The organism is Bradyrhizobium cosmicum, assembly GCF_007290395.2.
GTDB lineage: Bacteria > Pseudomonadota > Alphaproteobacteria > Rhizobiales > Xanthobacteraceae > Bradyrhizobium > Bradyrhizobium cosmicum.
In genome coordinates this window covers 6,667,501-7,118,357 of the sequence record NZ_CP041656.2, presented here as the reverse complement: position 1 = coordinate 7,118,357, position 450,857 = coordinate 6,667,501, and the positions used below count along the sequence as shown (strand labels likewise).

Below are 450,857 nucleotides of genomic sequence, written 5' to 3'. Positions count from 1 at the left end.
TGCGCGACGGCGACCGGCTCTATCTCCAGCACCGCGGCGTCCCGCTCGCGGTCACCGATCTCACCCTCGCCGCGCCAAAGGCCGCCGCCAGCAACGGTGGCGACGGAAAAGTCCGCGCCGCCATGAACGGCCGCGTCGTCGCTGTTCTGGTCAAGCCGGGTGACCGCGTCACCGCGGGTCAGCCGGTACTGACGCTGGAGGCGATGAAGATGGAACATGTCCATAAGGCCGGCATCGAGGGCGTCATCGCCGCGATCGACGTCGCCGAGGGCGAGCAGGTGACGACGGGGCGGATCGTGGCGGAGATCGGGGCATAGTCTTTGTGTCCCGGACGCGCGAAGCGAGCCGGGGCCGTGGCTTCCGAATGAGTGGATGCTTCTGGGTCCCGCTTTTGCGGGAACACGAGAGTTACGCTCCCCGACCCGTCCCCTCATTCAACAGACACGCCACCTGATGTCCGGCGCCAGCGTCCACCAGCGCCGGACGCTCGGTCTTGCACCGCTCCATCGCAAACCGGCAGCGGGTGTGAAACGCGCAACCCGGCGGCGGATTGACCGGGCTCGGCACGTCGCCGTCGACCAGTGGCGCGAGCTTCTTCGCCAGCGGGTTGGCGATCGGCACCGAGGCGAGCAGGGCCTGCGTGTAGGGATGGCGAGGGTTGCGGAACAGCTCGTCCTTGTCTGATATCTCGACGATGCGGCCGAGATACATCACGGCCACGCGGTGGCTGATATGGGCGACCACGGCGAGGTCGTGCGCGATGAAGAGGTAGGAGAAGCCGTGCTGCCGTTGCAGGTCGATCAGCAGATTGATCACCTGCGCCTGGATCGAGACGTCGAGCGCTGACACCGGCTCGTCGCAGACGATCAGGCGCGGCCCGAGCGCGAGCGCCCGTGCGATGCAGATGCGCTGGCGCTGGCCGCCCGAGAATTGATGCGGGAAGTTGCGCATCTGGTCGGGCCGCAAGCCGACCTGCTCGAACAGTTCTGCGGTACGCGCTTCCAGCGCCTTGCCGCTTGCGAGCCCGTGCACGGCCAGCGGCTCGCCGACGATGTCGCCCGCGGTCATGCGCGGATCGAGCGAGGCGAACGGGTCCTGGAACACGATCTGCATCGAACGGCGATGCGGCCGCAGCGCGGTCTTGGACAGATGCGTGATGTCCTCGCCGTCGAGGCGAATCTGGCCCGAAGTCGGCTCGACCAGTCGCAGCACGCTGCGCGCCACCGTCGATTTGCCGCAGCCGGATTCGCCAACCAGCCCCAACGTTTCGCCAACGCCAACCGAGAAAGAGACGCCGTCGACCGCGTGCACGGTGCCGACTTGCCGGCGCAAGACGCCGGCACGCACCGGATAGTGCTTGGTCAGGTCGGTGACTTCGAGCAGGGTCTCGGTCATGCCACCTCCGCCACGTCAGCCGCGCGCCAGCAGGCGGCAAGATGGCCGCCGCCCCAATCTGCGAGCGGCGGATATTCGACCTCGCAGCGCTTGATCGCGAGCTTGCAGCGCGGCGCGAAGGCGCAGCCCGGCGGCAGTCGCGCCAGCGACGGCACGGTGCCGGGAATCTCGTTCAGCCGCGCCTGCGCGGGAACGCCGGAGGCGGGCACCGCCGGGATCGAGGCCATCAGCCCGCGCGTGTAGGGATGCTTTGGCGCGGCGAACAGTGCCTCGACGCTGGCTTCCTCCACCTTTCGGCCCGCATACATCACGATGACGCGCTGTGCGGTCTGCGCGACAACGCCGAGATCATGCGTGATCAGCACGAGCCCGGTGCCGAGCTCCTTCTGAAGATCGAGGATCAGCGCCAGGATCTGCGCCTGGATGGTGACGTCCAGCGCGGTGGTCGGCTCGTCCGCGATCAGCAGCGCGGGCCGGCACGTCAATGCCATCGCGATCATCGCGCGCTGGCGCATGCCGCCGGAGAGTTGATGCGGATATTCCCGCGCGCGCCGCGCCGGCTCGGGGATGCGCACCAGCCGCAGCATCTCGACTGCGATGTCACGAGCCTCTCTGGCCGGCATCGCGCGATGCAGCCGTACCGCCTCGGCGATCTGGTCGCCGATCCGCATCACCGGATTGAGCGAGGTCATCGGCTCCTGGAAGATCATTGAGATGCGGTTGCCCCTGACAGCGCGCATTTGCGCGTCATCGAGCGCCAGCAGATCGGTGCCTTCAAGCGTGATGGAGCCGCCGACGATGCGGCCGGGCGGATCGGGCACCAGCCGCATCAGCGACAGCGCGGTGACGCTCTTTCCGCAGCCGGACTCTCCGACGATCGCCAGCGTCTCGCCTCGCCTAACGGTGAAGGAGAGGTCGTCAACGGCCTTGAACAGCCCCGAATTGGTGAAGAACACCGTCTTCAGGTTCTTCACCTCGAGCACGAGATCGGACTCGTTCGCCATCAGCCGCGCTGCCGGGGATCGAGGATGTCGCGCAGGGCGTCGCCGAACAGGTTGGCGCCGAACACGGCGAGGCTGATGGCGATGCCCGGGAAGATCACCAGCCACGGTGCGGTGCGGACATATTCGGCGGCGGATTCCGACAGCATGCGGCCCCAGGATGGATAAGGCTCGGGAATGCCGAGGCCGAGAAAGGACAACGAGGCTTCGGTGAGAATCGTGGAGCCGAGCTGCGCGGTGGCGAGCACGATCAGCGGCGCCAGCGTGTTCGGCAGCACATGGCGCAGCGCGATCCGCACCTCGCTCATGCCGATCGACTTGGCGGCTTCGACAAAGGGCAGTTCGCGCAGCGCCAGCGTGTTGGCGCGGACGACGCGCGACACGGTCGGGATCAACGGAATGGCGATGGCGATGATGACGTTCGGCAGCGACGGGCCGAGGGCCGCCGTCATGATCAGGGCCAGCACCAGCAGCGGTAGTGCCTGGAGGACGTCGGAGACGCGCTGGAACACGAGGTCGACCCAGCCCGAGAGATAGCCGGATGTCAGCCCGACGATGACGCCGATCGAGCCGCCAAGCGCGGTCGAGCCGATGCCGACCGCGAGCGAGATGCGCGCACCGTGGATGATGCGGCTGAAGACGTCGCGGCCGAACGAATCCGTGCCCATCCAGTGTGCGAGGCTCGGGCGCATCAGCGCGCGGGTCGAATCGATCGTCAGCGGATCGTAGCGCGCGATGAAGTCCGCGAAGATCGCCGTGAGCACGAACAGCGTCATAATGAAGAGGCCGGCTGCGCCCAGCACATGCCGTTGCGCCAGAAACAGCACGCGCCGCCAACCGCCGGTCGCATACGCGCCGGCGCGTCTCAGTTCAATGTCATAGTCGATCGCGGCCAAGCGCCTCTCCTAATCCGTGTACCGGATGCGCGGATCGAACACCGCGTACAGCATGTCGACGATGAAATTTGCGCTCACCACCACCACCGCGATCAGCATCACGAGGTTCTGTACGATCGGATAATCGCGCCAGCGGATCGCCTCGACCAGAAAGCGCGCGACGCCGGGGATGTTGAACACGGTTTCCGTCACGATGAGACCGCCGATCAGGAACGCCGCCTCGATGCCGATCACGGTGATGACGGGCAGGATCGCGTTCTTCAGCGCATGCTTGTAGTTGACCGCGGCGTCGGAGGCGCCTTTGGCGCGCGCGGTGCGGATATAGTCCTGCCGCAGCACCTCCAGCATGGACGAGCGGGTGATGCGCATCGTCAGCGCGGCGCTGCGGAAGCCGACGGCGGCGGCCGGCACGGCGTAGGTCGCGAACGCCTCGAGCCATGTCGCGGGATTGGGATTGAAGATCGGCATCTGGTTGAACATCGCGACTGACGCGGTGAGGATCAGCAGGCCGAGCCAGAACGAGGGCAGGGACAATCCGCTGAGGCTGACCACGCGCAGCGCGTAATCAAGCCGCGTGCCCTGCTTGACCGCGCTGATGACGCCGAGCGGAATGCCGATCGAGGCCGAGAACAGCAGTGCGAGGCCGGCGAGCCGGGCCGTGATCGGAATCCGCGGCAGGATCTCCTGAAGCGCCGGCTTCTCCGAGACATAGGAGTAGCCAAAGTCGCCGCGCAGAAAACCGCTAATCCAGTGCCAATATTGCACGACAAGCGGCCGGTCGATGCCGAGCTCCTTCTCAAGATTGGCCTTGTCAGCGGGATCGACATAGCCGGCCGCGGCGAACAGGATATCGACGATGTTGCCGGGCACGATGCGCAACAGGAAGAAGATGACGACCGAGATCCCGAACAGGGTCACGAGCATCAGGAACAAGCGCCGCACCAGATAGGCAAACATTCCGCGCCCTCCCGCCCGGACGTCGGCGCGCTACTTGTCCATCCAGACGTCTTCGTACCGGTAGCCATTGTAGGAGCTGTTCGACATGACCGTCACGCCCTTGACATAGGGCTGCCAGCAGCTGCCGGTGCGTGCGTGGAAGATGATGGGACGCGCGACGTCCTCCTGCAGCTTCTTGTCGATGTCCCACACCATTTTCCTGCGCTTGGCGACATCGGTCTCCTGCGACTGCACGTCGAAGAGCTTTTCGATCTCCTTGTTGCAGTAATTGGTGTAGTTGCGCTCGGAGCCGCAGGAGTAGTTCTCGTAGAAGGACTGGTCGGGATCGTCGACGGCGTTGCCGGTCAGATTGAGCCCCAGCATGTAGTCCTTGCGCGCGATCTTTGGGAACCAATTCGCGGTCTCGACCACGTCGAGCTCGCCGTCGATATAGATGCTCTTGAGCTGGTCGATCAGGATTACCGCGGGGTCGCGATAGACTGGGATGTTGCGGGTCGAGACCTTGACGGCCAGATGCTTGTCCGGCCCGTAGCCGGCCTTCTGCATCAGCTTCCTGGCCTCGTCGCGATTGGCATTGATGTCGGGGCCATAGCCCGGAATGGTCTCGAGCATCTCCTTCGGCATGCCCCACAGCCCGTTCGGCGGCGGCAGCATGGTGCCACCGACATCGCCCTGGCCCTCGAACATGATCGAGATGAACGCCTTGCGGTCGAGCGATAGCGCCATGGCGCGTCGGATGTCGATATTGTCGAACGGCGGCGCCGACGAATTGACGATGATGTTGGTCGCGACGTTATTCGGCTCGACCACGCAGACCGCGTTCGGCGCCTGAGACTTGACGTCCTTCAGCAGCGGAATGCTCACTTCGGTCGGGAACGCCATGTCGAACTTGCCGGCGACGAAGGCCAGGATCGCGGTCGAGCGGTTCGGAATAATGGTGAACTCGATGCCGTCGAGATAGGGTCTGCCCTTGCGCCAGTAGTCGGGATTGCGGGTCAGCTTGATCGATTCGTTGGCCTTGAACTCGACGAACTTGAATGGGCCCGTGCCGATCGGATGCGTGCGCATGTCGCCGGGCGAGACGTGGCAGGGATAGACCGGCGTATAGCCCGACGCGAGCAGCGCCAGGAGCGACGGCTGCGGCCGCTTCAGATTGAAGGAAACCTCGAGATCGCCGTTGGTCGAGATGTCATTGACCTGTTCGTACCAGGACTTGCGCGGGTTCTGCCGGAACTTCTGCGGCGCCTTGCCCATCAGCATGTCGAAGGTGCATTTGACGTCCGCCGCGGTGAACGGCTTGCCGTCGTGCCATTTCACGCCCTGGCGCAGCTTGAAGGCCAGCGTCTTGTTGTCGTTGACCCAGGCCCAGCTCTCCGCGAGCTCCGGAATGATGTTGTCCATCCTGTTCTGCGCCTCGTCCTGCTTGTAGATGACAAGGTTGTTGAACACGGGCATGAAGGGAACATTGAGCGAGTAGGTCGCGCCTTCGTGGATCGAGGCGTTGCCGGGGCTGTCGCGGTGATACATCCGCAGGATTCCGCCCTGTTTGGGCTCGCCGGCGAGCGTGGTGGTCGAGGCCGTCAGCACAGATAGCGCCGCTATTGCGGCGAGCGCCCACACGCTCCGCATTCTCATCCTCCCTGGACAACGGCCTTTGCGACCTGTTTGTCAGACGATAGCGACGCGCGCGCAGCGAAGCAACCGGCAAGGCCAGCGGTGGCCTCGACAATTCGGATGACGGAAGGCCGCAGAGCGTTTCCCTCGCAATGTGAGAGTGCGGGTGCGAAGGAGTGATTCCGGTGCAGATGTAGCGCGCAGCAGAAGATACCTTCACACGATCCGCGACGTCTTGTTCCCCCAATAGCGGTCGCGCAGCAGTCGCTTGTACAGCTTCCCCGTCGGCAGCCTTGGCAGCTCCTTCTCGAAATCGACCGAGCGCGGCACCTTCTGTCGCGACAGCGATGCGCCGCAGAAGGCGATCAGCTCTTCGGCGAGCGTCGGCCCCGGCACCACGCCGGGCATCGGCTGCACCACCGCCTTCACCTCTTCGCCGAGATCGGGATTGGGCACGCCGAACACCGCGGCATCCGCGACCTTCGGATGGGTGATCAGCAAATTCTCGCATTCCTGCGGATAGATGTTCACGCCGCCCGAGATGATCATGAACGTCGCGCGGTCGGTGAGGTAGAGGAAGCGATCCTCGTCGACATAGCCGACGTCGCCGACCGTGCTCATGCTGCCATCGACCGAGCGCGCTTCCTTCGTTTTCTCCGGATCGTTGAAATATTCGAACGGCGATCCCGTCTTGAACCACACCTGGCCGGGCGTGCCGGTCGGGCACGGCTTCATGTCTTCGTCGAGAATGTGCAGGTCGCCCAGCAGCACCTTGCCGACGGTGCCGCGATGGCTCAGCCATTCCTCGCTGTTGCAGGCGGTGAAGCCGAGGCCTTCGGTGGCGCCGTAATATTCGTGGATGATCGGGCCCCACCATTTGATGATGTCGTCCTTGACCAGCGCCGGGCAGGGCGCCGCGGCATGGATCGCGATCTCCAGAGATGAGAGGTCGTAGCGCCTGCGCACGTCCTCCGGCAGCTTCAGCATGCGCGAGAACATCGTCGGCACCAGCTGGGTATGGGTGATGCCCCATTGCTGGACGAGTTGGAGATAGCGTTCGGGATCGAAAGTCTCCATGATGATCACGGTGCCGCCCATGCGGATCGTGAGATTCACCGCGGCCTGCGGCGCCGAGTGATAGAGCGGCGCCGGCGACAGGTAGATCATGCCCTCGCGGTAGTGCCAAAGCTTGGTCAGGAAATCGAACAGCGGCAGATTGTGCTTCGGCGGCTCCTCCGGCAGCGGCCGCAGGATGCCTTTCGGCCGTCCTGTCGTGCCCGACGAATACAGCATGGCAGTGCCGAGCCATTCGTCCGCAATCGGCGTCTTCGGCAGGTCGGCGGTGACGTCCGCAAGACCGACGATGCGGTCGCTCTCGCCGGGGCCGTCGGCGACGATGCAGAGCTTGACGTCGGGGCAGGCCTCGATCGCCTCGCGCGCGATGTCGAGCTTCGCCACCGACGTGATCAGGATCCTGGACTGGCTGTTGGCCAGGAGATAGGCCAGTTCCCCAGCAGTGAGGAACGAATTGATGCAGGTATAGTACAGCCCGGACCGCTCGCCCGCGCCGCAGGCTTCGAGATAGCGCGAATTGTTCTCCATGAAGATCGAGTAGTGGTCGAGCCGCCTCAATCCGTGCTTGCGGAACAGATGCGCCAGCTTGTTGCTGCGCGCTTCCAGCTCGCGATAGGTGACGGCCTCGCCGGTCGCCGCCATGATGAAGGCGGGCTGCAGCGGGCGTAAGCGGGCATGCGTGCCTGTGTACATCAGTCCTCCGTCGTTAGGCTTATGCGGCCAGAAGCAGGATTTCGCGCAATTCGTCCGGGCCGCCGATCTTGCGCGGGTTGCGCGGGATCCAGTTCGTGCGCATCGCTGCTTCCGCGATGGCGTCGAAATGCTCCGGCGAGACGCGCACGTCCGCGAGGCTGCGCGGCATGCCGAGCGAGCGGATGAAGGCGTCGAGCACGTCGGCGGCATTGTGGCCGGGAAAGCCCATCGCGGCCGCGACGATCATCTGGCGCTCGGCATTGTCGCGCGCATTCCAGCGCATCACCGCCGGCAGCATGATGCAGGAGGTATAGCCGTGCGGCACGTCGAAGGCCGCCCCCAGCACGTAGCCGATGCCATGGCTCGCGCCCATCGGCACGCCGGCGGCGAGCGCGCCCATCGACAGCCAGGTGCCGATCTGCGCGTCCATCCGCGCGTCGAGATCGGCAGGGTTGGCCTTCACCCGCGGCAGCGCGTCGGCGAGCATGGCGAGACCCTTCACCGATTGCGCGTCGGCATAAGGGTGCGTCTCGCGCGAGCATATCGCCTCGACGCAGTGATCGACGGCGCGGATGCCGGTGGACAGGAACAGCCATTCCGGCGTGTGCACGGTGACGGCGGGATCGAGGATGGTCGCGCGCGGCACCGCGAGTGGGTGCCGCAGCATCTGCTTGACGTGCGTGGCGCGGTCGGTCACGCCTGCGATGGAGCTGAACTCGCCGCCGGCGATCGTGGTCGGCACGCTGATCTGGCGCACCGTCGGCGCGATCATCTCGGGTGCGACGCCCTTGTGCACGCGGATGCGATCGATGCCGTCGACATCGTCGACGCCGTTGGCAAGACAAAGCTGCACCGCCTTGGCGCCGTCGGTGATCGAGCCACCGCCGACAGTGACGATCAGATCGGCGCCTGCCTCGCGGGCCGCATTGGTGGCCGCGATCACGGCCTCGCGCGGCGTATGCGCCGGCATGGCGTCGAACAGCCCGGCGCAGCGCGCGCCAAGCGCCTGTTTGATTTTCTCGATTTCGTTGGTCTGCCGGTTCAGCGTGCCGGAGACCATCAGGAAGGCGCGGCGTGTCCCCAGTCGGTCCATCTGTGCGACGATGGCTTCGGCCGCCGGATGGCCGAACACAACCTCCTCGATCGCGCCGTAAACGACACGTCCCTGGTGCACGCCCGTCCTCCCCGGACAATTCGTCTTTGCTTTGTTCGGGCAAGTCTAGCCGAGGCTGCCGCGCCCGTCATGTGCGAAGACGCTGTGCTTTCTACCCTCCCCTGGAGGGGGAGGGTCGATCGCGCGAAGCGCGAGCGGGGTGGGGTGATCTCTCCATACGGGTACTGTTGGACGTGGAGAGACCGTCGCCCCACCCCGTCTCACATTTCGCTGCGCTCAATGTGAGCTGACCCTCGGGCGAGCTACGCTCGTCCCGGCCCCCTCCTGGGGAGGGTGGCATTGTGCTGGCACTGGTCTTGAAGAGTTCATCGTCTCCACCCATGTTGTGGCGCCCGCGGGTACGCGCGTACCCTGCAATTTCTGCGGCTTTTATGCGAGGACCTGGGATGACTGGACCGGACGGAAGCGAGCCATTTGTCAAAACGCACGATTTCGTTGAGTCCCGGCCTTACGCAATCGCTGGCTTTCTCGCCGTGGCGTTCGCACTCACCGGATGCGGGCAGCCGGCCTCGCAGGCGAGCGCGCCGGCGCCCGCACCGGTGACGGTGGCCCAGCCGGTCAAGCGCACGGTCACGGATTGGGATGAGTTCACCGGCCGCTTCGAAGCGGTTGAGGAAGTGCAGGTGCGCCCCCGCGTCGGCGGCTTCGTCAACTCCGTCGAATTCCAGGACGGCGCGATCGTGCATCAGGGCGATCTGCTCTACGTCATCGATCCGCGTCCGTTCGAGGCGGTGGCGGAGCAGGCGGAGGGGCAGCTCTCCGACGCGCGCGCCAAGGTGGAGCTTGCCAAGCGCGAGCTCGATCGCGGCCTCAACCTGGTCCAGACCAGTGCGGTCTCCGAGCAGGTCGTCGATCAGCGCCGCCAGGCCTTGCAGGCCGCGCATGCTGCGGAGACCCAGGCCGAGGGCGTGCTGAAGGCCGCCAGGCTCAACATCGAATTCACACATGTGACCGCACCGCTCACCGGCCGGGTCAGTCGCCATCTCGTCAGCCCCGGCAATCTCGTGCAGGGCAGCGACACCGGCACCTCGACGCTGCTGACGTCGATCGTCGCGCTCGACCCGATCTACGTCTATTTCGACATGGATGAGACGACGTTCATCAAATACAGCAAGCTGTGGTTCGAAGGGAAGCGACCGAGCTCGCGCGATACGGCGAACCCTGTGCAGATCACGCTCGCCGGCGAAACCAAGCCGTCGCATGAGGGCACCATCAACTTCCTCGACAACCGCCTCGATGTCTCCACCGGCACGCTGCGCAGCCGCGCCGTGGTCAAGAACACGGATATGTCGATCCTGCCCGGCCAGTTCGGCCGTGTGCGTCTGATCGGCAGCGCACCCTATGAGGCGCTGCTGATCCCCGACGTCGCCGTTGCGACCGACCAGTCCCGCAAGATCGTGTTCGTGGTCAAGCCTGACGACACCGTGGAAGCGCGCCCCGTGACGCTTGGTCCGCTCGACGAGGGCCTGCGCGTGATCCGCGAAGGGCTGAAGCCGGACGACCGCGTCATCGTCAACGGCATCCAGCGCGCCCGTGTCGGCGCCAAGGTTGCTCCGCAGACAGCGCCGGCCGGTGGCAAGCCTGGTGACAAGTCATGAATCTGGGCCGTCTCTCCATCAATCAGCCCATCCTTGCGATGGTGCTGTCGATCGTGCTGCTGATCGTCGGCGCGCTCGCCTACACCACGCTGCCGGTCTCCGAATATCCCCAGGTGGTGCCGCCGACCGTCGTGGTCACCACGCAATATCCCGGCGCTTCAGCGCAAACGGTGTCCGACACAGTCGCAGCTCCCATCGAGCAGCAGATCAACGGCGTCGAGGACATGCTGTATCTCTACAGCCAGGCGACCTCGAACGGCCAGCTCACCATCACCGTCACCTTCAAGCTCGGCACCGACCTCGACAAGGCGCAGGTGCTGGTGCAGAACCGCGTCGCGATCGCGCAGCCGCAACTGCCCGACGAGGTGCAGCGCAACGGCGTCGTCACCCGCAAGAACTCGCCCGACATCCTGATGGTCGCGTTCATGCTGTCGCCCGACGACACCTTCGACCAGCTCTACATCTCCAATTACGCGCTGCTCCAGGTCCGCGACCAGCTGCTGCGCATCGACGGTGTCGGCGACATCCAGATCTTCGGCGCGCGCGATTATTCGATGCGGCTCTGGCTCGACCCTGACCGCATCGCCAATCTCGGCCTGACCTCGACCGAAGTGCTGGCCGCGATCCGTGCCCAGAACGTGCAGATCGCCGGCGGCCAGATTGCAGAGCCGCCGATTGCGGATCGCGCCTTCCAGCCGAACCTCACATTCACGGGGCGCCTGAAGGACCAGAAGCAGTTCGAGGACATCCTGATCAAGGCCGGCTCCGACGGGCGCACCGTGCGCCTGCGCGACGTCGCCCGCATCGAGCTCGGTGCGCTCGCATACTCGACCAACAGCTTCCTGCTGCGCAAATCGGCGGTCGCCATGCTGGTGACGCAGCGGCCGGGCTCGAATGCGCTCGCGACCGCGAAGAGCATCTCCGACACCATGGCGAAGCTGAAGGAGAGCTTTCCCAAAGGGCTCGACTACAATATTGGCTACAACCCGACCGAGTTCATCGCTCAGTCGGTCCACGAACTGATCAAGACCATCTACGAGGCCATGCTGCTCGTGGTCATCGTGGTGCTGGTGTTCCTGCAGGGATGGCGGCCCGCGATTATCCCGATCATCGCGATACCCGTCTCGCTGGTCGGCACGTTTGCCGTGATGGCGGCGCTCGGCTTCTCCATCAACAATCTCACTCTGTTCGGCCTCGTTCTCGCCGTCGGCATCGTGGTCGACGACGCCATCGTGGTGGTCGAGAATGTCGAACGGCATCTCGAACACGGCCTGAGCCGGCGTGATGCCGCGCTCAAGACCATGGAGGAGGTCGGCGGCGCGCTGGTCTCGATCGCGTTGGTACTGTGTGCGGTGTTCGTGCCCACTGCATTCATAGGGGGCATTTCTGGTCAGTTCTTCCAGCAATTCGCCGTCACGATTGCGGTGGCGACCGCGATCTCCTGCTTCTGCTCCCTGACGCTGTCGCCGGCGCTGGCCTCGCTGATTCTCGTCCCGCATGAGGAGAAGAAGCCGCCGGCCGCCTGGAATCTCGCCGCACGCGGCTGGAACGGCTTTACCGGCGCCTTCAACCGTGTGTTCGACCGGCTCGCGCATGGCTATGCCGGCGTCGCCAATTTCGTGATCCGGCATTCGGTGGTGATGATCCTGGCCTACGTCGTGCTGATCGGCAGTGCCGGCTGGCTGATCGCGACCACGCCGCAGGGCTTCATCCCGGCGCAGGATCGCGGCTACGTCATCATATCGGTGCAATTGCCGGGCGCAGCCTCGCTCGCACGCACCACCGAGGTCGTACGCGAGATCGAGCGAATATCGCTGGATACGCCGGGCATCATCCGCGTTGCCGCCTTCGCAGGCTTCTCGGGCGCCACGCGCACGCAGGCCGGCAACGCAGCGGCGCTGTTTCCGGTGTTCGACGAGCCCGAGGCGCGGATGAAGAAGGGATTGTCTGCGAACGCCATCACGGTCGAGCTGCGCAAGCGGCTGGCCGCGATCCAGGGCGCCTTCATCATCGTGATTCCGCCGCCCGCCGTGCCCGGCATCGGCACCGGCGGCGGCTTCACCATCCGCATCCAGGACCGCCAGGGGCGCGGGCCCGAGCTGCTCGCCGCAGCCACCGACGAACTCGTCGCCGCGGCGCGCAAATCGCCCTCGCTGCTCGCTCCGACGGTGTTCTCGCCGTTCTCGGCCAACACGCCGCAGCTCTTCGTCGACATCGACCGCACCAAGGCGCAGAAGCTCGGCGTGCCGATCGCCAACATCAACGACACGATCCAAACCTATTTCGGATCGACCTATGTCAACGACTTCAACCTGTTCGGCCGCACCTATCACGTCACGGCGCAGGCGGACTTCCCGTTCCGAAAGGAGCCAAGCGACCTCGCACGGCTGCGGACGCGCAACGCCTCCGGCGACATGGTGATGCTCGGCAGCGTGGTCGAGTTCAAGGACGTCTCGGGGCCGGATCGCGTTGCGCGCTACAATCTCTATGCGGCCTCAGAACTGCAGGGGGAGCCGGCGCCGGGCGTCAGCTCGACCACCGCGCTCGATGCCATCAAGAAGCTCGCGGACGACACCCTGCCGAGCGGCTTCACCTTTGAATGGACCGACCTGTCCTACCAGCAGATCACCGGCGGCAATGCCGGCCTCTACGTGTTCCCGATCTGCGTGCTGTTCGTCTATCTTGTGCTCGCCGCGCAATATGGCAGCTGGACGCTGCCGTTCGCGGTGATCCTGATCGTGCCGATGTGCCTGCTGGCCGCCACCATCGGCGTGCGCATCATGGGGCAGGACGTCAACATCCTCACCCAGATCGGATTCGTCGTTCTGGTGGGGCTTGCGGCGAAGAACGCGATCCTGATCGTCGAGTTCGCGCGCGACATCGAGAATGAAGGCAAGCCCCGGCTGGAGGCCGTGATCGACGCTTGCCGCCTGCGTCTGCGCCCGATCCTGATGACGTCGTTCGCCTTCATCCTCGGCGTCTTGCCGCTGGTGATTTCGTCTGGTTCCGGTTCGGAGATGCGTCAAGCCGTCGGCGTCGCCGTGTTCTTCGGCATGATCGGCGTCACCCTGTTCGGGCTTCTGTTCACGCCGATCTTCTATGTCGTGGTGCGGAACCTGGCGGAGGGGCGGAACGAGGGGAAGCCGAAGGCAGTGGGCTGATACATTGTCGTAGGAGCCGACCTCTGCTTCCCAACATGTCCGGTGTCATCCCCGCGAAAGCGGGGATCCATAATCACAGGGAGAAGTTTGGCGCGAGGCTGGCAACTCCAAGTCTTCGCCACACCTCTCCCTGTGGTTATGGTTCCCGGATCTTCGCTTCGCTCGTCCGGGACGACACCATCTCTGTGGCCCACGCCCATACTAACGATCAACATGAAATGGATGGGCAGCGCCGGGGTTCTTCACTACTATCTGCGCGATTTCAAAACAGAAAACTGCTGGGAGCTAACACACATGAAATCAGCCCTTTTGGCCGCTGTCGCAATTTCGGCCCTGATGCTGACGGCGCCGGCCACCGCGCAAGGCGTCAAGATCGGCATCCTCAACGACCAGTCCGGCGTCTATGCCGATTACGGCGGCAAATGGTCGGTGGAAGCCGCCAAGATGGCGATCGAGGATTTCGGCGGCGAGGTGTTGGGCCAGAAGGTCGAGCTGGTCACGGCCGACCACCAGAACAAGCCTGATCTTGCGACCTCCATTGCGCGGCGTTGGTACGACGTCGAGAACGTCGACATGATCACGGAGCTGACGACCTCCTCGGTTGCGCTCGCGATCCACGAACTCTCGAAGGAGAAAAAGAAGATCGACATCGTCGTCGGCGCCGCGACCTCGCGCCTCACCGGCGATGCCTGCCAGCCCTACGGCTTCCACTGGGCCTATGACACCCGCGCGCTCGGTGTCGGCACCGGCGGTGCGCTGACCAAGGCCGGCGGCGATACCTGGTTCTTCCTCACGGCCGACTATGCCTTCGGCTACGCGCTGGAGAAGGACACCAGCGAGATCGTCACCGCCAATGGCGGCAAGGTGGTCGGTTCGGTGCGCGTTCCGCTCAACTCCTCGGACTTCTCCTCCTTCCTGCTGCAGGCGCAGAGCTCCAAGGCGAAGATCGTGGGTCTCGCCAATGCCGGCCTCGACACCACCAACTCGATCAAGCAGGCCTCGGAGTTCGGCATCGTCGCCGGCGGCCAGAAGCTCGCGGGGCTCCTGATGACGCTCGCCGAGGTGAACGGCCTCGGCTTGCAGGCCGCGCAGGGCCTCGTGCTGACCGAAGGCTATTACTGGGACGTCAACGACCGCACCCGCAATCTCGGCGAACGCTTCCTCAAGCGCACCGGGCGGATGCCGAACATGATCCAGGCCGGCACCTACTCGGCGACGCTGAGCTATCTCAAGGCGGTCAAGGCTGCCGGCACCAAGGATCCCGATGCGGTCGCCAAGAAGCTGAAGGAGCTGCCGGTCGACGACGATTTCGCGCAAGGAGGCAAGGTGCTCGAGAACGGTCGCATGGTCCACGACATGTATCTGTTCGAAGTCAAGAAGCCGTCGGAGTCGAAGAAGCCCTGGGACTATTACAAGCAGCTCGCGGTGGTCCCCGGCGACAAGGCCTTCTTCACCGCCAAGGAAAGCGGCTGCCCGTTGACGAAGTAGGGCTCTCTCGTGCCCCGGACGCATCGCAGCGCGCAGCGGTGCGATGCAGAGCCGGGGCCCAACTCTCTGCATAGCGTGCAGACTGCTGGGTCCCGGTTCAGCGGCGCAGCGTGACACGCTGCACCGCGCCCGGGACACGGCTTCGTGTGTCGAGGCGTATCGACCCTCACACCATCCGCAGCAGCACCGCGCCCAGCGCTCCCGCCCACAGCGCAAGGGCGGCGATTCCCTGGATCGCGAAGCCGGGGCCGCGCTTGGCTGCCGCCTTCGAATAACCGATGAAATAGACGATGCGGCCGATGATCCAGACCGCGCCGATCCCGGCCGCAACGGCGTCGCCGATATAGATCGCGAACAGCCAGAGCGCCGGAAGAAAAACCGGCATCCATTCCAGCGTGTTCATTTGAATGCGGAAGGCGCGCTCGAAATCGGGATGGCCCGACGTCGCGGGGACCTTGACGCCGGTCTTTTCCCGCACGCGCGAGACGTTGATGCAGACGAAGAGATAAAATGCAATCGCCAGCAGCGTGACGAGAGCGGTGAGATGATACATTGCTAATCCCTTCAAACGAGTTGCGCCTCAATAGCCGGTTAGCTCGAGATAGCCAACGCCGTCATGCGTGCCGGCGAAGCTGATCGGCCCCTCCCAATAGGAGAAGCCGGTCCCCATCCAGGCTCTTGGGTTGAGCGGCTTGCAGGAAATCGAGAAGGCGCGCGAGGGAATCGCGATTTGCCATTCCACCGGCAGCTTGCGTCCCGCGACGTCCACGGTCGCCTTCGGCGTCATCTGGATATCGCCGCCGGCAATCATCTGCGTGTTGCCCGACGCGCTGATCCAGTTGCCGAACGGATAATCCTTGCCGTCTTTCTGGCGCAGCCGGTACAGCATCAGCTTGTCGCCGGATGACAGGTGCAGCGACAGCCAGTCCCAGCCGGTCTGGTCGGCGTCGAGCGGCTGGCTGCTCCATTCGCGATCCATCCAGGCTTGGCCTGACACGTCGACGGATTTGTCATCGATGGCGAGCGTGCCACGCGCGCGGTAGAACGGCTGGCTGTAATAGTAGGAGGCTTGCCCGCGCTCGGACTTGCGGCTGTAGCCGTGGTCGCCCTGCGAGACGACCGGACGATCGGCCTCCAGCGTGAGCGCGTAGCTGAAGTCGGTGCCGGCGGCTTTAAGTGTGAGTGGCGACAGGGTGCGATCGTCGGCGCGCCCGAGACCCTTCATCTCCCAATCGTCGATCCACGCTGCGAACGGCTTTGCCGTGACGCCGGCCTGCCCGACCCCGCCGCGCGAAAAGGCTTCGTTGAAGCGGTGGGTATTCGCGCGCGTCACCGCGGCATGCGCCATCCAGATCTGCTGATTGGCCCAGCCTTCGCCTTGCGGCCCCGGCTGCGCCGCCTGGCGGAACAGCGTCCATTGCAGGCCGCACGCCGCGCCGCTGCTGTCGACCAGGTTCGCCGTCAGATACCACCATTCGATGCGAAAGTCCGGATGCGGGCTGTGATCGGCGGGGAAGGTAAAAGTCCTTCCCGGCGTCACCTTCGCAAAGCCATCGGCGCTCTCGCCGAGCCCGGCATAGCCTTGTGCACTTGCGCGGCGCGCGAGGGCAAGCGCGGCGATGCCGGCGGCGAAGGCGCGCCGCGAAATCCCGTCAGCGCTCATTGGCAAACACCTTGACGAGGCTCGCCGGCTGCATCCGCGCCAGCCGGATCATCGGCAGCAGTGCGGCAATCAGCGATGCGAACAGTGCAACAGCGACCAGCTCGACCAGCTGCAGCGGGAATACATGGAACGGCAACCGCCAGCCGAACGCCTTCACGTTGACGATCGCGATCAGGCACCACGCCACCAACAGCCCGAGCGGCACGGCCAGCAGCGAGGTAAACAGCGCGACCGACAGCGTCTTGGTCAGCTCGATCGCGGCAAGGCGCGGCCGGGTGATGCCGATCGCCCACAGCGGCGCGAGCTGCGGCAGCCGCGAATTCGCCAGCGTCAGCAGGCTGGTCAGGAGTGCAATGCCGGCGACGCCGAGCGTGAACGCGTTCAGCGCGGATGTCACCGCAAAGGTGCGGTTGAAGATCCGGATCGATTCCGCCTTCACCGTCGCCTGGTCTACGACGCTGCGATCGTCGAGCCCGAATTGTTTCTGCATCGCCGCGATCAGGCCCGGGATATTGTCGCGCGCGACGATCAGCCCAATCCGCGTCTGCGGCGTCTGCGGGAAATGCCGGATCAGCGCCGCGACGTTCACCGTCAGCTGCCCCTTGGGGTTGCCGTAATCGGCATAGATGCCGGCGATGTCGAGCTCCCAGCTCCCGCCGGGCGTCGGCACGTCGATGACATCGCCGACGCGCACGTTCAGCCGCCGGCTCAGTTGTTCGCTGATGAAGGCGGCATTGCCGGGCACGAGCTGCGTCCAGGCGCGCGGCGCCGTCTCCAGCAGCGGCCAGCGTTCGCGATAGAGCGCGTGGTCGGGCAGGCCGAGCAGCTCGACCGGCTGGCCCTGAACCTGCGTCTCGGCGCGCCCGCCCGACAGGATCGCCTGAACCTCGCTGCGCTGCCTCAGCCAGTTCCGGATTGCCGTGCCTTGCGCGTTGTCGGAGGCGCTGATGTAGACGTCGGCCGCAAGCCGTCCGTTCAGCCAGCCGACAAACGTGCGGCTGAAGGTTTCCACCATGGTGGACACTCCGACATTGACGGCGAGTGCGAGCAGCAGCGCCATCAGCGCAAGCGACAATCCCGAGAGCTGTTGACGGCTGTCCGCCCAGAACCACAACGAAAGCGGCCCGCGGGCGGTGCGCTGGCCGGCGAGCAGGATGATCTCGAGGAAGGCCGGCAGGATCAGCGCCGCGCCGAGCATCAGCGCCGCCAGCACGCCGAAGCCTGCGATCAGCGATTGCCCGTAGTGAAGCAGCAGCAGCGCGACCGCGAACACCGCGCAGGCCGCAAGGCTCTGCAGGATCAGCCAGCGGCGCTGCCGCTGCTGCCAGGCGTAGGGCTGCGCGGTCGCCAGCACCGGCATCCTGATCGCCTTGATCAGGCTGGTCGCTGCCGCGACGATCGCACCGGCGACGCTGATGCCGATGCCGGCAAACCACCATTCGGGCTGCAGCGTGAGTTGCCCCGGGATTTGCGCGCCATAGAGCCCGCGCAGCGATGCCGCCACATCCGGCAGCAGCGCCGCGGCGATGAAATAGCCGCAGACCAGCCCGATCAGCCCGGCAATCAGCGCCAGCGCGACCAGCTCGACCACGAGCACCGTATTGACCAGTCGCGCCGAGGCGCCGCAGGCCCGCAACGTGCGCAGCATCGGCAGCCGCTGCTCGAACGCAAGGCCGACGGCTGAGTTGACGATGAACAGTCCGACGAAGAACGACAGCAGGCCGAAGGCGGTGAGGTTCAGGTGAAAGCTGTCGGTGAGCCGCTCCAGCTCCGTCTCTGCATTCGGTTCGACCCGCTGCAACGCGTCGCCGACGACGCTTTGCAGCGGCGCGGGCTTACCCTTCGGCTTGCCGATCAGCAGCCGCGACAGCTGGTCCGGCTTGTTCAGCAGAAGCTGCGCCACGCCGATGTCGACCACGAGCACGTCGGGCACCAGTTGCGGCAGCACGCGCAGCGGCGGCAGCTTTGCGCCGTTGCTGATCGGCAGCGCCGCGCCTTCCTGCGCCTGTAGATCGCTCAGCGTTTCCTTTGCCACCAGCGTCTGGCCAGGCGGGGCGACGAAGCTGCTCAAATCCGAGGCGCCGAGGCGCGGCGCATTGCCGACATCGGCCGGCAGCGTCACCGGCTCGATGCCGAGCAACCGCACCGAGCGGCCGTTGACCTGGACGCGTCCCTCCAGCACCGGCGAGACCGGCCAGCCCGCGCGGCGGAGCTTGACGAAAAGGTCCTGAGGAAAGGTCGCCGCGTCAGGCGCGACCAGCATCGCCGTGCGCACCCCGCCGAAGGTTGCGGCGGCACGGTCATAGGCGTTGCGGGCCTGCTGGTTGATCGCCTGCACGCCGCTCCACAATGCGGTCGCCGCGATCAGCCCGATCAGGAGTGTCGCGAACTGCATCTTGTGCCGCCGCCAATGGCTCAGAAGCACCGCGAGCACCCACAGCGCGCGCCTCATGCGATCCGTCCCGCATGCAGGGTGAGATGGCGATCGAGCGTGCCGGCCAGATGCAGGCTGTGCGTCACCATCAGGAAGCCGCAGCCGGTGCGCGCGACGAGGTCGCGCGTCAGCGCCAGCACGTCCTCGGCGGTGTCCTCGTCGAGATTGCCGGTCGGCTCGTCCGCCAGCAGCAGTGAAGGCTTTATCGCCAGCGCCCGGCCGATCGCGACCCGTTGCTGCTGGCCGCCTGATAATTGCTCTGGATAACGCTTGAGCAGATTTTCCAGCCCGAGCCGCTCGGTCAACTCGCTGGACCAGGCCGCATCATGCCGGCCGGCGATCCGCGCCTGAAAGGCGAGATTGTCCGCGACCGACAGGCTGGGGATGAGATTGAACTGCTGAAAAACCAGGCCGATCCGGTCGCGCCGCAACACCGCGCGTCCTGCATCGGAAAGCTCGGTGACCTCGATGTCCTCCAGCCGGATCGTGCCGCCATCGGCGGCGTCCAGCCCGGCGATCAGGTGCAGCAGTGTGCTCTTGCCGCTGCCGGATTCACCTGTCAGCGCGACGCGTTCGCCCGCCCTGAGGTCGAGATCGACCCCGCGCAGCACATGGACCGGTTCGCCGGCCGCGGAGAAGGTCTTCGAGAGATTTCGGATAATCAGCACGATCAATGGCGCCGGACGGAATTAACGGAAATGCTGCGTAGCACACCTGCCGTGGAAATGCCGGGGTTGCGTTGCCGTTCAAGCCGTTGTTAGCTTCGTCAACGGCCAAATCATAAAAGTGCCAAAAAAGACATACGGGGAGAATAATGAGCGCTCAGGGAACGCCGTCCGCGGCGGGTAAGACGGCAGGGGAATCCAAGGGTTTGGCGAAGCCAACGCCGAAGGGCGCCTGGACAGTCACGTTTCTCCTCTTTCTCTTCATGGTCGTGAACTTCGCCGACAAGATCGTCGTCGGTCTCGCCGGCGTGCCGATCATGACCGACATGAAGCTCGACGCCGAGCAATTCGGACTGCTCGGCTCCTCGTTCTTCTTCCTGTTCTCGATCTCGGCCATCGTGGTCGGCTTCATCGTCAACAAGGTCCCGACGCGCTGGGTGTTGCTGACGCTGGCGGTGATCTGGGCGCTGGCGCAGTTCCCGATGGTCGGCACCGTCTCCTTCACCACGCTGCTGATCTGCCGTATCGTGCTGGGCGCGGGTGAAGGCCCGGCCTTCTCGGTCGCCGCGCACGCGATTTACAAATGGTTCCCGGACGAGAAGCGCACGCTGCCGACCGCCATCCTGTCGCAGGGCTCGGCCTTCGGCGTCATCCTGGCTGTGCCGGCGCTGAACTGGGTCATCGTCAATCACTCCTGGCACTACGCCTTCGGCGCGCTCGGCGTAGTCGGCCTGATCTGGGTCTGTGCCTGGCTGACATTCGGCAAGGAAGGCCCGCTCGAGGATACACAGGCCTTCGCTGCCAATGAGCCGCAGATTCCCTATGTGCAGCTTCTGACCTCGCGCACCTTCCTCGGCTGCGTGATCGCGACCTTCGGCGCCTATTGGGCGCTGTCGCTCGGCCTCACCTGGTTCACCCCCTTCATCGTCAAGGGCCTCGGATTCTCGCAGAGCCAGGCCGGCTTCGTCTCGATCCTGCCCTGGGTGTTCGGCGCCACCATCGTCATCCTCACCGGCTGGATCTCGCAGGTGATGACGGCGCGCGGTTACACCACGCGTATCTCGCGCGGCGTGCTCGGCTCGGTGCCGCTGATCCTCGGCGGCCTGATCCTCGCCATGATGCCGCATGTGTCGGGTGCCGGCATGCAGATCGCGCTGCTCGTCGTCGGCTCCGGTCTGTGCGGCGCGATCTATGTGGTCTGCCCGCCGATGCTCGGAGAATTCACCCCTGCGTCGCAGCGCGGAGCGGTCATCGCGATCTACGGCGCACTCTACACGCTATCGGGCATCATCGCGCCGAGCGTGATGGGCACCGTGATCCAGCGCGCCGGCAACATGCTCGACGGCTACATGACCGGCTTCACCATCAACGCAGTGGTGATGGTCGGCTCCGGCGTGATCGGCCTGCTGCTCCTGTGGCCGAACACGGAAAAGGCCAGGCTGACACGCGGTGCGGCTCCGCAGGCCGCAGCGCTGAAAGGCGCGGTGTCGCCGACGTAAGGGGCGCGCTCGCTTACCCTCCCCTGGAGGGGGAGGGTCGATCGCGCGAAGCGCGAGCGGGGTGGGGTGATCTCTCCGCTCAGGCACTGTTGGATGGGGAGAGACCGTCACCCCACCCCGGCTCACATTCCGCTTGCGCTCCATGTGAGCCGACCCTCCCCCTCCAGGGGGAGGGTGAGCGGCGGCCTCGCTCAATTCATCCCCTGCGCGCCCCGAATCAGCTTCCCCGGCCGCTGTCCCGTGGCCTCGCCGTGGCGCCGCGTCACCACGCCCGACACGATCGTCGCCTCGTAGCCGTCGACATCCTGCAACAGCCGCCGCCCGCCGACCGGCAGATCGTAATGCACCTTCGGCGGATGCAGATGCAGCCGGTCGTAGTCGATGACGTTGACGTCGGCCTTGTAGCCGGGCGCGATCAGCCCGCGATCGGTGAGGCCGACGGAGAGCGCGGTCTTGCGCGACTGCGCCGCGACCACGAACGGGATCGAGAGCTTCTCGCCGCGCTTGCGGTCACGCGTCCAGTGCGTCAGCAGATAGGTCGGGAAGCTGGCATCGCAGATGATGCCGCAATGCGCACCGCCGTCGGACAGGCCCGGCACCGATTGCGGATCGATCAGCATCTCGCGCGTCGCATCGAGATTTCCGTCGGCGTAGTTGAGGAACGGTACGTAGAGCATGCCCTTGCCCTCGTCCGATAGCATCGCGTCGTAGGCGAGCTCCTCCGGTTGACGCCCCTGCTGGCGCGCCTGCGGGCCCAGCGCGTTCTCCGGCGGCTGCTCATAATCGGGGGGATCGCCGAGCAGGAACATCTTGTCGTAGTTGGGCCGGAAGAACAGCGGATCGTCGGTCGCGGTCGCCGTCTCGCTGAGGATCGCCTTGCGGACCTCGGATTGATGCAGACGCGCCAGCCGCTCCTTCAGCGGCAGATGCGCGATGGCCTTGTAGCTCGGATGGGTCTGGAACGGATTGCGCGACAGCTCCAATCCGAGCAGCAAGCCCACGGGCCGCGCCGCGATCTGCGCGGTGATGGAGAGGCCGCGCTTGGCCGCCGCGTTGATCTCGTCCAGCGTCTGCCGCCAGCGGTTGGGCGCCTTGTCGTTCTGCGTGATCGAGAACGAGATCGGGCACTTGGTGGCGTCGGCCACCCTCAGCATCATCGGCAGATCTTCGTGGATGGTCGAGAGATCGAGCACGAATTGCAGCACGCTGCGGCCCTGGCTGTGCATCGCGCCCGCGATTGCCGTGAGCTCGTCCTCGCCGGCCTTCAACGTCGGCGTGAAATCGCCGGTGGAGGTGCGGTGGTTGAGTGTGCGCGAGGTCGAGAAGCCGAGCGCGCCGGAGCGCACCGCCTCGCCCGCGAGCTTCGCCATCGCCGCGTTGTCTTCGGCGGTCGAGGGATCGCGGCGCGCGCCGCGCTCGCCCATCACATAGACCCGCAGCGCCGCGTGCGGCAGCTGCGCGCCGACGTCGATGTCGAAATCGCGCTTGGCGAGCCAGTCCATGTAGTCGGGGAAGCTTTCCCACGCCCATGGAATGCCGGCGCTCAGCACCGGCTCGGGAATGTCCTCGACGCCTTCCATGAGCTGGATCAGGCGGGTGTGGTCGGCGGGCTTGCACGGCGCAAAACCAACGCCGCAATTGCCCATGATCGCGGTGGTGACGCCGTTCTGCGACGACGGCGTGATGTCCTGGCTCCAGGTGACCTGGCCGTCGTAATGGGTGTGCACGTCGACGAAGCCCGGCGTCACCAGCTTGCCGCGCGCGTCGATCTCTTCTTTGCCATTGGCCGAAACCTTGCCGACCTCGCTGACCCTACCGCCGGTAATGGCGACATCAGCCTCGAACAGCTCGCCGCCGCTTCCATCCGCAACGGTGCCGCCGCGGATCACGAGATCAGGGGTGCTCATGGTGTTTCTTCCCGTTTTGTTTTGTTGTTTCTCTTCGTCGTCCCGGACAAGCGCAGCGAAGCGGAGCGTAGATCCGGGACCCATAGCCACAAGGAGGAGTTTGGCGAAGACTCGGAGTGATCAGCTTCGCGCAGAAATTTCTCCCTGGGGTTATGGGTTCCCGCCTTCGCGGGGACGACAGTCGAATTCTTGACTACGCCTTCGCCGGCTTCCGCTCCGTGAACGGCGACAGCACCACCGTCGCCAGCATGAAGATTACCGACGCCCCGAACACCCAGTGCGGCGCGCTCTGATCCATGATCCAGCCGAACAGCAGCGGGCTGACGATGCCGCCGAGATTGAAGCCGGTGGAGACGATGCCGAAGGCGCGGCCAGCGGCGCCGGGAGGCGCGGCGTTGCGCACCAGCATGTCGCGCGAGGGTGCGATCACGCCGGAGAGAAATCCCGCGGTCGCCATCGTCACGGTCAGCGCCCAGCCCGGCAGCGTCACCAGCGCGATCAGCAGCACGATTGCCGCGTTGGCGGCAAAGCAGGCGGCGGCGACATAGCCGTGGCGCTCGGTGTGGTCGGCAAGGAAGCCGCCCGCGAGCACGCCGATGGCGCTCGAGGCGAGGAAGGCGGTCAGCGCGACGTTGGCGGCGGAGTAGGACGCGCCATAACCGCTCATCAGCGCCACCACGCCGAAATTGTTGACGCCGGCAACCGACAGGCTGAGCAGCGTGAACAGCACCGTGAGTGTGATCAGCGCCGGCGTGATCACCGCCTGCTTCGGCGCGGTTTCGCTGCCGGGCTTTGTCTTGTGCGCGCCGGCATCGGGAATGTTCATGACGACGAGCAGCAGCGCGACCAGCACGCCGATCGCGCCCGCCGCGAACAGCGCACCCGTGCCGCCGGACACGGTGACGAGTGCGGCAACGATCGCTGGCGCAACCGCGCCGCCGAGATAGCCGGCGAAGGTGTGGATCGAGAACGCGCGGCCCATCCGCGCCTCGTCCATGTGCTCGGCGAGGATGGCGTAATCGGCAGGATGATAGACGCTGTTGGCAAGGCCAAGCAGCACGGCGCAGGCGATCAGCGAGGCGTAGCTCAGATGCAGCCCCAGCAGGATCAGCGCGAGCCCTCCCAGCGTCAGTCCGCCCAGCAGGATCCTGCGTGCGCCGAAATGGTCGACGAGATAGCCGGTCGGCGCCTGCGTCAGCCCGGACACGACCGCGGAGACTGTGAGCGCGAACCCGAGCTCGACATAGCCGACGCCGAGTTGACCCTTCAGGAACGGGAACAGCATCGGCAGGACCAGCAGATGGAAATGGCTGACCCAATGCGCGATCGAAATCCCGGTCAGCGTGCGCAGCGCGCTGTCCGCCTTGCCTTGCTGCGGTGCAGCGAGAACATCGACCATTGCAGTTCCGTTTCACTCCCGATGGGAGCGCAAACTATCGGGGACAGCAGTTATTTGTCCATGAACGCCGGCGCATGGCAGGTAGCGCGGCCCACCTGTCATCCCTGCGAACGCAGAGGCGACAGCGGAGGACCGTCACAACGGTTCGTCATCCTCGCCGTAGCGATCGCGTTTTGGCGTTGCCATATCGCCGTCTTCGTAGTCGTCGTCGTCGTGCAGATGCGACGGCTTCTTTGCCTTGTCGTCCGCCTTCTTGGGCGGCTCGCTCGGCTTGGCGGTCGTCTTCCCGATCTTGGCCATGCTGATCCCGGATGGTGATGCGTCATCCGATTCTACCCGCAAAATATGTGCGGTTCCTGACTTATCTCAAGTCTCGGCTGGCCCTCAGCCGTGCACGATCGGTCCGCCCGCCTTCTTCCAGGCGTCGATGCCGCCGGCGATGTGCGCCGTGTTGGACAATCCGGCTTGCTTCGCTGCGGCCACCGCCATCGCCGAGCGCTCGCCGAAGGCGCAGAAGAACACCACGCGGCGGCCGGTGGCGGCCGCGACCTCGCGCAGCATGCCGCCGGGCTTCAGACTTTCCTCGACGCTCGGATAGGGTGTGTGCAGCGCGCCCTCGAGCATGCCGTGCTTCATCCGCTCGTTGCTCTCGCGCAGATCGACCAGCAGGATATCGGGCCGGCCGAGGACGCGGATCGCCTCGACCGCGCTCAGCGCGCGGCCCTCTTTCTCCAGCTCCTCCTGATGCAGGCCGACATGCATGTTGGCGGGCACTGCCACGTCCATCATCTTCGGATTGGGCAGCTTCAAATTGGCCATCAGCTCGATATATTCATCGACCGAGCGCACCTGGAGGCGCGGATTGTAGCGACGCTCCTCGCCGATGGTGGAGACGGTGTCGCCCTTGTAGTCATGCGCCGGGAACACCATGGTCTCGTCCGGCAGCTTGAGCAGGCGGTTGAAGATCGAATCGTATTGCGCACGCGACGAGCCGTTCTGGAAATCGGTGCGGCCAGTGCCGCGGATCAGCAGCGTGTCGCCGGTGAAGACGCGGTCGCCCATCAGGTAGGAATAGGAATCGTCGGTGTGGCCCGGCGTGTACATCACGTCGAGCGACAGGCCCTCGATGGTCACCTTGTCGCCGTCGGCAACCCGCATCGCCACCACGTCGGCCTTGGTCTGGTCGCCCATCACGGTCATGCAATGGGTGCGGTCGCGCAGCTCGCCGAGGCCGGTGACGTGATCGGCGTGCAAGTGGGTATCGACCGCCTTCACCAGCTTGAGGTCGAGCTCGCGCAGCAGCTGGCAATAGCGGTCGACCTTCTCCAGCACAGGATCGAGGATCAGCGCCTCGCCGCCGTGGCGGCTGGCGAGGACGTAACTATAGGTGCCCGAAACGCTGTCGAAGAGCTGGCGGAAGATCATGGCAAGACCCGGCGTGGAACTGACTTTTGAAGATTCTACTACGCCGGCTATTATAGAGAGAAGCAATTCACTGTGTAGACGAGAAAATTTAGAAGATTTTTATTGCGCGTGGTGGGATTGGGTACTCACCCCACCTGACACCGCGCGTGGTGTTGCGTTGTGCCACAAAAGCCTCCGGCCGCCCTATCCCGCGATGCCCGGATTGCCGTCGACGCCCTTCAGCGTGACGCCTGAGCCGAGCCGCTCCTGAAACATCCGGCCCGAGCGCAGATATTTGGCCACCACGTCCCATACCGGCGCGCCCTGCCGGCCGTTGATCGAGGCCCAGCCCGCGACCTTGTAGCGATGGCTTGCGCTCAGCGCCTTGCCGCCATGGACCCTCACATCGGAGATGCGGCTGCCGATCGCGGCATTCGGCGTGCAGGTGTAGCCGAGCCCGCCGGCGCGCACCATGTCGCCGCCTTGCTGGTAATAGGGATCGGCATTGAAGAGATTGTCGCAGATGTCTTCCAGCACGTCCTTGATCTCTGCGCCGGTCATCTCCTGCACATAGGTCTCGGGATAGGTGATCGCGGTCTCCGCGAGCAAATCCTCCATCGTCAGCGGCTGGCCTGGCAGCGCGGTGACGCCCCAGCGGAAGCCCGGCGACAGCGCGATCTCGGCGTCGAGCTCGGTGCGCAACGCGGCGCAGATCAGCTCGTCGATGGGACCGGCGAAATTGTCGCGGCGATAGAGCAGGCGGTCAGGCGTTGCGATCCTGTCGGACCAGTCGGCCACGTGCGGTGCGCGGACCCGGCCGATCAACTCGGCCATGGCAGGATCGGGTTTCAGCAGCTCGGAATAGACCGGCAGCAGACGATATCTGACGTCGCTGACCTTGCCCTTGTCGAGTGCGAGATCGAGCACTCCCAAAAACTTCCCGTTGGAGCCGGCATTGGTCACGAGCGTCGTACCGCCCGCGTTCTTCACCGCGACCGGCTGCGGGATCGCGTCATGGGTATGGCCGCCGAGGATGACGTCGATGCCGGTGACGCGGCTTGCGAGCTTGAGGTCGACGTCCATGCCATTGTGCGACAGCAGGATGACGGCATCGACCTTGCCGTTGCCGCGCAAGGCATCGACGTGCTTCTGCAATTCCTCCTCGCGGATGCCAAAGGTCCAGTCCGGCGTGAACCGCTTGGGATGCGCGATCGGCACGTAGGGAAAAGCCTGGCCGACGATCGCGACGCGATGGCCGCCGAGCTCCCTGATCACGGACGGCTTGAACACGCGCCCGCTCGCCTTGTCGAAGGCGGGGGCATCGTTGAACGCCGCTTCCTCGGTCAGGAAGACGTTCTGTGCCAGAAACTCGCCCTTGAAGCGCTCAAGATTGTCGCGCAGCACCTGCTCGCCATAGGTGAATTCCCAGTGCCCGGTCATCGCCTCGATGCCGAGCAGATTGGCGACCTCGACCATGTCGCGCCCCTGCATGACGTTGGCAAGCGCGGTGCCCTGCCAGAGGTCGCCGCCGTCGACCAGCAGCGAACGCCCATCGCCGGCGTCGCCCCGCAGCCGATCGATCAGCGTCTTCAGATGGGCGAAGCCGCCGAGCTTGCCAAAGCGCGCCGCTGACTTCTCGAACTCAAGGCAGCTGAAGGCATAGGCATCGGCACTGTCGGCCCGGACCCCGAAGCGCTCCAGGAAGGCGCGGCCGACCAGATGCGGCGGCCGGCCCGCCATCTCACCGACGCCGATATTGACGCTGGGCTCGCGGACATAGACCGGGTTGAGCTGCGCATGGGTGTCGGTGGTGTGCAGAATGCGCGCATTGCCGAACCGTTCGAGGTCGTAAATGCTCGCGGTCTCGGCGCTAGGCGCCGGTCTCGGCAGGCTCAGCGATGCTGCGACAATGCCTGCATTCTTAAGGAAATCGCGGCGGCGGATCGCCATCCCAGATTCTCCGCGCCTCTTCTCGGCAGTTCGACGGTTCCACAAGATCTGAGCTTAGCGGATTTCCATCGCCTTCCACGCTTCTTTTTCAGACATGGCCTGGAAGATCGACGCCTTCGCCAGCGCCTCGGCCTCCTTCGCAGCGGTCGTCGCGCGGTCGAAATCGCCGCCGTCCGCGGCGCGCTTCGCCGCCGCCAGCGCCGATACGGTCACGGTCCACTGGTTGCGCATGCCCGCTGCCTCCCTGGAGGCGGCTTCGGCAGCGGTATAGGCCGCTTTGTAATCCGCCTCGTTTGCCGCGCTCGCGGCAGGCGCGAGGCTCAAGGCGAGCAACATGGCGAGGGGAAGTGACCGCTTCATGGCCGTGCTCCCGGCCCCGAGATCGGCAGGCCGTTGGCGACGTAGGAGAGGAAGTATTCGACGTCGCGATATTCGTCCGCCTGCGGCTCCAGCGGAACCGCGCGGGTCTGGCTGTTGCAGGTGACGAAGCGGCGGCTGGTCGTCCCCATGCCGCTCCATTCGGAGCGGTAGATCGGCATCGCGTTCAGAATGCCGAGGGCTGGCGCCAGGATCTCGGCGCGGATGCGTTCGCCCGGGCTCTGCACATGGCAGCTCGCGCAGGAGAAGTTCATCTGGCCGCGCCGCGTGTAGAAATAGCGCTTGCCGTTCTCGAACGCCGCGAGCGCGCGGGGATCGTCGGGAATCCTGATGTCCATCGGCTTGCCGCGCGAAGTGAACGCCATGTAGGCGGTCAGCGAGGCCATCTCGTCCTTGACGTAGGAATAGGGCTGCTCGCCATTGGCCTCGCGGCAGCGATTGAGCGCGAGCTCCAGTGTGACGACCTTGCCTTCCTTCTCGTCGAAATAGGGATAGTTCTGGCGAATGCCGATGCCGCCGTTCGGGAAGCAGTCGGCGTAGCTCTTGCCGTTCTTGAACGGCGTCGCGAACATTTCCTTGCCGGCGTCGAGCGCGAACTCGTAAGGCGGGAATTCTTCCTTCTCCTGCCACTGCCGCTTCATATCCGCGTTCATCGAATACGGACCGTTGACGAAATCCTCACGCTTCACATCGGGAAATTTCTGGAAGAAGAAGTTCTGGAACGCCTTGGCGTCGGCCGCGGGATCGATCTTGTCGGCCGCGATCACGCGCGGCGAGGCGATGATGAGCGCAACGAGCGCGGCGCTCACCGAGCCGAGCACGAGGGCGATGCGGGCCTTCATCACGCGATCTTCGCGGTGATCGTATCCGACCCGCCCTTGTTGTCAGTCCAGGAGATCTTGAGGTCGTCGCCCTTCCTGGCGCCCTTGAAGCTGAACTTGACGTAGGGGTCCTTGGAGACCGCGGTGCCCCAATCGGCGACGAAGACGTCCTTGCCGTTACATTCGAAGGTCAACTGCTGGATGAAATGCGCCGGGATCAGCTCGCCCTTGGCGTCCTTGACCAGGCCGGTATCCATGGGGTGCTGGATCAGGGTCTGCACCTCGGTGATGTCGCCGTTGGATGTTGCGCGGACGCGAATGCTTGATGCCATCGGATCGATCCTCCTAGCCGCCGCAGCCGCCGACTGTGACTTTCACTTCCTTGGTTGCGCTGTAGAGCTTGCCGTCGGCTTCCACGATCGCGGTCACGTTGGTGGTCTTGGCCATCTTCAGGCGGTTGGCGACGCCAGGGATCGTACCGTCCGGAATCCTGTAGGACGCTGCGAGCGCGTTCGGGTTTTCGGCCACGAAGAACGAGATCGAGGTGACCTTGTCGAGCGTCGTCGTCACCGAGATCGGCACGACGCCACCATTCTCGGCGATCTCGGGCGCATCCAGCTTGACCTTGTCCGAGGGCTCGGCGGTCCTGCCGTAGAGTGCCTTGATCGCGTCCGCTTCGTTTTTCAGCTTGAACGCCTGCTCCGGATACTTGTCGTTGGCCGCGGCACGCGCGGGCGCGAACGGCAGATTGCCGAGGCCAAGCAGCGCGACCGAAGCTGCGCCCTGAAGGATCAGGCGTCGCGTTGCGAGGGGGCGTGGGGTCATCTCGAGTCTCCTGGCGTGCCTGAAGTCACAGGGTCTGCAGGAAATCAACGATCGCGCTGATCTCCTGCTCAGTCAAAATCCGGTTACGGCCGAACGGCGGCATCATGGTCTGCGGATTACGTTTGGTCTCGTCAAAGATGATCGCGACCAGCTCGTTGCGATCAGGGTATTTTGATTTGATGTCCTTCAGCTCCGGACCGATCGTACCCGGCAGATCGCCGCCCTTGATGACGTGGCAGGTCAGGCAGTTGCCCTTGCCGCGGTCGAAGGCGAGCTTCTGGCCGTCAGTCACGGCGGATTGCGCCCGCGCGGAGCTTCCGGCAAGGCCGGCGGCCATGGCCAGCAGGACGTAAAGGACGGGCGTCCGGGGAAAGGCGGTCAAGGCGTCATTCCGAGCCGTTATGTCGATGATCTCGTTTGCGGAAATATAGTGCTCCAAAGCACAAAGGGCACCGCCTGACAATCAAGACTATGCAGGCGGCAAAATGGAGTTAATATCTTCCGCATTGCAACTAAAGAGATTATTTGTTCGGCGGATTCAGGCCCGGGGGCGCGGGCCGGCTGTTTTCAGGGCGTTTGGGCGCTCATGCCGTTTTTATCTCGTTCTCGTTTTCAAGGGGACCACAATTGGCTGAATATGTCGTCGAATTTGGCAGGGACGGCGGACGGGTCGAGTCGGACGGGCGGCTCGATGCGCCTGCATTTCATCGCAATCACGAATCGCTCTGGGCGGCGCTGGAAAAACATCTCGCAGGCCTGACTGGCAACGTGGTCGAGCTCGGCAGCGGAACCGGACAGCACGTGGTCCATTTCGCGCGGCATACCCCCGGCCTGATCTGGTGGCCGAGCGACCTCAACCAGCGCCACCTCAAGAGCATCGAAGCCTGGCGCGTTCATTCGGGCCTGCAGAACATCCGCAGTCCCTTGCGGATCGACCTCGCCGATCCCGACTGGTGTCCGGAGCTGAAAACCGGCCAGGTGCCGACCAGCTTCGCCGCATTGTTCTGCGCCAACGTCATCCACATCGCGCCGTGGAGCGTGGCCGAAGGCCTGTTCGCTGGCGCCGGCCGCTATTTGCGCGCCGACGGCAAGCTGTTGCTCTATGGTCCGTTCAAGCGCGATGGCAAGCACACCGCGCTCAGCAACGCCGTGTTCGACACCTCCTTGCGTGAGGGCAACCCCGACTGGGGCGTGCGCGATATCAGCGACGTCGAGACGCTCGCGCGCGGCGCGCGCCTGGGTCTGGTCGATACGATCGACATGCCCGCGAACAATCTGACGCTGGTGTTTTCGCGAGGATAATTCGGGAAGTCGTCATGCCCGGGCTTGTCCCGGGCATCCACGTTCTTCGAACCTCGTGGCAAAACGTGGATGGCCGGGATGAGCCCGGCCATGACGTTGTGGAAGCTTGGGTGCCTCAAGCGCTACACCTCCCCGTCCTTCCACCCGATCTTGTCCTTCAAGAACCGGAAACCGATCACCTCAAACCCCGCGCGCTCCTTGTTGTCCTTGCCGTAGCCGTGGCCGCCCGCCGCCGGCTCGTAGAACCAGGCCTCGTAGCCCATCGCCTGGAGCTTTGCCGCCATCTTGCGCGCGTGGCCGGGATGGACGCGGTCGTCGCGGCGCGTGGTGGCGATCAGGATCGGCGGATAGGGCTGGCCGGCTTTGACGTTGTGATAGGCCGAGTAGGTCTTCAGCCACTCCCATTCATCCGGCTTGTCGGGATCGCCATATTCCGCGATCCAGCTCGCGCCCGCGAGCAGTTTTGTGTAGCGGCGCATGTCGATCAGCGGGATGGTGCAGAACAGCGCGCCGAAACGCTCGGGGTATCGCACCAGCATGTTGGTGATGAGGATGCCGCCGTTCGACCCGCCTTGCGCCGCGATGCGCCTCGGCTTGGTCACGCCGCGGCGGACGAGATCGGCGGCCACGGCTGCGAAGTCGTCGTGCGACAATTTCTTGCCGGCGAGGCGGCCGGCATCGTGCCAGCGCGTCCCGAACTCGCCGCCGCCGCGCAAATTCGCCTGCACAATCGTGCCGCCGCGCTCCAGCCACAGCTTGCCGAGCGACGGATTGTAGTACGGCTTCACCGAATGGGCGAAGCCGCCATAGGCGCTCATGTAGACCGGCGCATCGCCGGTCTCCCGTGCGGGTCCGGTCTGCACATAGGGAATGCGCTCGCCGTCGATCGAGATCGCCTCGTGCTGCGTCACCACGAGACCATCCGCTGTGAACGTTTTGGGAGCCTGCTTCAGCAAGGTCGGGCTTGCGACGCCGCGCTCGATCAGCAGCAGCGACGGCGGCGTCAGCGGGTCTTGCACGTTGGCGAGCAGATCGCCGTTGCTTTCGGAGGGATGGCGATCGAGCGGCCAGATGTCGACGACGCCGATCTGCGGGAGCCCGGGCAGCGACTCGCGGCTCCATGCGTGAGAGGATGGCGTGCAGATCTCGAATTGCGGCTTGAGCTCGTCGAGGATAGACAGCACCAGCCTGCCGCCCGCCCAGAACAGGCCTTGCAAGGCGCGCCGCGGTTCAGGCTCGAACAGGACCACGAAATCGCGGCCGCCGGCGAGGAACGCCGAGAGCGACATGCCGAGCACGGTGTCGGTGGCATAGCTTCGGCCGTCGACCGCCCAGTCCGCGCGCAGCTTCATCGCGAACCGGTCGCCATGCGCCTGCATCCATACGCCGGTCGGCAGGTCGAGCTTCGTCGTCGCACCAAGCGCATCGCGCAGCCAGATGGCGTGGTTGAAGAAGTCGATCTGCTCGATGATCCAGACCCGCGGCGCCGAGCCGGTGTCGTCGGACATGCCGGAGAGCGCCATGTGATCTGCGGTGGTCTCGAGGATCACCTGCGCCTGATCGACCGGCTGGCCGCGCCGCCACAGCCGAACGGTTCGCGAATATCCGGAGCTCGTCGCCATGCCCTCGCCATGGGCGCTGGACAGCAGCAGCGTATCGGCATCGAGCCAGTCGGCGCCGCCCTTGGCTTCCGGCAGCACGAAACCATCCGCAACGAAGTTCTTGGTGTCGAGGTCGAACTCCCGCAACGTCACGGCGTCGCTGCCGCCGCGCGACAGGCCAAGGATGGCCCGCGAGTGTCCCGGCATCGTGGTGATGGAGCTCAGCAGCCAGTCCTCGTCTTCGCGCGCGGCGAGCTGGTCGATATCCAGCATGGTCTCCCACGCCGGATCGGTCTTGCGAAACTCCGCCAGATTGGTGCGCCGCCACAGGCCGCGCGGGTTGACGGCGTCCTTCCAGAGATTGTGCAGACCATCGCCGCGCCGGCTGACATAGGGAATGTTGTCCGGCCGGTCGTAGATCGCCGCGAGGATGTCGCGGTCGCGCGCGAAGGCCGCTCCGCCGAACGCCTGAAGCGTCAGCTCATTTTGCCGCTCTACGAAATCGAGCGCTTGCGTTCCTTCGATCTCCTCCAGCCACAACCAGGGATCGTCGTCGGGAGCGCTGAGCGTGGGCCTGTCGTCGACGGACATGAACGAAACTCCTGGAGAATGCGGCGGATAGGATTTGATCGAGCGCAAGCCGTCAAGCGCGCGGCCGGCTATCATCCCGCCGATTGCGTCAGGGGCATGGCCCGCGCCCGTTTGCGCCGGTTGCCCGCCCTCCTGCACCGCTCCATAGTGCCGGGAATCAACAAAACCCCCTTTAAAGACCTTCGGGCGGAAATGCCGATGTTGGACGTGACTTCAGCCAATGAGATCGATGCCGACGCGCGGGTGCGTGCCAATGTGGTGCGCCTCGCCGCGGCGCAGGCGCTGACCGGCGCCAACTCGGCGGTGATCTTCGCCACCGGTGCGATCGTCGGCGCCACGCTCGCGCCCGACATGTCGTTCGCGACGGTACCGATCTCGATGTATGTGGTGGGCCTTGCCGCCGGCACGCTGCCGACCGGCGCGATCTCGCGCCGTTTCGGCCGCCGCGCGGCTTTCGTCATCGGCACCGCTTTAGGGACGTTGACCGGCCTGCTCGGCTCGTTCGCGATCCTGCACGGCTCCTTCGCGCTGTTTTGTTTGGCGACCTTTCTCGGCGGCCTCTACGGCGCGGTGGCGCAGTCCTATCGCTTCGCCGCGGCCGACGGCGCCAGCGCGGCCTACCGGCCGAAAGCCGTGTCCTGGGTGATGGCGGGCGGCGTGTTCGCCGGCGTGCTCGGTCCGCAGCTGGTGCAATGGACCATGGATGTCTGGCAGCCTTATCTGTTCGCCTTCAGCTTCCTGGTGCAGGCCGCGGTCGCGCTGATCGCGATGGGCATCGTCGCCGGCGTCGACATGCCGAAGCCGGCACCGGCCGACCTGCATGGCGGACGTCCGCTGCTCACCATCGTGACCCAGCCGCGCTTCATCGCCGCGGCGCTGTGCGGCATCGTCTCCTATCCCATGATGAATCTGGTGATGACCTCGGCGCCGCTCGCCATGAAGCTGTGCGGCCTCAGCGTGTCCGATTCCAATTTCGGCATTCAGTGGCACATCGTCGCGATGTACGGCCCGAGCTTCTTCACCGGCGCGCTGATCGCGCGCTTCGGCGCACCCAGTATCGTTGCCGCCGGCCTGCTGCTCGAGGCCGGCGCCGCCACGATCGGCCTCTCCGGCATCACCGCGATGCATTTCTGGGCCACGCTGATCGTGCTCGGCGTCGGCTGGAATTTCTCCTTCATCGGTGCCTCCGCGCTGGTGCTGGAGACGCATCGCCCGCAGGAGCGCAACAAGGTGCAGGCCTTCAATGATTTCCTCGTGTTCGGCATGATGGCGATCGGCTCGTTCTCTTCGGGGCAATTGCTCGCCAGTTACGGCTGGTCGGCGGTGAACATGGTGGTGTTCCCGCCCGTGGTGCTCGGCCTCGTCGTGCTCTCGCTCGTCTCGTATGCGCGCCGTCGCCGGGCGCGGCTGGAAGCCGCGATGGGTGAGTTCCCGGACGCAATCTGATTGTCAGGAGGCTGTCAGCAGCGTCGATACTTCGATCGCTGTCGAAGTGATTTTCTGAGGAGAGTTAATAGATCTCGTCATGGCCGGGACAAGCCCGGGCATGACGGAGTAGGCGGCAATGCTCGACAATCCTCAGCATCCCACCATCGACGAATCCTCCCTCCGCTACGGAGGCTGGCGCATCGTCGCGGTCTGCTTCCTGCTCGCGACCTTCGGCTGGGGGCTCGGCTTCTACGGCCAGAGTGTCTATGTCGCCGAGCTGCAGCGCGCGCGGGGCTGGCCGACCTCGCTGATCTCCTCCGGCACCACGTTCTTCTATCTGTTCGGCGCGTTGCTCGTCGTCTTCGTCGGCGAGGCCGTCCGGACATATGGCCCGCGGCTCTGCCTGATCGCCGGCACGCTGGCGATGGCGGCCGCTGCGGTCGCGATCGGCGCGGTGCGCGAGCCCTGGCAGCTCTATCTCGCCAACGCCGTGCTCGCCTTCGGCTGGGCCGGCACAAGTCTCGCCATGATCACCAACACCATCAGCCTGTGGTTCGACCACAAGCGCGGCATGGCGATCAGCCTGGCGCTGAATGGCGCCAGTTTTGGCGGCATCGTGGGTGTGCCGCTGCTGGTGATGCTGATCGGCCATATCGGCTTCGCCGGCGCAATGTACGCCGCATCAGGCGCCATGCTGGTGCTGCTGCTGCCGGTGATCCTCTTTCTCGTCGGCCGCCCGCCCGATTTTCACGGCTGGCACGCGACGGCGCGGCCAAAACCGCAATCGTCGGCGCAGATCCGCGCATGGGCGCTGCGCGACGTCGGCTTTCTCACGGTGACCGTCGCGTTTGCCCTGGTGTTGTTCGCGCAGGTCGGCTTCATCGTGCACCTGATCTCGTTCCTGGATCCGGTGATCGGCCGCGAGCGCGCGGCAGTCGCGGTCGCCGTGCTGACCGCGATGGCGGTGGTCGGCCGTGTGCTGTTCTCGATGGTGATCGACCGCCTTAACCAGCGGCTGGCGTCGGCGCTGTCGTTCCTGAGCCAGGCGGGGGCGCTTCTCGTCGTCATCAACCTGCACAACGATTATGTGCTGATCGCGGCCTGCGCCGTGTTCGGCTTCTCGGTCGGTAACCTCATCACGCTGCCCTCGCTGATCGTGCAGCGGGAATTCGACTCCGCCTCCTTCGGCGTGCTGATCAGCCTGAACACGGCGATCAACCAGGTGACCTACGCCTTCGGCCCCGGCGTGGTCGGCTTCTTGCGCGATTGGTCCGGCGGCTATGCGCTGCCGTTCTATTTGTGTGTTGCGCTGGAGGTGGTAGCGGCGGGGCTGATCATGGTGCGCGGGAGGCAGCGAGCGAAGGTCGTCTAGAGTCACGACCGCGCTTCCGCACCCTCCGTCATTGCGAGCGCAGCGAAGCAGTCCAGGCTGCCCCTGCGGGAAGATTCCGGATTGCTTCGCTGCGCTCGTAATGACGAGGAGACAGCGGAGTTTACCCCTCCCGCTGCTTCAGCAATCCCTCGACATCCAGCCGCTTGGTAAACATCGCGAGCTTGCCATCCGTCCCGAACGGCCACTGCTCCCTGGGCTTGTCCCAATACAGCTCCACGCCATTCTCGTCGGGATCGCGCAAATACAACGCCTCGGACACGCCGTGGTCGCTCGCGCCGTCCAGTGCGATGCCGGCCGATAGCACCCGATGCAGCGCATCCGCCAACGCGGGCCGCGTCGGATATAGGATCGCGGTGTGGAACAGCCCCGTCGTGCCAGGCGGTGGCGGCGAGCCGCCCTTGCTCTCCCAAGTGTTGAGCCCGATGTGGTGATGATAGCCGCCGGCCGAGATGAAGGCCGCGCCCGAGTCCATCCGTTGCATCAGCTCGAAGCCGAGCACGCCGCAATAGAAGCCGAGCGCGCGATCGAGGTTGGCGACCTTGAGGTGGACGTGGCCGATCCTGGTGCCGGCGGCGACGGCTGGGTTCTGCGACATGGTGGTGCTCCCTGATGAACTCCACTTAAGTCGAGCTTCGGGATGGCGCTACGGCCTTATCCCGAAACCCATCGTTTCCGGATACGAAACTAGGACAGCTCCGGCACCTCGCCCTCCGGCAGTTCGAACGCGAACGTGTTCAGCGTCATCGACACCATCGTGTAATAGCCGCACAGCCCGATCACCTCGACCACGCCGCGTTCGCCGAGCAGCTTTACCGCTTCGTCGTAAAGCCCCTTCTCGACGCCGTGGCCCTCGTGCAGCGACTTCGCGAGATCGTAGATCATTTTGCCCTTCGGATCGTCGAACTCCGGCGTGCGTCGGTCGCGAATCGCGTCGATGATCTCTGGCTTAATGCCGCCGGCCAGCGCAAGGCGTTTATGCGCGTACCATTCGTAATGCGCGGTCCAGTGCCGGGCGGTCACCAGGATCGCGATCTCCGAGAGCTTCGCCGGGAAGATCGTGTCGTAGCGCAGTACCTCGCCGAGCCGCGTGGCGTGACGGGCCATGTCGGGGCTGTTGAGCCATGCCATCATCGGCGCCGGCGGCTTGCCGCGCTTGCCGGCAATCGATTCGTCATAGGTCTGCCGCTGGCTCTCGTTCATTTCGCCAGGCGAAAGAAGCTTCAGGCGCATTCTCGTTTCCTCTTTGTTTTCAAGCTCGCCGTCGCCGCGACTATAGCCGAATGCAGCCTGCGGAAGTGGTTGAATTCCACGGGGCGATGGCTCAGAGTCGCACCCAACAAGTTGTGATGATGGAAACGACCATGAGCGAGACTGAGAGCGCCGATCTCGAAAAATTCCGCAACGAGACGCGTGCCTGGCTGGAAGCCAATTGCCCGCCGGAGATGCGCAAGCCCGCAACATCCGACGCCGACGTGTTCTGGGGCGGACGCAACACCAAATTCGCCTCCGAACCGCAGCGCATCTGGTTCGAGCGTATGCGCGACAAGGGCTGGACCGTGCCGGACTGGCCGAAGGAATATGGCGGCGGCGGCCTTAGCGCTGCCGAGCACAAGGTGCTGCGCGCCGAAATGGGACGAATCGGCGCGCGTCCGCCGCTGTCGAGCTTCGGCATCTGGATGCTCGGGCCGGCGCTGCTGAAATACGGCAACGAGGCGCAGAAGAAGGAGCACCTGCCGAAAATCGCCGCGGGCCTGATCCGCTGGTGCCAGGGCTATTCCGAGCCGAACGCCGGCTCCGATCTCGCCTCGCTGCAGACCCGCGCCGAAAGCGACGGCGACGATTTCGTCATCACCGGCCAGAAGATCTGGACCTCCTACGCCAACTACGCCGACTGGATCTTCTGCCTCGTCCGCACCGATCCCGCCGCCAAGAAGCACGACGGCATCAGCTTCATCCTGTTCGACATGACCTCGAAGGGCGTGACGACCAAGCCGATCCTGCTGATCTCGGGCTATTCGCCGTTCTGCGAAACTTTCTTCGACGGCGTCCGCGTGCCGAAATCGCAAGTGGTCGGCACCGTCAATCGCGGCTGGGACGTTGCGAAATATCTGCTGCAGCACGAGCGTGCGATGATCTCCGGGATGGGCGAGCGCGGCGTCGGTCGCCCGCTCGGCCAGATCGCGGCCGACTCCGTCGGCTCCGATGGGCAAGGCAAGCTCGACGATGCGATGCTGCGCGGCAAGATCGCCAGCTTCGACGTCGATGAAGCCGCCCTTGCCGCCTGCGCCGAGCGCGCCGTCGATCTCGCCAAGGCTGGCCAGGCGCATCCGGCGTTCTCGTCGGCGATGAAGTACTACGGCACCGAGCTCAACAAGCGCCGCTACGAGATCCTGATGTCCGCCGGCGGTGTCGATGCGCTGGAATGGGAGAGTGAGCGTTCGAAGCAGGGCGCCCGTCCGCGCGCCTGGCTGCGCACCAAGGCCAACTCGATCGAGGGCGGCACCACGGAGGTGATGCTCGGCATCGTCGCCAAGCGCATCCTGGATCTGCCGGGGGCGTAAGGCTGTCAGTCATTCCGGGGCGCGACGAAGTCGCGAACCCGGAATCCATTCATCCACCAACTCTGCCGCCCGATGGATTCCGGGCCTGGCCCTTCGGGCCATCCCGGAATGACGACGACAAATAGACTTCGAATCGGAAACACGCACATGGCCCTCGTCCTCACCGAAGAACAATCGATGCTCCGCGACTCAGCGCGCGGGCTGATCAGCGACAAGGCGCCGGTGTCGCATCTGCGACACTTGCGCGACTCCAAGGATCCCACCGGATTTTCCAAGGAGCTGTGGCACGCCTTCGCCGAGATGGGCTTTGCCGGACTGCTCGTGCCGGAGGAGTTCGGCGGCAGCGGTCTCGGTTTCATGGAAGCCGGAATCGTCATGGAGGAAATCGGGCGCACCTTGATGCCGTCGCCCTTCCTCGCCACCAGCGTGGTCGCGGCATCGGCGCTGAACCGCGGCGGCAACGCCGGGCAGAAGTCGGAGTACTTGCCGAAGGTTTCCAGCGGCTCATTGCTCGCGACGCTTGCGATCGACGAGGGCGCAAAGCATCGGCCGCTCCAGACCAGCCTCCAGGCCGTGCGCGCCGGCAACGGCTTCAAGCTCTCGGGCGCCAAGGCGCTGGTCGTTGACGGCCACGTCGCCGATCTCGTCATCGTCGCCGCACGCACCGCGGGCTCCGTCGGCGAGCGCGACGGCCTGACGCTGTTCCTGGTCGATCCCAGGGCCAAGGGTGTTACGATCGAGCGCACCATCATGGTCGACGCGCACAATGCGGCGCGGATCGAGCTTGCCAATGTCGAGGTGACCGCCGACAGCGTGCTCGGCGAGGTCGACCAGGGCGCCGCACTGCTCGACGGCGTGCTCGACATCGGCCGCGGCGCGGTCGCCGCCGAAATGGTCGGCCTCAGCGAGGAGGTATTCAACCGTACCGTCGAGTACCTCAAGAACAGAAAGCAGTTCGGCAAGCTGATCGGCGAATTCCAGGCGCTGCAGCATCGCGCCGCCGAGCTCTATGTCGACATCGAGATCACCCGCGCCGCCACCATGAAGGCGCTGCAGGCGCTGGATGCCGACGTCGCCAAGGCCGCCTCAGCCGTCGCGGTCGCCAAGGCCCGCGCCGGCACCACCGCCACCCGCGCGGTGCAGGAAGGCGTGCAGATGCATGGCGGCATGGGCATGACCGATCAGTTCGATATCGGCTTCTTCATGAAGCGCGCGCGGGTGTGCGAGGAATTGTTTGGGGACGCGAACTACCACACCGAGCAGCTGGCGCGGGCGCGGGGGTATTGAGCTGAGGCAGTAACGCAAGCCGTCATGGCCGGGCTTGTCCCGGCCATCCACGTCCTTTAGCGCCTCAAAACGTGGATGCCCGGGACAAGCCCGGGCATGACGATTGAGAGTGTGGCGCGAGCCTGCATCAACATCGTCATTGCGAGCGCAGCGAAGCAATCCAGACTGTCACCGCGGAGGGATTTTGGATTGCTTCGTCGCTGCGCTCCTCGCAATGACGGAGGATGAAGCGGTTACCGCATCGGCGGCGCGTACTGCACGCCGCCCGCGTTCCACAGCTGGTTCATCCCGCGCGGGATCTTCAGCTTGGACTTCTCGCCGATGTTGCGCTCGTACATCTCGCCGTAGTTTCCGACATGGCGGATGATGCGGACGACCCAGTCCTTGGTGAGGCCGAGCTGCTCGCCGTAATTGCCCTCGGTGCCGACCAGCCGCATCACGTCCGGCTTCTTCGACTTCAGGGCCTCGTCGATGTTCTCCGAGGTGACGCCGAGCTCCTCGGCGTTGATCATCGCGTAAAGCGTCCACTTCACGATCATCATCCAGTCGTCGTCGCGCTGGCGCACGACCGGAGCCAGCGGCTCCTTGGAGATCATGTCCGGCAGGATCATGTGGTCGCCGGGCTTCGACAGGTTCAGCCGCAGCGCGTAGAGCTGGGAGACGTCGGCGGAGAGCGTGTCGCATTTGCCGGTGTCGTAGGCCTTGACCACGTCGTCCAGCTTGTCGAACTTCACCTCTTCGTACTTCATGTTGTTGGCACGGAAGTAGTCGGCGACGTTGAGCGCCGTCGTGGTCCCGGCCTGGACGCAGACCTTGCTGTCGGTCAGGTCCAGCGAGGTTTCCTTGTTGCGCGCGCGCGGCAGCATGAAGCCTGCGCCGTCGTAATAGGCGACGGCAGGGAAATAGAGGTCGTAGTCGAGCTCACGCGCCATGCTCCAGGTCGAGTTGCGCGAGAGGATGTCCACCTTCCGGCTCTGCAGTTCCTTGAAGCGTTCGCCGGCGTCGAGCGGAACGAACTTCGCCTTGCCCGGATCGTTGAAGATCGCGGAGGCCACCGCGCGGCAGAAATCGACGTCGAAGCCGGTCCAGTTGCCCTTGTCGTCGGGAATCGAGAAGCCCGGCAAGCCCTTGTTGACGCCGCACAGCACTTCGCCGCGGCGAACGGTGCGCTTCAGGGTGCGGGTATCGTAGAATTCATAGATGATCGCCAGAACGGCGACCAGCACGGCGACCGCGAGCCCGATCAGCAGGCCGCCTCGAAAAGTGCGCATCATTTTGCTCTCTCGAAAAATCAGGAAAAGGAATATTCGCTAAAGCGAGGAGATCAGAGTTCGGGCTTCTGCCGGATGACCACCTTGGTGCCGACAGGGACGCGATCGTAGAGATCGGCGACGTCGCGGTTGACCAGTCGGAAGCAGCCCGAGGACACCTTGGTGCCGATCGTGTCGGGCCGATTGGTGCCGTGGATGCGGTAGACCGTGGTGCCCAGATACATGGCGCGGGCGCCGAGCGGATTGCCGGGGCCGCCGGCCATGAAGCGCGGCAGATAGGGCTGGCGCTGGATCATCTCCGCCGGCGGCGTCCAGTCCGGCCATTCCTTCTTGTTGGTGATGTTCACCAGGCCCTGCCACTGGAAACCATCGCGGCCGACACCGATGCCGTAACGGATCGCGCGTCCGCCGGGCTGGACCAGATAGAGATGCCGCTCGGCGGTCGAGACGATGATCGTGCCGGGCGCTTCGGTGGTGCGGAAGTAGACGACCTGCTTCTGCCATTCCGGATCGAGCTCATAGGCGTCGTCGGCGACCAGGCCGGGCTCGTCGCCGCGGTCGGGCTGCTGGGCGTAAGCATGGGGTGCGGCCAGGATCAGGCCGATCGCAGCCACAAACATCCCGGTCAGGCGACGAAAATCCGTCATTTCAAGCTCTCCCCGCGGCCAAGGCCAAAATCATCTGGAACCATCAAATCTCAGGGCCATCTTCATGGCAAGTTCAAGGCACCCTTAGACGATATGTCACGAGAATGCTTTGGTTTTTTGACCGGCCCTTCGCAATGCCACAAACAGGGGATGGCGCGAAAAGCAGTGTCGGTGACATTCCTCCGGGGGGGGGGGCCTGTCGAATCTGCATCCGTCATGCCCGGGCTTGTCCCGGGCATCCACGTTCTTCGCGCGTCGTGGTTGAGACGTGGATGGCCGGGACGAGCCCGGCCATGACGGGCCGGGAGGCAGTCGGGGCTAAATCTTGTTGCTCTCGCGGGCGATCCCCAGCCGCCGCACGATCTCCGTCCCGACGGCACGAGCCTCGATCCTCGACCCGATCCGGGGGCTGCGAAAACGTCGCCCCGAGCGCAATCGGATCGTGACGATGCAGTGCTCGTCCTCGGACCGGCCGCGGCGGTCGACCGAGATCGTCTTCACCTGGTTCCCCTCGATATGGTCTGCGCGCGGCGCGCCATCGCCCCACAGGCGTTCGACGCGGATATCGCTCTCGCGGATGATCCAGAACGCGCCGGTGACGAGGTTGGCGTATCGATGCACAGCGAACGCGGCGAGGGCGCCGAGCGGCAGCAGCAGGAGATCGACATGGCTGGGCGGCCATCCGCGCCAGAGCTTGTAGGCGTAGGGCACGGCGCACAGCGCGACTGCGATCAGCGCGACGATCCTGATGTCCCGCGCGGAAAATGCCTCGAGCGGCTCGCCGAGATGCATCTCGGCATTGCTGGCATCGAGCGGATTGACCGGCTCCTCGACATTGGGGACGTCGAACTGCGCGGCGATCCGGGCTACGGTGTCACGAACATGGGTGACGTCGGAGATCGGCGGCGACGTCAGGCGCTCCCCCGAGACAAGCGTGAAGACGAGATGAAAGCGGGCCTTCACCCGCCTGCTGCCGGGAACCTGCAATCCGCTGATGTCGTCCTTCGTGACGATCCGCGTGCGGAGCTTCCCGAACGGACTTTGTTGCCCGATCAGGATTTCGTCTGGTGTGATGATCCACACCACCGCCGGCGCCAGCATGATGCCGACGACGAACCCCGCTCCCACCATCAGCGCGACCACGGAGACGACGATTTCCAGGGTGTCGTGCGTGAACAGGCCCGGCGTGAAGCACAGCGCGACGGCGGCCGCAAAGCCGGACATCACCAGCCGCTGCGCGATCGAGGCGCCTTCACGAAGGCGAATGTCGGTGCTGGTGGTCGTGTCGTCCATTGCGGGCGGCTGATTTCGAGGCCGCGAAACTCCACGGACGGGTCCGCGGAGTCAAGCAACAACGGCGGCATCACGACCTGGTCGCTCTCGTCGTTGCGCCCTCGTCGTCGCGCCGGAAACGATCCGGCTGGCGACAGGGCCGATCATTTCGGCGCAAGCCACAGTCTGAGAGCGAATGAAATCACGGTGACGGCGCCCACGCCCCCGAGCCAGAGCACGGCGAACCATATCAGCCGTCGCCCCAGCGGCCTCGCCTCTGCCTTGCGCGGCATCAGTGATAACCGCTCCCGGCCCGGACCTTGCCGCGGAACACCCAATAGGCCCAGCCGGTGTAGCCGAGAATCAGCGGCACCAGTCCGGCCACGCCGACCAGCATAAAGATCTGGCTGTTCTGCGGCGCGGCCGCCTGCCAGATCGTGATGCTCTGCGGCACGATGAATGGATACATGCTGATGCCCAGCCCGGCATAGGACAGCGCGAACAACGCCAGCACGAGAAAGAACGGCCGGGAGTCCTGCTTTTGCCCGAGGCTGCGCATCAGGAGTGCGGTGACGGCGGCGACCGCGATCGGCACAGGCGCGGCCAGGGCGACGTTCGGCCAGGCGAACCAACGCTGCGCGTATTGAATGCTGAGAAACGGCGTGGCGATGCTGACCAGTGCGATCGCCGCAAGCATCGCGAACAGCAGACCCCAGCTCAGCCGGTAGGCCTTGTCGCGCAGCGCGCCCTCGGTCTTCAGGATGAGCCAGGTGGCGCCCAGCAAGGAATAGCCGACCACCAGGGCAACTCCCGTCAGCAGGCTGAACGGCGTCAGCCAGTCCCACCAGCCGCCGGCATAATGCCGCCCCTCGACCTGAACGCCCTGCAGGATGGCGCCGAGGGCGACGCCTTGCGCCAGCGTGGCCAGCAACGAACCCAAGGCAAAGGCAATGTCCCAGCGGTTTCGTGCCGCAGTGGTGCGCCAGCGGAATTCGAAGGCGACACCGCGGAAGACCAGCCCGATCAGCATCGCGATGACAGGTGTATAGAGCGCCGGCATCAGCACCGCATAGGCGAGCGGAAAGGCCGCCATCAGGCCGCCGCCGCCCAGCACCAGCCAGGTCTCGTTGCCATCCCAGACCGGCGCCACGCTGTTCATCATGACGTCCCGGTCGGCCTTGGCGGGAAACAAGGGAAACAGCATGCCGAGGCCGAGATCGAAGCCGTCCATCACGACATAGACGAACACCGCGAAGGCGATGATGAAGGCCCAGACGGTGGCAAGGTCGATTGCGGCGATCATGACAGCGCCCCCTGTCCCGCCGCGCCCGAGGCCGGTGTGATGCCGGCGGCGCGCGACGGCATGTCGCCGCTCGGCCCCTGCTCGCCGTGATGGGGCGAAGCCGCCATCAGGCGCAGAATGTAGATGGCCCCCGCCGCGAACACGATGAAATAGACGATGACGAAGGCCAGCAGTGACGAACCCACCGCGGGCGCGGCCAGCGGGGAGGCGGCGTCCGCGGTCCGCAACAGGCCGTAGACCGTGAAAGGCTGCCGGCCGGTCTCTGTCGTGATCCAGCCCGCGAGCACGGCGATGAAACCCGCCGGCCCCATCGTCAGCGCGAAGATGTGCAGCGGCCGGGAATCGAACAGGGTGCCGCGCCAGCGCGTCCACAGGCTGAACAGCCCGAGCCCGAAGATCAGGAAGCCCAGCGCGATCATGATGCGGAACGACCAGAAGGTGATCGGGACCGGCGGCCAGTTTTCGCGCGGCACGGTGTCGAGGCCCGCGAGCGGCGCATCGAGCGAATGTTTCAGGATCAGAGAGGACAGTTTCGGAATCTGGATCGCGTAGTCGACCCGGCCGGTGGCCTGATCCGGCAGGCCGAACAGAATCAGCGGCGCACCATCCTTGTGGCTCTGGTAGTGCCCTTCCATCGCCATGACCTTGGCCGGTTGATGCTCCAGCGTGTTGAGCCCGTGCTGGTCGCCGGCCAGGATCTGGATCGGCGCGACCAGCGCCGCCATCCACATCGCCATCGAGAACATGACCCGGGGACCGGGCAGATGCGGGTCGCGCAGCAGGTGATAGGCGCCCACTGCGCCGACCACGAGCGACGTCGTCAGGTAGGCGGCGAGCACCATATGCACGAGCCGGTAGGGGAAGGATGGATTGAAGATCACCTTGAACCAGTCGGCGACCACGAACTGGCCATCGGCATTGACGGCGTAGCCCGTCGGGGTCTGCATCCACGAATTGGCGGAGAGAATCCAGAACGCCGAAATCAGCGTGCCGATCGCGACCATCAACGTCGCGAAAAAGTGCAGCCGCGGGCCGACGCGTTCGAGACCGAACAGCATGACGCCGAGAAAGCCGGCCTCGAGGAAGAATGCGGTCAGCACTTCGTAGGCCATCAGGGGGCCGATGACCGGCCCGGTCTTGTCGGCAAATGCCGACCAGTTGGTTCCGAACTGGTAGGACATCACGATGCCCGACACCACGCCCATGCCGAATGCGATCGCGAAGATCTTCAGCCAATAGTGGAACAGGTTGATGAAGACCTCGCGGCCCGTCCACAGCCAGAGCGCTTCCAGCACCGCAAGATAACTTGCAAGCCCGATCGAGAACGCCGGAAACACGATGTGGAACGACATCGTGAAGGCAAATTGCGCGCGTGCGAGCACGATCGGATCAAGGTTCGACAGCATCGGCGCTCCCGTCACAACGCGAGACGTTGTGGGCTGCGGGGGCGCCGATCTGGCTGCTTGGCTATGTCATCGCGCCCGGCCTGCGCATGATGACCGATGCCGGGCTCTTATCCTATAGGACTCTTTGTCTAACCGCACGACGTCAGCTGTTTGCATTCAGCAGCTTTGCCACTGTGCGGTCGATCTCGTCGTAGCGGCCTTCGCCCGCGTGCTGGAATACGATCTTGCCGTTCTGGTCGATGATGTATTGCGCCGGCCAATACTGGTTGCTGTAGGCGTTCCAGGTTTTGGACTCATTGTCCTGCGCGACGGGATAGGTGATGCCGTGGCGCTTGAGCGCCGCCTGCACGTTGGAGGCCGAGCGCTCGAAGGGAAATTCCGGCGTGTGCACGCCGATCACGACGAGGCCTTTGTCCTTGTATTTGGCATAGAGGTCGGTGACGTGCGGCAGCGTGTTGACGCAGTTGACGCAGCCATAGGTCCAGAAGTCGACCAGCACGACCTTGCCGCGCAGGTCGGCGATGCCAAGCGGCTTCGAGTTGAACCAGTTGGTGATGCCGGTGAAGTCGGGCGCGCTCCCCTGGCTGGCGGCCGCGACGGTGACCGGCTTTGCGGGCGCCGCCTCGTCACAGATGCCGGGGATGGCGGCGCCGGTCAGGGCGAAGCCGATCAGCGAGGCAGACACGGTGAGCAGTTTCAGGGTCATGGCAGCGTTCTCCGTTGTGATGGGAAGCGATCACAGGCCGATCTGGCCGGTGGGATAGAATCCGGTGAGCCACGCCACGATCAGCGTGTCGTACTGGAAATAGGCGGCGACCGCGAAGCCGATCACGACGACGCCAAACCCCTGCTGCAGCCGCGGCGAGATCCGCGCGAGGCTGCGCACGCGCGTGGTCGCGGCCTGTCCGCCATAGGCGATCGCCAGCATCGGGATGGCGGCGCCGATGGCGTAGGCGACCAGCAGCGTGCCGGCCCAGCGCGCGTTCTTCGTCGTTGCGACCAGCGTCAGGATCGAGCCGAGCACGGGGCCGGCGCAGGGCGTCCAGACCAGGCCGAGCGTGGTGCCGAGCACCAGCCCGCCGAGTGCGCCCTCGCGCTGCGTGGCGCTGGAATTGCCGAGATCGAGCCAGCCATTGAGCCGGATCGACAGCCACTCGAACGGCGCCGGCCACAGCATCAGCAGCCCGAAGCCGAGCAGCAGGATCGACGCCGCCTCGCGCAGCACGTTCGGATCGAAATCGAATGCCTGCGTGATGGCACCGAGCAGCAGCGCGGTCGCGGAGAACGAGACGACGAAGCCGAGCGCGATCATCGCCGGCCGCAAATGTCCCGCGCGCCCGATCGAAGCGCCGAGCAGGATCGGTAGCATCGGCAGCGTGCAGGGCGCGGCGATGGTGAGGATGCCGGCGAGGAGAGCGAAGAGAAGTTCGAGCATGGGGCCCTCGTGATGGGGGTCACGAGGGCAGTTCGCGATGGGAGGGCCCGTCGTTACGCGGCGTCACGCCTTCGTGACGGGAGCCCGCGGTAGCCATCGCAAACCCAAATACAAAACGACCCGGACGGGGGCATCGTCCGGGTCGCTGGAGGTCTTGGGAGGTTTAACGAAACCGTATGTGAGCTTTATAGGAGGGAAGTTTTTCCGCCTGATGTTGTGCTTTGTTTCAATTGTTTCGTCGGCGGTAACACTTCCGTGTCTCGGGACAGGGCCGCATAAGCGGTCATATCCCGTTGAAATCATTAAGCTTAGGCGGCGAAGCGATCGACGCCGGCGCCCTTAAGCAAATCGGCCAGTTGCTTGCGCGCATAGAACATCCGGGTCTTCACCGTGCTCTGGGGGATGCCGATGATCTGCCCGACCTCCTCCACCGACTTCTCATGGTAGTAGACCAGCGTGATGATCTCGCGATGCGCGGGCGACAGCTTCTGAACACAGGCGCGCAGGATGGCGCTGGTGTCGCTGCGGTCGAGTGAAGTCTCCGGCGTATCGGCTCCGTCCGGAATCTCGCGCACGTCTTCCTGGTCGATGTCCTCGAAGCGGCGCTGGCGCATCGCGGTCAGCGCCTTGAAACGGGCGATCGACAGCAGCCACGTCGAAACCTGCGAGCGGCCCTGGAACTGGCCGGCGGTGCGCCAGACGTCGAGAAACACCTGGCTCACGAGGTCTTCGGCGGTGGTGGCATCACGCACGATGCGCAGGATGAAGCGATAAACGCGCACGTTGTGACGGCAATAAAGGATGTGCATCGACGTCCGATTGCCGTCGGCAATGCTCTCGAGAAGCATATCGTCCGAAGTCGCCTGAGCGGCAATGATGCTCTGACTGGCCTGGGCGTTGATGGCGATGACGTTCGGCATAGATCTGGCTCCCCGTAGCGCCGCAACCGAGCGGCGTTTCCTTGAGCCAAAGTGTTAATGAGCCAACGTTTCGGGACGTCTGCACGAAAAGGGGAAAATGGTTTCATGCGCCGCAAAATTGTTTCGTCGGAGAGGGAGCGACGAAACATTCGGGGCAAAAAAGCGTGTAATTTCAATGTACGGTAAATACGGGGAAGAGCGTTTGGCGTCGCTCTGAGCCGCCGGGAACGTATTTCCGGCTTTTGCGTTCGGTCGCACCAGGCACTGTCCTGGCGTCCCGGGGCGCAAAGCGAACCCGGGACCCATAATCCCAGGGAGCAGTTTGACGAAGACTTGGAGTTACCAGCTCGGCGTCGTCACCACACTCTGTGGTTATGGATCCTGGGCTCGCGCTGTGCGCGCCCCGGGATGACAGCTGTATTTGCCGCTCGCCCGCCCGCCTACGCCTTCTCGCCCGCCGGCGAGAACAGATAGCCGCCGCCGCGGATGGTGCGGATCACGGCAGGCTTGGTCGGATCGGGCTCGATCTTGCGGCGGATGCGCATGATGCGCAGGTCCACGGCGCGGTCGAAAGCTTCGGCATCGCGCGCATTGGCCAGCTCCAGCAGCCGTTCGCGCGACAGCACGCGCTTCGGATTGGCCGCGAACACTTTCAGGAGCCCGAACTCGGATGCGGTCAGCGGATGCTCGTTGCCCTCGTCGTCGCGCAAGGCCTGGGCTTCGAGATCGAGCCATTTGGTGCCGAAGCGCACCAGCTGATCCTTGTCCGATTTGGCGGGTGCGGCCTCGGCCGCGGCGGCCTTTGCCGGCGTGCTCCGCCGCAGCACCGAGCGGATCCGCGCCATCAGCTCGCGCAGCTCGCAGGGCTTGGCGACGTAGTCGTCGGCGCCAAGCTCGAGGCCGACCACGCGGTCGATCGGGCTCGCCGTTGCCGTGAGCATGATGACAGGCACGTTGATGCGGCTCTTGAGGTCGCGGATGATCGAAAGGCCGTCTTCCTCGGGCATGTTGAGATCGAGCACGACGAGATCGGGCATGCCGCCGTCGATCGCGGCGCGCAGCGACTTGCCGCCGTCGCACAGCGTCACGGTGAAGCCGTGCATCTTGAGGTAATCGCCGACCATCTCCCGGGCCGGGGCCTCGTCGTCGACGATCATGATGTGCTGGCTTTGGGTCATGGTCTCTGGATCACGGCATTTCGGTCGCGGGCAGGGTGATGGTGAAGGTCGCGCCCTTGCCGGGGCCCTCGCTCTCGGCCGTCACCTCGCCGCCATGCATGTCGATAATACGCTTGACGATGGAAAGCCCAAGTCCCGTCGAGCTCTCGCCGGCGGTCGGCTTGGCCGACAGCCGCTGGAACCGGCCGAACAGGCGGCCGAGATCCTCCGGCGACAGGCCGGCGCCCTCGTCGGTGACGCGGACGATGGTCTCGCTGCCCTCATGGGTGACCGCGACGGTGATCTTGCCGCCGATCGGCGAGTATTTGATGGCGTTGCTGATGAGGTTGTCGATCGCCTCGCGGATGCGGTCGGTGTCGCACATGGTGACGATGTTCGGCGGCGCGGTGACGTTGATCGCCTGCTGCTTGTTGACCGCCAGCGGCTGGTTGGCCTCCGCGACCTCCTTGACCAGGGCCGCGACATCGACCGGCTCGCGGCGGATCGTGATGTCGAAGGCGTCGGCCATCGCGTCCGAGATCAAATGGTCGACCATCGTGGTCAGGCGCTTGGTGGCGTCCCGGATGTGGTCGACCTGGGCGACCACGCCGCTCGCCGAGGCGCCGGTCGAGATCAGCTCCTTCAGCATTTCGGTGCGGCCGAGAATGACGCCCAGCGGATTCTTCAGGTCATGCGCGACGGTGCCGAGGATCTCGTTCTTGAAGCCGTTGGCGCGCTGCAGCCGCAGCCATTGCGCCGAGAGCCGGCGGTTGGCCTGCATCAGGGCGCGGGTGCGCTGGGCGACGCGGTCTTCCAGCTGGGTGTTGGCGTCCTGGAGCTGCTGGTAGAGGATGACGTTGTCGAACGCGATCGAGAGCCGGCTGGAGAAGATCTCGACCAGCGAGCGGTCGGTCTCCGACAGCTCGCGCTCGGCCTGCAGTAGCACCACCACCTCGCGGCCGCTTCCGGTGCGCAGATAGATCACGCTGCGATGGTCCGCGAATTCGTTCTTGCGGCGCGAGAACGCGGCCTCGACCATGTCGCGCAGATCGGGATCAAGCGCGCGCGAGGACGTCGTGCCGATGAAGCGGCTGTAGCAGCCGCTGCCGGCGAGCACCGAGAGCTCGGGATCGATACCGCCATTGTCGCGCAAAACCAGTATGCCGGCGCAATCGACGTTGAGCAGCGAGGCGAGCTGGGTCAGCACGCCCTCGGCGAGCCGCTGCATCGACTTGAAGTCGTACAGAGTCGAGGCGGCGTCGATGATGATCTCGAGCCCGCGCCGTGTCTGCACCATGCGCTCGAGCTGCTGATAGGAGCGCAGCGCCGCGGTCAGCGAGGTGAACAGCTTGTCGGCGGTGAGCTCGGTCTTGGCCTTGTAGTCGTTGATGTCGTACTGCACGATCACGCGCCGCTCGGGCGCCTGGCCCGGCTGTCCGGTGCGCAGGATGATGCGCACGGTCTCGTTCTGAAGCTCGTTGCGGATGAATTCGACCAGCTCCAGCCCGGCGACGTCGGTCTCCATGATGACGTCGAGCAGCACGGCGGCAATATCGGGATGCGCGGCCATCAGCTTGCGACCATCGGCCGCGGAATGCGCCGAGAGGATCTCCAGGCCCTGGCCGTTGAGGGAATAGTCCGAGAGCGCAAAACGCGTGCCGTCATGCACGGCCGGATCGTCGTCGATGACGGCGATCTTCCATTTCCGGACGTTCTGGTCCTCCGGCGCGGTACCGGTGTCGTCGATCAGGTGGAGGACATCGTCCTGTTCGGCCATTGAGCAGTCCCGTCAGTCTCTGTGCTTTGCGCGCCGCCCTTGGCGACCCGGGGCATGATAATGCGAAAAGTAGTACCTTGTCCCAGCTTGGATTCCAGCATCATGCGCCCGCCGAGCTGCTGGGTGACGAGGTTATAGACGATATGGAGCCCGAGTCCCGTGCCACCTTCGTTGCGCCGCGTGGTAAAGAACGGGTCAAAGGCCTGGCGCTGCACGTCGGGGGTCATGCCGGCCCCGTCGTCGGTGAAGATGATCTCGATGTCGTCGCTGCCGCGCGGCCGCGCCGAGATCGTGATGGTGCCGGCGCGCCCGTCGGCGAAGGCGTGGTTGGCGGCGTTGAGGAACAGATTGGTCAGGATCTGGCCGTAGGAGCCGGGATAGCCGTCGAGCAGCAGTCCCTCGGGCACGTCGACCTGGAGCGTGATCGGCGAGCGCTTCAGCACCGGCTTCAGGCTGGCGATGATCTGGTCGGTGGCTTCGCTGAGTGAGAACTGGCGCCGCTCGGCGTGCGAGCGGTCGACCGCAACCTGCTTGAACGACTGGATCAGCTCGCCGGCGCGGGTGAGGTTGGCGACCAGCTGCTGCGAGGCATCGCGCGAGGACTGCACGAATTCTTCCAGCTGCGAGCGGCGCAAGGCCCCGTCGCCCTTGAGCTGGGCCTCGAAGATCTCGCTGCGCCGGGCAAGGCTGGAGGCCACGGTCAGGCTGATGCCGATCGGGTTGTTGACCTCGTGGGCGACGCCGGCGACGAGTCCGCCGAGCGCTGCGAGCCGTTCGGCGTCGATCAAATTCTGCTGCGCGGCATTGAGCTCGAGCAGCGCGCTCTCGGCCTTCTCTTTGGACGCGCGCAGCTCGTCCTCGGTCTGGCGCTTGGCGATCGCGTTCTCGCGGAACACCTCCACCGCGCGCGCCATGGCGCCGACCTCGTCGCGGGCCTTGGTGCCCTGCACCTCGCGGTCGAGGTCGCCCAGCGCGATCGCGCGCATCGCGGTCATGATCTGCTGCAGCGGCAGCCGGATCGACAGCGCGATCAGCACGCCGGCGGTGAGGATGATGCCGAGGAAGATCACCGCGATCGACAGCACCCGCCGCGAGATATCCGCCAGCGTGCGGTCGAAGGTCTCCTGCGCCTTCTGCTCGCGCCGGCGCATCTTGGTGGAGAGATCGTCGATGGCGCCGATCGCCTCGGCCTGGCTGGCATCGATGGTGTTGCGCAAGAGCTCGGTGCGGTTCGTCAGTTGCTCGGAGAGTTTGGCAAAGCCCTCACGCAAAGCCATGGTGCGGGCCCCGAGCTTTTGCAGCGCCATGCGCTGCAGATCGTTGTCGGCGAGGTCGATCATGACCGGGATCGTCTTCTCGATCGTCTCGGTGCTGCGGCGGGCGTCGTCGGCGGCGCCCGGCGACAGCGACAGATAATAGGAATTGGCCGCGACCAGCATCGCGGTGAAGGCCTCGCGCGACTTGCCGAGCGACGGCCAGATCAGCGCGTCGCGATGGCCGGTGGCGCCCTCGATGATGGAATAGAGGCCGGCCATGTCCCGGGCCGGGCCCTGCACCTGCTCCTCATAGGTCCTGGCGATGGTGGCCTGCACGGCGCGCAGCTCGCCGAAGCCGTTGAGGAAGCGGTCGGTGGTGCGCTCCAGCTCCTCCACCGAGCCTGCCAGCATGGGGTCCTTGGCGGCGCGGTTGGTCAGCGTGCCCAGCACGGCCTCGCGCAGCAGCAGGATTTCGGCGAACAGGTCCGGGCTCGGCTGGTTGATGTAGCGGTGGATCAGGTTCTGCAGCCGCCCGGTCTCGCTTTCGAGCAGCGCCAGGATCCGGTCTGATTCGCGCACCTGGCGCACGTCGTCCCAGGCCGAGCCCAGCACCTGCGAGCCATTCCAGATCAGCGCCACCAGCACCACGACAACGGCGGAGTTTAGCGCCGCGATCGACAGGATGCGCCAGCGGATCGGCACCGCGCGCAGCACGCCGACCAGACGCGCGCGCAGCCGGCCGATCGGGCCGGGCGGCCGGTCTGTGTGCTCGCTGTGTCCGGGTGCTGCCAAGCGGCCTCACTCCACCTTGCTGCCGGCAGAGCGGAGGTCACCCGCGACGGCACCCGTCTCGCCCATACCCATCGGGAATATGGCGATCAGCAGCGCGACGAAAACCACCCCGCTCCGCGAGAGTTCGGCACGGTTCAACACTGGCACACTCAACCCCTCAGTGGTGGAGTCCATGGCAGGACCAAAAGGTTCAACCCAATCTAGCAGAAGGTTAAGGGAAGGCTATCCTGCCGCGGCCCCGCGAGGCGTCGTCTGATCGTGCGACGCGACCGGGTTCATTCCTGATTGAATCCGCCGAGGCGGCGCTCTATGCAGGTGCCGGGCAAAGGTCGCCTTTTGTTCGCGAGACAGGATCATCGGTCGTGATGTCAGCATGGCGCCTCTTGCAGATCGTTGCAGTCTCCACGGCCCTCGCGCTCACCTCTCAGGTTCATGCCGCGACCGACATCGCGTGGTGGCATGCCATGTCCGGCGAGCTCGGCCGGCAACTGGAAAAGCTCGCCTCCGACTTCAACGCCTCGCAATCCGATTACCGCATCGTGCCCACCTACAAGGGCAATTACACCGAGACCGTGACGGCCGCGATCTTCGCCTTCCGCTCGCGCAGCCAGCCGGCGATCGTCCAGGTCAACGAGGTCGCCACCGCCACCATGACCGCGGCCAAGGGCGCGATCTATCCGGTGTTCACGTTGATGCGCGACATGAACGAGCCGTTCTCGCTGGCCGATTATCTCCCCGCGGTCTCCGGCTATTACACCGACGCGGCCGGCAATCTCCTGTCGTTCCCGTTCAATTCGTCGACGCCGATCCTGTACTACAACAAGGCCATGTTCCGTGACGCGGGCCTCGATCCGGAGACGCCGCCGAAGACCTGGCCGGAACTCGGGCTTGCCGCAAAACGCCTGCGCGATCGCGGCGCTGTGTGCGGCTTCACCACGTCCTGGCCGTCCTGGATCCACATCGAGAATTTCTCCGCCTTCCACAATTTGCCGCTGGCGACCCGCGCCAATGGTTTTGCCGGGCTCGACGCGGAGCTGACCATCAACAATCCTGTTGTCGTCAAGCATGTCGCCCAGCTCGCCGAATGGCAGAAGACGAAATTGTTCGACTACAGCGGCCGCGGGCAGTCGGCCGAGCCGCGTTTCCAGAAGGGCGAATGCGGCATCTTCATCGGCTCCTCGGCGACGCGCGCCGACATCAAGGCGAACTCGAAGTTCGAGGCCGGCTACGGCATGATGCCGTATTGGCCGGACGTGAAGGACGCGCCGCAGAACTCGATCATCGGCGGCGCCACGCTCTGGGTGCTGCGCGACCGGCCGCGCGAGGAGTACAAGGGCGTGGCGCGGTTCTTCGCCTATCTGTCGCAGCCCGGCGTGCAGGCCGCCTGGCACCAGAACACTGGCTATCTGCCTGTCACCCGCGCCGCCTTCGAGCTGACGCGCGCGCAGGGCTTCTACGGGCGCAATCCGGGCACGGCGATCTCGTTCGAGGAGATCACGCTGCATCCGCCGACGGAGAACTCGAAGGGCATCCGGCTCGGCTCCTTCGTGCTAATCCGCGGCGCGATCGAGGACGAGCTGGAGCTGGCCTTTGCCGGCCAGAAGAGCGCGCAAGGCGCGCTCGACGCCGCGGTCGAGCGCGGCAACAAGATCCTGCGCCAGTTCGAGCGCGCCAGTCCGGACCGGTAGTGACGGGATGGAAGCTCGGCATGAGGGCGCAAGCCCTTTCCACAACGTCATGGCCGGGCTTGTCCCGGCCATCCGCGCCTTGGCCGCCGCACAAAGAACGTGGATGCCCGGGACAAGCCCGGGCATGACGAACTCCAATGCAACTAGGTTGCGATGTCTATGGCACTACCTCAATTCACCGACGCCGAAAGCTTTCGCGCTTTCCGCTCCGCTCCGCCGCAATGGCTGCCCATCGCCACCGACATCGCGCGCAGTCACGGTCTCGATATCAGCGCGCCGCATGTGTTCGCGACAGGCACCAATCTCGTCGTCGGGCTCAGTGACAGGCTGATCCTGAAAATCTTCCCGCCGCATTTGCGCGCGCAATTCGTCTCCGAGCGCGGTTCGCTGACGCAGCTTGCCGGTCGCCTCCATCTGCCGATCCCGGAGATCGTCGCGGAAGGGATGCGTGACGGCTGGCCTTACCTCGTCATCACCCGCCTTGCCGGCACGCTCGGCTCCGAGGCCTGGCCGCGATTGCCCGAAGACCAGAAGGAGCGCCTGCTGCGCCAGATCGGCGAGACCATCGCCGCCGTGCAGCGCGCGCCGCTCGGCCCGCTCGCGCAAATCGAGCCGCGCTGGGGCGACTTCATGCGCGGGCAGATGCAGGGCTGCCGTAACAGGCATACGCGTCTCGGCCTTGCGCCGAAATTCCTCGTCGGTCTCGACGATCTCCTGCGCGACGCAGCCGAGCTGATTCCGATGGACGCACCGCCGGTGATCTTGATCGGCGAATACATCCCTGAGAATTTCCTGCTCGCCTGCGATGACGATCAATGGTCGCTCGCCGGCCTGTTCGACTTCGGCGATGTCCTGGCCGGATGGCGCGACTACGACCTGCTCGGCCCCAGCGCCTTCATGGCGGCGGGCCGGCCGGGGAGGGTGCGCAGCCTGCTCGAAGGTTTTGGCTATGCCAGGCCGGACTTCGCGCTCAAGCGCCGGCTGATGGCGCTGATGCTGTTGCACCGCGCCAGCGACCTCAACAGCCACATCTGCATTGAGGGCTGGCAGGATAAGGCGGGTGACCTCGTCGAGCTCCAGGAGCTGATATGGGCGGTTTGAGGACCGGCTTGCTCAATTCGGCGGCGCCGACAAATTCAGCCTAACTTTGCAGCAAAATTGCACCTTTGTATGCAATTAAGCGAGTTGCCCAGAGAATAACCAATATCGTGCAATCCGCTATTTACTCGTTAAATCAGTAGGTTGGATAGAGATTAATGTCTCGTTAAGCTCTGGCACGAACCTTGCGAATCCAGTTCCAACCAGAAACTTCTGAGTTGGAGCAATTGCCATGAAGCGCCGCGATTTCCTCAAGTCCGTTTCCGGATTGGCCGCTGGCGCGGCGCTTCCGGCCGTCCCGACCGTGATCTCGTCCGCCTACGCCGATGCGCGGTCGGAGACGCTGCTGATCGTCTCGGAGGGCGGCCCCAACAATCTCGACATCCACGGCGTCGGCACCAACGTGCCCGGCTATGAGGTGTCGTGGAATTGCTACGACCGCCTGATCAGCCACGAGATGAAGGCCGGCCCGGGCGGCGTGCCCTATTACGACCGCGACAAGTTCAAGCCCGAGCTCGCCGAAGAGTTCAAGATCGACGACATGTCGGTCACCTTCAAGCTGCGCAAGAACGCCAAATTCCACGACGGTACGCCTGTTACCGCTAAGGACGTGAAATGGTCGCTGGACCGCGCCGTCAGCGTCGGCGGCTTCCCGACCTTCCAGATGAGCGCGGGCTCGCTGACCAAGCCGGAGCAGTTCGTCGTGATCGACGACCTCACGGTGCGCGTCGATTTCCTGAAGAAGGACAGGCTGACGATCCCCGATCTCGCGGTGATCGTGCCCTGCATCGTCAACTCTGAGCTGGTGAAGAAGAACGCCAGCGAGAAGGATCCCTGGGGTCTCGAATTCACCAAGCAGCAGACCGCGGGCTCCGGCGCCTACAAGGTGACGAAGTGGACCGCCGGCACCGAAGTGATCATGGAGCGCAACGACGACTGGGTCTGCGGTCCGCTGCCGAAGATCAAGCGCGTGATCTGGCGCATGGTGCCGCAGGCCGGCAACCGCCGCGCGCTGCTGGAGCGCGGCGACGCCGACATCTCCTACGAGCTGCCGAACAAGGACTTCCAGGAGATGAAGGCGAACGGCAAGCTTAACGTCGTGTCGCTGCCGTTCTCCAACGGCATCCAGTATATCGGCATGAACGTCACCAAGCCGCCGTTCGACAATCCCAAGGTCCGTCAGGCCGTCGCCTACGCACTGCCCTATCAGAAGATCATGGACGCCGTGATGTTCGGGCTGGCGAACCCGATGTTCGGTGCCGCGAAGGACAAGCCGACCGAAGTCGCCTGGCCGCAGCCGCACAAATACAACACCGACATCGAGAAGGCGAAGGCGCTGATGGCGGAAGCAGGTCTCGCCAACGGCTTCGAGACCACGATCTCGTTCGACCTGAATTTCGCCGGCGTCAACGAGCCGCTCTGCGTGCTGGTGCAGGAGAGTCTTGCGCAGATCGGCATCAAGACCACCATCAACAAGGTGCCCGGCGCCAACTGGCGCACCGAGTTGAACAAGAAGGAGATGCCGCTCTTCACCAACGTGTTCTCCGGCTGGCTCGATTACCCCGAATACTTCTTCTACTGGTGCTATCACGGCAACAATTCCGTCTTCAACACCATGAGCTACAAGTCGGCGGAGATGGACAAGCTGATCGACGGCGCGCGCAATGCGGCTGCGACCGGCGACACCGCGACCTACGAAAAGGATGTGAAAGGCTTCGTCGATCTCGCCTTCACCGACATCCCGCGCATCCCGCTGTACCAGCCCTTCGTCAACGTCGCGATGCAGAAGAACATCAGCGGTTACCAATACTGGTTCCACCGCCGCCTGGATTACCGCGCGCTGGCGAAGGGGTGAGGCGTGATGGTCGGCGCGAGCGCTATGTCCGCGTCTCTCTGTACCTCCTGGTCGAGTGAGGTGAGCACCACTCTCTCATTCCCTCCCCCCTTGTGGGGGAGGGGCAGGGAGGGGGGTAGCCACGAACTCCGACCTCTCCCGGGGCCACCCCCCTCCCTAGCCCTCCCCCACAAGGGGGGAGGGAACGCAGCAGCGCGCGTGGCGCGAGTCAGCCCTCAATTGCCAAGCAGAAGGAGTGCCGCCCCATGCTGACCATGATCGGCAAGCGCCTGATGTTCGCGATCCCGTCGCTGATCGGCGTCGTCATCGTCACCTTCCTGCTGACGCGCGCATTGCCCGGTGATCCCGCCGCGTACTTCGCAGGTCCCGCCGCGACCAAGGAAGCCGTCGAGCAGATCCGGAAAAAACTCGGCCTCGACAGGCCGCTGATCGAGCAGTTCTTCCGCTACACCAACGATCTCGCGCACGGCGATTTCGGCAACTCGCTCACCACGGGACAGCCGGTCGCGGCCGAGATCCGCAATCGCCTGCCGGCTTCCGCCGAACTGACGCTGCTCGGCCTCATCGTCTCGATCGTGATCGCGATTCCGCTCGGCGTGCTGGCGGCGACGCGGCCGGGATCATGGGTCGACCATCTCTGTCGAATAACGACGACGGCCGGCGTCTCGTTGCCGGTGTTCTTCACCGGCCTCGTTCTGGTTTACGTCTTCTACTTCCGGCTCGGCTGGTCGCCCGCGCCGCTCGGCCGTCTCGATGTGTTCTACAGCGCGCCGCCGACAATCACCGGCTTCTATCTGATCGATACGCTGATCGCGCGCGATTTCGAGGCATTCCGCTCGGCGTTGAGCCAGCTCATCCTGCCCGCGACCACGCTCGCGATCTTCTCGCTGGCGCCGATCGCGCGCATGACGCGCGCCTCGATGCTGGCGGTGCTGTCGTCGGAGTTCGTCCGAACCGCGCGCGCCAGCGGCCTGTCGCCGGCGACCGTCATCGTCACTTACGCGTTCCGCAACGCCATGCTGCCCGTCATCACCACGCTCAGCATGGTGTTCTCGTTCCTGCTCGGCGCGAACGTGCTGGTCGAGAAAGTGTTCGCCTGGCCCGGCATCGGGTCCTACGCTGTGGAAGCGCTGATCTCGTCGGACTTCGCACCGGTGCAAGGCTTCGTGCTGACCATGGCGGTCATGTACGTGCTGCTCAATCTCGTGATCGACATTCTCTATGGCGTGATCGATCCACGCGTGCGGCTGGAAGGGTAGGGGTTAGTCATGAGCTCCGTTGCGCCTGCTGTTGAACCCGTCGGTCCCGCACGCACCTCGGGACTGGTCGCGATCCTCGAACAGACCCGCTACGTTCTCGGCGAGAACAAGGTCACGGGCTTCGCCTTTGCCCTCCTGGTCTTGATCCTCATTGCCGCGATCTTTGGCCCCTATGTGGTGCCCTATGATCCGCTGGCATCCGACACCGCCGCCGCGCTGAAGCCGCCGTCGATGGCACACTGGTTCGGCACCGATCAATTGGGGCGCGACATCTTCAGCCGCGTTGTCGTCGCGACCCGGCTCGATACGTTCATCGCGGTCGCCTCCGTCGTGCTGGTGTTCCTGATGGGCGGCCTCGCCGGCATCGCGGCCGGCTATTTCGGCGGCTGGACCGATCGCATCGTCGGCCGCATCGCCGACACCATCATGGCCTTCCCGCTGTTCGTGCTGGCGATGGGCATCGTCGCCGCGCTCGGCAACACCGTGCAGAACATCATCCTGGCCACCGCCATAGTGAACTTCCCGCTCTACGCCCGCGTCGCGCGCGCCGAGGCCAATGTCCGCCGCAATGCCGGCTTCGTGCAGGCCGCGCGGCTGTCGGGCAACGGCGAATTCCGCATCCTGCTGGTGCATATTCTCCCGAACATCATGCCGATCATGATCGTGCAGATGTCGCTGACCATGGGCTACGCCATCCTCAATGCCGCCGGCCTGTCCTTCATCGGCCTCGGCGTCCGTCCGCCGACGGCGGAGTGGGGCATCATGGTCGCCGAGGGCGCGGGCTTCATGGTCTCCGGCGAATGGTGGATCGCGCTATTCCCCGGCCTCGCGCTGATGATCGCCGTGTTCTGCTTCAACCTCCTCGGTGACGGCCTGCGCGACATCGTCGACCCCCAGCGGAGGACGTGATGGCTGGCAACGCCCCGCTAAATTTCCTCAATGATTTCAACATCCGCTCTACTGTGCATGGGGTTGTTCTCGACCTTGTGAGCGACGGGAGCCGTTGATGACCGCCCAGCCGCTGCTCGACGTCCAGGACCTCACCGTTGAATTCGCCACCCGGCGCGGCATCGTCAAAGCCGTGCAGCACGTCAACATCTCCGTCGCCAAGGGCGAGACGCTCGCCATCGTCGGCGAGTCCGGTTCCGGCAAGTCGGTGACGTCCTATGCGGTGATGCGCATCCTCGACCGCGCCGGCAAGATCGCCGAGGGCTCGGTGATGTTCTCCGGCATCGACGTCAAGGCCGCGACCGAAGATCAGATGCGCGACCTGCGCGGCCGCGAAGTCTCGATGATCTTCCAGAACCCGCGTGCCGCGCTCAACCCGATCCGGAAGGTCGGCGACCAGATCGAGGATGTGCTGCGCACCCATGTGCAGCAGGCCCCGGTCGCTGATCGAGGTGAGAGGGCGATCGAGGCACTGGAGCAGGTCAAGATCGCCCGCCCGCGCGAGCGCTATCACGCCTATCCGTTCGAGCTGTCCGGCGGCATGTGCCAGCGCGTCGTCATCGCACTCGCGCTCGCCTGCAATCCGCAACTGCTGATCGCGGACGAGCCGACCACCGGCCTCGACGTCACCACCCAGAAGGCGGTGATGGACCTGATCGTCGAACTCACAAAACGCAAGGCGATGTCGACCATCCTGATCACGCATGATCTTGGCCTGGCCGCCGCCTATTGCGACCGCGTCGTGGTGATGGAAAAGGGGCGGGTGGTCGAGACCGCCAAGGCCGCCGACATCTTCGCCAACCCGCAGCACCCCTACACCAAGAAGCTGATGCGCGCGACGCCGCGGCTCGGCGTGAGCCTGCGCGATCTGCTGCCGGAGGAGGAGGGCGCTGCGCTCGCCGCCGCGAGCCCCGCGTCCGTGGCCCCGGCAGCCGTATCGGGTGCGGAGAGCCAGAAGCCACTCCTGCTCATTGAAAAGCTCGTCAAGGAGTACCCCCGCCAGGGCGCGACCGCGACGCTCGGAAAACTGTTCGGCCGCAAGCCGCCAGTGGAACCGGATGTCTTCCGCGCCGTCGACGGCATCAGCTTCTCGATCGGCCATGGCGAGAGCGTCGGCCTCGTCGGCGAATCCGGCTGCGGCAAATCGACCACATCGATGATGGTGATGCGGCTGCTCGACCAGACCTCGGGCCTGATCCAGTTCGATGGCGAGGACATCGGCGCCATCCAGCCCGCCAACTTCGCCCGGCTGCCGCAGCGCAGCCGCATCCAGATGGTGTTCCAGGACCCGACCGACAGCCTCAACCCGCGCTTTACCGCCGCGCGCGCCATCGCCGATCCGATCATGCAACTCGGCGACGTCAGGGGGCGCGATGCGCTCCGTGACCGCTGCGAGGAGCTGGCCACCATGGTCGGCCTGCCGCACAATCTGCTGGATCGCTTCCCGCACCAACTGTCAGGCGGCCAGAAGGCCCGCGTCGGCATCGCCCGTGCCATCGCCCTGCATCCGAAGCTGGTCATCCTCGACGAGCCGACCGCGGCGCTGGACGTATCGGTCCAGGCCGTGGTGCTGAACCTGCTCCAGGATCTCAAGGCCCGGCTAGGTATGAGTTATCTGTTCGTCTCGCATGATTTGAATGTGGTGCGCCTGTTGTGCGATCGTGTCATTGTCATGCGGTCGGGTCGAATCGTCGAGGAAGGCTCTTCCGAGAGGGTTTTGAGCGACCCGCAGGACGACTACACCAAGGAGCTGCTGACGGCGATCCCGCATCCGCCGTTGCCGGCTCACTGACGAACGTTAGAGAGTTTGAGAGAGTGATGGCCGAGCCGCTGGACGATTATATCGACGCCGTTTCCAAAGCGCTGGCGCTGCCGGTCGAGGATGCCTGGAGGCCGGCGGTGCGCGCCAATCTCGAGGTCTCGCTGCGGCTCGCCCGCCTGGTCGATGAATTCGCGCTGCCGGACGAGACCGAGCCGGCGCCGATCTTCGCCGTCTGACGCCGCCATGACAGCCAAGCCAGATTTGAGCGCTGCCGACATCGCCAAGGCGGTGGCCGGCGGCAAACTGTCCGCGCTCGATGCGACCGAGGCCGCGCTCGCGCGCATCAAGCAGCACGACGGCGCCCTCAACGCCTTCACGGACGTCACCGCCGAACGTGCCCGTGCCAAAGCGCGCGCGATCGATGCCGACATCGCGGCCGGCAAGGACGTCGGTCCGCTCGCCGGCGTGCCTTTCGCGGTCAAGAACCTGTTCGACGTTGCGGGTCTTCCCACCCGCGCCGGCTCGAAGATCAATCGCGATCGCGCGCCGGCCAACCGCGACGCCACGCTGATCGAGCGCATGGAAGCCGCCGGTGCAGTTCTCGTCGGCGCGCTCAACATGGGTGAATACGCCTACGACTTCACTGGCGAGAACATCCATGACGGTCCCTCGCGCAATCCGCACGACACCACGCGGATGAGCGGCGGCTCGTCCGGCGGTTCTGGCAGCGCCGTCGGCGGCGCACTGGTGCCGATCGCGCTGGGCTCCGACACCAATGGGTCGATCCGCGTGCCGTCGTCGTTCTGCGGCATCTTCGGCCTGAAGCCGACCTATGGCCGGCTGTCGCGCGCGCGGTCCTTTCCGTTCGTCGCGAGTTTCGATCATCTCGGCCCGTTCGCGCGCTCCGTCACCGATCTCGCGCTCGCCTATGACGCGATGCAGGGACCGGATGCCGACGATGCCGCCTGCACCACGCGCGGTCTGGAGCCGACGACGCCGCTGCTCGCCAATCCGGTGTCGGACCTGCGCATCGCGATCGCCGGCGGCTACTTCCAGAAGAATGTTTTTCCGGAGGCGGTCGAAGCCGTCAGCCGCGTCGCCAAGGCGCTGAACGCCACGCGCGTGGTGGAGGTTCCCGAGGCCGCACGGGCCCGTGCGGCGGCTTATGTCATCTCCACCACCGAAGGCGCCTCGCTGCATCTCGACCGCCTCCGCAAGCGTCCGAGTGATTTCGATCCTGCCGTGCGCGACCGGTTGATCGCGGGTGCCATGGTGCCCGCGCCGCTAGTCGATCGCGCGCAAAAGTTCCGCCGCTGGTATCGCGCGCAGCTTGCCGAGCTGTTCAGATCGGTCGACGTGCTGATCGCGCCCGCGACGCCCTGTACCGCGCCGAAGCTCGGTCAGGTGAATTTCAATCTCGACAGCGTCGAGCTGCCAGTGCGCGCCAATATCGGCATTCACACCCAGCCGATCTCCTTCATCGGCCTGCCGGTGGTCGCGGTTCCCGTGCCGCTCGAGCCGCTGCCGATCGGCGTGCAGATCATCGCCGCGCCCTGGCGCGAGGACATCGCGCTGCGCGTCGCGTATGCATTGGAGAAGATGGGCGTCGTCGCCGCGCCCGCGCCAAGGGGACTTTGAGAGGAATCTGGAATGGAGATCGATCTCCCCGACGTGATCGCGGAAGTCAAAGCCGCGTTCGATCGTTATGAGCAGGCGCTGATCACCAACGACGTCGCCGTGCTAGGCGAGCTGTTCCGCGACGATCCTCGCACGCTACGCTACGGCATCGGCGAGAACCTCTACGGCTACGCGGCGATCTCCGGCTTCCGCGCCGGTCGTTCGCCGGTTGGCCTCAACCGCCGTACCGCCAAGACCGTGATCACCAGCTACGGCCGCGACACGGCGGTCGCTTCCACCCTGTTCTATCGCGACACGGCTCCCGGCAAGGTCGGCCGGCAGATGCAGACCTGGATTCGCTTCCCGGAGGGCTGGCGCGTCGTCGCCGCCCATGTCAGCATCATCGACGAGTCGAAAGAGACCTGACCTGATGACGCTTGACGATCTTCCGCAGGGAACACTGCCGGCCGAGCCGGTGGTGCCGCGCGTCGACCGGGCGCTGCCGTCGCTACAGAAGGTCACGCGTGCCGAGGAACTGCGTCTGCAGCTTGCTGACGAGATCGTGCGTGGAGCCCTGGCCCCCGGTTCCCCGCTGGACGAGACCGACATCGCGCGGCGCTTCAGCGTGTCGCGGACCCCGGTGCGCGAGGCGCTGCGCCAACTCGTGGCGAGCGGCCTGGTCGAGGCACGGCCGCATCGCGGCGCGGTGGTGGCGCAGCCTTCGATCGAGCGGCTGAAGAGCATGTTCGAGGCGATGGCGGAGCTCGAGGCGATGTGCGCCGGCCTTGCCGCCGAGCGCATGTCGGCCGTCGAGCGCCACGGTCTGGAGGCCGTGCACGAAGAGCTGCGGGTGCTAAGCTACGCCGGCAATCCCGATCGCTTCCACGAGGTCAACGAACGCTTCCACAACGCGATCTATGCGGGATCGCAGAACGGCTACATCGCCGAGATCACGCTGGCCACCCGCGTTCGCGTGCAGCCGTTCCGCCGCGCCCAGTTCCGCAACCTCGGCCGTCTCGCCAAGTCGCAAGCGGAGCACGATCGCGTCGTCGTCGCCATCATGCGCGGCGACAAGCAGGGCGCCGCCGCCGCCATGCGCGCGCATATCGAATTGGTGCGCGGGGAGTATGAGATTTACGCGGTGTCGGTGTAGCCGACGGCATATGCCACATATTCGGTGTCGTCCCCGCAAAGGCGGGGACCCATAACCACAGGGCGTGGTTATGGTGCGAAGCTCTTAACTCAGAGCCTTCGCCAAACGTCTCCCTGTGGTGATGGGTCCCGGATCTGCGCTGCGCTTGTCCGGGACGACAGTCTTTGTGAGGCTCGCACCGTTCACGCGAGCTACCCCGTCGCGGATTCCGCCATGAACTTGCGCCAGCCGCCATAGCTGGTGATATCACGCGCTTCGCCCAGTACCTCCGGCTCGACGAGAAATCCCTTCACGCTGCGACCATCAGCAAGCCGCACCGTCCCGATCGCCATCGGCGCCGGAATCGCATTGACGAACCTGCCCAAGGCGGACGACGACAGCGACCAGATCTCCAGCTCGATCGACGCGCCCTTGCCGGCCTCGACGCGCAGCAGGCCCGGCTTCGGCGGCGTGGTCTGGAGCGCATAGAGCTTGTAGTCCGGCGTGGTGCTGGTCGCCTCGATCAGCTTGCCGTTCAACGCCTTCAATTCACCGTTCAGCGCCATGCCGGAAAGATGCGCGCCGACGACCGCGATCGGAATCTCGTCGCCGCCATCTGCTGGAAGCGGCGCGAGCGGCGCTTGCGGCACGCCCTTCGCACCCACGGTCAATTTTGTATCCGCATGGAAGACCCGCCCGATGCTCGCGAGCAGTGCGTCACGTCCAGCGGGCGCCAGCAGCGTGATGCCGAATGGAATGCCGTCGGCGCGCATCGCCGCCGGCACCGCAAGACCGCAGAGGTCGAGCAGATTGACGAAATTGGTGTAGGTGCCGAGCCGGCTGTTGAGCTCGATCGGATTGGCCAGCACCTGCGCGGTCGTATACGCCGTCGGCGCCGTCGGCAGCACCAGCGCATCGATATTGGCAAACGTCCGCTCGGCGATCTTGCGCAGGCCCTGCAGGCGATAGAGCGCGGAGAAGGTGTCCGCCGCCGTGAGCCGCGCCCCGCCCGCGGTGATCTCGCGCGTGACGGGATGGATCGTATCGGGCGCGGACGCTAGCAGATTCTTGATCACGAGATAGCGCTCGGCGACCCAGGGACCCTCATAGAGCAGCCGCGCCGTCTCGTAGAACGGTTCGAGGTCGAACTCCACCAGCGTTGCGCCGAGTGACGTCCAGCGTTTCAATGCATCGGCGTAAGCGGCCTCCGCCTTCTTGTCGCCGAAGAAGATCAGCTGGCCGTCGCGCGGCACGCCGAGGCGCATGTTGGACGGAAACGGCGTGAGCGCGCCAAGCGGCCTGTCGCGCGAGAACGGATCGGCCTGGTCGGGCCCGGCCATCACCGACAGCGCGAGTGCGGCATCGTCCACCGTCAGCGCGAACACCGAGATGCAGTCGAGCGTGCGGCACGCCGGCACAAGACCCGCGGTCGAGATCATGCCGAGACTTGGCTTCAGCCCGACGATGTTATTGAGCATCGCCGGCACGCGGCCGCTGCCGGCGGTGTCGGTGCCGAGCGACAACGGCACCAGGCCGGCGCCGACGGCGGTGGCGGATCCCGAGCTCGAGCCGCCGGGAATGAGATCCTCGCGGATCGAATTTCTGGGAATGCCGTAGGGTGAGCGCACGCCGACGAGGCCGGTCGCGAACTGGTCGAGATTGGTCTTGCCGATGATGATTGCCCCGGCCGCGCGCAGGCGCTCCACCGCGGTCGAGTCATGGGTTGGCGTGTAGGAGAAGGCCGGGCAGGCGGCCGTGGTCGGAAATCCAAGCGCGTCGATATTGTCCTTCACCGCAACCGGGACGCCGTAGAGCGGCAGGCCGGCGGCATCCTTCGCGCTCAGCCGTTCGGCTTCCGCAACGGCGTCCTTCTCGTCGCGCAGGCTGATGAACAATGCGGGATCGTTGTGGTCGCGGATGCGCTGGTAGGTCCGCGCGATCGTCTGCGCCGGCGTGACTATGCCCGCGCGATGCGCGGCCACAATCGCGGCGATCGTTTCAGGCTGCTCAGCCCCCATGGTGACAAAACTCCGGCAACAGGTCCCACCCGGATTGAAGCAAGCGATGTGCCATTGTGTACAGAATCCGGGCAGGATGGCTCCTGCGGATACTACCGTTAGATCAGTGGCTTGGGTAATATTTCGATGAATGATTGAGCCGCCGTGCCAGCGCCCCGTTCCGGGCATTTGCACAAATCGTGGGCAGTGGCTTCAGGTGAAGCCCGCGAGGATCTGGAGCAGCCGCTCGCGGTTCTCCTTGCCGATCTTCGCCTCGACATGCCGCTCGTGCTCGGCAGCGAGGCGCTTGAACTTCGTCAGCGCCGTCTCGCCCGGCGCGGTGAGATGCAGCGCGTGGGAGCGCCGGTCCGTCTTCGATTTGACCCGCTTCACGAGCTTGCGCTGCTCGAGGCTGTCGAGCAGGTGCACCAGCCGGGCGCGCTCGATGCCGAGGCGCTTTGCCACCGCCATCTGCGAGAGCCCCGGATTGGCGCCGATCACGGTCAGCACCGAATATTGCGTCGGCCGGATATCGACGTCGCCAAGCGTCTTGATGAAGTCCTGGAAGATCCAGATCTGGAAGCGCCGCACGGCGTAGCCGGCGTGCCCGACCAGTGCGTCGAGGCCGATCTCGTCCGCGTCGTGTTGCCGCGCCGCGCCGTTGCCGGCGCGCTTGCGTGGGGAGGGGCGGCGCTCGGCTCGGGCAGTGCTGGCTGTCACATCATGTCTCCTGCCGTGCGACCTTAGCCTCTTCGCTGGTCGGCCGGAAGATTGTTGTTGACGACAACAATTACCATGCCCAACATTATGGCCAAAGCGGCCCGGAACGAGGCTGCGGCCCATCACCGGTACGGGCGAGGAGGAAACCATGACAACCGCCACACGCGGTGACGCTGCGAGCCTGTTCGCAACGCCCAGGACCGTTGCAGAGCATCGCACCGACGGCAGCATCGTGTTGCGCTCGCCTCAGCCCTTGCGCGACGGCGGGCGCTGTACTGGCGACTGGCTGGAGCAATGGGCGCGGCAGACGCCCGACACGATCTTCCTCGCCGAGCGTGACAGCGCCGATACCCCTTGGGCCACCATGACCTACGCGGGCGCCCTGCGGCGGGTCCGCGCGGCGGCGTCCTGGATCCTGGCGCAGGGTCTCAGCGCAGAGCGCCCCGTCGTCATTCTCTCCGACAACAGCATCGACCATGCGCTGCTCGCGCTCGCCGCCCAGCATGTCGGCGTGCCTTCGGCCGCGATCTCGCCTGCCTATTCGCTGATGTCGAGAGATTTCGACAAGCTCAAGAGCATGATCTCGCTCCTTCAGCCGGGTGCGATCTATGTCTCTGCGAACAAGCCGTTTGCCGCGGCGCTGGCCGCGATCAAGCCGCTGCACGAAGCGCAGATCATCAGCGGCAAATCCGGCGATGCCGATGCTCTGGCCTTCCGTGACATCGCGGCAACGCCTGAAACGGGTGATGTCGCAGGGGCTTTAGCCGCGGTGACGCCGGACACGATCGCAAAATTCCTGTTCACATCGGGCTCGACCGGCACGCCCAAGGCCGTGATCAACACCCAGCGCATGCTGACCTCGAGCCAGCAGGCCAAGGCGCAGACCTGGACTTTTCTCGAGCAGGGCGGCGGCGATCTCGTCATCCTCGACTGGCTGCCCTGGAGCCATACCTTCGGCGCCAACCACAATTTCAATCTGGTGCTGCGCAACGGCGGCTCGCTCTATATCGACGGCGGCAAGCCCGCGCCCGGCCTGTTCACCACGTCGCTCGCCAATCTCAGAAGCGTGATGCCGACGGTCTATTTCAACGTGCCGCGCGGCTTCGACATGCTGATCGCGGCGCTGCGCGGCGACGAGAGGCTGCGCCGCCGCTTCTTCAGCGAGGTGAAATTCGCCTTCTATGCGGGGGCGGCGCTGCCGCAGAATCTGTGGGATGCGCTCGAACAGCTCTCCATTGAAACCGTCGGCCACCCGCTGCCGATGGTCTCGGCCTGGGGCTCGACCGAGACCTCGCCGCTGGCGACCGATTGCCATTTCCTCGCAGACCGCTCCGGCAATATCGGCGTGCCGATTCCCGGCACCGAGTTGAAGCTTGTCGCGTCCGGCGACAAGCTGGAGGTGCGCGTGCGCGGCCCCAATGTCACGCCGGGCTATTGGAAGGCGCCCGAGCTGACGAAGCAGGCGTTCGACGAAGAGGGTTTTTATCTCATCGGCGATGCCGTGAAGCTGGCCGATGCAGCTCGGCCCGAGCGCGGCCTGTTCTTCGATGGCCGGGTCGCGGAAGACTTCAAGCTCAATTCCGGTACCTGGGTCAATGTCGGCACGCTGCGCGTTGCCGGCATTGCCGCGCTGGCACCGCTCGCGCAGGACATCGTCGTCGCGGGCCATGGCGGCGACGAGGTGCGCTTCCTGGTGTTCCCGAATGTTGTCGCGTGTCGTGCGCATGCCGGCTTGCCCGAGACGGCGAGCGTGAGCGACGTGCTTGGTCATGACAGGGTCAGGACCGCGATCGCGCAGGGGCTTGCCAAACTGAAGCAGCAGGGCGCGAACTCCTCCGGCCATGCGACGCGGGGGCTGTTGCTTGTCGAGCCGCCATCTGTCGACGGCGGCGAGATCACGGACAAGGGCTACATCAACCAACGCGCGGTGCTGACGCGGCGGGCCGATGCGGTGATGCGGCTGAACGACGATGCGTCGGCGGAGTGGGTTGGGCTGTAGCGACTGAACCAGTAGCTGCTCTCGTGCTCCGGACGCAACGCAGCACGCAGTGATGCGCTGCTGAGCCGGGGCCCATCTCTCGTCGTGCGCGTAGTCGCATGGGTTCCGGCTCTGCGCAGCAGCGTTTCACGCTGCAGCGCGTCCGGGACACGGCCAAACATGCCAGCCATCCTGCCGCAATATCCTGCATGATTCTTTTGTTGCCGAGGCAACTAATTTGTGCGAACCGTTCCAGACAAGGATGACGGCGGGGGAACCGCTGCGCCTGTCACGGAGGAAACGATGCTCGGCAGAAGGGGTGCCGCGGGCAAATGCCGGCGTATGCCTGGACTTGACGGGGGATCGCGCCCGGCGCGCGATCCGTCAGGCGTCGCTGCCGCCGGTCACCGCGCCGAGATTCTCGTGCAGCCGGCGCAGCAGATCGATCAGCACCTCGCGCTCGTCCTTGCTCAGGCACGACAACAACCGCCGTTCGCGCTCGAACGCGGCGACGATCACCTTGTCATGGGTGGCGCGGCCCCGTGTGGTGAGCGAGATCGAATGGGTGCGGCCGTCGTTCGGATCGGTGCGGATCGACACCAGCCCGCGCCTCTCCAGGCCCGCCAGCGTGCGGCTGACCGGGCCCTTGTCGAAACCGATCACGTGGCAGATGCGCGAGGCCGGGATGCCCGGCTCGATCGCGAGCAGCGACATGATCCGCCATTCCGTGACGTTGACGCCGAACTGCTTCTGATAGAAAGCGGTCGCGCTGTTCGAGAGCTTGTTGGCGATGAAGGTGATGAACGCCGGAACGTAGCGATCGAGATCGAGCGTCGGTCCCGCCTCCATGGGCGCAGGCTTCTGGCGGGCTCTGGTCGAGGACGGCGGCATATCGGGGTTTCGACTCGCGGGATGTCCGCAGACCTAAGGGCAAGCGAGGCCCTTTCACAAGATCAAAATGAGGGAGGAGTTTCATGAGCGCACCTGGCTTCGCGACATCAGGCGTCCCGCATGTCGATGTCGATCCCTTCGACATGAATTTTTTCGCCGATCCCTACCCCGCGCACGAGCTTCTGCGCGAGACCGGCCCGGTCGTCTATCTCGACAAGTGGAAGCTCTATGGCGTGGCGCGCTATGCCGAAGTCCATGCCGTCCTGAACGATCCCGCGACCTTCTGCTCCAGCCGCGGCGTCGGCCTGTCCGACTTCAAGAAGGAGACGCCGTGGCGGCCGCCGAGCCTGATCCTGGAGGCCGATCCGCCCGAGCACACTCGCACCCGCGCAGTGTTGTCGAAGGTGCTGTCGCCGACCGTGATGAAGGGGTTGCGTGACCGCTTTGCCGCCGTCGCAGAGCAGCGGGTCGACGCGCTGCTCGACAAGGGCAGCTTCGATGCGATCACGGATCTTGCCGAAGCCTATCCGCTTTCGATCTTCCCGGATGCGCTCGGTCTGAAGCCCGAGGGACGCGAGCATCTCATCCCTTATGCGAGCGTCGTGTTCAACGCCTTCGGCCCGCCGAACCAGCTGCGCCAGGACGCCATCGCGCGTTCGGCGCCGCATCAGGCTTACGTCACCGAACAATGCCAGCGTGACAACCTGACGCCCGGCGGCATCGGCGCCTGTATCCATGCCCATGTCGACGAGGGCGCGATCACGGCGACCGAGGCGCCGTTGCTGGTGCGCTCGCTCCTGTCGGCCGGCCTCGACACCACCGTCAACGGCATCGGCGCTGCGGTCTACTGCCTCGCGCGTTTCCCGGAGCAATGGCAACGGCTGCGCGGCGACCTCACGCTCGCACGCAACGCCTTCGAGGAAGCGGTGCGGTTCGAAAGCCCGGTGCAGACCTTTTTCCGCACCACCACGCGTGAGGTCGAACTCTCCGGCGCAACGATCGGCGAGGGCGAGAAGGTGCTGATGTTCCTTGCGGCGGCCAATCGCGATCCCCGCCGCTGGGACAAGCCCGACAGCTATGACGTCACCCGCCGCACCTCCGGCCATGTCGGCTACGGCTCCGGCATTCACATGTGCGTCGGCCAACTGGTGGCGCGGCTCGAAGGCGAGACCATGCTGTCGGCCCTGGCCCGCCGTGTCGCCAGCATTGAGATCACGGGCGAGCCGAAGCGCCGCTTCAACAACACGCTGCGCGGGCTCGACAGCTTGCCGGTGACGATCACGCCCGCCTGACGACCGGCGGCGAAAACAATCAACAGGGGAGGGAATAATGAAGAATCTGAAATGGACGCTCGCGCTGGCCGCGAGCCTGATCGGCGGCGTGGCGAGCGCCGAGATCTCCGACAACGTCGTGCGCGTCGGCGTGCTCAACGACATCTCCGGCATCTTCCAGGATACCAATGGCATGGGCTCGGTGGAAGCTGCGCGCATGGCGGCCGAGGATTTCAACGGCGGCGGTAAAGGCATCAAGGTCGAGATCGTCTATGCCGACCACCAGAACAAGGCCGATGTCGGCAACGCCATCGCGCGCAAATGGCTCGATGTCGAAGGCGTCGATGCCATCGTCGATGTGCCGAATTCGGCCGTCGGTCTCTCCATCAACACGCTGCTGCGCGACAGCCGCATGACCTTCCTTGCGTCGTCGACCGCAAGCTCGGATCTCACCGGCAAGGCGTGCTCCCCCAACACGATCCAATGGGTCAACGACACCTGGGCCACCGGCAACACCACGGCGGCCGCGATGATGTCGCGCGGCGGCAAGGACTGGTATTTCCTCACGGTCGACTACGCGCTGGGTAAGGGCATCGAGGCCGAAGCGCAGAAATACATCGAGGGTCACGGCGGCAAGGTGCTCGGCTCCTCGAAGCACCCGCTCGGCACCTCCGATTTCGCTTCCTTCCTGCTGCAGGCGCAGAACTCGAAGGCGCAGGTGATCGGCCTTGCCAATGCCGGCGGCGATACCATCAATGCGGTGAAGCAGGCGGCCGAGTTCGGGGTGCAGCAGAACGGGCAGAAGCTCGTCGCGTTCCTGCTCTTCATCAACGACGTGCACGGCATGGGCATCAAGGTCGCGCAGGGCCTCCAGCTCATGGAAGCCTTCTACTGGGACATGAACGACGACACCCGCGCGTTTGCAAAACGCTTCGCCGCGCGACCCGGCATGAACGGCAAGATGCCGAGCGGCAACCAGGCCGGCGTCTATGCCTCCACGCTGGCTTATCTCAACGCGGTCGCCGAGACCGGCAGCGACAACGCCAAGGATGCGGTGCGGCAGATGAAGAAGTTCAAAGGCAAGGACAAACTGTTCGGCGACACCGCGATCCGCCAGGACGGCCGCGTCGTGCATCCCATGTATCTGTTCGAGGTGAAGAAGCCGGAGGAGTCGAAATATCCGTACGACTACTACAAGCTGGTTTCGACCATTCCGGCGGAGCAGGCGTTCCGGCCGCTGGCAGAGGGTGGGTGCGAATTGGTGAAGTAGGCGGAGCTGCGCGCTTTTCACCTCTCCCCGCTTGCGGGGAGAGGTCGGATCGCTCTTGCGACCCGGGTGAGGGGGTACAGGTCCCTCGATAAGTCTCATCCGCGGAGAGAGGCCCCTCACCCCAACCCTCTCCCCGTAAGAACGGGGAGAGGGAGAAGAAAGCCTACACCACCTTGCTTGACCCCTGCGTGATCAGCCGCGCCGCCCGTTGATCGCGTGCGTAGATCCACAGCCAGCTCAGCGCGACGCTGAGGCGGTGGCGGAGGCCGATCAGGAAGTAGATGTGGGCGATGCCCCAGATCCACCACGCGATGGTGCCGCGCAGTTTGATGCGGCCGAAGTCGATGACCGCGAGCCGCTTGCCGATCTGCGCGAGGCTGCCGGAGTGCTTGTAGTGGAACGCTCTGGTCGGTGCGCCGCGCAGCCGCGCCTTGATGGTTTCGGCGACATGGCGCCCCTGCTGCTTCGCCGCCGGCGCGATGCCGGGCACCGGCTTGCCCTCCCAGGCGTTGATCAGGACGGTGTCGCCGATCGCGAAGATCTCGGGATGGCCGGGGATGGTCAGGTCGGCCTCGACCTGGACCCGTCCGGCGCGATCGCTTGGTGCGCCCAGCCATTCCGCGGCGGGTGAGGCGCGAACGCCGGCGGCCCAGATGCGAGTCTTTGCTTCGAGCAGCTTGCCGCCGAACACCACGCCCTCACGATTGATCTCGGTGACCGCCTGTCCCAGCACGACCTCGACGCCGATCCTTTCGAGCGACGCCTGCGCATACGCGGAGAGATCGTCGGGAAATCCAGCTAGCACGCGCGGCCCCGCCTCGATCAGCACCACGCGCGCCTTGGTCGTGTCGATGTTGCGGAAGTCGCCGGGCAGGGTGTGATGCGCCATCTCGGCGATGGTGCCGGCGAGCTCGACCCCGGTGGGACCGGCGCCGACGATGACGAAGGTCAGCCGCGCCGCGCGCCTGACCGGATCTGTCTCGCGCTCGGCGCGCTCGAATGCCAGCAGGATATGACGGCGCAGCGTGGTCGCGTCCTCCAGCGTCTTCAGGCCGGGCGCGAACTGCTCCCATTCGTCATGGCCGAAATAGGCATGGCGTGCGCCGGTGGCGAGCACCAGCGTGTCATAGGGCACCTCGCTGCCGTCATCGATCAGCACGCAGCGCCTGTCGGCATCGACGCCGCTGACGGTCGCAAACAGCGTCGTTACCTCGCGCCGGTCGCGCATCAGGTGCCGGATCGGCCAGGCGATCTCGCTGGTCGCGAGCGAGGCGGTCGCGACCTGGTAGAGCAGCGGCTGAAACAGATGATGGTTGCGGCGGTCGATCAGCGTGATCTCGACCGGCGCGCCCGCAAGCCGGTAAGTCGCCTCCAGTCCGCCGAAGCCGGCTCCGACGATGACGACGCGATGGGGGGTAGCGGCCATGATCTGCCTCGAATCTCGCTGCTGCTCTCCTTCATGTAAGTGCGCTTTCGGCGCCATAGTCCAATAGCCGTCATCAATCGCGGCATAGGCGGGGTGTATCGATCCGCCGCGAGAAAGCGCCGCAGCCTTGGACCAAGTGAGTAGAATTATATTTCTTGCCATCCGCGATTGGGGCGAAATATGGTGCAGAGACAGGCGCTGAGCCATTGGCGGCTCGACAGATTTTGCGTTCAATAGAGACGACCCGGGGCGGCGATCACCCTGCTGCCGGGATCAATAATAAGGAGGGGAGTGGTTATGAGGACGGCATTCTGGCTGGCGGGTGCGGCTGCGCTCACGCTGGCAAGCCCGGCATTCGCCGGCGACACCATCAAGATCGGCTTCGTTTCGACCTTCAGCGGTCCGACCGCCGTGATCGGCAACGACATGCGCAACTCCTTCGAGCTGGCGCTCGACCACATCGGCCGCAAGATGGACGGCAAGCCGGTCGAAGTGATCTACGAGGACGACGGGCAGAAGCCCGATGTCGGCAAGCAGAAGACCGAGAAGCTGGTGCAGTCCGACAAGGTCGATTTCATCGTCGGCTACATCTGGTCGAACGTGCTGCTGGCCTCGCTCAAGACCGCGGTCGACTCGCAGACCTTCCTGATCTCGGCCAATGCCGGCCCGTCGCAGCTCGCCGGCGAGCTGTGCAGCCCTTACGTGTTCTCGACCTCCTGGCAGAACGACCAGACGCCGGCCGCGATGGGCCTCTACATGAACCAGAAGGGCGTCAAGAGCGTGTTCCTGATCGGACCGAACTACGCGGCCGGCAAGGACATGCTCGCGGGCGTCAAGAGCACGTTCAAGGGCGAGGTCAAGGGTGAGGAATACACGGTCTGGCCGAGCCAGCTCGACTTCTCCGCCGAGCTTTCCAAGGCGCGCGCCTCGGGCGCGGAATCGATCTTCGTGTTCTATCCCGGCGCGGCCGGCGTGCAGTTCCTCAACCAATATGCGCAGGCCGGCCTGAAGAGCACGATGCCGCTCTACACGGCGTTCACCGTCGACGAGCTGTCGCTGCCGCTGCAGAAGGAAAATGCGCTCGGCGTTCCCGGTGCGCAGGAATGGGTCAACGACCTGCCCAACGAGCAGAACAAGCGCTTCGTCGCCGACTATCGCAAGAAGTATCCCGGCCTGCGTCCGACCTATTACGGCGCACAAGCCTATGACGCGGCCCAGCTGATCAACAGCGCCGTCGTCGCGGTGAAGGGCGACACCAGCAAGAAGGACGCGATGAAGGCCGAGATGGAGAAGGCCAACTTCAAGTCGCTGCGCGGCCCCTTCAAGTACGGCAAGAACCACATCCCGGTGCAGAGCTTCTATCTCCAGGACGTGGTCAAGGACGGCGAAGGCCAGCTCTCGCTGAAGACGGTCGCAACGATCGTGGAGAACGACCAGGATCGTTTCCACGACAAGTGCGCGATGAAGTGAGTTTGCTCTCTCCTCCCCTCTCTCCGTTCCTACGGGGAGAGGGTTGGGGTAAGGCGCTGCTTCCACACACCGTCATTGCGAGCGCAGCGAAGCAATCCAGTATCCCTCTGCGGAAAGATTCTGGATTGCTTCGTCGCTTCGCTCCTCGCAATGACGGCGTGGATGGAGCCTACACCCCCGGCATGCCCCCGGGCCGCGATGACGCTGCGCGATAGGTCGAACTTCGCGCCGCCATCACCTCGTCGAAAGCCTCGCCCATGATCTCGGTCGAAGGAGCAAGGCCGGTGAACAGCTCGAAGGCGTCGGCGGCCTGGTAAATCGCGAGCTCCCGTCCGGTCATGATCCGCGCGCCGCGCTCCTGCGCCGCGGCGAGCAGCGGCGTGATCAGCGGCGAATACACCGCGTCCGTCACCCACAATTTGTCGTGCAGCAGCGTGACTGCAACGGGGGTGTCCCGGTTCGGCAACATGCCGACCGGCGTGCCGTTGACGAGGCCGGTTGCGCCATGCAGTGCATCCTCGACACTTGCGGCTACCTTCGCGCCGTCCCGCGGGGCAAGCAGGGAGACCAGCGTCGCGGCGCGCGCAAGCTCGCTGTCGAAAATGCGGATGTCGGTCACGTCAAGGCTCGCCAGCGCGAAGGCGATCGCCTTGCCGACGCCGCCAGCACCGATCACGGCGACGGCGTTGCCGGACGGCGCCAGCAGCGGCGCCACCGCACGCGCAAAGCCGGTCGTATCGGTGTTATGGCCGGTCAGCCGTCCGTCCTTGACGACGACGGTGTTGACGGCGCCCATGGCGGCAGCGCCCGGCGCCAGCGCGTCGAGCAGCGGCACCACCGCCTCCTTATAGGGGAACGTGACATTGACGCCGGCGAAACCAAGGCGCCGCACGCCTTCGAGCATCATGGCGAGCCCGGCCGCGTCGGCACCGGCGACTTCGATGAGCTGGTAGTGACAGCGCAGGCCGAGGGCCTCGGCGGCGCGCTCGTGCATGGCGGGAGATGCGGAATGCGCGATCGGCGCGCCGATCAGGCCGGTGAGGAGCTTCTTGCTGGCGGCGTATCCGCGCTTGGACATGGCTTTCTATCGTCTCGCTGGGAGCCTTCGTCCCGGCCATTAGCGGGGAAATCCGCTCAATTCCAGCGGATTTTCAAGAGGGCTTTCAAGGCGCTTTCGTGCGACGATAGCCTTTCCCTTGCCTTGCACAATGACCCGTTTATCCAACAAACCTAACCTCATGTTTGTGGCGGTCATCTCACGAGCAGCGTGATGGGCATCGTCGAAGAGACGTTGCGCTGCGTCCGAGACACGGGAACGCGGCCAAGCTCATCAGCCTTCTGCCACGAGCGGAGAAGGAAAGAGCCAGCCTCGAGATCGGATTGTTTCGACTAAAATCAGCCCGTTTGAATGACGGGGCATCGGCGCGCGATCTGTTTCATCGGCGTCGCATTTGCCTCGAGTGCGCTCTAGCTCGCCGGTCCTTCCGGCGACACGCTGCCGGGCCGCTCCGTGTGCTCGCTTTGCAGCACCTCGCGCGCGAACTCGATGATCTTCTGCTTGTTCGCCGTTTCGTGGACGGCAAAAAACACGCGGTTCAGTTCAAGGCCGAGCACGCTGTTGAGGGCGATGTCCTCGTCTTCCATCGTGGTTTTCCCGCTTTAGACGCCACAGGTGTAACTTGGCGTCACTTCTTCCACAAGTAGATTAAATTCTCGGATCGAACGGGGCCGCAAAACTACGGGAGCAGCAAATTGAGGCAGCCCACAAATACGTGCTATACGGGAAGGCGTGGGTCAGGAAACGCACCGATGTCCGCCGTAGACTATGGCCGGGAGGCGCTCGACTTCATCGAGGGCCTCGGGACCTATCGCAAGGTCCCGGACGCCATGAATGCGCTCGAAACGGCGTTCGGCCGCTTCGGCTTCGAAACCATCATCGTGACGGGATTGCCGAATCCCGATCAACGGTTTGCGCAGATGGTGCTGGCCAAGCGCTGGCCGGCAGAATGGTTCAGTCTCTACACCCGGAACAACTACGATCGTGTCGATCCGGTGGTGCGGTTGTGCCGGCAATCGGTCAACCCGTTCGAATGGGCGGAAGCGCCGTATGACGCCGACCTGGAACCGGATGCGGCCGAGGTGATGAACCGCGCCGGCGATTTTCGCATGTCGCGCGGTTTCATAGTGCCGATCCACGGGCTGACCGGCTACGAGGCCGCGGTGTCGCTCGGCGGCGTTCATCTCGATCTCAATGCCCGCAGCAAGCCGGCGCTGCATTTGATGGCGATGTATGGCTTCGACCACATCCGCCGCCTGCTCCAGCCGGTGCCGTATCCCCCGGCCCGTCTCACCCCGCGCGAGCGCGAGGTGATCGCGTGGGCCTCGCAGGGCAAGTCGGCCTGGGAAATCGGCGAGATCCTGCACATCACGCAGCGCACCGCCGAAGAGCATCTCGCAACCGCTGCGCGCAAGTTGGGTGCCGTCAACCGTACGCATGCGGTCGCGCTGGCGATTCGCAACAAGATCATCACTCCCTGAGCGACATACTGGGAAATTTCCCAGTATCGAGCCTGCCTCTTTTCACAGAGGCTGACTCCCATTGAGGCTGAATGGGGGTTTTCATGATTCATGCAATTTCTGCGGTCAATCGCCACCTTTACCAAGACGTTCTCGAGCAGCATTTCCGGCTGCGCCACGACATCTTCGTCGAGGAGCGGCACTGGGACACGCTGCGCAAGCCGGATGGCCGCGAGATCGATTCCTACGACAACGAGGACACGGTCTACCTGCTCGCGCTGGAGGGGCGCCGCGTCATTGGCGGTCACCGGCTCTACCCGACGACCAAGCCCTCGATGATGAGCGAGGTCTTTCCGCATCTGGCCGCGGTGCGCGGCTGCCCGGCTGACCCGCTGGTGTGGGAGTGGTCGCGCTACTTCGTCGTCCGCGACCGCCGCGACGGCCCGCTCAACCTGCAGCTGATGGCGGCGGTGCAGGAGTTCTGCCTCAATCAAGGCATCGCGCAGGTCAGCGCGATCATGGAGACCTGGTGGTTGCCGCGCTTCCACGAGGCCGGCTTCATCGTGACCCCGCTTGGACTGCCGGCTCTGGTGGAGAACGCCTGGACCATGGCGGCAACCATCGACATTCGCCGCGAGACGGTCGACGCCCTGCATGATCGCATCGGCGTCGCGTCGATCGTGCGACAGGACGGCCCGCGTCTGGACGCCGTTGCCCGTGCCAACCTCTGCGGCCTCGCTGCCGCGCAACGAAAGAGCGCTTGAGATGACGAACATGATGCGGGACACCCAGACCATGGCGCAGACCAGGGACGAGAATCTCGGCTACATGTCCGACATGGCGCTCGAGCTCGCGCAAATGGCGGACGACTCCGGATTGGCGACGCTCGCCTATCTGTTCCGGATGGCGGCCCTTGAGGCCTCGACGGCAGACAGCATGCATCCCGAACGGGACGACCATTCCCGGGAGATCACGTCGCACTAGACGTCCTCTTCGTCACTCCGGCGAATTCACACCCTCCCCACGGCCTGCCGCGGGGAGGGTGATTGTTTGGGTGCGGCAGGTTGCCCCACGCCGCTCGGCAGCTTTCTTGCAGGGATTTGTTGAAGACTTGAGCAAGGCGTGTTCGACCACACGCGTCCGGATGCAACAAAGTGCATGTCTGGCGCGGAATCGCTCTTGCCTCGGAACGATACTGCCATTACCCATTTTTCCGCCTTGCAGAGGCAGGGGGAGCTCTTTCACTGATGGCGACCGTGTTCGAACATCGGCGCGACACCGCGTGCGCCTGAAAGAGTTCTGATGCTGCTTGTCGTCGAACAGTTCCTGAACGGATTGCAGTTTGGCCTGCTGCTGTTCCTGCTCGCCGCGGGCCTGACGCTGGTGTTCGGGATCATGGATCTCGTCAACCTCGCGCACGGCTCGCTCTACATGATGGGCGCCTATTTCGCGGCGACCTTCGCGGCCTCGACCGGAAGCTTCCTGCTCGGTGCGCTGCTGGCGCTCGGCGCCACGCTTCTGCTCGGCATCGTGCTGGAGATGAGCGCGCTGCGGCATCTCTATGGTCGCGACCATCTCGACCACGTGCTCGCGACCTTCGGCCTGATCCTGTTCTTCAATGAAGCGGTGCGCCTGATCTGGGGCCCGGCCGGCCTCGCGCTGCCGCTGCCCGCCTGGCTGACCGTGCCGGTGCCGATCCTGCCCGGCATTCACTATCCGGCCTATCGCCTCGCCATCATCGTGGTGGCGCTGCTGGTCGCGCTGCTGCTCTATCTCGGCGTGATGCGCACCCGCATCGGCATGCTGATCCGCGCCGGCGCCTCCAACCGCGAGATGATCGGCGCGCTCGGCATCAACATCAAGCTGCTCTACACGCTGGTGTTCGGCCTTGGAGCCGCGCTCGCCGGCCTTGCCGGCCTGATGCAGGCGCCGATCCTCACCGTACAGATCGGGATGGGCGAGAACATCCTGATCCTCGCCTTCGTCATCATCGTGATCGGCGGCATCGGCTCGATCCGCGGCGCGTTCCTTGCCGCGATCTTCGTCGGCATGATCGACACGCTCGGCCGTGCCTTCCTGCCCAATCTGCTGCGGCAGGTGCTGAGCGGCGCCGCTGCTTCCACCGCCGCGCCCGCGCTGTCCTCCATGTTGATCTACCTGTTGATGGCGATCGTGCTGGTGGTGCGGCCGGAGGGGCTGTTTCCGGCCAATCGTCGATGAAAACTATCACCGTGAGCAAGGCCGTCACGGCCCTGATGCTGGCCGGCCTCATGCTGCTGCCGCTGTATTCGCAAGCATCCGGCAACGTCTTCATCCTGACGCTGTTCACCCGCATCGTCATCCTGGCGCTGGCGGCCGCGAGCCTCAACCTCATCATGGGCTATGGCGGCATGATGAGCTTCGGCCATGCCGCCTATCTCGGCATCGGCGGCTATGCCGTCGGCATGCTCGCGCAGGAAGGCGTCGGCTCCGGCTTCATCCAGTTTCCAGTCGCGCTGGCTGCCTCCGCGCTCTATGCCCTGGTGATCGGCGCGCTGAGCTTGCGCACCCGCGGCGTCTATTTCATCATGATCACGCTCGCCTTCGCGCAGATGGCCTATTACGTCGCCTCCGGCCTGGCGCGCTACGGCGGCGACGACGGCCTCACCGTCTACAAGCGCAGCGACTTCTCCGGGCTGATCAATCTCGGCAATCGCACTCAGTTCTACTATCTCTGCCTCGCCTGCCTCCTCGGTGTCATCTTCCTGATCTGGCGCATCGCCAATTCGCGCTTCGGCCTGGTCGTGCAGGGACTGCGCTCCAATGAGCAGCGCATGCAGGCGATCGGCTTCCCGGCGAAGCGCTACCAGCTCGTCTGCTTCGTCATCTCCGGCATGATGTGTGGCCTCGCCGGCGCGCTGCTCGCCAACAATACCGATTTCATCAGCCCGGCCGTGATGTACTGGACCCGGTCCGGCGATCTCATGGTGATGGTGATCCTCGGCGGCATGGGCACGCTGTTCGGTCCCGTCATGGGCGCCGTGGTGTATCTGCTGCTGGAGGAGTTCCTGTCGCAGCTCACCGAATATTGGGCGCTGATCATGGGGCCGATGCTGCTGCTGATCGTGCTGTTCGGCCGCGGCGGCATCATGGGCCTGCTCGGGAGGTTCAATCGTGGCTGAGCCTCTGCTCCGGGTCGACAGACTGGTGCGCCGCTTCGGCGGCATCATCGCGACGGATCACGTGTCGCTCGACGTCGCGGCCGGCGAGCTGCATGCGATCATCGGCCCGAACGGTGCCGGCAAGACCACGCTGATCAGCCAGCTCACCGGGCATCTCGAACCGCATTCCGGCAGCGTCTCGCTCGGCGGCCGCGACATCACCTATCTGCCGGCCTATCGTCGCTGCGCGCTGGGCCTTGCCCGCTCGTTCCAGATCACCTCGCTGCTGCTGGATTTCACTGCCGCCGACAATGTCGCGCTGGCGGCCCAGGCGCATGCAGGCCACTCGTTCCGTTTCTTCGCCAATGCCCGCAAGGAAAAGGGCCTGCGCGATGCCGCCCATGCCGCGCTCGACCGCGTCGGGCTGCTGCATCGTGCCGATATCCTGGTGTCCAGGCTCAGCCATGGCGAGCGCCGCCAGATCGAGCTTGCGGTCGCGCTCGCGAGCAAGCCGAAATTGCTGCTGCTCGACGAGCCGATGGCGGGCCTCGGCGTCACCGAATCCCAGAGCATGGTCAAGCTGCTGCAGGAGCTGCGCAAGGAGGTCTCGATCGTCCTGGTCGAGCACGACATGCCCGCGGTGTTCGCGCTGGCCGACCGCATCACGGTGCTGGTCTATGGCCGCGTCATCGCCTCGGGCGATCCGGCCGCGATCCGCGCCAACGACGAGGTCAAGCGCGCCTATCTCGGCGACCAGCATGTGGTGACGCACCATGGCTGAAGACATGATGGCTGACGCGCTGCTCGACGTCGACGGCATCGAGACCTGCTACGGCCTCAGCCAGGTCCTGTTCGGCCTGTCGCTGTCGATCAAATCGGGCGAGATGGTCTCGCTGATGGGCCGCAACGGCATGGGCAAGACCACCACCATCCGCTCCATCATGGGCCTGACGCCGGCGCGCGCGGGCAGCATCCGTTTTGCCGGCACGGAGGTGCGGACGCAGCCGTCCTACCGTATCGCCAAGCTCGGCGTCGGCCTCGTCCCCGAGGGGCGCCAGATTTTCCCGAATCTCACCGTGCGCGAAAACCTGGTTGCGGCCGCCGCCGATCGCTTCGATAGCGCCAATCCCTGGACGCTCGCCGCCATCTACGTGATGTTCCCGCGGCTCGCCGAGCGCGCCTCCAACATGGGCAACCAGCTCTCCGGCGGCGAGCAGCAGATGCTCGCGATCGGCCGCGCGCTGATGACCAATCCGAAGCTGCTGATCCTGGACGAAGCGACCGAAGGCCTCGCCCCGCTGATCCGCGAGGAAATCTGGAGCTGCCTGTCGCTGCTCAAGAGCCGCGGACAGTCGATCCTGGTCGTCGACAAGAACGTCGACCACCTCGCCCGCATCTGCGACCGCCACTACATCATCGAGCGCGGCAAGACGGTGTGGAGCGGCACGTCCGACCAGCTGATGGCCGAGCCGGATCTGCAGCATAAGTATTTGGGGATTTGAGCCCTCGCTCTATCCCCGTCATTGCGAGCGTAGCGAAGCAACCCAGAGTCTTTCCGCGGAGGGATTCTGGATTGCTTCGTCGATTCGCTCCTCGCAATGACGGCGGATGGAGGGGGCCCTCAAAACACCTCGAAATACTCGCGGTGCTCCCAATCGGTCACCTCGGCCAGGAAGCGGTCGATCTCCGCATTCTTGATGTGGGTGTAGTAGTCGACGAACTCCGCCCCCAGCTTGTCGCGGAAGAACGGGTCGTCCTTCAGCGCGGAGACCGCATCGCGCAGGGACTTCGGCAGCAGTGGCGCCTTGGTCTCGTAGGGCGTGTCGGCCGACGGGCCCGGATCGAGCTTGCGGTCGACGCCGTCGAGGCCCGAGAGAATCTGTGAGGCCATGTAGAGGTAGGGATTGGCGGCGGGCTCGCCGATGCGGTTCTCCAGACGCGTGGCGGCATCATTGGCGCCGCCGAGCACGCGGATCATCACGCCGCGATTGTCGCGGCCCCAGATCGCGCGATCCGGCGCCAGCGAATAGGAGCGGTAGCGCTTGTAGCCGTTGATGGTCGGCGTGGTGAACAATGTGGATGCGCGGGCGTGGTCGAGCAGGCCGGCCAGGTAACCGCGGCCGAACGCGCTGAGCGGCCCGTCGCCGTCCTTGGTCATGAACTGGTTTTCGCCAGTCGCGCGGGAGACGATCGACTGATGCAGGTGCCAGCCGCTCGCGAACAAATTCGGCAGTTTCGGCCGGCACATGAAGGTGGCGTGATAGCCGTGGCGGCGCGCGATCTGCTTCACGGCGCTGCGGAACAGCACCATGTTGTCGGCGGGCTCCAGGCCCTTCTTCGGCGCGAAAGTGAACTCGCACTGGCTCGGCCCGAACTCGACCTCGACCGAGCGCAAGGGCAGCCCGAGTGCGACGATGTCGCGACGCAGGATCTCCAGCACCGGCTCCATCTGATCGAAGCGCTGCTCGGTGAGATATTGATAGCCGTGGCTGAGCAGACTCACCGAGGGCGGTGTGCCGGGCTGGCCGGCGTCCTCGGGCCGCATATGCGGATCGTCGAGCTTGAAGATGTGGAATTCGACCTCGAGCCCCGCGACGAAGTCGTGGCCGCGACGGCCGAGCTCGTCGAGTACCTTGCGATAGAGCCCGCGCGTCGCGAACGGCACGGGACGGCCGTCCTGGAAATGCAGGTCGCACAGCACCCAGCCCGTCGTGGGGGCCCACGGAAGCACGCGAAAGGTGGTGGGGTCGGCGACCATCAGCACGTCGGCGGCGCCCTCCATCTCCTTCATGCCGAAGCCGCCGCCGGCGGTAAACACCGGGAATACCGTGCGGTGCGAGGTGTCCTTGGCGAGCATGGTGGTCGTGATGGAGCAGCCACTCTCCAGCGAGGCAATCGCTTCGGCGGCGATGATGGTCTTGCCGCGCAGAATGCCGTGCTGGTCGGGGAAGGCGAGGCGGATGACCTCGAGATTCCTCTCCTCGACGATGCGCCGCATGCGCGCTGCGGCGTCCTTCTGCTCATCCGACCACAGCGCGTGACGCGCGACGAAAGTCACTATGGTTGCTCCTCAGTCACCGATGCTCGATGTGTGCACGACGCCTGCCACATTCTCCGTCATTGCGAGCGTAGCGAAGCAATCCAGAAATGCATCCGCGGTGAAAGACTGGATTGCTTCGCTTCGCTCGCAATGACGAGGATGGGCCGTCACTCTTACTCCGCCGCCGTCAGCCGATGTATATTATCCGCGATCTCCTTCGGCACGGGTGCCGTCCAAGGCGCGCCGCGGCGGCGCTTGACGTCGACTTCCATCCAGTAGGTCTCCCAGCCCCGGGTCGGCCCGATACCGTCCATGGTTGCCGGCCCCTGGATGCTGCGTGCATTGGCCTCGTCGAGAAACAGGATCGGCCTCTCGCCGCCGCCGACCTTCTCGATCTCCTGCCGCAGCAGGCGGCGATATTGCACGATCGCCTTGTCGCTCGAGCCAAGATGCTCCTTGGTGCGATCCTGGATCGCGCCCATCGATTCCACCGCCCACTGGTCGTGGACGTTGATGTCGTTGCCCATGCCGGTATAGGTCGCGGTCTGCTGCTCGTGCGGATCGAAGCCGTAATTGTTGCCGCTGTTCTTGCGCGATTTGTAGTCGGGCAGCTCGTAGAGCTCGAGCCGCTGCTCACGCATCTTCTTCTTGTCGACCGGCGCTGCATAGCTGGTGAAGATGGCGTACCAGTAGCAGTTCTCGTCGTCGACCGGCACGTGCCACTGCGTGATCGTCATCTCCGTGCTCATGGGGATGACGAAAGCGTGCGGGAACAGCTGGTTGGTGACGCGCACATGGGTGCGTTCTTCGTCGATCTCGCGCAGCGCGATCAGCCTGAGGCCATATTCGGTGTGCTCGACATTGATGATCGGGCGGTCGTATTCGCGCAGGATCTTGGTCATCGGCAGGTCGCTGCCGGCGGAGGCGCCGCGGAACTGTTTGCCATAGGCCGTGGACGTGTCCTCGTCCTCGAAGAAGCGATGCAGATAGGACGCGTGCGCGGGGTCGATGCCGACTTCCAGCGCCTGCAACCAGTTGCAGGCCATGTGGCCCTTGAACGCAAAGGTGTGTGTGCCGGGCGCGACGAAGCAGTCGATCTCCGGGAATGCCGGCGGTTCGCCCTCGCCAAGATACGCCCAGAGGATGCCGCTCTTCTCCACCACCGGGTATGAGCGCTGGCGGATGTTCTGGCAGAGCTTCGAATCTTTCGGCTCGGCCGGGGTCTCGACGCACTGGCCGGTCGCGTCGAACAGCCATCCGTGGAAGGCGCAGCGCAATCCGCCATGCTCGAGCCGTCCGAAGGCGAGGTCGGCGCCGCGATGGGCGCAGAGGCGGTCGATCAGGCCGTAGCGCCCGGTCTCGTCGCGGAACAGCACCAGGTTCTCGCCGAGCAATTTGACGGGGCGGATCGGCCGCTCGCCCTCCAGCTCGTCAACCAGCGCCGCCGGTTGCCAATAGCTGCGCATCAGCTTGCCGCAGGGATCCTTCGGCCCGGTGCGGGTGATCAGGTCGTTCTGCTCCTGGCTCATCATGGCGAGTGCATCCTCTGTGGAGTGGCGAATGTTCGCCTATTGAACGAATGGGCGAATTATGACATGCCTTGGATTAGCGGCAAGCATTATTTTGCAGGACTGTCCCGAGGACCATGCCCAAGCTGAAACGAAGCGAGACCGACGAGCGCGCGACGGATTTCGTCGAGAGCCTCGATCGTGGCCTGCGTCTGCTTCAATGCTTCGGAGCGACGACGGGTCCGATGACGCTGAGCGATCTCGCCCGCGCCGCCGATCTGCCGCGCGCCACCACGCGGCGCATGCTGTTCACGCTCCAGCGTGGCGGCTTCGTCTCCGGTGACGGAAAGCTGTTCTTGCTGACGCCGCATGTGCTGACGCTCGCGGCGTCCTATCTGCGCTCCAACCAGCTCGTCACGGTCCTGCAACCACTGCTCGATCGTGTCGCGATCGCGGCGAATGAAATCTCCTCGCTCGCGGTGCTGGACGGTGACGATGTCGTGTTCGTCGCGCGCAGCAGTCCGGCGCGGATGTTTTCCGGCGGTCTCGAAATCGGTTATCGGCTGCCCGCCTTCTGCACCTCGGTCGGCCGCGCCATGCTCGGCCAGCTCGACGATGCCGATCTCGCCGCGCGCCTGAAAGCGATGAAGCGCGAAGCGCTGACGCCGCAGACAGTGACCGAGCCCAAGGCGTTGCTCGCGCGCATCCTCGCCGATCGCGCGCAGGGCTATTCGCTGGTCGATCGCGAGGCCGAGCCGCATTTCCGCTCGATCTCGGTTCCGGTGCGTCGTTACGACAATGTGATCGTCGCCGCCATCAACATGGGCGCCCATGTCGACCGCGTGCCGGCGCAGGAATTGATCGACCGTTTCCTGCCGCTGCTGCGCGATGGCGCGGAATCCGTGCGCTCGCAATTGCTGTGAGCCTGCGACCCGCGCGCACAGGTCGCGGTGCGCCAGCGTGCTCGCTGTGTCACAAGGCAAAAATGCCGCATGAAACACCTCTCATCGCCACCATCGTCGTCGGACTTGGACTAGCCTTCGTATTCGGAACTATCGCACAGCGGTTCCGCATACCGCCGCTCGTCGGCTACCTCTTGGCTGGCGTCGCGGTCGGTCCGTTCACGCCGGGCTTCGTCGCCGATCAGGCGCTTGCCACCGAGCTCGCCGAGCTCGGCATCATCCTGCTGATGTTCGGTGTCGGCCTGCATTTCTCACTGCAGGACCTGCTTTCGGTGCGAAAGATCGCGGTGCCCGGCGCCGTCGTGCAGATCGCAGCTGCGACATTGATGGGGCTCTGCCTTGCATGGTTGATGGGCTGGGGCATCGCAGCGGGGCTGGTGTTCGGACTGGCGCTCTCGGTCGCGAGCACCGTCGTGCTTCTTCGCGCGCTGCAGGAGCGGCGCCTGATGGAGACCGATCGCGGCCGCATCGCGGTCGGCTGGCTGATCGTCGAGGACCTCGCGATGGTGCTCGTGCTGGTGCTGTTTCCCGCGATCGCGAGCCTTCAGGGCGGCGCCGGGGAAAAACCCGCGTTCGAGCCGCTCGCGGCGCAGGCCGGCTTCGGGCTTGCCGGAATCGTGATGCTGACCCTCGTCAAGATCGTCGTGTTCATCGGCTTGATGCTTGTCGTGGGACGCCGGGTGATCCCGTGGATCCTGCACTATATCGCCCATACCGGCTCCCGCGAATTGTTCCGTCTCGCCGTGCTCGCGATTGCGTTGTGCGTCGCGTTCGGGGCGACCAAGCTGTTCGACGTCTCGCTGGCGCTCGGCGCCTTCTTCGCCGGCATGATGCTGCGGGAATCGCCGCTCAGCGCGCGTGCCGCGCAGGAATCGCTGCCGCTGCGCGATGCCTTCGCCGTGCTGTTCTTCGTCTCCGTCGGCATGATGTTCGATCCGATGAGCGTGGTCCGCGAGCCCTGGCCGCTGCTCGCGACGCTCGCGATCATCATGCTGGGCAAATCGCTCGCGGCCTATTTGATAGTGGTGATATTCCGCCACCCTGTCGCCACGGCGCTGACGATCTCGGCGAGCCTGTCGCAGATCGGCGAGTTCTCCTTCATCCTGGCGGAGCTCGGCGTCGCCTCGCAGATCTTGCCCAAGGAGGGCCGCGACCTGATCATGGCGGGAGCGATCCTTTCCATCATGCTCAACCCGCTGATGTTCGCCGCCGCCACCTGGCTTGCGCCGCGTCTCGACCCGCGGCGCGAAGAACCTGCGGTCCCGGCCGCGGTCACCGAGGCGATTCGAACCACGGAGCTGACCGATCATACCATCGTAATCGGCTATGGCCGCGTCGGTGCGCTCGTCGGCGACGCGTTGAAGCAGCGGCAGCTGCCGTTCCTCGTTGCTGAGGTCGGAGAGAGCATATTGGCGAAGCTGAAGCAGGACGGCATCGAGACCATCATGGGCAATGCGGCGCAGCCGGAAATTCTCGAGGCCACCAACCCGGCGCGGGCGCGGCATCTGGTGATCGCGATCCCCGAAGCGTTCGAGGCGGGACAGATCGTGCAGCAGGCGCGCGCTGCCAATCCTGATATCCGCATCATCGCGCGGGCGCATGCGGATGCCGAGGTCGATCATTTGAAGGGACTGGGGGCCGATGTCGTCATCATGGGCGAGCGGGAGATCGCGCGCGGCATGATCGAGGAGCTGGAGCGGAGAAATCCGGATGTTGCCGAAGATCCCCGCATGCGCGCCGTCAGCGTGTCGTAAGACGCATCTCGCCGCTCACTGCCGGTTGCGCATCCAGTCGGCAAGGCCCGATATCGCGCGATCGAGGTCCTGCCGTGCGGCGGGGTCCGGGACCGTCTCCTCCAGCGCGCCGCGCATGCAGAGCAGCCACGCGTCGCGCTCGGAATCGCCGATCGCAAAGCCGAGGTGCCGTTGCCGCAGTCGCGGATGGCCTTTCTCGGGAGAATAGAGCTTTGGGCCCCCGGTCCATTCGGTGAGATAGCGCTTCAGCACGTCCCTGATCAGGCCGAGGTCGTCCGCATGCATGGCGCGGATCGCCTTGGCCTCGGGCAGCGTATCCATCCGGTCGTAGAAGCGATCGACCATCCGGTCGATCGTGGCACTGCCGCCGATCCGCTCGAACATGGAGATTGCGGCGTCGCTATCGGTCATCGTGGGTCCCAAGGCTTGCTGCTGCGTGTGGATATAGTGACATTGTGGCGCGCCCACAAATTCTGCCGTCGTCCCGGACAAGCGCAGCGCAGATCCGGGATCCATAACCACAGGGAGTTGTTTTGCGAAGACTCGTGGTTGCCCGCTCGGGCAACGAATACTGCCTGTGGATATGGATACCGGATCTGCGCTTTGCTTGTCCGGGACGACAGCGGAGGGCTGAGATGCAGCGAGGATTACAGCGCCACACTCCGCAGCCCGAAGCTGCGGGCTTCGTTCTGCAGCACCGGACGGACCGCATCGATCAGCCGTGCCGCCGCCGCGTCGACCGACAGCCCTGCCGTGTCCACCACCGCGGTCGCGCGCGCGTACAGCGGCTCGCGGCTCAGCAAAATGTTGCGCAACTCCGCCATGGCCGAGCGGTCGTCCGCCATCGGGCGGAGGTCGCCCTGGCGCCGCACGCGCGCCATATGCTCCTCGGGCTCGGCCTTCAGCCAGATCGTGTAGAACGACGACAGAATCTGGTCGAAGGTCAGAGGCTCGGAAACGATACCGCCGCCGGTCGCCAGCACCATCAGCTCGTTGCGCGCCAGCAGCTGCTGCAACGCCGCCTGCTCCATGCGGCGAAAGCCTTCCTGGCCGTAGAGCGCGATGATCTCGGCGACCGAAAGCCCGTTCTGCTGCTCGATCTCCTTGTTGAGCTCGACAAAGCTCCAGCCGATCTTCTTGGCCAGCATCCGGCCGAGCGTGGATTTTCCGGCGCCGCGCAGGCCGATCAGGGCGATGCCGCAGAACGGCGCGCGCCGCGGCGCGGATGCGCTGCCGCCGGCGAGCAGGTCTTTCGCCTGTGCGATCTGCGCCGGCGTCGCCTTGCGCAAGAGGTCGCGAAACATCTGCCAGTCCGGCGTCGGATCGGCCGAGGGAAGCAAATCTTCCAGATGCGCGCCCATCGCGTCGGAGACGCGGCGGAGCAGCACGATGGAGACGTTGCCCTTGCCGCTCTCGAGCTGCGCGATGTAGCGCTCCGAAATTCCGGAGACCTTGGCGAGCACTTTTCGCGACATGCCGCGCAGCGCGCGCATGGTTCGCACGCGCCGGCCGAGCTGTTCGAGAAATCGGAATTCGGCGTCGGGACTGTCGGTCATGAGCCTCTTTAACGAATGCCGTCTTTGAAAAAGCTCCTGCGGCGCATTTTAATGAAACATAATGCCTGCTAACATTGACAGCAAGCCGCTGCAGTGTCTTTCTATGAATTATAATTCTAAAAGCCGGGGGAGAAGTTCGTGAGCGAGGGATCCTATAACGCGGTGACCTGGCTGCTCGACCGTAACGTCGAGGAGGGCAGGGGAGGTAAGCTCGCGTTCGACGACACCGTCGCCCGGCTCACCTATGGCGAGCTCCAGCAACAGACGCGGCGTGTCGCCAACATGCTGCGCCGTCTCGGCGTCCGCCGCGAAGAACGCGTGGCGATGATCATGCTGGATACGGTTGATTTCCCGCTGCTGTTCCTCGGCGCGATCCGCGCCGGCATCGTGCCGGTGCCGCTCAACACGCTCCTGACCGCGGACCAATACGCCTACATCCTCGCCGACTGCCGCGCCCGCGTGCTGTTCGTCTCCGAAGCACTCTACCCCGTCATCAAGGATGTCGTCGGCCGCATGCCCGATCTTGAGCATGTCGTGGTCTCCGGCGCCAAGCAGAACGGGCACAGGCAGCTGGCCGAAGAGCTCGCTGGCGAAAGCGACCAGTTCACCACCGCGGCGACGCATCCGGACGAGCCGGCGTTCTGGCTGTATTCGTCGGGCTCGACCGGCATGCCCAAGGGCGTGCGCCACATCCATTCGAACCTGCAGGCGACCGCTGATACCTACGCCAGGCAGGTGCTCGGCATTCGCGAGAGCGACGTCTGTCTCTCCGCGGCAAAGCTGTTCTTCGCCTACGGCCTCGGCAATGCGCTGACCTTTCCGATGTCGGTCGGCGCCACCGTGATTCTCAACAGCGAGCGTCCGACGCCGGCGCGCATGTTCGACCTGATGAACCGATACAACCCGTCGATCTTCTACGGCGTGCCGACGTTGTTCGCGGCGATGCTCAACGACGAGACGATGAAGGCCGAGCGGGGCGGCAAGAGCTTGCGCATCTGCACCTCGGCCGGCGAGGCGCTGCCGGAATCGGTCGGCAACAGCTGGAAGGCGCGCTTCGGCGTGGACATCCTCGACGGCGTCGGCTCGACCGAGCTCCTGCACATCTTCCTGTCGAACGCGCCCGGCGACATCAGGTACGGGTCGTCAGGCAAGCCGGTGCCGGGCTATGCGGTGCGGCTCGTCAACGAGGCCGGCCAGGACGTCGCCGACGGCGAGGTCGGCGAGCTGCTGGTCGATGCGCCCTCCGCCGGTGAGGGTTACTGGAACCAGCGCCACAAGAGCCGCCGCACGTTTGAAGGCCCGTGGACCCGCACCGGCGACAAATACGTCCGCGACACTGATGGCCGCTACACCTTCTGCGGCCGCGCCGACGACATGTTCAAGGTCTCGGGCATCTGGGTCTCGCCGTTCGAAGTTGAGAGTGCGCTGATCACCCATCCCGCCGTGCTGGAAGCCGCCGTCGTGCCCGAAGCCGATCCGGAAGGATTGCTGAAGCCGAAGGCCTTCGTAGTCCTGCGCCCGGGCGCGACGACGGCGGGCCTGCAGGAGATGCTGAAGGAGCACGTGAAGCAGAAGATCGGCCCGTGGAAATATCCGCGCTGGATCGACGTGGTGGAGTCCTTGCCCAAGACGGCGACTGGAAAGATCCAGCGCTTCAAGCTGCGCGAGGGCGCGAATTAGTCATAGCCGTCATGGCCGGGCTTGTCCCGGCCATCCACGCGCATCCGCGATTGAGGAAAGGCGTGGATGCCCGGGTCAAGCCCGGGCATGACGACGGAGAGAGAAGAGCGAAGAAATGACCGACCTCACCCCCACAGGCTTCCTCAGCATCGGTAACGCCAGCCTCGAGTACAAATGGCTCGCGCCCGAATCCGCAGACGCACCCACGATCGTCATGCTGCACGAGGGCCTCGGCTCGGTCGGTCTGTGGGGCGACTTCCCCGAAAAGCTCCGAGAGGCGACCTCCGCCGGCATCTTAGTCTACTCGCGCGCGGGCTACGGCCAGTCGAGCCCTGTCGCCCTGCCGCGGCCGCTCGACTACATGCAGCGCGAGGCGCTGGACGTGCTGCCTGAGATCCTTGACGTGATTGGCTTCAAGCGCGGCCTGCTGCTCGGTCATTCCGACGGCGCTTCGATCGCAACGATCTATGCCGGGGCCCATCAGGATCACCGGCTGCAGGGCCTCGTGCTGATGGCGCCGCATTTCATCGTCGAGGACATTTCCGTGCAGTCCATCGCTGCGATCAAGACCAGCTTCGAGACCACGGATCTCAAGTCCAGGCTCGGGCGCTGGCACAAGGACGTCGACAACGCCTTCTACGGCTGGAACGGCGCCTGGCTCGATCCGAAATTCCGTGACTGGGACATCTCGGAATATCTGGCCTATATCCGCGTTCCCATTTTGATCCTGCAAGGTGGTGATGACCAATATGGGACATTGCGGCAGGTCGAAATTGCGCAGGAAGAGTGTTACTGTCCGGTAGATTTGAAAATTATTTCGGACGCGGGCCATTCTCCGCATCGTGAAGCGCCGGGGGCGACGCTTGACGCTATTGAGCAATTTGCAAAAGCGGCCCTGCGCGACGATCAGGGACTCCAGGGACGCGCCGCATGATCTTGCGGGGGCACATCCATGAATGTGCCGCCGCAGGCGAGCGGCCATTTGCCGTGGCCGCAATGGGCCTATGTGCCGGGCGATGCCGCCGGGCTCGACGCCGACTACGTCACGCTCGACCTCGCCAAGGCGCTGGTGCCGCCGGCGTTTCGCGGCTACGTGCCGGCGCGCCATCCGGCGCTGCGCTACGGGCTCGCGCTGAACGACCGCGGCTATTTCTGGGAATCGCAGGAGGTGCTGGAGGCGGTGTGGGCCGCGGCGCCGCAGGGCGGCCGCGAGCGCATCCTGCTGCGCGCCTGCATCCAGATCGCCAATGCGAACTTGCGGCTGCGGATGCAGAAGGCGCACTCGGCCGCACGCCTGTTCGGCGATGCTCTGGCAGAGCTGCGGGCGCTCACCTCGCGCAAGGCGGCGCCGGCCGGCGATGGCTTCGTCGAGAGTTTTCCGATTCCGGTATTGACGGCCCAGCTTCAAGCCAAGCTCGGCCGCCCCCAGCCCTCCAAGGCCGACTGGATCGCGATCAGCGCCATCGTGCGCTCCTGAGCATGAAGCAAAGTGCATCTATCGGCAGAAACTGACTAGACGCGTCCAAGAAGATGCACTATTGTGCATCTGAGATAAAGCAAGACAAGAATAGGGATGGCCCATGGCCGGGGAAGATCGGCGCCTCGCAGGCGGCGCGACATTCATCGATTTCCAGACTGAGCCGTCCCGCTACCGGCACTGGAAGCTCGCGGTCGATGGTGACGTCGCGACGCTGACCATGGATGTCGACGAGAACGGGGGCCTGTTCGAGGGCTATCTGCTCAAGCTGAATTCCTACGATCTCGGCGTCGACATCGAGCTCGCTGACGTGGTCCAGCGCCTGCGCTTCGAGCACCCCGAGGTGAAGGTCGTGGTGATGCGTTCGGCCAAGAACCGCGTGTTCTGCGCCGGCGCAAACATCCGCATGCTCGCGGGCTCGACCCACGCCCACAAGGTCAATTTCTGCAAGTTCACCAACGAGACCCGCAACGGCATGGAGGACTCCTCGGAGAATTCCGGGCAGCGCTTCATCACGGTGGTGAACGGTTCGGCCGCCGGCGGCGGCTATGAGCTGGCGCTTGCGACCGACCACATCATCCTCGCCGACGATGGCGCCTCTGCCGTCGCGCTGCCCGAAGTGCCGCTGCTCGCGGTGCTGCCGGGCACCGGCGGCCTTACCCGCGTCGTCGACAAGCGCAAGGTGCGCCGCGACCACGCCGACTTCTTCTGCACCATCGAGGAGGGCGTGAAAGGCAAGCGCGCCGTGCAGTGGCGTCTCGTCGACGAGATCGCACCGAATTCGAAGCTGGAAGCCAAAATCGCCGAGCGCGCCAGGGAGTTCGCCGCTGCCTCGAAGCGCAAGGGCGGCGGCAAGGGCATCGCGCTCACTCCGCTTGAGCGCGTGATCGACCAGACCAGCATTCGCTACGGCTTCGTCACCGTCGATATCGACCGCACGGCCCGCATCGCCACCATCTCGATCAAGGCGCCTGAAACCGCGCCGCCCGCCGACATCGACGGCATGATGGCGCAGGGGGCATCGTTCTGGCCGCTGCAAGTGGCGCGCGAGCTCGACGACGCCATCCTGCATCTGCGCATCAACGAGCTCGAGACCGCGATGCTGGTGTTCAAGAGCCATGGCGACCGCGCCCATGTGCTCGCGTCCGACGCCTTCCTCGAAGCCAACAAGGCGCACTGGCTGGTCAACGAGATCAGGCATTACTGGAAGCGTGTGCTGAAGCGCATCGACGTCACCTCCCGCACGCTGGTGACGCTGGTCGAGCCGGGGTCGTGCTTTGCCGGCACGCTCGCCGAGCTCGTGTTTGCAGCCGACCGCTCCTACATGCTGATCGGCACGCGCCAGGGCGACAATCGCCCGCCGCCGTCGATCGAACTCTCGGCAATGAATTTCGGCCCGTATCCGATGAGCCACGGCCTGACGCGGCTGCAGTCGCGCTTCCAGGCCGATCCCTCCGACGTGGAGCGGGCGGAAGCCACCCTCGGCACGACACTCGATGCCGAGCAGGCCGAAGAGCTCGGCCTCGTCACCTTCGCGCTCGACGACATCGACTGGGACGACGAGGTCCGCGTGTTCCTCGAGGAGCGCGCCAGCTTCTCGCCCGACAGTCTCACCGGCATGGAAGCGAGCCTGCGCTTCGTCGGCCCCGAGACGATGGAATCGAAAATCTTCTCGCGCCTGACCGCGTGGCAGAACTGGATCTTCCAGCGCCCGAACGCCGTCGGCGAGGAAGGCGCGCTGCGACGCTACGGCAGCGGCCAGAAGCCGAAATTCGATATGACGCGGGTGTAGCTATCGTGTCCCGGGCGCGCTGCGGCACGGAGTGACGCTGCGCAGAACCGGGACCCAGACGGACCGAACAATAGGTCCCGGCTCAGCAGTGCAGCACTTCGCGCCGCACTGCGTCCGGGACACGAGACCGACCAGGGAGCACGGCCATGAACATGAACATCATGAACGTCGACTACTCGACCAAGATTCCGAACAACGTCAATCTCGCCGAAGACCGCCAGGTGCTGAAGGCGCTCGAAGGCTGGCATCCCGGCTACATGGACTGGTGGAGCGACATGGGGCCGGAAGGCTTTCAGGAGTCGCTGGTGTATTTGCGCACCGCCTATTCGGTCGATCCGCGCGGCTGGGCCAAGTTCGACTACGTCCGCATGCCCGACTATCGCTGGGGCATCCTGCTTGCGCCCCAGGAAGAAAACCGCGTCGTGCCGTTCGGCGAGCACTATGGCGAGCCGGCCTGGCAGGAAGTCCCCGGCGAATATCGCGCACTTCTGCGCCGCCTGATCGTGATCCAGGGCGACACCGAGCCGGCCTCGGTCGAGCAGCAGCGCCATCTCGGCAAGACCGCGCCTTCGCTCTACGACATGCGCAATCTGTTCCAGGTCAATGTCGAGGAGGGCCGTCACCTCTGGGCGATGGTCTACCTGCTGCAAAAGTATTTTGGCCGAGACGGCCGTGAAGAGGCCGACGATTTGCTGCGCCGCCGCTCCGGCGATGCCGACGCGCCGCGCATGCTGGGCGCCTTCAACGAGGCGACGCCCGACTGGCTGTCCTTCTTCATGTTCACCTACTTTACCGACCGCGACGGCAAGATGCAGCTGCACAGCCTCGCGCAGTCGGGCTTCGATCCCCTGTCGCGCACATGCCGCTTCATGCTGACCGAGGAAGCGCACCACATGTTCGTCGGCGAGACCGGCATCACACGCGTCGTGCAGCGCACCTGCGATGCGATGCGCGAAGCCGGCATCACCGATCCCACCGAGATCGCAAAGGTCCGCGCGCTCGGGGTAATCGATCTTCCGACCATCCAGAAGAAGCTGAACCTGCACTATACGCTGTCGCTTGATCTGTTCGGCTCGGAAGTCTCGACCAACGCGGCCAACGCCTTCAACACCGGCATCAAGGGCCGCTATCACGAAACCCAGATCGACGACGACCACCAGCTCAAGAACGCGACCTACCCGGTGCTCAAGTTCATCAACGGCGAGATCAAGCTGGTTGACGAGCCGGCGCTCACCGCGCTCAACATGCGCCTGCGCGACGATTACAGCCAGGATTGCGTCAAGGGCATGCTGCGCTGGAACAAGGTGATCTCGACCGCGGGCTACGACTTCCAGCTCAAGCTGCCCAACGTTGCCTTCCACCGCCATATCGGCGAGTTCAAGGACGTGCACGCAACCCCTGATGGTCTTTTGATCGACGATGCCACCTGGGCCAGGCGCAAGGACGAGTGGCTGCCCTCGACCGCCGACGGCGACTTCATCACCTCGCTGATGCAGCCCGTCACCGAGACCGGCAAATACGCCTCCTGGATCTCGCCGCCGAAGGTGGGTATCGACAACAAGCCGGGCGATTTCGAGTATGTGAAGATCGAGACGTGAGGCTGAGGCGGACGCTCTTGCAAAAATGGAAGCTGTCATCACCCGCGAAAGCGGGTGATCCAGTATCCCAGAGACGGTCAGGGTTTAGCCGAGAAGCCGCGGCGTACTGGATGCCCCGGTCAAGCCGGGGCATGACACCGCGTACGAGGTGAGAGTTGAACCAGCTCCAGTCTAGTCGCTATCCCACCCGCTCCCCTTGATCCCCGGGTTGGCGTAGACGATTCCGCCGTCCACCGCGATGGTCGCGCCCACCACATAGTCTCCCGCGCGCGAGGCGAGATAGATCGCCGCGCCCGCCATGTCCTCGTCGGTGCCGATGCGGCCCACCGGCACGCGGGTCGAGACCTCGTCGGCATGATCGCGTGCCGCGCGGTTCATGTCGGACTTGAACGGGCCGGGCGCGATCGCGGTGACCACGATGTGGTCGGGGATGAGCTTGACCGCCATGCGCCGCGTCAAATGGATCAGGCCGGCCTTGCTCGCCGCGTAGGAATAGGTCTCGCCGGGATTGACGAAGATGCCGTCGATCGAGGCGATGTTGATCACCTTGGCCGGCCGCTCGGCGCTTGCGGATGCGCGCAGCGTCGGCGCCAGCGCCTTGGTCAGGAAGAACGGCGCCTTGACGTTGAGGTTCATCACCTTGTCCCAGCCGCTCTCCGGAAACTCATCGAACTCCGCGCCCCAGGCCGCGCCCGCATTGTTGACGAGGATGTCGAGCTTCTGCTCGTGCTTCCTGAACTCGCTCGCCAGCAGCTCGCAGCCGGCGAGTGTGGAGATGTCGATCGGCAGCGCGATGCATTCGCCGCCATATTGCGCGGTGAGCTCCCTGGCCGTCGCCTCGCACGGCCCCGCCTTGCGCGCGGTGATGTAGACCTTTGCGGCGCCGGCGCTGAGAAATCCCGCCGCGATCATCTTGCCGATGCCGCGCGAGCCGCCGGTCACCAGCGCAATGCGGCCCTTGAGCGAGAACAGATCGTTGAACATGGTGCCTCCCTTGGTTGGCGACGTTTTGAGCGGGGAGGCGTGGGGAGTCAAGGAAGGCGCTGCCTGCTCCGCCTCATCTGAGGAGCGCGTCAGCGCGTCTCGAAGGATGCCGGCGGCCCATCCTTCGAGACGCGCTCCGTTGGAGCGCTCTTCAGGATGAGGTCTGAGTGTACGGATGGATCAGGCCGCCGCGATCCTGCGAAAGCCGTTCCACATCGCGGTCGCTGCGCCCGAGGTCAGCACCGGCAGAATGCGCGCGTCCTGGTAGTTGCCGTTGAGCGAGACGCGCGGCAGCGCGGTCATGTGGTCGGCGTTCTCGGCGAACAGCATGCCGGGCCGCGTCGTCACCGCGGTCTTGAAGCCGGCGGCCGCAGCAAGCGCGAATTCACGCTCGCCCGCCGCCTCGCGGTCGCCATAGGGATAGGCGAAATGCAGCACGGGACGCTCCAGCGCCTCTTCAATTCGTGCACGGCTGATTGCCATCTCCTGCGCGGCGATCTCCTCGCTCTGCTTGGCGAGATTACAATGGCTGACGCTGTGGGCGCCGATCGTGACCAGCGGATCGGCAGCAAATGTCCTTACCTCGTCCCAGCTCAGGCAGAGGCTGCGGCACAACGCGGCCATGTCGACGTCGTATCTGGCGCAGAGCGACTCGATCTCGCGCTTGAGATCATGGTCGCCCGGCAGCGCGCGGAGCCAGTCGTGCAGGCGATCGAATGCCGCCTGCTTTGCGGCCGGCGTCGTCGCATCGAGCCGCAGCGCGGAATGGCCGATCTGCACATCGACCTGCTCGGCCTTGGCGATCACGGCCTCCAGCGCGGTCCACCACAGACGTCCGGTGCCCTCGGCGAAATCGCTCGCGACGTAGACGGTAAGAGGCGCGTCAAATTCGCGCAGCACCGGCAGCGCATGGTCGAGATTGTCGCGATAGCCGTCATCCAGGGCGAAGGCGGCGAAGCGGCGGGAGAACCGGCCCTGCACCAGCCGCTTATGCAGCTCGTCCATGCTGACGATGTCGATCTCGCGCGAGCGCAAATGGCTCAGGGTGGCGCGCAGGAATTCCGGGGTGACCTCGAGATGCCGGTTCGGCTGAAACGCAGCCTCGCGGGCCGGCCGCACGTGGTGCAGCATGAAAATGGCGCCCACGCCCGATAGCAATGGACGCAGCAAGTGGTGCGCCCCACTGAAATAGAGCGCCCCCAGCCCGGCGCGGATGACGTTATTGCGGAGTTGTTTCATTGCCGGCTGGTGGACCCCTGGGCATTCCGCCCTCAACTTAGGGTGGGACCCTTGAAGAAAAAGTTATTCCAATTGTCCATGCAGAGCCTTGGGAGGGCCGCCATTTCAGGTTTGACAGCCTGCCAAGGGTTTGTTTTGTCTCCGGTTCCAGATTTCAGGTCGTCGAATGCAAAAGCTTTTCAGGTGGGCCAGCAAATGGTGGCCAGGGCTGATCCCCCTGGCCGTCATGTGGGGATTTGCGGCCTGGAATAACACTTTGCCGGTCGAGGCGGACCTCTCCGCCCGAAGCTCGGCCGCCCTCAAGGACACCGTTTTGGACAAGACCCGGATCACGGTGGACGGCCGCGACGTCAGCCTGGCCGCGGACGCTTTTTCTGAGGAAGGGCGCCGCGACGCCGTGATGGCGGTCGAGACCGTGCCCGGTGTGCGCGTGGTCGACGACCGGACCCGCCTTGTTCCCGAAGCGAAACCCTTCGTCTGGAATGCCGAACGTGACGTGGTGCGGGTGACGCTGTCGGGCTCCGCGCCGCTGCCGTCGATGAAGGGGCGGCTGACCGAGGCGGCTCGCAAGGAGGTCGGCGGCGTCGAAGTCGCCGATCAGATGGGTCTGGCGCGCGGTGCGCCGCCGCGGTTCGAGGCGGCCGCGATGCTGCTGCTCGACCAGATCGGCAGGCTGAAGGACGGCAAGATCACGATTACCGACACCAAGGTCAATCTCTCCGGCATGGCGCGTGATCTCGGCGGTCGCGAGGCGATTGCGGCTGCGCTCAAGAACCTGCCCGAGGGCTTTTCGATCGCCGCCAACGAGATCAAGGCGCCGCCCTATATCTTCCAGGCCTACAAGGACCCGGTCGCCGCGACCGTGACGCTGACCGGCTACGTGCCCGACAACAATGTACACGCAGCCATCGCAACGAGTGCTTCGCGCAAGTTCTTCACCGAGAAAGTCGTCGACAATCTCAAGGCCAGCATCGGAGCCCCCGGCTCTTTCAACACCGCGGTGGTCGCAGCTCTTGGCGCACTGTCGCGGCTGTCGACCGGTACGCTCGTCGTCTCCGATCGCGAGGTGAAGCTGTCGGGCGATGCTCTCTACGAGAGCGCCGCGAACGACATCCGCGCAGGCCTCGGCAAGGATTTTCCCAAGAACTGGCAGTACAAGCCGGAGATCACGGTGAAACCCGCGGCGGGCCCGGTCGACGGCACCGTCTGCCAGCAATTGTTCTCGGAGCTCTTGAACAAGGGCAAGATCCGCTTCGCAACGAGGCGCGCCGACATCGATCCGGATTCCGCTGGTATTCTCGATCATCTCATCGAGACGGCATTGCGCTGTCCCACCACCAATATCGAGGTTGCCGGGCATACCGATGCCGATGGCGAGGACTCCGTCAATCAAGCTCTCTCGGAGAAGCGCGCCCAGGCGGTGATCGACTATCTGGTCAAGGCCGGTCTGCCCGCCAGCCGCTTCACCGCGGTCGGCCATGGCAGCACGCAACCCGTGGCGGGCAACGACACTGACGACGGCAAGGCGCAGAACCGCCGCATCGAATTTCTGGTGAGGTGACGATGCCCTATCTCGTCTCGTTCCATATGGGCTGGCTGATCGGCTCGTTGCTGCTCGGCTTCTGCATGGGCTGGATCTCGGTGGTCCAGCGCGGCAACGGCACTTCGAAGGTGACCGCATACTGGCTCGCGGCGCTCGCCGTCGCCCTGGTCGCAGCCTCCTTCGCGCATGTGGTCCCCGGCCGCTTCGGCTACTGGCTCGACCTCGGCCTGGTCATGTTCGCCTGCTACCTCGTCGGCTGCACCATCGGCGCCTGGCTGCGCGACCGGGTGGTCTCGCGGAGCCAGCCTGCGGCCGCCCTGTGATGTTGCTGTGCACCCTGGTCGCTTGGGGCGCGCGGACACCGTGATCAGACGCACCGGTCGCCCCCTCTTTCAACAGGCGGGCGCGGCCCATAGATTGACGTCGGCTTAAGCCATGACGGAACATTGTACGGCCGAAATCATCAAAACTTCATGGCACCTGCGCAGGATTGCCACGGAGATTCGCGTCAGTCTTGCCGCCGAAAGCGCCAAACCGTGCATCAGGAGTCCGCAATCCTGCCTAAAATATTGAAGGCACGAGTTTTTGTTCGAATTGGCGAATTCCACTGCGCCCGAAAACGCGCTAGTGGAGAGGCAGGGGGCTTGCGCGATGCCGGAGCCGGTGGCGAGGGTTCGTTGAGTGCCTGTGCGTCGTCCGCCTGTCCGCCGGCCACCCTGGCCGCTGAAGCGTTTTTCGAGGTCTAGATGCTGGAAGCCATACGCAGGGCGACGACGTTTCTGCGCCAGAAGCAAGTCCTGCATAAGCTTGGAGTTGTGATCAGCATCGCGGTCATCGGCATCGCTTGCTATGTGCTCTACCACATGCTGCGCGGCATCGACATGAACGAGGTGATCGAGGCGATCAAGAGCACCGAGCCGCGCCAGATCGCGATGGCGGCGCTGTTCGTGGCCGCGGGCTATTTTACCCTGACCTTCTATGATCTGTTCGCGGTGCGTGCGATCGGCCACAGCCATGTGCCTTACCGTATCAACGCGCTCGCCGCCTTCACCAGCTACTCGATCGGCCACAATGTCGGCGCCAGCGTCTTCACCGGCGGCGCGGTGCGCTACCGCATCTATTCGGCCTATGGCCTGAACGCGATCGACGTCGCAAAGATCTGCTTTCTCGCCGGCCTGACCTTCTGGCTCGGCAATGCCGCGGTGCTCGGCCTCGGCATCACCTACCATCCGGAAGCCGCCGCCTCGATCGACCAGCTGCCGCCCTGGTTGAACCGGACCCTGGCGCTGATGATCATCGCGGGGCTGGTCGCCTACGTGGTCTGGGTCTGGACCCATCCGCGCGTGGTCGGCCGCGGTCCCTGGACCGTGGTGCTGCCGGGTGGTCCGCTGACGCTGCTCCAGATCGCGATCGGCATCATCGATCTCGGCTTCTGCGCGCTCGCGATGTACGTGCTGGTCCCGGACGAGCCCAACCTCGGCTTCGTCGTGGTCGCCGTGATCTTCGTCTCGGCGACGCTGCTCGGCTTTGCCAGCCATTCGCCCGGGGGCTTGGGCGTATTCGACGCCGCCATGCTGGTCGGCCTCTGGCAGATGGACCGCGAGGAGCTGCTCGGCGGCATGCTCCTGTTCCGCGTCCTCTATTATCTGTCTCCCTTCGTCATCTCTGTAATCTTGCTGACGTTTCGCGAGGTTATCATCGGCGCGCGATCGAAGCGACTGCAACAGGCGGCGCTCAAGCTCGACCCCGGCCCGGCGCCTGAAGCTGCATATGTGCGAGAGCGTGGCGACGGCGGCGCCTGACCGGCACTGCCCCCAAGGAGAAGCCTGTCCCGATGGCGATCGACGCCCCATCTTCTCCCTCCGCACAGCCATGGTCCGACCGGCTACGGCACTCGACGATCATCCTGATCGCCGCGGCGCTGGCGCTGTCGGTGCTGGTCGCGCTCGGCGAATTGTCGGCGATGCGGGCGGTGGCGGTATTGCTGAGCATCGCGGCTGCGGCGCTGATCCCCTGGCGGTTGCACGATACCGCCGCTTCCCGCGACGACACGCGGCGCGTCAACCCGGTTGAGAGCGCGGCGGTGGCCGCGGTCGTCGCCGGCATGCCGGATCCGGCCGTGCTGCTCGACCGTGCCGGCCGCGTCATCCATCTCAACGCCGCGGCCGCCCAGCTGGCGCCCGCGCTGCGCAGGAACGAGCTCGCCCAGTTCGCGCTGCGCTCGCCGGAGATCATCACGGCGCTGCGCGAGTCGATCGCGACCACCGAACCGCGGCGCGCCACCTATCTCGACCACGTCCCGGTCGATCGCTGGATGGAGCTGATCATCACGCCGGTGCCGGTGCCCACCAGTTTTGGCGGCGCCGACAAATGCATGCTGATGACCTTTCACGACCAGACGCCGCTGCGCCGGGTCGAGGAGATGCGCGCCGACTTCGTCGCCAACGCCAGCCACGAGCTGCGCACGCCGCTCGCCGCGCTGTCGGGCTTCATCGACACGCTCCAGGGCCAGGCCAAGGACGATCCCAAAGCGCGCGAGCGCTTCCTCGGCATCATGCACAATCAGGCGACCCGGATGGCGCGCCTGATCGACGATCTGCTGTCGCTGTCGCGGGTCGAGCTGTCGGCTCATGTGCGGCCCGACACCCTGGTCGACTTGCTGCCGATCATCTTCCAGGTCGCCGACGGGCTCGAGCCGCTGGCCCGGGAGCGCCAGGTCGAGATCGAGACCAATCTGCCGGAAGCGCCCGTGATGATCGCGGGCGACCGCGAGGAGCTGCTCCGCCTGTTCGAGAATTTGATCGAGAACGCGCTCAAATACGGTGCCTCGGGCGGACGCGTCATCGTGTCGATGAATTCCGCCGCGGCCCCTGATGGAACTCCGGAAATCCGGATCCTGGTCCGCGATTTCGGCCCCGGCATCGCGCCCGAGCACCTGCCGCGGCTGACCGAGCGGTTCTACCGGGTGGACGTCGGCGACAGCCGCTCGCAGGGCGGTACCGGGCTCGGTTTATCGCTGGTGAAACATATCCTTAACCGTCATCGCGGCCGGCTTCTGATCGAAAGCGTGCCCAAGCAGGGGGCCACTTTCACCGCTTGTTTTCCCCAGGTCAGGACTCCGGCTTCAGCCTGAAATCCAAGTCATTTCAGCTGGTTGCGCTTGTCATCCGACTGTCACGAAACCTTCGTAAAAGCACAGCCGACCGCTCCTAAAGGGGCGGCACGGGGAGCGCGATCGGGCGCTGATGGCGCTTCGCTCCCCTGTATGGAGACCAGCATGAATTTCCTCAAAACTATCGTCGCTGCCGGCTTGGTCGCCGCATCGACGACGGTGGCCTTTGCTGCCGACATCACGGGCGCCGGCGCGACCTTCCCGTTCCCGATCTATTCGAAGTGGGCTGACGCCTACAAGAAAGAGACCGGCAACGGTCTGAACTACCAGTCGATCGGCTCCGGCGGCGGCATCAAGCAGATCCAGGCCAAGACCGTGACCTTCGGCGCGACCGATGCCCCGCTCAAGGCCGAGCAGCTCGAGAAGGATGGCCTCGTTCAGTGGCCGATGGTGATGGGTGCCATCGTTCCCGTCGTCAACCTCGAGGGTGTCAAGCCGGGCGAGCTGGTGTTCGACGGCGAGACGCTCGCCAACGTCTATCTCGGCAAGATCACCAAGTGGGACGACGCTGCCATCAAGAAGCTCAATCCGAACGTGAAGCTGCCGTCGGACGCGATCACGGTCGTCCGCCGTTCGGACGGGTCGGGCACCACCTTCAACTTCACCAACTATCTCTCCAAGGCGAGCGCCGACTGGAAGAGCAAGGTCGGTGAGGGCACCGCGGTCGAGTGGCCGGTCGGCGTCGGCGCCAAGGGCAACGAAGGCGTGTCGGGCAACATCGGCCAGACCAAAAACTCGATCGGTTACGTCGAGTACGCCTACGCCAAGCAGAACAAGCTGACCTACACCGGTCTCGTCAACAAGGCCGGCAAGACCGTGCAGCCGACGGTCGAAGCCTTCCAGGCGGCCGCGTCCAATGCCGACTGGGCCAAGGCTCCCGGCTACTACGTCATCCTGACCGACCAGCCCGGCGAGAAGTCCTGGCCGATCACGGCGGCGACCTTCATCCTGATGCACAAGGATGCCACCGACAAGGCGGCTTCCAAGGAAGCGCTCAAGTTCTTCGCCTGGGCGTTCAAGAGCGGCGACAAGATGGCCGAGGAGCTCGACTACATCCCGATGCCCGACAGCGTCGTGAAGCTGATCGAGAAGACCTGGTCCGCCGACATCAAGAGCTGAGCAGGGCTCTCGTGTCCCGGACGCGCTGCAGCTTGCAACGCTGCAGCGCAGAGCCGGGACCCACAAGCGCTAGGCCCCGGATCAGCGTCGCACCGCTTCGCGCTGCAACGCAACCGGGGCACGAGACCGGCGACATAAAAGCAAGTATTGTTAGTACAGGGGATCGGCGTGGCTGAGATGGCTGTCGAGAGCAATGTAGTGGATGCCGCCGGACCGTATGACCGCGCCAAGGCGTTGGGGGCGTTCAAGCTCGGTGACATCACCTTTTACTGGATCACGCGCCTGAGTGCGATTTCCGTGCTGCTGATCCTCGGCGGCATCATCCTGTCGCTGATCGTCGGCGCCTATCCGGCGATGAAGGAATTCGGCCTCTCCTTCCTGTGGACGCAGCGCTGGGCGCCGTCCGCCGATCCGCCCGTGCTGGGTGCGCTCGGGCCGATGTACGGCACGCTCGTCACCTCCTTCATCGCGATGCTGATCGCCATTCCGGTCGGGATCGGCATTGCGATCTTCCTGACCGAGCTCTGCCCGCAATGGCTGCGCCGCCCGATCGGCATGGCGATCGAGTTGCTCGCCGGCATTCCCTCGATCATCTACGGCATGTGGGGCTTCTTCGTGCTGGGCCCGTTCCTGGCCAACAGCTTCCAGCCCTTCATGATCAAGATCTTCGACGGCGTTCCCGTGCTGGGCACGATCTTCGCCGGACCGCCGTCCTATCTCAGCCTGTTCAACGCCGCGCTGATCCTTGCGATCATGGTGCTGCCCTTCATCACCTCGATCTCGGTCGACGTGTTCAAGACGGTGCCGCCGGTGCTGAAGGAGGCCGCCTACGGCGTCGGCTGCACCACCTGGGAAGTCGTCCGCAGCGTCGTCATCCCCTACACCCGCGTCGGCGTCATCGGCGGCGTCATGCTGGCGCTCGGACGCGCGCTCGGCGAGACCATGGCGGTGACCTTCATCATCGGCAACTCGTTCCGCATCTCGGGGTCGATCTTCGCGCCGGGCACCACGATCTCGGCGGCGATCGCATCCGAGTTCGCCGAGAGCGACGGCCTGCACCAGTCCGGCCTGATCCTGCTCGGACTTCTCCTGTTCGTGCTGACGTTCTTCGTGCTCGCGGCCGCCCGGCTGATGCTGATGCGCCTGGAAAAGAAGGCGGGGAACTGACATGAACCCGATTTACGCACGCCGCCGCCGCAAGGATATCGTCGTCCGCGGCCTCTGCATGGCCGCTGCCGCCTTCGGCGTCACCTGGCTCGCGCTGATCCTGATCACGCTGCTCTACAATGGCGTGGCCGGGCTCAACGTCCAGATCTTCACCGAGAACACGCCGCCCCCCGGATCCAACGAGGGCGGCCTGCTCAACGCCATCGTCGGCTCGCTGATGATGACCGTGATCGGCGTCGGCATCGGTGCGCCGCTCGGCATGTTCGCCGGCACATACCTTGCCGAATACGGTCGCAACGACAAGCTGACCTCGGTGATCCGCTTCATCAACGACATCCTGCTCTCGGCACCCTCGATCATCATCGGCCTGTTCATCTATGGCGCGGTGGTGGTGCCGATGCGCGGCTTCTCGGCGATCGCCGGTTGTCTCGCGCTGGCCGTCATCGTCATCCCGGTGGTGCTGCGCACGACCGAGGACATGCTGCTCTTGGTGCCGAACGCACTGCGTGAGGCGGCATCGGCGCTCGGCCTGCCGCGTTCGCTGGTGATCAAGCGGATCGCCTACCGCTCGGCCCGCGCCGGCCTCATCACCGGCGTGCTGCTCGCCACCGCCCGCGTCGCCGGCGAGACCGCGCCGCTGCTTTTCACCGCGCTGTCGAACCAGTTCTTCAGCCTGGACCTGACCAAGACGATGGCGAACCTGCCGGTCACCATCAACAACTTCGTGCAGAGCCCCTACGCCTACTGGAAGCAGCTGGCGTGGAGCGGGGCCCTGCTCATCACCCTGACCGTTCTTGCCCTGAATATTGGCGCGCGCATCCTTGGCGCCGAGAGGACCGCAAAATGAGTGAGCTTTCCGTATCGATGAGCGCGGCCGGTGGGTTGCCGCAGGCGCCGGTGCTGCCCGAGGCCCCGGCCAAGGTGACGGTGCGCAACCTGAACTTCTATTACGGCGAACACCACGCGCTGAAGAATATCAACCTCGCGCTCGGCACCAACCGCGTCACGGCGTTCATCGGCCCGTCGGGCTGCGGCAAGTCGACCTTGCTGCGCATCTTCAACCGGATGTACGACCTCTATCCGGGCCAGCGCGCCACCGGTCAGCTCATGCTCGACCAGACCAACATCCTCGACCCCCGGCTCGACCTCAACCTGCTGCGCGCCCGCGTCGGCATGGTGTTCCAGAAGCCGACGCCGTTCCCGATGACGATCTACGAGAACATCGCCTTCGGCATCCGTCTCTACGAGAAGATCTCGAAGTCCGAGATGGACGACCGCGTCGAGAAGGCGCTGCGCGGCGGCGCGCTGTGGAACGAGGTCAAGGACAAGCTCAACGCCTCCGGCCTGTCGCTCTCGGGCGGCCAGCAGCAGCGCCTCTGCATCGCCCGCACCGTCGCGGTGCGGCCGGAAGTGATCCTGTTCGACGAGCCGTGCTCGGCGCTCGATCCGATCTCGACCGCCAAGGTCGAGGAGCTGATCCAGGAGCTGTCCGAGAACTACACGATCGCGATCGTCACCCACAACATGCAGCAGGCTGCGCGCGTCTCCGACAAGACCGCCTTCATGTATCTCGGTGAGTTGATCGAGTTCGACGACACCAGCAAGATCTTCACGTCGCCGACCGATCGGCGCACCCAGGATTACATCACCGGCCGGTTCGGTTGAGGAGACGGGACATGGGTACTGAACATACCGCAAAGGCCTTCGACACCGACCTGCAGGAACTCACCCGGCTGGTCGCGGAAATGGGCGGCATCGCCGAGCGCATGATCGTCGATTCCGTCGACGCGCTGATCCGCCGCGACGTCGCGCTCGGTCAGCGCGTCGTCGCCATCGACGCCGAGCTCGACGCGCTGCAGAAGAAGATCGAGGAGCGCGCCGTGCTCACCATCGCGCGCCGCCAGCCGATGGCGGTCGACCTGCGCGAGATCGTCGGCGCCATGCGGGTTGCGACCGATCTCGAGCGGATCGGCGACCTCGCCAAGAACATGGGCAAGCGCGTCGCGGCGCTGGAGACGGATTTCCATCCGCTCAAGCTGTTCCGCGGCCTCGAGCACATGACCGACCTCGTGCAGCAGCAGGTCAAGTCGGTGCTGGACGCCTACGCCGCGCACGACCTGCCGGCGGCGATGGCGGTGTGGAAGGGCGACGAGGAAGTCGACGCCATCTGCACCTCGCTGTTCCGCGAGCTCCTGACCTACATGATGGAGGATCCGCGCAACATCTCGTTCTGCATCCATCTGATGTTCTGCGCCAAGAACATCGAGCGTATCGGCGATCACGCCACCAACGTCGCCGAGACCGTGTTCTACATGATCGAAGGTCAGGCGATCACCGACAAGCGGCCGAAGGGCGACATGACGACCTTTGCCACGACGGTTCCGAATACCTGACGACTTGAGGAGCGACGACCCGATGGGCGCACGCATTATGGTGGTTGAGGACGAGGAGGCTCTCACCGAGCTGCTTCGCTACAACCTCGAAGGCGACGGCTATGACGTCGAGACGGTGATGCGCGGCGACGACGCCGACACCCGTCTCAAGGAGCACATTCCCGACCTGATCGTGCTCGACTGGATGCTGCCGGGATTGTCCGGCATCGAATTGTGCCGGCGGCTTCGCACCCGGCCGGAGACCAAGCAGCTGCCGATCATCATGCTCACCGCGCGCGGCGAGGAGAGCGAGCGGGTGCGGGGCCTTGCGACCGGTGCCGACGACTACATCGTCAAGCCGTTCTCGGTGCCGGAGCTCCTGGCGCGCGTGAAGGGCCTGCTGCGTCGCGCCAGCCCGGAGCGGCTCGCCACCGTGCTGGCCTACGGCGACATCGAGCTCGATCGCGACAAGCGCCGCGTGGCGCGCTCGGGCCGGCCGATCGACCTCGGTCCGACCGAATATCGCCTGCTGGAGTTTTTCCTGGAGCATCCCGGCCGGGTGTTCTCGCGCGAGCAACTGCTCGACAGCGTCTGGGGCCGCGACATCTACATCGACGAGCGCACCGTCGACGTGCATATCGGCCGCCTGCGCAAGCTGCTCAATCTCGGCCGCGAGCAGGACCCGATCCGCACCGTCCGCGGCGCCGGCTACGCGCTCGACGATCGGTTTGCCAAGGCCGAGCAGACGTAAGGTTCGCTAAAGCAGACGTGATCGGGCGGGCTGCTACCGCATCCTCCGATGTCGTTCCTGCGAACGCAGGGACGCATAACCACCGGACGTGGTTGGGCGAAGACTTGGAGTGACGATCCCGCGGTGACTGTGCACCGGGATTATGGGTCCCTGCGTTCGCAGGGACGACATCCAATTTGTTGAGACCTCTTCGGGCGACGACTGGCCGCCCGCGACGAACTCAGCGCGGACCCGGCTTGGCCGGCGCGCGCCGGCGATCCGCTGCCGGCTGATACGCAACCCGCGAGTGCTGGGCGCAATAGGGCAGGCCGGAGAGCGCCTTGCCGCCGCAGAAGAAGAAGTCCGGGCTCGAGGGATCGCCGACCGGCCAGTGGCAGGTCGCCTCGTTGAGCTCCAGCAGCGACAGCCGCTGGCTCATCGGCACCACGTTGTCGTAGGTGACCGGTTCGGCCTCGACCTCGACCTCGAAGGCCTGTGCCAGCGCGGTGTTGCCGCGCGCGATGGGCCGGCTCACCCGCATCATGTGCTGGGCGGGACGCGCCTTGCGCGGGCGCGGCGCGGCGGATGAAGGGCTCTTGGCGCGGCCGGACAGGCCGAGCCTGTGCACCTTGCCGATCACGGCGTTGCGGGTGACATTACCGAGCTCTGCCGCGATCTGGCTGGCCGACAACCCGGCCTCCCAGAGCTTCTTCAGTTGCTCGACGCGATCATCCGACCAGGTCAAAACGGTCATTGCACCCTTTCCTTCGCCGCGCGCCACCATCCTGGGGCTGCACAGCGAATGCCTAAGCCTCGAAAAACCCGTGCCGTCAGAATCCCTTAAGGCTCGCCGGGCACCGAGAGCCGCCCGAACGTTTACGCCGGTACATGAGGACTTAGAGATCAGAACTGCCGCACGAGATGTCGTATCTGACAAGCCAAACGCTACAATATGGCGTGACTCACGCGCAAGAGTCCGCCGACTCGCTTCCACATGTTCCGTGGCGAAATCCCGCAAAATCGCCACCGCAAGACTACGGATTCAGCGTTTCGCGAGGCTTTCCGGGCGGCATTGACACCCGTTTCACGGGGCATAAGATAGTCCCGCGTGCCGCCCTTAAAAGGCGGCACGTTTCGTTTTCCGGGCCGGTGAATGGTGCGTTGCGTAATGCACGCTCACCGTCCGCAACATTCAAGTGACAGTCATGACTAACAGCGCAGCGCCGCATTTGCTCCCCGTTTTCGCCAGGTCCGACCTCGGTTTCGAGCGCGGCGAAGGCTGCTGGCTGATCGCGACCAATGGCGAGCGCTATCTCGATTTTACCTCCGGCGTGGCGGTGAATGCGCTTGGCCATACCCATCCCGCGCTGGTCAAGGCGTTGCAGGAGCAGGCGACCAAGCTCTGGCACATGTCGAACCTGTTCCAGAGCCCGGACGGCGAGAAGCTTGCCGCGCGCCTGTGCAATGAAAGCTTCGCGGACTTCGTGTTCTTCTGCAATTCCGGCGCCGAGGCGCTGGAGGGTGTGATCAAGCTGGTCCGCCATCATCACTTCTCCAAGGGGCATCCGGAGCGCTATCGCATCATCACCTTCGAGGGCGCCTTCCACGGCCGCACGCTGGCGACGCTGGCCGCGACAGGATCGGCGAAATATCTCGAAGGGTTCGGTCCGCCGATGGACGGTTTCGACCAGGTCCCGCACGGTGACATCGAGGCCGTGAAGAAGGCGATCGGTCCGCAGACCGCCGGCATCCTGATCGAGCCGATCCAGGGCGAGGGCGGTGTGCGTTCGGCGACGCCTGCCTTCCTCCGGGCATTGCGCCAACTCTGCGACGACAAGGGGCTGCTGCTGGCGTTCGACGAGGTGCAGACCGGCATGGGCCGCACCGGCGATCTGTTCGCGCATCGCCGCACCGGCGTCATACCTGACGTGATGTCGCTGGCGAAAGCGCTCGGCGGCGGCTTCCCGATCGGCGCGGTGTTGGCGAGCGCGGACGCCGCTTCCGGCATGGGGCCCGGCTCGCACGGCTCGACCTTCGGCGGCAACCCGCTGGCGATCGCGGCGGCGAATGCCGTGCTCGACGTCATGCTCAAGCCCGGCTTCTTCGATCATGTGCAGAAGATGTCGCTGCTGCTCAAGCAGAAGCTCGCCTCCGTGATCGACCGCCATCCCGGCGTGGTCAGCGAAGTGCGCGGCGAGGGCCTCCTGATCGGCATCAAGGCCGTGGTGCCATCCGGCGATCTCGTCGCGGCGTTGCGGAGCGAAAAACTGCTCACGGTCGGCGCCGGCGACAATGTCGTGCGCTTCCTGCCGCCTTTGATCGTCACCGAAGCCGAGATCGAGGACAGCGTCGGGCGGCTCGAGCGCGCATGCGCAGCGCTCTCGTCGAGCCAGACCAAGCGGGCGGCAAGCTGATGAGCAAATCGCCAAAGCACTTCCTCGATATCAACGAGTTGCCGCTGGCGGAGCTCAAGAGCATGCTCGCCGCATCCTCCGCCATGAAGGCGAAGCAGAAGGCGCATCAGCCGGTCAGGCCGCTCGAAGGCAAGACCCTGGCGATGATCTTCGAGCGTCCCTCGACCCGCACCCGGGTGTCGTTCGATGTCGCCATGCGCCAGCTCGGCGGCGAGCCCATCATGCTCACCGGCGCCGAGATGCAGCTCGGCCGCGGCGAGACCATCGCCGACACCGCGCGCGTGCTGTCGCGCTATGTCGATGCCATCATGATCCGCATCCTCAACCACGATGCGCTGCTCGAGCTTGCCGAATATGCGACGGTGCCCGTCATCAACGGCCTGACGCGCCGCTCGCATCCCTGCCAGGTGATGGCCGACCTCATGACCTTTGAGGAGCATCGCGGCCCGATCGAGGGCCGGACGGTGGCCTGGACCGGCGACGACAACAACGTGCTGGCCTCGTGGGCCCACGCCGCCGAGCGCTTCAAGTTCCAGCTCAACGTCGCAACCCCGCCGGAGCTTGCGCCGAAGAAAGTCATGCGCGATTTCATCAAGGCGACCGGCGCGCCGATCGTGCTCGGCACCGATCCCGAAGCCGCCGTGAAGGGCGCCGACTGCGTCGTCACCGACACCTGGGTGTCGATGGGCGACAAGGAGGGCGAGCATCGTCACAACGTGCTCAAGCCCTACCAGGTCAATGCGAAGCTGATGTCGCTGGCCAAGCCCGACGCGCTGTTCATGCACTGCCTGCCCGCCCATCGCGGCGAGGAAGTCACGGACGACGTGATCGACGGTCCGCAATCGGTCGTGTTCGACGAGGCCGAAAACCGCCTGCACGCGCAGAAGGGCATTCTGGCCTGGTGTTTTGATGCGGTGAAGTAGCTTCGCTGGGATGCTCAGTTGCCGCCTCGTAGACAACTGTCGTCCCTGCGAACGCAGGGACCCATACCGCGGAATGTCTCTTGTGCCAGGCTGGTAGAGGCTGACAGCCTTCGCCAAATTCAGGCCTGTGGTTATGGATCCCGGATCGGCGCTCCGCTTCGCTGCGCTTGTCCGGGACGACACCAAGTTTGAGGCGGCTTGGTACAGTTCATATTGCATCCGGAGCACGCCACCCCGCGCCCCCTTCCATTTCCGCCCTCCGACCCCAGATAATGCGCCATGGTTTCCCAATCCCCTGACATGAAAACCGGGCCAGAGGGCCCGGTTCGCGCACCATCGGCGGTTCCCATCGACGACGCCGTGCTGCCCTACGAGGTCGACGCGCTCGACGTGCGCGGGCGGCTGGTTCGGCTCGGCCCGGCGCTCGATGAGATCCTCACCAAGCACGATTATCCCGCCGCCGTCGGCAAGCTGCTCGGCGAGGCCATCGTGCTGACGACGCTGCTCGGCTCGGCGCTGAAATTCGAGGGCCGCTTCATCCTGCAGGCCCAGACCGACGGGCCGGTGTCGTTCCTGGTCGTCGACTACCAGGCGCCGGATCGCCTGCGCGCCTATGCGCGCTTCGATGCCGAGCGTCTCGGCGATATCAGGGATTCCGGCACGCTGCTCGGCCGCGGTCATCTCGCCATGACCATCGACCAGGGCCCCGACATGAGCCGCTACCAGGGTCTCGTCGCGCTCGACGGCGGCAGCCTTGAAGATGCCGCCCACGAATATTTCGTGCGCTCCGAGCAGATCCCGACGCGCGTGCGTCTGGCGGTCGGCGAGGAGTGGCGCTCGAACGACGGCGGCAAGCATCGCTGGCGCGCCGGCGGCATGCTGATGCAGTTCCTGCCCAAGGCGCCGGAGCGCGCGCGGCAGGCCGATCTGCATCCCGGCGATGCGCCCGAGGGCGTCGAGGTGCACGCGGTCGCTGAAGACGACGCCTGGGTCGAGGCACGCTCGCTGATCGAGACCGTCGAAGACGTCGAACTGATCGATCCGGATCTCTCCGGCGAGCGGCTGCTGTACCGTCTGTTCCATGAACGCGGCGTGCGCGTGTTCAATCCGCTGGTCCTCAAGGCGCAATGCTCCTGCTCGCGCGATGCGGTCGGTGCGATGCTGAAGAGCTTCTCGGCCGAAGACCGCGCCGACATGGTCAAGGACGACAAGGTCGTCGTGACCTGCGAATTCTGCTCTTCGGTGTACGAGTTCACGCCGGATGAGGCGGGTGTGGAGGACGCGTAAGCACTCGGTCGACGGGCCCTCGCGACCCGACGGGCAAAACACCTGCAGGCCTGTCAATCTCTCCTCCGAAAAATATTCCACTTTACCGAAATTCGGAAACGGCGTATGTGTTGCCCATCCCGGCTCATCCTTGAGGGGCGATCGTACGTCGTCACGAGTTGCGAGCCGGGCCAGCGGTGGACGCGGCAGCGTCGTGCGCGAGAGGCGCGGGCAGGGCGGGTAGTCCCTGTGAGCCCGTGGCCGCGCGCGGACGAGCGGCGCGAAGTCCGGTGAAGCCTCTTGGCGAAGCCGGATGAGCTGCGTACGGCAAAACCGTGTGGTCCTGGCCGTCGTTGCTACGGTCAAGCCTTTGCGGAGATGTGCGCGAGCCCAACCGGGCGGACGGCATCGTCAATTCGCGGGGCGAGGGAGGCCAGAAGGAAAGTTCGGCTCCCGGGAGAGCACGGCATAAGCCGTCCGACCATCGCGCAGGGAAGGCTGAGTGATCGGCAACACCTGTATGCTGCTGTGCGGTTCTTTTGCGCTACATCTTCGCGCAGCGGACCGCGGGTGCCCGCCGGCACCCGGTCTTCCCTGCGCCCTCTTGGATTTGAGGGTGGAGAGATCAAGCAAAGCTCGGGCGAAACGCGCCGCGAGAATGAGAAGGCGTGTCCGCGGTTCAAACGCAAACTGGAAGAGCGAAGCTGCCACATACTCCGTCATTGCGGAGACTGCACACGCTCCTCCATCACCGTCACCCAGAGGTGCTCGCCTCTTCGGCGAGCCTCGAAGGGCGACGGCCCCGATGCATCTCGGCCGTTCATCCTTCGAGGCTCGCCATGGGACGCATTGCGTCCCATACCTCGCACCTCAGGATGACGGGATCAGTGGAGTCGCGTTGCACGCAGTCGGATAGGTCGAGGCACAGAGCCACCACCCTCAGTTCAACACCCGCTTGTTGTCCGGGCTGTCCAGCGAGAATGTCGGCACGTCGATCTCGAAGCGTTCGCCGCTTTCGCTGACCATCTGGTAGCGGCCGGTCATGAAGCCGGAGGCGGTCGTGAGCGGGACGCCGGAGGTGTATTCGAAGCGCTCGCCGGGGGCCAGCGTCGGCTGCTCGCCCACCACTCCTTCGCCCTTCACCTCCTGCTGCCGGCCGGTGGCGTCGGTGATGATCCAGTGCCGCGTCTTGAGCTGCACGGTCTCCTCACCGGAATTGGTGATGACGATGGTGTACGACCAGAAAAAGCGGGAACGGTCGGCCGACGACTGTTCCGGAACAAAATTCGGCTCGACGGTCACTTCGATCTGGCGGGTCACGGCGCGGTACATGGCTGCCATCATACCGAAATCCGCTCGGGAACCAAACGCCGCAGGCGGCTTTGGCGACATCGTCCCGCCCGAATTTGCGCGGAAGTACCCCCCGGGGAAATACACCCCGATGTGATCCGGCCGCTTTGCGAGACGACGGCCGGACCGGTACACTCCATTTCAACGTCGCGATTTGCGTGAGGGTTTCGGGCCCCGATGACCATTGCCGACCAAGTGACGGGATCGACGATCGCAGGGACCGCCACGGCCGTGGAAGCCAGGCCTGCGGAGGTCAGGCCGCGCGCCGCCGCGCCGGCCATTTCATTGCCCGCCATCGGCGAGCGCGAGCTCAGGCTCGACCTGTTCCGCGGTCTCGCGCTGTGGCTGATCTTCATCGACCATTTGCCGGCAAGCCTGCTGACCTGGTTCACGATCCGCAATTACGGCTTCAGCGACGCCACCGAGATCTTCATCTTCATCTCCGGCTACACCGCGGCCTTCGTCTACGGCCGGGCGATGCTGGAGTCGGGTGTCGTCATCGCCACCGCGCGCATCCTGCGGCGCGTCTGGCAGATCTACGTCGCCCACGTCTTCCTGTTCACGATCTTCCTCGCCGAAATCTCCTACGTCGCGACCAGCTTCGAGAACCCGCTCTACACCGAAGAGATGGGCATCATGGATTTCCTCAAGCAACCCGATGTCACCATCGTGCAGGCGCTGCTGCTCCGCTTCCGTCCCGTCAACATGGACGTGCTGCCGCTCTACATCGTGCTGATGCTGGCACTGCCTTTGATCCTGTGGTCGATGAAGTGGAGGCCGGACGTCACGCTCGGCCTTTCGGTCGTGCTCTATGCGGTGACCTGGGAGTACGACCTCTATCTGTCGGCCTATCCGAACGGGTTCTGGGCGTTCAATCCCTTTGCCTGGCAATTGCTGTTCGTGTTCGGCGCCTGGTGCGCGCTGGGAGGCGCGCGGCGCATGTCGCGTATTCTGGCGTCACGGGTAACGATGTGGATTGCGATCGCCTATCTTGTGGCGGCGTTCTACGTGACGCTGACCTGGTATGTGCCGCAGGTGCCCCACCTGATGCCGAAGCGGCTCGAGCAATGGATGTATCCAATCGACAAGACCAACCTCGACGTGCTGCGTTTCACGCATTTCCTGGCGCTGGCCGCACTCACCGTGCGTTTCCTGCCGCGGGACTGGTCGGGTTTGAAATCGCCCTGGCTGCGGCCGCTGATCCTGTGCGGGTCGCATTCCCTCGAGATCTTCTGCCTCGGCGTCTTCCTCGCCTTTGCCGGCCATTTCATCCTGGCCGAAGTCTCCGGCGGGCCGTTCATGCATGCGCTAATTAGTCTCTCCGGAATCCTGATCATGTGGGGCGTGGCGTGGGTGATTTCGTGGTACAAACGCGTGGCTGACAAGAGTGGTGCGAAGACCAAAATCGCCGTCGGCAGCGCCGATATGGCGGGAGGGGGCTGATGAAGGCGAAGGTTCTCCTGAGCCTGGTCCTGCTGTGCGGTAACCTCGCCGCGCCTTTGGCGCGCGCGGGCGATGCTGCGCCTTCCACCCCGGACGGGCCTCCCGCCTGCGAATTGCCGTCCTATCTGCTCACCAGTGAGAGCCAGCTTCCCAAGGTCGCCGATGCCATCAAGGCCGGCAAGCCGCTCGAAATCCTCGTCATCGGCAGCCGCTCGACCACGATTCCGGCCTCCGAGGACGCCTCATATCCAGCGCGCATGCAGGCCATTTTGAAGGACAAGCTGCCGCCGTCGGAGGCAGTGAACGTCTCCGTAGAAATACAGAGCAAGAAAACGGCTGAGGAGGCGGCCGCCACCTTCGTTAAGCTGATGGAAGCAAAAAAGCCTACTTTGGTCATCTGGCAGACCGGGACCGTGGATGCTATCCGAGCCATCGATCCCGAGGATTTTCGCGGTGCTGTAACCGAAGGGGTTGCCGCGCTGCAGAATGCAGGGGCTGACGTCGTGTTGATGAACTTGCAGTACAGCCCGCGTACCGAGACCATGATCTCGGTACCGCCTTATCTCGATAATATGCGCGTGGTGGCGCAGGAGCATGATGTCCCGCTGTTCGATCGTTTCGCGATCATGCGGCAGTGGAATGATCAGGGTCAGTTCGATCTGTTCAGCCCGTCCCGCGGGCCCGAGCTGGCGAAGCAGGTCCACGATTGCCTTGGTCGGGCGTTGGCACAGTTTGTGATCGACGCAGCCCATCTGGGGCCGACCCAGCAGCAAAATTGAGGTCTAGCGTTAATGAGTTCTCTCCCCCCTTTTCGCCTGACGGCATGGCTGGCTGCACCCGCCGCGGCCCTGCTGTTGCTGACGCCGGTGACGCAGGCGCCTGCCCAGGCCCAAGCCCAAGCCGCGCAGGCACCGTCGGCGCCGACGCAGTCCGCTAATCCCGCCCCCGCTTCGCCTTCCCAGACCACAATTGCGGCCACCCACCCCTCCGCGGAGCAGCGCAGCATCACCGGGCGCGCGATCGACAAGGTGAAGCAGGTCGCCAAATCCGCCGGCGACATCTTCAACCGCGTGCCGTGTCTCGCGCCGAAGGGCGGCTCGAAGACGATGGGCTCGCTGCCGCATGTCGCGAACAAGCTCATCGCCGGCAAGCCGGTCGTGATCGTCGCGTTCGGCTCGTCGTCGACCGCCGGTTATGGCGCAAGCTCGCCCGATTTCAATTATCCGAATCGCCTTGCCGCACAGCTGCGCCGGCAGTATCCGACCGCCGACATCACGGTCGTCAATGCCGGCGTTGGCGGCGAGGATGCGCCCGAAATGATGAAGCGTCTCCAGACCGAGGTGATCGACGTGCATCCGGATCTGGTGATCTGGCAAGTCGGTACCAACGCCGTGCTACGCAACCTTGATCCCGGCGATACCGCCAAGCTCGTGGAGGACGGCATCGCCAGCATCCAGGCCGCAGGCGATGCCGACATCGTGCTGGTCGATCCGCAATATTCGCCGGCCGTCAACCAGCGCAAGGAGAGCGCCGGCAAGATGGTGAAGCTGCTTGGCAAGGTCGCCGAGCTCCGTCACGTCGGCATCTTTCCGCGCTTCGAGGTGATGCGCGACTGGCACGAGAACCAATCGATCCCGGTCGAGAGCTTCGTCATCGCCGACGGGCTGCACATGAACGATTGGGGCTACGCCTGCTTCGCCCAGCTCCTCGGCGACGACATCATCCGCTCGGTCGGCCAGATCAAGCTCGGGGTGAACGTGCCCGGAGACGTGCGCGCGTATCGGCCGATGTGAGACGGTGCGGTAGGGTGGGTTAGGCGAAGCCTTAATCCACCATGCATCAACGATTGCCGAACGAAGTTGGTGGATTACGCCTTCGGCTAATCCACCTACGAGACCTCGCCCGTTACGCCTTCTCCAGCGCCGCCGTGAGATCTTCGATCAGATCATCCGCATGCTCGAGCCCCGCGGAGAAGCGGATGAAGCCCTCGCTGATGCCGAGCGCGGCGCGGTCTTCCGGCTTCAGGCGCTGATGCGTCGTGGTCGCCGGATGCGTGACGAGACTCTTGGCGTCGCCGAGATTGTTCGAGATCCTCGCAAGCTTGAGCGCGTTGAGAACGCGGAACGCAGCGGCCTTGCCACCCTTCACCTCGAAGCCGACCAGCGTCGAGCCGCCGCGCATCTGCTTCTTCACGAGCGCTGCCTGCGGATGATCGGCGCGGCCGGGATAGACCAGCCGCGAAATCTTGGGATGGCTCGCCAGCACGTCCGCGACGCGCGCTGCCGACTCAGTCTGCGCGCGCACACGTACGGCCAACGTCTCCAGGCCCTTGAGCAGGACCCAGGCGTTGAACGGCGAGATCGACGGGCCGGTCTGGCGCATGAAATTGTGGAGGTGCTCGGCGACGAACGCTTCCGACGACAGGATGATGCCGCCCAGGCACCGGCCCTGGCCGTCGATGTGCTTGGTTGCGGAATAGACCACGACATCGGCGCCGAGCGCGAGCGGGCTCTGCCAGATCGGGGTCGCGAACACGTTGTCGACGACGAGCCGCGCTCCGCCACTATGCGCGATCTCGGCGATGCCGGGAATGTCGAGCACGTCGAGCGTCGGATTGGTCGGGCTCTCCAGGAAGAACGTCTTGGTGTTCGGCTTCAGCGCCCGCTGCCATTGGTCGAGGTCGGAGCCGTCGACCAGCGTGGTCTCGATGCCGTAGCGCGGCAACAGGTCCTGGATGACGTAGAGGCACGAGCCGAACAGCGCACGCGAGGCGACGACGTGATCGCCGGCCTTCAGCGGTGCGAGGATCGCGGTCGTCACCGCGGCCATGCCGGTCGCCGCCGAGCGGGCCGCTTCGGCGCCTTCGAGCTCGATCATGCGGCGCTCGAACATCGCGATGGTGGGGTTGGAGTAGCGCGAATAAATGAAGCCGGGGTCTTCGCCCTTGAACCGCGCCTCGCATTGCTCGGCGGTGTCGTAGACATAGCCCTGGGTCAGGAACAGCGCCTCCGACGTCTCGCCATATTGCGAGCGCAGGGTGCCGGAATGGACCAGGCGGGTTTCGGGGCGGTAGTGCGTGGCGGACGCCGGGGACTTCGACATAGGACCTCCTGCGTGACCATCGAAAATGGTCACAAAAAAACCGGCCTGGATATATCCACGGGCCGGGATCACAGAGGTCCCCGGCCTGTTTAGCGACTTATTTAACGTGGCTGCAAGCCGGCCGGCTCAAATCACCACGGGATAAGTCATGCTCATATTCCGCAATGCCCTTTTCGTCAAGGCGTCCATCGGATAGCCGTAAAAGACTGTATTTTCCGCATGTCCGGATACATTTGCCCCCTGACGAGGATCCCGGTTTGACGTTCACGGTCGCCGCCGACGCCAATGGTATCCTGCCCGACCGCATGATCGCGGCGATGGCGGAAGCGGGCCTCATCCTGCCCGCTTACGACTTCGTCGAAAGCCAGATCCAGCCGGCGAGCCTCGACCTTCGCCTCGGCGACATCGCCTATCGCGTGCGCGCCAGTTTCCTGCCCGGCCCCGGCGCCACCGTCGCCGAGCGCATCGACGAGTTGAAGCTGCACGAGTTCAGCCTCGCCGACGGTGCGGTGCTGGAGACCAACTGCGTCTACATCGTGCCGCTGCTCGAAAGCCTCGCTCTGCCTCCGGAGATCGTCGCGGCCGCGAATCCGAAAAGTTCGACCGGCCGGCTCGACGTCTTCACCCGCGTGATCGCCGACGGCACCCGCCGCTTCGACATGATCGGCGCCGGCTATCACGGTCCGCTCTATGCCGAGATCAGCCCGAAGACGTTTCCGGTGCTGGTGCGCGAGGGCTCGCGCCTGTCGCAGGTTCGTTTCCGCACCGGCGACGCCATCCTCAATGCCGACGCGCTCGAAAGCTTGCATGCCGCCGAGCGTCTCGTCGACATCGACGATGCGGATCTGTCCGGCGGTGTCGCCGTCTCCGTCGATCTCGCCGGCGAGAAGGGAAGCGGCTTTGTCGGCTACCGTGCCAAGCGCCACACCGGCGTTGTCGACGTCGATCGCCGCTCGGGCTATGCGGTCGGAGAGTTTTGGGAGCCGATCTCGGCCCGCCCCGACGGCAGCCTCATCCTTGATCCCGGCGAGTTCTACATCCTGGCCTCCAAGGAAGCGGTGCAGGTTCCGCCCGACTACGCTGCGGAGATGGTGCCGTTCGATCCGCTGGTCGGCGAATTCCGCGTGCACTATGCCGGATTTTTCGATCCCGGCTTCGGCTATGCCGGCGCCGGCGGGCAGGGATCGCGCGCGGTGCTCGAAGTGCGCTCGCGCGAAGTGCCTTTCATCCTCGAGCACGGCCAGATCGTCGGCCGCCTCGTCTACGAGAAGATGCTGGCACGCCCCGACGCCATGTACGGCCAGCGCATCGGCTCCAATTACCAGGCGCAGGGGTTGAAGCTGAGCAAGCACTTCCGGGTGTAGTGCTGGCCCTAATTTCCGCTGTCATTCCCCGCGAAGGCGGGGAATCCAGTACGCCGCGGCCTCTCGATTCAATCACAATCGTCTCTGCAATACTGGATCGCCCGCCTGCGCGTGCGATGACAGCGAATGTGTAGTTGGTTGCGTCACTCCATCCGCGATGACACACTCCCGCAAAACAACAAGCCGGGAGCGAACATGATCGCCGCAGCAGACACCGCGCAGGAAGCCCAATGGAAACGCTGGCGCGCGGTGGCCGATCTCTACCATGCTTACTTCACCGGGCTGATCCTCACCGTCGTCACGCGGCGCGGCACGGCCGACGCTGCGGAATTCGTCTTCCGGGTCTTCCGCCGCCAGCAGCAGGAGCGCTTCCTGCCGGGGCTCAAGAAGCTCGGCCTCAGTCATCTGCCGCCGGCGGTGGCGGCCGCGCAGTATCACTATCTCTCCAACTGGATCGGCGGCGTGCATGTCGAATACATGTATGAGAGCGATACCAAGGCCTGGATCCGCTATCCGCCGCCGCGCTGGATCTGGAAGGGCACCGCGATCTGCGGCGTGCCGGGCGAGGTCAGCCGCGCGATGCTGCGCGGCTGGCACGCCAACAACGGCGTCGCGCTTGGCGATCTCAGGCTGGGCTTCATCTGCACCAAGCAGAGCGTCGACGGCCAGGACGGGCTCGAAGGCTACTATCACCAGTACGACCACCCGCTCGAACTCGACCAGCGCCTGGTGTTCGCACGCCATCTCGAAGCGCCGCTGTTCGATGCGAAGACCGCGCCGGCCCTGCCTGTCGAAAGCTGGCCGAAGCCACGGCTCGAAAAGGCCTATCGGAACTACGCCATGGAATATGTCCGCACCGCCGCACCCGTGATGGTGCAATTGTTCGGACCGGAAGACGCAGGCTATCTCCTGCATCTCACCGGCAAGCTGATCGGCATGCAATATTTCGATGAGGTCGCCGCGGCGCTCGCGATGGAGCGCGGCGGCGCCAAGGAGTTTGCGTCATTCCTCAACGCGCTGTTCGTCGCGCAGGATGACGTTGCCGAGACCTCGCAATCCGAGGGCACCTTCGAAATCCGCCAGCAGAGCTGGAAGCTGATGGATGATGTCGCGGATCATCACCGCGCCGGCGCCAGAGTGCTGGAAGGACTGTTCGAAGGGCTGGCCGCGGGATGCGGCCGGCACATCGGCTTGCATTTGCGCCCGACGGCGAACGGTCGGCCGCCACTGGTCTGGACGATCGGGTAATTCCACCCGTTGAAATGCGCTGCCGCAGGGCACGCCTGCATCAGGCGCAGGAGGAATCGGCAATTGCCGTGCTAACAAGCCTCACTGCGCCTTTGGCGCGAAGAAAATGATTGGCACACCAAGTGATTGCCGCGCCGCGAATGGCGCCTGTGCCCGGGAGAGGAAATGTCCGACATCGCCGAAATCCCGGTCGATGAGCAAGAACGCCCGTTGCCGCCGCCTCCGCGTCCCGTGAAGAGCGCGCTGACGGACGGACCGATCCTGCGCACGCTGCTCGGGCTGGCCTGGCCCAACGTGGTGGCGCTGTCGGCCGGCACCTGCGTGGTGATCGCGGAAACCTCCTATATCGGGCGTCTTGGCGTGGAAGCGCTGGCTGCGATGGCGCTGGTGTTTCCGACAGTGATCCTGACCATGACGATGTCCGGCGGCGCCATGGGCGGCGCGGTGGCCTCCGCCATCGCGCGTGCGCTCGGCGCGGGAGATCGCGAGCGCGCCGGCACGCTGGCCGCGCATGCGCTGCTGATCGGTATCAGCTTCGGCCTCGTCTTCATGCTGGGTATGCTGATCTTCGGACCGAGAGTGCTCGAGATGCTCGGCGGCCGCGGCGATGTGCTGACCCATGCGATCGCCTACACGCAAGTGTTCTTCGGCGGTGCCGTGCTGCCCTGGCTGCTCAACACCATGGCCGGCGTGCTGCGCGGCACCGGCAACATGAAGCTGCCGTCGTTGCTGATCCTGAACTCCGCGGTCTGGCAGATCGTGCTCGGCGGCACGCTGGGTCTCGGGCTCGGGCCGATGCCGCAACTCGGCATGCGCGGCGTCGCCGCCGGCGCGTTGATCGCCTATTCCATGAACATCGGCGTGATGGGCTGGTACCTGTTCTCCGGCCGCGCCCGCGTCGTTCCAAAACTGCGCGGGCTTCGCATTCAATGGGTGATGTTTTTCGACATCCTCAAGGTCGGCGCCATCGCCTGCTTCTCGCCGCTGCAATCGGTGCTGACGATCTCGATCTTCACCCACATGCTGGCGAAGTTCGGCACCGCGATTCTCGCCGGCTACGGCATCGGCGCACGGCTGGAATTCCTGCTGACCTCGATCGCGTTCTCGTTCGGCATCGCTTCAGTGCCCATGATCGGCATGGCGGTCGGTGCCGGGCGCATCGCGCGCGCCCGGCGGATCGCCTGGATCGCGGGCGCGAGCGCATTCGTCGCCGTCGGCGCGCCGGCCTGCCTGGTGGCGGCCTTCCCCGATCTCTGGGTCAACATCTTCACCGACAGCGCGATGGTGCGCGCCGCCAGCCACCAATATCTGTCGACGGTCGCGCCGTTCTACGCCTTCATCGGGCTTGCCTCGACGATGTACTTCTCCTCGCAGGGCGCAGCCAAGGTGATCGGGCCGGTGCTGGCGCAGACCGCGCGGCTGATCTACATCGCGGCGCTGGGCTGGTGGCTATCGACGCACGACGCCACCGCGCAGAGCTTCTTCTGGCTGGCGGCGAGCTCGATGGTCGTGCTCGGCCTGCTCTCGTGCTCCAGCGTCGTGTTGACCCGCTGGGGGCCGCGCGAGAGCAGGGGCGCGATCAGGCCGGCCCTGTCGGCCGCGGCGGACTAGGCGCGCTCGCTGGATTCTTGTTTCCGAATATTTCCAACCGTTGCGTGGCAATATCGAGCAACCGGTTCTGCACCTTGCCGAAGGCTTCGCGCCAGCTCCTGGGAACAATTTCGCCGCGAGTTCACCAGAAGCACGGAAAGCCATCATGACCTCGATTTCGGCGCTCTCCTCCCACCAACACCCATCGCCGTTGAAACGACTCCAGGATGAACTGCAGGCGGAAGTCAGTTCTGGTGCGATCAATGCAGCCGATCAGTCGGCGCTGTCATCCGCACTCAGCGATATCGACACCGCGTTGCAGTCGAGCAGTGCGAGCGATCAGTCCAGCGGGAATGGATCATCGCCCGACGCATTCACGTTGAGGATCGATGATCTCATCAAGAGGGAAGTTTCGGCGGGCAAGCTGACCGACGAGCAGGCCACCGAGCTGCAGGGCATCTTCAAGGCCGCGTTCGCCCAAGGACCGGGCGGCCCCGGTGGAGCAGGCGGACCGCCTCCCGGCGGGCCTCCCCCCGCGGGCGCCACGGACGGTTCGTCGAGCGGCAATTCGGTGGTAGACCTGCTTCAGCAGCTCCTCGACTCGCTGAAGAGCCTGCTGACGGATTCGACCTCGTCCAGCACGACGGGATCAAGCGGTACGACGGATGCGAGCGGAACGTCCTCGACCACCGCCACGGACACCGCGTCGAACGGCAGCTCGGCGACGGACCTGCTTGAACAATTCCTTCGGTCGCTGAAGAACTCGCTCGCGGATTCGACCTACAGCGCGAAGCAATCGAGCGACGAGACCAAGGCAAGCGATCCGTCGATGTCCGGCGTCCTGATCAACGATCGGATCTGATACCGGCGGTCCCCCAACCACCGGCCCGGCGCAACCATCCTTCGTGCCCCGCGAAGGGTGGTTGCCTCGTGTTCGAACTCGCCATGCGCCGGGCGCGCCCTAACGATGCTTGTGGCGGCGATGGCCGCCGCCGCCGACATTGGCGAGCCGCATCAATTGCGGAATCATCGCCATCATGTCGCCGCCGCCGGCACCGCCCATCATGCCCATGATATCGCCGCCACCGATGCCGCCGAGCCCGGCCGGTATGTAACCGCCTCCGCTCATCGGCGTGTAGCCGCCGTAGTTTGGCGCACCAAAGCCGCCGCCAAAATTGCCGCCGCCGACGCCAATTGGGCCACCAAGGCCCCCGCCGCCCGTCATGCCACCGATGCCGCCGCCGCCATTCTCCATCATGCGGCTCATCATCGGGCCCATGGTCTGCATCAGCATGGCGAAGCGGCGCTTGCCCATCTTCGCCTTCATCATTTCCAGCATCGGCGCCATCTGGGTCATCATGTCCTCGCCGCCGGCGCCTCCGCCGCCGAGGAATTGCGCCCTTGCCGGCGCGCTCGAGATCGAAAACAGCAGCAGCACCGCGGCTGCCTGGCAGATCACCTTGTCCGCACCTCTCATGGCCTGCTCCTCGCGTGCGTGGCTCCGCCAGGAAAGCAGAGCCAACCGGACGCACGCGGCCATGGTTACGGCCGAGCAGGGAGAAGCTCTGTGAGAAAGGTCACGCAGGCGGAAACGCTCCGCGGATCGCGGCGACGGCTTCCCTGGTCTGTCCCTGGACGTAAGCCGCAAGCTCGTTGGGCAGCATGTCGATGATCCAGACCAGCCGGCACGCCTTGTCGCCCTCGGCGATCACCTGCACCGATGCGCTGTAGTGCTTCAGCCGCTCGTTGTCGATCGCATAGACCAGCCGTTGCCGTGCATCGTCGCAATCGACCAGCACCTCGCGCGCGACCGAGCCATTGGCGAAGGTGACGATGCGCGCATCGCCGTCGAGCGTGCATGTCGTGACGAAGCCCGGCGCCAGCCGCTGAGGCAGCGCGCCGAAGTCACGGACGGCGTCCCAGACTTGGTCGGCAGGGACGTCGAGGGAAACATCGTTATGAATGGAGGCCATGAAGGTGTCCTTGATCATGTCGGGTCGTCGCAACAAGCGCCTTCGTCGCTTCGCTCCCTCCCAATGACGGGGTTAACTGCAAGCGTTCACACGCAAACCGCTTCGACATTGTTGCCGTCAGGATCGATCAGGAACGCCGCATAGTAGGTCGGGCTGTAATCCTTGCGCGGGCCGGCGCCGCCATTGTCGCGGCCGCCACTCTTCAGGCCTTCGCTGTGAAACGCCTTGACCGCGTCATGATCCGCGGCGCGAAACGCGATATGCGCACCGTCGGCCTTGCGCCCCTTGTTCAGATGCAGCCACAGCGCCGGCTCGCCCTTCGGGCCAAAGCCGGCATAGCCGTCGCCGCTGGAGCACAGGACATGGCCGAGCGGCGCCAGCACCGCGGTGTAGAACCGCGTGGCGGCGTCGAGGTCGGCAACGCGCAATCCGATATGGTCGTACATGGTCGTCTCCATTGCAAAGCGCGCCGCGAGTGGCGCGCGTCGGAGACGAACTTAGTCAGTTGAGGGCGAGCGGCTCTTGGAGAATCTTGCGCTGCCCGCGGGACGCCTGCCGGAATTTCGTCGGCGACACCCCGGCGGCGCGATGGAAGGTGCGGACGAAGTTGGAGAGGTCGCCGAAGCCGACGTCATAGGCGATATCGGTGACCGCGATGTCGTCGTCTGTCAGCAGCCGCGCCGCGTGCCGCAGCCGCGAGCGGACCAGATATTGATGCGGCGTGACGCCGAGTACGCTGGAGAACAGTCGCAGGAAATGGAACGGACTGAGGCCCGCGTGCCGCGCGGCCTGTTCGAGATCGAGCTCGGCATGTGAGTTCTCGTCGATCCACAATGCCGCTTCGACCGCGCGGCGGCGATCGCGCGCCGTCGGCGTGGCCTGCCTGCGCGCCTTGTCCGAAACGATGTCGATAAAGCGGCCGGCCAGGATCTGGCCGATCTCGTCGAGCCCGAGGTCGCTATTGCCATCTGCTGCCGTCTGGGCGAGTTCGCCCAGCACCATCAGTTCGGACAGTGGCGGCGTTGCGCCGACCTGCCAGGCCTCCCGGCGGCCGCCGAGGGCATCGACGAGATCCTCGCTGAGGAAGAACGACAGGCAGACGTCGCCGCTGACATGCTCATGCGTGCAGGTGTATTCCTCGCCGGGCGCGCCGACCAGCATCGAGCCCGCCACCAGTTCGAAGAATCCGGCGCGGCACCGGCAGCCAAAGCTGCCCGAGCGGACATAGGCAATGGAATGGCCGGTGCGGCATTCCGCAAACGGTGTGTCGTCCGGGCCCGCGTCGCAGCGAAACTCGGAGACGGTCATCGCGCGTGTCGTCAGCAGCGTGGTTGCGTCCATGCCACCTATCTAGGTGGATGGCCGCGGCGGGGCAACGGGCAGCAGCACTTCGAACAGCGTCTTGCTGGTGATCGGATGGGCGCCTTCGAGCGCGAGCAGCCGACGCTTGGAGATCACCCCGCCATAGGGCGAGAGCCGGTCGGTGTAGTTGCCGGCCTCCAGCACCCGGTGGCAGGGCACGATCAGCATGTAGGGATTTTTGGCGATTGCCTGCGCGACCGAATACGCGGCGCCCGAGGCGCCCAGGGCCTTGGCGATCTCGTGATAGGTCCGCGTCTCCCCGCGCGGAATGGCGCAGGCCGCCTCGTAAACGCGGCGGTGGAAGCCCGGCACGCGGCCGGCATCCAGGCTGACCTCGGAAAAATCGGGATCGCTGCCTTGCAGCAAGCCTGCGATGCCCTCGATCGCAAGCTCGGCATTCACGGAAGGGGGCTGCTCGCGCGCCTCGGGATGAACCGCGAAGATCCGCCGGCGGGTGTCGATTTCCCGCGCCTCCGGCAATTGCACGGCGACGATTCCGGTGCTGCTCCAGATGATGCCGCAGCGCCCGATGGCCGTGTCGAATATCGCGTACCCGTGCCCCACCATGCACACGCCCCACTCAGTGCACGCCTCTGCCCAGACACTCGATCATAACACCGCCACAATCCGGCGCATCTGGAATCTTATTGAGACGTTAACAACCGTCCGGCCGGGTGCGCCAAACCGCTTGGCGCGCGGCGCTGTCTCGGCTAATCAGGACTGGCGTGAGCCGCGCATCCGCGGGCGTAGTTCAATGGTAGAACGGCAGCTTCCCAAGCTGCATACGAGGGTTCGATTCCCTTCGCCCGCTCCAAGGCTTCCCCGATTGTGACGTCCACCCGATCGATCTGGCAGGCGCGAGCGCGCCGACAACGTGTCGCGCCAAATTTCTAATATATTCGCCTCTCGTTCCCGGCGTTCGCCGCTGCCCGCGCTAAGCTCATCTCGTCTTGGCGGCCGCGGTCGAGCGCCGGGCAAAGCTTGGATGAATTTTATGGACCAGCAGAAACTTGACCGGGCGATCGGTCGCCGCTTGAAGACCCTGAGGACGCAGGCCGGCATGACGCTGAATGAACTCGCAGGCCGCTCGGGCGTCAGCCGGGCCATGATCGGGCGGGTGGAGCGGGCGCAGAGCAGCGCGACCGCCGCGCTGCTCAACAAGCTCTGCGCGGCGCTCGATGTCACCCTCAGCGACGTCGTCGCTCTCGCGGAGAAGCCGCCGGAGCGGCTGATGCGGCTCGCCGACCAGCCGCATTGGCGTGATCCCGACAGCGGTTATCTGCGGCGTCATGCTTCGCCGCCGGACGCGGCAAGCGGCATCGAGATCATCGTCGTCGATTTGCCGGCCGGCGCGCGCGTCTCCTACAGCCCCTGGGGGCGTAATGCCTTCACCCAGCAGTTGCTGATGCTGGAGGGCGCGGTCTGCGTGCATATCGACGCCAAGACGGTGCGCCTGCGCGAGGGCGATTGCCTGGACTTCGACGTCATGCGCGCCGTGACCTTCGAGAACGAGACCCGGCAGGACGCGCGCTACGTCATCATCACGCGGCGCGGCGCATCCTACGGAAAAATGTGAGAGAGGCGAGTTCCTGACGATGCAGATACGTATCGGCGATACCTTCGATCCGCGCGTCGTTGCGCTGCTCGATCATCACGTCACGGCGGCGCGGGCGCAGACGGCGCCGGGCAGCGCGCATGCGCTCGATCTCGCCGGCCTGCGCGCGCCCGACATCGCGTTCTGGACCGGATGGGACAGCGAGACGCTGGTCGCCACCGGCGCGCTGAAGACGCTTTCGCCCGATCATGGCGAGGTGAAGTCGATGCACACGCTGCAGACCACGCGGCGGCGCGGCTTCGGTGGCCAGATGCTCCGTCATATCATTGTTGCCGCCCACGCGCGCGGCATGTCGCGGCTCAGCCTCGAGACCGGTTCGTGGGATTATTTCAAGCCCGCGCATGCGCTCTATCGGACCCATGGCTTCGTCCCCTGCGGGCCATTCGAGGGCTATGTCGAGGATCCCAACAGCCTGTTCCTAACGCTCGATTTGAGTGATCGCTAAGTCCTCCGGCCGACTGCCGCAGTGCAACCGCGGGCCGAAAATTCTCGCGCCCCTCAAAATGAGTTGCGCACCTCAAAATACCTCTGATAGCCTTCAGTGATGGCTGATACTCTCACCGCGACCGTGTTGACGCTGAAGGACATCGCCCGCGAGGCGGGTGTCAGTCTCGCGACGGTGGACCGCGTCCTGCACAATCGCCCGGGCGTGCGGCCGAACACGGTCCGGCGCGTCAGGGAGGCGATCGAGCGCAATTCCTTCCAGCCGCATGTGGCCGCTGCGGAACTCGCCCGCAGCCGCGTCCGCCGCTTTGCCTTTGTGATGCCGTCCGGGCCGAATCCCTTCATGCAGCAGATCGAGGCCTATCTCGGCGAGATGTCGGCCTGGCTCTCGGCGCGTCGCCTGAGCGTCGAGACGGTCGCAACCGACGTGTTCGATCCTTCCGTGCTCGCGGCGTCGCTGGAGGCGCTCTCGGCCGATTACGACGGCATCGCCGTGGTGGCGCTGGATCATCCCGGCGTCCGCGCCGCGATCAACGATCTCGTCGATGCCGGCACCAAAATCGTCACGCTGGTCTCGGACGTGCCGTCCTCGCGTCGCCACCATTATGTCGGCATCGACAACATCGCCGCGGGCCGCACCGCCGGTGCGCTGGTCGGTCGCCTGGTCGGCGGGCGGTCCGGCAAGGTCGCGATCGTCGCGGGCTCGCTCGGCCTGCGCGATCACGCCGAGCGCATCTTCGGCTTCAACCAGGTGATGGCGTCGGAATTCCCCGGTCTCACCGTGCTGCCCGTGCTGGAAGGGCGTGACGAGGACGAGCGTTCGGAGCAGCTGCTGGCGCGGCTGTTCGGCAGGCATGCTGACATTGTCGGCCTTTATAACGTCGGCGCCGGCACGCAAGGCGTCGCGAATGCATTGGGTAAGGCCGGCCGCGACAAGGTCGTGTTCGTCGGGCACGACGTCACCGCGCTGACGCGCCGGCTCCTGTTGCAGGGCGTGATGGACGCCGCGATCTCGCAGAATCCGGGACATGAGGCGCGCGCCGCCGTGCGCGTGCTGCTCGCGCTCGCCCGCGGCGAGCCGATCCTGCGCGAACAGGAGAAGATCAGGATCGACATCGTGATGCGGGACAATCTGCCCTAGCGGCCCTAGCGGCAGCAGGACTTCGAACGGCACGTGGCGGAAAGGCGACGTCAAGCTCGCATACCGCGCAGGCAAAAGGGAGGACGGCGTGTATCTCGGACTGGACGTCGGCACGTCAGGTGTGAAGGCGGTGCTCATGAGCGAAGCCGGCGCGATCGTCGCGACGGCGGCGCGCGAGCTTGCGCTGTCGCATCCCGCGCCGCTGTGGTCCGAGCAGGATCCCGATTCCTGGTTGGAGGCGGCGACCGGCGCGGTCGATGATCTCGCACATCGCCATCCGCGCGAGGTCGCGCGGGTCCGCGGCATCGGGCTGTCGGGCCAGATGCATGGCGCGACGCTGCTGGACGAGGATGGACGGCCGCTGCGCCCCGCCATCCTCTGGAACGACGGCCGCTCGCAGGCCGAATGCGTCGCGCTGGAGCAGCGCTGTCCGTCGTTGCACGCGATTGCGGGCAATCTGGCGATGCCCGGCTTCACCGCGCCAAAGCTGCTCTGGGTCGCGCGGCATGAGCCGGCGATCTTCGCGCGTATCGCAAAGGTGCTGCTGCCGAAGGCCTATGTCCGCTATCGGCTGACCGGCGAGATGGTCGAGGACATGTCGGACGCTGCCGGCACGTTGTGGCTCGATGTCGGCCAGCGTCGCTGGTCGCCCCCGCTGCTGCAGGCGACCGGCCTCGATCTCCACCATATGCCGCGCCTCGTCGAGGGCAGCGCGGTCAGCGCCGTGCTCGCGGCGGAATTCGCGCAGCGCTGGGGCATGGCAAAGGGAGTCATGGTCGCCGGTGGCGCCGGGGATAACGCCGCGAGCGCGATCGGGCTTGGCGCGATCGCGCCCGGCGATGCCTTCCTGTCGCTCGGCACATCGGGCGTAGTCTTCCGCGTCACCGATCGCTTTGCATCGGCACCGGCCTCGGCCGTGCATGCGTTCTGCCACGCGCTGCCCGACCTGTGGCACCAGATGGGGGTGATGCTGTCGGCGGCGGCTTCGCTCGCCTGGCTGTCCGACGTGATGGAGACGCCGGCCGCCGCACTGCTGGCGCCGCTCGGCGAGCGCGTCGATGGACCGAGCACAATCAAGTTCTTGCCCTATCTCGACGGCGAACGCACGCCGCACAACGATGCCGCCGCCAGCGGCGCCTTGATCGGTTTGCGTGGCGCGACCGGCCGCGGCCAGGTCGTCCAGGCCGTGCTCGAAGGCGTCGCCTTTGCCGCGCGCGACAATCTGGCGGCACTGAGCACGGCGAGCGGGCCTTTTGCCCAGGTCGATCTGGTCGGCGGCGGCTCGCGCTCGCCGCTGTGGGCGCAGATCTGCGCCGATGTGCTCGGCATTCCCGTCCACCGCGTGGAGGAAGGCGAGGTGGGGGCAGCACTCGGTGCGGCGCGGCTCGGGCGGCTGGCAGCCACCGGCGAAAAGGCGGCCGATGTCTGCACTCGCCCGCGCCGGCTCGCGACCTTTGCACCCCGTGCATCCGTGACCGCAGCCTACGACGAGGCCTATCGCCGCTGGCGCGAGCTTTATCCCGCTTTGAAGGAGTCCGCTTAAGTGAACGCGTCAGCCAAGTTCTTCGATACAAGCACGCCTGTCGCTTTTGCCGGCAAGGATGCGGCAAACACGCATGCCTTCCGCTGGTACGACAAGGACCGGCTCGTACATGGCCGCAGGCTCGAGGATCATTTGCGTTTTGCGGTCTGCTATTGGCATTCGCTGTGCTGGCCGGGCGGCGATCCCTTCGGCGGCGAGACCTTTTTGCGGCCCTGGCACCACGGCACTGACGCGATGGCGATGGCGCGCGCCAAAGCTGATGTCGCCTTCGAGCTTTTCCGCCTGCTGGACGTACCCTTCTTCACCTTTCACGATGTCGATGTGGCACCCGAAGGTGCTTCGCTCCGCGAATCCGTCGCCAATCTCAACGTGATCGCCGATCTGTTCGAAGAAAAGATGGCCTCGGCAAAGGTCCGCCTGCTCTGGGGCACCGCCAATCTGTTCACGCATCGCCGCTACATGGCGGGCGCCGCGACCAACCCGGACCCCGAAATCTTCACCTATGCCGCCGGCCAGGTTCGCGCCGCGCTCGAGGTGACGCACCGGCTTGGCGGCCAGAATTATGTGCTGTGGGGTGGCCGCGAGGGTTACGAGACGCTGCTCAACACCGATCTCAAGCGCGAGCTCGACCAGCTTGGCCGTTTCGTCTCGCTCGTCGTCGAGCACAAGCACAGAATAGGCTTCAAGGGACCGATCCTGATCGAGCCCAAGCCGAAGGAGCCGACCAGGCATCAATATGATTTCGATGTCGCCACGTGCTACGGCTTCCTCGAACGCTACGACCTCCTCAAGGACGTCAAGCTCAACGTCGAGCAGAACCACGCCATCCTCGCCGGCCACTCCTTCCATCACGAGGTCGCGCTGGCCGAGGCGCTCGGCGTGTTCGGCTCGCTCGACATCAACCGCGGCGACGATCTGCTCGGCTGGGATACCGACCAGTTTGCGATGAACGTGGGCGAGCTGGCGCTGGTGTTCCACGAGATCCTGAACCGCGGCGGCTTCACCTCGGGCGGGCTGAATTTCGATGCCAAGATCCGCCGCCAGTCGATCGATCCCGACGATCTCATTCATGCCCATGTCGGTTCGATGGACGCTTGCGCGCGCGCCTTGCTCGCCGCCGCCGACATGCTCGATGCCGGCGTCCTCACCACGCCGCTCGCCACGCGCTATGAGGGGTGGGCCGGTCCCGAGGGCCGCGCCATTCTCGGCGGCCAGCGCTCACTCGCCGATCTTGCCGATCGTGCGCTCGGCCCCGGCTTCGACCCGCAGCCGCGCTCGGGGCGGCAGGAATATCTGGAATCCCTGGTCAACCGCTATGTCTGAGCGAGACCGCTGATGACAAGTACTGAAACAACACCGGTCCTCGAACTCCAAGGCATCGGCAAGGAGTTCGGCGCGATCCGCGCGCTGCATGGCGTCGACATGCAGGTGTTGCCGGGCGAGGTGGTCGGGCTGATGGGCGACAACGGCGCGGGCAAGTCGACGCTGGTCAAGATCATCGCCGGCAATTTCCGCCCAACGCACGGCGAGGTCCGCTTTGCCGGCAGTGCGGTCCATTTCACCCGGCCCGTCGATGCCCGCGCGGTCGGCATCGAGGTGGTCTACCAAGACCTCGCACTGGCCGACAATCTGACCGCAGCCGGCAACGTCTTCCTCGGCCGCGAACTGAAGCGCAAATTCGGGCCGCTCGCTCTTCTCGACCACAAAGCAATGGCGGCGCGTGCGCTGGAATTGTTCGGCGAGCTGCGCTCGGAAACACGGCCTGACGATCTGGTCAAGCAGATGTCGGGCGGCCAGCGTCAGGCCGTGGCCATCGCGCGCACCCGGCTCTCCAATGCAAGGCTGGTGATGATGGACGAGCCGACGGCCGCGATCTCGGTCCGCCAGGTCGAGCAGGTGCTTGGCCTGATCCACCGACTGAAGGAGCAGGGCGTCGCGGTGATGCTGATCTCGCATCGCATGCCCGACGTGTTCGCGGTGTGTGACCGCGTCATCGTCATGCGCCGCGGCGAGAAGCGGGCAGACAAGCCGATCCACGAGACCAGCCCTGAGGAAGTCACTGCCCTCATCACCGGCGCGAAGGAGACGGCGTGATGGCCATGCCCCTGGAATCTCCGATCACCTTCTCGAACGTCGGCCGGATCAGATGGTGGCAGCGCGGCATCTTCGCGTCCCAGACCGGATATGTCCTGCTCGCGCTGGCGGTGCTGCTGGTGGTCATGCATTTCGCCAGTCCGTATTTCTTCACCGAAGGCAACATCCAGAACGTAGCGAAGAATTTCTCATTCATCGCCATCGCCACGCTCGGCGTCACCTTCGTGATCATCACCGGCGGCATCGATCTCTCGGTGGGCTCGATGATGTGCTTCTCGGCCATGATCACCTCGATGGTCATGACCGAGCTGTCGACGCCTGGAGGTCTTGGCGCCTCGCTCTTCGTGCATATGGCGGCCGACGGCAAGACCGTGCTCGCCAATGTCCCGGGCCTGATCCTGCTGATCTCGCTTCTCGCGGGACTCGGCGTTGCACTGGTCGCCGGCCTCGTCAACGGCTTTTGCATCGCCGTGCTGGGCCTGTCACCCTTCGTCACCACGCTCGGCATGCTCTCGATCGTGCGCGGGCTTGGCTATGTCGTGTCCAACGGACGCGGCAGTTTTCCGAGCGGCCCGGATGCCGATTATTTCTACGCGCTAACCTCGGGCGACGTGCTCGGCGTGCCCGTGCCATTCATTTATCTCGTGATCCTCGCGCTGGCGATGGCGGTGGTGCTGCACCACACCGCGTTTGGCCGTCACGTGTTCGCGCTCGGCGGCAACGAGAAGGCGGCCGAACTCACGGGCATCCCGGTCGTCCGGGTGAAGATCGAGGTCTATGTGACCTGCGCGCTCGCAGCAGGCCTTCAGGGCATCATCATCTCCGGCTGGCTTGGGTCGGCGCCGGCCAACATGGCGACCTCATATGAGCTCAACGTGATCGCGGCGGCCGTGATCGGCGGGGCCAACCTTGCCGGCGGTATCGGTGGCCCGTTAGGGGCCATCGTCGGCTGCGTGCTGCTGGAGGTGATCCGCAACGGTCTCGTGCTGGCGCAGGTCTCCTCCTACTGGCAGCAGACGCTGGTGGGCGTGATCATCATCCTGGCCGTGCTGGTCGACCGCATCCGCTCGCGGATGGTCTGAAATGACGTCGTTCGGGAGGGCAACGAAAATGCCGCCTGTCCGCTTCCCGGACGATTTTGAGAGGATGGGCGCCAAACAAGGGTGGAGGAGACCATGAGGAAACTTCTTGTTGCCGGCATCGCCGTCGCGCTGATGGCAACGCCGGCGCTTGCCGCGAACTACCGTTTCGTCATCGTGCCCAAGGCGATGAACAATCCGTTCTTCGACTTCGCGCGCGATGGCTGCCAGAAGCGCGCCAAGGAGCTCGGCAATATCGAGTGCATCTACAAGGGGCCGGTCGAGCACGAGCCCGCGACACAGGCGCAGATCATCCAGGACTTCATCACCCAGAAGGTCGACGGCCTCGCCATCTCGGTCGCCGACGTCGCGGCCATGTCCAAGTCGATCGAGGCGGCGACCGCTGCCGGCATCCCCGTCATCACCTTCGATGCCGATGCACCCGGCTCCAAGCGCATCGCCTATATCGGCACCAACAACAAGGAATTCGGCGTTGCGCTCGGCAAGCAATTGCTAAAACTCCGGCCCGATGGCGGCAAGTACGCGATGGTCTCGGGCGGTCCAGGTGCCAAGAACCTGGCTGAGCGCGTCGACGGCGTCCGCGAGGCGCTGAAGGGATCGAAATGGACCGAGGTCGCGGGGTCTCCGACGTTCTGCAACGACGATCCCGCGCTGGCGGTCCAGCAGATGACCGACGTGCGGACTTCGACGCCCGACCTCGCCGCGATCGTTCCCATCGGCGGCTGGCCGATGTTCGCCCCCGAGGGTTTCAAGGCCTTTGCCTCGAGGTCGAAGAAGGACATCGATTCCGGCAAGTTCACGCTCGTCGTCGCGGATACGCTGAAGATGCAGCTCGAGCTGCTGCGCGACGGCTATGCCAATGCGCTGGTCGGCCAGCGTCCGTTCGAGATGGGCGAGAAAGCGATGGACACGCTGCTCGCCATCAAGAAAGGCGAGAAGGTGCCGGAGATCGTCTATACCGGTCTCGATCTCGTCACCAAGGACAACGTCGCGCAGATGTTGAAGTAGGAGCGCCGCCAGCCCCGCGCTCCTGCGTGCCTCTCCCGCTTGCGGTCTCCGCGGGCGGGAGAGATGATTTGGGCTGTTGGAAGGATTTGGAATGAAACGATCGCGGCTCGGCACCCTCGACGTCACCTCAATCGGCCTCGGTTCCGCTCCGCTAGGCGGATTGTTCAGACCCGTCAGCGATGCCGATGCGTACGCCACTCTCGAACGCGGCTGGTCGGCCGGCATCCGCTTCTACGACACCGCGCCGCTCTACGGCTTCGGCTTGGCCGAACGGCGGTTGGGGACTTTCCTGCGGCAGCAGCCGCGCGATTCCTATGTCATCTCGACCAAGGTCGGCCGCCTGCTGCGCGCGCCCGATGGCGCTGCCGCCGAGGACGACTTCTACAAGAGCGGACAGCGCGAGCGGCCGGTGTTCGATTTCAGTTATGACGGCGTGATGCGCTCGGTCGAGGAGAGCCTTGCCCGGCTCGGGCTCGACCGTGTCGACGTCCTGCTGGTGCACGATCCCGACGATCACTATGACGACGCAATTGCCGGCGCCTTCCGCGCGCTGCAGCGCTTGCGCGATGACGGCACGGTCAAGGCGATCGGCGCCGGCATGAACCAGTCGGAGATGCCAGTCCGGTTTGCCGAGGCCGTGCCGGTCGACTGCTTCCTGCTCGCCGGCCGCTACACGCTGCTCGACCAGGGCGCGCTGAATGCGCTGTTTCCGGTCTGCACGGCGAAGCACATCGGCATCCTGCTCGGCGGCATCTACAACAGCGGCATCCTGGCCAATCCGCGCACGAGCGCGAAGTTCAACTATCAGGACGCCGATGCGGCGCTGATCGCGCGGGCACTCGAACTGGATGAGCTCTGCCGCAAGCACGGCACCGAGCTGAAGGCCGCCGCGCTCCAATTTGGTATGGCCCATCCGGCGGTCACCGTCGCCGTGATGGGCGCGCGCAACGCTGCCGAAATCGCCGACAACATCGCGATGTCGCAGGCGACGATCCCGCAAGCCTTCTGGCAGGAATTGCGCGCGCGAAACCTGGTCGACGCACGCGCTCCGCTGCCGGGCGGGGCGTGAGCCATGATCATCGATGGCCACCAGCATTTCTGGGATCCGACGCGCGCCGACTATCCCTGGATGGATGCGCCCGAGCTGGCGCCGATCCGCCGCGCCTTCGGTCCCGCCGATCTCGCGCCGCTGCTGGAAGCGAACGGCATCGACGCCAGCGTCGTGGTGCAGTGCCGCTCCGCGCTGGAGGAGACAGAAGAATTCCTGCGCATCGCGCATGCGATGCCCTCCGTCGTCGGCGTGGTCGGCTGGGTCGATCTGACGGACCCCGGGCTCGGCGACACGCTCGACCGGCTGTGCGCTGCGCCGGGCGGGGACAAGCTCGTCGGCATCCGCCACCAGATTCACGACGAGCCCGATCCTGACTGGCTGCTCCGCGCCGACGTCCAGCGTGGCCTCACCGCCTTGTTCGCCCGCGATCTCGCCTATGATTTCCTCGTCCGCACCCGTGAGCTACCGGCGGCGATCGCAACCGCAAAGGCGTTTTCGAAGGCGCGCTTCGTGCTCGACCACGCCGCCAAACCGCCGATCGCGTCCGGCGGAAGCGCCGAATGGGCCGATCGCATCAAGGCGCTCGCCGCTTGCGGCAATGTCTGGTGCAAGATCTCGGGGCTCGCGACGGAAGCGAAATGGAACGACTGGGATGCAGAACGGCTGTTTCCGTTCGTCCAGCATGCCGCGACATGTTTCGGTGAGGATCGTTTGATCTTCGGCTCCGACTGGCCGGTGTGTTTGCTGGCGGGCAGCTATGGCGAAATCAAGGGCGCGCTAGAAGCGTGCCTGATGAAGCTCGGTCCGGGTGTGCACGAGAAGGCATTCGGGGTGAATACGAAGGCTGCGTATCGGTTGGCAACAGCCAGATAAGCGCCGGATTTTTGCTTACCCTCCCCTGGAGGGGGAGGGTCGATCGCGCGCAGCGCGAGCGGGGTGGGGTGATCTCTCCACACGGGCACTGTTCGTCGCGGAGAGACCGTCACCCCACCCAGTCTCACATTGCGCTACGCTTCATGTGAGCCGACCCTCCCCCTCCAGGGAGGGTAAGAGCGCGCTCACGCCCCAGCGGGTACTTGATCCAGAAATCCGGTGATGCTCCTGATGCGTCCGTCCTTCAGCACGGCGAAATCCGTGCCCTTGATCGGGCTGTCGACACCGTCGGGACCGAGACCCCAACTGAAGCGCACATGGTCGCCGTAGCCGTTGGGCTCGCCGATCAGCTTGAACCTGAAGTCGGGAAAACGCTGCTGGACGCCCGCGACCAGCGCGTCGATACCGTCCGGGCCGTCGCCCTTCATCAGGGGATCGACATAGCTCGCATCCGCGGTCCAGGCCTCGCTGAGCAACTCGCGGCGTCGGCCGGCTGCACGCTCGTTCCAGAGCTCGATGTAGCGGTGGGCGATGGTGATGGGGTCGGTCATGGCCTGCTCCTTCGATGGCGCCGTGATGTTCGGCTGGCCGTCACTATCGAAGGTTCACGCGCGCCGATCGATTACCTCGGAGGTTATCAGCGCGCGTGAATTTATCTTGGCGCGAAGATTACTTCGCCGCGGTGACCATGATCTCGACGGTGTACTGCGCCGCGGCCAGCTTGGCTTCGACGGTGGCACGGGCCGGGGTGTTGCCGGGCGAGACCCAGGCGTCCCACACCGCGTTCATCTCGCCGAAGGTCTTCATGTCGGTGATGTAGATCGTGGCGGAGAGCAGCTTCGACTTGTCGGTGCCGGCCTTGGCGAGATGGCTGTCGATGGTCGCCAGGATGTCCTGGGTCTGCTTCGTCACGCTTTCGCCGGCCGCCTTGTTGGCGACGACGCCGGCGAGATAGACGGTGTTGCCGTGCACGACGGCCTGGCTCATGCGCGGGCCGGTCTCGAAACGCTGAATGCTCATTTGGGATCTCCTGGTGGAATGGCGGCCCTGTCTAGCCCAGTGCCCCGCGCTCTGCCACCCCGGGTACGCATGCGTGCCCGGGCATGCATGCGTCGCTTACTGAAATCGGCTGGAGCGGCCACATTGCCGCACGCATCACCCTACAGCTTTCGCCGCCGCGCGGCCCGCATTGCGGCCCGAGAACAGGCAGCCGCCGAGGAAGGTGCCTTCCAGCGAGCGATAGCCGTGCACGCCGCCGCCGCCGAAGCCCGCGGCTTCGCCAACCGCATAGAGGCCGGGAATGACGCTGCCCTCGCTGCCGAAGACGCGCGAGTCGAGATCGGTCTCGAAGCCGCCCAGCGTCTTGCGGGTGAGGATGTTGAGCTTGACCGCGATCAGCGGTCCCCGCGCGGGATCGAGGATGCGGTGCGGCGCGGCGGTGCGGATCAGCTTGTCGCCGATATAGCGCCGCGCATTGTGGATGTTCATCACCTGCGCATCCTTGACGTAGGGGTTGGCGATCTCGCGGTCGCGCGCCTCGATCTGCATCCTGATGTGCTCGAGCTTGAGGAGGTCGCTGCCGGCGAGCTTGTTCATCTCCGCGACGAGATCCTCCAGCCTGTCGCGCACGATGAAGTCGACACCATGGCTCTTGAAGGCCTCCACCGGCGCCGGCGCGCCCTTGTTGGTGGCGCGGCGCAATGTCATGCGCCAGCTCTTGCCGGTCAGATCAGGGTTCTGCTCCGATCCCGACAGTGCAAATTCCTTCTTGATGATGCTCTGGGTGAGGATGAACCAGGAGTATTCGTAGCCGGTGGACATGATGTACTGGAGCTGGCCGAGCGTGTCGGAGCCCGGGAACAGCGGCGCCGGCAATCGCGTGCCCGTGGCGTCGAACCACATCGAGGATGGGCCTGGCAGGATGCGGATGCCGTGGCGCGGCCAGATCGGATTCCAGTTCTGGATGCCCTCGACATAATGCCACATGCGGTCGCGGTTGATCAGCCGTGCGCCTGATTTTTCGGTGATGCCGATCATGCGGCCGTCGACATGCTCGGGCACGCCGGAGATCATGAACTTGGGCGGCTCGCCGAGCCGCTTCGGCCAGTTTTGACGCACCAGCTCGTGATTGCCGCCGATGCCGCCGGACGCCACGATCACCGCCTGCGCCTTCAGCGCAAATTCGCCGACGGAATTGCGCGAAGAGCTTTTGCCGCGCTCGATCGTGTCGGGCGCGAGGACGGCGCCGCTGACGCCGTCCACCGTGCCATTGGTGATGGAGAGGGCATCGACCCGATGGCGGAACTTGAAGGTGAGGCGCCCGCTCTTCACGGCCTCGCGCGCACGGCGCTCGAACGGCTCGACGATGCCGGGCCCGGTTCCCCAGGTGACGTGGAAACGCGGTACCGAGTTGCCGTGGCCCATCGCGTCATAGCCGCCGCGCTCGGCCCAGCCGACCACGGGGAAGATGCGATGGCCCATCGCGCGCAGCCAGTCGCGCTTCTCGCCTGCCGCGAAAGCCACATAGGCCTCGGCCCATTGGCGCGGCCAGAAATCATCGTCGCGGTCGAAGCCGGCGGTGCCGAGCCAGTCCTGCATCGCAAGCTCGACCGAGTCCTTGATGCCGAGCCGGCGCTGCTCCGGCGAATTGACCAGGAATAAGCCGCCGAACGACCAGAAGGCCTGGCCGCCCAGCGACTGCTCGCCCTCCTGGTCGAGGACGACGACGCGCTTGCCCGCATCCGCGATTTCGGTCGCGGCCACCAGTCCAGACAGGCCTGCACCGACGACGATGACATCAGTCTCTTCAGCCATGCGTCTCCCCCTTCATGGTTCCCCTGTAGTTGCACGGGATTGAAGCCAGCGGTTGCAGCCGAGATCAAGCGCTTGTCGCGTAAGACATCGTTAACTTGTTCCACTTTGAGACCGAGACGGGCCTGAAGTGCAGCGCGGGCGCAACACTGGATTTGAATTTGTTTTGAACGAGACGGCGTGCCTAGACAAAACCCCGGTTACGACCGACGCTAGCTGCGCATCACCACCTGACACGCGGATTCGAATTCGACTGGGGCGGGGGACAATGAAGGTTCTGACGGGGTTGCTCGCGGCGGTTCTCCTGATCGTGGGCATGGGGACTTCTCACGCGGTGGTTCGGATCGCGGATGACCGCGGCGGCCGGATCGGAACCTACGTCGACAAGTACCAGGACCTGCGTCAGTCCGGTGACACCGTCATCATCGACGGACTCTGCGCCTCGGCCTGCACCATCGTCCTCGGCGCCATCCCGCACGACCGCATCTGTGTGACCTCGCACGCGACGCTGGGCTTCCACGCCGCCTGGGACTTCGGCACCAACGGCCGCGCCGTCACCAACACCGAGGCGACGCAGATGCTCTATGCGATGTATCCGTCGCAGGTGAAACGGTGGATCAACCAGCGCGGCGGCCTCACCCCGCATATGCTGTTCCTGAAGGGCAAGCAGCTCCAGGCCATGTACAAGCCCTGCTACCTGGACGCGCAGGCTTCCACCAGCAGGCCCGCCTCGCCACGACCTTCACCGAAGACGGAAGAGCTGGAGTCCGCTCGGGGCCAGCTGCTTCGCTGAGACTGTCAGCATGACGTGATCCTTGGTCCGCCCGTGGCGCTTGCCCGCGGGCGGGCTGAAGCCTATTTGAAGGGCAGGAACCGCGGCCTTCGCCCCGATAATTGTCATGGCTCAACCACTGCACCCCACCCATCCGGTACAGGACAATTCGCCCACTGCCGGCCGGCTTCCGCTCGTGCTGCTGTCAGCTGGCGCCGGAGTCGGCGGGCTGGTCGTGCTCGGCGCACTGGCGCTGTGGTTCCACTATGGCAGCCAGGTGTTCTTCGAAATGATCAGGACCGGCTTTGCCGCCTGCTTCTGACCCGCGACAGGAAGTTTTCCGCTCATGAGTTCAGCCGCCCGTCCGCTGGTGATCGCGACCGCCTTCGCCGCAAGCCTCATCGTCGGGCTGCTGCTCGTGTTCTGGGCCATGGGCGGGGTCAGCAAAGTGGCGCAGCCGGCCGCGATCGGGGGGCCGTTCCAGCTCACCGACCAGCACGGCAAAGCCGTCACCGACAAGAACCTGAAGGGCAAGCCGACCCTGATCTTCTTCGGCTACACCCATTGCCCCGACGTGTGCCCGACCTCGCTGTTCGAGATCTCGGAAGTGCTGCGCGCGATGGGCAAGGACGCCGACAAGGTCAATGCCGTCTTCATCTCGGTCGATCCCGAGCGCGATACACCCGCGACGATGAAGGACTATCTGTCGAGCTTCGACCCGCATCTCGAAGGCCTTAGCGGCGATCCCGAGGCGATCGCCAACGTCATTAAGTCCTACCGGGTCTACGCCAAGAAGGTCCCGACCAAGGACGGCGACTACACCATGGACCACACCGCGCTGATCTATCTAATGGATCGCGACGGCCGGTTCGTCTCGCCGTTCAACCTGAAGCGGACGCCGGAAGAGGCGGCGGCGGACCTGAAGCGGTATCTCTAGGCTCCACCCTTAGCCGCAATCGGCACTCGCGTTCCCGGGCGGATGGTCTATAACGCCCTCCGATCCCAACGAAATTCGTTCATTTCCCGCCGATGGCCCCGTCGCGACAGGCAAGATCGTCAAAAACCGTGCGCCGTGTCCTGCTTGGCATGGCGGCCGGCGTTTGCCTGCTTTCGGGCCTGACGGCCGCCGAGGCCCAGGCTCCGGCCAAGCAGCCTCCAGCGGCCCCCCAGGCCGCAACACAGGTCGCTCCCCAGGCTGCACCGCAGGCCGTGCCCGGATTCTGGGACCCGCGGCGGCGGCCGGAGCGGCCGGACCTGTCACGCCTGACCGTGATCCGCTTCCTGACCGAGACCGACTATCCGCCGTTCAACTACACCGGCGCGGACGGCAACCCCGCCGGCTTCAATGTCGACCTGGCCCGCGCGCTGTGCGATGAGATCAAGGTCACCTGCACGGTGCAGATGCGCCGCTTCGAGACGCTGGTCGATGCACTCTCCTCCAACCGCGGCGATGCCATCATCGCCTCGATGGCGGTGAGCCCGCAGCTGCGCGCCCGCGTCGACTTCACCGATCCCTATTACCGCGTGCCGGCGCGCTTCGCCTCGCGCAAGGACGCGGTGATGCCGGAGATCCGGCCCGAATATCTCGAAGGCAAGAAGGTCGGGGTGATCGCCGGCTCCGCGCATGAGGCCTATCTGAAGGCGATGTTCACCGACGCCGAGCTGCACGGCTATCCCAACGACGACGCGCTCCGGAGCGCCTTGCGCAAGGGCGAGGTCGATTTCATCTTCGGTGATGCCATCTCGCTGGCGTTCTGGATCAACGGCACCGATTCCGGCGATTGCTGCGCCTTCTCCGGCGGCCCGTTCGTCGAGAGCCGCTTCTTCGGCGAAGGCATCGGCATCGCCGTCCGCAAGGGCAACGACGTGCTGCGCCAGGCCCTGAACTGGGCCCTGTTCCGCGTCTGGGAAAAAGGCCGCTACACCGATCTGTGGCTGCGGTATTTTTCGGTGAGCCCGTTTTAGTTTCGCTGCTTCCTCACGGTCATTGCGAGGAGCGCAGCGACGAAGCAATCCAGACTGTTTCCGCGGAAAGATTCTGGATTGCTTCGCTTCGCTCGCAATGACGGCTGAGGCGGCTGCTTCGCCCCACAAAATTGCATTTGGCCCGGAAATCGCTATTTTCCGCGGCCCGGAGGCCCTGATGTCCGTTATCGATCTTGCCGCTAGCCCGAGCGACCTGCGTGCGCTCGCCGAACAATCCAACGCCTGGCCGTTCGAGCAGGCGAAGGCCATTGTCGCGCGGCTGAAGAAGAGCCCCAAGGACGAGGTGCTGTTCGAGACCGGCTACGGCCCGTCCGGCCTGCCGCATATCGGCACGTTCGGCGAGGTCGCGCGCACCTCGATGGTGCGCCACGCCTTCCGCGTGCTGACTGAAGACAAGATCAAGACGCGCCTGCTCGCCTTCTCCGACGACATGGACGGGTTTCGGAAAGTGCCCGACAACGTCCCCAACAAGGAGATGCTGGCCGCGCATCTCGGCAAGCCGCTGACGCGCGTGCCGGATCCGTTCTCCAACGAGTACCCGTCGTTCGGCGCGCACAACAACGCGCGTCTGCGCGCCTTCCTCGACCATTTCGGCTTCGACTACGAGTTCGCCAGCTCGACCGACTATTATACGTCCGGCCGCTTCGACGCGACGCTGCTGAAGATGCTAGCTGCCTACGACAAGGTGATGGCGATCATCCTGCCGACGCTCGGCCCGGATCGCCGCGCGACCTATTCGCCGTTCCTGCCCATCAGCAAGACCACGGGTGTCGTGCTGCAGGTGCCGATGATCCGCCGCGACGTCGCGGCGGGCACCGTGACGTATGTCGATCCTGACACCAACCAGGAAGTTGAAACTCCCGTCACCGGCGGAAATGTAAAATGCCAGTGGAAGGCCGACTGGGCGATGCGCTGGGTTGCGCTCGGCGTCGACTACGAGATGGCCGGCAAGGATCTGATCGACTCCGTGAAGCTGTCCGGTGCGATCGCCAGGGCGCTCGGCGGCACCCCGCCCGAAGGCTTCAACTACGAGCTCTTCCTCGACGAGAAGGGCCAGAAGATCTCGAAGTCGAAGGGCAATGGCCTCACCATCGACGAATGGCTGCGCTACGCCTCGCCGGAATCGCTGTCGCTGTTCATGTATCGCGAGCCGAAGGCGGCCAAGCGGCTGTATTTCGACGTCATCCCGCGCAACGTCGACGACTACCAGCAGTTCATCGACGGCTTCGCCAAGCAGGACGGCAAGCAGCAGCTCGGCAATCCGGTCTGGCACGTCCACAGCGGCCATCCGCCGAAGGGCGATATGCCCGTCACCTTCCAGCTCCTGCTCACGCTGGTGTCGTCGTCGAATGCGGAGAATGCCGAGACGCTATGGGGCTTCATCGGCCGCTACCGTCCCGGCGTAAGCCCGCAGACGCATCCAAAGCTCGATGCGATGGTCGGCTACGCCATCAACTATTACCGCGACTTCGTCGCGCCGACGAAGCAGTTCCGCGAACCGACCGAGGTCGAGCGCGCCGCGTTGCAGGATCTGCGCGACGCGCTGTCGCAGTTGCCGCAGGATGCAACGCCGGAAGACATCCAGAACGTGGTCTACGAGATCGGCCGCCGCGAGCCGTTCCTCGACCAGGTCAAGAAGGGCAAGGACGGCCGGCCGGGCGTGACGCTCGACTGGTTCAATATGCTCTACCAGGTGCTGCTCGGCCAGGAGAAGGGGCCGCGTTTCGGCTCCTTCGTGGCGGTGTACGGCATCCAGAACGCAGTGAACATGATCGACGGCGCGCTGGCGCGGAGCGCGTAGGATCTGCTGCCGCCGCTCAGATCGAGCGCAGCACGTAGCGCCGGTTGTCCTTCTGCACCGGGCGGGCGTTCATCGGATAGAGTTTTGCGAACGCCGCGACGTCGGCCGCCGACACCTGGACCGGGGTGGTCAGCAGCAGCCATTCGACGACTTCGGAGCAGGGCGGCGTGGTCAGCGAGCCGGGATAGCGGAAATAGCTGAGCTTCGTGGGCAGCATAGCGTGGGGATCGATGCTCGGATCGGCTTTCACCGCGGGCCCTTCGGCCGCCGGCATGGTCTTGACGATCTTGCCGAAGGCGGCGTTCGGCCTGCCCTCGGCCATCAGTACGCCGACCACCGCGAGACCGCCTGCATCGTTGCGATGGACGAAATGCGCCTCCATCGGAAAATTCTTGCCGCCGATCTGGTGCTCGCTCGGGCGGTGGAAGTGCACCTGGAGCAACTTGTACTTGACGTCGCCGAGCGTGAGCGTGCTGCCTTCGGCGAAGTTGAGTTGGATGGTATGCCCGTTGTTGACGATGGTGTCGGCGCTCTTGCCCCAGTTCACCTTCAGCGCGGGCAATTGCGATTTGACCGTCGCTTCGATGTCGATCGGCGATTGCTGCAGGCCGACCGCGCAGGCCTTGTTGGCTGCATCGAGATCGCCCCATTTGGCCGGGGCGCCGGCGCCCTCATAGCTCCAATGCGCGCCTTCGGCGGCGAAGCTCGGCTTGCACACCGGACAGAGCGCGAGACCCGCTAAAGCCTTCAATGCATGACGGCGATTCATCATATTCCCCCTGCGAAAAATTCGATCGGCAATGCGTGGGGAACCTAAGCGAGAGCAGCGCTGAGTCGCAAGTCGCCGGGGAGAGATGCGTCGCGGCCGGTGTCATGATCCGGTCGCGGTGCAATCACTGGCTTGCCCACAAGATGCGCGCGATCCAGCCGACGTCGTTCGCCGCGATTGTGCGCTCGGACTGCGCCGCTTCGAGCGGCTGCAATTCCAGCGACCGGGCCGTGCGTCGCTTCAACGTCGCGATCGTGACTTCGCCCGCTTTGGTCTTCACCACCACGCGATCCCCTTTGCGGATCGGCGCGCGGGGCGAGACCAGGATGATGTCGCCGCTGCGATACACCGGCGCGAGCGCGTCGCCGGAGATCTCCATCGCAAAGATGTGGCTGTCCTCGTCGGTGGGAAGCGCGGTCTCGGTCCAGCCCTTGCCGGAGGGATGGCCTTGCTCGTCGAAGGCGCCGCTCGCGCCGGCCAGCGCAAAATCGAGCAGCGGCAGCGAACGGCCGTCGCCTGGATCGTCGCCGACCAGTCTGGCAAAGGTATCGAGCGAGTCGCCGGTCGCCGCCAGCGCCTTGGCGATCGATTCGGTGGAGGGCCAGCGCTCGCGGCCGTCGGCGGTGACGCGCTTGGACCTGTTGAAGGTGGTGGGGTCGAGCCCGGCGCGCCTGGCAAGACCGGACGGCGACAGGCCGGCGCGCTCCGCCAGCCGATCCAGCGCGACCCAGATCTGGTCGTGAGAGAGTATCCTCTGCGCTTTGGCCTGCCTGACCATGAAAGGTCCAGCCCGTAGCAACTCAGGAAAACTGTCCTCAAATCAACCGGTTTTCCGTTTCCCGTGCAAGGGGCGGCTCTAACTCTTGAGTTCAGGGGGAGCCGCCTTTACGGTCGCGCCCGGGTTTCAAGACCCGCAAGAGACCGAAAAAACCCGGGAAATTCAAAGGGCTCCGCAAGCGGTGGTCAAGATCTACAAAATCTGTCCGGCCTCGGCCTGGCGCGAGGCGGAACGGCAGGGTGTTTACCTCGGCAGCGAGGACGATTCGCGCGACGGTTTCATCCACTTCTCGACCGCCGCTCAGGTTCCAGAGACCTTGCGCAAGCATTATTTCGGCCAGCGGGCGCTGTTCCTGGTCGAGGTCGACGGCGATGCGCTTGGCGGCGAATTGCGCTGGGAGCGCTCGCGCAACGAGGAGCTGTTTCCGCATCTCTATGGCGAGCTCGATCTCGGCGCGGTGCTCTCGGTGATAAACCTCAACATGCGCTCCGATGGCGGCCACGACATTCCGGAGCTTCTGCCGTGATCCGCGCCTTCGACGCTTTTTCGCTTCCGGTGCTGCGCTGGCTCGATCCGGAGGATGCGCATCGCCTCGCGATCCAGGGCCTGCGCTTCCTGCCGCCGGGCAAGCCGCGCGCCGGCGATCCCAAGCTCGCGGTGCGCGCCTTCGGGCTCAACTTCCCCAATCCAATCGGCATGGCCGCGGGTTTCGACAAGAGCGCGGAGGTGCCGGACGCGCTGCTGCGACTCGGCTTCGGTTTCGTCGAGATCGGTTCGGTGACGCCGAAGCCGCAGGCCGGCAATCCGCGGCCGCGGCTGTTTCGCCTCGAGCGCGACGAGGCCGTCATCAACCGCATGGGCTTCAACAATGACGGCGCCGAAGTGGTGCTGCGCCGGCTTGCCGCGCGCGCGCAGCACGGCGGCATCGTCGGCGTCAATGTCGGCGCCAACAAGGATTCAGCCGATCGTGTCGCCGACTACGTCAAGCTGATCGAGACCTTTGCGCCGGTGGCGAGCTACTTCACCGTCAACGTCTCCTCGCCGAACACGCCGGGCCTGCGCAATCTGCAGGAAGGCGCGCTGCTCGACGATCTCCTCGGGCGCGTGATCGACGCACGCGAGCGGGTGCGCCAGAAGGCCGGCGACACGCCGGTGCTGCTCAAGATCGCGCCGGATCTGAGCCTCGCCCAGCTCGACGACGTCGTGCAGGTGGCGCGCTCGCGCCGGGTCGACGGCATGATCGTCTCCAACACGACCATCGCGCGGCCGAGCACGCTGCGCGAGGACACGCGCGCCAAGGAGCAGGGCGGCCTGTCCGGCCGGCCGCTGTTCCGCCTGTCGACGCGCATGGTTGCCGAGACCTATGTGCGCGTCGAGGGCGCATTCCCCTTGATCGGCGTCGGCGGCGTCGATTCCGGTGGCGCCGCGCTGACGAAGATCCGTGCGGGCGCGAGCCTGATCCAGCTCTATTCGTCGCTGGTCTACAAGGGCCTTGGTCTCGTCGACGAGATCAAGCGCGACCTGACCTCGACGCTGCTGCGGACAGGGCGGGATTCGCTGTCGGAGATCGTCGGCGCGGATGCGGCGACGCTGACTGCGGAAGACTGGCCGGGGATGTGAGTCTTCCTTCGCCTCTCCCCGCTTGCGGGGAGAGGCCGGAATTTGCGAGAGCAAATTCCGGGTGAAGGGGACTCTCCACGAATCCCACTCTCACCGTCCTCGCGGAGACTCCCCCTCATCCCGACCTTCTCAGAGCGAGCTCTGCTCGTCTCGCCCTCGCAAGCGGGGCGAAGGAGAAGAGAACGTTGCCCGATACAGCGCCGGGTACCGCGCGCCCTGCAAGCCGCCGCGCGCGACGTAGGACGCGATCAACGCCCACCACAGCCCGGCATTGCCGAACGATTGCAACGCCCACCAGGTGACAAGGAAGATTGCAAGCGCGGCCAGCATCAGATTGCGCATCTCGCGCGCCCAGGTCGCGCCGATATAGATGCCATCGAAGCCGAAGGCGAAAACGCCGGGTAGGGGCGCGAACACGACGAACGGCAGGAACTCGCGCGCAGCTCGCCTGACGGCTTCGCTCGCCGTCATGAAATCGATCAGGGCCGGCCCGAACAGGGCGAACAGCACCGCGACCACCAGCGCGAAGCCGAGTCCCCATAGCAGCACCAGCCGGGTCGAATCCGCAAAGCCCCTGGCATCGCGCGCGCCATAGGTGCGGCCGCAGAGCTGCTGGGCCGCATTCGCAAGTCCGTCGAGGAAGAAGGCGCTGACCAGCAGGAAATTGTTGAGCACGGAGTTTGCGGCCAGCGTGACGTCGCCGGCGCGGGCTCCCTTGGCGGTGAAGAACAGGAAGACGGCGATCAGCGCCGCGGTGCGGATCAAGATGTCGGAGTTCACCGACAGCAGCCGCATCAGCTTGTCCCGGTCGAACAGTGTCGCGCGAGGAATGGCAAGCCCGCCATCCGCAAAGTGCCGGCACACGATCATACCGAGCATGAAACCGACCGTCTCCGACAGCAGCGCGGCGACTGCCGCGCCCGCGATGCCGGTGTCGTAGACCAGCACCAGCAGAATCGTCGCCACCATGTTGACGAGGTTGATGGCGACCTGGAGCAACAGCGCCGGATTGGCGCGGGCCTGGCCGATCAGCCAGCCGAGTATGACGTAGTTGGCGAGGGCGAGTGGCGCCGACCAGATCCGGATCATGAAATAGGACTTGGCGGCGCGCGTGACGCCTTCGCTGCCGCCCATCAGGTCGAACAGCGCGGCGGCGAGCGGCATTTGCAACGCGATCAACGCCGCGCCGATCAGGCCGGCGACGATAAAGCCGCGCATCAGGATCGCGGTCAGCTCGCGGGTCTCGCCGGCGCCCAGCGCCTGCGCGGTGAAGGCGAGCGTGCTCATGCGCAGGAAGCCGAACAGCCAGAACAGGCAGTCGAAGATCACCGACGCCATCGCGACGCCGCCGAGCAGCGCGGCATCGTCCAGCCTTCCGATCGCGGTGGTCGAGACCACGCCGATCAGCGGCGTGGTCAGGTTCGCGACCATCGCGGGACCGGCGATGGCGAAGACCTGGCGTGAGCCGACCCTGGGATGAGCGGGCGCGTGCATCAGTGCGTTGACCGACCCGTCGCCCGGTCGGCCTACCGGCCGCGCGGTGCGCCGAACACGCGCATCAGCAGCCAGACCGGGATCACGATGACGGCGCCGAGCAGGAAGTAGCGCCACAGCCAGTTCACCGTGTCGAAGCCGAGATCCCACAGGCGCTGGAACAGCAGGCGGATGCTGGTGAGGATGTTCCAGGGATCGAAGCCGATCGCGGCGAGCACGACGCCGACCAGGATCGAGAGCAGGACCAGGCGAAACGCGACCGCCAGCGGCGAGCCGCCGAGAAAGCGGTTCAGCCCATCGCTGCGGCCGGCCGGCAAATCTCTGACGTCTTGGACCATCTCAAAAAACTCCTCGCGGGGATCTGACCCCATTATAGGTCACGGCGGGGCACATGGGGAACCGGTATTCCCTCGTCAATGGTTGTCGGCGGATGCCGCAACCTTAATTGTTGGCAGGGATTCGTCCGTCTTCAGCATTTTTTCCAGCGTTTCCAGCCGGTCCGCCTCGCGCGGGGGCTTGTCCCAGCGCAGGCGGCTGATGCGGGGAAAGCGCATGGCGACGCCGGATTTGTGCCGCGGTGAGCGCTGAAGGCCCTCGAAGGCGACCTCCAGCACCAGCCCCTTGTCGCCTTCATGCACGACATGGCGGACGGGGCCGAACTTTTCGGTGGTGTTGCGGCGGACGAAGCGGTCGATCTGCAACAACTCCTCGTCGGTGAAGCCGAAATAGGCCTTGCCAACCGGCACCAGCTCCTCGCCGACCTCCGTCTCGGTCCAGACACCGAAGGTGTAATCGGAATAATAGGACGAGCGCTTGCCGTGGCCGCGCTGCGCATACATCAGGACGGCATCGATGATGTGCGGATCGCGCTTCCACTTCCACCATTGCCCCTTCGGCCGCCCGGGCAGGTACGGCGCATCACGCCGTTTCAGCATCACGCCCTCGACCGCGTCGGCATCCTCGCCCGCGCCTGCACTCGCAGGATCGGCCCGCGCGGCAGTCAATGCGTCCCAGCTCGTGAAGGGGACGGTGGGCGACAGATCAATGCGGGGATCCCCAAGCTTCGCGACGAACGTCTCCAGCCGTTCGCGCCGCCCCGCGAAAGACAGCTCGCGCAGATCGTTCTCGTCGTCGCCGAGCAGATCGTAGGCGCGCAGGTGAATCGGAAACTCCTTGATCAGCTTCGGCGAGACGAGCTTGCGGTTGAGCCGCTGCTGCAGCACGTTGAAGCTCTGCACGCGGCCTTCGCGCAGGATCAGCAGCTCGCCGTCGATCGCGCCTGGCAGCCGCAGCGAGGGCACGAGGTCCGGAAAGCTTCCCGTGATGTCCTCGCCGGTGCGCGAATAGAGCCGCGCCGTGATTTGGCCGCGCTCGTCGCGGCCAGCCACAGCCTGCACCCGGATGCCGTCCCATTTCCATTCGGCGATGTAGTCGGCGGGATCGAGGTTCTGGAAGTCTGCATCTTCGATTGCATGCGCCAGCATCACGGGGCGGAACGGCGCGGGATCGAGATTGACCGGCTTGTCGCCGCGGCCTTCGAGCCAGGCGAACAGGTCGAGATAGGGGGCGCTGAGGCCCGGCCAGATCAGCTCGACCTCGTGCGGATCCTTGCCGCCGAGCGCTGCGGCTGCAGTCTTCGCCAGCCGCGCGGAGATGCCGATGCGCAAGCTCCCGGTGACGAGTTTCAGCAATGCCCAGCGGCCGGTCTCGTCGAGCTCGTCGAGCCAGCGCTCCAGTTGTTTCGGCAGCTCGGTCTTGCCGAGCGTGCGCAGCGTGGTGACGACCTCGGTGAGGGTGGGGGGGGGTGGATTGTTGTGCGCAGCCAGCGCCGCCTTCGGCCACATCAACGCTACCGTCTCCGAGAGATCGCCGACGTAGTCGTAGCTCAGTCCAAACAGCACCGGATCAGTGCGCGATGCGATCAGGTCGCGGATCAGCGCCGGCTTGGCGTGCTTGAAGCTGAGCGCGCCTGTGAGCGCCGCCAGCGCGTAGCCGCGGTCGGGATCGCCGGTCTCGCGAAAATAGCTGGTGATCAACCGCAGCTTGTTGTTGCGGCCGGGCTCGTAGGCGAGGCGGTCGAGCAGTTCGGCGAAGCGGTTCATGCCTCGGCCTCGTCGGCAAGCGGCGTCTCGCTTTCCTCTTCGTCGCCATAGCCGACGAGATCGAGCGGCTGCGCCCGCAGGCCCTGCGACTGACACCAATGCACCAGCGCGTCTTCCTGCCCGTGCGTCACCCAGATTTCGCCGGCGCCGGTCGCGGCGATGGTGGCGGTGAGGCCGTCCCAGTCGGCATGATCAGAGATCACCAGCGGCAGCTCGATGCCGCGCTGCCGGGCGCGGGCGCGCACGCGCATCCAGCCCGACGCGAACGCGGTGACGGGATCGGGAAAGCGGCGCGTCCAGACGTCCGACGTCGCCGACGGCGGCGCCAGCGTGATGGTGCCGGCAAGCGCCGCCTTCTTCACGCCCATCACCGGCCGGAGCTCACCGAGATCGATCCCCCGGCTCTCGTAGTAATGCGTGATCTTCTCCATCGCGCCATGCAGGTAGATTGGCGCGTCATAGCCGGCCTGCCGCAGCAGCTTGATCACACGCTGCGCCTTGCCGAGCGAATAGGCGCCGACGAGATGCGCGCGCTCGGGAAACAGCGCGACGGAGGCGAGCAGCTTCTCGACCTCGTCGGAGGCATCGCCGTGCCGGAACACCGGCAGCCCAAAGGTGGCCTCGGTGATGAAGACGTCGCAGGGCACCAGCTCGAACGGCGTGCAGGTCGGGTCGGGTGCATCCTTGTAGTCGCCGGAGGCAACGATGCAGGTGTCCTTGCAGGTCACCGCGATCTGCGCCGAGCCCAGCACATGACCGGCTGGATGAAATTTCACCCTGACATCGCCGAGCCGGATCTCCTCGCTGTAACCGATCGCCTGCGTCGATCCGGCAAAGTTCTCGCCGTAGCGCAGACGCATCATGTCCAGCGTTTCCTGCGTCGCCAGCACCGCGCCATGGCCGGCGCGGGCATGGTCGGAATGGCCGTGGGTGATCACGGCCCGTTCGACCGGGCGGACAGGGTCGATATGGAAGCCGCCGGGCTTGCAGCACAGGCCGGCAGCAGCTGGCAACAGGATGTCTTGCGGACGCATGCCTGTTATATAGGTTGCGACCCCGCGTCTTCGAGTCATTCGCCCGCTTCGCTTCCTGGTTCCCAATGCCCCTGCGCCTGTTCCACTCCTCCGGCGATCTCATGGCCGACCGTCGTTTCGAGTTCGCGCGCGACCTCCAGCTCAAGGGCGATCTGCCCGCCGCCGCCGACCTCATAGAGCAGGCCATCGAGCTCGCGCCGAATTTTACCTCGGCCTGGTTCACGCTCGGCGAAATCCGCGCCCAGCTTGGCGAGCGCGACAAGGCGATCGCGGCATTTCGAAAATCGCGCGAGGCCGATCCCGACGACAAGCATGGCGCCCATTTGCATCTGATACGGCTCGGCGACGAGCAATTGTCCGAGATGCCCAAGGCCTATGTGCAGGCCCTGTTCGATCAATATGCGCCGCGCTTCGAGCATGTCCTGGTCAACGATCTCGGCTACCGCGCGCCGTCGCTGATCTTCAAGGCGGTGGTGGCCGCCCGCGTCGCTGCGAAGAAGCCCGCTTTGTTCAAGCGCGCCATCGATCTCGGCTGCGGCACGGGGCTCGCGGCCGCCGCCTTCGCCAAGCAGGTCGATCAATTCACCGGCATCGATCTGTCGCCCGGCATGATCAAGCAGGCACGTGCCACCGGTCTTTATGCCGAGCTCGAAGTCGCCGACATGATCGAAGGCCTGCGCAGCAAGGACGATGGATGCGTGAACCTCGTCGTCGCCGCGGATGCCTTCGTCTATCTCTCCGATCTCGCGCCGGTGCTGAGTGAAGCACAGCGAGTCCTCGCATCCGGTGGCGTGCTCGCCTTCACGCTGGAGACGCATGATGGCAACGGCATCGTTCTTGGCGAAGGCCTGCGCTATGCCCATTCGGCGGAATATGCACGCGATGCGATTGCGATGGCCGGCCTCAAGCTGTTGACATTGGAGCCGGCCTCGCCGCGCGTCGAGAACAACGAGCCGGTCAAGGGTCTCGTTGTCGTCGTCGAGAAAACTTGAGTCTAGGCGCTAAACCCTCTGCAATTTGAGCGTCATTGCGTCGCAAAGCGACGACTTCCCACTTGCGAGCGGAGCTGCGATGCCAGCACAATGCGCGCACTAGGGAGAAACAAAACAATGACGAAGAATCCATCGCGGCGCGATTTCAGCGCTGGCGCGCTCGCAACCATCGCAGCATCCACATTGCCCGCGCCTTACGTCTGGGCCGCCGAGAAGAAATACGATGCGGGTGCCAGCGACACCGAGATCAAGATCGGGCAGACCGTGCCGCATTCCGGTCCCGGCTCGCTCTATGGCGTGCTTGGCCGCATCGGTGAGGCCTATTTCCAGATGCTGAACGAGAAGGGCGGCATCAACGGACGCAAGGTCAAGTTCCTCACCATGGACGACGCCTACAGCGCGCCGAAATGCGTCGAGGCGACACGGCGTCTCGTCGAGCAGGAAGAGGTGCTCGCGCTCTACGGCTCGCTCGGCACCGCGCCGCAAACCTCCGTGCACAAATACCTGAACTCCAAGGGCGTGCCGCAGCTGCTGCTCAACACCGGCGCGTCGAAGTGGAACAACCCGAAAGAGTTCAAATGGACCATGGCGGGCCTGCCGCTCTATCCGACCGAGGCGCGCATCCTGGCGCGGCACGTCGTGAGCGTGAAGCCGAACGCCAAGATCGGCATCCTCTATCAGAACGACGATTTCGGCCGCGACTTCCTCGGGCCCTTCAAGAAGGTCCTGGAAGACGCCGGTGGTACCGCGAAGGTGATCATGGAGCAGACCTATGATCTCACCGAGCCGACCGTCGATTCCCAGCTCATCAACCTCTCGAAGTCGGGTGCCGATGTCTTCTACAACATCACCACCGGCAAGGCGACGTCGCAGTCGATCCGCAAGGTCGTCGAGCTTGGCTGGAAGCCGCTGCAACTCTTGTCGGCAGGCTCCACCGGCCGCTCGATCCTCAACGCCGCGGGTCTCGAAAACGCCACCGGCATCGTCGCCATCCGCTACAACAAGGAAGTCGGCCTGCCCAAATGGGAGAAGGACCCCGACGTGATGGCGTTCGAGGAGCTGCGCAAGAAGTACACGCCGGCGATCGATCAGGACAACACGATCGCGTTCGCCGGCTACGGCCAGGCTGTGACCATGGGCGAGATCCTGCGCCGCTGCGGCGACGATCTCACCCGCGCCAACGTGCTGAAGCAGGCGTCGAACCTCAACGGCTTCCACTCGCCCTACTTCCTCGACGGCGTGAACTACAGCTACACGCCCGACGACTACACGCCGATGAAGACCCTCTTTATCTCCACCTTCACCGGCAAGGACTGGGACATCTCCGACAAGCCGATGTCGGAGTGATGTTCTCCCTCTCCCCGCTTGCGGGGAGAGGGTTGGGGTGAGGGGGAGCCTCCGCGGGGACGGCGGCAGTTGGACTCGCGGAGGCCCCCCTCACCCGTCGCTTCGCGCCGGCCTCTCCCCGCAAGCGGGGCGAGGCGAAGCCAGCCCCCTCGACGAACCCTGCCTCACGGCTTACCTGTGATGCCGTGCCGCCCCGCATCCGCAAAATCCCGGCCGAGCCGGCCACGCTGCTGCCCGACCGCTTCCAGGCGTGGTTTGCGGCCCGCGGCTGGTCGCCGCGCGCGCACCAATTGGCGCTGCTGGAAAAGTCGCGCGAGGATCGTTCCGCACTTCTGATTGCGCCGACTGGCGCCGGCAAGACGCTGGCGGGATTTCTGCCGACGCTGGTGGAGCTGAGTTCCGTCCCCCCCGCCGCGTTGAAGTCCGTGATCTCCACCGGCCGCAACGTCCAGCGCAGCGGCGGCCTCCACACCCTCTACATCTCGCCGCTGAAGGCGCTCGCCGTCGACATCGCCCGCAATCTGGAGCGGCCAGTCGCCGAAATGGGACTGCCGATCAAGATCGAGACCCGCACGGGTGACACGCCGACGTCGCGACGCCAGCGCCAACGGCGCTATCCGCCCGATATCCTGCTGACGACGCCCGAGCAGCTTGCACTCTTGCTCTCTTCCGATGACGCCCCGTTCCTGTTCTCCTCGCTCAAGCGCATCGTGCTCGACGAGCTGCACGCGCTGGTGACCTCCAAGCGCGGCGATCTGCTGTCGCTCGGGCTGGCGCGGCTGTGGCGGCATGCGCCGCAGATGCGCGCGATCGGTCTGTCGGCAACGGTGGCCGAGCCGGAATCGCTGGCGCGCTTCCTGGTGCCGCAACCGAAGGACAAGGCGGAATCGGCCGATATCGTCATCGCCGGCGGCGCCGCGCCGCCACTGGTCGAGATGCTCGACACGCGCGAGCGGCTGCCCTGGGCCGGCCACAGTGCACGCCACGCGCTCCCCGAAATCTACCAGCTGATCAAGCAGAACAAGACCACGCTCGTCTTCGTCAACACCCGCAGCCAGGCCGAGATGCTGTTCCAGAATCTCTGGAGCATGAACGACGACAATCTCGCCATCGCGCTGCATCACGGTTCGCTCGACGTCGCCCAGCGCCGCAAGGTCGAAGACGCGATGTCAGCCGGCAGACTGCGCGGCGTGGTCTGTACCTCCTCGCTCGACCTCGGCGTCGACTGGGGTGATGTCGATCTCGTCGTCAATATCGGCGCCCCCAAGGGCTCCTCGCGCCTGATGCAGCGGATCGGTCGCGCCAATCACCGCCTCGACGAAGCCTCGCGCGCGGTGCTGGTGCCGGCGAACCGTTTCGAGGTGCTTGAATGCCGTGTCGCGATCGATGCGATTGCCGAGAATGCACAGGATACGCCACCTCTGCGCACCGGCGCTCTCGACGTGCTGGCCCAGCACGTGCTGGGCTGCGCCTGCGGCGAGCCATTTCTCGCGGACGAGCTCTACGACGAGGTGCGCACCGCAGCGCCCTACGCTGATCTGACGCGCCAGGATTTCGACGATGTCGTCGATTTCGTCGCCTCCGGCGGCTACGCGCTGAAGACCTATGAGCGCTTCGCCCGCATCAAGCAGGACAAGCAGGGCCGCTGGCGCGTCGCCAATCCAAAGGTGCGGCAGAGCTACCGCATGAATGTCGGCACCATCGTCGAGGACGACATGTTGAAGGTGCGGCTGGTGCGCTCGCGCGGCGGCGGCCAGGGAAAGGCAGGCGGCTCGACAGGGGTGATCGCGCGCGGCGGCAGGTTGCTCGGCGAGATCGAGGAGGCCTTCATCGAGGGCTTGAGCCCGGGCGACACCTTCGTGTTCAGCGGCGAGGTCGTGCGCTACGAAACTCTGGTCGAGGATCAGGTCTACGTTTCGCGCGCGCATGACAAGGATCCGAAGGTGCCGTCCTATATGGGCGGCAAGTTCCCGCTCTCGACCTATCTCGCCGAGCGGGTGCGCCGGCTGCTGGATGACAGCCGTGCGTGGAACGGCTTGCCGGAGCAGGTGCGCGACTGGCTGTCGCTGCAAAAGGATGTGTCGCGCGTGCCGGCGGTGCGCGAGCTGCTGGTCGAAAGCTTTCCGCGCGCGGACAAGCATTACATCGTCTGCTACCCCTTCGAGGGACGCCTCGCACACCAGACACTCGGCATGCTCTTGACGCGCCGGCTGGAGCGAGCCCGCGCGCGGCCGCTCGGCTTCGTCGCCAACGAATATGCGGTGGCGATCTGGGCGCTCGGCGACATGTCATTCATGATCCGGAACGGCAAGCTCGACCTCAACGCGCTGTTCGACCCTGACATGCTCGGCGACGACCTCGAGGCATGGCTCGCCGAGTCCGCGCTGATGAAGCGGACGTTTCGCAATTGCGCGATCATCTCCGGCCTGATTGCCCGCCGCCATACCGGCGAAGAAAAAAGCCGCCGCCAGGTGCTGTTCTCGACCGATCTCGTCTACGACGTCCTTCGCAAGCACCAGGCTGATCATGTGCTGCTCCGTGCCGCGCGCGCCGATGCGGCCACAGGCCTGCTCGATCTGCGCCGTCTCAGCGACATGCTCACCCGCATCCAGGGCCGCATCACCCACCGGGAACTCGATCGTGTCTCCCCGCTCGCCGTCCCCGTGATGCTGGAAATCGGCCGCGAGTCAGTCTATGGCGAAGCTGCAGACGAGCTCCTGGCGGAAGCCGCCGACGAGCTGGTCAAAGAGGCGATGGGATAACGGCAGGATAGGACGTGACGGTAAGCGCGCTGGTTTCAGGGGATGATGAGGACATGCGCGTTTCGAAGGTCACAGTCAGCGACGTGACGTTCGCGGCCGATCTCTCCGGCGCATTGTTCTGGGAAGAGCAGCGCCTGCTCGTGGTTTCCGATCTGCATCTGGAGAAAGGCTCCAGTTTCGCCATGCGCGGCGTGCTGCTGCCGCCTTACGATACGTTGGCAACGCTGGGTCGTCTCGCTGCCGCCATCTCCCGCCACAACCCGCGCACCGTCGTCGCGCTCGGCGACAGCTTTCACGACCGCACCGCGCATGAGCGGCTGTCAGCGGATGATCGCGACGCCGTCGCCGCGCTACAGACCGGCCGCGACTGGATCTGGATCTCGGGCAATCACGATCCCGAACTGCCGCGCGATCTCGGCGGCACCGTCGCCGACGAAGTCGCGATCGGTCCCATTACGTTTCGCCACGAGCCGACCGGCGCGCACGGCGAGATCGCCGGCCATCTGCACCCCAAAGCCCGTGTCTCCGCGCGGGGACGGTCGATGGAGCGCCGGTGCTTTGCTTCCGATGGGATGCGCGCCGTGATGCCGGCTTTCGGCGCTTATGCCGGCGGCCTCAGCATCCGCGATGCGGCCTTCGCAAGAATCTTCCCGAAGAACGGCTTCGTTGCTCATCTGCTCGGCGACCGCCGAGTCCACGCCATTGCGGCGTCGCGCTGCTATTGAGATTTTGGCAACGCTTCGGAACAAATTAAGAACACTTTAGCAAGTCTTTGATATATCATTGTGATTCGGCGCGTTGCCGACACAATATCTAGCGTCTGTCAGACTTTGCGAGGACTACATGTCCACCATTGCCTTCGATCAATTCGCGCTCACCAGGATCGCCGATTTTGCGCGTTCGCTGTCGCGGCTGCACCAGGCGGCGCGGCGCTACGCGGTCGATGACGACCAGTTCGACCGCGAGTTCAACGCGGTGTGCCAGTCGATCTGGGGCTACACCATCGACGATGTCAGCGACGATCTGTTCTCGCCCGCCGACCATCTGTTCCTCGACGCGCTCGACGAAGCGCAGGCGCGCATATTCGCGGCCGAGCAGGGTTATGACCTCGTCGACGATCAGGGCATGCTGACCGACTGGTGGGGCTTCTGCTGGATGATCCTGGCCGAAAAGCGTGGCCTGCTGACGGCGGACAACCGCGCCGCCGCCCGCGCGGCGATCGAGGAGAAATACCTGGCGGCACCGAATGTGATCGGGGTGATCATCGGGAGATAGTGCCTCCGCAATGAAGGCGTGATTACAGGCGGGCTTACTCCAATCCCGCCCGCTTCGCCGATTTCTGCGCCGTCGTCTTCGGCACCGTCACATCAGGCAGCGCCTCACGCACGATCTCGGCCGACGCCGGTGCATCCGCCGCGACCGTCTCTGCCCGCACCGGAGCCACCTTCATCTCGCCAAGGCGCGCGCGAACCTGCGCGGTGAGGCCGGGATAGGAGGCGACCGGGGTGAAATCCGGCGCCTGGTCGTTGCCGACGCGGATGCCGGTATAGGCGACGAGACCGTCGGTGGTGGCGATCACGTCGCCGGCTTTCAACGAGGGGTCCAGCGCGAGATCGACCGGTGCGAGGCCGACCGGCTCGCGGCCGTTGCAGGTGCAGTCCGAACGCAGCGCCTTGCGATAGGCGAACGCGTTCTCGCTGTCGGTGTAACGCTCGCCGGTCTGAGAGGCGGCGCCGTCGATGGAGGAGCCGAAATAGACCTTGGTCGTACTGGCAGGACAGAACGCCTGGCACATCTGAGCGGGCGAGGCGAGGCCGCGCATCAGCGGAAAATACTTGCCGTCGCAGCTGCGCACGCAGAAGGCGGGGCCGGAGCCGCCGGCGGCAGCCGAACGCGTCGGCGGCACGTATTGCGGGGGCGCATTCTGCTGGCCGGTGAAGGGATCGGCGTAGGAGCTCGCTTGCTGCGGCACCTCGCGCTGCGGCCGCTTCTGCTGCACGCCGCCGAAGAAGAAATCGAACAGGCCTTCGGCCGAAACCGGGGCGGGAGCCGCAAGCAGCGGGGCTGCGAGGGTGGCGGCCACAAGCATCGCGCGACGCCGCCGGCGCGCATGGGACATGATTGTACGCAACGCTGACTCCACCCGACGCTACCGAACCGGCCGCGACCAGCGAGGCCTTGGCACGTGATTCACCATAAAGCGGGATGGTAAATGAGGGGTTGAGGAAGCGCTGTTCGACCGGTCCGTGCCCGGGACGCAGCGCAGCGCTCCTTCAGCGGTGCGCTGCAGAGCCGGGACACGAGAGCCATTACGCCTTCAAAAACTCCGACGCCTTGTACAGCGAGCGGAACGGTAGGCCGGCTGCACCGAACGTGTCGGTGGCGCCTTCCTCGCGGTCGACCATCGTCAGCACCAGCACCACTTCGGCCCCGGTCTCGCGGACGGATTCCACCGCCTTCATCGCCGAGCCGCCGGTGGTGGTGACGTCCTCGACGATCACCACGCGCTTGCCGGCAAGCGTCTCGCCCCTGGGCAGCCCCTCGATCGCGAGCTTGGCGCCATGCTCCTTCGGCTTCTTGCGGACGAAGAACGCCGCGATCGGATGGCCCTTGATCCAGGAGATCTGCGCCAGCGCGCCGGCGAGCGGCACCGCGCCCATCTCGAGGCCGCCGATGAAGTCGAGCTTGTCGTCCTTCAGCGTCTCATAGGTCAGCTCGGCGAGCAGGGTCGCGCCCTCTGGGTCGAGCATGGTCGGCTTGAGGTTGAAGTAGAAATCGCTCTTGCGGCCGGACGCGAGCGTCACCTCGCCGCGGCCGAAGGAGCGCCGGCGGATGATTTCGAACAGGCGGGCGCGGGAGGCTGATTTCGACACGGCGGTCCCTCGGGAGCGTTTTTTGAAGGTGGCGGAATTTATCTGCGACGGTCGCGACATTCCAGAGGGGACAGGTCCAGTCAACAGGGATCGGCCGACGGTCGGCCATCCCGGTCCGCCGGTTGTGGGGGTACAGCCTTTCGGAGTAGTGGAGGGCCCAATCCTATTGGGCAGGGAAACAGGGCATGACCATCGAACTCCACACCTGGAACACGCCGAACGGCCGCAAGATCTCGGTCGCGCTCGAGGAAATGGGGCTGCCGTACAAGGTGGTCCCGGTGAATATCACCAAGGGCGAGCAGATGGAGCCGGACTTCCTGAAGCTGTCCCCGAACAACAAGATTCCCGCGATCGTCGACCCCGAGGGCCCGGACGGCAAGCCCGTCAGCATCTTCGAATCCGGCGCGATCCTGCTCTATCTCGGCGAAAAGACCGGCAACTTCCTGCCGAAATCGATCTCAGGCCGCATTCCGGTCTACGAATGGTTGATGTGGCAGATGGGTGGCTTTGGGCCGATGCCCGGCCAGGTACATCATTTCATCGCACTCGAGAACGAGCAGGACCGCGTCTACGGCCTGAAGCGCTACATGGCCGAGACCCGCCGGCTCTACGGCGTGCTGGACCGCCGGTTGGCGGACAACGACTTTGTCGCCGGCGACCTTTCGGTCGCGGATTTCGCGATCCTTGGTTGGGCATGGCGCCACCCTCGCCACAAGGTTGATTTGGCCGATTTCCCCAACGTCAAGCGCTGGTACGATGCCCTGATGGCGAGGCCGGCGGTGAAGCGGGGCATGGAAGCGAAGCTGGATTGAGCTTCGCTTACCCTCCCCTGGAGGGGGAGGGTCGATCGCGCGCAGCGCGAGCGGGGTGGGGTGATGGTCTCTCCGCGTCGAACAGTATCCGTGGGGAGAGATCACCCCACCCCGTCACGCAATCTCGCTTTGCTCGATCGCGCGCCGACCCTCCCCCTCCAGGGGAGGGTGAAGAACAATCACACCTTCCGCGCTTCGACTGCCATCCTGAGCGCGAGCCCGGCCAGCACCGTGCCCATCAGCCAGCGCTGCACCAGCATCCAGCTCGGCCGGCTCGCCAGGAACAGCGCGATCGATCCGGCCGCGAGCGCGATCATGGCGTTGACGCTGACGCTGATCGCGATCTGGATCGCTCCCAGCATCACCGACTGCGCCAGCACGCTGCCGGCTGTGGGGTCGATGAACTGCGGCAGCAGCGCCAGATACAGCATCGCGATCTTAGGATTGAGCAGGTTGGTGACGAAGCCCATCGTGAACAATTTGCGCGCGCTGTCGATCGCGAGCTGCTTCACCTGGAACGGCGAGCGCCCGCCCGGCTTCACCGCCTGCCACGCCAGCCACAGCATGTAGCCTGCGCCGGCAAAGCGCAGCGCGTCATAAGCGAAGGGAATGGCGAGCAACAGCGCCGTGATGCCGAACGCCGCGCACAGCATGTAGAACACGAAGCCCAGCGCCACTCCGCCGAGCGAGACGATGCCAGCCGCCGGCCCTTGCGTGATCGAGCGCGAGATCAGATAGATCATGTTCGGCCCAGGCGTCAGCACGAGACCGAGAGAGACGAGGGCGAAGCCGAGCAGGGCGGAGGTGTGGGGCATGGGCGAACCGGTGCGGGAGATGGTTCGATTCTAATATGCGGGGGATCGCGTCGCCATCGCGCAATTGCTCGGAGGACAATTCCATTCCGGCGCCTCACTCTAGCGTCGTCCCCGCGCACGCAGGGACCCATACCCCCAAGAAAAAGTTTGACGCGAGCCCGGAGTGGGCAATCTTCGCCCCACGCGATCCTGTGGTTATGGGTCCCTGCGTTCGCAGGAACGACACCGCGTTTGTAGCGTCTGCGAAGCAGAGGCGGGACGAAGAAGCAGCCTCAATGCGCCTCGTCCCAATTATTCGCAGCGCGGGCATCGACGTGCAGCGGCACGGACAGCAGCACCGCCGGGAACGGCGCGTCCTGCATCACATGCTGCACCACCGGCAGGGTCGCCGCGACCTCGGCGTCCGGCACCTCGAAGATCAGTTCGTCGTGCACCTGGAGCAGCATCTGCGCCGAGAGCTTCTTCTCGGCGAGCGCGTCCTCCACCCGAATCATGGCGCGGCGGATGATGTCGGCGGCGGTGCCCTGTAGCCGCGCGTTGATCGCGGCGCGCTCGTTGAAGGCGCGCACCGAGGCGTTGGAGGCCTTGATGTCGGGATAGTGCATCTTCCGGCCGAACAGCGTTGTGACGTAGCCGTGGCTCCGGCAGAAGTCGCGCGTCTCGTCCATATAGGCGCGGATGCCGGGGAAGCGCTCGAAGTACTTCTTGATGTAGGCGGAGGCCTCCTCGCGCGCGATACCGAGCTGGTTGGCAAGGCCGAACGCCGAGATGCCGTAGATGATGCCGAAATTGATCGCTTTCGCGCGGCGGCGGACTTCGCTCGGCATGCCCTCGATCGGCACACCGAACATTTCGGAGGCCGTCATGGCGTGAATGTCGAGGCCGTCCTTGAACGCCTGCTTGAGCACGGGAATGTCGGCAATCTCCGCCAGCAGCCGCAACTCGATCTGCGAATAGTCGGCGGAGACCAGCTTGTGGCCGGGGCTGGCGATGAAGGCGCGGCGAATCTTGCGGCCATCCTCGGTCCGTACCGGAATGTTCTGCAGGTTCGGCTCGTTCGACGACAGCCGGCCCGTCGTGGTCGCGGCCAGCGCGTAGGTCGTGTGCACGCGATGGGTCTGCGGATTGACGTAGGTTGGCAGCGCGTCGGTGTAGGTCGACTTCAGCTTCGAGACCTGGCGCCACTCCAGAATCTTCCTCGGGAGGTCGTGGCCCTGCTCCGCGAGCTCGTCCAGCACCTGCGCGGTGGTCGACCACGCGCCGGTCTTGGTCTTGGTGCCGCCAGACAATCCCATCTTGCCGAACAGGATGTCGCCGATCTGCTTGGGGCTGCCGACATTGACCGGCTCGCCCGCGATCTCCTGGATCTCGGCTTCGACGCGCGCCGCGGTCTGGGCGAAGTCGCCGGACAGCCGTGACAGCACCTGACGGTCGATCGAGATGCCGCGCCGCTCCATGCGTGCGAGCACCGGCACCAGCGGCCGCTCCAGCGTCTCGTAGACCGTGGTCATGTGCTCGGCAACAAGACGCGGCTTGAGCACGCGCCAGACGCGCAGGGCCATGTCGGCGCCTTCGGCGGACAGCGGTGCGGCCTTGTCGATCGGCACCTGGTCGAAGCTGATCTTGCCCTTACCGCTGCCGAGCAGTTCGCCTTCCTTCAGCATGGCGTGGCCGAACCAGCGCTCCGCGAGCGAGTCGAGTTCATTCGAACCTCGCCCGGCATCGAGCACATAGGAGATCAGCTTGGCGTCGTCGGTGTTGCGCAGAGTGACGCCGTGCTGGGCCAGCATCACGGCGGTGAATTTGACGTCGAAGCCGATCTTGAGGATGCCCGATGCTTCCAGCACAGGCCGCAACGCTTCGATGGCGTCGTCATGCCTGACCTGATCGGGCGCGAGACCGGCGTCGAACAGGCCGGCGCCGCCGCCGGACTGCTTGTGCGCCAGCGGCAGGTAGCAGGCCTCGTTCGGCGCCAGCGCCAGCGCGATGCCGCAGAAATCGGCCTGCATCGGGTCGATGGAGTTCGCACGGATCTCGATCGCGACATGGCCGGCATCGTGGATGCGCGCGATGAAGGCGTTCAGTTCGGCGAGCGTATTGATCGTCTGATATTTGTCGCGATCGACCGGAAGCTTGCGCAGCGCTTCCTCGCGCGCTGCAGCCAGCGAGATCGGCGCGCCCTTGAGGCTCGCGGCCTTGTCGCCCTTGTCGCCGCCCTTGGCCGTTGCGGCAGGGGCGGCGAAGAGGTCGCCGGATGTTCCGGACGATGATGTCTTGGCCGCACTGTCGCCGCCGCGGGCCTCGCTGCTGTTCGCCACGTCGGCGTCGACATTGGCAGGATCGATCTGCGAATAGTCGGCGACGCGGCGTGTCAGCGTCGAGAATTCCATCGCCTTCAGGAAGGCAATCAGCTTCCGTGCGTCGGGCTCGTGAACGGCGAGATCGTCGAGCGGTACCTCCAGCTCGACCTTGTCGTCGAGCAGCACCAGCTGGCGCGAGATCCGCGCCTTTTCGGCATTCTCGATCAGAGCCTCGCGCCGCTTCGGCTGCTTGATCTCCGTGGCCCGGAACAGCAGCTGCTCGAGGTCGCCATATTCGACGATCAGCTGCGCCGCGGTCTTGATGCCGATGCCGGGCACGCCAGGCACGTTGTCGGTGGAATCGCCGGCGAGCGCCTGCACCTCGACCACCTTCTCCGGCGGCACCCCGAACTTCTCGATCACCTCGGGGATGCCGATGCGGCGATCCTTCATGGTGTCGTACATTGAGATCTTGTCGTTGACGAGCTGCATCAGATCCTTGTCGGAGGAAACGATGGTCACGGTGGCGCCGCGCTCGCTGGCCTGCCGCGCATAGGTCGCAATCAGATCGTCGGCCTCGAAACCGCCCTGCTCCAGGCACGGCAGGTCGAAGGCGCGCACGGCTTCGCGGATCAGCGAAAACTGCGGGATCAGGTCGTCGGGCGCCGGCGGCCGGTGCGCCTTGTATTCGGAATAGATCTTGTTGCGGAACGTCACCTCGGACTTGTCGAACACGATGGCCAGATGCGTCGGCCGGTTGTCCGCGGGCATGTCGCGTAAGAGCTTCCACAGCATGTTGCAGAAGCCGAGCACGGCGTTGACCTGCAAGCCATCGGACTTGCGGTTCAGCGGCGGCAGCGCGTGATAGGCGCGGAAGATGTAGCCGGAACCGTCGACCAGGAAGACGTGATCGCCCTTGCCGGCCGCCTTCGCCGCGACCGGTTTGGCAGCAGGCTTGTCAGCTGCGAGTTTGGTGTCGGCTTTGGCGGCGGTCTTCGGGGCGGTTTTGGGCATGGCCGCAATGTATGAATTTTTGCGCAGATTGACAGCCCGCCGTGAGAGATGTGCCACGTTTTTTGCGCCCGTTCGCGGAACGCGGATTTGATTGCGTGGGCGGCCATTCCATGTCCCTGTGCCGGGCCAAACGAGAGGACAGGCCATGACTTCGCAACTCGATACGCTGATGGAGAAGCTGCGATCCGTCGAGGCCGAGATCGAGGTCGAAATGGCCAAACGGCGGGAGGAATTGCGCTTCCGGGTCGAAAACCAGAGGATCATCTTCGAGCGGGAGGTGCTGGAGGCCCAACGGGCGATCAAGACGCGGTTGTCGCGCTATCTTCTCCACGCCCATCCCCTGAGCGTACTGACAGCGCCGGTGATCTACTCGATGCTCGTTCCGATCGTGGTCCTCGATCTCACCGTGCAGCTGTATCAGGCGATCTGCTTTCCGGTCTATGGGATTCCCAAGGTGCGTCGCCGCGACTACCTGGTGTTCGATCGCCACCATCTTGCCTATCTGAACGCGATCGAGAAGCTCAATTGCGCCTACTGCTCCTACGCCAACGGCATGGTCGCCTTTGTCCGCGAGGTGGCGGCTCGCACCGAGATCTATTGGTGCCCGATCAAACATGCCCGTCGGATGCTGGGGCCGCACCCTTACTACCAGGGCTTCGCGGATTTTGGTGATGCCAAGGGTTTTCGCGGCAAACTTGAGGCGCTCAAGAACGGCGTGAAGATCGAAGGCGCGATCTAAGCGGGGGGCCGCTTTTCCGACGTCCGCGCGGATAATGTGGCGGGACTACTCCGCCGCCTGCAATATCGGCCCTGCCTTCTTCGGCGCGATCCAGAACGCAGCCGGGCGCTCGAACAGGAAACCGGCACCGAACCGCAACGCGACCTGCCAGATCGCCAGCGCTCCGATCACGCCGACAAGGGTGACGATCAGCGATACTGTGCCGATGTCGGGGATGATACCCGTGCGCAGCAGCAGCGTCCGCGTCGCCGCCATCGGCAGGAAGAAGGCGAGATAGATCACGATCGAATGCTCGCCGCAGAAGCGGAAAAAGTTCAACCACTGGGCGCGAGCGAGCAGCGTGCCCATGGTGATGATGGCGCAGGCGCCGGCGAAGCCGAGCACGAGCGAGACAATCTTCCACTCGCTGGCCCCGGCCTCGACGAGGCCGGCATTGATCAGGGCCCATATCGCGAGCGCGGCCAGTGCCGACGGAGGATGGCTGCGTGCGCGATCCGACAGGGCGAACACGTAAGGCGCGAACAGATAGCCCGAGTAGAAATAGACGAAGCGCGCGCAGAACTCGTCGATCGCGGTCCAGCCTGTCGAGATGCGCGCCGTCTCCAGTGCCGCGGCGATGAGCCAGATCGCCGGCGGCGGGAAGCGCCGTGTCAGTTTTGTGACGACGAAGAAGATCGGCAGCAGATAGATGAACCAGAGCGTGCCGAACGGCTCGATGAAGGATTCTAGATACAGCAGGCCGGCGTCCCGCCAGCTTGTCTCCGCTGCGAAGGCCGGCGTCTTGAAGCCGAATTGGATTGTCACCCAGACGACATAAAAATAGGCGAAATGCACCACCTTGCGGTCGAGATAGGTTCGCCAGTCGCGATCGATCACCAATGGCAGGAACAGGCCCGAAATCAGGAAGAAATCCGGCATCCGGAACGGCTTTGCGAAGGCCACCAGGACGTGCATGAAGCCGGTCTCGCCGGCGGCGAGCTCGACTCCCAGCACCGAATGCATCATCACGACCATGACGATGCAGATGCCCTTGGCGTAGTCGATCCAGTCAATACGCGCGGCAGCCGGGGCGTTGACGCTTCCGCTCGCGGCGATTGTGCCGATTGCTGCCATGGTGTCCCTTTTCGAGGCGTGCTCCGCCCGGCTCTGTGCGGGCGTGAAGCAGTGTGGGCCCTTGCGGTTTACGATTTCTTTACCGGTACAATTCGCATGCCGGTTTTTGCGTACCGACTGTTCCCTCAGGCCGGGAAAGTGCTAAACCGCCCCGCATTGGGGTTTCGTTAACCAAGCCAAGACAGGGTTTTTCATGCGCATCGCGATGATCGGAACGGGCTATGTGGGACTGGTGTCCGGAGCCTGCTTTGCGGATTTCGGTCACGACGTCACCTGCGTCGACAAGGACGAGAAGAAGATCGCGGCGCTTCATCGCGGCGAGATCCCGATCTACGAGCCCGGCCTCGACGAGCTGGTCGCGACCAACGTCAAGGCCAAGCGCCTGGACTTCACCACCGACCTGTCGAAGCCGGTGGCGGATGCTGACGCGGTGTTCATCGCGGTCGGTACGCCCTCGCGCCGCGGCGATGGTCACGCCGATCTGTCCTATGTCTACGCCGCGGCGAAAGAGATCGCGCAGTCGCTGTCCGGATTCACCGTGGTGGTGACGAAATCGACCGTGCCGGTCGGCACCGGCGACGAGGTCGAGCGCATCATCCGCGAGACCAATCCCAAGGCCGACGTCGTCGTCGCCTCGAACCCTGAGTTCCTGCGCGAAGGCGCTGCGATCCGCGACTTCAAGTTCCCCGACCGCGTCGTGGTCGGCACCTCCGACGAGCGCGGCCGCAAGATGATGGGCGACATCTACCGCCCGCTGTCGCTGAACCAGGCGCCGCTGATGTTCACGGAACGCCGCACCGCCGAGATGATCAAATACGCCGCGAACGCGTTCCTCGCGACCAAGATTACCTTCATCAACGAGATCGCGGACCTCTCCGAGAAAGTCGGCGCCAATGTCCAGGAGGTCGCACGGGGCATTGGCCTGGACAACCGCATCGGCACCAAGTTCCTGCACGCGGGTCCCGGCTTCGGCGGGTCGTGCTTCCCGAAGGACACCAAGGCGCTGATCAAGATCGCGCAGGACTACGACGTCTCCTTGCGCATCGTCGAATCGGTGCTGGCGGTCAACGAGAACCGCAAGCGCGCGATGGCGCGCAAGGTCAGCCAGGCGCTTGGCGGTAGCTTGCGCGGCAAGACCATCGCCGTGCTCGGCCTCACTTTCAAGCCCGACACCGACGATATGCGCGACGCGCCGTCGATCCCGCTCGTCACCGGCCTGATCGACATGGGCGCGAAGGTCAGGGCGTTCGACCCCGTCGGTATGGAGCAGGCCAAGGGTGAACTCCCCAGCATCACCTATTGCGAGGATGCCTATTCGTGCGCGCAAGGCGCCGACGCGCTCGTCGTCGTCACCGAATGGGTGCAGTTCCGCGGCCTCGATCTGGACCGGTTGAAGGCGACCATGGCTCAACCCGTCGTCGTCGACCTCCGCAACATCTATAGCCCCGAAGACATGCGTGCGGCCGGCTTCACCTACGAAAGCGTCGGCCGCCCGTCGGCGCAGGGCTGACGATCCACCCCCATACACAATTCCGTCATGGCCGGGCTTGTCCCGGCCATCCGCGTCCTGTTCACTCGCGGGTGAAAGAACGTGGATGCACGGGCAGTTCTGTGCGAAGACGCGCTTCGCGCTTTTGCCCGGCCATGACGACCGGATAATTTCTTGCCCCGCAGCTTCGACACGCCCCTCCCAATCGATGCCGTGCTCGACGACCTCTCGCGCACGCTGGAGGCGCACAACGCCGCCGTGCTCGTAGCCCCTCCGGGCGCTGGCAAAACCACTCGTGTGCCGCTGGCGCTGCTCGATGCGCCCTGGGCCAAGGGCAAGAAGATCATCGTCCTGGAGCCGCGCCGTATCGCCGCGCGCGCCAGTGCCGATCGCATGGCCAAGTCGCTTCATGAGCGCGCCGGCGAAACCGTCGGTTACCGCGTCCGCTTCGGCTCGAAAATCTCGCGCGCGACCCGCATCGAGGTGGTGACAGAGGGCATCTTCACCCGCCAGATTCTCGACGATCCCGAACTCTCGGGCATTGCCGCAATCCTGTTCGACGAATTCCACGAGCGCTCGCTCGATGCCGATATGGGCCTCGCGCTGGCACGCGATGCGCAAACCGGCCTGCGCGAGGATCTGCGCATCCTGGTGATGTCGGCGACGCTCGACGGTGCGCGCGTCGCAAAGCTGCTGGGCGACGCGCCTGTCGTCGAGAGCGAAGGCCGTGCTTTTCCGGTCGAGACGCGCTATCTCGGCCGCAAGGCCGATGCGCCGGTCGAGCGGCAGATGGCGGATGCGATCGCCTCGGCTCTGCGCGCCGATGGCGGCTCCGTGCTGGCGTTCCTGCCGGGCGCCGCCGAAATCCGCCGCACCCAGAATTTTCTGGCCGAGCGCGTTCAGGATGCCAGCATCGAGATTGTGCCTCTGTTTGGGGCGCTCGACGCCGCTGTGCAGGACCGCGCGATCTCACCCCCGCCGAAGGGCACGCGCAAGGTGGTGCTGGCGACCTCGATCGCGGAGACGTCACTCACCATCGAGGGTGTCCGCATCGTGGTCGATTCCGGTCTCGCCCGCGTGCCGCGCTACGAACCGGACATCGGCCTGACCCGGCTCGAAACTGTACGCGTTTCGCGCGCGGCGGCGGATCAGCGCCGCGGGCGTGCCGGCCGTACCGAGCCGGGCATCTGCTACAGGCTCTGGGACGAGCCGCAGACCTCCTCGCTCGCGCCCTACACCCAGCCTGAAATTTTGAGTGCCGACCTGTCCTCGCTGGTGCTCGATCTCGCGCAATGGGGCGTCTCCGATCCTGCCGCGCTGTCGTTCCTTGATCCGCCGCCGCAGCCGGCCTGGAAGGAGGCGAAAAGCCTGCTTTCCGAGCTCAACGCGCTCGACGGCGATGGTCGTATCACCGCGGAAGGCAAGAGCCTGCGCGCGCTGGCGTTGCCGCCGCGGCTGGCGCGCATGATCGTGGATTCACATCGCGCAGGCGAGGGCGAAGCCGCCGCCGAGATCGCCGCCATTCTCACCGAACGCGGGTTAGGGGGCGACAGCGCCGATCTCGAGCACCGGCGCGACCAGTTCCGCCGCGACCGTTCGCCGCGGGCCACCAGTGCGCGCGATCTGGCGCGGCGCTGGGCCTCCCAGGTCGCGGCGTCGGAAAAGGCAGGGTCGCAGGAGGATCTCTCCACCGGCCTGATGCTCGCCTACGCCTTCCCGGATCGCGTTGCGCGCAACCGCGGCAACGGCAGCTTCGTTCTCGCCAACGGCCGCGGTGCCGCCGTCGAGCAGACCTCATCGCTCGCCCGCGCGCCCTATATCGCGATCGGCGAAATGACGGGAACGGCGGCGAGCGGCCGCATATTGCTGGCGGCGCAAATCACGCAGGACGAGATCGAGCGGCACTTCGCCGAGCATATCGAAACCGTCGACGACATTTCCTTCGATCGCGGCGCGATGGCGCTGCGGGCGCGGCGCAAGCGGATGCTGCACGCGATCACGCTATCCGAGGCGACGCTTGGGGTCTCGCCGTCGGAGGACACCGCGCGGATCTTTGCCGAGGGTCTGATCGCCGCGGGCCTCGATCGGTTGCCCTGGTCGAAGGCTGCAAAGCAATGGCGAGATCGCGTCATGTTCCTGCGCAAGGCCGAGGGTGACAGCTGGCCTGACCTGTCGGACGCCGGGCTGATCGCGCGGCGTGACGATTGGCTGGTGCCGGCCCTCTACGACAAGATCGCGCTCAAGGACATCTCGGCCGGCGATCTCTCAGATGCGCTGATGGCGCTGCTACCCTGGGAGATGCGCGCGCGTCTCGATCGCGAGGCGCCGACGCATTTCGAGGCGCCGACCGGCACCGTGCTTGCGATCGATTACGAGGCCGAGCAGGGCCCGACTATCGCGGTGCGGCTGCAGGAATTGTTCGGCCTCAACACCCATCCGTCGATCGCCGCCGGCAAGGTGCCGCTGGTGCTGGAATTGCTGTCGCCGGCGCAGCGCCCGGTGCAGGTGACGCGCGATCTCCCCGGTTTCTGGCGCGGCAGTTACGCCGGCGTGCGCTCCGACCTGCGCGGCCGTTATCCGCGCCATCCTTGGCCGGAGGATCCGGCAAGTGCGCTGCCGACCCGGCGGGTGAAGCCGCGCGGGACGTGAGAAGCCACGACGCGCATTAACCGTTCGCTCATCCTTTTCGTCAAAATGACACCGGCCATGCCGCGGCGTCGCTCGCGGACCGGCGCGGCGCGTGGTCAAATCGGGCTTTCGGCTCGGAAGTGGTGTGATGCGTAACATTATGATCATCGCGGCCGTGCTGATCGGTCTCGGCACGTACATGGCGCAGATGGCGGACAGGATGAGTTCCGCCTCCGCGACGTCAGCACCGCGGACCACGGTCGCCGTCGCGGCCACCTCCGGTGGCCGCAGCCTCAATATCCCCCGCGACGGTCGCGGCCATTTCCAGACCGAAGGCCGCATCGACGGCCAGCGCATCGGCTTCATGATCGACACCGGCGCTTCCGTGGTCGCGCTGAACCAAACCTCCGCCGCCCGCTTCGGCCTGCGGCCCTCGCGCGGCGAATACAACGCCACCGTCTCCACCGCCAACGGCACCATCAAGGCTGCCCGCACCCGTATCGCCATGCTGGAGGTCGGCGGCCTGATCGTGCGCGACGTCGACGCCATGGTGCTGCCCGACGAGGCGCTGTCCGAGAACCTGCTCGGCCTGTCCTTCCTGTCACGCCTCAAGCGTTTTGAGTACGCCAACGGCCAAATGGTGCTGGAGCAGTAAGGGGTCTCCAGAGGCTCCTGCGACCTTATATTTCAAAAAACGTCTCTGTTTTGACTGCTCCCGCGGTCAGATTTCCCCCGTTACCAAACTGCCGCAATTATCATCCATAAGGCGCCAATCCCGCCTTCCGCTGCGGCCCGGCATTCGCTAAGGCTGCACCAATTCCCGCCATTTTCACGAGACCGTCTCAATGTTTCCCAAGCCGAAATCCGTATTGTTGCCCAACACCTACGCCTTCGAATCCGAGCCGATGGTGAAGGCCACGGGTTTCCGCGAATACGACGCGCGCTGGTTGTTCCAGAAGGAAATCAACCTGATGGGGGTGCAGGCGCTCGGCATGGGGCTGGGTGCGCTGATCGCGGAGCTCGGCGTCGGCCAGGAGATCGTCACCGGCCATGATTTCCGCGGCTACTCGGCCTCGATCAAATACGCGCTGATCTCCGGCCTGATGGCGGCAGGCTGCAAGGTGCACGACATCGGGCTTGCCGTGACGCCGATGGCCTACTTCGCGCAGTTCGATCTCGACGTGCCCTGCTGCGCCATGGTCACCGCTTCGCACAACGACAATGGCTGGACCGGCGTGAAGATGGGTGCCAATCGCCCGCTGACCTTCGGCCCCGACGAGATGACGCGGCTGAAGGAGATCGTGCTCAACGCCGATTTCAAGAACAAGGCCGGCGGCTCCTACCAGTTCCACGAAAACTATCCGGCGCGTTACATCGCCGATCTCACCAGCCGTCCGAAGCTGACGCGCAAGCTCAAGGTCGTCGCGGCCTGTGGCAACGGCACCGCCGGCGCATTCGCGCCGCAGGTGCTGGAGGCGATCGGCTGCGAGGTGATCCCGCTCGACACCGAGCTCGACTACACCTTCCCGAAATACAACCCCAATCCCGAAGACATGGAGATGCTGCACGCGATCCGTGATGCGGTGCTGCAGCACAAGGCCGATGTCGGTCTCGGCTTCGACGGTGACGGCGACCGCTGCGGCGTCGTCGACAACACCGGCGAGGAAATCTTCGCCGACAAGGTCGGCGTGATGCTGGCGCGCGACATGTCGGCGATCCACAAGGACGCGCAGTTCATCGTCGACGTGAAGTCGACCGGCCTCTTCATCACCGATCCGGTGTTGCAGAAGCAGGGCGCCAAGACCACCTATTGGAAGACCGGTCATTCCTACATGAAGCGCCGCACCCACGAGACCGGCGCGCTCGCCGGCTTCGAGAAGTCCGGCCACTTCTTCTTCAACAAGCCATATGGACGCGGCTATGACGACGGCCTGGTCTCGGCGCTCGCGATCTGCGACATGCTCGACCGTGCGCCCGGCAAGTCGATGGCGGATCTGAAGAACGCGCTGCCAAAGACCTGGTCATCGCCGACGATGTCGCCGCATTGCGCCGACGAGGTCAAATACGGCGTCATCGATCAGGTCGTGAAGCATTTCGAGGATTTACAGGCGAAGGTTGCGAAGATCGGTGGCCAGGCGATCCGCGATCTCGTCACCGTCAACGGCGTGCGCGTCACGGTCGAGGACGGCAGCTGGGGCTTGGTGCGAGCCTCCTCCAATAAGCCCGAGCTCGTCGTCGTGGTCGAGAGCCCGGTCTCCGAGCAGCGCATGCACGACATGTTCGAGATGGTGAACAGCGTGCTGCGCACCCATCCCGAGGTCGGCGAGTACAATCAGAAGATCTGAGCGCCTGCGGGCGCTCAACCGCTTGGCGGCCCGAACAGTGCGCGCAGCTTCGCGCTCGTGCCGCGCGCTCTCCAGGCATCGCCAAGCATGGCGACCCACTCGCCCAGCGCGATCCGGATCGGATTGAAGGACGGCGTGCCACCGACGAGGCCGAAACGAAGCGGCTGGTCTCCAGGATGCTCCGCAAAGGTCCCGAACAGGCGATCGAACACGATCAGGATGCCGCCATAGTTCCTGTCGAGGCACGGTGCGTTGCAGGCATGGTGGACACGATGATGGGCGGGCGTGTTGAGCACCCATTCGAGCACGCCGAGGTTTGGCCCGAAGTCGCTATGGATGAAGAACTGGTAGAGTAGGTTGATCCCGAGCATGGTCACGATCGCGAAGGGATGAAATCCGATCAGCGAGAGCGGCAGGAAGAACAGGAAATTTCCGGAGACGTTGCCGGTCCAGCCGAGCCGGATCGCCGCCGTGAGGTTCAATCGCGTCGTCGAGTGATGCACCGCATGAGTTGCCCACATCCAGCGAATGCGGTGCGACGCCCGATGCTGCCAGTAATAGAGAAACTCGCTGCCGAGAAATAATCCCGCAAGCGCGGGCGGGCTGGTCTGCGCGAAATCGAACAGGCGATGCTCGTAGAAGAACGCGAACGGCACGGCGAGAACTCCGGCCTCGATCGCGCGCAGCACGTTCTGCCCCAGTGCGACGCCGAAAGATGCGACGCTCTCGCGCCAGTCGTGGGTCTCGCGATGCGCCAGCCGGCCGATACCGTATTCGAGCAACATCAGGCCGACCGCGGTGGCCAGGATCACGCGGCGGAACGTCGGGTCGAGCAGGATTGACGCGTAACCCATGGTGGCCTCCTATTTCGGCGCGCCGCCGGTGCTGTCCCTGAGCGCCTGCGCGCGTGGCAGGGCTTGCGCGCAGGGAGATGTGAGCTGGCCGGCGTGGGATTGCAGGCAGGCAAGGATGCGTCCGCCACCCGGTGTGACGTCGCTGCACAGCCGGTCAAAGTCGGTGCGGCAGGCCTGCATGACCGCGCGCGCTTCGCTGCGCATCTGCGGGGTCAGCTGGGTCTGCAATTGGGATTGGGCGAGCGAGGGCGTCGAGGCGGCGACACCGAGAGCGATGACGATTGCGGCTCGTGTGAGCGATGTAGAGCCGAAGATGGATGGCATGGGAATTGGCCTTTCTGGTCCGGTGCGATCGACCGTCGCCGCGCGGGGGCTGGCGCGACGACGGCCGTGGTGAGGTCAGCGCGAGATCGTGCCGCTGCGGGTGTAGGTGTTGCCGGCAGGACCCGTGCGCGTGACGTTGCGCGAGCAGCTTCCATTGGCGCAGCCGCCCGTCGCGGTGACGCTCGACGTCCCACGAGGACCGTTCGCGGTCGCGGACCGCGTCCAGGCATTGGCGTCCGCGGCGGCCGCGACCGAAAGCGCGCCGATGACGAGGGTGGAGAGAAGAAATCTGGTCATGGTGTCGTCTCCTTGACGGTGGGGGCGTTCCGTGGGCGGAAGCCATGCGAGGAGACTGGGGGCGCCGCGTCGTTTCTGCTTGGCCGGGACGAAACGATTGTTATGACTTTGTCGGCTGCGTGTAACAGTGTGTAACATCGGCCCCTGCGGGCTTGCGCGCGCCGCCATGTCATCCAGAATGTGGCGATGAACACCCAATCGGCCACGATTCTCATGGTGGAGGACGATCCCGAGATCAGCCGCCTCGTCGCCGATTTCATGCGGCGCGAGGGCTTCGAGGTCGCTTGCGTCGGCGACGGCAAGGCGATGGATGCCATGCTCCAGCGCCTGCGGCCCGATCTCGTGATCCTCGACCTGATGCTGCCGGGCGAGGACGGGCTTTCGATCTGCCGCCGCCTGCGTGCCGACGATTCCATCCCGATCCTGATGCTCACCGCCAAGAGCGACGAGATCGATCGCGTCGTCGGCCTCGAGATGGGGGCCGACGATTATCTTGCAAAGCCGTTCGGGCCTCGCGAGCTGCTGGCGCGGGTTCGCGCCATTTTGCGTCGCGCCAACGGTACGTCGCCGAGGCCCCTGGTTCGCCGCTTCGCATTCGACCGGTTCGTGATCGATCTCGATTCCCGCAGTGTGGAGACGCCGGAGGCCGAGACGGCTGCACTGCAACTGACGAGCGCCGAGTTCGACCTGCTGGGCTGTTTCGTGCAGCGGCCGCGCCGGGTGCTCACGCGCGACCAGATCCTCGACTGGACCCGTGGCCGTTCGGCGGAGCCGTTCGACCGCACGGTGGACATGCTGATCTCGCGGCTGCGCCGCAAGCTCGATGCTGCAAGCCCCGGCTCCAACCTGATCACGACGGTGCGCAACGGCGGCTATCTGTTCACCGCGACCGTCAGGCAGGTGTCGTGATGCTGCGGGTGACGCTTGCCGCGCGGCTGGCCCTGATCGGGCTGATCGGGTTCACGGTGGTGATGACTGTGATCATGGCGATCTTCTACCGGACCACCGTGCAGGAGAACGAGCTGACGCGGCCCTCGCCTGCGCGTCTCGATGCGCTCGCGACGCTGGTCGAGCGGACGGCCGCCGGCGAGCGGCGGTCTGTGCTCGATGCCGTGTCGTCGCCGCAGTTCAAGGTTCGAATTGCGCCGGATGGCGCGCCGGTCAACGGAGAGACGCCGCCGCCGCAGCAACAATTGCGCGAGACCTATGCCGCGGGTTTAGCGGGGCGCCCGGTCGAAATCGTGTCGCCGCCCGACCATCGCGCCAGCCGCTGGTTTCCCCGCCTCGCGCGGCTGATGGCCAACGCGATCGAATTCCGCATCGGCCTGCGCAGCGGCGAGATGCTGATCGTCGATGCCTATACCCGCCTGCCGGTCACGCCGTTCGGCCTGCCGGTCGGTTTCGGCGCGGGCCTGTTCGGATCAATCGTGGCGCTGCTGGCGCTCCTTGTCATGCAGCGCGAGACGCGGCCGCTGGCGCAACTCGCCGCGGCGGTCGATCGCGTCGACCTGTCGGCCGATCCGCCGCCGCTGCCGGATGCGCGTCGCAGTGCGCCGGAAATCCGCGCCGTTATCGCCGCGTTCAACCGCTTGCAGGGGCGGCTTGCGGAGATGCTGCGGGCTCGCATGACGCTGGTCGGGGGTATCGCCCATGACGTCAGGACTTTTGCGACACGGCTGCGGCTGCGGGTCGAGCACATCCCCGATGATGCCGAGCGGCAGCGGGCGGTTGCCGATATCGACGACATGATCCGGCTGCTCGACGACGCGCTGTTGTCGACGCGCGCCGGCGCCGGCGGCCTGTCGCAGGAAATGGTGGAGCTGGCCGCGCTGGTCGCCGTCGAGGTGCACGACCGGCGCGCTCAGGGCGCACCGGTCGATCTGGTCATTGATGAGCGCGTGCGGAATGCGGTCGTGCTTGGCGACCGGCTGGCGCTACGGCGAATCCTCGCCAACATCATCGACAACGCGCTCGCCTATGGCCATGCCGCGCATGTCAGGACCGCGTTGAAGGACGGTGCCGTCGTCGTGTCGATCGACGACGAGGGGGCCGGCATTCCCGACGATCAGCGCCAGGCCGTGCTGGAACCGTTCCTTCGGCTGGAGAAGTCCCGCAACCGTGCAACCGGCGGCGCCGGCCTCGGCCTCGCCGTGGTGCGCAGCCTGGTCGAGGCGCATGGCGGAACGATCGGTATTGCCGCGGCCCCCGGCGGAGGTACGCGGGTCAATGTCGCGCTGCCGGTGTTTCAGCCGGCGTGAGACTCAGGCCGTAACCACTGCCGGGATCGGCAGCGTGGTCACGGACTTGATCTTCTCCATCGCAAAGCGCGAGGTGACATTCTTCAGCGGCACCGCGCTGATCAGCTTCTTGTAGAAGATGTCATACGCCTGCATGTCCGCGACCACGACGCGCAGCATGTAGTCGACGTCGCCGGCCATCCGGTAGAATTCCATCACTTCCGGCATCGCGCTGACGGCCTCGGCGAACTTCTTCAGCCAGGCGTCCGAATGGTCGGCGCTCTCCACCGACACGAACACGGAGATGCCGAGCCCGATCTTGTTCTGATCGACCAGCGCCACCCGTTTGATGATCACGCCGTCCGCCTCGAGCCGCTGGATGCGCTTCCAGCAGGGGGTCGATGACAACCCGACGCGGTCGCCGATCTCGGCGACGGACAGGGAGGCATCATCCTGGAGCACCATCAGGATCTTGCGGTCGATGGCGTCGAGGCGACGGCTGGTCTCGGGAACCTGGAGGGCTACATCAGTCATTGGAAGAACTTTGTTCCATTATGAGGGTTGCTTTCCCTCATATATAGAAAAATCTTCTATCGCAAGTCTATAATCTTGGCGGTGCGTTTAGCGTTGGCTCTCGGTAACCACGTAAAATCTCTTCAATTTCAAGGCGCTGCGGGGCGGCGAGCCCGCCGCCATGGCGGGTGCATTTCAATGCTGCGGCCGCCGCGGCGAATCGCAGTGCCTCCCGCACATCGGCCCCTTCGGAGAGGCGAAGCGTGAAAGCGCCGTGGAAGACGTCTCCGGCGCCAAGTGTATCGATGGCTTCGACCGGAAACGCCGGTGTCTCGTCCAACTCGCCCGTTTCGTCCAACCAGATGGCGCCGCGCGGGCCGCGCGTCGCGGCCAGAAAGGCCGGCGTCAGCCGCGACAGATGTCGCAAGGCTTCGCCGTCATCGGCCACGCCGGTGGTCTCCTGCAGCTGCGCACTGGCGAACAGCAGGTGCGAGGCCGCCGTGAGCAGGCCATCGGTCAGTGCCATCGCGCGATCGACGCCGACGACGACGGCAATGCCGCGGCGGCGTGCTTCGACACAGAGGTCGGTACAGAAAGCGGCGCAGCGGCTCTCGACCAGAACCGCCTGGCAATCCGCCAGCAGCTCCTCGACATCGGGCAGGCTCACGCTCCAAAGGCCGGGATCGCGATAGATCGTGAGTGTCCGCTCGCCGGAGGGCTCGATCATGATCGCGGAGACCGGCGTCGCGAGACCCGGCATACGCACGATGTGCGTGGTCTCGATGCCCTCCTGCGCCATCCGCTCAAGAATGAAGGCGCTCGATGTTTCCCCCACGTCGCCCATCGGTCCGGCGAACGAGACTTGGCCGCCGAGCCGGGCAATCGCGATCGCGGCATTGAGCGCATTGCCGCCGCAGATCTCGGCGAAATGGCTGGCGTTGGCCTTGCTGCCGCGGTCGGGCACGGTCTCGACACGAAAGGTGAGGTCGCGCACGGGAATGCCGACGCAGAGGATGCGCGGGGCGATCCCGGCCATCGACGGTCTCCGCTCAGGAGCCGCTCTTGTCGTGCACCCAGCGGCCGAGCAGATGATGGGCGATCGCGAAGGGATGCGGGCCGGCGAGGCCGTCCGGGTGCGTCCGCGTCAGCATCAGGGCCGCCTCCTCGCGCGTGAACCAGCGCGCATCCTCCAACTCGGAATGGTCGACGACGATGTCTTCGTTCAGCGCCCGCGCGCTGCAGCCGATCATCAGCGATGACGGGTAGGGCCATGGCTGGGTCATGTAGTATTGCACGTCGGTGCAGCTGATGCCGGACTCTTCCAGGATCTCGCGGCGCACGGCGTCCTCGATGGTCTCGGCGGCCTCGACGAAGCCGGCGAGGCAGGAATACATGCCCGGCGGAAACTGCTTCTGGCGGCCGAGCAGGCACTTCTCGCCGGAAGCGACCAGCATGATCACGACCGGATCGGTGCGGGGAAAATGCTCCGCCTTGCAGGTCGGGCATTCGCGCTTCCAGCCGCCTTCCTTCATCGCGCTGCGGCTGCCGCAATTGGCGCAATAGCCGTGGCGCTGATGCCAGCTCACCATCGACTTCGCCATCGCGACCGCCGAAAGCTCCTGCGGCGGGATCGCGCCCTGCATCGCCATGCCACGCAGCTCGGTGACGGTGTAGTCCTCGCGCCCGACCAGTTTCTCGGCAGCGGCCTGCGACAGGCCCATGCCGAACATCGCGGCGCCGTCGCGAAGCCCCAGAAAGATCGTGCCGGGATTGGCACCACATTTCAGCGCCTCGTCGAGTCCCAGCAGAGCGCGCACCTGTTCGCCCTCGCGCTTCACCAGCAGCGAGTCGCGGTAGACGACATAGGCGCGCGACGACGGCTTCTGCTCCATCGCGAACAGCTTTTCGTCGTCGCGGCGCAGATGCGCGGCGCGATCGAGGATGTTGGTGACGAAGGCCGGCTGTCCCAGCGGAAACGAGTCGAATGCTGACATTATTGTTCTTTCAACCCAACCAGATTTTCTTGCGAAGCGCGCTGATGAAATTCTGCACCTCGGTGGCATCATGCGCCAGAGGCTGCATCACACCCCAGACCGGCCTCGGCCAGGCGGCGTCACCGGTGCGGCGCGCGATGATGTGCACGTGAAGCTGCGGCACGAGGTTGCCGAGCGCCGCGATGTTCAGCTTGTCGCATCTGGTGATCTCCTTCAGCGCGCGCGAGACGCGGGAAATCTCCGTCATCAGTTGCGCCTGCTGGACCTCGTCGAGGTCGATGATCTCGACCGCATCGGGTCGCCGCGGCACCAGCAGTAGCCAGGGATAATGCGCGTCCTTGATGACCAGCACCTTCGACAGCGGCAAATCGCCGATGTCGATGGTGTCCTCTTTCAGGCGGGAGTGCAGCGACCAGGCGGGTTCGGACATATGCGTTTCCGGATGGCCCGATGGGGTCGGGCTTGTTTGGTCGGACCATACGATACCGAGTCCCAGAGGGGAAGGTTAGGGGCCGCGGGGGCGGCATGCTCCGCTGTCGTCCCGGGGCGCGCAAAGCGCGAACCCGGGACCCATAACCACAGGGAGAAGTTTGGCGAAGATTCGTGGTGAACCAGCTCGCGCGAAGACTACTTCCCTGGTTATGGATTCCGGGCTCGCGCTGCGTACCCCCGGAATGACGGGGCGCCTACGCCTCCGCCAGCACCCGCGCGTTGGCGCGGACCGAGGCTTCGCTGACGCGGATGCCGAGGCCGGGCCCATCCGGCACCACCACATGACCGGCGCGGTTGGCGATTCGCTCTTCCAGCACGTCCTCGGTCAGTACATGATGCGGCATGTAGAACTCGCAGCCGAGCGAGATCCCCGGCGTCGCCGCGATGAGCTGTGTGCCGGCGGCCAGCCCGATGCCGCCCTCCCATAGCGTGCCGCCATAGCCGGGCAGGCCGGCGATATCGGCGATCGCCATGATCGCCTGGGCCTCGAACAGGCCGCCGGCCTTCATCAGTTTGATCGAGACGGCGTCGGCCGCCTCGCGCCGCACCACCTCCATCATGTCGCGGCGATCGAAGCAGCTTTCGTCGGCGAGCACGGGCGTTTCCAGCGCCGCGGTGAGCTGCGCCATCACGTCGAGATATTTGCGCGGTACCGGCTGCTCGATGAAGGTCGGCGCGAACTGCTCGACGTCGCGCAGGATCTTGATGGCGCCGAACGGCGCCAAGGCCTGATTGTAGTCGACGCGAAGGTCGACCTTGTCGCCGAACTCGTTGCGGATCGCCTCGAGATGCTCGAGGTCCTCGCGATGCGGCTTCACCCCGGTCTTGACCTTGTAGATCACGTTCCCGTCCGGAACCATTTTCCGCATGCGTTCGAGATCGGCGGCGAAATCGGGATCGGCGATCGAGAAGGAGAGGGGAATCGTGTCGCGCACCCGGCCGCCGAGCAGGTCGGCGACCGAGAGCCTCGACGATTTTCCGACGATGTCGAGCAGCGCCATCTCGATCGCGACTTTCGCTTCGGCGTGCCCGACCAATGCGCGGTCGAGCTCGGCCATCAGCGCGCGGATGCGGCGCACCGGCTTGCCGAGCACGATTGGCCTTAAATAAATGTCGAGCGCGGAGAACGCCGCTTCCGGCGTTCCCGTGAACACCTCCCACGGTGCCGCCTCGCCCCAGCCGATCACGCCGTCGCTCGCGGTGAGCTCAAGCAGGACACGTTTCACCGTGCCCTTGACGTTGCCGACGCCCTGCAGGCGGGCCATCTTGATCGGGCTTTCGATCAGGAACAGCCTGATACGTTCAACGGTCGCTTCGGTCATGTCAGGCCTCCATTGACGTGCCAGACCTGGCCGGTGACGTAGGATGCTTTGGGCGATGCCAGGAAGGCGATGATCTCGGCGACCTCGTCCGGCCGCCCGCGGCGGCGCATCGGGATCAGCGCCTCGGTCGTGGCGATCTGCTCGGGTGACAGCCGGCTCTCGCCCGGCTTGTCCTTGATGATGAGGCCCGGCGCAACCGCGTTGACGGTGATGCCGTCCTTGGCAAGCTCGATCGCGGTGAGGCGCACCAGCGCTTCCAGTGCAGCGCGGCTGGCAGCCGTCGCAGCAAACGGTGCGAACTCCGGCCGGATCGCGTGCGCGACGAACGACGACACGGCAACAATCCGCGCGTCGGCCCCGGCGCGCAGCAGCGGCAGCGCGGTATCGACCAGCCGCGTGAAGGCCAGTGCGGATTCGTCCATCGCCTGGCGGAACTGATCCGTCGGCGTGCCGATCGCGCTGCCGCGGCGGGCATGGCCGCCGACCAGGATCAATCCGTCAAGCCGGCCGAAGGCGCGTTGCGTTGCCGCGATGGCATCGGTGACCGCGGTCTCCTCGGCGAGATCGCCGAGGCATTTCGCGACGACGGCCCCCTTCGTTTCGGCGTCGGCCGCAGTGGCGTCGAGGCCGGCCGCGTTCGAGCGGGTATGCAGCAGCAAAGCGATGCCGGGCGCAGCAAGCAGCTTTGCAGTGGCGCGGCCGATGCCGCTGGCAGCACCGGTCACGAGATAGGCACGGTTGATATCAGGCATCAGGTTGCTGCGTTGGCCGGTGGCAATGCGCCGGTGCGGTGGAAATGGCTGAGGAAGGCGCGCGTCGCCGCTTCCTGCGGATTGTCGATCACCTGCCGCGCCGGGCCTTCCTCGACCACGATGCCGTCGCGCATGAAGATCAGGCGGTCGGCGACCTCACGGGCAAAGGCGATCTCGTGGGTCACGATCACCATGGTCATGCCCTCGGACGCCAGTTGCTGGATCACGGCAAGCACCTCGCCGACGAGTTCGGGATCGAGTGCCGAGGTGGCCTCGTCGAACAGCATGACGTCAGGCTCCATCGCCAGCGCGCGCGCGATCGCGACGCGCTGCTTCTGGCCGCCGGAGAGCGTCGCCGGATATTGGTCGGCCTTCTCGGCGAGGCCAACCTTGGCGAGCTGCGCCCGCGCGAGCTTCTCGGCGTCGGCCTTGGCCATGCGCCGCACCGTGACTGGTCCCTCCATCACGTTCTGGAGCGTCGTCATGTGCGGGAACAGGTTGAAATGCTGGAACACCATGCCGGTGGTGGCGCGGAATTTCGCCAGCGTCCTCACGTTCGGCAGCGTCGAACCGTCGCCGAACGAAAAGCTGGTATCGCCGACGCGGACACTGCCGCCGTCGGGCACGACCAGCAAATTGATGCAGCGGAGCAGCGTCGATTTGCCCGAGCCTGACGGACCGATCAGCGCCACGACGCCGCCTTTGGGCACGTCGAGGTTGATGTTCTTCAAGACCTCGTTGTCGCCAAAGCTTTTGCGCAGGCCGCGAATCTCGATTTTCGAAATGTCGCTCATTCGCTGACCGCCAGTCGCTTCTCGCCGCGGCGGACAAGGATTGTGAGCGGAATCAGGATCGCCGCATAGGCGACCGCGACCGCGGTGTAGGTCTCCAGCGGCCGGTAGCTGTCATGGGCGGCGACCTGGCTCTGGTAGACCAGATCAGGCACCGCCAGCACCGAGACCAGCGAGGTGTTCTTGAACTGGATGATCGACTGATTCATCAGCGCCGGGATCATGCGCTTGATCGCCTGCGGCAGCACGATGCGCCGCATGCTCTGGCCGGGCGTCATGCCGAGCGCCGCGCCGGCTTCGGACTGCCCCTTGTCGATCGAGATGATGCCGCCACGGATGATCTCCGAATAGAACGAGCCGCCGTAGAGCGACAGCGCCAGCGCCGAGGCCGTGATCGGCGTCATCTCGACGCCGGCCAGGATCGGCAGCGCGTAATAGAACCAGATCAGCTGCACCAGGATCGGCGTGCAGCGGAACGCCTCGATGAAGGTGAGGGCCAGCAGGCGCACTGCCTTGAAGCGCGACAGGCTGCCGAACGCTCCGAACAGGCCGAACACCAGCCCGAGCACGACGATGACCACGGTGAAGCCGACGGTGACGCCGAGCCCGTTGAGAAAGAGCCAGCGATAGCTCCAGAGGATGCCGAAGTCCCACTGATACATGTGTGTGTTACTCGTATCCGATGTCGCCCAGAAATTGGTCGTCATGCCCGGGCTTGTCCCGGGCATCCACGTTCTTGGTGCCGGGGGTAAGGCGTGGATGGCCGGGACAAGCCCGGCCATGACGATGCGGAGACTTCAGGCGCTCATCAAACCTTACAATGAAACGCCCGGCGGAATGTCCGCCTCGGTCACGCCGACCAGCTCCATGTTGGTGATGATGGCGTTACGGATGAATCCGAGGCCCTTGTTGAAGTCGATCCAGGTGTTGACGTAGTCGCGGAAAGTCTTGTCGTTCTCGCGGCGGAAGCCGGCATTCGACGTGGTCGCGAAGATCGGCGTCGGCAGCACGAACTGGCCGAGCGAGGGATTCTTCTTCAGCACGGTCAGCGACAGCATGGTGATCAGGCACTGCGCATCGACGCGGCCGGTCTGCAGCGCTGCGGTGGCGTCGTCGGCGGTCTTGAGGCGCGAGATCTGCGCCTTCGGCGTCAGGCGGCTGACGACCTGGTCGTGCGAGGAGCCCTGGTCGACCGCGATCTTGATGTCGGGCGAGTTCAGCTCGGCCCAGCTCTTCGGCTTGAAGTCCTTCTTGCAGAGGATGCCGAACGCGTTGTTGAAGACCGGCACAGAGAAGTCGACCACCAGCGCGCGCTTCGGGGTCGGATTGAGGCCGAAGAAGATGTCGATCTTGTTGGACTGCAGATCCAGCACCGAATTGCCCCAGGTGGTCTCGGTGATCTCGAGCTCGGCTTCCATGTCGTCGGCAAGACCCTTGGCGATGTCGATGTAGAAGCCCTTCCACTGGCCGCTGGCGAGGTCCTTCATGTAGTAGGGCGCGCCGCCGCCGACCGCGCCGATCCGCATCTTCTTGGTACGGCGGATGCGGGCGAAGGTCGATTCGTTGGGATCGGCCGCCTGGGCCACGGCCGGCGAGGCCAGCGCGCTCGCGGTCACCGCGCCAATGGCGCCAAGTCCGACAATCGATGCAACATCACGACGTGTAACCATTGGGATCAATCGCTTTTCTGGTTGGGTGGAGTTCCGGCAGCGTTCATACCAAGGCGGCCCTATCAGCGAAAGCACAGCCTATCGGCTGGGCAGAACCGGAATTGCCCGGATGCTGGGCAAGATCAAGCGGTTCAAGCCGATCCCCGCTTGCTTTCCCGCCCTTTTGGCCCCAAATAGGGACCGGGAGATTGGCGGTGGACGAGCCACTCGCCAACCGGGTCAGGTCCGGAAGGAAGCAGCCCTAACGAGGTCCGGATCGGGTCGCTCGTCAGTCTCCTACTTGTTTTTCCGAGCGAATTGCGCCGGCGGCTCGAGCCGCCAGCGCGCTCCTTTCCGCAAGAGCCGGCGAGAGACACTTCCATTGCGGATCGACCGATGACCGACGCTGGCGCCCCTTCCAATCCTGACAGCGCCGGCCAGGCTGGCACGCCGTACCGGGTGCTGGCGCGCAAATATCGCCCGTCCTCTTTTGATGATTTGATCGGCCAGGAGGCCGTGGTCCGCACCGTCTCCAATGCGTTCGAGACCGGACGGATTCCGCAGGCTTGGATCCTCACCGGCGTCCGCGGAGTCGGCAAGACCACCACCGCGCGCATCCTCGCCCGTGCGCTCAACTACGAGATGCCGGACGGCTCGGTGAAGGGCCCCACCATCCACATGCCGACGCTGGGCGTGCATTGCCAGGCGATCATGGAAAGCCGGCACATGGACGTGCTGGAGATGGACGCGGCCTCGCACACCGGCGTCGACGACGTCCGCCAGATCAATGACAGCGTACGCTATGCGCCGGCCAGCGCCCGCTACAAGGTCTACATCATCGACGAAGTCCACATGCTGTCGACGGCGGCGTTCAACGCCTTCCTGAAGACGCTGGAGGAGCCGCCGGAGCACGCCAAGTTCGTGTTCGCGACGACCGAGATCCGCAAGGTTCCGGTCACGGTGCTGTCGCGCTGCCAGCGCTTTGACCTGCGCCGCGTCGAGGCCGACGTGCTGATGAAGCACCTCGCCAACATCGCCGGCAAGGAAAACGTCGAGATCGAGCCGGAAGCACTCGGCATCATCGCGCGCGCCGCCGAAGGCTCCGTGCGCGATTCGCTGTCGCTGCTCGACCAGGCGATCGCGCATGCGGCAGGCGCCGTGAAGGCCGATGCCGTCAGGCAGATGCTGGGACTCGCGGATCGCACCCGCGTCATTGACCTGTTCGATTCGCTGGCGCGCGGCGACATCGCGTCCGCGTTCAAGGAGTTCCGCGACCAGTACGATGTCGGCGCCGATCCGATCGTCGTGCTCTCCGACCTTGCCGAATTCGTCAATTTCGTCACCCGCGTGAAGATCGTGCCGGCGACCGCCGACAACGTCGCCTATGGCGAGACCGAACGGGTCCGCGCACGGGATTTTGCCTCGAAAATCTCGATGCGCGTACTGTCGCGGATGTGGCAGATGCTGCTCAAGGGCATCACCGAAGTGCAGGCCGCGACGCGCCCCGCGGCGGCCGCCGAGATGGTGCTGGTCCGCATCGCCTATGTCGCCGATCTGCCGACGCCCGATGAAGCCCTCAGGATGCTGGAGCAGAACGGCGGCGGCTCGCCGGTCGTGAGCGGCGGCAGTGCCGCGCGCAGCGCGCCGTCGGCGCCCGTTGCCTCTGCGGCGCCGGTTCGCATGCCGACCTCGTCGTCGTCGTTCGGCGGCGGTGCGGCCCGGCCGCAGATGGCGGCGCCCGCGCCGGATCCGCAGGCCGCCGCGCCCGTGCTCCGCGTCACGAGCTTTACCCAGCTGGTCGCGCTCGCCGGGCAGAGGCGCGACCTCATGACCAAGAGCGCGCTCGAATCCGACATGCGCCTCGTCCGTTTCGAGGAGGGCCGGCTCGAAGTCGCGCTCGAGCCCAACGCCTCCAAGACCATGATCACCGAGCTCGCGCGCAAGTTCGAGTTGTGGACCGGCCGGCGCTGGACCGTAATCGTCTCCAACGAGCAGGGCCAGCCTACGCTGCGTTCGGTGAACCAGGCGGCGAAGCAGGAACATGCGCGCACCGCCGAGGCCGATCCGCGCGTGCAGGAGGTGCTGTCGCGCTTCCCCGGTGCAAAGGTCGTCGAGGTCCGCAGGCTTGCCCCCGAGACGCCGGAATCCAATATTAACGCGGACTATGGCAGTGACGATCCGCCCGACGGTTCCGAAGCCGACGACGATCTCTGAGCCGACCTTTCCAAGGACGAACACCAATGGCTGACTTTCTCGGCATGATGAAGCAGGCGGCGCAACTGCAATCCAAGATGCAGGAGATGCAGGACGCGCTCGCCAATGTGGAAGTCGAGGGCATCTCCGGCGGCGGTCTCGTCGCCGTGCGCATGACCGCGAAGATGGACGTGAAGGGCATCAAGATCGATCCCTCGCTGATGAAGGCGGAAGAGCGCGAGGTGCTGGAAGACCTGCTCGTCACCGCGCTTGGCGATGCCCGCCGCAAGGCGGAGACGGCGGTGCAGGAGAAGATGCAGTCGCTCACCGGCGGGCTCGGCCTGCCGCCGGGCCTGTCGGGGCTGTTCGGCCAGTAATATGGGCGCTGTTGCGGGTCCCGAAATCGAGCGGCTGGTCCAGCTTCTCGCACGGCTGCCGGGCCTCGGCCCGCGCTCCGCGCGGCGTGCGGCATTGCATCTGATCAAGAAGCGCGAAGCGCTGATGATGCCGCTGACCTCCGCCCTGCAGGTCGCGCTCGACAAGGTCCAGGTCTGCAAGACCTGCGGCAACATCGACACGCAGAATCCCTGCACGGTCTGCACCGATCCGCGGCGCGATCCCGCCATCATCGTCGTCGTCGCCGACGTCGCCGATCTCTGGGCGCTAGAGCGGGCCAATGCGACTCAGGGGCGCTACCATGTGCTGGGCGCGACCTTGTCGCCGCTCGACGGCGTCGGTCCGCAGGACCTCACCATCGACGCGCTGGTCGCGCGTGCACATGCGGCCGAAGTGCACGAAGTCATCCTGGCGCTGAATGCCACGGTCGACGGCCAGACCACGGCGCATTACATCACCGACCTGCTTCAGGACGCCAACGTAAAAGTAACCCGGCTGGCGCACGGTGTGCCGGTCGGTGGCGAGCTTGATTATCTTGACGAAGGTACGCTATCGGCCGCGATGCGGCAGCGAACCTTGTTCTAGCCATCCAGACCTACGGAACGGACGACATGACGAAACGATTCGCCACACGATTGGCTTTGGTCGCGACGATGACGCTGCTGGCGACCCCGGCGCTCTCCGCGCAGGGCGACGAAGCTCCGCCGCCGTCAAAGCCCGGCAAGCCGATCAACACCGGAGACGTGCTCTCGGGCGAGTTGAACGCAATGAAGGTGCGCGACGTCAAGAACGCCGGCAAGCGAATCGCGACCTACCAGATCACCTCCGAGCCGCGCCGCCTGCCGCCGCCGAGCGGGCTCTGCAATCTCGAGACGGGGCCGGAGACGTTCCAGCTCGTTCCGAGCGGCGATGCCCAGGCCGCGCAGCTGAAGACGTTCGTCGGCAAGGAAATCTCGATCAAGGTCGACGAGGTCGCCTGTGCCAGCGATCCCGGCCAGATGAGCGAAGCCGTGGTCACGAAGTGGAGCATCATCAAGAAGCAGTAGGGGGCGCTACACCCTTACCGGCCCCAGCGCCTCAAAATGCCTGCGCTTCTGCAGCCATGTCAGCAGGATCAGGCTCGGGATCGCCACCAGCACGCAGATCACGAAGAACAGCGGCCAGCCGGTCGCCTTGGCGACATAGCCGGCGACTGACGACAGATAGGTGCGTCCCACGGCCGCGAGCGCGGTGAGCAGCGCATATTGCGTCGCCGTGTGCAGCGGGTTCTGGCACAGCGCGGAGAGATAGGCGACGAAGATCACGGTGCCGATGGCGCTGGTGAAGTTCTCGCAAGTGATGGCGAAGGCGAGCGCCCATTGGCTGGTGCCGATAAAGGCGAGCCATGAAAAAGAGAGGTTCGCGAGAGCCTGCACCACGCCGCCGATCCACAGGCACGTCGCCAGCGGGTAGCGCCGGGCCAGGAAGCCGCCGGCAAAGCCGCCGATCAGCGTCGCGGCGAGGCCCACGCCCTTCACGATCGCCGCATAATCGTTGCGGGAGAAGCCGAGGTCGATCACGAACGGCGCGGTCATGGTGCCGGAAAACGCGTCGGTGAACTTGAACAGCACGACGAAGGCGAGCGCGGCAAGCGCGTCCTTGCGCGCCAGAAATTCCGAGAAGGCACCGATCGCGGCGTGTAGCACGCGCGCGAACGCGGTCCCGGTTTGGGTCGCCGCCTCGGCCCGCGCCGATTGCTCGGGCTCGGTCGCGGCCAGCGCGGTGACCGTGCCGATCAGCACCATCGCCGCCATCACCACATAGCCCCACATCCAGGCCGAGGTGCGCGGAATGCCGGTGCTCTCGAAGCCCGAGACGATGAACAGCGCGCCCGCAGTCGAGACCAGCATGCCGATCCGGTAGGCCGCGACATAGGATGCCATGCCGGCGGCTTGTTCGCTCTCGGGGAGGCTTTCGACGCGGAAGGCGTCGACTACGATATCCTGCGTCGACGACATCGTGGCGACCAGCAGCGCGCCGAGCGCGACATAGAACGGCGAACGCGCGGGATCGGTCAGCGCCAGCAGCAGGATCGCGACGATCAGCAATAGCTGCGAGAACAGCAGCCAGCCGCGTCGCCGCCCGAACGCGCGCGTGAACAGCGGCACATGCAGCGCATCCACCAGCGGCGCCCAGAGGAATTTCAGCGTGTAGGGCGTACCGACGAGGGCGAACAGCCCGATCGTCCCGAGATCGACCCCCGCCTCCCGCATCCACACCAGCAGCGTCGAGCCCGACAGCGCCAGCGGCAGCCCCGAGGAGAAGCCGAGGAACAGCACGATCAGCACGCGCGGCTGCAGGTAAACGGCCAGGCTGTCGCGCCACGACGTGGCGGGGGCGTCGGTGATGGCAGGGGACGTCGCGTCGGGTGCGTTCATGAGGAGGTGTTAGCAGATTCTGGGGGGCGATGCCTCTGCCACCACAATGCTCGTCATGCCCGGGCTTGTCCCGGGCATCCACGTTCTTGGTGCCGCTAAAAAGTTCGTGGATGGCCGGGACAAGCCCGGCCATGACGACGCGGCGTCACTCCCCCGCCTGGAGCTTCCTCGGAAACAGTTCCGGCGCACCGGTCGCCACCAGATGCGGGCCTTCGGGCGCGTCGGTCTTGCTGAAATCGAGTTCCTCGATCCGCCCGGCGCGTTTCTCGATCTTGTCCGCAGAGATCAAAATCTGGCGAACGTCCTCATTCGCGTCGGCGAAGTGCTTCTGCAGCTTCGTCACGCGGTCGCGCAGGCGTCCGAGGTCGTCGCCGAGCTTGATCACCTCGGTGCGGATCTGGTCGGCGGCATCGCGCATGCGCGCGTCTTTCATGATCTGCTGCATCACCTGGATCGCCAGCATCAACAGCGACGGCGACACCAGCACCACACGGGCGCGATAGGCCTTCTGGATGATGTCGTCGAAGCCGTCGTGGATCTCGGCGTAGACCGATTCCGACGGCACGAACATCAGCGCCATCTCCTGGGTCTCGCCGGTGACGAGATATTTTTCGGCGATATCGCTGACATGCTTCATCACGTCGCTGCGCAGCCGCTGCGTGGCGATCCGCTTCTCCTCGTCGCTGCGGGCGTCGTGCAGCGCGGTCATCGCCTCCAGCGGGAATTTCGCGTCGATGCAGAGCGGGCGCTGGTCGGGCAGGAACACTACGCAATCGGGCCGCTTGCCCGTCGAAAGCGTGAACTGGAATTCGTAGGCGGCTTTTGGCAGACCATCCTGGACGATCGCCTCCATCCGCGCCTGGCCGAAGGCGCCGCGCGACTGCTTGTTGGCGAGCACATCGCGCAAGGTCGTCACCTGTGTGGTGAGGTCGGTGAGGTTCTTGTGCGCGTTGTCGATGATGCCGAGCCGCTCGTGCAGCGCGCGCAGGCTCTCCATGGTGTTGCGAGTGGTGTTTTCCATGGACTGGCCGACGCGATGGGTCACCGAATCCAGCCGCTCGTTGACCGCCCGCGCCATGTCGGCCTGGCGGCCGGCCAGCGCCTGGCTCATGGCGTCGACCCGGCCCGAGGCCTCGCTCTGGGCATGCAGCACCTGGGAGAGGCGCTCCTCGAGCTCGTCGGCGCGGATGGCATGCGCCATCGCGAGTTCCGCGCCGCGCCGCGCCGAGCGCGCGATCACGACGGCGATCGCCACCAGCAGGATGAGGACAAGGGCGCCGAAGCCGATTAGCGCGTCGATGGCACGAACCGGCCAGTCGCCAGCCACGAAAATGATCTCGTTCATGTCTGTCCTTCTAGCCGATTCGGAGGGCCGCACGAACGAATAGCGAACATTCCGAGGTAAATGCCCCGTTAATTTTCATGGTTAACGAAACCTGAAGTTTTATGGTTAGCGAAGGGTTAACGGAGTTCCCCAGCCGCATTGACCGCATCCGGCGCGCGGCTTAAATCGCGGCCATGGCCCTCAGAGAAATCATCATCCTGCCCGACAAGCAGTTGCGTCTGGTCTCCAAGCCGATCGAGAAGGTCACGGCCGAGATCCGCAAGCTTGCCGACGACATGTTCGAGACCATGTACGACGCGCCCGGCATCGGGCTCGCGGCGATCCAGATCGCGCAGCCGCTGCGGCTGATCACCATGGACCTCGCCAAGCGCGACGAGAACGGCGAGACCAAGCCGCTTCCGCGCGTCTTCATCAATCCGGAAGTCATTGCCTCGTCCGAGGAACTCTCGGTCTACGAGGAAGGCTGCCTGTCGATCCCTGAATATTACGAGGAGGTCGAACGGCCCGCCAAGGTGCGCGTGCGCTTCACTGATCTGGACGGCAAGGTGCACGAGGAGGATGCCGAAGGCCTCTATGCCACCTGCATCCAGCACGAGATCGACCATCTCAACGGCGTCCTGTTCGTCGACTATCTTTCGAAGCTCAAGCGCGACCGCGTCATCAAGAAGTTCGAGAAAGCCGCCAAGCGCGCGGAGTAAGTCGTTTGTAAGTGCCGGTGCTGCCGCAAACTCCCATGCGCTCCCTCCCCCCTTGCGGGGGAGGGTGGGGGAGAGGGGTAGCCCAGCAAAAGGTCTAACCGGGGCGAAGAACCTGTCCGTGCTCAAACCGAGAGAGCGCGTCGTGTGGCACCCCTCTCCCTAGCCCTCCCCCGCAAGGGGGGAGGGAACGCATCGAGTCCTTGTCATGCCCCTCCGCCTGATCTTCATGGGCACGCCCGATTTCTCCGTGCCGACGCTGCTCGAGCTGGTCGGGCACGGCCACGAGATCGTCGCCGTCTACACCCGCGCGCCGAAGCCGGGCGGGCGGCGCGGCCTGCAATTGCAGCCGACCCCGGTTGAAGAAGCCGCGCGAAAGCTCGGCGTTCCCGTGTTGACGCCGAAGACGCTGAAGACGCCGGAAGCGCTCGCCGAATTTCGCGCCTTCGATGCCGATGCCGCCGTCGTCGTCGCCTATGGCATGATCCTGCCGCAGGCGATCCTCGATGCGCCAAAGCTCGGCTGCTACAATCTGCACGCCTCGCTGCTGCCGCGCTGGCGCGGTGCCGCGCCCATCAACCGCGCCATCATGGCCGGCGACGCCGAGAGCGGCGTGATGGTGATGAAGATGGATGTCGGGCTCGACACCGGCGACGTCGCCATGGCCGAACGCCTTGCCATCACCGACGCCATGACGGCGGCCGATCTGCACGATCGCCTCTCGCGCCTCGGTGCCGATCTGATGGTGCGGGCGATGGCCGCGCTCGCACGCGGCGGCCTCCAGCTCAGCAAGCAGAGCGAAGACGGCGTCACCTATGCCGCCAAGATCGACAAGGCCGAAGCGCGGATCGACTGGACCAGGCCGGCGCACGCCGTGCTGCGCCACATCCACGGCCTGTCGCCGTTTCCCGGCGCCTGGGCCGAGCTTGCGGGCGTGAGCGAGAATGCGCGTATCAAGATCCTGCGCTGCGAGCTGGCCAAGGGATCGGGCGCGCCGGGCGAGGTGCTCGACGACCAGCTCACCATCGCCTGCGGCGAGGGAGCGATTCGCATCCTTGAGCTGCAGCGCGAGGGCAAGGCGCAGATGCAGGCCACAGACTTCCTGCGCGGGGTGCCGCTGAAGCCGCCGATGCGGCTGGCCTGATGCCCCGCTACAAGCTCACCATCGAATATGACGGCGCGCCGTTCTTCGGCTGGCAGGTGCAGGACACGCTACCGTCGGTGCAGGGCGCGCTGGAGGCGGCGGTGAAGGCGATGACCGGTGTGGATCTGCGCGTGCACGGTGCCGGCCGCACCGATGCCGGCGTGCATGCGCGCGGCCAGGTCGCGCATGTCGACATCGAGAAGCAGTTTCCGCCCGGCCGTTTTCGCGATGGTCTCAACGCCCATCTGCGCCCGCATCCGATCGCGGTGCTGGAGGCCGAGATCGTGCCTGACAGCTTCGAGGCGCGCTTCTCGGCCATCAAGCGCCACTACCGCTACCGCATCGTCAACACCCGGGCCAACCTCGCCCTCGACATCGGCCACGCCTGGCGCGTGCCGCGCAAGCTCGATGCCGATGCGATGCATGCGGCGGCACGGCGCCTGCTCGGCAAGCACGATTTCACGACCTTTCGCGACACCGAGTGCCAGGCCAAATCGCCGGAGAAGACGCTCGACCAGCTCGACGTGCTGCGTGATGGCCGCGAGATCACCATCGTCACCTCGGCGCGCTCGTTCCTGCACAGCCAGGTGCGCTCAATGGTGGGATCACTGGTGTGGGTCGGCGAGGGGCGCTGGACCGCGGACGATCTCTCCGCAGCACTGGCAGCCCGCAACCGCGCCGCCTGCGGCATCGTCGCGCCGCCGGACGGGCTGTACCTGGTGAAGGTGGACTACTAGGGCACACAGGCGTCATGGCCGGGCTTGTCCCGGCCTTCCACGTTCTTCCTTTTTGGCGGCGGCTAAGACGTGGATGCCCGGGACAAGCCCGGGCATGACGGCGGAATGTTTGGCGAGAACGGCGCCTACCCAAAATACCGCGTCAGTATCCCCCGGTACACCTGCGTCAGCGTCTCCAGATCCTTCACCGGCACGCGTTCGTCGACCTGATGCATGGTCTGGCCGACCAGGCCGAACTCGATCACCGGGCAATAGCTCGAGATGAAGCGCGCATCCGAGGTGCCGCCTGAGGTCGACAGCTCCGGCTTGCGGCCCGTCACCTCCTCGATCGCGGAGACCGCGAGCTCGGTGAACGGGCCGGGCTTGGTGACGAACACGTTGGAATTCGACGGCTCCCAGATGATGCGGGCCTTGATGCGATTGCCGCAGGCTTTGGTCAGTCGCGTCTCGACCAACTCGCGCAGGCTCGCTTGCGTGTGGTTGTCGTTGTAGCGGATGTTGAACTTTGCGCGGGCCTCGCCGGGGATGACGTTGTTGGCCTTGTTGCCGACGTCGACCGAGGTGAATTCGAGATTCGAGGCCTGGAACTGCGCGCTGCCATGGTCGAGCGGCTCGTCGCTGATGGCAACGATCAATCGCGAGATGTCCGGCACCGGGTTGGAGGCGCGATGCGGATAGGCGACATGGCCCTGCACGCCGTCGACGACGAGCGTGCCGGATTGCGAGCCACGGCGGCCGACCTTGATGGTGTCGCCGAGCGCCTCGACATTGGAAGGCTCGCCCAGCACGCAATGGTCGAATTTTTCGCCGCGCTCGGCGGCCCATTTCAGTAGCTTGATCGTGCCGTTGATGGAGACGTCTTCCTCGTCGCCGGTGATCAGGAAGGAAATCGAGCCCTTGCCGTCGGCGCGCGGCCTGCCGTGATGGGCGGCGAGATGCTCCAGCACCGCGGCGGCCGAACAGGCGATGCCGCCCTTCATGTCGACCGCGCCGCGGCCGTGCAGGAAGCCGTCTTTCACCTCGCCGGAGAATGCGCCGACGCTCCAGGCGCTCTCGTCGCCGGGTGGCACCACGTCGGTGTGGCCGGCAAAGGTGATGTGCGGGGCTTCAGTGCCGATCCGCGCATAGAGATTGTCGACGTCGGCGGTGCCGGGCTCGGAGAACGTCACACGGTGGCACGTGAAGCCGGCGGCGGTGAGCGCCTGTTCGAGCACCCCCAGCGCGCCGGCATCGGCCGGAGTTACCGAGGGGCAGCGGATGAGATCGCGGGCAATCGAGAGAGCATCGGTCATGCGCCCCGCTTAACATGCATGCCGCCGGGTGGGCTAGCGCTGGGCGGCACGAATTCGAGCTCGCTCTGCTGGTCCCAGCTTTTTGCAGGGGACGAGGCGGGTGCGGGGTCGTCCTCGACCTCGGCGAGCGGATCGAGACCGAACCGGTTGTGGCCCGAAGTGCCGCGCACAACGAACATTTCGACGAGGCCCCACAGCCACAGGGTCGAGGCGGTGAGGCCGAGCGCAAGCGTCCAGTGTGAGTCTGGTAAAAGGTCCGAGAACTGGCTGAACAGGCCGGGCATGAAGACGAATGGAATGATCCACCAGCCGCTCCTGCCGCGATCGTGCAGCCGCTTGATGGCCGTTGCCAGGAAAATCCATGCGAACACCGCCAGTCCGGACGACTTCAGGATCAGATCCGTGCGGTCAAGAGAGGCCAGCGCGCGATAGGCCCGGGGATCGACCAGCCTGAAAAGGTCGTCGAGGCCGAAGTCGAAATCGAGTGTGAGCCTGGAGGTGAACGCTTTTTCGCCGCTCGCGACGTGGATCGCCTGATCGATCATCCCAAGCAGGGCCGCCAGCAACGCGACGATCAGCAGCGCCTGCCACAGCAAGGCACGGTTGATGCGGCCGTCGAAGCGGAAGAGATACCAAGTCCAGTCCATGCGAACGGCTCCGGGCGGGTGGAGCCGCCCGGGAATTTGTCGCGATGGAGGGATGGTGGGTTCGAAGGGGCTACCAGACACGTCATCCTGAGGTGCGAGACGCGCCGTGCGGGGAGCCTCGAAGGATGAGCGGCCGGGATGACGCCGCAGCCGGGCCGTCGCCCTTCGAGGGCCGCCGAAGGGGCGGCTACCTCAGGGTGACGGTGATAAGCTTGCAACTTGCTGCGCGCCGATCAATCCCGCAGCAACTCGTTGATGCTGGTCTTCGCGCGGGTGCGCTCGTCGACGCGCTTGACGATGACGGCGCAGGCCAAGCTCGGGCCGGGCTCGCCGTTCTTCATGGGCTTGCCGGGCAGCGCGCCGGGCACCACCACCGAATACTCAGGGACTTCGCCCATGAAGATCTCGCCGGTCTCGCGATCGACGATCTTGGTCGAGGCGCCCAGGAACACGCCCATCGACAGCACCGCGCCCTTGCGCACGATCACGCCTTCGGCGACCTCGGAGCGCGCGCCGATGAAGCAATCGTCCTCGATGATGACGGGCTCGGCCTGCAGCGGCTCGAGCACGCCGCCGATGCCGACGCCGCCGGAGATGTGCACGCGCTTGCCGATCTGCGCGCAGGAGCCGACGGTCGCCCAGGTGTCGACCATGGTGCTCTCATCGACATAGGCGCCGAGATTGACGAAGGACGGCATCAGCACGACGTTCTTGGCGATGAAGGCCGAGCGGCGCACGATCGAACCGGGCACCGCGCGGAAGCCGGCATCGCGAAAGCGGTTCTCGCCCCAGCCCTCGAACTTCGAGGGCACCTTGTCCCACCAGGTCGCCTTGCCCGACCCGCCGGGGATGACGCCCATGTCGTTGAGGCGGAAGGACAGCAGCACGGCCTTCTTCAGCCATTGATTGACCTTCCACTTGCCGTCGGCGCCGCGCTCGGCGACGCGCGCTTCGCCCTTGTCCAGAATTTCCAGCGCCTGGTCCACGGCCTCGCGCACCTCGCCCTTGGTCGAGGTCGAGATACCGTCACGCGCGTCGAAGGCGCTGTTGAGGGTGGATTCGAGGGCTTGGAGGGACATCGGGATTTCCTCAGAGGCAGGCGGGAATTGTGATGGATTGGTGGGCTTTTTCGGGATTTGGACGGGGAGAGTCAAGGCATACTCCGCTTTCATCCCGGGGCGCGCGAAGCGCGAGCCCGTGACGACGGCGGTTATTATCGTGACAGTCTACCCAAAAACCCTGCCAGATCATCCGTGACGTGATCCACATGCGCCGCATCGCGGCCCTCCAGTTCCCAGTCCTCGCGCACCACTTCCTTGGTGCCGTCGGGCACCACCAGCACGGTGGTCATGCCGAGCTCGTGCGGGACGGTGAGGTTGCGGGCGAGGTCCTCGAACATCGCGGCGCGGGCCGGATCGACGGCATGGTCCTCGAGGAATTTCCGGTAGGTCTGCGGCGCCGGCTTCGGCTCGAAACCGGCCGCGATGATGTCGAACACACCGTCGAAATGCGAACCAAGGCCGAGCCGCGCCAGCACGGCGTCGACATGATCGACCGAGCCGTTGGTCAGGATCAGCTTGCGTCCCGACAGTCTTGCGATGGCTTCGCCGAGCGCCGGGTTCGGCTCCAGCGGCGAGTGGTCGATCTTGTGGACGTAGGCGAGGTAGTCGTCGGCACGCACGCCATGCAGGGTCATCATGCCGCGCATGGTGGTGCCGAAGCGCTTGTAATAGTCCTTCTGGATGTTGCGCGCTTCCGCAGGGCTCACGTTCAGCCAGTTGCACACGAACTCCCCGATCCGCGCGTCGACCTGCTGCCACAGATTGACGTGATGCGGGTAGAGCGTGTTGTCGAGGTCGAACACCCAGGTGTCGACATGGCCGAAGGCGCGGGGGGATTTCATCAAAGCTCTCTCAATCACGGCATCGCAAACCGCAGCGTCTTGCCGCCGCTGCTCATGTCCACCACGCCAAATCCCGTCGCCGCGAAGCCGCGCGCGCCGCAATCGGTCTGCTCGTTGGTCTCGAACTTGGTCTCGCGGGTGCAGAGCTGCCTGTCGCCGCCCCAGTTCAGCGGCTTGTCCTTCAGCTTGATGACGCGGTTGTCGGCGTCGATGGCCTCCGCGAAGCTGAAGATCTGTTTCGGCTGGCCGGTCACGTCGGGGTGCAGGCAGGCCTTGGGATCGAGGCGATACCAGCCGCGGCTGGTCACGGACTTGCCGTCGTCGGTGGCGATCGCCGCCATCACCTTGTGCGGCGTGTCGTTGCACCAGGTCAGGCCGCTCGCCGACGGGGTCTGCGTCGCATCAACCATGGTCTTGAAGAAATTCGGCGACGACACCGCGTCGGAGGGCAGCCCGCGGCTCTTCAGGAACGCAGCCAGCGCGGCTTGCGTCTTCGGCCCGTCGACGCCGTCGATCGCGCCGACGTCGTAGCCGATGATCACCAGCAGCCGCTGGATGCCGGCAAGGCGCGCCTGCTCGTCGTCATATTCGGAATCCTCGGCGAGATACGTCACCAGGTTGCCGTCGTCGCCCTGCGTCGGCGTCACTTGCGTGAAGGCTGCCTGGGTCTGGCCGCTGCGGCATTGCCGGGCGGCCGCGATGACGAAATTGTCCTGCGCCACGCACAGCGTGTCGCTGCCGCTCTGCGGGATCGGCGAGGCGCCATAGACGCCGAGCGCGCGGGCGTTGAGCAGGATGCGGTCGGCGGAGAGCGTGCCCTGCACCACCACGCGGCAGGTGGCGGGATCGATCCTGAACCAGCCCCGCGTCGCGGTCGCCGCCTTGTCGTCGATACCGATCGCGGCTTCGACGACATAGGACATGCGGTTGCAGATCTTGAGGTCGGCAAGCGCGGGGGCGGCGGAAAACAGAAATGAGACCGCCGCCGCCGGCAGTGTCATCAGGAGACGCGTCAGAGGTGAGCGGCGGGGCCGAATTCTCTGCTCGTCATGCCCGGGCTTGACCCGGGCATCCACGTCTGCGCCACGCGAAAGATTGTGGAGGGCCGGGACAGGCCCGGCCATGACGTTCTTTCGTCGCGGCGTCCAGCTCATCACTTATGTATCAGCGTTCCCGTGCCCGTGTTGGTGAAGAGCTCGAGCAGCACCGCGTGCTGCATCTTGCCGTCGATGATGACGACGCCCTCCACGCCCTGTTCGAGCGCGTAGATGCAGGTCTCGACCTTCGGGATCATGCCGCCGGAAATGGTGCCGTCGGCGATCAGCTTGCGCGCGTCCTTCACCGAAAGCTGCGGGATCAGCTTCTTCGACTTGTCGAGCACGCCCGGCACGTCGGTGAGCAGCAGCAGGCGCTTGGCCTTCAGCGCGCCGGCGACCGCACCGGCAAAGGTGTCGGCGTTGACGTTCAGCGTCTGGCCTTCCTTGGAGGTCGCGAGCGGCGCCAGCACCGGGATCAGCTCATAGCCGATCAGCTGGTTGAGCAGCGTGAGGTCGACCTTCTCGGGGTCGCCGACGAAGCCGAGATCGACCGCCTTCTCGATGTGCGAGTCCGGATCGATGATGGTGCGCGTCGTCTTCGACGCCTTCACCATGTTGGCGTCCTTGCCCGACAGGCCCACGGCCTTGCCGCCGGCTTCGTTGATGTAGCCGACGATCTGCTTGTTGACGGAGCCGGCCAGCACCATCTCGACGATCTCGATGGTCGCGGCGTCGGTGATACGCAAGCCGGCTGCGAATTCCGAGACGATGCCGAGGCGCTTGAGCATGGTCGCGATCTGCGGCCCGCCGCCGTGCACCACCACCGGGTTGATCGCGGTCTGCTCCAGCAGCACGATGTCGCGGGCGAAGTTCTTCGCGGTCTCCTCGTCGCCCATGGCATGGCCGCCATATTTGATGACGATGGTTTCTTCGTCATACTGCTGCATGTGCGGCAGCGCTTCGGACAGGATGCGGGCCTGGTCGAGCGGGGAGATGTCGGTCATGTCGCGGTCTCGCTGGCGGGACTATCGGGCCGCCTTCTATCCGATTGGCGGGCGGCGCGCAAAGCGTGGTGTTCGCTCTTACCCTCCCCTTCCAGGGGAGGGTAAGACGGCGCGTCACTTCCTCGCCGCTACCGCCGCCAGCGTCACCGCCAGCCAGCTCGCGATCATCACCGTTCCGCCGGTCGGCGCCGCATAGGGAAACAGCGAATGACCGGCATATTGCCGCAAGGTGAGGTCGCCCGCGAACAGCACAGCGCCAATCACGAAGCCAAACGCGGCAATGAGGCCAATTCCGCCGTGCAGAAGTCCGCGCGCGAGCAGCGCGACCGCGGCGAGTATGGCGGTTGCATGAAACAGCAGCATGGCGCTGGCCGAGGCGAGGCGGCTGGCATCGGCGCCGTGGGCCGAAGCGGCCGCCAGCGCGACGCCGGCGGCGCCCATCAAACCGGCAAGCCCAACCAGCAGGCGCGCCATCACGAGCTCCGCTCCTCCAGTAGCTTGGCGATTGCGGCGCGCAGTTCGGCCATGCCGGTCGAGCTGCGTGACGAGGTCGCAAGCACGTTCGGGAACGCAGCCGGATGCTTGGCCAGCGCGGCCTCGGTCTCGGCGATGCAGGTCTGAAGCTCGGACGCCTTCACCTGGTCGGCCTTGGTCAGCACGATCTGGTAGCTGACGGCGGAGCGGTCGAGCGTCCCAAGGATTTCGAGATCGACGTCCTTGAGCCCGTGCCGCGCGTCGACCAGCACGTAGACGCGCGCGAGGCTGGCGCGTCCCAGCAGGAATTTGTGGATCAGCTCGGTCCAGGACGCGACCTGGCTCTTGGGCGCCTTGGCGTAGCCATAGCCGGGCATGTCGACGAGGCGCAGGTCTTTTTTCCCGGGGACCTCGAAGAAGATCAGCTCCTGGGTGCGGCCGGGCGTATGCGAGGTGCGCGCAAGCGCATTGCGCCCCGTGAGCGCGTTGATCAGGCTGGACTTGCCGACATTGGAGCGGCCGGCAAAGGCGATCTCCAGCCCGTCCATCGGCGGCAGCGTCTGGACCGAGGGCGAGGCCCAGATGAACTGCCAGTCGCGGGTGAACAGCTTTCGCCCGGCCTCGATCAGCTTCGCATCTTTGTCGTCGGTCACGTCGTTCATCCGACCACTCTATCCTCTCGTCATGGCCGGGCTTGTCCCGGCCATCCACGTCTGTCGATGCGGCACCCTCCAAAACGTGGATGCCCGGGACGAGCCCGGGCATGACGACTTGGAGGCATTTGCGCCCACATGAGCGCGCACGCTGGAGTGAAGCTACGTCGCTTTCTTCGCGAACGTCGCCTTGAGATTGTCGAACAGTTCCACCTTCACGCCGTTGCGGCGCATGATGAAGCTCTGCTGCAGTACCGAGAGCGTGTTGTTCCAGGCCCAGTAGATCACCAGACCCGCCGGGAAGCCCGCCAGCATGAAGGTGAAGATCAGCGGCATCCAGTTGAAGATCATCTGCTGGGTCGGATCCGGCGGCGTCGGGTTCAGCTTCATCTGGAACCACATCGTGATGCCCATGATGATCGGCCAGATGCCGAGCGCGAGGTAGTGACCGAACAGCGGCAGCGTGGTCGGGTCGAACGGGATCAGGCCGAACAGGGTGAACAGATTGGTCGGGTCCGGCGCCGAGAGGTCCTTGATCCAGCCGAAGAACGGCGCGTGCCGCATCTCGATGGTGACGAACAGCACCTTGTAGAGCGAGAAGAACACCGGGATCTGGATCACCACGGGAAGACAGCCGGCGACCGGATTGATCTTCTCCTTGCGGTAGATCTCCATCATCTCCTGCTGCTGTTTCACCTTGTCGTCGGGATAGCGCTCTTTCAGCGCCGCGAGCTGCGGCTGCACCGACTTCATCTTCGCCATCGAGGCGTAGGACTTGTTCGCCAGCGGGAAGAACAGCAGCTTCACGATCACGGTCACGAGCAGGATCGAGATGCCGAAATTGCCGAAGAAGCGGTAGAAGAAGTCGAGGCCGAGGAACATCGGCTTGGTGATGAAGTAGAACCAGCCCCAGTCGATCAGGAGATCGAAGTGGTTCAGCCCGAGTTCCTTGTTGTAGCCGCCGAGGCCGGCGAACGGGAACACGCCGACGACGCCGGCTTCCTTGGCGCCCGCGAACAGCCGCGCATTCGCGGTCGCAGTGCCGCCGATCGCGACGGTGACGGGGTCGAGCAGATAGTCGGTCTGGTAGGTGTGGAGGTTGCCGACCGGGTTCGATGAGAACCGCGCCTGCAGCCGTGCACCGGTGTCGGGCAGCAGCGCCGAAGCCCAGTATTTGTCGGTGATGCCGAGCCAGCCATTGGTGACATTGTTGAAGTTCACCGTCTTGGCTTCGTCGACTTTCTTGTAGGCGTATTCCTGCAGCTTCTCGTCGCCGAGATAGCCGATCAGGCCTTCGTGCAGGATGTAATAGCCCGAGACCTGCGGGGCGCCGTGACGCGAGATCAGCGCGAACGGATAGAGCGTGACCGGCGCACTGCCGACATTGCTCACCTCGTCCTTGATCGTGAACAGATAGTGGTCGTCGACTGCGATGGTGCGGCGGAAGGTGAGGCCATCCCCGTTGTCCCACTTCAACACCACGGGCGCGGTCGGCGTCAGGCTGCCCGACCCCTCCTGCTGCCAGACGGTCTGCGCATCGGGCATCTTCGCCGTGACACCGGTCGCCGCGACCCAGCCGAACTCGGCGTAATAGGGCTCAGCTGTGCCCGAGGGCGAATAGAGGATGATCGGCGGCGATTTCGGGTCCACCGTCTCGCGGAACTGCAGCAGAGCGATGTCGTCGATGCGGCCGCCCTTCAGCGACACGCTGCCGGAAAGCCGCGGCGTGTCGATCTTCACGCGCGGGCTGGAAGCGATCGCGGTGTCGCGGGCAACGACTGGCTGGCCGGGCTGGGTGGCGCCCGGGGTCGACGGCTGTGCGGGAGCGCCGGGCTGCGGCGCTGCGCCCGGCGTCGCCGACGCCGTCGGCTGCGGCGTGCCCTTCTGAAGTTCGGCCGCCTGCTGCTGGGCGCGCTGCTTCTCCATCGCCGGCACGTTGTAGAAATACTGCCAGGCGATCAGCACCAGGCCTGATAGAATGACGGCGAGGATGGTGTTGCGATTGTCGGTCATCACTGGTGTCTCGTCATCAATCGGGTTTGCGGCCGGCGGCGGCAGCGGGGCCAGAATCTGGCCTTGAAGGATCTGGCCTCGAAAGAACTGGGCTTGAACCCGGCTTTGGACCGCGTCCCTTGTGCGCCTGCCGCGAGGGCTTCGTGAACGCCCTGCGGAGATCGTCGAGCATGGTGGCGAAGTCACGCGAGAGCGCGTCTCTTCGGCCGACCAGCACATAATCATGATGGGGCTGCATCGACACCGGGTCGACCCGCTTCACCAGTTCGCGAAGCCGGCGCCGGATGCGATTGCGCTGGGGGGCGTTGCCGTTCTTTTTGGTGACGGTAAAGCCGATCCGGATCGGGCCGCCGTCGTCGCGGCCAGGATTCTCGCGGTCGAGGCTTTTGCGGTCAAGGCTTTGCAGGACGAACGCGGGACTATTCACCCGCGCGCCATTGGCAACGGCGAGGAAATCCGCCCGCTGCCTCAGCCGATCCATGATGAAATCCCAAAAAGGGGTCCGGCTCAGGCGCTCAGACGCTTGCGGCCGCGGGCGCGGCGAGCGGCGAGGACCTTGCGGCCGCCGGCTGTGGCGAGACGGGCACGGAAACCGTGACGGCGCTTGCGCACCAGTTTGCTGGGTTGATAAGTCCGCTTCACGGGTTTTTCTCCGCTGACCGGGCAATTTGCCTGTAGAATTGATGGTAAAGCCCGGAAGATGCTGCCCAAAACGGGCCTTTTTCGGCCCCAAGAGAGCCGCTCCCGGCGTCACACCGGGTCATCGCGGACAATTGGGCGGCTTATATGCGAGCGTCTTGTTTTCGTCAACGCCGCAAGAGCGCGCGATTCCGGTGAATATCGCTGCTCGCGCGGGGTTTTTAACCCATGAGGTGGCGACTCGCCATATCAACGCTTACATCCCACCTCGGCAGATTAGCGATCCGTAATTTGACCGGACACCGGGCGGGTCGCATCCTCCATCACCCAAGGCCAACAGGGGCGAATTTCGTGGCAGCGACAGATCGCCAGCCGGTCCAGGATCTGGATCAGCCGGACCAGCCGGCGACGCGGCCGCGTGGGCCGGCCGGGCTCGGCCTGTCCGGCAAGCTCTTGCTGCTCACTGTCCCCCTCGTGATGATCGCGGCCAGCCTGCTCTATGTGCCGGCGATCGCCAATTTCTGGGTGAACCGGCTCAACGACCGGGTCGCGGCGGCCAACACGGCCGCCCTCGTGCTGGACGCCGCCCCGCTCGGCATGGTTCCCGATTCGCTGTCCCGCGAGATCCTCAAAAGCATCAATGCCCGCGCGGTCGCGATCAAGATGGGGCAGCAGCGCCGGCTGCTCGCCAGCGACAATCTGCCGGCCGCGATCGAGCATGACGTCGACCTGCGCGACATGACCGCCTGGGAGGCGATCACCGGCTCGTTCCAGATGATGCTGGAGACCGGCAACCAGGCCATCCGCATCGTCGGGCCCGGCGTCGGCAATGCCCAGTTCGTCGAGATCGTCACCGACGAATTGCCGCTGCGGCAACAGATGTACCGCTTCTCCCGCAACGTCGTGGTGGTCGCGCTGATCATCGCGGTGCTGACCGCGGGCCTCGTCTATCTCGTGCTGCATTATCTGTTCGTGCGGCCGATGCGGCGGCTGACCGCGAGCCTAGTCGGCTTCCACGAAAATCCGGAGAGTTCGGCGCGCATCATCGTCCCGAGCCAGCGCAGCGACGAGATCGGGGTCGCCGAGCGCGAATTGTCCGACATGCAGCGCGATCTGATGTCGATGCTGCATCAGAAGAGCCGGCTCGCCGCGCTTGGCCTTGCCGTCTCCAAGATCAACCACGATCTGCGCAATCTGCTCGCCTCGGCCCAGCTGTTGTCCGACCAGCTCGCCAGCGTGCCGGATCCGCGGGTGCAGCGCTTTGCGCCCAAGCTCGTCCGCTCGCTCGAGCGCGCCATCGCCTTCTGCCAGTCGACGCTGTCCTACGGCCGCGCCCAGGAGGCGGCGCCCGACCGGCGGATGATCCCGATCGAGCCGGTGGTGCTGGAGGTGCGCGAGACTGCGGGCCTCGCCTCCGATGCTGGAATCGTCTGGGTCGCCGCGATCGAGCGCGGGCTTGCGGTCGATGCCGATCCCGACCAGTTGTTCCGCGTGCTGCTCAACCTCGTCCGCAACGCGGCGCAGGCGCTCGAGAGCCATTCGTCGGGCGAGGGCGGCGCGCAGCAGATCCGGATCACCGGCAAGCGCGAAGGCGCGGTCGCCATTCTGGAAGTCTCCGACACCGGTCCCGGCGTGCCCCAGAGGACCCGGGATCACCTGTTCGAGGCGTTCCAGACCTCCGGCCGCCCCGGCGGCAGCGGTCTCGGCCTCGCCATCGCCGCCGAACTCGTCCACGCCCATGGCGGCGACATCCATTTGGTCGAAGGCACCATTGGCGCCACCTTCCGGATCGTCATCCCCGACCGCCCGGTGGAACTTCTCTCCATCCGCAACGAGCGGGCGCGGGCGTAAGTCGGCCAGCGGCCGAGTTGCGTCTTCATTTTCAGGGGCCGTTCCCGATTTCTTCCGTCATTCCGGGGCGCGATGAAGTCGCGAGCCCGGAATGACGAGGCAACCATCATCCTCCTGCAAAATCTCCCCATCCCGGCGCTTGCCAATCGAGGCAAGAGCGGTTAGTCAGAGCGCTCTTTCGCACCCCTCCGGCGCTGTCCGGAGGCTGCCTGCGGGCCCAGGCCCGCACTGTTCGCGAAAAACGCGCCCGTAGCTCAGCTGGATAGAGCATCAGACTACGAATCTGAGGGTCGGACGTTCGAATCGTTCCGGGCGCGCCATTTCTCGACGATCGACAATTCCGCTGAGATTTCATGCCCTGCCGCGGGCAAGCGGCGCATCAAGCCGTTTGCAGCGCGCGAGCCGCTCCGCCTGAACAAGCGCGCCTTGCCGCCGCTGAGCGATCAGCTTGATTCACGTCAATGCATCTCAGCGTTGCGCGACTATCCTTTGAAGATGCAGCTATTCAATTCAACGAAGGACTACGGTGCGGTTGCGCAGGCGCTGCATTGGCTGACGGTGTTCCTTGTTGCTCTCGCCTGGGCGCTCGGGATTTTTGGCGACGTGCTGCCCAAAGGAGGGCCGCGGGAGTCCGGACTGTTCGTTCACGTTTCTGCGGGATTAGCCGTGCTCGCCCTTCTCGTCGCGCGCCTGACCTGGCGGTCGGTTGATCCGTCTCCGCCGCCGGAGGCGACCGAATTTGGCGACTGGATGGGACGGTGGCTGGATCCTGCCGCCCGGATCGCGCACTACAGCCTCTATGTGTTGCTGGTCGCGGTTCCCGTCGTCGGCATCGTGCTTCAGTTTGCGCGCGGCGATGCCCTGCCGCTGTTTGGTCTGGCCGAGATTCCATCGCCGTGGCTGAATGATCGTGCCTTCGCCCATAATGTGAAGGAGGTGCACGAAATTCTCGCCCATGCTCTGGTGATTCTCGCAGCCTTCCACGCCGCCGCCGCGCTGATCCATCACTGGATATTTCGCGATCGCACGCTCGTGCGAATGCTGCCTCACGCCGACAGATAGCGCGGGCGGCATTCCGGGCGCTTCAAGGATTGTTTGGACATGAGCCGCCTTCGCGCGCATCCCGAAAATCATCTGGTCGATCGGATCGGATGGTTGAGAGCCGCCGTTCTCGGAGCCAATGACGGCATCATCTCCACCGCGAGTCTGATCGTCGGCGTTGCCGCGGCAGCCGCGACGCGAAACGATGTCTTGATCGCGGGGATTGCGGGATTGGTGGCCGGTGCCATGTCGATGGCGGCCGGCGAATATGTTTCCGTCAGTTCGCAGTCGGATACCGAGCAGGCCGATCTTGCGCGGGAAGCCAAGGAATTGCGCGAGAGCCCGGCGTTTGAGCTCGACGAGCTTACCGACATCTACGTCAAGCGCGGTGTCGACAGGCCGTTGGCGCGGCAGGTGGCCGAGCAGTTGATGGCCAAGGACGCATTGAAGGCCCACGCACGCGACGAATTGGGAATCTCGGACGTCACCGCGGCCCGCCCCGTCCAGGCCGCGCTCGCGTCGGCGGCCATGTTCTCGGTGGGCGCCGCCATGCCCTTGCTGATGGTCGTCATATCCCCGGTCAACGCGCTGGTGCCGGTCGTATCCGCGGCATCGCTGGCCTTTCTCGCCGTGCTGGGAGCGATCGGTGCAAAGGCCGGCGGCGCCAAGGTCCTGCGCGCCACCATTCGGGTGACGTTCTGGGGAGCGTTCGCGCTGGCGCTGACCGCGGGTATCGGGAAGCTGTTTGGTACGGTGGTCTAGAGCGGTCCCATTCCAATCGCGCAACGAGGTCGATTGAATGCTTGCCGGCTTCCTGGTTCGGGCCCTGCTGGTCGTGTTGCCGGCGTTCGGTCTTGCCTTTGGCTTTGCCGTTCCGCTGCTCGGACAGGCCGCGTGGCAGGATCGTGTCTGGGCGATCTTCACGATTCCGGTTCTGATCGTGCTCGTGTCCGACATCGTCACCAGCCTGCGACGCGGTGAAGTCGGCCTCGATATCGTTGCAGCCTTGTCGATGGTTGCCGCCCTCGTCGTGGGGGAGGAGTTGGCGGCGATCGTGGTTGCCCTGATGTATGCCGGTGGGCAATTTCTCGAAGCCTTTGCCGAACGCCACGCGCGCAGCGAGATGACGGCGCTGCTGGCGCGGGTGCCTCGGACGGCCATTCGGCACCGGGACGGCGAACTTGAAGAGGTGGCGCTGGACCTGATTGCGCCGGGCGACCGTCTGTTGATCCGGCAGGGCGATGTCGTCCCGGTCGATGGCGTGGTGGCCAGCACCCTCGCGGTGCTGGATCAATCCGCGCTCACGGGAGAGCCGATCCCGGTCCAGCAACATGCCGGTGACGAAGCGATGAGCGGATCGACCAACGCCGGCGACGCATTCGATCTCGTCGTGTCGCGCCGTGCCGCCGAAAGCACTTATGCCGGCATCGTGCGCCTGGTCGAAGGCGCGCAACGCTCCAAGGCGCCGATGTCGCGGCTCGCCGATCGCTTTGCGATGGTGTTCCTCGCGATGACGGTGCTGATCGCTGCCGCCGCCTGGTTCTTCACCGGCGATCCGGTCCGCGCGGTTGCCGTTCTCGTCATCGCAACGCCGTGCCCGCTCATTCTCGCGGTGCCGGTTGCCATCGTCTCCGGGCTGTCCCGGGCGGCGGGACATGGCATTCTGATCAAGGGAGGCAAGGCGATCGAAGCGCTCGCGCGCATCAATTCGCTGGTCCTCGACAAGACCGGCACTCTTACCGACGGCAGGGCGAAGGTCGTGGCCGTCAACGTATCGGCCAATGCCGATCCCGACGATATGTTGCGCCTCGCAGCCTCGCTTGATCAGGCGTCCAAGCACATCATCGCCCAGACCATCGTTGCCGAGGCGCAGAGCCGTCAGCTCAAGCTCACGATCCCATCCAGCGTGGTCGAAACGCCAGGCGAGGGCGTCCAGGGCGTCGTGGATGGGCGGTCCGTCACGGTCGGTGGCATCAGGTTCGTGGTGTCGAAATTGACGCAAGCAGGGGAGAATTTCGTCCCGCCATCAAGGGATGCCGGCGCCGCCACTGTTGCCATTGCAATCGACGGCCATATGGCGGGCGAGATCAGGCTGGCCGACGAGCTGCGCTCCGGCACGCAGTCTCTGCTTCAGCGTTTGAGAACTCTGGGAGTCCAGCGGATCGTTCTGGCAACGGGCGACCGCCGCGACGTGGCCGAGGCGATCACGGCCGGTCTGGACATCGATTCGGTTCGTGCGGGGCTGACGCCGGATCAGAAGGTCCTGGTCGTGCTCTCAGAGCGGAAGAACGGCCCCGTCATGATGGTCGGCGACGGCGTCAACGACGCGCCCGCACTTGCCGCGGCCGACGTCGGCGTGGCCATGGGAGCCAGAGGCGCCGCTGCATCCGCCGAGGCCGCCGACGTCGTCATTCTGGTGGATCATCTCGACCGCATCGTGCCGGCGATCGAGATCGCCCGGCGTTCCCGCTTCATTGCCCTGGAAGGTGTCTTTGCCGGAATGGGGCTCTCGGTGATCGGAATGGTGGCCGCCGCGCTGGGTTACCTGACGCCGGTACAGGGGGCCTTGATCCAGGAGGCGATCGACGTTGCGGTGATCGTGAATGCGCTGCGGGCGCTCGGCGGGCGCTAACGTGCATTTCATTGAAGGCACAGGTTCCATTCTGAACCCGGCGCTCCAGCCGTAACCGCCGGTTAACCATGGATATTTACGGTGTAGCAAGCCTCTGAATTGCGGCTGTCAGTTGATTTTGAGTCCAAACCCATGGCGTTCGGTCGAAGCGCATCTCCGCGAAGCATCGCCCCGACGGAGCCTGCGGCTTCGTGGGAAGCGCCGCGGGCTGCGACGGCGAAGCCCGACGGCAACGGCCCCGCGCTGATCAAGGGGTCGCTGACCGTCTCCGGCGCGCTCGCCTTCCTGCGCGACAATGGCCGTCGCATCCTGACGCTGGCGCTGGCCCTGTTCGCGCTCGGCGTCATTATCCTCATGGTTCTTCCGGTCCGGTATGCCGCAACGGCCCTGGTCGTCGTCGATCCGCGCGAGCTGCGCGTGACTTCGGACCAGGACGTGCTGCCGGGCATCGGACAGGACGCCGCGGCGCTGCAGAGCCAGATCGAGATCGCCAAATCGGACGGCTTTCTCCGGCCCTTGATCGAGAAGCTCAAGATCGCGGACGACGAGGACATCGCGGGCGGTCATACCGACATGACGCGCCTGCTCGAGAAATTCCGCAGCCGCCTCGACATCTCGCGCCGTGGGCTGACCTACGTCATCGCCATCTCGTTCACGTCGAACAGCGCGGAGCGCGCCGCCTACTATGCCAATGCCATCGCCGAGGCGTTCGCCGCGAGCCAGGGCCGGGTCCGCACCGAGGCCACGGACGAGGCGGCCGACTGGCTCAAGGACCGGTTGAAGGCATTGAACGAGCGCCTGCGTGCGTCGGAGGATGCCGTCGCGGCATTCCGGCTCGAGCACAAGATCCTCAATGCCGGTAAGGATTCCACCACCCAGCAATTGCGGGTGACGGACATCAACCAGCAGGTCTCCGCCGCCCGCGCGCGCACCGAGGAAGCCAGGGCGCGTTACGAGCAGGTGCAGCGCGATCTCAAGGCCAATGTCGAAGGTCCCGTGAAGCAGGACCTGTTGAGCATGCTGCGCGCGCAGCGCTCGACCCTGAATGACCAGATTGCGCAGAAGAAGGCGGTGTACGGCGACCGCCACCCTGATCTTGCGATCTCCTACAGCCAGCTGGCCGACATCAACAGGCAGATCGAGGTCGAGCGGAAGAAGAACATCGACACCGCGAAGTCCGAATACGAATCGCAGCTGGAGCAGCAGAACGCGCTGGAGAAGCAGCTCAAGGCCATCGAGACGCAGATGCTGGTCGACGGTCAGGCGTTGGTGAAGCTGCAGGAGCTGCAGCGCGATGCCGACGCCAACAAGAACATCTACGAGCAGTTCCTGTCGCGGTTCAAGACCACCAACGAGCAGCGTCAGCTGCAGAGCTCGCAGACCAAGGTCGCGTCGCCCGCGATCCCGCCGCTGCGTTCGACCCGTCCGCCGCTCGCTCTGCTGCTTGCCGCGCTCGCGATCGGCTCGCTGTTGACCTCGACCGCCGCCGTTGCGGCGATGGGAAGCATGCCTGACGGGGCCGAGCCTGCGGAGGCGCCTGTTCAGACGCCCGCCCGCGCGGAAATGATCAGCGTGCCCCATCGGCAAGCTCCGCCCTCGGCGCCCGCCGCGCCCCAGCCCGAAACGATGCCGAATCTCCCTGTCTGGGCCCGCATTCCCGATCTCGCGTCCGGCGTCGCTCCAGGCACTGTCTGGCAACGACCGACCACCGCCACCGCCGAGCTCGATCTTGGCGCTTACCTGCGTCCGCTGCTCGAGCGGATCGATCGCGCGCCGGTGCGCGGCTGCAAGGTCGCCCTTGTGCTGTCTGTCGGCAAGAGCGCCGGCGGCAACACCGTTGCGCGCTCCCTCAATCGTGCGGCGGTCAGTCGCGGCATGATGAGCGTGCTGATCCGGCTGCAGCCGGAATTCGCCGGTGCCCAGCCTCCTGTCACCGAATGGCAGGATGGCTCGACCACGGCGGGACTTCAGTCGATCGACGAGTTGCTGAGCACCGGCCGCAAGGCCGATGCGCGACCGGAGGACGACATCCGCTCGGAATTCGATCTCATCATCGTCCATGCGGGCAACCTCGCCTTGCAGCCCGACGCCATCGCGCTGGCCGCGCATGCGGATCTGATCATCCCGGTGGCGCGCGCAGGCGAGCTCGGCTCGGCGGCGATCCGGCGGGTCACCGCGGCGCTGGCGAGGTACAACACCGTGCCGACCGGCCTCGTCGTCAATCATGCGCCCGCGGGCTCCGCGGCGCCTCATCCCGACGGCGGCGCATTGAGCCGGGCGATCTGACGATGACGACCTCGCGCGGTCGTCTGCTCCTTGCCGCGATATTGTTTTCGATATCCGTGCCGCCGGCATCGGCCGACACTTGCGTGCCCGTGCCGCAGACCGTCGCGCCCGACAGGCTCGCCGCCTTGTCGCGCGGTTTCAATGCCGACGGCTGGATCAACGGTGAACGATCCGCGCCCCCCAGTAGCGAACTGCTGCTGCAGCTTCGCAAGGCGGGCATGAGTCATGTCCGGCTGCCGGTACCCGCGGAGCGCGTGATGCTTCGCTTTGCCGCAAAGGCCGAACGCGACGAGACGCTGCGCGCGCTCGACACGGCGTTGAAGCAGCTCACGGCGCTCGGCTACTCCGTCTCGGTCGATCTGCATCCCGGCGAGCGCTTCAATCGCCTGCACAAGGACGATCCCGACGCGGCGCTGCGTGAGATGAAGGATGCGTGGAGCGCCCTCGCCGACATCATTCGGGCCTATCCCGCCGACCGCGTCTTCGCCGAGCTGCTCAATGAGCCCGATGTCGAAGCTGACAGGTGGCAAGAGGAGGTCGAATCGCTCGCCGCCTTCGTTCGCCAATTGCTTCCCGCGACCACGCTGGTTGTCGGGCCGGTCAACTGGCAACGCGCAGACTCGCTTCCGCAATTTCGCCCGTTGCCGGATCTGAACGTCGTCTATGCCATCCATTTCTACGATCCCATGGTGTTCACCCATCAGGGCCACTGGGATGCGCAGGATCCGCTGCACGACATCATCGATTTGCCCTACCCGATCAGCGCGAGCGATCCCGCCGTCCGGATGCTCCGCCACGACTTGCAGGCGAGGGGCGCGGCCAAGGCGCTCGGCATGCTCGACACTGCGATTGCCATTGCCAGGGACAAGCCGAGCGTCGATCAATGGCTCGAGCCCGCGGTCGCATGGCAGCAGAAGTTTGCGCGGCCGCTCATCGTCAACGAGTTCGGGGTGCTGAAAGCCGGCGCGCCCCGCGACAGCCGCCTGCGATGGCTCGCGTCGGTCACCGCCTTTGCGCGGGAGCATTGCTGGGGCTGGACGCATTGGGAGCTGGCGCAGGGATTCGGCCTCGTCGACAGCAGCACCGGCAAGCCCGATCCCGGCGTGATGCGGGCGCTGCTCGGGGCGAGCAAGCCGGGCAAGCGATGATGCCGGTTCGCTATCGTTAACGAATCCTTACACATCCCGTAGCTATCGTGGCCTCCGCGCTACGCCAAAGGACGAGTGATGAGTGGCGGGACTTCACCGCGATATCGGACCGTGCAGGCCGGCATGTCCGGGCCATCGCCTTTGCGCGATCTGGTCCCGACGCTTCTGATTGCAGTTGCGACGATCGGCTTCGTTCCGCTTCTGCACGTGGCGAGCCCGGTGCTGTCCCTCACCGTCGAAGTCCTCGTCGCCATCGCCATTGTGCTGGCGGTTCCGACCTACGCGCCGGCAGTCGCGATCTTCGTCCTGTTTTTCCAGAACCTGTTCGTCTCGATCTTGTCGCCGCTGGTGTCGATCCCGTCCGATCTGGATTTCATCAAGGGCTATAATTTCCTCGTCTGCTCGGTGATGTGGCTGACGACGTTCGGTCTCTACGTGCTCGGCCAGCGCAATCAGTCGGCAGAAGTGATCAGGATCATGCGCTGGGGTGTCGTCACCCTCGCCGTGGTGGCGCTGTATTTCGCGATCGGCTTCGTCCAGAACGGGCAGGCGGCATCGGTCTATTTGCGCAACATCGTGCTGCCGCTGTTCCTGTTTCAACTCTCGCTGCTGACCGCCGCGACCTTCGAGGTGCGCGCCACGCCATTCCTGGTGACGCTCGCGGTCATTCTCATCATCTGTGGTTATGTCGAGTTTGCGTTCCGCGATGTCTGGCTGGCCCTCACCAACGGCTACACGTTCTGGGGTTTCGACGAGCTCAAGGCGACCCATTCGGGCGTCTGGGAAGCGCAGATGCGGGCCACCGGAAACGTGCCCGTCGACCTCAAGGATCGCTTCAGCTTCGACTTCCTCAACACGCCGCTGCTCGAAGGCTTCGGCCTGTCGAAGATCCTGCGTATCCACGGGCCGAACATGAGCGCGATCAGCTTCGGCTACGGCATCGCCTTCTTCGGGCTGTTCCTGTTTTCGGTCGGGCGTCCGTTCCTGGCTCTCGCCGCGCTTCCGCTCCTCATCGTCTGCAGCGTCAAGGGCGCGCTCATCACGGTGGTGTTCGTGGTCGCCGCCTGGATCTCGACCCGCATCCTCGGCGCGGTGGTGACGCTGGTGCTCGGCCTGCTGGCGCTGATGGTGTTCGCGGTCGTCGCAATCCGTCTCGGCTTGCAGATCGGCGACTATCACGTCATCGGCCTGATGGGCGGCCTCAACGGCTTTCTTGAAAAGCCGTTCGGCCGCGGTCTCGGCATCGGCGGCAATTTGTCGGACGGCTATTTCTCGATCGACTGGAGCGCGGCGCAGGCGGCCGGAACGATCGACGGCGCGGTCGAAAGCGCGATCGGCGTGCTGATCTACCAGATGGGCATTGCCGCCCTCGTGCCGCTCGGCTTCTATTTCGCGATGGCCCTCAAGGCCTGGCGCCTCTACGCGTCCTCAGGATTTCTGACGCAGGGCCTCGCCGGCTTCGGCGTCATGGTCGTGCTGCTCAACGGCCTGTTCCAGGAAGAAGCCCTGTTCGCGCCGCCGGCGCTGGGGCTGATGCTCTCGCTGACGGGACTCGTGATCGGAAGCCAGATCAGGACGCAGACGGTGGTCGTGCCGCAGCAAGAGCCGGAGGCGCTCACGCACTACCAAGCCGCGACTTAATCCGCACGAACTGGGACTCGCGTCGCCGAACCGGTTTGCTCAGTCTCGCAGATATCACCTGCCGATGCTGACCCAGTCCTGCGCCTTCTTCCGCCATTCCCTGTCAAAACGTGCGGCGAGGTCGGCGGCCGCATCGCGCGAGAGCAGCTGGTCGATGCTTGAGATCTCAATCCCATCGATCTCGGGAATGTCGGTATATCCGAGATTGGCGAGCCGTTTGCCGAAAGGCGGGTGGGTCGAATCCGGATCATGCTCGCGGCTCAAACCCGCGACGGCAGCAGCAGCCATCGGTTCCGGCGCCCAGATATCCGCGAGCTGCTTGACGATCCGCTCGAACGGCGGGCGTGGCGCATGGATGGCACCCAGCATCTCTTTCTCGAGAGGCGCGAACACGAGATCGATGAGACGTGTTCTGCAAGCTTCGACCAGCACAAGTGCACGCGCCGTTTCGGCGCGGCCAACCTTATCGGCTGCGCCGAGATCGGCATGAAGTTCGTTCTCCCGCGATAGCGCCCGATATTCCCTCTCGAGCCATTCGAGCATGGAATGGAGCAGAGCCCGCACGATGCGTCCCGTGATGGTCCACTCCGGATTGGCGTAGAGGAAGACATTCTCCGAAGCCGCGATGAAATCCGCGAGGTTGATGCTTCCCGAGGTGTGGCGAAGCCTGGCGTGCGCCACCTCATGGGCCACGACGGCGCGAACCGCGCGCGCGTCGAGGATCATGAGCATCGGCAGGCCGACGGTCATCGTGACCCGTTGCCCGAACAGTCCGGCGTATCGCCTCACTTCGCCGATCGAGGCATTGAACTCCGTGTCGATCAGCAGGGTGCGGCGCGACCGGACGAAGCTGTGATCGAGCTCCTTCCACATCGCCCAAAGGCCTGGAGCTGTCGCCTCGTCGGCCTCAAAATCCCGATGCTTGCGCGAGGGCAGGAGCAGAAGGCCGATCGCGAGTGCCAATGCGCCCAAGAAGATCGAGAACACGACCGGTGCCGTGACCAACGCGGTGATCGTGTAGCGATCCATCGCCATCAGCCAAACAGCCAGGATCACGCAGGCCAGCACGACGGCCGGAAGTACGGCGTAGCGGCCGAGACGCAGGATCGTTTTCAGGACAAGCCGCTTCATCCGCGTATAGATGGTGGAGCTGCCCGGTCAGGCCTTGCCGCACGAGCCGTTGCTCTGACGCAAGCTGGCGACGTCGGCGCGGCCCTGGCCTTCGGTGACCTGGATCAGCGTGATCGCGCCGGGCGTCACGATTCCCATCTGCGGCTGGGCGGAAAGATAGGTGGTGCTGCCGGCGCGCAGATCCAGGCTGACCTTCTCGCTTCCTTGCCCGAACAGATTGGTACTCAGAGGAAGATTGTTGACGGCGACCTCGTGTCGGCCCGGAGGAAGGTCGCACGAGACGAACCCCGCGGCCTGGCTGCCGCCAATCACGCGCCCATCGACGGCGTAATTGGGCATGACCGCAAATCCCAGGGCTGACGAGCGATAGACCACCAGGCGTGCAGTATTTGACTTGACGTTGTCAGTCAGAGCCGCGTCACCCAACTGCCCCGATGCGCACCCCGCAAGCAACGTGGCCACGACAAAGATTCCCACCAACCCGCGCATTCCAGCCCCAAATCGATTCCAATCGTCCCCGGAGACAATATTGGACAGGGTGGTAGCTGAAGTCAATCACGACCAAAGGTCGTACAGCGTCGCGCGCTCACCGCCACCCCAATGCCGGCGCGACGTGCTTCAGGATCGCCTCGATCGCATGCGCGCAATAGTCGACGCCGAGCTGGTTCGGGATGGTCAGCAGCAGCGTGTCCGCCTCCGCGATCGCCTCGTCCTGGCGCAGCTGTGCGATCAGCGCATCCGGCTCGGCGGCATAACTCCGGCCGAAGATTGCGCGCGTCTGCGGATCGATGAAGCCGATCTGGTCTTCGCCGCCGCGCTCCCCACCGAAATAGGCGCGGTCGCGGTCGTTCATCAGCGCGAAGATGCTGCGGCTCACGGACACGCGCGGCTCGCGGCTGTGGCCCGCTTCCTTCCAGGCGGCGCGATAGGCGCGGATCTGGGCGGCCTGCTGCACATGGAAGGCTTCGCCGGTCTCGTCGTTCTTCAGCGTCGAGCTCTGCAAATTCATGCCGTGCTTTGCCGCCCACACCGCCGTGGCGTTCGAGCCGGCGCCCCACCAGATCCGGTCACGCAAGCCCGCGGCATGCGGCTCGAGGCGCAACAGCCCCGGTGGGTTCGGAAACATCGGCTGCGGATTCGGCTCCGCAAAACCCTCGCCGCGCAGCAGGTCGAGGAACACTTCCGCATGGCGCCGGCCCATGTCGGCGTCGCTCTGGCCCTCGGCCGGGCGATAGCCGAAATAGCGCCAGCCGTCGATCACCTGCTCGGGCGAGCCGCGGCTGATGCCGAGCTGGAGCCGGCCGCCGGCGATGAGGTCGGCGCTGCCTGCATCCTCCACCATGTAGAGCGGATTCTCGTAGCGCATGTCGATCACGGCCGTGCCGATCTCGATCGTGCTGGTTCTCGCCCCGACGGCCGCGAGCAGCGGGAAGGGAGAGGCGAGCTGGCGGGCGAAATGATGCACCCGGAAATAGGCGCCGTCGGCCCCTAACTGCTCCGCCGCGACCGCAAGCTCGATCGATTGCAGCAGCGTGTCCGCCGCCGAGCGGGTCTGCGACTGGGGCGAGGGCGTCCAGTGTCCGAAGGACAGAAATCCGATCTTTTTCATGGACGTCATTTAATGACGGCAGCGACGGCGTCAACCGGCTGCGGTCGCAACGGGGCTCTGCGCCGAGGCCGACGCAAAATGGCCGGCGCGCTCGACCAGGAGATCCAGGAAGCTGCGCGCACGCAGCGACATCCAGTGCGTCTCCGGATAGACCGCGTGCAAGGGCAGCGCGGCGATGCTGTAGTCCGGCAGCACATGCTCGAGCTCGCCGCGTCGAAGACCGTCCGCGGCATTCCAGTCGGGCAGGATGGCGATGCCGAGATGCTGCATCGTCGCCTCCTGCATCGCATCGGCGTCGTCGACATGAATGGGGCCGTTGATCGACGCGACGTGACGGCCATGCTCGGATTCGAAGGCCCATTGGTGCGCCGGCGACATCCTGGAATAGACGATGCACTGGTGCGAGCCGAGATCGTCAGGCGTGCGCGGCAGCGGTCGGCCATGCAGATAGGTCGGCGTTGCGACCAGATAACGCTGCACGGTGCCAAGCCGGCGGGCGACCAGCGTGCTTGCCTCCAGGTTTCCGATCCGCAGCGCAAGCTCGATGCCTTCTTCCACCAGATTGACGAACCGTTCGCTGAAGCGGATATCGACCCGCACCTCCGGATAATTCCGCACGTACTCGGCGATCACGGGCATCATGTAGCGCCGCCCGAACGACGACGGCACACCGATCCGCAGCGTGCCGGTCGGGCGAGGCGCGGCCTTATCGACGCTCGCTCGCGCCATGTCGAAACTGTCGAGGATCTGCCGCGCGAGATCGTAGATGCGGTGCGCCTCGGCCGTCGGCTTCAGCGTGCGCGTCGTGCGCAAGAACAGCTGCGTGCCGAATTCGCTCTCCAGCATCGCGATGCGCTTGCTGATCGCGGGCTGGCCGATGCCGAGCTCCTTCGCTGCAGCCGAGAAGCTGCCACCCTCGAGGGTGCGAACGAAAGCGCGCAGGCAATCGATCCGGTCCATAATTCATTCCGATCCGGAATAAATTATATCCCACTTATTCCGTAGTGCGCAACACGGCAAGCCATTAGGCTTCTTCAAAACAAGCAATCACAGGGGGAGACGACATGGCACGCAACATCGGAATTGTCGGCGCCGGAATCGCCGGTCTGCATCTCGCGCTCTACCTGCAGAAGCACGGTGTGGACGCGACCATCATCACGGACCGGCCGCCCGAGGACTATCGCAACATCCGCTTGCTCAACACCGTCGCGCATCACCACGTGACCATTGCACGCGAGGATTATCTCGGCGTCAATCACTGGACCGATCCGAAGGACCATTACTACTACCACGATCATGTCTTCAACTTTCCGCAGCCGCTGCGCTTTCGCGGTGACTTCTCGAAGGCAAGTCGTGCCGTCGACTACCGGCTGTATCTTCCCGCGCTGATGCAGGATTTTACGAAGCGCGGTGGCAAGATCGAATACCGCCGCATCGAGGAGCGCGACATCCGTCCGCTGGTCGCGCGCTTCGACCTGCTGGTCGTCTCGACCGGCAAGGGGCCGCTGGGCCAGCTCTTCACCTATCGTCCCGAGCACTCGCCCTATCAGCAGCCGCAGCGGCGCCTCTGCGTCGGGCTTTACACCGGTGTGCGGCAGCCGGATCCGATGAACGTCACACTCTCGGTCTCGCCCGGCCATGGCGAAATGATCGTGATCCCGACCGTTACCTTCGGTGGCATCGCCAACGCCCTGCTGATGGAGAACGTGCCCGGCGGCGACATGGAAGAGCTGGCGACGCTCAGCTACGATGACAATCCGAAGCACTTCCTGAAGGTGCTGCTCGGCAAGCTGGAGAAGCACCACCCGACCACCTACGATCGCATCGACACCGCGCGCTTCGATCTGGCGCAGCCGCAGGATCTCCTGCAAGGCGGGGTAGTCCCGACGGTGCGCAACACCATGGTCGAATTCGACGATGGCAAATGCGCCATCGCGCTCGGCGACGTCCACGCCATCGTCGATCCCATGATGGGCCAGGGCGCCAATGTCGCCTCCTATGCAGCCTTCGTGCTCGGAGAGGAGATCGTCAACGCCGACGCGTGCGATGCGCGCCTCTGCGAGACAATCGATCTGAAGCGGCAGGATCGCGTGCTGGCGGCCTCGCGCTGGACCAACGTGATGCTGCAGCCGCCCACGGAAGCGCTGGGCATGCTGATCGGCGCCATGAGCCAGAATCCGGCACTGGCGAACGAGTTCACCGAGAACTTCAACTATCCCGACCGCCAGTGGGACCGCATCTCCACGCCGCAGCGCATCCAGGCCTGGATCGAGCGCATGTCGGCGCCATCAGAGCCCGTCAGGGCGATTGCGTGATTTCAGATGCGAGCGGAAACTGACATGCAGCGCGCCAATCCGGCGTCGTTCCGCGAGGCCGCATCGCGCTTCGCGACCGGCGTCGCGGTGCTGACCGCCCTGGACGAGCACGGTCGCGTCTGCGGCATGACCGCGAACAGCTTCGTCACCGTCAGCCTGTCGCCGCCGACCGTGCTGGTCTCCGTCATGCCGGGCCGGATGCACCGCGCGATCTCGGCGACCGGCCGCTACTGCGTCAACGTGCTGCCGGACCATGGCCGCGACCTGTCGCGGCATTTCGCCAGCCAGCCGAACACGGGTGCAGCGCCGGACTACGACATCGTCGACGGCCTGCCGCGCCTCCAGGGCTGCATCGCCTGGTTCGCCTGCGAGGTTACGCGTCAAATCGACGTCAGCGACCACACGCTGATCATCGCCGAAGTCTCGACCTGCGATCATCGCGACACCACGCCGCTGGTGTTCTTCTCCAGCCGGTATCATCTCGGGCCGGGCGTGCCCGTGGACCGGTGAGCGTGCCTCAGGCGTAGGCCACCCAGCCACGGAAAGTAAAGCCGGTGTAGAACAGGGTTGGGTCGGAGAAGCCTGCGTCGCGCAAGATCACTTCATCCTGCTCCGGCGCCAGAATGCTCAACTGCCCGTCGACGGCCTTTCGCGCGGCGGCCGCCTTGTCGGGTTCGAGCCCGGATGCGGCGAGAAAGGCGGAATATCGCGACAGCCAGATCGGTCGCTCAAGGTCGCCGCCAGGGATGCTGAAATGGGCTGTCACGAACGGCGCGCCAGGCTTGAGGCGGCGGCGGATTTCGGACGCTATGCGACGCCGTTCCTCGACATCGACGAAATGCAGTGTCAACAGGCACGTCGCGCCGTCGAAGGGCCCCGCGGGTGCATCGTCGATATAGCCCTGGTGCAGACGCGCACGCGACGCGAAGGGGCCCAGCGTTTGCTTCGCAAGATCGAGCATCGCTGCGGACGGATCCACGCCATCGAAGGTCCAGCGCGGCCGGGCCTGCGCAAAGGCCTGCAATTCAAGGCCGCCGCCCGCGCCAAGCACGAGTATTCGTGCGTCGTCATGCGCCCGCTCGCCCAGAAGGATGGCCGCCATGGACAGCATGGAATTGTAGCCCGGAACGAACCGCGGTGGCCCCTGCGTGTAATTCGCCACCAGTTGTGGATCGGAGAAAGCGGTTGGGATGTCGGTCACGATGTGGTCCTGCTGACTGGAGTTCATCACGCGTGATGCGCGCCGATGCCTTGAAGCTTGCGCGACCCGAGGCGTTTGCGCAGATCGTCACCCAGCATCGCCAGCGTCACTTCGCCGAGGCGTGACAGCAGCAACGCCTCCGCATCGCAAAAGGCCTGATCCAGCGCGGCATTGACGGCCTGCTCGACGAGGCAGCCGGGCGCCTCCGTCCGGTTGCCCATGGCCAGAAGCGAGGGACTGCCGAGCGCGGTGTAGACGTCGCGCAACGTCACCTTTGAAAGATCGCAAGCCAGCGTCCAGCCGCCGCCGTGCCCCTTCTCGGAGCGCACGTAATTGAGGTCCCGCAGGCCCGCCATGATGCGGCGGATCACCACCGGGTTGGTGTCCATGGCCTTCGCCAGGGTCTCGGACGTGAAGGGTCCGGGCTGCTGTGCCATGTGCAACAGCACGTGCAGCACGCCGGACAAGCGGCTATCTCGTTTCATGTAACTTTACATGTTACATAAGCGGTAAAAGGTCAAGCCTCCAGCAACCCGCGGCGGGCCACGCCGGCGATAGCCGTGTCTGGGATCGATTTCCGGCGCTCGGACGAGCCGCTACAGCAGCGCCTTCGGCAGCAGCATGTGGATGCCCTTGTTGCCGTCGACGAGCTGCGTGACGCGCAGATTGCCGGCCAGCGAACACAGCATATAGGCCTCGTTGCGCGTCCGGTTCGTTCGTGCGCAGACATGCTTGACCATCTCCCGGACCGCCTGCTTGGCGGCATCGTCGAGATCCTCGTCGAGGCCGATCGACATGAGATGTGTCGCGCTCTCGGCAAAGGGCCATTTGATCTCCATGTCCTTGCGCACGGTCAGGCGGAACGTCCCGGTCACCCCGGTCTCGAGCGCGGTGATGCAGACTTCTCCGTCACCCTGCACGCCGTGGCCGTCGCCGGCGAAGAACAATGCGCCCTCGTTGAACACCGGCAGATACAGCGTCGTGCCGGCCCGGAGCTCCTTGTTGTCCATGTTGCCGCCGAACGCGCGCGGAACGGGCGAGCCGCAGCGGCCCCAACTCGGTGGCGGGGCCGTGGCGATGATGCCGAAAAAGGGAGCGAGCGGAATCTCCGTGCCCCACGGCATGATGCAGACCTCGCGCTTGCGGTCGATCACGGGATGGATCGTTTCATAATCCGTGAACTCGTCCGGCAGCGTCCCAAGCAGGGGTAGGATCGACACGAAGCCCCAGTCCTGGCGCACCTTCACGTCGAGGATGTCGACCTGGAGCGTATCGCCGACATTGGCGCCGCGCACATAGACGGGCCCGGTGATGAAGTGAGGCCCCGGCCCGGGTTGCATCGTGTCCAGGGCGAGCAGATAGTCTTCGGGAACAAGGGACCGATCGTCGGGCAGCGTCTCTCGTCCTCCGGCTGGAAAGCTGTGCAGCGTGACGCTGTCGCCGGAACTGACTTCGAGGACAGGCGGCGTGTTGCAGTCCAGATAGCCCCAAACCATGTTTTCGGGCGTGGCGGGGATCTCGTGGCGGCGCTGCATTGGACAACTCCAGGCGTGGCGGTTCAGGCACTCGTTGGCTCCAGGAGCAATCCGCGCCACATCGCCACGGCTGCGACGGGCAAAATCGTCCTCGGATATTCTAGGCGCCGGCGATCCCTGGGCTATACTGACCTCAGGCCCAGCGCGGGGCCGGCGTTCGAGCCTCTGCAAATGACGGGCCGATGGAGAGAGCGATGAGGCGATCCCGATTCACCGAGAATGAGATCATTCATCTCCTCGCCGAGGCGAGTTCCGGGGTGTCCATTGCGGAGATCTGCAAGACCGCCGGCATCACGGAACGTACCTTCTACCGGTGGCGCCGCAGCTTCGGCACGCTCGATGTTCCCGCCGTCCAGCAGATGAACGATCTGAAATCCGAGAATCTGCGTTTGCGCGGGCTGGTCAACAATCTCTTTGAACTTCTGCGCAAGGCGGATGGCGGCGTCAGGAAAGACGAGGTTCCTTCGCAGTCACCGACGGCGCCGCGCGAGGCGTCCCGGGCAAGCCGCATCGCGGCCGAAAAATGCGGAGGGGCGCTGACCGGCCGCTTCTCGTCGGTGCGCGTCAATCCGTAGTCGCGTGCAGTCGTCGCGGACGGGCGTGGCTATACGCTACGCGGTCTGCAAATCTTTTATGCAGTCAAAATGTCAGAAATGACGAAAACCGCTCGCGCGCGGTGCTGAATTCGGCAGCGCGATGATGCGGCGGGCAGCAAAGCCGCGTCTTCAGGCCATGCACCGGCACTCTGCGTCAATGGCGCGACATTTTGAAGGGAAGCGCCAAATCGCAAGCAAATCGCGTCGCTTATTTCGGCTTGATGCGGAGCAGTCGGCGCCTAGTCTTTGGGCTGCCCCGTCCGCATTTCCTGGAGAAGTCAGCGCCATGACCGACCGTGTTCGTCCCGCTCCGCCGAGCAGCCGTGCGCTCAGCCGCCGCACCTTCCTTGCCGCCTCGTCCGCTGTCGCCACCGGAATCGGTGCCGCGCCCCTGCTCGGATCCCGCATCGCCTCCGCCGCCGAGCTCAAGACCGTTCGCTTCAGTGAGGCCGTGCACAATCTCGGCTACATCAACCTGTACGTCGGCATGCATGCCGGCATCTTCAAGAAAAACGGTCTCGACATGAAGGTGACCGCCGCCGGCGGCGACACCCAGACTTTTGCGGCTGTGCTCGGCGGCTCCGCGGATTTCGCGATCGGCGATGCGACCATGGCGCAGATCTCCCGCGAGAATGGCGGCCCCGGCGTCGTGGTCGGCACGGTCGTGCAGCGCGCCCACTATTTCGGGGTGTCCAAGACGCTCAAGCCGATCACTGACCCGAAGGAGTTCAAGGGTCTCAAGATCGTCACGTCGCCCGAGCCCAACACCAATTTCAGCGTCACCAAGCGGATGCTGGAGAAGGCCGGCCTCAAGCTGGGCACCGACGCCACCATCGTTCCGGTCAATCCCGGCACCGAGATCGCGGCGATGCTGGCCGGGCAGGCCGACATGGCGGTCGCCTATCAGCCGAGCGTCGCCGCCGCGGAGGCTCAGGGCGCCAAGGTCGTGTTCGACTTCTCGAACTATGTCGGGCCGTTCTGCAACACCGGCATCATGGTGCTGCCCTCGACGCTCCAGAAGGACCCTGCAATGGTGCAGGCGCTGGTCACGTCCTTCGAGGAGGCCTCGCGCAAGACCTACGCCGATCCCGCCTTCGCCAAGGAGGTTGCGCGCAAGGAATTCCCCGATCTGCCCGGCGAAGTCGTCGACAAGGCGATCGACGCCGAGCTGAAATATCTCATCCCGGCGCAGTCGGTCATCACCAAGCAGGATCAGTGGAAGAACCTGATGGACATGCAGATCTACCTCGGCAACGCCAAGGGATCGGTCCCGTTCGATCAGATCATCGACAACTCGTTTGCCGAAAAGGCGATTGCCAGCCTGAAATGAGCGCTGAGGCTGCCACATACGCAATGCCCGGGGAGGGCGAGGCCGTGAACGGCGCCGCCCTCCCGCTCGTCGTCGAGCACGTCGCCAAAGGCTACGACTTCAACGGCCAGGTCGTGCCTGTCATTGCCGATCTCAGCCTGACGCTGCGCAAGGGAGAGATCGTCAGCATTGTCGGGCCCTCCGGCTGCGGCAAGACCACATTGCTTAACACGCTCTGCGGTCTGCTGGCGCCCGATGCGGGGCGCATCCGCTGGCACGGCCGGCAGGTCGTCGGTCAGCCTCAGAACGTCGGCTACATGCTGCAGAAGGACCTCCTGTTCCCGTGGCGCACGGCGCTTGCCAACACCATGCTCGGCCTGGAGATCCGCGGTGTTGCTGCCGCCGAGGCCGAAGACCGCAGCAGGGCCATGCTCGACCAGCTTGGACTGCATGGCTTCGCAGACCACTATCCCGCGACGTTGTCGGGCGGCATGCGGCAGCGGGTCGCGTTGGCGCGCACGCTGGTGAATGATCCGGACGTGCTGCTGCTGGACGAGCCGTTCGCCGCACTCGACTTCCAGACCAAGCTGCTCATCGAGAACGATATGGTCAGTCTGGTCCGCAAAGGCGGGCGCTCGATGTTGCTTATCACCCATGACATCGAGGAGGCGGTTTCGATCGCGGATCGCGTCATCGTGCTGACGCGGCGGCCGACCGCGGTGAAGGCGACTTATGAAATCGAACTCGGCGCTGATCGCGCCGACGTCATCTCGCTGCGCGAAAACCCGGATTTCAGCCGCTACGTCCGGCGCATCTGGGCCGATCTCGATGTCGCGATCCAATGACGACGGATATCGAGACCAGCATGGTTGACGCGTCGAAGCCTGCCGGAAGCGGTCCCTCGCCGGTGGCCCGTGCAAAATGGACGCGCTTGCGCTTCGGCATCGCCGTGCTGGCGACCCAAATTCTCGTTCTGGCCGCTTGTCTTGTCCTGTGGGAGCGCGTCACGCCGAAGGGCAGCCCGGCCGCCTTCATGTTCGGATCGCCGTCGGCGATCGCGGGCTTCCTGATGCAGATGGCGCAGGACGGCAGCCTGTGGCGCGATGCGGCGGTCACCGGCATGGAGACCCTGCTCGGCTTCTTCATGGGCAATTTGGTCGGCACCCTGCTCGGTCTGTCGCTCTGGTATTCGCGTTTCGTGTCCCGGGTGGTCGAACCGTTCGTCATCGCACTCGGCTCGATCCCCATCATCGCGCTCGCGCCCATCGTGATCATCTGGTTCGGCACCGGACTGGTCTCGAAGGTCGCGATGTCGACCCTGTCGGTGGTGATTGTTGCGCTGGTGACGTCCTACAAGGGCGCGGTCGGCGTCGATGGAGACCAGATCAATCTCATGAAAACCCTGGGCGCGTCGAAATTCCAGATCTTCCGGAAGCTCGTGATCCCGGCGTCGCTCACCGATATCTTTGCGGGGCTGAAGCTGACGGTGGGCTTCGCGCTCATCGGCGCGATCGTCGGCGAGTTCATGTCGTCCTCCGAGGGCCTGGGACATGCCATCTTCAAGGCCGGGTCGCTCTACATCATTCCCAAGGTCTTCGCCGCACTCGTCGTGACGATCGTGCTCGCGCTGGTTCTCACCTGGCTGGTCGGCAAGATCGAACGGCTGCTGATGCCCTGGCGCCGACAGGCATAGGGCAGATCGCCTCCGACCCTCATTCGCATCGCACGTCAACCTCAACACATCCGAAAACGCCACGGAGGGATCATGTCCAAGCGCATCAGCAAGGCCGGCAACATCAAATACGCGCTGTCCGGCGACGACAAGTTCATCGCAAGCGTCGAGCCCGGCGAAACCTTCGTGGTGGAATGCGCCATCAATGCCAATGACGGCACCATCCGCCATCTCGGACAGCAACTGACCGAAGCCGACGTGACGATGCCGTTCGTCAACGGCGCCACCGGTCCGATCGAGGTGCGTGGCGCAAAGCCCGGCGACATGCTGCGCCTCGACGTGGTGGACATGGAGCTCGACAAGCTCGGCTTCACCGCACTCTGGCCGGGCATCGGCATGTTCCCGGATTGGGTCCGGCGCAAGGAGTTCGGCATCCAGACCCGCGTCGTCGAGGTCAAGGACGGCCATGTGCACTGGAACGAGCATCTCCGCCTGCCGGTCAAGCCGATGATCGGCGTGGCCGGTGTCGCCCCGGTGCACGGGGCTGTTCTCACCGTCGACAACGGGACGCATGGCGGCAACATGGACGTCCAGGAGATCACCACGGGCAACAGCATCTTCTTCCGCGTCAACAAGGACGGCGCGCATCTCTTCCTGGGCGACTGCCACGCCATCCAGGGCGACGGCGAATGCAACGGCATGGGCGCGATCGAAATCGCGGCCAATCTCACCGTCAAGGTCTCGCTGGCCAAGGCCCCCGCGAGGCTGAACCACCCGCGCATCGAAACGGCCACCCACATCTGCACCCTCGGCTGCGCCCGCCCGCTCGAAGACGCGATGCGCATCGCATTCGAGGAGATGGTCTACTGGATGGAAGACGATTGGAAGATTCCGGCGGCCGAAGGCTACATGCTGCTCGGCCAGATCGCGGAAGCCCGCTGCACCCAGGTGGTCAATCCGAAATACACGTATATCTGCAAGGTGGAGAGGAGTTTGCTGGAGCGGTATCACGGGTGAGTGGGACGCTGACCGGTTCGGACGCGTTGCGCGTCGAACAGGTTCGAATGGTTTTATGCCGCCGATCTTCGTCCGCGGGGTTGTGGCGGGGCAATCAGCGCTTCTGCTGGAATTCCCCACTCGCGGTGCAGTCGCCAGGCCATCTTCATCGTGAGCGGGCGTTTGCGCGTCAGGACGTCGGAGGCGCGCTGGCGCGAGCCGAGCAGGCGGCCGAGGTCCGCCTGGGTATGTTGCCCGGTCTCCATCCGATAACGGATCGCGTCGACCGCATCGGGCGGATCGATCGGCCAGTGCTTGCGCTCATAGTCTTCGATGACCAGTGCGAGAAGGTCGAAACGATCGCCCTCCGGCGAGCCCGGCTTTGGTTCGCTTTCGAAATAGCGCTCGATCTCGTCGAGTGCGGCATCGTAGTCGCTTTCGGAGCGAAGCGGACGGATCATTTTCTTGGCCATGAGACAGTCTCCGGGTCGATGCGGTCGTATTCCGCGTGAGTCCCAATGAACTTCACCAGCAGGCGGCCAAACGCAAACGACACATGCACGACCAATCGATATTTGTTGCCGCCCAGGTCGAAGATGACCCGATTGTCACCCACGAAGTCGACCGTGGTGCCGAACTGCCGCTTTATCTCGGCCGGCCCAGCCCAACGTGCCTTCGCGGCAATCGCTACCCAGGCGCGGATCGGACCCTCGGCGCGCGGGTGTCGCGTCCAGAATTCCCTCAGGGTCCGAAGGGCGATCACCTGCATCTCGACACCCATAGCATGTCACCATTTTGGTGACAATTGAATTCATGCGCGCAATATGCGGGGACGCGGCGTGAAGCTCGAGGATATCGATACTGAGAAACGGTAGGGCTCTGCGTTACGCGATGCCCGACGATGCCATCATGCCCCTGTATTGCCCGACGGAGCAACGACTGTTTGCCCGACGGGTCAATTTTTTCGCTAAATCCGCAAGTCGTTGATTCCGCTCATGCCGGCTACTGTGCATGGGGTTGTTTTCGAGGATTTGTTTTGGCCGGCACGACAGCCGCAGGCCGAACCGGACTTGATACGGCTCGTGTCTACTTCATCACCCGCAGGCCCTTGGTCGTGAACCGCTGCGTCTTGCCGCCGGGCCGCACGGGCCGCCTGGTGCCCGCCGCCTTGCCGGTGCCGGGCGGCTGGTGCGCGGGGACGAGCTGGTCGGGGCGGGAGCCGATCAGGTCGGCGCGGCCCATCTCTTTCAGTGCCTCGCGCAGCACGGGCCAGTTGTCGGGGTCGTGATAGCGCAGGAAGGCCTTGTGCAGACGGCGCTGGCGCAGGCCCTTGATCGCCTCGACCTTGTCGCTGCCGCCGTGGCGCACGCCGCGCAGCGGGTTGACGCCGGTGTGGTACATCGCCGTTGCGGTCGCCATCGGCGAGGGCAGGAAGGTCTGCACTTGATCCGCGCGATAGCGATTCTTCTTCAGCCAGAGCGCGAGGTTCATCATGTCCTCGTCGGTCGTGCCCGGATGCGCCGCGATGAAATACGGGATCAGGTAATATTTCTTGCCGGCCTGTTCGGCGGCGGCATCGAACATTCGCTTGAACTGGTTGTAGGCGCCGATGCCGGGCTTCATCATCTTGTCGAGTGGCCCGCGCTCGGTATGTTCAGGCGCGATCTTCAGGTAGCCGCCGACGTGATGGGTGACGAGCTCCTTGATGTATTCGGGGCTCTCGACCGCGAGGTCGTAGCGCACGCCGGAGGCGACCATCACCTTCTTGATGCCCTTGGTCTCGCGCACCTTGCGATAGAGCCGGATCAGATCGTCATGCGAGGTGTTGAGGTTCGGGCAGATCTCCGGGAAGACGCAGGACGGCCGCCGGCACGCGGCCTCGACCTTGGGATCCTTGCACGCCATCCGGTACATGTTGGCGGTGGGGCCGCCGATGTCGGAGATGACGCCGGTGAAGCCCGGCGTCTTGTCGCGGATCAGTTCGATCTCGCGCAGGATCGAGCCTTCCGAGCGGTTCTGGATGATGCGGCCCTCGTGCTCGGTGATCGAGCAGAAGGTGCAGCCGCCAAAGCAGCCGCGCATGATCGTCACCGAGAACTTGATCATGTCCCAGGCGGGAATCTTGGCCTCGCCATAGGACGGATGCGGCGCGCGCGCGTAAGGAAGATCGTAGACCGCGTCCATCTCCTCGGAGGTCAGCGGGATCGGCGGCGGGTTGAGCCAGAGGTCGCGATCGCCATGGCGCTGCACCAGCGGCCGCGCATTGCCGGGATTGCTCTCCCGGTGCAGCACGCGCGAGGCGCGGGCATAGGCTTCCTTGTCCTGCTCGACCTGCTCCAGCGCCGGCAGCCGGATCACGGTGGCGCCCTTCTGGCGCGTTGCGCCTTCGTCGGCGGAGTCGAGATCGTCGGCGTGCAGCTCGGCGTAATCCTCGGGCACGCGGCGGAACAGCGCGACGCCCCTGATGTCCTTGAGCTCGCGCGGTGCTTCGCCGGCGGCAAGGCGGTTGGCCACCTCGACGACGGCGCGCTCGGCATTGCCGTAGAGCAACAGGTCCGCCTTGGCGTCGGCCAGCACCGAGCGGCGCACCTTGTCGGACCAGTAATCGTAATGTGCGATCCGGCGCAGCGAGGCCTCGATGCCGCCCAGCACGATCGGCACGTCCTTGAACGCCTCGCGACAGCGCTGCGCGTAGACCACGGTGCAGCGGTCCGGCCGCTTGCCGCCTTCGCCGCCGGCCGTGTAGGCATCGTCGCTGCGGATGCGGCGGTCCGCGGTGTAGCGGTTCACCATCGAATCCATGTTGCCGCCGGTGACGCCGAAGAACACCTTTGGCTTGCCAAGCACCTTGAACGGCTCGGCCGAGTGCCAGTCCGGCTGCGAGATGATGCCGACCCGGAATCCCTGCGCCTCCAGCAGCCGACCGATGATCGCCATGCCGAAGCTCGGATGGTCGACATAGGCGTCCCCGGTCACCAGCACGATGTCGCAGGCATCCCAGCCGAGCGTGTCCATCTCGGCGCGGCTCATGGGGAGGAACGGCGCCGGCTTGCGCGGCTGCGCCCCGGCCATCAGGGGCTTTTCGGCGGCAATGATCTGGGTGTCCATGCGCACAGCCATAGGACTCCGGGCCCGCGAATACAACCGACGGGCACGTGAAGATTTGCGGTTCCGCCGGGAGCTATCCGGCCGGCGCGCCCGCGTTAACCGTTCGCGAGCCCCTGCCGGACCTCGGCCGTTGTGGCCGGCTCGCCACCGTGCGCGCGGACCATCCGCAGCGCGTCCTCGACGAGGCGGAGATTGGTTGCCGTCGAGCCCAGCAGCGCATCCTCGAGTCGGACACGGATGTGCCCGCCTACCGCGCGCGGTCAGTGCCATCAGGTGTGTGATGCCGTCCACATACTAGCAGTCGTCGTCGCGCCATCCTCCCTCCAGTTTCAAAGGGAGAGATCCATGTTTCTGGTCGATGCGCTGCTGATCCTGGCGATGTTGTTTTTCCTGTTTCTGCCGATCTCCGATCGCAGGACGGTGCGGATGAGGCTTTGCATGCTCTGCGCGCTGCTGGCGATGTTCTCGGTCTCGATCACTCGCACCCCGGTTGCGCCGGTGCTGATGGCGAGCATTTCATCGCCTCCGGGAATGGTGCGCGTGCCGCATATGCACCTCAGCGATCCGTCTTCAGGGCTCTCACCGCGCCCGACATCGGATATGCGATTGCTCCATGGGCAATGAAACTTCTGACGGCAGTGATGAAGCCGGCGCGGCATCGACCGAGACCGCTCGATGCGCTCAATCCGCCGTCAGCGCCTTGGCATAGACCACGCCCGAATTGGTGATGTGCGTCGTCATCAGGGCCTCGAAGGCCGCGAACTCGCCGTGCGCGAACAGATCGAGCAGCTTGCGGTGCTCGTCGAACGAGGAACGGGTGCGTACGTCGATCGGCGAGGTCAGATTGGTGCGGAGTGCTGCAACGCGGCTGGATGCGAGCTGGTAGGACTCGACGAGATAGCGGTTGCCGCAATGCGCGAACAGGCCTTCGTGAAAGGCGGCATCGGCGCGGCCATAGGCGATGTTGTCTTTGGCTGCGACCGCGGGCTCCATCGCCGCGATCGCCTCGCTCAGTGTTGCGACCGCGCCATCGCGGTCATGGCGGAAGGCGAGCTCGGCGGCCTTGGGCTCGAGCGCGATGCGGAAAGTGCAGAGTGCTTCAATGTCGTCGGCGCTCGGCGTGAACACGAAGCTGCCGACCTGCGGCCGGATCACCACCAGACCCTGCGCCTGCAGCAGGCCCATCGCCTCGCGCACCGGCGTGCGGCTGACGCCGAAGGAGTTCGCCACCATCTCCTCCGAGATGGCGGCGCCGAGCGCGAACTCGCCGTCGATGATGGCCTGCCGCAGCCGCTGCATCACCCGCTGCGACAGCGATTTCGGCGTATCGAGCTTGAGCGATCGCATATGATCTCAGAATACCTTGCCGGGATTGAGCAGATGATCGGGATCAAGCGCCGCCTTCAGCGTCCGCATCAGCGCGATCTCGGCTTCGCTGCGGGCGTGACCCAGCCACTTTTTCTTCAGCGTGCCGATGCCGTGCTCGGCGGAGACGCTGCCGCCCATCTCGCGCACGAGGCCGTAGATGATCGCGTCCATCGCCTCCTTCGGCTGCGGTTCGACGGAGAGCCCCGTAACCCATGAGACGAGATGCAGATTGCCGTCGCCGATATGGCCGTAATAGACGCTCTCGCAGCCCGCGATGCCCTCGGCGAGCGCTGTCTTGCAGCGCCCGACGAACTCGTCCATCCGCGCCACAGCAAGTCCGATGTCGTAGGAGATGTGCGGTCCCAGCACCTGGCCGAACTCGGCGCAGATGTCACGGACCCGCCAGAAGCCTTGCGTCTGCGCCAGCGATTGCGCGACGGCGGCATCGACCAGCAGCCCACGCTCCATCAGCTCTTCGAGCCAGCTCTGAAAGCGCGGCGCGTCCAGGCTTTCGTCGGTGCCTTGCGCTTCCACCAGCACATAAAGGCTGTCGCCAGCGGCGACCGGCGGCTTGACGCCCGCGCGCGTCGTAATCACGTCCCAGTAATCCGGCCACATCACCTCGAAGGCCGACAGCAGCGGGCCGAGTCCGGATCGCGCCGCATCCAGCAGCGCGATCACCGCCGCATAATCCTTCAGCGCGCACAGCGCAGCCATGGTCGAGCGCGGCTTCGGGAACAGTTTCAGCACCACGCGGGTGATGATGCCGAGCGTGCCTTCCGAACCGATGAAGAGATGCTTGAGGTCATAGCCCGCATTGTTCTTCATCAGCTTGTTGAGATTGGTGATGATGGTGCCGTCGGGCAGCACCACCTCCAGGCCAAGCACCAGTTCGCGCGTCATGCCGTAGCGGATCACGCGGTTGCCGCCGGCATTGGTGGAGAGATTGCCGCCGATCGCGCAGGAGCCGCGCGAGCCGAGATCGAGCGGAAAGAACAAGCCGGCCTCGTCGGCGGCTTTCTGGATCGTCTCCAGAGGCGTGCCTGCTTTCACCGTCATCGTCATCGAGGCGCGATCGATCTCCTCGATGCCGGTCATGCGCTCGAGCGAGATCGCGACCCAGCCCGGCTCGGGCGAGGCACCGCGACAGAGCCCGGTCAATCCGCCCTGCGGCACGAACGGCAGGTGCGCCTGTCGGCAGGTCAGAATCGCATCGGCAACACCTCGCGCATCGACGGGGCGGATTACCGCGAGGGGTGACTGCGGCAGGCTCGCGCTCCAGTCGTTGCAGTTGCGCGCGGGCACGTCGGTGCCGATCAGCACCGCGGCCGCGCCGATCTTGTCGCGCAGCGCGCCGAGCATCTGGTCGGGGCGCTCAATGGGGGCCACCATGTTCATGCGAGACCTCCTTGGGATCTGGCTGCGCCACGAAAGCGGAAAGGATTTGCGCTCTTCTTGTATGTAAGGTACAAGTCAGAAAGTAAAGCAAAAACAGGGCGTCAACGGGCTACTCAGGATCGTCGCAGATCAGAGGGTGGATTCGGGGACGCAGCAAAGGGCGGTTATGATGACGGAGGCAATTCGCGGGTTCTGGGTGGCGTCGGCGACACCGCTGGCAACGGACGGCAGCACGGATTCCGCCAAACTCGCAGCCCACGCCCGGCAGCTCTTCAGCAAGGGCGTCGACGGCGTCGTCCTGTTCGGCACCACCGGCGAGGGCACCTCGTTCAATGTCGGTGAACGCGTCGCGACCATCGAAGCGTTGCTCGAGGCCGGTGTCGCGGCAGAGCGCATTGGCATCGGCGGCGGCTTTCCCGCCATCAGCGATAGCATCGCGCTGACGCGCGCGGTGCTCGGCCTCGGCCTGCGCCACGTGCTGTACCTGCCGCCCTACTTCGATCGCAGCGTGATGCCCGAAGGCATCGAGGATGCCTTCGCCGCGATCTTCGATGGCGTCGCCGACAATCGCCTGCGCGCCTATCTCTACCACATCCCCCAGGTCTCCGGCGTCGCGATCCCGACCAGCGTTGCCGCGAATTTGCGCAAGCGTTACGGCAGGGTGGTGGCGGGCCTGAAAGACTCCAGCGGCGACTTCAAGCAGTTCCAGGCGTTTCGCGCAGCCAGCCCCGAGCTTGCCATCACCGTCGGCAATGAGACCGACATCGCCCGCGCGATTGCCGGCGGTGGTGCCGGCACCATCTGCGGCATGGCCAACATCGCGCCGGAACTGGTCAAGGCGATGATCGAAGGTAAGGACGTCGAAGCGCGCATGCAGGCCGCGGTTGACATCGTGGTGAAGTCGCCATCCTTCCTGGCGACGCTGAAGGCCATTCTCGCCGCGCAGACCGGCGATGCAAGCTGGCTTCGCGTGCGACCGCCGCTGCGTGCCCTGTCCGACGGCGCCGCGCTTAAGCGAAGGCTCGACGAGTTGATCACGCCGGCTACCGCGTGAGATCGCACGACGCCGTAACACCATGCCGCGAATTCGCGCGCAACGTATCATCACGGCAATTCGTGATTGCCGATTGGCGCCGATCACTGTTTAGAACGATTCAATACTAGAGCGATTCAACGCCGCCTACGGTTCTCTTCATTCGCTACGATTGCTAGACGCGCAAGCTTCGTAGTTGTTGCAGAATTGAAGTGGGGCGAGAGTGCGTGTCAATGCGGATGACCCGATCCGGGGTCATCATGCCGGCAAGAGCCGTGTAGGTCTTCTCATTGGAGCAGCCGTGCTGCTCGCCGAGCTCCCCTCCAATACGACGATCGCGCAGGCGCAATCCGCATTGCCACCGGTGACGGTGGATGCTCCGGTGCAACGGCCGAAGCCTGCACGGGCGTCGGAATCGTCGCAACGCCGCACGCAAACGACCGCACGTCAGCGCAACCGGAATGCCGACGCTCCCGCAGCGCCGACATTGTCCGAGCGCGCGGCCGCGCAAGCCGCCGCGCAACAGGCCGCCAAGCTCGGCTATCGCGCGATGCCGAGTTCGACTACGCTGCGCAGCGGCGCCTCGGCGCTCAACACTTCGCAGGCCGTCAACGTCGTGCCCGAGCAGGTTCTCAAGGACCAGCTGCCGCGCAACATCGACGACGCGCTGATCAACGTCTCCGGCATCACCCAGACCAATACGCTCGCCGGCAGCCAGGACGCGGTGATCCGCCGCGGCTTCGGCGACAATCGCGACGGCTCGATTATGCGCAACGGGATGCCGCTGGTGCAGGGGCGCAGCTTCAATCCCGCGGTCGAAAGCGTCGAGGTGCTGAAGGGACCGGCCTCGCTGCTCTACGGCATCATGGACCCCGGCGGCATTGTCAACACCATCAGCAAGCGTCCGGAACTCTACCAGCACGGTTCGGTCACGCTGCTTGGCTCGGCGTTCAGCGCCTCCAAGACGGGGGCCGACGGCCTGCTCGACGTCACCGGTCCGATCGGGGACCAGGGCCTTGCCTATCGCTTCATCGGCTACGGCGTCAGTGAGGACTACTGGCGGAATTTCGGTCGCCACCGCGAGATGCTGGTTGCGCCGTCACTGGCCTGGTATGGCCAGGACACCACGGTTCAGCTCAACTACGAGCACCGCGAATTCATCTATCCGTTCGACCGCGGCACCGCGTTCAATCCTGTCACGAAAACCCCGCTCGCGGTTCCCGCGACGCGCCGGCTCGACGAGCCCTTCAACAACACATGGGGCACGTCCGACCTGATCCAGGCCTCGGTCGAGCACCGCTTCAACCAGGACTGGAAGCTCTACGCCGGGTACAGCTACAACACCGAGACCTTCAGCGCCAATCAGCTCCGCATCACCGGCATCAACTTCACGACCGGCGCAGAGACACGCAGCAATGACGGCACGCAGGGTTCGCTCAGCAATGTCAGCTATGGGACATCCTATGTCTCGGGCGGCATCTGGCTCGGCAACATGCGTAACGAGGTGGTGTTCGGCGGCGACGGCCAGTATCGCACCATCTACCGCGACAATCTGATCCGGCAGGCAACGCCTGCCATCAACGTCTACAATCCGGTCTATGGGTTGATTGGACCGGGCACGACGGTGTCAAACCCCGACAGCGCTCAGACCGACAAGCTCGGCCAATGGTCGCTGTTCGTCCAGGACACGCTGCATCTCACCGAACGCTTCGCGCTGGTGGGCGGCGTGCGCTACATGGACTACGACCAGATCGCCGGACGTGGAAAGCCCTTCATCACGAACACCAATGTCTCCCAGGACAAGGTGCTTCCGCTCGGCGGCGCCATTTTCAAGCTCACCGACCAGATCTCGCTCTATGCGAGCTATACCCAATCGTTGAAGCCGAATTCGACCATCGCGCCGATCGGGATCGTGATCGATTCCAATGTCGCGCCGGAAGAGGGCGTATCATACGAGACCGGCGTAAAATTCGATCTGAACAAGCGCATCTCCGGTACGCTGGCGGTCTACGATCTCGACAAGAAGAACGTGCAGACGACGAAGACGAACAGCGCGGGCGTGGTGGAGCTCCACACCGTCGGCCGTGCCCACTCGCGCGGCGTCGAGCTGGATGTCACCGGCAGGCTCACCGATAGCTGGGCCTTGATCGGCAGCTATGGCTACACCGACGCGCGGGTGACGGCGTCCGAAGACCCGACGCTCTATGGCAGGAAGCTGCAGAACGTCGCGATGAACACGGCTTCGCTCTATCTGGTCTATGACTTCGGCACGGCCTTGCCGGGCCAGCTGCGGCTCGGCGGCGGCGCGCGCTATGTCGGCGATCGCCCGGGCGATTCCACCAACACCTTCTTCCTGCCATCCTATGTGGTCGCCGATATCTTCGCGACCTATGAGACGAAATACCAGAACACGCCGGTGGTCTACCAGTTCAACGTCAAGAATCTGTTCGACACCGTCTATTATCCTTCCGCCGTCAACAATCTGAACGTCGCGATCGGAGATGCGCGCCGCGTGTCGCTGTCGGCAACGGTGAAGTTCTAGGAATGGTATTGCGGCACAACGATTCCAGCTCGAGCCGATGACGAAGGCGAGCGCTGATGCGTAAGGCGGCACATAAGATCAAGGTGGCCCTGCTCCAGGTCCACTCCATCGCGGGCCTCGTGCTCGCGCTGCTGCTTGCCCTGATCGCGCTGACTGGCTCGGTCATGAGCTTCGAGGACGAGATCGTCGAGCATCTGAACGGCGGCATCATACAGGTCGCGCCGCGTCAGGCGCCGCCCTTGATGCCGGATGAGCTGGTAGCGCGGCTGGAGGCGGCGCAGGTCGCCGGCAAGGTCGCCGCGGTCACGCTGTCGAGCGATCCGTCCGCGGCGGTGCGTGTCCGCTTCGGTCGCGACGAGCAGGGCGCGCGGCGAACCTCGCTCTATGTCGATCCCTATGATGCCCGCGTGCTGGGTTCGCCGCGCGGCGAGGAATTTTTCGCGACCGTCCGCCGGCTGCATCGCTGGCTGCTCATTCCCGGCGATGCGAAGGGCTGGGGGCGCCAGATCACCGGCATCGCCGCGCTTGGCCTCATCGTCATGCTCATCTCCGGCCTCGTGCTGCGCTGGCCGCGCCGCGCTAGCAATGTGAAGATGTGGCTGAAACCCAATCTCGGGCTCAGGGGCCGCGGTCTGCATCGGTCGCTGCACGCCGTGATCGGCACCTGGGTCCTCCCGATCTATGTGGTGATGACGCTCACGGGGCTGTGGTACTCGTTCGACTGGTACAAGGACGGCGTCGTCTGGCTGCTGTCGCGCCCGCATGTCGCCGCCGCGAAGATGCAGCCGAAACAGCCGCGCTCATCCAGTCGTCCCGAGCCGGCCCCGCAAGTGGGATTCGATCGCGCATGGACCACGTTCCTGCACGAGGAAGGCGGGCGCTTCTCCAAGGCCTTGCTGACGCTGCCCGTGGGTCCGGGCACGGTGATCCGGATCCGATCCTGGGGGAAAGACTCCACGCTCGACACCACGCGCGACGAATTCCGCATCGATGCGATCACCGGTCAGCTGGTCTCGGCGGAGCGTTATGCCGACAAGACCTTCGGCGAGAAGATCATCGCCAACGTCCTCGACATCCATCGTGGCGCAATCCTGGGCTGGCCCGGCAAGCTCGCCTTCATGATCGCCGCGGCCTTGATGCCGCTGTTTTCGGTTACCGGACTCCTGCTCTATCTGTCGCGCCGCAGGCTGCGGCGCTCGGCGCAACTGCCGCTTGCTCGGCTGGTCCCGGGCGAGTGACCTCTCCAGGCAGCTAACTCCGTCCGGTCGAGATCCTAAGACAAACCTTCCCGTTGCAGCCAAGAAGCGCTTGTCTAGGCCAAATTGGAGTGGTTCGATGCGTCTCGTACACGTGAAGGTCGTTGGGGGTTTCCGCGGCAAATGTCTGAACGGGAGGAGCTTGAAGAAACAGCACTGCCTGCAGTGCTCGTCAGGCGCAGCGATTTGCCAGTGCCGTTCGTCCACCCGGGGAGTAGTTTCTTCGGCGGTCTTCCCAGGCTGCCGCCGCAGTTCGAGTGGCCGAGGGCCGACGTCAGGGCGAATGTCGAGCTGGAGACGGTCGCGCTAACTTTCGTGGCGCAGGTCGACCTTGCAGATGTGCCTGGCTCGAAGTGGTCGCCGCTTCCGAAACGCGGTACACTTTTTTTCTTCTGCAGCTCCGTATTTGTCGACGAAGGAAATCCTCCCTGCCGCGTTCTGTATAGCCCCGCGGGTGGTAACGCCTACCCTGAGCGAACGCCACCGCCAGACCTAATGCCGCTCGCCGACCCCAACGGCGATGCCCAGGTCAAATGGCTTGATCCGGTCCTCGATTTTCACTCCAAGGTCGAGTTCAAGTACCCGCTCTCCTTTCGGCCGTTTCGCGATTTCGACTTTCACGACGATGTGGTCGGAGGCGAAGTGCTGATCGAATCGCTTTCCCGAGCATTGGGCCCGGGTGAGCCTGATACGCGAGACTTGCTGCAATACCGAACGGTAGAGGAATATGCGAAAGACGTGGAGTGGCCCTTCAACTGGCTGCTCATCACGCATGTCGTCCGGTCGGTATTGTGGCACGTTCGGCTCGACCTAACCCGTGAGGCCCATGACAAGTCGCTGACCGACGAGGTGGCGGCAGAGCTGCAGCGCCTTCGCCGCGGTGCCATTGGATGGCTCGAGCGCTGCCGGGCATTGACCCCGCTGGATGACGTTGATGCGGATGCCAAATTGGCCTTCCGCGCTTGGTGGGTCGGCGTCGCCGAGGCATACGGGACGATGGTCGGACAGGTGTTCACCTCTGCATTCTCGATTGCAGCGGATCTCGGTCATGCCATCAACTACACCATCCGTTGTCTAGCGGCCCAGAGTGCGGATGCTTGCGATGACGTTCCTCTCGGCTACCTCGCCAATCTAGTGCGGCAGAATCATTGGAAGGCCCCCACCGTCAAAGACGGCCAAAATCGTCGTTTTAGCTCGGCGATTCATCAGATGCTTGGCTATGGCTTCGGGCCGCAAAATGCCACGGAAGAGCATATGGAGGACATACTGCTGCTTCAGATCCAGGGAGATCCGGCATTTTTCAACTGGCATGCCAACACAGGGGGCGTGCTTCATTTCTGGATCGATCCCGATGCGCTCGCTCAGTTCGACTTTTCAAAGGTCGCCGCAACATACGAATGTGACTAGTGACGTTCACCATGCAGGTCTCCCGGGTGGCTAGCCAAGGCCCGCCCAATCGTTCAAAAGCCATGGCCTGCTCTCGTCAAGGTTCACGCCATGAAGCTTCCGACCGTCACACCCGCCGACATCCGCCGCGCATTGCTCTTGCGCGAAGAGATCGCGCTGCTCGATCTCAGGCATGAGGCCGGCTTCGCCACCGGCCATCCGTTGTTTGCCGCCAATATGGCCGCGGACCGGATCGCCATCGAAGCCGAGGTGCGGCTGCCGCGCAAGGACGTGGGAATCGTACTCTATGATGACGGCGAGGGCCTCGTCGCCACGGGGGCCGAACGCCTCGCCACGCTCGGCTACACCAACATCAGTGCGCTCGATGGCGGACTGAAGGCCTGGCGCGATGCGGGCTATCAGGTCTTCGAGGACGTCAATTCCTATTCCAAGGCGTTCGGCGAGCTGGTCGAGTCGCGCAGGCATACGCCCTCGTTCAGCGCCGACGAGGTCGCAAAACTCATCGCCGAGAAGGCCAACATCGCCATCCTCGACGTCCGCCGCTTCGACGAATATGCGACCATGAACATTCCAGGCTCCGTCAGCGTGCCCGGTGCGGAGCTGGTGCTGCGGGCGGGGCAGGCCGCGCCCGATCCCGACACCACCATCATCGTCAATTGTGCTGGCCGCACCCGATCGATCATCGGCACCCAGTCGCTGATCAATGCCGGCGTGCCCAACAAGGTGCGGGCGCTGCGCAACGGCACCATCGGTTGGACGCTGGCGCGGCACAGCCTCAACCACGGTGCTGACCGGCGCGGCGCGATCGGAGCGTTCGAGGGCGGCCCGGCCAATGCCCGCGACGTCGCCTATCGCGCCGGCGTCCGCCACATCGGCGCAGGCGAGATGGCGGCGCTTGCTGGGCGGGCCGATCGTACGCTGTATCGCTTCGACGTACGCGATGCGGAAGAATATGCGGCCGGCCATCTCCCCGGCTTCCGCCATTATCCCGGCGGACAACTGGTGCAGGAGACCGACATGGCCGCTCCGGTGCGCGGTGCGCGCATCGTCCTGACCGACGATAAGGGCGTGCGCGCCGACATGACGGCGTCCTGGCTCGCGCAGATGGGCTGGGAGGTCTATGTGCTCGAAGGCGGCTACGACGGCACGCTCGAAATCGGCCCGCCGCGCGTGCTGCCGAAGCCCGACCCGGCGCACCGCTATCGCCGGCCCTATGAAGGCACCGACGTGGCCGAGCGTGCGATGCAGGCCTATCTCGACTGGGAATACGGATTGGTCGAGCAGCTGCGTCTTGACGGCACGCATGGGTTTTACGTGATTTGACGCGAGCGGTCCCCGTGCTCCGCGCCAATACTCCATCACCTCACCCTGAGGTGGCCGCTTCTTCAGCGGCCTCGAAGAGCGACGGCCCGGCAGCATCCGGGCCGTTCATCCTTCGAGGCTCCCGATGGGGCGCTCCGCGCCCCATCACTCGCGCCTCAGGATGACGCGGCTGGTGGGATGCCAAACACATCTACCCCCGCGCCATCTTCTCCCCGTATCCAAACCCTATTGTGCTGCGTCTCGTCCGCGGTCTATGAGCTGCGGGCAAAGCCGCTACCTATGGAGATTCCATGTCAGCCCCAGGCCAAAACCCGGAGCGGAGCGCGAAGGCGCTGCTGCTCGAAGGCGTCAACGACAGCGCCGTGGACCTGTTCAGGAGCGCAGGTTTCACCAATGTCGAGCGGCTGACCAAGGCGCTGGATGGCGAGGATTTGCGACGAGCTCTCAAGGGCGTGTCGCTGCTCGGCATCCGCTCGCGCACCCAGATCACCGATGACGTGCTCGCCGCGGCCGACCAGCTTCTCGCGGTCGGCTGCTTCAGCGTCGGCACCAATCAGGTCGATCTCCTGGCGGCGCGCAAGCGCGGTATTCCCGTGTTCAACGCGCCGTTCTCCAATACGCGCAGCGTTGCCGAACTCGTGATCGGCGAGATCGTGATGCTGCTGCGGCGCATCTTCCCGCGTTCGGTATCGGCCCATGAGGGCGGCTGGGACAAGTCGGCGACCGGCAGCCGCGAGGTCCGCGGCCGCACCCTCGGCATCATCGGCTACGGTAATATCGGCTCGCAGCTCTCGACGCTCGCCGAAGCCATCGGCATGCGCGTGATCTATTTCGACCGCACCGACAAGCTCCGCCACGGCAACACCGAGCCGGTCGAAAAGCTGGAGGAACTGCTGGCGCAGAGCGACGTCGTCAGCCTGCACGTGCCGGAGACGCCGGAGACAGCAGGCATGATCGGCGAAAAGGAGCTGCGGGCGATGAAGCCGGGCTCGTTCCTGATCAACAACAGCCGCGGCACCGTGGTCGATCTCGACGCGCTCGCTGGCGCCTTGCGCGACGGCCATCTCGCAGGTGCTGCCGTCGACGTGTTTCCGGTCGAGCCGTCCTCAAATTCCGATCGCTTCAAGAGTCCGCTGCAGGGCCTCGGCAACGTCATCCTCACCCCGCATATCGGCGGCTCGACCGAGGAGGCGCAGGAGCGCATCGGCGGCGAGGTGGCGCGCAAGCTGGTCGACCATTTCATCACCGGCTCGACCATGGGCGCGGTGAATTTCCCGGAGGTGCAGCTGCATCTGCGTCCCGCGGGCGCGCGTTTCAGCCATGTCCATCGCAACGTGCCGGGCATGCTTCGGCGGCTGAACGAGGTCTTCCTCCAGCGCGACATCAACATCATCGCGCAATATCTGGAGACCTCCGGCGACCTCGGCTACGTCGTGCTCGACGCCGACCTGGCAGGGCAGGATTCGGCGACGCTGCTCCAGCAGATCCGCGCCCTCGAGGGTACGGTCGGTGCGCGGCTCGTATTCGAGCACTAGCTTTGTTGACGGCCGGCGGAAGGTCGCATTGAATGCGGCCTGCTGACGGATTGAACGAAAACACAAGAACCGGGTGGAAACGATGACGCTGACAAGAGCGAGGCTATGCGCATGGCTCGTGGGCGCGGCGGCCGCGATGGGCGCGACAGGCGCGTTCGCGGTGACGCTGGCAGAGGATGCGGATACGGTCTGCAAGGGTCTCGTCGGCGGCGCGGATGCCGTGAAGATCGACGCCGCGACGTTGCTGGCACCGTCGCTCATCGCCGTTGCGGAGCGTGGACCGACGCCGTCAGGCCGCGTCACGCCCGCCAATCCCGCGTTCTGCAAGGTGCTCGGCCATATCGACCCTACCGATCCAAAGGCGCCGCCGATCAAGTTCCAGGTCAACCTGCCGGTCGAATGGAATGGGCGTTCGGTGCAATATGGCGGCGGCGGCTTCAATGGCGTGCTGATCACGGGCCTCGGGCTGCCGCCGGCCTATCCTTTCGAAAAGCCGTCGCCGCTGGCGCGCGGTTTCGTCACCTACGGCACCGACTCGGGCCATGAGACCAAACAGGGCGAGCCGCCTCAGGTGTTCGCTCTGAACGACGAAGCCTTCGAGAACTTTGCCCATCGCGCCTACAAGAAGGTGCGCGACGCCGCCGTCGCGCTGATGGAACGCGCCTACGGCAAGAAGCCGGAGAAGCTGTACTTCATGGGCTCGTCCGAAGGCGGCCGCGAAGGCCTCACCATGGCGCAACGTTACCCCGATGATTTCGACGGCATCTTTGCACGTGTGCCGGTCATCAACTGGGTCGGCCTGCAACATGCCGGCACCCGCTCGGGGCTTGCGACCATGGGCGAGGGCTGGATCAACCCGGCGCAGGTCAAGCTCGTCGGCGACGCCGTGCGGGCGGCTTGCGACAAGGCCGATGGTTCGGACGATGCGCTGGTGCAGGATCCCGTCGCCTGCAAGGCGGCGTTCAAGGTCGAGACGCTACGCTGTGAGTCCGGCAAGACGGGCGATCAGTGTCTCACCGACGCACAGATCAAGGCCGTGAATACGCTTCATGCGACCTACAAATTCCCGTTCGCGCTCGCCAACGGTCTCGACGATTATCCGGGTTGGGGCGTGTCGGGCGAGGATACGCCGTCGGTCGGCCCGACCGGCGGCTGGGTCGCGTGGTGGCTCGGCACGGCGCCGCCCGCGCAGCCGCCAGCGCCCAATAACGGCATCGCCTGGATCTATGGCGCCGGCGGCATTCAATATGTGTTCGCGCGCGATCCCAAGCTCGACGTCACCACCTACAAGCCCGAGGACCACAAGGCGCGCTTGCTCGAAGTCTCCCGCCTGATGGATTCGACCGATCCGGATCTCAGCCGCTTCCGCGCCCGCGGCGGCCGTCTCATCATGCTCGAGCACATGGCGGACTATGCGCAGAGCCCCTACGCCGGCATCCGCTATTTCCAGAGCGTCGAGCGCAAGCTCGGCAAGGCCGAGACCGCCGAATTCGCGCGGCTCTACACAGCGCCCGGCGTCGACCATGTCGGCTCCGGCGCGCCGGCCAATGTCGACATGCTGAGCGCGCTGGTCGACTGGGTCGAGAAAGGCAACGCGCCCGGCGACCTCGAGGTCAGCGAGCAGAAGGTCGAGGCGCCGTCATTCGCGGTGTCGCGCGCGCTGCCGCTGTGCCGCTGGCCGGCCTGGCCCCACTACAAGACGGGACCGGTGACGGAGGCTTCGAGCTTCGCCTGCGCGCCGTGAGGTGAGTGCAAGGAGATCGTGATGGCGGTGGTTCATTCCGCCGCTATCGCTTGTGCACCTCCCAGCGGTCTACGGTGGCATCTCATTGCCGTCCAGGAAGCAGATCGAGCGCCGGGTGCAGATCTGTGCGGCCCTGTTCCTCGACGGCTGCCGCGCCAAATCGCCCTAGAGGCGGCGTTTGACAACGTGGCCCGCCCCGAGTAGATACTTCGCATGCGAAATAAAGAAGCCGCAGCGAGGCATCATCGGCTGATCTATCTGCTGAATGTCGCGCAACGCCGGTTGCAGCGCTGGATGGCGGCGCAGCCTTCGAGCGAGGTGACGCCGGCGCAGGCGGGGCTGCTGTTCATTCTCGGCAAGCAGGACGGTGTGCTGATGGGCGAGGCGGGCGCAGCGCTCGACATGGGGCCGGCCGGGATTTCCGGGCTCGTCGATCGCAGCGTGGCGGCAAGGCTGGTCGAGCGCCGGGCCGATCGCGAGGACGGCCGGGCCTGGCGCGTGTGGCTGACGCCGAAGGGCCGAACCGTGCTGGCGCAGGCGAAGACCGATGCGGCCGGGATCAATGCGGCATTGACGGAAGGATTTTCCAGCGCGGAGATCGACGTCGTCGCGCGCTGGCTGACGAGCATTCAGGACAAATTTCCAAGAGACCCTTCGCGAGATTCAGAGGAATAAGGAGCCGACAAATGACTGACCTGGTCCGGATCGAGAACAACGGCGGAATTCTCACCCTCACGCTGGCGCGCCCCGACAAGAAGAACGCGCTGACCGATGCGATGTACGGCAAGCTCGCCGATACCATCGAATCCGCCGAGTTCGATCCCTCCGCCCGCGTGATCCTGATCCGCGGCGAGGGCGACATGTTCACCGCCGGCAACGACGTCGGCGAATTCGCGGCGGTCGCAGCGGGCAAGTCGGAGGGCAGCCGCAACGTCGTGCGCTTCATCCAGTCGCTGGCGCGCTGCACGCGACCGCTGGTCGCAGCCGTGCAGGGCCGCGCCGTCGGTGTCGGCACCACGATGCTGCTGCACTGCGACCTCGTGGTGCTCGCCGACAATGCGCAATTGTCGACGCCCTTTGTCAGCCTGGCGCTGGTGCCGGAGGCAGCCTCAAGCCTGCTGATGCCGGCGCGCATCGGCTACGCCCGCGCCTATGAGATGTTTGCGCTCGGCGAGACCGTGCCGGCCAAGGCCGCGCTCGAATGGGGCCTCGCCAACCGCGTCGTGCCGCTCGACAAGCTCGATGCCGAGGCCTTTGCGCTCGCCCAGCGGCTTGCCCGCCAGCCGGCCGGCGCGCTCACGGCGACCAAGAAGCTGATGCGCAATGGCGAAATGTTGCTGGCGCAGATGCAGGCGGAAGGCGAGCAGTTCGCACAGCGGCTGCGCACGGCCGAGGCGCGCGAGGCATTCACCGCGTTCGCCGAGCGCCGCCCGCCGGATTTCACCAGGGTCGCGTAGAGGACCGCGGGGCGTCCGAAAGCGTGCAGGCAGGACCGCTCCAATTCAACTAAAACCTTAACGAAACATTGGCATGTCGCAGTGCAAGGTGGCCTCTCTTGCAGAGTAGGCCCCTTGACCCCATGGCAATATTTAAGAAATCGGTAAGCTCGCTTCTTCTGACCTTGATGGCTCTGCTGGCGGCCGGTGCGCTGGCAGCGACGGCGATTCAGATGGTCGGGGCGTTCGGTCGCTACAGCGAGAGTCTCGAGACCGAGCGGCTTGCTGCCGCCGACAAGGCGATTTTCCAGGGCGTGCTGTCCTTGCGCAACAATCGCGGCGACGCCCAGAGCGCGATCCTCGGCGAAGACGAGCCGCGTGCGAAGCTCGAGGCCGCCGAGAAGGCCGAGCAGGGCGGCTATGACGCCATTGGCACCGCGCTCTCAACCGTCGAATTCGCTCGCCGTGACGAGCTCGCCGGGACGTTGAAACAGCGCTGGAACGACGCTGCACCGCAATTTCAGCTATTCTACGACGAGGCCAAGCGCCCGCGCGCCGAGCGCAAGATCGAGCGGACCATGCCCTGGTACGATTCCGTCACCAAGGTGATCGACACGGCAAACCTCGCCTCCACCGCGGTGTCGAACCGCGCGTGGATGAACGATCCCTTCATCGCCCGCATGATTCAGGTCCGTCGCCTCGCCTGGCAGGTGCGGGATCGCTATGGAATCCATTGCTCGATGCTGCGCTCGAACGTCAACAGCAGCAGGCCACTGGATGACAACCAGAAGCGCCAGCTGGCGCAATGGGACGGAACCATCGCCTCGGGCTGGGCCGGCATGGCCGAGTTGCTGGCCGCGCCTGACGTGACCGCTGATCTGGTCACCGCAGCCAAGGACGCGCAGGCCAAGACCGACGGCGTGCTGAAGCAGATCGGCGAGCTCACGAAGAACTTCGATGGTAGCGGCAAGCCCGCGATGCCCGCCTCCGAGTGGAATACGCTCTGCCAGTCGCCATTCTCGCTCATCGTCGGCGTCGCGACCAAGGCGCTGGACCAGTCCATCGCGCGCGCAGAGGCCGTTCAGGCCAAGGCGCTCACCAATCTCGTCCTGCAATCGCTCGCCTTCCTGTTCGCTCTCGCCGTGACGCTGGCCGGTGTCTATGTGGTCCGCAACCGCCTGATGCGCCCGGTGCGGGCCATCCTCGATGCGATCGCCCGGATCAGTGCGCGCGACTATGCAACGCCGGTTCCGCAATCCGCATATCCCGACGAATTCGGCACGATGGCCGCCGCGCTCGAAAGCCTGCGTGAGAGCGCTGCGACCGCGGAGCGCCTGGGCCAGGAACGCGAATCGCAGCAGGCGCTGCAGCTCGCGCGCTCCGGCACCGTGGATGCCGCGTGCCGCAGCTTCGACGACACAGTGCAGGCCGTCATTCACAGCGTCGCGGCATCGGCACGGGAGCTCGATGGGACGGCCACGGGCGTGCGCTCGCTGGTTGCCGAATCCAGCAGCCAGACCGCGGCGGTCTCCTCCGCGGCCGAGCAGGCCACCAACAATCTCGAAACCATCGCGGCTGCGACCGAGGAGCTCTCGGCGTCCGTCGGCGAGATCTCCGCACAGGTGCAGTCCAGCGCGCGCGAGGCTCGTGAAGCTGTCGCGCAGGTCGAGCAGACCAACGCGACCGTCGAAGTCCTCGATCAGACCGCGAGCCGGATCGGTGAGGTCGTGAAGATGATCCACGCCATCGCCGGTCAGACCAATCTGCTGGCGCTGAACGCGACTATCGAGGCCGCGCGCGCCGGAGAGGCCGGCCGCGGCTTTGCCGTGGTCGCGGGCGAGGTCAAGAGCCTCGCGGCGCAGACCGCAAACGCAACGGAAGAGATCTCGCGGCAGGTCGAGGAGATCCAGGGGGCGACAGGGCAGGCCGTCGCCGCGATCCGCTCCATCGGCGGCGCCATCAGCGGCATCGACGAGAAGATGACCGCGATTGCAGCGGCTGTGGAGGAGCAGCGCGCCGCGACCACCGAGATCTCGCGCAACTTCCAGCAGGCGGCGCAAGGTACCCGCGAGGTCACCGATACCATCGGCGGCGTCGCCAAGCTCAACCAGGAGACCGGCAACGCCGGCACGGTGCTCACCGACTCCGTGAAGAAGATGTCGGCCGATGCCGACCGTCTCCGCACAGCGGTCGAGGGCTTCCTTGGCGCGGTGAAATCGGCCTGACACTCTGTCCCCTGTTCCCACGGCGCGCGGGCCGGCATTGCCGCCGATGCTTGCGCCAGGTACATCTGTGACGCCGCGCCAGCGCGGCAACGGACGACAGGAACATCAGGGATGGAGAGTTCGATGCCGGTCACCCCACACAAGGCCCAGCGCCCCTATCGCGGCGTGTTCCCGGTGGTGCCCACCATCTTCGATGAACGCGGCGAGCTGGATCTGGAAGGCCAGCGCCGCTGCGTCGACTTCATGATCGATGCCGGTTCGCACGGCCTCTGCATCCTCGCCAATTTCTCCGAGCAGTTCGTGCTCACCGACGCCGAGCGGGAGACCGTGATGCATGCGGTGCTGGAGCATGTGGCGGGCCGCGTGCCTGTGATCGTCACCACCACCCATTTCAGCTCGGCCGTCTGCGCCGCACGCAGCAGGCAGGCTGAAGCGGCCGGCGCTGCCATGGTGATGGTGATGCCGCCCTATCACGGCGCAACCTTTCGCGTGCCCGAAAAAGGCATCGTCGAATTCTTCAAGGTGCTCTCGGACGCCATCACCATTCCCATCATGATCCAGGACGCGCCGGTGGCGGGCACGCCGCTGTCAGTGGACCTGCTGGCGCGGCTGTCGCGCGACTTCGCCAACATCCGTTACTTCAAGATCGAGGTGCCCGGTGCTGCATCAAAGCTGCGCAGCCTGATCGAGGCGGGCGGCAAGGACATCGAAGGCCCCTGGGACGGCGAGGAGGCGATCACGCTGCTCGCCGATCTCGATGCCGGTGCCACCGGCGCCATGACGGGCGGCGGTTATCCCGACGGCATTCGCCAGATCATCGATCCTTATTTTGCCGGCAAGCGCGAGGAGGCGAAAGCCGCCTACGAGCGCTGGCTGCCGCTGATCAATTACGAGAACCGCCAATGCGGCCTGATCGCCTGCAAGGTCATGATGCAGGCCGGCGGCGTCATCAAGTCCGACACCGTGCGCCATCCGCTCCAGCCGCTGCATCCGGCGACGCGGGCAGGGTTGCTGGAGCTGGCTCGGGAGCGCGATGCGCTGGCGCTAAGGTGGGGGAGTTAAGTCTCTCCCCCGTCCGCTGTCGTCCCGGACAAGCGAAGCGCAGATCCGGGACCCATAGCCCCAGGGAGAAGTTTGGCGAAAATTCGAAGTTGGCACCTCGCGCCATAACCTCTCCCTGTGGTTATGGGTCCCCGCGTACGCGGGGACGACACGGACTATGACGCGCAATTTCGTCTAACCAGTCAGCTTCCATTCGCCGATAATGCTGAAGCGTGCCTTGGCATCGTCCTGCCTGAACAACGCGATGCGATCAGTCGCGAGCGTATCGAGCTTCAGCGACTCAAACCGTCCCCGCAGCATCTCCAGAACCGGCCCGCGTCGCTCCGCGTCCAGTCGTCCCGTCAACGTCATGTGGAAGCGGAATTCCTCCATCACGTAAGGGTAGCCCCAGCGATCGAGATAATCGCGCTGGCGCTCGCTGAGCTTCTCGGGTTTCCGCCGCGCGCGGTCTTCCGCCGTCAGGACGGCACGAAACGAATCGAAACTGAGGACGCAATCGGCGGCGAGCTGTTGCAGCGTGTCGACCGACTCGGCCGGGATGACTGCAATGAAGCCGCTGATGGCATCGACGACGGGCCGGATCGACGGGATCGGCCGCGCTTTGCCGGCGAATTCGGCACATACCGCCATGAGCTCCGCTTCGGTCCTGCCGGCCGCCAGCGCCATCGGCGCCTTCAGCGTGCCGTGAAAACCATACTTGCGGGGATCGGCGGTGATGTCGCGCCAGTCTGGAGCGATTTGCAAAGCCTCAGCGGGGAAGGGCACCTCTTGACCGGTATAGGCATCGTAGCCAAGCAGCTCGGCGCCGAAGCGGGAGAGGGCGCTGTCGCTGCCTGCGGCAGAATAGATCGCGTAGCGGGGGAAACCGGTCATGGCTTCAGCATAACCAATTTATGCCGCAACGACAGCCTCGCGCGGCGTCGCCGCCACGCTGAGCAGCCGCGTCGCATCGGTGAGATGCACAAGCTTGCCGCCTGCGATCACCGCGACCAGCCGCGGCCGCAGCGGTATGGTGTCGTCGACCAGCAGAATGTCGGCGCGGCGTCCTTCGGCGATAAGGCCGCGGTCGGCAAGGCCGGTCGCGCGCGCGGGCCCGGCGGAGACCAGGTCCCAGGCCTTCGCCAGCGGCAGCACGCCGTCGGCGGCGAGGCGGAAGGCGGCCAGCAGCTGCGCGGGATAGTAATAGTCCGACGCCAGCACCGAGCAGAGCCCCTTGGCGATCATGTCGGACGCCCTGGTCCAGCCGGTGTGGCTGCCGCCGCGCACGACGTTCGGCGCGCCATAGACGATCGCATCGCCGGCGCTGGCGGCCGCCCGCGCCGTCTCCTCGTTGATCGGAAACTCCGCGATGTCGGTGCCGAGCTCGCGATACTCCCGGCGCATCGCCGGCGTTGCGTCGTCATGCGAAAGCATCCGCACCCCGGCGGCGCGGGCAACCGCGGCCAGCCGCGACACGGAAGCGGGCACGTCGGCTGCGCGCGAGACGATACGCGCGACCAATCCGTCGAAATCCTCGCTCGTCAACCCGGTCCGTTCCACCATGCGATTGCGTTTGCGCGGCTTGGCCATGTCGGCGACGGTACCGTCCATGTGGTCGTTGAAGGCGAACAGGTCGACGCGCCCTTCGGCGAGCCATTGGGTGATCTCGGCCTCGGCGCCGAGATTGTAGGTCTCGTGCCGCAGGTGAAAGCGGGTGTCGGCGGCGAATTGCGGGCGCTGCCGCTCGATCGCCTCCATCAGCTCCCGGGCATTGTCGGCACTCCGCAGGCCCGGTTCCCACGAGCAGGTCGTGGCGTGAAACACCGTGGTGATGCCGTTGCTGATCGCCTGACGGTCGCTGTCGGCGAGCGCGACGTCGATCGGGAAGTCGACGCCGGCGCGCGGCATCATCTGCCGCTCGAAGGCGTCGCCGTGCAGATCGACGATGCCGGGCAGGACCAGCAGGTTGCGCGCATCGATCGCCAGCCGCGCCCGGCCGCCAGGCGCATCGACCCGTGCAATGTCCGGACCGGACACGCCAAGCGATGTCTCGACGAATTCGGCGCCGATCAGGGCTCGGCCGCCTTCAAGGAAAATGTCTGTCACGCGACCGCGTTTCGTTTGCTGGCAGGAGAGTCTGCCCGTGCTTCATACGTGGAGAGGAAATCTTCAATCCCGAGCTTGCGGAAATCGGGCAGGGCTTCACGCAATTTGTCGTGATCCCAGTCCCACCAGGCCAGCTTTGCAAGCCGCCCGGCGATCTCTTCCGAGAACCGCCGCCGCACGATGCGCGCCGGATTGCCGGCGACGATGGTGTAGGCCGGCACGTCTTTGGTGACGATGGCCCCCGCGGCAATCACCGCGCCGGTGCCGATGTTGCGGCCCGGCAGCACGATCGCGCCGTGGCCGATCCAGACGTCATGGCCGATATGGATGTGATGCTGGCGCCGCCACGCAAAGAAGTCCGCGTCGTCGCTCTCGCCCGGGAAGTAGGCGCTCGCGCGATAGGTGAAATGGGCCTGCGTGGCGCGCTGCATCGGATGATTGCCGGGATTGACCCGCGTCATCGCGGCGATCGAGCAGAACTTCCCGATGGTGGTGTAGGTGATCTGCGCGTCGTTCACGACGTAGGAGTAGTCGCCCATCGTGACTTCGGTGAGGATCGTGCGTGCGCCGACTTCGGTATAGGCGCCGAGCCGGGTCTCCTGCAGCTTCGCGGAAGCATCTACGGTCGGTTGAACTGAAAGCACCTTGCCGGCCATGTTGCATCCGAGGGTTTGAGGGCGGGCGTTTCTCTTCGAGTGGCTTGATGACAATGTCATGACGAGGCGATGACAGGGGACGAAGTGCGTATCATCGCCGCATCGCAGCGCGCGTGTCACACAAGTGTCAAGCGCCGGCGCTAGCGGTGGGTCCCAGCTACTCTGGAGCCCTCTATGCTGGTGGTTGAAGGTCTGACCTGCCGCTTCGGCGCAAAAGCCGCGGTGGACAACGCCTCGTTTCAAGTTTCTCCCGGCGGCTTCGTCGGAGTGATCGGGCGCTCCGGCGCCGGCAAGTCGACCATGCTGCGCATGATCAACCGGCTCGCGACGCCGACCGAGGGCCGCATCCTGTTCGATGGCCTCGACGTGACCCCGCTGCGCGGCAAGGAGCTGCGGCAGTGGCGGGCGCGTTCGGCCATGATCTTTCAGCAATTCAATCTGGTCGGCCGGCTCGATGTGCTCACCAACGTGCTGATGGGGCGTCTCGCGACGATGCCGGCCTGGCGCTCGCTGACGCAGACCTGGCCCGAGCAGGACAAGGCACTGGCGATGTCGGCGCTCGAGCAGTTCGATATCGCCTCGCTCGCTGCCCAGCGTGCCGACCAGCTCTCCGGCGGCCAGCAGCAGCGTGTTGCGATCGCCCGCGCGCTTGTCCAACAGCCCGACATCATCCTTGCCGACGAGCCGATCGCCTCGCTCGATCCGCGCAACACCAAGATCGTCATGGATGCGCTGCTGCGCATCAACAAGCATTTCGGCATCACCGTGCTCTGCAATCTGCATTCGCTCGATCTCGCCCGCAGCTATTGCGACCGTCTGATCGGCATGGCGCAGGGCCGCGTGGTGTTCGACGGTGCACCGGCCGCGCTGACCGATCACGTCGCGCGTGAGCTCTACGATCTCGAAGCCGCCGATGTCATGGGTGGTGCGTCCGCGCCAGCCCACGATGGCGTCCCTGCGCTCGGGACGGCCGCGGCTGCCTGAGCCACGCCACCAGCCTAGTTGCCAGTTTTGCGTCAACCGACCCAACCGATGAAGAGGGTATCATGATCACTCGCAGACTCATCCTCGCCGGCGCCGCCGCGCTCGCGTTCACGACCTCAGCCTCCGCCGAGGACTGGAAAGCCAAATATCCCGAGCTGACCTTCGCGGTCATTCCCGCGGAAAACGCCTCGGGCGTGACCGAGCGCTGGGCGCCGTTCATGAACTATCTCTCCAAGGAACTGGGCGTGAAGGTCACGCTGCGCATCGCCAACGACTACGCTGCGGTCATCGAAGGCCAGCGCGCCGGCAACATCCATATCGCCAGCTATGGCTCGGCGTCGTTCGCCCGCGCGCGCCTGACCGGCGTCAAGACCGATGCCTTCGCCAACGATATCAACGCCGACGGCTCGACCGGCTACTATTCGGTGTTCTTCGTCAAGGCGAACAGCCCCTACAAGAGCGTCGATCAGCTCAAGGGCAAGAACCTCGGCCTTGTCGACCCGAACTCGACCTCCGGCAACAACGTGCCGCGCTTCGAGCTCGACAAGATGGGCATCACCGACGCCGACACCTATTTCAGCAAGGTCGTCTTCACCGGCAGCCACGAGAACGCGATCCTGGCGCTGGCGCAGGGTACGGTCGACGTTGCCGCGAACCAGTGGACCAGCGACGACGATTCGACGCTGGCGCAGATGCTGACCAAGGGCATGCTGAAGAACGCCGATGGCTCGCCGATGAAGAAGGACGATTTCCGCATCATCCACAAGTCGGCGCCGATCATCAACGGCCCCTACGCCTACAATTCCGACCTGCCGGAAGAAGCCAAGGCGGCGATCGCGAAGGCGTTCTTCGACGCGCCGGCCAAGGACAAGGCGGCCTTCGATCGCCTCCAGGACGGTCAGAAGAAGGGTTTCCATCCCGCCACCACCAAGGACTGGGATGGCACGATCGAGCTGATCAAGTTCGTCGATGCACTGCGTAAGAAGAAGGCGTCCTGATATCAGGGTGACGCTACTCGAGCCGGGTCGATGGACCCGGCTCTTTCTCTTTTGACGGGTCCTTTTCCGACCAATGACCATCGCGGTTTCGATCCTGCCCGAGCAGCAACTGGCTGCGCTGAACGCCGCCTATGGCCAGGCAGTTGCGCGCAGGCGATGGCGTCTGCTGTTCGGGGCGGCGGTGTTCGCCGCCGCGCTGCTCCTCGCCGCGGTCGGTGCGGAAGTGAATCTGCGCACGCTCTTCACCTATTTCGGCAATTTCGTCAGCTATTTCGACCGTATCTTTACCCTCGATACTGGTCAGCGTGCCTGGACCGATGCCGGCGAGTGGTTTTGGGGTTGGCGCAAATGGCTGAAGATGCTCGGCGAGACCCTGCTGATCAGCTATGTCGGCACGCTGACCGGCGCAGTCTTCGCGTTTGCACTGAACTTCTTCGCCGCTGAAAATACCTCTCCTGCGCCCTGGCTGCGTTTCGTGGTACGGCGCCTGCTCGAATTCGCGCGCACCGTGCCAGGCATCGTCTTCGCTCTGATCTTCGTGATTGCGTTTGGGCTCGGCCCGATGGCGGGCGTGCTGGCGATCGCGATCCACTCCACCGGTGCGCTCGGAAAGCTGTTCTCGGAGATCGTCGAGAACGCCGACATGAAGCCGGCCGAAGGCATCCGCTCGACCGGCGCAAGCTGGCTCTCTTGCATGCGCTTTGCGATCGTGCCGCAAGTCACCGCGGGCTATGCCAGCTACGCGCTGCTGCGCTTCGAGATCAACGTCCGCGAAGCCTCGGTGATGGGCTTCGTCGGTGCCGGCGGCATCGGCCAGGAGCTCGTCGTCGCCATCCGCAAATTCTATTATTCGGACGTCAGCGCCATCCTGCTCACCATCATCGTCACGGTCTTCATGATCGATATCGCCACAGGCTGGCTGCGCGGCCGCCTGTTCGGCAAGGGGGCGCGAACGTGACGAGGCAGCGCGAGGTCGATACCGCGCAGATTCGAGCGCGCTACCCCGATGTGTTCGACCGACCGGCCTCGGCGCGGCTCGCAATGCCGGCGATGATCGTCGCGGCGCTAGCAGTCTTTGTGTACGGGCTGGTCGATCTCGATTTCTCGCCGTCGCGGTTCATCAACGGTCTCAGCCAGCTCGGCTGGATCAGCATGATGATGATCCCGCCGGATCCCGGTTCTTCGCTGCCGATCTACCTGAAGGCGCTCGGCGAGACGCTCTCGATCGCGCTGCTCGGCACGACGCTGGCCGCGGTGTTTGCGCTCCCGGTCAGCCTGTTTGCCGCACGCAACATCGTGCCGTCAAAAATCCTGCGCTTCCCTGTCAGGCGCTTCCTGGATTCGATCCGCGGCGTCGACACGCTGATCTGGGCGCTGGTGTGGATCAACGTGGTCGGGCTCGGCCCGTTCGCCGGCGTGCTCGCGATCGCCGTGTCGGATTTCGGCGCCTTCGGCAAGCTGTTCTCCGAGGCGATCGAGGGCGCCGACCAGAAGCAGGTCGAAGGCATCCGTGCCTCCGGAGGCAGCCCGCTGCATGAGATCCGCTTCGGCCTGCTGCCGCAGGTGCTGCCTGTCATCGCCGGCCAGGTGCTCTATTTCATCGAGTCGAACACGCGCTCGGCCACCATCATCGGCATCGTCGGCGCCGGCGGCATCGGCCTCCAGCTCGCCGAGCAGATCCGCGTACTGGAATGGCAGAAGGTGTCGTTCCTGATTTTGATGATCCTGGTCGCTGTCGCCGCGATCGATTTCATTTCGAGCAAGCTGCGGTTTGCGATCATCGGACCAAGGGCGGTGGCGTAGGTTCTTCGCCTCTCCCCGCCTGCGGGGAGAGGCCGACGCGCGTAGCGCGGCGGGTGAGGGGGACTCTCCACGAATCCGACTCCTGCCGTGATTGCGGAGACAGCCCCTCACCCCAACCCTCTCAGCGCGGGCGAAGCCCGTCGCGCGCCCGTGATAACGGGGAGAGGAAGAGGCAGCTCACCCGTTCTCCACCAGAAACTCCACCCGCTCCGCAGCGAACCGCGAGTGCTTGGTCACCAGCGGTTTGCCGTCGAGATCGTGATCGGTCGCGTCGACCACCAGGATCGGCCGGCCCAGCGGCAGGTCCAGCCGTGCAGTGTCGGTCGCATCCACGATGCCGGCCGTGATCCTCGTCGCGCCGCGGCGATAGTCGCGCACGCCATAGTGCTCGAGCAATTTCGTCATCGAACGCGTCGCGGCGAACACCTCGCCTGCGCCCGGAAACAATTCCGCTGACAGCCAGGTGGTGGAGACACAAATCGGCGTGCGGTCGGCTAGCCGGATCGCCTCGATCCGCACCAGCGGCGCGCCGGTCTTCAGACCGAGCTCCCGCGCCAGTTCACGGGTCGCGACGTCATCGGTCGCTTCGATCAATCGGCCATGCGGCTCGCGGCCGTCGGCACCGACGATCTCGGAGAAGCGCGTGCGCGAGCGCAGGGGATAAGCGAGGCGCTGCGCCTCGACATAGGTTCCGCTGCCGCGCTCGGCACGCACGATGCCGCGCTCGGCAAGGGCTGCCAGCGCGCGCCGCACGGTGTGGCGGTTGACGCGATAAGTTTCGGCGATCTCCGTCTCGCCCGGCAGCTTGTCGCCGGCCGCAAAGCGGCCGTCGGCGATGCCGCGCTCGATGCCGTCGGCAACGAGGCGCCACAGCGCGACGCCCGAGGAGGCGGTGTCCTGCATGCTCATGTCGCCGGCAACCTACTCCAGAAATCACACCTTTGTCACGAAACAGTCATGGCGCTTGCGTATCAAGTTGTCTAGTATCATAGACAACTTGGATTCGGCAAGTTTCGCAACAGAGCTCGGTGGATTTGGTGACCCAGCACAATACCCAGCAAGCCCAGCGCCAGGCCGCAATGGCCGTGCTGGCGCACGCGGAGGCGGGCGAGATCGCCGCCCGCCTCCGCAACTTCGCGCTTCCACCCCATCAGGATCTGCGCGCGCCGGAAAACGGCCTCGTCATGCTGCGCGGGCGGGTCGGCGGCGACGGCGCGCCGTTTAATCTCGGCGAAGCCACGGTGTCGCGCGCTGCGGTGCGGCTTGCGAGCGGCGAAGTCGGCTTCGGCTACACGCTCGGGCGCGACGGCGAGAAGGCGCGGCTGATCGCGTTGTGCGACGCGCTGGTGCAATCGCGGGATTTCGGCGCATCGGTCGAGCGGGACATCATCGCGCCGTTGCGCGAGCAGCTTGCGATGCGTCGCAAGCAGGCGGCGGCGAAGACCGCGGCGACGAAGGTTGATTTCTACACCATGGTGCGCGGTGAGGGGTGAGGCCATGACGACGATTGCGGAATTGCCGCCGGGTTTCGCCGACAAGGTGCTGTCGGCGCAGTCAACCTTCCGTTCGGTCATGGACGCGATGGCGCGGCCGGGCTCGGTCCAGCGCATCGTGCCGATGGCGGGAGCGCCCGGTCCGATGATGCGCGGCACCGCCGCGATCGCGCTGACGCTGTTCGACCACGACACGCCGCTCTGGCTCGATGCGCGAATGTCGGAAAGCTCCGACGTGGTGAAGTGGTTGAAATTCCATACCGGCGCGCCGGTGGTGCAGGACTCCTCGATCGCGAGCTTCGCGCTGATCAGCGACGGCGGCTTGCTTCCGGCGCTCGAGCGCTTCGCGCTCGGCACCAGCGAGTACCCCGACCGTTCGACCACATTGATCGTTCAGGTCGAGAGCCTGGATGCGGGCCGCAGCTTCGAGCTGCGCGGCCCGGGCATCGACGGCGTCGCCACGCTCAAGGCGACGATCAAGCCCGCCGATCTGTTCGAGCGCCTGCATCTCAACGAGGCATTGTTTCCGCGCGGCATCGATCTGGTGCTGGTCGCCGATGATTCCGTGGTGGCGATCCCGCGGACAACGCGGGTCGTAGTTAAGGGAAGCTAAGCATGTATGTCGCAGTCAAGGGCGGCGAGCGCGCCATCGAGAATGCCCATCTGCTGCTCGCCAATGCGCGGCGCGGCGACAGAAGCGTCGCAGAAGTCTCCCTCGACCAGATCTCGGAGCAGCTCGGCCTCGCCGTGGATCGCGTCATGAGCGAAGGCTCGCTCTATGATCGCGAGCTGGCGGCGCTCGCGATCAAGCAGGCGCGCGGCGATTTGATCGAGGCGATCTTCCTGGTCCGCGCCTTCCGCGCCACCTTGCCGCGCTTCGGCGCCAGCGAGCCGGTCGACACCGGTGCGATGCGCGTGCAGCGGCGGGTGTCCTCGACCTTCAAGGACATTCCGGGCGGCCAGATTCTCGGGCCGACCTTCGACTACACCCATCGCCTGCTTGATCCTTCGCTTGGCCAGGGCTTTGTGCCCGAAGCGCCCGCGACGGCGGAAGCTTCGACCGCGCCGACGCCGCGCGTGACCGACATTCTGGGCCGCGACGGGCTGATCGAATCGTCGCCGCAAGCGGAGGAAGGCGCCAGCGTCGGCGATCTCACCCGCGAGCCGCTGAACTTCCCGGCTGATCGCGACCTGCGCCTGCAAAACCTCGCGCGCGGCGACGAAGGTTTTCTGCTGGCGATGGGCTACTCCACCCAGCGCGGCTATGGCCGCAACCATCCGTTCGCCGGCGAGATTCGCTTCGGCGAGGTCGAGGTCGAATTCGCGGCGGAGGACGTCGGCTTCGCCGTGCCGCTCGGCTCGATCGAGCTCACCGAATGCCAGATGGTCAACCAGTTCAAGGGTTCCGCGACCGAGGCACCGTGCTTCACCCGCGGCTATGGCCTCGCCTTCGGCCAGAGCGAGCGCAAGACCATGTCGATGGCGCTGGTCGATCGCGCGCTGCGTGCCCGCGAGCTGGGTGAGGAGGCCCTCGCCCCGGCGCAAGATGAAGAATTCGTGATGTCGCATTCGGACAACGTCCAGGCGACCGGCTTCGTCGAGCATCTGAAGCTGCCGCATTATGTCGACTTCCAGTCCGAGCTCGGCCTGCTCCGCAAGCTGCGCAAGGAGTTCGCGGAAGCCAGTGCGCCCGACGTCATGAAGGAGGCCGCGGAATGAACGCGCCCGCCTACAATTTCGCCTATCTCGACGAGCAGACCAAGCGGATGATCCGCCGCGCGATTCTCAAGGCGATCGCGATCCCCGGCTATCAGGTGCCGTTCGCCAGCCGCGAGATGCCGATGCCGTATGGTTGGGGCACCGGCGGCGTGCAAGTGACTGCGGCGATCCTCGGCCCCCAGGACGTGCTGAAGGTCATCGACCAGGGATCCGACGACACCACCAATGCGATCTCGATACGCAAATTCTTCGCCAAGACCGCGGGCGTTGCGACGACCACGGCGACGAATGAGGCGACCGTGATCCAGACCCGTCACCGTATCCCGGAGACGGCGCTGCAAGAGAATCAGGTGCTGGTCTACCAGGTGCCGATTCCGGAGCCGCTGCGTTTCCTCGAGCCGCGCGAGACCGAGACGCGGCGCATGCACGCGCTCGCCGAATACGGCCTGATGCACGTCAAGCTCTACGAGGACATCGCCCGCTTTGGCCATATCGCGACCGCCTACGCCTATCCGGTGAAGGTGAATGCGCGCTACGTGATGGACCCGTCGCCGACGCCGAAATTCGACAATCCCAAGATGGACAATTGCCCGGCGCTGCAATTGTTCGGCGCCGGCCGCGAGAAGCGCATCTATGCGATCCCGCCTTACACGCAGGTGGTCTCGCTCGATTTCGAGGATCACCCGTTCGAGCCCTATCGTTTCAACGCGCCCTGTGCGCTGTGCGCGGCCGAAAATTCCTACCTCGACGAGATCGTCACCGACGACAAGGGCGGGCGGATGTTCGTCTGCTCGGACACCGACTATTGCGAGGGGCGCCAGGCCGCCGGCCACCACGGCAGCGAGAGCGCTGCGCCGTACAAGGAGAAGGCGCAAGGAGGCTCAAATGGCTGATCAAGACATGCTCGAGACCGACGAGCCGCTGCTGGTCGCGCAGTCCCTCAGCAAGTCCTACGGCCGCATCGCCGCGTGCCGCGACGTGTCGTTCTCGCTCTATCCCGGCGAGGTGCTGGCGATCGTCGGCGAGTCCGGGTCGGGCAAGTCGACGCTGCTCCAATTGCTGTCGGGCCAGCTCGCGGCCAGTGCCGGCCATGTGTCCTACCGGATGCGCGACGGCATCACCCGCGATCTCGCCACGCTCGGCGAGGCCGAGCGGCGTTTCCTGTTCCGTACCGATTGGGGGTTCGTGCATCAGGATCCAGCGCAGGGACTGCGCATGGCGGTCTCCGCCGGCGCCAATGTCGGCGAGCGGCTGATGGCCGTGGGCTGGAATCACTACGGCCGCATCCGCGACACCGCGTCGGACTGGCTGACCCGCGTCGAGATCGACATCGCTCGCATCGACGATGCGCCGCGGACCTATTCCGGCGGCATGCGCCAGCGTCTCCAGATCGCCCGCAACCTCGTCACCGAGCCGCGGCTGGTGTTCATGGATGAGCCGACCGGCGGTCTGGACGTATCCGTGCAGGCGCGCTTGCTCGACCTCGTGCGCAGTCTCGTCTCGGAGCTGGGCCTCGCGGTCGTCATCGTCACCCACGATCTCGCCGTCGCGCGATTGTTGTCGCACCGCGTGATGGTGATGAAGGGCGGCCGCGTCATCGAGACCGGCCTCACCGACCAGGTGCTCGACGATCCCCGCGAGCCCTATACGCAGCTTCTCGTCTCCTCGATTCTGCCGCCATGAGCACCCCGATGACCGCCATGATCGACGTCGCCAACGCCAACAAGACCTTTACGATGCACCTGCAGGGCGGCATCGAATTGCCCGTCGTGAGCGGCGTGACCTTCCGCGTCGAAGCGAGCGAATGCGTCGTGCTGTCGGGGCCATCGGGCGCCGGCAAGTCGTCGATCCTGAAGATGATCTTCGGCAATTACCGCTGCGACTCCGGCCGCATCGGCATCCGCCATCGCGGTGCGGTGATCGATCTCGCCACCGCCGAGCCGCGGCAGGTCCTCAACGTCCGCCGTGCGACCATCGGCTATGTCAGTCAGTTCCTGCGCGCGGTGCCGCGCGTTGCGACCATCGACGTCGTCGCCGAGCCCTTGATCGTGAACGGCATGGCCCGCGCCGATGCGCAGGCGCGCGCCGGCCAGTTGCTGCATCGCCTCAACATCCCCGAGCGGCTCTGGCAGCTTCCGCCGGCGACCTTCTCCGGCGGCGAGCAGCAGCGCGTCAACATCGCGCGCGGCTTCATCTCGGAGTTGCCGATTCTGCTGCTCGACGAGCCGACCGCCTCGCTCGATGCCGCCAACCGCGCCGTCGTGGTCGAGCTGGTGGCCGAGAAAAAGCGCCAGGGCGTCGCCATGGTCGCCATTGTCCATGACGACGAAATCCGCCATTTGATTGCCGACCGCGTCGTTGACGTCACCAGCTTTGCTGCCGCGGCCTGAAGGACATCGAAATGAACGCCAAGCCGAAGGATACCGTGATTGCCAATGCCAGGATCGTGCTGGCTGACCGGGTGATCGAGCAGGGCTGGCTTGCTCTCGCGGGTGGTCGCATTGCCGAGATCGGCGACGGCAGGGCCCCGGCCGGCGCGGAGGACGTCGGCGGCGACCTCATCATGCCCGGCCTGATCGAGCTGCACACCGACCATCTTGAAGCGCATTACGTGCCGCGCCCTAAGGTGTTCTGGAATCCGGTCGCGGCCGTAATCTCCTATGACGGCCAGCTGGCGACCTCAGGCATCACCACCGTGTTCGATTCGCTCCGGGTCTGGCGCGAGGATGGCGCCGAGGAAGTCGATGGCCGGGCCGGCGTGCTCGCCGCGGCGATCACGACCGCACGCGATGCCGACCTGCTGCGGGCCGACCACTTCCTGCATCTGCGCTGCGAGATTCCGATGCCGAGCGTGGTCGAGGAGGCCAAGGAGCTGATCGACCGTCCCGACGTGCGGCTGATGTCGCTGATGGACCACACGCCCGGCCAGCGCCAGTTCCGCGACGAGGTCAAGCTGCGCGACTATTACCGCGGCAAGGGCGGCGGCAAGACAGACGCCGAGCTCGACGAGCTGTTCGCAAAGCGCTTCGAATATCAGAAGAAATATGCCGCGGCCAACATGCGCGAGATCGTGTCGCTGGCGCACAAGTACAACATTCCGCTCGCGAGCCACGACGACACCACCGAGGAGAACGTCGTGGACGCCGTGCGCGATCGCGTGTCGGTGGCCGAATTCCCGACCACGCTGGAAGCCGCGCGCGGACTGCATCAGGCCGGCATCGACATCCTGATGGGGGCGCCGAACGTCGTGCGGGGTGGCTCGCATTCCGGCAACATCGCCGCGGTCGATCTTGCCCGTGAAGGCCTGCTCGATATCCTGTCGTCGGACTACATTCCGTCGAGCCTGCTGATGGCCGCGCTGCAACTGCCCGAGCATGTGCCCGCGATCAGCCTTCCGGCGGCGGTTCGTACCGTGACCAAGGCCCCCGCCGAGGCGGTTGGCCTCACCGATCGCGGCGAGGTCGCAACCGGCAAGCGCGCCGATCTGATCCGCGTGCACGTTGCCGGCCAGGTTCCGGTCGTTCGAAGCGTCTGGCGCGAAGGAACCCGCGTCGCATGAGCGAGACCACGACCATGACGCAGGGCGAGGCGGGTAAGATTGGCCCCGGCCGGCTCGTGCTCGTGGTCGGCCCGAGCGGGGCCGGCAAGGACACCTTGCTGCGGCTGGCGCAGGCGGCCTGCGTCGACGACCACGACATCGTCTTCCCGCGCCGTGTCGTGACGCGCGAGTCCTCCGCGGACGAGGACAATATCGCGGTCAGTCCCGACGAATTCCGTCGCTCGCAGGAGCACGGCGATTTCGCCGTGCATTGGGACGCGCACGGACATTCCTATGCGCTGCCGCTCGGCATCAATGACGATATCCGGGCCGGGCGTGCGGTCGTTGCCAACGTTTCGCGTACGGTGATCGGCGAACTGCGCAAGGCCTACGCCAACGTCGTCGTCGTCGCGATCACCGCGCCGCCGGACGTGCTGGCACAGCGGCTGGCCGCCCGCGCCCGGCACAGCGACGGCAATATCGGAGATCGCCTTGCGCGCAGCATCAGTGACGCTTCGGCCAGTGCCGATGTCACCATCCTCAATGCCGGCAGCGCGGACTATCACAGCCGCCAGCTCGTGCGCGTCATCAGGAATGAATGCTGGCACGAGGAGCGGCCTGCACAATAAGGAGACTGGAATGTCGGTGATTGAGACGGTCGAACAGCTCGAGGCCATCTACGGTGACGTCGGTGATGCCTCGACCGTGAAAGTCGCCGACCATGTCACACCGCTCTACCGCATCTTCATCGAGAAGTCGCCGTTCGCAGCTCTCGCCACCATCGGGCCGGAGGGGATCGACTGTTCGCCGCGCGGTGACCTGCCCGGCTTCGTCCGCATTCACGACCCCAGGACGCTGATGCTGCCGGACCGGCGCGGCAACAACCGGGTCGATTCCCTGCGCAACATCGTCCGCGATCCCAGGGTGTCGCTGATGTTCCTGATCCCCGGCTCCGGCAATGCGGTCCGCGCCAACGGCCGCGCGCAACTGTCGATTGATCCGCAACTGCTGGCCTCGTTCAAGGTCGAAGGCAAGGCGCCGCGCAGCGTCATGGTGATGGAGATCGACGAGATCTACTTTCAGTGCGCCCGCGCCATCGTCCGCTCCGACCTCTGGAATCCCGACAAGCGCATCGATCCCAAGACCCTGCCGACGCCGGGCCAGATCCTCGCCGAGATGAGCGAGAACAAGGTCGGCGGCGCGGAATACGACCGCATCTGGCCGGAGCGGGCTGCGGCAACGATGTGGTGACGATCTCTCTCTGCCGCCTCCTTCTTTGGTACGGATGGCGGAGATGATCTCAGCGGGCGGCTCCGCCGAAAATTTCCGTTCGGCGGTACACGCCCGATTTCCTTTTCCGACGATGGTGACAGCACAAGCCATCGGTCAGCGCGTTGGCCGGGTTCAGCCGTTGCAGCTATCGGTTGCGGCTTGGCGCGACTTTTCAGCGGTTTCTCGCACCTAACTGTTGCCGGCAGGGCACGTCTTGGACCTTTGACATCCTGGGGTAGTGTTGCCCGTGGTCTTTCTGGGAACCGCGTGATGTATTGTCCGGGACTGTTTCCGAATGTTTCCATTCGAGGGAATGCCCGTGTCCGCCGATTTGCTGTCTGCTCCGGCGCCCCTGCGCCGCTCGCTCTTGGCCGGCACCTCGCTCCTGGCGCTCGCGGGACCGGCCTTCGCCGCCGACCTGCCGATCGCGACCAAAGCGCCGCCGCCGGCAATTGCCGCCTCATGGGCCGGATTTTATCTCGGCGCGCACGGCGGCTACGGCTGGAAGAAGGACGATTTTTCGCAATCCGATAACTTCACCTTCACGGCGCCGCAGCACATCAACGGCGTCAAGTCGCAAGGCGCGGTCTATGGCGGTCACGCCGGTTACAATTGGCAGTTCGGTCGTGCCGTAACCGGCCTCGAACTCGATTTCAGCGCCGGCGACATCAAGGGCAGCAACAGCATCAGCGAAACCACGCTTGCGGGAACGCGGACGGTGACGCTGTCGCTGGCCGAGAACGTCAAATATCTCGGCAGTGCCCGCGCGCGTCTCGGTTGGCTGCCCACCGACAACGTCTTGCTGTACGGCACCGCCGGTCTGGCTTGGGAGCGGCTCGATGTCACGGCGAGCAGTCTTCTGACGGACAGTCCGCCGGCTGCTCCGGCGACGCAACTCATCACCACGAAGACTGCGATCGACAAATTCGGCTGGGTCGCGGGCGTCGGTGCCGAAATGATGCTCGGGAGTCCGAACTGGATCGGCCGCGTCGAATATCTTCACTACGATTTCGGTCAGATTCAGACCGCGACCAGCTTCAACCGCGTGGGTGGCTTCACCCCGGAGCTCTCGACGGCCGGATCGCAGACCATCGACATGGTGCGCGCCGGAGTGTCCTACAAATTCGGCGAGCCCGCGCATGTCAACAGCCTGGCCTATTACGGCAAGGCGCCCGTCGCACCTCCGCAGGCGAGTTGGGCAGGCTTCTATCTCGGCGTCCATGGTGGCTATGGCTGGGGCGACGACCCGTTCACGGTGCCTGGCACCGTCTTCATGTTCCCGGACGGGACGTCGATCAATGGCGTCAAGTCCAAGGGCTGGGCGGCCGGCGGGCATATGGGTCACAACTGGCAATACGGCCGTGCCGTGGCTGGCCTCGAGATCGATCTTAGCGCCGCGGACATCAAGGGTACCTCCAACACCCTCTTCCGGGCTATCGGCGGCGGCGGTTCGATCAGTATTTCGGTCAACGAGAAGGTCAAGTATCTGGGCACGGCGCGTGCCAGGCTCGGCTGGTCACCTCTGGACAGCCTTCTGCTCTACGGCACCGCCGGTCTTGCATGGGAACGCCTGGAAAACGGCTCGACGTTCGTGCAAGCCGACCCGCTCGGCACGGTGACGGGGGCGTCGAACGTCCCTGCCGATCGTTTCGGCTGGGTCGCCGGCGCCGGCGGTGAAGTGATGCTCGGCAGTTCTAACTGGATCGGCCGCATCGAATATCTGCATTACGATTTCGGTCGCGTTTTTCAGGAACAGACGTTCAGTCTGAGCGGCGCTCCGCCTGTGTCGCTTGCGGTCACGGCGGGGCATCAGACCATCGATCTGGTCCGCGCTGGCGTATCCTACAAGTTCGGACCGGACGCCGCCGTGACCAGCCCCGCAGCAGCGATGTACGCCAAGGCGCCGCGCGTGGCGCCGCCGAGCGCGAGCTGGGCCGGGTTCTATCTCGGCGCGCATGCCGGCTACGGCTGGAAGGAGAACGATTTCGCCCTCAGCTTCTTCGATACCTTTGTTGGCGGCATCAAGTCCAAGGGGTGGCTCGCCGGCGGCCAGGCCGGCTACAACTGGCAATATGCCAGCGTGGTCGCGGGTCTCGAAATCGACGGCAGTGCTACCGGCATCAAGGGCAGTTCGGCAACCGCGACCAGCCCGCCGTTCAATTTGACGCTGTCCGACAACGTCAAATATCTCGGCACCGCGCGGGCCCGGCTCGGCTGGACCCCCGCCCCAACCTGGCTGCTCTATGGCACTGGCGGTCTCGCCTGGGAGCGTGTCCACCGCTCCTCGTTCGAGTTCGATGCCTTCCCGGGTACCCCCGCGACCAGCACCAACGAGGTCGCGCGAGACCATTTCGGATGGGCCGCCGGCGCCGGCGTCGAGACTTTCATCGGCAGCCCGAACTGGATCGCGCGACTGGAATATCTGCACTACGATTTCGGCAAGGTCGAATCCACCTTCAGTACGATCTCGACGGCCGCTGGCACTGCGACAACGATCGAAAAGGGCGGTCGTCAAACCATCGACACCGTTCGCGTCGGCGTCTCCTACAAGTTCACGCCGTAGCCGTTCTTCGCGCCGACCTCGTCCCGGCAACGGTGCTAATTGAACGCCATCCCGCCGCTCAGCGCGACGGTCTGTCCGGTCATGTAGGCATTGTCGACCAGCAGCATCACCGCCTTCGCCACTTCGTCCGCCGTGCCGAAGCGGCCGAGCGGGATGCGGCTGACGAGTTGCGGCTGGCCGCTCATCATGTCGGTCTCGATCAGCGACGGCGCCACCGCGTTGACGGTGATGCCTTCCTTCACCAGTCGCGCCGCGTAACCGCGCGTGAGGCCTTCCATGCCGGCCTTGGACGCATTGTAGTGTGGGCCGATCGAACCGGCCCCGCGCGCAGCTCCGGAGGAGATGTTGACGATGCGACCCCACTTCCGCGCGCGCATCGACGGCAGTACTGCCTGCGTGCACAGGAATGCGGATTTCAAATTGACCAGAATCGTCCGGTCGAAATCGTCCTCGGTGAGATCGTCGACGCCGCGGGTGATGGCGATGCCGGCATTGTTGACGAGAATGTCGATCGGTCCGAGCCCGGCCGAGACGCGCTCGACCATGTTCATCACGGCCTCGCTCTGTGAGACGTCGGCTGCAACCACGATCGCCCGCCCGCCCCGCTTGACGATCTCGCCCGCCAGTTGCTCGGCTTGTCCGATCCGTTCACGGCAATTGATCGCCACGGCCGCGCCTGCATCGGCCAGCGCGCGGCAGACGGCAGCGCCAATCCCGCGCGAGCCGCCGGTGACGAGCGCCGTGCGCCCTTTCAGATCATCCGCCATGCCTGGACCTCCCAATCCTCACCTGCGCCGGCGGGAGCATAACATGCCGGCCGTGCGCCCGCGTTGAACTCATTGCGAGATGAATCTGTCTGTCAGTGCTTGCGGCGGGAGAAGCGCCCGAGCGCGCCGCGGCCAAATATGGATAGCCATTTCATTGACCAATCGGGCCAATCGCCCGATATTTGCAGCATCGAAACTGCTCATCGAGCTAGATGCCGCAACATGAGAACCGATCACCAGCGCAATCCCGGCAACATGCACGCATGCATGACGCGGCGCTGTTTCTCGGCGGCCACCGGCGCCTGTTGTTGCTGACCGCGTCCTAACAGCAAATCCACACCGAAGATTTCAGACAGGAAGCGCCGATATCCGGCGAACGAGCAGCCATGTCCCAATCCCAGTCCAGCGCCTACATCATCGAGATCCACGACCGCGCCGCCGGCATCATCACACGCGACGATCGCGGCTTCCGCTTCTTCTCCTCCGAGCGCTTGTTCGACAGTCTCGAAGGCCGCCAGTTCCGCTCGGCGCGCGAGGCCGAGCGCGCCGCCCGCGCGGTGTTCGCCGAACGGGGCGGGCGCGCGAATTCTCAACTCTTCGCCAACTGATCTCACCGAAAGGACCATGTCATGATCACCCGACGACACGTTCTCGCCACGGCACTCGTCCTTGCGACAGCTTTGGCCGCACCCGCGCGCGCTGAAGACAAGCCGGCGGAAATCCGCATCGGCACGCAGAAGGGCGGCTTCTTTCCGGCGGTGCGCCAGCGCCAGACGCTCGAAAATGCCTTCAAGCCGCTCGGCATCGAGATCAAGTGGATCGACTTCCAGTTCGGCCCACCATTGCTGGAGGCCATCAACGTCGGCAGTGTCGATTTCGGCTATGTCGGCGACGCCCCGCCGATCTTCGCCCAGGCCGGCGGAGCGAGAATCCGCTACGTCGCAGCGGTGAAGTCGGACGGCAACACCCAGGCGATCATTGTACCCAAGGACTCTTCGATCAAGACGCTTGCCGACCTCAAGGGCAAGCGCGTCGCGTTCGGCAAGGGATCGAGCGCGCACAATCTCCTGGTCGCGGCACTCGAAAAGGCCGGTCTTTCGTGGACCGATATCACGCCGGCACCGCTTGCACCGGCCGACGCGACAGCGGCCTTCGTGAAAGGGTCGGTCGACGCATGGTCGATCTGGGATCCCTATTTCGCGCTTGCCGAGTTGAAGGAAAATGCGCGAGTGATCGCTCTCGACAAGGACGTCCATCAGCCGAACGCCTTCTATATCGCCGGCACCGACTTCGTCGAAAAATATCCATCCCTGGTCGCCAAGCTCAACACGACGTTCGCATCGGAAGGCGTGTGGGCGGATTCGCATCACGCGGAGGTGGCGAAGGCGCAGGCCGAAGCGACCGGTGTCGATCTCGAAGCGATCAATCGCTTCGTCGACCGCTCGAACTACCGGATCGTGCCGGTCGATTCCGAAGTGATCAAGAGCCAGCAGGCCGTGGCCGACCGTTTTGCAAAGCTCGGCCTGATCCCGAAGCCGGTCAACGTCTCCGACATCGTCTGGAAGTGGACGCCGGGCTCCTGAGTTGTCGTCATGCCCGGGCTTGTCCCGGGCATCCACGTTCTTCGCTCCGCGTGGCCAGACGTGGATGGCCGGGACAAGCCCGGCCATGACGCTCGTGGCTTGGGTCGTCAGCCTCGCAGCGCTGCCAGCAACTCATCCGGGCGCTCGGCCATGATCATGTGGCCGGCGCCCGGCACCACGACGGTCTTCGCATGCGGGATCGCCGCCGCAAGCGCCTTGCCGGCCTTCGCCGGTGTCATCATGTCGCGTTCACCGAGGATGAGCGTGGTCGGCACCTTCACGCTCGCGGCAGCGGTCAGCGCATTCGCGTAGGCGTTGCAGGCGGACAGATCCTTGAACAGGACGCCCGGCTCGCAATGCTTCAGCACAGCCTGCGCCCCGCCGTGCATCCACAGGCCCGGCGCGAGGCTGCCGCCGAGCTCGGCATTGAAGCCGAGGCCCCAGATCGAGACCATGTCGTTGGCGTCCTGCGAGTTGGCCTCGGCGGCCTTGAGCAGGTCGGGGCCGACCGTCATGGTCGCGGCGGTGCCGATCAGGCTCAGTGCGGAGACCTTGCCGGGATGGCGCGCGGCGGTCTCCAGCGAGATCAGCGATCCCATGGAGTGGCCGATCAGGTGTGCTTTCGCCACGCCGGCGGCATCGAGCAATGCTGCGGTCCAGTCGGCCATCTCCGCGATGGATGACAGCGAAGGCCCGGCCGAGCGGCCGTGGCCGGGCATGTCAGGCGCCAGCACGCCAAAGCCGTGATGGGCGAACCAGCGCGTATGCAGCGCCCAGGTCGAACGGTCGAAGCCGGCGCCGTGGATGAAGACCACCGCGGGCAGGGACTTGTCGAATTCGCGGCCGCCGGTTGCGACAAACACCTCGGCGCCGTTGACGGAGAGCTTCATGGTCTCAAACCTTTTGCGAGATGCGCAGCGCCTGGGAGAGATCGTCGATGATGTCTGAGGCCGTCTCGATGCCGACCGACAGCCGCACCAGTTCCTCGCCGATGCCGGCCGCCTTGAGCTGCTCGGCGTCCATCTGTTGATGCGTGGTCGAGGCGGGGTGGATCACCAGCGTCTTGGCGTCGCCGACATTGGCAAGATGGCTGATCATGCGCAGCGATTCGATGAACTTGCGTCCCGCGGGCCGCCCGCCCTTGATGCCGAAGGAGACGATCGAGCCGGCGCCGCGCGGCAGCAATTGCTTTGCCAGCTGATAGTCCGCGTGGTCTTCCATCGAGGGATGCAGCACCCAGTCGACGGCCTTGTTCGACTTCAGGGCTTCCAGCACGAGGTGCGTATTCTGGATGTGGCGGTCCATGCGCACGCCCAGCGTCTCGACGCCCTGCAGCAGCTGGAATGCGTTGGTCGGCGACAGGCAGGCGCCGAAATCGCGCAGGCCTTCGGTGCGCGCACGCATGATGAAGGCGGCGGTGCCGAACTGCTCGTCGAAGACGATGCCGTGATAGCCGCCATAGGGCTCGGTCAGCACGCCGAACTTTCCGGACGCACGCCAGTCGAAGTGGCCGCCGTCGATGAGGGCGCCGCCGATCGCGATGCCGTGGCCGCCGATCCATTTTGTCGCCGAGTGCATCACGATGTCGGCCCCGAGCTCGATCGGGCGGCTGAGATAGGGCGTGGCAAAGGTGTTATCGATCAGCAGCGGAATCTTCGCGTCATGCGCGATCGCTGCGACCTTGGGGATGTCGAGCACTTCGAGCCCGGGATTGCCGATGGTCTCGCCGATCACCAGCTTCGTGTTCGGCTTGATCGCTGCGCGGAACGCGTCGTGGTCGCGCGGCTTCACGAAGGTGGTGGTGATGCCGAAGCGCGGCAGCGTGTGCGCCAGGAGGTTGATGGTGCCGCCATAGAGCGAGCTCGATGCCACGATGTGATCGCCGGCATTGAGCAATGTCGCGATGGCCAGATGCAGCGCGGCCATGCCGCTCGCGGTGCAGATCGCGCCGACGCCGCCCTCCAGCGCCGCGAGCCGCTCCTCCAGCACGCCGGTGGTCGGGTTCGAAATGCGCGTGTAGATGTGGCCGGCGCGCTCCAGGTTGAACAGAGCGGCGGCGTGGTCGGAATCCTGGAACACGTAGGACGTGGTCTGGTAGATCGGCACAGCGCGGGCGCCGGTCGCGGGATCCGGATGCTGGCCCGCATGCAGGCTCAGGGTCTCGAAGGCAGGCGGTTTCGGCGCGGGCATGCTTGGCCTCGTGGGTCGGTCGGCGATGGCGGCCCTTGTGCCACAAAATGGCGGGCCAAGTCAGCCCATTGACAGCGGTGGCGCGCCCCCTCTCCCCGCTTGCGGGGAGAGGGTTGGGGTGAGGGGGATTCTCCGCGGGGACGGTGAGAGTTGAGTTTGCGGAGACTCCCCCTCACCCGGAATTTGCACGCAAATTCCGGCCTCTCCCCGCAGGCGGGGAGAGGCGAAGAAGCGCCGTCCGTGTTAGCCGACAGCGCTAACCCCGTATCGCCTGCTCGATGATCCGCGCCTCGCGCAGTAGGATCTCCGCAACCTCCTGCTCCCGCCTTGGCCCGAGCCTCGTCCGAACGGCGGAGACGGTCATCGCTGCGGCCGGCTGCCCATCCGGGGTCTTGATCCAGGTCGAGATCGACTTGGTGCCCTGCACGAGGCCGATTTCTCTCATATTGTATCCACGCTTCCGCGCCGTCGTGACCTGGCTCATCACCGACGCAGCGTCGGTCTGGTAGGCTTCGAATCTCTTCTCGTTGGCTGCGACGATTTTTCGCGCATCCGGAGCCGGCATCGCGGCGAGGATGGCGACGCCGGCGCTGCTGACGCCGAGCGGCCGGCGCGCGCCGACCTCGATCGACAGCACCTGGATCGGATAGATGCCGATCCTGCGATCGACGCATAGCGTGTCGTTGCCGGTCCGCATCGTCAGGAACAGCGTGTCGCCGATCTCGGTGGAGGCGCGCCGCAGCGACGGACTGGCGGCGACCAGCAGCCGCGACGGCCGCGCTCGCGCAAGCGCCAGTTCAGGCACCTGGTTTCCGATCGCGTAGCGGCCGGTTCTGTCGTGCCGTTCCACGATGCCTTCCTCGATCAGCACGTGGATGATGCGATGCACGGTCGGACGTGTGAGGCCGGTGGCGCGTACGACCTCGGCCAATGGCACACCATCTTCACGGCCTGCGGCAAGAATGCGCAGCACCGCGAGCGCGCGCCGGATTGCCTGCGCGCCTTGTCGCGGTTCGACCGCTGATTTTGACAAAGCTCTCTTGTCCATAATATGGACAAGAACGCCACAATTCACTCGACAGGTAAAGCCCGCATCTGGAGATTGCGCTTCCGTTGGGATGCCCTGCACGACGTCGGGGCACTCGCATGGAAATTGGAAGCGCCGTCGGGAGGTTAACATGAGATTAATCTGGATTGCCATCGCCGCTGTCACTGCGATGCTGGCTGGGTCCGCTTCGGCCCAGCAATGGCCGGCGCGCAGCGTCAAGCTGATCGTGCCTTATCCGGCCGGCGGCAATGTCGACAGCGCGGCGCGCATCGTCGCCGACAAGCTCCAGGAAAAGCTCGGCCAGCCCTTCATCATCGAGAACAAGGCCGGCGCCGGCGGCATGATCGCGGGCGAAGCCTTCGCCAAGTCGGCGCCCGACGGCTACACGCTGTTCGTCGGCGCCAACGGCCCGGTGCTGTTTGCGACCGAGATCAACAAGCGCGAAGCCTATAACTGGAAAAAGGACTTCATGCCGATCTCGACGATCTCGATGACGCCGCTGGTGCTCGAGGTCCATCCGTCGGTGCAGGCCAACACTTTCAAAGAATTCATCGAGCTCGCCAAGCGCGACCCCGGCAAGCTGACCATGGCCTCGCCGGGCCCCGGCACCACCAACCATCTGCTCAGCGAGCTGATGCAGTCTAGCCTCGAGCTGCAATGGGTCACCGCGCACTACCGCGGCAACGCGCCTGCGATCAACGATCTGCTCGGCGGCCAGGTGCAGTTTGCATTCGACCAGCTCACGGTCAGCCTGCAGCACATCAAGGCCGGCCTGTTCCGCGCACTCGCCGTCACCAGTCCGCACCGCCTGAAGTCGCTGCCTGACGTCCCGACCTTCGCCGAGCTCGGCTACAAGGACTTTGATGGTCAGACCTTCACCGGCCTGTTCGCGCCCGCGGGCACGCCGGCGCCTGTCATCGACAAGCTGCACGAGACGCTGGTCGCGATCCTGAAAGACCCCGGCGTGGTCGACAAGTTCGAGAAGCTCGGCGGCGAAGCCGTCGCGATGACGCCGGGCGAGTTCAAGGCCTATCTCGAGCGCGAGGACGCCAAGTGGATCCCGGTCGTGCGCAAGGCCAACATCAAGGCTGATTGAGCAATGCGGATCGACCCCACCGAGCTCGGCGCGGAGCGCATCTACCGGCTGATGACCGGCATCGTGGTGCCGCGCCCGATCGCCTGGGTGACGAGCCTGTCGCGCTCCAGCGTGCTCAACCTCGCGCCGTTCAGCGCCTTCACCTTCGTCTCGCAGAAGCCGCCGATGCTTGCCATCAGCGTCGGCCGCAAGGGCGCAAACTACAAAGACACCGCGCACAACATCCTCGATACAGAGGAATATGTGATCCATATCGCCGACACCCCGCTGATGTCCGCGGTGCACGACAGCTCCGTCGAGCATCCCCCTGAAGTCAGCGAGGTCGAGCATCTCGGGCTGGAGACGCTCGCGAGCGAGCGCATCAAGGTGCCGCGGCTGGCTGCAGCGCCGGTCGCGATGGAGTGCCGCTTCCGGCAGTGCCTCGAATTCGGCGATGCCAAGAGCCGGCTGATCGTCGGCGAGGTCGTGATGTTCCATCTGCGCGACGGTCTCGTGAACGACGGCAAGGTCGAGACCAAGGCGCTCGACCCGATCGCGCGTATCGGCGGACCGCGCTATGCCAGCCTCGGCGAGATCGTGACGCTGAACACCGTCTTCCAGACGCCCAAATCGAAAGACTGAGCGACCGGCGCATTGCGCTGCCTCAGTGCCTGAAGTCCATTGGAGAAACCGACATGCGACTCGTAAGCTATCTCTTGGACGGAGAGCCACGCTACGGCGCCGCCGTCGAAGGCGGTGTGGTTGATCTGACGAAGCGGATCGGCCGCGACTTCTCCGACGTGAAGGCGCTGATCGCGGCCAACGCGCTGGCCGATGCGCAGGAGGCGGCGGCCGGGCAGAAGCCCGACCACGCGCTGGACAAGCTCGTCCTGCTGCCGCCGGTGCTCGCTCCCGAAAAGCTCTGGTGCATCGGCGTCAATTACGCCGAGCGCAACGCGGAATATAAGGACAGCTCCGACCTGCCCAAATATCCCAGCCTGTTCGTGCGCAGCATGTCCTCGATGACAGGCTCCGGCCAGCCGCTGGAGAAGCCAAAGGTCTCCGAGCAGCTCGACTACGAGGGCGAGCTCGTCATCGTGATCGGTCAGGGCGGTCGCCACATCCCGCGCGAGGAAGCGTGGTCGCACATCTTCGGCATGACCCTGTGCAACGAGGGAACGGTCCGCGACTGGCTGCGCCACGGCAAGTTCAACGTCACGCAGGGCAAGAATTTCGATCGCTCCGGCAGCATCGGCCCGTGGATCGTGACGGCGGAAGAGCTCGATCCGCGCGGTCCCCACGACATCATCACGCGCGTCAACGGCGAGGTGCGGCAGCAGGACACGACCGAACGGCTGATGTTCCCGTTCGATTATCTGATCTCTTATCTCTCGACCTTCGCGACGCTGAAGCCCGGCGACATGATCGTGACGGGCACGCCGACGGGGGCCGGCGTTCGCTTCGATCCGCCGCGCTGGCTGAAGGTCGGTGACGTCGTCGAGGTCGAGTCGAGCCGCATCGGCGTGCTGCGCAACACCGTTGCTGCGGAGCAATAGATCATGCTCGACACCGCCACGATCGAACGTCTCGCCGCGCGGCTCGATGAGGCCGAGCGCACCAAAACGCTGATCACGATGTTCACCAAGGACTATCCCGATTTCAGCATCGAGGATGCCTATGCGATCCAGCGCGCCTGGACCAAACTGCAGCTCGGCCGCGGCCGCGTCATCAAGGGCCACAAGATCGGTCTGACCTCGAAGGCGATGCAGAACGCGGTCGGCATCTCCGAGCCCGATTACGGCGTGCTGTTCGCCGACATGTTCTATGCCGACGCCACGCCGATCCCGTTCGATCGTTTCCACGCGCCGCGGATCGAGGTCGAGCTCGCTTTCGTGCTGAAGGCGCCGCTGCGCGGGCCGGACTGCACCATCTTCGACGTGCTCAATGCCACCGACTATGTCACGCCCGCGCTGGAAATCCTGGAGACGCGCATGCACCGCGTCGATCCCGAGACCGGGAAGCCGCGCAAGGTGATGGATACGATCTCGGACAACGCCGCCAACGCCGCGCTGGTGCTGGGCGGCCGGCCGTTCCGCCCGATGGATGCCGACCTGCGCTGGATCGGCGCGCTGCTGTTCCGCAACGGCGAGGTCGAGGAGACCGGGCTCGCCGCCGGCGTGCTCAACCATCCCGCCAACGGCATCGCCTGGCTTGCCAACCGCCTCGCGCCGCACGACGAACATCTCGCGGCAGGCGAAGTGGTGTTGGCGGGATCGTTCACGCGTCCGGTCGATATCCGCCGCGGCGACACTTTCCATGCCGACTACGGCAGCTTCGGCTCGGTGTCGTGCCAGTTCGTCTGAACCAATAAACAGAGAGGGAGCGCACCATGACGGGTGAATCGCGGCGCAAGAGCATCCATATTGGCGGCTTCAAGCACGCCAATCCGATTCCGAACGCTTGCCGCATCGGCGGTCTCGTGATGTCCGGCGTCATCCTCGGCCGCGACGCGGCCGGCGTGATGCCGGAGAGTCTCGACGCCCAATGCGCCAACATGTTCGCGCATATGAAGGCGACGGTGGAGGCCGCCGGCGGCACCACGGACGACATCATCAAGATGACGGTGTGGCTGAAGGACCGCACGCAGCGCGGTCCGGTTAATGTCGAATGGCTCAAGATGTTTCCGGACGAGCATTCGCGCCCGGCGCGCCACGCGCTACCGATGGACACCATGGACGGCGGCGCGCTGGTGCAGTGCGACTTCACTGCCGTGATCGACTGAGGGAGCTTGCGCATGCCGACCTATCTGCCGTTCGACCCAAATCCGCGCCGCCCAGTCAAGGCGCCGCCGCCAAAGACCGTCGACAGCCAGTTTCACGTGCTCGGGCCCATCGACAAATATCCGGAGCGTCCCGGCGCGGCCTACCGGATGCCGAGCGCGACCTGGGAGGCGGCGCTGCGCGTGCACAAGACGCTCGGCATCGAGCGCGGCATCATCGTGCAGACCACGACCTATGGCGCGGACCATTCCGTCGTGCTCGACGGCCTCGCCGCGATGGGTCCGAACTATCGCGGCTGCGCCAACGCGCTGGTGTTCGCGGAGGCGAACGACGCTTATCTGGCAAAACTCCATGACGCCGGCGTGCGCGGCGCGCGCTTCAGCTTCCGCCAGGAGCTCGGCGCCGTGCTGTCGGATGCCGATTTCGCCCGCGCCATCGCACGCATCCGCGAGCTCGGCTGGTACGTCAAGATCCAGCCGGAAAAGCACGGCATCATCTCCAGCGTCGCCAAATACGAGAATCTCGACGTGCCTGTGCTGATCGACCACATGGCGCGTCCGGTGCCGTCGAATGGCAAGGACGATCCGAACCTGCGCAAGATGCTGGAGCTGCTCAAGAAGGGCAATTTCTGGGTGATGCTGTCGCTCGGCGAGAAGACCTCGCAGGCCGGCCCGCCCTATGACGACGTGATCCCGATCGCGCGCAGCTATATCGAGGCCGCACTCGACCGCTGCGTCTGGGCCAGCGACTGGCCGCACCCGGTCTCCGTCAAGCAGCCGCCCAACGACGCCGACCTGCTCGAACTGATGTTCCGCTTCGCGTACGACCAGGCCGAGCTGGAGAAGATTCTTGTGCACAATCCGGCCAAGCTGTTCGGCTTTCCGGATTAGAACCAACACGCGTCCTAGGCGATACGCTCAATCCCGGCTAGAAATTCGCAACGGATGCGTCAGGGGCGGAGCGGCAACCATGCCGGGATGGACCACGCGGCTGATTGTTGCACTGCTCGTTCTGCCGGTGTTGCCCCCGGGATCTGTGTCGGCTGCTCCGGCACCGCTGCGTGGCATCTCCGTCGACCTGTCGTGGACGGACAGCCGCACGGAGAAATTCCTGGATACCGGCGAGGAAAAGCCGGGCCATCAGACGTCCCAGGTCCTGCTCTACATCAGCGAGCAGGGCCGCTTCTTCAGCCGCTTCAACAGGGTCGCGAAGGGCAACAACAACCGTCTTGTCAACGCGGCCGTCTCCGGCGAGGGAAAGTCGGTGCTGAACTGGCGCTTCGAAGGCCGCAGCGTTGCCGCCGACCAGAAGTTTGCCGGTTCGGGCGCGCGGCGTATCGTCGTCTCGTTCAGTGACGACGCGTCCTCCTGCTCGCTTCGCGTCGTTCACGGCAAGGAAGGCAGCGCGCCCATCCGCTATCCCGGATTGACGTCGCATCGGCCGATCGAGCTTGTCCGCATCGAGGTGACCAACACCACTTGCCAGGTCCGCCAGGGTAACGCGTTCGGCCAGTGATCATGCCGCCGGCTGCTTCGCCAGCCGATCGCGAACCTCGGCGGCGATCTCGAACGAGCGCAGCCGCGCGGCGTGGTCGTAGATCTGCCCCGTGGTCATCAGCTCGTCCGCGCCGGTCTCCGCGATCAGCGCCTTCAGCTTCTCTTCGATGACATCCGGCGAGCCGACCGCGGAGCAGGACAGCGACTGGCCGACCATGGCCTTCTCTGCCGGCGACCACAGCGCGTCCATGTCGTCGACCGGCGGCGGCAACTGGCCCGGCGTGCCGCGGCGTAGGTTGATGAACTGCTGCTGCAGCGAGGTGAACATACGCCGTGCCTCGTCGTCGGTGTCGGCCGCGAACACGTTGACGCCGACCATCGCATAGGGCTTGTCGAGCTGTGCCGACGGCGCGAAGCGCGACCGGTACTCGCGCAGCGCCGGCATCATCATCTGCGGCGCGAAATGCGAGGCGAACGCGAAGGGCAGGCCGAGCATGCCGGCAAGCTGCGCGCCAAACGTGCTCGATCCCAGGATCCAGAGCGGCACCTTCGTTCCCATGCCTGGCACGGCGCGGATCGCCTGGTTCGGCTCCACGTCGCCGAGCAGCGCCTGCAATTCCAGCACATCATGTGGAAAATTCTCGGAAGCCGTTGCAAGATCGCGCCGCATCGCCCGCGCGGTGAACTGGTCTGTGCCCGGCGCCCGCCCGAGCCCGAGATCGATCCGCCCGGGATAGAGCGATTCCAGCGTGCCGAACTGCTCGGCGATGACCAGCGGCGAATGGTTCGGCAGCATCACGCCGCCGGAGCCGACGCGGATCGTCTTGGTGCCGCCCGCGACATGTCCGATCACCACCGACGTCGCGGCGCTTGCGATCCCCGTCATGTTGTGATGCTCGGCCAGCCAGAACCGTTTGTAGCCCCAGGCCTCGGCATGGCGGGCGAGATCGAGCGAATTGGCAAACGCCTGCGCCGCAGTGCTGCCCTGACGGATCGGAGCGAGGTCGAGCACGGAGAAGGGGATCATGCGAGGGGTCCGGATGGAGGGCGTTGGAGAGCAGACTTCACATGTAGGCGTCGGCTCTCAAAATGGTAGTGCATCTGGCCCCATTGGAGCCTCGAATCGAAGATGTTCCCGGATCCTTCCTGGAAAGAAGATGAATGACAGCGCCTGCGCGGCCGCGATAGACAATGCAGCCTTATCACGAAGCCCGGAGACTCCCCATGCGCATCGTCGACGTCCGCGAGATCACCAAGCCGATCGCGTCCCCGATCCGGAACGCCTATATCGACTTCTCGAAGATGACGGCGAGCCTCGTCGCCGTCGTCACCGACGTCGAGCGCGACGGACGGCGCGTGGTCGGTTACGGCTTCAACTCCAACGGCCGCTACGGCCAGGGCGGGCTGATCCGCGAGCGGTTCCGCAATCGCATCCTTGAAGCCGAGCCGAAGAGCGTCCTCAACGAGGCCGGCGACAATCTCGATCCGCACAAGCTCTGGGCGGCGATGATGAGCAATGAGAAGCCCGGCGGGCACGGCGAGCGCTCGGTTGCGGTCGGCACGCTCGACATGGCGATCTGGGACGCCACGGCCAAGATCGCGGGCAAGCCGCTGTTCCGGCTGCTCGCCGAGCAGAAGGGGCTGGAGGCCAATCCGCGCGTGTTCGTCTATGCGGCCGGCGGCTACTATTATCCGGGCAAGGACAACACGGCGCTGCGCGCCGAGATGCGTGGCTACCTCGATCGCGGCTACAACGTCGTCAAGATGAAGATCGGCGGTGCGCCCATCGACGACGATCAGCGCCGCATCGAAGCGGTGCTGTCCGAGATAGGGTCGCAGGCGCAGCTCGCCGTCGATGCGAACGGCCGGTTCGACCTCGAGACCGGCATCGCCTATGCGAAGATGCTCCGGCAGTATCCGCTGTTCTGGTACGAGGAGGTCGGCGATCCCCTCGACTACGCGCTCCAGGCCGCGCTCTCCGAATTCTATCCGGGCTCGATGGCGACCGGCGAGAACCTGTTCTCGCACCAGGACGCGCGCAATTTGTTGCGCTACGGCGGCATGCGGCCGGACCGCGACTGGCTGCAGTTCGACTGCGCGCTGTCCTATGGCCTCGTCGAATATCTGCGCACCCTCGACGTGCTGCACCAGTTCGGCTGGTCGCCCTCGCGCTGTGTCCCGCATGGCGGTCACCAGATGTCGCTCAACATCGCCGCCGGCCTCGGCCTCGGCGGCAACGAGAGCTACCCCGATCTGTTCCAGCCCTATGGCGGCTTCCCTGATGGCGTGAAGGTCGAAGCCGGCCACATCGTCATGCCGGAGCTGCCCGGCATCGGCTTCGAGGGCAAGTCGGACCTGATCAAGGTGATGCGCGAGTTGGCGGAGTAGGCGGCTCTTCCCTTTACTGCCCCATGCGGCAAATCAGCCCGTCCTGAAACCATCCGCCGCCCGGCCGCGTTGCAGGCCGGCTTGATTTTGATGGCTGCTTTGGTTGCGGGGATTTGCTTTGGATAGATTCAACATCGGCGTACATGTCGTCGCGCTGGCGGCCGCGTTCGCGCTCGCTATTCCGATCGGTTGGGACCGCGAGAAGCGGGCGCGGAGCGCGGGTTTGCGCACCTTTCCGCTGGTTGCAATGGCAAGCTGCGGCTTCGTGCAGGCCAGCGAAAGTCTGCTGGTGCATTCGCCTGACGGCATGGCCAAGGTGATCGAGGGCCTCATCACCGGCATCGGCTTCATCGGCGGCGGTGCGATCCTCAAGCAGGGCAATTCGGTGCAGGGCACCGCGACGGCCGCAAGCCTGTGGGCCACCGGCGCCATCGGCGTCTCCGTCGGGCTCGGTGCCTACGATGTCGCGGTGACGGTCGCGGTGTTCACGTTCCTGACGCTTCGATTGCTGACGCTGGCCAAGGAAGAGGCTGACCTCTGACCACATGAGCAGCGAGCGCAGGATGGGTCGAGCGAACAGCGAAACCCATCGCTCTCATGGAATTGATGCGTTTCGCTTGCGCTCACCCCATCCTACGAGACGCTTGCTGGCGCCTTGTTCGAGCTCGGGCGTTGTCAGTGCGATATCCGCTCTGCTTGCCGCAGATGGCAATGGAGCGTATCCTCGCGCGATGGTTGTCAGTGCCGCTGATATGAAGGCGTTCCTGCTCACGACGCCGTTCTTCGGCGGTCTGTCGGACCCGAGTCTCGACCTGCTGATGTCGATGCTGGTCGAGTGCCGCTTTGAGGCCGGCGCGACCGTTGTGGCGGAAGACGAGCCGGGCCGCTCGATGTTCATCGTCAAGTCCGGCCGGCTGGCGGTGAGCAAGCGGGCGGATGCAGGAAGCGTCCCGATTTCCGTTCTGGAGCCCGGCGACTTCTTCGGCGAGATGACGCTGATTGAAATGCAGAACCGCTCCGCCACGGTGGTCGCGGAGAGCCCGACGGTGCTGTATGAGCTGACCGCCCAAAAGCTCTACGCCTACTACAAGGCCGATATCCACGCCTACGTGATCGTCCTGCAGAATATCAACCGCGAGCTTTGCCGACGCTTGCGCCGGGCAGACGATCGATTCGCCGGGCATCAGGTGGGCAAAGACGAGGCTCCTGCGGATGAGTGGGCTGTAACTCCTCGCCCAATCCGACCGTAGCCCTCGCTCGCGCGATGTCCGCAAGTGAGCCAATTGAGGCATTTCTGTCGTGCTCGAACCTCAGTCGCCATCGCTGTCACTGAGCATCTCCGTCGAGTCGCTTTGACAGCCATACCGTCACGTGGCCGGGCGGGAGATCAGCAATTTGACCAAAGGCGGTAAAGCCGTGACGCTCGTAAAAGCCCGGCGCCTGAAAGGAGTAAGAGAAGAGATAGACACCGATGCAATCGCGGCTGCGGGCGAGATTCTCGACAGCGGTCAGAAGGCGCGTGCCTTCGCCGTTGCCGCGGGCTTCCGGCACTAAGGCTAGTATGTCCACATAGCACCAACAATGCGCGGTCCAGCCGAGAGCCCCTCCGACCACGACGTCGCTATCGTCGCGAACGACGAGATGAAATGGTTCGCGCGCAGTGGCCGGCGTGTGCAGATTGTTGTGTGATACGAGAATGTCGACGATGCGGTCAGCATCTTTCGGCGAGGTAAGCGGCCCGATAACCATCAAGACTCCTGAACACGGTGGTATCAATCGATGTTACAGCAGAGCCTGAATACTGTCATCGAAACTATAATTTGACGGCAGCGACTTCTGGATCTGGCCCCTAGCGGAAGTCTGCTCGATGTCCGTTGTGTCCCTTTCCAGAGGCAGGGCAACATACGGTCTTGGGTCTAAGATGTGCGCTAATCTGACCCGTCGGGCAAAACACCCCTGCATTGTGCAAAATCCCGTCAATCCCTCTCCACGAAAATATTCCACTTTACCGAAATTCGGAATTGCGGCACTATCTGCCCATCCCGGCCCGATGAGAGGGGCGATCGTACGTCGCAACGAACGTGGGTTGGGGTGCGGTGGACGCGGCAGCGTCGTGCGCGAGAGGCTAAGGGCAGGGCGGGTAGTCCCTGTGAGCCCGCAGCCGCGTGCGGACGAGCGACGCTGAAGCGTACGGCAAAACCGGGTCGTCCTGGCCGTCGTTGCTACGGTCAAGCCCTTGGCGGAGATGTGCGCGAGCCCAACCGGGCGGACGGCATCGTCAATTCGCGGGGCGAGGGAGGCCAGAGGGAAAGTTCGGCTCCCGGGAGAGCCCGGCATAAGCCGTCCGACCATCGCGCAGGGAAGGCCGGGTGTTTTCCGGCCCACCTGTTTTTCCGCCTGCGCATTTGCGTGTGCAAATTCTTCGCGCAGCGGATCACGGGTGCCAGCCGGCACCCGGCCTTCCCTGCGCCCTCTTCACAAGAGAGGGTGAAAGAGGAGCGCAAAACTCGGGCATTTCATGCCGCGAGAACGCGGCTTCATGCGTGAATTGAGAATGGCGCTGTCCAGCAGGATTGATGGAGCCGCGGACGCGTGTCGCTCAAAGTCCACACGCGTTCGAAATCTCCGGCCGACGTGCCTCAAACGGTCGCACCTGCGGTCGCGCCATCTTTGCGCTGTCCCGCCCAGGTTCCATAGTGCCATCGATGATTTGCAACCGGGCGGGGTATCAAATGACAGCGCGTAAATGTTTCATCGTGGCCGCGGGCTTGATGACGGCGAGCGCCGCCCATGCCGAAGACGTTCCGTCCAACGCCGAACTGTTTCGCATGCTGAAGGCGCAGCAGCAGACCATTTCCGAGCTGCGCGCAGAATTGAAGCAGGCCAAACAGGAGCGGCGCACGGCCGCGCCGAGAGAGGCGGCTGCACCGGCAGCCAGGCCGGCCGCGCGCGACGCCGTGAGGGAGACGGTGGCAGCAACCCCGCCGGCGCAGGCCTATGCGATGGTCACCAAGGGGCCCGCGGCCTCGCCGATGCGCGTCGGCGGCGCCTATGTCGGCGTTTTCGGCGGCGGCGGCAGTCGCGGCAACACCGACGTCAGCCAACTTGGCACCGCCTTTTTCATTGAGGCCGCCGGAGGTCCCATGGCCATCAATGCCACGGGGCGGACCAGCAGCGGCGGCGTCGGGTTCGGTGGCGCGCATCTCGGTTATGAGTGGTCGTATGGCGCGTATGTGCGGCCCGCTTTGGAGATCGAAGGTTTCTATCTGGCGGGCAACCAGCCGCGTGCGACACTGGTGAACCCCACGGACCGCCTTCCCGAGCACACCTTCGACAATACTTTCCCGATGCGCACCACGGTGCTTCTGGCGAACATGGTTGTCGGCTTCAACACGTCCTATCCAGGCATCACGCCCTATATCGGCGGCGGGATCGGGGCCGCCAACGTGTCCATCAACGGCGCCACATCCACCCAGACCGACCCGGCCGAGCCCGGCATCAACCACTTCAACGCGAGGCCGGACTCCTCAGCCTGGACCTTTGCGGCACAGGCCAAGGCCGGTGCGCGCTTCGCGCTCGGCAATAGCGGCGCTTATCTGTTCGGCGAGTACCGCTATCTGTATGTCGGCGACGTGAATCAGGTTTTCGGCTCCACCGTGGATCCCACTCACGCTCCGACCAGTCCGTGGACGGCCAGCTTCGGCGGCACATCCCACCATCTGGCGGCCGGCGGCATCGGCTTCGGCTTCTAGGAGAACAGGTGAGGGGCGGACAACACGTCCTGCCCCTCCAAGGGAGCAATCGGACAACAGAACAAGGCGATTTTCTGAGGAAACTGGTGCTGCCAGACAGGATTGAACTGTCGACCTCTCCATTACCAATGGAGTGCTCTACCACTGAGCTACGGCAGCATGTGCTGGGATGAGAATCGGCCGCCACAGGGGGCCTACCAAGCGGGCCGATATCTGCCACAAGCCCCCCTCCTGTGCAAGCTTGCTGGCCCCGCCAAAATGAGAAAATCGGGGCGATATCAGGTGCAAAACGCCTGTTTTGGCGCGAAACGACCGACTTTCCGCTGACTTTGCCGCTGATTTCGGTTCCGATGTCCCCGCCATCTGGCCAGTTGGCTGATGTCCCGGAGCTGGCCCATTTTGAGTTTCGCACGATCGGATGGGCGTGAGCCTCTTGAGCTGCCGCATTCCCTGGGCAAGTTATCGCGGATCGCTGTATGGACCCGTGATGGCTGACGAGAACGACAAGAGCGCGAGACCGGAATCGAGACAGGCGAGGGCGTCCCGGGACGATCGCCTGAAATCGGCGCTGCGCGAAAACCTGAAGCGGCGGAAGCTGCAGGCACGCGAGCGCGCCGCAACCGACGGCCCCTCGCAGAACGACGATGATTCCCTAAATGAGGGGGCCGCCGGCAAAACCGGCGCTTGAAACCGGCAGCTGGAATTTTTGGAGTGCATGGACGTGGCAAGCGGGCAGGACTATTCGCAACGAGCTGACAGTGACGCGCAGATGGCGCGGTTCACCCGCCCCGAACAGACCTTTCCGACGCTGACATCGGCCGAGATCGAGCGCATGCGCCACTTTGGCGAGGTCCGCAGCTACGCGGACGGTGAGTGGCTGTTCGAGACCGGCAAGCCCGGGCCGGGGATGTTCGTCGTGCTGAAGGGCCATGTCGCCATCACCCAGCGCGACGGGCTCGGCCATGTCACCCCGCTGATCGATCAGGGGCCGGGGCAATTTCTGGCCGAGCTCAGTCAGCTCTCCGGCCGGCCGGCGCTGGTCGATGGCCGCGCCGAAGGCGAGGTCGAGACGCTGCTGCTGCCGCCGGACCGGCTGCGCGCGCTGCTGGTCGCGGAGGCCGAGCTCGGCGAGCGCATCATGCGCGCGCTGATCCTGCGCCGGGTCAATCTGCTCCAGGCCGGCGTGGGCGGCGTGGTGCTGATCGGTCCCTCGCATTCGGCCGGCGTTGTGCGGCTGCAGGGGTTCCTCACCCGCAACGGCCAGCCGCATCATCTGCTCGATCCCGAGCGTGACCGCGACGCCGCCGACGTCATCGCACGTTACTCGCCCAAGCCGGAAGACTGGCCGCTGGTCGTCACGCCCGACGGTTCGGTGCTGCGCAATCCCGGCGAAACCGAAATCGCGCGCGCGATCGGCATGATCGGCGGCCCGCGCAACGATCGCATCTACGACGTCGCGATCGTCGGCTCCGGGCCTGCCGGGCTCGCCACCGCGGTGTATGCGGCTTCCGAAGGCCTTTCTGTCGCCGTGCTCGACGCCCGCGCCTTCGGCGGCCAGGCCGGGGCCAGCGCGCGCATCGAAAATTATCTGGGCTTTCCGACCGGCATCTCCGGCCTGGCCCTGACCGCGCGCGCCTTCAACCAGGCGCAGAAATTCGGCGCCGAGATCATGATCCCGGTCACGGTGAAGTCGCTCGACTGCACGCGCAAGGACGGCGCGTTTTCGGTGGCGCTCGACGGCAGCGATCCCTTGCGCTCGCGGTCGGTGGTGGTCGCGAGCGGCGCACGCTATCGCAGGCCGCAGATGGAGAACCTCGACAAGTTCGAGGGCCGCGGCGTCTGGTACTGGGCCTCGCCGGTCGAGGCGAAGCTGTGCTCCGGCGAAGAAGTGGCTTTGGTGGGGGCCGGCAATTCGGCGGGGCAGGCGGCCGTGTTCCTGTCGGGTCACGCCAAGAAGGTGCTGATGATCATCCGCGGCGGCGGTCTCGGCGCCAGCATGTCGCGCTATCTTATCGAGCGCATCGAGGCGACGCCGAACATCGAGCTGCTGTTCAACACCGAGATAACGTCGCTCGAGGGCGACGAGGCCTCGCTGCTGCGGCGCATCCGCTGGAAGAGCCGGCTGTCCGATGACGAGGATTTTGCCGACATCAGCAATCTCTTCCTGTTCGTCGGCGCCGATCCCGCCACCTCCTGGCTCGACGGCTGCGGCGTTACGCTCGATCGCGGCGGCTTCGTCGTGACAGGCGCGCAGTCCGAGCAGAACCAGGGCCGGCTCGTCGCGCCGCTCGAAACTTCCGTGCCCGGCGTCTACGCCGTCGGCGACGTCCGCTCCGGTTCCGTCAAGCGCGTCGGCGGCGCCATCGGCGAAGGCGCACAGGTCGTGGCCTCCCTGCACGGCTATCTCGGCGACGCCGCAAAACCGGCGCTATAGTCAAGAACAAGACAAGTAGATGGCAAGCGGATTTTGGCTTGCCATCCTGACGTGTCCCACAGACTATCTCCTCATCCTGAGGAGCGCGCATGGCACGCGTCTCGAAGGATGAAGGCCCGAATGCAACAGCCGGGCCCGCACGGTTCGAGACGGCGCTCGCGCGCCTCCTCACCATGAGGGTTTAACGGCAACAAACTCAAAGGGAGGACTCAATGGCCGAACTCGTCGTGCTCTACAAGACGCCCAAGGATGCTGCCGCCTTCGACAAGCATTATGCCGAGACCCACATTCCGCTCGCCAAGAAATTGCCGGGCCTGAAGAAATACGCCGTCAGCACCGGGCCGGTCGGTTCCCCTGCCGGGCCGTCCGGCATCCACCTCGTCGCAATCCTCACCTTCAACAGCGTGGCCGACATCCAGGCGGCTTTCGGCAGCGAAGCGGGCAAGGCCGCGGCGGGCGACGTGCCGAAGTTCGCCAGCGGCGGCGCCGACCTGCTGATCTTCGACACCAAGGAAGTCTGAGAATTCCGTCGCGTCGGTCCGCCGCTCGCGGGCCGACGTTGCACGATCGATGCGACTTTTGTCGAATCTTGCCGTTGATTGTGACAGCGCTGCAAAAAATTCAGCCATGTGTTTGTCGATTCGCACGACGACGCATGGCTGAGCACGAGCCTGTGACATTGCGCATGTAGCCATTCAATGAGGACCGTAATACTAATCCTGCGATCTCAACGCTGAGACTAGGAGAAACGCCGTGATGCTTGGACTGAGCCTGCCCGCCTTCACGATGGTCCATGTCATCATCAGCCTGATCGCCATCGCCGCCGGCCTCGTCGTGATGTTCGGCCTGCTCGGCTCGAAGCCGATGCCCGGCCTCACCGCGATCTTTCTGCTGTTCACGATCCTCACCAGCGCCACCGGCTTCCTGTTTCCGTTCAAGGAGCTGCTGCCGTCGCACATCATCGGCATCATCTCGCTGGTGCTGCTCGCGATCGCCTGCTTCGCGCTCTACGGCATGAAGCTTGGAGGCGTCTGGCGTCCGGTCTACATCGTAACCGCGATGATCTCGCTCTACTTCAACGTCTTCGTGCTGGTGATCCAGTCGTTCCTGAAGGTGCCGGCCCTCGCCGCGCTCGCCCCCGCCGTGCCGCCGAATCCGCCGGGAGGTCCCGTGTTCGCCGCGGTGCAGGGCATCGTGCTGGTGTTCTTCGTGGTGCTGACCATCGGCGCCTGGCGCCGCTTCAAGCCGATGGCGTTTGCCTGATCGCCCGATTGTCATTGTCCCCCCGCGGTGCGAGGCATCGCACTCCGGACATCGCACACCCATCTCAATGTTGCCGGCTCGCTCTTCGCGGGCCCCGGCACGATTTTCACTGAAGGAGCCATTCATGCCCACCATCACCACCAAGGACGGCGTCGAGATCTTTTTCAAGGATTGGGGGGCAGGCCAGCCGATCGTGTTCAGCCATGGCTGGCCGCTGTCGGCCGACGACTGGGACACGCAGATGATCTTCTTCGCCAACCACGGCTACCGCGTCATCGCCCATGACCGCCGTGGCCACGGCCGCTCGTCGCAGGTCTCCGATGGTCACGACATGGACCACTACGCCGACGATCTCGCGGCCGTGACGGCGCATCTCGACCTGAAGAACGCGATTCACGTCGGCCATTCCACCGGCGGCGGCGAGGTCGTGCACTACATTGCGCGCCACGGCGAGAGCCGGGTGGCGAAGGCCGCGATTCTCTCGGCGGTGCCGCCGTTGATGGTGCAGACGGCGGCCAATCCGGGCGGCCTGCCGAAGAGCGTGTTCGACGGTCTGCAGGCCCAGCTTGCCGCCAGCCGCACCGGATTCTACCGCGACCTCGCCTCCGGCCCGTTCTATGGCTACAACCGTCCCGGCGCAAAGCCGTCGGAAGCGGTGATCCAGAACTGGTGGCGCCAGGGCATGATGGGCGGCGCCAAGGCGCACTATGACGGCGTCGTCGCGTTCTCGCAGACCGACTTCACCGAGGACCTCAAGAAGATTACCGTTCCGGTGCTGGTGATGCACGGCGACGACGACCAGATCGTGCCTTACGCCGACTCCGCGCCGCTGTCGGCCAAGCTGCTCAAGAACGGCACGCTGAAGACCTACAAGGGTTTTCCGCACGGAATGCCGACCACGCACGCCGAGACCATCAACGCGGACCTGCTGGCGTTCTTCAAGGCATGAGGTTGAGGCACCTCACGTCAAGATCGCCCTGATCGCATCGAAGGTGCGCTTGACGAAAACGTCCGGCTTCTCGCGCGCACCTTCGCCGATCCAGCTCTCGCCGCCGACGCGCATCGCGCCGGTGGCGATCATTGCGACGAGCCGTGCCTTCAACCTGTCCGCTTTCGTCCTGGCGCGCTGCGCGAGCCCTTCGGCGAGTACCCGCTCGAGCTTCTCGTATTTCAGCTGGTCGCGGGCCTGAAGCGCGGGATTGTCGCGCTTGAGCCGCGACATCGCCGCAGCCTCCGCCGGGTCGATCCGCTTGAGCGCTGCCGCAATCGCATTCTCGGCTGCCGTCAGCATGGATTCGCCCGCGGGCCGCGCGACGATCTCGGCGACCAATGCGCTTGCCGCGCCCTCCTGCCAGGCGGCGACCACGTCTTCCTTGGAGGCGAAATAGTGGAAGAAGCTGCGTCGCGACACGTCCGCGGAGGCCGCGATGTCGTCGATGGTCGTGGCCTCGAAGCCGCGCTCCAGGAACAGCGCCATCGCCCCCCGGGTCAGCCGCTCGCGGGTCTCCTGCAGCTTGCGCTGGCGCAGGCCGGGGGCGTCAGGCGATTTTGCGCCTGCCGGCAAGGGCTTGGCGCTCTTCCTGACCGATTTCGCGGCGGGCTTCGAAACCTTCAAATTGTTTCACCTCTTGCAAAATTGCACTCAGTGCACATTTAGACCGGTCGCGGGCATTTTCCAGGCCGAACGGAGTTATGGCATGACCGACTGGACGACGGCAGACATCCCCTCTCTCAGCGGCAAGACCGCCGTCGTGACCGGAGCGACGGGCGGCCTCGGCTACGAGACGGCGATGGCGCTGGCCGGCGCCGGTGCCATTGTCATACTCACAGGGCGCAGCGACGCAAAGGGCCTGCGGGCCATCGAGGGCATTTGCGAGCGGTTTCCCAACGCCCTGATTGCCTATGAGCATCTCGACCTCGCAAGCCTCGCCTCCGTCGCCGGTTTCGCCAGGCGCTTTGCCGCCAGCAACGAGCAACTCGACCTCCTCGTCAACAATGCCGGCGTGATGGCGCTGCCTAAACGGCAGCAGACCGAGGACGGTTTCGAGATGCAGCTCGGCACCAATTATCTTGGCCATTATGTGCTGACGGCGCACCTGCTGCCGCAGCTTCGCCGTGCAAAGGGTGCGCGCGTCGTCAATCTCTCCAGTCTCGCGCACCGCTCCGGCGCCATCAATTTCGACGATCTGCAGAGCAAGCATTCCTATCGACCGTGGCGGGCGTATTGCCAGTCGAAACTGGCGATGCTGATGTTCGCACTTGAATTGCAGCGCCGCAGCCTCGCCGCCGGCTGGGGCCTGACCAGCCTTGCCGCCCATCCCGGCTATGCGCGGACCGATCTCATTTCGAACGGGCCGGGCGTCAACACGTTCCAGTCGCGCGTGAGCCGGTGGCTGCAACCCTTCATCAGCCAGTCTGCCGCCGAAGGCGCGCTGCCCACCCTGTTCGCGGCGACCTCGCCGGCTGCAGAGCCCGGCGGTTATTACGGTCCGAACTGGTTCTACGAATTGAAGGGGGCACCCACGGCGGCGAGGATCATGTCGCAGGCGAAGGATTTTGCCGCCGCCGCCATGCTGTGGGATGTCTCGGCAACCTTGACCGGTGTATCCTTCGACGAGATCGCGACCGCCGCATGAGCCGCGAGACCGTTGGGGGCGTCCCGATGCAAGTCATCATCTTCGGCGCGACCGGCATGGTCGGGCAGGGTGTGCTGCGCGAGTGCCCGATAGATCCCGGCATCGCGCGCGTGGTTGCGGTGGGCCGCAGCCCGACCGGCGTGCGCAACGCCAAGCTCACCGAGATCACGCACGGCGATTTCTGGGACTATTCGGCGATCGAGTCGCGGCTGACAGGCTTCGATGCCTGTTTCTTCTGTCTCGGCGTCTCTTCGATCGGCATGACCGAAGAGCGCTATCGCCATCTCACCTATGACCTGACGCTCGCCGCTGCGACCACGCTGGCGCGGCTCAATCCGCAGATGACCTTCACTTATGTCACCGGTGCCGGCACCGATTCCACCGAGCAGGGCTCGCGGATGTGGGCACGGGTCAAGGGCAAGACCGAGAACGATCTGCTCAAGCTGCCGTTCAAGGCGGCCTATATGTTCCGGCCCGGCGCGATCCAGCCTCTGCACGGCATCCGCTCCAAGACAGCCTGGGTGCAGGCGGTCTATACCGCAACCTGGCCGCTCTGGCCGGTGCTGCGCCGGATTTCGCCGCGTCTCGTCACCTCGACCGAGCAGATGGGCCGCGCCATGATCCATGTCGCCCGGGCCGGTTATCCCCGGAGGTGCTGGAGATGGAGGATATTAATAGCCTCTGATCCGCCGGCCCGTTAGTTTCGCGGAAATATCGGCGTCGGCGCGCGTTGAGCCGTATCCGCCCCAGAGGAGAAGTGTCGTTGATGTCTCCCCAGCTCAAGCTGATCGCGCTCGATGCCGATGATCTCGCCGTGATCTCGACCCATGTGCAGGACGCCCGCGTCCAGCCCGCCGATATCGTCTGGCGGCAGAGCGAGAAGCGTTTGGTGGTCGGCATGAGCCGGCTGGACTGGGAGCAGACGCTGGACGGCGAGGCCGAGCCGCGCCGGCTGGTCGCCGCGCTCCGCTTCGACCGCGTGCTCGCCTGCAAGTCGCGCAACATCGACCTCGGCGCTTCGAACGAGGTTCTGGACCTCGTCGGCATCGAGTTTCACCCCCAGGACGGCCGCGACGAAGAGCCCGGCGGGAGCGCTCTGCTGTTGTTCGCCCAGGGCGGCGCCATCCGCCTCGACGTCGAATGCCTGGAATGCGAGCTGACAGACCTCGGGGCGGACGAGCTGGGGGCGGGAGTGGGGATCGAGGGGGAAGGGTGAGATGACCAGTATACCAATCGGACCGGCTAGCGGTTGCCGGAACGCTGCCTTCCAAGGGGGCTGTCAGAGGTTGACCGCCAAGGGTTGACCGCCAAGGGTTGACGCAGCTTCCCCGCCGCGCCATTGAGCAGGGGGCCCGGTGAGCCAAGCCGCGCCCCCAAAACCAGCAGAAGCCAAGCCAAGATGCCCGTTCGTCTCGACCGCAGCAGCGCCGATTTTGACCAGCGATTCGCGGCCTTCCTCGCCGCCAAGCGCGAGGTCTCGGCCGACGTCGAGGCCGCCGTGCGGGCGATCGTCGATGACGTGGCAAGGCGCGGGGACGCCGCCCTGCTCGAGGCCACGGCAAAGTTCGACCGGCTATCGCTGGATGCATCCGGCCTTCGCGTAACTGCTGCCGAGATCGAGGCCGCAGTGAAGGCTTGCGACGTCGCGACCCTGGACGCGCTGAAGCTCGCGCGCGACCGCATCGAGACCTATCATCGCCGCCAGCTTCCGAAGGACGAGCGTTTCACCGATCCGCTCGGCGTCGAGCTCGGCTGGCGCTACACCGCAATCGAATCCGCCGGCCTCTACGTGCCCGGCGGCACCGCGGCCTATCCGTCCTCCGTGCTGATGAACGCGGTGCCTGCCAAGGTCGCCGGCGTCTCGCGCCTGGTGATGGTGGTGCCGTCGCCGGACGGCAAGCTCAACCCGCTTGTGCTGGCCGCTGCCAGGCTCGGCGGCGTCAGCGAGATCTACCGCGTCGGCGGCGCGCAGGCCGTGGCCGCGCTCGCGCACGGCACCGCGACGATCGCACCGGTCGCCAAGATCGTCGGTCCCGGCAATGCCTATGTCGCCGCTGCAAAACGACTGGTGTTCGGCAAGGTCGGCATCGACATGATCGCCGGTCCGTCCGAGGTGCTGGTGATCGCCGACGACACCGGCAATGCCGACTGGATCGCCGCGGACCTCCTGGCGCAGGCCGAGCACGATGCCAGCGCGCAATCGATCCTGATCACCGATTCCGCGCGTCTTGCCGCCGATGTCGAAAAGGCTGTCGCGGCGCAGTTGAAGACGCTGCCGCGCGCCGCGATCGCCAGCGCCTCCTGGGCCGATTTCGGCGCGATCATCATGGTGAAGAACATGAGCGAGGCGATCCCGCTGGCGGATGCGATCGCCGCCGAGCATCTCGAGATCATGACGACCGATCCCGATGCGCTCGCCGCAAAGATCCGCAACGCCGGTGCGGTGTTCCTCGGTGCGCATACGCCCGAAGCGATCGGCGATTATGTCGGCGGCTCCAACCACGTGCTGCCGACGGCGCGTTCGGCGCGGTTCTCCTCAGGTCTGTCGGTGCACGACTTCATCAAGCGCACCTCCATCCTGAAATGCGGTCCGGACCAGCTGCGTGCGCTGGGCCCGGCCGCGATGACGCTCGGACAAGCGGAGGGGCTGGATGCCCATTCGCGCTCGATTGGATTGCGCCTCAACCTGTCATGACCCAGCCGCCCGAACAGGACGACTCGACCAATCGCATCGTTGCGGTCACCCTCGACGAGGAATCGATCGGCCGTTCCGGGCCCGACATCGAGCATGAGCGCGCGATCGCGATCTACGATCTGATCGAGCAGAACGTGTTCGCGCCGGAAGGCGCGGACGGGAAAGGTCCGTTCACGCTGCATATCGGCATCACCGGCAACCGCCTGATGTTCGACATCCGCCGCGAGGATGGCACGCCCGTGGTCGCGCATCTGCTCTCGCTGACGCCGTTCCGACGGATCGTGAAGGACTATTTCATGATCTGCGACAGCTACTACCAGGCGATCCGCACCGCGACGCCGGACAAGATCGAGGCCATCGACATGGGCCGCCGCGGCATCCATGACGAGGGCTCGCGCACGCTGCAGGAGCGGCTGAAGGGCAAGGTGCGGGTCGATTTCGAGACCTCGCGACGGCTGTTCACGCTCATTACCGTCCTGCACTGGAAGGGTTAGGGCATGGCCCGGAAAAGTGTGCAGCGGTTTTCCGACAAGGCCATGCCCTCTACCAAAAGGGCCTAGCCGCGATGGCGGGTTCGCCACGCGCAAGCAATCCGCAATCGGTGCTGTTCGCCTGCGCCATGAACAGCGTGCGCTCGCCGATGGCCGAGAGCCTGTTGCGGCACATGTTTCCGCAGGGCCTCTACGTGAAGTCGGCCGGCGCGCGGCGCGGCGAGCTCGATCCATTCGCGGTCGCGGTGATGGACGAACTGGGACAAGACATCTCCGCCCACAAGCCGCAGACCTTCGAGGAACTGGAGGATTGGGAGGGGCTGAATTTCGATCTCATCATCACGCTCTCGCCGGAGGCGCACCACAAGGCGCTGGAGCTGACCCGCACGCTCGCTGCCGACGTCGAATACTGGCCGACGCAGGATCCCACCATCATCGAAGGCAGCCGCGACCAGAAGCTTGCCGCCTACCGCGACGTCTGCGACCAGCTGCTGATGCGCATCCGCAAGCGTTTTGCGAACGCGGGCGCGGCGAGCGGGTAGCCGTAACACCGGCGTCACAGACTGAGGGCACAGGCATGTCCGAAACCTCGAATCACCAAACCTCGGGTTCCCGGGTTGTGAAATCAGCCCCCTTCCGATAGGTTCCGCGCGCAATTCACCCCCTGCTTCATCCCCCAAATCACCTGATGCTCGGCCGCCCCAAATTCGTACTTGCCTCCGGTTCGCCGCGACGCCTGTCGCTGCTCAACCAGGCCGGCATCGAGCCGGACGCGCTCCGGCCAGCCGACGTCGACGAGACGCCGAAGCGGGGCGAGCTGCCGCGCGCCTGCGCCAATCGCCTCGCCCGCGCCAAGGCCGACGCGGCGCTGAAATCGGTGCAGCTCGACGACGAGCTGCGGGGGGCCTTCATCCTCGCCGCCGATACGGTTGTGGCGGTCGGCCGCCGCATTCTGCCCAAGGCCAACCTCGTGGACGAGGCCGCGCAGTGCCTGCGGCTGTTGTCGGGCCGCAACCACCGGGTCTACACCGCGATCTGTCTGGTGACGCCGCGCGAGGCCTTCCGCCAGCGGCTGGTCGAGACCCGCGTCCGTTTCAAGCGCCTGTCGGAGGACGACATCCAGGCCTATATCGGTTCCGGCGAATGGCGCGGCAAAGCCGGCGGCTACGCCGTACAGGGCATCGCCGGCTCCTTCGTGGTGAAGATGGTGGGGTCCTACACCAATGTCGTCGGCCTGCCACTGTACGAGACCACGACCCTGCTCGGCGGCGAGGGGTTTCCGATTCGCTTCGGCTGGCTCAACGCCACCGCCATATGAGCGCGCCAGCCGCGCCGGACAAAAAGCTCGAAAACAACCCCATGCACAGTAGAATCGGCCGGCGGCCAGCTTGCGCTTCCGCCGCGGAAACCCGTTTGCCGATAGGCTCTTGAACCCGATCACCTCGTGTAGGCTGCCGCCACCATGGACGACCACGCCAAAAAGCCCGCCGGGCCCCTCAAAACCTGCCCGATCTGCGGCAAGCCGCAGGCCGAGGCCAGCCGCCCGTTCTGCTCCTCGCGCTGCCGCGACGTCGATCTGAACCGCTGGCTGAAGGGCTCCTACGTCATCCCCGGCCGCGACGACGAGGCGGATGGCGAAGAATAAATAAGCAATATCAATATCTTGTTTGCTTTTCCGGCGTTCGGTACCTTGGCCGCGGCGAGGCCGCTCCATCTTGTGCACAGCCGGGCCGCGTCCCGCGAAACCTTAGGCTCGGCGTGGGTGGACAGGCAGCCTTCGTCCCACTATAAACCGCCCGCTCGATGGGTCTTGACCTCCTCTTGGTCCCTCTCTTGGAGCACGCCCAGGTAGCTCAGTTGGTAGAGCATGCGACTGAAAATCGCAGTGTCGGTGGTTCGATCCCGCCCCTGGGCACCAATCCATTCTTTTCCACGCTGAACTGCGATTTGGTGGGATGTCATTGCGTGAAACGCTGGACCGCGGCGCCCCGCCGCGCGTTGTCGTCTCCACGCAAGACGATGGCGATTGACCAGTAGGCCGAAGCCGCGATGGGAAAAATGGTGAGCGTTTCCTGAATAAGGCGCACTCCGATATTCGGAAACCCAACTTACGATGACGCGCCCTGAGCATCGTCCTCCGCGGTAATCCGCTTGTTCTCCAGTCGACTCTCCATCCGGCATTCGACGCTTCGGCGGTCGTGTTGTTATGCGTCTTGATGGCCGGTTGACCACTCCCGAAGATGATGACCGCCCTTGATGCCTTTCGCAGCGCAGACCGCTAACGGTCTTGATGGCTCCTCATCCATCCGCCGCGCTCGGTGCCGCATGTATGATGCTGGAAAAAGGGACCGGCGGCTGAAGCCGCAACTTCAGATGAAGCCTTCGGATCGGGACCGGCTGACGGGGAGCCCCCCTGGCGTTGCACTTGTCCATCATCGTGGCAGCTTCGGCGGGATGGAATCGGAATAGATCGAGAAAAATCTGACGGCGAAACCGCTCCGGAAAGTTCGGACGGGCCTTGTCAGGAAACGACGTGCGGCTGTCCTGATCCGCAGGGTCGCGCTCGTTGTTCGCGGCACGACTCGTTGCGACATACGGATAAGCCCGTCCGATCAATCGCCCCGAACGGTCGACGCGAATCATGACGGGCCGAGCGCAAGGAGAATGTGATGACCGCTAGCAGCATTGTTCCTCAGGCTAACGAAGAGCAAACTCATTCAACAATGATGGCCTGGCGCGTGCACCAGTTTGGGTCACCCGAGGTCATGAAGTTCGAGCGCGTGCCGCGACCGGAGCCAGATCCTGGCGAGGTCCTGGTCAAAGTTGCGGCCGCTGGGGTTGGCCCATGGGATGGCTGGATCAGGTCCGGCAAGAGCGCTTTGCCGCAGCCGCTCCCCCTCACGCTGGGCTCGGATATTTCGGGTCAAATCGTCGCGATGGGACCCGGAGACACGGAACTACGTGCTGGAGATCAGGTTTTTGGTGTTACGAACTCGCGGTTTATCGGGGCCTATGCCGAGTACGCTGTGGCGTCCGCAGGGATGGTTTCGAGCAAGCCAACCTCGCTAAGCCACGTTGAAGCCGCGTCCGTCCCTGTCATTGCCGTGACGGCATGGCAGGCGTTGTTTGATCACGCCCAGCTCAAAGCAGGTCAAACCGTGGTTATTCATGGGGCGGCCGGCAACGTTGGATCCTATGCGGTTCAACTGGCCCATCTCGCAGGTGTGCAAACCATCGCAACCGTATCGACGGGCGATATTTCCATCGCGCGCAGCCTTGGCGCAAACACGGTGATCGACTACCGGACTCAGCGCTTTGAGGAAGAAGTTCGGAACGCGGACGCTGTCATTGATCTTGTGGGCGGCGAAACTCAAGAACGCTCATTCGAGGTCCTTCGTCGCGGTGGCAAGCTGATCTCCGCAGTGTCCCGCCCGGATCAGGATCTTGCAACGCGCCACGGTGTTGAAGCCGCCTTCTTTCTGGTCAACGTCACGAGCCAATATCTGACGAAGATCGCTCGCTTCATCGATGATGGCAAGCTGCGAACAAAAGTCGGGGCAGTCTTTCCCCTCGCGGACGCGCGCGAGGCTCATTTGATCCTGGAACGCGTGCGGCCTCAGCCGAAAGGAAAGATCGTACTCGACGTCGGAGCGAGGTGATCAGCATCGTTCGTCGTTGCGCTCGCGCGCAATGCGCAGCCAGGATCCACACTAACTCTTGAAAGGACGCAACAATGACAACCCGAAATCTCGGCCAGGCTCTCGTCATTCCCGATTCCTTGCTCGCGAAAGAGGCGACAGACATCCTGCGCGAACATTCCACCGATCTGTTGTTTAATCACTCGATCCGCGTCTACCTGTTCGCGGCTGAGCAGGGTCGTCAGAGGAATCTGCGCTTCGACCGTGAACTTTTGTACGTCGCAGCCGCATTTCACGATCTCGGCCTGATCGAGAAGTTCTCGAGCCCAGATGAGCGCTTCGAGGTCGATGGCGCAAATACCGCACGGCAGTTTCTTAGCACCCACAACGTCGCTGAAGACCAGGTGCAGACCGTCTGGGAAGCAATTGCGCTGCATACCACCCCCGGCATCCCGAAGCATATGGGGCCCGAAGTGGCGCTCCTCAACTCCGGTGTGCTTCTCGATGTAATAGGGGTGGGATTCGATCAATTTCCCGCGGAGCTGCGCGAGGAAATCGTCGCCAGGTACCCGCGCACAAATTTCAAAGAAGGCTTCATTCAGGAGTATTTCGCCGGTTTTGCGCACAAGCCAGCGACCACGTATGGCACCGTCAATGCGGCCATCTGCGAGCGTTTCATCCCGGACTTCAAGAGCCCCAACGCCTGCGACTTGATCGCTGCTTCGCCTTTCCCGGACTCCCCATCGCATGGCTCAACATCATGACCATGACGTATGCCGTGCTCCAGGAACTAAATCCCGATTGCGAGCGAAATGGCTCGGCAGCGGGTTGAGACGCAGCCTGCACGAGCTCGTTGGAAGAGGAGATATGACGATGTCGATCAGTGGATTTGCCTATCGGATTGATGCGCTAACAAACCCTCGAGCAATGACGGCAAAAGCAGCGAGGATGGCAATGCGGGCGGCGGCTGTCCCGCTGATAGCAGCTACGGTCGCTCTGGGAGCCTCGCCGGCCATCGCGCAGGATCGGGAGCAGGTGAAGGTCGCCTTCGCGCACGCGCTCCCGAATGTCGACGGAAAGAAGATAGTCGCAGTGACGGTGACCTATCCTCCCGGAGGCAAATCGCTGCCCCATCACCACGCAGCCTCGGCCTTCATCTATGCCTACGTGCTGTCCGGCGCCATCCGCAGCCAAGTCGGCAACGACCCTGCGCAGGTCTATCACGCAGGTGAGGGCTTTTATGAAATGCCCGGTTCACATCACAGCGTTAGCGAGAATGCGAGCGACAAGGAGCCCGCCAGCTTACTGGCGGTCTTCGTTGTCGATTCAAAGGACGAGCCTCTGACGACGCCAGACAAGGCATCGGGATCACAATAATGGCGCGATGAGCTCGCCAGTCGGCGTGTCGGTTCCGTTGGGGAGCAACAAGGGCCATTTGGTTGGCGGCTGCGCCACCAAACCCGGCTCGTCGGTCCCGGATACACGGATATGTTGTGGCCTAGAAGGTCGGGCTTGGCCTTTTCCAGTCTCTGGAACTGGCTGCATAATAAAGCGCGAGACTGGAGAGGCAGACAGGTGCCGGTACAAGCTGTCGCGATCGTCGTCTGTGAGGGGGTCCAAGCCCTGGACGTCGCTGGGCCGATGGATGTGTTCAGCGAAGCGAACACGTTTCTCAGCAGCGCGGATCGCTACGAAACCGTACTGGTTGCTGCTCACCGCAATCCGCTGCGCGCGTCGAACGGCATACGCATGGTTGCCGACCTGACTTTCGATGAGGCGGCGGGCGGCTTCGACATCATTTTGGTGGCCGGAACTCCGACGCCACCGGAAGTGGAGCCCGAACGGTGCCTGCTTGAGTGGGTCAAGGAGCTGCCGTGGCGCTCGAGCGTCTATGGATCGATCTGCACAGGGGCTTTTGTGCTCGGCTATGCCGGCCTCCTCGACGATCGCCGAGTCACGACCCATTGGCAGGATGCACAGGCGCTGGCGACGAGATTCCCGAAGGCTAAAGTCGAACCGGACTTGATCTATGTGCGCGACGGACGGCTGATTACCGCGGCGGGTGTGACGGCGGGGATAGATCTGGGCCTGGCGCTCGTCGGGCAGAGGCACGGCGCGGAGACGGCGCTCAAGGTCGCCAAGCGGTTGGTGGTCGTTGCCCAGCGCCAGGGCGGACAGTCCCAGTTTAGTCCCTATCTCACGGCACCTGCCGATCCGGAATCGCCCATCGCACGCATCCAGGACCATGTGATGGCGAACATTGGGGATCGCCACACTCTGGAGTCGCTCGCCGCCGTCGTCGGCATGAGCCCCCGGAATCTGGTCCGGCATTTCGGGCAGGTGACGGGGACGACACCGCACGACTTCATCGAGCGCGCCCGCGTTGATGCCGCGCGCATGATGCTGGAAGCAAGCGATCGGCCGCTGAAGGCCATTGCCTTCGATTGCGGCTTCGGATCGGCGGACCGGATGAGGATCGTCTTCAGCACCCGTCTTGGTGTGACTCCCGTCCAATATCGCGCCAGCTTCCGGCGGGTGGAATCGCAATAGATCGCGAGCTAACCAGCGATAGAGCGGCCAAGAAGGCTCCGACCGGCCTGCTGTCAGGAAACGACGTACCGCTGTCCTGATCCATCGCATCCCGCTCGTTGTCCGGCGCCGGGCCCTGTTGCCTAATACCAACAGGCAAGCAGCCTACTGCTCAACCGAGGAGATGCTCCGTGTCCGAGATCATTGCCGGCATCCGCGTACCTGACAGCGCCATCGCCCGCGCCGCCACGCAGCTTGTGCGCGATACCGAAGACGACCTGCTCTACAACCACAGTCGCCGCGTCTTCCTTTGGGGCGCGCTCACTGGCGAGCGTCGCGGCCTGAAGTATGACCCGGAGCTACTTTACCTGGGAGCGATGTTCCACGACATGGGTCTCACCGAGAAATATTCGAGCCCCCAGCTGCGCTTCGAGGTCGATGGCGCCAATGTCGCCCGAGAATTCATGGAGAGCTACGGCGTGCCGGAACGCGACATCGAGGATGTCTGGACCGCGATCGCACTCCATACCACGCCCGGAATTCCCGAGCATATGCGTCCGACCATCGCGCTGGTGACCGCGGGTGTCGAGATGGATGTGCTCGGCATCGCTTATCACGACTTCACGCATGAGCAGCGTGACCGTGTCTGCGTCCATCACCCGCGCGAGACGAACTTCAAGGAGAACATCATAGATCACTTCGCTAGCGGCATCATCAAGAAGCCCCTGACGACGTTCGGGAATGTGAAAGCTGATGTCCTGGCGCTGAAGGACATGAACTATGTCCGTCGGAACTTCTGCTCCATCATCCTTGGCTCAGCGTGGCCACACTGATCTCCTCCTTGGTCTGCGGCATCTCCGTCGGCCAAGATCGAGGGACGGGAGATCCCGCCCCTGGGCACATCCTCGTGCTAACCGAGTCTGGTTGCGACCACTGGAACGCCGGCGGTGCGCGGCGCGGCTTTGGCTGGATGTGCGCGGTCAGGTTCTATCCATTCTCGATCACCGCCTGCTGACTTCGCCGACGCATCCAGACGGCGGTGTCGTGGAAAGCGCTTCCACCGTTCGGCGGCACGGGATCGTCGCCGATCAGCTGATTGACGCCAAGTCCTCCCGAGAAATCCGCGTTCGGCCAGATTCCTTCGACGATCACGACCCCGGGACGACCGCTCCGGTCGATTTTCGCCGGCAGTTCGAGCCGGCCGCGGCGGTTGCCGATCTGCACAATCTCGGCATCGGCCACGCCTTGGCGTGCGGCGTCTTCGGGATGGATGATGACGTGGGGCGCACCTTCGCGCTTCCGCGAGCTCTCGATCTCCGTGAAGGTGGTGTTGAGGAAAGTGCGCGCCGGCGGCGCAACGAGGCGGAACGGGTGCTCGTCGTCGGCAACTTCATAATTCTCCATGAAGTCCGGCAATGCTCGCTTGCCATGACCGTTCGGACCGATCTCGGCCCAATCCGGCTTGAAATGGAATCTGCCGTCCGCAGTCGGGAAACGATTGGTGAAATGCGCATCGTCGAACGGCTCGGCGCATTCCACCCAGCCGGTGCTGAAGGCCTCCGCCGCCGTTCCCCGCACCGACGCGGTCAGCGTCTTGTCGATCAGCTCGAACGCGCTCATTCGAAAGCTCGGATGATCCGATCCCAGCCGCCGAGCGATGCCACAGACCACTTCGTGATTGGTCCAGCTCTCTTGATAGCGGTCGAGAACGCGCGGGCCCGCGGTAATGTAGGTGTGCCCAAGGCCGTAGTAGATGTCGTCCGCTTCGAGAAACATCGCCGCCGGCAGGACGATATCGGCATAGCGGGCGGTCGGCGTCATGAATTGCTCGTGCACGCAAAGGAACAGGTCTTCCCGGCCGAGCCCCTGAGCCACCTTGCGACTATCAGGGGCCACATTGGCCGAGTTCGCATTCTGCATGATCATCGCGGCGACCGGCGGCCCGTCCTTGAGGGCGACCGGATCGCCGGTCAGGATGGCGCCGATGCGCGACTGGTCGAGTATGCGGGTGTGGGGATCGCGCATGTCGAGGCCATGCGCCAACGTCGTATCGAGGCGCCAGTTGTCGAGCGCGAGAAAGAAAGCGCCGCCGCCCTTGTGCTGCCAGGAGCCCGTGATCGCCGGCAAGCAGGACACCGCGTGCATGCTGGCGGCGCCGTTGCGCGAGCGTGTGAAGCCGAAGCCGAGACGCAGGAAGCTGCGCTTGGTCTGCCCGTAAAGCCGTGCGATGTCGACGATCTGAGCGACATCAACGCCGGTCACCTGCGCCGCCCGCTCCGGTGGCCAGCTCTCGATGTGACGCCGCACGTCGCCGTCGAAATCCGTCAGGCGCGCGAGATAGGCCTCATCCGCAAATCCTTCCTTCAAGAGGACATGCATCATGCCGAGGGCGAGGGCAGCATCAGTGCCGGGGCGGACGATGACGGCGATATCCGCTGCAGCGATGGTCGGCGTCCGATAGACGTCCACCACGATCAGCTTCGCGCCGCGCTTGCGCGCCCGTGCGATGTGGGTCATCGCATTGACCTGGGTGGAGACGGGGTTGCCGCCCCACATCAGGATCAGATCGGCCTCGGCCATCTCGCGGGGGTCGCAGCCACGCAATTCGCCCATGCCGGCTTTCCAGCCCGATTCTGCCGGCGTCACGCAGATGGTGGTCTGCTGACGTGAATAGCGGAAGGCGTGCCGCAGCCGGTCGAGACCCCAGCGCTGGATCACGCCCATATTGCCGCCCGAATGATAGGGCCAGACGGCTTCCGACCCATAGGTCTGGGTCGCGCGGGTGAACCGGTCGGCGATCTCATCGAGCGCATCGTCCCAGCTGATCGGTGCAAATTCACCCGATCCCTTGGGGCCCGCGCGCCGCATCGGCTGCGCGAGCCGGGCCGGATGGTGCACGCGTTCGGCATAGCGCGACACCTTGGTGCAGCAGACGCCTGACGTATAGCTGTTCTCGGCGCTGCCGCGAACGCGTCCGATTTTGGTCGATGACAGTCGTTCGACTTCCAGCGCGCAGGCGCTCGGACAGTCGTGCGGGCAGGCGGTCTTGACGAAGCTGCTGCTCGGCATGCGCGCCTCAATCGTTGCGGAATTCGGACGACCAATGCAGCAAGCGTCGCTCGATTGCGCTGATCAGATACACGAGACTGACGCCGACCAGGCTCAGGATGACGATCGAGGCGAACATGTCCGTTGCATTGAGCGTCGCCAGCGACGTGGTCATGAGATAGCCGACGCCGGTCGTCGAACCCACGAATTCCGCAAGCACCACGCCGATCAATGCAAAGCTGATCGCATTGGGCAGCGATGCGAAGGTCCATGCTGCGGCCGTCGGAATGCGCACGCGCCAGAGAATCTGCGAAGGCCGGCCGCCAAGTGTCCGGCAGAAATTCACCAGTTCCTGCTCGACGCTGTTCGCACCCTTGTAGGTATTGAAGAAGACGAGGAAGAACACCATGAACCAGGCGGTCACGACTTTCGAGGCGAGACCCAGCCCGAACAGCATCGTGATCAGCGGCACGAAGGCGATGCGCGGCATCGAGTTGAGCGAGACGATGAACGGGTTGAGCACCTTTGCCCAGAACCGGCTCTGGGCCAGCAGCACGCCGACAGTGAAGCCGGACAAGGTGCCGACAAACAGCCCCAGGCCGGTGGCATAGAGCGTTGATGCCAGATGGGGCCAGATGGCGTTCTTGCCTGGCTGCATCCACTGCCAGATCCGTGCGCCGATCAGCGACGGTCGACTGATGAAGAACGGATCGAAGATCGTATTCTGCTCAAACCAGGTCATGCGCGTCAGCGCTTCCCAGACTCCGAGCACCACGGCCAGGATCAGAACCTGCGTGAGCGTGATCCGCAAGCCGCCGGCCAAACGACGCCGCGGTTGCGTCCTGGAAGTGCGGCCCGCGGAAACCTCCGGGCCGGCGATCTGCACCTGGTCGCTGCTCATGCTGCCGCCCTGAACTGGTTGCCGAGCACCTTCCAGACGCGCTGGATATGGGCAGTGAATTGGCTCGATTGGCGCAACTCGAAGACGTCGCGGGGATAGGGAATGTCGATCATCTCTTCGAGCAGGGTGTGGCTGGGTGGCGTCGACAGAACGACGACGCGGCTGGCGAGCGTGACCGCCTCGTCGAGATCATGCGTGATCATGACCACGGTTTGGCCCAGCTCGCGCCAGATCTCGAGCAGTTCACTATGCAGATGCGTCTTGGTATGCGTATCGAGGGCGCCAAATGGTTCGTCGAGTAGCAGGATCTTGGGATCGACCGCGAGACTCATGCAAAGCGCAACCCGGCGGCGCATGCCGCCGGAAAGCTGATGCGGGTAAGCCTCCGCAAAATTGCTGAGATGCGCGAGCCGCAGCAGCCGGTCGATCTTCTTGTCAGTGTCTTGCCGGGCCGCACCGACGAATTTGAGGCCGAGACCGACATTCTGCCGCACCGTATACCAGGGCAGCACCGTGTCCTTCTGGAAGATGTATCCCAGTGATGCCGGCACGTCGCGGTCGACGCGCGCGCCGTCGACATAGACCTCGCCGCTGGTCGGCGGCATGAAACCGGCAATCATGTTGAGGATGGTGCTCTTGCCGCAACCGGACGGTCCGACGATGCAGACGAACTCTCCCTTCTCGACGGTCAGGGAGACATCGCCTACGGCCTTCACGATCTCGCCGCTCTTGCTCTCGAACGACTTGCTGACGTGACGAAGCTCGATCATCGCGCTCATGCCGCGCGCGCCTTGCGAACGAAGTCCATGTTGATCGCCGCCTTGTACGGAATCTTCGCCATTTGATCGGGCGTGAACTGACGGTCCTTGATGATGCTGGAGAGAAGCGCGTAGCTGTTCTCGGAAATGATGTTGTCTGGCGAAAAGACGTTCTGCTTGTAGAAGGTCAGGCCGCTCTGCACGGTCGGCTTCGGCAGCGAGTTCATGAAGTCTTCGTGCAGCAACTCGGTGAGTTCCTCGGGCGAACTCGAATTGATGAAGTTCTGCGCCTTCACGAGGCCGGTGACGGCCGCCTGGATCGCTGCCGGATTCTTGTCGATCTGTTCCTGCAGGACGTAGCAGCCGATGCCCGGGACATCGCCACCGAAGGTCGATTTCCAGCTGGCATCGTCGCCGATGCTGAACAGCGGCACAGCCCAGTCCTCGCCTTTCATCTGTTCGAGCATGGCCGAGGTCGCGATCGTCGCCGCAACCTGCTTCGATTTCAGCGCGCCGAGCATGGTCGCGAAGTCGCCGAGGCCGCGGATATCAACATCCTTGGCACCGCCCTTCTCGGTGATGAAGACGGCCATCAGCCAAGTGGCCGATTGGAGTTGGGTCACGGCCAGCCGCTGACCACTGAGGTCGGCGACCGACTTGAACTTGCCGGCGTCTTCCTTGCGGATCAGGATGTTCGCGTAGGTAATTCTGCGATCAAGCCCGAACACGACCGTGGTGGGCTTGCCGGCAACGGTGGTGGCGAGGGCGTCATTGACGCCGCTGCACCCCACCAGCACCTGCCCCGCCGTGAGGATCTGCTTGGTGCGAGGCCCGCTCTGGGAATTCAGGTAGCCCACATCGATGCCGGCTTCCTTGAAGTACCCCTTTTTGAACGCGATGTAGGGCGCACTGTAGATGGGGGCGATGCCGGCGACGCCGAATTCGTACTTCGCGGACGACTGTGCTTTGGCTGCCGTGGACAGAACGAAGGGTGCGGCCAGCAACCCTTTGGCGACTTCGCGACGGCTCCACCGGCCATCGCCATTTCTGCTCGTCATCTTCCCTCCGGAACAATCTGCTAACCGGCGAGGCAATCTTCGGGCCTGCCTCAAAATTCATCAAACAGTAAATTGCGCTGACTGCGATCTGATTTTAACATCGCTGGCTGATCGATCCGGCTGCAATGGCGCACCCCATGAATCTCAAACAACTCGTGCATTTTCAGAATGTTGCGACTCATGGATGCATCACAACCGCGGCTGCACGCTGCAACATCGCCCAGTCGGCACTTTCCAGCCAGATTGCGGCCCTGGAGGCGGATCTCGGGGTCCAGCTCCTTTTTCGCCACGCGCGCGGGGTGACCTTGACCCCCTGTGGCGAGGTCCTGCTCGATCATGCCCGGCAGATCCGCGCCCAGTTCGAACAGGCCCGCCGGGAGGTTCGAGATGCTGCCGACGTGGCCGGAGAGGTCACCATCGGCATCCCCGTCAGCATGGCCTCGGTGCTGACGCTGCCGCTGCTGCAGGCCCTCGAGGTCGAATTTCTTGGCGCGCAGGTCCACGTGTTCGAAGGCCTGACGGGTGACCTGCGGGGGTGGCTCCGGTCCGGCAAGATCGATACCGGCATCCTCTACGGCGACGATCAGGCTGACGGCCTGTCGCTGACCGGGCTTGCCGAGGATGAACTGGTGTTGTTCGGCAGAGTCGGCGAAGAAGCGGCGGGGCGGCAAAGTATCGCAATTGAGCAGCTACCCCGTTGGCCAATTTATACGACCGACGGCGAGCATCCGGTGCGCCCACTGCTGAGCAAGATCGCAAAGGCTCATCATCTTACGCTGAAATTCGGGGCGCAGATCAATTCCGTGGGGCAGCTCAAAGCCCTCGCGCGCGAAGGCCGTGGTCACACCATTCTCCCGCGCGTTGCGCTCGCAACGGAAGCACCCACGGAACGTGCGCAAATCCTGGCGATCGAGCCCTCGATCAAATTGCGCAGCTACGTGGCGACCAAGACCAATCCAGACCGCCTGGTCCGCAAGGTCGGCAATGTCCTGCGCGACGTCGTCGAACGTCTCATTCGCAGCGGAGATTGGCCAGGAGCCCGTCTGCTGCAGGCAGACGCCGACAGGTGAAATGGACTGCTGGGCAATGCCCTCTGAGACTGCCGAAGCGGGAGTTTTGCGCGGCTCGGCGCAGTGGTGCTTCTGGCTGGCCGCGCGCAGTTAATTCCGGGACTTGAACGCACGCCGCCATTGGCATCCTGCTTGCTCAGTTGGAGCCAACCCCACGCCCAACTCGCTGGGCCGTTTCAGGTTGAGGCAAACGATGCAGAAAATGTCCCATTCTGGTGCTGCAGGAGAACTCCAGCTCAATGCGCTGATCGCCGATCTGTGGTGGCGTGTTAGGCTCATGAACACCGACATTCTCGAAGAAGAGGCCCGCGCCGGGGTGTTTGACGTGCGGGAGCCGACATATCCGCTGCTCGCGCTTAACCTTCGATCGCGTCGCGACAACCTGGTCTCGACGATCGGCGTGCTCGAGCAACGTACGAAACCGGCGTCCGAAGCGGCTTGAGAGCGGTCTTCGGCTACACCGGAAACGTCAGCGACTTTGCCAGCCTGACCAGATCGACCTGGCGCCGGCACCCTGTCTTCTCGAAGACGTGAAACAGGTGGCTCTTCACGGTGCTGAGGGAAATGCCGAGCGATTCACCGATCGCGGCGCGTGTCTGTCCCTCGCAAATGAGCTCGAAGATTCGAATCTCGGCCGGCGTCAGGTCGTAGAGCTGGTTGAGCGCATCGTGAGGCATTCGCGGCGGCCCGGAGGCGGACGCCACGAACAGAGCGGCGGCGGCGCGCTGGATCAGGCCGGATCGCATGTGGCTGCGTCGCAGCGGCAGAACGTGAATGACAAAGGGGTCACCACTCGGGCGCGGGATCGGGATGCCGATGCCTCGCTGGCCGAGCGTCGCCTCGTCTTTCGCGGCCTGCGCGACGGCGGATTGCAATGCGCCGGTGGTCGCCGTGGATTGAACGGCGATCCGGCCCTGTCGGTCGACGATCGGGTCACCGGCTGCGAGCATGGAAGTGGCTGCGGCGTTGGCGTGAACGATCCGCGAATCCTCGTCCGCCAGGACGACTCCGACCGTCAGGGCCTCGACTGTTGCCGCAAACGTCGCGGCTTCCACGGCCTTCATGTCGAAGAAATGGCTGATCGTCACCGCCCGGCGGATGTGAGGCGCCAGAAGGCGCAATCCGCCGACCTGCGCATCGTCAATGGATCCGGCGGATTCATGCTGGCTGAAGATCGCATTGCCGACCATCGCCTTGTCGCGGACGAGGCCGACGGCAACGGCGTCGAACAGGCCCCTGGGCAGGGCCCATTCGCGATAATAGCGATTGCCGGCGATCACGTCCTGTCGGACGGCCTGGGATTGAACGATCGGCTCCCCCAGCGGATATTGCTGAATGCGCTCGGCGCCGCCCCAGAGCTCGATGATGTCGGCGCCGTAGCCGATACCGTTCTGCGCCATCTGGGCAAGGTCGCTCCCGGAGACCGCGTTGACGACGGCCTTCATGTTGGTGAGGCTGGCGACCGAGAGCGCGCCGGTGGCAAAACCAAACTCGGTGCAGATGTCGTCCAGAACTCCGGTCCAGCGTTCAGGCGTGATCACACAATCATAGATACCGCCGATGAGATCCGAGAATTTTTCGACCGAAGCCTGCTGCATTCCAAACCACTCACTTGAAAATCACGGACTCTACGCGAGAACTACACCGGAAACGTCAGCGACTTCGCCAGCCTGACCAGATCGACCTGGCGCCGGCACCCCGTCTTCTCGAACACATGAAACAGGTGGCTCTTCACGGTGCTGAGGGACACTCCGAGCTCCGACGAGATCGCGTCACGTGTCTGTCCGTCGCAGATGAGCTCGAAGATGCGAATCTCGGCGGGCGTCAGGTCATAGAGGTGGACGAGGGCATCATGAGGCAGCTGCGGCGGACCGGAGGCCGACGCCACGAACAGCGCGGCGGCCGCGCGCTGGACCAGGCCGGATCGCATCTGGCCGCGCCGTAACGGCAGAATGTGGATGACGAGAGGGGCGCCGTCGGGGCGAGGGATCGGGATGCCGATGCCTTTCTGGCCGAGTGCCGCCTCGTCCTTCGCGGCCTGTGCGACGGCCGATTGCAATGAGGTGGTCGTCGCCGCGGACTGAACCGCGATCCGGCCATGCCGCGTCAGAATCGGATCGCCTGCCGCGAGCATCGCGGAGGCTGCGGCGTTGGTATGAACGATCTTCGAATCCTCGTCCGTCAAGACGACGCCGACTGTCAGGGTTTCCACAGTCGCGGCGAACGTCGCGGCTTCCACGGTCTTCATGTCGAACAGATTGCTGATGATCACGGCGCGGCGGATGTGAGGTGCGAGAAGGCGCAATCCGTCGACCTGCGCATCCTCGATCGCTCCGTCCGACTCATGCTGGCTGAATGTCGCATTTCCGATCATGGTCTTCTCGCGAACAAGTGCGACGCCGACGGCGTCGAACAAGCCCTTGGGGAGAGCCCATTCCCGGTGATACCGGTTGCCGAGGATGATCTCCTCAGGAACGGCCTGGGATCGAATGATCGGCTCTCCAAGCGGATATTGCCTGATGCGCTCGATGCCGCCCCAGAGCTCGACGATATCGGCCACATACTCCTTGCTGGTCTGGGCCATCGTCGGGACAGGGTCGGTTCCGGAGGCGGCGTTGACGCCGATCCTCACATTCGTGAGGCTGTAGGCCGAGAGCACGGCGGTCGCGAAGCCGAACTCGTTACGAATCTCGTTCAGAACCTCAGTCCAGCGTTCCGGTGCGATGACACAATCGTAGATGTTGCCGATGAGGTCTGAGAATCTTTCGACCGAAGCCTGCTGCATTCCGAACCGCTCGCTTGAAAATCACTGACGTCACTTGAAAGCTATAGTCAGAGCGGCTTCATCGCCTATGGCGAATTTCACAATCCTGAGACAATGATCTTATCACCGCGATTCCGCGGAGCAAACTGGAACCCAGAGCACAAGCTCTTCTCGTGCCTCTTGCGCTGCTGGCATGATTTTCGCGAATGGCGGGACGTTGCGCGCTGCACCGGTCTGCGCGGATCCTGATTAAAATGGTGGCAGACGCGACGTCGAGCGCAAGTCTGTATGCTCGGTGCGAAGTTGCGATATTTGAAAGATGCAACCTCAATGCATGCGTGATAACCTGACTTCGGGCATGGAATTGGCTGTCCCCGCATCTGAAAGGACATGGCTATGACGTTGTCGTCACTCTTCGTTGCGCGCCCCTCTGTCGCTTTCCCATTCATCGGACTTCTGCTGTGCGGCCTGAGCGGAACGGCAATGTCTCAACCTACACCCGTCAGCACCGAGCTTCCCGGCGTCACGGTCGATGCGCCGAGGCAAATGGCGAGGCCGCATAAGCCGGCGCATCGCGTAGCCAGCCGTAGCACCGGATCGCGCACGTCAACCACCATCGCGGCGGTATCGGCGGCGCCGATGTCCGATGCCGCGAAGCTCGCCAGGCTCCAGCGCGAAACCAGCAGTTGCGCCGGCGGATGCCAATCCAGCTTTAAGACGTCCACCGCGCCTTGGGTCGGGTGCAGCGCGACGGGCGGCGTGTACTCGTCCACCTGCCGAAACGTCGGCAACTACAAGTCCTACGACGAGTGCAAGGAAGCGGGACGGGTCACCGGTTGGCGATCCGGTGAGACTTCGGCGTATTGCAGCAGCGTGGCGTTGGCGGCGGGCTGGCGCTGACCCGGGCCGCTCTGCTGGGCTCGGGACTCGTACAGGCGTTGACCCGGATGAGCGAAATCGACATCCGGGTTTCGGCTCGCGCTCCGTCGAGCAGGTCGCTTGTCCGACTTTGCTCTACGATCTGTGGTGGATAAGCTGCTTGAGCGGGCTGCTCGCCACTACCGTCCCACCTTCGCCAAATTCGCCAAGCTCGCCGCCAGCTCATCGCTCCGGAACGGTTTCGTCAGCCGCGACAAATCCGGCGTGATGCCTTCGTTGTTGGCGTAACCGGAGACGACGAGGATCTGCAGGTCGGGATATTGATTGCGCAGCGCGAGGCCGAGGTCCGTTCCGCTCATTCCCGGCATCAGATGGTCGGTGACGAGCAGGTTCGGCCGCAGTCCGTCACTGACGCGCTGAAGCGCGTCCTCGGCGGAGGCGGCCTCGACGACCCTGTAGCCGAGCTCGCTCAGCATCTCGGCGGTGCTCATGCGCACCAGAGGCTCGTCATCCACCAGCAGCGCCGTGCCGACGGGGAGCGGCCGCAGTTCGGGTTGCGGGGCCGTGTCGATCGTGGCCGCGGCCGCGTGGCTGACCGGCAGCCACAACTCCACCGTCGTTCCCGCGCCCACGGCGCTCCTGATCGTCAGCGCGCCGCCGAGCTGCGATGCGAGGCCGTGGACCATCGAGAGGCCGAGGCCGGTGCCTTGTCCGACACCCTTGGTCGAGAAGAACGGTTCGACGGCATGGGCCAGTGTCGTTTCGTCCATGCCGATGCCGGTATCGGCGACCGAGATGCAGATATAGGCGCCGGGTGCCAGGCCCGATTTGTTCTCGCTGGTGACGGTCCGTGCCTTGGCGGAGATACGCAATCCGCCGCCGTCTGGCATGGCGTCGCGGGCATTCACGCTGAGGTTCAGGATGGCCATCTCGATCTGGTTGGGATCGGCCATGGCTTCGGGAAGGCCTTCCGGTGTGTCCACCGTTACCTGGATTTGCGGCCCGGTCGTGCTCGAGATCAGATCTCCCATGTCGGCAACGAGCCGACCGATGTTGACCGGAACAGCCTGGAGCGGTTGCCGGCGCGCGAAGGCAAGAAGGCGCTGGACCAGCGTCTTGGCACGCTCGGCTGCCTGGGCTGCGCCTGCGATCAGCCGATGCTCGCGCTCGCCGCCGATGCCCTTGCGCTGAAACATGTCGAGCAGGCCGACGATCGGCGTCAGCAGATTGTTGAAGTCGTGCGCAACACCGCCAGTGAGCTGGCCCATGGCCTCCATCTTCTGCGCCTGGCGCAGCGCCGCCTCGGCCTGCGCGAGCCGTGCCTGCTCCTCCAGGCGATCGGTCACGTCCGTCCCGGTCAGGAACGCGCCGATTCGCGTACCGTCGGGCGCGCGCAGCGTTTCGAACTTCATTTCGAAGACCCTGCGGTCGAATTTGGGATCGCCGAACTCCTCGATGTTGGTGAAGGCTTCGCCGCCCAGCGCGCGGGCCCAGATCGCGGTTGCCGCAGCGAGATGCTCGGGCCGGTCGGCGAGGAATTCATGCAGGGAATCGCCGACCCTCGGCCGCTTGCCATAGATGCGCTCATAAGCCTCGGCGCAGGCCGTGTTGATGGCGAGCCAGCGATAGTCGAGGTCGAGGGCCTGAATCTGCCCGTCGGTGGTTTCCACGATCGTGGCAAGCAGGTGCCGTTCGGCGGTCCGTTCCGTCACGCGCTGCTCGAGCGTGGCATTGAGCTCCCGGTAGCGCGCTTCGCTCGCCCGCAACTGCGTCTCACCAAGAACACGTTCGGTGGTCTCGGACACGATGCAGAGCACGCCGCCGACCGAACCATCGTCATCGGGTACGGCCGAGTAGGAGACGTCCCAGTAACTCGTTTCGCCATAGCCATGACGCTCAACGTAGAACGGGCGATCCTTGGCGGCGAATGTCTTCCTGGTGCGGCGGACGCCGGCGAGCAGCGGTTCGAGATCGTCCCAAAGTTCGCCCCAGTTCTCGATCGCGGGGCGGCCGAGGGCGCGGGGGTGATTGGCGCCGATGCCCGGCGCGTAGGCGTCATTGTACAGCGCTACGTAATCAGGCCCCCAGAACAGGACGATCTGGGCCTGAGCTGCCAGCAGCATGCCGACCGTCGTCTTCAGGGCCTGGGACCATTGGCGGGGATGACCGAGCGGTGAATCCGACCAGTCGAGGGCGCGCATCATGGCGCCAAGCTCGCCCCCTTCAGCAAGGAAGCCCATATCAGTTGACTGCCGAGCAGCTCTCTCAGACAGCACCGGACCCCCTCGCCACGCGTGACCATAGGCAGGTGACTTGGACATCCTGCCCAATCGAGCCCTAATTCAAGGACTCTTACCAAAGGGCCTATAACGCACCGGGCGGCTTCCGGTTCCATTGCAGTCGATTCATGCCGTCCGTGTGCTATTGCTCCTCGGCGTAACGACATGAGGCCCACATGCTCCCCATTCCCGCCGACATCTTCACCGAACCGGAGGACGTCTCCCCGGACGGCCTTGCCAATCTCGGGCCGCTCCGCCGTCTTGCCGGGGTCTGGCAGGCGGACAAGGGCATCGACGTCAATCCAAAGGCGGAGGGGCCGGAGCGGCGTACCTTCATCGAGCACATCCGGATGGATCCGATCGATCCGCAGGCCAACGGGCCGCAGCTGCTCTACGGGCTGCGCTATCACATTCACATCAACACGCCCGAGGAAGACATCACCTTCCACGATCAGGTCGGCTACTGGCTTTGGGAGCCCGCGACCGGGCTGATCATGCAGACGCTGGCGATCCCGCGCGGACAGGTGCTGCTCGCGTTCGGCAACGCCAAGCCAGACGATCTAGAGATCGCGGTCACGGCGAAGCGCGGCGACACCGCCTACGGGATCTGCTCGACCGATTTTCTCGAACAGGCTTTCCGCACCGACTCTTACCGCTGCGACATCACCTTCAACGATGACGGCAGCTGGACCTATCTGATCCAGACCGAGTTGTTCGTCCGCGGTGCGCCGTTCAATCATCACGACAGCAACACGCTCAAGATGGTCGCGCCGCCGAAGCTCAATCCGCTCGCCGCGATCGTGAATGATCGGGCCAAAAGCGGTGGGCCGGCCGCTTGAAAACGAAGTCCGGAGTATTCCCATGAAGCCCTACGTCGTCTGCCTGATGGCCTCCAGCCTGGATGGCCGCACGCATCCCAGCCGTTGGCGTCCGAAGGGCGTTGGCGGCGACTGGTTCGAGAAGATCCATGACGAGCTTGGCGGCGATGCCTGGGTGATCGGCCGCGTCACCGGCTCGGAATTCGCCAAGGGCGAGCCGTATCCCGAGACGGACGCTAAATTCCCGCGCGAAAACTGGATCGCGCGGCGCGATGCGAAGACTTATGGCGTCGTGCTCGATGCGTACGGTAAGATCGGATGGGGCCGCTCGGACATCGGCGGCGATCCAATCGTCGTCGTGCTGACCGAAGGCGTGCCGGATTCGCACCTCGCCGGCCTGCGCGCTGAAGGCGTGTCCTACATCTTTGCCGGCAAGTCCGGGATCGATCTGGCCTTGACGCTGGATATCCTCAGCCGCGAGCTCGGTGTGAAGCGCCTGCTGGTCGAAGGTGGCGGCGTCGCCAATGGCGCGTTCCTGCGCGCCGGCTTGATCGACGAATTCAACCTGATCCTCAGCCCCGCGATCGATGGCGCCAGGGGCGCCCCCTTCGTGTTCGACTCGACCGAAGCCGACAGCGAGCAGCGCGCGCCGCTGACCGCGATGACGCTGGAGAGCACGCGGGATCTTGGCGGCGGCGTCCTGCTGTTGCGATACCTGATCCAAAACGGCGCGAGCAAGTAGCATCGGCATGTCCAGGCAATCGGAACACGTCGTCATCGTCGGTGCCGGCGCGGCGGGGCTGATGGCGGCGCGCGCGCTGGCGCGTGCGGGCAGGACCGTGACGATCCTGGAGGCGCGCGAGCGCTGCGGCGGGCGGATCCATCCGCTGCCGGCGTCGGAATTCGGCTACCCCGCCGACGCCGGCGCCGAATTCATCCATGGCGATGCGCCCGTCACGCGCGCCTTGCTGCGCGAGGCCGGGCTGTCGTCGCAACTGATTGAAGGCAGGCAATGGAGCTTCGACGGCACTCAATTATCGCGTGAGGATCGCCACGATCCGCACGAGGACGAGTTGCATGCCGTGCTCGGGCAGCTGAAGGACGACCTCACGGTCGCCGATTTCCTGCGCCGCCATTTCGCCGGCGAGGACTACGCGCGGCTGCGCCATTCGATCGAGCGGATGGTCGAGGGCTACGACGCCGGCGATCCCGAGCGTGCCTCGACGCTGGCACTGCGCGCGGAATGGATGGACGGCGGGCACCATACCCAGGCGCGCATCGTCGGCGGTTATGGCGCGATGATCGATTTTCTGGCGGAGCAATGCCGCAGCCACGGCGTCGCCATCCGCTTTGGCAGCGTGGTATCGGCGATCACCGAGGAGGGCGGCGCCCTGGCGGTCCGCTGCGCTGGCGGCGACGTGCAGGCCTGCGATCGCGTCGTCCTCACCGTGCCGCTGCCGTTGTTGCGCGACATCGCTCTGCCCTCAGCCGCACGCGCGAAAGCTGCGGCCGCGGACGACATCGGCTTCGGCAGCGTCATCAAGATCCTGCTGCGGTTCACGCGGCCATGGTGGCGCGAGCGGCCAGAAGATCTCGCGGACCTGACCTTCCTGCTGTCGGACCAGACCATCCCGGTATGGTGGACGCGGTATCCGGATCAGCATCCCGTTCTCACCGGTTGGTTCGGCGGCCCGCGGACGGCGAATCTGAACGGCCTCGATTCGCAAGAACTGATCGATGCCGGGCTGAGCTCGCTCGCCGCCATCTTCGGCCTGCCGCGCGACGACATCGCACGCGACCTCGTGGCGGCTGCCGCGACCAACTGGGCGCACGATCCTTTCGCACGCGGCGCCTATTCATGGGCGACGCCGCGGACGCGTGCGGCGCAGACGATCCTAGCGCGGGCTGACGGCCCGGTGCTGTTCTCCGGCGAAGCGCTCTATCACGGAAGCGACATGGGCACGGTCGAAGCGGCGCTGGCGAGCGGGCTGGAGACGGCGAGGCTGATCTTGCGGGAATGAAAAAGGCCCGCATCTCTGCGGGCCTTTTGTATTACCAGCGGCTGCCGCCAAAGCTGAAGGTCACGCCGGGACCGCCACCGCCGTAATAGCCGTACGGTCCGCCGCCATAGTAGCCGTGGTGGCGCGGATAGTGGACATAGCTACGGTAGTGCGGACGATGATGGCCGTAGTGTTGCCGCCAGTGATGATGGCGATGACCATGGTGGTGGCGCCTGTGCTGCGCGCTGATGTCGGTCGATTTGCCGGCTGACGCGCTTGGCTTCGCGCTGGCCTTGTCCGCCGCATTGGCCGTGGTTCCGCCGGCGAGCGCCGCAGCACCGACAGCCATTGCGACAAAAAGATACTTCATGTCATCACTCCAGTTGAATGTGACGGGACAACGGGAGCGCGTCGCTGACGTTCCGATTGAGGCGGGCGTCGAAACGACGCAGATCAGTTCCAATCAACGCCGTATGAATGATCGAAGCGCGCGCGATTTATTGTCGCACGGCCTCGAGCGATGCGATCACCTCATGCGTGGTGACGATGCGCGCGAACTCGCCGTTGAGGTTCGACAGGGTCATCGCGTGGATCTCTTCGGCCGAATGCGTGTCGCCATCGGGCCCGATCCGCTCGAAGGTCCAGGTCGCATCGCGCACCAGCCTTGCGTCGAAGCCGAGATTGCCGGCCATCCGTGTCGTCGTCTCCACGCAATGATTGGTGGTGGCGCCGCAGATCACGAGCGTGGTGATGTTGCCTGCACGCAGCCGGCTTTCGAGGTCGGTGCCGATGAAGGCGCTGTTGACGTGCTTGACGATCACCGCCTCACCGGGCGCTTCGCGCGCCTGGTTCTTGACCGCATAGCCGGAGCGCGACGGCAGGAACGACGAGTTCGGCTTGGTGCCTTCGTGGCGGATGTGGAAGATCGGCGCGCCGTGCGCCCTGAACGCCGTCAGCAGATCGACGATGCGGGCAACCGCATCCGGATTGTTGCGCCGCTTGCCCGCCGTTTCCCACTCGTCGAACGCGCGCTGGACGTCGACGACGATGAGGGCGGGGAGGGGATTGGGCATGGGCTTTCCGGCTTTCTTGCTACTCAATTTATGCAAGGCGACGACGGCAGCAGGCAATGCCAATCTTCCCTCGTTTTGCGACAGCTCTCGTGCCCCGGATGCAGCGCAGCGTCTCTTCGACGCTGCGCTGCAGAGCCGGGGCCCAGAGAGCCGCGGGCTCGGAAGCATGGGTCCCGGCTCAGCGTCGCGTCACTTCGTGCCGCGCCGCGTCCGGGACACGAGAGCCGCTCCGAAGCATGGCGGCCTTGCTGAGGATCAAGGCGGCGAGGGCTGGTTGGCCTAGGTTCGAGGCCCCAGATAGACCGGGAATCGGTCAAGTGCGAAAGGACGTCATGCCAGCGCCACTCAGTCAACTGCCGATCAGTCAAGCACACGCGCTTGCCGAGGTGAGGACGTTGCCGGAGCTGCTACGCTGGCGCATCAAGGCGACGCCGGCGGCGGAGGCCTATCGCCATTTCGACGCGGATGCGGGGCGCTGGGTCGGCCAGTCCTGGCAGGAGATCGACGCCGAATTCGAACTCTGGCGGCGGGCGCTGGCCGCGGAAAGCCTTGCGCCCGGCGAACGGGTGGCGATCCTGATGCCCAATGGCATCCCGCATGTCGCGATGGATCAGGCGGCGCTGTCGCGCGGGCTGGTGCCGGTGCCGATGCATGCGGTCGACAACCCCGACAGCATTGCCTACATCCTCGCCGATTCCGGCGCGCTGCTGCTGTTCGTGGATTCGCTGGCGCGCTGGCAGACGATCGTGGCCACCGGCCAGCGGCTCGACCATCTCAAGCGCATCGTCTGTGCGGATGCGGCTGGTCTAGCTGTGGCCGATGCGCGCATCGTCGCGCTCGACCAATGGCTCGCGGGTGCGCCGGGCGGAACCGCACCGCTGCCCGATGTTGCGGTGAATCCCGACGATCTTGCCGCCATCGTCTATACCTCGGGCACGACCGGACGGCCCAAAGGCGTGATGCTGTCGCATGACAATATCATCGCCAATGTGAAAGCGATCGCGCATCGCATCGCGGCGTCGCCCGAGGATGTCTTCCTGTCCTTCCTGCCGCTCTCGCACACGTTCGAGCGCACCGGTGGCTACTACTATCCGATCGCGGCCGGTGCCTGCGTGGCCTATGCGCGATCGGTGCCGCTGTTGTCGGAGGATCTGAAGCAGGTGCGGCCCACGGTCCTGATCTCGGTGCCGCGAATCTATGAGCGCATCTACGCGCTGATCATGCAGCACCGCGCAACGGCAGGCGCCGTCGAGCGTGCGCTGCTCGATCTCACGCTCGCCATTGGCGGCCGGCGTTTTGACGTGCGGCAGGGACATGGCGCGCTGTCGCTGCGTGAGCGGCTGGCCTGGCCGCTGCTCAAGCGGCTGGTCGCGGACAAGGTGCTGGCGCAGCTTGGCGGGCGCTTGAAGGTCGCGGTCTCCGGCGGCGCGCCGATCGCGGAGCCAGTCATCCGGCTGTTCCTGTCACTCGGGCTCGACGTCCTCCAGGGTTACGGCATGACCGAGACCTCGCCGGTGGTCTCCGTCAACACCATCGAGGACAACGATCCGCACTCGGTCGGCCATGTGCTCGACGGCATCGAGGTCAGGCTCGGCGACAACGACGAACTGCAGGTGCGCGGTCCCAGCGTGATGCTCGGTTATTGGCACAAGCCGGACGAGACGCGCCGCGTCAAGGACGCCGACGGCTGGCTGCACACCGGCGACCAGGCCCGCATCGACAACGGGCGCATCACCATCACCGGCCGCATCAAGGACATCCTCGTCACCTCAACCGGCGAGAAGATCGCGCCGGTCGACCTCGAGACCGCGATCCTTGCCGATCCGCTGTTCGAGCAGGCACTGGTGGTCGGCGAGCAGCGGCCGTTCCTCACCGCTCTGGTCGTGCTCAACGCAAGGGCCTGGGTGCAGGAGAAGGAAAGGCTGGCGGCCAGCGGCAAGCAGGGTGGTGCAGCTGAGCGCGCGGCTCTGCTGGCGCGGATCGCTGCGGCGGTGAAGGCCTATCCATCCTACGCGACGCCGCGCGCGGTGTGGTGGACGCTGGACCCCTGGACCATCGCGGCTGGCCTGCTCACGCCGACCCTGAAGAACAAGCGCCCCGCGCTCGAACATCGCTTTGCGGACGAGATCGCGCAGATCTACGCGAAGAAGCCGCTCACATCCTCTTGAACGCCGCGTCCGCAGCGCTTGATCCAGCGCAATCTCGGCCGCCGCCCAGCATGCAATCTCGCTACGAAAATTCGAATTGCAATCGAGGCAAGTCATGAAGGCGTATTTCATCGGTGGTGGCATCGGATCGCTCGCAGGCGCGGCGTTCCTGATTCGCGATGCACAGGTGCCGGGGCGCGATATCGTAATCTACGAGGCGCAACCGATGGTCGGCGGCAGCCTCGACGGCGCGCAGCTCGCAAATGGCGCCTACTCGCTGCGTGGCGGGCGCATGCTGACCACCGATCACTACGAATGCACCTGGGACCTGCTGTCGGACATTCCGTCGCTCGAACGTCCCGGCCTCAGCGTGCGCGACGAGACCGTCGCGTTCAACGTGGAGAATCCCGCGCATTCGCAGGCGCGGCTGGTCGACCGCAACCGCTTCAAGGTCGACGTCTCGCATATGGGCTTCTCCGCGCGCGACCGGCTCGAGCTGCTGCGGCTTACCGAGGCCTCGGAGGAGACGCTCGGCGATAGCCGCATCACCGACTGGCTGTCGGCCGGATTCTTCGAGTCGAATTTCTGGTACATGTGGCAGACCACCTTCGCCTTCCAGCCCTGGCACAGCGCGGTCGAGCTGAAGCGCTACCTGCACCGCTTCATGAGTGAATTCCCGCGCATCGAGACGCTCGCCGGCGTCAAGCGCACCGTCTACAATCAATATGACTCGATCGTGCGGCCGCTTGCCGACTGGCTCAAGCGGCAGGGCGTTCAGTTCGTGCGCGGCACTCGCGTCACCGACATGGCGCTCGAAGACGAGAACGGTCGCGTGCGTGTGCGCAATCTCGTGCTCGATCGCGACAGTCGCATCGCCAATGTCCGTCTTGATGACGGCGACCTCGTGTTCTTCCAGAACGGCTCGATGACCGATGCGTCCAGCCTCGGCTCCATGACCGAGCCGGCTCCCCGCCTGACCAAGGCCGACAGCCAGGGCTGGGCGCTCTGGGAGACCATCGCGAAGGGGCGTCCCGAGTTCGGCAATCCGTCCGCGTTCAACACCTCGATCCCCGAATCATGGTGGCAGTCGTTCACCGTGACCTGCCGCGATCCGCGCTTCTTCGACAAGATGGAAGCGTTTTCCGGCAACAGAGCCGGCACCGGCGGCCTCGTGACCTTCAAGGATTCCAACTGGCTGCTGTCGGTCGTGCTCTATCACCAGCCGCATTTCTCCGGCCAGCCGAAGGACGTGCAGGTGTTCTGGGGCTACGCGCTGCATCCGGACCGCATCGGCAATTTCGTCGCCAAGCCCATGTCGGAATGCGGCGGCGCGGAGATCCTGAAGGAGCTGTGCGGGCACCTGAATTTCGATGCGGGCGTGTTCGACAATTCGATCTGCATTCCCTGCCGCATGCCCTACATCACCAGCATGTTCATGCCGCGCAACGTCACCGACCGGCCGTTGCCGGTGCCCACGAATTCGGTGAACCTCGCCTTCGTCAGCCAGTTCGTCGAGATCCCCGAGGACGTCGTGTTCACGGTCGAATATTCGGTGCGCGCGGCGCAGACGGCGGTCTATCAGCTCATGAAGGTCGATCGCCCGGTGCCGCCGGTGACCCGCCACGACAAGTCGCTTTCGGTGATCTTCGCGACGCTGGAAAAGGCGTTCGCGTAAAATGCTTCTCCCCTCTCCCCGTTCTTACGGGGAGAGGCAGGAGGGCTACTTGAAAGGATCCTGGATCGACGGTGACGACTGCCTGATGCGGCGCACGCTCACGGGCGTACCGTCGGAGATGAACAGCAGCTCGTAGCTGCGGCCCTCGCTGTCGGTCGCGGAGCAGGTGACGTCGTTGACCTTCTTGGCGGCGAAATTGCCGGTCTGGCGGCAGAGGCCGGTCGAGGTCTGCTCCGCCGGCACCGGCAGGCCGTCGATCTTCGGCCGGTTCTTGGAGTTGAGCAGCATGCGGTCGATCGGCAGTTCGTAGGAATTGTCGTCGGCGCGCTTGCCGTTCTCGCCGGAGAACGAGACGACGTGGTTTTCGTCGCTGGGATCGTCGACGGCGACGGCGAAATTGACCCGGCCCTTGTCGCCATGGGCGTAGGCTACGGTCTTGCAGGCGAACGCACGCCCTGCCACCTTCAGCGTCTTGCAGTGGCCGGACATCAGCGCCAGCAGGTCGATGAAGGAATTCTGCGGCGCGGGCGGATTGTTGACCCGGATCGGGGCGGAAGTCTCGGCAAAACAAGGGCTTGCGAGCGCGATCAGGGTGGCGGCCAGAACCGGTCGGCGGAGGCGCATCGTCAGGCTCGCATGCCAGAGGGCCACGGAAGCGGCAAAGTTCCGCCCGACAACCATCGAACCGCAAATTGGTTGCGATCCCGTTTGTTCAGCCAAGCCCGCCTGGAATACCACCGTGCCACCCATCGGCGATTCGCCCCCCGATCGCCCTAACCCGTCCTTAGCAGGCACTTGCGGCCAGACCGATGTTTTTTTCGTGGCAGCGCTAGCCCATCGCCGCCTGCCAGCGCGTGTCGCGCAGGGACGGCCGCCGGTGCAGGCGGGCGTCCAGCATCGCGCGGGCGCGCGGCAGCTCGCCGCTGCGCATCAGGGCGACGAGATAAGTATCCTCGATCAGCTCGCGCTGGGCATGGCTACCGCCGATGCGCGCGACATCAGCGAGCACGGGTGCGAGGGTTCGCACGCACGCCGCGTAGTCGTCGTCGGCGAAGGCCGCCAGCGCGCGGCAGATCGCCGGCACCACGGGGCCGGCCGGCAGCTTGCCGTTAGCGAGGCGTTGCTCGATCACGGCAAGGCGCGCGGCGAGCGCTTCGCGATTCTGCGTGGCCGCGGCGAACAGCGCCATGTGGATGTCGGCGAAGGGCAGGCTCGACTTCGGAAACAGTTTTTGCGCGGCGGCATCGGCCTCGCGCCAGAGCGGCTTCGGCACGGCGTGGCCGTAGGCCGACAGACGCCAGAGCAGCGAGGCGCCGTCCGTGATGATGTTCAGTGGCGGCGCCTGTGTCGCCCCTGGCTGGAGCACGTCGGCATAGATCGCAAGCGCCCGCGCGGCATCGCCATGCTCGAGTGTGCCCAGCGCCTGGTGCCAGCGGATATGACCGTGCAGGATGCCGGCGCGGTCGTAAGTCGGAATCCATTCGTCGACGAGCTGATCGGCCGCCTCGATCGAGCCGTCCTCGAACATCGCGTGCAGCACCGCGTGCGCGGCGTGGGCATTCGCCGGGCGCAGGTCAAAGCCGCGCTCGGTGACGGCGCGGCCGCGCGCGACGTCGCCGTTCTCGGTCATCGCCCAGCCGGACATCGTGAGGAACCACCAGTCCTCGCCATAATGCCGCGCGACGCGCTCGCAGAGCTCATGCCGCGCGCGGTCGTGATCGGCCCTGCCGGAGAAGGCGAACAGGCCGAACGCGCCGAGCGGCAGTGACAGCACCACGGCGTCGCGCGGCCATGCGTCGATGTGCTTCAGCGTCGCCACGATGGCCTCCGGCAGCCGTCCCTCGATCGCGAGCGCCAGCGTCTCGACATGCGAGCGCTCGCGCGCGGTGCCGCGCTTGGCGACAAGATCGCGCGCTATTGCCGCCTTGGCTCGGGCAAGATCGCCTTGCTGGTAGAACGCATGCAGGCGGGCGCGAGCGATATGGGGAAGGGCGAAATCGGGGTCGGCAGCAATCGCACGCTCCAGCGTCTCGGCTGTGCCGGTCCACCCCGCGAGCAAGAGGTCGACGCCCTCGCGATAGGCCGATGCTGCGTCATCCGAAGAGGTGGAGAGCGGTAAGCCGTAGCGGTCTTCGAGTGGCATCGTCGTCTCCGTCTCACGCCGTCCGCGCGCGGCGGCCCTCGATCGGATAGGCCGGGTCGTTGTAGCCGGGTGTCGAGGGATGGCCGGGTACGACCAGCCGGTCGATCAACGCTTCGTCGTCGTCAGTGAAGCGGTAGTCGAGCGCACTGATGTAGCCGTCCCATTGCTCCTCGGTACGGGGGCCGGCGACGATCGACGAGACGAAAGCAGAGTTGAGCACCCAGCCGACCGCGAACTGGCCGGCGGTGATGCCCTTCTTCTCGGCGTGGCTCTTGATCTCCTGCGCGAGTTGCAGCGATTCCGGCCGCCATTCGGTCTGCATCATGCGGGTGTCGTTGCGGCCCGCGCGCGTCTCCTTGTCGGGAGCCGTGTCCGGCTTGTACTTGCCCGTGAGTACGCCGCGCGCCAGCGGGCTGTAAGGCACGATGCCGAGGCCGTAGTAGGAGCAGGCCGGAAAATGCTCGACCTCGGGCATGCGGTTCATGGCGTTGTAGTAGGGCTGGCTCACCGCGGGCCGGTCGATACCGAGCCGGTCGCAGATGTTGCAGATCTCGGCGACGCGCCAGGCGCGGTAGTTCGAAACGCCGAAATAGCGCACCTTGCCGGCGCGGATCAGGTCGCCCATTGCGCGCACCGTCTCTTCCAGCGGGGTCGCGTGGTCTTCCTTGTGCAGATAGTAGATGTCGATGTGGTCGGTACCGAGCCGCTTCAGGCTCTCGTCGGCCGCCTGCAACACCCAGCGCCGCGACAGCCCGACGCGATTGGGATCCTTGCCCATGGGGTTGGCGAGTTTTGTGGCGAGCACCCAGGCGTTTCGGTTGTCGCCGATGGCGCGGCCGACGACCTCTTCGGAGCCACCCTTGGAATAGGCGTCCGCGGTGTCGATGAAATTGATGCCGGCGTCGAGCGCCTTGGCGATGATCCGCTTTGACGTGGCCTCATCGGTCGGCCCGCCGAACATCATGGTGCCCAGGCAGATCGGCGACACTTTCAGGCCGCTGCGGCCGAGCTGGCGGTATTGCATGGGCGGGTCCTCGATACTATCGAAGCCGGCAGCATAGCCAGCTAATTCCGTCATTGCGAGCGCAGCGAAGCAATCCAGAGATGCATCCGCGGAGAGATTTCTGGATTGCTTCGCTGCGCTCGCAATGACGCGGAGAGGCAGTGGCATCTTAACGGTGTAAAACTACTCCGGCCCCTTCAAGATCTTGAACACGCCATTGGCCATCACCACGCAGCGATCGTCCACGCTGACCTCCGTGCTCATGAAGATCAGGCTGCGCGTCGTGCGCACGACGCGGGGGCGGGAGATCAGGATGTCGCCGATCTTGCCGGCCTCGACGAAATGCGTGTCGAGCTGCACCGTCGCCAGGTACTCCTTGCCCGAGACGTAGCGGGCGGCCATGCCGCAGGTGCGGTCGGCGAAGGTCATCATGACGCCGCCCTGGACCATGCCGCGGCGATTATGGTGCTTGTCTTCGGTCGCGAGTGCGAATTCGTAGTGGCCGTCGAACTTGCGCTCCCACAACGGGCCGATCAGATGCAGGAAGCCGGTGGTCTCCAGTATCGTCCAGCCGTCTGATTTCAGCCTTGCGGCGGCCTTGCTCGTCATCTCACCGTCCATTCCTGCAGGCGCATCTCTCTTCTCGTTTCATCAGATGCAGTCCTGGTGTAGTCAAGCATCATGAGAGCTTTCGGCGATGCCACCAGACGGAATATCGCAGAGGCCTGTGCGGCCTTTGCGCGGCTGCCTGACGCGGCCGAGCCGTCGGCGCTGAAGCGCGCCGCGGTGGTGCTGGCGCTGACTGAATCCAATGACGGGGACGACACGGCCTTCCTGCTCACCAAGCGCGCTTCACACCTGCGCGCCCATCGCGGCCAGTGGGCGCTGCCGGGCGGACGTTGCGATGCCGGTGAGACGCCGGTCGATGCGGCGCTGCGCGAACTCGACGAGGAGCTTGGCCTCAAGCTCACGACCGATGTGGTGCTCGGCCTTCTCGACGATTATCCGACCCGCTCCGGCTATCTGATCACGCCGGTGGTAGTCTGGGCCGCGGACAGTGCCGCGATCAAGCCCAACCCGGATGAGGTCGCTTCGGTCCACCGCATCGCTCTGGCGACGATCGAGCACGACGACGCCTTCGATTTCACCGACATCCCCGAAAGCGCGCGCCGCGTGATCCGCTTCCATCACCAGATGAGTCTGATTCACGCGCCGACGGCGGCGCTGATCTACCAGTTTCGCGAGGTCCTCGCGGGGCGGAACACGCGCGTCACCGAGCTGGAACAGCCGGTGTTCGCCTGGAAGTGACGCAAGAAGACGAAAAAAGAGGTAAACGGCGCGTTAACGTGACGGTTACCGGATGCCTGCTAAGAGGGCAGCATGCATCGATCGATTCGAAATGGCCTGACAGTTTCCTTTGCAGTTTCTCTGGCGCTGGGTCCAATCGCGCTCCTCCTGCTCGCGTCCGCCGCGCGCGGCGGCGAGGCCGACGCGCTGCCGCCGGCCGTCCGCGATGCCAAGGCCCAGCTGCTGTCGCAGTTCTTTGCGCAAGGCGGGGGCGCCTCGCCGGCGGTGCTCGAATATCGCCGCAAGCTGCAGGAATATCAGGCCGCGCGCGCCGCTTTCGACGAGGAGGCCGGCGCCTATTGGAGCCAGATCTCGGAGAAGCGGAAAGGCCGCAATGCCAAGCGGCGCAGCGGGCAGCAGGTGACGCTGGATGATTACGTGTTGGAGCATCCACCTCTCTACAACGGGCCGAAGCGACCGGTGAATCCGGAGCCGGAGGAAACGCCGGAACGTCCGACCAGAAAGCCGATTCCGGTGGTCGCCGATCTCCTGCAAGCGGCGCGCGAACTCTATCAGTTCACGCCGCAGCGTCCGTCCAGCGAGCTCGAGTTCAAGCGCGCCTATGCGCGCTATGCGCTCGCCTCGGGGCTGACGCGCGAGCAGGCGGTGCGGGTTTATTCGTTCGAGACCGGTGGCACCGGCAGTTATGACGTGCAGGCAGGCATCGAGCATGGCGGCAAGCGCGCGATCTCGACCGCGATGGGCTACAACCAGCTCTTGACCACCAACAGCGTCGAGCTGCTTGCCGAGCAGGGCCACGAATTCATTCGCGCGCTCTCGGGCAAGGTGGCGCAGACCTCAGGACCGGCCCGCCAGTCGCTCGAGCACAAGCTCGCCGTTCTGAAGAAGATGGTGGCACATGCGAAGTCGGTGCCCGACACCTGGTCGGAGCATGAAAAGATCGGCAACACCGCGCAGGGCTGGGCCATGCATGCGATGGTGCTCGACATCGACATCGGCCCGATGCTGCAGACCCACAAGCTGCTGACGTCGGTGCTGTTCGCGCGCGCCAAGGGTTACACCCGCCCGCTCACCGCGGCCGAGCTCGAGATGATGAACCTCACCGGCGACGGCACCGGCCTCGACATGGTGACGATGCCGCAGGTCATGCGCGAGCAGGTGCCGACCTCGAACTTCTTCCAGCGCGGCGGCTACGAGCGCAACCCGGTCGCGATCCGCCACAACACGGTGGCCAAGCTGCTCGCGATCACGGATACGCGGATGGACAGCAACAGCAGCAAACCCGGTGCAAGGGAATTGGCGGGCGCGTTTTAGGCGTTCGCCTTGCCACATCTTCCGCTGTCATGCCCCGGCTTGACCGGGGCATCCAGTACGTCGTGGCCTCTCGATTCGATCACGACGGCCTCTGGAATACTGGATCGTCTGCCTCCGTGCGCAAGAGCGCACAAGGCGGAGGATGACACGTGAGTGTGGCAGCGCTGTCGCCCCGCCAACTCCGCCGCCCTATTGGTCCGACCCGAACTTGAACTTGCCGTCGCCTTCGAGATACGGGCCGCTGCGCATGTAGAGCTGTCCGTTGTGGCCGATGAAGAACAACGTGCCCTTCGGCACCTTCTTCGCGCCCTTCAGGAGTTCACCGGCATTGCTGGTGCCCATCTTGTAGGACAGGGTCTTGCCGTCCTTGTCATAGGCGTAACCCGTGTCGGGCTTGAGCTCCCACGGCGTTGCCGGAGCTTGCGCGCATGCGGGCGCGGCGAATGCGCCGAGCGTGGCTGCGAGTGCAATCGAAACAAGTGCAAATGTCTTTTTTGAAAATGCCATATCCATCCTCCCCGTCATTGGGGTGCCCGGCTTGAACAAATCACGAACGGCAATTCCGGGTCAATTCGCAAAAGCGCCGCAGCGCATCACGTCCTGGCCAGCAGTTTGTGATTTTCCCTTCGCCCCCGCGCGACTATGTTCCGCTTTCCGTCTAGAACGCAATTCGACAAAAATCTTGGTGGGGGATGATTCGAATGAGCCATGTCGTGAAAGTTTGCGGGACTGCCGCGCTGCTGCTGACGGCGCTGGTGCCGGCCGCCCGGGCCGATGACTATCAGCTCAGCCACAACCAGCGGATTTCGTGCAGCCGTGGCCTGGCTCCGGGCAAGCTGAACACCGCGACCTGCAAGTCCTACACTTATCTGTTCAACACCAAGACCTCGGAATATTTCCGCTGCCAGGTCTCGCTGGCGCTGACCCGCGACAACAAAGAAGTCATCAACGTCCAGACCGACGGCGGCTGCACCAAGAAGCCGCGCATCTTCGAGGCCGACGGCAAGTATGATTTCGACGCGACCGAGACCGAGCCGCCGAACACCAACTCGTTCTTCGGCCCCGGCGGCTACTCGATCTGGGCCGCCGACATGGCCGCGCAGAAGATCCGCGGCTGCATCACCATCTCCTCCGGCCTCGGTTCCGACATCTCCAAGTGCCTGGACATGACGTTCCAGTGAGGGCTTGCCGGCGACGGCGCGGCGGCCCATGCCGTGTCTGCGCCACCTCGCCGCACCCCGCCTGGTTCCCAAAAGTCGAGCCGGATCGGCCGTTTACTGCAGTCCTGTTTTGTCTTTTGGATGGGTTGACCCGCACCTCTCATCCGGCCAACTTCCCCGCCGGTTTGGGGAGTACAAAATCATGAAACGGACGATTCTTGGCGTGGCCGCGGCTCTTGCTCTGGCGGCGTCGGCACCTTGCGCGCACGCGCAATCCTTCATCAACGTGCTGACCGGGGGGACCTCCGGCGTCTACTACCCGCTCGGGGTCGCGATCGGGAAGATCTACGGCGACAAGATTCCGAACGTGAAGACGCAGGTGCAGGCCACCAAGGCGTCGGTCGAGAACCTGATCCTGCTCCAGCAGGGCCGCGGCGAGCTGGCGTTCACGCTGGGCGACTCGCTGAAAGCGGCCTGGGAGGGCGACGAGGAGGCGGGCTTCAAGACCAAGCTCGACAAGCTCAGGACCATCGGCGCGATCTATCCGAACTACATTCAGATCGTCGCGACCGCCGAGTCCGGCATCAAGACGCTCGCGGACCTCAAGGGCAAGAGCCTGTCGGTCGGCGCGCCCAAATCGGGCACCGAGCTCAATTCCCGCGCGATCTTGGCGGCCGCCGGCATGACTTACAAGGACCTCGGCAAGGTCGAATATCTGCCGTTCGCCGAATCGGTCGACCTCATGAAGAACCGCCAGCTGGGAGCGACCCTGCAATCGGCCGGCCTTGGCGTCGCCTCGCTGAAGGATCTCTCCAGCTCGAGCTCGATCACGGTGGTCGCGGTGCCGAAGGAGACCGTCGACAAGATCGGTCCGCCCTTCATCTCGACGATCATTCCCGCGAACACCTATACCGGCCAGGACAAGGACGTCCCGACCGCGGCCGTGGTCAACTACCTCGTGACCAACTCGACGGTGTCGGACGATCTCGCCTACCAGATGACCAAGCTGATCTTCGAGTCGCTGCCGGAATTGCAGAATGCCCATGCCGCGGGCAAGGAGATCAAGCTCGAGACGGCCGCCACCGGCAGCCCGGTTCCGCTACACCCCGGCGCGATCCGCTATTACAAGGAAAAAGGGCTGATCAAGTAAGGTCGGCTATCTCCACGTCGTCATGCCCGGGCTTGTCCCGGGCATCCACGTTCTTGGCGGCACCGTAGTCGTGGATGGCCGGGACAAGCCCGACCATGACGGCGTGGTGAGTATTGGCTCAATGTTATAAGCGCCACAGACGATGGGCGCGGGGACTTATCGATGTTGCAGGCTGAAGGCACAGCAGAGCCCATCAAGGTCGAATTCGACAATTTCGAGCACGGTTTTCCGGAAGGTTTCGGCCCGGGCTGGTGGGGCCGTCTCGCCTATTGGATCGGCATCGCGTTTGCGACCTTCCAGCTCTATGTCGCCGCCTTCAACTATCTGCCGAGCCAGGTGGTGCGCGGCGTCCATGTCGGCTTCCTGGTTCTGCTCACCTTCGGCCTGATCGCCAATTTCACCGCGAAGAGCGGCGCCGGCCGCGCGCTCGGCTGGGTGATCGGCGGCGCCGGCTTCTTCTGCGGAATCTATCAGTGGATCTTCTATGCCGATCTGATCGCGCGCGACGGCGATCCGACCAAGCTCGATCTGGCGGTCGGCACGCTGCTGGCGGTGCTGATCTTCGAGGGCACAAGGCGGCTGATGGGCGCGGCGCTGCCGCTGATGTGCGGCGCGTGCCTGCTCTACTGGTTCTTCGGGCAATATCTGCCGTCGCCGCTCAACCATCGCGGCTATGATTTCGACCAGATCGTCACGCATCTGTCCTTCGGCACCGAAGGTTTCTACGGCGTGCCGATTTACGTGTCGGCGACCTACATCTTCCTGTTCATCCTGTTCGGCTCGTTCCTGGAGCGCGCCGGCATGATCCAGCTCTTCACCGACGTCTCGCTCGGCCTGTTCGGCCGTACCCGCGGGGGACCTGCCAAGGTTGCGGTGTTTGCTTCGGGCATGATGGGAACGATCTCCGGCTCGGGCGTCGCCAATGTCGTCACCGTCGGCCAGTTCACGATCCCGCTAATGATCCGGTTCGGCTACCGCCGCGCGTTCGCGGCTGGCGTCGAAGCGACGGCGTCGATGGGCGGACAGATCATGCCGCCGGTGATGGGCGCGGTCGCCTTCATCATGGCGGAGACGCTCGGCGTCCAGTACTCGGAAATCGTCAAGGCGGCGGCGATCCCCGCCATCCTCTATTTCGCGTCTGCCTTCTGGATGGTGCATCTGGAAGCCGGCAAGCACGGCCTCGTCGGAATGAAGCGCTCGGAGATCCCGAGCGCCTGGAAGGCGCTGGTGACGCGCTGGTATCTCGTACTGCCACTCGCAGCACTCGTCTACATGCTGTTCGAAGGTTTCACGCCGCTCTATGCCGGCAGCATGGGCCTCGCGCTGACGGTGGGGCTGATCCTCGGCACCGCCATCACGACGGGCGCTTCCTCGAACGTGATCCGCTACATCTTCTGGATCGGGCTTGCGCTCGTCGTCGCCGCGCTGTCGCGTGACGGCCTGCAGATCGTGCCGGTCGCCAGCGTCGTCGTCGGTTTGATCGTGATCACGGCGTTCGTGCGCGGCGGGTTCAAGGCCTTGCGCGATTGTCGCGATGCGCTGGCAGAGAGTGCGAAGTCGGCGATCACCGTCGGCATGGCCTGCGCCATCGTCGGCGTCATCATCGGCATGATGTCGCAGACCGGCGTCGGCACCATCTTCGGCGGCTGGGTGATTGGGCTCGGCGAGAAGAGCCTGTTCCTGGCACTGATCATGACCATGCTGCTGTCGATCCTGCTCGGCACCGGCATTCCGACCATCCCGACCTACATCATCACCGCCGCGCTCGCAGCGCCTGCACTGGCCAAGCTCGGCGTGCCGCTGATCGCGAGCCACATGTTCGCATTCTACTACGGCATCATGGCCGACCTCTCGCCGCCGGTGGCGCTCGCTGCGCTCGCGGCGGCGCCGATCGCCAAGGAGAACCCGGACAAGATCGGCTGGGAGGCGATGCGCATCGCGCTCGCGGGCTATGTCATCCCCTTCATCTTCGTCTATTCGCCGGCGCTGATGCTGCAGGCCGGAGATCCCATGGCGGCCAAGCTGGGCTTCTACGGCGCGGTGGCGCTGGCGAGCTTCAAGGCGCTGGTGGCGATCGCGCTGTTCGGCATGGTCGCGATCGGCTTCCTGTTCACGCGGCTGACGCTGCTCGAACGTCTGGTGGCGCTCGGCGCCGCGATGTGCCTGCTCGGCGAATTCGCCTTCAGCGACACCGCGGGCTTCGTGCTCGCCGCCGCGCTGGTGTTGTGGCAATGGCGGCAGCGCCCGCCGGCCGTCGTCGAAGCCGCGTGAGCCTCTGCTTCGCAACAGCCGGAGGCGTGAAGGCGCTTGCGCTGTCCGCCTTCACGCTGGTGTGGACGCATTCGATCGCGAAGGTCGACTGGCAGGAAGATTGGCGCGTCACCCCTGCCGGTCTCGAACTGGTGCAGGCCCGCGTCAAGGGCACCGGCCCTGGCATGGAGCCGCCGCCGGAGGCGCGCCTCGTCGACGGCTGGTTTCAATGGCAGCCGCAGCGCGCCCCGATGCAGGAGGTGGTGCTGGGCAATTCCGGGGCGGCCGGGGAATGGCGGTTGTGCCATGAGGGGAAGTGCCGGACGCTACCGGAGATTGTCGGGCATCCCGTCGGTGCTAACGTCACGACGATGAAGGTCTGCAGAGATCCGTAGCCTGGATGCAGTCCAAGCTACGACAAAACAACAACACGGGAGACACGCGATGGATCGGCTCAAGGGCAAGGTGGCGATGGTGGTGGGCGCCGGCTCGATTGGCCCGGGCTGGGGCAACGGCAAGGCGACCGCGGTGACCTTCGCGCGCGAGGGCGCGCAGGTGTTTTGCGTCGATCGCAATGGGCCTGCGGCCGAAGAGACCGCGAAGATCATCACCGGCGAAGGCGGCAAGGCGACGGCGTTCACGGCGGACGTCTCGCGCGCAAGCGAGATCGAAGCGATGATCGCGGCGTGCCTGAAGGCATACGGCCGCATCGACGTGCTCGACAACAATGTCGGCATCGCCGAGATGGGCAGCGTGGTCGAGGTCGCCGAGGAGAGCTGGGACCGCGTCTTCACCGTCAACCTCAAGAGCGCCTATCTCGCTATGAAGCATGTCATCCCCGTGATGGTGAAGCAGGGCGGCGGTTCGATCATCAACATCTCCTCGATCGCCTCGATCCGCCATGTCGGGATCTCCTATGTCAGCTACAACGCCAGCAAGGCGGCGATGAACCAGCTGACGCGCTCCACTGCGGTCGAGTTCGCGAAGAGCCATGTGCGCGTGAATGCGATCCTGCCCGGCCTGATGAAGACGCCGATGGTGGAGCACTCGGCGGGTCTTGCCAACAGCTATGCCAAGGGCGACGTCGAAGCGATGTGGCGCGCGCGCGATGCGCAGGTGCCGATGGGCCACATGGGCGAGGCCTGGGACGTCGCCAACGCAGCGCTGTTCCTGGCATCGGACGAATCGAAATATGTGACGGGGATCGAGCTGGTGGTGGACGGCGGGATCACATGCAAGGCGGGGGCGTAGCGAAAGTCAGCTAACCCCGTCATCCTGAGGTGCGAGTAGCGCAGTGCATCGCACTGCGCTGGGAGCCTCGAAGGATGAGCAGGCCCGACACAACCGGGCCGTCGCCCTTCGAGGGCCGCTGAAGAAGCGGCCGCCTCAGGGTGACGGATAGTCACTTACAAGCTCCGGCCGCCTACTGCGCCAGCGCCAGAATCCCGCCGGCGAACGAATGCCACGCCGCGGTCTCGCTGACCGGCCAGTTCAACACCTTCACCGCCAGCAGCGCGAGCGTGCCGTAGATGTAGACCGGATGCACGCGGCCTTCGGTGCGCCAGTCGCGCACCATGGCGACGACGAGCAGGAGCGAGGCGACGACGGCCGGCGCGATGGTCACCGGCACCGGCGGCGGGCCGGGTGGTCCGGGAGGCGCGAGGAAGGTGAGAAACCAGCGCGCGATCGCGGCATCGAGGATCGAGACGGCGGCGAGCAGCATCAGGCGCTTGTGAATCTCGGGTCTGCGCGTGTTCATGATCGCGAGCACGAACACCATTGCGAAGAACGCGATGCCGCTCATCGGCACGATCGAGAAGGCGATGCCTGCGTCGGTCTGCCCGAGCGCGGCCGCGTGCTTCATCGACGTCACAGAGGCGAGGAAGCCGAAGATCGTCATCGCCGTGGCGAGCGAGACGCCGGCGATGCCAAGCGCGCGGTGATTGACCGCGCGGCCCGAGGCCGCGAGCCAGGTCTGGATCACGAAATAGAGGGACCAGGTGAAGAACAAAAATCCGTGAAAATGGATCACCGGGCTCGCGGACAACGTCCGGCTGGCGAGCGGCATCCAATAGGTCGGCGCAAAGCCAAGAAATGCGGTGGCCGCACAGGCCAGGGCCATATGGAGATAAAAATATCGTGCAGGCGACGCATCACGCGCGCGTACACGACGGTCGTCAGTCAATGTCGTCATGAGGGATGAGTCTGGGGAGACGGCGTTTGGTTCAAACCCGCCGGCGGAGTTTATCGCTTTAAAGCGTCATCCGCCCGCGCTCAATTCGGCGCGATCGAGCTCTTCCTCGATCCGATGAAACGCGTCGTCGCCGATCACTTCGGTCGCGCGCAGGTCGAAGATCGATTTTCGCGCGGCCTCGATGGCGCGGCGGCGCAGGGGATCGGCGGGCAGTTCGCCGCTGGTGATGCCGCCGTTCGGATCGTCGTCCGCCTGCATCAGGACGGCGCGATATTCGAGCCGCAGGATCTCGGCTTCCTCCGACGGGTCGTCCTCGATGGCATCGAGCGCGGCGCGATAGGCGACGGTGCGCGCCCGCGCGACCTCGATCCCGACGGGGTCGTCGTCCTTGAGGCCGAACGCAAGGATCAGCGGCCGCAGCGTCAGTCCCTGGATCACCAGCGATCCAAGCACCACCGCGAAGGCGACGAAGACGATGAAGTCGCGATAGGGAAAGTTCTCGGGCAGGGCAAAAGCGGTGGCGAGCGTGACGAGGCCGCGCATGCCGCACCAGGAAATGACGAGGCCGCCCTTGGGCGAGGCAACCGCCTTGGGATCCTTCGGATGATAGATATCGTGTGCGATCAGCACGCGGAGTATGGTGCGGTAGAAGGTGATCCACAACAGCCGGACCAGGACGACCGTGAGCAGGATCCAGCCTGCGGCCGCGCAATACTCCCAGCGCACGTCGGCATCCAGCCGTGTCCAGATCGGGCGCATCTGCATGCCGATCAGCATGAAGGCGAGCACGTTGAGCACGAACACCATCGTCTCCCACACCGCAAAGGACGGCACCCGGAGCCGTGCCGGCATCCGCGCGCCCGCCGTGCGCGCCATGGTGATGGCGTAGACGACGATGGTGAGAATGCCGGAGAGGCCAAGATGCTCGGCGGCGATCCAGACCATGAAGGTGGTGGCGAACTGTACGATGATCGCGCTTGGCGCTTCCTTCACGCGTTCCATGAGCAGCGGGATGATGCGTCCTGCCAGGAGACCGGCGAGGACGCTGCCGACCAGCGCGAGCGCAATCGTCGGCGCGACCTCGCTCCATTTCAGATGCTCCATGACGACCGCGCCGACGGCGATGCGATAGATCAGGAGTGCGCTGGCGTCATTGAGCAGGCTCTCGCCTTCCAGCACCTTCACCATGCGGTGGGGCAGCTTGACCTGGCTCAGGATCGCGACCGCGGCTGCGGCATCCGGCGGCGCCACGATGGCGCCGAGCGCGATCGCGGCAGCCCAGGGCATGTCAGGCATCATCCGGTGCGCGACGTAGGCGACGCCGACCGTGGTCAGGCCGACCGCGGCCACCACCAGGGTCGAGACCGGAACCCAGTTGTTGCGGAGGTCCCGCAGCGAGGTGTCGAAGGCGGCATCCAGCAGCACCGGTGCGACAAAAAGCGCCAATGCCAGGTTGGGTTCGAGCGTCCAGGACGGGCTGTTCGGCACGAAGGCGATCAGCGCGCCGCCGATGGCGAGAAAGGTCGGGTAGGGGACCTTGATCCGTCGCGCCAGCGCCGATAATGCAACGGCGCCGAGCAGAAGCGCGATGATCCATTCGAATGTCGACACGATAGTCCCCGAAACCGATTTGAGCTGTGCCACAAGCTAGCACCAATCCGGCCGTATGATGGATAGTGCGGCCCCAAGGCAAGCCTCAAGGCAAGAGCTCCGACTGCACAAGCATGCGTTTTCAAAATCTCATTCACGTGTCGGGCGCTGTGATGCTCTCGGTGCTTTCGCTGAGCACGGCCCACGACACGGTCTATGGCGCGACCGGCGGCGAGCCGGCGGCCGTCGCGCAGGTCGACATCGCGCCGTGCCTCGCCGCGACCTCTGCCGATGACATGGACAAGGCCAGTTCCGCCTGTGCAGAGGTGATCGACAACGAGAAGACGGCGAAGGCCGACCTGATCAAGGCGCTGATCGCGCGCGGTGCGCTGCTGGCGCGGCACGACCAGATCGACCGCGCGATCGCCGACGACAGCCGTGCCTTGCAGCTCGATCCTGCGCTTGCCGACATCTTCAACGCCCGCGGCGAACTCTGGCTGAAGAAAGGTGACAAGCCGAAGGCCGTGCAGGATTTCGGCGCGGCGCTGAAGATCGATCCGAACCACGAGAAGGCCAAGGCCAATCACAAGGCGATGGCGCGCGAACTGGAGCGGATCGGGGCGCAGATGGCGGTGGCTGGCAAGCCGAGCTTCAATTGCCGGACCACGGCCCGTGCCGTGGAGAAGGCGATCTGCGGCAATCGGGAGCTCGCCGATCTCGACCGCGAGATATTTGCATCGAATGCGCGCGTGATCCGGGAAGCGCAGAACGCGGGGCAGGCGAGGGCGCTCCAGCGCGAGCAGGACGATTTCATCGCGCGCCGCAATGCTGGATATGGGCGGCCCGGGTACGACCTGAAGAAGGCGATGCAGGAACGATTGAAGCGACTAAATGGGGCGGACGGCTACTAGAGCGTTTTCGAGCGAAGTGGATACCGGTTCGCGAGAAGAAAACGCGTCAAAACAAGAATCCAGAGCGGCGATGTTCGCCTCTCGTCCGTAGCAGGGTGGAATTGAACCCGATCCTTGCCCGCCGCGACAATGGTGAAAACCCGACGTCACGGAGCCTTACGCCATGTGCGGTACGCGTTCTTCCGCGCCAACCTCCCCGTTTGCCAAAATCCCGTTTCGCGCCGTCCTGCTTGGCGCGGCGATCAGCCTCGTTCTTGTCGCCCCAGCCTCGGCCGGCGTCGATTGCGTGATGGGCAGCAAGGCTGCTCCCGCCGAACTGATCCCGGCATGCGGCGCCATCATCGATCAGGCGTCAAATCCGTCCTCCGATCGCGCCGCCGCGCTGCTGGTGCGCGCCGACGCCAATGCGCGAACCTCGGGCGGTCTGACGCAGGCGCTGCGGGACATCGACCGGGCCATCGCACTGGACGGCAGGAATGCAAAGGCCTGGCGGCTGCGCGGTGACCTGCTGCGCGAGGCCGGCGGCGATCTCAACCGCGCTGCGGCGGATCTCAGCAAGGCGATCGAGCTCGATCCGCAGGATGCCGAGTCCTACGAGCTGCGCGGGGTCGTCTACACCAATCAGCGCCGTCTCGACCGCGCACTCGCCGATTACGACCAGGCGATCAAGCTGAAGCCGGATGATGCGCAGGCCTGGTCCGACCGCGGCGTGACCTATTATCTCGGCGGCGACAACGAGAAGGCGGTCCGCGATCTCAGCGAGGCGCTTCGGCTCGATCCAAACCGGCCGCGCAGCTATACCAATCGCGGTGCCGCCTACAAGAAGCTCGGCCAGCTCGACAAGGCGGTCGCCGATGACGGCGAGGCGATCCGTCTCGATCCAAAGGTGCCCGAATATTACGACAATCGCGGCCTGTCGCTGGCCGCGATGGGCGAGTACGACAAGGCGATTGCCGATTACGATCAGGCCCTGCGGCTGGCGCCGCGGCCCAACTTCTTCACCAACCGTGGCGATTCCTACCATCTCAAGGGCGAACTCGGCGCGGCGCTCAACGACTACGAGGCTGCGCTGAAGCTCGATCCGAATTTCGCGCAGACCTACAACAACCGCGCCGTGCTCTACAAGAAGATGGGCGAGCGCAGGAAGGCGCTTGCCGATTACGAGACGGCGCTGCGGCTCGACCCCGGCAACGACAACGCGGCCAATGGCCGCCGCGCCATGATTGCGGAAATCGCTAAATTCGGCACTGAGCCACTGCGTCCGCTGAATGCGGTTTCCGGCAGCGGCCCGTCGTTCGATTGTGCCACAGCCAGGCGCGAGGTCGAGAAGGTGATTTGCGCCGATCCGCAACTCGGGGTGCTCGACCGCCAGATCGCCGAGACCTATGAGCGCGTGTTGAAGAGCGCGGGCAAGCGCTCGGCTGGTGACCTGCGCAAGACCCAGCGCGATTTCCTCACGACACGGAACGCCAGCTTCGGCCGGCCGGGCTATGATCTGAGGAAGGTCATGCAGGATCGGCTGCAGCGGCTGAATGCGCTGGACGGGTAGAGCCGGCGGTCTCACCTCTCCCAGAATTCCTCATGCCCGGGCCATCACGAGACGGTGGTAGCCGCGAACTCCTCCAAAAGCCTCATCCTTTTCAGCTTGAACAGCGGCCCGTTCCCGGGAAAATACCCCCCAAACAAGGCCGGCACTTGATCCGGGTCATGGCGGGACGCCTGTCCTGCCGTCAGGTCAAGGCCAGGCAAATAAGGGAAACGGGAGCGCTTGCATGAACGTCCGGGGAAACGTCGACGGTAAGAGTCTCTATCACGAGGTCCACGCGCGCTCGCTGGCCGATCCGGAAGGGTTTTGGGCCGAGGCGGCCAGGGAGATCGACTGGATCGAGCCGCCGAAGAAGGTCTTCGATGCCACGCAGGGCGTCTATGGTCGCTGGTTCACCGGCGGCGTGGTCAACACCTGCTACAACGCGCTCGACCGCCACGTCGAACGCGGCCGCGCCGACCAGGTCGCGCTGATCCACGATTCGCCGCTGACCAGCTCGGTCACCAGGCTCACCTATGCCGAACTGCTGGCCGAGGTGCAGGCGCTTGCCGCCATCATGCAGGATTTCGGCGTCGCCAAGGGCGACCGCGTCGTCCTCTACATGCCGATGGTGCCGGAAGCCGTGGTCGCCATGCTCGCCTGCGCGCGCATCGGCGCGGTGCATTCCGTGGTGTTCGGCGGCTTTGCCGCCAAGGAGCTCGCCACCCGCATCGACGATGCCCAGCCGAAACTGATCCTGTCCGCGAGCTGCGGCATCGAGCCCGGTCGCATCGTGCAGTACAAGCCGCTGCTCGACGAGGCGATCAAGCTCGCGAGCGTGAAGCCGAAGGCCTGCATCGTGCTGCAGCGTCCGCAGCTCGTCTGCGACCTCTCGCCCGGCCGCGACTACGATTGGGCGAGCCTGCGCCGCAAGGCGATGAACGACGACAAGAAGGCCCCTTGCGTGCCGGTCGCCGCCACCGATCCGCTCTACATCCTCTACACGTCGGGCACCACGGGCATCCCCAAGGGCGTGGTGCGCGACAATGGCGGCCATCTTGTCGCGTTGAAGTGGTCGATGTTCAACCTCTATGGCGTCAAGCCCGGCGAGGTCTGGTGGTGCGGCTCCGACATCGGTTGGGTGGTCGGGCACAGCTACATCATCTACGGACCGCTGCTGCACGGTGCGACCTCGATCATGTACGAGGGCAAGCCGGTCGGAACGCCCGACGCGGGCGCGTTCTGGCGCGTCATCAGTGAGCACAAGGCGGTCGCCTTGTTCACCGCGCCGACCGCGTTCCGCGCGATCCGGAAAGAGGATCCGGAAGGACAATTCATCCGGCAGTATGACCTGTCGAAATTCCGCACGCTGTTCCTCGCCGGCGAACGCGCCGATCCGCCGACGGTGGAATGGGCGGAGCAGCAGTTGAAGGTGCCGGTGATCGACCATTGGTGGCAGACCGAGACCGGCTGGTGCATCGCCGGCAATCCGGTGGGCCTGGGCCTGCTTCCGGTCAAGCACGGCTCGCCGACGGTACCGATGCCGGGCTACCAGGTCGATGTGGTGGATGAGGCGGCCAAGCCGGTCGGCTCGAACACCATGGGCTCGATCGTCATCAAGCTGCCGATGCCGCCGGGCTGCCTGCCCACGCTGTGGAATCAGGATGAACGCTTCAAGGAATCCTATCTCAGCGAATTCCCTGGCTACTACAAGACGTCGGACGCGGGCTACAAGGACGAGGACGGATATGTCTTCGTCATGGGCCGCACCGACGACATCATCAATGTCGCCGGCCATCGTCTCTCCACCGGCGGCATGGAGGAGATTCTGGCCTCGCATCCCGATGTCGCGGAATGTGCCGTGCTTGGCGTCAAGGATGCGATCAAGGGCGAGGTGCCCTGCGGTTTCCTGGTGCTCAAGGCCGGCGTGAAGCGTGCGCCCGCCGAGATCGAGAAGGAGATCGTCGCACTGGTGCGCGACAAGCTCGGCCCCGTCGCGGCCTTCAAGCTCGCCATCACCGTCGGCCGCCTGCCCAAGACGCGCTCCGGCAAGATCCTGCGCGGCACCATCAAGAAGATCGCCGACGGCGAGACCTGGACCATGCCGGCCACGATCGAGGACCCCAAGGCGCTGGACGAGATCGGTGACGCACTGAAGGGGCGGGTGTGACGCGAGGCGTCAACCCGAGGCGGTGCGACGACGCCTCTCCGACCTCAGCCGTCGTCACCCGCGAAGGCGGATGATCCAGTACTCCGCGGCCGCAGTTGTGTGACCCAGTGGCCGCCCCGGAGTACTGGATTCCCCGCCTTCGCGGGGAATGACAGCGAGCGGGGAACGGTGTCCAGGGACTTACAATCTCCTCATTCCGCGCTAAACAGAGGCCGCCAACAAGGGACCTCCTATGCCACTCGCCTCCGCGCCGCGCCTGCTCGCAGTCGCAGCTCTCGCCATCGCTCTCTCCGCCTGCTCCGCGCGCTACCAGACGCCGGTGGCGATGGGCGGAGACGATGACGATGCGGTGTGCCAGAGCCGCGGCTATGCGCAGGGGACGCCCGAATACGTGGCCTGCCGCAAGGATCGTGACGTCCAGCGCAATGCCGCCACGGCCCGCGCCGACCGCCGCCAGCGCGATCTTGGCGAGTACATGCTGAACCATCCCGAGCGGCCCTGACGCCGGCTACGGTATTATCCTGCGCATTCGTTCGCGTGTTTCGTGACACATCTGCAACGCGGCAGCCAAATCGTGTCGCTTCAGTCCTGATTTGATCGGCGTCAAATCCTTCATCGCCCCCTTTCTGCTCTGACCCTGATGTCGCGCAACGACGCGCGCATGTGGCTGAAGGGGAATTCAATGAATGGAAAGATAGGAACGCTGGCGCGGCTTGCGACGGCTGGCGCGATGCTCGCGGGGGCTCTTGCCTCGGCGCAGGCTGCCGATTTGCCGGTTTACAAGAAGGCGCCGCCGCCGGTTGAGAGCTTCAATCCGTGGATGGTGCGCCTGCGCGTGCTCGGCGTCTTGCCGGATGCGGGCGGTTCGAGCGTCAATGTCGCCGGTGTGCCCTCGCTGTCGTCGCCGAACTCCGGCCTGTCGATCAGCGATCAGGTCGTGCCTGAGCTCGACATCAGCTATTTCTTCACCAAGAACATCGCGGCCGAATTGATCCTGGGCGTGACGCGGCATTCGATCAGCGGCACCGGCTCGCTGGCGAACCTGCCGATCGGCAAGACCACGCTGCTGCCGCCGACGCTGACCCTGCAATATCACTTCGACAATTTCGGCGCGTTCAAGCCGTATATCGGCGCCGGCGTGAACTACACGGTGTTCTTCAACAACTCCGCCGCCAATTCGCCGGCCGCCATCGTCGGGCCGCCCGCGATCGTTGCCACCACAACGAATCTGCATGTCAGCAACGCCTGGGGCGGCGCCGTGCAGTTCGGCTTCGACTACATGCTCGACCGGCACTGGGGTCTCAACGTCGACGTCAAGAAGCTCTGGCTGCGTCCGGACTACAGCGCGATCGTCAGTGGCCTGCCGGTCACCGGCAATGCGCATATCGATCCCTGGCTGGTCGGCGCTGGCGTGACCTACAAGTTCTAATCTCACCGGTATGGGTCCCCGCGTTCGCGGGGACGACGCCGAGGGTGGGGTAGCAAAAACAAAAACGCGGCAGGTTTTCCTGCCGCGTTTCGTTTGCTTGGGATAGCAAACCGGAAGAGGAGCCTTATTCCTCCTCGTCCTCGTGCTTCTTGCCGCCGAGCGTCTTGAGCTTGGCGAACACGGCGTCGACGTTGAGGTCGTCGCTCGAGCGTTCGGCCGGCTCGTACTCATCCTTCTTGGTGGTCTCGGAAGCCGGCAGCAGGGTGGCGCCGCCATAGGCCGTGTCGATCGGCTTCTCCTTGGCCGCGCGCGCGACCTCGAAATCGAGCTCGATCTGCGAGCAGAGACCGAGGGTGACCGGGTCGATCGGGGTCAGCTGCGAGGTGTTCCAGTGGGTGCGGTCCCGCACACTCGCGATCGTGCTCTTGGTGGTGCCGACCAGACGCATGACCTGGGCGTCCTTGAGCTCCGGGTGGCTGCGCAGCAGCCAGAGGATGGCGCTCGGGCGCTCGTGGCGGCGCGACACCGGCGTGTAACGCGGGCCCTTGCGCTTGGGCTGGGGCGGCAGCACCACCTTGCTCTCCTGCAGGCGGAGCCGGTAGTCAGGGTTCTTCTCGCCCTTCTCGATCTCCTCGCGGGTCAGCTGGCCGTTGGAGAGGGGGTCCATGCCCTTGATGCCCTGGGCGGCGTCGCCGTCGGCGATCGCGCGCACCTCGAGGGGGTGCATCTTGGTGAAGTCGGCGACCTGATCGAAGGTCAGCGCGGTGTTGTCGAGCAGCCAGACGGCGGTCGCCTTGGGCATCAGAGGTGCGTTGCTCATGGCAAATCTCCTTTGTGCTTCGCCCACCCCTCTGGAGGCGAAGCCGGTGGTCATCAGCGATGACTGGGAATTCGCGCTATATAAGCCCGGAGGGGGTAGCCACGCAATGGTTCTGCTATAGATAGTGCCTTGACAGCGCCCGAAAGGGGGCCCAATTCCCTCTGAAGTCTCCGTAAGCCCGTACCTAAGCCCTGTTCATCCCAAGGCCGCTTCCCGCCCATTTGGCGAGGTGATTCGGTCCCGAGATCGCTCAATGTCAGCTAAACCAGACCTCAAGATCGTGCTTTGTTCTCCCCGCGGCTTCTGCGCCGGGGTGGTCCGGGCGATCGACACCGTGGAAAGGGCGCTCGATAAATACGGCGCCCCCGTCTATGTTCGCCACGAGATTGTGCACAACAAATACGTCGTCGACGGGTTGAAGAAGAAGGGCGCGATCTTCGTCGAGGAGCTCGCCGAAATCCCGGAAAATACCACCGCCCCGGTGGTGTTCTCGGCCCATGGCGTGCCGAAGTCCGTCCCGGCCGACGCCTCGTCCCGCAACCTGTTTTCGCTGGATGCGACCTGCCCGCTGGTGACCAAGGTGCACCGCGAGGCCGCGATCCATTTCAAGCGCGGCCGCGAGATCTTCCTGATCGGCCACTCCCATCACCCCGAGGTGGTCGGCACGCTCGGCCAGCTTCCGGTCGGCGCCGTGACCCTGATCGAGACCGCCGAGGACGCCAAGACGATCTCGCCGAAGGATCCGAACAACCTCGCCTTCGTGACCCAGACCACGCTGTCGATCGACGACACGGCGGAGATCGTGGCGCTGCTCAAGGAGCGCTTCCCGAACATCAACGGGCCGCACAAGGAAGACATCTGCTACGCCACCACCAACCGCCAGCTCGCGGTGAAGAAGGTTGCGCCGGTGGTGGACGCGCTCATTGTCGTTGGCGCTCCCAATTCGTCGAACTCGCAGCGCCTGCGCGAGGTTGCCGAGCGCGAAGGCTGCAAGATCGCGGTGTTGGCGCAGCGCGCCGCCGATCTCGACTGGGAACGGTTCAGCAACATCTCGAGCCTTGGCATCACTGCGGGCGCATCGGCGCCGGAAGTGATCGTCGAGGAGATCATGGACGCGTTCGCCGAGCGCTACACGCTGCATGTGGAGACGGTCTCGGCCGCTGAAGAGAACGAGTTCTTCCCGCTGCCGCGCCAGGTGCGCCCCGAAGCTGCCGCCGAGTAAATCGGCATGGCGGTCTACACTGACGTTGCCGCCGACGAGCTTGCGGATTTCCTGAAGCAGTACGATCTCGGCGACCTGCTCTCCTACAAGGGCATCGCCGAGGGCGTCGAGAATTCCAACTTCCTGCTGCACACCACCGCGGGATCGTTCATCCTCACGCTCTACGAGAAGCGCGTGGCGAAGAACGATCTGCCGTTCTTCCTCGCGCTGATGACGCACCTCGCCGAGCACGGCGTCAATTGCCCGCTGCCGGTGAAGGCGAAGGACGGCGAGGCGCTGCGCGAATTGTCGGGCAGGCCGGCCGTGATCATCACCTTTCTCGAAGGCGTCTGGCCGCGCAAGCCGAACGCGGCCCATTGTGCCGGCGTCGGCGAAGGGCTGGCCAGGATGCATCTGGCCGGCGCCAATTTCGCGATCAAGCGCGCCAATGCGCTCTCGGTCGCCGGCTGGCGGCCGCTGTTCGATGCGGCGTCACATCGCGCCGACGAGGTGCAGCCGGGCCTGCGCGCGTTTCTCGGCCAGGAGCTCGATCATCTCTCCAGCGGCATCTGGCCGACCGATCTGCCCGAGGGCGTGATCCACGCCGATCTCTTCAACGACAACGTCTTCTTCCTCGGCGACAAGCTTTCGGGCATCATCGACTTCACCTTTGCCTGCAACGACATGCTGGCCTATGACGTCGCGATCTGCCTCAACGCCTGGTGCTTCGAGCCGGATCATTCCTTCAACGTCACCAAGGCGCGCGCCTTCCTCAATGCTTACGGCCGGGTGCGAAAGCTGACTGACGCCGAGCAGGCCGCGCTGCCGCTGCTGGCGCGCGGCGCCGCGATCCGCTTCCTGCTGACGCGGCTGGTCGACTGGCTCAACGTGCCCGAGGGCGCGCTGGTCAAGCCGAAGGATCCGCTCGAATACGTCCGCAAGCTGCGCTTCCACCAGAGCGTTTCCAGCGCGCGCGACTACGGGCTGATGCCGTCAGGACTGGTCGCGTGAGCGAGCGTCCCACTGTGACGATTTATACCGACGGCGCCTGCTCGGGAAATCCGGGGCCCGGCGGCTGGGGTGCGATCCTGAAGTTCGGCGACAAGGAGAAAGAGCTGAACGGCGGCGAGCGCCACACCACCAACAACCAGATGGAGCTGATGGCGGCAATCTCCGCGCTGGAAGCGCTGAAGAAGCCGTGCACCGTCGATCTCTACACCGACAGCCAGTATGTGCGGCAGGGCATCACCGGCTGGATTCACGGCTGGAAGCGCAACGGCTGGCGCACCGCCGACAAGAAGCCGGTCAAGAATGTCGAGCTATGGCAGCGCCTCGACGCCGCGCTGAAGGCGCATGAGGTGCGCTGGCACTGGGTCAAGGGCCACGCCGGCCATCCCGAGAACGAGCGCGCGGATCAACTGGCGCGGGATGGCGTCGCGATGGCGCGGACGCAGACTCGGATCAGCGAGTAGCGAGGGAGCTCGCTCCCTCCACTCGTCATGGCCGGGCTTGTCCCGGCCATCCACGCGTTGCCGCGCGCCACCAAGAACGTGGATGCCCGGGACAAGCCCGGGCATGACGTCATCCTTGGGTAGAGATGAGGCGAACCTTACAGCTGACCCAGCAGTGTATCGCCGCCGGACACTTCGACCTTGCCGGGCATCGCCTCGAGATTCAGCTTCTTCACCACGCCGTCCTCGACCAGCATCGAGTAGCGCTTGGAGCGGATGCCGAGGCCGTTGGCGGAGGCGTCCAGCTCCATGCCGATGGCCTTGGTGAAGTCGGCATTGCCGTCGGCGAGGAAGACGGCCTCATCGCGCTGGTCGGTGTCGCGCTTCCAGGCGTTCATGACGAAGGCGTCGTTGACGGAAATGATGGCGATGGTGTCGACGCCCTTGTCCTTGATGGCGTAGGCGTTGAGGAAGATGCTCGGCAGATGCATCTTGTGGCAGGTGCCGGTGTAAGCGCCGGGCACCGCGAACAGCGCTACCTTCTTGCCCTTGAAGATATCGTCGGTGGTCTTCACCTGCGGACCTTCCGCCGTCATCACGCGGAACTTCGCCTCGGGCAGCTTCTCGCCAATCTGGATCGCCATCGTCAGTCTCCCTGGAATTCGGTCCCGCTTTGTAGACCGTGCTGCGGGCCTGCACAATATTGCCGGCGGAAAGAAGCCTCGAGGGCCGGGGGCCGCCTATCGTGACGTCATCAGCCCGCAAAACCACCATTGTCGAGGAAAGCCTGCTCGTCCTCTGTGGTCTCGCGTCCAAGCAGGCGGTTGCGGTGAGGGAATCGGCCGAACCGGCGGATGATCTCGGCATGCTCCCGCGCGTATTTCAGGTTCTCGGCATTGTCGGTGTTCTGAAACAGCGCCACGCAGTGCAGCTGGTCGGGCAGCTGCTCGGAATGCATGAAGGGCATATAGAGGAATTCGAGCAGGACAGGGTCGATCCTGCGATCTGTGCCGCGCCCGATAGCGCGGCGGGCGACATCCCGCGCCAGCGCGTCGCTGGCAAAGGCCTGCGGTGTGCCGCGAAACATGTTGCGGGGAAACTGGTCGAGCACGATGACGAGCGCGAGCGCGCCGTCGTCATCGTCTTCCCATGATGCCAGCTCGCCGGCGGCCGCCGTCTGCCACAGCGCGAGAAAGCGGCGCCGGATCTGCGCGTCGAACGCGTCGTCGCGCTTGTACCAGCGCTCGCTGCCGGCCTCGCGCCAGAAGGCGAGAATGCCGTCCGGCGTGATGTGACCGGCGTCAGTCATGAACCGAGACTTGCCTTACGCCTTACGCCGCCTCGGCCTTCTTCTCGTCGCGGAGCTGCCGCCGCAGAATCTTGCCGACATTGGTCTTCGGCAGGTCGGTGCGGAATTCGATGTGCTTGGGCACCTTGTAGCCGGTGAGTTGCTCCTGGCAGAACTTGACCACGTCCTCCGCCGTGAGGTTCGGGTCCTTCTTGACCACGAAGGCCTTCACCGCCTCGCCCGATTTGGAGTCGGGGATGCCGATCACGGCGCATTCGAGCACGCCCGGCTGGCTCGCGATCACCTCCTCGACCTCGTTCGGATAGACGTTGAAGCCGGAGACCAGGATCATGTCCTTCTTGCGGTCCACGATCTTGGTGTAGCCGGTCTCGTCCATCACGCCGATGTCGCCGGTGCGGAAATATCCGTCCGCCGTCATCACCTTCGCGGTATCCTCCGGCCTGTTCCAGTAACCCGACATCACCTGCGGGCCCTTGGCGCAGATCTCGCCGGGCTGGCCGAGCGGCACCTCGTTGCCGTCGTCGTCGCGGATCGAGATGTAAGTTGAAGGCACGGGGATGCCGATGGATCCCGAGAACTCGGTCGCATTCGCCGGGTTGCAGGTCAGTGTCGGCGAGGTCTCCGACAAGCCGTAGCCTTCGGCGATGAAGCAGCCGGTCACGGCTTTCCACTGCTCGGCGACGGGGCGCTGCACGGCCATGCCGCCGCCGTTGGAGATCTTCAGCTTGGAGAAATCCAGCTTCTTGAAGTCGGGATGGTGCATCAAGCCGTTGTAGAGCGTGTTGACGGCCGGGAAGCTGTTGACCTGGTACTTCGCCAGCTCCTTGACGAAGCCGGGAATATCCCGCGGGTTGGGGATCAGCAGATTGCAGCCGCCGGCGCGCACCGCGAGCAGGTAACAGGCCGTCAGCGCGAAGATGTGATAGAGCGGTAGCGCGCAGACGATCATGAGCTGGTCGACATGCGGGGGCGCAGAGAGCGCCGGCTGCAGCCAGGCATCGTTCTGCAAGACGTTGGCGACGATGTTGCGATGGAGCAGCGTGGCGCCCTTGGAGACGCCGGTGGTGCCGCCGGTATATTGCAGGAAGGCGACGTCGCCGGGCGACAGTTTCGGCTTGTTGAAGGCCAGAGAGCGGCCGGCCGACACCGCATCGTTGAAGGCGACCGCCCCCGGCAGCGACCAGGCCGGCACCATCTTCTTGACGCGGCGAACGACGAGATTGACGATCACGCCCTTGAAGCCGAGCAGGTCGCCCATGCTGCCGACGACGACATGCTTGACCGCGGTCTTCGCGATCACCTGCTCGACGGTGTGGGCAAAATTCTCCAGCACGATGATGGCTTCGGCGCCGGAATCCTTGAGCTGATGCTCGAGCTCGCGCGGGGTGTAGAGCGGGTTGACGTTGACCACCGCATATCCGGCGCGCAGCACGGCGGCGGTCGCAACCGGGTACTGCAGCACGTTCGGCATCATGATCGCGACGCGAGCGCCGCGCTGGAGGCCGCGTCCCTGCAAATAGGCGGCGAGCGCCAGCGACATCTGGTCGAGGTCGCGATAGCTGATCGACTTGTCCATGCAGATGAACGCCTTGCGGTCGGCGAACTTGGTAAAGCTCTCCTCCAGCAGGTCGACCAGCGATGCGTATTGCGCCGGATCGATATCAGCGGGCACGCCGGGCGGATATTGCTTGAGCCAGATGCGCTCCATGGAAACTCCCCTCTCCTACACCAGAGCCCGTTGTGTCTCGGGCTTGCCCCATTGCCGGCAGTATCCAGCCTGCCGGAACGGGTGGCAAGTCGTGGAGGCTTAAGACAAAGGCCGGGGAGTGGCTACTGGAATCGTCGCAAATCGCGTTGCCGCAAGTGCGAAGCGCAGGCTGCGGTTTAATTCCGAGGGCCGTTAACTGTTGTTGGCCGGCTTGGCGGCGGCAGGCTTGGTCGCGGCCTTGGGCTTGGCGGGTTTGGCGGGCTGATCAGCGCTTGCCGCAGGTTTCGCCGCTGCATCCGGCTTGGCTGCGGCATGCTTGGCGCCAGCCGGCTTGGCCGCCTGTTTAGCGTCGGCCTTCGGCTCAGGCTTCACCGCCGCCGGCTTCGCGGCTGCGATCTTGGGCGCCGCGTCTTTCGGCTTGTCGGCGGCATCAGGCTTCTTGGCAACGCGCGACTTCTTGCCACGCGGCTTCGCAACCGTTTGCTGGTCGGCGTCGGCCGCAACCGCCGCGATCAGGGCGGTGCCGGTGCGGGTCGGGCCGGTGTAGACCAGCACGGGCTCGGCTGCCGCTGGAGCCGACGCCATCAGTTCGGAGGCCTTCATCAGGGGCGGCTGCAGTCCGGCCGTGAAGAACGTCACCTGGGCTTCGCCGCCGGTGGCGGAGGCCGACCCGGAGGTGCCGCCATTGGTCGCGATCAGGGCGTCGTCGTCGTCGCTCGCCGGCCGTTTGCGATGGCCGCCGCACATGTCCTCGCGCAGGTTCGGCGGCGAGGCGTCGACCGGCACCAGCTTGTCGACGGTGCCCAGCGAGGGGCGGAGCCAGGTGAGATTGTCCTGGCTGAAGCCGCGCTCGAGCAATTGCGCCGCCTTCACCGCGCGTGCGGTGCCGGAGCTGGCGCCGAGCACCACGGCGATCAGCCGGCGGCCATTGCGCGTGGCAGACGCCACGAGATTGTAGCCGGAGGCGCAGATGAAGCCGGTCTTGAAACCGTCGGCGCCGGGATAGCGGCCGATCAGCTTGTTGAAATTGCCGGTGACGCGCTTGCCGAAACGGATCGCCGGGATGTGCACGAAGTATTCGTATTCCGGCAGGTCGCGCAGGAACGAGCGCGCGAGAATGCCGAGGTCGCGCGCCGAGGTGATCTGACCGTCGGCGGGCAGTCCGTTCGGATTGACGTAGCTCGTCTGCGTCATGCCGAGCCTCTGCGCGGTGTCGTTCATCATCGCGGAGAAGCCGTCGATCGAGCCGCCGACGCCTTCGGCGAGCACCACGGCCATGTCGTTCGCCGACTTGACCATCATCATCTTCAGCGCGTTGTCGACGGTGAGCTGTGTTCCCGGACGGAATCCCATCTTCGAGGGCGACTGCGAGGCGGCCGTCGGCGACACCGTGAGCAGCGTGTCGAGCGTGAGCCTGCCGTCCTTCACCGCCTTTAGTGTCACATAGGCGGTCATGATCTTGGTGACCGAGGCCGGATACCACGGGATCGTCGCGTTATCCGCCTGCAACACCTTGCCGCTGTCGGCTTCGATCAGGAGCAGCGCTTCGGCGTTCGCCGCGCGTGGCGCAAGCAGTGCCGCACATGCGAGGGTCGCAGCAAACAGATTGAACAGGGACTTGCGAAGCAGCGGGCGAAGGGAGTGCACTATCCGATTTCCGGTCCTTGGAGACCCGCCGGTTCCCGGGCGGCTCTCGTGATCTGATGTTCGGTTCTGAAATCCGGCGCCGCCGCTTGCGGCGTCGCAAACCTATACCGGCTCGTGCGTCGAGAACAGGGGGTTCGGCCGGGTATTCAGCGATGAAATAGGCCGAATTTCGACGGTGCCATGGGGACTTGCTATGGGGATTTGGCTGCTGTCGCGGCAGCCTCGGCGGCCGTCACGCTGGCCCGTGCATTCGCTTGTGATTGTTCCTGCACCATGAACTGGGCTTTCGCGAGTTCGGCGAAATGGCCGGCTTTGGCGACGAGTTCATCGAAAGTTCCGCTTTCGATCACGCGCCCGTTCTCGAATACCAGGATCCGCGTGGCATTGCGGATGGTGGAGAGGCGGTGGGCGATCACGAAAGTGGTGCGGCCCTTCATCACTTCGTCGAGAGCGGCGTTCACCTTGGCCTCGGTCACCGCATCGAGCGCGCTGGTGGCCTCGTCCAGGATCAGGATCGGCGGGTCCTTCAGCAGCGCGCGGGCGATCGACAACCGCTGCCGCTCGCCGCCGGAGAGCATGCGGCCGCGCTCGCCGGCGTTGGTCTGGAAGCCGCCGCTGCGCTCGATGAATTCGAGTGCCTGTGCGCGCTCCGCGGCCTTGCGCATCTCGGCCTCGGTCGCATCCGGCTTGCCGACGCGCAGATTCTCCTCGATCGAGCGGTTGAACAAGAGCGCTTCCTGGAACACGACGCCGATGTTCCGGCGCAGCGAGGTCAGCGTCACGCCGCGCACGTCCATGCCGTCGATCTTGATGAAGCCGGACTGCGGGTCGAACGCACGGTGCAGCAGCGCGATCGCGGTGGATTTGCCGGCACCGGTCGGGCCGACCAGCGCGATGGTCTGGCCGGGCAATGCTGTGAAGGAGAGGTCCTCGATCGCCGGCCGCTTGCCGTCATAGGAGAAGGTGACGTCGTTGAACTCCACGAGGCCCGAGAGCCGGCCCGCGTCGATCGCGTCGGAGCGGTCGTGGACCGCGGGCACCGCATCGAGCACGTTGAAGAACTCGCGCAGGCGCGGGGCTTCCATGAACACGTTGTTGATGAAGCTCACGACCTGCTCGAGCTTCTGGATCAGCATGGTCGCGAAGCTCACGAACATCACGATTTCGCCGACCGATGTGAGGCCCTGGTCGTGGAGGGCGATGCCGAGCGAGAAGATCGCGAGCACCGTGATGGTGGTGGAGGCGCGCGTGATCACGGTGACGAGCGCCCACCACGACAGCACCGGCATCTGCGCGGCCAGCAGCTCGTCGGCGACGGAGCGCAGCCCCTTCACCTCGGATTCGACGCGGACGAAGCTCTGCACCAGCGCGACGTTGCCGAGCGCGTCAGAAGCGCGGGCGGAGAGCTCGCTATAGTGCTCCTCGACCTGCATCTGCATGCCGAAGGTCTTGCGCACGACGAAGGTGGTCAGCGCCGTGAAGACGACGCAGAGCACGAACAGCAGGACCGCGAGCCGCCAGTTCAGGTAAAGCGACAGCGGCAGCAGCACCACGACTGACAGGATCGCGGCAAAATGCTCGCGGAAGAAGCCGAGCCACAGCCGCCACAACGCGTCGGTACCGTTGAGCATCACCTTCATCAGCCGGCCGGAATGGGTGCCGGAGTGGAAGGTCAGCGGCAGTTGCAGGATGTGCTCGAAATAGTCGGTCAGCACCGCCTGGCGTTGACGGTGGGAGAGCCGGTCGGCCTGCAGGGCCACCAGTGCGCTGCATCCGATGGTGAACAGCCCGAACGCGACCCAGGCCAGCAGGAATGGCCAGGCCGAACTCGACCCGGCGACCGTCTTGCCCGAGAGCACGTCGACGATTCGGCCGAACAGGACGGGCTCGGCGAACTGCGAGGCGGCCAGCAGCAGATTGGCAAACGCCAGCAGCCAGCCCAGTCGTGCCTCCTTGCCGAGGAGTTCGAGAACGCGGGTGTAAAGGCTGAAAATGGTCATGCTGTAGCGAACTCGGGCGGATCGAACGAGGTGAGCCGATATTCTAATCAGGGATCGCCCGCGAGATACAGCGGAAGCTGTAGTTTTGCTCAGTTGATCTGCCGCCTTGCGACGGGCGGCAGGAACCGGTCGTCGAAGATATCACCCGCCGCCGGCTTCTTGTGGAATTTGAAGTCCTGCGCGATCTGGTCGATCGAGCGCTCCAGGCGCGCCGGGTCGCCGCCGAGGCCATTGCGCCTGACCTCGTCGGTCAGGATGTTGTCGACGAGCACGGTGCGCAGGCGTTCAAGCTCCCGATCGCGGTCGCCGTCGTCGATGCGGCCTGCGGCCTCGTTTGCCGCGCGCGCCGGCTCTTTGACGCTCGCATTGATGCCGGCGATCAAGGCGCGAACAAAACCCTTCACCGCATCGGGTTTGGTCGCAGCGAAGGCGGGATTGGCCACCACGGCAAAGCCGTAGGCCTCGCAGCCATAATCGGCAAAGCGCAGCACGACGAGATCCGCTCCGGGTACGCCGCGATCGCGCAGGTTCACCGCCGAGAGATAGCTGAAGCCGGCGACGGCATCGACCTGCCCCGCGGACAGGATCGGCTCGCGCACTGCCGCGCTCATCTTGTGGAATTTCACGTTTGGAGTGTTGATGCCGTTCTGCTGCGCCAGCGCCGGCCACAACCGCATCGACAGATCGCCGTCGACAACGCCGACAGTCTTGCCGTCGAGGTCGGGCAGGAGATGGATGCCGCGACTCCTGCGGGCGATGATGGCGTAGGGCGCGCGGTTGAACAGCACGAACACTGCCTTGAGCGGTGCGGCATCGTCCTTGCCGCGAAAGCGAATGAGTTCGTTGATGTCGACGAGCGCGAGCTCGCTGTCGCCTTTGGCGACGCGCGCAAGCGTTTCCGGTGATCCGGCCGCGATGTTGAATGTCACGTTGAGACGCTCGGTGCCGAAGCCGCCGTCCTTTGCGGCAAGGAAGAACGGCGCCATGCTCGCATCGATCGAACGATCGAACGTGAAATGGATCGCGGTGGACGGGGCGGCGGTCTCGGCCGCCACGACGTCGCGCGTCGTCAGTGCGGCAAGCGAGATTGCAAGGCCCAGCAGGCCGCGAAGAACGATCGTCTTGTATCCCGACATCAGTTGCGCCGGTCCCGCATTGTTGTGGTTTTGTGACGCTCGCAGCGCCGGCCGGCGGTGAGCCTGCGCGCGCCAACATGAACGGCGGATGAGCGGCGGTTGCGTCACGATCACGCAACCCCGTTCAGCTTGTGTTGGGGTTGGGGAACCCAACATGGGCTGCGGGTGTTTGAAAGACATGAGCCTGTCGTCAGGCACCATTCGAGGTCCCAAGGAGGGTCCAGGACATGTTTGACCGATTTTCGAGATTTGCCGGCCGCAAGGCCGTTATGGCTACTGCCGCCGTGCTGGCGCTGACCGCGGCCGCCCCGACTGCCTCTTACGCAGGCGGCCGTCATTGGCATGGTGGCGGCGGTGCGGCCTTTGCCGGCGCGGCAATCGCCGGCGCCATTGGTACCGGACTTGCGATCGCCGCGACCCGCGACGCCTATGCCTATGATGCCCCGGCCTACTACGGCGGCGGTCCCGTCTACTACGATGAAGCCCCGGCCTATTACGGCGGCGGCTCCTATTATGGCCCGCGCCCATTCCACCGTTGCGGTGGCCCCTACCAGTCTGCGCAGGGCGGCCAGGGCTCCATCGGGTCCTGCTACTAAGTCCGGCCAGCTGATCTTGACCATAACGGGCCGTCGCGCTTGCCGCGGCGGCCTGTTTTTTGCTTTTATTGTCGGGCGTTAACGCCCTCGCCATTGGTTTAGAGTAGTTTTGAGTACCATGAGTGATTCGCTTGAGCGGCTATATCTGGCTGTGCTCGCGGCCAGAGATCTCGATCCGGCAACATCGCGTACGGCCCGGCTGTTTCAACGTGGCCCATCCAAGATGGCGAAGAAGCTGGCAGAGGAGGCGATCGAAGTCGTCATCGATGCCGTCAACGGCGACAGCGAGGCCGTGATTCGGGAAAGTGCCGATCTGCTCTACAATCTCACTGTGCTTTGGGCCTCGGCTGGTGTGCGCCCTGAAGACGTCTGGCGCGAGATGGCGCGGCGGGAAGACATGCTCGGAATCGCCGAGAAGCTGCCGAAGACGCCGATGAAGCTGCCCAAAGTGGCGTCACCGCGCGTAGCCGCCAGGCGGCCAATTGTCGCGCTCGAAGGCCGCGTGGCGCGCAAACGCCACTAGGCGCCGCCAGAGCGTCACAAAACTCGCGATGGACAAATCCGCCCCATGGTGCTTCATCGCGGCGCCATGCTGAAACGTATCTACGACTGGTGCATCGACGCCGCTCACAAGCCTTACGCGCTCTGGATCATGGGCGCCGTGGCTTTCGCTGAAAGCTCCTTCTTCCCGGTCCCGCCGGACGTCATGCTGATTCCGATGTCGCTGGCGCGCCCGCAGCGCGCCTGGCTCTATGCTGCAATCTGCACCGCGACCTCCGTCGTGGGCGGCCTGCTCGGCTATGCCATCGGCGCGCTGCTGTTCGACTCGGTGGGCCACTGGCTGATCCAGGTCTATGGCCTCGGCGACAAGGTCGACGCTTTCCGCGCCTCCTACGCGGAGTGGGGCGCGGTGATCATCCTGCTCAAGGGGCTGACGCCGATCCCCTACAAGCTCGTCACCATCACTTCGGGTTTCGCCGGCTACAATATCGGACTGTTCATCCTGTGCTCGATCGTTGCGCGCGGGGGACGTTTCTTCATCGTGGCGATCCTGCTCAATCGCTATGGCGACTGGATCCGGGTCAGGATCGAGAAGCATCTCGGATTGTGGGTCGCGCTCGGCGCCGCCGTGCTGGTGCTGGGCTTCGTCATTGCAATCAAGTTGATCTAGCGCTGCTGCGGCTTTGCCGCGGCGCGCGCTTCGGCTACGGTTGCCGTCATGATGGTTCGATCCGGCAGTCCGGTCCTGCGACTGGGGACGCTGATATTCGCGGTGCTTTCGCTCCTGCTCGGTGCCGGCGGGACGGCATGGCCGCAATCCGCGCCGCCGTCGCTCGGCGTGCAGGAGCAGGGCCCGCAGGCGCCGCTGCCCTCGACGCCCGCCCCGCCGGTCCACGAGGCAAATCCCGGGCTGATCAACGAAATGGGCAAGCTGTTCGACAAGCTGCCCTCGATCCTGCCGCCGATCAAAAGCCCGAGCGAGACCATGAACGACCTGTCGCGCCTGGCGAAGCCATCCACCATGGTATCGGGGCGTATGGCCTGTCCGGCGTCGTCAAACGGAGCGCCCGATTGCAAGCAGGCCGCCGACCAGCTTTGCCAGAGCAAGGGCTATAAGGAAGGCAAGAGCCTGAACGCCGATTCCGCAGAGAAATGCTCGGCCAAGGTTCTCATCCCGGGCAGGCAACGAAAGCCGGACGACTGCCGCACCGACACTTTCGTGACAAGCGCGCTGTGCCAGAACTGAAGCGATGACGCCGCGCACCAGCAACAAGGAGCGCCCATGAGCCGCACGGAGCAGGACTTCCTCGGACAGCGTGAGATCGCCGACGACATCTACTACGGCGTCCAGACCATCCGCGGGAAGGAGAACTTCCACATCACCGGCATTCCGATGAACCAGGAGCCTTACTTCGTGAAGGCGCTCGGTTACGTCAAGAAGGCCGCGGCGATGGCCAATCGCGACCTCGGCGCGATCGACGCCAAGGTGGCGGACGCGATCATCATCGGCTGCGACCGCGTCATTGCCGGCGACATGATGGATCAGTTCGTCACCGACTTCATCCAGGGCGGTGCCGGCACCTCCACCAACATGAACGCCAACGAGGTGATCGCCAATCTCGCGCTGGAATCGCTCGGCTTCAAAAAGGGCGACTACCAGCATGTCAGTCCGAACGATCACGTCAACTACGGCCAGTCCACCAATGACACTTATCCGACCGCCTTTCGGCTCGCGCTGATCCTCCGGCTCGAAAGCTACATGACGGCGTTGCGGCAACTGCAGGAGGCGTTCTTCGCCAAGGGCAGGGAGTTCGATCGCGTGCTGAAGATGGGCCGTACGCATCTTCAGGACGCCGTGCCGATGTCGCTCGGTGCCGAATTTCGCGGCTGGGGCACCACCATGGGCGAGGAGGTCGATCGCATCTCGGAGGCACGGGCGCTGCTGCGCGAGATCAATCTTGGCGCCACCGCGATCGGCACCTCCGTCACAGCGGCGCACGGCTATCCCAAGCTCGCTGTCCGGCATCTCAGCGCGCTGACCGGCGTCGACTTCATTCTCGCCGGCGACCTGGTCGAGGCGACATCGGACACCGGCGCCTATGTGCAGCTCTCCGGCGTGCTCAAGCGCACCGCGAGCAAGTTGACGAAGATATGCAACGACATCCGCCTGCTCGCCTCCGGCCCGCGCGCCGGCTTCAACGAGATCAACCTGCCGCAATTGCAGCCGGGCTCGTCGATCATGCCGGGCAAGGTCAATCCCGTGATCCCCGAGGTCGTCAACCAGACCAGCTTCCTGGTCATCGGGCTCGACACCACGGTGACGCTGGCGGCCAGCGCCGGCCAGCTCCAGCTCAACGTGATGGAGCCGGTGATCTCGTTCGCGCTGTTCTTCTCGATCCGCACCATGGAGCGTGCCGTCAACAGCCTGCGCGAGAACTGTGTTGTCGGCATCACCGCCAATGAGGAGCACACCCGCAACATGGTGCTGAACTCGCTCGGCATCGTCACCGTGCTGAAGCCGCTGCTCGGCTACAAGCAATGCGCTGAGATCGCGCGCGAGGGCTACAAGAGCGGCAAGTCGCTGCACCAGATCGTGGTGGTCGAGCGCAAGCTGCTGACGCAGGAGAAGTGGGACGAGATGTTCTCGTTCGAGCGGCTGATCAATCCGGATCTGATTGGGTAGGCGCTATCATTCCCGGGGCGCGCGAAGCGCGAGCCCGGAATGACGGGAGAGGTATTCCGCGCCTTGGAATTGCGGTCACGGCTTCTGCCACGGCGTCATAACGCAATACTTGACAGTGGAAAGATTGCCTTGTTGGTATGGCTCCCAACTTCCATTTGACCGCCAATAGAGGATCGCTCCGCTATGTCCATGCCTGCCTTGTTCAAGGGGCGCCTGTCGATCCCGGTGATCGGCTCGCCGCTCTTCATCATCTCGGTGCCCGATCTGGTGATCGCGCAGTGCAAGGCGGGTGTGGTCGGCTCGTTCCCGTCGCTGAACGCGCGGCCGCCGGAGCTGCTCGACGAGTGGCTGGCGCGGATCACCGAGGAGCTTGCGGCCTACGACCGTGCCCATCCCGACAAGCCGTCGGCGCCGTTCGCGGTCAACCAGATCGTGCACAAGTCGAACAACCGGCTCGATCACGACATGCAGCTCTGCGCCAAGTACAAGGTGCCGATGGTCATCTCCTCGCTCGGCGCACGCGAAGAGCTGAACCAAGCGGTGCATGGCTGGGGCGGTATCGTCTTCCACGACGTGATCAACCAGAAGTTCGCGCACAAGGCGATCGAGAAGGGCGCCGACGGCCTGATCCTGGTCGCGGCCGGCGCCGGCGGCCATGCCGGCACCATCTCGCCGCTGGCTTTCGTTGCTGAAACACGAAAGTGGTTCGACGGTCCGATCGCGCTGTCCGGCGCCATCGGCAACGGCAGGGCGATCCGCGCCGCGCGCGTTCTTGGCGCCGACTTCGCCTATATCGGCTCGGCCTTCATCGCCACCAAGGAGGCGAACGCGGTCGAGAAGTACAAGGAGATGATTGCAGGCTCGACGGCCGACGACATCGTCTACTCCAACCTCTTCACCGGCGTACACGGCAACTATTTGAAGCCCTCGATCCTCGCCGCCGGCATGGACCCCGAGAACCTCCCGACCTCGGATCCTTCCAAGATGAACTTCGGCACCGACGCCTCCGGCGAGCGCGCAAAGCCGAAGGCCTGGAAGGAGATCTGGGGCAGCGGCCAGGGCATCGGCAGCATCGACGGCGTCGTGCCGGCCGCAGAGTTGATCGCGCGCTTCAAGAAGGAATACGACGAGGCGATTGATCCGCCGTTGTAGTCTAGGTGTCCCGGACGCGCTGCTGAGCTGCGTCCGGGGGAACGCCAGCCGGGAGACCGAGCAAAACATGACCGCCATCTACCGTGTCGACGGCAACAACGTCCTCACCAGCCCTGATGCCGCCGGTCCCTGGGACCGGCGCATGCAGCACGGATCGGCGCCTGCCTCGCTGGTGACCTGGGCGGCCGAGCGCATTCCGACTCCGGCGCCGATGAACATTGCGCGCGTTACTATCGACCTGATGCGCCCGGTCCCGGTGGCGCCACTCACGATCGAGACCAAGGTCCTGCGCGAGGGCCGCAAGATTCAGCTCTGTGAAATCAAGCTGCTCGCCGACGGCGTGCAGGTGGTCGGTGCCACCGTGCTGAAGATCAAGCGCCAGACCTTGAGTCTGCCCGACGACGTCGCGGAGTTGCCGGTGACGCTGCCCTCGCCGGAGGACTCGCTCGTCGAGGACGGTCATGCCGCCACCAGTCCGTTCGTGCGATCGGTTTCGATGCGCGCCGCGCGCGGTCGCTTCGGCAAGGCCGGTGCCGGCGCGATCTGGTTTCGCGTCGATCACCCGCTGATCGAGGGCGAAGCGCTCTCGCAGGCGATGCGCGCCGTGGTCGCCGCCGATTTCTCCAACGGCACGGCTTCGACGCTCGACTTCCACGCCTGGACCTACATCAACGCCGACCTCACCGTGAACTTTTCACGCCAGCCGATCGGCGAGTGGATCCTGCTCGACGGCGAATCCTGGATTGGCGCCGACGGGGCGGGCCTCGCGATGTCGCGGCTGGCGGATCGGCAGGGCTACTTTGGCCGCGCAGTGCAGAGCCTCGTCATCGAGAAGCGATAGCGCCATTCCTGTCGGCAGCCGTCTTCGCCGGCGCGGTGCTGGATCGGTTCCACATCGCCGGGCCGCCATTCGGAAATGGCCCTCTGTCCGCCCTGCATGGATCGTGACGGCTCCGCCCGGAACCGATTGTTCCCTTCCCGGTTTTATTCCCCCTAGAGGGAAAATATGGCTTCGATTAAGGAATTTTCGGGAAGGGCCCAGACCGGTGTTTGGGGCTTGGACAACATCCTGTCCGGTGGATTGTCGCGCGGGCATGTCTTCCTGGTGGAAGGCGCGCCCGGCACCGGCAAGACGACGGTGGCGCTGCAATTCCTGCGCGAAGGCACCAAGGCCGGCGAGCGATGCCTGTACATCACCTTGTCTGAGACCGAGCGCGAGTTGCGAGATGGTGCGGCTTCGCACGGCTGGACGCTGGACGACGGAATAACTGTCTTCGAACTGTTGCCCCCTGAGAGCCTGCTCGATTCCGAACAGCAGCAGAGCCTTCTCTACTCCTCCGATCTCGAGCTCGGCGAGACGACCAAGCAGATTTTCGAGGCAGTCGATCGGATCAAGCCGCACCGCGTCGTGCTCGACAGTCTGTCCGAAATCCGGCTTCTGGCCCAGAGTTCGCTGCGGTATCGCCGCCAGATCCTTGCCATCAAGCACTTTTTCTCGAGGTTCAACACCACGGTGATGCTGCTCGACGATCTCACGGCCGATGTCGCCGACAAGACCGTCCACAGCGTCGCGCATGCGGTTCTGCGCCTCGAAGAGCTCGCTCCGGACTATGGCGCGGAGCGTCGCCGCGTGCGCGTCATCAAGTATCGCGGCACCAGGTTTCGCGGCGGCTATCACGATGCCACCATCACCACCGGCGGCCTGAACGTGTTTCCAAGGCTGGTCGCTTCCGAGCACCGCGCCGACCTGCAGCGCAGTACGTTTTCCAGCGGCATTGCAGGCTTCGACCAGTTGCTAGGAGGTGGTGTGGAATCGGGTTCGAGCACGCTCGTTCTCGGCCCCTCCGGTACCGGCAAGTCCCTCATCGCGATCGTGTTTGCCGTCGCGGCGGTGGCGCGGGGAGAGAAAGCGGCGCTGTTCGTGTTCGACGAGGAGCTTGGTCTGCTGTTCTCGCGCATGAAGGGCATTGGAATCGATCTCGACGCGCTGCGCCGGAGCGGCAGTCTCGCGATCGAACAAGTTGATGCGGCCGAACTCTCCCCCGGGGAATTCGCTCATATGGTCCGCAAGCGGGTGGACGAGGAGGGGATCAAGGCCGTCGTGATCGACAGTCTCAATGGCTACCAGGCGGCCATGCCCGAGGAAAACTCGCTCATCCTCCACATGCACGAGCTGTTGCAGTACCTCAATCGCCGCGGTGCCGCGACATTCATGACGGTGGCCCAGCACGGCCTCGTCGGTGATATGAGGGCACCGGTCGACGTCACCTATCTCGCCGATACGGTCATCCTGCTGCGCTATTTCGAAGCGCTCGGCAGCGTGCGGCGTGCGATATCCGTGATCAAGAAGCGGATGGGCCAGCATGAATCGACCATTCGCGAGTTCCGTATCAGCAGCCGCGGTCTGGCCATAGGTGAGCCGCTGGAGGAATTCCAGGGCGTGTTGCGCGGCGTGCCTGTCTACATGGGCGACACCAGGCCTCTGCTGCGGGAGCCCGGTGCGTGAGGCCGGGTGATACGTCCGAACGTGCCGTTGTGCTTGCTCCGACGGGCCGCGACGCAAATGTCGCCGCGAGCCTGATCCGTGAAGCAGGGTTCGTCGCCGACATCTGCACCGACCTCGATGCGCTCGTGCGCGAGATGGCAGCCGGCGCGGGGCTCGCCATCATCGCCAACGAAGCCGTGAAGACCGCCGACTTGCGCGGTCTGGTCAGGTGGCTGAACGAACAGCCCTCATGGTCGGACTTTCCGATCGTGCTGCTGACACGCCAGGGCGGCGGGCCGGAGCGGAATCCCGACGCCATGCGGCTCGGTCTCGCGCTGGGCAACGTCACCTTCATCGAGCGTCCATTTCACCCCACCACGCTGGTGAGCGTGGTGGGATCTGCCCTCAGAGGGCGCCGCCGCCAGTACCAATCACGCGCGATCCTGGAGACCCTCACCGAGAGCGAAGGCCTGCTGCAAACGGCATTGAGCGCGGGTCAGCTCGGCGCGCTGGAGCTGCAACTCCCGTCGTTGATGCTCGAAGCTTCGAACACCTGCAAGCTCTTCTTCGGGCGCCGATCCGAACAGGAGTTCTCCTACCAGGATTTGGTCGATTCAGTGCACCCGGACGATCGCGCCAGACGGCAGGCCGTGTTCGACCGCGCCGTCGCCAGCGGTAGCGATTACAGCATCGAATATCGAAACATCTGGCCTGACGGCTCCCAGCACTGGGTCGATATCAGGGCCCGGCCGGTTTTTCGGCCAGACGGCAGCGTGCAATCCCTGGTCGGGGTGTGCTCCGACATCACCGCGCGCAAGGTCGCCGAGATCGAGCGTGAAAACCTGCTGGCCCAGCTTGCTGCAGAGCGGACTGCGCTGGCCGAGCTCACGGCCACGCTCGAGCAGCGCGTCGAGCAACGGACCGCGGATCTGATGAATGAGGTTGCCGCGCGCGAAAAAGCCCAGGATCAATTGCGGCAGGCCCAGAAAATGGAGACAATCGGCCAGTTGACCGGCGGCGTTGCGCACGACTTCAACAATCTGTTGATGGCCGTCATGGGCAATCTCGATCTGTTGCGCAAACGTATTCCGGACGACCCGCGCCTGCGCCGGCTGATCGACGGCGCGTTGCAGGGCGCTGAACGAGGCGCCTCGTTGACGCAACGCCTGCTGGCGTTCGCCCGCCAGCAGGATCTGCGGGCCGAAGCGGTCGATCTCGGCACGTTGATCAGGGGGATGAGCGACCTGCTCGAGCGCTCGCTCGGTCCCCGGGTCGAGCTGCGTCTGGACGTTCCCGATCGCGTGCCACCGGCACGAGTCGATTCCAACCAGCTTGAACTCGCGATCCTGAACCTCGCCATCAATGCGCGCGACGCGATGCCCGACGGAGGTTCGATCGAAATCCGTATTCGAGACAATCAGGCGGACGAAGAGGCGCGGCTGCCGCCTGGACGTTATCTGGCGCTATCCGTGATCGACAATGGCGCAGGCATGTCGTCGGAGACGTTGAAGCGGGCCGTGGAGCCGTTCTTTTCCTCCAAGCCCCTTGGCAAAGGAACCGGACTGGGCCTCTCGATGGTGCATGGTCTTGCCGTGCAACTCGGCGGTGCCCTTCAGCTCTCCAGTGAGGTCGGAGTTGGCACTACGGCGACCTTGATCCTCCCGGTCGCCACCCAGCTTCCGAAAGCGGAGGTGCCGATGCCGGTGCAGCAACAGGCCGGTCGATCCGCCGTCATCCTGTTCGTCGACGACGATCCGCTGATCGCGATGTCGACCACGGAAATGCTCGAGGATCTTGGTCATCGCGTCATCGGCGTCAACTCGGCGCGTCACGCCCTCGATATCATTCGAAGCGAGCAGCCGATCGATCTCATGGTGACAGACCACGTCATGCCCGGCATGACCGGCCTCGAACTCGCGGCCGCCTCGCGTCAGTTGCGACCGTCACTGCCGATTCTGCTGGCCACCGGATATGCCGAGCTGCCCGAGGGGTCTCAACTCGATCTGCCGAGGCTGGCCAAGCCCTATCACCAGGATCAGCTTCGCGATCGCCTCGATCAGATGCTTGGCTGAAAGGCCAGCGCGGAAAGCATCCGCGACCCCACTTGAAAGGCAGGCTTCCGCCGCCGCGGAAGGGATGCTTGGTCGCGAGCCTCTTCTTGCCTGGAGGTCTCTTGTTCGATGCAGGCATCCTGCCTGTTCAGATGCCGTAGAAGATCTTGATCTCCCACAACACGACAATGATCGCCGTGATCAACGTGACCGCGGCCACTGCACTTTCCAGGGAAGCGACTCTCATCTCACTCTCCGCTTCCCAGCCCCGATATCGCTCTAGTTGATTCCTCGATTCGCCGGCAATTGTGCGAGCAGTGCCCGCGCGCACTCTGTGGCGCGTTGTGGCGCCGAGGCCACAACGGCACCCGTAAAATCCCGGGAGTTACCCCACCATCCGGTCCCGCCCGCTCCAGAAACCCGCGCGCAAAACCTTCTTGTCGACCTTGCCGACGCCGGTCATCGGAAGTTGCTTGACGAACTGGATCTGCTTGGGCGCATGCGCAGAGCCTTTTCGGGTCTTCACGAGGTTGATCAGCTCGTCCGCATCGGGCCTTGTGCCCTCGCGCGGCACGACGATGGCGGTGACAGCCTCGCCCCATTTCTCGTCGGGGATGCCGACGACCGCGACCATCGCGACATCCGCGTGTTGCGACAGCACGTCCTCGATCTCGCGCGGGAAGATGTTGAAGCCGCCGGTGACGATCATGTCCTTCTTGCGGTCGAGGATGAACATGTAACCGCGCTCGTCCCGGCGCGCGATGTCGCCGGTGTGGACCCAGCCGTTCTTCAACGTCTCCGCGGTGATCTCCGGCCGCTTCCAGTATTCCGCCATCACATGCGGGGCGCGCACGCAGATCTCGCCGGCTTCGCCCGTCTTCACCTCCTCGTCGTTGTCGTCGAGGATCCGGACTTCGCAGGCCGCGATCGGGAAGCCGCAGGACAGGAACAGCTCCGGCGTCCTGGGATCGTGGTCCGCCTTGCGCAGCACCGAGACCGGATAGCATTCGGTCTGGCCGTAGAGCTGTGAGAACACCGGCCCGATCCGCTCGATGCCCTCGACCAGCCGGCTCGGCGACATCGCGGAGGCGCCGTAGAGCACCAGTTCGAGCGAGGAGAAATCAGTCTTGCTCAACGCGGGGTGATCGAGCAGCACATAGATCATGGTCGGCACGAACAGCGTGAAGTTGATGCGCTCGCGTGCGATCGTCGTCAGTACGGCCTCGGGATCGAACCCCTTCAGCATGTGGACGGTGCCGCCGCGCATCAGGGTCGGCAGCACCTTCGTGCCGGCGACGTGGCTGATCGGCGCGACCGTGAGATAGCGCGCGGCGTCCGGGATTTCGAAGTCGGCGAGGATCGCGGCGGCGGCTCCGGCATTTTCGCGGTGATAACGCAGCGCGCCCTTGGATTTGCCGGTCGTGCCGCCGGTGTAGTTCAGCGTGGAGAGATCGTCGGGACCGGCGAAGCACTGCGCGCTGGCATGGCCTCCGACCTCGATGGCCTGCAACAGGTCGACGCCATAGCCGGCCGGTCCCATGGTGAAGACGGCCTTGAGCCGGCCCGCCTGCGTGGCGAGCTCCCCGCCGCGATCGCGGAAGGCGGCCGCATCGACCACCAGAACTTCGGCCTCGGAATCCTCCAGCTGGAACAGCTGGTCTGCCTGCGAACCCAACGGATGCAGCCAGGTGATGCAGAGTCGTGACAATTGCGCCGCGACGCCGGCGCACCAGGTGTCGGCGCGGTTCGCCGTGAGGAAGGCGACGCGTGCGCCGGGCTGCAATCCGAGCCGCATGAAGACGCACTGGATGCGTCCGATCAGGTCGATGGTGCCCTGATAGCTCAGCGATCCGCCGGGCCAGGCGAAGGCGGTGCGGCCGGGATAGCGCGACAGTGCCCGTAGCGTCTGCGCGCAACTCGGGGACGATGCGTGGAGCGGATCGGACATATGTTTCCTCGTTGCTTTGTCATCGGCTTGTGTCGTGCCAATGTTTGCGCGCAACGCTAGCACAGCGACGGCGGGATGGAACGACAAAGCCCGCGGAGTACGCAAGGGTGACAGGGAGGTTCGCGTGACGTCGGATAGACTGCAACGTTTCCGCGATCGTCTTGGTCTGTCGCTGATCGCGGCGCCGATGTTTCTGGTGTCGGGCGTCGAGCTCATGGTCGCTGCCTGTCGCAACGGCGTGATCGGCAGCTTCCCCACCGTGAATTGCCGCAGCACGGAACAACTCGAGTCGTGGCTCAGCGAGATCGACATGCGGCTGCGGCAGCACGAGGATCAATCGGGCCGCGAGCCAGCGCCGCTCTGTCCGAACCTGATCGTGCACCGCTCCAATGCGCGGCTGGAACAGGATCTCGCCGTGCTGCTGCGGCACAGACCGGAGATCGTCATCACCTCGGTCGGCTCGCCGGCGCCGGTCTTGAAGCCGTTGCACGACGCCGGCGCGCTGGTGCTGGCCGACGTCGCATCGATCCGCCACGCCGAGCGCGCGGCGGCGGCAGGCGCCGATGGGCTGGTCCTGCTCACCGCGGGCGCCGGCGGGCAGACCGGCTGGCTCAATCCGTTTGCCTTCGTCCGCGCGGTGCGTGCGTTCTACGACGGAATCATCGTGCTCGCGGGCGGCATCAGCGATGGCCGCGCGCTGCACGCCGCCGAAGTGCTCGGCTGCGATCTCGCTTACATGGGCACGAAGTTCATCGCCACGCGCGAGAGCATGGCGGACGAGCGTCACAAGCGGATGCTGGTCGAGAGCACTGCCGACGACATCCTGCTGACCACCGCATTCACGGGCCTGCAGACCAGCATGCTGAAGCCGTCGATCGTGGCTGCCGGCCTGGATCCCGATGATCTGCCGGCGCGTGGCGCGATCGACATCGGCAAGGACATCGATGTCGCCGCACGCGAGAGCCGGCCAAAACGCTGGCGCGATATCTGGAGCGGCGGACATTCAGCATCGGGCGTGACCGAAGTGCTCGCTGTCGATGATCTCGTTGCGCGAACGCTGGCGGAATATCGCGAGGCGGGCGGGCGCTAGGGAACGCTCTCGTTCTCCCCGTAAAAATGCGGAGAAGGCCGTGGCCCGGTCATCGCGATCACAGTTAATCGAGCGCTCCTCCAGGCGGCCTCACTTAACGGCAGATTAACCAACGCAAGCCAAGAATCCCTCTTACGGCCGTCAATCAGGACGGAGGGGGACCGGCGATGGACTTCGATTATCTCAACTCCAAGACGGCGGCGTCGCTCGACGAAATCCGCGTTCGCGTAGCCCATGCGCTGGCCCGCCATCCGCTCTGCCGCAACGTGCGTTTCGACATCCTCAGCGTTCCCCGCACCCGCCGGGGCGGCAACTGGACGGTGACGCTGCAATCGGTCGAGCCGCGCGCGGTTTGGGAAGCCTCCGAGATCGTCGCCGACATCCAGGACGCCTACGATCTGGCACTAGCTGCCTGATTTTCCTGAGTTTTTCTGGGTGTGTCGCCGCAGTCCGCGCGATTGCCGCCGCAATGGCACGGTTAAGCCTTAATTATCGCCCAGTTTCCGGGCAGTGATCACGTGGACTTGAAGCCGGACGCGGAGGGACGTTTGTCCAAAGCCATCACCATCGTCGTGCTGACCTGTTTCCTCGTCCTCGGTGCCGCCACCACCGCCATTCTCGGCCGTGACAGCGTGCCCAGCGTCAGCGCCGAGATGATCTCCCAGGCTTCGCCCAAGTCCCCACTCGCGACCAACCGCGCCGCCAAGGCCGACCGTCTGGTTCCGACGCTGGCACTGGCCTCGGCCGCGATGGAGCCCGTGGTGCAGGTATCGGCCGACAAGCTTTCGCAGACCCCGGTGCTGACCGAGCCGCTGCGCCAGGCCTTTGCCGCCGCCACGCCGGCCGATTTCCCGATGCCCAAGGCAAGTGTGAATGAGGCGCCTGCCGCTGCGGAGGCTCCTGTCGTCGAAGCGCCCGCCAAGCCGAAAGTCGCCGCCAAGCCGCAGCCGCAGAAAAACTATTCGCTGCTGTCCGACGTCCAGATCTCGGGCATCAGGGATCGACTGAAACTGTCGTCGTCGCAGGAATATTACTGGCCCTCGGTCGAGACCGCGCTGCGCAACGTCGTCCGCAAGATCTCGGCGAACAAGCTCTCCAATCCGAACGCGCCGGGCGTGCCGATCGATCCGAACTGCGACGAGGTCCAGCAGTTGAAGTCGGCGGCGATGCCGCTGCTGTTCCAGCTGCGTGACGACCAGAAGGAAGAAGTGCGCAAGCTCGCCCGCATCATCGGGCTGGAAAAGGTCGCTCAGCAGATCTGAGGCGCGGTCCCGCAGGGAACCTGGCTGCCGTCGGGAACATCCGGCAATCTTCAGGCGTTGCTCGCTCCAAACAGGGAGTGAGCCAATGCGCGCCTCGACAGCTTATTTCGTCGGTGCTGGAACGATTGTCGCCGCCATCGCCATTGGTCTCGGCGGCGGTATCGTCGCCGGCAACATCATGAATCCGATCGCGCCCAAGCAGGGCCCGGACACCGGCAAGATGGCGCAGCGCGCCGAGGTCGCCGCCAAGCCGGCGATGACGAACGCTCCGTCCGAGCGCGTGCAGTATATCGCCGGCTCGCAAACGTTTGGCGCGGTGATCGCTGCACCAGCGCAGGCGCGGGACGACGCCGGGCCCGAGGCAAAGCCCGAGACGCAGACCACTCAGGCCAATGCCCAGCCATCGGCTGAACCACCGGCGCCGCAGCCCTCGCAGGCCGCCGCAGTCGAGCCGCCGAAGCCGGCACCGGCGGCACCGCCGCAAAACGCAAAGCCCGTCGTGCAACAGGCTTCGACGGAGCCGCCCTCTCCACCCGAAAACGCCTATGCCAAGGCGAGGGACTCGGACGTGAAACGAGCCGCGTCCGACCGGCGCCGGATCGATCGCCGTGAACGCTGGGCCGAGCGCTCCCGCTATGAGTCCCGCGAGCAACGCGGCATGCGCGATCGCACCGATTGGGACGACGTCGCGCGCAACGTCCGCGCAGATTCCGACGCTCGCGATGTCCCAGGCCGCTCGCGCGGCCCTCGGATCATGCTGTTCGGTTCTGACGACGACTAACGCCTAGCCCAGAATCGCGGCGGCTGCGCACTCGGCGATCAGGATTGTCGGCGTCTGGATGTTCCCCGAGATCATGATCGGGATCACCGAGGCGTCGGCGACATGCAGGCCATCGATGCCGCGCACCTGCAACCGTTTGGGATCGACGACGGCCAGATCATCCGTGCCCATCCGGCAGGTCGAGGCGGCGTGGTAGAGCGTGGTGCAATGGTCGCGAATATAATCGGCGATCTCGCTGTCGCTCGCGGCTTCCGCGCTCGGCGTGATCTCGCCTTCGATCATCTCCTTGAGCGGAGACTGGGCGGCGATGCGGCGGTTGATGCGCACGCCCTCGATCATGGTCGCGATGTCGTTGCCGGTCATGTCCGAGCTGAAATAGCAGGGGTCGATCGCGGGATATTCGATCGGATCGGCCGAGCGCAGCTTGATCCGGCCGCGGCTTTTCGGCCGCTGCAATGTCGCGTGCAGGGTGATGCCCGGCCTGGACGATAGAAAGCGGACATAGTCGCGATGGGGGCTGATTGCGCCGTAGAGCTGAAGGTCGGGCTCGACGTCGGGGCGGCTCCGCACATGAGCGCCGGCCGCGACCCAGGGCGAACTGCGCGGACCGCTGCGGCTGGTTTCCCATTCGGCAAGGCTCGCGGCCAGACTCTGCTCCGTCCAGGCGCCGACGCCTATCTTTTCCTTCGTATAGAAGGTGATGGGAATGTTGATGTGATCCTGGAGGTCCCTGCCGACGCCGGCTAGTTCGTGCACGACATTCACGCCGGCTTCGTTCAATTCGTCAGCGGGGCCGACACCCGACAGCAGGAGCTGCTGTGCCGAGCCGATGGCACCGGAGGCGAGCACCACCTCGCTGGTGGCGAAGGCGCTCTTCGGATGCCCGTTCTCGAGATATTCGACACCGACCGCACGGGAACGCTCGATGATGATGCGGGTGACGTGCACGCCCGTCTTCAGCGTGAGATTGGTGCGCGCCAGTGCCGGACGCAAATAGGTCTTGCCGGTGCCGAACCGCTCGCCGTTCTTGATGACGAACTGGAAGAAGCCGGCGCCTTCTTGCGTAACACCGTTGAAATCGGGGTTGTGCGGTAGCCCCGCGGCCTGCGCGGCCTCCAGCCATTTCAGCTCGTGAGGGTCGACATGGGGAACGTCGCCAACGTACAGCGGGCCGCTTGTGCCGTGAAAGGGATCGTCGGTGAAGCGCGCGTTGTTCTCGAAAGCGATGAGCTTTGGCAGCACGTCGCGCCAGGCCCAGCCGTCGCAGCCCGCCTGCGCCCAGCCGTCATAGTCGGAGGGCAGGCCGCGGATATAGATCATCGCATTCATGGCGCCGGAGCCCCCGACCATCTTGCCGCGCGGCCAGAAGATCCGGCGCCCGCGGCAGCCCGCTTGCGGCTCGGTGTAATAGCTCCAGTCCACCGCCGTGTTGAACATCGTCGGCCAATCCGACGGAATGTCGGAGGCGACCGGTGCCGCCCGGCCCGCCTCCAGCACCAGCACCTTGCGATGCGGATCGGCCGATAGCCGGTTGGCCAAGACGCAGCCGGCCGAGCCGGCGCCCACGATGATGGTGTCGTACATTGAAGGGCACTCCGAAGACATTCATGTCGCGGAGTGCCTGCAAGATTTGTGCTGCCGGCTCAGCCCCCGCGCGACTCCACCACCTTGCGGCAGCCGTCGGAGAGTTTGGTCTTGTTCTCGCGCAGGCAGGCATTCATCTGCGGTGGCTTGCCGACATGCTCGGCGCAGAATTTGCTGGCGTCGCTGCGGCAGGCCATCTGCTCCTCCATAGTCGGACCGGATTGGGCCATGGCGGGCAGGGCAGCGGCGGCGAGCAGCAGCGCGGCAAGAACCGAAGTTTTCATGAAGCACCTCTTTGGGATCGTCGGGGGTCTCGTTTGAGATCAAGCGGGCCGGACCATCTCGCGGAGTGCTGCGGCCGGTCCATGCCATGATCATGGCATCGGCACGCCCTCCAGGCCGCCGCACCCCCATCTTCATGGCATGTATCCGCGCGCCGTCTTTTGCCATTCAGGCTGCACGTCGGCTGCGAGACCCGGTAATTGCATCGGGACGCCGAACGGGAAGCAGGAGAGCAAGATGTCGAAGAAAGTGGGAGCGCTGAGCGCCGGGCTGACGGTGATGATGCTGGCGGGCGCGGCGGTCGTGTCGCTGGGCACGAGTCCGGCGCAGGCGGTGGTCTATTGCAAGACGGTCGGCGTGCCCAAGGGCTGCGTGGTGCGGCCGACCGCAGCGGTGGTGGTTGCAGCACCCGTGGCGCCGGTTGCCGCGGCAGCGGTCGCAACGCCCGGTGTCGGTGCGCCCGGCGTCGGCGTACGGGCCGGTACGCCGATGAATCGCGGCGGTCCCGTCAATCGCGTCGGCAGGCGCTGACGGTCTCGTTCGATTGAGTTGATTGCATTGCTTCGGGCAAAGGGATGACTTGCGGACGAACCCCCCGTCCTCCGCAGACAAAAAATCCGGCCCGTTCCCTCTCTCCGTGCGTCCCACACGTTCGGAGAGGGGGCTTTTCAACCGGTGGCCGCGTCGCTGTCGGGGAAGATTTGCGGCAATTGCAGCCGTACCCGCGTCCCCGAGGCATCCGATCTCAGATCGAGCACTGCCCCGCAGCGCGCGGCGCGACTTCTCATATTGCGCAGGCCCCGGGTCGTCTGGCTCGCGCTTGCGGCTTCGCCGTTGCAGGCCAGCGCAAAGCCCTTGCCGTCGTCCGCGACGCTGATCACGCCGTACGGCCCCTGGCCATCGTCGAGCGTCTCGATGCTGAGGACGATATTGCGTGCCTGCGCGTGCTTGACGGCATTGGTCACGGCCTCGTCGAGAATGCGCACGATCTGGATGACGTGCCATGGCCGCAGCTCCGGATGCAGCGGCAGGCCCTGCGGCGTAGCCACGCGCCAGTCGAGCGCGATGTCGTGCGGCCGCAATTGCATCGCCGCGCGCTCGCGCCAGGACCCGAGCGCGAGCATCAGGTCGCCACCGATGTCGTCCATGGAGTCGATGACGAGGCGCAGATCCTTCAGCGCGGCGCGCGCCGCGTCCGTGATGGTGGCACCCTCCTGGCCGCGCTCGGAGAGTGCGACGATGCTGACGAGCTGGCCGCCAAGGCCGTCATGCAGGTCGCGCATCAACCGCGTGCGCTCGTTGGCGAGCGCGGCGGCACGGGCGCGCGCCTCCTCGCGCACGAAACTCGCCTTAAGCCGCTCCTCGGTCTCGCGCACGCGGGTCACGAGCTGGCCGGCAAAGCTGTCGACCTGGTTCAGCGCGCGGGCGAAACGCCACGTCAGGCCGGCGCCGATCGCGACCAGCATCGCCGAATAGGACAGGCGGGAGACGAATGTGCGTTCGTTGGTCACGATCTCGAACACCGACAGCATGTCGTGGATCCAGCAGGTCAGCACGATGGTCACGGCGCAGCCGAGCGTGAGGCTCACGGCGTCGTGCCTCCGCACCACCTCCGTCGCCGCGATGCTGGCCATCAGCAGCAGGCAGATGCCCACCATGGGGATACCGAGAACCAGGAACAGAATGCGCGGCAGCGGCGGGCCGCCCAGCAGTCCGACCACGAACACCACGATGCCCGGCAGGAACAGCAGCGCGCCATAGCGCGGCCAGCGCCAGTCGAAGAACAGCAGGGCGAAAACGACGATCAGCGCGCTTTCGGTCGGCGCCGATGCCAGCAGCACTGCGGCGAGCCGCGACGTGGTGGCCGGCGGCACCGGCGGCGGCACGAACGCCTGCACCACGCCGAGCACCATCGCCGCCGCCAGCACGCCGTAAACCGGCTCGCGCCGCCGCATCAGCCACATGATGGCGAGTATGACGGCGAGGATCGACTGCCAGGCCGAGAACACCACCGGGAGCGTGACGAACAGCAGCGTGCGGGTCTCGAACGCCGGGCGCAGGGCGGCGTCCGGCCCGACATAGACGGTGTCGAGGAAGCCCTTCAACGGGCCCCATACGAAAAGCCGCACCGTGATCTCGTTGCTGCCGTCGTGCAGCAGCGAGGCGGGAATGGCCGCGATCTGCGGCGTGTTGCGATCCGGCCGGTTGGCGTTGGTATCGCGGCGGGAGTCGAGCACGACGACGCCGTTGACGGCGACCTCCACCGCATTGCTGAAGCGCGGCAGGAACACCGACCATCCCGGCACCGCTTCGCCGTGGTGAAAGGCGAAGGTGCCGGCGTAGAGCGGAGGATCGGCAAGCGAGTAACGCGATGACGTGAAATGCGGCAGCGACACGGGACGCGTCGCGCCGTCCTCCCGGAGCGAAAATCCGTTCAGGGCAAAGTCCTCGGGGTCGCTGGGCTGGAGCAGTCGCAGCCCGAGGATCGTGGCGATCAGGATCAGTGCCTGGAGCAGCAGATAGGGCGTCAGGCGCGAAAGAAGCCGCCGGCGCCGCCCGCTCGCCTTCGCCGCGATCTCGCTCACAGTCTGATCAAGCCCTGCTGCACGGCCTCGAACACCGCTTCGCTGCGGGTGTGCACTTCGAGCTTGCGATAGATGTTCTTGATGTGGCCGGGCACGGTCTGCCTGGACAGGCCGAGATGGCTCGCGATCTCGGCATAGCTGAAGCCTTTTGCGATGCCCCAGAGGATGTCGATTTCGCGGGGCGTGAGTCGTGCGGTGTTGAGCGCGGGGCCGGGCGGCGGATCGGCCGGGTTCTGCGCCGCGCCTTGCGTTCTGCGCACGATGAAACGGGCGATCGAGGCCGAGATCGGCGAATGGCCGGCGACCAGATCGCGCACAGTGGTGGCGATGTCGGTCGGGAAGGCATCCTTCAGAAGATAGCCGGTGGCGCCGACCGTGATCGCCGAGATCACGCTTTCCTCGTCGCCGAGCGCCGAGATCACCATGATCTCGGTGTCGGGAAAGCGCCGCCTTGTCTCGCGGATCAGCTCGATGCCGTGGCCGTCGGGCAGCCGCAGGTCGGTCAGCAGCACGCGCGGCGCGCCGCCGTTCAGGGCCTGGCGCGCCTCACCGAGCGTGCCTGCGCTGCGCACCTCGTAGCCGGCCTTGACCAGCGCATCCTGGAGCCGCCAGCAGGTCGGCGCGTCGTCCTCGACGAGGAGGATGGTGATGGCTTCACCCATCTCGTCCTGTTCGCTCATGTCCATCGTCCCGCACCGCGTGTCCCCCGCGGCGCAGGACCAAGTTTAGCCGCAGCGCGAGCGCCACGACACCCATAATCATGGGGGCCGATGAGCGGGCCCAGCGCCTCCGGACGCGGTGCCTACTGCGTCGCCGCAGCCGGCTTCTCCGGCGGCATCGGCGGGCTCGGCAGGCGCTGCACGACGATGCGCGCAGTGCCGCTATTGTTCTTGTAGTATTGTTCGCTCGGCCCGAAATAGTCGGCGTATTTCGCGGGGACCAGCCATTTCAGGAAGCCCGGGACGATCTGCACGGCGTCGTTGACGTAGAAGAACAACTCGCCGGAATCCGGTGCGACAAATTCGGCCACTATCCGGTCCGCAAGTTGCTGCCTATCCCAGACCTTGCGCGCTGTCTCGTCCGGCGGAAGCGCGTCGAATGTGCCCATCTTCGCGATATCAGCCTTGAGCTTCGTTAGCTTGGTCGCATCGTCCGTGCTGGATTCCTCTGTGCTCTCGAGGCGGACGGGAAATCTGTTACTCGGCTCATCCTTAGCCTTTTTCTCGGGAAGGGTCGGGTCAATGCGGCGCGGTAGCTCATCTGCCGGTATCACGTTCACTGCCTGCAGCGGCTGATCGTTAAGGCCCTTCTCGCCGACGCGCACAACAGGCTGAAACCAGTCCGCTCCGAGCAGCCGCCGGGTCGGTAGAGCGAAATAGTGGTGGTTTTCGTAAGTCTGGAATCCATTGGCGCCGGACATAATTGTGCGGTCGAACCAGCGCTGGTCGATATCGATCCAGACCCGGTATTTGCGGCCCTTCTCCACGGCGAGTCTGCTTGCCCAGCAGAATTGGTTGACGTTGAAGAGCTCGGTCGCGGTAAGCGCGCTGTCGCCCACGGGCCTGGCCGGCGGAATGTTCGTGGCGACATCTGCTCCCTTTTTGCTCACCTCTGCGGCTCTTGTTTCCATGGTCTGACAAACCTGTCCGGTCGCGACGCGCCAAGTGAAGAAGCTGCTTGAGGCAATCAGCAGGACCGCGGCGTAGATGGCGATGATGGAGACGACGGGAAAGATGATCTTGGTGAACGGCAAGCTCATCCACCGCGCATTTCGCTGCATCAAGCCGCCAAACCTGAACAACGGGCTCAACCGGCTGAGGTTCTTTGCGCTCGCCTTGCGCTCCGGCCGGTACCAGGCGAGACGCGCGCGCTCCTTGATGCCGTCACGCAGCGAGGAGTTGATGCTCCAGACCCACAACGTGACGAGCACGACGAGTGAGGTTGCGACCGGATAATAGAGCGCGATATTGAGCCATGGTTCTGCATAGGAGGGCAATACTTTCTCGAGCAGGTTCGCGACGGAGCCGAGCACTGCGCTGAAACCCCAGTCGATGTCGCTGACGGATTCTCGCAGGGTCTTGCCGGACGTATCGATGACCTTATGTGCGATCCACGGCCAGGCGGCAATCACGCCCGTCATGATCAGAAGCGAGAAATAGGCCACGCGTCGCCACCACACAGCGCCACGTGCGAGATTCGCCATGTCCGCGTCTGGCGCCTTCATCCCGGAGAAGGCGTCGGATTCCTCCTGGCCTATCGGGCCCTTCGCCTTCCTCACATAGGCGTCGCGCATGGCCTGGTGCGCGTCGGTATTGGTGAGCTCCCTGATGTCCCCGTCGGGCATCAGCACCCGTGCGTTCGCTGGCAGCATGATCGGCGCATAGTCGTCGCATCCGAACAGCATGCGTTCGACCACCGCGAAGTGAACCACCGGCTTGCCGCCGTTCGCAGCGCCTTCGAGAATTGGCCGCGGACCGTAGCGGTAGAGCACGGAGGCGCCGCTGCGCGAATCGTGCATGGGTCCGATCGCGGATTGATATTCCTTGAAGTGCTCGATCTCGCCGTCCTGGAAGCGAAGCCTGCCCTCGAGTTGCTCCGTCATCCAGACCAGTGGCACGAAGGACAGCGTGGATTCCGGATATCCGCCGCCGATATCGGAGTGAACGCCGGCGAACCACACTTCCTTGACCGTCTGGTCGGCCGCCAGATCGCTCTGGTCGATCCGCAACGGATGGAAGGTGGTGCGCTCGTCATCCAGCGCGAGCGCGTGACGGATGTGCTTCACCGCTTTCGAGGGCCGGTGATTGCGGAACGAGATCGGCCAGATTGCCCAGTCGATCGCGACGCGAAGCTCCTCGATGGGGACGCCATAAGCTTCGACCGTGTCGAACAGCCCGAGAAATTCGATCTTGATGTTCCTGCGTCCGGCCATGGCCTTGCGGACCGTGCAATAGGAGCGGTGCATGCGAACGAAATGGTAGATGATGAGAAGCAAGTCGCGGATCCAGCGAACGATCCAGATCGTCGGCAGGCTGCGATAGCCCACCGATTTCCTGCGATACTCCCGCCACGCGGCCATGGCGTTGCGCTCCATCTCGGCATGCGAGACCGGCTCGCCCTTGATTTCGGCCGGCACGAGCCCCTGGCTGGCGATCATCGATGCCAGCGTGCGTGCCGTGAAGGCACCGCGGCTGAAGCCGAAGATGTAGATCTCGTCGCCGGGACGCCAGTTCCAGCACAGGAAGCGGTAGAGCTTGCGGACGTTGGAGGGAACGCCGATGCCGGTGGCGCCGTCGAGGGCCGCGAGCGGCGCCCAGCCGGCGGTGCCGACGCCCTTGATGTAATACGCGATCTGGTCGGGCTGGGTATGATCGAGTGCCTCGTAGAGGCGCCAGACGCTGGATTCCTGGGTCGTGAACGCGTTGCCCGTGCCGTCGGCGAACAGCACCAGCTTGCGCGGCGCCCGTGCATCGGGTGCATTCGCCGCGGTCCCCGGATCATCGTGCGTATGGTCCGGCTTTACAGGACCGCCACGCAGCGCATCATCCTGGTGCGTCATGGACTCCTCCGAAAATGGTGGTGGATGCCTTACGGCCCGCCCGAGCCGCATCCTTGGAATTCATGCGTGATTTCATCGTGAATCAATGGAGGTATTTCACGGCCCTCTCGCCCGGCCGTCTATGAACTCCGCCACATTCGGCAAAAGAAAAGCCCGGGCAAGCCGGGCTTTGAGTCCTGATTTGCTGCAAGGCCGTTGCGGCTGCGCAGCGTCCGTTCGGGGCCGGCTGTTACCTGCCGTTGCCGCGGCAGGCGCCGCCGGGCCGATATGGTAGCCGCGCGGGCAAGCGTGCGCGGCCGGGTTGGCGTAGTTCCTGAGGCAGCCCCCGTAGGGCCCACGGTGCCAGCCGCGGCCGCAACCGCCTGCAACGGCGATGACATCGCCATTCGCGGTCGCACCGGGCGTAGCGAGCGGCATGGCTTCGGCAACGCCGGTGATCGCGCCGAGCGCGAGCGCCACGGCAAACATGGTTCGCATCGTGTTTGTGCTCATGACTGCGCTCGCTTCAATGGCCGAGCGGCCGCTATGTCTCCACCCGCGGCGGCGGATAGCGCCGGGCGAGCATCGACAGCGACAGATGCCGCTCGTCCTCCGGCAGCGCCCGGAAGGCCAGCACCAGCGGCCGCTTCCAGTCACCGAGGCCGAAATCCATCGCCATCCATTTCTGCGGCTCCGGGCCTTCGAGGCCCCGAACCCAGACGAAATAGCGGGGGAGGTCGTCGGCGTCCGCTTCCGTCATGCGTCTCCGGGCCATCCAAGCTGCTCGCTGCCTCACCATCTGTTGTGGTAGGATATAGGTATCAGCCTGCCGAAGTCGAACGCCCGGCTGCGGGTCCGGGGAGGCTGGACCGGTTGGCAATGTGCGGGTCTGAATAATGAACGAAGCCACGATCGACGGCTGGGGTGAGGCATCGGACGTCACGAACAAGCTGATCGGCTCGTGGTCCCTCGACCGGGTCATCGAAAGCCAGGCGACGATGCAGGGTATCGCGACCTTCACGCCACTGGACAGGGGGCGGTTGGCCTATCGCGAACAGGCACATCTGATGCTCGCGAACGGCACCATCGTTCAGGCCGAACGCGAATACGTCTTCAACAGTAGCGACGGAGGATTCAAGGTCTTCTTCAGGGAAGATCCGCCGCGGCTGTTTCACGAGATTTTTCTATCTGCATCGTCCGGAGGCGCGCTGTGCGGACGTGCGCGTCATCTCTGCAGCCGCGATGAGTATCAGTCGGCTTACATTTTCCTGCCGGATGGAACGTTCGTCGTCCGTCATGTCGTGTCGGGTCCAGCCAAGGACTACACGATGAACACGATCTACGCGCGACGGTCGTAGCCGGGCCGAAAAGACCGTGAACGGCTGAACAAGACTCCCAACTGAAAATTCCGATTGACCGAAATTCGGAAATAGCGTATGCATTGCGCCATCCCGGCCCATGGATAAGGGGCGTTTCGCGATCGTCACGATACGCGGGCCGGGTGGCGGTGGACGTGGAGCGCATCGGCGCGCAAGCAATCGCAGGGCGGGCCTGGCCCGTGAGCGGTTGAGCGGCGCGCGCACGACCGGTGCTTTCCGCGTACGGCAAAAGCGTGTCGTCCTGGCGCCCGGGGTCTGTGCGCCAAGTCTTGCGGTGACGTGACGGCCCGACCGGGTCCGAGCGTCAGCCATCCGCAAGGCGACGGGGGCAATAGTGCAACGCTCCCCGGGGAGAGCTCGTCATAAGCCGTCAACCCACTGCGCAGGGAAGGCCGGGATGTCCAGGCTGCCCTGTATGCCGCTGTGCAGCCTCTTGTAGCGCAACCTTCGCACAGTGGACCGCGGGTGCCAGCCGGCACCCGGTCTTCCCTGCGCCCTTTCCAAAGGAAGGGGCGTCACGAGAAGCACACAGCTCGGGCGCCTTGCGCCGCGAGGCTAAATCCGCGTGTTTTCCGGCTGCCTGAAAATCGAGTTGAGCCTGCTTGTCCTGCCGTTCAGCGCCAGAGCTCGCTCGCCGCGACACGGTTGATGTCGGCGAGCCGGCGGTGGGCGTCGGCGTGTGGATCCAGGCTCTCGACCAGCGTCAGCAGGCGGTGATAGGCGCCGTCGGCGACCTCGACCGGCAGCGGGGCTTCGTCAAACGCCTCGACATAGCTGCCGACGAGCCCGCTGAGCAGGCGGCACAGGCCGCGCTGGGCGGGATCGTCCCGGCCGAGCGCCTCGAGCTTCTGCTGAAATGTCCGGAAGGTGCGCAGGCCGTGGTGCTGCTCTGAAAGCCACGCGTGCAGGTCGTTCATAGGAGCCTCTTCGAATGATGGAAGAAGCTACCGGTTTATACAGGCGGGATGTGACGATTGGAAGGGGAGGGCAAATTGAGCTTTGCTGAAACAGTCCGTCTTCGCCAGGAGGCTTCGCCGGACACGCTTCGCCTTTCCGGCTTCGGCGTGGCCGCGCCACGCGAAGCCCGAAGGGCGAAGCGTGGTGCCCCTGGCCGGGCAACAATAAGTGAAACATATTAATCGCTTAGCGGAATGTAGGACTTTCGAGATTTCCATATCACCGTATCCGCGAGTTCGACGAATAGCTCCGGCCATAGCCTTCCTCGACTCTTGATCGCAACGCGGCGAACTAGCGCGGGTTGGCCAAGATTGAAGCGGACGAATGCGAGATAGGCGGATGATCGACCGGGAGTACTGAGAAAAGTCCTTCAGCTCGGGAAGAAGAGGTCGCGAGAAGCTTCTTCTGAACGTGTTCGGCGGGCAACCCCGCCACCAGCGCATGCTGAGCGGACCGAAATTGAACGGCATCGCTAACAATAAAACCCGGGATTGCCGCTCTGCTCACAGATGTTCTGTACATCAATTCTGTCGACAAATGCCCTCCTCACCGACCGCAACCGCCGACGTACGTTAGCGCATGAAAACTTCAGGACCGCAGTCAGAATGGCGTAGTAGTAGGCGAATTGTCCGACCATCGTGCCCAGTTTGGGATTATAATCAGGTTCAAAAATTCAACAGATAAGCAAGTTAATTGCCACTCAAGCTTGCGGCGTCTCATACCGATTGTTAACTTCCTCGGTTATTGAGGATTTTATCATTGTCAATTTCTGTTCGAATTCACCATATTCAGGCGTTGAGAGGAATAGCCGCCTCGGCGGTTGTTCTGGATCACGCTCTCGGGCCATTAGTTAGAAACGGGGTTCTGCCCTCGTACTTCGATGACGTCAGATACAACATCGGTAATCTCGGTGTTGTCGTGTTCTTCATCGTCAGCGGTTTTATTATGATCAGGACGAATCGAGACCGCTTTGGGACCCTCGGGAACGCCAAGGAATTCTTTCTGAGGCGCTTGACGCGTATCCTGCCGATCTATTGGATTGGGACCTTTTGCGCCTTTATCTTTGTGGCGCTCGTTGCAAAAGATTGGCGGTTTATCGACCTCGGACTATCCCTTGCTTTCGTCCCGTATTTTGACGCGACGCACGGTGTCATGAAGCCAATATTGAGCGTCGGATGGACGCTGAACTATGAGATGTTCTTCTATGCCGTCTTCGCGGTCGCAATGTTGCTACCGTTGAGGGCAGGCGTTTCCTTCATCACCGCGGTGTTCGTGATCTTGGTTGGGTCGCACTTGCTTTTTGTCGGACCTGGAAATCCTGCACATACGGCGGCGCTGTTCTTCACGGAACATATCGTTTTGCTCTTCGTCATCGGTATCTTCATCGGTTTATTTGCGACGAATCCGCGAATTCCTTATCCGTTTATTGTTGCATGTTTCATGTTTGGGTTGATGTGTGTCGCATACGCTTGCATCAGAAGCCTTGATGATATCTCCTTCCCCACTGATTTGCTGATGTGGGTTCCAGCCGCATGCGTGGTGATGCTTTGCAGCGGTGAGGGCGGCGAGGGCGGCGTCTTCGCCAAATGGGCGGAAAAGTTTGGCGACGCATCGTACAGCACGTATATTTTTAATGTATTCGTCGTTGCGGCGTTGGCTAAAGTGATGCCCGTATCGTCGTACGCAACCGGTCTGGTATTCGTGCTCGTTGCGCTCGTGGCTTCCAATCTCCTCGGGCTCTTAATCAGCCGCTGGATTGAGAACCCGATGCTCAAGAACATACGCAGGATTCTCGACCGAAACATTAGAGGCTTACGAGCCAAAAAGGCTACGGCTTAGGGTCTGCCCTTCGGGTGCCGTCCTTATAAAGTCGGATAAAGTAGCGTCGGTCCTAAGGGATCTTTCGTTAAGTTTGCATTCTGCATCGCCGCGATCGGCCTCGCTTTCAATTCCGGATTTCTTGACTACGTGATAGTCCAGATCTCGGAAAATCTACCAACCTCGGGCTGACTTTTGGCCGATCGCGGTGGGAATAATTTTTCAGCAGAAGCATAGCCCGATTTCGGTTCTTTGCAGCATAACGCCGATGGATTGACTTCTTCTGCATCTGGACGCATCGCGCGAAATGCAGATTTGGTAAAAAGCAATTAGCAACGCCCTGAACGAACGTGCCGTCGTCCTTTCAGTTCGCGTGGTACGTTCAGACGACGGGATCAGAGATCGGCCAGGAGTGGAGCTGCTATTGCAATTGGACGCTTGGGGCGCCCCTGATCCGCCGGCGATCTGCGAGTCTCGAGGACTCTCTCGGCCACTCTCGCAAGGACGACGACAATCGGCGCCGAGATCAGGCGCAGGGCAGGCGTAAGCTAAGGTTGAGGGCCGCTACAAGGTCCGTTAAGACACGAGCGCAATGCCAGCTTGCTCGCAAAGGTCGCCCCTGGACTTTTATCAAGCATGACGGGGCTGCAGCCGTGCCACGGTCGCAAAGACTGCCAGGCGAGGATCGCTGCGCGACGACCCATCGCTGTTTTCGTGGTTCTTTGTCCCTTCCACGTCGTTTGTGTCGCCTGAGGGGGCCTAGTGGTTGGGACGGTAGCCGTGCCTGCTGAGCTTAGCTGTCTTCTATCCGGCAGGCTTTGGCATCGAAGTGATGGGTCTACTCTTGGCGTCATCCGCGGTCGTCTGGTGTTCGGCTGGAGTCGCAGAAGCTGGTGCATCCTCGTGCCGGGGCTCGCCTGGAATTGGCAGGATGGACTCGATAGATTGTCCCCATTCCCTTTTGCAGGCTTCTCAATGATAAACAGCGCAGTCCCTTAGAGAGAACGCTGGACCCGTTTTAATTTCGGTTTGTTCTTAAGCAGAGTGGTGCTGCCCGGTCTCCTTGCGGTCCAGTCAGAACGATAGTGGCCGGTTTTGGGCGTTGCTACCGCGGATGATCCGGAATCGAGCGGCTAACGCTGTCCCTGCATAGTAAGCAGCCAGCGAGCTTCACGACTGTAAGATTCGGTTTCATCGGCTTGACGTCTCAATTGAACCAGAGGTACCATTTATTCTTTCAGGAAGAAATCTGATGGACATTAGGTCTGCCCTTTTGAAGCTCGCAGCGAGCGGCGGCAGCTGAGGCAGGAACTGCTTTCCTACAACAACAGGCGGACGCGGCAGAAGGGTCGTAACTCGGTTCAACAGGCTCGCCGTGCCGCGCTCGAAATTGGTACTTGGGCGGCGAGCAGCCGATACTGATTGGAGCGTTCGCGAAGGACAACCGGCCGATCAAACTCCGACCGGCACCAGCTTACGAACCCCAAGTTGTTCAGCGAGGATAGTTTGAGAAATCTATCGGCCAGCCTTCGCCTCTGGTTTGCTCTCATCGTCATTCTTTTTTTCGTCATCCATACTGGCTTATTTTTGTTTGATGTAACGGACCCAGCCGCCGTAATTCGCGGAGATCGCGCAAGTGACCGCCTTGCCAAACTCAACGAACTCTTCGCAGCCAGTCGGCACTCACTCGAAGGTATAATTTTCAATTCGGGTGTGCCCGGCGATTTCCTACAGCACGCGATCCTCTATTCGATTGGCGGCCCCTATTTGCTAATCGGTTTTCAAATCGCACTTCAGTTTATCATTCTTGTTACTACCTTCCTCGCCGCCGTCCGATTGACCGGAAGCGCAACTGTAGCAGTGGCGACAGGCTTTTTCGTGCTCGTAATGCCTGGTGCTCTTTTAAATCCCCACCTTCTAGTGACCGAGACATGGTTCACTCTGCTTCTCACAATTGGAACATTTGCGATATGCCAGGCTGTGAAGGACGCTTCTAAACGAGATTTCCTAGTCCTTATCTACATAGGCTTTGCTAGTTTCGGTTTGGCATCTTCAATTCGGCCCCAAGGTCTGTTAGTTCCGCTGGCATTAGCTGCTTATCTTTCGATTGCTCGATTCTCAGACCGGAAAACCATACTAGGTGCCACTGTTCTAGCTTACGCCATGTTCCCAATTTCCTGGATGACCTTGAGATTGTTGTTCGTTGGTGATTTTGGCTTGGGTGCATCCAATGCGGATCTCTCGACAAATTTGGCACTACGCGCTGATCGTATATTGGGACTACCGCTGGACACGACTGGCCGAATGGGACCTTCAGCGTTTCTGGCCTTGGCAGCCGGTCATCCCTTAGCCACCTTCAACTCGGTGTACACGGACGCATTCAATTTAATCCTGAATCCAGGCGCCAACCATCTTTTTGGTTATTACCTTGGCCTCGGCGAAACCCCCGATGGTTTTTCTTGGCTGAGAATTAGGGACGAGGCGGGCGTCTTTGGCGTAATCGCGGAGTTGTTGAGGCGGAATCTCGCGCTCGTAGCTCTATTTGTTACCTGGACTGCGATTCATGCCGTGGTCATTTTGGGCGTTTGTAAGACTGTTCTATCTAACTTAAAGGCCAACTATAGGACACCGTCTTGGGTTTGGGTCGCCTTGATAGTTGTAGCCACAACCGCGGCGTCGGGTTTTGTTGCAGGCCTAGTGAGATGGAATCTCCGCGCGGGTGTAGAACCCCTCTTGGCCCTTTTGGCAGCCTACGGTTGGTTCAGCAATGAGACGGCATTCGGAAGTGTAAGGAAAATTGAGCCGCGAAAGTTGGGGGGACGCACTTCTGTCTAATGGCGCGGAAAACGTCCCCAACCCGTGGGCTCCATCGTTGCTACCGTCCGTTGAATACGAGAGCTCGGTCAAGAAAGTATTTTGCGGTGTAGCCGAGCGTCAATCCAGCGATAGCCCCGCCATATTTCGCGCCAGGCGACTGCCAAACCTGCCAGAAGATAATCTCGGTTGCCCAAAACACTATCGTGGTTGCGACACTAAAAGCTCCGTAGAGAATGATCTTTTTTGATTTCCTCGGTATGGCCGGCCGACTCGTCTTGAAATATCCAGTATTTATCAAGCACATACTTGATCACAAAGCCTATGCCAGTCCCTGCCGCCATTGATGTAGCGAGAGGCATGATCGGCGAAATATGAAAAACACACTCCTGGAGCAAAAGGTTCGCCAGCGTGGACGCGATGGCGAACACAATGTACCGGAAGGCAAGACCCATCAGATTGCGGCCAATATGAGCAACGCAGTAATGGCTCCGGCTATGATGCTATTCTTGTCCCTCAGTGCAAAAGCAATCGGATCGTCCTCCATATGCCGCCTGTGGGCCATCATGAGCGCCCGGCTGAACCAGTACAGCAATATCGGACAGATTAACCATAGTAGCTGGGGACGATGGTATAGTGAGTGTACTGTGTCGGACGATATATAGAGAGCAAATACCGTGACAGCGTTGAATCCCGCCGCGGCCGCAAGCCCCGCTACAATTTCTAAATCCTTAAGCTTATAATTGCGATTTTCTGGCTCGGGCAATCCCGAGTCGACGCGCACGGCGAGTTCCACGTATCGCTTGATCAATGCCAATGCCATAAAGAAGAACATTGAAAAGGCTAAGAGCCATTCGGAGAATACTACTTGGGCCGCGATCGCACCTGCCACGAGCCGAACGACGTAGAGCATAGCCAATACGATGACGTCGATAAGCATCTTTCTTTTCAAAACGAAAGAGTAAGCTACGGTCAGCGCAAAATAGCCAAGCATCACAGCCAGAAAGTTTAGTGAAACCATCGTTGCTATCAGCACGGAGATCGTGAATAGCGCCGGCATCGCAGCAAAGCCATCAAGTACAGATATCGTACCACTCGCAAGCGGCCGCTTCCGCTTTGTAGGATGCCGTCGGTCGGCCTGCAGATCAGCGAGATCGTTTAAGATGTAAACACTCGATGCGCAGAGCGAAAAAGCGATGGCGGCAAGGAAGACATCTGCCGTAGATTGCAAAGAAAACTGATGGGCTAGAAAGAAGGGAACGAAGATCAAGGCATTCTTGGCATACTGGTGCACGCGAAACAGCTTTAACCACGTACGCCAGCCTGGCCGTTCGTGCGGCAAATATTCAACTTCTGTTATTGTCGTATGTTGTGCAAGGGCGCGCTTCACCGGACTCGAAGCTCTGATGACGATCGCTCTTCCAGCCTTGGCCCAAATAGGCAAATCGGCAAGATCATTTCCGATATAGTCAAACCCTCCTTCCTTAAACTCCGTCACGAGGCGTTCCGCTTTCGCGGCCCCGGTCAAGTTTATCTTCTCATCCGAGGCGAACCATCCTGAAAACATTCCCAAGTGATCAGCAACCGCTGCAACTAGAAGTTGATTGCTTGCGGACGCAAGGTAGACCGGTCGTCCTTCGAGCGTTGCCTGACGTAGTCGGGCCAACACAATTTCGTCGTAGGGAAGAGCCGAAGGATCAAGTTCTGCCGATTCCGCTAAGCGGTGCTTAAGAGCCGCTTTGCCTCGCATCAAAGTTCTGCAGATAGCAAACAATGACAGCGGATCCCGCGCGAGTTCAAAAAAAGCAGTTTCAATAAGAAGATCCGACCGCACTAGTGTACCGTCCAGATCGACGACCAGAGGTCTACCAGGAACGCCTGTCACGTCGTCAGATGAAAGCATCGAAATACGGGACATCTCTAAATCCTAAGTATTCGAGATTTAAGGTCTATTTATCTTCCGCGGGATTGGGCTTGGAAGTTACACGGTTCTCAGCCGGGCTTGATAACTCCCTCGGAGCCTAGTTAACCGCGGCCGCTAATTAGTCCGGGGGCGACGTCGACATGAGCTCCCACTTACTCGCAGGGAAGCGCTGTATCGATTAGGGAGCGCTGTATCGATCGCATTTAACGGTCGCAGCCAAGCATGTCGTTGTTAATATTAAAACTCGCGAGGAGCCCTTCTTGGAGACAAATTAAATACTTGTATTTGATCCAGCCACGCGACGTGAAAGCGTGAACAAAAGCGTGTCCCACGAAGCGTCGGGTGGGACTAAATCAATAACTATGTAAGAGAAATCAGACGCTTAATTCTTGGCTGGTGCCCCTGGCCGGAATCGAACCAGCACTCCTTGCGGAACTCGATTTTGAGTCGAGCGCGTCTACCAGTTCCGCCACAGGGGCCTCCGGTCGGCCCCCCAAAGCGGGCGTCGCGAAGCCGGCGGACTATAGCCATGGGCAAAGCGGGGTCAACCCGCGCCAAAGTGATCCCGGCCGTTCTCGACAGCCGCATGGGCCGGGGTTAGAGGCTAGGGAAGCGACCCACCGGAAGAGGCTGCCGTGACGACCCAGAGTGCCGCAATACCTGCGTTCAAACCGGCGGCCACGAGCCCCGCGCTGACCGCCGCGCTTCTCGTCACGCTGATCGCCGCAGCCACCATCGCGGGTGCCTGGTTCTTCCAGCTCGTGCTGGGGATCGTGCCCTGTCCGCTTTGCCTCGAGCAACGCTACGCCTACTACCTCGCGATCCCGCTTGGTGCGCTCGTGGTGCTTGCAGCGCGGAGCGGTGCGCCGCGGCCGCTGCTGCTCGCGGGGCTCGCGATCCTCGCGCTGGCGACGCTCGCCAATGCCGGGCTCGGCACCTATCACTCCGGCGTCGAATGGGGCCTCTGGAAGGGCCCGACCGATTGCTCCGGCCCCGTCGTCAATCTCGGTAGCGCCGCCGACCTGCTGTCGAAGCTCGATACCGTGAAGGTGGTGCGCTGCGACGAGGTGCAGTGGCGCTTCCTCGGCCTCTCGCTCGCCGGCTACAACGTGCTGATCTCGCTGCTGATGGCCGCGATCGCCGCCTGGGGATTTGCGGCGACGGCGAAGCGTTAGCTAGTCGTCCACATCGTCCTGCGTGCGCCCGAACAGGTGTACGATGCCCGGCGTCGCGATCATCACGAACACGAAGCGCGACAGATGATGGGCGCCGACGAAGATCGGGTCGATGTGCAGGGTCAGCGCCAGCGCCAGCATGGCGTCCATCGCGCCCGGCGCGAAGGCGACGACGACGTCGGAGAATTTCACCTGCGTGGTGAGCGCCACGATGCCGACGAAGACGGCGGAGACGGCGATCGCCACCGCAAACGAGCCCAGCGCCGCGTTGATGTGACCGGCGAGCGTCTTGATCCGCATCCGCGCGAAACGGCTGCCGATCAGCGCGCCGATGCCGATCAGCGCCACGCCCCGCACCCAGTTCGGCAGGCCGCCCTCGACCCAGTCCGCGCCATGCAGCACGCTGGAGGCGATCATCGCGCCGAACATCCAGCTCGCCGGAAACCTGACCAGCCGCAGCAGGAGTGCCGCTGCCACCGAGGCCGCGACGAGCGCCAGGAGGTCGAGCGGCGAGGCGGTCGCCGTCGTCAGCGACGGGGCCGCGGAGGGCGCGACGCCCGCGAACGCCAGCACCATCGGCAGCGCCGCGGTGAGGATGATGACGCGCATGGTCTGCACCACCGCGATACCCGGCAGGTCGGCGCCGCGCTCGACCGCCAGGATCGTGATCTGCGACAACGCGCCGGGGCTGCCGGCGAGGAAGGCAGAGGTGCGGTCCCAGCCATGGATGCGCTGCAGGTAATAGCTCGAGCCGAAGGTCGAGCAGAAGGTGGCGAGGGCGAGCAGGCCGATGGTGAGGGGATAGGCGCTGACCTGCTGGATCAGGTGACGCGAGACGACCGATCCTAACGAAATGCCGAGCAGCACCAGCACGGTCTGGGTCAGGATTGGCGGCAGCGCGAGCTTGCGTCCGGCGATCGCGGCGATCCCGACCGCGATCATCGAGCCCGAGATCAGTCCGCCGGGGAGGCCGGCGACGAGAAAGGCGAGGCCGCCGGCGGTACCGATGACGAGCGTTTCCACCGTGCTCAAAATCTCGGCACGGCTCGGCCATTCGAAAGTCAGGGAGGCGGCGATCTGCTTCACGCCACCTTATCGCAAATCAGCGAGAGGCGCACAATTGCAGGCTTGTCATGCCGCAATGCGTGCGCCTTTCGCAGATGTTCGCGAGCGGCCTGTGACGGATTTACTTCTTGTCGGCGGCGGGCGCAGCGGGGGCGGCGGGCGCGGTGGTGCCGGCCTTCGCGTCCCTCTTGCAATCGCGGCGGAATTTCTTGCGCTCCTTGCCCTTCAGTCCCTTCGCGTCCGCCTGCTTGGAGCACTCGAGCGATTCGGCCGTGCGTTCCTTCGTTACCTTCTTGTCGGCGGTGGTTGCCGCGTCGGTCTTGGCGGCCGGCGCGGCGGTCTGTGCATAGGCGGCGCCGGTGGCAAGCAGGGAGGCGATGGCGACGGCGGCGAGGCGAGACGTGAAGGTCATGATGTTGCACTCTGTCTTGCGAGAATTGCGAAGGGCTTGGACCGTCGGCTTGGGTTGCTGAACGCGACATGAATAACCTGAACGCCGCGATCACTATATTTTGGCGGCAGCAGCCATCACTTCCTTGTCGCAGGCCTGCCGCACGCTAGGATAGCAATCCTTCACTTCCCGTCGGGAAAGACCAAGGAGGAGACCCAGGGATGACCATCCAATCCAGATTGTTGTGTGCAGTTGCGCTGTCGGGTTTTGCCGCGCTGGTGGCGAGCGCGCCGGCGCAGGCGCTGACCTCGCAGGAGTGCAGCGCGAAATATCAGGCCGCCAAGAAGGACGGCTCGCTCGGCACCACGAAGTGGAATGACTTCCGCAAGGCCCAGTGCGGCGCGGACGCGACGCCTGCCGCTGCGCCGACCGCGGCGGCTCCGGCTGCGCCCGCCGCTCCTGCCGAGCCGAAGCAGGCGAAGAAGGAGGCGGCTCCCGCTGCTGCCCCGACCCTGCCGGCCGGTCCCGCGATCTATCCGAACGCGGTCGATCCGAAATATGCCAAGGAGACCGCCGGCAAGGCGCGTCTCCACACCTGCGTCGACCAGTACAACGCCAACAAGACCACCAACGGCAATGGTGGCATGAAGTGGATCGAGAAGGGCGGCGGCTATTACAGCGAGTGCAACAAGAAGCTGAAGGGCGCCGCCTGAGCTTTGACCTGATGCGATGGCCGGAGCACAGCTCCGGCCATTTTGCTTAAGCCAGCAGCTTCTCGGCCGATTTCGCCACGAGCTGCGATCGCTTCCGCGGACCGCGCTCGACGAACAGCAGGCTCTGGCCGAAGATGAAGCAGTAGAACAGAAAGGCCTGCGCCTCGGCCTCCTCGGCCGCAAGGCCGGTCGCGCGATAGAGCTCGGCGACGTGCTTGAGCCGCGCCGCATCCACGCTCGCCACCGCCGCGGCGGCGTTCTCGTCCGAGCGGGCCCATTGCCGGATCGCGAGCTCGACCGCCATGCCCTCCGGATTCAGCCGCTCGGAGTAGAGCTGGATCACCGCCTTCAGCCGCTCGCGGGGCTCTTGTCCGTCGAGGCTCGTCTGATGTGCGATCGCCGTCACGCGCCCGTCGCGCCAGCGGTCCAGCATGGCGCCGAGCAGCGCGGCGCGATCGGCGAAGCGCCGGTAGAAGCCGCCCTTGGTGACGCCGAGGTTCTTGGCGAGCACCTCGACCCGCACGCCCTCGACCCCCGAGCGAGCGAGTTCGCCAAACCCTGCCTCGATCCAGACGTCGCCCTTGCCATCGCTCATAAGAAAATCTCACCGGCTCTTGATACGGTGCCGTATTGCTAGCGCGGTGCAGGCCTGATACGCAAATCAAACGGCGGAAAAGTGCACGCAGCCATTGCGAAGTTCAGAAGGCGACCTGTCGCGGCACGGCCAGTCCGTAGCAGTGCCTGCACGACATGCGATGCGCGGCGATTGACAAGCATGACCGACATATCTCTTGATGCGCCGGTCATGCTTGCCAGCCTCGGCCTCATCCTGCTCTGCCAGTTGATCGGCGAAGCCGTCGTGCGCGGCCTCGGTCTGCCGCTGCCGGGCCCGGTGCTCGGCCTGCTGCTGCTTCTGGTCCTGCTGCTCGTCCGCGACCGCTTCAAGTGGCTTGCACTCGGGCCGTTGGACAACAACGGCGTCGAGACGGCAAGCAAAGGCCTGCTGGCGCATCTGTCGCTGCTGTTCGTGCCGGCCGGCGTCGGTGTGGTGCAGAAGCTGGACCTGCTCGCGTCCCACGGCATCGCCATTGTCCTGGTGCTCGCGCTCTCGGTGGTCGTCACGCTGCTCGCGACCGTGCTGACCTTCCGTCTCGTCAGCCGCCTGATGAAGCAACAGGATGTGCGATGAGCGACAATCCATTCTCGCTCTGGGTCTATCTCTCGCAGTCGCCGCTGCTGTGGCTGACGGTGACGCTACTGGTCTATGCGAGCACGGACGCGGTGTCGCTGCGGACGCGTCGCCATCCGCTGGCCAATCCCGTGCTGCATGCGATGTGGATCATCGGCGCGTTCCTGCTCTTGACCGGCACCTCCTACACCACCTATTTCGCCGGGGCGCAGTTCGTGCACTTCCTGCTGGGGCCCGCCACCGTTGCGCTCGCCGTTCCCCTCTACGAGAACCGCAAGCGCGTGGTGTCATCCATCGTGCCGATGCTGGTGGCGCTGATCGCGGGATCGGTCACGGCCGTGGTGTCGGTCGTGCTGCTGGCCGAGCTCGCCGGCCTGCCGCGCGAGGTGGTGCTGTCGCTGGCACCGAAATCGGTCACGGCCGGCGTTGCCATGGGAATCGCCGAATCGCTGCATGCGGATCCCTCGCTGGCAGCGGTCGCGGTCATATTCACCGGCATCATGGGTGCGATCATCGTCACGCCCCTGATGAACCGCACCGGCGTTACCGATTACCGCGCCCGTGGTTTTGCCGCTGGCCTTGCCGCGCACGGAATCGGTACCGCGCGTGCGTTCCAGGTCGACGAGATCGCCGGCGTTTTCTCCGGCATCGCCATGAGCCTGAACGCCTTGGTGACCTCGTTTCTGGTGCCGCTGGCGGTCACGCTGCTGGTGCGATGACATGACCTCCGCGACACTCTATATAGACCGTAACAATTCCTGGTCCTGAGCCGTAATTCTGGCGATGGGACTGAAATGGGACGAGATATGGCTGGATTCAGGAATAAGGGTCTTGTGCCGACGCGCCGCAGGGCGTTGACGCTGATCGGGGCGGGCGCTCTCGCGGTGGGCAGTATCAGGCTGGCACGTGCGGCCGCCGACGATGACGAAGTGTTGACCGAAGCAAAAGTGCTGCGCGATCCCGGCGTTCCCGTCGCCGGTAATCCCGACGGCAACATCAGCATTATCGAATGGTCCGACTACAACTGCCCCTATTGCCGCAAGCTCGAGCCGGAGTTGCGCCAGGTCGTCCAGGACGACGGCAAGGTCAGGCTGGTGATGAAGGATTGGCCGATCCTCGGGCCGGTCTCGGTCACGGCCGCGCGGATCGCGCTCGCGGCCAAATTCCAGGACAAGTACCATCAGGCCCACGACGCCATGATGGGCGTCAGCTCGCGTCTGACCGAGCCACGCATCAACGAGCTGCTTGCGGCGGCCGGAGTCGACATGGACCGCCTCAAGCGTGACCTGACCGATCACGCCAACGACATCGATGCCGTCCTCAAGCGCAACAACGAGCAGGCCGAAGCCTTCGGCTTCCGTGGCACGCCGGCGTTCATCGTCGGGAAGTACCGCGTGCCGGGCGTGCTCAGCATGAAGGAATTCGAGCAGGTTATCGCCGACGCCCGCAAGGCCAAGATGAACTGAGGCGTACCGCGCCGTTCGCAGTCAAGACAAAAGCGCCGCCGCGGATCCGCGACGGCGCCCTGTTCAGGATTTGTCGATCGAATTACTTCGACGAGATGCGCACCCAGTCCCTGTGCGCGCGATCGCGCAGCAGATCCCAATCGGCCTTCGCGACGTCCCAGTTCACGATGGTGCGATTGCTGGTCGCGACCTCACCGTTAGCAACGGACGACGTCTGCATGGAGTCGTAGACATAAACGCCGCAGCCGAGCAGCAGCGCGCCCAAAATCATTCCCAGAAACATCCGCATGGCTAACCTCCAATGACCGGCGATAACGTCGGCCCCTAACGATGGTTCCGCGGCAGTGCGGCGCAGGTAAGGACGGCCCGTTCATCCTCCGTTCAGCCATGCCACCAGCTCCGCATTGATCTCGCGCGGATAGGTGTGGCTGAGATCGTCGATCTCGCGATAGACGATGTCGGCGCCGGCGGCCGACAGCGCCGCCTGGGTCTGCCGCGCGGTCTGCACCGGAAACATCCAGTCGAGCTTGCCGTGGGTGATGAAGACGGGCAGGCCCTGCAGGCGCGTGGCGTCGGCCATCTCCGCCATCAGCGGATGGAACGTTGCCGCGACCGGTGCGAGATGGCTGAAGGGCGAGGCGCCGTCGAGCCCGCTGACGTAGCTGAACGTGCCGCCGTCGCTCATGCCGGTCAGCAGCATGCGCGAGGCGTCGATGGTCCAGCGGCTGCGGACGGTTTCGAGAATACGCATGAGATTGGGCGTGTCGGCATCATCGCCCATCAGCGCCCAGGTCGGTCCGGTCGCGGTGGGCGCCACCAGGATCGCGCCGAGACTGCGCGCATCGCGCAGCCAGCTCCAGAGAAAACCGCGGCCGTTGCCGCTGCCGCCATGCAGCGCCATCACCAGCGGCATGGCGCGGTCAGGCGAATAATATTCGGGGACATAGACCGAGAAGCCGCCGCGGCTGCCGGGCTCGTTGTGGTCGTGGAAGATGCCGGTGTGCTCGCCCGCGCCGACCTCCAGTCGCGACAACAAGTCTTCATTTTCCCGATTGGCGGCGTTGAGGAAAAAGCTGCTCACGGGCGGAAACTGTGCCGCCAGCGGGTACAGAGCCTCATGCGCGCGCGGCACGTGGCGCAGCGCGCGGAAGACCGCGACGAGATCGCCATTGCCGCGCTCGACCTCGCGGATGCCGCCGAAGGCGGCGAGTGTCTCGTCGCAGGCCGCATCGAGCCGACTGCGCAGGCCGGCGAATTGTTCGGGCCATTCGCCGATCGACGCGCGTGCGGATTGCAGCGCCTCGTCTGGCGCTCCGATCTCATTCATGACAGAGGCGAAGGCCGGGGGATGGAGATGCCGCTGGAAGAAGCCGAGCGCTTCAAGCGCATTGAGGAGCGGCGGCAGCACGGCCACGATGTCGTCGATCACGGCCTCGCTCATTGCGGCTTTCCTTGGCAGCTTCCTCACACGCGTAGATCAGTGCAGCTTCGGCGCCTTCAACAGCTTGAAGCGGTCGGTCGACGTCACCGTGACGTCGAAGGTGACGCCTTCATGGTGCACGGTGAGCGGCACGTCGACGCCGGCGGCGCCGAGCCCCCACATTTTCTTGTAGAAGTCGGTCTGGCTCGTGACCTTCTCGCCGTCCACGGCAAGAATGACGTCGCCGGTCTTCAGCTCGGCGCGCGCCGCGGGGCCGTTGGCGGAGATGCCGATCACAACGACACGATTGTCGATCTCGGTCGAATAGAGTCCGAGCCAGGGCCGCGCCGGCTTGTTGACGCGGCCGAACTTGCGCAAATCGTCGAGAACCGGCTTCAACAGGTCGATCGGCACGATCATGTTGACGTGCTCGGCCTTGCCGTCGCGTTCGCGCTCGAGCTGAAGCGAACCGATGCCGATCAGCTCGCCGCGCTCGTTGAGCAGCGCCGTGCCGCCCCAGTTCGGGTGTGCCGGATGGGTGAAGATGGCCTCGTCCAGCAGATACTCCCAGTAGCCGGCGAACTCCTGCTTGGCCACGATCTGGCTCGCGACCGAGCGCGTGCGCCCGCCGGCGCCGCCGACCACGACGCGGTCGCCGAGCCGGGTCTCGGCCGAAATGCCGAGCGGCAAAGGCTCGACGTCGAGCTCACCGAGCGCCTGCACGAGACCGAAGCCGGTGACGGAATCGAAGCCGAGCGCATGTCCTTCGACGACGCGCCCGTCGGCGAGGTGCAGCCACACCGATTCCGCCTCGGTGATGAGATAGCCGATGGTGAGCACCAGCCCGTCGTCGATCACGACGCCGTTGCCGGCACGTTCGGTGCCCAGCGTCTCGGCGCTGAAAGCGTCCGGTGGGATGATGGCATGCAGGCCGACGACGGATGCGAGCGCGCGGTCGAGATCGAAACCGTAGTCGCTCGCACGCGGCTGATTGGCCGGCGGCACTCTCCATTCGGTCAAGGCGGGCATGGAGTTCTCCTGGCTGGGTGCATCGGCTCCGACGTGGCTGGCGGAACGACGCGCGAAGCACGCATAATTTAGGCCGGAGCAGGCCGTCTTGAAAGCCTCGTTCCCCAACTATTCCGGAGAAGGTCGCGTGAAATCTTCGCAAGGTACAGAAGCGGTAGCTGCGCAGGACGCAGGCCGGCTGCTCATTCCGGCCCCAGCCGCATGGCTGCTGTCCCGCGAAATGCTAGGCGGAGTGCAATGAAGCTGCTACCGATTGTCGCTTCGTTTGACCAAGAGATCACGGACCGAAGCAATGGATAACCGCAGCGACATCTGGCGTGGCGTCGACACGATCAAGGCGCGTTTCATCGACCTCAGCGACAAGGTCTGGGGCATGCCGGAGGTGTGCTACACTGAGGCACGTTCCGCCGCCGAGCATCTCGCCGAGCTGCGCCACCAGGGTTTCCGCATCACCGAGAACGTCGCCGGCATCCCGACCGCGCTGATGGGGGAATGGGGCGAGGGCGGACCGGTCATTGCTTTCATGGGTGAGTACGACGCGCTGCCGGGTCTTAGCCAGGAGGCCGGCGTCGCCGAGCATCGACCGACCGAGGCGGGTGGCCACGGCCATGGCTGCGGCCACAATCTGCTTGGGTCCGCGGCGCTGCTGGCCGCGACTGCGGTGAAGGACTGGCTCGCCGAGAACAAGGTGCCGGGCCGCGTGCGCTATTACGGCTGCCCGGCGGAAGAAGGCGGCGCGGCCAAGGCCTTCATGGTGCGCTCCGGTGCATTCGAGGACGCCGACATCGCCATCACCTGGCATCCGCACAGCTTCTGGGAAGTGGCCGTGACGCCCTCGCTCGCAAATACCCGCGCCGACTTCATCTTCACCGGCCGCACCTCCCATGCGGCTGCTTCACCCCATCTCGGCCGTTCCGCGCTTGATGCGGTGGAATTGATGAATGTCGGCGTGAATTATATGCGCGAGCACATGCCGAGCGACGCGCGTGTGCATTACGCGCTGCTCGATACCGGCGGCATTGCCCCGAACGTGGTGCAGGCCCATGCACGCGTCCGCTACTCGATCCGCGCCCGCGATCTGCCCGGCATGAACGAGCTGGTCGGCCGCGTCAGCAAGATCGCGGAGGGGGCGGCGCTGATGACCGAGACCAAGGTCGAGATGAAGATCATCTCCGCGGTCTCCAACATCCTGCCGAACACGCCGCTGGAGCAGGCGCTGCACCGGGTCATGGAAGAGCTCGGACCGCCGCATTTCGACGACGCTGACAAGAGCTTCGCGAACCAGATTCGCGCAACGCTCAGCGACAAGGATATCGAGTCGGTCTACTACGCGATCGGGATGGAGCCGACCGATCGGCCGCTGGCCGACTTCCTGGTGCCGCTCGATGCCAAGCGCAACCCGCTGGTCGGTTCGACCGATGTCGGCGATGTCAGCTGGGTGGTGCCGACCGTGCAGGTTCACGCACCCACGGTTGCAATCGGCACGCCCTTCCACACCTGGCAGGTGGTGGCGCAGGGCAAGAGCGGGCACGCCCACAAGGCCATGGTGCAGGCCGCCAAGGCGATGGCCGGTATCGGCATCAAGGCGTTGACGGATCCGGAGCTGATCAAGGCCGCGAAGGCGGACCTAAAAAAGCGGACCGCCCGGACGCCTTATGTCTGTCCGCTCCCAGAACACGTCGAGCCGCCGCTGACCATGTCCGTGGCGTAGAATTCGCCTCGATACTTCGTCTGATGCGACGAACAAATTTTCCGCAGTGCAGCGCGGATTCCGGCGCGTTTTGACGCCGGATTGCCGAACGCTTGGGCTGCGGAACATGGTTTTGCCCAACGGACAGCCAGAAGACCGTTTGCATACACACGGTCCCAGTTGACGTGCACCCTATTCGGTGTGCCATCTACCGCCAGACAAAACCCGGCGGCCGCCCCGCGGCCGCCTGCATCCAAAAACGGGAACCAGACGGGGGACAACCATGCTGGATAAAGAACTGCGTTCGATGATCGGTGACGTGAAGGACGGGCGTATGAATCGCCGCGCCTTCATCCAGCGCCTGGCCGCCGTCGGCCTCGCCGCGCCCGCGGCCTACCAGCTGCTTGCCTTGGGCGGAGTCGCGATGGCCGAGGGCCCGTCTGCCTACAAGCCGACCAAGCGCGGCGGCGGCGGCGCGTTGAAGCTGCTGTGGTGGCAGGGCCCTACGTTGCTCAATCCGCATTTCGCCACCGGCACCAAGGACCAGGACGGATCCCGCCTGTTCTATGAGCCGCTCGCCTGTTGGGATCCCGACGGCAACATGAAGCTGGTGCTGGCGGCCGAAATCCCCTCGGTCCAGAACGGCCTGCTCGCCGCCGACGGTACGTCGGTGACATGGAAGCTGAAGCCCGGCGTGAAATGGCACGACGGCAAGCCGTTCTCGGCCGACGACGTCGTCTTCACCTGGGAATATACCAAGGACCCGGCAACCGCGACCGTCACCAGCGGCACCTATCGCGACCTCAAGGTCGAGAAGATCGACGACCTCACCGTCAAGATCACATTCCCGAAGCCGACTCCGTTCTGGGCCGATGCGTTCGTCGGCGCCGGCGCCGGCCAGATCCTGCCGAAGCATCAATTCGCCGACTATATCGGCTCGAAATCCCGCGATGCCCCGGCCAATCTCGCGCCGGTGGGCACCGGTCCCTACAAGTTCGTCGAGTTCAAGCCCGGCGATCTCATCCGCGGCGTGATCAATCCCGACTACCACATGGCGAACCGTCCCTATTTCGATTCGATCGAGATGAAGGGCGGCGGCGACGCGGTCTCGGCGGCGCGCGCGGTGATCCAGACCGGCGAATATGATTTCGGATGGAACATCCAGGTCGAGGACGACGTGCTGCTGCGGCTGGAGAAGGGCGGCAAGGGCAAGACCATCTACGCCGTGGGCGGCGACACCGAGTTCATCGCGCTGAACTTCTCCGACCCGAACACCGAGGTTGATGGCGAACGCTCCTCGATGAAGACCAAGCATCCGCTGTTCTCCGATCCGGCGGTGCGCAAGGCATTGTCGATGCTGGTCGACCGCGATTCCATCAAGAAGGCGATCTACGGCCGCGCCGGCCGCACCACCGCCAACTTCCTCAACGGTCCCGAGAAGTTCGTCTCCAAGAACACCACCTGGGAGTTCAACATCGAGAAAGCCTCGAAGCTGCTCGACGACGCCGGCTGGAAGCCCGGCGCCGACGGCATCCGCGAGAAGGACGGCAAGAAGCTGAAGCTGCTCTACCAGACCTCGATCAACGGTCCGCGTCAGAAGACCCAGGCGATCGTCAAGCAGGCCTGTCAGAAGGCCGGCATCGACGTCGAGCTGAAATCGGTCGTCGCCTCCGTGTTCTTCTCCTCGGACGTCGCCAACCCCGACACCTATCCGAAGTTCTATGCCGACCTCGAAATGTTCCAGATTCCGCTGAGCCAGCCGGATCCGTCGCAGCACATGCGCCGCTATCATTCGCGCTACATCGCCAGCAAGGAGAACAAGTGGCAGGGCACGAACTTCACGCGCTGGACCAACAAGGACTATGACGCGGCGATCGACGCCGCCGATGCCGAAATGGATCCGGTCAAGCGCGCGGCGCTCTACATCAAGTGCAACGACCTGATGTGGCAGGACACCGTCTTCATCCCGGCGATGCATCGTCTGAAGGTAGAGGCCTCCGCGAACACGTTGCGACCGGTGATCTCGGGCTGGGCCAACGAAACCGACAACCTGTTCGACTGGTACCGCGAGGAATGATCCCCCAGCTCTAGACGGGATCCTCCCTCATGAGTCAGTACGTCCTGCGTCGCCTGATGATCGCGATTCCGAGCTTGCTCGGAATCTCGGTCGTGCTGTTCGTCGTCCTGGCGCTCGCGCCAGGCGATCCCTTTGGGGAATTGGCGACCAATCCGAACGTGCCGCCCGAAGTGCAGGCGGCGCTCCGGGCCAAGTTCGGCCTCGACGATCCGATCTACCTCCGTTACCTGCACTGGCTCAACGCCATGCTGCACGGCGACTGGGGTTTCTCCTTCGTCAGCCGGATGGACGTCGACACGCTGATCCTCCAGCGCCTGCCGGCGACCCTCTACGTGATCGGCTCGGCGCAGATTCTGGCGCTTCTGATCGCGATTCCAGTCGGCGTCTATGCGGCGACGAAGCCCTATTCGCTGTTTGACCAGGTTGCGAACACGCTCGCCTTCGTCGGCTTCTCGCTGCCGACCTTCTTCACCGGCATCCTGTTCATCCTGATCTTCTCGGTCACGCTCGACTGGCTGCCCTTCGTCTACACGACCGACATCAAGGGCACCGGCATCCATTGGGTGCTCGAGATGATCCGGCAGGCAATCATGCCGGTGGCGGTGCTGGGCCTGTTCCAGGCCGCGTCGATGACGCGCTTCGTGCGCTCGGCGATGCTCGACGTGATCCGGCTCGACTATGTCACCACGGCGCGTGCCAAGGGACTCGGCCAGGCCAAGGTCATCGTCAAGCATGTCATGCGCAACGCCATGATTCCGGTGGTGACGCTGATTGCGCTGCAGATACCTGCGGTATTCGGCGGCGCCATCGTCACCGAGCAGATCTTCCGCATCCCCGGCATCGGCTCGCTGCTGATCTCCTCTATCCTGTCCAACGACACGCCGGTGGTGATGGCCGTTACTTTCGTCTTCGCGTGCCTGGTGGTCCTCTTCAATCTCATCGCGGACGTCCTGTATGGCTGGCTTGACCCTCGCATCTCCCTCCGCTGAGCGGCGTACCTACTCGCCCTGGCGAGAGACGTGGCGGCGTTACAGCCGCCACAAGCTCGCGGTCGTCAGTGCTTTCCTGCTCCTCATCCTCATCTTGGCCGTCGTGGTCGGGCCCTTCATCTGGCGCGTCAAGATCGACGACATCGATATCGTGGCGGGCATGCAGGGTCCGTCGCTCGCACATCCTTTCGGCACCGACGATCTCGGCCAGGACATTCTGGCACGCATGATCTATGGCGGGCGGATCTCGCTCGCGGTCGGGCTCGCCGCGATGCTGGTCTCCGTCATCATCGGCACGCTGGTCGGCTCGCTCGCCGGAATGTCGCGCGGCGCGCTCGGCCACGGCCTGATGTGGCTCACCGACCTCTTCCTGTCGCTGCCGCAACTGCCGTTGCTGCTGCTGCTGATCTACCTCTTCCGCGACGGGCTGAAGCAGGCGTTTGGCCCTGAAGGCGGCATCTTCATCCTGATCGTGCTCGTCATCGGCGGTTTGCGCTGGATGCCGGTCGCCCGCCTCGTGCGTGCGCAGTTCCTGTCGATCCGCGAGAAGGAGTTCGTCGAGGCCGCGCGTGCGCTCGGGGCCAGCCCCGTGCGGCAAGTGGTGAAGCACATCCTGCCCAACGCGCTCGGTCCGGTGATCATCGCCGGGACCATCGACGTCGCTGCGGCCATCATTGCGGAATCGACGCTGTCGTTCCTCGGCCTCGGCTTTCCGCCGGATACCCCGACCTGGGGCCGGCTGCTGTACGACGCCAAGGATTTTCTCGACATCGGCCCGCACTGGGCGCTGTTTCCGGGCGGCGCGATCTTCATCGCGGTGGTCGCGATCAACTTCATCGGCGACGGCCTGCGTGACGCGCTCGATGCGCGACGGGTGATCTGATGGCGCCGCTGCTCGAAATCAAAGGGCTAAAAACCCACTTCTCGACCGACGACGGCATCCTGCAGGCCGTCGACGGCGTCGACATCTCCATCAACCGCGGCGAGACGCTCTGCGTCGTCGGCGAGTCCGGTTGCGGCAAGACCGTCACCGCGATGTCGATCCTGAAGCTGATCGCGATGCCGCCGGGCCGCATCGCGGCCGGCCAGATCATCTTCGAGGGCCGCGATCTCGTGCCGCTGACGAGCAACCAGCTCGACGAGATCAGGGCCAAGGAGATCGGATTCATCTTCCAGGAACCGATGACCTCGCTCAATCCCGTGCTCACCGTCGGCGAACAGATCGCCGAGAGCCTGCGCCGCCACGAGAACGTCACCAGAAAGCAGGCGCTCGAGCGTACCATCGAGATGCTCAAGCTGGTGCAGATCCCCAACGCCGAAGGCCGGGTTCACAACTATCCGCACCAGTTCTCCGGCGGCATGCGCCAGCGCGTGATGATCGCGATGGCACTCGCCTGCAAGCCGAAGCTGATCATCGCCGACGAGCCCACCACGGCGCTCGACGTCACCATCCAGGCGCAGATCCTCGACCTCCTGCAGGACATGAAGGAACGCTTCGGCATGGCGGTGATGCTGATCACCCATGCCATGGGCGTCGTCGCCGAGACCGCGCAGCGCGTCGTCGTGATGTATGCCGGCAAGGTGGTGGAGGAGGCGGATGTCGACGACCTCTTCGGCCATCCCGGCCATCCCTATACGCAGGGCCTGATCCGCTCGATCCCGCGCATCGATCTCGACAGCGAGCACAAGACGCGCCTGGAGGCGATCGGCGGCTCGGTGCCGATCCTGATCAACCCGCCGGTCGGCTGCCGCTTCGCCCCGCGCTGCAAGTTTGCCATGAACGTCTGCACCGAGAAGGAGCCGTTGTTGCGCGAGATCGCGCCCGGCCACCGCATGGCCTGCCACCTCGGCGATACGCAGTTGGGAGGCACGGCATGACCGAGCCCTTGCTCCGCGTCAGCGGCCTGAAGAAATATTTCCCCGTGCTTGGCGGCCTGTTGTCGCGTCAGGTCGGCAGTGTCTATGCGGTCGACGGAGTCTCGTTCTCGGTCAACCGCGGCGAGACGCTCGGTCTCGTCGGCGAGTCTGGCTGCGGCAAGTCGACGACGGGACGTTGCGTGCTGCGTCTGATCGAGCCGACCGACGGCGAGGTCACCTTCGACGGTCAGGACGTGCGCCAGCTCAGCGGCAACGATCTGCGCGCGATGCGGCGGAACATGCAGCTGGTGTTCCAGGATCCGTTCGCCTCGCTCAATCCGCGCATGACGGTCGGCGCGATCCTCGGCGAAGCGCTCATCATTCACAATCTCGGCGCCAACGCCAGGGAGCGCGAGGAGCGGGTCGCGAGCCTGCTGGTCAAGGTCGGGCTCAAGGCGGAGCACATGCGCCGTTATCCGCACGAATTCTCCGGCGGCCAACGCCAGCGCATCGTGATCGCGCGCGCGCTTGCGGTCGAGCCGAAGCTGATCGTCTGCGACGAGCCGGTCTCCGCGCTCGACGTGTCGATCCAGGCGCAGGTCATCAACCTCTTGGAGGATCTGCAGGCCGAGCTGAACCTCACCTATCTCTTCGTCGCGCACGACCTCTCGGTGGTCGAGCACATCTCCGACCGGGTCGCGGTGATGTATCTCGGCCGCATCGTCGAGTTGGCGAAGGCGAGCGATCTCTACCGCAATCCGCAGCATCCCTACACCAGGGCGCTGTTGTCGGCGGTGCCGGTGCCGGATCCCAAGCTCAAGCGCGAGCGCATCCGTCTCAAGGGCGACGTGCCGAGCCCGATGAAGCCGCCGTCAGGCTGCCACTTCCACACCCGCTGCCCGATTGCCCAGCCGCGCTGCTCGGAGAGCGCGCCGGAGCTGAGAGAGGGCGCGGGCGGGCATTTCGTGGCGTGTCATCTCGCCTGACGTCCGCTATCGCGGTTGCGACGTGCTGCGGCGGGCCAGCTGATGCAGCACGGTGTCGACGGCGGGGACCGCGCCGGTTTCGCGGAGCCAATTGTCGGCCAGCTCGCGGAGCTCGCCCGGTGTCAGCCCGAACTTGCGGCGGAATGCGCGGATGAAGGTCGAGTCGCTGCTGAAGCGCATGCCGATAGCGAGGTCGATCAGCCGCATGTCGTGTGCTGATGGAGCAATCAGCTCGCGGAAGGCAAGATTGAGCCGCTGCTCGCGCACGTAATGCGCAAGCCCGCCATCGGCCTCGAACAGCCGGTAGAGGGTCGCGCGCGAGATCCGGAAGTGACGGCACAGCTCGTCCGCAGTGAGCGCGTCGGTCTGAAGGTTGTCCGCGATGCGGCGCTTGATCATCGCAAGATAAAGATGCCGCTCAGCTCGCTCGACGCCCGCCAGGATGTCCGCCGTCCCGCCGGCGGCTGCGGCCACGAGATCGGCGATCGCCTCGACCGTCGCCTCGACGTTGCCATCCTCGGGACCCGGTGGCAGGCCAAGCGCAGCAAAATGGCTAGCGATCAGACGGGCATGCGGGTGGTCCGACGGCAGCAGGGTTGCCGTGGCCGAGTCTGGATGCGCGAGCCGCGGCGCCAGCATGGCGCGTTGCAAGATGATCGCTATCAGGCGAGTGCGGCCGCCGGCGGCGCGCAGCACCGTCCGGTTCGGTTGGGCCATGTCGAGCAGGCAGATGTCGCCGGGCCGCGCCGTCACGTCGCGACGACCGGAGCTGAACCGCATCTCGCCGGCGACGCAGAGCGTGATGTGATAGTGATCGAGGCCGCCGCGGGCGATGTGAGCGGGGGTTCGGTCGTATTCCAGGTCGGTGACGGCGGTCTCGACCAGTAAAGCGTTGCCGGCCATCATCGTGGTCGTGGTGGTGTGGAAATCGCCTGCTGCGGTGTGAGGGATGACATCGCAGATGTCGGCCGTCATGACTTGTAACTGGGCAAGCGCACGCGCCCCGCGTTCGGGATCGTCCGCCACCATGCTTTCGCTCAACGCCGTCCCGTTCACATCACCCCACGATGCGCCCGCACCGCTTCAACCCGACGTTTCAGAACCGGCGGTGCACCAGCATCTTCCCGGGATGTAATCGTTTGGAAATCGGTGCGCAAGCGAGTTCACGGGATGCAGCGGACTTCGCGCGAACGCAGCGCCGATGTGCCGTGCGCGCATCAGTGTTCGTCGAAATCAAAGGGCTGAGACAGCGGGCACATCGCGCAGCTGGCCGGTCTGCTAACGAGCATCTCGAAATCCCGACCTAGCGCGCGAATGCTTGCGGCAAGGTTCGCGTCCGAGGCACGTCATGACAATCAGATTGCGACCACCGCTCGTCCTTTTAATTGGACCGACGAAGTCCCGGCTTGCCGTCCGGCGGCGGGAGGTCCTCGCCGGCATCGCCGTCACGGCAATGACGCTCGGCCTGCCCGGCGCGGCACGCGCTGCAACGCTGGTGGTGACCTCCACGGCCGACAGCGGCGCCGGCAGCCTGCGGACGGCCATCACCAGCGCCACGAGCGGCGACACCATCCTGTTTCAGGTCAGCGGTACCATCACGCTCCTGAGTGAGCTGCCGGTCATCACCAAGAACATCACCATCGACGGCAACGGCAACAACCCGACCATCAGTGGCGCCAATACCTACCGGCCGTTCTTCATCGGCGATGCCGGCACCAGCGGCTCGACCTATTCGGTCGCGCTGAAGAACCTGACCATCGCCGACGCGGTGGCGCAGGGTGGAAGGGGGCTGGGCTCAGGCGCCGGCGCTGGCCTCGGAGGCGCAGTCTTCGTTTCCAGCAACGGCGCGCTGACCCTGTCGAACGTTGCCGTCTCTAACACGCAGGCCAAGGGCGGAAGCGTCGTGTCCAATGTTGGAAACATCAGCGGCGGCGGCGGCATGGGTGGCAAGTCGTTCCCTACGACTCCGGCGGGCGGGGGTGGCTTGTTCGTCGGCTCTGATGACAACGGTTCGGGCACTGGCGGCGGTCCGAGCGGCGGAGTGCATAACGGCGGCAATGGTCCTCAGACCGGCGGCGCCGGCGGTTTCGCCAGCGGTGGTGGCGGTGGTTCGTCCAACGGAGGTCCCGTGGCTGGCGGCGCGGGTGGGTTTGGCGGCGGCGGTGGTGGCGCCAATGCCGGCGGATCGTCGACGGGAGGCCAAGGAGGCTTTGGCGGTGGTGGCGGTTCGGCGAATAGCGCCGGCGGCACTTCATCCGGTGGCGACGGTGGTTTCGGGGGCGGTGGTGGCGGCGGGCTGACGTCGGCTGGAACAGGTGGTTTCGGCGCCGGCAATGGCGGTAGCGGTGGGACTGGATACAATTCGGGAGGCGGGGGCCTGGGTGCCGGCGGCGCCATCTTCGTGCAGAGCGGCGGTACCGTGACCGTTCAGGGCGATCTCTCGCAGACCGCGGGCAGCGTCTCGGGCGGCACCGGCTACAACGGCGGGACCAACGGCTCGGCCTTCGGATCCGGCATCTTCTTTCAGGGCACCAGCGGCACCACGACCGCGCTCGGCTTCGGCGCCGGCAACCAGACGATCGCCGACACCATCGCCGACTATATTGGCTCCGGCGGCAGCAATCCCGGCGGCGGCAGCAATGCCGCCGACCAGGGCGGCAGCGTCGCGATCACCAAGAGCACTGGCGGCACGCTGACGCTCTCGGGTGCCAACACCTATAGCGGCGGCACCACCATCAACGAGGGCGCGACGCTGGTCGTCGGCAATGGCGGCGCGCTCGGCAGCGGCGCCTTGATGCTCAACGGCGGCACCACGGGCGTCACCGTGACCTTCAACGGCAGCTTCAGCGTCGGCAACGACATCGTTGCGACCGGTGATCCGACCTACAATGTCCAGACGGGCGATACGGTCAATCTGACGGGCGTGTTGTCCGGTACGGGCGACGTCGTCGTCAATGGCCAGAGCGGCTATGCCGGCACGCTCGTCCTCTCCGGCGCCAACACCTATAGCGGCGGCACCATCGTTTCCGGCGGAGCCTTGTTTCTCTCCGGCGCGGGGACGCTCGGCGCCGCGACCGGCACGACCACGGTGTCCGGTGGCACGCTCGATCTCGGCGGCACGACGCAGATCCAGGCAACGGTCAACCTCGCCGGCGGCGCGCTCCGGAACGGTGGCCTCGACGCGCCGATCACGTCGAGCGGAGGTGTCGTCAACGGCATTGGCGGCACCGCGAGCCTGACGACGACGGGCGGGACCACGGTCGTGATGGGGAGCAACACCTATAGCGGCGGTACGACGGTCAACGGCGGCGTGTTGACGGGCGATGGCTCGCTCGGCGCAATAACCGTCCATGCCGGCGGCACGTTTGCACCGGGCAACGGCACACCCGGCAGCGCGATGGCGGTGAACGGCAGCCTCGCCTTTCAGTCGGGCGCGATCTATCTCGTCCAGCTCGATCCGTCTGCGGCGTCCTATGCGAGTGTCACTGGCGCAGCGCAGCTCGGCGGCGCGACGGTGACGGCGAATTTCGCCGCCGGTAGTTACGTTGCGAAGCGGTACATGATTCTGACCGCGAGCGGCGGCGTCAGCGGCACCTTCAATACGACCATCGTCAACACCAGCCTGCCGTCCAATTTCCACAGCAGCCTGAGCTACGACACCAATGACGTCTATCTCGACCTGGCCTTGAATTTCGGGATTCCGTCCGGTCTCAACGGCAACCAGCAGCGCGTCGGCGACGCGCTGACCAATGTCTTCAACGCCAATGGCGGCATCGCCGCGGTCTACGCCACGCTGACGGCGGGCGGGCTGACGCAGGCCTCCGGCGAGTCCGCAACAGGCTCGCAGCAGACGACGTTCAAAGCGATGAGCCAGTTCATGGGACTGCTCACCGATCCCGCCGCGCAGCGTGACGGCGGGCCGGGTTCGGCCGGTGGCGCTGCCGGATTCGTCGAGGAGGATCAGGCCAGCGCCTACGCCCCACGCAAACGCGCCGACGCATTCGCGATGATGACAAAAGCCCGGCCGCAGACCTTTGCGCAACGCTGGAGCGTGTGGGCCGCGGGCTTCGGCGGGTCGCAGTCGACCGACGGCAACGCGGTAGTCGGCTCGAATGGAGCGACCAGCCGCATCGCCGGCACCGTGATCGGAGCCGACTATCTGTTCTCACCGCACACGTTGCTCGGCTTCGCGCTTGCCGGTGGCGGCACCGGCTTCGGCGTGAACGGCCTCGGGTCAGGCCGCTCCGACCTGTTCCAGGCCGCCGCCTATCTGCGACACACGAGCGGGCCGGCTTATCTGTCGGCGGCGCTGGCCTATGGCTGGCAGGACATCACGACCGATCGCACTGTGACGATTGCAGGCGCCGATCGACTGCGCGCCGAGTTCGACGCCAATGCGTATTCCGGCCGTATCGAGGGCGGCTATCGGCATGTCGGGCCATGGATCGGCGGGATCGGCGTCACGCCCTACGGCGCGTTGCAGTTCACGAAGCTGGATCTGCCCGCCTATGCCGAGCAGGCCGTTGCCGGATCCGCCGCCTTCGCCTTGAGCTATGCCGCGAGGAACGTCACGGACACCCGCGGCGAGCTTGGCTTGCGTACCGATAAATCCTTCGCCATGCAGGCTGGCGTGCTGACACTGCGCGGCCGCCTTGCGTGGGCGCACGATTTCAATCCGGACCGTTCGATTGCAGCGACCTTCCAGGCGTTGCCTGGCGCAAGCTTCGTCGTCAACGGCGCCGCGCAGGCCCGCGATTCCGGGCTCACCACGGCTTCCGTGGACATGAGCTGGCTGAATGGATGGTCCGCGGCGGCGACGTTTGAGGGGGAATTCTCGGACGTCACCCGCAGCTACGCAGGCAAGGGCAGCGTTCGCTACGCCTGGTAAGCCGCCTCACGCATCCAGTGTGAAGCCGACGCGTAGCGTCACCTGGTAGTGACGGACCGTGCCGTTCTCGATGTGGCCACGCGTCTGCGTCACCTCGAACCATTTCATTTCGCGAATGGTCTTGGCGGCGCGGCTGATCGCGTTCTTGATCGCATCCTCGATCGATGTGTCGGACGATCCAACGAGTTCCAGGATCTTGTAGACGTGGTCTTTCTCGGCTGCGGCCATGTTCAGTCCTCCCTTGGCTCCCGCTGCGACCGGCAGGACATCGCGCCTGCCGTGAAACGCCGCCGCAGCGGGATCAATCTGAACGAGCGCCGGCGGTTTGGGTTCCGTGATGCGGCTGATCCGCAGGCGCCGGCCGCGATGGGCGCTCACGCCCGGCGGCGTGACCGAATGTTGCGGAGGACCCGACGGGCTATTCCGGCAGGCGCGCCGGAGCGCCGAACTCGACGGCGGCCAGGCGTGTCGCGGTAACCGGCTGCGCGGTGCGCCAAAGTATGCGCAGCAGCATCGCAAGCAGTGCGATGAGGGCGATGCCGGCGATGGCGGGCTTGAAGCGTTCATCGAGACCGGCCGCAATGCCGATCGATTGCAGCAGGCCGTAAGAGCCGGCCAGCATTACAAGCCCGTACATGATGCTGCGTTCGCCAGGGCTGGTCACTTTGGGCAGATCGGGAAGGAGCAGCGCCAAGCCGATTCCCATAATGGGCAGATCGTAGTCATAAGCATAGGGGCTGATCATCACCGAGACGGTCGCAGCGACGCCGAGCGTGAAGGACGAAGGCATCCCACGGGCGATGCAAGTCACGACCGCAATGAGTGCCAGTCCGGCGACGGTGACCTGCCCCCAGAACGCGGCGCTGGCGGGGACGCCGGCATTGAATAGCGCCGCGTAGGCCGAGATCATTCGAAACAGGGGATACAAGCCCTGTTCCAGAAAGCCCGCCGACTCCCTGATCGCGCCCTGCCACGCGATCCAGATATGCGGCCCGAAAGCCACGGTGCAGAGCAGGGAGCTCACGAGCACGACAATGGCGGCCGTGACGATCGTTGCCCAGCGGCGGGTCGCCAGCAGATACACACCGACCGCAATGGCGAGGTGCGGCTTGACGACCATGGCGCCGAGCGCGAGGCCTGCGATAACCTTGCGCTTCTGCAGGTTGATGCAGACGAGCCCGATCAGCGCACCCGTGAGAAAGCCGTTCTGTCCGCAGCTGATCGTGGTCGCCATGGCTGGAAACAGCACGACGAGGGTCTGTGCGAAATGCTCTCGCGCAATCGCGCGCAGGGTCATCAGATAGGCGGTGAGCGTCGCGGCGGTGAACACGAAATAGGCCGCCCAGGTGGCCAGGAATGCGAAGGGGGCCAGCAAAAGGTCGAACTGTGGCGGGTAGGTCCACGGCATAGAACCGGTCGCGTCGCCTGACATTGCCGTCTGCATCTTCATGAACGCCGCGAATCGATAGGTCAGGTCGACATCCCCGAGCCAGACCCGTTGCGCGACGATATGAAAGGCAGCGAAATCGGGCACCTCGTGGTCGTGCCAGAAGCCCCAGTGGAAGAACCAATAGGCCTTGAGACCCACGATGGCCGCAAGCGTCGCCAGAAGGCAGCGCTCATATGTCGCCCGCCTTCCTGGCGAGGACTGAATTTGCTCGAACGTCTTCGCGAGCACGCGTTCATCCCCTCTGGCGACAGGGCGGCATCGCCGCCGATCCGCGCGCGAGATTGCCGCCTTAGTCTTAAGGGACGGTAACGAACTGGAAAGGATTTCGGCGGCTACCCGACATGCGCCGGCGCGAGTTGGAAACGGGTAGGCCGCACGGCCGTGACGGAAAGACCCGACCCCGGCAGATTTGCGTGCGATATCGAAATGATCCCTTCGAATTCGCCGGATGGTGTCACGCAGCCCGCTTGTCCGCGGAAACGCGGAGGAGCTAGCTTGAATATCCTTCCTGCAGCTTCGAAGTGCGGTGATGAACGATCGTTTGACGAAAGGTATTTTGATCACGATCGGCCTGTTGGCCGTGCCGGCACCCGCTGTCGCGCAGAACGATCTTCATGCGGCGCCCGGCATGATGTCGCTGCAAGTGACGACCGATCCCTCCATGATCGAATGTCGCAAGCTGGAGACGGTCAATCCCGACGCGCTCACGTTCCTGCCGCTGCGCCGGACGTTCAACGACGATTTCGACGATCATCCGCTCGCGAACGGACGCTGGGTGCCGCACTACGCCGGCGGCGCAGTCTGGCCGGAAGCGCGCTACTGGGGCGGAGACGGCTCCGACTTCAAGCGCAAGACCAGCGCCAATGGCGAGCAGCAGATCTATGTCGATCCGCGCTATGCCGGCCGCGCGGCGACGCCACTGGGGCTCGATCCATTCAGGGTGAGGGACGGCGTGCTCTCGATCGTCGCCAGCCGCACGCCGCCGGAATTGAAGCCGGTGCTGTTCAACAACGAGTACGTCTCGGGGATCCTCACGACCCACGGTACTTTCGCGCAGAAGCACGGCTATTTCGAAATCCGTGCCAAGGTGCCGGTCGGCCACGCGGTATGGCCGGCCTTCTGGATGCTGGCGGACGATGGCGGCTGGCCTCCGGAGGTCGACGTGCTGGAAGGCCGCGGCGAGCGGCCGGGCGATCTCGTGATGACGACGCATTGGCGGATTCCGTCGACCCAAAAGATCCAGTCCTGCGGCTTCGACTTCGCGGTCGGCGACGCCTCGCACGCATTCCACAATTACGGTGTGCTGTGGGAGGAGGATCGTCTGGTCTATTTCATCGACCGCAGGCCGGTCTCCGACATCAAGGTGCCGATCGGCTTCGATGATCCCATGTACATGATCGTCAATCTCGCGATCGGCTCAAAGTTCTTTCCCGGCGTCGGTACCGTCGATGCGCAATCGCCGCCGACGGTCGCATTCGAGATCGACCGGATTTCCGCCTATCAGATCGATAGGGAGCAGGCGCAGAGATAGGGATGGCTGACGAACTCTCTCGGCGGCGGCGCAAAGCGATCAAGGCGTAAGGCCTGACGCCATCGCCTACGGATCCAGCTCGGTATCCCAGTAGAGATAGTCCAGCCAGCTGTCGTGCAAATAGTTCGGCGGGAACAGGCGGCCGTTGCGGTGGAGCTGGTGCACCGTCGGCGCGAACGCGCTCTGGCGTGGAAACATCTTGGCTTGCGCGGGCGTCAGATTTCCCTTGCGCAGATTGCACGGCGAGCACGCTGCGACCACGTTCTCCCAGGTGGTCTGGCCGCCTTTGCTGCGCGGAATAATGTGATCGAAGGTGAGGTCTTCGGGCGAGCCGCAATATTGGCAGGCGAAACGATCGCGCAGGAAGACGTTGAACCGGGTGAAGGCAGGATGGGTGGTCGGCTTGACGAAGGATTTGAGCGAGACCACGCTCGGCAGCTGCATTTGCAGCGTGGGACTGTGAACCGCCTGATCGTAGTGCGCGACGATGTTGACGCGGTCGAGGAACACCGCCTTGATCGCGTCCTGCCACGACCAAAGAGACAGTGGGTAGTAACTCAGCGGCCGGAAGTCCGCGTTCAGGACCAGCACCGGCCAACTGCCTTGCGAGACATGTGCGTTCAAGTAACGCTCCCGGCCTCCAACATACGCTGCGAAGCAGCATGTGCTGACATACTACATGCAGCGTGACGGGATTGTGAAGCCCGTTGAGCGACTTATTCAGGCGCATGCAATGCGGCGGCGGGGTGGCGAAACGCTCAAAAATGCCGCGATTTGGGCGCCCGCTTGTCGAGGCACTACTCCCGCACCCGCTCCAGCTTCTGCAAGCACCGCGTCGCGCGGACCGCGGCCGGCATCTCCTGGTCCGGAAAGCTCGCTTTCCAATTGGTGACGCCGACTTCGCCGACATAGATGTCGCCCCTCGAATCCAGGGCGAGGCCGTGCGGCGCCAGGAATTTGCCGCTCGCAACACCCGGGCCGTCCTCGCCCCCGAGCCGTGCGATGCGTTTGCCTTGCGCATCGACGATCGACAGCCGCGGGCCGAGATTGGGCACATTGCGGTTGATGTCGAGGCCGGGGCCGAGCTCCCCGATCACGAAGGTCGGGCTCCCGGCCCCGCCGCAGCAGCACAGTGCACAGGGCCGGTGCAGATTGTTCCACTGCGTCTCGTATTTGCCCTCGCCGTCGAAAACCTGCACGCGATGGTTTTCGCGGTCGGCGACATAGACCCAGCCGTCGGCATCGGTGACGATATTGTGCACGATGTTGAACTGGCCGGGATCGGTGCCGGGCTCGCCCCAGCTCTTGATCAGCTTGCCGTCCGGCGTGAATTTATGCACTCGCGCATTGCCGTAACCGTCGGAGACGTAGATCTCGCCTTTCGGCGACAGCGCGGTGTGGGTGCAGCGGTGGAACGGCTCGCCGCTCATGAAAGGCGCCGGCTTCTTGGGGATGCCGATCGTCAACAGCACCTTGCCGTCGGTGGTGCATTTGCGCACGGTGTGGTCGCCGTCATCGGTGCAATAGAGATTGTCGTCGGCGTCGATGTGCAGTCCATGCGCGCGCGAGAACAGGCCTTCGCCAAAGCTGCGCAGAAAGTTGCCATCGCGGTCGAGCACCACCATCGGATGGGCGCCGCGGTTGAAGACGTAGACGCGATCTTTGCTGTCGACCGCGACCGAGGCGACGTCGGTCAGTTGCCAGCCGTCCGGCAGCTTCGCGAAGTTGTCGACGACGCGGTAGCGGTGCTCGCCGGTGCCGAGAATGGCTGGCATGGATATTTCCCTTTGAATTAGTGACGCGACCGTCTCCACACTGTCATTGCGAGCGCAGCGAAGCAATCCAGTCTGTCTCCCCGGACAGACTCTGGATTGCTTCGCTGCGCTCGCGATGACGAGGGGCTCAAGCCGTGCTCACCTCACGCCTCCAAAATCCCTTCCTCGATCGCCTTGATCTGGAGCGCGAGATATTTCGAGTTGATCCGGCACTGTGCGAGGCTGCCCGCGATGAACCACAGGCCGGGCTGTGCGGTGCGCGTATACATGTTGCGCAGCTCGAGACCGTCGCCGAAGCCCCAGACCGGACCGATGCGGTCGGCGATGCCGTCGCCGAACAGCTTTCGCACCAGATATTCCTGCGGCTTGTAGCCGGTTGAGAGCACGATGAGATCGGCTGCAACGGTGGTGCCGTCCTTCATCTGCGCACCGTCGGCCGTGAACCCCTCAATGTCGGAAAACTGTTTCAGCCTGATCTTGCCTTCGACGATCAGGTTGGAGCAGCCGACGTTGAAATAATAGCCGCCGCCGCGGGTAAGGTATTTGAACTGCCAGCCCGTGCCGGCCTCGCCGAAATCGAGCTTGAAGCCGACGCGGGCGAGGCCGTCGAGCAGCTCCTTGTCGAGCTCCTTCGACTGCTCCGTCAGCATCACATGCGTTTTCTTCGCCAGCGGCGTCGGCATCGAGGTCGCAATCAGATCATTGTCCTCGAGCGTGCCCTCGTTGTAGGTCGCATAGGCGAGTTGCGCCGACGGCTCGATATTGGTGACCAGCGTCGGCGAGCGCTGCACCAGCGTCACCTCGGCCCCGCTGGAGCAAAGATCCTGCGCGATGTCGTGGCCGCTGTTGCCGGTGCCGATGACGATGGCGCGCTTGCCCTGCCAGTTCTCGCCGTCCTCATAGCGGCTCGAATGCAGCAGCGTGCCCTTGAAATTGTCGAGGGTCGGAATGTCAGGCACGTTCGCGATGCCGCTGACGCCGGTCCCCATCACCACATGGCGCGGATGCATGGTGCGCTTGCTGCCGTCGGCGCGCCGCAGCGTGACCGTCCAGTGGCCCCTGGCCTCGTCATAGGCACCGCCCTCGAACTCGGTGCCGGTCCAGAAGTTCAGCTCCATGGCGTCGACATAGGATTCGAACCAGTTGGCGAGCTTGTCCTTGGGGATATAGGTCGGCCAGTTCGGCGGGAACGGCATGTAGGGCATGTGATTGACCTGCACCTGGTTGTGCAGGGTGAGCGCGTGGTAGCGCTTGCGCCAGTTGTCGCCGATCCGCGCCTCGCGATCGACGATCAGCGTGTCGATCTTCAACTGCTTCAGCCGTGCCGCGATGGCAAGCCCGGCCTGACCGCCGCCAACCACGAGCACGGTGGGATCGTGGTCGGCATAGTCGCGTGAGGCGTTGCGCAGATCGAGCCAGTTCGGACCGCGGAAGTCGCGCGAATAGGCCTGACCGCGCGGCCGCGATGTGCCGAGCTGTTCCTCGAATCCCTTGAGCTCGTCGAGCGCGGTGAGGAGCGTCCACGCCTTTAGCCGATCGCCGTCGGCGGTCTCGGGCACGAGCCGCACGATGCCGCTGCCGCGCCCCGTCGCGGTTTCGAAATCGAAGATGGCCTCGATCGTGTTGGTGCCGGCGCGCGTCACCCAGCGTGGTGGTGCGCGGTTGGGGGCGATCTCGAAGTTGGTCGGCGCTGCCTTTGGTGCGAATAGGGTCAGCGCTTGTGCGACCTCCTGGCGGCCGGCAAGCGTCTGCAGGTTCCAGCTGAGCGCCAGCACGTCGCGCCAGAAGCACTCGGCCACGAACAGGCGGTCGAGCGCGGCACGATCGGGCCTGCCAAGCGTGCGCTCGAACTCGTCGAGCCAGGCTTGCGCGGAAATGGCAATATCCTTGGTCTTGTCCAGCATGCGCGACCTCGTGCCGTCTTCGCGGCGTTTCCTCTCGAGCATGATCCGGAAAAGTGGGCTTCGATTTTCCGAAGAGATCATGGCTCATATTGTATGGAATCGAACGCTATACCGGTTCTCCGGTCGCCAAAAGCGCTTTACCCGAGCAGCGAGAGCATGTGGCCCTGCTCAGGCGGAATGCGCTCGCGTCAGGCCGACAGCACGCCCTCGCGCTTCTTCACCGCGCGATAGTAGCTCCACCACAGATGCGCGGCCGCGCCGCGCAGGGGGCGCCAGGGTTCGGCCAGCGGCGCCATCTGCTTTTCGGTCGGCCGCGCCTGCAGACCGAGGCCAATCTTGATTCCTTCCTGCACGGCGAGGTCGCCGGCCGGCCAGGCGTCGCCATGGCCGAGACAAAACAGCAGATAGACGTCGGCGGTCCACGGCCCGATGCCGGGCAGTGCAATCAGCGTGTGATGCGCGGCGTCGGCGTCTTCCTCGGCGAGCACGTCGAGGTTGAGCCGCTCCGCGGTGATTTCGCGCGCGAGATGTTTGAGCGTCTTGATCTTGGCGGCGGAAAGGCCGAGCCGCCCCAGCCGGTCGGTCCGGGCGCGGCGCACCGCGTCATGGTCGAACGGATTGAAGGCGGTGGACAGCCGTCCCCAGATCGCCGCGGCGCTGGCTGTGGAGAGCTGCTGGCCGCAGACGATGTGGGCAAGGCCGGCGAAGCCCGGCTCGCGCCGCCGCAGCGCCGGCATGCCCGCGACGTCGAGCACCGGCTTGAGGCGCGGATCGCGCTTGACCAGCGCCTGGACGGCGTCTTCGAGATCGGATTGGGTTTCGAGGTGGATGGTCATCGTGGCTCACTCGTCATGCGCGCTTGACCGGCGCATCCATCTCCTATCGTAACAGAGGCGAGCGGAAGCGACGCCGTCCTTCCGACGGCTATCCTCGGCAATGATGCGTACCATGAAAGCGATGCCACCCGTTTTCCGATTTGCCCCCAGCCCCAACGGCCACCTGCATCTCGGCCACGCTTATTCGGCGCTGCTGAACTTCGACCGCGCGTGCGAGACCGGCGGGCGGCTATTGCTGCGGATCGAGGACATCGATGCGGCGCGCTGCCGGCCGGAGTATGAGGTAGCGATCGAGGAGGACCTCGCCTGGCTCGGCATGGCCTGGGAGACGCCGGTCCGCCGCCAGTCCGAGCATCTGTCCGACTATCGCGCCGTGCTGGAAAAGCTGTCCGCGCTCGGCCTTGTCTATCCCGCCTTCGAAAGCCGTGCCGAGATCGCAAGGCTGGTGGCCGCGCGCGAGGCCGATGGGCCGTGGCCCCACGATCCCGACGGCGCGCCGCTCTATCCTGGCGACGCCAAATCGCTGCCGGCCGACCAACGGTCGAGGTTGATCGAAAGCGGTGCGCCTTATGCGCTGCGGCTCGACATGATGGCCGCCTGTCGCCGCGTCGCCGGGTTGACCTGGAATGAGCTGGGCGAGGGGCCCGATGGCGCGCACGGCATCGTGTCCGCGCGGCCCGAGGCCTGGGGTGACGTGATCCTGGCCCGCAAGGAGACGCCGACCAGCTACCATCTGTCCGTGGTCGTCGACGACGCCCTCCAGGGGATCAGCGAGGTGGTGCGGGGGCAGGACTTGTTTCACGCCACCTCCGTGCACCGTCTGCTGCAAGCCCTGCTCGGTCTGCCGGAGCCCGCCTACCGCCACCACGTCCTGATTCGGGACGGCGAGGGACGGAAGCTGTCGAAATCGAGCCTCTCGACCGGCCTGCGAGAGTTGCGCAAAGCCGGCGCATCGCCGGCCAGTATCCGCCGGTTGGTTGGATTAAACCAAGTTTCTCTGGGGGTTAGCAAAACGCCGCCGTGACTCCAGGGGTTCCGCCGTGCCATGCTTGCCTGACGGCCCGGGGGTTCGAAGGGGATACTTCGAAGGGGAGTTATGGCGGCGAAAACGCGCGCAGCGCGCACTACGCGGACGTCCAGGCGAGTGGTTCGGAAGCGGTCCGTGCCAGCCGCGAAGGTGCGCAGGCGCAGCCCCAGGGCGGTCACGCCGGACGTGGTCCAGGCGGCCCTTGCCGCCTTTGCCCATGAGGTCCGCACCCCCCTGACCGGAATTCTGGCGATCAGCGATCTGCTCGCAACCTCCGATCTCGGCGAGCGGGAACGGCGCTGGGCCGACACCATCAAGGCCGGCGCCGAGCATCTGGCGAGCCTCGCCACCCTGTTCGTCGATGCCGCCAGAACCGACAAGGGCCAGGGCGGCAGCACGCTGCGGCAGGATTTGTTCGACCTGCGGACGCTGGCTCGCAGCGCAGGCGATTCGCTCGCCGGCCGCGCCGCGGCCAAGGGCCTCCAGTCACAGGTCGATATCTCCGAAAAGCTGCCGGGGCTGGTGGTCGGCGATCCCGTCCGCCTGCGCGCTGCGCTCGAGAACCTGATCGACAATGCCGTGAAATTCACCGAGCTCGGCGGCGTGGCGCTCGCGGTCGCGCCCTGGCGTCCCGCCAAAGGTAAGGACAAGGCGAAGGGCAGGCCAAAGGGTAAGGCAAAGCAGAGGAGCAAAGTCGGCGTCGCCTTCTCGGTCTCCGACAGCGGCATCGGCCTCGCCATGGCCGAGATCAAGCGGCTGTTCCGCCCGTTTACCCAGGCCAATGTCACCATCGCCTCGCGCTTCGGCGGCGCCGGCCTCGGGCTATCCTCGGTGAAGCAATTGGCGCGCGCCATGGGCGGCGACATCTCGGTCGCGCCGCGGCGCGGCGGCGGCGCCACCTTCACATTGACGGTGTCTCTGGATGCAACGGGATCGGGCAGGTCCCGCAAGTCGAAGGACGAAGCCGATGTTGACGCAATGGCTGCGCTGCGCCTGCTCAGCGTCGAGGACAATCCGTTCGGCCGGGTCGTGCTCAACACCATCCTGACCGAGCTCGGCCATCATGCCGAGTTCATCGGGCGCGGCGAGGACGCGGTGAACCGGCTCGCGCAAGGCGCGTTCGACGCGGTGCTGATGGACATGGTGCTGCCGGGCATCGACGGGGTCGAGGCGATCAGGCGGATCCGCACCATGGCGCCTCCGCTGGCTCAGATCCCCATCATCGGCGTGTCTGGCCGTGGCGAGGACGAGGCGGCCTCGCGCCAGGCCGGCGCCGACGCCTTCCTGGTCAAGCCTGTGTCTCCGAGGGCTTTAGCGACTGCGCTGCTTGAAGCGACACGCCGTGAGGAAGCCGCGACTTGATGATCGCGGCGTTGAGTTCGCCGCCGTAAACGAAGATCGCGGCGATGAAATACAGAAACACCAGCGCGATGATCACCGAGGCAAGCCCTGCATACATCGTGACGTAGTTGTTGGCGAATCGCGCCAGATATTGTCCGAACACGATGCCCGAGATCAGCGAGGCCACGATGGTGAAGACAATGCCGGGCAGGATCTGGAGCAGGCCGCGCCGTCCGGCCGGCAGCCAGGCATGCAGGATCAGCAGCGCCACCACCAGCGCGCAGACGGTGATGCCGTAGCGCAGCCAGGTCAGGATGCTCTCGTTGGATTCGACGAACAGAGGAATGTAACGCCGCGCCGCCTCGATGACGAGCGGTCCGAGCACGATCAGGAATGCCATGGCGAGCGCAGTGAATGCGGCGACCAGCGTGTAGCCGATCGATTCCAGCCGCAGCCAGTACCAGCGCCGCATCTCGACCACAGCATAGGCGCGGTTGAGCGCGACACGGAGCGCCTCGACGCCGTTCGACGCGAAGTAGACCGAGAGGACCGCGCCGATGGTCAGTGCGCCGGAGCGGGTCGTGGTCAGCACGTCGTGGATTTCGCCTGAGAGCGAGTCGGCGACCTGACTGGGCCAGACTTGGAGCATCAGCCCGGCCGCCTGATCGGCGAGTTCCTTCGAGCCGAAGAATCCGGCGAGCGAGGTCAGCACGATCAGGAATGGGAACAGCGCCATCAAACTCGACAGCGCGATATGGCTCGCGATCGCCCAGCCGTCGTCGGCGAGGAACGTGTAGAAGGCATCCTCCACGACGACGTAGATGGTGCGGATGGCTTTCACGGCTTGCCTCGGCGCACTCGTTCGCCCCATGCGTGGGGAAAGGCGAACAAGCCGGGCAATTGACAGGGACCGCAAATCATATCGATACCATCTGATATTATTGGCCCAAAAGCCAGTTCGCGAAGCGCCCCCGCCGTCATTCCGGGGCGCGCGTTGCACGAGCCCGGAATCCATCTCGCCACTCGTAACGCGGCCCGATGGATTTCGGGTTCGATGCTTCGCATCGCCCCGGAATGACGGCAGTGGTTGCCGCGGCACCATAGCGCCGCCGCGCCCACGGTGATATCACCCCCCAATGGCATCTCTCCTGAGTACTTTCATCCTGCCGGTAGCAGCCGGCGCCGTGGCGGTGGTGCTGCTGCTTGGTCTCGTCAACATGATGCGCGGTGGCTCGCCCAACACCTCGCAGAAGCTGATGCGTTGGCGCGTGCTGCTTCAGTTCGTGGCGATCGTCGTCGCCATGCTCGCAGTCTGGGCGATGGGGCGATAAATGGTCACGCTCAACCGCATCTATACCAAGACTGGTGACGACGGCACGACGGCGCTCGGAACCGGGGAGCGGCGTCCGAAATACGATCTGCGCATCGCGGCCTATGGCACGGTCGACGAGACCAATGCCGCGATAGGCGTCGTTCGTCTGTACACAAAGGACGCGCCCGAGCTCGATGCGATGCTCGGCCGCATCCAGAACGATCTGTTCGATCTCGGCGCCGATCTCGCTGTTCCCGAACGCGAGGGCAAGGCCGAACGGCTTCGGGTGGTGGCAAGCCAGGTCGAGCGGCTCGAGCGCGATATCGACGCGCTCAACGACAAGCTCGCGCCACTGACCTCCTTCGTATTGCCGGGCGGCACGCCTGCCGCCGCCTACCTCCACGTCGCCCGCACGATTTGCCGCAGGGCGGAACGGGTGATGGTGGAACTGGCGGCCCGGCCCGGCGAGCCCGTCGGGACGGCTGGCATCCATTATATGAACCGCCTGTCGGACTTCCTGTTCGTGGCCAGCCGTGCCGCTAACCATAACGGTGCCGGTGACGTGCTTTGGGTTCCCGGTCAGAATCGCTGACCCCCGGGATCGCTATCCATTCAGCCGCGCATTTCTAAGGTCTAAAATTTGGCCCCTTCGCGCGTTGACCGGGCCGGATCAGCCCTTTAGGTTCCGCGCCAGTTGATAACCCCCCTCCCAAATTGAGTGAAAGAGGATCGATGAAGGTCTTGGTGCCGGTAAAGCGGGTGGTCGATTACAACGTCAAGGTCCGCGTCAAGAGCGATGGATCGGGCGTTGAACTCGCCAACGTCAAAATGTCCATGAACCCGTTCGACGAAATCGCCGTCGAGGAAGCGCTGCGCCTGAAGGAAGCCGGCAAGGCGACCGAAGTCGTGGTGGTCTCCATCGGGCCTGCGCAGGCGTCGGAGACGATCCGCACCGGTCTTGCCATGGGCGCCGATCGCGGCATCCTGGTGAAGGCCGACGGCATCATCGAGCCGCTCGCCGTCGCCAAGATCCTGAAGAAGGTCGCGGAAGAAGAGCAGCCGGGCCTGATCATTCTCGGCAAGCAGGCAATCGACGACGACAGTAATCAGACCGGTCAGATGCTGGCCGCACTGCTCGGCTGGTCGCAGGCGACGTTCGCTTCGAAGCTCGAGGTCGAAGGCTCCGACTTCAAGGTTACCCGCGAAGTCGACGGGGGCTTGCAGACCGTGAAGCTGAAGGGACCGGCGATCGTCACCACCGATCTGCGTCTCAACGAGCCGCGCTATGCTTCGCTGCCGAACATCATGAAGGCCAAGAAGAAGCCGATCGCGGAGAAGACCGTTGCCGACTACGGCGTCGACGTCACTGCGCGCCTCGAAGTTCTGAAGACGGCTGAGCCCGCGGGCCGCAAGGCCGGCGTCAAGGTCAAGGACGTCGCCGAGCTGGTGTCGAAGCTCAAGAACGAAGCCGGGGTGCTCTGATGACGACGTTGCTGATTGCTGAACACGAACACGAGGTCCTCAAGGACTCCACCAACAAGGCGCTCACCGCGGCGTCCCAGCTCGGCGGCGATGTCCACGTGCTGGTCGCCGGCGGCGGGCAGGGCACCAAGGCTGCGGCCGATGCGGCCGCCAAGCTTGCCGGTGTCGCCAAGGTGCTGGTCGCCGAAGGCGAAACCTATGCGCACGATCTCGCCGAGCCGCTGGCCGCTCTAATCGTGTCGCTGGCCCCGTCCTACGACGCGATCGTCGCGCCCGCGACCTCGCGCTTCAAGAACGTGATGCCGCGCGTCGCTGCCCTGCTCGACGTCATGCAGGTCTCGGAGATCATCAAGGTGGTCGCGCCCGACACCTATGAGCGTCCGATCTATGCCGGCAACGCCATCCAGACGGTGAAGTCAAAGGACGCCAAGAAGGTCATCACGGTCCGCACCTCGACCTTCGCTGCAGCCGGTGAAGGCGGCGGCGCCGCCGTCGAGAGCGTCGCGGCTGCGGCCGATCCGGGCCTGTCGTCCTTCGTCGGCGAGGAAGTCGCCAAGAGCGACCGTCCCGAGCTGACCTCGGCCAAGATCATCGTCTCCGGTGGCCGTGCCATGCAGAGCCGTGAGAACTTCGCCAAATACATCGAGCCGCTCGCCGACAAGCTCGGCGCCGGCGTCGGTGCCTCGCGCGCGGCGGTGGACGCCGGCTATGCGCCGAACGACTGGCAGGTCGGCCAGACCGGCAAGGTCGTCGCCCCTGAGCTCTACGTCGCGGTCGGCATATCCGGCGCGATCCAGCATCTGGCCGGCATGAAGGACTCCAAGGTGATCGTCGCGATCAACAAGGACGAGGACGCGCCGATCTTCCAGGTCGCCGATTACGGCCTGGTCGCCGACCTCTACCAGGCGGTTCCTGAGCTGACCGACGCGCTCGCCAAGCTCGGCAAGTAAAAACGCGATAAAAACACCGGCCGGAGTGCTACACTCCGGCCGGTGTTTCTTTTTCGAGGCGTTTTCTTTGGCGTGGGGCACGCCGGGGAAGCGATCCAATCTAGGTTTCGAGCCAAGGTTCTGGTTAAATCGGACCTCCCGGCTCGGGGAATTAAGCAGGCGCGATATGCGCGCCGTTCCGGTGGATGACATTATGGCGGCAGTGATCAAGAAGGTCGGCGTGATCGGCGCGGGGCAGATGGGCAACGGCATCGCGCATGTCGCGGCGCTGGCCGGCTTCGACGTGGTGCTGAACGACATCTCGGCCGACCGCCTCAAATCCGGCATGGCCACCATCAATGGCAATCTGGCGCGCCAGGTCTCCAAGAAGGGCGTCACCGAGGACGACAAGGCCAAGGCGATGGCGCGCATCTCGCTGGCCGAGAAGCTCGACGACCTTGCCGACTGCGATCTCGTCATCGAGACCGCAGTCGAGAAGGAAGAGGTCAAGCGCAAGATTTTCCACGAGCTCTGCGCGGTGCTGAAGCCGGAAGCGATCGTCGCTTCCGACACGTCCTCGATCTCGATCACGCGGCTGGCTGCTGCCACCGACCGGCCCGAGCGTTTCATCGGCATTCACTTCATGAATCCGGTGCCGCTGATGGAGCTGGTCGAGTTGATCCGCGGCATCGCCACCGACGATTCGACCTTCGAGGCGTCCAAGGAATTCGTTGCCAAGCTCGGCAAGCAGGTCGCGGTCTCCGAGGATTTCCCGGCCTTCATCGTCAACCGCATCCTGCTGCCGATGATCAACGAGGCGATCTACACGCTGTACGAAGGCGTCGGCAACGTCGAGGCGATCGACGCGGCGATGAAGCTCGGTGCCCACCATCCGATGGGCCCGCTGGAGCTGGCCGATTTCATCGGCCTCGATACCTGCCTGTCCATCATGCAGGTGCTGCATGAAGGGCTCGCCGATTCCAAGTACCGCCCGTGCCCGCTGCTGGTGAAATACGTCGAGGCGGGCTGGCTCGGCCGCAAGACTCAGCGCGGTTTCTACGACTACCGCGGCGCCAAGCCGGTTCCGACGCGCTGATCCGATCCGCTTCGTGACAATTCATGTCGCGTTAACCCATCGTCCGTAGTCTGCCGCCCGTAAATAGGGTTTGCGTAATGGACATGATGGCGATGGTCAGCACCATGCTGGCCGCTCAGCAAGGCGCGCTGCAGTCGAATATCTCGGCGACGCTGATGAAGCAGAACGCGGATATGGAGAAATCCACCGTCCTCACGCTGCTCGGCGCTGGTCAGCCCTCGCTCGCCAATGTCGGCGCCGGCGTCGGCGGCAACCTCAACGTCACCGCCTGAACTGCTAGAACGATGCGGCGGCCTTGCCCTTCGCGGCCCGGAGCAGCTTGAGCGCGTCCTCGCTCGCCCATTCCGCCGGCCCTGCGATCGTCGCGATCTCGCAGCCCTGCGGATCGACCAGCACCGAGGTCGGCATGCCCAGGGCCCGGCCTATGGCCTTAAGATCCTGAAATACCTTGGCTTTCTGGTCGTTGAAGTAGCCGAGCCGGGTCAGATTGGCCTCTTTCAGGAAGGTCTTGGGCTTCTCGGGGTCGCGGGTGTCGATATTGATCGCCACCACCTCGAAATTCGGGCCCGCCAGCTTGCCCTGGAGCTCGTCCAGCGCCGGCATCTCCTTGCGACACGGCACGCACCAGGTGGCCCAGAGGTTCACCAGCAGCGTCTTGCCGCGGAAATCGGACAGCTTCTTCGGCTTGCCGTCGGCGTCCTCGAACGCCAGGTCAGGCAGCTTTAGGGGCGCGCTCGCCATGGTCAGGGCCGCCACCTCGCCATGGGCGAGCGGGGCAATTTTCTGCGCGGTTGCGACCGCCGGCTTGCAGGTCGGATCGCCTGAGGGCGACCGGCTCAGGCCCAGCCCGTACAGCGCGGCGAAGCCGGCCAGCCCCCCGATCGCCACCGTGGCGATGACGAGGGGGATCCGGCGCGTGGCGGAGGGCTTCTGGTCGAGCATATCGTTTGTCATCCGGTCGCAGATATGGCTATCAGGGGCCTCTTAATACGGCTGGCTCCGGCCAGCAAACGTGGTGAGCGGCAGGCAAGGCGTGAGCAGGGGATCATGAGCAACAAGATGTGGGGCGGCCGGTTCTCGGAACGCCCCGATGAGATCATGGAAGAGATCAACGTCTCCATCGACGTCGATCGTCACCTCTTTGCCCAGGACATTGCCGCATCCAAGGCCCACGCCGCGATGCTTGCCAGCCAGGGCATCATCACGGCCTCTGATGCGAAAAATATCGGCAAGGGTCTAGACACGATTCTGTCAGAGATCGGCTCGGGCGGCTTCACGTTCAAGCGCGCGCTCGAAGACATCCATATGAATGTCGAGAGCCGCCTGTCCGAGCTGATCGGCCCGGCCGCCGGCCGCCTGCACACCGCGCGCTCGCGCAACGACCAGGTCGCAACCGATTTCCGTCTCTATGTCCGCGATATCCTCGACGAGACCGATGCCGCGCTCGCCACGTTCCAGGCGGCGCTGGTCAACCGCGCGCTCGAACATGCCGCGACCGTGATGCCCGGCTTCACGCATCTGCAGACCGCGCAGCCCGTGACCTTCGGCCACCACCTGCTCGCCTATGTCGAGATGGCCGCGCGCGACCGCGGCCGCTTCCAGGACGCTCGCAAGCGGCTCAATGAATCGCCGCTTGGCGCCGCCGCGCTTGCCGGCACCTCGTTCCCGATCGACCGCCACGCCACGGCGAAGGCGCTCGGCTTCGACCGCCCGATGGCGAATTCGCTCGATGCGGTCTCCGACCGCGACTTCGTGCTGGAGACGTTGTCGGCGGCCTCGATCTGCGCCGTGCATATGTCGCGCTTCGCCGAGGAGATCGTGATCTGGACCTCGCCGCTGGTCGGCCTGATCCGGCTCAGTGACAAGTTCACCACCGGTTCCTCGATCATGCCGCAGAAGCGCAATCCGGATGCCGCCGAGCTCGTGCGCGCCAAGACCGGCCGCGTCATCGGCGCGCTCAACGGTCTGTTGATCGTGATGAAGGGCCTGCCGCTCGCCTATCAAAAGGACATGCAGGAGGACAAGCAGGGCGCCATGGAGGGCTTTGCCGCGCTGTCGCTGGCGATCCGCGCCATGACGGGCATGGTCCGCGATCTCGTCCCCGACGAGGCAAAGATGAAACTTGCTGCCGGCGAGGGCTATGCCACCGCGACCGATCTCGCCGACTGGCTGGTGCGGACGCTGAAGATGCCGTTCCGCGATGCCCATCACGTCACTGGCCGCATCGTGGCCAAGGCTGCCGAGGGCGGCGTGGCGCTGCATGAGCTGCCGCTCAAGGAGATGCAGGCGATCGAGCCCAGGATCACCAAGGACGTGCTCGGCGTGCTCTCGGTCGAATCGTCGGTGAAGAGCCGGACCAGCTTCGGCGGCACCGCGCCGAAGAACGTGGCGGCTCAGGCCAAGGCTTGGGTGAAGCGGCTGGAAAAAGAGCGAAAATTGGGCTGAGGGCAAAATTTCGCTTATGTTTCATGGTCATCCGGCTCTCGCCAGAGCGCGCCAATCTCTGTATGGTGCGGCCCGCGTAGTGGGGATTTCGTCGTGACGTCAAAGTTTCGCCCGACCGGCTCGGGGTGGGCCATCATTGTCTTGAGCCTGACGGCGCTCGCGCTTGCCGGCTGCGGCCGCAAGGGCCCGCTCGATCTGCCGCCGACCGCCTCCAGCGCGTCCACGGCCAATGTCGCGGCTCCGACCGACACCGAGACCGAAGCCCAGAGGACGCCGAGCGTGTTCAATCCCACCTATGGTGCGGATGCAGCGCCGGCGGCGACGAAGGGCAGGAAGAAACCGTTTATCCTCGACCCCCTTCTGGACGAAAGACCCAGCCGCTAAGGCAGGGTAGCTGAGCCATGCCATGAATCATTTCGACTATCGCAACGGCGTGCTGCACGCCGAGGCGGTGAACCTGTCCGAGCTGGCCGCAGCCGTCGGCACGCCGTTCTATTGCTATTCGACCGCGACGCTGGAGCGCCACTACCGCGTCTTCACCGACGCTTTCGCCGGCGAGAAGGTGCTGGTCTGCTACGCCATGAAGGCGAACTCCAACCAGTCCGTGCTGCGCACGCTGGCGAAGCTTGGCGCGGGCGCCGACGTCGTCTCCGGCGGTGAATTGAAGCGTGCGCTGGCCGCCGGCATCCCCGCCAGCAAGATCTTGTTCTCCGGTGTCGGCAAGACCGAAGACGAGCTGCGTGCCGCGCTGGCCGCCGACATTCTCTGCCTCAACGTGGAATCCGAGCCCGAACTCGAGCTGTTGTCGCGGCTCGCGACCGAGACGGGCAAGACCGCGCGCATCTCGTTGCGCGTCAATCCGGACGTCGACGCCGGCACGCACGCCAAGATCTCGACTGGAAAATCCGAGAACAAGTTCGGCATCCCGATCGCGCACGCCCGCGAGGTCTATGCCCGCGCCGCCAGGCTGCCGGGCATCGAGGTGACGGGCACCGACGTGCATATCGGCAGCCAGATCACGGACCTCTCCAGCATGGAGACTGCGTTCCGCATCCTTGCCGAATTCGTGCAGACGCTGCGAGCCGACGGGCACGACATCAGCCACGTCGATTTCGGCGGCGGCCTCGGCATTCCCTATTACATGGACCGCGAGGCGCCGCCGGCGCCCGACGTCTATGCCGCCATGGTCAAGCGTGTCAGTCACAATCTCGGCTGCACGCTGATGTTCGAGCCGGGCCGCATGATCGTCGGCAATGCCGGCATCCTCGTCGCCAAGGTGATCTATGTGAAGCACGGTGACGGCAAGAACTTCGTCATCATCGATGCCGCGATGAACGATCTGATCCGGCCGACGCTGTACGAAGCCCATCACGACATCCTGCCGGTGACGCAAGCCGCGAAGGGCGCAGCCACCATCCTGGCCGACGTCGTCGGCCCGGTCTGCGAGACCGGCGACTATCTCGCATTGGACCGCACTCTGCCGACGCCGAAGCCCGGCGATCTCATCGCCATCATGACCGCGGGCGCCTATGGCGCGGTGCAGGCAGGCACCTACAACACGCGGCCGCTGGTGCCCGAGGTGCTGGTGAAGGGCGATCAGTACGCCGTGGTGCGCCCGCGCATCGAGGTCGAGCAGCTCATCGCGATGGACAAGCCGGCACCGTGGTTGTGAGGTAGTGAGGGGCTGAAAGGCCGCGCAACAATCTCGGTGTCGTCCCCGCGTACGCGGGGACCCATAACTACAGGGAGGAGTTGTGACGCGGATCCGGTAACTCAGAGCCTTCGCCAAACTTCTCCCTGTGGCTATGGATCCCGGGCTCGCGCTTCGCGCGCCCCGGGATGACGAGAGGCGTGTGGGATAGCTACTTCCCCGTCACTCCACCCTTGGTACCGCCAACTACGACCCCCGCCTTCTTCTCGATCGGCTTGATCGCCGCGGTGAAATCGGACTCGGCGCCTTCCGCGCTGATCACGGTCTCCCACAGTCGCCCGACCGCTTCCGCGACCTCCATCGACAGGCCGAGCGACTTCATCTCCTCCAGCGCCAGCCGCACGTCCTTCACCATCAATCCCGTGGCGAAACCGAAGTCGAAAGTTCGCGGCAGCACCGAGCGTGGAAACTTGTCGCGGCTCGCGGTGTTCATGCCCGAGCCGGCGTTGATGACGTCAATCATCACGGCGGGATCGAGCCCGGCCTTGACGCCCATCACCACTGCCTCCGACGTCGCAACCATCGCGGTGGCGGACAGGAAATTGTTGGCGAGCTTCATGGTCTGCGCCGCGCCCGGTTTCTCGCCGATGAAAAACACCTTCCCGATCACGTCGAGCGCGGGCTTGAGCAGTTCGAACTCCGCTTTCGGCCCCGACACCATCACCGCCAGCGTTCCCTTCTCGGCGCCGCCGACGCCGCCGGAGACGGGGCAGTCGATCTGCACGATGTTGCGCTTCGCCAGGAGGTCGTGAATCTTCGAAGCCATCGTCGAGCCGACGGTGGAGAGATCGATGAAGCGTTTGGCGCAGCTCCCCTCAATCACGCCGTTCGCGCCCGTGGCGACCTCGAGCGAGGCCTGCAGCGAGGGCAGGCTCGCCATCACGGTCTCGACCTGGTCGGCGACGTCCTTCGGTGATGTCGCAGCAGTCGCGCCGCGGGCAACGAGCCTGTCCGTGACCTCCTTGCGCGTGTCGAACACGACGAGCTTGTGGCCAACCTCGATCAGGCGCCGCGCCATCGGGAAACCCATGTTTCCGAGGCCGATGAATCCGATGTCCATGGTGTTGTTTCCTTCTTTTCTTCGTTGTTGTGAAAGATGCTTGATCGACCCGCGGTGTCGTCCCGGGGCATCGCGAAGCGATGAGCCCGGGACCCATAATCCCAGGGAGAAGTCGTTGCGCGAAGGCGGTCACTCCGAGTCCCGCTAACCACGTCGTCCGGTGGTTATGGATCCCAGGCTCGCGCTTGGCGCGCCCCGGGATGACGGAGGAGAGACTGGCCTCACGCCTTGCCGTCGATTTCCGCGAACACCTCGCGCGCGATGCGGAAGCTGTCCACTGCGGCCGGCATGCCGCCGTAGATCGCGACCTGCATCAGGATCTCGCGGATTTCGTCGCGGCTGACGCCGTTGGTCAGCGCGCCCTTCAGATGCGCGCGAAACTCGTGCTGGCGGTTGAGGATCGCGATCATGGCGATGTTGAGCATGCTGCGGGTCTTGCGCGGCAGCTCCTCGCGGCCCCACACCGTACCCCAGCAATATTCGTTGAGCATCTCCTGGAACGGACGGTTGAAGTCGTCCACGTTCTTCAGGGCGTTGTCGACATAGGCCTCGCCCAGCACCGCTTTGCGGACTTCCAGGCCCTTGTCGTGCATCTTCTTGTCCATGGCGTTCCCTCTGTTTCCCTTGGATGGCGGCGCGGAAATTACGGGGTTGCGGTGGGCCAGTCACGTCCTCGTGTTATGCGGGAAAAGGGGGCTCTCCCGTACGGGAACGGATGCCTCAGTGCTGCCGTTGTGGTAGGCTTCTCTCCCGGGCAACCTGGAGAGTTGATTGAACGGCGTCACACCCGACCCGTCAGACCCGATCCGCGATGGCGACGCTCTGTCGCGGCTGAAGCTGGCGCAGGCCCTGCAACGGGCCACTTATGCCATCGCGTGGGAACGTGCCTGGCCGCATCTGGCTCGGGTCTTGACGGTTGTCGGCCTGTTCCTGGTGGTGTCCTGGGCCGGCCTGTGGCTGGTGCTGCCGTCCGTCGTGCGGGCCATCGGTCTTATCCTCTTTGCCGGCATCGCCATTGCCGCCCTTGTTCCCTTGATTCGTTTCCGCTGGCCGCGTCGCGAAGAGGCTCTGGCCCGGCTCGACCGCGGCTCCGGCATCCGTCACCGCCCGGCGACGACGCTCACGGACACGCTGACCTCGCAGGACCCGATCGCGCAGGCGCTGTGGCAGGCGCAGCGCGAGCGCACATTGGCCTCGCTCAAGCGGATCCGTGCCGGCCTGCCGCATCCGCGCCTTGCCTTGCACGATCCCTGGGCGCTGCGCGCGCTGGTCATGGTGATGCTGGTCGCGACCTTCTTTGCCGCCGGCAGCGAGCGCGCGATGCGGCTCGGAGCCGCTTTCGACTGGAACGGTGTGCTGGCACCAAGCAACGTTCGCGTCGATGCCTGGGTCACCCCGCCGCTCTATACCGGCAAGCCGCCGATCATCCTCTCGGCCGCCAACAAGGAGGCCGCGGCGCTGCCCGCCAGCGGTCCGCTCGCGGTGCCCGCCGGCTCGACCCTGATCGTGCGCTCGTCCGGCGGCAGCCTGGATGTCGCCATCTCCGGCGGCCTCAAGGAGGTCGCACCCACCGAGGCTGCGCCCAAGGGCACCAACGAGAAGCACTTCACCATCGCGGGCGACGGCAGCGCGCATGTCCGCGCGCCCTCGGGCCAGCCGCAATGGGCCTTCACGGCGATGCCGGACCGCGCGCCGACGATCGCGCTCGCCAAGGATCCCGAACGTCAGGCCTATGGCGCGCTGCAGCTGTCCTACAAGATCGAGGACGATTACGGCGTCACCGCCGCCGCCGCGCAGATCGTTCCGCGCGCCGCCGACGGCACGGAAGGGACCAAGGACGCAACCAGGGATACCGACGGCAAAGCCGCGCGGCCGCTGTACCAGCCGCCGCAATTCCCGCTGACGCTGCCCAATGCGCGGACCCGCAACGGCGTCGGCCAGACGGTGAAGGACCTCAGCGAGGATCCCTATTCCGGCGCAGATGTCACCCTGACCCTCACCGCCAAGGATGAGGCCGGCAACGAGGCGAAGAGCGAGCCCTTCAACATGCGCCTGCCGGGGCGGCTGTTCACCAAGCCGCTGGCCCGCGCGCTGATCGAGCAGCGCCGCATTCTCGCGCTCGACGCCAACAGGAATTCCGACGTCTACAGCGCGCTCGACGCGCTGATGATCGCGCCCGAGATGTTCACACCGGAAGCCGGCCAGTATCTCGGTCTCCACAGCGTCGCGCGCCAGCTCGAGGCGGCGCGCACCGACGATTCCCTGCGTGAGGTCGTGGCGAGCCTGTGGGCGCTGGCGGTGACGATCGAGGACGGCAACATCAGCGACGTCGCCAAGGCATTGCGCGCAGCGCAGGACGCGCTCAAGCAGGCGCTTCAGCGCGGCGCCAGCGACGAAGAGCTCAAGAAGCTCATGGACAATCTGCGGACCGCGCTGGACAATTACATGCGCCAGTATGCGCAGCAGATGCGCAACAATCCGCTGGCGCGGCCGGCCGTCGGCCTCGACGACCAGATGAAGCGGATCGAGCGGCTGATCCAGCGCGGCAACCGTGACGCGGCCGCGCGCGAGCTGGACCGGCTGGCGCGTTTGCTGGAGCGGCCCCCAGGGCCGCCCAGCGCCGAGCAGCGCGAGATGGACGAGATCGCGCGCGAGCTCAACGACCTGCTCCGCGAGCAGAACGCGCTTCGGGACGAAACCGACCGCCAGAGCAAGGACGCCAAGCGCGGTCCGCGTACCAAGCCTCTGCCGCCCAAGGTCGCGGAGATCCTGCGCAAATCGAGGGAGCTGCGGCAGAAGACCCGGGGCGCCACCAGCGATCAGCTGGACGATCTGGCAAAGCAGCAGGAAGCCTTGCGTGAAGAGCTCAAGACCTGGCGTGAATCCCAGGGGAGCAGATAGCTCATGAAGCACATCTCGATCTGGCACAACGGGACGACACGGGGACGGCTTGCGACGGCATGCCTCGTCCTTGCGCTATCCTGCTCCATGGTTTCGATCGGTCTCGCCCAGTCGTCGCGCGCCGACCAGAAGAGTCTGGACGCGCTGCTCGACAGCGCCGATCGGTCGATGAAGCAATCTGCCGACAGCCTGAAGGACAAGAACACGGACGAAAGCGTCGGCCAGCAGTCGAAGGCGATCAGGGACATGGAGAAGTATCTCTATCCCGATCCAAACGATCCATCGGCCCAGCGCGAGGGGTCTCAGGATACTCAGGACCGCCAGGAACAATTGAAGAAGCGGCTGGAGGCCCTCAAGAAGAAGCTCGCCGAGATGGGCCTGCAGCAGGACGGTCAGAAAGGCCAGCGCGGGCAGAAGCAGCCGGGGCAGCAGGGCCAACAAGGACAGCAGGGCCAGGGTCAGGACGGCGACCAGGATGGCGATGACGGCTTCGACGCCGCCGAGAACGCCATGGGCGACGCCGGCAATCAGATCGGCGAAGGCGATGCCGATGGTGCGACGGCATCGCAGGGCAAGGCCATCGACGCCCTGCGCAAGGGTATGCAGGATCTGGCCGACTCGATGGGCGGGCAGCAACAGGGCGAGGGCCAGGAGCCGGGCGACGGCGAGGGCCCCGGCCAGGCTGTCGGACGCCAGCAAGGTAACGGCGAACGGACCGACCCGCTGGGTCGGCCGCTCCGCGGCAAGGAATATAGCGACGACTACACGGTCAAGATTCCCGGCGAGATCGACGCCCAGCGAGCCCGCCGCATCCTCGAAGAGCTCCGCCGCCGCCTGAGCGATCCGGCGCGTCCGCAGATCGAGCTCGATTATCTCGAGCGTCTGTTGAAGGATTTCTGACAGCACACTCCGTGTATCGCCCGATTTAATCGGGCGATACAGTATTCCAGAGACGACTGTGATTGAACCGAGAAGCCACAGCGTACTGGATGCCCCGGTCAAGCCGGGGCATGACAGCGGAATGCAGGGCACACAGTCCCGCCGCTACCCCTTCTTCGCCGCCAGCGCGTCCGCCACCGCCGTGCGGATGTCCGCGACCGAGAACGGTTTCGTCACGACGTCATGCACCAGCGCGTTCAAGTTCGAGGCGCGCTCGCGCTGATCGGCAAATCCGGTCATCAGCAGAATGGTCAGATCGGGGAAGTCGCGCGCGACGGAGAGGGCGAGTGCGATGCCGTCCATGACAGGCATCTGGATGTCGGTGAGCAGGAGATCGAACGCGCCGTCCTCGCGGGTCAGGATCTCCAGCGCCTCGGCGCCGTCCTGCGCCGTGACGGTCTCGTGGCCATCCATGGCGATGGCGCGCGCCACCAGTTGGCGCATCGAATCCTCGTCGTCGGCGATCAAGACTTTCGGCATCAGACCAACCCTTGGGACGCGCCTTCCCGTGCGGGACCCTGCGTCGCTGATTATACGCTGCCGCCGGCAATGTCGCGCCGGTTGAAGAAGCGAACGTCGATATTGCGGCCCTCCGGCGGCGGCGAGGCCAGGCGCGACCGGAAGAAGGCGCGCTCGCCGGGCTGCAGCACGGTTTGCTCGAGCACGGTATTCCAGGCGTAGATCTCGGCGCCCTGCGCGTCGCGCACCGCAAAGCGCAAGCGCGGGATATCGAGCGGCTTCTTGCCCTGGCCGACAATGACGCCCTCGATCACAAGTACCTGTTTACCCTCCACGGTCTCGCTGGAGAGCTTGACGTCCCTGAAGGTCAGCCCGCGCAGGTTCACCTCAAAACCGACCATCTTGTAGAATGCCGCCGTCTGCGGCAGCAGCCGCACCATGTCTCCGCGCCAGATCACCAGCGCCAGCACCAGCGCGCCCATGGCGGCGCAGGCTGCCGGCAAGCCAAAATAGGATTTTCGCGGAGCCGTGGCGGCGACCGGGCGGCTCACCCGCGCCCCGCGGCGGGGGAACAGGCTACGGAACCAGGACTGGTGCCAGACGCCGGCGACATCCTCCTCGGCGGAACGGGCGGCCGCTGACCACTCGTCCTCAATTTCCTTGGCGTCCTCGGCCGGCCAGTCGCTGGCGATCGACGGACTGTCGACCACAGGCGTATCGGCGGCACCATCATCCTCGGCGTAGGAGTTCCACTCTGCGGCGAGGTCGGACTGGTCGTTGCCCCGGCTGGCTGCGGCCATGGCCGGGACGGAGGCCTCCTCGATGGCGTCCTCGGCATAGGCGACCCAGGTCTCCTTGCAGCGGGAGCAACGGACCGTCCGGCCGTTGGCGCCCAGGCTTCCAAGCTTGATGGCGTAGGATGTCGTACAATGGGGACAGACGATATGCATGGACACGAGCCTTGATGCACGGACAGGTCTTGACGATGCCCCGATCCGGGAGAGCCGGGCACTCCAAATGCTACAGGCCGACCGTTAACGAACCGGAAACCATAACGGCCGCACAACCCCTTGATCGCGCGTGGCGGAGCGTCGCGGCGCGGCTGTCGCCACCTCTCGAACGGAGCTGAACTTGGTTCGGTTCGAAAATGTCGGATTGCGTTACGGTTTGGGGCCGGAGATCCTGCGCGACCTCAACTTCCAGATCCCGGCGCATTCGTTCCAGTTCCTCACGGGCCCGTCCGGCGCCGGCAAGACGTCATTGCTGCGCCTGCTGTTTCTGTCGCACCGGCCGACGCGGGGCCTCGTCAATCTGTTCGGCCACGACGTCTCGCAACTCGGCAAGGACGAGATCGCCGACCTGCGCAAGCGCATCGGCATCGTGCTCCAGGATTTCCGTCTGCTCGACCACATGACGACGTATGAGAACGTGGCCCTGCCGTTCCGCGTCATGGGCCGCAGCGAGTCGAGCTATCGCAAGGAAGTCATCGATCTCCTGAAATGGGTCGGGCTTGGCGAGCGCATGGACGCGTTGCCGCCGATCCTGTCCGGCGGCGAGAAGCAGCGTGCCGCGATCGCGCGCGCGGTGATCTCGCGGCCGCAGCTCCTGCTCGCGGACGAGCCGACCGGCAGCGTCGATCCGACGCTCGGACGCCGCCTGCTGCGACTCTTCATCGAGCTCAACAAATCCGGCACTGCCGTCATCATCGCCACCCACGACATTGCCCTGATGGACCAGTACGAGGCGCGTCGCTTCGTGCTGCATCAGGGGCGGCTGCACGTTTATGAGTAGGACCGACGAGCGCGGCGTGCTGGTCGACCTCGGACAAGAGCGTCCGCAGCTTCCGGCCAGGGCGCGCAACATGTCGCCGATCGTGCCGCGCGCCTCGATCCAGGGCCGCGCGCTGGTCGCCGTCGTCGCCATCATGACGTTCCTCGCCTCGATGACCACGGGCGCGGTGCTGCTCGTCAGCGCCTCCGCCGCCGAATGGCAGTCGGACGTCGCGAGCGAAATCACCATCCAGGTCCGCCCGCAGTCCGGCCGCGATCTTGATCGCGACACGGCCGCGGTGACTGAGGTGATGCGCGCGCAGGCCGGCATCGTCGAAGTCAAGCCGTTCACCAGGGAAGAGAGCGGCAAGCTGCTCGAGCCCTGGCTCGGCACCGGATTGTCGATGGATGATCTGCCGGTGCCGCGCATGATCATCGCGCGCGTGCAGCCGGGCACGGCGCTCGATCTCGGCGCCTTGCGCGCCCGCGTGACCCAGGCGGCCCCAAGCGCCAGCGTCGACGACCACCGCGCCTGGATCGAGCGGATGCGCTCGATGACCAACGCCACGGTGCTCGCGGGTCTCGGCATTCTCGCGCTCGTCATCATCGCCACCATCATCTCGGTCTCGTTCGCGACTCGCGGCGCCATGGCGGCGAACCGCCCGATCGTCGAGGTTCTCCATTTCGTCGGCGCCGGCGATCGCTACATCGCCAACCGCTTTCTGCGTCATTTCCTTCGCCTGGGGCTGGAGGGCGGCCTGATCGGCGGCGGGGCCGCCATGCTGGTGTTCGGCTTCTCCGAGTCGATCGCCGGCTGGTTTTCCGGTACTCCCGTCGGCGACCAGTTCGCCGCGCTGCTCGGCACTTTCTCGCTGCGGCCATCGGGCTATGCCGTGCTCGCGGTGCAGGCGGTGCTGATCGGCGCCATCACAGCCGTCGCCTCGCGCCAGACGCTGTTTGCGACGCTGAATGATGTGGACTAGGTCCGACAAACCGGACTCCACTTCGCCTCAAAACGTCCTAAAATCATCCGGGGAAGGGATCACCGACATCACATGACCTCGCCGACCGACGATCGATCGCCGAAATTGCCGCGCGGCTGGCTGCGCGCGACTGTTGTGTCGACGATCGCGCTCGTCTTCGTCGGCGCGGCGGCGGGGTTCATCGCGTTCCTGTCGCAATTGCGCGGCGCCGAGATCGTGCCGGACCGCAAGGCTGACGGCATCGTGGTGCTGACCGGCGGCTCCTCGCGGGTCTCGGATGCGATGGAACTGCTGGCGGCCGGCTACGGCAAGCGGCTGTTGATCTCCGGCGTGCACCCGACCTCGACGGCAAGCGACATCTCGCGGACGCTGCCGGAGAACCAGTCCTTCATGCATTGCTGCGTCGATCTCGATCGCACCGCGGTTTCGACCCGCGGCAACGCGGCCGAGGCGCGGCGCTGGGCCGAGGGGCGCGGCTTCCGATCGCTGATCGTGGTCACCTCGAACTACCACATGCCCCGCGCGCTGGTGGAATTCTCGCACGCGATGCCGGAGACGACACTGATCCCGTTCGCGGTGGTCGGCGACAAATGGCGTGAGGAGCCGTGGTGGACCTCGGCTTCGACGCTGCGGCTGCTGATGTCCGAATATGTCAAGTATATCGCGGCCGAGCTCAGGGTCCGGCTGGAGGATTTCGGGATTGACCTTTCGCCCGAGATGTCGGAGCAGCCTCCCGGGCTGCAGCCGAAGCGGCCCGCCACCGCACAGGCCAATTGACCGGCAAAGTAATCGGCAAATTTCTCGGAGCGTCGATGTTCTTGATTTTCCTGCGCTCGCTCGTGTTCAACGTCCTGTTCTACACAGTGCTGGTGTGCCTCGCGATCGTGGCGCTGCCGACCTTCGCGTTGCCGCCGCGCGCCATGCTGACGGTCGCGAAATGGTGGGCGCAGGCGACGCTGTTTCTGATGCGCGTGATCTGCAACATCAAGGTCGAATTCCGCGGTGTCGAGAAGATCCCGCAGGGGCCGCTGGTGATCGTGGCGAAGCATCAATCGTTCTGGGAGACCTTTGTGCTGCCGGGCTTCTTCAATCGCCCGATCTTCATCCTCAAGCGCCAGCTCATGCAGATCCCGGTGTTCGGTCAGTTCCTGGTCAAGACCGGGATGATCGCGATCGACCGCAAGGCCGGCGTGAAGGCGCTGCTGGACATGACGCGCCGGGCGCGCGATGCGGTGCGCGGCGGCGGACAGCTCGTGATCTTTCCGGAAGGCACGCGCCGCGCGCCGGGCGCTCCGCCCGACTACAAGACCGGCTTTGCGCAGATCTATTCGTCCTGCGGCGTGCAGTGCCTGCCGATCGCGCTCAATTCCGGCCTGTTCTGGCCGCGCCGCACCTTCATGCGTTATCCCGGCACGCTGGTGGTGGAGTTCCTCGATCCGCTGCCGCCAGGCCTGCCGAAGGATGAGTTTCTCTCCCGCGTGCAAGCCGCGATCGAAGAGGCGACCGGCGGTCTCGTCGAAGCGGGCCGCAGGGAGCAGGAGCAGCTCATCGGCGCCTCGCCGAGCTACGCTCCGTCGGAGAGTTAGCGGTTCTCTCGATCGTCCGCCGGAGCCGGCGCGTGCAGGGAATGCGCCTCGCCATGCAGCATCAGTGCGAGTTGATGCAATTGCGTATCGCGAAAACCTTCGGCCTCGATCGCCTTCACCGTCGCTGTGACATAGTCGCGGTTGGCGCCGGACTGGCCGTGGCCCTGGAGCACGTGGCGATGCTGATCGGCGAGCGACAGGCGGCCGGCATATTGCACATGGCCGCGGTCGACGACATAGACGAGCGCGGAAACGCGCTGCCGCGCGTCGCCCTCGAGCCACACCGAGCGCATCACTTCGCGATAGACCGAGGTGACCTGTTCGCGCGCGCGCAGATAGGCGACGACGTCGGTGCGGTTCTTCTCGGCGACGCGGAAGGCGATGCCGCGGCAGGCGCCGCCGCGGTCGAGCCCGAGCACCAGCCCCGGCTTTTCCGGCGTGCCGCGATGCACGAAGGAATAGACGCAGAGCGCGCGATGCTCGCCGACCAGCCGCGCCGGGACGCGTTCCTCGAATTCGAAGCCCGGCCGCCACATCAGCGAGCCGTAGCCGAACACCCAGAGGTCGCCCTTGGCTGTGGTGACGGAGGGGAGGGTGATTTCCGACATTTCGGGCACGGCTACCAGAACCGAGCCCCCAAGCGAAGCGAATTCTCCGCCTTTCGGCGCAACCCAACCTCGCTTACATTTGCCATCATCTGAGGTCAAAGGGTCGCCGCATGTCCGATATGACCGTTGCCGCAGGCCGTCGCTCCCGTTGGGGCCTTTTCATCGCACCCGTTCTCCTCCTGATCCTCGCGGTCGCGTGGAGCGGCTTCTGGTTCTATGCCGCGTCGCAGGCCGAGGTGGCGGCAGATGCCTGGCGCGCGCAGGAGGCCAAAGCCGGCCGCATCTATGATTGCGCCAAGCGCTCGATCGCGGGCTTCCCCTTCCGCTTCGAGGTCCAGTGCTCCGGCGCCAGCGTCGCGCTGGTGTCGCAGAACGCGAGCAAGACGCCGTTCACGGCCAGGCTCGACAACATCCTGGTCGTCGCCCAGGTCTACGATCCCAAGCTCGTCATCGCCGAATTCTCCTCGCCGGCGACGCTGACCGACGGCGTCACGCAAAACACCTTCGTTGTGAACTGGAGCAAGGGCCGCAGCAGCGTGGTCGGCCTGCCGGCGATCCCGGACCGCGCCTCCATCGTGTTCGACGATCTCACCATCAACCGTCTCGACGGCAGCGTGCAGGTGCCGCTCGCGCGCGCCAAGCAGGTCGAACTGCACGGACGTCTCGCCGACGGATCGCCGGCCGATCATCCCGTGATCGAGACCGTGGCCCATATCGCGCAGGGCAGCATCCAGGGTGTTCATCCGTTGCTGGCCGAGCCGTTCGAAGCCGACACGCGCGCGAAGATCACCGGCCTCTCCGACCTCACGCCAAAGCCCTGGCCGCAGCGCTTCCGCGAGATCCAGGCCGCCGGCGGCCATATCGAGATCGTGCAGTCGCGGATCCAGCAGGGCGAGATGATCGCGGTCGCGGCTGGCACGCTCGGACTCTCGGCCAATGGCCGACTCGATGGCGAGCTGCAGATGACGGTGACGGGCCTCGAGCGCGTGATCCCGGCGCTCGGTATCGAGAAGATGCTGGAAGAGGGCGTGCCGCAGGCAACGCTCGACCGCGTCGCGCCCGGCGTGAAGTCGCAGGACCTCAACAATCTCTTTGGCGCGCTCGACCGCGCGGTGCCCGGCCTCGGCAAGGTCATCAAGCAGAACGCCAATGCCGGACTTGCCGCCGGCATCAATTCGATCGGCACCGAAAGCACGCTGGAGGGCAAGAAGGCCCGCAGCTTCCCGCTGAAATTCGTCGACGGCGCCGTGCTGCTCGGCCCGGTCAAGGTTGGCGTGATCCCGCCGTTGTATTGAGGGCGGCGGGGCCAGCGCATGCTCCATCGTCATGCCCGGGCTTGTCCCGGGCATCCACGTCTGCCGACAATCGCGGATGCGCGTGGATGGCTGGGTCAAGCCCGGCCATGACGGAGAGTGCGGATAAAGCTACGGCTTCTTCAGCGCCGCAAGCGGCCGGCCAAAGTCGGGAGCGGCCGAATCCTGGCCGATCTCGACGATGCCGCGGCGGATGGCGCGGGTGCGGGTGAAGTGGTCGAACAGCGCCTCGCCGTCGCCGCGGCGGATGGCGCGGGTGAGCTTTGCCAGATCCTCGGTGAAAGTGCCGAGCATCTCCAGCACGGCGTCCTTGTTGGCGAGGAAGACGTCGCGCCACATCGTCGGATCGGACGCCGCGATGCGGGTGAAGTCGCGAAAGCCGCCGGCGGAGAACTTGATGACCTCGGACTCCGTCACCTGCGCCAATTCGTCGGCGGTGCCGACGATGGTGTAGGCGATCAGATGCGGCAGATGGCTGGTGATCGCGAGCACGAGATCATGATGATCCGGGCTCATCACCTCGACCTTGGCGCCCATCGCGGCCCAGAACGCGCGCAGGCGATCGGTGGCAGCCGCGTCGACGCCTTCCGGCGGCGTCAGGATGCACCAGCGATTGATGAAGAGTTCGGCGAAGCCGGAATCCGGCCCCGAATGTTCAGTGCCCGCGACCGGATGGGCCGGCACGAAATGAACGCTCTTCGGCAGATGCGGCGCCATGTCCCTGACGATCGCGCCCTTGACCGAGCCGACGTCGGAGACGATCGCGCCCGGCTTGAGATAATCAGCGATCTCCTGCGCCACCGGCCCGCAGGCTCCGACGGGAATGCAGAGAATGACGAGATCGGCGTCCTTCACGGCTTCCGCATTGGTCGCCACGACCTGGTCGACGATGCCGAGCTCGAGCACCCGCGCGCGCGTCTTCTCCGAGCGCGCGGTGGTGACGATCTCGGAGGCCAGGCCCTGGAGCTTCGCAGCGCGCGCGATCGAGCCGCCGATCAGGCCGAAGCCGATCAGCGCAACGCGCTGGAAGTGCGGCTGGATGCTCATTTGCCGGCCATGAAGTCGCGCAGGCCGTCGACGACGAGGCGATTGGCCTCTTCGGTGCCGATGGTCATGCGCAGCGCATGATGCAGACCGTAATTCTTCAACCCGCGCAGCACGAGGCCCCGCTTGGTGAGATACGCGTCGGCGTCGTCCGAGGTCTTGCCCTTGTCGGTCGGGAAGTGGATCAGGATGAAGTTCGCGACGCCCGGCGTCACCTTCAGCCCGAGCTTGCCGATCTCCTCGGCCAGCCAGTTGCGCCAGGTCTCGGTGAACTGCTTCGACATCGCCTGGTGCGCGGTGTCCTCGATCGCGGCAACGGCGGCGTACATCGCGGGGGTCGACACGTTGAACGGACCGCGGATGCGGTTGACCGCGTCGATGATGTGCTCGGGGCCGAACATCCAGCCGATGCGCAGCGCCGCAAGGCCGTGGATCTTGGAGAAAGTGTGCGTCACCACGGTGTTCTCGGTGGTGGCGACCAGCTCGATCCCCATCTCGTAATCGTTACGCGAGACGTAGTCGGAATAGGCGGCGTCCAGCACCAGCAGCACATGCGAGGGCAGGCCGGCGCGCAGGCGCTTGACCTCGTCGAACGGAATATAGGTCCCGGTCGGATTGTTCGGGTTGGCGAGCCAGACCAGCTTTGTCTTCGGCGTCACCGCCTTGAGGATGGCGTCGACGTCGGTGGTGAGGTTCTTCTCGGCTGCGACCACGTTCTTCGCACCGACCGCCATGGTCGCGATCGGATAGACCAGGAAGCCGTGCGTGGTGGAGATCGCCTCGTCGCCATGGCTGAGATAGGTGTGCGCGAGCAGGTTGAGGATCTCGTCCGAGCCGGCGCCGCAGATGATGCGGTTGGGATCGAGGCCGAAGCTGCGGCCGATGGCTTCACGCAGCACGCGCGAGGTGCCTTCCGGATAATCCTCCAGATGATCCGCTACGCTCTTGAAGGCCTCGATCGCCTTCGGCGAGGGCCCGAACGGCGTCTCGTTGGCCGAGAGCTTGAACACCTTGCGGCCCGGCTCGGCGACCGGGCTCTTGCCGGGCGTGTAGGGCGCAATATCGAGAATGCCGGGATTCGGCACGGGGCGTGACATCTTCAACTCCGGATAGGCTAAGGCGGTTCGCGATTTACGATTTCGGCCCGGTCGGGGGCACCGTATAGCGCGTTGCGTGGCTGCCGACGAGGGCCGTGGACCGCACCGAGGCCCCCGCTTCGATCAGGGCAGCCTTGATTTTGTCGATGCTGGTCGCGCTCGTGACCGAGACCAACAGCGCCGCGCCGTCGAAGGCGGTATCGGGCACCGCCACGATCTCGGCGAGCGGTGACAGCGCGCGCGCGACATCGGCGTTCCAGCCGGACACGCGCACGCTGAAGGTCTCGACCTCCGTCACCAGGGCGCTGTCGGGGACGCGCGAGATGGCGAACACCGGCAGCGCTGCCGGATGGTCGGCGCGCTCGACGAAGGGCATCCGCGCGATGATCTTTGGCGCGCCCGCGGCTTCCAGTTCCAGCCACCACGGCGTGCGGCTCGAGGTCGCCGAGACCAGCGCCAGATCGCCCTTGGATTTCGCCACCGCCTCGACCGCCGCCTGCGCACTGAAATGCGCGACGTAGGGCACCGTGAAGCCGAAATGGAAACGCGCGGAATCGCGCATGGCGGGCTCGCTCACCGAGATGTCGGCATGCACGGAGAACGGCGCCTGGACATAGGTGAAGGTCGAGATGATGACGCGCCAGATGCTCTCGACCGTGTCGAGCGGCAGGATGCCGCGATGACGCTGCACGAGGTCGCGCATCATCGCGGCCTCGCGTGCCGGGCGGAATGCCGAGCCGACCTCCTGGGTCTGCTTCACCTGAATCAGGCGGTCGATGATGTCGCCGCGCTGCATCAGCAGGCGGTGCATGCCCTCGTCGATCGCGTCGATCTCCTTGCGCAATTCCTGGAGCGATGGTGGCGCGGGCGGACGTTGGGACATATCTGGCAAGCGAGTGTTGAGAGGCGTTCCAATGCGGGCCGGCCAAGTCGACTGATATGGTTGGGCTCGCGGCTGTTGAGGTCCTGATTAGGCAGTCGGGGCGGCGAAAGCAAAGAGAAATGCAAAGGGAAATCGGTCCTGCTTTGCCGCCCGGTGAGGGACTATTTTGGCGAATCCGGACCGCGACTTGACGAAAACCGGCCAAGACAGTAGTTTTTGCCTGTTCCGTGGTCATTTGAGCCGGCCGGCTTGCAGCCACGTTAAAAAACTCGCTAAACAGGCCGGGGACGCTTCCGATCCCGGCCGAACCTATCGTTCAGGCCGGGTTTTTCATGGCCTGAATCCAGCGCCGGCTTGGCAGCCGGTCGCAAACGAGGTCGATGATGGTTGGCGTCAAGTCGATTCCGAGTCCCGCGATCAGTGCCGACGACCGGTCGCATGAGGTGGATCATCCGAGTTCGCAGGTTGCGCAGTTCGGCGCGGACCAGCCGCTGCGGCTCGATTGCGGCGTCGATCTCACCCCGTTCCAGATCGCCTACCAGACCTACGGCGAACTCAACGCCGACCGTTCCAACGCGGTTCTGATCTGCCATGCGCTGACCGGCGACCAGCATGTCGCCAATTTGCATCCCGTCACCGGCAAGCCAGGCTGGTGGGAGACCCTGGTCGGCCCCGGCCGGCCGCTCGATCCCAGCCGCTACTTCATCATCTGCTCCAACGTGATCGGCGGCTGCATGGGCTCGACCGGGCCGGCCTCGATCAATCCCGCCACCGGCAAGGTGTGGGGGCTGGATTTCCCCGTCATCACCATTCCCGACATGGTGCGCGCGCAGGCGATGCTGATCGACCGGCTCGGCATCGATACGCTGTTTGCTGTCGTCGGCGGCTCGATGGGCGGCATGCAGGTGCTGCAATGGACCGCGGCCTATCCCAAGCGCGTATACTCCGCGCTGGCGATCGCTTGCGCGACGCGGCATTCGGCGCAGAACATCGCTTTCCACGAGCTTGGCCGCCAGGCCGTGATGGCCGATCCCGACTGGCACAATGGCGGCTACGCCGATCACGGCATCCATCCGCATCGCGGGCTCGCGGTGGCGCGGATGGCCGCGCACATCACCTATCTCTCGGACGCGGCGCTGCATCGCAAGTTCGGCCGCCGCATGCAGGACCGCGAGCTGCCGACCTTCTCGTTCGATGCCGACTTCCAGGTCGAGAGCTATCTGCGCTACCAGGGCTCGTCCTTCGTCGAGCGGTTCGATGCCAATTCCTATCTCTATCTGACGCGCGCGATGGACTATTTCGATATCGCCGGGGATCACGGCGGCGTGCTGGCGAAAGCGTTCGCCGGCATCCAGACCCGCTTCTGCGTCGTCTCGTTCACCAGCGACTGGCTGTTCCCGACCTCGGAATCGCGCGCGCTGGTGCATGCGCTGAATGCGTCGAGCGCGCGGGTGTCGTTCGCCGAGATCGAAACCGATCGCGGCCATGACGCCTTCCTGCTCGACGTGCCCGAATTCCTCGACATTTCCCGCGCCTTCCTGCAATCGGCCGGCAAGGCGCGCGGACTCACCGGCAAGGAGGGCTAGCGATGTCCGTACAGGAAGTGCTGCCCCTGGACGGCCTCACCACGGAGCAGCGTGGCCAGTTTCGCGCCGATCATCTGCTGGTTGCCGGGATGGTCAAGCCGGGCTCGAAAGTACTCGATGTCGGCTGCGGCGAGGGCGACTTGCTCCAGCTGCTGGAGACCCGCGGCATCGACGGCCGCGGCATCGAATTGTCGCGCGAGGGCGTCAACCGCTGCGTCGCCAAGGGGCTCGCGGTGGTGCAGGGCGATGCCGACACCGACCTCGTCAACTATCCCGACGACGCCTTCGACTACGTGATCCTGTCGCAGACGCTGCAGGCGACACGGCAGCCGAAGGTGGTGCTGGAAAATCTGCTGCGCATCGGCCGCCGCGCCATCGTCTCGTTCCCCAATTTCGGCTTCTGGAAGATGCGGCTCCAGCTCCTGGTCGGCGGCCACATGCCGCGCACCGAGAATCTGCCGGCAAGCTGGTACGACACCGCCAATATTCATTTCTGCACCATCAAGGATTTCGTCGAGCTCTGCGACGCGATCGGCGTCAAGATGGAGCGCGCCGAGGCGCTCGATCTCTACGGCCGCCCGCTGCGGCTGCGGATGCCGTGGTGGGTGTGGAATCTGTTCGGCGAGCAGGGCGTGTTCCTGCTGACGCGTGGGCAAGGAAAGTAGTTTCTCGTCATTGCGAGCGCAGCGAAGCCATCCAGCGTCTTTCCGCGGAGGGATTCTGGATTGCTTCGCTGCGCTCGCAATGACGGGGCTAATGCCCCGCCAGTGACCTCGGATCGCGCACCGGCCAGCGCCCGGCTTCCACCAGCGTCACGAACCGCTCCACGCTCTCGTTGAACAGCGCGGGCTCTTCCAGGTTGAGCACGTGGCCCGACTTCGGAAACATCGCGAGCCCGGCCGCGGGCAGATGCTTCTTCAGGAACAGGCTCGCCCCCACGCACGGATCGTCCTCGTCACCGCAGATGATCAGAGCGGGCGTGGTCGCCTTCTTGATTGCGTCGGTCATCGTCAAGATCGACGGACGGCCGCCCTGGAAACCGCGCATTGTGTTCGCCGAACCCTTCGCGTCGTGCCGCGCCAGCGCGGCGTAGAAATCGGCGTGGCCCCGCGGGTCCTTGATCAGAAAGGGAATCCGGCTCGGCGCCTCGCGCGTCACCTTCGCGACCTCGGCGGAGCCGAGCGTCTCGAACTGCTCGGCATTGGCACGGCATTGCTTACGCCAGGCATCGAGGTTCTCGAGCTCCGAGCCCGAGCCGACGCCGGCCAGCGTCATCGACAGCGCGCGCTGCGGTGCGTTCAATCCGATCTGGAGCGACGAATAGGCGCCCATCGAGAGGCCCACGAGATGCGCGCGCTCGATCTCGAGGTGATCGAGCACGGCGAGCGCGTCGGTGTAGAAATGCTGATAGCTGTAGACTTCACCATCGGGCACATCCGACGGCGTGTAACCGCGTGCCGAATAGGTGATGCAACGGTGACCGCGCGAGAAATAGCGCATCTGCGGCTCCCAGTTGGTGTAGTCGGCCGCGAACTCGTGCAGGAAAATAATCGGCGTTCCCTGGCCTGCCTCTTCGAAATAGATGCGGACATCGTCCCTGGTCATGGCGTGGGGCATTAACCGTTTCTCTCTCTTTCAAGCCGCGATGGAGGATCGCAGTTAATGCTGTTGTCCGCAATGCGGCAGCCTCGAACCAGCACCGATACGAGAACATCGCAGCTATTCGGGGAGGCCGGCGTCTTTTTCTCGCCACATCCGGCGGGTTAACGGCCTGAGGGATATCGGCCATCGCAGGGGCCGATTGGGAACTGGGGGTGTCAACGAAGGATGAGTAATGTTCGAGTTGTTTGCGTCTCGCCTGTCGCGTTGCCTTGTCGCACTGGCGCTTTTCTTCGCGGCAGTCGCCGCAGTTTCTTCTCCGGCTTCGGCACGGCCGTATCGTCATAGCGCGGAGCGGCACGCTCACGCGCATCATGCCAGATATCATCATCATTATCGTCACCATGCGCGCAGCTCGCGCGTCGAGCGCAGCGCGTCGCAATGGCAGACCAGCGGATTCATGAACGCGCAGGCCAGCTACGATCCCAACGCCAATGGTGGCAGCATGGGCAGCATGAACTTTGCGGGCGGCGGTGACATGAGCACCGGCGGAAACACGAGCCGGGTCGGCAAGATGAGCCGTGCCGTCAACAAGAGCTATGCCGTGAACAAGAACGGCGCCGGCGATATGGGCAACACCGGCAACATGAGCATGAGCGGCGGCTTCGGCGGCGGATCGGGCCTCGTGTCCGAGGCGCGCCGCTATGTCGGTGGCAATCCGACCGGGCGCGGCAGCCTGTGGTGCGCGCGCTTCATGAACATGGTGCTGGAGAAAACCGGCCATCGCGGCACCGGATCGGACATGGCGAACTCGTTCGCGCATTACGGCACGCGTGTCTCCGGCCCGCAGGTCGGCGCCATCGCGGTGATGTCGCGCGGCCGCCGCGGCGGGCATGTCGGCATCATCACCGGCGTCGACGCGCAGGGCAATCCGATCATGATTTCCGGCAACAACGGCAATCGCGTTCGCGAGGCGCCGGTCTCGCGCGGCCGGATCTATGCGTATGTGATGCCGAACTGACGGCTGTCATTGCGAGGAGCCCGCGTCAAAATTGCGAAGCAATTTTGCGCTGGCGACGAAGCAATCCAGACTGTCTCAGCGGATAGATTCCTGGATTGCTTCGCTGCGCTCGCAATGACGGAGTGCGTGGAGGCAGCGGAAGCTCAAACCAATATCGGCTCTTCCATCGCCACCACATCCCCCACGCCAATCTCCCCGTCGGCGATCACCTCGGCATAAATTCCGCAATCCATATGGCCGAGATTGCGCGAGAGCGTCGGCGGAATCTCGAGATCGCGCACGGCGGTCTCGGGATCGACGTTGACGGCCGGGCAGCGGACGATGCGCTTGACTACTTTCAGCCGGGCCTGGCCGATCGCAAGCGTCTGACCGACGAGGTCGAGCTCTGACCAGGCTGGCCAGCCCTTTACATAGAGATTGCCGCGAAAGCGCAGCGGATGCACTTTGGTGCCGCCGAGCATGGTCTCGATGGCGCGGACGCTGCCGAGATTGATGATGGACACGACCTTGCGGGCGACGTCGGAAAAACTGTGGTCGCGTCCTGACAGGATCTTTGGCGGCCCCTTCAGCTCCGGCTGAAAATTCTCGCGGAAGTACTCCTCGATGGCGGCGCGCCCGGCTTCGGTCTCCAGATCGCCGCTGGCGACGATCTGGCCGTCCCTGCGGATGGTCAGGCGGTTGGTCGCGTCCTCGAACCGGCTGTCGAGGGACGCCAGCCGCTCATTGCGCGCCAGCATCAAGAACTGGATTTTCGGCTTCCACTGGGGCTGTTCGGGGTCGAACCCGCTCGGGCCGTTTTCGATGGCGTAGCGGCGGTCGGCGGGCAGGGTCTGGCCGGTCCGCAACAGGACGCGGGGCAGAGGCTCCGGCGTCAGCCCCTTGATCGGGTAGCGGTAAAGGCCGGTGATTTCGGCGGTCTGGCTGGCTGTCATGACACTACTTAGGGGATTCGCCCCGGTGGCGCCAAGCACGCGAATCCGCGCACGAAATTGTGAAGTGGCCTCTTCCGATCCGAGGACACGCTTCCCACATTTGGGTCAGGCCGACGCCAGCGCCGGCTGATAACGACCGCTGCCGGTTGAGGAATGTCAACGCGGCTAGCGGAAACCCAATGAAGATGCCGCTAGGAGTGCCTTTGAGGGCTCCGAGGGCAGGCCGAGGGAAAGACAACAAAATGAACATCGACAAATATACCGAACGCTCCAGGGGCTTCGTCCAGTCCGCGCAATCGCTTGCAGTGCGCGAGGGGCATCAGCAGTTTTCGACGCTGCACGTCCTGAAAGTGCTGCTGGACGACAATGAGGGGCTGGCTGCGGGTCTGATCGACCGCGCCGGTGGCAATTCCCGCGCAATCCTCAAGGCCACCGAGGACGCCCTCGCCAAGGTGCCGAAGGTCTCCGGCGGCGGTGCCGGCCAGATTTACCTCGCGCCCGAGCTCGCCCGCACCTTCGACGCCGCTGAAAAGGCCGGCGAGAAGGCCGGGGACAGCTTCGTCACCGTCGAGCGGCTGCTGCTCGGTCTGACGCTGGAGAAGACCAGCGAAGCCGGCGTGATCCTCGCCAAGGGCGGCGTCACTCCGCAGAATCTCAACGCCGCGATCGAGGCGCTGCGCAAGGGCCGCACCGCGGACTCGGCAACGGCCGAGAACGCCTATGACGCGCTGAAAAAATACGCCCGCGACCTGACCCAGGCTGCGCGCGACGGCAAGCTCGATCCGGTCATCGGCCGCGACGAGGAGATTCGCCGTACGATTCAGGTGCTGTCGCGCCGGACCAAGAACAATCCCGTCCTGATCGGCGAGCCCGGCGTCGGCAAGACCGCCATTGTCGAAGGGCTCGCGTTGCGCATCCTGAATGGCGACGTGCCGGAAGGCCTGAAGGACAAGAAGCTGCTGTCGCTCGACATGGGCTCGCTGATCGCGGGCGCCAAATATCGCGGCGAATTCGAGGAGCGGTTGAAAGCCGTTCTGCAGGAGGTCACCTCGGCCGAGGGCTCGATCATCCTGTTCATCGACGAAATGCACACGCTGATCGGAGCGGGCAAGGGCGACGGCGCGATGGACGCGTCGAATTTGCTGAAGCCCGCGCTGGCGCGCGGCGAACTTCATTGCATCGGCGCGACGACCCTGGATGAGTACCGCAAGCACGTCGAAAAAGACGCCGCGCTGGCGCGCCGGTTCCAGCCGATCTTCGTGCCCGAGCCGACGGTCGAGGACACCATTTCGATCCTGCGCGGTCTGAAAGACAAGTACGAGCAGCATCACGGCGTGCGCATCACCGATTCCGCATTGGTGGCCGCGACCACGCTGTCGAACCGCTACATCACCGACCGTTTCCTGCCGGACAAGGCCATCGACTTGATGGACGAGGCGGCAGCGCGGCTGAAGATGCAGGTCGATTCCAAGCCGGAAGAGCTCGATTCCATGGATCGGGAAATCATCCGGCTGAAGATCGAGCAGGAAGCCTTGAAGAAGGAGAGCGATGCCGGCTCGAAGAGCCGCCTGCAGACGCTGGAGAAGGAGCTTGCCGAGCTCGAGGAAAAGTCGTCCGCGCTGACGGCGCGCTGGAGCGCGGAGAAGAACAAGCTGTCCGACGCCCAGAAGCTGAAGGCGGAGCTCGACGGCTTGCGCGTCGATCTCGCCGACGCGCAGCGGCGCGGTGAATTCCAGAAGGCCGGCGAGCTGGCCTATGGCCGGATTCCGCAGCTCGAGAAGCAGCTTGCGGATATCGAGGCCAAGGAGAACTCCGGCGAGATGATGGAGGAGGCCGTGACGGCAAACCACATCGCGCAGGTGGTCTCGCGCTGGACCGGCGTGCCCGTCGACAAGATGCTGGAGGGCGAGAAGGAGAAGCTCCTCAAGATGGAAGGGCAGCTCGGACAGCGCGTCGTCGGTCAGGCCGAGGCCGTGCGTGCGGTCGCGACCGCCGTGCGCCGCTCCCGGGCAGGCTTGCAGGACCCGAACCGGCCGATGGGTTCGTTCATGTTCCTGGGGCCCACCGGCGTCGGCAAGACCGAGCTGACCAAGGCGCTCGCCGAATACCTGTTCAACGACGAGACCGCGATGGTTCGCCTCGACATGTCCGAGTACATGGAGAAGCATTCGGTCTCGCGGCTGATCGGCGCGCCTCCGGGCTATGTCGGTTACGACGAGGGCGGTGCGCTCACCGAAGCGGTGCGGCGCCGGCCCTATCAGGTGGTGCTGTTCGACGAGATCGAGAAGGCGCATCCTGATGTGTTCAACGTCCTGTTGCAGGTGCTCGACGACGGCCGATTGACTGACGGGCAAGGCCGTACCGTCGATTTCCGCAACACGCTGATCATCATGACTTCGAACCTCGGTTCGGAATTCCTGGTGAATCAACCGGAGGGCGAAGACACGTCAGCCGTGCGCGAGCACGTGATGGCGACGGTGCGGACGCATTTCAGGCCGGAATTCCTGAACCGCGTCGATGAGATCATCCTGTTCCATCGCTTGCAGAAGAGTGAGATGGGCCGGATCGTCGAGATCCAGTTCAGCCGGCTCGAGAAGCTCCTGACCGATCGCAAGATCGTGCTGACGCTCGATGGCAAGGCACGCGACTGGCTCGCCGAGAAGGGCTGGGATCCCGCCTACGGCGCAAGGCCGCTGAAGCGGGTGGTCCAGCGCTACGTCCAGGATCCGCTCGCCGAGATGATCCTGGCGGGCGACATCAAGGACGGAGATGCGGTCGCGATCTCGTCCGAGGGCAACGTGCTGACCTTCAACGGCAAGGCCCCGCAGACCGCGGAAATCGCTCAGTTCGAGGCGCCGGTATCGAAGCGCAAGCTGAACTGATCGCCGCTAGCCGAAAATGACATAGGCCCCGGAGAGGTTTTCCACTCCGGGGCCTATTCGTTCTGACGTGCTGTCTCTGGACGTGAGACCTACCGGTTCGTCACCTGCAACGGTCCACCCGTCGCATCCGACATCCTCGCGATGGCGCCGTTGCGGCCGCTCATCATGCCGTCGAGGCGGTCGCGCTCCTTCTCGAAGCCTGCCATCATCGGACCTTCCAGCGAGCGGCCGCGCGGCAGCTTCACGCGCATCGGATCGACGAAACGGCCGTTGACCAGGATTTCGTAGTGGACGTGCGGGCCGGTCGACATGCCGCTGGAGCCGACGAAGCCGATGACCTGGCCCTGCCGAACCTTCTTGCCGGGCTCCATGCCCTTGGCGAAAGCCGACATGTGGCCGTAGGCGGTCTCGTAGCCGTTGGAATGCTTGATGCGGATGTATTTGCCGTAGCCGCCCTCGGGGCCGGCCTTTTCGATCACGCCGTTGCCGGAGGCGAAGATCGGCGTGCCGTAGGAGGTGGCCCAATCGACGCCGGTATGCATCTTCACGAAGCCCAGAATCGGATGGCGGCGGCCACCGAAGCCGGAGCGCATGATGGCGGTGTTGACGGGCTTCCTGACCAGGAACTTCTTCGCGCTCTTGCCGGTCTCGTCATAGTAGTCGACGACGCCGTCGTCGGGGCTCTGGTAGCGGTAGTATTTCTTGGTCTCGCCGCCGATCGTGAGCGAGGCGAACAGCACGTCGTTCTTTTCGCTCGCCGTCACGCCCTCGTCCTCGCCGGCGTAGAACACGTCGAAGGAATCGCCGGGCTGTACCTTGCGCTGGAAATCGACGTCGTAGGAGTAGATCTTGATCATGTCCTCGATGACCGGCATCGGCACCTTGTTGCGCATCGCGGTCTCGTAGATGCTCTGGTAGAGCCGCACGCCAGTGCCGTCATCGTCGTCATCGTCGTCGCTGTTGGCGCTGGCCGCAGCGTCCGCAACGGTGTTCATGCTGGAAACGTCGACCGCAACGTATTTGCCGAGATCGGACAGCGCGGCGATCGCCTCGACCATGGTGTCGTTGGCGACGACGACGCGGTAGGGCTGCAGCCTCGCGCCGGGGCTTGCGGGCGCCATCAGGATGCGGAGCCTTTCGCCTTCCTTCAGACCGCCGTCCCGGCCGCGGGGGCCAAGCGTGGCGGTAATCGCCTTGATTTCCTCGGCCGTCGCGCCGAGATCGCGCAGGACGGCGGAAACGGTGTCGCCCTTCTTGACGACATGGACGCGCTCGCCATTGGGATTGCCGCCGGTGATCTGTTCCTTGGTCTTCGGCAGCAGCGTGACGTTTTCAGGCACCACGCGCGTCTCGAAGCCGGCATAGGGATCGGACGGCGACACTTCGGTGGCATAGGCCATCTTCATGTCGGACCCGCTGATGTCGGACTTGCCGGTCGCGCCGGAGACGTCGGCGGCGGCATTGGCGAGCGAGGCGTAACGTACCCCGCCATTGCCGCGCCAGTTGGCGGCGTCGCGCACTCGCATCAGGATGTCGTCGAGCGCCACCACCGCGGAAATCTTCGCCTTCGGCAGCACCGGCGACAGGTCCTTGGTGACGAAGGAGACCTCGGCGTCGGGCTCGACGGCTTCCGGATTGTTCGGATCTTCGGATGCGGTCTTCGGATCGGAGCCTACGTCGGTGAGCAGGCGTTGCGCGTTGAACGGCGGAATTTTCGCGGACAGGTCGCTCGTCGTCATCGACAGGTTGCCGGCGATCCGGATGAAGGGGCGCACGCGCATCACGTCGCGGTTGCCGACGCGGGCGACCGTCGAGACGCGCACGATGTTGCGCGAGGCGGAGGATTCGTTCGGCGGCGGCAGGCGGTCGCTCTTGTGCAGCGTGGCGGCGCGATCGGCGGCGCCGAAGGCGCCACGCAGCGCACCTTCGACGCGCTCCGGCACCTTGGCGAAGGTCATTTCGCCGTCCAGAGACGCGAAAACGGCGCCGCCGATCAAGGCTGCGCCGCAGAGTCCGGTCAGGATTGTGCCGCTGAACCATTGCACCGAAACGCGACGGCGATCGATGACGGCAGCTTCTGAACCGTCGACGGACAGCGGCGGCTCGTGGCCGAGATCGATGATCCCGGTTTCACGCCCGTAAGCGCCGCGTGACGTCCTGTGGTTCAACTGAAGTCCCCCAATCAACGACCCAAGATGCCCGGTTTCGAACCCCGTCCCGGCCGCCCTCTTCAAGGGGGATTGCCGGATAAGGCAAGCCGCACAGGCGCCCGCGCTCAGAAAGCCCCAGTTCGGGGCCGGCCGAAATTACGAACAGCTGGACGGAAAAAGCGCTCTCGATGTCTCTCGAATGTCTGAAGAAGGCCGCGTCATCCGTAAGATCGCCTTCCTCGGACCCCATGAAAACCGCCGGCAGCCCCCACTGGCATCCCCGCGATTCAAGCTTGTCTCTTACCAGAACGCCGCGGGAATGTGGCTCAAGTACGGCGTCCTATATGGAAAAGTTTCCTGAACGGCCGGGCGCGGGTGGCCCGTCTGGAGGACGCCAAAAAGCCCCCTCCGGAGCCCGCCGGGAGGCAAACTTTTTTTGAGATTTTTTGGCGGGCGGTCGCCGTCGGCCCATTCTTGCTCGCGCTAATCGACTGGAATCGCTCGATTTTTCGCGACGATCCACTGTGCGACGATTTGTTGACGATGGGCGTTGACAATCCCGGGCGGGGGGGCCTATAACCCGACCACTGAGCGCGGCGCCGCCGGGTCACTGACCAAGGCGAGCGGACGCGCCACTGATGCTCCTCACCTCGTTGAGTGCACAACAGCCGACACAAATCGGTTGGAGTTCATTCGTCGCCGGTAAGGGTGTCGGAACCCTTCCACTCTGGAAGGTTGGGGCCTCCTGGTCCCGGGCTGTTTGACAAGTGAAGATGAAGAAAGAGAAACGTGGACGGCGGAGTCCTTGCGCCTCTTAGACACTGAAGAGCTTCGGCTTTTGAGTTCTGAGAGGGGACGAAAGACTTCGGCGGTACACGTTTTCAAGGAAACACCATCGTTGCCCGCGATGTGAATCGCAGGCAGCAAGTCGATCTCGGTCGACAATGGTGGGACCTCGTCAAACGTTGTGATCAGCCGGTTCAAAGTTCAAGTCCAACTTGAGAGTTTGATCCTGGCTCAGAGCGAACGCTGGCGGCAGGCTTAACACATGCAAGTCGAGCGGGCGTAGCAATACGTCAGCGGCAGACGGGTGAGTAACGCGTGGGAACATACCTTTTGGTTCGGAACAACACAGGGAAACTTGTGCTAATACCGGATAAGCCCTTACGGGGAAAGATTTATCGCCGAAAGATTGGCCCGCGTCTGATTAGCTAGTTGGTAGGGTAATGGCCTACCAAGGCGACGATCAGTAGCTGGTCTGAGAGGATGATCAGCCACATTGGGACTGAGACACGGCCCAAACTCCTACGGGAGGCAGCAGTGGGGAATATTGGACAATGGGCGCAAGCCTGATCCAGCCATGCCGCGTGAGTGATGAAGGCCCTAGGGTTGTAAAGCTCTTTTGTGCGGGAAGATAATGACGGTACCGCAAGAATAAGCCCCGGCTAACTTCGTGCCAGCAGCCGCGGTAATACGAAGGGGGCTAGCGTTGCTCGGAATCACTGGGCGTAAAGGGTGCGTAGGCGGGTCTTTAAGTCAGGGGTGAAATCCTGGAGCTCAACTCCAGAACTGCCTTTGATACTGAAGATCTTGAGTTCGGGAGAGGTGAGTGGAACTGCGAGTGTAGAGGTGAAATTCGTAGATATTCGCAAGAACACCAGTGGCGAAGGCGGCTCACTGGCCCGATACTGACGCTGAGGCACGAAAGCGTGGGGAGCAAACAGGATTAGATACCCTGGTAGTCCACGCCGTAAACGATGAATGCCAGCCGTTAGTGGGTTTACTCACTAGTGGCGCAGCTAACGCTTTAAGCATTCCGCCTGGGGAGTACGGTCGCAAGATTAAAACTCAAAGGAATTGACGGGGGCCCGCACAAGCGGTGGAGCATGTGGTTTAATTCGACGCAACGCGCAGAACCTTACCAGCCCTTGACATGTCCAGGACCGGTCGCAGAGATGTGACCTTCTCTTCGGAGCCTGGAGCACAGGTGCTGCATGGCTGTCGTCAGCTCGTGTCGTGAGATGTTGGGTTAAGTCCCGCAACGAGCGCAACCCCCGTCCTTAGTTGCTACCATTTAGTTGAGCACTCTAAGGAGACTGCCGGTGATAAGCCGCGAGGAAGGTGGGGATGACGTCAAGTCCTCATGGCCCTTACGGGCTGGGCTACACACGTGCTACAATGGCGGTGACAATGGGACGCTAAGGGGCAACCCTTCGCAAATCTCAAAAAGCCGTCTCAGTTCGGATTGGGCTCTGCAACTCGAGCCCATGAAGTTGGAATCGCTAGTAATCGTGGATCAGCACGCCACGGTGAATACGTTCCCGGGCCTTGTACACACCGCCCGTCACACCATGGGAGTTGGTTTTACCTGAAGGTAGTGCGCTAACCCGCAAGGGAGGCAGCTAACCACGGTAGGGTCAGCGACTGGGGTGAAGTCGTAACAAGGTAGCCGTAGGGGAACCTGCGGCTGGATCACCTCCTTTCTAAGGATGGTCCTTCAGAGAGCTTCGGCTCACTATCGGATCGTTTTAGAAACATCAGTGGCCAACGGTCGTCAGGATCGTTGAGCTGCATTGGCGGGATTTCGCCGTCTACGTTTCTCTTTCTTCGCGGACGAACACGCGCTGGGGCTGCAACCTTGCAGATCCCTGGTCCTTGACTGGATATGCGTTAGGGGCTTGTAGCTCAGTTGGTTAGAGCGCGCGCTTGATAAGCGTGAGGTCGGAAGTTCAAGTCTTCCCAGGCCCACCACTTTCATCGAGTGAGCATTCGTCTTCTGGTTACGGGGCCATAGCTCAGCTGGGAGAGCGCGTGCTTTGCAAGCATGAGGTCGTCGGTTCGATCCCGTCTGGCTCCACCAGATGGTTTGATCATCGACTGATCGTGCACCTAAATCGTCCGCGAAACATCACTTCGCACTTGTTAGTCCGGATGGACAGCAAGCTGCGTGATTTCTGACATCGTAAAGAGGAGATCGATCCGAGTTGGATCGTGCGGCAAGCAATTGCCACGCGAGACTTCATTATCTCCGGATCATTTCGGCGCTCGTGCGCCTTTCAGTGTAGCTCACAAGGCTGCGTCTGGAAGACGGACGAGTTGTAAATGATCCTTTTAGCGAAGCTTGACCGCCTCGCTATCGGAACGATCTTACGAAGCAAGCTGGTCTTTCTAATCATTGTCCGGCTGCAGATAGCGTTCATCGAGGGCGCGTGCCGCAAGGTAATTCTGCAGACAACATTCTGCCGAGTGTGTGGACATTGATAATGAGAGCAATCAAGTGCCTTAAGGGTGTTCGGTGGATGCCTTGGCGCTGAGAGGCGATGAAGGACGTGCTACGCTGCGATAAGCCGTGGGGAGCTGCGAAGAAGCTTTGATCCGCGGATTTCCGAATGGGGAAACCCACCTTCGATAGCCGGAACTCCAAGACCTCAGTCGAAAGACTGTGGTGTGGAGTTCGACCAGATAATGGAAGACGCCAGACCTTTAGATTTCGATCGAAGAGGTTTTGGATTTCCGGTTATCAAAAGAAGGTATGAGACTTCTGAATACATAGGAGGTTTCAAGCAAACCCAGGGAACTGAAACATCTAAGTACCTGGAGGAAAGGACATCAACAGAGACTCCGTTAGTAGTGGCGAGCGAACGCGGACCAGGCCAGTGATACATCAAAGACAATCGGAACCAGTCAGGAAAGCTGGGCCTTAGAGGGTGATAGCCCCGTACGAGTAATGCGATGATGTATCCACGAGTAAGGCGGGACACGTGAAATCCTGTCTGAACGCGGGGGGACCACCCTCCAAGCCTAAGTACTCCTCAGCGACCGATAGTGAACCAGTACCGTGAGGGAAAGGTGAAAAGCACCCCGACGAGGGGAGTGAAATAGACCTGAAACCGGACACCTACAAACAGATGGAGCCCAAGATACGTTCTGGGTGACATCGTACCTTTTGTATTATGGGCCAGCGACTTAATTTAACGAGCAAGCTTAAGCCGATAGGCGAAGGCGTAGCGAAAGCGAGTCTGAATAGGGCGTCAAGTTCGTTGTATTAGACCCGAAACCTAGTGATCTAGCCATGAGCAGGTTGAAGGTGAGGTAACACTCACTGGAGGACCGAACGGGTGTCTGTTGAAAAAGACTCCGATGACTTGTGGTTAGGGGTGAAAGGCCAATCAAACTGGGAAATAGCTGGTTCTCCGCGAAAGATATTTAGGTATCGCCTCGGACGAATACCTCAGGGGGTAGAGCACTGGATGGGCTAGGGGGACTTACCGTCTTACCAAACCCAACCAAACTCCGAATACCTGAGAGTACTATCCGGGAGTCACACAGCGGGTGCTAACGTCCGTTGTGGAGAGGGAAACAACCCGGACCTACAGCTAAGGCCCCTAATTCGTGGCTAAGTGGGAAAGGATGTGGAAATCCCAAAACAACCAGG

General features: G+C 64.7%; 419 protein-coding genes, 7 tRNA genes, 2 rRNA genes, 1 other RNA gene, 2 pseudogenes and 2 riboswitches (2 of these 433 only partly in view). Of the genes and pseudogenes, 248 read left to right on the top strand and 183 right to left on the bottom strand.

All coding sequences use genetic code 11. The features are described from left to right. Positions 1-317 carry the final stretch of an acetyl/propionyl/methylcrotonyl-CoA carboxylase subunit alpha gene (locus FNV92_RS33915; RefSeq protein WP_143842815.1) on the top strand. The gene continues 1,657 nt to the left of window position 1, outside the view, so 317 of the gene's 1,974 nt are visible here — the last part of the coding sequence; the start codon falls outside the window, past its left edge; the stop codon is at positions 315-317. 91 nt (positions 318-408) lie between these two features. Here the strand turns inward: FNV92_RS33915 and FNV92_RS33910 are convergent, their stop codons facing one another. The 7 genes from FNV92_RS33910 to FNV92_RS33880 all read right to left on the bottom strand — a co-directional run bounded on the left by FNV92_RS33910 (position 409) and on the right by FNV92_RS33880 (position 8,804). Then, on the bottom strand, positions 409-1,395 hold the full coding sequence (locus FNV92_RS33910) for an ABC transporter ATP-binding protein (protein WP_143842816.1): 987 nt from the start codon (positions 1,393-1,395) through the stop codon (positions 409-411). Beyond that, positions 1,392-2,399: an ABC transporter ATP-binding protein gene (locus tag FNV92_RS33905; protein ID WP_143842817.1), complete on the bottom strand. Its 1,008-nt coding sequence runs from the start codon at positions 2,397-2,399 to the stop codon at positions 1,392-1,394. The genes FNV92_RS33910 and FNV92_RS33905 overlap by 4 nt, the downstream gene beginning before the upstream one ends. Next, complete coding sequence (locus FNV92_RS33900) at positions 2,399-3,292, bottom strand: ABC transporter permease (protein ID WP_015689247.1); 894 nt, start codon at positions 3,290-3,292, stop codon at positions 2,399-2,401. The genes FNV92_RS33905 and FNV92_RS33900 overlap by 1 nt, the downstream gene beginning before the upstream one ends. A 9-nt stretch (positions 3,293-3,301) precedes the next feature. Beyond that, positions 3,302-4,249: an ABC transporter permease gene (locus FNV92_RS33895; RefSeq protein ID WP_015689246.1), complete on the bottom strand. Its 948-nt coding sequence runs from the start codon at positions 4,247-4,249 to the stop codon at positions 3,302-3,304. Positions 4,250-4,279: 30 nt separating this feature from the next. Further along, entirely contained in the window at positions 4,280-5,878 is a 1,599-nt protein-coding gene (locus FNV92_RS33890) for an ABC transporter substrate-binding protein (protein WP_143842818.1), read from the bottom strand. 201 nt (positions 5,879-6,079) lie between these two features. Further along, a complete protein-coding gene (locus tag FNV92_RS33885) occupies positions 6,080-7,630 on the bottom strand; it encodes an AMP-binding protein (protein ID WP_143842819.1) in 1,551 nt (516 codons plus the stop codon). Between the two features lie 19 nt (positions 7,631-7,649). Next, positions 7,650-8,804, bottom strand: coding sequence for an iron-containing alcohol dehydrogenase (locus tag FNV92_RS33880; protein ID WP_015689243.1), 1,155 nt, complete (start codon positions 8,802-8,804; stop codon positions 7,650-7,652). A 386-nt stretch (positions 8,805-9,190) separates the two neighbouring features. Between FNV92_RS33880 and FNV92_RS33875 the strand changes: the two genes are divergently transcribed. From FNV92_RS33875 to FNV92_RS33865, 3 genes are all read left to right on the top strand, one after another. Continuing rightward, positions 9,191-10,402 carry an efflux RND transporter periplasmic adaptor subunit gene (locus FNV92_RS33875; RefSeq protein ID WP_168213424.1) on the top strand — a complete coding sequence of 404 codons (1,212 nt, stop codon included), beginning with the start codon at positions 9,191-9,193 and terminating at the stop codon, positions 10,400-10,402. After that, positions 10,399-13,563: an efflux RND transporter permease subunit gene (locus FNV92_RS33870; protein WP_143842821.1), complete on the top strand. Its 3,165-nt coding sequence runs from the start codon at positions 10,399-10,401 to the stop codon at positions 13,561-13,563. The genes FNV92_RS33875 and FNV92_RS33870 overlap by 4 nt, the downstream gene beginning before the upstream one ends. 294 nt (positions 13,564-13,857) lie before the next feature. Next, a complete protein-coding gene (locus FNV92_RS33865; protein WP_041748626.1) occupies positions 13,858-15,051 on the top strand; it encodes an ABC transporter substrate-binding protein in 1,194 nt (397 codons plus the stop codon). A gap of 166 nt (positions 15,052-15,217) precedes the next feature. Here FNV92_RS33865 and FNV92_RS33860 read toward each other — a convergent pair whose 3' ends face one another. From FNV92_RS33860 to FNV92_RS33845, 4 genes are read right to left on the bottom strand one after another with little or no spacing between them, the layout of a single operon-like run. Then, complete coding sequence (locus FNV92_RS33860) at positions 15,218-15,604, bottom strand: MAPEG family protein (RefSeq protein WP_143842822.1); 387 nt, start codon at positions 15,602-15,604, stop codon at positions 15,218-15,220. A 27-nt stretch (positions 15,605-15,631) separates the two neighbouring features. Beyond that, on the bottom strand, positions 15,632-16,714 hold the full coding sequence (locus FNV92_RS33855) for a lipocalin-like domain-containing protein (RefSeq protein ID WP_143842823.1): 1,083 nt from the start codon (positions 16,712-16,714) through the stop codon (positions 15,632-15,634). After that, the gene (locus FNV92_RS33850) at positions 16,704-19,166 is read right to left on the bottom strand and encodes an ABC transporter permease (RefSeq protein WP_143842824.1); all 2,463 of its coding nucleotides are present in this window, start codon (positions 19,164-19,166) and stop codon (positions 16,704-16,706) included. The genes FNV92_RS33855 and FNV92_RS33850 overlap by 11 nt, the downstream gene beginning before the upstream one ends. Beyond that, positions 19,163-19,816, bottom strand: a complete 654-nt coding sequence (locus FNV92_RS33845; RefSeq protein ID WP_143842825.1) for an ABC transporter ATP-binding protein — start codon at positions 19,814-19,816, stop codon at positions 19,163-19,165. Before FNV92_RS33845 ends, FNV92_RS33850 begins: the two co-directional genes overlap by 4 nt. 146 nt (positions 19,817-19,962) lie before the next feature. Here FNV92_RS33845 and FNV92_RS33840 point away from each other — a divergent pair, with 146 nt between their 5' ends. After that, on the top strand, positions 19,963-21,312 hold the full coding sequence (locus FNV92_RS33840) for an MFS transporter (RefSeq protein ID WP_143842826.1): 1,350 nt from the start codon (positions 19,963-19,965) through the stop codon (positions 21,310-21,312). Between the two features lie 191 nt (positions 21,313-21,503). Here the strand turns inward: FNV92_RS33840 and FNV92_RS33835 are convergent, their stop codons facing one another. The 10 genes from FNV92_RS33835 to soxX form a co-directional block, all read right to left on the bottom strand. Next, a complete protein-coding gene (locus FNV92_RS33835; protein WP_143842827.1) occupies positions 21,504-23,219 on the bottom strand; it encodes an N-acyl-D-amino-acid deacylase family protein in 1,716 nt (571 codons plus the stop codon). A 193-nt stretch (positions 23,220-23,412) separates the two neighbouring features. Next, a complete protein-coding gene (locus FNV92_RS33830) occupies positions 23,413-24,618 on the bottom strand; it encodes an MFS transporter (protein WP_143842828.1) in 1,206 nt (401 codons plus the stop codon). A 135-nt stretch (positions 24,619-24,753) separates the two neighbouring features. Further along, positions 24,754-24,918 carry a hypothetical protein gene (locus FNV92_RS33825; RefSeq protein ID WP_143842829.1) on the bottom strand — a complete coding sequence of 55 codons (165 nt, stop codon included), beginning with the start codon at positions 24,916-24,918 and terminating at the stop codon, positions 24,754-24,756. 84 nt (positions 24,919-25,002) lie between these two features. Beyond that, the gene (locus tag FNV92_RS33820) at positions 25,003-26,043 is read right to left on the bottom strand and encodes an MBL fold metallo-hydrolase (protein WP_015689231.1); all 1,041 of its coding nucleotides are present in this window, start codon (positions 26,041-26,043) and stop codon (positions 25,003-25,005) included. Between the two features lie 183 nt (positions 26,044-26,226). Beyond that, positions 26,227-27,972: a thiosulfohydrolase SoxB gene (gene soxB / locus FNV92_RS33815; protein ID WP_143842830.1), complete on the bottom strand. Its 1,746-nt coding sequence runs from the start codon at positions 27,970-27,972 to the stop codon at positions 26,227-26,229. A 54-nt stretch (positions 27,973-28,026) separates the two neighbouring features. Beyond that, the gene (locus FNV92_RS33810; protein WP_143842831.1) at positions 28,027-28,332 is read right to left on the bottom strand and encodes a hypothetical protein; all 306 of its coding nucleotides are present in this window, start codon (positions 28,330-28,332) and stop codon (positions 28,027-28,029) included. After that, positions 28,329-29,192: a sulfur oxidation c-type cytochrome SoxA gene (soxA, locus tag FNV92_RS33805; RefSeq protein ID WP_168213425.1), complete on the bottom strand. Its 864-nt coding sequence runs from the start codon at positions 29,190-29,192 to the stop codon at positions 28,329-28,331. Before soxA ends, FNV92_RS33810 begins: the two co-directional genes overlap by 4 nt. Continuing rightward, positions 29,192-29,503, bottom strand: a complete 312-nt coding sequence (gene soxZ / locus FNV92_RS33800; RefSeq protein ID WP_015689227.1) for a thiosulfate oxidation carrier complex protein SoxZ — start codon at positions 29,501-29,503, stop codon at positions 29,192-29,194. The genes soxA and soxZ overlap by 1 nt, the downstream gene beginning before the upstream one ends. A gap of 13 nt (positions 29,504-29,516) precedes the next feature. Next, the gene (gene soxY, locus FNV92_RS33795; RefSeq protein ID WP_015689226.1) at positions 29,517-29,996 is read right to left on the bottom strand and encodes a thiosulfate oxidation carrier protein SoxY; all 480 of its coding nucleotides are present in this window, start codon (positions 29,994-29,996) and stop codon (positions 29,517-29,519) included. A gap of 25 nt (positions 29,997-30,021) precedes the next feature. Continuing rightward, positions 30,022-30,378: a sulfur oxidation c-type cytochrome SoxX gene (gene soxX / locus FNV92_RS33790; protein ID WP_015689225.1), complete on the bottom strand. Its 357-nt coding sequence runs from the start codon at positions 30,376-30,378 to the stop codon at positions 30,022-30,024. A gap of 245 nt (positions 30,379-30,623) precedes the next feature. Here soxX and FNV92_RS33785 point away from each other — a divergent pair, with 245 nt between their 5' ends. Next, positions 30,624-31,298 carry a DUF938 domain-containing protein gene (locus FNV92_RS33785; RefSeq protein ID WP_143842833.1) on the top strand — a complete coding sequence of 225 codons (675 nt, stop codon included), beginning with the start codon at positions 30,624-30,626 and terminating at the stop codon, positions 31,296-31,298. A 122-nt stretch (positions 31,299-31,420) separates the two neighbouring features. On the opposite strand, the gene FNV92_RS33780 is transcribed toward FNV92_RS33785, so the two are convergent. Beyond that, positions 31,421-33,490 (bottom strand): prolyl oligopeptidase family serine peptidase, encoded by a 2,070-nt coding sequence (locus tag FNV92_RS33780; RefSeq protein WP_168213426.1) that lies wholly within the window; start codon positions 33,488-33,490, stop codon positions 31,421-31,423. A gap of 198 nt (positions 33,491-33,688) precedes the next feature. Between FNV92_RS33780 and FNV92_RS33775 the strand changes: the two genes are divergently transcribed. Further along, the gene (locus FNV92_RS33775; protein ID WP_168213779.1) at positions 33,689-34,936 is read left to right on the top strand and encodes an MFS transporter; all 1,248 of its coding nucleotides are present in this window, start codon (positions 33,689-33,691) and stop codon (positions 34,934-34,936) included. A gap of 118 nt (positions 34,937-35,054) precedes the next feature. Next, positions 35,055-36,290 carry an MFS transporter gene (locus tag FNV92_RS33770; protein WP_143842836.1) on the top strand — a complete coding sequence of 412 codons (1,236 nt, stop codon included), beginning with the start codon at positions 35,055-35,057 and terminating at the stop codon, positions 36,288-36,290. 121 nt (positions 36,291-36,411) lie between these two features. On the opposite strand, the gene FNV92_RS33765 is transcribed toward FNV92_RS33770, so the two are convergent. Beyond that, positions 36,412-36,906: a VOC family protein gene (locus FNV92_RS33765; RefSeq protein ID WP_143842837.1), complete on the bottom strand. Its 495-nt coding sequence runs from the start codon at positions 36,904-36,906 to the stop codon at positions 36,412-36,414. A gap of 89 nt (positions 36,907-36,995) precedes the next feature. Continuing rightward, positions 36,996-37,541 carry a carboxymuconolactone decarboxylase family protein gene (locus FNV92_RS33760; RefSeq protein ID WP_143842838.1) on the bottom strand — a complete coding sequence of 182 codons (546 nt, stop codon included), beginning with the start codon at positions 37,539-37,541 and terminating at the stop codon, positions 36,996-36,998. Between the two features lie 131 nt (positions 37,542-37,672). Between FNV92_RS33760 and FNV92_RS33755 the strand changes: the two genes are divergently transcribed. Together FNV92_RS33755 and FNV92_RS33750 are read left to right on the top strand one after the other, a co-directional pair. Further along, positions 37,673-38,872 carry an acyl-CoA dehydrogenase family protein gene (locus FNV92_RS33755; protein ID WP_168213427.1) on the top strand — a complete coding sequence of 400 codons (1,200 nt, stop codon included), beginning with the start codon at positions 37,673-37,675 and terminating at the stop codon, positions 38,870-38,872. 147 nt (positions 38,873-39,019) lie between these two features. Beyond that, entirely contained in the window at positions 39,020-40,159 is a 1,140-nt protein-coding gene (locus tag FNV92_RS33750) for an acyl-CoA dehydrogenase family protein (protein WP_143842840.1), read from the top strand. A gap of 233 nt (positions 40,160-40,392) precedes the next feature. On the opposite strand, the gene FNV92_RS33745 is transcribed toward FNV92_RS33750, so the two are convergent. From FNV92_RS33745 to FNV92_RS33685, 12 genes are all read right to left on the bottom strand, one after another. Continuing rightward, entirely contained in the window at positions 40,393-41,430 is a 1,038-nt protein-coding gene (locus FNV92_RS33745; RefSeq protein WP_041749120.1) for an amino acid ABC transporter substrate-binding protein, read from the bottom strand. A 53-nt stretch (positions 41,431-41,483) separates the two neighbouring features. Continuing rightward, the gene (locus FNV92_RS33740) at positions 41,484-42,077 is read right to left on the bottom strand and encodes a L,D-transpeptidase (protein ID WP_015689215.1); all 594 of its coding nucleotides are present in this window, start codon (positions 42,075-42,077) and stop codon (positions 41,484-41,486) included. A 318-nt stretch (positions 42,078-42,395) separates the two neighbouring features. Beyond that, positions 42,396-43,370, bottom strand: coding sequence for a hypothetical protein (locus FNV92_RS33735; RefSeq protein WP_143842841.1), 975 nt, complete (start codon positions 43,368-43,370; stop codon positions 42,396-42,398). A gap of 271 nt (positions 43,371-43,641) precedes the next feature. Further along, on the bottom strand, positions 43,642-44,652 hold the full coding sequence (gene cydB / locus FNV92_RS33725; RefSeq protein ID WP_143842843.1) for a cytochrome d ubiquinol oxidase subunit II: 1,011 nt from the start codon (positions 44,650-44,652) through the stop codon (positions 43,642-43,644). Then, entirely contained in the window at positions 44,649-46,058 is a 1,410-nt protein-coding gene (locus FNV92_RS33720) for a cytochrome ubiquinol oxidase subunit I (RefSeq protein WP_143842844.1), read from the bottom strand. The genes cydB and FNV92_RS33720 overlap by 4 nt, the downstream gene beginning before the upstream one ends. Positions 46,059-46,200: 142 nt before the next feature. Further along, positions 46,201-46,764, bottom strand: coding sequence for a thioredoxin family protein (locus FNV92_RS33715; protein ID WP_143842845.1), 564 nt, complete (start codon positions 46,762-46,764; stop codon positions 46,201-46,203). A 30-nt stretch (positions 46,765-46,794) separates the two neighbouring features. Then, positions 46,795-47,493, bottom strand: coding sequence for a cytochrome c biogenesis CcdA family protein (locus FNV92_RS33710; RefSeq protein ID WP_143842846.1), 699 nt, complete (start codon positions 47,491-47,493; stop codon positions 46,795-46,797). A gap of 308 nt (positions 47,494-47,801) precedes the next feature. Next, positions 47,802-48,413: a sigma-70 family RNA polymerase sigma factor gene (locus FNV92_RS33705; protein ID WP_015689209.1), complete on the bottom strand. Its 612-nt coding sequence runs from the start codon at positions 48,411-48,413 to the stop codon at positions 47,802-47,804. Between the two features lie 440 nt (positions 48,414-48,853). Further along, positions 48,854-49,591 (bottom strand): response regulator, encoded by a 738-nt coding sequence (locus FNV92_RS33700; protein WP_143842847.1) that lies wholly within the window; start codon positions 49,589-49,591, stop codon positions 48,854-48,856. Between the two features lie 10 nt (positions 49,592-49,601). Further along, positions 49,602-51,347 (bottom strand): ATP-binding response regulator, encoded by a 1,746-nt coding sequence (locus tag FNV92_RS33695; RefSeq protein ID WP_015689207.1) that lies wholly within the window; start codon positions 51,345-51,347, stop codon positions 49,602-49,604. Then, the gene (locus FNV92_RS33690; RefSeq protein WP_041749119.1) at positions 51,317-53,347 is read right to left on the bottom strand and encodes a sensor histidine kinase; all 2,031 of its coding nucleotides are present in this window, start codon (positions 53,345-53,347) and stop codon (positions 51,317-51,319) included. Before FNV92_RS33690 ends, FNV92_RS33695 begins: the two co-directional genes overlap by 31 nt. A 54-nt stretch (positions 53,348-53,401) precedes the next feature. Then, the gene (locus FNV92_RS33685) at positions 53,402-53,542 is read right to left on the bottom strand and encodes a hypothetical protein (RefSeq protein ID WP_168213428.1); all 141 of its coding nucleotides are present in this window, start codon (positions 53,540-53,542) and stop codon (positions 53,402-53,404) included. 218 nt (positions 53,543-53,760) lie between these two features. On the opposite strand from FNV92_RS33685, the gene ugpB reads away from it, so the two are divergent. The 10 genes from ugpB (at position 53,761) to FNV92_RS33635 (ending at position 64,775) form a co-directional block, all read left to right on the top strand. After that, positions 53,761-55,083 carry a sn-glycerol-3-phosphate ABC transporter substrate-binding protein UgpB gene (gene ugpB, locus FNV92_RS33680; RefSeq protein ID WP_143846136.1) on the top strand — a complete coding sequence of 441 codons (1,323 nt, stop codon included), beginning with the start codon at positions 53,761-53,763 and terminating at the stop codon, positions 55,081-55,083. 153 nt (positions 55,084-55,236) lie between these two features. Continuing rightward, a complete protein-coding gene (locus FNV92_RS33675) occupies positions 55,237-56,184 on the top strand; it encodes an aminoglycoside phosphotransferase family protein (RefSeq protein ID WP_143842848.1) in 948 nt (315 codons plus the stop codon). A gap of 229 nt (positions 56,185-56,413) precedes the next feature. Beyond that, positions 56,414-58,036, top strand: a complete 1,623-nt coding sequence (locus FNV92_RS33670; RefSeq protein ID WP_143842849.1) for an ABC transporter substrate-binding protein — start codon at positions 56,414-56,416, stop codon at positions 58,034-58,036. A gap of 245 nt (positions 58,037-58,281) precedes the next feature. After that, entirely contained in the window at positions 58,282-59,295 is a 1,014-nt protein-coding gene (locus tag FNV92_RS33665) for an ABC transporter permease (protein ID WP_143842850.1), read from the top strand. 9 nt (positions 59,296-59,304) lie between these two features. Further along, positions 59,305-60,204, top strand: a complete 900-nt coding sequence (locus FNV92_RS33660) for an ABC transporter permease (protein WP_143842851.1) — start codon at positions 59,305-59,307, stop codon at positions 60,202-60,204. Positions 60,205-60,301: 97 nt separating this feature from the next. Next, entirely contained in the window at positions 60,302-62,035 is a 1,734-nt protein-coding gene (locus tag FNV92_RS33655) for a dipeptide ABC transporter ATP-binding protein (RefSeq protein ID WP_143842852.1), read from the top strand. A 26-nt stretch (positions 62,036-62,061) separates the two neighbouring features. Then, positions 62,062-62,241: a DUF4089 domain-containing protein gene (locus tag FNV92_RS33650; RefSeq protein WP_015689197.1), complete on the top strand. Its 180-nt coding sequence runs from the start codon at positions 62,062-62,064 to the stop codon at positions 62,239-62,241. 7 nt (positions 62,242-62,248) lie between these two features. Further along, positions 62,249-63,643 (top strand): AtzE family amidohydrolase, encoded by a 1,395-nt coding sequence (locus tag FNV92_RS33645; RefSeq protein WP_168213430.1) that lies wholly within the window; start codon positions 62,249-62,251, stop codon positions 63,641-63,643. Positions 63,644-63,655: 12 nt separating this feature from the next. After that, a complete protein-coding gene (gene hpxZ, locus FNV92_RS33640; RefSeq protein ID WP_143842854.1) occupies positions 63,656-64,048 on the top strand; it encodes an oxalurate catabolism protein HpxZ in 393 nt (130 codons plus the stop codon). Positions 64,049-64,052: 4 nt separating this feature from the next. Continuing rightward, complete coding sequence (locus FNV92_RS33635) at positions 64,053-64,775, top strand: GntR family transcriptional regulator (RefSeq protein ID WP_168213431.1); 723 nt, start codon at positions 64,053-64,055, stop codon at positions 64,773-64,775. A gap of 191 nt (positions 64,776-64,966) precedes the next feature. Here FNV92_RS33635 and atzF read toward each other — a convergent pair whose 3' ends face one another. Both atzF and FNV92_RS33625 read right to left on the bottom strand, forming a co-directional pair. After that, positions 64,967-66,772 carry an allophanate hydrolase gene (gene atzF / locus FNV92_RS33630; RefSeq protein ID WP_143842856.1) on the bottom strand — a complete coding sequence of 602 codons (1,806 nt, stop codon included), beginning with the start codon at positions 66,770-66,772 and terminating at the stop codon, positions 64,967-64,969. A gap of 192 nt (positions 66,773-66,964) precedes the next feature. Continuing rightward, on the bottom strand, positions 66,965-67,471 hold the full coding sequence (locus tag FNV92_RS33625) for a MarR family winged helix-turn-helix transcriptional regulator (protein WP_015689192.1): 507 nt from the start codon (positions 67,469-67,471) through the stop codon (positions 66,965-66,967). Positions 67,472-67,619: 148 nt separating this feature from the next. On the opposite strand from FNV92_RS33625, the gene FNV92_RS33620 reads away from it, so the two are divergent. Continuing rightward, positions 67,620-69,470 (top strand): feruloyl-CoA synthase, encoded by a 1,851-nt coding sequence (locus tag FNV92_RS33620; protein ID WP_168213432.1) that lies wholly within the window; start codon positions 67,620-67,622, stop codon positions 69,468-69,470. 363 nt (positions 69,471-69,833) lie between these two features. Here FNV92_RS33620 and FNV92_RS33615 read toward each other — a convergent pair whose 3' ends face one another. Further along, a complete protein-coding gene (locus tag FNV92_RS33615; protein WP_143842858.1) occupies positions 69,834-70,340 on the bottom strand; it encodes a MarR family winged helix-turn-helix transcriptional regulator in 507 nt (168 codons plus the stop codon). Between the two features lie 83 nt (positions 70,341-70,423). On the opposite strand from FNV92_RS33615, the gene FNV92_RS33610 reads away from it, so the two are divergent. After that, complete coding sequence (locus FNV92_RS33610; protein ID WP_143842859.1) at positions 70,424-71,632, top strand: cytochrome P450; 1,209 nt, start codon at positions 70,424-70,426, stop codon at positions 71,630-71,632. 37 nt (positions 71,633-71,669) lie between these two features. Then, complete coding sequence (locus FNV92_RS33605; RefSeq protein ID WP_143842860.1) at positions 71,670-72,881, top strand: ABC transporter substrate-binding protein; 1,212 nt, start codon at positions 71,670-71,672, stop codon at positions 72,879-72,881. A 163-nt stretch (positions 72,882-73,044) separates the two neighbouring features. On the opposite strand, the gene FNV92_RS33600 is transcribed toward FNV92_RS33605, so the two are convergent. Continuing rightward, the gene (locus tag FNV92_RS33600; RefSeq protein WP_143842861.1) at positions 73,045-74,307 is read right to left on the bottom strand and encodes an NAD(P)/FAD-dependent oxidoreductase; all 1,263 of its coding nucleotides are present in this window, start codon (positions 74,305-74,307) and stop codon (positions 73,045-73,047) included. Positions 74,308-74,604: 297 nt separating this feature from the next. On the opposite strand from FNV92_RS33600, the gene FNV92_RS33595 reads away from it, so the two are divergent. Continuing rightward, a complete protein-coding gene (locus FNV92_RS33595; RefSeq protein ID WP_143842862.1) occupies positions 74,605-75,777 on the top strand; it encodes an ABC transporter substrate-binding protein in 1,173 nt (390 codons plus the stop codon). Between the two features lie 169 nt (positions 75,778-75,946). On the opposite strand, the gene FNV92_RS33590 is transcribed toward FNV92_RS33595, so the two are convergent. After that, complete coding sequence (locus FNV92_RS33590) at positions 75,947-76,855, bottom strand: shikimate dehydrogenase (RefSeq protein ID WP_143842863.1); 909 nt, start codon at positions 76,853-76,855, stop codon at positions 75,947-75,949. A 389-nt stretch (positions 76,856-77,244) separates the two neighbouring features. Next, the gene (locus FNV92_RS33585) at positions 77,245-77,421 is read right to left on the bottom strand and encodes a hypothetical protein (RefSeq protein ID WP_015689184.1); all 177 of its coding nucleotides are present in this window, start codon (positions 77,419-77,421) and stop codon (positions 77,245-77,247) included. Positions 77,422-77,586: 165 nt separating this feature from the next. Here FNV92_RS33585 and FNV92_RS33580 point away from each other — a divergent pair, with 165 nt between their 5' ends. The 7 genes from FNV92_RS33580 (at position 77,587) to FNV92_RS33550 (ending at position 82,936) form a co-directional block, all read left to right on the top strand. Beyond that, a complete protein-coding gene (locus FNV92_RS33580) occupies positions 77,587-78,315 on the top strand; it encodes a helix-turn-helix transcriptional regulator (RefSeq protein WP_143842864.1) in 729 nt (242 codons plus the stop codon). 83 nt (positions 78,316-78,398) lie between these two features. Next, a complete protein-coding gene (locus FNV92_RS33575; protein WP_168213433.1) occupies positions 78,399-79,058 on the top strand; it encodes an acyl-homoserine-lactone synthase in 660 nt (219 codons plus the stop codon). 1 nt (position 79,059) lies between these two features. Continuing rightward, positions 79,060-79,278, top strand: a complete 219-nt coding sequence (locus FNV92_RS33570; RefSeq protein WP_143842866.1) for a hypothetical protein — start codon at positions 79,060-79,062, stop codon at positions 79,276-79,278. A 318-nt stretch (positions 79,279-79,596) separates the two neighbouring features. Then, a complete protein-coding gene (locus FNV92_RS33565) occupies positions 79,597-80,514 on the top strand; it encodes a branched-chain amino acid ABC transporter permease (protein WP_143842867.1) in 918 nt (305 codons plus the stop codon). After that, positions 80,511-81,455 (top strand): branched-chain amino acid ABC transporter permease, encoded by a 945-nt coding sequence (locus FNV92_RS33560; protein WP_143842868.1) that lies wholly within the window; start codon positions 80,511-80,513, stop codon positions 81,453-81,455. The genes FNV92_RS33565 and FNV92_RS33560 overlap by 4 nt, the downstream gene beginning before the upstream one ends. Further along, positions 81,448-82,215, top strand: a complete 768-nt coding sequence (locus FNV92_RS33555; RefSeq protein WP_015689178.1) for an ABC transporter ATP-binding protein — start codon at positions 81,448-81,450, stop codon at positions 82,213-82,215. Before FNV92_RS33560 ends, FNV92_RS33555 begins: the two co-directional genes overlap by 8 nt. Beyond that, complete coding sequence (locus FNV92_RS33550; RefSeq protein WP_168213434.1) at positions 82,208-82,936, top strand: ABC transporter ATP-binding protein; 729 nt, start codon at positions 82,208-82,210, stop codon at positions 82,934-82,936. The genes FNV92_RS33555 and FNV92_RS33550 overlap by 8 nt, the downstream gene beginning before the upstream one ends. A gap of 119 nt (positions 82,937-83,055) precedes the next feature. On the opposite strand, the gene FNV92_RS33545 is transcribed toward FNV92_RS33550, so the two are convergent. Both FNV92_RS33545 and FNV92_RS33540 read right to left on the bottom strand, forming a co-directional pair. Beyond that, positions 83,056-84,492 carry a glutamine synthetase family protein gene (locus FNV92_RS33545; RefSeq protein WP_143842869.1) on the bottom strand — a complete coding sequence of 479 codons (1,437 nt, stop codon included), beginning with the start codon at positions 84,490-84,492 and terminating at the stop codon, positions 83,056-83,058. Between the two features lie 155 nt (positions 84,493-84,647). Beyond that, the gene (locus FNV92_RS33540; RefSeq protein WP_143842870.1) at positions 84,648-86,006 is read right to left on the bottom strand and encodes an aromatic ring-hydroxylating dioxygenase subunit alpha; all 1,359 of its coding nucleotides are present in this window, start codon (positions 86,004-86,006) and stop codon (positions 84,648-84,650) included. Positions 86,007-86,119: 113 nt separating this feature from the next. Between FNV92_RS33540 and FNV92_RS33535 the strand changes: the two genes are divergently transcribed. Further along, positions 86,120-86,905 (top strand): IclR family transcriptional regulator domain-containing protein, encoded by a 786-nt coding sequence (locus FNV92_RS33535; protein WP_143842871.1) that lies wholly within the window; start codon positions 86,120-86,122, stop codon positions 86,903-86,905. 62 nt (positions 86,906-86,967) lie between these two features. Continuing rightward, positions 86,968-88,698: a YbaL family putative K(+) efflux transporter gene (ybaL, locus tag FNV92_RS33530; RefSeq protein WP_143842872.1), complete on the top strand. Its 1,731-nt coding sequence runs from the start codon at positions 86,968-86,970 to the stop codon at positions 88,696-88,698. 15 nt (positions 88,699-88,713) lie between these two features. On the opposite strand, the gene FNV92_RS33525 is transcribed toward ybaL, so the two are convergent. Further along, a complete protein-coding gene (locus FNV92_RS33525; protein WP_143842873.1) occupies positions 88,714-89,109 on the bottom strand; it encodes a group II truncated hemoglobin in 396 nt (131 codons plus the stop codon). Between the two features lie 236 nt (positions 89,110-89,345). Next, positions 89,346-90,254, bottom strand: a complete 909-nt coding sequence (locus tag FNV92_RS33520) for a helix-turn-helix transcriptional regulator (protein WP_143842874.1) — start codon at positions 90,252-90,254, stop codon at positions 89,346-89,348. 138 nt (positions 90,255-90,392) lie between these two features. Here FNV92_RS33520 and FNV92_RS33515 point away from each other — a divergent pair, with 138 nt between their 5' ends. From FNV92_RS33515 to boxB, 5 genes are all read left to right on the top strand, one after another. Beyond that, positions 90,393-91,934 (top strand): benzoate-CoA ligase family protein, encoded by a 1,542-nt coding sequence (locus tag FNV92_RS33515; RefSeq protein ID WP_143842875.1) that lies wholly within the window; start codon positions 90,393-90,395, stop codon positions 91,932-91,934. Between the two features lie 115 nt (positions 91,935-92,049). Further along, positions 92,050-92,868, top strand: coding sequence for an alpha/beta fold hydrolase (locus FNV92_RS33510; RefSeq protein WP_143842876.1), 819 nt, complete (start codon positions 92,050-92,052; stop codon positions 92,866-92,868). Positions 92,869-92,886: 18 nt separating this feature from the next. Then, positions 92,887-93,411 (top strand): DUF309 domain-containing protein, encoded by a 525-nt coding sequence (locus FNV92_RS33505; protein ID WP_143842877.1) that lies wholly within the window; start codon positions 92,887-92,889, stop codon positions 93,409-93,411. Between the two features lie 103 nt (positions 93,412-93,514). Further along, positions 93,515-95,203 (top strand): 2,3-epoxybenzoyl-CoA dihydrolase, encoded by a 1,689-nt coding sequence (gene boxC / locus FNV92_RS33500; RefSeq protein WP_143842878.1) that lies wholly within the window; start codon positions 93,515-93,517, stop codon positions 95,201-95,203. A gap of 146 nt (positions 95,204-95,349) precedes the next feature. Then, positions 95,350-96,801, top strand: coding sequence for a benzoyl-CoA 2,3-epoxidase subunit BoxB (boxB, locus tag FNV92_RS33495; protein ID WP_143842879.1), 1,452 nt, complete (start codon positions 95,350-95,352; stop codon positions 96,799-96,801). Between the two features lie 171 nt (positions 96,802-96,972). Here the strand turns inward: boxB and FNV92_RS33490 are convergent, their stop codons facing one another. Next, a complete protein-coding gene (locus FNV92_RS33490) occupies positions 96,973-97,785 on the bottom strand; it encodes an SDR family oxidoreductase (RefSeq protein WP_143842880.1) in 813 nt (270 codons plus the stop codon). Between the two features lie 180 nt (positions 97,786-97,965). After that, entirely contained in the window at positions 97,966-99,024 is a 1,059-nt protein-coding gene (locus tag FNV92_RS33485; protein WP_143842881.1) for a polysaccharide deacetylase family protein, read from the bottom strand. Positions 99,025-99,190: 166 nt separating this feature from the next. Between FNV92_RS33485 and FNV92_RS33480 the strand changes: the two genes are divergently transcribed. From FNV92_RS33480 to phoB, 10 genes are all read left to right on the top strand, one after another. After that, a complete protein-coding gene (locus FNV92_RS33480) occupies positions 99,191-100,585 on the top strand; it encodes an OmpA family protein (RefSeq protein ID WP_015689163.1) in 1,395 nt (464 codons plus the stop codon). Between the two features lie 2 nt (positions 100,586-100,587). After that, entirely contained in the window at positions 100,588-100,890 is a 303-nt protein-coding gene (locus FNV92_RS33475) for a hypothetical protein (protein ID WP_015689162.1), read from the top strand. A 423-nt stretch (positions 100,891-101,313) separates the two neighbouring features. Then, on the top strand, positions 101,314-102,369 hold the full coding sequence (locus FNV92_RS33470; RefSeq protein WP_143842883.1) for a lysylphosphatidylglycerol synthase domain-containing protein: 1,056 nt from the start codon (positions 101,314-101,316) through the stop codon (positions 102,367-102,369). Between the two features lie 32 nt (positions 102,370-102,401). Next, positions 102,402-103,700: an ATP-binding protein gene (locus FNV92_RS33465; protein ID WP_143842884.1), complete on the top strand. Its 1,299-nt coding sequence runs from the start codon at positions 102,402-102,404 to the stop codon at positions 103,698-103,700. Positions 103,701-103,844: 144 nt separating this feature from the next. Beyond that, positions 103,845-104,858, top strand: a complete 1,014-nt coding sequence (pstS, locus tag FNV92_RS33460) for a phosphate ABC transporter substrate-binding protein PstS (protein WP_015689159.1) — start codon at positions 103,845-103,847, stop codon at positions 104,856-104,858. A gap of 177 nt (positions 104,859-105,035) precedes the next feature. Beyond that, entirely contained in the window at positions 105,036-106,025 is a 990-nt protein-coding gene (pstC, locus tag FNV92_RS33455) for a phosphate ABC transporter permease subunit PstC (protein ID WP_041748620.1), read from the top strand. Position 106,026: 1 nt separating this feature from the next. Beyond that, the gene (gene pstA / locus FNV92_RS33450) at positions 106,027-106,872 is read left to right on the top strand and encodes a phosphate ABC transporter permease PstA (RefSeq protein WP_015689157.1); all 846 of its coding nucleotides are present in this window, start codon (positions 106,027-106,029) and stop codon (positions 106,870-106,872) included. Beyond that, positions 106,869-107,690, top strand: a complete 822-nt coding sequence (pstB, locus tag FNV92_RS33445) for a phosphate ABC transporter ATP-binding protein PstB (RefSeq protein WP_015689156.1) — start codon at positions 106,869-106,871, stop codon at positions 107,688-107,690. The genes pstA and pstB overlap by 4 nt, the downstream gene beginning before the upstream one ends. Before the next feature lie 11 nt (positions 107,691-107,701). Next, positions 107,702-108,418 (top strand): phosphate signaling complex protein PhoU, encoded by a 717-nt coding sequence (phoU, locus tag FNV92_RS33440; protein WP_015689155.1) that lies wholly within the window; start codon positions 107,702-107,704, stop codon positions 108,416-108,418. A gap of 22 nt (positions 108,419-108,440) precedes the next feature. Next, entirely contained in the window at positions 108,441-109,148 is a 708-nt protein-coding gene (phoB, locus tag FNV92_RS33435; protein WP_008143479.1) for a phosphate regulon transcriptional regulator PhoB, read from the top strand. Positions 109,149-109,368: 220 nt separating this feature from the next. Here phoB and FNV92_RS33430 read toward each other — a convergent pair whose 3' ends face one another. Then, positions 109,369-109,881, bottom strand: coding sequence for a GcrA family cell cycle regulator (locus FNV92_RS33430; RefSeq protein WP_015689154.1), 513 nt, complete (start codon positions 109,879-109,881; stop codon positions 109,369-109,371). 451 nt (positions 109,882-110,332) lie between these two features. Here FNV92_RS33430 and FNV92_RS33425 point away from each other — a divergent pair, with 451 nt between their 5' ends. The 3 genes from FNV92_RS33425 (at position 110,333) to FNV92_RS33415 (ending at position 113,751) form a co-directional block, all read left to right on the top strand. Next, complete coding sequence (locus FNV92_RS33425) at positions 110,333-111,541, top strand: aspartate aminotransferase family protein (protein ID WP_168213435.1); 1,209 nt, start codon at positions 110,333-110,335, stop codon at positions 111,539-111,541. After that, positions 111,541-112,464: an ornithine carbamoyltransferase gene (gene argF, locus FNV92_RS33420; RefSeq protein ID WP_015689152.1), complete on the top strand. Its 924-nt coding sequence runs from the start codon at positions 111,541-111,543 to the stop codon at positions 112,462-112,464. Before FNV92_RS33425 ends, argF begins: the two co-directional genes overlap by 1 nt. A 279-nt stretch (positions 112,465-112,743) precedes the next feature. Beyond that, positions 112,744-113,751 carry an Hsp33 family molecular chaperone gene (locus FNV92_RS33415; RefSeq protein WP_143842887.1) on the top strand — a complete coding sequence of 336 codons (1,008 nt, stop codon included), beginning with the start codon at positions 112,744-112,746 and terminating at the stop codon, positions 113,749-113,751. A 918-nt stretch (positions 113,752-114,669) separates the two neighbouring features. Here the strand turns inward: FNV92_RS33415 and apaG are convergent. After that, positions 114,670-115,062, bottom strand: coding sequence for a Co2+/Mg2+ efflux protein ApaG (apaG, locus tag FNV92_RS33410; RefSeq protein WP_015689150.1), 393 nt, complete (start codon positions 115,060-115,062; stop codon positions 114,670-114,672). A 195-nt stretch (positions 115,063-115,257) separates the two neighbouring features. On the opposite strand from apaG, the gene FNV92_RS33405 reads away from it, so the two are divergent. Genes FNV92_RS33405 through FNV92_RS33395 form a run of 3 tightly spaced genes read left to right on the top strand, consistent with a single transcriptional unit; the run spans position 115,258 to position 118,316 of the window. After that, positions 115,258-116,523 (top strand): OpgC domain-containing protein, encoded by a 1,266-nt coding sequence (locus FNV92_RS33405; RefSeq protein WP_143842889.1) that lies wholly within the window; start codon positions 115,258-115,260, stop codon positions 116,521-116,523. Further along, positions 116,523-117,302 (top strand): SGNH/GDSL hydrolase family protein, encoded by a 780-nt coding sequence (locus FNV92_RS33400; RefSeq protein ID WP_143842890.1) that lies wholly within the window; start codon positions 116,523-116,525, stop codon positions 117,300-117,302. The genes FNV92_RS33405 and FNV92_RS33400 overlap by 1 nt, the downstream gene beginning before the upstream one ends. Before the next feature lie 12 nt (positions 117,303-117,314). Then, positions 117,315-118,316 carry an SGNH/GDSL hydrolase family protein gene (locus FNV92_RS33395; protein WP_143842891.1) on the top strand — a complete coding sequence of 334 codons (1,002 nt, stop codon included), beginning with the start codon at positions 117,315-117,317 and terminating at the stop codon, positions 118,314-118,316. Positions 118,317-118,428: 112 nt separating this feature from the next. Here FNV92_RS33395 and FNV92_RS33390 read toward each other — a convergent pair whose 3' ends face one another. Further along, on the bottom strand, positions 118,429-119,625 hold the full coding sequence (locus FNV92_RS33390; RefSeq protein WP_143842892.1) for an O-succinylhomoserine sulfhydrylase: 1,197 nt from the start codon (positions 119,623-119,625) through the stop codon (positions 118,429-118,431). Positions 119,626-119,693: 68 nt separating this feature from the next. After that, positions 119,694-119,773: riboswitch (SAM riboswitch) on the bottom strand. A gap of 157 nt (positions 119,774-119,930) precedes the next feature. Here FNV92_RS33390 and FNV92_RS33385 point away from each other — a divergent pair. The 4 genes from FNV92_RS33385 (at position 119,931) to FNV92_RS33370 (ending at position 124,689) form a co-directional block, all read left to right on the top strand. Continuing rightward, positions 119,931-120,989, top strand: a complete 1,059-nt coding sequence (locus FNV92_RS33385; RefSeq protein ID WP_416377768.1) for a 2'-deoxycytidine 5'-triphosphate deaminase — start codon at positions 119,931-119,933, stop codon at positions 120,987-120,989. A 195-nt stretch (positions 120,990-121,184) separates the two neighbouring features. Beyond that, a complete protein-coding gene (locus FNV92_RS33380) occupies positions 121,185-122,237 on the top strand; it encodes a hypothetical protein (protein ID WP_143842893.1) in 1,053 nt (350 codons plus the stop codon). Between the two features lie 165 nt (positions 122,238-122,402). Then, positions 122,403-123,848, top strand: a complete 1,446-nt coding sequence (locus FNV92_RS33375) for an MATE family efflux transporter (RefSeq protein WP_143842894.1) — start codon at positions 122,403-122,405, stop codon at positions 123,846-123,848. A 145-nt stretch (positions 123,849-123,993) separates the two neighbouring features. Beyond that, positions 123,994-124,689, top strand: coding sequence for a hypothetical protein (locus FNV92_RS33370; RefSeq protein WP_143842895.1), 696 nt, complete (start codon positions 123,994-123,996; stop codon positions 124,687-124,689). A 99-nt stretch (positions 124,690-124,788) separates the two neighbouring features. Here the strand turns inward: FNV92_RS33370 and FNV92_RS33365 are convergent, their stop codons facing one another. The 5 genes from FNV92_RS33365 to FNV92_RS33345 form a co-directional block, all read right to left on the bottom strand. Beyond that, positions 124,789-125,304 (bottom strand): hypothetical protein, encoded by a 516-nt coding sequence (locus FNV92_RS33365; protein WP_168213436.1) that lies wholly within the window; start codon positions 125,302-125,304, stop codon positions 124,789-124,791. Positions 125,305-125,404: 100 nt separating this feature from the next. Beyond that, positions 125,405-125,800 (bottom strand): SRPBCC family protein, encoded by a 396-nt coding sequence (locus FNV92_RS33360; RefSeq protein WP_143842897.1) that lies wholly within the window; start codon positions 125,798-125,800, stop codon positions 125,405-125,407. A gap of 86 nt (positions 125,801-125,886) precedes the next feature. Further along, positions 125,887-126,246: a VOC family protein gene (locus FNV92_RS33355; protein WP_168213437.1), complete on the bottom strand. Its 360-nt coding sequence runs from the start codon at positions 126,244-126,246 to the stop codon at positions 125,887-125,889. A gap of 55 nt (positions 126,247-126,301) precedes the next feature. Then, on the bottom strand, positions 126,302-127,141 hold the full coding sequence (locus tag FNV92_RS33350) for a helix-turn-helix transcriptional regulator (protein WP_143842899.1): 840 nt from the start codon (positions 127,139-127,141) through the stop codon (positions 126,302-126,304). 9 nt (positions 127,142-127,150) lie between these two features. Then, on the bottom strand, positions 127,151-127,729 hold the full coding sequence (locus FNV92_RS33345; RefSeq protein ID WP_143842900.1) for a methylated-DNA--[protein]-cysteine S-methyltransferase: 579 nt from the start codon (positions 127,727-127,729) through the stop codon (positions 127,151-127,153). A gap of 173 nt (positions 127,730-127,902) precedes the next feature. Here FNV92_RS33345 and FNV92_RS33340 point away from each other — a divergent pair. The 11 genes from FNV92_RS33340 (at position 127,903) to FNV92_RS33290 (ending at position 138,031) form a co-directional block, all read left to right on the top strand. Beyond that, a tRNA-Gly gene (locus tag FNV92_RS33340) sits at positions 127,903-127,976 on the top strand. A 180-nt stretch (positions 127,977-128,156) separates the two neighbouring features. Further along, positions 128,157-128,738: a helix-turn-helix domain-containing protein gene (locus FNV92_RS33335; protein ID WP_015689136.1), complete on the top strand. Its 582-nt coding sequence runs from the start codon at positions 128,157-128,159 to the stop codon at positions 128,736-128,738. A 19-nt stretch (positions 128,739-128,757) separates the two neighbouring features. Continuing rightward, a complete protein-coding gene (locus FNV92_RS33330; protein WP_168213438.1) occupies positions 128,758-129,222 on the top strand; it encodes a GNAT family N-acetyltransferase in 465 nt (154 codons plus the stop codon). A gap of 99 nt (positions 129,223-129,321) precedes the next feature. Continuing rightward, on the top strand, positions 129,322-130,362 hold the full coding sequence (locus FNV92_RS33325) for a LacI family DNA-binding transcriptional regulator (protein ID WP_143842903.1): 1,041 nt from the start codon (positions 129,322-129,324) through the stop codon (positions 130,360-130,362). A gap of 88 nt (positions 130,363-130,450) precedes the next feature. After that, a complete protein-coding gene (xylB, locus tag FNV92_RS33320) occupies positions 130,451-131,905 on the top strand; it encodes a xylulokinase (protein WP_143842904.1) in 1,455 nt (484 codons plus the stop codon). Continuing rightward, entirely contained in the window at positions 131,906-133,228 is a 1,323-nt protein-coding gene (gene xylA, locus FNV92_RS33315; protein ID WP_143842905.1) for a xylose isomerase, read from the top strand. 12 nt (positions 133,229-133,240) lie between these two features. Beyond that, positions 133,241-133,999 (top strand): ATP-binding cassette domain-containing protein, encoded by a 759-nt coding sequence (locus tag FNV92_RS33310; RefSeq protein ID WP_143842906.1) that lies wholly within the window; start codon positions 133,241-133,243, stop codon positions 133,997-133,999. After that, positions 133,999-135,081 carry an ABC transporter permease gene (locus FNV92_RS33305; RefSeq protein ID WP_168213439.1) on the top strand — a complete coding sequence of 361 codons (1,083 nt, stop codon included), beginning with the start codon at positions 133,999-134,001 and terminating at the stop codon, positions 135,079-135,081. Before FNV92_RS33310 ends, FNV92_RS33305 begins: the two co-directional genes overlap by 1 nt. Before the next feature lie 93 nt (positions 135,082-135,174). Further along, positions 135,175-136,107: a sugar-binding protein gene (locus FNV92_RS33300; protein WP_168213440.1), complete on the top strand. Its 933-nt coding sequence runs from the start codon at positions 135,175-135,177 to the stop codon at positions 136,105-136,107. A gap of 91 nt (positions 136,108-136,198) precedes the next feature. Continuing rightward, positions 136,199-137,176 (top strand): aldo/keto reductase, encoded by a 978-nt coding sequence (locus FNV92_RS33295; RefSeq protein ID WP_143842909.1) that lies wholly within the window; start codon positions 136,199-136,201, stop codon positions 137,174-137,176. A 3-nt stretch (positions 137,177-137,179) separates the two neighbouring features. Then, positions 137,180-138,031 (top strand): amidohydrolase family protein, encoded by an 852-nt coding sequence (locus tag FNV92_RS33290; RefSeq protein ID WP_143842910.1) that lies wholly within the window; start codon positions 137,180-137,182, stop codon positions 138,029-138,031. A 185-nt stretch (positions 138,032-138,216) separates the two neighbouring features. On the opposite strand, the gene FNV92_RS33285 is transcribed toward FNV92_RS33290, so the two are convergent. The 3 genes from FNV92_RS33285 to FNV92_RS33275 all read right to left on the bottom strand — a co-directional run bounded on the left by FNV92_RS33285 (position 138,217) and on the right by FNV92_RS33275 (position 140,845). Continuing rightward, on the bottom strand, positions 138,217-138,582 hold the full coding sequence (locus FNV92_RS33285; protein ID WP_143842911.1) for a nuclear transport factor 2 family protein: 366 nt from the start codon (positions 138,580-138,582) through the stop codon (positions 138,217-138,219). A 118-nt stretch (positions 138,583-138,700) separates the two neighbouring features. Further along, a complete protein-coding gene (locus FNV92_RS33280; protein WP_015689125.1) occupies positions 138,701-139,051 on the bottom strand; it encodes a RidA family protein in 351 nt (116 codons plus the stop codon). A gap of 135 nt (positions 139,052-139,186) precedes the next feature. Beyond that, positions 139,187-140,845: an FAD-binding dehydrogenase gene (locus tag FNV92_RS33275; protein ID WP_143842912.1), complete on the bottom strand. Its 1,659-nt coding sequence runs from the start codon at positions 140,843-140,845 to the stop codon at positions 139,187-139,189. A 265-nt stretch (positions 140,846-141,110) separates the two neighbouring features. Here FNV92_RS33275 and FNV92_RS33270 point away from each other — a divergent pair, with 265 nt between their 5' ends. The 5 genes from FNV92_RS33270 (at position 141,111) to FNV92_RS33250 (ending at position 145,401) form a co-directional block, all read left to right on the top strand. Beyond that, the gene (locus FNV92_RS33270) at positions 141,111-141,635 is read left to right on the top strand and encodes a Clp protease/crotonase-like domain-containing protein (RefSeq protein WP_015689123.1); all 525 of its coding nucleotides are present in this window, start codon (positions 141,111-141,113) and stop codon (positions 141,633-141,635) included. Between the two features lie 106 nt (positions 141,636-141,741). Continuing rightward, positions 141,742-141,936: a hypothetical protein gene (locus FNV92_RS33265; protein ID WP_015689122.1), complete on the top strand. Its 195-nt coding sequence runs from the start codon at positions 141,742-141,744 to the stop codon at positions 141,934-141,936. A gap of 24 nt (positions 141,937-141,960) precedes the next feature. Next, positions 141,961-142,551, top strand: coding sequence for an SCO family protein (locus FNV92_RS33260; RefSeq protein WP_143842914.1), 591 nt, complete (start codon positions 141,961-141,963; stop codon positions 142,549-142,551). Between the two features lie 92 nt (positions 142,552-142,643). Next, positions 142,644-143,579, top strand: coding sequence for a transporter substrate-binding domain-containing protein (locus tag FNV92_RS33255; RefSeq protein WP_143842915.1), 936 nt, complete (start codon positions 142,644-142,646; stop codon positions 143,577-143,579). 178 nt (positions 143,580-143,757) lie between these two features. After that, positions 143,758-145,401: a lysine--tRNA ligase gene (locus FNV92_RS33250; RefSeq protein WP_143842916.1), complete on the top strand. Its 1,644-nt coding sequence runs from the start codon at positions 143,758-143,760 to the stop codon at positions 145,399-145,401. A 16-nt stretch (positions 145,402-145,417) separates the two neighbouring features. Here FNV92_RS33250 and FNV92_RS33245 read toward each other — a convergent pair whose 3' ends face one another. Both FNV92_RS33245 and FNV92_RS33240 read right to left on the bottom strand, forming a co-directional pair. Then, complete coding sequence (locus FNV92_RS33245) at positions 145,418-146,170, bottom strand: carbonic anhydrase (protein WP_143842917.1); 753 nt, start codon at positions 146,168-146,170, stop codon at positions 145,418-145,420. Positions 146,171-146,294: 124 nt separating this feature from the next. Further along, positions 146,295-146,948, bottom strand: coding sequence for a S24 family peptidase (locus FNV92_RS33240; protein ID WP_143842918.1), 654 nt, complete (start codon positions 146,946-146,948; stop codon positions 146,295-146,297). A 181-nt stretch (positions 146,949-147,129) separates the two neighbouring features. On the opposite strand from FNV92_RS33240, the gene FNV92_RS33235 reads away from it, so the two are divergent. Both FNV92_RS33235 and FNV92_RS33230 read left to right on the top strand, forming a co-directional pair. Beyond that, positions 147,130-147,474: a DUF952 domain-containing protein gene (locus FNV92_RS33235; protein WP_143842919.1), complete on the top strand. Its 345-nt coding sequence runs from the start codon at positions 147,130-147,132 to the stop codon at positions 147,472-147,474. Next, positions 147,471-148,568, top strand: coding sequence for a quinone-dependent dihydroorotate dehydrogenase (locus tag FNV92_RS33230; RefSeq protein WP_143842920.1), 1,098 nt, complete (start codon positions 147,471-147,473; stop codon positions 148,566-148,568). Before FNV92_RS33235 ends, FNV92_RS33230 begins: the two co-directional genes overlap by 4 nt. Positions 148,569-148,697: 129 nt before the next feature. On the opposite strand, the gene FNV92_RS33225 is transcribed toward FNV92_RS33230, so the two are convergent. The 4 genes from FNV92_RS33225 to FNV92_RS33210 all read right to left on the bottom strand — a co-directional run bounded on the left by FNV92_RS33225 (position 148,698) and on the right by FNV92_RS33210 (position 153,198). Continuing rightward, positions 148,698-150,062, bottom strand: a complete 1,365-nt coding sequence (locus FNV92_RS33225; RefSeq protein WP_143842921.1) for an MATE family efflux transporter — start codon at positions 150,060-150,062, stop codon at positions 148,698-148,700. A gap of 32 nt (positions 150,063-150,094) precedes the next feature. Then, positions 150,095-150,400 carry a DUF6460 domain-containing protein gene (locus FNV92_RS33220; protein WP_143842922.1) on the bottom strand — a complete coding sequence of 102 codons (306 nt, stop codon included), beginning with the start codon at positions 150,398-150,400 and terminating at the stop codon, positions 150,095-150,097. 75 nt (positions 150,401-150,475) lie between these two features. Then, a complete protein-coding gene (locus FNV92_RS33215; protein ID WP_143842923.1) occupies positions 150,476-152,164 on the bottom strand; it encodes an ATP-dependent DNA ligase in 1,689 nt (562 codons plus the stop codon). Then, complete coding sequence (locus FNV92_RS33210; RefSeq protein ID WP_143842924.1) at positions 152,161-153,198, bottom strand: ligase-associated DNA damage response exonuclease; 1,038 nt, start codon at positions 153,196-153,198, stop codon at positions 152,161-152,163. Before FNV92_RS33210 ends, FNV92_RS33215 begins: the two co-directional genes overlap by 4 nt. Positions 153,199-153,263: 65 nt before the next feature. On the opposite strand from FNV92_RS33210, the gene FNV92_RS33205 reads away from it, so the two are divergent. The 5 genes from FNV92_RS33205 to FNV92_RS33185 all read left to right on the top strand — a co-directional run bounded on the left by FNV92_RS33205 (position 153,264) and on the right by FNV92_RS33185 (position 159,574). Beyond that, positions 153,264-154,190, top strand: a complete 927-nt coding sequence (locus tag FNV92_RS33205) for a class I SAM-dependent DNA methyltransferase (protein WP_143842925.1) — start codon at positions 153,264-153,266, stop codon at positions 154,188-154,190. 117 nt (positions 154,191-154,307) lie between these two features. Beyond that, positions 154,308-155,537, top strand: coding sequence for an ABC transporter substrate-binding protein (locus FNV92_RS33200; RefSeq protein WP_143842926.1), 1,230 nt, complete (start codon positions 154,308-154,310; stop codon positions 155,535-155,537). A 185-nt stretch (positions 155,538-155,722) separates the two neighbouring features. Then, positions 155,723-158,299, top strand: coding sequence for a ligase-associated DNA damage response DEXH box helicase (locus FNV92_RS33195; RefSeq protein ID WP_143842927.1), 2,577 nt, complete (start codon positions 155,723-155,725; stop codon positions 158,297-158,299). A 53-nt stretch (positions 158,300-158,352) separates the two neighbouring features. Then, positions 158,353-159,024, top strand: coding sequence for a ligase-associated DNA damage response endonuclease PdeM (gene pdeM, locus FNV92_RS33190; RefSeq protein ID WP_168213441.1), 672 nt, complete (start codon positions 158,353-158,355; stop codon positions 159,022-159,024). 118 nt (positions 159,025-159,142) lie between these two features. Beyond that, entirely contained in the window at positions 159,143-159,574 is a 432-nt protein-coding gene (locus tag FNV92_RS33185) for a hypothetical protein (RefSeq protein ID WP_143842929.1), read from the top strand. A gap of 34 nt (positions 159,575-159,608) precedes the next feature. Here the strand turns inward: FNV92_RS33185 and FNV92_RS33180 are convergent, their stop codons facing one another. After that, the gene (locus tag FNV92_RS33180; protein WP_168213442.1) at positions 159,609-160,388 is read right to left on the bottom strand and encodes a DUF2865 domain-containing protein; all 780 of its coding nucleotides are present in this window, start codon (positions 160,386-160,388) and stop codon (positions 159,609-159,611) included. A 220-nt stretch (positions 160,389-160,608) separates the two neighbouring features. Beyond that, positions 160,609-161,172, bottom strand: a complete 564-nt coding sequence (gene pyrE / locus FNV92_RS33175; protein WP_143842930.1) for an orotate phosphoribosyltransferase — start codon at positions 161,170-161,172, stop codon at positions 160,609-160,611. A 185-nt stretch (positions 161,173-161,357) separates the two neighbouring features. Here pyrE and FNV92_RS33170 point away from each other — a divergent pair, with 185 nt between their 5' ends. Then, on the top strand, positions 161,358-161,984 hold the full coding sequence (locus FNV92_RS33170) for a glutathione S-transferase family protein (protein ID WP_143842931.1): 627 nt from the start codon (positions 161,358-161,360) through the stop codon (positions 161,982-161,984). A gap of 179 nt (positions 161,985-162,163) precedes the next feature. Here FNV92_RS33170 and FNV92_RS33165 read toward each other — a convergent pair whose 3' ends face one another. Both FNV92_RS33165 and polA read right to left on the bottom strand, forming a co-directional pair. After that, complete coding sequence (locus FNV92_RS33165) at positions 162,164-162,799, bottom strand: LysE family translocator (RefSeq protein WP_143842932.1); 636 nt, start codon at positions 162,797-162,799, stop codon at positions 162,164-162,166. A 272-nt stretch (positions 162,800-163,071) separates the two neighbouring features. Continuing rightward, positions 163,072-166,113, bottom strand: coding sequence for a DNA polymerase I (gene polA, locus FNV92_RS33160; protein ID WP_143842933.1), 3,042 nt, complete (start codon positions 166,111-166,113; stop codon positions 163,072-163,074). Positions 166,114-166,258: 145 nt separating this feature from the next. Here polA and FNV92_RS33155 point away from each other — a divergent pair, with 145 nt between their 5' ends. Then, positions 166,259-166,852, top strand: coding sequence for a hypothetical protein (locus FNV92_RS33155; RefSeq protein ID WP_143842934.1), 594 nt, complete (start codon positions 166,259-166,261; stop codon positions 166,850-166,852). Between the two features lie 45 nt (positions 166,853-166,897). On the opposite strand, the gene FNV92_RS33150 is transcribed toward FNV92_RS33155, so the two are convergent. Beyond that, complete coding sequence (locus tag FNV92_RS33150) at positions 166,898-167,965, bottom strand: acyltransferase family protein (RefSeq protein WP_143842935.1); 1,068 nt, start codon at positions 167,963-167,965, stop codon at positions 166,898-166,900. A gap of 193 nt (positions 167,966-168,158) precedes the next feature. Here FNV92_RS33150 and FNV92_RS33145 point away from each other — a divergent pair, with 193 nt between their 5' ends. The 4 genes from FNV92_RS33145 (at position 168,159) to FNV92_RS33130 (ending at position 174,427) form a co-directional block, all read left to right on the top strand. After that, the gene (locus tag FNV92_RS33145; protein WP_143842936.1) at positions 168,159-169,475 is read left to right on the top strand and encodes a UDP-glucose dehydrogenase family protein; all 1,317 of its coding nucleotides are present in this window, start codon (positions 168,159-168,161) and stop codon (positions 169,473-169,475) included. Between the two features lie 153 nt (positions 169,476-169,628). Beyond that, positions 169,629-172,103: an ATP-dependent helicase HrpB gene (hrpB, locus tag FNV92_RS33140; RefSeq protein ID WP_168213443.1), complete on the top strand. Its 2,475-nt coding sequence runs from the start codon at positions 169,629-169,631 to the stop codon at positions 172,101-172,103. A gap of 127 nt (positions 172,104-172,230) precedes the next feature. Further along, positions 172,231-172,737: a TIGR02281 family clan AA aspartic protease gene (locus tag FNV92_RS33135; protein ID WP_168213444.1), complete on the top strand. Its 507-nt coding sequence runs from the start codon at positions 172,231-172,233 to the stop codon at positions 172,735-172,737. Between the two features lie 190 nt (positions 172,738-172,927). Beyond that, positions 172,928-174,427, top strand: a complete 1,500-nt coding sequence (locus FNV92_RS33130) for a phosphomannomutase/phosphoglucomutase (RefSeq protein ID WP_143842938.1) — start codon at positions 172,928-172,930, stop codon at positions 174,425-174,427. A gap of 14 nt (positions 174,428-174,441) precedes the next feature. On the opposite strand, the gene FNV92_RS33125 is transcribed toward FNV92_RS33130, so the two are convergent. The 3 genes from FNV92_RS33125 to FNV92_RS33115 all read right to left on the bottom strand — a co-directional run bounded on the left by FNV92_RS33125 (position 174,442) and on the right by FNV92_RS33115 (position 175,902). Beyond that, entirely contained in the window at positions 174,442-175,281 is an 840-nt protein-coding gene (locus tag FNV92_RS33125) for a sterol desaturase family protein (RefSeq protein ID WP_143842939.1), read from the bottom strand. Between the two features lie 9 nt (positions 175,282-175,290). Then, complete coding sequence (locus FNV92_RS33120; RefSeq protein ID WP_143842940.1) at positions 175,291-175,605, bottom strand: cysteine rich repeat-containing protein; 315 nt, start codon at positions 175,603-175,605, stop codon at positions 175,291-175,293. A 75-nt stretch (positions 175,606-175,680) separates the two neighbouring features. Next, positions 175,681-175,902 carry a hypothetical protein gene (locus FNV92_RS33115; RefSeq protein ID WP_015689091.1) on the bottom strand — a complete coding sequence of 74 codons (222 nt, stop codon included), beginning with the start codon at positions 175,900-175,902 and terminating at the stop codon, positions 175,681-175,683. Between the two features lie 186 nt (positions 175,903-176,088). Here FNV92_RS33115 and FNV92_RS33110 point away from each other — a divergent pair, with 186 nt between their 5' ends. Both FNV92_RS33110 and FNV92_RS33105 read left to right on the top strand, forming a co-directional pair. Then, positions 176,089-176,811 carry a response regulator gene (locus tag FNV92_RS33110; protein ID WP_143842941.1) on the top strand — a complete coding sequence of 241 codons (723 nt, stop codon included), beginning with the start codon at positions 176,089-176,091 and terminating at the stop codon, positions 176,809-176,811. Next, positions 176,811-178,160 (top strand): sensor histidine kinase, encoded by a 1,350-nt coding sequence (locus tag FNV92_RS33105; protein ID WP_143842942.1) that lies wholly within the window; start codon positions 176,811-176,813, stop codon positions 178,158-178,160. The genes FNV92_RS33110 and FNV92_RS33105 overlap by 1 nt, the downstream gene beginning before the upstream one ends. A 3-nt stretch (positions 178,161-178,163) precedes the next feature. Here FNV92_RS33105 and FNV92_RS33100 read toward each other — a convergent pair whose 3' ends face one another. From FNV92_RS33100 to FNV92_RS33060, 9 genes are all read right to left on the bottom strand, one after another. After that, complete coding sequence (locus FNV92_RS33100; RefSeq protein ID WP_143842943.1) at positions 178,164-178,673, bottom strand: Lrp/AsnC family transcriptional regulator; 510 nt, start codon at positions 178,671-178,673, stop codon at positions 178,164-178,166. A 67-nt stretch (positions 178,674-178,740) separates the two neighbouring features. Further along, on the bottom strand, positions 178,741-179,688 hold the full coding sequence (locus tag FNV92_RS33095) for a sugar kinase (RefSeq protein WP_143842944.1): 948 nt from the start codon (positions 179,686-179,688) through the stop codon (positions 178,741-178,743). Positions 179,689-179,701: 13 nt separating this feature from the next. Then, the gene (gene nudC / locus FNV92_RS33090) at positions 179,702-180,646 is read right to left on the bottom strand and encodes an NAD(+) diphosphatase (RefSeq protein WP_143842945.1); all 945 of its coding nucleotides are present in this window, start codon (positions 180,644-180,646) and stop codon (positions 179,702-179,704) included. A 10-nt stretch (positions 180,647-180,656) separates the two neighbouring features. Next, positions 180,657-181,076, bottom strand: coding sequence for an HIT domain-containing protein (locus tag FNV92_RS33085; RefSeq protein ID WP_015689085.1), 420 nt, complete (start codon positions 181,074-181,076; stop codon positions 180,657-180,659). Positions 181,077-181,332: 256 nt separating this feature from the next. Next, positions 181,333-182,460, bottom strand: coding sequence for a muconate cycloisomerase family protein (locus FNV92_RS33080; RefSeq protein WP_143842946.1), 1,128 nt, complete (start codon positions 182,458-182,460; stop codon positions 181,333-181,335). Beyond that, positions 182,457-183,212 carry an SDR family NAD(P)-dependent oxidoreductase gene (locus FNV92_RS33075; protein ID WP_143842947.1) on the bottom strand — a complete coding sequence of 252 codons (756 nt, stop codon included), beginning with the start codon at positions 183,210-183,212 and terminating at the stop codon, positions 182,457-182,459. Before FNV92_RS33075 ends, FNV92_RS33080 begins: the two co-directional genes overlap by 4 nt. Further along, entirely contained in the window at positions 183,212-184,006 is a 795-nt protein-coding gene (locus FNV92_RS33070) for an amino acid ABC transporter ATP-binding protein (protein ID WP_143842948.1), read from the bottom strand. The genes FNV92_RS33075 and FNV92_RS33070 overlap by 1 nt, the downstream gene beginning before the upstream one ends. Further along, positions 184,003-184,665, bottom strand: coding sequence for an amino acid ABC transporter permease (locus tag FNV92_RS33065; RefSeq protein WP_143846141.1), 663 nt, complete (start codon positions 184,663-184,665; stop codon positions 184,003-184,005). Before FNV92_RS33065 ends, FNV92_RS33070 begins: the two co-directional genes overlap by 4 nt. A gap of 153 nt (positions 184,666-184,818) precedes the next feature. Next, positions 184,819-185,673, bottom strand: a complete 855-nt coding sequence (locus FNV92_RS33060; RefSeq protein WP_041748613.1) for a transporter substrate-binding domain-containing protein — start codon at positions 185,671-185,673, stop codon at positions 184,819-184,821. Positions 185,674-185,856: 183 nt separating this feature from the next. On the opposite strand from FNV92_RS33060, the gene ffs reads away from it, so the two are divergent. The 5 genes from ffs (at position 185,857) to FNV92_RS33035 (ending at position 189,287) form a co-directional block, all read left to right on the top strand. After that, positions 185,857-185,953, top strand: an RNA gene (gene ffs / locus FNV92_RS33055) — signal recognition particle sRNA small type. 95 nt (positions 185,954-186,048) lie between these two features. Beyond that, complete coding sequence (locus FNV92_RS33050) at positions 186,049-187,866, top strand: DNA polymerase III subunit gamma/tau (protein WP_143842949.1); 1,818 nt, start codon at positions 186,049-186,051, stop codon at positions 187,864-187,866. A gap of 26 nt (positions 187,867-187,892) precedes the next feature. Further along, a complete protein-coding gene (locus FNV92_RS33045; protein WP_015689078.1) occupies positions 187,893-188,222 on the top strand; it encodes a YbaB/EbfC family nucleoid-associated protein in 330 nt (109 codons plus the stop codon). 1 nt (position 188,223) lies between these two features. Beyond that, positions 188,224-188,826, top strand: coding sequence for a recombination mediator RecR (recR, locus tag FNV92_RS33040; RefSeq protein WP_143842950.1), 603 nt, complete (start codon positions 188,224-188,226; stop codon positions 188,824-188,826). Between the two features lie 26 nt (positions 188,827-188,852). After that, positions 188,853-189,287: a hypothetical protein gene (locus tag FNV92_RS33035; protein ID WP_143842951.1), complete on the top strand. Its 435-nt coding sequence runs from the start codon at positions 188,853-188,855 to the stop codon at positions 189,285-189,287. A 6-nt stretch (positions 189,288-189,293) separates the two neighbouring features. On the opposite strand, the gene FNV92_RS33030 is transcribed toward FNV92_RS33035, so the two are convergent. Continuing rightward, positions 189,294-190,658, bottom strand: a complete 1,365-nt coding sequence (locus tag FNV92_RS33030; RefSeq protein ID WP_143842952.1) for an AmpG family muropeptide MFS transporter — start codon at positions 190,656-190,658, stop codon at positions 189,294-189,296. 145 nt (positions 190,659-190,803) lie between these two features. Further along, positions 190,804-192,003: a DNA recombination protein RmuC gene (locus FNV92_RS33025; RefSeq protein WP_168213445.1), complete on the bottom strand. Its 1,200-nt coding sequence runs from the start codon at positions 192,001-192,003 to the stop codon at positions 190,804-190,806. A 173-nt stretch (positions 192,004-192,176) separates the two neighbouring features. Here FNV92_RS33025 and def point away from each other — a divergent pair, with 173 nt between their 5' ends. The 3 genes from def to truA all read left to right on the top strand — a co-directional run bounded on the left by def (position 192,177) and on the right by truA (position 194,579). Beyond that, positions 192,177-192,701, top strand: coding sequence for a peptide deformylase (def, locus tag FNV92_RS33020; protein WP_143842954.1), 525 nt, complete (start codon positions 192,177-192,179; stop codon positions 192,699-192,701). Between the two features lie 205 nt (positions 192,702-192,906). Continuing rightward, on the top strand, positions 192,907-193,842 hold the full coding sequence (fmt, locus tag FNV92_RS33015; RefSeq protein ID WP_143842955.1) for a methionyl-tRNA formyltransferase: 936 nt from the start codon (positions 192,907-192,909) through the stop codon (positions 193,840-193,842). Further along, positions 193,842-194,579, top strand: a complete 738-nt coding sequence (truA, locus tag FNV92_RS33010) for a tRNA pseudouridine(38-40) synthase TruA (protein WP_143842956.1) — start codon at positions 193,842-193,844, stop codon at positions 194,577-194,579. The genes fmt and truA overlap by 1 nt, the downstream gene beginning before the upstream one ends. Positions 194,580-194,704: 125 nt before the next feature. Here the strand turns inward: truA and dapE are convergent, their stop codons facing one another. The 11 genes from dapE to rpmH all read right to left on the bottom strand — a co-directional run bounded on the left by dapE (position 194,705) and on the right by rpmH (position 204,244). Further along, entirely contained in the window at positions 194,705-195,871 is a 1,167-nt protein-coding gene (dapE, locus tag FNV92_RS33005; protein ID WP_143842957.1) for a succinyl-diaminopimelate desuccinylase, read from the bottom strand. After that, positions 195,868-196,518 (bottom strand): DUF805 domain-containing protein, encoded by a 651-nt coding sequence (locus FNV92_RS33000; RefSeq protein WP_143842958.1) that lies wholly within the window; start codon positions 196,516-196,518, stop codon positions 195,868-195,870. The genes dapE and FNV92_RS33000 overlap by 4 nt, the downstream gene beginning before the upstream one ends. A 233-nt stretch (positions 196,519-196,751) precedes the next feature. Further along, complete coding sequence (gene dapD, locus FNV92_RS32995; RefSeq protein ID WP_143842959.1) at positions 196,752-197,597, bottom strand: 2,3,4,5-tetrahydropyridine-2,6-dicarboxylate N-succinyltransferase; 846 nt, start codon at positions 197,595-197,597, stop codon at positions 196,752-196,754. Between the two features lie 134 nt (positions 197,598-197,731). Next, positions 197,732-198,421, bottom strand: coding sequence for a pyrimidine 5'-nucleotidase (locus tag FNV92_RS32990; RefSeq protein ID WP_143842960.1), 690 nt, complete (start codon positions 198,419-198,421; stop codon positions 197,732-197,734). Positions 198,422-198,435: 14 nt separating this feature from the next. After that, the gene (locus FNV92_RS32985; protein ID WP_015689066.1) at positions 198,436-199,422 is read right to left on the bottom strand and encodes a DUF1036 domain-containing protein; all 987 of its coding nucleotides are present in this window, start codon (positions 199,420-199,422) and stop codon (positions 198,436-198,438) included. 152 nt (positions 199,423-199,574) lie between these two features. After that, the gene (gene argB, locus FNV92_RS32980) at positions 199,575-200,462 is read right to left on the bottom strand and encodes an acetylglutamate kinase (RefSeq protein ID WP_015689065.1); all 888 of its coding nucleotides are present in this window, start codon (positions 200,460-200,462) and stop codon (positions 199,575-199,577) included. A 114-nt stretch (positions 200,463-200,576) separates the two neighbouring features. After that, a complete protein-coding gene (locus tag FNV92_RS32975; RefSeq protein WP_041748610.1) occupies positions 200,577-200,936 on the bottom strand; it encodes a DUF423 domain-containing protein in 360 nt (119 codons plus the stop codon). After that, entirely contained in the window at positions 200,936-201,589 is a 654-nt protein-coding gene (gene yihA, locus FNV92_RS32970) for a ribosome biogenesis GTP-binding protein YihA/YsxC (protein WP_041749115.1), read from the bottom strand. Before yihA ends, FNV92_RS32975 begins: the two co-directional genes overlap by 1 nt. A 162-nt stretch (positions 201,590-201,751) precedes the next feature. Continuing rightward, a complete protein-coding gene (yidC, locus tag FNV92_RS32965; RefSeq protein ID WP_168213446.1) occupies positions 201,752-203,602 on the bottom strand; it encodes a membrane protein insertase YidC in 1,851 nt (616 codons plus the stop codon). Between the two features lie 16 nt (positions 203,603-203,618). Further along, positions 203,619-204,083, bottom strand: a complete 465-nt coding sequence (rnpA, locus tag FNV92_RS32960; RefSeq protein ID WP_143842962.1) for a ribonuclease P protein component — start codon at positions 204,081-204,083, stop codon at positions 203,619-203,621. Between the two features lie 26 nt (positions 204,084-204,109). Continuing rightward, entirely contained in the window at positions 204,110-204,244 is a 135-nt protein-coding gene (gene rpmH / locus FNV92_RS32955) for a 50S ribosomal protein L34 (protein WP_008542748.1), read from the bottom strand. Between the two features lie 348 nt (positions 204,245-204,592). Here rpmH and FNV92_RS32950 point away from each other — a divergent pair, with 348 nt between their 5' ends. The 8 genes from FNV92_RS32950 to FNV92_RS32915 all read left to right on the top strand — a co-directional run bounded on the left by FNV92_RS32950 (position 204,593) and on the right by FNV92_RS32915 (position 214,840). Next, entirely contained in the window at positions 204,593-206,092 is a 1,500-nt protein-coding gene (locus tag FNV92_RS32950) for a sensor histidine kinase (RefSeq protein ID WP_143842963.1), read from the top strand. Positions 206,093-206,335: 243 nt separating this feature from the next. After that, a tRNA-Arg gene (locus tag FNV92_RS32945) sits at positions 206,336-206,412 on the top strand. A gap of 106 nt (positions 206,413-206,518) precedes the next feature. Further along, positions 206,519-207,154, top strand: coding sequence for a cytochrome b (locus FNV92_RS32940; RefSeq protein WP_143842964.1), 636 nt, complete (start codon positions 206,519-206,521; stop codon positions 207,152-207,154). 39 nt (positions 207,155-207,193) lie between these two features. Continuing rightward, positions 207,194-207,895 (top strand): VIT1/CCC1 transporter family protein, encoded by a 702-nt coding sequence (locus tag FNV92_RS32935; protein WP_143842965.1) that lies wholly within the window; start codon positions 207,194-207,196, stop codon positions 207,893-207,895. Between the two features lie 37 nt (positions 207,896-207,932). Next, the gene (locus FNV92_RS32930; protein ID WP_143842966.1) at positions 207,933-209,765 is read left to right on the top strand and encodes a heavy metal translocating P-type ATPase; all 1,833 of its coding nucleotides are present in this window, start codon (positions 207,933-207,935) and stop codon (positions 209,763-209,765) included. A gap of 132 nt (positions 209,766-209,897) precedes the next feature. After that, entirely contained in the window at positions 209,898-212,051 is a 2,154-nt protein-coding gene (locus FNV92_RS32925; protein WP_143842967.1) for a GumC family protein, read from the top strand. 2 nt (positions 212,052-212,053) lie between these two features. Beyond that, on the top strand, positions 212,054-213,199 hold the full coding sequence (locus tag FNV92_RS32920; RefSeq protein WP_143842968.1) for a glycoside hydrolase family 5 protein: 1,146 nt from the start codon (positions 212,054-212,056) through the stop codon (positions 213,197-213,199). Positions 213,200-213,322: 123 nt separating this feature from the next. Next, complete coding sequence (locus FNV92_RS32915) at positions 213,323-214,840, top strand: hypothetical protein (protein ID WP_168213447.1); 1,518 nt, start codon at positions 213,323-213,325, stop codon at positions 214,838-214,840. A 54-nt stretch (positions 214,841-214,894) separates the two neighbouring features. Here the strand turns inward: FNV92_RS32915 and FNV92_RS32910 are convergent, their stop codons facing one another. The 4 genes from FNV92_RS32910 to FNV92_RS32895 form a co-directional block, all read right to left on the bottom strand. Then, positions 214,895-215,971 (bottom strand): M48 family metallopeptidase, encoded by a 1,077-nt coding sequence (locus tag FNV92_RS32910; RefSeq protein ID WP_143842970.1) that lies wholly within the window; start codon positions 215,969-215,971, stop codon positions 214,895-214,897. Between the two features lie 27 nt (positions 215,972-215,998). Further along, a complete protein-coding gene (locus tag FNV92_RS32905) occupies positions 215,999-216,433 on the bottom strand; it encodes a DUF2846 domain-containing protein (RefSeq protein WP_244623790.1) in 435 nt (144 codons plus the stop codon). A 124-nt stretch (positions 216,434-216,557) separates the two neighbouring features. Beyond that, positions 216,558-217,580 (bottom strand): LLM class flavin-dependent oxidoreductase, encoded by a 1,023-nt coding sequence (locus tag FNV92_RS32900; protein WP_143842972.1) that lies wholly within the window; start codon positions 217,578-217,580, stop codon positions 216,558-216,560. A 30-nt stretch (positions 217,581-217,610) separates the two neighbouring features. Beyond that, entirely contained in the window at positions 217,611-218,540 is a 930-nt protein-coding gene (locus tag FNV92_RS32895; RefSeq protein ID WP_143842973.1) for a LysR family transcriptional regulator, read from the bottom strand. Positions 218,541-218,644: 104 nt separating this feature from the next. Between FNV92_RS32895 and styA the strand changes: the two genes are divergently transcribed. Continuing rightward, on the top strand, positions 218,645-219,895 hold the full coding sequence (styA, locus tag FNV92_RS32890; protein WP_143842974.1) for a styrene monooxygenase subunit StyA: 1,251 nt from the start codon (positions 218,645-218,647) through the stop codon (positions 219,893-219,895). Positions 219,896-219,919: 24 nt separating this feature from the next. Continuing rightward, the gene (styB, locus tag FNV92_RS32885; RefSeq protein ID WP_143842975.1) at positions 219,920-220,405 is read left to right on the top strand and encodes a styrene monooxygenase NADH-dependent flavin reductase subunit StyB; all 486 of its coding nucleotides are present in this window, start codon (positions 219,920-219,922) and stop codon (positions 220,403-220,405) included. 7 nt (positions 220,406-220,412) lie between these two features. Here styB and FNV92_RS32880 read toward each other — a convergent pair whose 3' ends face one another. The 3 genes from FNV92_RS32880 to FNV92_RS32870 all read right to left on the bottom strand — a co-directional run bounded on the left by FNV92_RS32880 (position 220,413) and on the right by FNV92_RS32870 (position 222,631). Then, positions 220,413-221,123 (bottom strand): class I SAM-dependent methyltransferase, encoded by a 711-nt coding sequence (locus tag FNV92_RS32880; RefSeq protein ID WP_168213448.1) that lies wholly within the window; start codon positions 221,121-221,123, stop codon positions 220,413-220,415. Next, a complete protein-coding gene (locus FNV92_RS32875; RefSeq protein ID WP_143842977.1) occupies positions 221,123-221,581 on the bottom strand; it encodes an Rrf2 family transcriptional regulator in 459 nt (152 codons plus the stop codon). The genes FNV92_RS32880 and FNV92_RS32875 overlap by 1 nt, the downstream gene beginning before the upstream one ends. A 111-nt stretch (positions 221,582-221,692) precedes the next feature. Next, a complete protein-coding gene (locus FNV92_RS32870) occupies positions 221,693-222,631 on the bottom strand; it encodes an acetamidase/formamidase family protein (RefSeq protein ID WP_015689040.1) in 939 nt (312 codons plus the stop codon). A 194-nt stretch (positions 222,632-222,825) separates the two neighbouring features. Here FNV92_RS32870 and FNV92_RS32865 point away from each other — a divergent pair, with 194 nt between their 5' ends. The 5 genes from FNV92_RS32865 to FNV92_RS32845 all read left to right on the top strand — a co-directional run bounded on the left by FNV92_RS32865 (position 222,826) and on the right by FNV92_RS32845 (position 227,225). Beyond that, positions 222,826-223,206, top strand: a complete 381-nt coding sequence (locus FNV92_RS32865; RefSeq protein ID WP_168213449.1) for a transposase — start codon at positions 222,826-222,828, stop codon at positions 223,204-223,206. A 307-nt stretch (positions 223,207-223,513) separates the two neighbouring features. Beyond that, positions 223,514-224,557, top strand: a complete 1,044-nt coding sequence (locus FNV92_RS32860; RefSeq protein WP_143842979.1) for an ABC transporter substrate-binding protein — start codon at positions 223,514-223,516, stop codon at positions 224,555-224,557. 23 nt (positions 224,558-224,580) lie between these two features. After that, positions 224,581-225,381 carry an ABC transporter ATP-binding protein gene (locus FNV92_RS32855; protein ID WP_143846142.1) on the top strand — a complete coding sequence of 267 codons (801 nt, stop codon included), beginning with the start codon at positions 224,581-224,583 and terminating at the stop codon, positions 225,379-225,381. 20 nt (positions 225,382-225,401) lie between these two features. Further along, on the top strand, positions 225,402-226,229 hold the full coding sequence (locus FNV92_RS32850) for an ABC transporter permease (RefSeq protein WP_416377741.1): 828 nt from the start codon (positions 225,402-225,404) through the stop codon (positions 226,227-226,229). Positions 226,230-226,301: 72 nt separating this feature from the next. Further along, positions 226,302-227,225: an acetamidase/formamidase family protein gene (locus FNV92_RS32845; protein WP_143842981.1), complete on the top strand. Its 924-nt coding sequence runs from the start codon at positions 226,302-226,304 to the stop codon at positions 227,223-227,225. Between the two features lie 53 nt (positions 227,226-227,278). Here FNV92_RS32845 and FNV92_RS32840 read toward each other — a convergent pair whose 3' ends face one another. From FNV92_RS32840 to FNV92_RS32825, 4 genes are all read right to left on the bottom strand, one after another. Beyond that, positions 227,279-227,677, bottom strand: coding sequence for a helix-turn-helix domain-containing protein (locus tag FNV92_RS32840; RefSeq protein WP_210248046.1), 399 nt, complete (start codon positions 227,675-227,677; stop codon positions 227,279-227,281). Further along, positions 227,662-227,973, bottom strand: coding sequence for a type II toxin-antitoxin system HigB family toxin (locus tag FNV92_RS32835; RefSeq protein WP_143846143.1), 312 nt, complete (start codon positions 227,971-227,973; stop codon positions 227,662-227,664). The genes FNV92_RS32840 and FNV92_RS32835 overlap by 16 nt, the downstream gene beginning before the upstream one ends. 317 nt (positions 227,974-228,290) lie before the next feature. Next, positions 228,291-230,312 carry a YgiQ family radical SAM protein gene (locus tag FNV92_RS32830; RefSeq protein ID WP_143846145.1) on the bottom strand — a complete coding sequence of 674 codons (2,022 nt, stop codon included), beginning with the start codon at positions 230,310-230,312 and terminating at the stop codon, positions 228,291-228,293. A gap of 95 nt (positions 230,313-230,407) precedes the next feature. After that, positions 230,408-230,524, bottom strand: a complete 117-nt coding sequence (locus tag FNV92_RS32825; RefSeq protein ID WP_244623822.1) for a 3-keto-5-aminohexanoate cleavage protein — start codon at positions 230,522-230,524, stop codon at positions 230,408-230,410. Between the two features lie 133 nt (positions 230,525-230,657). Between FNV92_RS32825 and FNV92_RS32820 the strand changes: the two genes are divergently transcribed. Beyond that, entirely contained in the window at positions 230,658-230,936 is a 279-nt protein-coding gene (locus tag FNV92_RS32820; RefSeq protein WP_143842982.1) for a hypothetical protein, read from the top strand. A 57-nt stretch (positions 230,937-230,993) separates the two neighbouring features. On the opposite strand, the gene FNV92_RS32815 is transcribed toward FNV92_RS32820, so the two are convergent. Both FNV92_RS32815 and FNV92_RS32810 read right to left on the bottom strand, forming a co-directional pair. Next, positions 230,994-231,659 carry a GntR family transcriptional regulator gene (locus FNV92_RS32815; RefSeq protein WP_143842983.1) on the bottom strand — a complete coding sequence of 222 codons (666 nt, stop codon included), beginning with the start codon at positions 231,657-231,659 and terminating at the stop codon, positions 230,994-230,996. Positions 231,660-231,665: 6 nt separating this feature from the next. Next, the gene (locus FNV92_RS32810; RefSeq protein ID WP_143842984.1) at positions 231,666-233,078 is read right to left on the bottom strand and encodes an FAD-binding oxidoreductase; all 1,413 of its coding nucleotides are present in this window, start codon (positions 233,076-233,078) and stop codon (positions 231,666-231,668) included. A 169-nt stretch (positions 233,079-233,247) separates the two neighbouring features. Here FNV92_RS32810 and FNV92_RS32805 point away from each other — a divergent pair, with 169 nt between their 5' ends. The 11 genes from FNV92_RS32805 (at position 233,248) to FNV92_RS32755 (ending at position 248,641) form a co-directional block, all read left to right on the top strand. Beyond that, the gene (locus FNV92_RS32805; protein WP_168213781.1) at positions 233,248-234,132 is read left to right on the top strand and encodes a dihydrodipicolinate synthase family protein; all 885 of its coding nucleotides are present in this window, start codon (positions 233,248-233,250) and stop codon (positions 234,130-234,132) included. A 280-nt stretch (positions 234,133-234,412) separates the two neighbouring features. After that, positions 234,413-236,653 carry a TonB-dependent siderophore receptor gene (locus FNV92_RS32800; protein ID WP_244623791.1) on the top strand — a complete coding sequence of 747 codons (2,241 nt, stop codon included), beginning with the start codon at positions 234,413-234,415 and terminating at the stop codon, positions 236,651-236,653. A 56-nt stretch (positions 236,654-236,709) separates the two neighbouring features. Beyond that, positions 236,710-237,891 carry a PepSY-associated TM helix domain-containing protein gene (locus FNV92_RS32795; RefSeq protein WP_143842987.1) on the top strand — a complete coding sequence of 394 codons (1,182 nt, stop codon included), beginning with the start codon at positions 236,710-236,712 and terminating at the stop codon, positions 237,889-237,891. 141 nt (positions 237,892-238,032) lie between these two features. Continuing rightward, on the top strand, positions 238,033-239,316 hold the full coding sequence (locus tag FNV92_RS32790; protein WP_143842988.1) for a DUF1963 domain-containing protein: 1,284 nt from the start codon (positions 238,033-238,035) through the stop codon (positions 239,314-239,316). A 90-nt stretch (positions 239,317-239,406) separates the two neighbouring features. Beyond that, the gene (locus FNV92_RS32785; RefSeq protein ID WP_143842989.1) at positions 239,407-240,639 is read left to right on the top strand and encodes a rhodanese-like domain-containing protein; all 1,233 of its coding nucleotides are present in this window, start codon (positions 239,407-239,409) and stop codon (positions 240,637-240,639) included. Between the two features lie 290 nt (positions 240,640-240,929). After that, the gene (gene serA, locus FNV92_RS32780) at positions 240,930-242,174 is read left to right on the top strand and encodes a phosphoglycerate dehydrogenase (RefSeq protein WP_143842990.1); all 1,245 of its coding nucleotides are present in this window, start codon (positions 240,930-240,932) and stop codon (positions 242,172-242,174) included. An 82-nt stretch (positions 242,175-242,256) separates the two neighbouring features. Beyond that, positions 242,257-243,918, top strand: a complete 1,662-nt coding sequence (locus FNV92_RS32775; protein ID WP_168213450.1) for a tannase/feruloyl esterase family alpha/beta hydrolase — start codon at positions 242,257-242,259, stop codon at positions 243,916-243,918. A 213-nt stretch (positions 243,919-244,131) separates the two neighbouring features. Beyond that, positions 244,132-244,593: a MarR family winged helix-turn-helix transcriptional regulator gene (locus tag FNV92_RS32770; RefSeq protein WP_143842992.1), complete on the top strand. Its 462-nt coding sequence runs from the start codon at positions 244,132-244,134 to the stop codon at positions 244,591-244,593. 11 nt (positions 244,594-244,604) lie between these two features. Beyond that, positions 244,605-245,375: an enoyl-CoA hydratase gene (locus FNV92_RS32765; protein ID WP_143842993.1), complete on the top strand. Its 771-nt coding sequence runs from the start codon at positions 244,605-244,607 to the stop codon at positions 245,373-245,375. 122 nt (positions 245,376-245,497) lie between these two features. After that, entirely contained in the window at positions 245,498-247,579 is a 2,082-nt protein-coding gene (locus FNV92_RS32760) for a methyl-accepting chemotaxis protein (protein WP_143842994.1), read from the top strand. 123 nt (positions 247,580-247,702) lie between these two features. Continuing rightward, a complete protein-coding gene (locus FNV92_RS32755) occupies positions 247,703-248,641 on the top strand; it encodes a dihydrodipicolinate synthase family protein (RefSeq protein ID WP_143842995.1) in 939 nt (312 codons plus the stop codon). A gap of 174 nt (positions 248,642-248,815) precedes the next feature. Here the strand turns inward: FNV92_RS32755 and FNV92_RS32750 are convergent, their stop codons facing one another. Genes FNV92_RS32750 through FNV92_RS32740 form a run of 3 tightly spaced genes read right to left on the bottom strand, consistent with a single transcriptional unit; the run spans position 248,816 to position 251,382 of the window. After that, positions 248,816-249,514 carry a DUF1045 domain-containing protein gene (locus tag FNV92_RS32750; RefSeq protein ID WP_143842996.1) on the bottom strand — a complete coding sequence of 233 codons (699 nt, stop codon included), beginning with the start codon at positions 249,512-249,514 and terminating at the stop codon, positions 248,816-248,818. A gap of 18 nt (positions 249,515-249,532) precedes the next feature. Continuing rightward, complete coding sequence (locus FNV92_RS32745; RefSeq protein WP_143842997.1) at positions 249,533-250,726, bottom strand: alpha-D-ribose 1-methylphosphonate 5-triphosphate diphosphatase; 1,194 nt, start codon at positions 250,724-250,726, stop codon at positions 249,533-249,535. Continuing rightward, positions 250,723-251,382 carry an LbetaH domain-containing protein gene (locus FNV92_RS32740; protein WP_143846147.1) on the bottom strand — a complete coding sequence of 220 codons (660 nt, stop codon included), beginning with the start codon at positions 251,380-251,382 and terminating at the stop codon, positions 250,723-250,725. Before FNV92_RS32740 ends, FNV92_RS32745 begins: the two co-directional genes overlap by 4 nt. A 174-nt stretch (positions 251,383-251,556) precedes the next feature. Here FNV92_RS32740 and phnC point away from each other — a divergent pair, with 174 nt between their 5' ends. The 4 genes from phnC (at position 251,557) to phnE (FNV92_RS32720) (ending at position 255,167) form a co-directional block, all read left to right on the top strand. Next, the gene (gene phnC / locus FNV92_RS32735; protein ID WP_143842998.1) at positions 251,557-252,366 is read left to right on the top strand and encodes a phosphonate ABC transporter ATP-binding protein; all 810 of its coding nucleotides are present in this window, start codon (positions 251,557-251,559) and stop codon (positions 252,364-252,366) included. Positions 252,367-252,428: 62 nt separating this feature from the next. Then, complete coding sequence (phnD, locus tag FNV92_RS32730; RefSeq protein WP_143842999.1) at positions 252,429-253,364, top strand: phosphonate ABC transporter substrate-binding protein; 936 nt, start codon at positions 252,429-252,431, stop codon at positions 253,362-253,364. A gap of 73 nt (positions 253,365-253,437) precedes the next feature. Next, on the top strand, positions 253,438-254,322 hold the full coding sequence (gene phnE / locus FNV92_RS32725) for a phosphonate ABC transporter, permease protein PhnE (RefSeq protein WP_143843000.1): 885 nt from the start codon (positions 253,438-253,440) through the stop codon (positions 254,320-254,322). 50 nt (positions 254,323-254,372) lie between these two features. After that, a complete protein-coding gene (gene phnE / locus FNV92_RS32720) occupies positions 254,373-255,167 on the top strand; it encodes a phosphonate ABC transporter, permease protein PhnE (RefSeq protein WP_416377767.1) in 795 nt (264 codons plus the stop codon). A 177-nt stretch (positions 255,168-255,344) separates the two neighbouring features. Here phnE (FNV92_RS32720) and phnF read toward each other — a convergent pair whose 3' ends face one another. After that, positions 255,345-256,076, bottom strand: a complete 732-nt coding sequence (phnF, locus tag FNV92_RS32715; RefSeq protein WP_143843002.1) for a phosphonate metabolism transcriptional regulator PhnF — start codon at positions 256,074-256,076, stop codon at positions 255,345-255,347. A 119-nt stretch (positions 256,077-256,195) separates the two neighbouring features. On the opposite strand from phnF, the gene phnG reads away from it, so the two are divergent. From phnG to FNV92_RS32665, 10 genes are all read left to right on the top strand, one after another. After that, positions 256,196-256,660 (top strand): phosphonate C-P lyase system protein PhnG, encoded by a 465-nt coding sequence (phnG, locus tag FNV92_RS32710; RefSeq protein ID WP_143843003.1) that lies wholly within the window; start codon positions 256,196-256,198, stop codon positions 256,658-256,660. A gap of 4 nt (positions 256,661-256,664) precedes the next feature. After that, a complete protein-coding gene (gene phnH / locus FNV92_RS32705) occupies positions 256,665-257,273 on the top strand; it encodes a phosphonate C-P lyase system protein PhnH (RefSeq protein WP_168213451.1) in 609 nt (202 codons plus the stop codon). Positions 257,274-257,275: 2 nt separating this feature from the next. Next, on the top strand, positions 257,276-258,379 hold the full coding sequence (locus FNV92_RS32700) for a carbon-phosphorus lyase complex subunit (protein ID WP_143843004.1): 1,104 nt from the start codon (positions 257,276-257,278) through the stop codon (positions 258,377-258,379). Beyond that, on the top strand, positions 258,376-259,272 hold the full coding sequence (locus FNV92_RS32695) for an alpha-D-ribose 1-methylphosphonate 5-phosphate C-P-lyase PhnJ (RefSeq protein ID WP_143843005.1): 897 nt from the start codon (positions 258,376-258,378) through the stop codon (positions 259,270-259,272). The genes FNV92_RS32700 and FNV92_RS32695 overlap by 4 nt, the downstream gene beginning before the upstream one ends. Next, complete coding sequence (gene phnK / locus FNV92_RS32690) at positions 259,265-260,062, top strand: phosphonate C-P lyase system protein PhnK (protein WP_143843006.1); 798 nt, start codon at positions 259,265-259,267, stop codon at positions 260,060-260,062. Before FNV92_RS32695 ends, phnK begins: the two co-directional genes overlap by 8 nt. Positions 260,063-260,070: 8 nt before the next feature. Continuing rightward, positions 260,071-260,769, top strand: coding sequence for a phosphonate C-P lyase system protein PhnL (gene phnL / locus FNV92_RS32685; protein WP_168213783.1), 699 nt, complete (start codon positions 260,071-260,073; stop codon positions 260,767-260,769). A gap of 11 nt (positions 260,770-260,780) precedes the next feature. Beyond that, positions 260,781-261,938 carry an alpha-D-ribose 1-methylphosphonate 5-triphosphate diphosphatase gene (locus FNV92_RS32680; RefSeq protein ID WP_143843008.1) on the top strand — a complete coding sequence of 386 codons (1,158 nt, stop codon included), beginning with the start codon at positions 260,781-260,783 and terminating at the stop codon, positions 261,936-261,938. Beyond that, positions 261,935-262,546, top strand: coding sequence for a phosphonate metabolism protein/1,5-bisphosphokinase (PRPP-forming) PhnN (phnN, locus tag FNV92_RS32675; RefSeq protein WP_143843009.1), 612 nt, complete (start codon positions 261,935-261,937; stop codon positions 262,544-262,546). Before FNV92_RS32680 ends, phnN begins: the two co-directional genes overlap by 4 nt. Positions 262,547-262,556: 10 nt before the next feature. Next, positions 262,557-263,168, top strand: a complete 612-nt coding sequence (locus FNV92_RS32670; RefSeq protein WP_143843010.1) for a pyridoxamine 5'-phosphate oxidase family protein — start codon at positions 262,557-262,559, stop codon at positions 263,166-263,168. 340 nt (positions 263,169-263,508) lie between these two features. After that, complete coding sequence (locus FNV92_RS32665) at positions 263,509-265,752, top strand: outer membrane protein (protein ID WP_143843011.1); 2,244 nt, start codon at positions 263,509-263,511, stop codon at positions 265,750-265,752. Between the two features lie 35 nt (positions 265,753-265,787). Here FNV92_RS32665 and FNV92_RS32660 read toward each other — a convergent pair whose 3' ends face one another. After that, positions 265,788-266,519: an SDR family NAD(P)-dependent oxidoreductase gene (locus FNV92_RS32660; protein WP_143843012.1), complete on the bottom strand. Its 732-nt coding sequence runs from the start codon at positions 266,517-266,519 to the stop codon at positions 265,788-265,790. 386 nt (positions 266,520-266,905) lie between these two features. Between FNV92_RS32660 and FNV92_RS32655 the strand changes: the two genes are divergently transcribed. After that, the gene (locus tag FNV92_RS32655; RefSeq protein ID WP_015688999.1) at positions 266,906-267,127 is read left to right on the top strand and encodes a hypothetical protein; all 222 of its coding nucleotides are present in this window, start codon (positions 266,906-266,908) and stop codon (positions 267,125-267,127) included. A gap of 21 nt (positions 267,128-267,148) precedes the next feature. Beyond that, positions 267,149-268,102, top strand: a complete 954-nt coding sequence (locus FNV92_RS32650) for an aliphatic sulfonate ABC transporter substrate-binding protein (RefSeq protein ID WP_143843013.1) — start codon at positions 267,149-267,151, stop codon at positions 268,100-268,102. Between the two features lie 107 nt (positions 268,103-268,209). On the opposite strand, the gene FNV92_RS32645 is transcribed toward FNV92_RS32650, so the two are convergent. From FNV92_RS32645 to FNV92_RS32635, 3 genes are all read right to left on the bottom strand, one after another. After that, the gene (locus tag FNV92_RS32645; protein WP_143843014.1) at positions 268,210-268,992 is read right to left on the bottom strand and encodes an alpha/beta fold hydrolase; all 783 of its coding nucleotides are present in this window, start codon (positions 268,990-268,992) and stop codon (positions 268,210-268,212) included. Positions 268,993-268,996: 4 nt separating this feature from the next. Further along, the gene (locus FNV92_RS32640; protein ID WP_143843015.1) at positions 268,997-270,292 is read right to left on the bottom strand and encodes an O-acetylhomoserine aminocarboxypropyltransferase; all 1,296 of its coding nucleotides are present in this window, start codon (positions 270,290-270,292) and stop codon (positions 268,997-268,999) included. Positions 270,293-270,548: 256 nt separating this feature from the next. Further along, a complete protein-coding gene (locus FNV92_RS32635; protein ID WP_041748603.1) occupies positions 270,549-271,340 on the bottom strand; it encodes an IclR family transcriptional regulator in 792 nt (263 codons plus the stop codon). Positions 271,341-271,470: 130 nt separating this feature from the next. Between FNV92_RS32635 and FNV92_RS32630 the strand changes: the two genes are divergently transcribed. The 7 genes from FNV92_RS32630 (at position 271,471) to FNV92_RS32600 (ending at position 276,710) form a co-directional block, all read left to right on the top strand. After that, positions 271,471-272,436 (top strand): Bug family tripartite tricarboxylate transporter substrate binding protein, encoded by a 966-nt coding sequence (locus FNV92_RS32630; RefSeq protein ID WP_143843016.1) that lies wholly within the window; start codon positions 271,471-271,473, stop codon positions 272,434-272,436. Positions 272,437-272,439: 3 nt separating this feature from the next. Beyond that, the gene (locus FNV92_RS32625) at positions 272,440-273,057 is read left to right on the top strand and encodes a flavin reductase family protein (RefSeq protein ID WP_143843017.1); all 618 of its coding nucleotides are present in this window, start codon (positions 272,440-272,442) and stop codon (positions 273,055-273,057) included. Positions 273,058-273,110: 53 nt separating this feature from the next. Next, on the top strand, positions 273,111-273,971 hold the full coding sequence (locus FNV92_RS32620) for a fumarylacetoacetate hydrolase family protein (protein ID WP_143843018.1): 861 nt from the start codon (positions 273,111-273,113) through the stop codon (positions 273,969-273,971). 3 nt (positions 273,972-273,974) lie between these two features. Beyond that, the gene (gene hpaH, locus FNV92_RS32615; RefSeq protein ID WP_143843019.1) at positions 273,975-274,778 is read left to right on the top strand and encodes a 2-oxo-hept-4-ene-1,7-dioate hydratase; all 804 of its coding nucleotides are present in this window, start codon (positions 273,975-273,977) and stop codon (positions 274,776-274,778) included. A 26-nt stretch (positions 274,779-274,804) separates the two neighbouring features. Then, on the top strand, positions 274,805-275,197 hold the full coding sequence (locus FNV92_RS32610) for a RidA family protein (RefSeq protein ID WP_143843020.1): 393 nt from the start codon (positions 274,805-274,807) through the stop codon (positions 275,195-275,197). Between the two features lie 12 nt (positions 275,198-275,209). After that, entirely contained in the window at positions 275,210-276,085 is an 876-nt protein-coding gene (locus tag FNV92_RS32605) for an amidohydrolase family protein (protein WP_143843021.1), read from the top strand. 79 nt (positions 276,086-276,164) lie between these two features. Beyond that, the gene (locus FNV92_RS32600) at positions 276,165-276,710 is read left to right on the top strand and encodes a hypothetical protein (RefSeq protein ID WP_143843022.1); all 546 of its coding nucleotides are present in this window, start codon (positions 276,165-276,167) and stop codon (positions 276,708-276,710) included. Here FNV92_RS32600 and FNV92_RS32595 read toward each other — a convergent pair whose 3' ends face one another. Beyond that, positions 276,711-277,718 carry an LLM class flavin-dependent oxidoreductase gene (locus tag FNV92_RS32595; protein ID WP_143843023.1) on the bottom strand — a complete coding sequence of 336 codons (1,008 nt, stop codon included), beginning with the start codon at positions 277,716-277,718 and terminating at the stop codon, positions 276,711-276,713. Positions 277,719-277,915: 197 nt separating this feature from the next. Here FNV92_RS32595 and FNV92_RS32590 point away from each other — a divergent pair, with 197 nt between their 5' ends. The 3 genes from FNV92_RS32590 to FNV92_RS32580 all read left to right on the top strand — a co-directional run bounded on the left by FNV92_RS32590 (position 277,916) and on the right by FNV92_RS32580 (position 280,329). Further along, the gene (locus FNV92_RS32590) at positions 277,916-279,079 is read left to right on the top strand and encodes a mandelate racemase/muconate lactonizing enzyme family protein (protein ID WP_015688986.1); all 1,164 of its coding nucleotides are present in this window, start codon (positions 277,916-277,918) and stop codon (positions 279,077-279,079) included. 118 nt (positions 279,080-279,197) lie between these two features. Beyond that, entirely contained in the window at positions 279,198-279,620 is a 423-nt protein-coding gene (locus tag FNV92_RS32585) for an MgtC/SapB family protein (RefSeq protein WP_015688985.1), read from the top strand. A 190-nt stretch (positions 279,621-279,810) separates the two neighbouring features. Further along, positions 279,811-280,329 (top strand): Crp/Fnr family transcriptional regulator, encoded by a 519-nt coding sequence (locus FNV92_RS32580; RefSeq protein WP_143843024.1) that lies wholly within the window; start codon positions 279,811-279,813, stop codon positions 280,327-280,329. Positions 280,330-280,405: 76 nt separating this feature from the next. On the opposite strand, the gene FNV92_RS32575 is transcribed toward FNV92_RS32580, so the two are convergent. Then, the gene (locus FNV92_RS32575) at positions 280,406-280,828 is read right to left on the bottom strand and encodes a GNAT family N-acetyltransferase (protein ID WP_143843025.1); all 423 of its coding nucleotides are present in this window, start codon (positions 280,826-280,828) and stop codon (positions 280,406-280,408) included. Between the two features lie 983 nt (positions 280,829-281,811). Here FNV92_RS32575 and FNV92_RS32570 point away from each other — a divergent pair. Next, positions 281,812-282,831 (top strand): outer membrane protein, encoded by a 1,020-nt coding sequence (locus tag FNV92_RS32570; protein WP_041748602.1) that lies wholly within the window; start codon positions 281,812-281,814, stop codon positions 282,829-282,831. Between the two features lie 84 nt (positions 282,832-282,915). Here FNV92_RS32570 and FNV92_RS32565 read toward each other — a convergent pair. Then, a tRNA-Thr gene (locus tag FNV92_RS32565) sits at positions 282,916-282,990 on the bottom strand. A 328-nt stretch (positions 282,991-283,318) separates the two neighbouring features. Here FNV92_RS32565 and FNV92_RS32560 point away from each other — a divergent pair. The 5 genes from FNV92_RS32560 (at position 283,319) to FNV92_RS32540 (ending at position 287,477) form a co-directional block, all read left to right on the top strand. Next, a complete protein-coding gene (locus FNV92_RS32560; protein WP_143843026.1) occupies positions 283,319-283,519 on the top strand; it encodes a hypothetical protein in 201 nt (66 codons plus the stop codon). A gap of 27 nt (positions 283,520-283,546) precedes the next feature. Continuing rightward, on the top strand, positions 283,547-285,265 hold the full coding sequence (locus FNV92_RS32555; protein WP_143843027.1) for an FAD-dependent oxidoreductase: 1,719 nt from the start codon (positions 283,547-283,549) through the stop codon (positions 285,263-285,265). Between the two features lie 212 nt (positions 285,266-285,477). Then, positions 285,478-285,786, top strand: coding sequence for an EthD family reductase (locus FNV92_RS32550; RefSeq protein WP_143843028.1), 309 nt, complete (start codon positions 285,478-285,480; stop codon positions 285,784-285,786). A 232-nt stretch (positions 285,787-286,018) separates the two neighbouring features. Next, the gene (locus FNV92_RS32545) at positions 286,019-286,528 is read left to right on the top strand and encodes a hypothetical protein (protein ID WP_041748601.1); all 510 of its coding nucleotides are present in this window, start codon (positions 286,019-286,021) and stop codon (positions 286,526-286,528) included. 124 nt (positions 286,529-286,652) lie between these two features. Beyond that, the gene (locus FNV92_RS32540) at positions 286,653-287,477 is read left to right on the top strand and encodes an alpha/beta fold hydrolase (protein WP_143843029.1); all 825 of its coding nucleotides are present in this window, start codon (positions 286,653-286,655) and stop codon (positions 287,475-287,477) included. A gap of 12 nt (positions 287,478-287,489) precedes the next feature. On the opposite strand, the gene FNV92_RS32535 is transcribed toward FNV92_RS32540, so the two are convergent. Then, a complete protein-coding gene (locus FNV92_RS32535) occupies positions 287,490-288,143 on the bottom strand; it encodes a TetR/AcrR family transcriptional regulator (protein ID WP_143843030.1) in 654 nt (217 codons plus the stop codon). A gap of 82 nt (positions 288,144-288,225) precedes the next feature. Here FNV92_RS32535 and FNV92_RS32530 point away from each other — a divergent pair, with 82 nt between their 5' ends. The 14 genes and pseudogenes from FNV92_RS32530 to FNV92_RS32465 all read left to right on the top strand — a co-directional run bounded on the left by FNV92_RS32530 (position 288,226) and on the right by FNV92_RS32465 (position 299,350). Next, positions 288,226-289,164, top strand: coding sequence for an SDR family oxidoreductase (locus tag FNV92_RS32530; protein ID WP_143843031.1), 939 nt, complete (start codon positions 288,226-288,228; stop codon positions 289,162-289,164). A 26-nt stretch (positions 289,165-289,190) separates the two neighbouring features. Further along, a pseudogene (locus FNV92_RS32525) lies at positions 289,191-289,849 on the top strand (Rossmann-fold NAD(P)-binding domain-containing protein). Positions 289,850-289,930: 81 nt separating this feature from the next. Further along, on the top strand, positions 289,931-290,380 hold the full coding sequence (locus FNV92_RS32520; RefSeq protein ID WP_015688973.1) for a DUF2948 family protein: 450 nt from the start codon (positions 289,931-289,933) through the stop codon (positions 290,378-290,380). A 183-nt stretch (positions 290,381-290,563) separates the two neighbouring features. Then, positions 290,564-291,859: a histidinol dehydrogenase gene (hisD, locus tag FNV92_RS32515; RefSeq protein ID WP_143843033.1), complete on the top strand. Its 1,296-nt coding sequence runs from the start codon at positions 290,564-290,566 to the stop codon at positions 291,857-291,859. Further along, complete coding sequence (locus FNV92_RS32510) at positions 291,856-292,353, top strand: UPF0262 family protein (protein WP_015688971.1); 498 nt, start codon at positions 291,856-291,858, stop codon at positions 292,351-292,353. The genes hisD and FNV92_RS32510 overlap by 4 nt, the downstream gene beginning before the upstream one ends. 71 nt (positions 292,354-292,424) lie before the next feature. After that, entirely contained in the window at positions 292,425-292,892 is a 468-nt protein-coding gene (locus FNV92_RS32505; RefSeq protein ID WP_015688970.1) for an arsenate-mycothiol transferase ArsC, read from the top strand. A gap of 146 nt (positions 292,893-293,038) precedes the next feature. Next, entirely contained in the window at positions 293,039-293,668 is a 630-nt protein-coding gene (locus FNV92_RS32500) for a Maf-like protein (protein ID WP_015688969.1), read from the top strand. 144 nt (positions 293,669-293,812) lie between these two features. Continuing rightward, positions 293,813-293,995, top strand: coding sequence for a DNA gyrase inhibitor YacG (gene yacG, locus FNV92_RS32495; RefSeq protein WP_143843034.1), 183 nt, complete (start codon positions 293,813-293,815; stop codon positions 293,993-293,995). 197 nt (positions 293,996-294,192) lie between these two features. Continuing rightward, a tRNA-Phe gene (locus tag FNV92_RS32490) sits at positions 294,193-294,268 on the top strand. A gap of 751 nt (positions 294,269-295,019) precedes the next feature. Beyond that, positions 295,020-296,009: an NADP-dependent oxidoreductase gene (locus FNV92_RS32485; protein WP_143843035.1), complete on the top strand. Its 990-nt coding sequence runs from the start codon at positions 295,020-295,022 to the stop codon at positions 296,007-296,009. 74 nt (positions 296,010-296,083) lie between these two features. Further along, a complete protein-coding gene (locus tag FNV92_RS32480; RefSeq protein WP_143843036.1) occupies positions 296,084-296,752 on the top strand; it encodes an HD domain-containing protein in 669 nt (222 codons plus the stop codon). Positions 296,753-296,942: 190 nt separating this feature from the next. Beyond that, the gene (locus FNV92_RS32475) at positions 296,943-297,365 is read left to right on the top strand and encodes a cupin domain-containing protein (RefSeq protein ID WP_168213785.1); all 423 of its coding nucleotides are present in this window, start codon (positions 296,943-296,945) and stop codon (positions 297,363-297,365) included. A gap of 198 nt (positions 297,366-297,563) precedes the next feature. Next, positions 297,564-298,538 carry a GlxA family transcriptional regulator gene (locus FNV92_RS32470; protein WP_143846151.1) on the top strand — a complete coding sequence of 325 codons (975 nt, stop codon included), beginning with the start codon at positions 297,564-297,566 and terminating at the stop codon, positions 298,536-298,538. A gap of 170 nt (positions 298,539-298,708) precedes the next feature. Continuing rightward, positions 298,709-299,350, top strand: coding sequence for an HD domain-containing protein (locus FNV92_RS32465; RefSeq protein ID WP_143843037.1), 642 nt, complete (start codon positions 298,709-298,711; stop codon positions 299,348-299,350). A 154-nt stretch (positions 299,351-299,504) separates the two neighbouring features. On the opposite strand, the gene FNV92_RS32460 is transcribed toward FNV92_RS32465, so the two are convergent. The 4 genes from FNV92_RS32460 to FNV92_RS32445 are packed head-to-tail and all read right to left on the bottom strand — an operon-like array spanning position 299,505 to position 304,336. Beyond that, complete coding sequence (locus FNV92_RS32460; RefSeq protein WP_143843038.1) at positions 299,505-301,586, bottom strand: molybdopterin-containing oxidoreductase family protein; 2,082 nt, start codon at positions 301,584-301,586, stop codon at positions 299,505-299,507. 7 nt (positions 301,587-301,593) lie between these two features. After that, positions 301,594-302,466: an ABC transporter permease gene (locus tag FNV92_RS32455; protein WP_143843039.1), complete on the bottom strand. Its 873-nt coding sequence runs from the start codon at positions 302,464-302,466 to the stop codon at positions 301,594-301,596. Then, on the bottom strand, positions 302,463-303,245 hold the full coding sequence (locus tag FNV92_RS32450) for an ABC transporter ATP-binding protein (protein WP_143843040.1): 783 nt from the start codon (positions 303,243-303,245) through the stop codon (positions 302,463-302,465). The genes FNV92_RS32455 and FNV92_RS32450 overlap by 4 nt, the downstream gene beginning before the upstream one ends. After that, entirely contained in the window at positions 303,242-304,336 is a 1,095-nt protein-coding gene (locus tag FNV92_RS32445; RefSeq protein WP_244623792.1) for an ABC transporter substrate-binding protein, read from the bottom strand. Before FNV92_RS32445 ends, FNV92_RS32450 begins: the two co-directional genes overlap by 4 nt. A gap of 83 nt (positions 304,337-304,419) precedes the next feature. Here FNV92_RS32445 and FNV92_RS32440 point away from each other — a divergent pair, with 83 nt between their 5' ends. After that, on the top strand, positions 304,420-305,352 hold the full coding sequence (locus tag FNV92_RS32440; RefSeq protein ID WP_168213452.1) for a LysR family transcriptional regulator: 933 nt from the start codon (positions 304,420-304,422) through the stop codon (positions 305,350-305,352). A 193-nt stretch (positions 305,353-305,545) separates the two neighbouring features. After that, the gene (locus FNV92_RS32435; RefSeq protein ID WP_143843042.1) at positions 305,546-305,794 is read left to right on the top strand and encodes a hypothetical protein; all 249 of its coding nucleotides are present in this window, start codon (positions 305,546-305,548) and stop codon (positions 305,792-305,794) included. A 13-nt stretch (positions 305,795-305,807) separates the two neighbouring features. Here the strand turns inward: FNV92_RS32435 and FNV92_RS32430 are convergent, their stop codons facing one another. The 4 genes from FNV92_RS32430 to FNV92_RS32415 all read right to left on the bottom strand — a co-directional run bounded on the left by FNV92_RS32430 (position 305,808) and on the right by FNV92_RS32415 (position 311,235). After that, entirely contained in the window at positions 305,808-306,950 is a 1,143-nt protein-coding gene (locus tag FNV92_RS32430; protein ID WP_143843043.1) for a helix-turn-helix transcriptional regulator, read from the bottom strand. Between the two features lie 41 nt (positions 306,951-306,991). Further along, positions 306,992-308,137 carry a helix-turn-helix transcriptional regulator gene (locus FNV92_RS32425; RefSeq protein WP_143843044.1) on the bottom strand — a complete coding sequence of 382 codons (1,146 nt, stop codon included), beginning with the start codon at positions 308,135-308,137 and terminating at the stop codon, positions 306,992-306,994. Between the two features lie 467 nt (positions 308,138-308,604). Further along, entirely contained in the window at positions 308,605-308,907 is a 303-nt protein-coding gene (locus FNV92_RS32420) for a hypothetical protein (protein WP_168213453.1), read from the bottom strand. Between the two features lie 267 nt (positions 308,908-309,174). Further along, complete coding sequence (locus FNV92_RS32415) at positions 309,175-311,235, bottom strand: hybrid sensor histidine kinase/response regulator (protein ID WP_143843046.1); 2,061 nt, start codon at positions 311,233-311,235, stop codon at positions 309,175-309,177. Between the two features lie 215 nt (positions 311,236-311,450). Here FNV92_RS32415 and FNV92_RS32410 point away from each other — a divergent pair, with 215 nt between their 5' ends. Genes FNV92_RS32410 through FNV92_RS32400 form a run of 3 tightly spaced genes read left to right on the top strand, consistent with a single transcriptional unit; the run spans position 311,451 to position 314,113 of the window. Then, positions 311,451-312,113, top strand: coding sequence for an FABP family protein (locus FNV92_RS32410; RefSeq protein ID WP_143843047.1), 663 nt, complete (start codon positions 311,451-311,453; stop codon positions 312,111-312,113). Positions 312,114-312,135: 22 nt separating this feature from the next. After that, positions 312,136-312,834 carry a RibD family protein gene (locus tag FNV92_RS32405; protein WP_143843048.1) on the top strand — a complete coding sequence of 233 codons (699 nt, stop codon included), beginning with the start codon at positions 312,136-312,138 and terminating at the stop codon, positions 312,832-312,834. A 7-nt stretch (positions 312,835-312,841) separates the two neighbouring features. Continuing rightward, complete coding sequence (locus FNV92_RS32400; protein ID WP_143843049.1) at positions 312,842-314,113, top strand: flavin monoamine oxidase family protein; 1,272 nt, start codon at positions 312,842-312,844, stop codon at positions 314,111-314,113. Positions 314,114-314,144: 31 nt separating this feature from the next. Here the strand turns inward: FNV92_RS32400 and FNV92_RS32395 are convergent, their stop codons facing one another. Together FNV92_RS32395 and FNV92_RS32390 are read right to left on the bottom strand one after the other, a co-directional pair. After that, a complete protein-coding gene (locus FNV92_RS32395; protein ID WP_143843050.1) occupies positions 314,145-314,462 on the bottom strand; it encodes a hypothetical protein in 318 nt (105 codons plus the stop codon). Positions 314,463-314,589: 127 nt separating this feature from the next. Continuing rightward, positions 314,590-315,165: a cysteine hydrolase family protein gene (locus tag FNV92_RS32390; protein ID WP_143843051.1), complete on the bottom strand. Its 576-nt coding sequence runs from the start codon at positions 315,163-315,165 to the stop codon at positions 314,590-314,592. A gap of 332 nt (positions 315,166-315,497) precedes the next feature. Between FNV92_RS32390 and FNV92_RS32385 the strand changes: the two genes are divergently transcribed. After that, the gene (locus FNV92_RS32385) at positions 315,498-317,333 is read left to right on the top strand and encodes an AMP-dependent synthetase/ligase (protein ID WP_143843052.1); all 1,836 of its coding nucleotides are present in this window, start codon (positions 315,498-315,500) and stop codon (positions 317,331-317,333) included. A gap of 94 nt (positions 317,334-317,427) precedes the next feature. After that, positions 317,428-318,987, top strand: coding sequence for an oleate hydratase (locus FNV92_RS32380; protein WP_244623793.1), 1,560 nt, complete (start codon positions 317,428-317,430; stop codon positions 318,985-318,987). A 45-nt stretch (positions 318,988-319,032) separates the two neighbouring features. Here FNV92_RS32380 and FNV92_RS32375 read toward each other — a convergent pair whose 3' ends face one another. The 4 genes from FNV92_RS32375 to FNV92_RS32360 all read right to left on the bottom strand — a co-directional run bounded on the left by FNV92_RS32375 (position 319,033) and on the right by FNV92_RS32360 (position 322,742). Next, a complete protein-coding gene (locus tag FNV92_RS32375) occupies positions 319,033-319,611 on the bottom strand; it encodes a hypothetical protein (protein WP_143843054.1) in 579 nt (192 codons plus the stop codon). 205 nt (positions 319,612-319,816) lie between these two features. Further along, positions 319,817-321,130 (bottom strand): tetratricopeptide repeat protein, encoded by a 1,314-nt coding sequence (locus FNV92_RS32370; RefSeq protein WP_143843055.1) that lies wholly within the window; start codon positions 321,128-321,130, stop codon positions 319,817-319,819. A 13-nt stretch (positions 321,131-321,143) separates the two neighbouring features. Next, complete coding sequence (locus FNV92_RS32365) at positions 321,144-322,154, bottom strand: aldo/keto reductase (RefSeq protein ID WP_143843056.1); 1,011 nt, start codon at positions 322,152-322,154, stop codon at positions 321,144-321,146. A 162-nt stretch (positions 322,155-322,316) separates the two neighbouring features. Continuing rightward, a complete protein-coding gene (locus FNV92_RS32360) occupies positions 322,317-322,742 on the bottom strand; it encodes a PaaI family thioesterase (RefSeq protein ID WP_041749102.1) in 426 nt (141 codons plus the stop codon). Positions 322,743-322,811: 69 nt separating this feature from the next. Here FNV92_RS32360 and FNV92_RS32355 point away from each other — a divergent pair, with 69 nt between their 5' ends. Together FNV92_RS32355 and FNV92_RS32350 are read left to right on the top strand one after the other, a co-directional pair. Then, complete coding sequence (locus tag FNV92_RS32355) at positions 322,812-323,441, top strand: NUDIX hydrolase (protein ID WP_143843057.1); 630 nt, start codon at positions 322,812-322,814, stop codon at positions 323,439-323,441. Positions 323,442-323,513: 72 nt separating this feature from the next. Continuing rightward, positions 323,514-324,755, top strand: a complete 1,242-nt coding sequence (locus FNV92_RS32350) for a hypothetical protein (protein WP_143843058.1) — start codon at positions 323,514-323,516, stop codon at positions 324,753-324,755. A gap of 189 nt (positions 324,756-324,944) precedes the next feature. Here FNV92_RS32350 and FNV92_RS32345 read toward each other — a convergent pair whose 3' ends face one another. Further along, positions 324,945-325,262: a hypothetical protein gene (locus FNV92_RS32345; RefSeq protein ID WP_143843059.1), complete on the bottom strand. Its 318-nt coding sequence runs from the start codon at positions 325,260-325,262 to the stop codon at positions 324,945-324,947. Between the two features lie 194 nt (positions 325,263-325,456). Between FNV92_RS32345 and FNV92_RS32340 the strand changes: the two genes are divergently transcribed. The 5 genes from FNV92_RS32340 to FNV92_RS32320 all read left to right on the top strand — a co-directional run bounded on the left by FNV92_RS32340 (position 325,457) and on the right by FNV92_RS32320 (position 330,566). Beyond that, positions 325,457-325,936: a hypothetical protein gene (locus FNV92_RS32340; RefSeq protein WP_143843060.1), complete on the top strand. Its 480-nt coding sequence runs from the start codon at positions 325,457-325,459 to the stop codon at positions 325,934-325,936. A 181-nt stretch (positions 325,937-326,117) separates the two neighbouring features. Beyond that, complete coding sequence (locus FNV92_RS32335; protein WP_015688936.1) at positions 326,118-327,065, top strand: TAXI family TRAP transporter solute-binding subunit; 948 nt, start codon at positions 326,118-326,120, stop codon at positions 327,063-327,065. A 162-nt stretch (positions 327,066-327,227) separates the two neighbouring features. Further along, complete coding sequence (locus FNV92_RS32330; protein ID WP_143843061.1) at positions 327,228-329,336, top strand: TRAP transporter permease; 2,109 nt, start codon at positions 327,228-327,230, stop codon at positions 329,334-329,336. Beyond that, positions 329,297-329,710, top strand: a complete 414-nt coding sequence (locus FNV92_RS32325; protein WP_143843062.1) for a DUF1850 domain-containing protein — start codon at positions 329,297-329,299, stop codon at positions 329,708-329,710. The genes FNV92_RS32330 and FNV92_RS32325 overlap by 40 nt, the downstream gene beginning before the upstream one ends. Before the next feature lie 49 nt (positions 329,711-329,759). Next, positions 329,760-330,566: an SDR family NAD(P)-dependent oxidoreductase gene (locus FNV92_RS32320; RefSeq protein ID WP_015688933.1), complete on the top strand. Its 807-nt coding sequence runs from the start codon at positions 329,760-329,762 to the stop codon at positions 330,564-330,566. 172 nt (positions 330,567-330,738) lie between these two features. Here the strand turns inward: FNV92_RS32320 and FNV92_RS32315 are convergent, their stop codons facing one another. Next, positions 330,739-331,509, bottom strand: a complete 771-nt coding sequence (locus FNV92_RS32315) for a hypothetical protein (protein WP_143843063.1) — start codon at positions 331,507-331,509, stop codon at positions 330,739-330,741. Positions 331,510-331,575: 66 nt separating this feature from the next. Continuing rightward, a complete protein-coding gene (locus tag FNV92_RS32310; protein ID WP_143843064.1) occupies positions 331,576-333,153 on the bottom strand; it encodes a cation:proton antiporter in 1,578 nt (525 codons plus the stop codon). 80 nt (positions 333,154-333,233) lie between these two features. Between FNV92_RS32310 and FNV92_RS32305 the strand changes: the two genes are divergently transcribed. The 5 genes from FNV92_RS32305 (at position 333,234) to FNV92_RS32285 (ending at position 339,134) form a co-directional block, all read left to right on the top strand. Further along, entirely contained in the window at positions 333,234-334,010 is a 777-nt protein-coding gene (locus tag FNV92_RS32305) for a tetratricopeptide repeat protein (RefSeq protein ID WP_041748594.1), read from the top strand. A 163-nt stretch (positions 334,011-334,173) separates the two neighbouring features. Beyond that, positions 334,174-335,559 carry a tetratricopeptide repeat protein gene (locus tag FNV92_RS32300; protein ID WP_143843065.1) on the top strand — a complete coding sequence of 462 codons (1,386 nt, stop codon included), beginning with the start codon at positions 334,174-334,176 and terminating at the stop codon, positions 335,557-335,559. 223 nt (positions 335,560-335,782) lie between these two features. Then, complete coding sequence (locus tag FNV92_RS32295; RefSeq protein ID WP_143843066.1) at positions 335,783-337,705, top strand: propionyl-CoA synthetase; 1,923 nt, start codon at positions 335,783-335,785, stop codon at positions 337,703-337,705. Between the two features lie 232 nt (positions 337,706-337,937). Further along, a complete protein-coding gene (locus tag FNV92_RS32290; RefSeq protein WP_143843067.1) occupies positions 337,938-338,207 on the top strand; it encodes a hypothetical protein in 270 nt (89 codons plus the stop codon). Between the two features lie 180 nt (positions 338,208-338,387). Further along, the gene (locus tag FNV92_RS32285) at positions 338,388-339,134 is read left to right on the top strand and encodes an OmpW/AlkL family protein (protein ID WP_041749101.1); all 747 of its coding nucleotides are present in this window, start codon (positions 338,388-338,390) and stop codon (positions 339,132-339,134) included. A gap of 124 nt (positions 339,135-339,258) precedes the next feature. On the opposite strand, the gene FNV92_RS32280 is transcribed toward FNV92_RS32285, so the two are convergent. Then, entirely contained in the window at positions 339,259-339,954 is a 696-nt protein-coding gene (locus FNV92_RS32280; protein WP_015688925.1) for a DUF1013 domain-containing protein, read from the bottom strand. 253 nt (positions 339,955-340,207) lie between these two features. Between FNV92_RS32280 and ispH the strand changes: the two genes are divergently transcribed. Genes ispH through rnhA form a run of 3 tightly spaced genes read left to right on the top strand, consistent with a single transcriptional unit; the run spans position 340,208 to position 342,627 of the window. After that, positions 340,208-341,176, top strand: coding sequence for a 4-hydroxy-3-methylbut-2-enyl diphosphate reductase (ispH, locus tag FNV92_RS32275; protein ID WP_143843069.1), 969 nt, complete (start codon positions 340,208-340,210; stop codon positions 341,174-341,176). A 6-nt stretch (positions 341,177-341,182) separates the two neighbouring features. Continuing rightward, positions 341,183-342,166, top strand: coding sequence for a homoserine kinase (locus FNV92_RS32270; protein WP_015688923.1), 984 nt, complete (start codon positions 341,183-341,185; stop codon positions 342,164-342,166). After that, positions 342,163-342,627, top strand: coding sequence for a ribonuclease HI (rnhA, locus tag FNV92_RS32265; protein WP_015688922.1), 465 nt, complete (start codon positions 342,163-342,165; stop codon positions 342,625-342,627). The genes FNV92_RS32270 and rnhA overlap by 4 nt, the downstream gene beginning before the upstream one ends. Before the next feature lie 137 nt (positions 342,628-342,764). Here the strand turns inward: rnhA and FNV92_RS32260 are convergent, their stop codons facing one another. The 6 genes from FNV92_RS32260 to FNV92_RS32235 form a co-directional block, all read right to left on the bottom strand. After that, on the bottom strand, positions 342,765-343,250 hold the full coding sequence (locus tag FNV92_RS32260) for a peroxiredoxin (protein WP_143843070.1): 486 nt from the start codon (positions 343,248-343,250) through the stop codon (positions 342,765-342,767). A 110-nt stretch (positions 343,251-343,360) separates the two neighbouring features. Further along, positions 343,361-343,915, bottom strand: a complete 555-nt coding sequence (locus tag FNV92_RS32255) for a DUF924 family protein (RefSeq protein WP_143843071.1) — start codon at positions 343,913-343,915, stop codon at positions 343,361-343,363. Between the two features lie 22 nt (positions 343,916-343,937). Beyond that, a complete protein-coding gene (locus FNV92_RS32250) occupies positions 343,938-345,623 on the bottom strand; it encodes a long-chain fatty acid--CoA ligase (protein ID WP_143843072.1) in 1,686 nt (561 codons plus the stop codon). Between the two features lie 192 nt (positions 345,624-345,815). Further along, positions 345,816-347,270 (bottom strand): D-alanyl-D-alanine carboxypeptidase family protein, encoded by a 1,455-nt coding sequence (locus FNV92_RS32245; RefSeq protein WP_015688918.1) that lies wholly within the window; start codon positions 347,268-347,270, stop codon positions 345,816-345,818. A 191-nt stretch (positions 347,271-347,461) separates the two neighbouring features. Further along, positions 347,462-349,270, bottom strand: coding sequence for a glucan ABC transporter ATP-binding protein/ permease (locus FNV92_RS32240; RefSeq protein WP_143843073.1), 1,809 nt, complete (start codon positions 349,268-349,270; stop codon positions 347,462-347,464). A gap of 89 nt (positions 349,271-349,359) precedes the next feature. Next, positions 349,360-350,406, bottom strand: coding sequence for an ABC transporter substrate-binding protein (locus tag FNV92_RS32235; protein WP_168213456.1), 1,047 nt, complete (start codon positions 350,404-350,406; stop codon positions 349,360-349,362). Positions 350,407-350,633: 227 nt separating this feature from the next. Here FNV92_RS32235 and FNV92_RS32230 point away from each other — a divergent pair, with 227 nt between their 5' ends. The 9 genes from FNV92_RS32230 (at position 350,634) to FNV92_RS32190 (ending at position 359,895) form a co-directional block, all read left to right on the top strand. Further along, the gene (locus FNV92_RS32230) at positions 350,634-351,002 is read left to right on the top strand and encodes a hypothetical protein (protein WP_143843075.1); all 369 of its coding nucleotides are present in this window, start codon (positions 350,634-350,636) and stop codon (positions 351,000-351,002) included. 118 nt (positions 351,003-351,120) lie between these two features. Next, positions 351,121-351,525, top strand: coding sequence for a phosphoribosyl-ATP diphosphatase (hisE, locus tag FNV92_RS32225; RefSeq protein ID WP_015688914.1), 405 nt, complete (start codon positions 351,121-351,123; stop codon positions 351,523-351,525). A gap of 45 nt (positions 351,526-351,570) precedes the next feature. Further along, positions 351,571-352,173: a YqaA family protein gene (locus FNV92_RS32220; RefSeq protein WP_015688913.1), complete on the top strand. Its 603-nt coding sequence runs from the start codon at positions 351,571-351,573 to the stop codon at positions 352,171-352,173. 48 nt (positions 352,174-352,221) lie between these two features. Then, positions 352,222-352,749, top strand: coding sequence for a hypothetical protein (locus FNV92_RS32215; protein WP_143843076.1), 528 nt, complete (start codon positions 352,222-352,224; stop codon positions 352,747-352,749). A gap of 36 nt (positions 352,750-352,785) precedes the next feature. After that, positions 352,786-354,186, top strand: coding sequence for an aspartate ammonia-lyase (locus FNV92_RS32210; protein WP_143843077.1), 1,401 nt, complete (start codon positions 352,786-352,788; stop codon positions 354,184-354,186). 183 nt (positions 354,187-354,369) lie between these two features. After that, positions 354,370-355,338: an NAD(P)H-dependent flavin oxidoreductase gene (locus tag FNV92_RS32205; protein WP_143843078.1), complete on the top strand. Its 969-nt coding sequence runs from the start codon at positions 354,370-354,372 to the stop codon at positions 355,336-355,338. Between the two features lie 67 nt (positions 355,339-355,405). Next, a complete protein-coding gene (locus FNV92_RS32200; RefSeq protein WP_143843079.1) occupies positions 355,406-356,179 on the top strand; it encodes a thioesterase family protein in 774 nt (257 codons plus the stop codon). Between the two features lie 165 nt (positions 356,180-356,344). Continuing rightward, positions 356,345-357,844 carry an ATPase domain-containing protein gene (locus FNV92_RS32195; RefSeq protein ID WP_143843080.1) on the top strand — a complete coding sequence of 500 codons (1,500 nt, stop codon included), beginning with the start codon at positions 356,345-356,347 and terminating at the stop codon, positions 357,842-357,844. Then, positions 357,841-359,895, top strand: coding sequence for an ATP-binding protein (locus tag FNV92_RS32190; protein ID WP_015688907.1), 2,055 nt, complete (start codon positions 357,841-357,843; stop codon positions 359,893-359,895). The genes FNV92_RS32195 and FNV92_RS32190 overlap by 4 nt, the downstream gene beginning before the upstream one ends. 364 nt (positions 359,896-360,259) lie before the next feature. Here the strand turns inward: FNV92_RS32190 and FNV92_RS32185 are convergent, their stop codons facing one another. Then, the gene (locus FNV92_RS32185) at positions 360,260-361,822 is read right to left on the bottom strand and encodes an AMP-binding protein (protein WP_143843081.1); all 1,563 of its coding nucleotides are present in this window, start codon (positions 361,820-361,822) and stop codon (positions 360,260-360,262) included. A 124-nt stretch (positions 361,823-361,946) separates the two neighbouring features. Between FNV92_RS32185 and FNV92_RS32180 the strand changes: the two genes are divergently transcribed. The 4 genes from FNV92_RS32180 to FNV92_RS32165 all read left to right on the top strand — a co-directional run bounded on the left by FNV92_RS32180 (position 361,947) and on the right by FNV92_RS32165 (position 364,955). After that, complete coding sequence (locus FNV92_RS32180) at positions 361,947-362,912, top strand: NAD(P)H-dependent flavin oxidoreductase (protein WP_143843082.1); 966 nt, start codon at positions 361,947-361,949, stop codon at positions 362,910-362,912. A 167-nt stretch (positions 362,913-363,079) separates the two neighbouring features. Further along, entirely contained in the window at positions 363,080-363,328 is a 249-nt protein-coding gene (locus FNV92_RS32175) for a hypothetical protein (protein WP_143843083.1), read from the top strand. Between the two features lie 132 nt (positions 363,329-363,460). After that, on the top strand, positions 363,461-364,174 hold the full coding sequence (locus FNV92_RS32170) for a hypothetical protein (protein WP_015688902.1): 714 nt from the start codon (positions 363,461-363,463) through the stop codon (positions 364,172-364,174). Positions 364,175-364,259: 85 nt separating this feature from the next. Further along, positions 364,260-364,955 (top strand): hypothetical protein, encoded by a 696-nt coding sequence (locus tag FNV92_RS32165; RefSeq protein WP_143843084.1) that lies wholly within the window; start codon positions 364,260-364,262, stop codon positions 364,953-364,955. Positions 364,956-364,958: 3 nt separating this feature from the next. Here the strand turns inward: FNV92_RS32165 and FNV92_RS32160 are convergent, their stop codons facing one another. Together FNV92_RS32160 and FNV92_RS32155 are read right to left on the bottom strand one after the other, a co-directional pair. Further along, a complete protein-coding gene (locus FNV92_RS32160) occupies positions 364,959-366,539 on the bottom strand; it encodes a GMC family oxidoreductase (protein WP_143843085.1) in 1,581 nt (526 codons plus the stop codon). A 59-nt stretch (positions 366,540-366,598) separates the two neighbouring features. Beyond that, a complete protein-coding gene (locus FNV92_RS32155; protein WP_143843086.1) occupies positions 366,599-366,823 on the bottom strand; it encodes a cysteine rich repeat-containing protein in 225 nt (74 codons plus the stop codon). A 235-nt stretch (positions 366,824-367,058) separates the two neighbouring features. Between FNV92_RS32155 and FNV92_RS32150 the strand changes: the two genes are divergently transcribed. Beyond that, positions 367,059-367,352, top strand: a complete 294-nt coding sequence (locus FNV92_RS32150) for a hypothetical protein (RefSeq protein ID WP_015688898.1) — start codon at positions 367,059-367,061, stop codon at positions 367,350-367,352. 137 nt (positions 367,353-367,489) lie between these two features. Here FNV92_RS32150 and FNV92_RS32145 read toward each other — a convergent pair whose 3' ends face one another. The 5 genes and pseudogenes from FNV92_RS32145 to FNV92_RS32125 all read right to left on the bottom strand — a co-directional run bounded on the left by FNV92_RS32145 (position 367,490) and on the right by FNV92_RS32125 (position 373,719). Next, complete coding sequence (locus FNV92_RS32145; RefSeq protein WP_143843087.1) at positions 367,490-369,406, bottom strand: sensor histidine kinase; 1,917 nt, start codon at positions 369,404-369,406, stop codon at positions 367,490-367,492. Further along, positions 369,403-370,086: a response regulator transcription factor gene (locus FNV92_RS32140; RefSeq protein ID WP_041748592.1), complete on the bottom strand. Its 684-nt coding sequence runs from the start codon at positions 370,084-370,086 to the stop codon at positions 369,403-369,405. The genes FNV92_RS32145 and FNV92_RS32140 overlap by 4 nt, the downstream gene beginning before the upstream one ends. A gap of 122 nt (positions 370,087-370,208) precedes the next feature. Then, positions 370,209-372,965, bottom strand: coding sequence for a DUF2235 domain-containing protein (locus FNV92_RS32135; RefSeq protein WP_143843088.1), 2,757 nt, complete (start codon positions 372,963-372,965; stop codon positions 370,209-370,211). Between the two features lie 229 nt (positions 372,966-373,194). After that, positions 373,195-373,442 (bottom strand): annotated as a pseudogene (locus FNV92_RS34670) (GCG_CRPN prefix-to-repeats domain-containing protein). Positions 373,443-373,488: 46 nt separating this feature from the next. Next, positions 373,489-373,719, bottom strand: coding sequence for a hypothetical protein (locus tag FNV92_RS32125; protein ID WP_143843089.1), 231 nt, complete (start codon positions 373,717-373,719; stop codon positions 373,489-373,491). A gap of 121 nt (positions 373,720-373,840) precedes the next feature. Between FNV92_RS32125 and FNV92_RS32120 the strand changes: the two genes are divergently transcribed. Then, entirely contained in the window at positions 373,841-374,302 is a 462-nt protein-coding gene (locus FNV92_RS32120) for a DUF6314 family protein (protein ID WP_143843090.1), read from the top strand. Between the two features lie 635 nt (positions 374,303-374,937). Here FNV92_RS32120 and FNV92_RS32115 read toward each other — a convergent pair. After that, a complete protein-coding gene (locus tag FNV92_RS32115; protein WP_143843091.1) occupies positions 374,938-375,240 on the bottom strand; it encodes a hypothetical protein in 303 nt (100 codons plus the stop codon). A gap of 799 nt (positions 375,241-376,039) precedes the next feature. Between FNV92_RS32115 and FNV92_RS32110 the strand changes: the two genes are divergently transcribed. Together FNV92_RS32110 and FNV92_RS32105 are read left to right on the top strand one after the other, a co-directional pair. Beyond that, the gene (locus tag FNV92_RS32110) at positions 376,040-377,119 is read left to right on the top strand and encodes an acyltransferase family protein (protein WP_168213457.1); all 1,080 of its coding nucleotides are present in this window, start codon (positions 376,040-376,042) and stop codon (positions 377,117-377,119) included. A 1,467-nt stretch (positions 377,120-378,586) separates the two neighbouring features. Next, positions 378,587-379,933 (top strand): hypothetical protein, encoded by a 1,347-nt coding sequence (locus FNV92_RS32105; RefSeq protein WP_143843093.1) that lies wholly within the window; start codon positions 378,587-378,589, stop codon positions 379,931-379,933. A gap of 40 nt (positions 379,934-379,973) precedes the next feature. On the opposite strand, the gene FNV92_RS32100 is transcribed toward FNV92_RS32105, so the two are convergent. The 4 genes from FNV92_RS32100 to FNV92_RS32085 form a co-directional block, all read right to left on the bottom strand. Then, on the bottom strand, positions 379,974-380,219 hold the full coding sequence (locus FNV92_RS32100; protein ID WP_244623794.1) for a GtrA family protein: 246 nt from the start codon (positions 380,217-380,219) through the stop codon (positions 379,974-379,976). After that, positions 380,131-380,367, bottom strand: a complete 237-nt coding sequence (locus tag FNV92_RS32095; RefSeq protein ID WP_244623795.1) for a GtrA family protein — start codon at positions 380,365-380,367, stop codon at positions 380,131-380,133. Before FNV92_RS32095 ends, FNV92_RS32100 begins: the two co-directional genes overlap by 89 nt. Further along, complete coding sequence (locus FNV92_RS32090; RefSeq protein WP_244623796.1) at positions 380,367-381,830, bottom strand: UbiA family prenyltransferase; 1,464 nt, start codon at positions 381,828-381,830, stop codon at positions 380,367-380,369. The genes FNV92_RS32095 and FNV92_RS32090 overlap by 1 nt, the downstream gene beginning before the upstream one ends. Before the next feature lie 400 nt (positions 381,831-382,230). After that, positions 382,231-382,315: transfer RNA gene (locus FNV92_RS32085), tRNA-Leu, on the bottom strand. A gap of 156 nt (positions 382,316-382,471) precedes the next feature. Here FNV92_RS32085 and FNV92_RS32080 point away from each other — a divergent pair. Further along, complete coding sequence (locus FNV92_RS32080; protein WP_143843094.1) at positions 382,472-383,011, top strand: disulfide bond formation protein B; 540 nt, start codon at positions 382,472-382,474, stop codon at positions 383,009-383,011. On the opposite strand, the gene FNV92_RS32075 is transcribed toward FNV92_RS32080, so the two are convergent. Beyond that, the gene (locus FNV92_RS32075) at positions 383,012-384,097 is read right to left on the bottom strand and encodes an AbrB family transcriptional regulator (RefSeq protein ID WP_143843095.1); all 1,086 of its coding nucleotides are present in this window, start codon (positions 384,095-384,097) and stop codon (positions 383,012-383,014) included. A 100-nt stretch (positions 384,098-384,197) separates the two neighbouring features. Further along, entirely contained in the window at positions 384,198-384,488 is a 291-nt protein-coding gene (locus FNV92_RS32070) for a PsiF family protein (RefSeq protein ID WP_143843096.1), read from the bottom strand. Positions 384,489-384,688: 200 nt separating this feature from the next. On the opposite strand from FNV92_RS32070, the gene FNV92_RS32065 reads away from it, so the two are divergent. Next, the gene (locus tag FNV92_RS32065) at positions 384,689-385,180 is read left to right on the top strand and encodes a hypothetical protein (RefSeq protein ID WP_015688883.1); all 492 of its coding nucleotides are present in this window, start codon (positions 384,689-384,691) and stop codon (positions 385,178-385,180) included. 46 nt (positions 385,181-385,226) lie between these two features. Here FNV92_RS32065 and FNV92_RS32060 read toward each other — a convergent pair whose 3' ends face one another. Further along, entirely contained in the window at positions 385,227-385,775 is a 549-nt protein-coding gene (locus tag FNV92_RS32060) for a TetR/AcrR family transcriptional regulator (protein WP_143843097.1), read from the bottom strand. 210 nt (positions 385,776-385,985) lie between these two features. On the opposite strand from FNV92_RS32060, the gene FNV92_RS32055 reads away from it, so the two are divergent. From FNV92_RS32055 to FNV92_RS32045, 3 genes are all read left to right on the top strand, one after another. Then, the gene (locus tag FNV92_RS32055; RefSeq protein ID WP_143846155.1) at positions 385,986-386,369 is read left to right on the top strand and encodes a CidA/LrgA family protein; all 384 of its coding nucleotides are present in this window, start codon (positions 385,986-385,988) and stop codon (positions 386,367-386,369) included. Next, positions 386,366-387,088 (top strand): LrgB family protein, encoded by a 723-nt coding sequence (locus FNV92_RS32050; protein WP_015688880.1) that lies wholly within the window; start codon positions 386,366-386,368, stop codon positions 387,086-387,088. Before FNV92_RS32055 ends, FNV92_RS32050 begins: the two co-directional genes overlap by 4 nt. An 87-nt stretch (positions 387,089-387,175) precedes the next feature. Next, complete coding sequence (locus FNV92_RS32045; protein ID WP_168213458.1) at positions 387,176-387,835, top strand: DsbA family protein; 660 nt, start codon at positions 387,176-387,178, stop codon at positions 387,833-387,835. Positions 387,836-387,917: 82 nt separating this feature from the next. On the opposite strand, the gene FNV92_RS32040 is transcribed toward FNV92_RS32045, so the two are convergent. The 3 genes from FNV92_RS32040 to FNV92_RS32030 form a co-directional block, all read right to left on the bottom strand. Then, positions 387,918-388,124, bottom strand: a complete 207-nt coding sequence (locus FNV92_RS32040; RefSeq protein WP_015688878.1) for a hypothetical protein — start codon at positions 388,122-388,124, stop codon at positions 387,918-387,920. Positions 388,125-388,205: 81 nt separating this feature from the next. Further along, entirely contained in the window at positions 388,206-389,276 is a 1,071-nt protein-coding gene (locus FNV92_RS32035; RefSeq protein ID WP_143843099.1) for a carboxylesterase family protein, read from the bottom strand. 36 nt (positions 389,277-389,312) lie between these two features. Then, positions 389,313-390,284 carry a S1C family serine protease gene (locus FNV92_RS32030; protein WP_143843100.1) on the bottom strand — a complete coding sequence of 324 codons (972 nt, stop codon included), beginning with the start codon at positions 390,282-390,284 and terminating at the stop codon, positions 389,313-389,315. A 292-nt stretch (positions 390,285-390,576) separates the two neighbouring features. Between FNV92_RS32030 and FNV92_RS32025 the strand changes: the two genes are divergently transcribed. From FNV92_RS32025 to FNV92_RS32000, 6 genes are all read left to right on the top strand, one after another. Continuing rightward, positions 390,577-391,995: a M20 family metallopeptidase gene (locus tag FNV92_RS32025; RefSeq protein ID WP_143843101.1), complete on the top strand. Its 1,419-nt coding sequence runs from the start codon at positions 390,577-390,579 to the stop codon at positions 391,993-391,995. 262 nt (positions 391,996-392,257) lie between these two features. Continuing rightward, entirely contained in the window at positions 392,258-394,051 is a 1,794-nt protein-coding gene (locus tag FNV92_RS32020) for a peptide ABC transporter substrate-binding protein (RefSeq protein ID WP_041748586.1), read from the top strand. Positions 394,052-394,080: 29 nt separating this feature from the next. Further along, a complete protein-coding gene (locus FNV92_RS32015; RefSeq protein WP_143843102.1) occupies positions 394,081-395,040 on the top strand; it encodes an ABC transporter permease in 960 nt (319 codons plus the stop codon). Continuing rightward, positions 395,006-395,923, top strand: coding sequence for an ABC transporter permease (locus FNV92_RS32010; RefSeq protein WP_015688872.1), 918 nt, complete (start codon positions 395,006-395,008; stop codon positions 395,921-395,923). The genes FNV92_RS32015 and FNV92_RS32010 overlap by 35 nt, the downstream gene beginning before the upstream one ends. Beyond that, on the top strand, positions 395,923-396,918 hold the full coding sequence (locus tag FNV92_RS32005) for an ABC transporter ATP-binding protein (protein WP_015688871.1): 996 nt from the start codon (positions 395,923-395,925) through the stop codon (positions 396,916-396,918). The genes FNV92_RS32010 and FNV92_RS32005 overlap by 1 nt, the downstream gene beginning before the upstream one ends. Further along, positions 396,915-397,883, top strand: a complete 969-nt coding sequence (locus FNV92_RS32000) for an ABC transporter ATP-binding protein (protein ID WP_143843103.1) — start codon at positions 396,915-396,917, stop codon at positions 397,881-397,883. The genes FNV92_RS32005 and FNV92_RS32000 overlap by 4 nt, the downstream gene beginning before the upstream one ends. A gap of 6 nt (positions 397,884-397,889) precedes the next feature. Here the strand turns inward: FNV92_RS32000 and FNV92_RS31995 are convergent, their stop codons facing one another. Then, a complete protein-coding gene (locus FNV92_RS31995) occupies positions 397,890-398,912 on the bottom strand; it encodes a helix-turn-helix domain-containing protein (protein ID WP_143843104.1) in 1,023 nt (340 codons plus the stop codon). A gap of 424 nt (positions 398,913-399,336) precedes the next feature. Between FNV92_RS31995 and FNV92_RS31990 the strand changes: the two genes are divergently transcribed. Next, positions 399,337-402,771 carry an autotransporter domain-containing protein gene (locus FNV92_RS31990; protein ID WP_143846156.1) on the top strand — a complete coding sequence of 1,145 codons (3,435 nt, stop codon included), beginning with the start codon at positions 399,337-399,339 and terminating at the stop codon, positions 402,769-402,771. Between the two features lie 6 nt (positions 402,772-402,777). On the opposite strand, the gene FNV92_RS31985 is transcribed toward FNV92_RS31990, so the two are convergent. Beyond that, positions 402,778-402,999: a dodecin gene (locus FNV92_RS31985; RefSeq protein WP_015688867.1), complete on the bottom strand. Its 222-nt coding sequence runs from the start codon at positions 402,997-402,999 to the stop codon at positions 402,778-402,780. Between the two features lie 190 nt (positions 403,000-403,189). Beyond that, positions 403,190-404,449 carry a glycosyltransferase family 87 protein gene (locus FNV92_RS31980; RefSeq protein WP_143843105.1) on the bottom strand — a complete coding sequence of 420 codons (1,260 nt, stop codon included), beginning with the start codon at positions 404,447-404,449 and terminating at the stop codon, positions 403,190-403,192. Between the two features lie 301 nt (positions 404,450-404,750). Here FNV92_RS31980 and FNV92_RS31975 point away from each other — a divergent pair, with 301 nt between their 5' ends. After that, entirely contained in the window at positions 404,751-405,752 is a 1,002-nt protein-coding gene (locus FNV92_RS31975) for a glycoside hydrolase family 16 protein (RefSeq protein ID WP_143843106.1), read from the top strand. Positions 405,753-405,818: 66 nt separating this feature from the next. Here FNV92_RS31975 and FNV92_RS31970 read toward each other — a convergent pair whose 3' ends face one another. The 4 genes from FNV92_RS31970 to FNV92_RS31955 form a co-directional block, all read right to left on the bottom strand. Next, the gene (locus tag FNV92_RS31970; RefSeq protein ID WP_008142962.1) at positions 405,819-406,376 is read right to left on the bottom strand and encodes an HNH endonuclease; all 558 of its coding nucleotides are present in this window, start codon (positions 406,374-406,376) and stop codon (positions 405,819-405,821) included. Between the two features lie 173 nt (positions 406,377-406,549). Continuing rightward, on the bottom strand, positions 406,550-407,527 hold the full coding sequence (locus FNV92_RS31965; RefSeq protein ID WP_143843107.1) for a peptidyl-alpha-hydroxyglycine alpha-amidating lyase family protein: 978 nt from the start codon (positions 407,525-407,527) through the stop codon (positions 406,550-406,552). Positions 407,528-407,670: 143 nt separating this feature from the next. Beyond that, positions 407,671-409,431, bottom strand: a complete 1,761-nt coding sequence (locus FNV92_RS31960) for a flavin-containing monooxygenase (RefSeq protein ID WP_143843108.1) — start codon at positions 409,429-409,431, stop codon at positions 407,671-407,673. 188 nt (positions 409,432-409,619) lie between these two features. Continuing rightward, on the bottom strand, positions 409,620-410,267 hold the full coding sequence (locus tag FNV92_RS31955) for a DNA-3-methyladenine glycosylase family protein (protein ID WP_143843109.1): 648 nt from the start codon (positions 410,265-410,267) through the stop codon (positions 409,620-409,622). Positions 410,268-410,388: 121 nt separating this feature from the next. On the opposite strand from FNV92_RS31955, the gene gluQRS reads away from it, so the two are divergent. Next, entirely contained in the window at positions 410,389-411,291 is a 903-nt protein-coding gene (gluQRS, locus tag FNV92_RS31950) for a tRNA glutamyl-Q(34) synthetase GluQRS (RefSeq protein WP_143846157.1), read from the top strand. 72 nt (positions 411,292-411,363) lie between these two features. After that, the gene (locus FNV92_RS31945; protein ID WP_143843110.1) at positions 411,364-412,656 is read left to right on the top strand and encodes an ATP-binding protein; all 1,293 of its coding nucleotides are present in this window, start codon (positions 411,364-411,366) and stop codon (positions 412,654-412,656) included. Here the strand turns inward: FNV92_RS31945 and FNV92_RS31940 are convergent. After that, positions 412,583-413,476, bottom strand: coding sequence for a YihY/virulence factor BrkB family protein (locus FNV92_RS31940; protein ID WP_143843111.1), 894 nt, complete (start codon positions 413,474-413,476; stop codon positions 412,583-412,585). The genes FNV92_RS31945 and FNV92_RS31940 overlap by 74 nt on opposite strands. A 295-nt stretch (positions 413,477-413,771) precedes the next feature. Between FNV92_RS31940 and FNV92_RS31935 the strand changes: the two genes are divergently transcribed. From FNV92_RS31935 to FNV92_RS31910, 6 genes are all read left to right on the top strand, one after another. Continuing rightward, positions 413,772-413,966 carry a twin transmembrane helix small protein gene (locus FNV92_RS31935; RefSeq protein ID WP_015688858.1) on the top strand — a complete coding sequence of 65 codons (195 nt, stop codon included), beginning with the start codon at positions 413,772-413,774 and terminating at the stop codon, positions 413,964-413,966. Beyond that, positions 413,967-414,539, top strand: a complete 573-nt coding sequence (locus FNV92_RS31930) for a cob(I)yrinic acid a,c-diamide adenosyltransferase (protein ID WP_015688857.1) — start codon at positions 413,967-413,969, stop codon at positions 414,537-414,539. It begins immediately after the preceding gene. Between the two features lie 140 nt (positions 414,540-414,679). Then, positions 414,680-415,429, top strand: a complete 750-nt coding sequence (locus tag FNV92_RS31925; RefSeq protein WP_143843112.1) for an electron transfer flavoprotein subunit beta/FixA family protein — start codon at positions 414,680-414,682, stop codon at positions 415,427-415,429. Continuing rightward, positions 415,429-416,379: an electron transfer flavoprotein subunit alpha/FixB family protein gene (locus FNV92_RS31920; RefSeq protein ID WP_143843113.1), complete on the top strand. Its 951-nt coding sequence runs from the start codon at positions 415,429-415,431 to the stop codon at positions 416,377-416,379. Before FNV92_RS31925 ends, FNV92_RS31920 begins: the two co-directional genes overlap by 1 nt. 193 nt (positions 416,380-416,572) lie before the next feature. Beyond that, entirely contained in the window at positions 416,573-417,454 is an 882-nt protein-coding gene (locus FNV92_RS31915) for a 3-hydroxybutyryl-CoA dehydrogenase (protein WP_041749092.1), read from the top strand. A gap of 77 nt (positions 417,455-417,531) precedes the next feature. Beyond that, positions 417,532-417,726 carry a hypothetical protein gene (locus FNV92_RS31910; RefSeq protein ID WP_015688853.1) on the top strand — a complete coding sequence of 65 codons (195 nt, stop codon included), beginning with the start codon at positions 417,532-417,534 and terminating at the stop codon, positions 417,724-417,726. A gap of 4 nt (positions 417,727-417,730) precedes the next feature. On the opposite strand, the gene tlpA is transcribed toward FNV92_RS31910, so the two are convergent. After that, complete coding sequence (tlpA, locus tag FNV92_RS31905; RefSeq protein WP_143843114.1) at positions 417,731-418,396, bottom strand: thiol:disulfide interchange protein TlpA; 666 nt, start codon at positions 418,394-418,396, stop codon at positions 417,731-417,733. 105 nt (positions 418,397-418,501) lie between these two features. Between tlpA and argH the strand changes: the two genes are divergently transcribed. The 3 genes from argH to lysA all read left to right on the top strand — a co-directional run bounded on the left by argH (position 418,502) and on the right by lysA (position 421,571). Beyond that, positions 418,502-419,899, top strand: a complete 1,398-nt coding sequence (gene argH / locus FNV92_RS31900) for an argininosuccinate lyase (RefSeq protein WP_143843115.1) — start codon at positions 418,502-418,504, stop codon at positions 419,897-419,899. A gap of 93 nt (positions 419,900-419,992) precedes the next feature. After that, positions 419,993-420,283: an LPS translocon maturation chaperone LptM gene (gene lptM / locus FNV92_RS31895; protein ID WP_143843116.1), complete on the top strand. Its 291-nt coding sequence runs from the start codon at positions 419,993-419,995 to the stop codon at positions 420,281-420,283. 22 nt (positions 420,284-420,305) lie between these two features. Further along, positions 420,306-421,571 carry a diaminopimelate decarboxylase gene (gene lysA / locus FNV92_RS31890; RefSeq protein ID WP_143843117.1) on the top strand — a complete coding sequence of 422 codons (1,266 nt, stop codon included), beginning with the start codon at positions 420,306-420,308 and terminating at the stop codon, positions 421,569-421,571. A 190-nt stretch (positions 421,572-421,761) separates the two neighbouring features. Here the strand turns inward: lysA and FNV92_RS31885 are convergent, their stop codons facing one another. Together FNV92_RS31885 and FNV92_RS31880 are read right to left on the bottom strand one after the other, a co-directional pair. Further along, entirely contained in the window at positions 421,762-422,670 is a 909-nt protein-coding gene (locus FNV92_RS31885) for an NAD(P)-dependent oxidoreductase (RefSeq protein ID WP_143843118.1), read from the bottom strand. Between the two features lie 221 nt (positions 422,671-422,891). Further along, on the bottom strand, positions 422,892-423,275 hold the full coding sequence (locus tag FNV92_RS31880; protein ID WP_143843119.1) for a carboxymuconolactone decarboxylase family protein: 384 nt from the start codon (positions 423,273-423,275) through the stop codon (positions 422,892-422,894). A 166-nt stretch (positions 423,276-423,441) separates the two neighbouring features. On the opposite strand from FNV92_RS31880, the gene FNV92_RS31875 reads away from it, so the two are divergent. Further along, a complete protein-coding gene (locus FNV92_RS31875) occupies positions 423,442-425,571 on the top strand; it encodes a TIGR02302 family protein (RefSeq protein WP_143843120.1) in 2,130 nt (709 codons plus the stop codon). A gap of 3 nt (positions 425,572-425,574) precedes the next feature. Then, on the top strand, positions 425,575-426,471 hold the full coding sequence (locus FNV92_RS31870) for a DUF4175 family protein (RefSeq protein ID WP_143843121.1): 897 nt from the start codon (positions 425,575-425,577) through the stop codon (positions 426,469-426,471). 144 nt (positions 426,472-426,615) lie between these two features. Here FNV92_RS31870 and FNV92_RS31865 read toward each other — a convergent pair whose 3' ends face one another. Together FNV92_RS31865 and FNV92_RS31860 are read right to left on the bottom strand one after the other, a co-directional pair. Further along, positions 426,616-426,990 (bottom strand): response regulator, encoded by a 375-nt coding sequence (locus FNV92_RS31865; protein ID WP_041748584.1) that lies wholly within the window; start codon positions 426,988-426,990, stop codon positions 426,616-426,618. A 50-nt stretch (positions 426,991-427,040) separates the two neighbouring features. Continuing rightward, the gene (locus FNV92_RS31860) at positions 427,041-427,919 is read right to left on the bottom strand and encodes an MJ0042-type zinc finger domain-containing protein (protein WP_143843122.1); all 879 of its coding nucleotides are present in this window, start codon (positions 427,917-427,919) and stop codon (positions 427,041-427,043) included. 181 nt (positions 427,920-428,100) lie between these two features. Between FNV92_RS31860 and ftsE the strand changes: the two genes are divergently transcribed. The 4 genes from ftsE to FNV92_RS31840 all read left to right on the top strand — a co-directional run bounded on the left by ftsE (position 428,101) and on the right by FNV92_RS31840 (position 431,307). Next, positions 428,101-428,760 carry a cell division ATP-binding protein FtsE gene (gene ftsE / locus FNV92_RS31855; protein WP_015688842.1) on the top strand — a complete coding sequence of 220 codons (660 nt, stop codon included), beginning with the start codon at positions 428,101-428,103 and terminating at the stop codon, positions 428,758-428,760. Next, positions 428,753-429,721, top strand: coding sequence for a cell division protein FtsX (locus FNV92_RS31850; RefSeq protein WP_143843123.1), 969 nt, complete (start codon positions 428,753-428,755; stop codon positions 429,719-429,721). Before ftsE ends, FNV92_RS31850 begins: the two co-directional genes overlap by 8 nt. A 72-nt stretch (positions 429,722-429,793) precedes the next feature. Beyond that, positions 429,794-430,498, top strand: coding sequence for a YdcF family protein (locus FNV92_RS31845; RefSeq protein ID WP_015688840.1), 705 nt, complete (start codon positions 429,794-429,796; stop codon positions 430,496-430,498). Positions 430,499-430,533: 35 nt separating this feature from the next. Beyond that, on the top strand, positions 430,534-431,307 hold the full coding sequence (locus tag FNV92_RS31840; RefSeq protein WP_143843124.1) for a lysophospholipid acyltransferase family protein: 774 nt from the start codon (positions 430,534-430,536) through the stop codon (positions 431,305-431,307). On the opposite strand, the gene FNV92_RS31835 is transcribed toward FNV92_RS31840, so the two are convergent. Then, positions 431,304-431,915: a gamma-glutamylcyclotransferase gene (locus tag FNV92_RS31835; protein WP_168213459.1), complete on the bottom strand. Its 612-nt coding sequence runs from the start codon at positions 431,913-431,915 to the stop codon at positions 431,304-431,306. The genes FNV92_RS31840 and FNV92_RS31835 overlap by 4 nt on opposite strands. Positions 431,916-432,025: 110 nt before the next feature. On the opposite strand from FNV92_RS31835, the gene FNV92_RS31830 reads away from it, so the two are divergent. Further along, positions 432,026-433,210 carry a DUF2125 domain-containing protein gene (locus FNV92_RS31830; protein WP_015688837.1) on the top strand — a complete coding sequence of 395 codons (1,185 nt, stop codon included), beginning with the start codon at positions 432,026-432,028 and terminating at the stop codon, positions 433,208-433,210. A gap of 129 nt (positions 433,211-433,339) precedes the next feature. On the opposite strand, the gene FNV92_RS31825 is transcribed toward FNV92_RS31830, so the two are convergent. Genes FNV92_RS31825 through FNV92_RS31815 form a run of 3 tightly spaced genes read right to left on the bottom strand, consistent with a single transcriptional unit; the run spans position 433,340 to position 436,252 of the window. Continuing rightward, entirely contained in the window at positions 433,340-434,275 is a 936-nt protein-coding gene (locus tag FNV92_RS31825; RefSeq protein WP_143843126.1) for a prephenate/arogenate dehydrogenase family protein, read from the bottom strand. Further along, the gene (locus FNV92_RS31820; RefSeq protein WP_143843127.1) at positions 434,272-435,369 is read right to left on the bottom strand and encodes a pyridoxal phosphate-dependent aminotransferase; all 1,098 of its coding nucleotides are present in this window, start codon (positions 435,367-435,369) and stop codon (positions 434,272-434,274) included. Before FNV92_RS31820 ends, FNV92_RS31825 begins: the two co-directional genes overlap by 4 nt. A gap of 34 nt (positions 435,370-435,403) precedes the next feature. Continuing rightward, the gene (locus FNV92_RS31815) at positions 435,404-436,252 is read right to left on the bottom strand and encodes a chorismate mutase (RefSeq protein WP_143843128.1); all 849 of its coding nucleotides are present in this window, start codon (positions 436,250-436,252) and stop codon (positions 435,404-435,406) included. 217 nt (positions 436,253-436,469) lie between these two features. Beyond that, positions 436,470-436,549, top strand: a riboswitch (SAM riboswitch). 86 nt (positions 436,550-436,635) lie between these two features. On the opposite strand from FNV92_RS31815, the gene metX reads away from it, so the two are divergent. Continuing rightward, positions 436,636-437,838 (top strand): homoserine O-acetyltransferase MetX, encoded by a 1,203-nt coding sequence (metX, locus tag FNV92_RS31810; protein ID WP_143846158.1) that lies wholly within the window; start codon positions 436,636-436,638, stop codon positions 437,836-437,838. 2 nt (positions 437,839-437,840) lie between these two features. Beyond that, on the top strand, positions 437,841-438,503 hold the full coding sequence (gene metW / locus FNV92_RS31805; RefSeq protein WP_015688832.1) for a methionine biosynthesis protein MetW: 663 nt from the start codon (positions 437,841-437,843) through the stop codon (positions 438,501-438,503). A gap of 88 nt (positions 438,504-438,591) precedes the next feature. Here metW and FNV92_RS31800 read toward each other — a convergent pair whose 3' ends face one another. Continuing rightward, on the bottom strand, positions 438,592-439,455 hold the full coding sequence (locus FNV92_RS31800; RefSeq protein WP_143843129.1) for an alpha/beta fold hydrolase: 864 nt from the start codon (positions 439,453-439,455) through the stop codon (positions 438,592-438,594). Between the two features lie 217 nt (positions 439,456-439,672). Here FNV92_RS31800 and FNV92_RS31795 point away from each other — a divergent pair, with 217 nt between their 5' ends. Further along, positions 439,673-440,458, top strand: coding sequence for a TIGR02594 family protein (locus FNV92_RS31795; protein ID WP_143843130.1), 786 nt, complete (start codon positions 439,673-439,675; stop codon positions 440,456-440,458). 143 nt (positions 440,459-440,601) lie between these two features. Here the strand turns inward: FNV92_RS31795 and FNV92_RS31790 are convergent, their stop codons facing one another. Next, a complete protein-coding gene (locus tag FNV92_RS31790; RefSeq protein ID WP_143846159.1) occupies positions 440,602-441,390 on the bottom strand; it encodes an MOSC domain-containing protein in 789 nt (262 codons plus the stop codon). A 242-nt stretch (positions 441,391-441,632) separates the two neighbouring features. On the opposite strand from FNV92_RS31790, the gene clpB reads away from it, so the two are divergent. Then, positions 441,633-444,272 carry an ATP-dependent chaperone ClpB gene (gene clpB / locus FNV92_RS31785; RefSeq protein ID WP_143843131.1) on the top strand — a complete coding sequence of 880 codons (2,640 nt, stop codon included), beginning with the start codon at positions 441,633-441,635 and terminating at the stop codon, positions 444,270-444,272. Between the two features lie 89 nt (positions 444,273-444,361). Here clpB and FNV92_RS31780 read toward each other — a convergent pair whose 3' ends face one another. Further along, positions 444,362-446,440, bottom strand: coding sequence for a M23 family metallopeptidase (locus FNV92_RS31780; protein WP_143843132.1), 2,079 nt, complete (start codon positions 446,438-446,440; stop codon positions 444,362-444,364). Positions 446,441-447,416: 976 nt separating this feature from the next. Between FNV92_RS31780 and FNV92_RS31775 the strand changes: the two genes are divergently transcribed. The 4 genes from FNV92_RS31775 to FNV92_RS31760 form a co-directional block, all read left to right on the top strand. Next, positions 447,417-448,905: ribosomal RNA gene (locus FNV92_RS31775) — 16S ribosomal RNA — on the top strand. 191 nt (positions 448,906-449,096) lie between these two features. Beyond that, a tRNA-Ile gene (locus FNV92_RS31770) sits at positions 449,097-449,173 on the top strand. A 33-nt stretch (positions 449,174-449,206) separates the two neighbouring features. Beyond that, positions 449,207-449,282: transfer RNA gene (locus FNV92_RS31765), tRNA-Ala, on the top strand. 411 nt (positions 449,283-449,693) lie between these two features. Next, positions 449,694-450,857: ribosomal RNA gene (locus FNV92_RS31760) — 23S ribosomal RNA — on the top strand (it continues 1,709 nt past the right edge of the window). Together the 16S and 23S rRNA genes with 2 tRNA genes alongside form the textbook arrangement of a ribosomal RNA operon.

What these genes read in the sequence shown, in the direction of transcription:
- FNV92_RS32175 (WP_143843083.1), top strand. Translation starts at nt 363,080, where the DNA reads ATGGACTTCGATTATCTCAACTCCAAGACGGCGGCGTCGCTCGACGAA.
- FNV92_RS32125 (WP_143843089.1), bottom strand. Translation starts at nt 373,719, where the DNA reads ATGGCCCGGAGACGCATGACGGAAGCGGACGCCGACGACCTCCCCCGC.
- FNV92_RS32215 (WP_143843076.1), top strand. Translation starts at nt 352,222, where the DNA reads ATGATGGTTCGATCCGGCAGTCCGGTCCTGCGACTGGGGACGCTGATA.
- FNV92_RS33295 (WP_143842909.1), top strand. Translation starts at nt 136,199, where the DNA reads ATGAAACGATCGCGGCTCGGCACCCTCGACGTCACCTCAATCGGCCTC.
- FNV92_RS33675 (WP_143842848.1), top strand. Translation starts at nt 55,237, where the DNA reads ATGTCTATGGCACTACCTCAATTCACCGACGCCGAAAGCTTTCGCGCT.
- FNV92_RS33305 (WP_168213439.1), top strand. Translation starts at nt 133,999, where the DNA reads ATGGCCATGCCCCTGGAATCTCCGATCACCTTCTCGAACGTCGGCCGG.
- FNV92_RS32810 (WP_143842984.1), bottom strand. Translation starts at nt 233,078, where the DNA reads ATGAACATGGTGGCCCCCATTGAGCGCCCCGACCAGATGCTCGGCGCG.
- FNV92_RS32635 (WP_041748603.1), bottom strand. Translation starts at nt 271,340, where the DNA reads ATGGACAAGAGAGCTTTGTCAAAATCAGCGGTCGAACCGCGACAAGGC.
- hpaH (WP_143843019.1), top strand. Translation starts at nt 273,975, where the DNA reads ATGCTCGACACCGCCACGATCGAACGTCTCGCCGCGCGGCTCGATGAG.
- FNV92_RS32040 (WP_015688878.1), bottom strand. Translation starts at nt 388,124, where the DNA reads ATGCGGATGTTTCTGGGAATGATTTTGGGCGCGCTGCTGCTCGGCTGC.
- FNV92_RS33130 (WP_143842938.1), top strand. Translation starts at nt 172,928, where the DNA reads ATGTTTCCCAAGCCGAAATCCGTATTGTTGCCCAACACCTACGCCTTC.
- FNV92_RS33145 (WP_143842936.1), top strand. Translation starts at nt 168,159, where the DNA reads ATGCGCATCGCGATGATCGGAACGGGCTATGTGGGACTGGTGTCCGGA.
- FNV92_RS32150 (WP_015688898.1), top strand. Translation starts at nt 367,059, where the DNA reads ATGTCGAAGAAAGTGGGAGCGCTGAGCGCCGGGCTGACGGTGATGATG.
- FNV92_RS32505 (WP_015688970.1), top strand. Translation starts at nt 292,425, where the DNA reads ATGGCGGGTTCGCCACGCGCAAGCAATCCGCAATCGGTGCTGTTCGCC.
- phnF (WP_143843002.1), bottom strand. Translation starts at nt 256,076, where the DNA reads ATGAGCATGCAGGACACCGCCTCCTCGGGCGTCGCGCTGTGGCGCCTC.
- FNV92_RS32380 (WP_244623793.1), top strand. Translation starts at nt 317,428, where the DNA reads ATGAAGGCGTATTTCATCGGTGGTGGCATCGGATCGCTCGCAGGCGCG.
- FNV92_RS32930 (WP_143842966.1), top strand. Translation starts at nt 207,933, where the DNA reads ATGCTTGCCGGCTTCCTGGTTCGGGCCCTGCTGGTCGTGTTGCCGGCG.
- def (WP_143842954.1), top strand. Translation starts at nt 192,177, where the DNA reads ATGGCCCTCAGAGAAATCATCATCCTGCCCGACAAGCAGTTGCGTCTG.
- FNV92_RS32785 (WP_143842989.1), top strand. Translation starts at nt 239,407, where the DNA reads ATGAAGCTTCCGACCGTCACACCCGCCGACATCCGCCGCGCATTGCTC.
- FNV92_RS33270 (WP_015689123.1), top strand. Translation starts at nt 141,111, where the DNA reads ATGAAGGTTCTGACGGGGTTGCTCGCGGCGGTTCTCCTGATCGTGGGC.
- FNV92_RS32230 (WP_143843075.1), top strand. Translation starts at nt 350,634, where the DNA reads ATGTTTGACCGATTTTCGAGATTTGCCGGCCGCAAGGCCGTTATGGCT.
- FNV92_RS33250 (WP_143842916.1), top strand. Translation starts at nt 143,758, where the DNA reads ATGTCCGTTATCGATCTTGCCGCTAGCCCGAGCGACCTGCGTGCGCTC.
- truA (WP_143842956.1), top strand. Translation starts at nt 193,842, where the DNA reads ATGCCCCGCTACAAGCTCACCATCGAATATGACGGCGCGCCGTTCTTC.
- FNV92_RS33370 (WP_143842895.1), top strand. Translation starts at nt 123,994, where the DNA reads ATGACCTCGATTTCGGCGCTCTCCTCCCACCAACACCCATCGCCGTTG.
- FNV92_RS33820 (WP_015689231.1), bottom strand. Translation starts at nt 26,043, where the DNA reads ATGATCTTCCGCCAGCTCTTCGACAGCGTTTCGGGCACCTATAGTTAC.
- FNV92_RS33345 (WP_143842900.1), bottom strand. Translation starts at nt 127,729, where the DNA reads ATGGTGGGGCACGGGTACGCGATATTCGACACGGCCATCGGGCGCTGC.
- FNV92_RS32335 (WP_015688936.1), top strand. Translation starts at nt 326,118, where the DNA reads ATGAAACGGACGATTCTTGGCGTGGCCGCGGCTCTTGCTCTGGCGGCG.
- FNV92_RS32850 (WP_416377741.1), top strand. Translation starts at nt 225,402, where the DNA reads ATGGTTGACGCGTCGAAGCCTGCCGGAAGCGGTCCCTCGCCGGTGGCC.
- ybaL (WP_143842872.1), top strand. Translation starts at nt 86,968, where the DNA reads ATGCCGCATGAAACACCTCTCATCGCCACCATCGTCGTCGGACTTGGA.
- FNV92_RS32140 (WP_041748592.1), bottom strand. Translation starts at nt 370,086, where the DNA reads ATGAGCGAACAGGACGAGATGGGTGAAGCCATCACCATCCTCCTCGTC.
- FNV92_RS33335 (WP_015689136.1), top strand. Translation starts at nt 128,157, where the DNA reads ATGGACCAGCAGAAACTTGACCGGGCGATCGGTCGCCGCTTGAAGACC.
- FNV92_RS33070 (WP_143842948.1), bottom strand. Translation starts at nt 184,006, where the DNA reads ATGAGCGACATTTCGAAAATCGAGATTCGCGGCCTGCGCAAAAGCTTT.
- FNV92_RS32595 (WP_143843023.1), bottom strand. Translation starts at nt 277,718, where the DNA reads ATGATCCCCTTCTCCGTGCTCGACCTCGCTCCGATCCGTCAGGGCAGC.
- FNV92_RS33765 (WP_143842837.1), bottom strand. Translation starts at nt 36,906, where the DNA reads ATGTCGCAGAACCCAGCCGTCGCCGCCGGCACCAGGATCGGCCACGTC.
- FNV92_RS32750 (WP_143842996.1), bottom strand. Translation starts at nt 249,514, where the DNA reads ATGACCGGTTTCCCCCGCTACGCGATCTATTCTGCCGCAGGCAGCGAC.
- FNV92_RS33265 (WP_015689122.1), top strand. Translation starts at nt 141,742, where the DNA reads ATGGCTCAACCACTGCACCCCACCCATCCGGTACAGGACAATTCGCCC.
- FNV92_RS31935 (WP_015688858.1), top strand. Translation starts at nt 413,772, where the DNA reads ATGGCATCTCTCCTGAGTACTTTCATCCTGCCGGTAGCAGCCGGCGCC.
- FNV92_RS32300 (WP_143843065.1), top strand. Translation starts at nt 334,174, where the DNA reads ATGTGCGGTACGCGTTCTTCCGCGCCAACCTCCCCGTTTGCCAAAATC.
- FNV92_RS32200 (WP_143843079.1), top strand. Translation starts at nt 355,406, where the DNA reads ATGACCGCCATCTACCGTGTCGACGGCAACAACGTCCTCACCAGCCCT.
- FNV92_RS33470 (WP_143842883.1), top strand. Translation starts at nt 101,314, where the DNA reads ATGCTGGAAGCCATACGCAGGGCGACGACGTTTCTGCGCCAGAAGCAA.
- FNV92_RS32640 (WP_143843015.1), bottom strand. Translation starts at nt 270,292, where the DNA reads ATGCCCGCGCCGAAACCGCCTGCCTTCGAGACCCTGAGCCTGCATGCG.
- FNV92_RS32580 (WP_143843024.1), top strand. Translation starts at nt 279,811, where the DNA reads ATGGTTGTCAGTGCCGCTGATATGAAGGCGTTCCTGCTCACGACGCCG.
- soxA (WP_168213425.1), bottom strand. Translation starts at nt 29,192, where the DNA reads ATGAAGGCCCGCATCGCCCTCGTGCTCGGCTCGGTGAGCGCCGCGCTC.
- FNV92_RS33535 (WP_143842871.1), top strand. Translation starts at nt 86,120, where the DNA reads ATGCCCAAGCTGAAACGAAGCGAGACCGACGAGCGCGCGACGGATTTC.
- FNV92_RS32000 (WP_143843103.1), top strand. Translation starts at nt 396,915, where the DNA reads ATGACCGAGCCCTTGCTCCGCGTCAGCGGCCTGAAGAAATATTTCCCC.
- FNV92_RS32430 (WP_143843043.1), bottom strand. Translation starts at nt 306,950, where the DNA reads ATGCAGCAGGCTTCGGTCGAAAAATTCTCGGATCTCATCGGCGGTATC.
- FNV92_RS33840 (WP_143842826.1), top strand. Translation starts at nt 19,963, where the DNA reads ATGAGCGCTCAGGGAACGCCGTCCGCGGCGGGTAAGACGGCAGGGGAA.
- FNV92_RS33225 (WP_143842921.1), bottom strand. Translation starts at nt 150,062, where the DNA reads ATGCACGCGCCCGCTCATCCCAGGGTCGGCTCACGCCAGGTCTTCGCC.
- FNV92_RS32435 (WP_143843042.1), top strand. Translation starts at nt 305,546, where the DNA reads ATGCAGAAAATGTCCCATTCTGGTGCTGCAGGAGAACTCCAGCTCAAT.
- FNV92_RS32555 (WP_143843027.1), top strand. Translation starts at nt 283,547, where the DNA reads ATGGACGTGGCAAGCGGGCAGGACTATTCGCAACGAGCTGACAGTGAC.
- FNV92_RS33870 (WP_143842821.1), top strand. Translation starts at nt 10,399, where the DNA reads ATGAATCTGGGCCGTCTCTCCATCAATCAGCCCATCCTTGCGATGGTG.
- FNV92_RS32115 (WP_143843091.1), bottom strand. Translation starts at nt 375,240, where the DNA reads ATGAACGACCTGCACGCGTGGCTTTCAGAGCAGCACCACGGCCTGCGC.
- FNV92_RS32460 (WP_143843038.1), bottom strand. Translation starts at nt 301,586, where the DNA reads ATGCCGAGCAGCAGCTTCGTCAAGACCGCCTGCCCGCACGACTGTCCG.
- FNV92_RS31985 (WP_015688867.1), bottom strand. Translation starts at nt 402,999, where the DNA reads ATGGCCGCAGCCGAGAAAGACCACGTCTACAAGATCCTGGAACTCGTT.
- FNV92_RS32605 (WP_143843021.1), top strand. Translation starts at nt 275,210, where the DNA reads ATGCCGACCTATCTGCCGTTCGACCCAAATCCGCGCCGCCCAGTCAAG.
- FNV92_RS33810 (WP_143842831.1), bottom strand. Translation starts at nt 28,332, where the DNA reads ATGAAGCGGTCACTTCCCCTCGCCATGTTGCTCGCCTTGAGCCTCGCG.
- phnC (WP_143842998.1), top strand. Translation starts at nt 251,557, where the DNA reads ATGCTGGTGGTTGAAGGTCTGACCTGCCGCTTCGGCGCAAAAGCCGCG.
- recR (WP_143842950.1), top strand. Translation starts at nt 188,224, where the DNA reads ATGGGCGCTGTTGCGGGTCCCGAAATCGAGCGGCTGGTCCAGCTTCTC.
- cydB (WP_143842843.1), bottom strand. Translation starts at nt 44,652, where the DNA reads ATGATCGCCGCAATCGACCTTGCCACCGTCTGGGCCTTCATCATCGCC.
- FNV92_RS33000 (WP_143842958.1), bottom strand. Translation starts at nt 196,518, where the DNA reads ATGGACTGGACTTGGTATCTCTTCCGCTTCGACGGCCGCATCAACCGT.
- FNV92_RS32305 (WP_041748594.1), top strand. Translation starts at nt 333,234, where the DNA reads ATGCGTTTTCAAAATCTCATTCACGTGTCGGGCGCTGTGATGCTCTCG.
- FNV92_RS33220 (WP_143842922.1), bottom strand. Translation starts at nt 150,400, where the DNA reads ATGGTCCAAGACGTCAGAGATTTGCCGGCCGGCCGCAGCGATGGGCTG.
- FNV92_RS32005 (WP_015688871.1), top strand. Translation starts at nt 395,923, where the DNA reads ATGGCGCCGCTGCTCGAAATCAAAGGGCTAAAAACCCACTTCTCGACC.
- FNV92_RS32875 (WP_143842977.1), bottom strand. Translation starts at nt 221,581, where the DNA reads ATGAAACGAGATAGCCGCTTGTCCGGCGTGCTGCACGTGCTGTTGCAC.
- FNV92_RS33325 (WP_143842903.1), top strand. Translation starts at nt 129,322, where the DNA reads ATGGCTGATACTCTCACCGCGACCGTGTTGACGCTGAAGGACATCGCC.
- FNV92_RS31965 (WP_143843107.1), bottom strand. Translation starts at nt 407,527, where the DNA reads ATGCCAGCCATTCTCGGCACCGGCGAGCACCGCTACCGCGTCGTCGAC.
- FNV92_RS32975 (WP_041748610.1), bottom strand. Translation starts at nt 200,936, where the DNA reads ATGGCGCGCCTGCTGGTTGGGCTTGCCGGTTTGATGGGCGCCGCCGGC.
- FNV92_RS33215 (WP_143842923.1), bottom strand. Translation starts at nt 152,164, where the DNA reads ATGAACCGCTTCGCCGAACTGCTCGACCGCCTCGCCTACGAGCCCGGC.
- soxY (WP_015689226.1), bottom strand. Translation starts at nt 29,996, where the DNA reads ATGACCCCACGCCCCCTCGCAACGCGACGCCTGATCCTTCAGGGCGCA.
- hisD (WP_143843033.1), top strand. Translation starts at nt 290,564, where the DNA reads ATGCCCGTTCGTCTCGACCGCAGCAGCGCCGATTTTGACCAGCGATTC.
- soxZ (WP_015689227.1), bottom strand. Translation starts at nt 29,503, where the DNA reads ATGGCATCAAGCATTCGCGTCCGCGCAACATCCAACGGCGACATCACC.
- FNV92_RS33360 (WP_143842897.1), bottom strand. Translation starts at nt 125,800, where the DNA reads ATGGCCTCCATTCATAACGATGTTTCCCTCGACGTCCCTGCCGACCAA.
- FNV92_RS33395 (WP_143842891.1), top strand. Translation starts at nt 117,315, where the DNA reads ATGAGTTCTCTCCCCCCTTTTCGCCTGACGGCATGGCTGGCTGCACCC.
- FNV92_RS32015 (WP_143843102.1), top strand. Translation starts at nt 394,081, where the DNA reads ATGAGTCAGTACGTCCTGCGTCGCCTGATGATCGCGATTCCGAGCTTG.
- FNV92_RS32120 (WP_143843090.1), top strand. Translation starts at nt 373,841, where the DNA reads ATGAACGAAGCCACGATCGACGGCTGGGGTGAGGCATCGGACGTCACG.
- phoB (WP_008143479.1), top strand. Translation starts at nt 108,441, where the DNA reads ATGGGCGCACGCATTATGGTGGTTGAGGACGAGGAGGCTCTCACCGAG.
- FNV92_RS32910 (WP_143842970.1), bottom strand. Translation starts at nt 215,971, where the DNA reads ATGAAGCGGCTTGTCCTGAAAACGATCCTGCGTCTCGGCCGCTACGCC.
- FNV92_RS32920 (WP_143842968.1), top strand. Translation starts at nt 212,054, where the DNA reads ATGACGACCTCGCGCGGTCGTCTGCTCCTTGCCGCGATATTGTTTTCG.
- hisE (WP_015688914.1), top strand. Translation starts at nt 351,121, where the DNA reads ATGAGTGATTCGCTTGAGCGGCTATATCTGGCTGTGCTCGCGGCCAGA.
- FNV92_RS32655 (WP_015688999.1), top strand. Translation starts at nt 266,906, where the DNA reads ATGTCCCAATCCCAGTCCAGCGCCTACATCATCGAGATCCACGACCGC.
- FNV92_RS33180 (WP_168213442.1), bottom strand. Translation starts at nt 160,388, where the DNA reads ATGCTTGTGGCCGCCACCCTCGCAGCCCCGCTGCTTGCGGCTCCCGCC.
- FNV92_RS33275 (WP_143842912.1), bottom strand. Translation starts at nt 140,845, where the DNA reads ATGGCTGAAGAGACTGATGTCATCGTCGTCGGTGCAGGCCTGTCTGGA.
- gluQRS (WP_143846157.1), top strand. Translation starts at nt 410,389, where the DNA reads ATGCCACCCGTTTTCCGATTTGCCCCCAGCCCCAACGGCCACCTGCAT.
- FNV92_RS32235 (WP_168213456.1), bottom strand. Translation starts at nt 350,406, where the DNA reads ATGTCGGGATACAAGACGATCGTTCTTCGCGGCCTGCTGGGCCTTGCA.
- hpxZ (WP_143842854.1), top strand. Translation starts at nt 63,656, where the DNA reads ATGGAGATCGATCTCCCCGACGTGATCGCGGAAGTCAAAGCCGCGTTC.
- FNV92_RS32370 (WP_143843055.1), bottom strand. Translation starts at nt 321,130, where the DNA reads ATGCCACTCGAAGACCGCTACGGCTTACCGCTCTCCACCTCTTCGGAT.
- FNV92_RS33655 (WP_143842852.1), top strand. Translation starts at nt 60,302, where the DNA reads ATGACCGCCCAGCCGCTGCTCGACGTCCAGGACCTCACCGTTGAATTC.
- FNV92_RS32845 (WP_143842981.1), top strand. Translation starts at nt 226,302, where the DNA reads ATGTCCAAGCGCATCAGCAAGGCCGGCAACATCAAATACGCGCTGTCC.
- FNV92_RS32255 (WP_143843071.1), bottom strand. Translation starts at nt 343,915, where the DNA reads ATGACTGACGCCGGTCACATCACGCCGGACGGCATTCTCGCCTTCTGG.
- FNV92_RS33125 (WP_143842939.1), bottom strand. Translation starts at nt 175,281, where the DNA reads ATGGGTTACGCGTCAATCCTGCTCGACCCGACGTTCCGCCGCGTGATC.
- yidC (WP_168213446.1), bottom strand. Translation starts at nt 203,602, where the DNA reads ATGACCGACAATCGCAACACCATCCTCGCCGTCATTCTATCAGGCCTG.
- FNV92_RS32270 (WP_015688923.1), top strand. Translation starts at nt 341,183, where the DNA reads ATGGCGGTCTACACTGACGTTGCCGCCGACGAGCTTGCGGATTTCCTG.
- FNV92_RS33150 (WP_143842935.1), bottom strand. Translation starts at nt 167,965, where the DNA reads ATGGCAGCAATCGGCACAATCGCCGCGAGCGGAAGCGTCAACGCCCCG.
- FNV92_RS33405 (WP_143842889.1), top strand. Translation starts at nt 115,258, where the DNA reads ATGACCATTGCCGACCAAGTGACGGGATCGACGATCGCAGGGACCGCC.
- FNV92_RS33585 (WP_015689184.1), bottom strand. Translation starts at nt 77,421, where the DNA reads ATGGAAGACGAGGACATCGCCCTCAACAGCGTGCTCGGCCTTGAACTG.
- phnD (WP_143842999.1), top strand. Translation starts at nt 252,429, where the DNA reads ATGATCACTCGCAGACTCATCCTCGCCGGCGCCGCCGCGCTCGCGTTC.
- FNV92_RS32425 (WP_143843044.1), bottom strand. Translation starts at nt 308,137, where the DNA reads ATGCAGCAGGCTTCGGTCGAAAGATTCTCAGACCTCATCGGCAACATC.
- FNV92_RS32290 (WP_143843067.1), top strand. Translation starts at nt 337,938, where the DNA reads ATGCCACTCGCCTCCGCGCCGCGCCTGCTCGCAGTCGCAGCTCTCGCC.
- FNV92_RS33065 (WP_143846141.1), bottom strand. Translation starts at nt 184,665, where the DNA reads ATGTATCAGTGGGACTTCGGCATCCTCTGGAGCTATCGCTGGCTCTTT.
- FNV92_RS33560 (WP_143842868.1), top strand. Translation starts at nt 80,511, where the DNA reads ATGAAAACTATCACCGTGAGCAAGGCCGTCACGGCCCTGATGCTGGCC.
- FNV92_RS31915 (WP_041749092.1), top strand. Translation starts at nt 416,573, where the DNA reads ATGGCGGCAGTGATCAAGAAGGTCGGCGTGATCGGCGCGGGGCAGATG.
- FNV92_RS33205 (WP_143842925.1), top strand. Translation starts at nt 153,264, where the DNA reads ATGCCCCTGCGCCTGTTCCACTCCTCCGGCGATCTCATGGCCGACCGT.
- FNV92_RS32805 (WP_168213781.1), top strand. Translation starts at nt 233,248, where the DNA reads ATGACGGAGGCAATTCGCGGGTTCTGGGTGGCGTCGGCGACACCGCTG.
- FNV92_RS32935 (WP_143842965.1), top strand. Translation starts at nt 207,194, where the DNA reads ATGAGCCGCCTTCGCGCGCATCCCGAAAATCATCTGGTCGATCGGATC.
- FNV92_RS32925 (WP_143842967.1), top strand. Translation starts at nt 209,898, where the DNA reads ATGGCGTTCGGTCGAAGCGCATCTCCGCGAAGCATCGCCCCGACGGAG.
- FNV92_RS31825 (WP_143843126.1), bottom strand. Translation starts at nt 434,275, where the DNA reads ATGAGCATCCAGCCGCACTTCCAGCGCGTTGCGCTGATCGGCTTCGGC.
- FNV92_RS32070 (WP_143843096.1), bottom strand. Translation starts at nt 384,488, where the DNA reads ATGACCTTCACGTCTCGCCTCGCCGCCGTCGCCATCGCCTCCCTGCTT.
- FNV92_RS33670 (WP_143842849.1), top strand. Translation starts at nt 56,414, where the DNA reads ATGAAGCGCCGCGATTTCCTCAAGTCCGTTTCCGGATTGGCCGCTGGC.
- FNV92_RS32560 (WP_143843026.1), top strand. Translation starts at nt 283,319, where the DNA reads ATGGCTGACGAGAACGACAAGAGCGCGAGACCGGAATCGAGACAGGCG.
- pstB (WP_015689156.1), top strand. Translation starts at nt 106,869, where the DNA reads ATGAGTGAGCTTTCCGTATCGATGAGCGCGGCCGGTGGGTTGCCGCAG.
- FNV92_RS32855 (WP_143846142.1), top strand. Translation starts at nt 224,581, where the DNA reads ATGCCCGGGGAGGGCGAGGCCGTGAACGGCGCCGCCCTCCCGCTCGTC.
- FNV92_RS32540 (WP_143843029.1), top strand. Translation starts at nt 286,653, where the DNA reads ATGCCCACCATCACCACCAAGGACGGCGTCGAGATCTTTTTCAAGGAT.
- FNV92_RS32915 (WP_168213447.1), top strand. Translation starts at nt 213,323, where the DNA reads ATGTCCGGGCCATCGCCTTTGCGCGATCTGGTCCCGACGCTTCTGATT.
- FNV92_RS32840 (WP_210248046.1), bottom strand. Translation starts at nt 227,677, where the DNA reads ATGGCCAAGAAAATGATCCGTCCGCTTCGCTCCGAAAGCGACTACGAT.
- FNV92_RS31945 (WP_143843110.1), top strand. Translation starts at nt 411,364, where the DNA reads ATGGCGGCGAAAACGCGCGCAGCGCGCACTACGCGGACGTCCAGGCGA.
- FNV92_RS32670 (WP_143843010.1), top strand. Translation starts at nt 262,557, where the DNA reads ATGTCGGTGATTGAGACGGTCGAACAGCTCGAGGCCATCTACGGTGAC.
- FNV92_RS32060 (WP_143843097.1), bottom strand. Translation starts at nt 385,775, where the DNA reads ATGAGCGATGGCAAGGGCGACGTCTGGATCGAGGCAGGGTTTGGCGAA.
- FNV92_RS31930 (WP_015688857.1), top strand. Translation starts at nt 413,967, where the DNA reads ATGGTCACGCTCAACCGCATCTATACCAAGACTGGTGACGACGGCACG.
- FNV92_RS32775 (WP_168213450.1), top strand. Translation starts at nt 242,257, where the DNA reads ATGACGCTGACAAGAGCGAGGCTATGCGCATGGCTCGTGGGCGCGGCG.
- FNV92_RS32320 (WP_015688933.1), top strand. Translation starts at nt 329,760, where the DNA reads ATGGATCGGCTCAAGGGCAAGGTGGCGATGGTGGTGGGCGCCGGCTCG.
- FNV92_RS33330 (WP_168213438.1), top strand. Translation starts at nt 128,758, where the DNA reads ATGCAGATACGTATCGGCGATACCTTCGATCCGCGCGTCGTTGCGCTG.
- FNV92_RS32160 (WP_143843085.1), bottom strand. Translation starts at nt 366,539, where the DNA reads ATGTACGACACCATCATCGTGGGCGCCGGCTCGGCCGGCTGCGTCTTG.
- nudC (WP_143842945.1), bottom strand. Translation starts at nt 180,646, where the DNA reads ATGTCAGCATTCGACTCGTTTCCGCTGGGACAGCCGGCCTTCGTCACC.
- FNV92_RS32450 (WP_143843040.1), bottom strand. Translation starts at nt 303,245, where the DNA reads ATGAGCGCGATGATCGAGCTTCGTCACGTCAGCAAGTCGTTCGAGAGC.
- FNV92_RS33030 (WP_143842952.1), bottom strand. Translation starts at nt 190,658, where the DNA reads ATGAACGCACCCGACGCGACGTCCCCTGCCATCACCGACGCCCCCGCC.
- atzF (WP_143842856.1), bottom strand. Translation starts at nt 66,772, where the DNA reads ATGGGGGCTGAGCAGCCTGAAACGATCGCCGCGATTGTGGCCGCGCAT.
- FNV92_RS32895 (WP_143842973.1), bottom strand. Translation starts at nt 218,540, where the DNA reads ATGGACCGGATCGATTGCCTGCGCGCTTTCGTTCGCACCCTCGAGGGT.
- FNV92_RS33490 (WP_143842880.1), bottom strand. Translation starts at nt 97,785, where the DNA reads ATGTTCAACGATCTGTTCTCGCTCAAGGGCCGCATTGCGCTGGTGACC.
- FNV92_RS33595 (WP_143842862.1), top strand. Translation starts at nt 74,605, where the DNA reads ATGAGGACGGCATTCTGGCTGGCGGGTGCGGCTGCGCTCACGCTGGCA.
- FNV92_RS31830 (WP_015688837.1), top strand. Translation starts at nt 432,026, where the DNA reads ATGTCCGATATGACCGTTGCCGCAGGCCGTCGCTCCCGTTGGGGCCTT.
- argB (WP_015689065.1), bottom strand. Translation starts at nt 200,462, where the DNA reads ATGACCGACATCTCCCCGCTCGACCAGGCCCGCATCCTGTCCGAAGCG.
- FNV92_RS33875 (WP_168213424.1), top strand. Translation starts at nt 9,191, where the DNA reads ATGACTGGACCGGACGGAAGCGAGCCATTTGTCAAAACGCACGATTTC.
- FNV92_RS32590 (WP_015688986.1), top strand. Translation starts at nt 277,916, where the DNA reads ATGCGCATCGTCGACGTCCGCGAGATCACCAAGCCGATCGCGTCCCCG.
- FNV92_RS32455 (WP_143843039.1), bottom strand. Translation starts at nt 302,466, where the DNA reads ATGAGCAGCGACCAGGTGCAGATCGCCGGCCCGGAGGTTTCCGCGGGC.
- FNV92_RS33355 (WP_168213437.1), bottom strand. Translation starts at nt 126,246, where the DNA reads ATGTACGACCATATCGGATTGCGCGTTGCCGACCTCGACGCCGCCACG.
- FNV92_RS32185 (WP_143843081.1), bottom strand. Translation starts at nt 361,822, where the DNA reads ATGTCCGATCCGCTCCACGCATCGTCCCCGAGTTGCGCGCAGACGCTA.
- FNV92_RS32600 (WP_143843022.1), top strand. Translation starts at nt 276,165, where the DNA reads ATGCCGGGATGGACCACGCGGCTGATTGTTGCACTGCTCGTTCTGCCG.
- FNV92_RS32030 (WP_143843100.1), bottom strand. Translation starts at nt 390,284, where the DNA reads ATGCCCGCCTTGACCGAATGGAGAGTGCCGCCGGCCAATCAGCCGCGT.
- dapE (WP_143842957.1), bottom strand. Translation starts at nt 195,871, where the DNA reads ATGACCGATGCTCTCTCGATTGCCCGCGATCTCATCCGCTGCCCCTCG.
- FNV92_RS33700 (WP_143842847.1), bottom strand. Translation starts at nt 49,591, where the DNA reads ATGACCCAAAGCCAGCACATCATGATCGTCGACGACGAGGCCCCGGCC.
- FNV92_RS33540 (WP_143842870.1), bottom strand. Translation starts at nt 86,006, where the DNA reads ATGATGAGCCAGGAGCAGAACGACCTGATCACCCGCACCGGGCCGAAG.
- FNV92_RS32630 (WP_143843016.1), top strand. Translation starts at nt 271,471, where the DNA reads ATGAGATTAATCTGGATTGCCATCGCCGCTGTCACTGCGATGCTGGCT.
- FNV92_RS32135 (WP_143843088.1), bottom strand. Translation starts at nt 372,965, where the DNA reads ATGACGCACCAGGATGATGCGCTGCGTGGCGGTCCTGTAAAGCCGGAC.
- pstA (WP_015689157.1), top strand. Translation starts at nt 106,027, where the DNA reads ATGAACCCGATTTACGCACGCCGCCGCCGCAAGGATATCGTCGTCCGC.
- FNV92_RS32295 (WP_143843066.1), top strand. Translation starts at nt 335,783, where the DNA reads ATGAACGTCCGGGGAAACGTCGACGGTAAGAGTCTCTATCACGAGGTC.
- FNV92_RS32195 (WP_143843080.1), top strand. Translation starts at nt 356,345, where the DNA reads ATGGCTTCGATTAAGGAATTTTCGGGAAGGGCCCAGACCGGTGTTTGG.
- FNV92_RS32680 (WP_143843008.1), top strand. Translation starts at nt 260,781, where the DNA reads ATGAACGCCAAGCCGAAGGATACCGTGATTGCCAATGCCAGGATCGTG.
- FNV92_RS31795 (WP_143843130.1), top strand. Translation starts at nt 439,673, where the DNA reads ATGTTCGAGTTGTTTGCGTCTCGCCTGTCGCGTTGCCTTGTCGCACTG.
- FNV92_RS33080 (WP_143842946.1), bottom strand. Translation starts at nt 182,460, where the DNA reads ATGACCGAAGCGACCGTTGAACGTATCAGGCTGTTCCTGATCGAAAGC.
- apaG (WP_015689150.1), bottom strand. Translation starts at nt 115,062, where the DNA reads ATGTACCGCGCCGTGACCCGCCAGATCGAAGTGACCGTCGAGCCGAAT.
- FNV92_RS32530 (WP_143843031.1), top strand. Translation starts at nt 288,226, where the DNA reads ATGACCGACTGGACGACGGCAGACATCCCCTCTCTCAGCGGCAAGACC.
- yacG (WP_143843034.1), top strand. Translation starts at nt 293,813, where the DNA reads ATGGACGACCACGCCAAAAAGCCCGCCGGGCCCCTCAAAACCTGCCCG.
- FNV92_RS32485 (WP_143843035.1), top strand. Translation starts at nt 295,020, where the DNA reads ATGACCGCTAGCAGCATTGTTCCTCAGGCTAACGAAGAGCAAACTCAT.
- FNV92_RS31995 (WP_143843104.1), bottom strand. Translation starts at nt 398,912, where the DNA reads ATGGTGGCGGACGATCCCGAACGCGGGGCGCGTGCGCTTGCCCAGTTA.
- FNV92_RS33620 (WP_168213432.1), top strand. Translation starts at nt 67,620, where the DNA reads ATGACAACCGCCACACGCGGTGACGCTGCGAGCCTGTTCGCAACGCCC.
- FNV92_RS32570 (WP_041748602.1), top strand. Translation starts at nt 281,812, where the DNA reads ATGACAGCGCGTAAATGTTTCATCGTGGCCGCGGGCTTGATGACGGCG.
- FNV92_RS33720 (WP_143842844.1), bottom strand. Translation starts at nt 46,058, where the DNA reads ATGCTGTCGAACCTTGATCCGATCGTGCTCGCACGCGCGCAATTTGCC.
- FNV92_RS33110 (WP_143842941.1), top strand. Translation starts at nt 176,089, where the DNA reads ATGAACACCCAATCGGCCACGATTCTCATGGTGGAGGACGATCCCGAG.
- FNV92_RS33615 (WP_143842858.1), bottom strand. Translation starts at nt 70,340, where the DNA reads ATGCCGCCGTCCTCGACCAGAGCCCGCCAGAAGCCTGCGCCCATGGAG.
- FNV92_RS31820 (WP_143843127.1), bottom strand. Translation starts at nt 435,369, where the DNA reads ATGTCACGCCCCGTGCCGAATCCCGGCATTCTCGATATTGCGCCCTAC.
- FNV92_RS33590 (WP_143842863.1), bottom strand. Translation starts at nt 76,855, where the DNA reads ATGTCCAAGCGCGGATACGCCGCCAGCAAGAAGCTCCTCACCGGCCTG.
- FNV92_RS33525 (WP_143842873.1), bottom strand. Translation starts at nt 89,109, where the DNA reads ATGACCGATAGCGACGCCGCAATCTCCATGTTCGAGCGGATCGGCGGC.
- FNV92_RS32050 (WP_015688880.1), top strand. Translation starts at nt 386,366, where the DNA reads ATGAGCGACAATCCATTCTCGCTCTGGGTCTATCTCTCGCAGTCGCCG.
- FNV92_RS32645 (WP_143843014.1), bottom strand. Translation starts at nt 268,992, where the DNA reads ATGAAGCTCTCCGTCAACGGCGCCGAGGTGTTTGTCGCAACCGGCGGC.
- FNV92_RS32280 (WP_015688925.1), bottom strand. Translation starts at nt 339,954, where the DNA reads ATGAGCAACGCACCTCTGATGCCCAAGGCGACCGCCGTCTGGCTGCTC.
- FNV92_RS32755 (WP_143842995.1), top strand. Translation starts at nt 247,703, where the DNA reads ATGCCGGTCACCCCACACAAGGCCCAGCGCCCCTATCGCGGCGTGTTC.
- styB (WP_143842975.1), top strand. Translation starts at nt 219,920, where the DNA reads ATGCAGCGCGCCAATCCGGCGTCGTTCCGCGAGGCCGCATCGCGCTTC.
- FNV92_RS31960 (WP_143843108.1), bottom strand. Translation starts at nt 409,431, where the DNA reads ATGCTGGACAAGACCAAGGATATTGCCATTTCCGCGCAAGCCTGGCTC.
- FNV92_RS32865 (WP_168213449.1), top strand. Translation starts at nt 222,826, where the DNA reads ATGAGGCGATCCCGATTCACCGAGAATGAGATCATTCATCTCCTCGCC.
- FNV92_RS31835 (WP_168213459.1), bottom strand. Translation starts at nt 431,915, where the DNA reads ATGTCGGAAATCACCCTCCCCTCCGTCACCACAGCCAAGGGCGACCTC.
- FNV92_RS33365 (WP_168213436.1), bottom strand. Translation starts at nt 125,304, where the DNA reads ATGAGAGGTGCGGACAAGGTGATCTGCCAGGCAGCCGCGGTGCTGCTG.
- FNV92_RS32575 (WP_143843025.1), bottom strand. Translation starts at nt 280,828, where the DNA reads ATGGTTATCGGGCCGCTTACCTCGCCGAAAGATGCTGACCGCATCGTC.
- FNV92_RS32990 (WP_143842960.1), bottom strand. Translation starts at nt 198,421, where the DNA reads ATGAAATCCCCCCGCGCCTTCGGCCATGTCGACACCTGGGTGTTCGAC.
- FNV92_RS33580 (WP_143842864.1), top strand. Translation starts at nt 77,587, where the DNA reads ATGTCCGCCGTAGACTATGGCCGGGAGGCGCTCGACTTCATCGAGGGC.
- FNV92_RS33385 (WP_416377768.1), top strand. Translation starts at nt 119,931, where the DNA reads ATGATCGCGGCGATGGCGGAAGCGGGCCTCATCCTGCCCGCTTACGAC.
- FNV92_RS33375 (WP_143842894.1), top strand. Translation starts at nt 122,403, where the DNA reads ATGTCCGACATCGCCGAAATCCCGGTCGATGAGCAAGAACGCCCGTTG.
- FNV92_RS33430 (WP_015689154.1), bottom strand. Translation starts at nt 109,881, where the DNA reads ATGACCGTTTTGACCTGGTCGGATGATCGCGTCGAGCAACTGAAGAAG.
- FNV92_RS33860 (WP_143842822.1), bottom strand. Translation starts at nt 15,604, where the DNA reads ATGTATCATCTCACCGCTCTCGTCACGCTGCTGGCGATTGCATTTTAT.
- FNV92_RS33710 (WP_143842846.1), bottom strand. Translation starts at nt 47,493, where the DNA reads ATGCTCGAACTTCTCTTCGCTCTCCTCGCCGGCATCCTCACCATCGCC.
- serA (WP_143842990.1), top strand. Translation starts at nt 240,930, where the DNA reads ATGTCAGCCCCAGGCCAAAACCCGGAGCGGAGCGCGAAGGCGCTGCTG.
- FNV92_RS33750 (WP_143842840.1), top strand. Translation starts at nt 39,020, where the DNA reads ATGGCCCTCGTCCTCACCGAAGAACAATCGATGCTCCGCGACTCAGCG.
- FNV92_RS32155 (WP_143843086.1), bottom strand. Translation starts at nt 366,823, where the DNA reads ATGAAAACTTCGGTTCTTGCCGCGCTGCTGCTCGCCGCCGCTGCCCTG.
- FNV92_RS32095 (WP_244623795.1), bottom strand. Translation starts at nt 380,367, where the DNA reads ATGGGTCTTGCCTTCCGGTACATTGTGTTCGCCATCGCGTCCACGCTG.
- FNV92_RS32385 (WP_143843052.1), top strand. Translation starts at nt 315,498, where the DNA reads ATGCCAGCGCCACTCAGTCAACTGCCGATCAGTCAAGCACACGCGCTT.
- ugpB (WP_143846136.1), top strand. Translation starts at nt 53,761, where the DNA reads ATGTCAGCATGGCGCCTCTTGCAGATCGTTGCAGTCTCCACGGCCCTC.
- FNV92_RS33780 (WP_168213426.1), bottom strand. Translation starts at nt 33,490, where the DNA reads ATGTCCGTCGACGACAGGCCCACGCTCAGCGCTCCCGACGACGATCCC.
- FNV92_RS32285 (WP_041749101.1), top strand. Translation starts at nt 338,388, where the DNA reads ATGAATGGAAAGATAGGAACGCTGGCGCGGCTTGCGACGGCTGGCGCG.
- FNV92_RS32410 (WP_143843047.1), top strand. Translation starts at nt 311,451, where the DNA reads ATGCTCCCCATTCCCGCCGACATCTTCACCGAACCGGAGGACGTCTCC.
- FNV92_RS33480 (WP_015689163.1), top strand. Translation starts at nt 99,191, where the DNA reads ATGCAAAAGCTTTTCAGGTGGGCCAGCAAATGGTGGCCAGGGCTGATC.
- FNV92_RS32260 (WP_143843070.1), bottom strand. Translation starts at nt 343,250, where the DNA reads ATGGCGATCCAGATTGGCGAGAAGCTGCCCGAGGCGAAGTTCCGCGTG.
- FNV92_RS31840 (WP_143843124.1), top strand. Translation starts at nt 430,534, where the DNA reads ATGTTCTTGATTTTCCTGCGCTCGCTCGTGTTCAACGTCCTGTTCTAC.
- FNV92_RS31885 (WP_143843118.1), bottom strand. Translation starts at nt 422,670, where the DNA reads ATGGACATCGGATTCATCGGCCTCGGAAACATGGGTTTCCCGATGGCG.
- FNV92_RS31815 (WP_143843128.1), bottom strand. Translation starts at nt 436,252, where the DNA reads ATGTCCCAACGTCCGCCCGCGCCACCATCGCTCCAGGAATTGCGCAAG.
- FNV92_RS33705 (WP_015689209.1), bottom strand. Translation starts at nt 48,413, where the DNA reads ATGCCGAACGTCATCGCCATCAACGCCCAGGCCAGTCAGAGCATCATT.
- phnL (WP_168213783.1), top strand. Translation starts at nt 260,071, where the DNA reads ATGACCGCCATGATCGACGTCGCCAACGCCAACAAGACCTTTACGATG.
- FNV92_RS33650 (WP_015689197.1), top strand. Translation starts at nt 62,062, where the DNA reads ATGGCCGAGCCGCTGGACGATTATATCGACGCCGTTTCCAAAGCGCTG.
- FNV92_RS33245 (WP_143842917.1), bottom strand. Translation starts at nt 146,170, where the DNA reads ATGAATCGCCGTCATGCATTGAAGGCTTTAGCGGGTCTCGCGCTCTGT.
- FNV92_RS33605 (WP_143842860.1), top strand. Translation starts at nt 71,670, where the DNA reads ATGAAGAATCTGAAATGGACGCTCGCGCTGGCCGCGAGCCTGATCGGC.
- FNV92_RS33665 (WP_143842850.1), top strand. Translation starts at nt 58,282, where the DNA reads ATGCTGACCATGATCGGCAAGCGCCTGATGTTCGCGATCCCGTCGCTG.
- FNV92_RS32395 (WP_143843050.1), bottom strand. Translation starts at nt 314,462, where the DNA reads ATGAAGTATCTTTTTGTCGCAATGGCTGTCGGTGCTGCGGCGCTCGCC.
- FNV92_RS32220 (WP_015688913.1), top strand. Translation starts at nt 351,571, where the DNA reads ATGGTGCTTCATCGCGGCGCCATGCTGAAACGTATCTACGACTGGTGC.
- FNV92_RS32065 (WP_015688883.1), top strand. Translation starts at nt 384,689, where the DNA reads ATGACCATCCAATCCAGATTGTTGTGTGCAGTTGCGCTGTCGGGTTTT.
- FNV92_RS33390 (WP_143842892.1), bottom strand. Translation starts at nt 119,625, where the DNA reads ATGTCGAAGTCCCCGGCGTCCGCCACGCACTACCGCCCCGAAACCCGC.
- FNV92_RS32205 (WP_143843078.1), top strand. Translation starts at nt 354,370, where the DNA reads ATGTCCATGCCTGCCTTGTTCAAGGGGCGCCTGTCGATCCCGGTGATC.
- FNV92_RS32090 (WP_244623796.1), bottom strand. Translation starts at nt 381,830, where the DNA reads ATGTCCCGTATTTCGATGCTTTCATCTGACGACGTGACAGGCGTTCCT.
- FNV92_RS33115 (WP_015689091.1), bottom strand. Translation starts at nt 175,902, where the DNA reads ATGACCAGATTTCTTCTCTCCACCCTCGTCATCGGCGCGCTTTCGGTC.
- FNV92_RS33025 (WP_168213445.1), bottom strand. Translation starts at nt 192,003, where the DNA reads ATGAACGAGATCATTTTCGTGGCTGGCGACTGGCCGGTTCGTGCCATC.
- FNV92_RS31955 (WP_143843109.1), bottom strand. Translation starts at nt 410,267, where the DNA reads ATGACCATCCACCTCGAAACCCAATCCGATCTCGAAGACGCCGTCCAG.
- FNV92_RS33400 (WP_143842890.1), top strand. Translation starts at nt 116,523, where the DNA reads ATGAAGGCGAAGGTTCTCCTGAGCCTGGTCCTGCTGTGCGGTAACCTC.
- fmt (WP_143842955.1), top strand. Translation starts at nt 192,907, where the DNA reads ATGCCCCTCCGCCTGATCTTCATGGGCACGCCCGATTTCTCCGTGCCG.
- FNV92_RS32620 (WP_143843018.1), top strand. Translation starts at nt 273,111, where the DNA reads ATGCGACTCGTAAGCTATCTCTTGGACGGAGAGCCACGCTACGGCGCC.
- FNV92_RS33910 (WP_143842816.1), bottom strand. Translation starts at nt 1,395, where the DNA reads ATGACCGAGACCCTGCTCGAAGTCACCGACCTGACCAAGCACTATCCG.
- FNV92_RS32345 (WP_143843059.1), bottom strand. Translation starts at nt 325,262, where the DNA reads ATGGCATTTTCAAAAAAGACATTTGCACTTGTTTCGATTGCACTCGCA.
- FNV92_RS33575 (WP_168213433.1), top strand. Translation starts at nt 78,399, where the DNA reads ATGATTCATGCAATTTCTGCGGTCAATCGCCACCTTTACCAAGACGTT.
- FNV92_RS32045 (WP_168213458.1), top strand. Translation starts at nt 387,176, where the DNA reads ATGGCTGGATTCAGGAATAAGGGTCTTGTGCCGACGCGCCGCAGGGCG.
- FNV92_RS32480 (WP_143843036.1), top strand. Translation starts at nt 296,084, where the DNA reads ATGACAACCCGAAATCTCGGCCAGGCTCTCGTCATTCCCGATTCCTTG.
- FNV92_RS32500 (WP_015688969.1), top strand. Translation starts at nt 293,039, where the DNA reads ATGCTCGGCCGCCCCAAATTCGTACTTGCCTCCGGTTCGCCGCGACGC.
- FNV92_RS33600 (WP_143842861.1), bottom strand. Translation starts at nt 74,307, where the DNA reads ATGGCCGCTACCCCCCATCGCGTCGTCATCGTCGGAGCCGGCTTCGGC.
- FNV92_RS33285 (WP_143842911.1), bottom strand. Translation starts at nt 138,582, where the DNA reads ATGACCGACCCCATCACCATCGCCCACCGCTACATCGAGCTCTGGAAC.
- FNV92_RS32365 (WP_143843056.1), bottom strand. Translation starts at nt 322,154, where the DNA reads ATGCAATACCGCCAGCTCGGCCGCAGCGGCCTGAAAGTGTCGCCGATC.
- FNV92_RS33290 (WP_143842910.1), top strand. Translation starts at nt 137,180, where the DNA reads ATGATCATCGATGGCCACCAGCATTTCTGGGATCCGACGCGCGCCGAC.
- rnpA (WP_143842962.1), bottom strand. Translation starts at nt 204,083, where the DNA reads ATGGATCGGCTGAGGCAGCGGGCGGATTTCCTCGCCGTTGCCAATGGC.
- FNV92_RS32900 (WP_143842972.1), bottom strand. Translation starts at nt 217,580, where the DNA reads ATGAAAAAGATCGGATTTCTGTCCTTCGGACACTGGACGCCCTCGCCC.
- argH (WP_143843115.1), top strand. Translation starts at nt 418,502, where the DNA reads ATGAGCAACAAGATGTGGGGCGGCCGGTTCTCGGAACGCCCCGATGAG.
- FNV92_RS33085 (WP_015689085.1), bottom strand. Translation starts at nt 181,076, where the DNA reads ATGTCCGAACCCGCCTGGTCGCTGCACTCCCGCCTGAAAGAGGACACC.
- FNV92_RS33485 (WP_143842881.1), bottom strand. Translation starts at nt 99,024, where the DNA reads ATGAAACAACTCCGCAATAACGTCATCCGCGCCGGGCTGGGGGCGCTC.
- FNV92_RS33885 (WP_143842819.1), bottom strand. Translation starts at nt 7,630, where the DNA reads ATGTACACAGGCACGCATGCCCGCTTACGCCCGCTGCAGCCCGCCTTC.
- FNV92_RS33300 (WP_168213440.1), top strand. Translation starts at nt 135,175, where the DNA reads ATGAGGAAACTTCTTGTTGCCGGCATCGCCGTCGCGCTGATGGCAACG.
- FNV92_RS32210 (WP_143843077.1), top strand. Translation starts at nt 352,786, where the DNA reads ATGAGCCGCACGGAGCAGGACTTCCTCGGACAGCGTGAGATCGCCGAC.
- phnE (WP_143843000.1), top strand. Translation starts at nt 253,438, where the DNA reads ATGACCATCGCGGTTTCGATCCTGCCCGAGCAGCAACTGGCTGCGCTG.
- FNV92_RS33100 (WP_143842943.1), bottom strand. Translation starts at nt 178,673, where the DNA reads ATGACTGATGTAGCCCTCCAGGTTCCCGAGACCAGCCGTCGCCTCGAC.
- FNV92_RS32625 (WP_143843017.1), top strand. Translation starts at nt 272,440, where the DNA reads ATGCGGATCGACCCCACCGAGCTCGGCGCGGAGCGCATCTACCGGCTG.
- FNV92_RS33350 (WP_143842899.1), bottom strand. Translation starts at nt 127,141, where the DNA reads ATGGACGCAACCACGCTGCTGACGACACGCGCGATGACCGTCTCCGAG.
- FNV92_RS33210 (WP_143842924.1), bottom strand. Translation starts at nt 153,198, where the DNA reads ATGCGTCCGCAAGACATCCTGTTGCCAGCTGCTGCCGGCCTGTGCTGC.
- FNV92_RS33135 (WP_168213444.1), top strand. Translation starts at nt 172,231, where the DNA reads ATGCGTAACATTATGATCATCGCGGCCGTGCTGATCGGTCTCGGCACG.
- FNV92_RS33570 (WP_143842866.1), top strand. Translation starts at nt 79,060, where the DNA reads ATGACGAACATGATGCGGGACACCCAGACCATGGCGCAGACCAGGGAC.
- FNV92_RS33825 (WP_143842829.1), bottom strand. Translation starts at nt 24,918, where the DNA reads ATGGCCAAGATCGGGAAGACGACCGCCAAGCCGAGCGAGCCGCCCAAG.
- FNV92_RS32010 (WP_015688872.1), top strand. Translation starts at nt 395,006, where the DNA reads ATGGCTGGCTTGACCCTCGCATCTCCCTCCGCTGAGCGGCGTACCTAC.
- FNV92_RS32025 (WP_143843101.1), top strand. Translation starts at nt 390,577, where the DNA reads ATGGATAACCGCAGCGACATCTGGCGTGGCGTCGACACGATCAAGGCG.
- FNV92_RS32985 (WP_015689066.1), bottom strand. Translation starts at nt 199,422, where the DNA reads ATGACACTGCCGGCGGCGGCGGTCTCATTTCTGTTTTCCGCCGCCCCC.
- FNV92_RS33855 (WP_143842823.1), bottom strand. Translation starts at nt 16,714, where the DNA reads ATGAGCGCTGACGGGATTTCGCGGCGCGCCTTCGCCGCCGGCATCGCC.
- FNV92_RS32375 (WP_143843054.1), bottom strand. Translation starts at nt 319,611, where the DNA reads ATGCGCCTCCGCCGACCGGTTCTGGCCGCCACCCTGATCGCGCTCGCA.
- FNV92_RS33755 (WP_168213427.1), top strand. Translation starts at nt 37,673, where the DNA reads ATGAGCGAGACTGAGAGCGCCGATCTCGAAAAATTCCGCAACGAGACG.
- FNV92_RS33075 (WP_143842947.1), bottom strand. Translation starts at nt 183,212, where the DNA reads ATGCCTGATATCAACCGTGCCTATCTCGTGACCGGTGCTGCCAGCGGC.
- FNV92_RS33510 (WP_143842876.1), top strand. Translation starts at nt 92,050, where the DNA reads ATGACCGACCTCACCCCCACAGGCTTCCTCAGCATCGGTAACGCCAGC.
- FNV92_RS33550 (WP_168213434.1), top strand. Translation starts at nt 82,208, where the DNA reads ATGGCTGAAGACATGATGGCTGACGCGCTGCTCGACGTCGACGGCATC.
- FNV92_RS32790 (WP_143842988.1), top strand. Translation starts at nt 238,033, where the DNA reads ATGTCTGAACGGGAGGAGCTTGAAGAAACAGCACTGCCTGCAGTGCTC.
- FNV92_RS33255 (WP_143842915.1), top strand. Translation starts at nt 142,644, where the DNA reads ATGGCCCCGTCGCGACAGGCAAGATCGTCAAAAACCGTGCGCCGTGTC.
- FNV92_RS32660 (WP_143843012.1), bottom strand. Translation starts at nt 266,519, where the DNA reads ATGGCGGATGATCTGAAAGGGCGCACGGCGCTCGTCACCGGCGGCTCG.
- FNV92_RS33865 (WP_041748626.1), top strand. Translation starts at nt 13,858, where the DNA reads ATGAAATCAGCCCTTTTGGCCGCTGTCGCAATTTCGGCCCTGATGCTG.
- ispH (WP_143843069.1), top strand. Translation starts at nt 340,208, where the DNA reads ATGTCAGCTAAACCAGACCTCAAGATCGTGCTTTGTTCTCCCCGCGGC.
- FNV92_RS33505 (WP_143842877.1), top strand. Translation starts at nt 92,887, where the DNA reads ATGAATGTGCCGCCGCAGGCGAGCGGCCATTTGCCGTGGCCGCAATGG.
- FNV92_RS33850 (WP_143842824.1), bottom strand. Translation starts at nt 19,166, where the DNA reads ATGAGGCGCGCGCTGTGGGTGCTCGCGGTGCTTCTGAGCCATTGGCGG.
- FNV92_RS32650 (WP_143843013.1), top strand. Translation starts at nt 267,149, where the DNA reads ATGATCACCCGACGACACGTTCTCGCCACGGCACTCGTCCTTGCGACA.
- FNV92_RS33770 (WP_143842836.1), top strand. Translation starts at nt 35,055, where the DNA reads ATGCTCGACAATCCTCAGCATCCCACCATCGACGAATCCTCCCTCCGC.
- FNV92_RS32830 (WP_143846145.1), bottom strand. Translation starts at nt 230,312, where the DNA reads ATGGACACCCAGATCATTGCCGCCGAAAAGCCCCTGATGGCCGGGGCG.
- boxC (WP_143842878.1), top strand. Translation starts at nt 93,515, where the DNA reads ATGGCCGGGGAAGATCGGCGCCTCGCAGGCGGCGCGACATTCATCGAT.
- FNV92_RS33105 (WP_143842942.1), top strand. Translation starts at nt 176,811, where the DNA reads ATGCTGCGGGTGACGCTTGCCGCGCGGCTGGCCCTGATCGGGCTGATC.
- FNV92_RS33715 (WP_143842845.1), bottom strand. Translation starts at nt 46,764, where the DNA reads ATGACCCTGAAACTGCTCACCGTGTCTGCCTCGCTGATCGGCTTCGCC.
- pstS (WP_015689159.1), top strand. Translation starts at nt 103,845, where the DNA reads ATGAATTTCCTCAAAACTATCGTCGCTGCCGGCTTGGTCGCCGCATCG.
- FNV92_RS32240 (WP_143843073.1), bottom strand. Translation starts at nt 349,270, where the DNA reads ATGACCATTTTCAGCCTTTACACCCGCGTTCTCGAACTCCTCGGCAAG.
- FNV92_RS33170 (WP_143842931.1), top strand. Translation starts at nt 161,358, where the DNA reads ATGACCATCGAACTCCACACCTGGAACACGCCGAACGGCCGCAAGATC.
- FNV92_RS33120 (WP_143842940.1), bottom strand. Translation starts at nt 175,605, where the DNA reads ATGCCATCCATCTTCGGCTCTACATCGCTCACACGAGCCGCAATCGTC.
- polA (WP_143842933.1), bottom strand. Translation starts at nt 166,113, where the DNA reads ATGCCCAAAACCGCCCCGAAGACCGCCGCCAAAGCCGACACCAAACTC.
- FNV92_RS33565 (WP_143842867.1), top strand. Translation starts at nt 79,597, where the DNA reads ATGCTGCTTGTCGTCGAACAGTTCCTGAACGGATTGCAGTTTGGCCTG.
- styA (WP_143842974.1), top strand. Translation starts at nt 218,645, where the DNA reads ATGGCACGCAACATCGGAATTGTCGGCGCCGGAATCGCCGGTCTGCAT.
- FNV92_RS31975 (WP_143843106.1), top strand. Translation starts at nt 404,751, where the DNA reads ATGAACGATCGTTTGACGAAAGGTATTTTGATCACGATCGGCCTGTTG.
- FNV92_RS31790 (WP_143846159.1), bottom strand. Translation starts at nt 441,390, where the DNA reads ATGACAGCCAGCCAGACCGCCGAAATCACCGGCCTTTACCGCTACCCG.
- FNV92_RS32870 (WP_015689040.1), bottom strand. Translation starts at nt 222,631, where the DNA reads ATGCAGCGCCGCCACGAGATCCCCGCCACGCCCGAAAACATGGTTTGG.
- metX (WP_143846158.1), top strand. Translation starts at nt 436,636, where the DNA reads ATGGTTGGCGTCAAGTCGATTCCGAGTCCCGCGATCAGTGCCGACGAC.
- FNV92_RS32340 (WP_143843060.1), top strand. Translation starts at nt 325,457, where the DNA reads ATGAGCCATGTCGTGAAAGTTTGCGGGACTGCCGCGCTGCTGCTGACG.
- FNV92_RS33905 (WP_143842817.1), bottom strand. Translation starts at nt 2,399, where the DNA reads ATGGCGAACGAGTCCGATCTCGTGCTCGAGGTGAAGAACCTGAAGACG.
- pstC (WP_041748620.1), top strand. Translation starts at nt 105,036, where the DNA reads ATGGCTGTCGAGAGCAATGTAGTGGATGCCGCCGGACCGTATGACCGC.
- FNV92_RS31865 (WP_041748584.1), bottom strand. Translation starts at nt 426,990, where the DNA reads ATGCCGAAAGTCTTGATCGCCGACGACGAGGATTCGATGCGCCAACTG.
- FNV92_RS33610 (WP_143842859.1), top strand. Translation starts at nt 70,424, where the DNA reads ATGAGCGCACCTGGCTTCGCGACATCAGGCGTCCCGCATGTCGATGTC.
- FNV92_RS33260 (WP_143842914.1), top strand. Translation starts at nt 141,961, where the DNA reads ATGAGTTCAGCCGCCCGTCCGCTGGTGATCGCGACCGCCTTCGCCGCA.
- FNV92_RS32250 (WP_143843072.1), bottom strand. Translation starts at nt 345,623, where the DNA reads ATGGAGCGCATCTGGCTCAAGCAATATCCGCCCGGCGTGCCCGCTGAT.
- FNV92_RS33695 (WP_015689207.1), bottom strand. Translation starts at nt 51,347, where the DNA reads ATGGCCGAACAGGACGATGTCCTCCACCTGATCGACGACACCGGTACC.
- FNV92_RS32400 (WP_143843049.1), top strand. Translation starts at nt 312,842, where the DNA reads ATGTCCAGGCAATCGGAACACGTCGTCATCGTCGGTGCCGGCGCGGCG.
- FNV92_RS33775 (WP_168213779.1), top strand. Translation starts at nt 33,689, where the DNA reads ATGTTGGACGTGACTTCAGCCAATGAGATCGATGCCGACGCGCGGGTG.
- FNV92_RS33890 (WP_143842818.1), bottom strand. Translation starts at nt 5,878, where the DNA reads ATGCGGAGCGTGTGGGCGCTCGCCGCAATAGCGGCGCTATCTGTGCTG.
- FNV92_RS31870 (WP_143843121.1), top strand. Translation starts at nt 425,575, where the DNA reads ATGAAGCACATCTCGATCTGGCACAACGGGACGACACGGGGACGGCTT.
- FNV92_RS32020 (WP_041748586.1), top strand. Translation starts at nt 392,258, where the DNA reads ATGCTGGATAAAGAACTGCGTTCGATGATCGGTGACGTGAAGGACGGG.
- FNV92_RS33415 (WP_143842887.1), top strand. Translation starts at nt 112,744, where the DNA reads ATGGTTTCCCAATCCCCTGACATGAAAACCGGGCCAGAGGGCCCGGTT.
- FNV92_RS33425 (WP_168213435.1), top strand. Translation starts at nt 110,333, where the DNA reads ATGACTAACAGCGCAGCGCCGCATTTGCTCCCCGTTTTCGCCAGGTCC.
- FNV92_RS32165 (WP_143843084.1), top strand. Translation starts at nt 364,260, where the DNA reads ATGCGCGCCTCGACAGCTTATTTCGTCGGTGCTGGAACGATTGTCGCC.
- FNV92_RS32550 (WP_143843028.1), top strand. Translation starts at nt 285,478, where the DNA reads ATGGCCGAACTCGTCGTGCTCTACAAGACGCCCAAGGATGCTGCCGCC.
- FNV92_RS33035 (WP_143842951.1), top strand. Translation starts at nt 188,853, where the DNA reads ATGACGAAACGATTCGCCACACGATTGGCTTTGGTCGCGACGATGACG.
- FNV92_RS33635 (WP_168213431.1), top strand. Translation starts at nt 64,053, where the DNA reads ATGACGCTTGACGATCTTCCGCAGGGAACACTGCCGGCCGAGCCGGTG.
- FNV92_RS32740 (WP_143846147.1), bottom strand. Translation starts at nt 251,382, where the DNA reads ATGGCCGGCAAGGTGCTTTCAGTTCAACCGACCGTAGATGCTTCCGCG.
- metW (WP_015688832.1), top strand. Translation starts at nt 437,841, where the DNA reads ATGTCCGTACAGGAAGTGCTGCCCCTGGACGGCCTCACCACGGAGCAG.
- argF (WP_015689152.1), top strand. Translation starts at nt 111,541, where the DNA reads ATGAGCAAATCGCCAAAGCACTTCCTCGATATCAACGAGTTGCCGCTG.
- FNV92_RS32390 (WP_143843051.1), bottom strand. Translation starts at nt 315,165, where the DNA reads ATGCCCAATCCCCTCCCCGCCCTCATCGTCGTCGACGTCCAGCGCGCG.
- FNV92_RS33740 (WP_015689215.1), bottom strand. Translation starts at nt 42,077, where the DNA reads ATGACGGATTTTCGTCGCCTGACCGGGATGTTTGTGGCTGCGATCGGC.
- FNV92_RS31920 (WP_143843113.1), top strand. Translation starts at nt 415,429, where the DNA reads ATGACGACGTTGCTGATTGCTGAACACGAACACGAGGTCCTCAAGGAC.
- clpB (WP_143843131.1), top strand. Translation starts at nt 441,633, where the DNA reads ATGAACATCGACAAATATACCGAACGCTCCAGGGGCTTCGTCCAGTCC.
- FNV92_RS31845 (WP_015688840.1), top strand. Translation starts at nt 429,794, where the DNA reads ATGACCTCGCCGACCGACGATCGATCGCCGAAATTGCCGCGCGGCTGG.
- FNV92_RS32055 (WP_143846155.1), top strand. Translation starts at nt 385,986, where the DNA reads ATGCTTGCCAGCCTCGGCCTCATCCTGCTCTGCCAGTTGATCGGCGAA.
- FNV92_RS33520 (WP_143842874.1), bottom strand. Translation starts at nt 90,254, where the DNA reads ATGACCGACAGTCCCGACGCCGAATTCCGATTTCTCGAACAGCTCGGC.
- phoU (WP_015689155.1), top strand. Translation starts at nt 107,702, where the DNA reads ATGGGTACTGAACATACCGCAAAGGCCTTCGACACCGACCTGCAGGAA.
- FNV92_RS32330 (WP_143843061.1), top strand. Translation starts at nt 327,228, where the DNA reads ATGTTGCAGGCTGAAGGCACAGCAGAGCCCATCAAGGTCGAATTCGAC.
- FNV92_RS32760 (WP_143842994.1), top strand. Translation starts at nt 245,498, where the DNA reads ATGGCAATATTTAAGAAATCGGTAAGCTCGCTTCTTCTGACCTTGATG.
- FNV92_RS32815 (WP_143842983.1), bottom strand. Translation starts at nt 231,659, where the DNA reads ATGCGATCGCTCAAGCTCGATACGCCGAAATCGCTGTCGCAGCGGGTG.
- FNV92_RS33475 (WP_015689162.1), top strand. Translation starts at nt 100,588, where the DNA reads ATGCCCTATCTCGTCTCGTTCCATATGGGCTGGCTGATCGGCTCGTTG.
- FNV92_RS32520 (WP_015688973.1), top strand. Translation starts at nt 289,931, where the DNA reads ATGTCTCCCCAGCTCAAGCTGATCGCGCTCGATGCCGATGATCTCGCC.
- FNV92_RS33660 (WP_143842851.1), top strand. Translation starts at nt 59,305, where the DNA reads ATGAGCTCCGTTGCGCCTGCTGTTGAACCCGTCGGTCCCGCACGCACC.
- FNV92_RS33200 (WP_143842926.1), top strand. Translation starts at nt 154,308, where the DNA reads ATGACGAAGAATCCATCGCGGCGCGATTTCAGCGCTGGCGCGCTCGCA.
- FNV92_RS33165 (WP_143842932.1), bottom strand. Translation starts at nt 162,799, where the DNA reads ATGCCCCACACCTCCGCCCTGCTCGGCTTCGCCCTCGTCTCTCTCGGT.
- FNV92_RS32415 (WP_143843046.1), bottom strand. Translation starts at nt 311,235, where the DNA reads ATGGGCTTCCTTGCTGAAGGGGGCGAGCTTGGCGCCATGATGCGCGCC.
- FNV92_RS32820 (WP_143842982.1), top strand. Translation starts at nt 230,658, where the DNA reads ATGTTTCTGGTCGATGCGCTGCTGATCCTGGCGATGTTGTTTTTCCTG.
- FNV92_RS32510 (WP_015688971.1), top strand. Translation starts at nt 291,856, where the DNA reads ATGACCCAGCCGCCCGAACAGGACGACTCGACCAATCGCATCGTTGCG.
- FNV92_RS33310 (WP_143842906.1), top strand. Translation starts at nt 133,241, where the DNA reads ATGACAAGTACTGAAACAACACCGGTCCTCGAACTCCAAGGCATCGGC.
- FNV92_RS32360 (WP_041749102.1), bottom strand. Translation starts at nt 322,742, where the DNA reads ATGACGAGCAAGGCCGCCGCAAGGCTGAAATCAGACGGCTGGACGATA.
- FNV92_RS32405 (WP_143843048.1), top strand. Translation starts at nt 312,136, where the DNA reads ATGAAGCCCTACGTCGTCTGCCTGATGGCCTCCAGCCTGGATGGCCGC.
- FNV92_RS33735 (WP_143842841.1), bottom strand. Translation starts at nt 43,370, where the DNA reads ATGGACGACACGACCACCAGCACCGACATTCGCCTTCGTGAAGGCGCC.
- FNV92_RS31860 (WP_143843122.1), bottom strand. Translation starts at nt 427,919, where the DNA reads ATGCATATCGTCTGTCCCCATTGTACGACATCCTACGCCATCAAGCTT.
- FNV92_RS33380 (WP_143842893.1), top strand. Translation starts at nt 121,185, where the DNA reads ATGATCGCCGCAGCAGACACCGCGCAGGAAGCCCAATGGAAACGCTGG.
- FNV92_RS31990 (WP_143846156.1), top strand. Translation starts at nt 399,337, where the DNA reads ATGACGCTCGGCCTGCCCGGCGCGGCACGCGCTGCAACGCTGGTGGTG.
- FNV92_RS32035 (WP_143843099.1), bottom strand. Translation starts at nt 389,276, where the DNA reads ATGAGCGAGGCCGTGATCGACGACATCGTGGCCGTGCTGCCGCCGCTC.
- FNV92_RS33240 (WP_143842918.1), bottom strand. Translation starts at nt 146,948, where the DNA reads ATGGTCAGGCAGGCCAAAGCGCAGAGGATACTCTCTCACGACCAGATC.
- pdeM (WP_168213441.1), top strand. Translation starts at nt 158,353, where the DNA reads ATGCGCGTTTCGAAGGTCACAGTCAGCGACGTGACGTTCGCGGCCGAT.
- soxB (WP_143842830.1), bottom strand. Translation starts at nt 27,972, where the DNA reads ATGGCGATCCGCCGCCGCGATTTCCTTAAGAATGCAGGCATTGTCGCA.
- FNV92_RS31910 (WP_015688853.1), top strand. Translation starts at nt 417,532, where the DNA reads ATGGACATGATGGCGATGGTCAGCACCATGCTGGCCGCTCAGCAAGGC.
- FNV92_RS32100 (WP_244623794.1), bottom strand. Translation starts at nt 380,219, where the DNA reads ATGTGCTTGATAAATACTGGATATTTCAAGACGAGTCGGCCGGCCATA.
- boxB (WP_143842879.1), top strand. Translation starts at nt 95,350, where the DNA reads ATGAACATGAACATCATGAACGTCGACTACTCGACCAAGATTCCGAAC.
- FNV92_RS32350 (WP_143843058.1), top strand. Translation starts at nt 323,514, where the DNA reads ATGCATCGATCGATTCGAAATGGCCTGACAGTTTCCTTTGCAGTTTCT.
- FNV92_RS33280 (WP_015689125.1), bottom strand. Translation starts at nt 139,051, where the DNA reads ATGAGCATTCAGCGTTTCGAGACCGGCCCGCGCATGAGCCAGGCCGTC.
- FNV92_RS32765 (WP_143842993.1), top strand. Translation starts at nt 244,605, where the DNA reads ATGACTGACCTGGTCCGGATCGAGAACAACGGCGGAATTCTCACCCTC.
- FNV92_RS33465 (WP_143842884.1), top strand. Translation starts at nt 102,402, where the DNA reads ATGGCGATCGACGCCCCATCTTCTCCCTCCGCACAGCCATGGTCCGAC.
- FNV92_RS33830 (WP_143842828.1), bottom strand. Translation starts at nt 24,618, where the DNA reads ATGGTCGATGTTCTCGCTGCACCGCAGCAAGGCAAGGCGGACAGCGCG.
- FNV92_RS33745 (WP_041749120.1), bottom strand. Translation starts at nt 41,430, where the DNA reads ATGCGCACTTTTCGAGGCGGCCTGCTGATCGGGCTCGCGGTCGCCGTG.
- FNV92_RS33185 (WP_143842929.1), top strand. Translation starts at nt 159,143, where the DNA reads ATGTCCACCATTGCCTTCGATCAATTCGCGCTCACCAGGATCGCCGAT.
- FNV92_RS32700 (WP_143843004.1), top strand. Translation starts at nt 257,276, where the DNA reads ATGTATGTCGCAGTCAAGGGCGGCGAGCGCGCCATCGAGAATGCCCAT.
- FNV92_RS32695 (WP_143843005.1), top strand. Translation starts at nt 258,376, where the DNA reads ATGAACGCGCCCGCCTACAATTTCGCCTATCTCGACGAGCAGACCAAG.
- FNV92_RS31800 (WP_143843129.1), bottom strand. Translation starts at nt 439,455, where the DNA reads ATGCCCCACGCCATGACCAGGGACGATGTCCGCATCTATTTCGAAGAG.
- dapD (WP_143842959.1), bottom strand. Translation starts at nt 197,597, where the DNA reads ATGTCCCTCCAAGCCCTCGAATCCACCCTCAACAGCGCCTTCGACGCG.
- FNV92_RS33645 (WP_168213430.1), top strand. Translation starts at nt 62,249, where the DNA reads ATGACAGCCAAGCCAGATTTGAGCGCTGCCGACATCGCCAAGGCGGTG.
- FNV92_RS32315 (WP_143843063.1), bottom strand. Translation starts at nt 331,509, where the DNA reads ATGACGACATTGACTGACGACCGTCGTGTACGCGCGCGTGATGCGTCG.
- FNV92_RS32860 (WP_143842979.1), top strand. Translation starts at nt 223,514, where the DNA reads ATGACCGACCGTGTTCGTCCCGCTCCGCCGAGCAGCCGTGCGCTCAGC.
- FNV92_RS32475 (WP_168213785.1), top strand. Translation starts at nt 296,943, where the DNA reads ATGCGGGCGGCGGCTGTCCCGCTGATAGCAGCTACGGTCGCTCTGGGA.
- FNV92_RS32770 (WP_143842992.1), top strand. Translation starts at nt 244,132, where the DNA reads ATGCGAAATAAAGAAGCCGCAGCGAGGCATCATCGGCTGATCTATCTG.
- FNV92_RS33060 (WP_041748613.1), bottom strand. Translation starts at nt 185,673, where the DNA reads ATGGTTACACGTCGTGATGTTGCATCGATTGTCGGACTTGGCGCCATT.
- FNV92_RS33895 (WP_015689246.1), bottom strand. Translation starts at nt 4,249, where the DNA reads ATGTTTGCCTATCTGGTGCGGCGCTTGTTCCTGATGCTCGTGACCCTG.
- phnK (WP_143843006.1), top strand. Translation starts at nt 259,265, where the DNA reads ATGGCTGATCAAGACATGCTCGAGACCGACGAGCCGCTGCTGGTCGCG.
- FNV92_RS33050 (WP_143842949.1), top strand. Translation starts at nt 186,049, where the DNA reads ATGACCGACGCTGGCGCCCCTTCCAATCCTGACAGCGCCGGCCAGGCT.
- FNV92_RS33045 (WP_015689078.1), top strand. Translation starts at nt 187,893, where the DNA reads ATGGCTGACTTTCTCGGCATGATGAAGCAGGCGGCGCAACTGCAATCC.
- FNV92_RS32440 (WP_168213452.1), top strand. Translation starts at nt 304,420, where the DNA reads ATGAATCTCAAACAACTCGTGCATTTTCAGAATGTTGCGACTCATGGA.
- FNV92_RS32835 (WP_143846143.1), bottom strand. Translation starts at nt 227,973, where the DNA reads ATGCAGGTGATCGCCCTTCGGACCCTGAGGGAATTCTGGACGCGACAC.
- FNV92_RS31850 (WP_143843123.1), top strand. Translation starts at nt 428,753, where the DNA reads ATGAGTAGGACCGACGAGCGCGGCGTGCTGGTCGACCTCGGACAAGAG.
- FNV92_RS32880 (WP_168213448.1), bottom strand. Translation starts at nt 221,123, where the DNA reads ATGAACTCCAGTCAGCAGGACCACATCGTGACCGACATCCCAACCGCT.
- phnH (WP_168213451.1), top strand. Translation starts at nt 256,665, where the DNA reads ATGACGACGATTGCGGAATTGCCGCCGGGTTTCGCCGACAAGGTGCTG.
- FNV92_RS32325 (WP_143843062.1), top strand. Translation starts at nt 329,297, where the DNA reads ATGGCGGCAGCGCCCGCCGGCCGTCGTCGAAGCCGCGTGAGCCTCTGC.
- FNV92_RS32795 (WP_143842987.1), top strand. Translation starts at nt 236,710, where the DNA reads ATGCGTAAGGCGGCACATAAGATCAAGGTGGCCCTGCTCCAGGTCCAC.
- FNV92_RS33760 (WP_143842838.1), bottom strand. Translation starts at nt 37,541, where the DNA reads ATGCGCCTGAAGCTTCTTTCGCCTGGCGAAATGAACGAGAGCCAGCGG.
- FNV92_RS31880 (WP_143843119.1), bottom strand. Translation starts at nt 423,275, where the DNA reads ATGGACAAGAAGATGCACGACAAGGGCCTGGAAGTCCGCAAAGCGGTG.
- phnN (WP_143843009.1), top strand. Translation starts at nt 261,935, where the DNA reads ATGAGCGAGACCACGACCATGACGCAGGGCGAGGCGGGTAAGATTGGC.
- tlpA (WP_143843114.1), bottom strand. Translation starts at nt 418,396, where the DNA reads ATGCTCGACCAGAAGCCCTCCGCCACGCGCCGGATCCCCCTCGTCATC.
- FNV92_RS32610 (WP_143843020.1), top strand. Translation starts at nt 274,805, where the DNA reads ATGACGGGTGAATCGCGGCGCAAGAGCATCCATATTGGCGGCTTCAAG.
- FNV92_RS33095 (WP_143842944.1), bottom strand. Translation starts at nt 179,688, where the DNA reads ATGGCCGGGATCGCCCCGCGCATCCTCTGCGTCGGCATTCCCGTGCGC.
- lysA (WP_143843117.1), top strand. Translation starts at nt 420,306, where the DNA reads ATGAATCATTTCGACTATCGCAACGGCGTGCTGCACGCCGAGGCGGTG.
- FNV92_RS33155 (WP_143842934.1), top strand. Translation starts at nt 166,259, where the DNA reads ATGACTTCGCAACTCGATACGCTGATGGAGAAGCTGCGATCCGTCGAG.
- FNV92_RS31925 (WP_143843112.1), top strand. Translation starts at nt 414,680, where the DNA reads ATGAAGGTCTTGGTGCCGGTAAAGCGGGTGGTCGATTACAACGTCAAG.
- FNV92_RS33835 (WP_143842827.1), bottom strand. Translation starts at nt 23,219, where the DNA reads ATGAGCACCCCTGATCTCGTGATCCGCGGCGGCACCGTTGCGGATGGA.